This is a genomic window from Eubacterium maltosivorans, from assembly GCF_002441855.2.
GTDB classification, from domain to species: domain Bacteria; phylum Bacillota; class Clostridia; order Eubacteriales; family Eubacteriaceae; genus Eubacterium; species Eubacterium maltosivorans.
The window spans coordinates 2,125,217-2,586,589 of the sequence record NZ_CP029487.1; the positions used below are offsets into that span (position 1 = coordinate 2,125,217).

Here is a 461,373-nt window from a genome sequence, read left to right on the forward strand (position 1 = left end):
TACATAGCTCACGGTGTAGTCTGCTATAGTACGCTTCCATATCTGCCAGCTGGTCCCGGAGCGCCGCTGCCAGTACCGCCTCCGTGCTGTCCGTCGGAGCCATAATACACGAAGGGCTGCACAGGGTGTTCGTTGGTTTCGCTTTGCGCCGCGCGCTTTTCGTCCCGTTCGTTTCCTGCTTCACGCTTCTTGTATCCGCCGCTCCTTTCGCCGCAACGTCGTTGGCCTTATGGCTTTGACCTCTGACCTCCACCTTTAGATTGAAATCTTCCTGAAGCTTCTTTGCCGCTTCCAATGGAGAAATATGGAAAATCTGCATGACCAAATCGATGACGCTCCCTCTGGCCCCACAGGCAAAGCAGGTGAACCGGTTGTCTTTAAAAGACAGACTGGGATGATGATCGCTGTGAAACGGACACAAGGCCCTCCCATGCCGGTCAACTGCCACCCCGTAAAAGCGGGCAGCCGTCACAATATTGGTTTCTTCCCTGACGACGTTAAAGATTGATCGATAGTTTTTTATCAACACTCCCCTTCAAAATTGTTTTATATCCGGACATTGCCGTGATATGGTTTGCATTATACAATGAACCGCTCTTTAAGTCAACAATTGTTAAAAGTTTAACTGATGAATAATGTTTTGTTATCGCTTTATTTTTTTATTATATTTTAAAAAAGCATGCTCAAAAGGCTCAAAACAGTCATTTTTTTAGTTTTGAGCCTTTTGAGCAGCGGCATAAATAATATTTTATTCTTTTTATGTAAAAACCTTAATTTATGACTGTCTGGCCGCACCCTTGGCGTAAGCGCTCAGGCTGTCCAGATGAAAGCGCTCGCAGCCGATCACGCTGTAAACATCCCGGATGGACAGGTCCATGGAGCCGATGGTGACCGCCGCCGGCAAAATTCAGCTTTATAGCTTCCGGGCCTTGTCCCAGATACCCATGCCGATAAAATGGGGCACCACAGCGTCAAAGACGCGCAGGCTCAGGCTGATAAGCCCTGGGGTTGAGACGGCCACGCCCATACGGCTGTCTAAAAGGGAACGGTGGGCAACAGTCTGAACGGTGGATGCCAGTGGAAAGTGGCGCACCGCGGACCGGTCCGCGTTTCTGCTGGCTGTGGGCACAAACTCGGTGTCCTTGATCCAGTAGGGGCAGACCGCGGTCACCCGGATGCCCCGGCCGAACAGCTCCCAGCGCAGGGCTCTGGTATAGCTGAGCAGAAAGGCCTTGGAGGCTGCGTACAGATTCATGCCCGGCAGAGGCATAAAAGCCGCCACTGAGCAGATCTGCATAAGGCGCGCTCCCTTATTCATATAGGGCAGCACCCTCAGGGTGACGTCCACGGCACCACGGCAGTTTAAGTCAATGAGGGCGTTGGTGTCCGCCTCGGTCACCTCCGCGTAGGTACCCAGCTTGCCAATACCGGCCGCGCCGATAAACAGCCGGACATCGGGCTGCTCCTTCTCCAAGCGCTCGGTAAGTGCGTCGAGGTCCTTTATATTTCTCAGGTCCAGTGCCAGTGCGCGCACAGGCGTGGCCGTCTCCATGTTCAGCGCGTCGAGGCGTTCCTTTCTCCGGGCTATGGCCCAGATTTCCTCGACCTGGCCCTGGGCGCTGACCTGTTTTACGAATTCGCGGCCCAGCCCGCTGGATGCTCCGGTGATAATCGCAATTTTCATCATTGATCCTTCCTTTCTGTGGCCATATACGGCCTGTTTTCTATTTACATACCACTTTCAGGAAGGAATTATCACCCTGTAAATTTTATATAAGAATCTCTCAAGCTGGATGCTCAAAAGGCTCAAAACACCTTGGATACGGGTTTTGAGCCTTTTGAGGATTGGGTTCTCAGCAATAGAATTTAATTTCATCCACGCAGAAATGCCTTTTCCACGCGTCACAGATCATGAAATACTGAGCTGCGATAATATCGAGAAGCTCATTGAGTTCACTTTGAGGGATACGCCCTCTGTTGCCCGCGAGCACACATCCGCCAGCGGCTGTCAGCCATAACTTAGTGGCGCCCGGCGACGGCTTTCCCCGGCATACGTGTACATGAATGGGTTCATCATTCTCATTAGACCAGAAATAAACAGTGTAGCCGCCTATTTTAAACAAACTAGGCACACCGGGTTCCTCCGTTTTCCGCAAAACGATACAGCAGATGGGCGTTATTTTTCAAGAACACCTCAAAGTCTGCAATCTCTGCATCGGTGTACCCGTCATGGATCAGCCATTCATAGGTCGGCAATGAACAGCGCGCTGTGTCAAAGCCATCCTCTGTTGGCCGCTCAAAATGCACCTCCACACTTTTTTTCCCATCTTTTTCAAGGAGCTGTGAATGTACAATCTCCGTACCGTCGGCAAGCGTCATATAAGCGTACATCATCCTCGGTTCCTCCTGACCTCTTTTTCTTAATTATACATGAGGTTTCTTAAATCTGCAATTTTTTCTCCTACAGCGGCAGGTCCTTACGCCTGAAGATCAGGATGCCCAGAACGTACAGCGCCACGAAGACCGCGGCCAGGGCGGCCAGACACAGGCCCACGGTGTCACCCCCTGCGATGATTTCGGCAGGGTCGAACAGGCTGTACAGGGTGGTGTAGCGCACAACGTCCAGATCCTCACTGACGCCGGAGAGCATCATGAGCACTAGAAACAGCACGGGCAGTCCCCCGCCCAGGGCCAGGGACAGGCGGCTCTCATTAAACAGGCAGGAGGCAAAGAAGCCGATGGCGCTGACGGCCAGCTGCAAAAGCAGGGCGCCCGCGTTGACGAGCAGAAAGGCGTGGATATCCAGATCGCCCGGGAACAGCGCCTGGCTGACCGCGATCCCCATAACGGTCACAAAGGCCATGAGCAGGATATTGGACAGGATCAGGGCTGCGGCCTGGGTTGCGATCACCCTGGTCCGGGAGTTTGGCGCGGACAGCAGGCAGGCCATGGCGCCGCTGTCCACCAGCTTTGCCGCCGCGTTATTGCTGGCGATGATATTAAAAATCATGGGCACCATGATGACGATAAAGCCGTAAAAGTAGGAGCCCAGAAAGCCCACAAGGCTTGTCTCAGCGCCCACGTCCAGGTTCATGGCGTTGATCATCTGCTGGGGAAGCATGTCCATCATCTCTTTTATGCCGTCCATGGAATCCGGGTTGAACATGCTGATCTCAACGCTCATATACATGGCCAGAATGGCCGCGAAGATGACCAGCATCTTAAGCTGTGATTTAAAGGTTTTTTTGAAAAGCGGCCCGCTAAGCATGATGTTTACCTCCGTAATACTGCATAAAAATATCTTCCAGATCCTGGGAGACCGTGTCCAGTTCCATAATGTGGTAGCCGGTAAGCATTTTCAAAAAGCCGTCCATGCTCCCTGCCACCCGTACCTCCACCAGATGGGGGTGCTCTCTCAGCTGCCGTGTGCCGGTGCACCGGGCCGCGAAATCAGCGGCCTCCCTGGCAGTGGCGAAGCTGACCCGGTAGATCTTGTGGCGCTCAGCCTTGAGAGCGGCCACGCTGTCCAGGGCCACCAGCTCCCCGGCGCGGATAATGCCCACCCGGTCGCAGGTCCGCTCAACCTCCTCAAAGCTGTGGGAGGACATGAGAATGGTCCTGCCTTTTTTCTTCTCATTCAGAACCAGACGGATGAACCGGTTCTGCATGAGGGGATCCAGCCCGCTGGTAGGCTCGTCGAGGATCAAAACCTCGGGGTCGTGCATAAAGGCTGATACCAGGCCCAGCTTCTGCTTGGTGCCCTTGGACATCTTACGGATCTTGCCTTTCGGGTTCAGGTCGAAAAAGCGGATGAGCTTTTCCATTTTCGCGCGGTCCTTCATGCCCCGCATCTCGGCCATAAAGTTCAGAAACTCCACACCGGTCATGCTGTCGAAAAAGGCGATCTCGCCGGGCAGGTACCCTAAAAATTCCTTGATCTCAGCCGCCTGCTTAAAGCAGTCCAGGCCGTCGATGGCGCATGTGCCTTTTTTGGGCGTCAGAAAGCCCATGAGGTGCCGGATGGTGGTGGTCTTCCCAGCGCCGTTTGGCCCCAGGTAGCCAAAGACCTCGCCGTGCTTAACCCTGAGGGATAAGTCGAAAATTCCACGGCCCTCGCCGTAATCTCTGGTCAGATGCTCGATTGCAATCATTGTAATGCCTCCTCTTTGTAGCAGTGTTGTCTGATAAATAGAACGAGTTCGGTAAACTCGGTATCCAGCTGCTCAATATCCACCCTGCCAAGGTCGCTCTGGCGCTTCATAAAGCCCTCGGCTGCCCAGATCAGCCAGCGGATCACCTTCTCTGGCGGGGTCTCCTCCCTGAATTTGCTCCGGTCGATCCGGTCCAGAATCACTGCGGTGCTGGCAGTCTCCAGGTCCCCGTAAAAGCTCATGTTGCCCACATTCTCCGGCGCCTTGTCATAATAGACCCGGATAAAAAAATCCATGAGATAGGGGTTGCGCGTAATAATCTCGGTCTTTGCCCGCTGAGACCGCAGCCAGATTTCAAAAAAATCGGACTCATCGGGCGGCAGCAGCTCGCTGATATGGCCGCGCATCACGTCGTTGCCATAACGGAACAGGTACTCGTACAGGGTCTGCTTGTTGCCGAAATAATGGAACAGCAGCCCCTTGGAAATGCCTGCCGCCGCGGCGATATCGGCCGTGTTCGCCTTTTTATAGGGGTTCTCGGCAAAGACCCTGAGGGCCGCGTTGATAATCCGCTGCTGCTTTTCCTCTGGCAGGCTGTAAAATTTGTCATTCACCACTTCGTTTTCCTTTCATTAACCCGATCGGTTAATACCATTATAGACCGTTGACTCGATTGTTCAAGGCCTGTTAAGAAAATTTAACATAAAAAAGAACCCGTATCGCGGCGATACGGGTCCAGCTGTATCATATTCTTGAAAAATACTCAATGACCTTTGACAAATCCTTCAGTGTTTCCTCGGTATTCCCGTGTTCGATGCTGTCCTTGACGCAGTGGTGCAGATGCCCCTCCACAACCATCTGCCCCACCTTGTGCAGGGCCGATTTGGCAGCGTTGATCTGAATCAGGATTTCATTACAGGGAACGTCCTTTTCCATCATGTCCGAAATGCCGCGGATCTGGCCCTCGATGCGTTTCAGCCGCGCCTGCAGTTTCGGTAAGTCTTCCATACATTCTCTCATCGTTTCTCCTTTATCTCGGCTCGCTTAGTTCTCTTTAGCTATTTATCCTATCACAATTCTCTGAGAATAGCAATGGAACGGCCGAAAAGTTTCTGCCAGCCTTTCTTCAGGCGTCCTCCTCCAGAAGCCTGGCGAAGTCCGGCTCTGGCAAAGGCCTTGAGAAAATGAACCCCTGGATCATATCGCAGCCCGCGTCCTTTAAGAAGGCCAGCTGCTCAGGCGTCTCCACGCCCTCGGCCACAGTCTCTATATCCAGCTTTTTGGCCATCTGAATAATGCTGCGCACAATGACCGCGCCCTTGCCGGTATCCCCCTCATTCAAAAGGAACTCGCGGTCCAGCTTGATCACATTGACGGGCATTCCCTTTAAGGCGTTGAGTGAGGAATAGCCAGAGCCAAAGTCGTCGATGGAGCAGCCAAAGCCAGCCGCTCTCAGCTCGCGAATGATGCTTCCGATGCGGTCGAGATTTTCTAAAAAGATGCTCTCCGTCAGCTCAAGCTCGATGAGGCCGTCCGGAATCTGGCAGCGGTCCTTGATGGCCTGGTATGTGCTGACAAAATCCTCCTGGCGCACGTGCACCCGGGAAACATTGACCGAGATAGTGACCACGGGCAGCCCCTGCTCCAGCCGATTCCGGAGGCGCTCACATACCCTTGTGAAAATATACTCGTCCAGCTGGAGAATGAACTGGTTCTGCTCAAAAACGGGGATAAATTCCCCAGGGCTTACCATTTTTCCCCCAGGCTGTATCCAGCGGGCCAGGGCCTCAGCGCCCACAACCCTGCTGCCATCCACATCATATTTGGGCTGAATATAGAAGGTGAACTCGCCGTCGGCCAGCGCCTTTTCCATGACGGCCTCTATCTCTGAACGGCGCAGCATCTCTGAGCGCATGCCGCTGTCATACTGGCAGTACTGGTTGCTGCGGCCGTTTTTAATGCTTTTCTGCGCCATATGGGCCCGGTCCACCATGAGGCTGATGTCCGACGCGGCGGGGTCGTCCTCCAGGCAGAAGATCCCTATGTGCACAGACAGGGGTACATCCTGCTTGCCGCCAATGGTCTGGCCGTTCATGCCGCGGATGATGCGCTGGCACAGCGCCCCGACCTCAGCCCGCTCTTTATAGGCGTGCAGCATCAGAAAATTATCGGCTGAAAACCGGCATACAATATCTGCTTCAGCCTTTTCACGGGTCAGCACACTGGCCAGGTAGCGAAGCACCTCGTCGCCGAACTGGAACCCCATGACGTCGTTCACCAGTTTAAAGCCTGTGAGGTCTATGTAAAGCACAGACCACCTGGCTCCTGGGTCGGCCGCCACCTGGCTTCCGCCGTCCAGCTTAAACTTCTCAAAATTAGGCAGGCCGGTCAGGCTGTCGTAATAAGCGATCTGGCGGACCTCCCGCCGGTGTTCCCGGCTGCTCCGGTTGTAGATTAAGATGATGGCCAGTATCAGGACTGTGATAAGCCCGCAGAGCAGCAGGGTCCAGTTAATGATATTACTGGCCTGGTCCAAAATGACGCTGTTGGGAATGATCGAGACCAGGTACCAGCCCTCCACGCTTGAGATGGGCACATAGCAGAACAAGTTCTGCGCCTTATTATAGCTGAACACTGCGGCGCCGGACTGGCCGTCTGTCATGGCCTCCTTAAAGGAGGTGAGGGCCAGCTCGCTGTTTTTACCGGACAGGTCGATGATATCATAAAGATTCTTAAAGGTCCGGTTGCTGTTCTTATTGGACGAGCGGATCAGCACCTCGCCGTCGTTTTTAACCACATAGGAAAAGCCGCTGCCATTGTAAAAGGACAGGGCGAAGCGGTCTGTCACGTCCTCCAGCCGGTGCTGCTTGAGCACCAGACCGCTATGGCCGTCGCCAAAGGTAAACCGCTTGTAAACGCCCAGGGAGCGCACGCCGCTCTGGGCGCTGTTATAGGGCTCCAGCACCCCCTGGTCTTTCATGCCCGCCAGCTGTCCGGCGGCCTCGGCGCTGAGGTCGGCGGTGCCGCCGTTATGGTATACCCGGTTTGCGGTCAGGTCGATGCAGAAATAGCTGTCCTTGAGGGGCGACTCAAAGCTGGCCAGATTGCTCTGAATCCAGACCTGGTCGTCTGAGGGCCTTTCGCTCATCTCGCTGGCAAAGACCTGAAGGGTGTCGTAATCTTTCTGGATAAAGGTATCGAGCGCGTTGCTGCCCTGGCTGGTCAGCTCCAGAATACTGGCCGCCGACTGTTTCCAGAGCGAGCTGTTGACATGGTCGATGTATAGGAGCATGCTGGCAGCCAGCAGGGCGAGCGACAGCACTGCGGCTGCCAGTAAAACCGACAGGTGCCTGCGTTTCATTCTATGCCTCCTTCCTGGCTTTTCCGGAGGCCCGCTTCAAAGCCTGCCAGGACTGTATCCGTCTTTTCACCACTCAGCAGCTGCCGCACACTCTCTCTGGAGAGGTCCCAGATCGGGTATTTGAGGTTGCTGTCTGCGCCCAGCATGCTCCTGCCATTGGTCATATAGCTGCTCAGCGGCTGTACCGCCTGATCGCTGGGCAGGCGCTTGTCTGTCAGAGGGCTGAAGGAGCTCTGGCCGTCCACAAATTCCCACATCACGTCTTTCTGGGTCAGGTATTCCAGAAATTTCTTGGCCTCCTCCACATGGGCGCCCTTGGCGTTGACGGCCACACGGGTGTCCACATTGGTCACCAGGACGCTGCCGTCCGCCTGTACCGGATAGGGGTAAACCTTATAGCTGAAATCCGGGTTCATGGCCTCTACCCGCGGCGACGCCCAGGCCCCGGTGAGCATGAAGGGGTACTCCCCTGTGATGAAATCGTCAAGGTCATCCTTGGTCTTTTCTGTCTCCAGCGTCCGTTTCGCGTCCACATAGCCGCTTTCGATAAAATTCTCGACCATCTCGAAGCCCGGGCGCATATACCGGGCCAGCAGGCTGGGGTCTGTGTTCATCTGCTCCAGCAGGCTGTCAGGATTCTCACTCTGGTAGACCTCAAACATTCCCCGGGAAATAGCCAGTGTTTTCAGAGAAATATCATTGTTCGCCACAATGGGTGTCTTATCCTTTTCCACAAAGGTATCGCACGCCGCCAGAAAAGCCTCATAGGTTTCCGGAACCTCCACCCCATACGCTTTCAGCAGATCCAGGTTGCAGTAGAGCCCAAAGGCTGAGATACTGGTGGGCACAAATGGCACCCTGCCGTCAATTTCCATCTGGCCGCGCACACCGGGGCTGAAATCCGGAAGCGTGGAGAGATCGGATAAATCGGCCAGGTCGCCGGTTTTCATGAGCTCCAGAGTGGTGTCGTGGTTGAGCATAAAGATGTCGTCCCCGTTACCACTTTTCATCCGCTTTTCAAGCACGTCAAAATAGTCGTTCCCCTTGACGCTCTCATAGGTAATGTTGACGCCTGGGTTCTCTTCCATATAGGCCTTCAGAATATTTTCGATGACCATCACGTTTAAAGCTTCATTCTTATTCCCAAAGAACCTGAGCGTGACGCTCTCCGCGCTCTGGCTGTCTGGCACCGTATAATTTTGATCCTCAACGCTCTGACAGCCCGAAAAAAGTGTTGGAAGAAGCAGAAGCGCCGCGAGCAGCGCGGAGGATTTTTGCAAGATTTTATTTTTCATGGTTTCCTTCTTGTTATCATTTTCATCCTTTAATTTTACAACAAAGCACGCATAAAATCAATGCGCTTGCTTAAGTCTCTGGCCGGCCAGAGCGGTTTACAGACGGGCGAATGAAAATGTAAGAATTTTTTAATGTTCATTTATCGGGTGTTGTGGTAAAATATTACTCGGTTAAAAAATCAATACGTAAGGAGTTATTAATATGTTTTTAGAACTGCTAAAAGCGGCCTTTTTCGGGATCGTTCAGGGGATCACAGAGTGGCTGCCCATCAGCAGCACAGGCCATATGATCCTGTTTGAACAGTTTATCCATATGAATGTATCCAAGGATTTCTGGGACATGTTCCTGGTGGTCATCCAGTTTGGCTCCATTCTGGCCGTTGTTCTGCTGTATTTTCATAAACTCAATCCTTTCTCGCCTAAAAAATCGCCGGTGCAGAAACGGGATACCTGGTCCCTCTGGGGCAAAGTACTGGTCGCGGTCATTCCGGCTGCTGTTATCGGACTTTTATTTGATGATTTTATCACAGACAAGCTCTACGGCTATGTGACGGTAGCCATCACCCTGATCGTCTATGGGATCGCCTTTATTGTGGTGGAAAACATGGACCGCACCAAGCGTCCCACCATCCGCAATTTTGAGCAGCTGGATTACAAAACGGCTCTGTTTATCGGTGTGTTCCAGATCCTGGCCCTGATTCCGGGCACCTCCCGCTCCGGCTCCACCATCATCGGCGCCACCCTGCTGGGCTGCTCCCGCTATGTGGCGACAGAGTTCTCTTTCTTCCTGGCGGTGCCGGTCATGCTGGGCGCCAGCCTCTTAAAGATCGTGAAATTCTTTATCAAAACCGGCATTGGCTTTACGGGCACAGAGATCGGCATTCTCTTAGTCGGTATGATTGTAGCCTTTGTGGTCTCTGTCTTTGCCATCAAGTTCCTCATGGGCTATATCCGCAAGCACGATTTCAAGGCTTTCGGTTACTACCGCATTGTGCTGGGGATCATTGTCATTATCTACGCGGTGATGTTCGCATAAAAAATTTAAGCGATATGCTCAAAAGGCTCAAAACTTCCACGCTGTGGGGTTTTGAGCCTTTTGAGACTGTGGGCTGGGGCGCGGATAAATTTTGTTCTTCAACTTTCACGATTTTTCCCTTGACAAACTCGTTTAAAATGATTATGATTATCACAACACCTTGATGAGGAGTAGTAGGATTCCCGGAACATCCAGAAAGCTGCTGGTTGATGCGAAGCAGTTGGGAAAGGCGTCTGAACTGGCCTCGGAGTGGCACGCTGAAATCTGTGAGAGTAGGCGGAGCCGGTTCCTGACCGTTACCCCAGGAGGATATAAGGCCCATAAGGGTCCGTATCTGCCAACGAGGCAGCACCTACGCTGTAAAATTAGAGTGGTACCACGTAAGATAAAATCTTCCGTCTCTATACGTCATTGATAAAATGCATGTAGAGGCGGTTTTTTGACGTTTTGTCCAAATTTTGAAAAAATTTGGCAGCGAGTAAGGAGCGTTAGCGGACGAGCGGCAACAAAACAAACGTCTTTTCATTCGATCATTCTTCTGATCAGCATCAAAATGATTGAATGAAAAGATGATCCGATTAAAATTTACAAAAAGGAGAACAACACCCCATGATGAACCCAACAAAATACAAACGCGGTTATTTTATGCCCCCGGAAGAATCCACCGACTGGGTGCACAAAGAGTATATTGAAGAAGCGCCGATCTGGTGCTCCGTGGATCTGCGCGACGGCAACCAGGCCCTCATTATCCCCATGAGCCTTGAGGAAAAGATCGAATATTTCAAGACCCTGGTGGCCGTAGGCTTTAAAGAAATCGAGGTCGGCTTCCCGGCTGCCTCCGAAACCGAATATATCTTTTTGAGAACCCTCATCGAGCAGGATCTCATTCCCGACGACGTCACCATCCAGGTGCTCACCCAGGCAAGAGAGCACATTATCCGCAAAACCTTCGCGGCGCTGGAGGGCTGTAAAAAATCCGTCGTCCACCTTTACAATTCCACCTCAGTGGCCCAGCGCGAGCAGGTCTTTCGGAAATCCAAGGAAGAGATCATTAAAATCGCTGTGGACGGCGCCGTCATGCTCAGAGACCTGGCGGCTGAAACCGAGGGCAACTTCCAGTTCCAGTACTCTCCCGAGAGCTTTACGGGCACCGAGGTCGATTTCGCCCTGGATATCTGCAACGCTGTGCTGGATGTCTGGCAGCCCAACGCTGACAATAAGGTCATCATCAATCTGCCCGTCACAGTCTCCATGTCCATGCCCCACGTGTACGCCAGCCAGATCGAGTACATGAGCAAGCACCTGAAATTCCGGGAAAATGTCATTGTCTCCCTGCACCCGCACAACGACCGCGGCTGCGCCATCGCCGACACCGAGCTGGGCCTTCTGGCCGGGGCAGACCGCATCGAGGGCACCCTCTTTGGCAACGGCGAGCGCACCGGGAATGTGGACATCATCACCCTGGCGCTGAACATGTATACCCATGGCGTCGATCCCAAGCTCCATTTTGATAACCTGCCCGAGATCACCGAGGTCTATGAGCGTACCACCCGGATGCATGTGTACGAACGCCAGCCCTACAGCGGCGCCCTTGTTTTCGCAGCCTTCTCCGGCTCCCATCAGGACGCCATCGCCAAGGGAATGCAGTGGCGTGAGGAAAAACACTGCGACCAGTGGACTGTGCCTTACCTGCTCATCGACCCCACCGACCTGGGCCGCCGCTACGAAAAGGATGTGATCCGCATCAACAGCCAGTCCGGCAAGGGCGGCATCGGCTATGTGCTGGAGCAGAAATACGGCTACGACCTGCCAAAGGGCATGCGCGAGGACCTGGGCTACACCGTCAAGGATGTCTCCGACCACAAGCATAAAGAGCTCTCCGCCGAGGAAGTCCGGGATATTTTCGAAAAAACCTATGTCAATATCCAATATCCAGTCACCTTGCCAGAGTACCACTTCGAGCAGGTGAGCGAACACATCAAGGCCACCATCACCATTGAGCGGGACGGCCAGAAAACCATGGTATCCGCAGAAGGCAACGGCCGTTTCGACGCGGTCAGCAACGCCCTCAAGGATTATCTGGATACCCCCTATACTGACCTGATCTACAAGGAACACGCGCTGGAAGAGGGCTCCACCTCCCGTGCCGCCGCCTATGTTGGCATCACCATGCCCGACGGCCGCACCGTCTGGGGCGCCGGGATTCACAACGATATTATCGTCGCATCGGTCACCGCGCTGGTGTCTGCCATCAACCGCGCCCTTTAAGAAGGATTTCCCTATCACTGAGAGCTGCTTACGCGGGCAGCTCTTCTTTTTTCTTTTCGCTTGTGGTTTAATTGTATTAGCGGTATAATGATAGGAGTATACTGTATTTTGAAAACGCTGTCTCCGTTTTAAAAAGCTGTTTCCCCCATAAAGTGATTTTGAGGATAATCACGATTATAATTTGTTAGAAGAGGTGTAAGGATGAGCATCGATCGCATGACAAGGGCCTTTGTCAAGGAATTACAGCGGGCCTATTTTGAGATGAGGGATACCGAAAAAATTCTCTCAATGACCACAGAGGATGTGCTTTGGTCCGGCCTGTATCACAGCAACATCCATGATAACAGGCAGCTGAGAGCTGTCCTGGAATCCGATTTCTCCCGTTTTCCCTATCCCTTTACCATTTTGGACGCGTCTGTCGAGACCCGTGTCCTGTCCGATACCCATTGTCTGGCAGACTGCCAGATGCGCTTGCGCGCAGACACCCCCGGCCTGCCAGCGCCCGAGGTACAGCTGTCTGGCAGTCTGGCCTGCAGCCTGGTTGACGGCGCGGTCCGGCTCCAACAGCTGCACATTGCCCGGATCGACAGCAGCGCCCACCTGCCCGGCCTCAGCCAGAATGTACTCACCGCTTCCGACCCCCATATTCAGCAGTTCATTGAAAAAACCACCCGCGAGCTGCAGGACCGGAACCAGGATTTACAGCAGTTAACTGAAAATATTCCCGGCGGTATTTTTCGCTGCCTCTACGACGAAAAGCTGACCATCCTCCAGGTCAACGACGGCTTCCTGTCCATGTTCGGCTACACCCGCGCCGAGATTCATGAGCGCTTTGACGACAGCTTTATGGCCATCATCGACCCGCGTGACCGCTCCTCCACGCTGCTGGAGGTCAAACGCCAGCTTCGGCACAAAAACACCAAGCAGATCGAGTACCGCGCAACCCGCAGCGACGGCAGCACCATCTGGATTCTGGACAAGGGTCAGCTCATCAAAAGCGAGAGCGGCCCGGATTCCTTCTACTGCATTCTCATCGACGACACAGTGGGCAAGGAAGCCCAGGAAAACCTGCGGCTGAGCCTTGAGCGGCACGAGATTATCATGGACCAGACCACGGACATTATCTTTGAATGGGATATCAAAAAGGACTCCTTTATCTTTTCCCACAACTGGCAGAAGAAATTTGGCTACGAGCCCATAACTGAGAACATCAGCACCGTCACTGGCGCCAACTCCCATATCCTGGCTTCAGACCTCCCGGCCTTCACCGGGATTCTCGAGGATATCCGCCAGGGCAGCCCCTATGTGGAAACCGAGGTGCGCATCAAGAAGGCCGACGCCCTTTATATCTGGTGCCGCATCCGTATCACCGCCCAATACGATGAAAACTGCGAACCCTTCAAGGCGGTGGGCGTCATCGTGGATATTGACAATGAAAAGCGGCAGTCCCAGGAGCTCATGCAGAAGGCCGAACGCGACGCCCTCACAAAGCTTTACAATAAAGGCACGACTGAAAACATCATTGAGAATTACCTGTCCCGCTGTCCCAAAAACAGCCTGTGCGCCCTGCTGATCATTGATATCGACGACTTTAAGACCATCAACGATACCCGGGGGCACCTGTTCGGGGACGCCTTTTTAATGGAGATCGCCGGCAAAATCCAGACCCTATTCCGGAGCGACGACGTGGTGGGCCGCATCGGCGGCGACGAATTCATCGCCTTTATCCGCGATATCCCCTGTGTCAGTGTGGCTGCCAATAAGGCCCGGCAGGTCCTTGAGAGTTTTCACGGCCTCGACGAGTTTAACGCCGGCGGCCAGACCTCGTGCAGCATTGGCATCGCCTGCTATCCCGACCACGCCCAGAGCTTTCACGAACTGTATCAATGCGCCGACTATGCCCTCTACCAGGCCAAGCGCCAGGGCAAAAACCAGTTTGTTGTCTTTGATGACGCCGTCCGCGATATGGCCTTTAAAAACGCGGCGGCAGGCGTGTACAGCGCTGTGGGCTCCCACATCGATTCGGACAGCGACAACCTGCCCCAGACCCTGAGCAGCCAGCTTGTGGAGTATGTGTTCCGCATTCTCTACCAGTCCATCGACCTGGACGCGGCGGTCAACTCCATCTTTGAGATTGTGGGCCGGCAGTTTGATGTCAGCCGGGTTTATATCTTCGAAAACTCTGAGGATGACACCTACTGCACCAATACCTTTGAGTGGTGCAACGAGGGCATTCCCCCGGAAATCGACAACCTGGGCCACCTCTCCTACGAGGAGGACCTCAAGGGGCACTACCTGGATAATTTTGACGCCAACGGCATCTTTTACTGCCAGGACACTCAGACCCTGCCCGGTCCCGAGTACGCTATTCTGGCCCCTCAGGGCGTCAAATCCCTGCTTCAGTGCGCCATCAACGACAATGGCCGCTTCAGGGGCTATGTGGGCTTTGACGAGTGCCGCAGCAACCGGCTCTGGACTCAGGAGCAGGTGAGCACCCTGTCCTTTATCGCGGAGATTTTGAGCACTTTCCTGCTCAAGAAACGGGCCCAGGACCGGGCCGAGCAGTCCCTGGATGCCCTGCGGGAGGTGCTTGACAGCCAGAACGCCTGGATTTATGTGATCGAGCCAGACACCTACCGGCTACTGTATATCAACCGCAAGACCAAGCGCATCGCTCCGTCCTCCGGGGTTGGCATGACCTGTCACCAGGCCTTTTTCAACCGTCCTGCCCCCTGCGAGTCCTGCCCAGTCCATGGGCTTGATTCTGAGCACACCAGCTCCAGCCTGGAGGTTTACAATCCGCTGCTAAAGGTCTGGTCAGCCGCCGACGCTGCTGTGATCTCCTGGAAAAACCAGCCCGCCTGGCTGCTGTCCTGCCACGACATCACCCGCTATAAAGAAAATCAAAATAAAAAAGACGCTTAAAAATAAAAGCTCAAAAGACTCAAAAGCCCTTTTGGCAGGGTTTTGAGACTTTTGAGCCTGTTTTTTATTGTCTGGTCATTTTAACTGTTTTTATACTTTTCCCAGAACGACACACCGCCCTTTAGCACGCGCAGGTCCGTAAAGCCCTCCTGCGCGAGCAGCTTCTGGGCCCTTGACGCCCGCATGCCCGACCGGCACACCAGCACAATGGTCTTATCCTTAAAAGGCGCGAGGGCCTCCAGCTGCGAGGGCAAAAGCTTGAGCGGAATGTTCACCACACACGCCTGATCCTCAAATTCATTGTGAATTTCCATTTTGTCCCGAATATCCAACAAGACGGTGTTCCCGTCATTTTTTTCCAGTAAAGCATCCAATTCGTCCGGTTCAATATTTTTTAATTCCCGACTCATGTCATTCACTCCTTTATATTTTTAATTTATGAATCTTCCAAATCCCTGACCTGGATAATCTCACGTTGTTCGGCCGCCTGCTTTCGGGCAATCCGGTCATTTGTCAGCGTCCGCACCACAGAGTACAGCACCGCGAAGCCCGGTATGCCTAAAATCATGCCCGTAAAGCCGAAGAAGCTGCCGCCCAGCAGCATGCCGATCAGCACCCACAGCCCCGAGATCCCCACCGAGGTGCCCACCACCTTGGGGTAGATCACATTGCTTTCCACCTGCTGCAGACAGATGATATAAACAATAAAGATCAGGCAGTACACCGGCTTAACCACCAGCAGAATCAGCCCGCTGGGCACCGCACCCAGAAAGGCCCCGAAAATGGGGATAATGCTGGTCACCCCCACCAGCACGCCGATGAGCAGGGCGTAAGGCACCCGCAGGATGGCCAGCCCGACAGCGCACAGGGTTCCGAGGATAAAAGCCTCCGTAATCTGTCCGGCAATAAAGCCGTGGAAGGTCTGGTTGGCCGTGCGGCCCACCTCATTGATAAACGCCCTGGCCTTATCCGGGATATAAGCGTACATGAGCTTATCCTTGAGCGCCAGCAGACGCTCCTTGTCTGCCAGCATATAGACTGAGATGATAAAGCCCATGAGAAAATTGAACACGCCCTGGGTGATGCTGACCGTTGTGTTGACAATCTCAGGCATGGCCCCGATGAGGCCGCTGCTGATTTTGGGGAACAGGTTCTGCCACTGGCTTGAGAGCTGGTTCCAGGCATCCTCGGGCAGGTGCAGCCATTCCAGAACCTGGTTGACCCAGAGGTTAAAGCTGGCCACATAGCCCGGAAATTTAGTGATGAGCATCTCGATGCTTTTCTGGAGCTGGGGGATCACAAAAGTGACCACTCCGGTGATCAGAAGCCCGATAAAGATAAAGGTCAGCACAATGGCCGCGGCCCGCTTCCCCTTTTCCCGAAGCCTTCTGCCCCGTATCCGGTTCATGAATTTAAAGACATAGCGTTCGCAGAAGCTCATGGGGATATTGAGCACAAAAGCAATGGCGATCCCGATAAGAACCGGCATGATAATATCCACCAGAATCCCCAGGCCGTTCCAGATATACCGGATATTGACAAGCGCCATGAGCAGACAGACAGCATATGTGATCAAAAGGATAGAATCCTTCAAATTTTTCTTCTTAAACACCCTCTGCCGCTCCTTTCATTTTTGTTCTCTCTCTAGTATACCCACTTTGTATTAATTTTGTCTGAGAAAAAAAGAACCCGTATCGCGGCGATACGGGTTCTCTCTTTTATATTAGTTTCGTCTGTCTCTTCTTCTGTCAAGCTCGGATAAAATCTTTTTGCGGATACGGATATCCGTTGGGGTGATCTCAACCAGCTCGTCGTCATTGATAAATTCCAGCGCTTCCTCCAGGGTGAAGACCTTTGGATCAATGAGCTTTAAGGCTTCATCCGCTCCCGAGGAACGGGTGTTGGTCAGTTTCTTATTTTTAATGGGGTTAACGACCATGTCGTCGCTGCGGTTGTTAATGCCGATGATCATGCCCTCGTAAACGGGGGTTCCCGCGCCTACCATCATGGTACCGCGGTCGCTCAGGTTAAACAGCGAGTAGGCCATGGTCTCGCCGGTAACGCCGGAGATCAGCACGCCGTTCTGGCGCTGTGGAATCTCCCCAAAATAAGGCTCGAAAGAATCGAAGCGGCGCACCAGGGTGCCCTCGCCGTGGGTATCGTTGATGAATTCGCTCTGGTATCCCAGCAGGCCACGGGTCGGCACCAGATATTCCAGCTTGGTCCAGCCCTCCTCGGCGGACATGCTCACCATGTTGCCCTTGCGCACATTCAGCTTGGAGATGACCGTACCGGAATACTCGTCCGGCACGTTGATGATCACGCTTTCCACAGGCTCCAGCTTGCGGCCCTTTTCATCACGGTGCATGATAACCTCCGGCTTGGAGACTGCTACCTCGTAGCCCTCACGGCGCATGTTCTCAAGCAGAATGGATAAGTGCAGCTCGCCGCGGCCTGATACGCGGTAACCCTCTGTGGTGCCCTCCAGCGGCTCAACCGTCATCCCAACGTTAACCTCCAGCTCCTTCTCAAGGCGTGCCTTGATGTGGCGGGTGGTCACGAATTTACCGGTTTTCCCGGCAAAGGGCGAGGTGTTGACTAAGAAGTTCATGGACAGGGTCGGCTCCTCAATCTCGATGAGCTCCATGGGCTGTACCTGGTCCACTTCACCGATGGTTTCTCCGATCATAATGTCCGGAATCCCGGAGACCACGACAATGTCGCCAGCCTTGGCTTCCTTGACCTCAACCCTTGAGAGGCCGCGGTACACAAAGATCTGCCCGATTTTTACCCGCTTAAAGCTGCCATCACGCTTGCAGACCTCCAGGTTGTCCCCGGTATGGATGGTGCCCTTGTCGATGCGGCCAATGCCCAGACGGCCGATATAATCGTCGTAGCCCAGGGTCGATACCTGCATCTGCAGCGGTTCCAGGCTCATATCCTCCGGAATGCCTACATGCTTCACGATGGTCTCAAACAGCGGGGTCAAATCCGTGCTGTCGTCATCCATGTCATACTTGGCGATCCCCTGCTTGGCAACCCCGTAAAGGATCGGGAAGTCCAGCTGTTCGTCATTGGCCTTCAGCTCTACAAAGAGGTCGAAAACCATGTCGACCACTTCCTCGGCCCGCTGGTCCTTCTTGTCAATCTTGTTGATAAACAGAATCGGGCGCAGTCCCTGCTCCAGGGATTTGTTAAGGACAAAACGGGTCTGGGGCATGGGGCCTTCGCTGGAGTCTACCAGCAGAATAACCGTGTCAACGGTCTTTAGGATACGTTCAACCTCGGAGGAGAAATCCGCATGGCCCGGGGTATCCACAATGTTAATCTTGATATTATCATGCATAATGGAGCAGTTTTTGGAATAGATGGTGATCCCACGCTCTCTCTCCAGATCATTGCTGTCCATAATGCAGTCAACCACTTCCTGGTTATCTCTGAAAACGCCGCTCTGGTTCAGCAGCGCGTCGACCAGCGTCGATTTACCCGCATCAACGTGGGCGATAACCGCAATATTGATAATTGGTTGTTCTTCTTTCATATGTTTCCTGCTTTCTTCATTTAAAAATTTTAGCTGTATCCGGTGTTTTGAGTCTTTTGAGCATGGGGTTGAATGTTTTCCGCATACAGTCAAGAGGTATAATCAGAAAAAGATACCCAGGGCCTCCCCCTGGATATCTTTTCAAAATTGCATTGATTGAAAATTAATCCGTCCTTTATTATACTTCAAAAGCAGCCTCAGCACAAGTGTTTTATGAAAAAAACTGAAAACTGAACACCGTTCCTTTATTTTCTGCTCAGATTCTCATAAATCCTGCAGAAAGCCGTCATAAACGCTTCGCGCTCGATCTCTGGAATGCCCTCAAAAGCCTCGCGCTCCAGGGCTTTAAAGGCATCCTCGATCTGGGCTGCGCGGTCCCTGCCCTTATCCGTCAGATAAACATACAGAGAGCGGCGGTTACCGTTCTCTGAGCGTCTTTCGATGAGCCCCGCTGCCTCCATCCGGGGCAGCAGGCTGGTGACGGTCGCCGGCTCAATCTGGCATCCGGCAGCGATATCCTTCTGGACACTGCCGTCGTTGCGGCTCAGGTACTCCAGCACCTTGGGCTGCCCGGAGGACAGGCCCGTGCCCTGCAGGGCCGCGTAAAGACGCTTGTTAAAAAGGCTCTGGCTGACAAACAGCAGGTTGTGAAAGCTCTGGTTCATTCTCTTTTCCTTTCCATGAACGCTCAAAGGCGTCCTCAATCAACGCGGCGGTGCCCTCAACGCCAAAGACGGAGGTATCCACCGACAAGCTGTAATTTCCGGCGGCGCCCCAGGCTCGTCCGGTAAAGTGCTTATAATGGCTGGCCCGCTCCCGGTCCTTCTCAGCGATCTTCTGTCTGGCGGCCGCCGCACCACAATTTTCCTTTTCCATGATCCGGCGGACCCGGTCCTCCAAATCCGCGCTGAGATAAACATGAAAGCAATCCGGCTGGTCACGGAGCACATAATCGGCACAGCGCCCCATGATCACACAGGGGCCCTGGCAGGAAAGCTCACGGATAACCCGGCTCTGGACTTCAAACAGAGCGTCCAGCGGCGGCACCTCGCCGGGCGCCATGGCATAATTGGAGGCCACCAGGTCGTAGAGCAGGCTGTTGGTGTAGCGCTGCTCCTCCTGCTCGACATATTTCTTGGTATAGCCGCCCTCGGCGGCAGTGCGCCAGCTGATCTCATTGTCATAAAAGGCCATCTTCAAATCGTCGGCCAGCCGCTGGCCCACCTCATTTCCACCACAGCCATACTGGCGGCTGATGGTAATCACCGGGCAGCGGCAGGGCTTGTCCTCCGCCGTATCGTCCGCCTCCCGCACGCCAAAGAGCCTGTCCCGCAGAAAGCCGAGGTGCCGGCTGTAAAATTTGACAATGGTTCCCACAATCAGGGCCGAGATAAGTGTGCCCTCCCGGATCCCCTGCAGGCCGTGGAAAAAGACCAGCGACAGGATGCAGGCCGTAGACATCAGGGTCACGTCAAACCCCACCTTGACCGATCCGAACTGCTTTTTAAAGGTCACCGCGATGGCATTCACAATCCCCTCGCCCGGTACCAGTATCACATCCGCAAAAACCTCCAGCGTAATGCCAAAGGCCAGAATCGCGCAGCCGATCAGCAGAAAGGCCAGCTTCATGGCATAGTTCCCCGGGTTTAAGCCCCCGAGCAGCAGCATACTGATATCAATGAAATAACTGAACACCACGTTAACCACAATCTGCAAAAGCTGAATTTTTTCAAATTTTCTGCGCAGCAGAGCGATCTCCAGAATAATGAAGATCATATTGAGCACGAATGAGAATTCACCCAGGGTCGGCTCAAACCGCAGGCTCAGCACATAGGGCACACTGGAAATCGGCGAAGTCCCCAGACTGGCCTTTGTGATAAAACTGATGCCAAAGGAGTTGATGAGAACCCCGATGGTAAAGACAATATAGCGCTTAATTTTTTCTCCTGCTGTCATCCTCCACACTCCTTTTAAATAATTAGAACTCTAATTATTATACTTCTAATCATTTGAAAGTCAAGGCGATTCAGACGTGTTTTTATTTTTAAACACGACCGTGTTCTGCTATAATAAGGGCAGACGAAAAGGAGTTGACCATGATTTTTCAAACACCCGAAATCTTTGACACTTTCAGCTGCCTGGCCGGGGACTGCCCGGATACCTGCTGCGCAGGCTGGGAGGTCGTAATCGATCCAGAAACCGAGAAATGCTACCAAAAAACTGACGGCCCTATGGGGAACCGTCTCCGGGAGGCCATGACCCTGGACGCGGACGGCGACTGTATTTTCATCAACCAGGCTGGCCGCTGTCCCTTTCTCAACCATAAAGATCTCTGCGATATCCATATCGCCCTGGGCGAGGATGCCCTGAGCGAGACCTGCCGCCTCTACCCACGCTTTTATGGGGACTATGGAAACCTCCAGGAGGCTGGCCTTTCCCTGTCCTGCCCAGAGGCCGCCAGGCTCATTCTGTCTGATCCAGCGCCCATGCGCTTCGTGACCTCGCAGAACGACGCGCCTTCCCGTTACGATCCAGAGCTCGACCCGATGTTCTGCACGCGCATGCTCAGAGCCCGGCGTCTTGGCCTTGCCCTGCTGCAAAACCGCCGATTCACAATCTTTGAGCGGATAACCCTGCTGCTCCAGTTCGCCACCCGGCTCACCGCCCTTCTCTTTATCAGCGATGAGGCGGCCGAAAGCGCTCTTTACACAGCATTCTCAGAGGATAAACAGCTCACCCAGACCCTGTCCGCCCTGCGAAGCACACCTCAGCCCGCCGGCTTGAGTCCCCATGACACATTCTCAGCCCTCTTCATCTGTCTCGGCCAATGCGAGCACCGCCAGCGCAGCTTCACCAGTCAGCTGGAAAAGGTCCAAACGCGCTTCAGGACAGTGCCCAACCTGCCGGACAACACCGGGTTTCAGTGCCTGCACGCCCATTATTACGAGCATTTGAGCGTGTACCACCTGTTCCGCTACTTTATGGACTGCGCCTGGTCCTGCGAACCCCTGCTGCAAGTTCAGCACATTGCCCTGGCCTGCCTGTCCGTCTACGCCCTCTCCCTGAGCCAATGGCTTGAAAATGGCCGCTCTCTGTCCGAAAAGGAGCATCAGGCTGTCTTCTGCGCTTACTCCCGCGAAATCGAGCATTCTATCCCAAATCAGGCCCTTCTGAGCGAGCACCTGACCCTCGACCTGGAGCTGAGCGCCCCAGCGCTGACCGGTCTGCTGATGACCTTTCCATAATTTTTTAAAACTCCCATTCCATGCTCAAAAGTCTCAAAACCTCTAAAAATTAAGTTTTGAGTCTTTTGAGCATGGAATCAGAAGATTAAAAATAATTTGATACATAAAAAACCCCGGAATGCATTTTCCGGGGTTTTGTGATTTTGGTATAATTAACGTTTTGAGAACTGTGGCGCACGACGTGCTTTTTTGAGACCGTATTTCTTTCTTTCGGTCATTCTTGGGTCACGGGTTAAGTAACCGGCTTTTTTCAGTTCTGGTCTTAAGTTGGCATCGGCTTCGAGTAAAGCTCTTGCGATACCATGACGGATTGCACCAGCCTGGCCGGTGAAGCCGCCGCCGTATACATTGACGATTACGTCAAAAGTATCGGTGGTTCCTGTTAAGGTTAATGGCTGTTTTGCGATCACTTTTAAGGTTTCCATACCGAAGTAATCGTCGATATCACGGCCGTTGATGACGAATTTGCCTTCGCCTGGTAATAAACGAACTCTGGCGACAGAGGTTTTTCTTCTACCTGTTCCAAAATATTGTACTTTTGCCATTCTATTTTTTCTCCCTTCTTAGCATTAAATTTCTAAAGCTTCTGGTTTCTGCGCAGCATGAGGATGTTCATTGCCTGCATAAACCTTTAATTTGGTCATGATCTGGCTGCCCAGTTTATTGTGGGGAACCATGCCTTTAACCGCTTTGGTAACCAGTAATTCTGGCTTGTCTGCTAAGAATTTTCTGTATGTTACTTCCTTTAATCCGCCTGGATGTCCGGAATAGGTTTTGTATAATTTCTGATCTAATTTGTTACCGGTTAATACAATTTTATCTGCATTAATAATGATCACAAAGTCACCGCAATCTACGTGTGGTGCAAAATAGGGTTTGTTCTTTCCTCTTAAAATGTTGGCTACTTCTGTTGCTAAACGGCCTAATACTTTTCCTTCGGCGTCAACAACGTACCATTTACGCTCTATTTCATGAGATTTCGGCATTTTTGTTGCGTTTGAATTCATCTCAAGCTCCTCCTTCATTCTTCTAAAAAACTCGGTTATTCTGGGTTTAATCTATAGTGTCTTTCCGGTAAAAGTGGGGGTTACCGGAACACGTTCATCAATGTATCGGGGCTAGTGATACAATAACGTCCACGCTATATTCTATTACATCTCACCTGGTGTGTCAATTCTTTTTTGCTTAATTTTCCGGCTTTTTTGATGTTTTTTCAATACAGCACTTCCCGCAGAAAAAGCCCCTGGGGCGGGGCGGTGATTCCCGCCTGTTTTCTCTCACAGGAAGCGATGATTCCCGGCAGCGCTTCTGCCTTTATCCTGCCCATGCCAATTTCCGCCAGGGTGCCGGTTATAATCCGGACCATGTTATACAGAAAGCCATTGCCCGTATAGGTTATGCGCAGCAGTGGCCCTTCCTGCTCAAAGGCGATGGCGCGGATGGTGCGGACGGTCCCTCTGACGCTGCTGCCAGCAGCCATAAAGCCTCGGAAGTCGCGCTCGCCCAAAAAGGCCGCTGACGCGTCCTTCATGCTGGAAACATCCACAGGGTAGTGGATATGCCAGCTGTATTCGGCGTAAAACGGGCTCGCAACCGGGTTTAAATAGAGCTGGTAGGTATAAACCTTGCCTTTCGCCGAATAACGGCTGTGAAAGCCTTCTGGCGCCTCACAGCTTGACAACACGCGGATATCTCCGGGCAGTCTAGTATTGATGGCGACCGCAAAGCGTTCGGGGGGCACGCGGCTATGGGTATGAAAGTTTGCACTTTGCCCAAGGGCGTGGACGCCCGCATCGGTACGGCCGGAGCCGTAAAGGGTGACTGCTTCACCGGTCACGTCCTCGATGGCGCCTGTCAAGACCTCCTCGACGGTGAGTGCGTTTGGCTGGCGCTGCCATCCGGCGTAGCGGGTGCCTTTGTAGGCGATGATCAGCTGGATATTCTTCATAGTATGCTTCCTTAAATAAATCGGGACCGGCAGATTTTACCGGTCCCGGATGTTTTTTATGCTCACGCTGGGAAAATCAGCGGTATGGTGATAAACCGCGACAGAATAAAGACAGCGATCATGACAAACATGACCACAAAGGCCCAGCCGTCGCGCTTTGCGAATTTGAGCTGGTTCATGCGGGTGCGGTTTTCGCCGCCCCGGTAGCACCGCGCTTCCATGGCGGTTGCCAGCTCATCGGCCCGCCTGAAGGCACTGATGAACAGCGGCACCAGTATGGGAATCAGGGCTTTGGCCCGTGAAATGATGTTGCCGGTCTCAAAATTGGCGCCTCTGGCCTTCTGTGCCTTCATAATCCGGTCGGTTTCTTCCATGAGCGTCGGAATAAACCGGAGGGCGATAGACATCATCATGGCCAGCTCATGGGCATAGCGGCGCACAAAGGGAATGCCCTTCATGCAGAACTCCATACCGTCGGTCAAATCGATGGGTGAGGTGGTCAGGGTCATGATGCTGGTGCCCACGACTAAGAAAATCAGACGCATGGCCATAAAGACGGCGACCTTTACCCCTTCCATGGTAATGCGCAGCGGTCCAAGGCTGGCGATTTCAGTCCCTGGCGTCATAAACAGATTGAGAATGACGGTCAGCAGGATAATAAAGATCAGCCCCTTGACACCGCGCACAATGTAGGACAGCGGAATCCGGGAGGCGATGATCACGCCGACCAGCAGCGCGAAGGCCGCGATATAGCCCCACAGGTTGTTGACCACAAAGAGCATGACAATGTAGGCAAAGGTAAAAATGATCTTGGTCCGGGGGTCGAGCCGATGGATGATGGAATCGGTGGGATAGTACTGTCCGATGGTGATATCTTTAAACATCGCTTTCCCTCCCCACAACCCGCTCGATCTCCTGCCTTGCAGCTTCGACGGTAAAGATATCCTCCCGGATATCTGGATATTTTTTCTTAAGCTCACGCATGAGGTAGGTGACCTCCGGTACGGCCAGCCCGATGGACTCGAGGGTGTCGATTTGGGTAAAAACCCTGGCCGGGGTATCGAAAAAGACGACTTCTCCGGCGTGCATGACAATGATTTTATCCACCAGCTTACCCACGTCCTCCATGCTGTGAGACACGAGGATAACCGTGATTTTCTTTTTTTCGTGCAGGGTCTTGATCTGGTTTAAAATCTCGTCCCGTCCGCTGGGGTCCAGGCCTGCGGTGGGCTCGTCCAGGATGAGCACATCGGGGTCCATGGCCAGGACACCGGCGATGGCCACTCGGCGCATCTGCCCGCCGGACAGCTCAAAGGGCGATTTGTCCTTAACTTTTTCATAATTCAGGCCAACCATCTTGATGGCGTGCTTTACCCGCCGGCTGATCTCCGCTTCGTCGAGCCCCAGGTTTTTAGGGCCGAAGGACACGTCCTTTTCCACGGTCTCCTCAAACAGCTGGTGCTCAGGATATTGGAAAACCAGTCCAATTTTATGGCGTATCTGGATCAGGGCTTCCTTTTTCTCGGTAAAGATGTCTGCCCCGTTAAACAAAACGGTGCCGCCTGTGGGCTGAAGCAGCCCGTTGAGGTGCTGGATCAGGGTGGATTTTCCAGAGCCGGTATGGCCGATGAGTCCCACAAACTGGCCGTCCTCAATGTTCAGGTTGATGTCTTTCAGTGCCTTAAACTCAAAGGGGGAGCCCGCGGAGTAGGTATGATCTAAATGTCGTATTTCTAGTGGCATAGCGCATTCACCATTTCTTCGATATGAAGGATATCGTCGGGAATATTGTAGCCGGACTGGCGCAAGTCATGGGCCAGCTCGGTCATCTGCGGGACGTCGAGTCCGATTTCTTTCAGCTTGTCCACCTGCCGGAAGATTTCTTTGGGTCTGCCCTGCATGACGATTTTACCTTTATCGAGTACAATGATCCGGTCTGCGTCAATGAGCTCATTCATATAATGGGTAATGTGCAGCACGGTCATTTTCTTTTCTTCGTTCAGTTTTTTGATGGTCCGCATGACTTCTTTTCGGCCGGATGGGTCGAGCATGGCGGTAGGCTCATCAAAAATGATGCAGTCGGGTTCCATGGCCAGTATGCCGGCAATGGCGATCCGCTGCTTCTGGCCGCCGGACAGCTGGTGGGGCTTCTGCCTGCGGTAGGCTTCCATGGCGACGGTGCCGAGCGCCTCGTCCACGCGCCTGCGGATTTCCTCTGGCGGGATGCCCAGGTTTTCCGGACCAAAGGCCACATCCTCTTCCACGATGGTGGCCACCAGCTGGTTGTCGGGGTTCTGGAAAACCATGCCCGCGGTCTGGCGGATATCCCAGAGGTGTTCGGGATCTTTCGTATTCATGCCATTCACAATGACGTCGCCGTCTGTGGGCTGGATGATGGCGTTGAGGAGCTTTGACAGGGTGGACTTACCAGAACCGTTATGGCCGATAATGCCCACGAACTCCCCGCGTTCTATACTGAAATCGACGCCTTGCAGCGCGATGGTGTTTTCATTTTCATTGGTTTTGGGGTATTCATAGAACAGGTTTTTAACCTCGATGATTTTTTCCATGAGCTTCTCTTTCTGTTTAATGCAGGGCACGCTCTGTGCTCCCACTTAATTTTCGATAGCATTTTAAAATTTTCACTAAATCGTCAAAAGGGATTAAACCTTGCGCAAGGCTTAATCCCATTTTCGTTTATACTAATTCAATTGCTGCCATTTCAGCACCGTCGCCTCTGCGTGGTCCAACACGGTAGATGCGTGTGTATCCACCCTGTCTTTCGGCGTATTTAGGTGCAATGTCATCAAACAGGCTCTTTACAACATCATCTTTTGTAATGTATGCTAACGCCTGTCTTCTGGCATGTAAGTCGCCTCTTTTACCCAAGGTGACCATTTTGTCTGCCATTCTTTTTACTTCTTTTGCGCGGGTAACGGTTGTCTCGATTCTACCGTGCTCAAAAAGTGAAGTGGTCAGATTTCTGAGCATTGCTCTTCTTTGATCGGTTGGGCGGCCTAATTTTCTGTATCCAGCCATTATTCTATCACTCCTTTGTCTTTTCGTCTTCTTGACTCAGAGATAACCCGATTTCAGCCAGCTTGTGCTTGATTTCATTTAAGGATTTACGGCCAAGGTTACGCACTTTGATCATATCCTCTTCGGTTTTCTGAGTTAATTTTTCAACGGTATCAATATTTGCCCTTCTCAGGCAATTGCTTGAACGCACGGATAATTCCAGCTCTTCGATGGACATTTCACGGATACGTTCTTTTTCATTCTCTTCTTTTTCAACCATGATTTCGACACTGTTTGCATGGTCGGTTAAATCAATGAAAAGATTCAAATGTTCATTCAGTACTTTTGCTGATAATGACAGGGCTTCTTCGGGTGTAGTGGTCCCATCGGTCCACACTTCCAGAGTCAGCTTGTCAAAATCGGTTATCTGACCGACACGGGTATTTTCCACCAGAAAGTTGACCTTACGGATTGGTGAGAAAATGGAGTCAACCGGTAAGGTACCGATCGGCATACCCGGGTATTTATTTTTATCAGAAGCGACATAGCCGCGGCCCTTTTCCAGACGCATTTCCATGTTCAGGGTTGCGCCTTTTGCGAGGGTTGCGATGTGCATGTCGGGATTTAAGATTTCCACATCAGCGTCGGTAATAATATCACCAGCGGTGATCTCGCCTTCGCCTTCTGCTTCGATACGGACGGTCTTCGGTTCATCTGAAAAAATTTCAGCAGCCAAACCTTTCATGTTCAGCAGGATTTCCACAACATCTTCCCGTACGCCGGGAATGGTTGAGAACTCATGAAGAACACCGTCTATTTTAACGGAAGTGACGGCAACGCCCGGGAGGGAGGAGAGCATGATCCGTCTTAAGCTGTTGCCTAAGGTTGTACCATAACCTCTTTCCAAGGGTTCGACGACAAACTTGCCGTAGGTTTCATCTTCTGATTTTTCAACGATTTCGATAATTGGTTTTTCAAATTCGATCATTTAATCTTGACCCTCCTAAATTTAAATTTTTCAGTTCCATAACGTGAGGGTTACGCATACCGGCGCAGAGCGCCGGCGAATGTCTCATTGTCATTTTATCCTATTATTTAGAATACAATTCGACGATTAGATGTTCAGCAATTTCAACATCAATATCTTCTCTTGTCGGTCTTCCGATAACTTTTCCGCTTAAAGTATCTAAATCTGCTGATAACCAAGGAGCGACAGCTCTGTTTTCAGTTGCTTCAAGAATTTCTTTAAATTTAGGTGATTTTTTGCTTTTTGCCTTTACTTCGATGGTATCGCCTTCCTTGATCAGGTAAGAAGGTACGTTGACCTTTTTGCCGTTAACCAGGAAATGGGCGTGCTGTACGAGCTGGCGGGCTTCTTTTCTGGATGTTGCTAAGCCAAGACGGTAAACAACGTTGTCCAAACGGGTTTCCAGGATTTCTAACAGGTTAGAACCGGTAATCCCCTTCTGTTTTTCAGCTAAATCAAAGTAATGTGCGAACTGTTTTTCCAGAACGCCATAGATTCTTTTAACTTTCTGTTTTTCACGTAACTGTAAGCCGTATTCAGATAATTTTGTACGTCTTTTACCATGCTGTCCTGGTGGTGTCGGTCTTCTTTCAAACGCGCATTTGTTTGTAGAATAACATCTTTCACCCTTTAAGTATAATTTCATGCCTTCACGTCTGCACTGACGGCATGATGCTTCTGTATATCTTGCCATACTATTCTTTACACCTCCTATTAGACTCTTCTGCGTTTAGGCGGACGACAGCCATTGTGCGGGATTGGGGTTACGTCTCGGATGAGGGTAATTTCAAGGCCCGCTGCCTGTAAGGCACGAATCGCTGCTTCACGACCTGAACCTGGTCCTTTGACCATTACTTCAACACTCTTTAAACCGTGTTCCATTGCAAGCTTTGCAGCCTGTTCAGCAGCCATCTGAGCTGCGAAAGGTGTGCTTTTTCTGGAACCTCTGAAACCTAATTCTCCAGCACTTGCCCAAGATAAGGCGTTTCCTGCAGTGTCAGTGATGGTCACAATGGTGTTATTGAATGAAGATTGAATGTGGGCCTGGCCGCGTTCAATATTCTTTTTGATTTTTCTTTTCTTAGAACGGATAACTTTCTTAGCCATGATTCAACCTCCTATTTGCTCTTTCTTCCGACTGTTTTCTTCGGACCTTTGCGGGTGCGGGCATTGGTTTTGGTTTTCTGTCCACGGACAGGTAAACCTCTGCGGTGTCTTAAACCTCTGTATGAACCAATTTCGATCAGTCGTTTAATATTTAAATTAACTTCACGACGCAAATCACCTTCTACGGTGTATTTTTCATCGAGAATGTTTCTTAATGCGTTAACTTCATTTTCGGTTAAGTCTTTAACTCTGGTATCAGGGTTAATGTTTAACTCTTTTAAAATCTTATTGGAAGTGGGACGACCAATTCCATAAATGTAGGTTAAGCCTACTTCTACCCTTTTATCTCTGGGTAAATCGACGCCGGCAATTCTTGCCATATGGTTAGTACCTCCTAAATTTTATTGGTCATGTATATGATGACCTGGAACCCCGGATTCCTTGCTTATTTTTCCTAGTCCCATGTTCGACAGGCCCCTTGTGGGTTATGCAATCAGACCTGTGCCTCTATATCATGCGTGCGGATTAATTGCCGCGGCCGCACGCTTGTTTTAGTCCAAAGGGTTCTATTAACCCTGTTTCTGTTTGTGTTTAGGATTTTCACAAATTACCATTACACGACCGTTTCTCTTAATGATTTTGCATTTTTCGCAAATCGGTTTTACTGATGGTCTTACTTTCATTGTTTGTTTCCTCCTTTATGATCTGCCTTTTCCCCGCCATACGATACGCCCACGGGTCAAATCATATGGGGACAATTCTAACATAACTTTGTCTCCAGGTAAAATCCGAATGTAGTTCATTCTTAATTTTCCTGAAATATGCGCCGTTATCTGATGCCCATTCTCTAATTCTACTAAAAAAATCGTATTTGGTAAAGCCTCAATGACTTTACCTTCGACTTCAATCACGTCTTTTTTGCCCATTGATCAAACCTCCTCACTTTTACCGTCATCAATCTCGCCTAAAAATGGTTCAAGACATTTTCTGATTTCGGCATTGTTTACTTTATCACCGTTTTTCAATTTCTCATGCAATATTGTGACGATCTGGTTTGTCTTTGCCAGGTGCCTGACCTTTTTCTTTTTGGGGTTACTTACTTTTCTAAGCTTTCCATCACAGATCGTTACGTAGTTCTGATCCAGAATCTCGTAGACAACCATGACCTGGCCTTTATCCCGTCCGGCTAATGGCCGGACAATCTGTCCCACTTTTAAATCATCCATCTTCATTACCCTTAAAGCATCGTGAGTATCTCAGGCGCTTCTTTGCCTGTAATGTAAATTGTATTTTCATAGTGAGCGGATAAGGAACCATCCGCAGTCACAACGGTCCAGTCGTTCGCTAAAAGTTTTACGTTGTAAGTCCCCGCATCGACCATCGGCTCGATGGCAAGGCACATTCCCTGGCGCAGTCTAGGCCCGTGACCGGGTTTACCGTAGTTTGGAATGGGCGGATCTTCGTGCATTTCGCGTCCGATGCCATGTCCCACATAGTCCCTTACCACTGAGAACCCGTTTGCTTCCACAACTTCTTGTATCGCATGGGAGATGTCTGACAGGCGGTAACCTTCTCTGGCATACTCGATGCCTTTAAAGAAGGACTCTCTGGTCACATCAATGAGTCTTTGCGCTTCCTCGGAAATTTTACCCACCGCATGGGTTCTGGCAGCGTCGCCGACATAACCGTCTAACGTCGCGCCGAGATCCACGGCGATAATATCCCCTTCCTTTAACTTGCGGTTCCCGGGAATGCCGTGAACCACCTCGTCGTTAACGGAAGCACAAATGGAATTTGGGAAGCCCTGGTAACCCAGGAAGGTTGGGTACGCACCCTGTTCCCGGATAAACTTTTCAGCGATCCGGTCCAGATCCAGGGTTGTCATACCCGGTTTTATTTTTGATTGAATGAGCTCGTGGCACTCGGCGACAATTCTGCCGGCGCGCCGCATCGCTTCAACCTCGTTTTGTGATTTTATGGTAATCATATTACCGGGCACCACCAAGCGCAACTTTGATAGCTTCTGCAACCTCTGCAGGAGACTGGGTACCGTCTATGGTAACCAGTTTACCCAACTTGTCGTAATAGCCTACTAAAGGAGCGGATTCTTCTTCGTATACGTCAATCCGGGTTTTTACCGTTTCCGGTTTATCGTCATCTCTCTGGATTAAGGCTGTGCCGTCATTGTCACAGATGCCTTCGGTCTTTGGTGCGTTGTAGCGGATGTGGTAGGTCGCGCCGCATGCTGGGCAGCTGCGTCTGCCGGTAATCCGGTCAACTAAGATGTCTGAAGGAACGGAAATGTTCACAGCGAAGTCCAGGGGATGACCCATTTTTTCGTTAAATGCTTTCAGTGCTTCTGCCTGTGCGACGGTTCTTGGGAAACCATCGAGCAGGTAACCATTTTTACAATCGTCTCTTTCGATCCGGTCTTCTACCAATGCGATGACGAGTTCGTCCGGCACCAGTTTCCCGGCGTCCATATAGGACTGTGCCTTGACTCCGAGCGGTGTTTTATTTTTTAAATTTTCTCTGAAAAGATCTCCAGTGGAAATATGAGGAATGGCATAGGCATCTGCGATGCCCTTTGCCTGTGTACCTTTTCCAGCACCCGGAGGTCCTAATAATACAACTCTCATTTTCTTATCTCCGTTTTTACTATTTTAAAAATCCTTGATAATTCCGCATGGTCATTTCTGACTCGATTTGTTTAACTGTTTCCAGTGCAACACCGACGATGATCAGTAAGCTTGTACCACCGAACTGTAAGCTGACGCCGCCCATGAAATTTCCGATGATGATTGGAATGATCGCAATCAGCGCGAGGAAAATCCCACCAAAAAGGGTCAGACGGTTCATAATACGGGATAAATACTCAACGGTTGGCTTACCTGGCCGTATACCGGGCACATAACCACCCTGTTTCTTGATGTTATCTGCAATATCGAATGGATTGAAGGTAACAGCGGTGTAGAAATAGGTGAAGGCTACAATTAAAACGATATAAATAATGGTTGTTACCGGTGCGCCCCAGGCAAAGTATTTAGATATCCAGGCTGAGAAGCCGGAGTTCGGGAAAAACTGTGCTAAAGTTGCCGGGAAGAGGGTTAAGGAACTGGCAAAAATGATTGGGATAACGCCTGCCATATTCACGCGGAGCGGAATATGGGTGCTCTGTCCGCCGTACATTTTACGTCCGACCACTCTCTTTGCATACTGCACGGGTATTTTACGCTGCCCTTCGGTAACGGCCACAACGGCAACCGTTGCGATGATGATACCGATGACGAGTAAAATAACCGCGACGATCGACATGGTTCCAACCTGTACGTATTGATAAACCTGTACGATCGCATTTGGAATTCTGGAGATGATACTGATAAAGATAATCAGTGAAATCCCGTTGCCGATGCCGTTTTCTGTGATCTGTTCGCCTAAGAACATCAGGAAGGTTGTTCCTGCTGTAATACAGAGCACAACAACGAAAATGGTAAAGGCATTCTTTTCGGTTAAAAGTCCACCATAGGATAAACTCATCCCCAAGGCTTGGATAATTGCCAGCACAATGGTTAAGTAACGGGTGTACTGGGCAATTTTTTTACGTCCTTCTTCGCCTTCTTTTTGTAATCTTTCTAATGCTGGTATGGCAAATGCTAGAAGATTCATGATGATGGATGCATTGATGTATGGGGTGATGCTCATGGCAAAAATCGTAAAATTACCAAAGTTCCCCCCGGAAATGATGTTAAACAATCCAAAAATTCCGCCATCATTAACAAGGTTCGCAAGCTGCGCGGTGTCAATGTAAGGGACGGGAATAAAAGAACCCAGACGATAGACGAACAAAAGCGCGATCGTATAGATCATCTTGCGTCGTAAATCCGGAATTCTCCATGCATCCTTCAAAGTAGAAATCATCTAAATCACCTCTACCTTTCCTCCTCGGGCAAGGATTTTTTCTTCAGCAGATTTGCTGACTTTGTTCGCTTTAACGGTTAAAGCTTTTTCCAAATCCCCTTCACCCAAAATTTTTACACCAGCTTTTAATTTGCGAATGAAACCATATTCTAATAATAACTCAGGTGTTACTACAGTATTTTCTTCAAAAGCGTTTAATTCGCCAACATTGACGATGGCGTATTCTTTCTTGAAACGATAGTTTGAGAAACCACGTTTTGGCAGTCTGCGCGCCAGTGGCATCTGACCACCTTCAAAGCCCGGACGTACGCCGCCGCCTGAACGTGATTTTTGGCCGTCCTGTCCTCTGCCGGCAGTTTTACCCTGTCCGGTTGCGGTACCGCGGCCTTTACGCTTGGTATCTTTCTTAGAGCCTTCTGCAGGTCTTAAGGTATGTAATCTCATCGTACACCTCCTATACTTCTTCAACGTCGAGCATGAAATCTGTTTTGTGGATCATGCCGCGAATCTGAGGGGTGTCATCATGAACAACGGTCTGTCCGATTTTCTTAAGACCCAGGGCTTCAATCGTCTTACGCTGTCTCTGATTGCGACCGATGATGCTTTTCTTAAGTGTGATTTTTAATTGTTTCGCCACGATGAACGCCTCCTAACCTAAAATTTCTTCAGGTGTTTTGCCGCGTTTGGCTGCTACTTCTTCAAGAGTGGTTAAACGTGCTAACCCTTCCATTGTAGCATTGACCATATTGCGGGCATTATTAGTTCCTAAAGATTTCGTTCTGATATCTTTAATTCCTGCTAATTCGCATACAGCACGAACAGCGCCGCCGGCGATAACACCGGTACCAGGTCCGGCAGGTTTTAAGAGCACTTTGCCGGCGCCATCTTCGCCCTGTACTAAATGCGGAATGGTTGTTCCAACAAGTGGTACTTTGATTAATGATTTTTTAGCGGATTCAATGCCTTTGCGGATCGCGTCTGGAATTTCCATTGCTTTCCCTTTGCCGACACCTACATAGCCGTTTCCGTCTCCAACAATCACTAAACAACTGAATCTAAAGTTACGACCACCTTTTACAACCTTGGTGACACGGTTGATAGTAACAACTCTTTCCTGTAAATCCAATGTGTTCGGATCAATTTTATTACTCTGCATCAAGCGACCTCCTTTACTTAGAATTTTAATCCGGCTTCACGCGCGCCGTCTGCTAATTCTTTTACTCTTCCAGTGTAGATATAACCGCCTCTGTCAAACACGACATCTTCAATGCCTGCTGCCAGTGCTTTTTTGGCAATGGCTTCGCCGACCATTTTCGCAGCGGCTTTTCCGCCACCATTTTCAACCTGATCTCTCAGATCTTTGTCAAGGGTGGAAGCAGAAACCAGGGTGATACCTTTGGCATCATCAATGATCTGTGCATACATATTTTTATTGCTTCTGAATACGTTCAGACGAGGTCTTTCATTTGTTCCGGCAATTTTTTTACGGACTCTTAAATGTTTTCTCAAACGTAATTCGTTTTTATTGATTTTTTTAATCATTCAGATTCACTCCTTTTTCTTACCTGTCGGGCATAGCCGTTAATGATTAACCAGTTTTACCAACTTTACGACGGATATGTTCGTCCGCGTACTTAACACCATGTCCCTTGTAAGGTTCAGGCAATCTCTTTGCACGGATATTGGCAGCGTGTGCGCCAACGGCTTCCTTGCTGATGCCTTTGACAATTACTTTAGTCTGTCCATCACAAACGGTCTCAACGCCTTCTGGATCTTCCATTTCGACAGGATGGGAATATCCAAGGTTCATGACCAGTTTGTTGCCTTTCTTTTCAGCTCTGTAACCAACGCCACTGATTTCAAGGACTTTTTCAAATCCATTGCTGACGCCAGTTACCATGTTGGCGATCAGCGCACGGGTTAAGCCGTGTAAGGATTTGTGTTCTTTATTTTCAGATGGTCTTTTAACGATCACTTCGTTCTCTTCAATTTCGATAATCATATCAGGATGGAACTCTCTAACCAGTTGACCTTTAGGCCCTTTTACAGTTAAGGTATGTCCATCTAATTTGATTTCGACACCAGCGGGAATGGCAACTGGAGCTTTACCGATTCTTGACATTTTCGTATACCTCCTGTTAATTTGTTACCAGACGTAACAGATTACTTCGCCGCCTACGCCGGCTCTTCTAGCTTCTTTATCGGTTAAAACGCCCTTAGATGTAGAAATGATTGCTACACCCAGTCCGTTTAATACTTTTGGGATTTCGTTGTTCCCAGCATAAACACGCAGGCCCGGTTTAGAGATTCTCTTTAAACCAGCAATAACCTTGCTCTTGTTTTCGCCGTATTTAAGTGTGATTTTGATAATGCCCTGTTTGTCATCATCAATGAAATCTACTTTATTGATATAACCTTCTTCCAAAAGAATTTCAGCGATCGCTTTCTTTTCTTTGGAAGCCGGCATTTCTACAGTTTTGTGACCTGCATTGTTTGCATTTCTGATTCTTGTCAGCATATCTGCAATTGGATCAGTCATTGTCATGCTTAGTGCCTCCTTTTCGTTTGTGTAAGCCGTACTTACCAGCTGGCTTTACGAACACCAGGAATTTCTCCCTTATAAGCCAATTCTCTAAAACAAATTCTGCAGATACCAAACTTTCTTAAGTAAGCATGTGGTCTCCCGCAAATCCGACAACGGTTGTATTCACGTGACGAATATTTTTGTTTTTTCTGCTGTTTTTCTTTCATTGCTTTTTTAGCCATTGTAACGAGCCTCCTTATTTAGCATACGGTAAGCCGAGTAAGCTTAACAGTTCGTGCGCTTCCTCGTCAGTTTTAGCCGTGGTTACGAACATAATGTCCATCCCTCTGATCTGTTCTACCTTGTCGTAGTCAATTTCAGGGAAGATTAACTGTTCCTTGATACCGAATGCGTAGTTGCCTCTGCCGTCAAAAGACTTGTTGGATAAACCTCTGAAGTCTCTTACGCGAGGGAGAGCGATGTTAAACAGCTTGTCGCAGAATTCGTACATTCTGTCGCTTCTTAAGGTCACTTTAGCGCCGACATTCTGTCCTTCTCTTACCTTAAAGTTTGCAACTGACTTTTTAGCCTTGGTTACAACCGGTCTCTGACCGGCGATGATGCCTAAGTCAATAACCGCAGCTTCCAAAGCCTTTGAATTATCTTTACAGTCCCCTAAACCCATGTTGATTACAACCTTTTCCAGTTTAGGAACTTCCATTACATTTTTATACTGAAATTTCTCTTTCAAAGCCGGTACGACTTCGTTGAGATACTTATCTTGCATTCTAGCCATAATGTGCCTCCTTCCCCAGATTAGTTATCGAGAACCTGTCCGCATTTCTTGCAGACTCTTACTTTTTTACCATCTTCTGTAATCTGTACGCCGGTACGAACGCCGCGGCCGCATTTATCACAGTTCAACAATACGTTTGAAGCGTCAATTTTGCCTTCTTCGCGGATAATGCCACCCTGCTGCATTGCCTGGGATGGTTTTTTATGCTTGGTCAGAATGTTGACACCTTCGACACGTACTTTTCCTTCGTCAGGGAAAGCGGCTAAAACCTTACCGGTTTTGCCTTTATCTTTACCAGAAATTACCTGGACAATATCATCTTTTTTTACATGCATCTTGTTAGCCATATGGTCACCTCCTAATTAAAGTACTTCAGGAGCCAAAGATACAATTTTCATATACTTCTTGTCTCTTAACTCTCTCGCAACAGGTCCGAAGATACGGGTTCCTCTTGGATTTTTATCATCTTTTATCAAAACAGCTGCGTTCTGGTCAAATTTGATATAGCTTCCGTCATCACGGCGTACACCGCGTTTTGAGCGAACAACAACCGCTTTTACAACGTCACCTTTTTTAACGTCTCCGCCAGGTGCAGCACTTTTTACAGCGCATACAATCACGTCACCAATGTTGGCATAACGTCTTCCTGAACCACCGAGAACTCGGATGCATAACAATTCCTTTGCACCGGTATTATCAGCAACTTTCAATCTACTTTCTTGTTGAATCATCCGAAATACCTCCTTCCGGGCACTAAATCTTATAATGCCTTTTCTACTATTTCAACTAATCTCCAGCGTTTATCTTTACTAAGTGGTCTTGTTTCCATGATTTTAACGGTATCGCCAATGCCACATTCGTTATTTTCATCATGTGCTTTAAACTTAACTGTATTCTTAACTCTTTTCTTGTAAAGAGGATGTTTTACAAAAGTTTCAACAGCAACGACAATGGTCTTGTCCATTTTGTCACTGACTACGCGACCAACACGGGTTTTTCTTTCATTACGTTCCATCATCAGCTAAACCTCCAGTTTTTACGCTTCAGCCGATTTTGCGGCGCGTTCCTGCATAATCGTCTTGATACGTGCGTAAGTTTTCTTTACTTCCTTAATCCGCATCGGATTTTCTAATTGTCCGGTAGCGTGCTGGAAACGCAGGTTGAATAATTCTTCCTTTAAATCTCCAAGCTTGCCTTCTAATTCTACGTTCGTTAATTCTCTTAATTCTTTTGCTTTCATACTTATTCACCCACTTCTTCCTGTGCTGCACGAGTGATAAACTTGGTTTTGATCGGCAGCTTGTGCTGAGCAAGACGCATCGCTTCTCTTGCGACATCTTCAGGAATACCTGAGATTTCAAATAACACGCGGCCTGGTTTAACAACGGCTACCCAGTATTCTGGAGCCCCTTTACCGGAACCCATACGCGTTTCAGCTGGTTTGGCGGTAACTGGCTTGTCCGGGAAAATCTTGATCCAAACCTTACCACCTCTTTTAATATATCTGGTCATGGCGACACGGGCAGCTTCAATCTGATTGGCTGTGATCCATGCCGGCTCTAAGGCCTGGATCGCGTAATCACCGTAGGTGATTTTGTTACCGCGGGTAGCCTGGCCTTTCATACGACCTCTATGTACTCTTCTACGTTTAACACGTTTCGGCATTAACATATTGTATGTCCTCCTCTCTTAGTTTGCTTCTTTTCTGGGAGCTTTACGACGGTTATTGTTTCTTTTGCCTCTGGAATCTTCTTCCTCGCTGACGGCTAAGATGTTTTCACGTCCTGTTAAGATTTCACCTTTGTTGACCCAAACCTTGATGCCTAATTTTCCATAGGTTGTGTCGGCTTCAGCGAAACCATAATCGATATTGGCACGCAGGGTCTGCATGGGTACATTCCCCTGAGCGTAGCCTTCTGTACGTGCCATTTCAGCACCGTTCAGACGGCCGGCAACCATGGTTTTGATGCCCTTAGCGCCTGCGCGCATGGTGCGCTGCATGCACTGCTTCATTGCACGACGGAAAGAAATTCTTCTTTCTAACTGGCCTGCAATGTTTTCAGCGATCAACTGAGCATCCATATCGATGTTCTTGACTTCTACAATATTGATGAAGACTGTTTTGCCAGTCATCTTTTCAAGTTCTAATCTCAGCGCTTCAATACCAGCACCGCCCTTGCCGATGATCATGCCGGGTTTAGCAGTATGAATGTGGATTTTAATCTTGTTACCGAAACGTTCGATAACGATTTTGGAAATGCCCGCCTGGAATTGGCTGGCCTTGATGTATTTACGAATATCGTGATCTTCAATTAAGCAATCCGCAAAATCTCTGTCATTTGCATACCATTTTGCATTCCAGTCTTTAATCACGCCCACACGTAAGCCGTGTGCATTAACTTTTTGACCCAAACCTGATTCCTCCTATTCCTGTACTTCGTATTCTTTTAAAACAGCTGTGATGTGGGAAGTTCTCTTCTTAATTGGAAAAGCACGTCCCTGCGGGCCAGCTTTGTATCTCTTTAAGGTTGGTCCCTGATCGGCGTAGATCTGATCGATATACAGTTTTTCAGGATCCATGTTATGGTTATTTTCCGCGTTTGCTAAGGCAGATTTTACGACTTTTTCAGTGATTTTCGCGGCTTTGTTCGGTGTTAAAGCCAAAATACTTAAGGCTTCTCCGAGGCTTTTACCTCTGATCAAATCAGCCACTAATTTAGCCTTTCTGGATGAAACACGTACATATTTAGCTGTAGCTCTTGCTTCCACTTTGCACCCTCCTTTTGGCTATTTCATTTTTGTTTTCTTTTCGCCGGCATGGCCTCTGTAGGTTCTTGTGGGCGCAAACTCGCCGAGTTTGTGACCCACCATGTCTTCAGTGACATATACAGGCACATGCTTTCTACCGTCATGAACAGCGATGGTGTGTCCAACCATCTGTGGGAATAAAGTGGAGCTTCTTGACCAGGTCTTCAGCACGTTCTTTTCGCCTTTTTCGTTCATTTCTTCGATTCTTTTAAGCAGCTTTTCGCTGACGTAAGGTCCTTTTTTTACAGATCGACTCATATTTTAACCTCCTATGCTTATTTCACGTTACGACGACGTACGATATATTTATCGGAAGGTTTATTCTTCTTACGTGTCTTATAACCAAGTGCCGGTTTACCCCAAGGCGTAACTGGGCCAGAGCGGCCAACCGGAGCACGGCCTTCCCCACCACCGTGTGGATGGTCGTTCGGGTTCATAACAGAACCACGAACCGTTGGGCGGATGCCCATGTGGCGTTTACGGCCCGCTTTACCAATGCGGACATTCTGATGGTCTAAGTTACCAACCGTACCGACAGTCGCGCGGCATTCCAGGCGCACCTGGCGCATTTCACCAGATGGCAGACGCAGGGTTGCGTAGTTGCCTTCCTTGGCCATCAGCTGGGCAGAAGCACCGGCTGAACGGACCATCTGGCCGCCCTTGCCCGCTTTTAATTCAATGTTGTGTACCAGTGTACCAACAGGAATGTTTTTCAGCGGCAGGCAGTTGCCAATGGTGATTTCTGCTTCAGGACCAGAGACGATGGTGTCGCCAACCTTTAATTTTAAAGGCGCGATGATGTAACGTTTTTCCCCATCCGCATAGTGGATCAGCGCGATGTTGGAGCTGCGGTTCGGATCGTATTCGATACCGGCAACCTTGCCCGGTACACCGTCTTTGTTTCTCTTGAAGTCAATGATTCTGTATTTTCTCTTGACGCCGCCGCCCTGGTGTCTTACGGTGATACGACCGTAGTTGTTACGACCAGCTTTGGATTTTAAAGGCGTCAGTAAGGATTTTTCCGGTTCTTTTTTGGTTACTTCGTCAAATGTATTGACACTCATATTTCTGCGTCCAGGGGACGTCGGTTTGTATTTTTTAATACCCATTATTCGCAAACCTCCTGTAGTGTTAAATGCTTATCGGGTCTTAGGCTTATACGCCTTCGAAGAATTCAATGGCCTTGCTGTCTTCAGTCAGTTTAACGATGGCTTTTTTCCAGTTCTTTCTTCTGCCTTCGAAACGGCCCATTCTCTTCATTTTACCGTTCATGTTCATGGTCGCAACTTTTTCGACCTTCACATCGAAGATTTCTTCAACGGCATTCTTGATTTCGATTTTGTTCGCATTTTTAGCGACTTCGAAAGTATATCGGTTGAATTCACTATCATCCATGCTCTTTTCAGTGATCAGCGGACGAATGATAATATCGCGAGGATTCTTCATTATGCATATACCTCCTCAATTTTTTCTAAAGCGTCCTTGGTCATGACCAGAACGTCGTATTTTAACATGTCATAAACATTCAGTTCGCTGACCGTTGTGGTCGCTACTTTCTGGATGTTGTTTGCAGAGCGGACAACCGTATCGTCCTTTTCTGCGGTTACGATCAGAGCCTTCGGCGCGTTGATGGCGCTTAAGATGCCGACCATTTCCTTGGTCTTCGGCGCATCCATTGTCAGCTGATCCAAAACTCTTAATTCATTGTCCTGAGCCTTCGCTGAGAAAACAGAACGCATGGCCAGGTTACGAACCTTTTTGTTAACCTTCTTGCTGTAATCTCTGGATTTTGGAGCGAAGATCACGCCGCCGCCAACCCATAAGGGAGAACGGCTTGTGCCGGCACGTGCGCGGCCAGTTCCTTTTTGTCTCCAGGGCTTTCTGCCGCCGCCTCTGACCTCGGAACGGGTTAAGGTGCCTTTCGTGCCCTGACGTTTATTTGCAAGCAGTGCTACGACCACTTCATGTACAACCGGTTCGTTGGGTTCGATTCCGAAAACTCTTTCGCTGAGTTCCACGTCACCAACGACATTTCCTTTTACATCTAAGATGTCCATTTTTGGCATTTGAATTCCTCCTTTCAAGCTAAGATATTCTATGCTTTAACGCTGCTTTTGATGGAAACCAGTGAGCCTCTAGGACCGGGAACAGCACCCTTAATGAGCAGAATGTTATCTTCTGCAGAAACCTGAACAACTTCCAGATTTAAAGCAGTGACATTCTTATTCCCCATCTGACCTGGTAAGTTCTTACCCTTCATAACGCGAGCCGGGTAAGCAGAAGCACCCATGGAGCCTGGGCTTCTGTGGTACTTAGAACCATGAGCCATCGGTCCTCTGGACTGGCCGTGACGCTTGATAACGCCCTGGAAACCCTTACCTTTGGATTTACCGGAGATATCAACCTTGTCACCGGCTTCAAACATGTCCGCCTTGATGACCTGTCCTGTTTCAAAAGCATCGTAATCGTCTAATTTAAATTCACGGATGACCTTTTTGTACGGGGCGCCGTGTTTGTCATAATGACCTTTTAAAGGTTTGGTTACGCGTTTTTCCTTCACATCGCCGTAAGCGAGCTGAATGGCTTCGTAACCGTCAACGTCCATATTTTTCTTCTGGACAACTACACATGGACCCGCTTCCACAACCGTTACCGGGATTACCGTACCGTTTTCTGTGAAAATCTGAGTCATACCAATTTTCTTGCCGATAATTGCTTTTTTCAATTTTTTCCTCCTATATCATTGGATCGCCGCGCGATCATAATATTGTGTGTGGTTGACTAAAAATTATAATTTAATTTCGATATCAACGCCTGCTGGCAGATTCAAACGCATTAAGGCGTCTACTGTTTTCGGTGTCGGATTTAAGATGTCGATCAGGCGTTTGTGTGTGCGCATTTCGAACTGTTCTCTGGAATCCTTGTACTTGTGAACCGCTCTTAAAATCGTGATGACTTCTTTGTCAGTCGGAAGCGGAATAGGGCCAGAAACACTCGCACCTGTTCTCTTTGCTGTTTCAACGATTTTTTCAGCTGATTGATCGAGTAACTGATGATCAAAAGCCTTGAGTCTGATTCTAATTTTTTGTTTTGCCATACCTAAATTTACCTCCTTGTATGTTTTTTGCAATAGCATTTAGGTACGTCAACCGCCTTGTCAACTCTGCCGGGTGTTTCATTCTAAAACTTTTAAAAAAAGCGGCCTGAAACAGCCGGTTTCAAGGGGTTGTCGTCCGATTCTGTGATCGTGACATACTCCATGGGAATTACCTGAATTAGTAACAGCAACTTCCCATCTCATCGCAGATAGTCAACCTTGTCTATTATACATGCCAGGGCGGGCTGACGCAAGCTTTTTAAGAAAATAAACATCTTTTTTTTGACGCGCCATGAAAAGACGTTTACATTTAAGAAAGTTTTAAGAATTTATACTTCTTCACAGTAACGCACTGCCAAGTTTCAGTCCCAAACTTTCATAACACAATTTTCAAAAAAGTCCGCCTGCGTTATGAAAAACGGCCAGAACCCGCATGGATAAAAGCTTTGAGCCCCTGAAAAAGTCATAACGCGTATAACGCACATAACCAGGGGCATGTTTTTGAATGGAAAATTGAGAATGGAGAATTGCAGTGCATATCCGCCCTGACAGATTTGATTGGACGCGGCCTGCGGCCGCACCACCGTGACAGAACCTAAAGAGACGAAGCCTTTTACCTAAGGAAGGAAAAAGCGGCCTGCGGCCACTGCGCCTCACAACCATATCTTCCTCGCTAAAGCCAACCTTTTATCTCACCAGTGTCCGGCTGTTCCGATCAAGCGGCACGATTTCCAGCCGTTTTCCACAGCGCCTGGTCCTTTTTTCTTATCTGGATAAAAGGCGCAGTCTCGGGCTACGCCACAACCTTGACGTGTCTGGGTCCCTCTTAGGTTGCTACCGCTTCGCAGTAGCACCGAGAGCGCCAGTCGCACTTGCTCGCGGCTTGCGCCAAAGGGTACGGCGCGTTTCAGACCGTACCGCTAGGCTCAAGAGACAAAGCCTTTTTCCTTATCTGGATAAAAGGCGCAGTCTCGGACCGCGCCGCATCTTCACAAAAAATCCCTACAGGCAATCTCTCAAAATCACCTCAGGCCGTTCATCCCAGAAATAAGCGCCGATGCCCCGCAGGCCGAGGTGCGCGGCCAGCACGGTGCCGATGGGCACTGGCGCTGTGTCCGGCATCCCCGCCATCTTCAGCTTATTCTGCAGTGACACAATAAGCTCCTGGCATTCCATGGGGTCGGCATAGGCAATGCCAATGGTCTGGTCCCTGTAGTCACCGATCTTGTCAAGCACCTTCTCCACCAGCGCCGCCACTGCCTTCTTATCGCCGCGCACCTTGCCGATGATGTTGAGCTCACCCTGATCCACATAGACCACTGGACGGATTTTCAGGAAATCCCCCACCACAGCGACCCCCTTAGACACACGGCCGCCCTTGTTCAGCCACTTCAGATCCTGTACCGAAAAATAAAACTGGGCATGGGTTTTCAGCTTCTCCGCTGCGTCCGCCAGCAGCGGCAGATCCGCACCGGCGTCCAGCAGGCGGATCAGCTCCATGGCGATGAGGCCGACACTGCCGCCGCTCTGCAGGCTGTCCACCACAATACACCTGAAATCCGGGTAGGCCTTCTGCACCTCGCGCAGCATCATCCGCCCAGTCTGGCAGCTGCCAGACAGCTTGGAGGTAAACGCCAAGTACAGCACCTCGTCGCCTGCCTCGGCGTAAGCCTCAAAACGTTTTTTAAAATCGCCGGGGCTCACCTGTGATGTGCCGGGCATAATGCCCTGACGCATATAGGCATGAATTTCCTCCAGATTTATCTCCACCTTATCCCGGTAGGCGCGCTCCTCCACAATCACATTGAGCGGTATCATATCCACCTTCGGATGCTTCTGAAAAGCCTCCGGCATATCACACATACTGTCAATTAAAAGTCGAACCATTCCTGTTTCCTCAATCTGTTTTCATTTTTTAACCTTTAAATCATACCATTTTCTTCTCATGCTTTCAACACCCTCGGTGCTTCTCTCCAGCCAAAAACGCGCCCGGTTATGTGTGTTATATGCGTTATGACTTTCTCACACCCGCAACCCCTCTGCCCATGCGGGTTTCAGTCCATTCTCATAACGCACAGCCCGCTTTTTGATTTTTGCGTTATGAACTGCCCGGGTGCTGTGATATAATAAAAACACCTTATCATCAAAGGAGATCACCATGTTTTCAAATTTAACTCTGCGAAAAATCATCGCCTACGGCTCTGAGGATTATGATCAGGCGCTGGCCCTCCGGGACAGCCTGCTGCGCAGGCCCCTGGGGCTGAGCCTCTATGACGAGGACCTGAGCGGCGAAAAAGATGCTTATCATCTCGGCATTTTCAAAGGCCCGGAGCTGGCCGCAGTGCTGGTGCTCATCCCAAAGGACAGCGCCACGCTCCAGATGCGCCAGGTGGCTGTTTCCCAGCCGCTGCAGGGACAGCACCTCGGCGCAAAGCTCGTCGCCTTTGCCGAAAGCTTCGCCGCCACTCAGGGCTTTACCCGCATCGTTCTCAACGCCAGGCAGACTGCTGAAGCCTTTTACCACAAGCAGGGCTACACGACGGTGAGTGAGCCCTTCGTGGAGCTGGGGATTGGGCACGTTAAAATGGAGAAGGCGTTGTCAATTGAGAATTGAGAATGGACAATGGAGAATTATCGTGGAAAGGCCGGCGGGAAGATCGTTGACAGTGGATAGTGGATAGTTTTGGTGGAAACACCGGCTTTGCCGGGTTTCTTTTTTTGGCGTCGACCATTTTTATCTGGTTTGCAATACAGTGTCCGCAACTGAAATTTTAATTTTATCCCGTAAAAAGGCCTCCCGAAATCCCGAATTCGCTGTTTGAAAACAGTTTTCGGGATTTCGGGAGGCTTTTTTAAATTGCGGACATAAAATCAAGCCAGCCACGACACTGCCAGCGCCCTCCATCAAACGCAGCCAAAGGCTGCCGTTTGCTCCGCAACTATCCATTATCCACTATCAACGATCAACTAAAAAAAGGATCAGGCTCGAAAAAGCCTGATCCTCTAAATTCTATTCTCTTTTTAAATTGGTTTACAAATTATTTCAAAAATCCTGTTCATCCTTTCGGATGATTTTTGAAAAATTTGCATTTGCTTCGTTACCGGACTCAGCGTCAGTCTGTAATAATCTTAGCAACGGCGCCGGAACCTACGGTACGGCCACCTTCACGGATCGCAAAACGTAAACCTTCTTCGATCGCGATTGGGGTGATCAGGGTGATTTCCATTTCAACGTTGTCCCCTGGCATGACCATTTCGACGCCTTCTGGTAATTTGATATTACCGGTTACGTCGGTTGTTCTGAAGTAGAACTGTGGTCTGTAGCCATCGAAGAATGGGGTATGGCGGCCGCCTTCTTCTTTGGTCAGGACGTATACCTGGGCGGTGAAGTGGGTGTGTGGGTGGATGGAACCTGGTTTTGCCAGTACCTGTCCACGTTCGATCATGGTACGGTCGATCCCACGTAACAGGGCGCCGATGTTGTCGCCGGAGCGGCCTTCATCTAACAGCTTACGGAACATTTCAATCCCGGTTACAACGGTCTTTTTGATTTCGTGAATCCCGACGATTTCGACTTCGTCCCCGACGTGTACCACGCCACGTTCGACTCTACCGGTTGCCACGGTACCACGGCCGGTGATGGAGAAGACGTCTTCTACTGGCATTAAGAATGGTTTGTCGGTGTCGCGTTCGGGTTCTGGAATGTATGCGTCTACTTCTTTCATCAGTTCGACGATTTTGTCGCCCCATTCGCCGTCTGGATCTTCTAAGGCTTTTAAAGCGGATCCGATAACGATTGGTGTGTCGTCTCCTGGGAATTCGTATTCGTCTAACAGTTCTCGAACTTCCATTTCAACCAGTTCTAATAATTCTTCGTCGTCGACCATGTCGGCTTTGTTTAAGAATACGATGATGTATGGTACGCCTACCTGACGGCTTAACAGGATGTGTTCACGGGTCTGTGGCATTGGGCCGTCTGCTGCGGATACGACTAAGATCGCGCCGTCCATCTGGGCTGCGCCGGTGATCATGTTTTTAACGTAGTCGGCATGGCCTGGGCAGTCGACGTGTGCGTAGTGGCGGGCGTCGGTTTCATATTCGACGTGGGCGGTTGAGATGGTGATCCCACGTTCTCTTTCTTCTGGTGCTTTATCGATGTTGTCGAAGGCTACCGCTTCACCGGTTCCGAAACGTTTGTTTAATACGGTGGTGATTGCTGCGGTTAATGTGGTTTTACCGTGGTCTACGTGACCGATGGTACCAATGTTAACATGTGGTTTGGATCTTTCAAATTTTTCTTTAGCCATTTTGTTATCTCCTTAAAGATTATAAATTAATTTAAATAGATACGATTTGATGCGCGCCGTTTTTTCCATATTCCGGACGGCTTCACTCAGCATATTATACAATAGCATCCGGGGGGTTTCAAGCTTTTTTGTTCCAAAACTTAAATAAAATTGGGATAAAAAAAATAAGCCGGAAGCATCCGGCTTAAAATTTGATCAATCGGTGGCAGACTACGCCAGGCAGACGTTCTTAGCCTGCAGGCCGCGCGGGCCCTGTTCGGTGTCAAAGGTTACCTTGTCGCCGTCATTTAAGGTCTTGAAGCCATCGCCAACGATGGATGAGAAGTGTACGAATACGTCGTCGCCGTCTTCTCTTGAGATGAAACCAAAACCTTTATCGCCATTAAACCATTTAACTGTACCATTATTCATTGTGGTACCTCCTAGAAACTGTATTATATTCGCAATCGTAAAATAAAAAAACACATATTTTTGCAAACCCTCTTGTCACCAAGCTTACATTGAACTTAAGTAGACAAAAACGACTTGCAAAAATATGTGAAATCAATTGATACTCTCTTAAATACACTCCTAGTATAACCGACCCGACACTCCTTGTCAAATCGCCTTAAGAAAATACGGTTTCTCTTAAGAAACGAAGCCCCGGCCGTCTGGGCCAGGGCTTCGCGAGAGAAAATTGGGAGAGTGAATTGTTCGTTAAAATAAGAGGTCTGTGTGTTCGAAAATATATATACCCGCCGGCCGCCTTTTTTAAACACCGCCAGACACTGTCCCCCAATCTTTTATAAAAAAGCCTCGGACATCTAAAAATTTTACCTTTCGGACAATTTTAGGGCAAACGCTCCAAGGCATAAAAATAGCGACTTCTGAAAGTCGCTTCAATACTAATTGATGGAGCCCTTGTCCGGATTCGAACCGGAGACCCCCACCTTACCATGGTGGTGCTCTACCTGCTGAGCTACAAGGGCATGTATAAAGGATCGTAGATTCCTCAGCAATTCGATTATCCTTATCGGATAATTGCTTCGTCATCTGCGTTAGTTTTGTTGCCGTGCGCCCGCTAACGCTCCATGCGCACTACCAAATTTACTCCATAAATTTGGACAAAACGTTGGTGGGGAGAGATGGATTCGAACCATCGTAGACTCAGTCAACGGATTTACAGTCCGCCCCCTTTAGCCACTCGGGCATCTCCCCATGTAAGGATCACAAATGCTTCGAAAATTTTATAACCTTTCAGGAAAATTTCCGTATCATTTGCGTTTGTCTCGTTACCGCACGCCCGCTAACGTTCTATGCGTGCTGCCAAATTCACTTTGCAAATTTGGACTCAACATCGACAGCTTCTATATGATACTCTATTCTGATAGGATAGTCAAGCCCTTTTATTAAAATTTTTAGATTTTTTTTCGAATCCGCTGGATCGCGTTGTCCACAGCCTTTTTTGACCGGCCGATCTTATCGCTGATCTCCTGGTGGGACGCGCCCTTCAGGTAATAATAGAGTACCTGCTTTTCCAGCTCTGAGAGCTCGCTCTTAGCCACCTGGCTGAAATGCTCCACAGCCTCGCGGGTCACCAGCTCCTCATTGGGGTCCAGCGCCGCGGTGGAGGCCACCAGATCCAGCAGCGTGGTCTCCGGGTCGTCCTCTGAAACGGGTGAGTAGAGTGAGACCGTATCGCCCATGGGGCTGTGCTTCGGCCGCTTCGCCTTTGTGACCACACTTTTGATCCGGTTTTCCACACACAGTCCGGCAAAGGTTTTAAAGCTTGTGCCGCGGTCCTCGCGGTAATCCCAGATAGCGCCCAGCAGTGCAATCATGCCCTCCTGGATCAAATCCTCCTGGTCGCCGCCGATATAGTAAAAGGGCCGGGCCTTCTGCGTCACCACACAGCGGTATTTTTCTACAATGGCCACCACTGCTTCCTTATCACCACTCTGGGCTTTTTTCACAAGTTCCAGATCCTTGTCCATCAATCCTCCACATTTCCTTTTCTCAGTTCTTTCATAACCGCCAGCACCTCGTCGTCCATATAGTCCTCCAGCTTGTTGCGGGTATCGCTCTCGGTTCTGCGGTACTGCTTCCTGACCTGCTTCGCGCTCTCACGCATGGCCTGGATCAGCTCGCGGGACGGGACCCGCTCCCCGCCGCCCGCCAGCACCACACGCTGAAGCGTATAGTCTGAGGTGACCACCTTGACCGTGTAGGGCTTAGGCAGGCTGAATACCAGCTTTTCAATATAGGTATCCGCGGTTTTATTCTTCTCGGTAAAAACCACCTTGATACGGCCGCGTATTTCCTCGCGCCGCGGGCCGCTTTCCTGAGAGTAGGCGTCAAAAACCAAAACCGTTTCATAGCCCATCAGCCCGCTGTAGCTGTTTAACTGCTCAATCAGATCCTCACGGGCCTCCTCCAGGCTGAATTCTGTCAGCCCTTCCATCTCTGCCCAGTGATGGATCACGTTGTAGCCATCGACAATCAGATAGGTTTTTATTTTTGACACCTCCCTTCATCCTGTACGGTTCCGCGCCCTGCTGCGGTACGGTCCGAAACAGACCGTACCTACTGGTGGCGCTGTCTGGCCGCCTCGCTCAGGATAATGGCCGCCGCGGCAGACGCGTTAAAAGAATCAATGTCGCCGTAAAGCGGAATCGAAACGCTGTAATCGCACTGTTTTTTCACATTGGGACTGATCCCCTTGCCCTCGTTGCCAATGATGATGGCCAGCTTGCCCTTAAAATCGTTTTTGTAATAAGGCGCCCCGTCCATATCCGCCGCCATGATCCAGAAGCCCTTTGCCTTCAGATCATCAATACACTGTGTCAGGTTGCCGACCTTGACAATGGGGGTATGGGCCACCGCGCCTGAGGACGCCTTGACCGATACGGCCGTCAGGCCCGCTGACCGACGCTTTGGAATAATGACGCCGTGAACCCCGCAGAGGTTGGCGCTTCTGATAATCGCGCCCAGATTATGCGGATCCGTCAGGTGGTCTAAGATCACCACAAGGGGTTCCTCGCCCCTGGCGGCAGCTTTTGCCAGCACATCCTCCATGCTACTGTAGGGAAAGGGCGCCATCATCGCCGCCACACCCTGGTGCGGCTGTCCGTCCGCCAGACCCTCCAGCTTGATTTTTTCCACACTCTGGACCACAATCCCCCGCTTGCGCGCCTTTTCGGCAATCGTGCCCAGCACATGGTCCTTATTGTCCTTGAGGATCAGAAGCTTATCGATCTGCTGTTCTGAGCGAAGGGCTTCCATCACCGGGTTTTTGCCGACAATCACAAAGCTGTCATCCCCGTCATCGTCCTGTCTGCGCGCGTCACGCCGCTTCAGGTCCGCCCGGTGATAGCTTTCCTTTTTCTGTTCCCGTCCACGGTCGTTCCGTGGCTTTTTACGATCATTCTTTTTCATTTTATACCTGCTTATTTTTATTTTATTTTAACATTGAATCATTAAATAAAGATTATTTAAAATTTAGTGGATAGTGGAGACTTATCAACTATAAAATCACCTTTCGTTCTATCCCTGCCGCTTCCTATCAGCTTTACCCAAACGCCCACGGCCGGTAAATATTACCGGTCGTCCGCTTCCCCATCACGCCGCTTTCTGGGCGGCAGTGGGCCGAAATACTGGTAGAAATAGGTTTTGATGGTGCTGTTGTAGAGCTTGCGGTTTTTTGTGGCTTTTTTGCCAAAATAACGCTCAAATTCCGGATAGCCCGTGATAATAAAGTAGGACCAGTCCTCCAGCCCGGAAAATGCCTCGCCCATATCGCGGTAGAGCGCCTGAATTTCCTTTTCCTGCCCGATACGTTCGCCATAAGGCGGGTTGGTGACAATGACCCCGTAACGCCTTTTAGTCGCCACAGACTGAACCGGCAGCTTCTGAAAAGCCACATAATTGGTGACGCCAGCCAGCTCTGCGTTGATACGCGCCTGCTTCAGAGCTGCCGGGTCAATATCAGACCCCAGAAGGCGGAATTCACGGTCATTGACAGCCGCCTTAGCGTTTTCCCGCGCTTCCTCCCACAATTTCGCCGGTATGGCCGGCCATTCTTCAGAAACAAAGCTCCGTTTCAAACCCGGCGCAATGTTTTTTCCCATCAGAGCCGCCTCAATGACAATGGTTCCAGAGCCGCAAAGCGGGTCGAGAAAGACGCGGTGTGGCTGCCAGCGCGACAGATAAACCAGGGCCGCTGCGATGGTTTCCTTGAGCGGGGCCTCATTACCGTACTGCCTGTAGCCGCGCTTGTGCAGACCAGAGCCGCTGGTGTCAATGGAGAGAACCACTTCGTCCTTTAAAATCTGGATATGGATGGGATAGTGTCCCTCCGTCTCCTCGAACCAGCCCACGCCGTAGACCTTTTTCAACCGCTCAACCACCGCCTTCTTCACGATCCGCTGTCCGTCCGATTTGCTGAACAGCTTGGATTTTACGCTGGTGATCTTGGCCGCGGGAAAGACTCCTTTTACCGGAATCCAATCCTCCCAGGGCAGCGCCTTTGTTTTTTCAAAGAGCGTATCAAAGGTTTCTGCCCGAAACTGCCCCATTTTCAGCAGAACCCGGTCTGCGCACCGCAGCCATAAATTGGACGCCACAATGGCAGAAAGAGGGCCGGTGTAGTAAACCCGCCCGTTTTCAACCGCCTCGATTTCATACCCCAGGCGTTTAATTTCATCCTTTACCACGCTCTCCAGCCCAAAGGCTGTCGTTGCGATCAGATGTACTTGTCTGTTCATAATTTTCCTTACCGTTCATTTATTTTTTCGCATTAAAACTGAGAAGGGCGTGTGCTAAAGCCACGCCCTTGAACTGCTAAAATGCTTTTATTTCTTCGTCTCTGCCAAAAACCATAAATCCGCCGTATCCCTTGCCTTCATAATAATTGATCTGCTTGCCGAATTTCTTCTTCATGGCGACCAGATTCACGGTGTAGCCGTCCGCCCTCAGCTTGTCGGCACAGGGAATGACCTCCGTCATAGCGTCCTTACCCGCGTCATAGAACAGCAGAATCCGTTTGTTTTCAGACGCTTTATCTGCCTGTTCCTCCAAAAGAATGTTGACGATCCGTTCAAAGCCGATGGAAAAGCCAACCGCCGGAACCGAATTTTTAGCATACTTGCCAATCATGTTGTCATAGCGCCCGCCGCCGGCAATGGAAAAACCATACGGTCCATAGCTGACTTCAAAAATCTGACCGGTATAATACCCCATGCCGCGGATCAGCGTAAAGTCAAAGACGACGTGATACCTGCCGCCAGACAAAGCGTTGCTGGTTTCAATGACCCTTTTCAGATCTGCCACCGCCTCAGGCTCGTCAACCTTGTCGCCGATGTTGTCCAGCGTAACGGTGGCCGCCTCGTCCACGAAAGCATTTACCATGGCTTCATCATAGCCCTTTTCGATAAGTTCCTTCTTCACGCCGTCCGCGCCGATTTTATCCGCCTTGTCCAGAGAAATGCAGACCGAGCCTGCATCCTCTTCCTTAAAGCCCGCCTTTGCGATAAAGGCGTTGAGCAGCTTGCGGTCATTCACCTTGATGGTGAAGCCCTCAAAGCCGATGGCCATGAGCGCTTTGGAGGTCGTGTTGATCAGTTCCATCTCAGCCGATACGGTAGGATCACCGATAATATCAATGTCGCACTGCTTAAAGGAACGGTAACGCCCCTTCTGCGGGCGCTCCGCCCGAAACACATTGCCAATCTGGATGGCTTTAAAAGGCGTTTCCAGCTCACCGGCATTGTTTGAGTAAAAACGGCTCAGCGGCAGGGTCAAATCAAAACGCAGGCCCATATCGCAGAGATCCGACACAGTGCTTCCCTCATGTACCTTAAGCTTGTCGCCGCGTTTTAAAACCGTGAAGAGCATCTTCAGGTTTTCGCCGCCGTCGCTGCCGAGCAGCAAATCGATATTTTCAAGGGCCGGCGTTTCAATCCGCGAGAACCCATGACTTCTGTAAATTGCCAGGATCTGCTGTTCTAGCTGATCCCGGATAAGCATTTCCCGGGGCAGAATATCGCGCGCGCCCCGCACTGGATTTGAACTAATCAATTCGGTCACCTCTTATACTAATTTAATCTGACGATAGACTTTCTTGCCCTTTTTAACAATGATGGCGTCATCCTTGAAATCGGCCGGCGTGATAAGCGCCTTGATGTCTGTAATTTTATTGCCGTCCACTTCAATACCACCCTGCTGTACCAGTCTGCGCCCTTCGCTTCTGGTCGGGATCAGGCCAGCCGCATCCAGCAGTGTCAGGATTTCCATACCGTCGCCCAGCGCATCCCTTGACAGATCCACGCTCGGGATATCGTCGGTTTTTACGCCGCCCGCAAATAAGGCTCTCGAGGCTTCCTGCGCCTTGTCCGCATCCTCTTTGCTGTGAACCATGGCGGTAACCTCATAGGCCAGGATTTCCTTGGCTTTGTTGATTTCAGAACCCTCCAGGGAGCCCAGACGGTGAACCTCATCCATGGGCAGGAAGGTGAGCATGGCCAGACATTTTTCAACGTCTGCGTCTGCCACATTCCGCCAGTACTGGTAGAACTCGTAGGGTGAGGTTTTTTCAGGATCAAGCCACAGCGCGCCTTTGGCGGTTTTACCCATTTTAATGCCCTCGCTGGTGGTCAGCAGAGAGAAGGTCATACCATACACGGTTTGGGCGTCCTTGCGGCGTACAAGCTCGGCCCCGGCGATGATATTGGACCACTGGTCGTTACCGCCAAACTGCATTTTGCAGCCGTAGTTTTTGTGCAGCACATAGAAATCATAGGCCTGCAGCAGCATGTAGTTAAACTCGAGGAAGGTCAGCCCCTTTTCCATTCTGGACTTGTAGCATTCTGCGGTCAACATCCGGTTGACAGAGAAGTGAGCGCCCACATCTCTTAAGAAGCTGATATAGTTTAATGGCAGAAGCCATTCCGCGTTGTTGACCATCATGGCACGGTCATCCTCAAAGGTCAGGAATTTTTCAAAGACCTTTTTAAATTTTTCGCCGTTTTCAGCAATCCGTTCCTGGGTCATGACCTGACGCAGATCCTGTCTGCCGGAAGGGTCCCCGATCATGGTGGTGCCGCCGCCGATCAGGGCAATGGGTCTGTGCCCGTAGCGCTGCATGTGCGCCATCACCATAATCTGAATAAAATGGCCGACGTGCAGACTGTCTGCTGTCGGGTCAAAGCCAATATAAAAGGTGACCGATTCGCTGCCCAATAATTTACGGATTTCTTCCTCATTGGTACACTGCTCGATCATACCGCGTTCTTTTAGTACGTCAAATACATTTTCCATTTGTCTATCTATCCTTTCAAAAGTGTTTTATTTCTCTATAAAAGATCCTTCATATTTTCATTAATTTTATCCGTAACCTCTTCCTGAACCGTCGTCTTACGCCGCTCCCACCGGACCAGCGCCTCGGTGACAAACACCTTGATGACCGCAAAAAACGGAATGGCCACAAACATGCCGAGCGGTCCGAAAAGGCTTCCGCCCACCATGACGCAGAACAGTACCCAGAAGGGGTTCAGCTCCACGATTTTTCCCAGCACGTTTGGTCCCAGCACATTGCCGTCAAACTGCTGAACGATGAGAATCCAGATCGCCACCCCGAGGGCCTTTGCCGGGCTGTACAGCAATGTCAGGAAAATGCCGGGGATCGCGCCGATGATGGGGCCAAAATAAGGGATAACATTGGTCACGCCCACCACCAGTGCGATGAGCGGCGCGTATTCCACCCGCAGCACCAGAAGCCCAATGTAGCAGATAAGCCCGATTAAGGCCGAGGTCATGATTTTACCAGAGAAGTATTTATAAAAAACACCGTCAATGGTACGGATGGCCCAGTTAAAACCGCTGTTGGCCTTTGGGCTCAGGATTGTCCGGTTCAGCCGTTTCAGCTGGCGCTCAATATTTTCCTTGTCCAGCATCAGGTAGAAGCCGGAGAAAAAGACTGCCACAAAACCGATTAAAAAGCTGGTGGTTCCCTTGGCAAAGCCAACGGCAATGTTTCCAATCTGCTTAACCGATTCGGAGTTGAAATTCATATTGCCAAAAATAAAATCCATGGTATCCTTGGCGTTCAGGTTCTGGACCGAAGACAGGTCCAGCTGTATCATGTCCACCAAATCCTTAAAGAAACCGCCGCGGTGTGACAGGTTTATCAGAAAAGTATTGATTTCCGCCGCATAGGTGGGTATACTGCTCACTAAACCGAGCACACTGTCAATAATGGCCGGTATCGAGATATACATGAACAGGATCACCACGATCATCGTGATGATATAGACGACCAAAACTGCCAGAAGCCTGACGAGTTTTGGTTTTTTCTCACTTCCTTTAATGTACTTAAAGGCTTTCTTCTCAATCCACCGCATGGGGCGGAACAAAAAGTAGGCCAGCACTGCCCCCATAATAATGGGCAGCAGAATTTCAAAGGCTGATCCAACCACATTGCTGATCGCTGAGAGAATAAAGCCGAGATTGTCGAGTATCTTATAAAACAGAATAATGGTAATGACGCCTAAAACCGCATAGGTATAGTATTTCAAATACTGCTTATCAAATTTAATGCGCATTCCCTGCACCTCCTGTCTTAAAAAATAGATTAACAACCTCCATCTTACCATTTTAAGAGAAAAAATTAAACAATTTTCTAAGAAATCTTTGAAAAATTTCAAATTATCATGTATACTTGAACAATGATAAAACAAACAAGGCAGTTAACACTGAATTTATAAAATTCCGGACCAAGATAAAAAGCGATCCCCGCTCCGTTTTTTATCGGCGGCCCTTTTAAGGAGCATCCATGTTATTTTATATATTATTCATCATTGGAGGAATCGTTGTTGACCAGCTAACCAAATATCTGGCCGTTACATTTTTGTCGCCCGTCACCACTGTCCCAGTCATTCCCCATGTTTTTCACCTGACCTACGTGGAGAATACCGGCGCTGCTTTCAGTATCTTTGCCGGGAAGCAGATCTTCCTGATCCTTCTCACCCTGATTTTTATTATCGTGCTGGTCTACTTCTTTGTCATCATGCCAAAGACCAAGCGGTATTTTGACGTCAATCTGGCGCTGTCCATGATCATCAGCGGCGCCGTCGGTAATCTGATCGACCGTATCCGCCTGAACTATGTGATCGACTTTTTCGACGTCCGCCTCATTGGCTTTGCCATTTTTAACATTGCTGATATTTTTGTGGTTGTCGGGTGTATCCTGATGGTGATCGCCATTTTCAGAAACAAGGAGCTGCTCAACAACCCGCCGAGTCTGGCTAAAAAAAAACGACAGCGGGCCGCGCAGACATTAAAAAAACCCAAGACCAGCGCAGAAGCCGATAACACGGCAGCAGAGCACAAGACCGAAGAAGTCCAGGGGCTGAACAAGGACGTGCTCTCAAAGCGAAAGCCGCGAAAACGCCGCCGGAATCTGGAGCCAGAGGTCAAGACAAAAATCGAAAAGCTGCCCGAGCATTACAGCTCCATCGATTTTGAGCCCGGGCCGCCGCCGGAAGAGCCGGAATTCCTCCAGCACAGAAAGAAAAAAGATTCCGAGGATTAATCCACAGATTAAAACACCTCCTGAAACGCCAGATTCTGGTTTTTCGGGAGGTGTTTTTTTAGTGGACTGTCTCATCTATTCCAGCACAGCCACCATATCTTTTTCCGTGATCTGGATATGAGCTCCAGCCGCTTCGCTGGCTTCTGCGCAGCGGTGGCCTGCAATATTGTCAATAATCTTCTGGTGCTGGCCGATCAGCGGCGTCTTGTCCTCAATGTGATGAACATATTCCACACGGACACGCTGCATCTGCTCTCTGAGAGAGTTGATCATCTGGATCAGGCGTTCGTTTCCTGTTGCGCGGTAAATCGTTTCATGAAACGCAATATCGTAGTTGATAATGCCTTCTTCATCATTTTTAAGGGCGGACTCCTCAAAGCCTCGGTTGCTTTCCTCCAGCTTTTTGATATCCTCCTCTGTCGCGTTCTTAGCTGCCAGCTCAGCGGACAGGGCTTCCAGAGCGCGCCGGATTTCCATCATATCCCGGAGATCGTCGATGGACATGGGCGTAACATAAGCGCCCTTTCTCGGCACCATTTTTACAAGCCCCTCCAGCTCCAGCTTACGGATCGACTCACGCACTGGCGTACGGCTGACGCCCAGCTGTTCTGCCAGCTGTACTTCCATCAGGCGTTGTCCCGGCTTCAGGTCTCCGTTGATAATAGCGTTTCTAATGGTTTCAAACACGATTTCTCTCAGCGGCTTACACGAGCTCACATCAAGGGTTAATTTAATTTTTTCTTTTTCTGCTTCCATGTTCTTTGTATCCTCTATTCTATTTCTGTTAAAAATGTTAATAAATCATTCCGTCTAAAAGCCTCACAGGCCTTTTCTGCCGTGGCATTGTCCAAAAAGTAACCGATCACCGTTGAACCGCTGCCGCTCATAATGGACGCGAAAGCGCCAGATTCCAGCATTTTTGCTTTCATCTCACCAATTTCTGGATAATCCTGGAAAACCACCTGCTCAAAGGCATTGCCCACAGTGCTGCCAAGGGCCGCATAATCCTCTGTCTCTACCAGCTGGATGACTCGGTCGATGTCCGGATGCACCACATGCTCCGCACTGTCCAAACGGCCAAAAGCCCAGGGTGTCGCAATGTTTATCTCAGGCTTTACCACCAGCACTGGCAGCTTTCTAAGAGGCTTCACCGGCTTAATGATCTCACCGATCCCTTCTACCAAGGCCATTCCCTTATAACAGCAATATGGAATATCCGCGCCGATGGTGCTGCCAAAAGCAAGCATCTCCTCAAGGCTCAGGTTCAGCTCCCAGATCAGGTTCAGTCCCAAAATGGCCGCCGCCGCATCAGCGCTGCCGCCGGCCAGCCCTGCCTCACTTGGAATGTTCTTTTTAATGTCGATATGGACACCCCGGTCGATGCCGAAACGGGCCCGTAGCTTTTCAGCCACCCGATAGACCAGATTGCGCTCATCGGTCGGGATTTTAGGATCACTGCAAGAAATACAGATTCCCTGGCCGCTGTTTTTAAACACAAGTGTATCCGACAAAGCCACCGAATGGTTCACCATGCGCATCTCATGATAGCCGTCAGGACGTTTGCCGGTAACGTCCAAAGAAAGGTTTACCTTTGCGGGCGCCCGCACTACATATTCTTTCATACATCCATCCTTCTCATTTATACTCTGAGCACATTGTATACATTATAACACAAGACAAAGTAAATTCAACTGGTATCTTTAAGTTTGTCTAAAAATTATCAGTAAGTTTAAATGCAATTTCATGTATTTCTTTAAGCAAATAGTGTATAATTAGGGATACTTTAATTAAGGGAGCATCTAAATGAAAAACATAGAGGATTACAAGGCTGTCATCTTCGATTTTGACGGTACCCTTGTAGATTCAATGGGGCTGTGGCACAGCATTGACCACATTTATCTGGAGCGCCATCACAAGGTCTGTCCTGAAACCCTGCCCTATGAGATTGCCGGTAAAAGCTTTACCGAGACCGCAGAATATTTTAAGGAGCGCTTCGAGCTCGAGGACTCCATCGAAGACATCAAAGCCGAATGGGTTGCGATGTCCCACGAAGAATATTTAAACCACGTACACTTTAAGCCCGGAGCCCTGCGGCTGATCCGCGATTTACACAGCCGGCGCCAGCGCATTGCCATCGCGACCTCCAACAACCGGGAGACCACCGAAGCTTTTCTGCAAAAGCACAATGTGCTGAGCTACTTTGACATTCTCTGCTTCACCACCGAGGTCGGAGCGGGAAAACCCAATCCGGCAGTTTTTAACCAGGCGGCACAGCTGCTGTCCCTGCCGGCAGATGACTGTCTTGTCTTCGAGGATACGCTGGAGGGGATTCAGGCCGCCAAGGCCGCTGGCATGGATGTGATCGCCGTGGCGGATTTATGGCAGGGCGACCATCTGGTCAAAATCAAGAATCTGGCCGATGGCTTCATTCAGGATTTTACAGATTTAAAATAGAAAGGAAGGCTCCGATGTCCATCAACTTTCAAAATGACTGGGAGGATACTCTCCAAAAAGAATTTCAACAGGAATACTACCAGAAGCTGCGGCGCTTCTTGCTTCACGAGTATAAAACACAGACCGTGTACCCGGATATGTATGACATTTTTAACGCATTTCACTTCACGGCCTACTCAGATACCAAGGTCTGCATCATCGGCCAGGACCCTTACCATGGCAGAGGACAGGCCCATGGCCTTTCCTTTTCTGTAAAGCCAGAGGTGGCTGTGCCACCGTCGCTTCAGAATATTTACAAAGAACTGTACGACGATCTGGGCTGCTCGATCCCCAGCCACGGCTATCTGAAAAAATGGACCGACGAAGGCGTTTTGCTGCTCAACGCAGTGCTCACCGTGCGGGCAGGCCAGCCAGCCTCCCACAGAGGCATGGGCTGGGAGCAGTTCACAGACCATGTCATCGAAATGCTGAACAAACGCGAGGACCCTATCGTCTTTATTCTGTGGGGCGCTTTTGCCCAGTCCAAAATCCCAATGATCACCAATCCGGCCCATCATATTATAAAATCGCCCCATCCCAGCCCTTTCTCGGCCGCCCGCGGTTTTTTTGGCAGCCGGCCGTTTTCAAAAACCAACGCCTTTCTCGAAAGCATTGGCAAAAAACCGGTTGACTGGCAGATTGATCCCCTTTAGAAACGAGGTTCATCTTGGATTTAACAATTTTACTCTGGATTCAGGCACATATGCGCTGCGATGTGCTTGATTTTATTTTCAGCCTTATCACAAAGCTCGGCAACGCCGGCGTTGTCTGGATACTGTTTACCCTTTTGCTGCTCATCCGCAGAGATACCCGCTATACAGGTCTGGTCATGGCCATCGCGTTCATCCTGTCGGCGGCAGTGGTTAATCTTGGTATAAAACCCCTCATCAGTCGGCCTCGTCCCTTTCAGGTCCACCCCATCGAGCTTGCCATCGCCGCGCCTTACGGAACCTCCTTTCCATCTGGCCACAGCGCCACTTCCTTTGCGGCTGCCTGGGCCTACTTTATCACAAGAAAAAACCGGCTTCGCTGGGGACTTTTAGCGCTGGCTGCCGCCATTGCTTTCTCACGCCTGTACCTCTTTGTCCATTTTCCAACAGATGTGCTGGCTGGTATCATCATTGGCATTATCCTGAGCTATCCCGCAAAGCTCATAGCTGACAGGCTCGTAAAAAATGGTAGGTGGGGAATCCATGCCAATCCGTAAAAAAATATCTCCGTTGATTATCGTTATCCTGATCCTGATCACAGGCGCCTTTCTGCTCTATCACTGGGGCATCCTGCAGTTTAACCATCCTGACGCCGAGACCTACCCCGTGCAGGGCGTTGATGTCTCCACCTATCAGGGCTCCATCGACTGGCCGGTTCTGGCCGACAATGGCCTGACCTTTGCCTTTATCAAGGCTACCGAAGGCAGCAGCTTTCAGGATGAGAACTTCAAATACAACTGGGAAAACGCCGGAAAAACCCATCTTAAGGTCGGCGCTTATCACTTTTTCAGCTATGAAACCAGCGGCGCCACCCAGGCAGAAAATTATATCAAAACCGTTCCTGTCAAGGACGACGCCCTGCCGCCTGTGGTGGACATTGAATTTTACGGCAGCTACACTCGTTATACCGCGCCGGATAAAGAAACCACCCGCAGGGAACTGACAGAGCTTTTAAACCGCCTGGAAAGCCATTATGGCAAGCGGCCCATCATCTACACCTCTACCAAGCCCTACGCCACCTACATCGCCGATTATTACAATGATTATCCCATCTGGATCCGGAACTTCTACGCCTGTCCCATCCTTTCGGACCACCGGCAATGGACCTTCTGGCAATACTCAGATAAAGGCTCTCTCTCCGGATATACAGGTTATGCGCCCAACATCGACCTCAATGTTTACCGCGGCAGCTATGATGCGTTCATGGCTCAGTTCGGATACTAAAAAAGCTGTTACCCTATCGGCAACAGCTTTTTTTAATTGGTGATAACCTGTTTCAGGTATTTGATAACCAGATCCGCAAAGCGGTTAATATCTTTTATATAGGCAAAATCCTTACCGTAAATCAGCTTCTCAGCCAGCAGGTCTCTTTCCTTGCCAGTGAACACGCCAAGCACCATAATCCCCTGCTGGCGTGCCCTGCGCACCTCGACGGCCGTATCCCTCACAGCGGTGGCACCGCGGTAGGCCTCCTCGAGCGTCTGGCTCTGCCCTTTCCCCACTTTGATATCATTGGGGCGTCCGTCGCTCAAAACAATGAGAATTTTATTATCCTCTGGACGGCTTTTCAATTCCTCAACCACTGCCTTGATGGCTAAACCATCCCGGTTATTGCCTGTGCAGTAATACTCAAAAATATTTTCATTGGCCCTCAGATTTGACTCATAATCACGGTAGCGTTTCAGGATCGTGTAATCCAGAAAGCTGTTAAACCCCATAACGCGGTTAGGGATGCCGTTCAGGGTCAGTGCCTGGGCCAGCACATAGGCCTGGCTGGCCACCAGCGCCTGGTTGCGCCGCTGTGATCCACTGGAGTCAATGAGAATATCCACCACGTAGCTTCCCTTGTCATTATCCAGCGTGCGCACAAACACCTTCGTGTTACTGCTGCGCCCGACCCGCCACAGCTTGTTGGGCACAAGCATCCCCTGGTCAGACGGTATCTCATCCTTAAATTCTTCCTGAACCAGCGTCCGGGCAATACTGTCCCGCAGCTTATGGATATTGCGCTTGTGGATGCGCTTGTTCACACCATAGGCCAACGTATTTTTCACCTTATGCCGCCCAACCAGGTTTTTCTGGAATCCGTTGTCACAATTACTGCGGATCACCCCATCCGTCAGATGAATCCTGCAGTTTTCATGCACATCGCGGCATACCCTGTTCTGCAGCCTCCGGACCTCTGGCGTTGAGAGATAGGTCTTACCAAAATGATAGGAGACCTTTTCATAGATTTTATCCAGATCCTCTGCCTTGATACGGAGAACCCGGTTATCTTTAACATCACTGTTAAATCCACTGCCCTCGCCATTATCACCCAGAAGAGATTCGGCGATTTCATCCAGGCTTTCATCCAGCTGCATTTCTTCTTCAAGCGCGTCATCATAGAATTCTTCCATCATAAAATCGTTGAAGTCACTCAGCTCCACATCGCTGCGGCACTCCTCCCCGATAACCTCCCCATCCTCTGAGTAGACATAAATGGGAAAATACCGGATATAGACAGCTTCGACGCCCTTCAGCATATCAATGGTGTCCTCGCAGCCGCTGAGGGATTTGATTTCCTTGATCAGACCGTTTGTCGCCACATCCATCCTGGGCATTTTACCAACCTTTTCCAAAACCAAAGCGTGTCTTGCCTTTTCAAGAAGGTTATCGGTATGCATCTTGAAATAATCGGACAGAATGTCATCATAGGCTTTTTTCCGAATATCATAGATTCCCGGCCGTTCTTCCATAAGCTTTTCCTCTACCAGCACATCTGTAGCCATCTGGATCAGCCCCAGGAGTATATCCTTGTCCAGCCCTGCCTTTACCCGGCTGATGATAAAACGCTTCACCGCGTCCCAATTGATGTATTTACGCCGTCCCCCTGCTGTGATCCCCTGGTATAGGGCTACATCTTTGGAGATAAAGCTTTTTTCACCAGCGTCCATATTCTCATCGTAATTGCCGGAAATCGTCCACATCAGATTTGTCACGCGGTTATCGAAATCCAGGTCGTCATAAACCCATTTTGCCGGTTCTGCCATTTTCATCCCTCCTTTCTTCTGTGATGCTCCTTGTCTGAGCTTTAAAAAATATCCTCAGCCTTCCAGTCCTCCCGGATACGCGTCCGGATAACATCGTAGACAATTTCTTTTTCATACTGGTCAAAGGTTTTCCCGATAACGCCCATATTGATGGCAAGCATTGGACGCAAGCCCCTGCGTATGGTGCGGAGACTGCCCATGATTCCGCGAAGATCCACCGATTTGGTTGAGATTTCAGAGTTCATGGCCTTTTCCTGTAAATCCAGGAAAATACCGGCAAACTGCTTCAGCATATCCTGCTTGGCGTCTGGAAATTCATCGGCTAAGATAACCATCAGGGTTTCTTCATCAATCTGAGGAATATCAATGGTCATAAAACGGGAAACCAGAGCTTCATTCAGCTCTTTAGTCCCGGCGTATTCATAGTTCATGGTTCCGATAAAGCGGGTGGCAGGATTCAGGCTGATCTTTTCATAGCCTGGCACATCAATGACCTTACGGTAGTCGAGCGCGGAGTGCAGAACGACCAGCGCGTCATTTTTAGCCATATTGATTTCATCAAAGACGCCGAACCCGCCGTTCACCGCACATTCATAAACCGACCCGCGGCGCAGGCGGACCTCATTGTCAATAAACGTATCTGTTCCGATCAGGCTGGTGCTGTCCGTATTGACATGGAAAGATGTATTCCACTGGGGTCTGCCGAAAAGCTCGCACAGGTTATCGGCCAGGACATTTTTCCCGGTCGCCTTTGGGCCGGAAAGCAGGATATTTTCACCCTCAAGAATCGCGGTGATGCACATTGCCCAGATGTCTCTGCCATAAAAGATGGTCTCTGATTCAGGCACACGGTCTGCCAGATCTGCCTCAACCGGGTACTCTTGTCTAAAACGCTTTACATCGTCAATCAATTTTTCACTGATGCCCTGTTCTAAAAGTTTGTTATAAAGTTCCAATTCAATCTCCTTTTGTCTTTTCTCATCATTTATTTTTCTCTACCGCGTGATAATACGCTTGAGATAGGTTGTAACAATATCCGCAAAATGCTTAACATCCCGGGTATAGATAAAGTCCTTTCCGTAGATCAGTTTTTCGGCCTTAAGCTCCTGTTCATTCCCGGTGAAAACACCCAGGACTGATATTCCACGCTGTCTGGCAATGCGTACCTCCTTGGCCGTGTCGCCTACAGCAAGACCTCCGGTATAGGCTTTTTCCCCCCTGAATGGATTTTTATTTCCCTTGCGCTCCAGGTGCATGTCATTGGGCTTACCGTCACTCAGTATAATGAGAATCTTATTCTCCTCATCCCTTGTATAAAGTCCATCACAAATCCCTTTGATGGCCAGGCCGTCCCGGTTGCTTCCCTCACAATAATATTCAAAAATATTCTCAGTCTCCCTCAGGGGATCATCATAATTTCTAAAACGCTTGAGGACCGTAAAATCCAGAAAGCAGTTAAAACCATTGACCCGGCAGGGTATTCCCGCCTCGATCAAAGCCCGGGCAATGATGTATGCCTGAATCGCAACTAAGGCCTCTCGTCCCTTTTGGGAGGTACTGCCGTCCAGCAAAAGGTCGACCACGTAGCCGCCCTTATCATTGCTTTCAAAACGCCTGAATATCCTGGAACAGGGTGTTCTGCCCACACGCCATACCTTGGCCGCATCGATATCTCCTGAATCGCTGGCAACCGGATAGCGGGCTCTCTCCGCGACCAGTGTGCGAATCAAAGCATCGCGAAGGCGTTTGATCGTTCTGGCGTACACCCTCAGGTTTGCCTGGTAAGCATCCTGGTTTCTTTTCAGATCCTTTTCGGCATATTTTCTCTGAAACTCACCATCACACTCACTCCGCAGGACTCCCTCCGTATAGTGGAGCCTGCAGTCCCGGTGAACACCCTTGCAGAGCCGGCTCTGAAGCTGCTTGACCTGGTAGGACTCCAGGTATGAGCTGCCGCAGTAATGCGCCACCTGCTTATGCATATTATCAATCTGTTCCTGATCAAGATAAACCACATCTGCTTCTGCGATATTTCCAGACATTTCCTTTTGGTCACTGTTTACCTGGAGCGATTCGCGGCTCATCATCGCTGAAATAACACTATCGACAAAATCCTCTGTGTTAATATCCTTTTCTTTATCCTGGTGCAGAACCACATTCCAATCGAGAGGCCTTGTATCTTTTAAGCCCTGCCACTCAATATAGACGGCGTCCACCCCTTCAAGGAGCTCTGCTGTTGTCACTGAGCTTCGCAGTCTCAGCAAACGCTCTGCCAGCTGCTGGGCTTCTTCTCTAACCGAAGGAGCAGCACCCGCCAGTGTCTCAAAAATGGCAAATTCCACCTGATCGAGTATCTTATTGGAATCTGGCGCTTCCATCAATGCAATCATCTCTGAACAGGCTTCGTTCTGAATATCCGAAATTCCTGGTCTTTCTCCAACCAGACGGTCTATGACCATCGGGTTAGCCGCATGAAGAATCAGCAGCTGGAGCCGGTCGCGTTTAAATCCCTGGCGTCTCCGCCAGCTAACATAGGTGTCAACCAGCTGCCAATCTATAAAGCGACGGCGGCCGCCTGCTGTAATGCCATAATAAAGCGCAATATTTTTAGAAAGATTGGTTTTTTCCGCTGTGCTCATCTGCTCCTTATAATCCCCGCAGATGGTCCACATCAGGTTCGTTACACGGTTATCAAACTCAAAGTCATCATATTCCCAATGTAAATTTTCCCCCATTATTTTTTCCTCGATGTTCTTTTATAATATCCCCAGTTTATCACTTATTCTTTAAATTCGCTACCCTATGAACGGGTAAAATAATGCTATTCTATTTTAACACACTGGCCGAACAAATGCTGTTGCAAAAAACACAAAACCGACATTTAACAATGCCGGTTCTCGTTTTTAATCTGTTCATTATGATATTTTTTCAGCATGACCGTTCCCGCAAGAGAACCGCTCCCCGCCAGAAACAGAATGGTGCTTGTCCCCACTCTTTCCGCAATTCCAGTATTTGGATTTTCTGTACTGGTTTGGACTGCTTCCTGCACTGGACTGTTATCTTCTTTTGCCATGACCAATACCTGAGGACTAAAAGCCAGGCAAAATAAAAGTATTGCTATAATGATTGAATGATTTATTTTTTTCATGATAAGACTCCTCATATTCTATAAGTATTTAGTTAATACCCTATTGGCAAAATTTGACACATTGCCTTAAAAAAGTCTTATTCTTCTTTGTCCGATTCCTTGCTCAATAAAAAAAATAATGCTGATGATCCGAGAATGGCAACCAGAAAAATCAAAGCCATGCCTACGTCACGAATTTTTATGTACAGGCTATTTTCTGAGATACTGGCATATGCTTCGTAAGCCCTCACTCCGCTGTAAAGCAAGGATTTCTCTTTCTCTGTCTCCTCGTCCGTTTTAACTGGCGTGTCATCACCTTTGCCCATTTCTTCTCTTTGCTCAATCTCCTGTTCAAGCTGGAGAGATCCCTTCTCCTTAACATAAGTAAAAAAGAAGCTGCTGATAACAAACATTACAATACCCAGAAAAGCCAAAAGGCCTTTAGTAAACTTATCCATCTTTTTTACTCCTTCTCTATTATGGCGTATCTCCTATTATAAAAGACCTTTTCCTCTTTTAAACATGGTTTTAACAAATTTCACGAAAAAAGTGTGACACTTCTGTGCAGAAATAAAAAAGGCCCATACCTCTATTGGTATGGGCCGCATAATATTTACAGCAGATAGTCGGGAAGCTCATGAAGCTTCTTCATTTTTTCTTTCAACTCTTTTTTTATTTTTTCTTCAAGCTCTATTTTATTCTGTGCTTCCTGAGCTTCTTTTTCTTTTCGTTCTTTTTCGATACGGATCGCTTCCTGGCGTTCAAATTCTTTCTTTTTGGCCTCTTCCGCTTTTCGTTTTTCTTCCGCTTCAGCCTTCTTCTTAGCCTCTGCCTCGGCAGCTGCTTTCTTTTTGGCTTCTTCCTCGGCTTTTGCTTTGGCGGCCGCTTCTTTCTCAGCCTTCTTTTTAGCTTCCGCTTCAGCCTTTTCTTTCGCTTTAGTGGCTTCCTCGGCTTTTTTCTTAGCCTCTTCCGCTTCTTTAGCCTTAGCCTGGGCTTCTTCAGCCGCTTTTGCTTTCGCAGCTGCTTCTTCCTCTGCTTTTTTCTTGGCCTCTGCGTCGGCTTTCGCTTTGGCCTCAGCTTCCTGTTTTTTCTTCAGCTCTGCCTGAGCCTTTTTCTTGGCGGCTTCTGCTTCTTTTGCCTTTTGCTCCGCCAGTTTTTCTGCCTTCTCTTTTTCAGCGGCTTCTTTTGCCGCCTGCTCATCAGCCTCTTCTTTGGCTTTTTTTTCTGCTTCCTCAGCCTCTTTTTTTGCTTTTTCAGCGGCTTCAGCCTCAGCTTTCTGGCGTGCGGCTTCAGCTTTCTTTTCTTTTTCCTCAGCTGCTTTTTCGGCTAACTCTTTTTCCTTTTTAATGGCTTCGGCTTTCAGTTTTTCTGCTTCAAGCTTGGCAGCAGAGACCTGATCCTCTTCCTTCGGTTCCCCCATAATCTTTTTCTTCAAATCGTCGATGATTCCCACTTCGTTATCCCCCGTATTAGTAGAATTTTCATCTGTCAAAACCTTAGAAGCCAGTTCATTTTTTTCTTTAATGGTACTATTATGTGTTTTTAATTCTGATTTTAATTTGCTTTTCCTAGCCATTTAAAAGCCCCCTTTGGATTCTATTTCTTTAAATAAATTCAGATAATCTTCAGCGCCATTTGACCTTGGTTTATACTCAAAAATAGATTGCTTGAATATCGGTGACTCTACCAGGGCGATATTCTTTCTGATATAAGTATCCATAAACTTCTCGCCAAAGCTCGCCTTTAAATTATCATATTGAAGATTGTTAATATTATTGCGTACATCATGAAGTGTTGCAAAAAGAAGAGTAATATCTTTATCGATTCCTAATGACTTGCTGATATATTCCAGGGTTTCCTCCAAGAGATGTACCCCGTCCACAGCATAATACTCGGTTTGTACTGGAATGAAAATATCGTCAGTGACAACAAGTGCATTAGTCGTCACAATACTGAATGACGGCGAGCAGTCAATGATACAGTATTCATAATCGTCTGCCACGGCCTCAAGCTTGCGTTTTAAAATAAACTCACGTCCATACATGCCTGCAAGCCGCGGCTCAATCGTTGCCATCAGAAGACTGGAAGGAATGATATCAATGTTATCGCTTACTTGATAGATAACATCCCTGGCTTCTTTTTCGTCAGTAAACAAATGATAGATACATGGACGGTCCAGATCGTACTCCATAAGAGAGTTGGTCAGGTTGCTCTGCATATCGCAGTCAATATAGAGCACCTTCCCTTTTATCTTTTGTCCCAGCAGATATCCGAGATTGATGACGGATGTGGTCTTTCCACAGCCGCCTTTTAAGTTAAATAAACTGATGGTTTTCACGTCGTTCCCTCTTATCTTTTTATTTTTTATAAAAGATCATAGTGCTATAATCGCTTATAAAAAATAAAAGGTCTATATATGAAAAGATGTTTAGATGGAATAGCTTCCATCTAAACATTTCATGCGTTTTAGAAAATGACTTTCTTAATATCTTTATGCGGTGACGCGATTACTGAGTAACTTGTGATAACACCTAAATCGCGCATATCTGCTTCTGCGGCTTTAATCGCCTGTTTAACAGAAGCAACTTCACCAGTCAATAATACAAAACCTTTACCACCCAAGCCTCTGGCTATTCTGATTTCAATCAGCTCGACATTTGCAGCCTTAACAGCCACATCGCCAACGATAATTGAAGAGATTGCATTAATTGTTTCAACGATACCAAGAGCTTTGACATCTTCGATTTCTCCCGCACCTAACATAGCCGGTAATACATCCGGATGAATGTTCGGAATAACGTGGGATTCGAGTACATAGATTCCACCGATGTGCTCACCGTTTCTAATTGATGCCTGAACGGCCCCTACGTCACCGGAAATTATGGTAACATATTTCCCGGGACATAAAGGAGAGGCCATCATTAAATCAACATTTCCGGCTTTCAGCATATCATCAGTGGCTTCGATGCCGATAGGAATACTCTTAAATTCTATAAAACCTACTGCTTTTTTCAAAATACCACTTCTTTCTATACTGTGAATTCAATGCTTATTTGCTACAAATTACGTATAATTACTAGATTAAAAAATTAAAGAACTGATGGTAATAACATCATTAACAGGCTAAAGTTAACTAACTGCCATACCCAGATAGTAGCTGCTGGAGGGTCAATATGAGAATCAGCATAACTATTGAAAGTTAATGCCATCATTTCGCCCCATACAGAGGTAATAATACCCATGACTGCGCCACCTAAGATTGCTAAGAACGGATTTAATGTAGCAGCGAAAACGATCATAGCTGTTGTGCCTGCTGGCAGGATTACGTGGTGGTATCCTTCTAAAGGAAGACCCATACATAAGAACGCCAGGGATACAGCAGCAATACCGAAACCGATGGAACCGATGTTATTGAATAAGTATAAAGCTTCATCAGAACCAGCTACACCTAACTGACCTAAAGTAGCAGCTAAACCACCGATAGCAACACCAATACCTAAGCCTACCATTACTAAGAAGCTTAAGCGTTTGCCTTCTGGGAAGTATTTTCTCTTTTCAGTACCTGTGTATTTACCGGTAAGACCAGATTTTGTGAAGATCAAACGTACTAAGATGTCAGAAATAAATACTGTTAAAGCAACAGTATCGGTCCAACCTGCATAGCTGAATACCATTCCGCCAAGAACAGCACCTAATAAATACTGAATTAAGAAACCAATAATACCAAATACACCACCGACTAACAGAACACCAGCATCTCCAGTTTTGAATAATGGAGTAACGATATCCTGGCCGTCATCTAACAGGTTTTTGCTCTTAGCGTAAGCAGCACCGGCTACAGCACCACCGAATGCTACGTGAGGTCCAAAGAAAGAACCAAAGCTTAATGCACTAATCATAGGAGCACCAGCTTCTCCGCCAAAAATAGCAGCAATTACAGTTAAACCTGTAAATACAAATGAAGGAACACCACCGATAGCAGCAGCTAATAAACCACCGCCAAACGCGGTAATTAACATTGTAAAGTCCATAATTATCCCCCTTATTAAATTATTTAGGACCGGATGGTAATTTTACCATCTTCAACGGCAGTTACTTTACCGTCGATACTTGCGAAAATACGGGCGCCAAGGCTTCCTTCTGGAATTTCTCCGATCAGGGTACCCTTCTCAACAACATCCCCTACACTCACAACCGGCTGGGCAGGTGCACCAATGTGCTGTGCCAGCTGAATGGTTACTTCAGTGAACTGTTTGTCGCAATCGACCATCGGAGCTGGCTGATCATACTCATCCAGACCCAGACGTGAAATTAAACGATGTACGTTAAACTGTTTTGCTGATCTGAAAGGATCAGCTTTTTCGGGTTTGTCGTGATGTGGGTTTTTAATGCCTTTGCTACCTAATTCCCGCTTGAGTGTGATATTGAATTTCCAAGGCTGGAGATCCATAACACACGCATATTGACATAAGCCACATTCACAGCATAAGAAAGCATTTGTAGCTTGAGTGGTCGTATCACAAGTTGAGCCATAGGCCGCGATTCGCATAAGCTTGTGCGGTTCAAGGTTATGCCCCAGACTGTGTCTCGGACAAACTTCTGTACATAAACTACACTGCATACACGCCATTCCAGCTAATTTTATCGTATCCTGGATGCTTCTTGTCTTTGATTCGATCAACGGATGATCGCTCGGTAAAACAATAAAGCCCTTTGTGGTCTTTGTGACATAGGAGTCGATGTCGACAATTTTCCCCATCATTGGACCACCATTGATAATGACAAAATCGGAAATGGTTGTTCCGCCAGCCAGCTCAAGTGCTTCACGAACAGTAATTCCCAGCGGAACCTTTGTCGTGATTTTATTGCGGACTGCCCCCGTAACAGTAATATATTTATCCACTACGGGCTTGTCCTCGTTCATTATATCATAAATATTGAGAAGTGTCTCTACATTTATGACTAAAGTTCCAACATTTAATGGAATTCCACCCTCTGGAACGATTCTCCCTGTTGTTTCATATACCAGTGTTTGTTCATCACCGGCAGGATAGAAATTATTCATAATGTGAAGGTCGATTTTAGGAAAATTTGGTAAGTCCTGTCTTAAAGCGCCAATTGCCGGAATATATTTCTTTTTAAGTCCGACAATGCCTGCCTTTGCCTTGGTATGATCCATAACAGCCTGAAGAGCCACCAGCATGTGGTGGGCTCTCTCAGCCATTAACTGTTGGTCAACTCTTAACAAAGGCTCACATTCAGCACCGTTGACAATAACTGTATCAACTTCAGCGTCGATTTTCACATGGGTTGGGAAGCCAGCCCCGCCGGCACCAATAATACCAGCGCTTTTGACTATTTCAACTAAATTTGTGCTCATGAGCAACACCCCTGTTATTGTTATTTAATATCGAATCCCCCAACGAGCACACATCTTCTTCTTCTTGCGAAGGATTTAGCAGATGTTAAGCCTTCACCGGTCGGGCCTGCAATCGTGAATGTCGGATAACCTTCACCACCGAAACCAATACCAGCGTAGGAAGGACCATTTTTAACGAAAATGGTCGTCTGGATTCTCTTAGCCATTTCGGTTAATTTATCTACATTTTTGGAATGCATGATAGCGGTGTGTCTGTTTCCATGTTCAAGTTCAACAGCAACATCGATACCTTCATCAACGTTAGCAACACGAACGATTGGAAGAATTGGCATCATCAGTTCTTCTACAGCTAACAGATGATCTTTAGAAGTTTCACAGATTAATACGCGTGTATCTTCAGGAACATCAAGGCCAGCTGCCGCTGCGATGTATTTAGCAGATTTACCAACAAAATCACGGCTCAGACGTCCTTCAGGACAAACCAGATCTGCTAAAGCGTCAATGGCTTTTTTGTCGGTGATTTCATACGCGCCGTTTTTCTTCATGTTGAAAATCAGATAGTCTGCTACCTGGTCAACAACAACGACTTCTTTTTCTGCAATACATGGCAGGTTATTGTCGAAAGAACAGCCGTCGATAATATCTTTTGCTGCTTTTTCGATATCTGCAGTTTCGTCAACCAATGCCGGTGGATTACCAGCGCCGGCGCCAATGGCTTTTTTACCACTGGAAAGAACCGCTTTAACAACACCAGGACCGCCTGTTGCAACTAACATTCTGACTTTAGGATGAACCATCATTTCGTTAGCAGCTTCAATGGTCGGATTAGCACAGGTTACGATTAAGTTTCTCGGGCCACCGACGGAAACAATTGCTTCATTTAATAATTTAATGCATAAGAAGCTTGTTTTCAAAGCCTTTGGATGGGGTGAGAAAACAACCGCGTTACCGGCGGCTAACATACCAATACTGTTATTAACAATGGTTTCGTTTGGGTTTGTAGTCGGTGTAATCGCACCGATTACGCCAAAAGGTGATAACTCGAGCAAAGTACAGCCATCATCACCAGCCCATGCTTCTGTCAATAAATCTTCAACGCCTGGTGTACCAGTTGTTGCAAGACGGTGTTTAGCTAACTTGTGTTCATAGTTACCCATACCAGATTCTTCAACAACCATCGCGCAGATTGTTTCAACATTTTCTTTTTTGAGCATGATTTCACGCATTGCAGCAATCATCTGACGACGCAGTGCCAATGGTTTTTTCATGTACTCTTTCTGGGCAGCTGCAGCAGCTTCAATTGCAGCGTCCATGGTCTGGAAAACGCCGTCTTTGCCGTCTACTACCGGAGCACCGGTTTCTTCAGCATAGTCGATCTGATCCATTACCTTTTTTACAATATATTCAATACCTGTTGTATCAATATTCATACAGATTTCCTCCTGGATTCCTCTATTAAATCTTCTCTCTTATAAAATAGCTAATGCGCTTTGTGCAATGGCCATATCCTGGTCTGCTGTACCGCCGCTAACGCCGATACCGCCGACAACTTTTCCCTCAACAACGAGTGGATAACCACCACCGAAGGTCACAATACGGCCTTCATTAGTAAATTGAATTCCAAAGAGTGCTCCATCTTCTTTTGCCAGATCAGTAACCTTATCGGTAGACATTTTCAACGCATTGGCTGTATAAGCCTTGTTAACTGAAATATCCATACTGGCAAGCAAGGAATCTTCCATTCTTTCAAAATACGTTAAATTACCACCTGCATCAACAACGGAAAAAACAATAGGCACACCCATTTCTTCTGCTTTAACCCTTGCTGCTGCTCCCATTCTCTTAGCAGTTGTCAGAAGTGAAAAGTCTTTTTTTTTCTCTTCTTCAGGAGCTTCTTCTGAAGGCGCTTCAGCCATTTTTATTTTTTCAACGACTCGTCTGACGACTTCTTTCACCATTTCGTTGTATTCTTCAGTTCTTGCGAGAACGAAAAGCAGATCGGAAAGACGGTTGGCAAATTTCACCAGTTCCGGTCTTACATCCGGATCCTTGTGGGTATATTCCACAATTCTTCTTTCGCCGCGCCGTACAACTGTACGAGCCAGATGCAAGGCTGAGGATACAGGGTTTTTCCCTGGTACAATAAACGATTTTTGCGGGCCGATAACGGAAAGGTAATAGTCGAGTTTTTCTTCCATAAAGTCAATGTCCGCCTGGGAAATCCCATCCTTTAACATTGCTTTGCCCTTTTCATCACTGGCGAGTTCCGCACCTAAAACGAAAATTCTTTCTTGTAAATGGTGGAGGATTTCGCGGATGTCATTGTCTTCAGATAAAGAATAGGCCAGGCCAATGGCTGAATTAGCTTCATCCATTGTACCGTAAGCTTCTACCCGAATATCATCTTTAGGCGTACGATTACCGCCGAACAAACCGGTTTCACCTTTGTCACCGCCTCTTGTATAGACATTTGGCATATTTTTACCTCACTAAACAATTTGAATTTCGTCAACAATTCCAACGATAGTCATATCAAGCGGTGCCAGCTTGTCACCGTAAACATAACGGGCCGTACTACCGGTCGTTACAATGACGGTTTCGCCAATACCCGCGCCGACAGAATCGACCGCAATGGCAGTGGACTGGCTGGAGTATTTTTCAAACTCCCCGTTTTCATTGATTTTTTTGATAATTAAAAGCTTGCAGCCCACAAGGTTTGAATCCTTCTGGGTTGAAACCACATTACCAACTACTTTTGCTAAATGCATTCAATCACCTACTATATCTTTTCTACATGAAGACCAAGGGTAGCGATTGCTTCCTTAGCATATTCTGTAATGATAGCGTCCGCAGGCACTTTGATCACTTTGCTGTTGCGGTGTAACAAGACATCGCCGCGGCTGATGATACGTTTTACAATCATTCCATCATCCGGTTCAAAGGGATCGGATTCCTTGGCTGTCTGTTCAGGCGCTGCACAGGCGCTGCTCTGAAGCGCGTCCTTGCAGCTGTCTTTTCCAACACAGCCGTCATACAGCTCATCTGAGCTGACCAGCTTGATTCCAAAGCTTTTTAGAGCCTTGAGGTTATTTCTCAGTAACTCACGGTAGCCTTGTGGGGATTTTCCCATACCCAGCTGTGCTCTGACACTGTCATCCGGACAGGCGCCATTGATCGCGCAGACAACTGGTGTTCCGGCCATAATTCCGTGGTTGATGAGGGTGAGCATTTCATTATCACAAATACCATGAGCAATTTTTGCCGCGGTATTAACAGTTGTCGCTGCAATAATGATTTGATCAACTTCACCGTAAAGTTCTTTCTGGGCTACCTTGGAACCACTGTTATAAATGGTGTCTAAGCCTAAGGTTTCCTGTATATAGCTCGGAGTGAATACGTGCATCGCCTCATCCGAAAGGAAAACCTTTAATTGCCAACCATCATTTTTTAACTTGACCAGTGAATCCATTGCCTGTTTAAACCCGATTGCCGCGCCGGAAAAAACAACCAGCGCCGTTTTAGGTTTATTTTTTATTCTTTTGATGACTTCTTCGACAACCTTCTGGATAAAAGCGTCCATGAAGGCTTCACTGTTAATCAAATCTTTTAAGTCCAAATTATATCACCACATTCCTTACCTTTGACAATTAAAGGCTATCCCTAAAGGAGTTACCAACAAAGGTTCTACGGGTTTTACTGTTTTGATGCCGATTTCTTTTTCAAAAACCTGTTCAAATTTATCAAAAACACAGGCCCCGCCGACCACATAAATGGTGTCGACATCATAGCCCTGGATAAAACGATGGACAATTGACGCCATCTTTTCCACAACTGGTTTAATGACTGGAAATATCTTTCGCTGGTCTTCATGCTTTTTCATTTCTTCCGCTTCTTCAAAGCTGATATGATAAGCGCCTGCGATGACAAGACTCATATGAGTCCCGCCTGTTGCTTCATCGGCTGTAAAAATGACCTCGCCATTTTTCAGAATACTGATGCCCGTCGTACCACCCCCAACGTCTACAACAGCGCCGTTCTGGATCCCCAAAACGGTTGCGGCAGCCGTCGGTTCGTCGACTACGTTGGTAACGGTAAAATCAGCTGAATCCACAACATTGGAAATAATTTTAGTGTTTCCATCCATAATTCCAGGTGGGATAGCGGTTGCGGCATTGGCATACGTTAGATCAACGCCAATAATTTTTTCGACTTCGGCTTTCAATGTTCTGACGATGTTCACCGCCCCGAGGTAATCCACGACAATCCCGTCTCTTACAACGTGAGCGCCCTGGGTAGCACCTGCTACCGGACGGTTATTTTCGTCAACAACAGCTACAACGATGTTGGCTGTACCGAGGTCGACGCCAACCTTCAGGTTTCCCTGATATGGGTTTGCTCTTTTGGCTCTGATCAGTTCGTTAAACTCTAGTATTGTGTCATTACCGCTCTTCCAGTCCATTATTTCTCCTGCTTTTTAACAATTTTTAAAATATCATTATTTTTCAGTCCGGCGGCGTTGGCTTCATCGGTATCAATATGCATTTCATAAGCATATTTTGGTGACACGCGTACCAACACATCGCGGAACAGCGTAGGACGCAGCCCGCTGCTTTCTACACCTACACAATCGCCATCCTTCAGTCCCAGCTGTTCTGCAATGTCCGGAGTCATGTGAATGTGACGCAGTGCCGCGATGGCACCATGATCCAGTTCAACACGGCCGCACGGTCCTTCCAGAATAAGTCCCGGTGTCCCTTCCAGCTTCCCGGATTCACGAATCGGCACATTCACACCTAAGGTTCGTGCATCGGTCATTGAAAGTTCAATCTGGGTTTCATTTCTTGCTGGTCCTAAAACTCTAACTTTAGGAAATTCACCTTTGGGTCCAATGATTTTTACACATTCTTCACATGCAAACTGACCAGGCTGTTTAACATCTTTCATATTTGTAAGCTGATGTCCTTTGCCGAATAAAATTTCGACATGTTCCTGTGTCAAGTGAAGATGTTTATTGGAAACGCCCAAGGGCACGCGATTGGGAGCATCTTTTTCTGCCATTAATTTCTTGACAGTGTTGATGACAATCTCTTCAATCACTTTTCTTTCAATATCATTCATTCGCTTACACCTTTTCTTTAAGATCTATGGATCTGCTGTTCGCAAGGATTATTCTTCTTCTGTCGGTTGTTCTTCGACTGCTTCATCTTGTTCTTCAGAAATAGGCGCCAGTGTTTTTTCCACGGCGGTTGTCGGTTTTTTCTGGTCATACTTGTTAAAAACCCAGTAAGAATCCAGTTCCATCCGATCGCGATCCTGTTCCGGATCAAAGCCCATTGTCTGGTTGTTATAGATCATCGGACCCAGCCCATCGGCCGGCCGTGCAATCACTTTGGTACTAAAGACGCCGCGTCCTTTGGCACAGGCAGCAGTTGCCGCTTCGACAGCAGCCTTAACCGCGCCCACATCGCCAACGACTTTAATGGTATGCATTCCGTCGCCTTTAGCGGATTCCAGTCCAAGCAACTCGACATTTGCTGATTTCACAGCAGCATCAGTGGCTTCAATGGCTGTTGCCAGCCCAATCGCTTCAATCAACCCTAATGCTTGTCTCAAATAAATCCCCCCTCACTATTTAGCACTGCCAATATCTTTAAAAGGCATTCGTTTTACAAGTCTGGCCGCATTTGCGCCAATGGCTCTAAGGGTATTCTCATCGTCCTGAAGACAGACTGAAAACAACGGAGCGTTTTCTTTCAGCTTGATGTAATGTAAAACAATACTGTCGCCGATGCCGATGCCCACACCGAGATGTGAGACCTCAGCTGCTTTGTAAGCCAGCTCAACGCCGTCATTGTTGTCCCGTTCTTCAAGAGAATAAGGTAAACCTTCTTCTTCGATGCCTAATAAAACCTGTGTGACAATGCTTTTATTGACAGAGTTTTTATTGTAATAAACCTTTATTTCTGGTTTTGGAGCTTCGAAGTTCACGTTCATGTTATTCACCTTCGCCGTACGCAAGTACTAAACCGGTGGCAACTGCGTTTCTTGGACCTTCTACACTTCTTATATTTGCTCTACCTGCTACAATACTGAATTTTGATAAAGCATCCGTTACCAGCTGCGGAATCTCGAAGTCGAGTGCGGAGCCGCCGACCAATGTAACAAACTCAATGTCTCTCACATTACCGGTCGGGCTGACCCGTTCCAATGAACGAATCGCGTTCATAACAAAAACTTTGGTTTTTGCTTCTCGGCGCACTGTACGGATTCTTTCCAGCGAATGGTTGCCCGGAATCGGAACCATGCCACTTGGTGTCAGAATAACGACACGTGCAAATGATCTCGGATCTAATGGTTCATCAAAAAATTGAACAGTTCCATCTTCATGACGAATATGGAATAAGCTTTCTACCTTTGCTAAAGGATATTTTTTAATATCTTCTGCCAGACCTGAGTCTTCGAAACCAAGTTCTGAACCGATAAGCATGGTGACCATGTTACCAGCGCCTGCCAGATGGATAGAATGTATTTCGCCAGCCCTGTTAATAATAGCAGCATCTGTCGATCCTGCGCCCATGTCAATGATCGCGAGCGGCTTATTGCTCCCCGGGGTGGTTAACGCACCGCGGATCGCCATGTCAGCTTCAACACCGCCGACTTCAACCTTAACGTTCAGTTCTTTTTCAAGAACTTCAGCAATCATGTTCATCTGTAATTTATCAGCCTTAACCATCGCGGCGATACCAACGGCGTTTTCCATGGAAAATTCGTCGGCCATACCACCCTTTACGCTCTGAGGCACAAAGGTGTCGACAGCTAATAAATCCTGAATTTTAATGTTCTGAGGATTCTGTTCGGTCAGGTTTGACATAACCTGTCTTACCTTTTCGAGCATACCGCCGGCGTTTGTTCCGGCTTCTCCCTTAACATCTTCGACAGGCGCAACGCTCCGGATTGCATCCATGATGATTTCCGCACCTTCATCAACATTAACTTCGGCTTTTTTATGTTCGCCCTGGATAATGATTTTACCGGCTGGGATTTTACGTTCTTTAACGTCCCCTGCTGGCGTTTTGATGACAACGGCAGAACGGTTCCCGATCAAGGCTCTTGATACAGGAACAACCTGTTTGGTTTCATCTGAGGATAAATCGAAGACTGTTGCAATCCCATAAGGATTGGATAATTGTTCAACAACGGCTCCTGGGGCCGCTACTTCTACAGCAGCACGCATTCCTAGCGGAACCTTATCAATTAAAGAAACTTCATCGACAATCGGGATCGGTTTATTCAAACGGTTATTAATTAAAACGCCATCATCACGCTGGACAATGGCACCATTTACAAAAATGCCGTTTGCAACGGCCTGATTAATAATGCTGGAGGAACTCTCGAAGTCAACTTCGCGCGGAATGATGACAATAACCGAGTCGCCTTTTTTAACATTATTAATTTCCCTTATGTTTACAGTAACACCAACGCCGGTCCCCAATCCTCCCGGTGTGGAAGGATTGTGACCGATCATGGTTGATTCTGTAATAATTGTCTCAGTAATAGTTTCCATAGCCACATCACCAATAACTGGAGCGGCTTCATTGATTCTAATTAAATCAACATTATCAACAGTTAGATTTGCTTTTTCTAGGGCTTGTTTTAGAGAGGCGAACACTCCATGAATGTTTTGACGTGTCCCTTTCATACCAGTGGTACTAACGATGCCACTGCTCAGGAACTCAGGTTTTCCGTCAGTATATCGGGCAAGTGCCGTTTCGGTACTTGCATTACCAATATCTATACCTGCAATAATCATATCGCTTCCTCCAAACAATTTCCTGGATTATGTTGTGCTTACTTAAATTCTTTAGATCTCTTTCTTACATAGTAAACTTCAGCGGCTTCTGCTACTAAAGCTGCAGAGATAGGTGCATTGTACTGAGTTTTCAGTTCTTCTGAGATAGCTAACAGTTCATCTTTAGTAGATTTGTAAGGTCTCAGTGCGTTATAGATTTCAAGTAAACGAGCATCTGGAACAGCGATTAATTCAGCAGCTCTTCTTAAGTTTCCTGCGAATGCATCACGATGTACAGATTCAGCTACCTGAGCCTGTAATTCCAGAGTTTCTGGTCTGATTCTTAAATCTTCAGCGGTTAATTCACCAGCTAATAATTTATCCAGTGTTAATTCTTTGTACTGTTTGCCAGTAGCAGAGATAATTAATTCTGGTCTCTTATCACCGATTGGGTAATCTTCTTTTGTAACTTTGTCGCCACAAGCACAAGAAGGTGCTTCAGCTGGTGCAGCTGACATAGACGCCATAACTTGTTTAACGATCTGTTCTAACATTTGTTCTTGAGTCATTCTATCCACCTCCTATTTGAATGTAACTTTCATTTCTACAGGTTTTTTACCTGGCACAACATGTTCTGTTTCTTTAATGTGTAACAGAGCAGCTTTAGCCTGATAAGCAGGACGAGCCATCTGGTCATTACGAACCGGAACTGGAGCCGGGCTTTCGCCTTTAGCGTATTTAGCAGCATTTTTACCGATTGCACGATAGGTGTCTAAATCGATCAAAGGAGCCTGAGAGAATAATTCCAAGTTAGATAACTGTGGTAAATCTTTCTGGTGGATTAAGCAGGTGCCTTTTGACTGTAAGCCAACAGCAACGCCAGAACCACTCAGTTCAGCAGCGTCATGTCCGCATACAGCAACGTCGGAGCTTCTGTATACTTTGATAACACGAGCTTTTAAGCCTTCTTCTTCGATACCGGCAATAATTTCTTTTAAGATTTTATCATGAGGTACGCCAACAATATTTTCTGTCTGGAATTCAGCAAAAGCTGGAGCTAAACCAATCAGAACTTCGTCAGCAGCAACGCCCTGCTGAACATCCCCTACTGGAGTTAATTCAACAGAACCTGCAGCAGCAGCGGCAGAAGCAGCCGGAGCAGCAGGAGCAGCATCGCATGCAGGAGCAGCGCCGCTCATTTCATTTAAAACATCTTCGATGATACTTTTTAACATTTGTTCATTAATAGCCATTCTACTACACCCCTTTCCTTAAATGCTGGCTGGGTCAACAGCCCATGGAATATCCTGAATTTCTTTCCATCTTTCATCACTGATTACATAACCAGTCATTGGACCATGGTAGTCATTCATGTAGTTAACTGCAGAAATAACTTCCCAGTCAGATGTGATCATAGAAGCGGTGTGTAAGTAGTCACCAGCACATTTCTGTAACTGAATGTTGAAGATAGATTCAGCAACATCTCTCATGCCGCCGCGATCTAATGCTTTAACGAAGTCAACAGCGGTTGCGCGGTTTACTAAGTCTTCAGCAGCTTTCAGGTCAGCAACTACGTCACGGTCAGGCATATCCTGAGAACCGTTAGCGTATGTACCAGCTTCAACTTCTTCATCGGTGATTTCTGGTAAGCCTAATTCGCGGAAGATAACCTGCATAGCACGGGCAGCTTTTGCACGGGCAGCAACAACAGTATCTTCATCAGCAGGCTGTAAGCCGGCGTCGATCTTAAGGTCACGTTGGATTACGTTCCAGTCATCATAGTCTTCAGCATCCCAGTTGGAACCTGCGAACATGTTGTCGTAGTTTGGTGTAGAAGAGTAACCAGAACAGATATAGTCAGTACCTGGTACCATCTGCATTAATGAACGAGCAACTCGACGAAGGTCAGAGTGGGTGAAGGTCTGGTCATTAGAAGAAGCACATTCAAGGTCTAAACATGCTGCTAATAAGTTTTCAGCCAATACTTCACGGATACCGCCAGGTACGCCGGCAGGTACACCGATACAAGATACGGAACCATTCTGAGTACCCTGAACACCAGCGCCTTTTGTTACATATAAGCAGCGGGCTTCTAAGTATAACATGGATTTACCTTCGGCATAACCCATCTGTACTTCAGAACCGGAACCGGATGTAAAACGCATCTTCAAACCACGGGAAGCGTAGCAGGATGCTAAGAAAGCTTTAGAGTAAGGAGTATCATCGCCATCCATGAATACTGGTTCTGTACCATATACAGAAATCGTTTCAGCATAAGCGGTGTAGCCCTTCATACCTAAGTCAAGTTCGGTAGCTTCTTCAACAGCACACTGTGTTAAGATACCAGGACGGCCAACATTTGCGCCAACCATGATAGCTAAAGCGTTGAAAGGAGCGTAACGAGCGATACCAACGGTTGTTTCCATTTCGTCGAAACCACGGATAGCAGCTTCAGCAGCGTCACACGCGATCTGAACCATGTTATCTTTAACGTTGGTAACGTGGCACTGGTTAGAAGGCATTAAGCGGGCACGCATTTTTGTCTGCGCCATCATCATTTCCAGTACTGTCATGTTACCTAAAACTTCGGTAATTTTAGCAGGAGTAATAGAAGTAGTAATGTCTACAACAGTCGCTCTTGGTACGTTGATATCACAAAGCATACGAGCAATTTCCAGAGAATCCATTGCCATGTATTCCTGTGCTTTTTCGGTGCGGATACCGTAGTTAGCGATGAAGGTGTCGAGCATATCGAATTCTGCTCTTGTCTTACCGTCCATTTCTACGATAACGCCGTTTTCAATTTTTAAGCTCGGAGTAGGGTCTCCGGGGTTATTCATTGCAATAAGACCTACTTCAGGCCATTCTTTTACGAAACCGTCCTTTTTAACCGGACGAGCATCTAACGCTTCAAATCTTTTTGATCTCATAGTCATTCCTCCTCTTTTCTATAACTATTTCGCTACTGCTTCTTAAATATAAGGAGTTGTAGAAGATGGTGCAGGACCAGCCATAGCTTCCAGAGCTGGTTTACCAACTTCTCTTGCAGCGTAAATAGCTTGACGAACAGCACCTGCGTCGCCAGAGAAGAAAATCATGGACTCGTTTGAATACTGTGTGCCACCATTGTCAGGTGAAGCATAACCAACTAATTCTACGTTAGCAGCTTTCAAAGCAGCATCAGACATTAATACGCCGATACCTGCAGGAGCGCCTACAACGATACCGAAAGCTTTGCCGATTGGAGCGCCTAATACCATGTTGCAAGCGAAAGAAGCTCTTGCTGTGTACTGGAATTCCAGATGGCCAGCGTCGTTTCCGTATACATCGCCGAAAGTTCTGTTTAAGTCATTTAAAGCGACTTCAACAGCACGTTTAGCATCAGATACGTCTTCAGCACCGAAAATAATTAAAGAACCGTGACCAGCGCCACCTTTTGTATCTCTTGCGAATTCGCAGGAAACAACTTCTGTGTTGGTAGCTTTAACAGCTTCATCAGCTGCGAAAACCTGAGGGCCAGCACCAGTACGAGCGGATAAAATACCGATTGATCTATATTTAGGGTCAATTTTCATTGCTTCATGTAACTGAGAGTCTACATTAGCGATTACGAAACCAATGGTGTCACCAATGGCGGTTCCAACGAATTCAGTTAAGCCACAAACACCAGTTGCTGCTGCACAAGTACCTGTTTCTTCAACTTCGTCCATTTTTTTCATGACTTCTTCCATCAATTTGTTCATTAAATCATCTTTCATTAATCTACACCTCCATTAAATTTAGATTAAAAACTAGGTAACATTTTTTCCACATCTTGATGTGGTCTTGGGATAACGTGTACAGAAACAACCTGACCTACTTTGTCAGCTGCAGCTGCGCCAGCGTCTACGGCTGCCTTTACAGCACCAACATCGCCACGAACCATAACGGTTACTAAACCAGAACCGATTTTTTCATAGCCTGTTAATACTACGTTTGCAGATTTAACCATTGCATCAGCTGCTTCAATACAGCCAACAAGACCTTTGGTTTCAATCATACCTAAAGCTTCATTTGTCATAAGCTTTGCCCTCCTTGGTTGATATTAATATTCTTACTGTTACTATTTTAATCCATATGCGGGAGTAATTACTTGCACTATTCTTATAAAATTATTGTCCGATCTCTGCTTTTTTTGAAAACGGTTTTCAATTTGGTTTCTTTTTTTCTTTTAGCTTTTAAAGTCTTATCTTTTTTTGTCTTTTCCCGATATTATTTTGTGAAATTTCGTAAAATAAAAACAGGAAGTGCATTTTTTCACAACACTTCCTGCTTTCAAGACCGCTTTTTGACTGTTTTTTTATTTGTTCATCTTTTTTTGCTTTAAGAAAAAAATCAAGAAATTTCCTTTTCATCTTCTTTTTCTTCGCCGTTGTCTCCCTTTCGCAGACGTCTGTATTCTGTAGGCGTCATTCCAGTACTTTTCTTAAAAACCTTACTGAAATAATTGGGCTCATGATAGGATAAATCCAGGGCGATATTGATAATTGGCACATCGGTGTTGAGCAGCATATCCTTGGCGATCTCGATTTTCCGTTCGGTGAGGTAGGTGACAAAGTTGACGCCGGTTTCCTTTTTAAAGATCTTACTCAGATAGTAGGAGCTCATGTTGGCGTACTCGCCCACCTGGTCCAGAGAGATATCCTTATGGCAGTTCCGGTCAATATAGTTCAGGATGTCCTCGATATTATTCTTCCGGTTTTCCTTGTTGTCCATGAGATGGTCGAAAATTTTATCGATGACTTTCATAATCTCGACCTTCAGGTCGTAGCGGTTTTTATAAGAAGTCACGAATTGCTGGTTGTTTTTCATGCGCAGCGGGCTTTTGATGTCATAACCGCAGGTATCCATAGAGACAATGTTCAGCTCTTCCATAAAATGCTGTATTTCGTTCTGGATCGACATCAGGTCGTAGCCATAGTGGTCATAGAGCAGATCCAGGTATTCGGTGAGCACATTGCGGGTGTCACTGTATTTTTTCTGGACCACCGCGAAGATAACCTCGCTCATCTTTTCATCAAATTTATTTTTGGCGTTTGCTTTTAATGTAGAAATGACCATATTGATGGATTCCATGAGCTGCTGGGGCCGGATGGGCTTCAGCAGGAAATCATCCACCCGGGCTTTGATGGCCTGGTGGGCAAAATCGAACTCGTTAAAAGCAGTGATCAGAATGACCTTTTTCTCCTGATCTTCTTTTTTAATGGCGCGCAGCACATCAATACCATTGATTTCCGGGATATTGATATCCAGCAGAACAATGTCAGGGTCCAGCCGTCTGATCTCGTCAAGGGCGACCCGCCCCGAAGACGCTTTTCCAATAACCGTGATATTTTTACCGTACTGACTTAAAATCAATTCAATCGCTTCAATTTCCAGATGTTCGTCTTCTACGATAAATAATTTATACATTTAAACCTCTCCCTAATAATGCCTTACGGGGTATCTTAATCATCACTTCAGTCCCTTTACCAACCTCGCTGTTGATCTTAATACCAAATTCAGGGCCATAATAATATTTTAGCCGTTTATTGGCATTGTTGATGCCAATACCCGTATTTTTGTCATTACCCTGCGCTTCTGGGTCGTAGTTACCATCAAGGATCTTTTCAATCAATTCCGGAGCGATTCCCTTTCCATCATCAATAATACGGACCGTCACGATATCGCCGTCCTGTTCTCCGGTGATCATTACCTTGCCGCCGGCAGCATGGGGTTCAATCGCATGATTGATCGCGTTCTCCACAAAAGGCTGGATCGTCATGAAGGGGCACATCACCTCTTCGGCGTCCTCGTCGATGTGAATGGAATAATCCAGACGTTCTCCCAGGCGCATCTTTTGAATGGAGAGGTAATTGCGCACATGCTCGACCTCTTCCTTCAAAGTAACGATATTGGTGTTTTCCTTTTTTAAAGTATAACGCATCATATCCGAAAAGGCATAGATCATCTCCTGGGTCTTTTCGGCGTTTTCAAGAAGGGCCAGACGCCCGATGGTGTTGAGGACATTAAAGAGGAAATGCGGATTGATCTGAGCCTGCAGCGCCTTGAGATCAGCTTCCTTCAGGGCAGCCTCCACTTCACTTCTCAGCTTGACCTCTTCCATGAGCTCGAGGTTCTTATTGTGCAGTTCCTCCTGCATGATATGAATCATCTGCTTTTCGACCAGATAATTGGCAATCGTATACAAAAGGTCCGCAGCAGCGTGAACCTGTTTAAGAGTGGTCACCAGCGTTTGATCATAAAGCTTCTGAAGCTCCGGATTACCTGAGAAATCGGTGAGCTCGGAAACAGACCCGAGAGGCAGTTTTTTCATCCCCTCCTCGTCAATCCGGACCTGTCCGGACATAATGGCGCCCAGATAGTTCCCCTTGACCATGATCGGAACCGCTAAATCTACGAGGCCTCCGTGACAGATATAGATCGAGGGTTTTCCGGAACGGGCAGACTCAATGCCTCCGTGAGCATCGGAACGATAGCAGCACTCGAGACACTTGGCGTCCTCGCGCACCTTGGTGCAGTAGCCGGAAAAATTACTGTATTCCGTAATGGGATTTCCCTTGTAATCTACGGTAATGGTCGCAAAACCTGTTGCATCTGAAAAAGAATCTTGAATTTTCTGCAGCACTTCCACATCGATGATATCAGTGATTTTTAATAAGACTCTCATAGATTAACCTCTTTATCTTAATGATCATACTTCAAAAACTCTTGTTTGAATAATATTATAACACAAACGTGCACTTTTTTAACCATATTTTTGACATTTTAGATTATTTTGACTGAAATAGGCATTAAATTGTCCAATAATCAAGAATCATTTTAATTTGATGGCAAAATATTCCTTTTTTATTTCCTTTCCTCTTTTAAATACAAAAGTCACATTTTTACTCCTGTAACCTTTTTAAGGTTTATTTAAAGATTCCAGGCGCGAAAAACAGCAATATTTTGCCGCCGGAGGCTTCTTGGATTGACCTTTGCTTTTCTTCTGTCTTATAATAATAACAGAAAATATAAAGGAGTATTGCCATGTCCACACAAACCGATCTTTTAAAAATACTGGAGGAAAACCGGGGTGAGCCCGTGTCCGGAGAAGCGCTGGCAGAAAGGCTGAGCCTTTCCCGGAGTGCTGTCTGGAAGGCTGTCAAAGGACTCCGAGATAAGGGCTACCAGATCGAGTCCAAAACCCGGCAGGGCTATACGCTGCGCAAAAGCAACGACATTCTCTCCGCTGCCTCCATCGCGCCGTGGCTGAAGGACCCGTCGCAGGCAGACCGCCTGGAGGTCTACCCTTCCCTTGACTCAACCAACAGTTTTGGTAAAGAGCGGGCCCTGGCCGGCGCGCCCGATGGCACGGTCATCATCGCTGAGTCCCAGACTGGCGGACGCGGGCGCATGGGACGCACCTTTTTTTCGCCCGGCGGCTCCGGCATTTATTTAAGCATTATCCTGCGGCCCGGCACCGCCATCAGCCAGTCCCTTTTCATCACCATCGCGGCCAGCGTGCTGATCCGCCAGGCCATCGCGGACGTCACTGGCCTGGAGCCTGAGATCAAATGGGTCAACGACCTTTATATAAAGGATAAAAAAATCTGCGGTATTCTCACCGAGGCCGCCGCCGACTTTGAAACCGGCAATATTGACTACATTGTCCTCGGCGCCGGCATTAATTTTACCGAGCCAAAGCAGGGCTTTCCTGAGGAGCTCCGGTCTGTGGCGGGCGCGCTCTTTAAGGCAGCCCCGGACGGCCAGCTCAGGAGCCGCCTGGCCGCCGGGCTGGTCAACAGCCTGAGCCGTCTCACCTGTATTCCCGATCCCGGCGCTGTCATGGCCGATTACAGGAAGCACTCCATGGTGATCGGAAAGCCAGTCACTATCCTGAGCGGCAGGGAAACCCTGGAGGGGGTCGTCAGCGACATCAATGACGCGGGGCACCTGATCCTGAAAAAAGACGATGGAACCTTTCAGTCCATCGTCTCTGGCGAGGTCAGCCTACGACTGCGATAATTTCAGGGAGCCGGATGTTTTCTGCCGCTCCTTTCCATTTTTCTTCTGATTAAAGTTCAGCAGCATGGCTGAGCTGATGATGACCGCCACCGATCCCACATTGTGGACCAGCGCGCCGGCCACCGGTCCCATGATCCCGGTCATGGCCAGCACAACGGCCACGGCGTTGAGGGCCTGGGACAGAAAAATATTGACGCGGATCGTCTGCATGGTTTTTCTGGAAAGGGCCGTCAGATAGGGCACTTTCATCAGATCGTCCCCCACGAGCACTGTGTCGGCAGCGTCCATGGCGATATCTGAGCCAATATCGCCCATGGCCAGGCCCACATCGGCGGTCTTCAGAGCTGGCGCGTCGTTGATGCCATCGCCGATCATGCAGATCTTCTCCTGACCCTTCCGCTGGAGCCTTTTGATGACGTCGATCTTATCCTCTGGCAGGCAGTCAGCCTCAACGGTGTCAATGCCGGCCTGCTCTGCCATATAAAGGGCAGCGGCCCGGTGGTCGCCGGTGATGAGCGCAGTTTTAAGCCCCTGCACCCTCAGTTTCTCAACCATTTTCGGCGCGTTATTGCGCAGCGTATCGGCCAGCACCGCGTAGCCCGCTGCCTTTCCGTCCACAGCGATATAAATAAGGGTGCCACCCTCTCTCAGGTATTTTTTTGCTGATTTCTCAAGCCCTTTTGTCACAGAAACGCCCATGGCGTCAAACAGCTTTCGGTTTCCGGCCGCAATTTCATGCCCCTCCACCACTGCGTGAACGCCCTTGCCAGGCAGCATCGCAAATTCCGACGGCTCTGGCAGCGGTTCCTTTTGCCCCTCAGCATAATAGGCTGAGACTGCTTTGCCAAGAGGATGCTCCGAGCGGGCTTCAGCAGCGGCAGTCCATTTAAGCAGCGCGTCCCTTTCCCATGCCTGCTCACACTCAAAGGCCCGAACGCAGGGCTTTCCGTAGGTGATGGTGCCGGTTTTGTCAAAGGCAACGCGGCCCACAGACGCAAGCCGCTCCAGCGCATCGCCAGACCGGATCAGGATCCCATTTTTGGCCGCGTTGCCGATCCCTGCCATGATGGCTGTGGGCGTGGCCAGCACCAGCGCGCAGGGACAGAATACTACCAGAATCGTGACTGCGCGGGTCAGCTCACCGGTGACCAGTCCGGTGACAACGGCAGCGGTCAGCGCCAGCACCACAATGACAGTGGCCCATCGGTCTGCCAGGTGCGATATGGGGGCGCGGCCCGCGTCAGCGGACTCAACCAGACGGATCATCCGTTTCAGGGAGCTGTCCTCAGCTGCCTTGGTCACCTGGATATCCACGGCGCCAAACTGGTTCATGGTGCCGCAGAATACCGCGTCGCCCTTTTCCTTATCGACCGGCAGGGATTCTCCGGTCATCAGGGATTGGTCCACCGCCGTATCTCCGCTGAGCACGATACCGTCTACGGGTATTTTCTCTCCGGGCAGCACACGCACTGTCTCACCTACTGCCACGTCCTCCACATCAACGGTGGCTTCCTGCCCATCCCGCATTACGCGGGCTTTTTCCGGCGTCAGGTCCACCAGACGCTCGATGCCCTTCCGGGCTTTATTCACGGTTCTTTCCTCTAAATAACCGCCAAGGGTCATGATTACTGCGATCTCGCCCGCTGCGAAAACCTCGCCGATGGCCACTGAGGCAATGATCGCGATGGAGACCAGCACATCCGCCCGGATGTCAAATTCCTTTATCACCGCAGCTACCGCGCCGATGATGATCGGCAGACCGCATAAAACAACAGCAATCCACGATAAATTAACGCCCAGACGGCCGCCCGCCACAAAGTGGATTCCCAACGCCAGCGCTGAGATGACCATGGCCGCAGCCGTTCTTTTTTCCTCATCCTTAAGCCAGTTCATCATGATTTCCTCCTTATCTACTCTATACCCCTATAGGGTATATTTATTCTTTAAAAAAGTCAAGCGGAAATCAAAAATTTACCTTTCGTTTTTTTCGGTGCGGCGCGTTTCAGACCGTACCCAAAAACAACCCGTATCGCGGCGATACGGGTTGAACCTTACGGCTTCTCTTTTGTCTCTCTCTTTTTCAGCCACCGGAACAGCAGTACGGTCATGGCGATGGTCAGAAGGGCCGAGGGCAGGCCCACGACAATGACAAAGGTCTGGAGGGCGTTGATGCCGCCGCCGAGCTTGAGCACAGCCACGCCGAGAATGGCGATGGCGATGGACCAGGACAGGCGGTTCCAGCGGGCCGGCTGGCTGATGTCCGTCATCTCCTTTGACGCGATGCAGCCCATGGTAAAGGCGCAGGAATCCACACAGGTGGCCAGGAAAACAAAGTAAAGGAGGATCACACCCACGATGATCACATTTTTAAAGGGCAGCTGGTCCAGCATGGCCAGCACTGCGTAATTGCTCCCCTGTTCGGCGTTGATCTTTGCCAGATCCACCATGCCGCTGTGCTGCAGCTTGAGGGCATAATTTCCCAGCACGCAGAAAATCGCCATGGTTCCGGCCGAGCCGGCGCCCATGATGCCGAAAACCAGTTCGCGGACGGTCCGTCCCTTGGACACTCTGGCGATAAAAATGGCCATGAAGGGCACTGAGGCCACCCACCAGCTCCAGTAAAAAACCGTCCAGTCCTGGGCAAAGGTTCCGCCGCCGAACACATCACTGTAGCTGTTCATGCGGAGGAAATTGCTGAGCAGGGTGCCGAATTCCTCGACCGAGGCGGCCAGAATATAGCGGGCGCCGCTGGCAAAAAAGATAAACAGAATGACGCCGATGAGCAGATACATGTTAATATCGCTGAGAATCTTGATGCCTTTGTCAAGCCCACGGTAGACGCTGATGGAGAAAATGAACATCCAGACCACCAGCACTGCCACCTGAAGCTCTGTGGTGTCCGGCAGCCCGGTAATCTTACAGATGAGCACAGAGAGCAGGGGCACCCCCAGGCCGAGGGCCGGCGCAAAGGTGCAGAAAGTCGCAAAAATCGTCACAATGTCAATGGCTTTGCCCGGAACGCCTTTCGCGGCTTTCTCACCGATCAGGTCGGTCATCACGCCGGATATTTTCAGGTTTCTGCGCTTCAGCACCAGAAAATAATAGGAGACCACCAGGCCGGACAGGGCGTAAAAGGACCAGGCCACAGGCCCCCAGTGAAACAGGCCGTAGGGAATGGCAATGTTAAAGGCCTCGAGGGAGTAGGGCTCGTAGCCGAAGGGCGGCGACGCGATGTAATTTAACGGCTCGCACACGGACCAGAGGATGGCGGAGGAGCCAATGGCCGAGAAGAAAATCATGGCCAGCCAGCTGTAAAAGCTGTAGGCTGGCTTCTCCCCCTCGCCGCCGAGGCGGATTCTGCCGTACCGGCTGCAGCCCACCACAATACAGACAATGAACACCCCCAGACCGAAAAGCAGGAAAAACCAGTCGAATTTTGTGATGACAAAGTTCCTGAGCACACCAGACACCGAGAGCGCCTGCTCCGGAAAGGCCAGGCAGGCCGCAGATACCAGGAGCATGAGCAGCAGCGCGCCGAAAAAAATGGTTTTATCAATGGGGATTTTGTTTTTTTGCGGGTCCATATTCCACTTCCGTTTCTTAAATTCAAAAACAAAGACGGGCTTGCCTGCAGCGCGCCCGTCTATGCTGTTTACTTGATTAAATATTTTTCAATAACTTTCATCTGTTCCGGTGTTTTTTCCGGTTCCTGGTAGGCAGCCAGGCGTTCAGCTACCTTTTCGGATGCCTTTTCTTTAACGGATTTTTTATCCTCTGTCTGCCAGGTGTTGTAGTCTACCTTCACAAACAGATCCGGCACATAGTGCTCGTTGCGGTATTCCTTGGGGGTACGGCCAGACATGAAGTTGCCTCTCGGGCCCACCTTGCTGATCTCTTTAGTATAATCTTTATTGTAGTCAATGGCAATCCCCTGGGTCATACGTTTCAGCATTTTAATGAGCTGCTCGTCTGCCACATATTTTTCCAGAGAGCTGACATTAAAGCCGCTGAGCATCCCACAGCTGAAGAAGATCAGGTCTGTGCCGCTCAGAGTGCCGCTCATCAGGTTGAGGGTGGATTCGACCCCTGCCTGGTAGTCAACATCAATGGCGTCGTTGAGGGCGCCGGAGGTTCTGAACGGCATTCTGTAATACTTGGCCATGGCGGCGCTCGCCAGGGAGATAAGGGCTGTTTCGGTATTGCCCAGCGCCATGGATACGGCTCTCAGGTTTGTGGAAGTGGAGGTGCTGCCGTAGAAAATCGGCAGACCGGGCTTGATGAGCTGGATAAGCACGGTAACGGCCAGCAGCTCTGCGTTGTTCTGGATAATGGTGCCCAGAATGGAGGCCGGGCTTGTGAGGACCGGCAGGGAGCAGGTTGCCAGCTGCATGGGCTGATTGAGCTCGCAGTAGGCAAACATGGCGTCCAGGCTGTCCTTGACCCATGCCAGCGGTGAGATCGGGCTGATACAGCCGACGGCCACATATTTGTCGTGGACATCCACGAAATCCTGGATCATTTTAACCACATTGGTGGCAACCGTACCGGAATCGTGCAGCTTGGTTGCCAGGGCTGTCAGCGAAATCGGCAGAGTTGTGTAGTTTAACAGGGCAGCGGCCATGTTGTAGGAGCGGTCTTCTCTCGGGACGTCATAGGTATCGCAGAGCAGAAGATGGGTCATGTCGATGCAGTCGCTGGTCTGTACCAACTTGCAGATATCGACGTAATCGTGCATTTCGGCAAAGCGGAACTCGCCGTTTTCCATGACGTACGGCGGGCTGCCGGCTGTGGCCATGGTAAGGCTTCCCCCGCCCATGTGGTAGTTTGTGCCGTCTGGGCGCAGAATATCAAATTCCTGGCTGACGGTGGACAGGCCCTTGGCAATGAGCTCATCGGTAAAATGAACGGTGTAGCCGTCCACTGTAGCGCCGTGTTTTTTGAAAATTTCAACCGCGCGGTCATCCTCGAACACGCAGCCGGTTTCCTTCAGTAATTTTGCGGATTGTTCATGAATAAATTCAACATCCTTAGCCTGTAAAAACAGTTTTTCAAGTTCCATATGTTATTCTCTCCTTCAGGTTCCCTAGTTGTTTTCTTAATTTATGCCTGTGTTTCTTCAGCGGGTTCTTCGATTGAGAGCCCCTTTTTCTTATTGTAGACCAGTACCAGCAGCGCGCAGCCCATGGACAGGATAGCGCTGACGCCCAGGGCAATAAAGATGTAGGTATAGGCCTGGTTGCCGTAAGCGTCCAGCCATTTACCGGCGATCGGTGATACGAACATGTCTGGCAGGAAGCCGATCAGTGACAGAATACCAGAGGCAGAGCCAAAGATGGCTGCCGGAACCTTAGTTTCTGTGAACAGTGAGGACTCAACCCCGTATGCCCCACTTAAGAAGAAGGACAGGATCATGATCAGGATAATGGCCGGAATCATAAAGCCTGCGGTCTGCGGCGCCAGAACAATGACAAAGAGGCACACAGCCGTAATGGCCATACACAGCAGAATGGTTTTGGCCGGCGATTTGATCTTCGTCGCGAGGGCACCGATGATCGGTGATGAAAAGAGCGAGGTACCGTACATACGGATATTGCCCATGAGCGCTGCCATGGCGACGCTGGCGCCGAATACGGCCTGTACATAAGGCACTGTATAGCTGAGTGAGGTATAAACTGTGTAGGTGAAGAACATACACAGGGTTGTCAGCCATACACCAGGATGTTTGACAGCTGCCACCAGCTCAGATAAGTCGAATTTTTTCTTGGTTTTGATGATTTCGCCTTCAAACTTCGGAATCAGGAAGAAGGAAGCCAGGGCAAAGGCGATGTTTAAGAACGCGTAGAACATGAGTACCATGTTAAAGCCGGAAGCCGGATCTGCAAAGAGGTCGAAAATCCACATGGAGATAAAGTTGACCACTAAGCCGAGAACCCCGACGATCCCGTAGCTGATGCCAATGTTTCTGGAATAGGTGTTGTCTGTGCTGACCAGACGGATGCCCTTATAGCGGACGCCCCAGTAAATAAAGGTCGTGCAGACCCCCATGAGTAAAAAGATCACCTTCAGGGTCTCATAGCTTGGCAGTGTCGCGTACCAGAATGTTAAAATTGCAGAAAGTCCAAAGCCGGCAGTCGCCAGGTATTTGACGCGAATTTTGTCTGCCAGAATACCGCCGGGCAGGTAAGAAATCATGGCCGTTGTGCCATAAAGGCCGTAGAGCACACCAAGTTGTTCGTTTGAGAGCGCGAGACTCTGTAAAACCGGTTCATAGAAGACATACCGGATCAGGAATGTCAGATAAACCACTACTGCACCGGAGCTGATAATACCGATTACCGCGTTCCGGGTAAAGCCGCTGATGCTTTCGTTTGTTACTTCGTTTTTATTCATTTTTCCCCTCCATAAAAACTGATAACACTTGGGTCCGGACCATGTGTCATATACAAGTATGCTACAACTATAACACGTGCAACGGTTTCTGTCAATAGAATTTGGTCAAAAAATATATAACAGATGATATAACTGTATATATCAACAGCATGCCATTCCATAAATCCCGCCGAAGGCTTTTCTGGTTTTGTGGCAAATTGCCGCTGTTCGCAGATTAAAAACACCTTCTCTCATGCAAAAACGACAACCTTCGGAAGTCGTTCTTGAAATCGAGCCAGGTGTTCTTTTAATCTTCGGACAGCTCTGGATTGTAGTAAAGCCTTCGGCTCTGCTTTGAATCAGGCAGTCATCGGATGTTCTCTTAACCCGAGGACTGCTCTTTCTCTCTTAGCCCATTGCCGCTTACGTTAAAGCTTTTTCACAACCCAAAAAAAGGGTATCGCGGCGATACCCTTTCGCTTTAATATTTCATTTTTAACTGCATTTCCTCGCAAGGCACATAGGTCTCCGACACTCCGACGAGCTGGCCGTTCTCGGTGCGGTAGGTCTGCTTGAACTCAAAGACGCCGTCGTCAGCGTCGATGAACAGCGTGTCCCGGACCGGGGCGTTGTCGGTCATGAGGGTGATCTCAAGCTCCTTGTAAATGTCGTAATTGCCCAGCACCAGGTTCAGCGAATCCATGAGCCGCTCCGGATTTCGGACCGGCGAGGCGCTCCGGACATTGTGGATAATATACTTGACGTCCAGACCAATGGGCATGTCCCGGTTGTAGAGAATCCGCACTGCCCGCAGGCAGCGGGTCCTGGGCGGCACGTCCAGGCCAAAGCGCTCTCGCAGGGCCGCGCCGCTCACCTCCTCGATTTTATCAAGGCGGATGTCGGTCAGATGGTCGATGCTTTTGATCTCGTGGAAAATCATGGTGTAGGTTTTATGGTTGCTCGAGCTCACAAAGAACCCCTTGCGGTCCACCACGTACACATAGCCGCGCTCCTCCAGAATGGCCAGGCTCTTTTTTACTGTGACCGGCGTGGTCGTGTAGATTTTTGAGAACTCCCGCAGCGAGGGGAGCTGTTCCTCAGGCTTGTACTCGCCCTTTTCAATTTTGGCCTGAATATCGTTCAGAATAAATTCATAGGTCTTCACAGCGCACCTCTACACTCTGGAATTGCCGCGGAGGCGGCACAGGTCGCTCTCCACATACAGTTTGCCATAGCCAATGGGAATATCGTCGGAATCATACAGCTTCTGCTCAAAGAGCATCATAAATTTCTGCTTTTTCCGGGGCTCCCCGGTCATTTCCTCGAAAAAGGCGCCGATCTCCGCGTCGGTCATCACCCCGGTCACAAAAATCTCCTCCCAGTAGCCGAAGCCATAATTCTCGCCAAAAATAATGCTGACCATATCGCGGTAGCTGAAGCTGTCCTCCTTGATGTTCATGCCCGGAAAATAGGGAATATACTTCTCATCCAGGGCCACAGGCCGCTCCCCTTGGAACAGCATGGAGCGGATGCAGACAATCTTTGTCTTGGGGGCCACCTGAAGATGGTAGACCAGCTCGATGGTGGGCGCCATGATTTTGGCGTGGATGAGCTTGGCATGGCTGTAGCCCCCGCGGATGATCTCGTCAATTTTAAAGCCCACCTCAAATTTGTTCAGGGAGTACTCCCGCACATAGGTCCCCTTGCCCGGGGACGACATCAGGTACCCCTCGCCCACGAGCACCTCGATGGCTTTGCGGATGGTCATGCGGCTGACGCCGTACTCCTCGCAGAGGCTGTTCTCCGACGGCAGCAGGTCGCCGGGCTGATAGATATTGCTGAGGATTTTGATCTTAATGGAATCGGCAATGTTGAGGTATTTGACTTCATTTTTGCTCATCTTTTAACCATCCCTGACAGATTTCCACCCCTTTGATGGCCGATTTGGTGTAGGCGTCCGCGCCCACGAAATCGCTGACGGTTTTGTTGGCCACACAGCCGCCGATGATGATCTTGACCTGGTCCCGCATGCCCGCCTCCACAAAGGCGTCCACCACCTCCTTGACCGAGGGGATGCAGTCTGTGAGCACAGCACTCAGGCCGATGATCTCACACTTGTACTTTTTGGCTGCCTCCACAAAATCCTGGGCCTTGACGTCCACACCCAGGTCTCTGACGATGAACCCGCCAGCCTGCATGGCGCCCTTGAAAATAGACTTGCCGATGTCGTGGATATCGCCCTCGACGGTTCCCAGAAGCATGGTCTTTCCAAACTCCCCGGCCTCGATGCTATCGTAAATATCACACATGTTGGTGTACTCCAGCACATTTTCAAAAATAATGCCCACCACCATAAGGTCCGCAATGGAGTACTCGCCGGTCTCATAGCGCAGGCCAACCTTTTCCAGCCCCTTATTGAGGGCCATCCAGATATCTTTAGGCGGTGTTCCTGCCGCCACACAGCGTTTCACAATCTTCAGAACCTTTTCTTCATCCAGCTCCTCGATGGCATTGATCAACATTTCTAACATAATGCTCTCTCCAATTTATTTATCCGTTTATATAAATTTAAAATAATGAATCTCGGTCGACAAAGCAGTCTCGCTCAGTGGATCGTTGATAGTTGATAGTGGGTCGTTCAGGTGCAAATCTGTCTGTAGCAGATTTGATTGGATGCGGCCTTCGGCCGCTGTTTAACTCGCTTGAGCCAAAGCGAAAGCGTCCCAAAATTATCAACTATCAACTGTCAACGATCCACTATTCACGCAGCCGTTTGCCCATTGTCGACTCCCCGGCCTAAGAGAAAGGACAAGATGCAAGGCGTGTGCGTTTTTAAATGAAGGCGCATATTCATAATATGTAACTGAATTTAAAAACGCTCACAACACAGCAGCTTGTTCTTTGTCGACGGCCGGACGACCGCTGTAGTATACTTGTCTAGCCAAATTATATCACAGATCCCACAAAAATAGCTTTACTTTTTTTAACACTTCGGATAATAATTTAAAATTGACGGATGCCGGGGCAAATGGTAATATATCTTAGGAATTAACCCCATTTTTTGAACAAAACAATTGACGGAGGGCATTTATGCATATTCGACCAAAACCCTGGGCCCGGCCCGAGCTCTTATCTTGCGGCTTTTTTATCCCGGAAGCCACTGAACTGCGGGGGCACTGGCAGGAGGCTTTTGAGCGCAGGGCGCCGCTGCACCTGGAGCTGGGGTGCGGCAAGGGTACTTTTATCGCCGCTCTGGGCAGACGGCATCCGGAGATCAACTATCTGGCAGTGGACATGATCGACGCGGTGCTGGGGCTGTCCAAGCGCAATGTGGAGCAGGCCTACGCGCCTGAAGCGGTGGACAATGTCCGTCTGACCGCCTGGGACATTGCCCGCATTGGGGAGATGCTCTCGCCGGAGGATGTGGTAGAGCGCATCTACATTAACTTCTGCAACCCCTGGCCCAAGCGCCGTTACCAGAAAAAGCGGCTGACCCACCCCCGCCAGCTGGAGCAGTATAAAAAATTCATGGCCCCCGGGGCGCAGATCCACTTTAAGACCGATGACGACCCTCTGTTTGAGGCGTCGCTGAAATACTTTGAGGCCTCGGGCTTCCAGGTGTCCACGCTGATCCGGGACCTGCACGCGTCCGATGAATACCCGGGCAACATCGTGACCGAGCACGAGCGGATGTTTGCAGACCAGGGCATCAAGATCAAACTGGCAATCGCGGAAAAGAGTTGATGGTGAATCGTTGATAGTGGATAGTTAAGGTGCAAATGCGCTTTGCGCATTTGATTTTTCGCTTTTGCCAAAGGCAAAAGGGTTCTAAAACTATCAACCATCAACTATCAATTATCAACTTAAATCGCCACTTTTTAAGGATTCGACACCATTTTAATTTATTTAACAATATTATTTGCGAGGAGACAAACTTGAGAACAATTTTATGGTTTATCCATTTCTGGCTGTATCAGCTGGCTCTTTTGCCCAGCCGTTTTAAGGCACGCAGGCTCGCAAAGGCGGGCGACATGGCCGGGCACGACGCGCTGGTGCGCCGAAAGGTCGGCCCCTGGGCCAGGAGCATGATCCGCACTGCCGGGGGCACCGTGCGCGTGGAGGGGCTTGAGCATATGCCCGAGGGGCCTGCGGTCTATGTTTCCAACCACCGCAGCTACTTTGATATTCCCCTGGTTCTGGGCTATCTGGGCGACGACACCAAGCCGCTGGTGGCCAAAAAGGAAATCGGCAAAATCCCCCTGATCCGAGCGTGGATGGAGGAGCTGCACTGTGTGTTCCTGAACCGGGACAACCCGCGCGAAGCCATCAAGAACATCAAGGAAGCCGAGCATTGGGTGGCTGAGGGCTACTCCATGGTCGTCTTTCCAGAGGGTACCCGCACGAAGGATGGGTATCTGGGTGAATTTAAGGCCGGGGCGTTTAAAATCGCCCAGAACAACAAGGTGCCTGTGGTTCCCTTCTGCATGAAAGACACAGACAAGCTCATGGGGCGCAACACCCTGTGGATTCATCCGGCCGAGGTGGCCATCCGGGTGCTGCCGCCCATCGACACTGAAGGCTACGCCCGGGCCGACTGGAAGAATCTGCCAAAACTGGCTGAAGAAAAGGTGCGCGAGGGGCTTACGGCCATGAACGCTGAGGGGTTTCATTAAAAAAGCGGCCTGCGGCCGCACCCAATCAAATTCGCACCGCGAATTTGCACCAGAACCTTCCACTTTCAACTTTCAACCTTCAACTTAAAAAGAGGTGCGGTCTGAAACAGACCGTACCTCTTTTTTTCACGCCCCGGCTGGCCGGATGCGGTCCAGCACACGCATCCATTCCTCCACTCTGGCGTCTGAGGGCATGCGCCAGTCGCCTCTCGGGGACAGGGATACCGTGCCCACCTTGGGGCCGTCGGGCAGGCAGGAGCGCTTGAACTGCTGGGTAAAAAAGCGCCAGTAGAAATTGCGCAGCCACTTATACAGGGTGGCGTCGTCATAGGCGCCCCCAAAGGCGCGCCGGCTCAGATAATAGATTTTATCCGGGCGGTAGCCGTTCCTGAGCACATGGTACATAAAGAAATCGTGGAGCTCATAGGGGCCCACCAGATCCTCGGTTTTCTGGGCGATTTTGCCCGACGCGTCCGGAGGCAGCAGCTCAGGCGATACGGGCGTGTCCAGCACGTCGTAGAGAATCCGGCGGATCGCCGCGTCTGGGTTCTCATCGGCCACATAGCGCACCAGATACCGCACCAGGGTCTTGGGAATGCCGCCGTTGACCCCGTACATGGACATATGGTCTCCGTTGTAGGTGGCCCAGCCCAGGGCCAGCTCGGACAGATCGCCGGTGCCGATGACCAGGCCGTTCAGACGGTTGGCCAGGTCCATGAGGATCTGGGTGCGCTCTCTGGCCTGGGCGTTCTCGTAGGTGACGTCGTGGACATTCAGGTCGTGGCCGATGTCCTCCAGATGGCGGGTGGCCGCGTCCTTGATGGAAATCTCGTGGAAGGTGGCGCCCAGAGAATGAATCAGGCTGACCGCGTTGTCGTAGGTGCGGTCGGTGGTGCCAAAGCCAGGCATGGTGACCGCGTGGATGCGCTTTCGGTCAATGCCGAACTGGTCGCAGACATTCACGCAGACCAGCAGGGCCAGAGTGGAGTCCAGGCCGCCGGAGATGCCCACCACCATGGCCGGATCACCGATATGGGCCACACGGCTGCCCAGCGCCATGGTCTGAATGTTAAAGATTTCCTCACAGCGCTCATTGCGGCGGCTGATGTCTGCAGGCACAAAGGGCTGCGGATTCACTTCCCGCAGGCAGTCCTGGGCGTCCTGGGCATTAAAGAAGCATTCCATAAAACCGCCGTCTCCCAGGATGTCGGCCGAATCCCCAAAGGAGGTCTGGAGCTGGCGGTCGTGGACAATGGCCTCCATGTCCAGATCGGCTACCACTAACTGGCCCTCGGTCCGAAAACGGCGGGAGCGGGCCAGCTCGCTGCCCCGCTCGCAGATCAGGGCGTCGCCGCCAAAGACGAGATCCGTGGTGGATTCGCCGTAGCCGCAGGAGCAGTACAGGTACCCGGCGTTCAGGCGGGCAGACTGCTGGCGCACCAGGGCGGCCCGGTAAGCGCTCTTTCCAATCACCTCGTTGCTGGCCGAGGGATTGACAATGATGGTCGCCCCCTCGACGGCCTGACGGCAGCTCGGCGGCACCGGGGCCCAGAGATCCTCGCAGATTTCAATGCCAACCAGCACATCCTCCCAGCCCTCATGACGGAAAAGCAGATCGGTGCCTACAGGCACAGCCGCGCCAAAGCAGCTGATGTCTGTGGCGCGCAGCTGTCCGGCGGAGCGGAACCAGCGTTTTTCGTAGTATTCCTGATTGTCCGGTACATAGGTTTTGGGCACAATCCCCAGGATCTCCCCGTCTGACAGGGCTACCGCGCAGTTGTAAAGCCCGCTGCCCACTGCCACAGGCGCGCCCACCACGATGAGCATGGCTCTGCCCTCGGACCATTCCCTGATTTTATCCACAGCCGCCGCTGCTGCTTTTTGCAGGGTGCGCTGGAAAAACAGATCGCCGCAGGTGTAGCCGGTGACGCACAGCTCCGGAAAAACCACGATGCTCACCTGCTTTTCATAAGCTTTTTCACACAGGCTCAAAACCGCATCCGCGTTGGCTGCGCAGTCCCCTGCCTTGATGACTGGCACCGCACAGGCGGTACGAATATATCCTAAATCTTTCATATTTACCCTTTCTATTTCATTGTAATCATTATCTTTTTTGACAGGCGGGGTGTGGTGTGAAAAGCCTGCCCCCAGATATAGTTTTGCTTTTATCTCATTATACCCCGAATTGGATTTATGAACAAGTGTGGATAACTAAGGGGTTTTATCCACAAGTTGTGCATAAACTTTTCCAGAACTTTATCCACAGATTCTCCACTTTTCAACAATGGATTTATGGGGATTTTTCCACTTACCCACCAGGTTATAAACATTATCCACAGGAAAAACGTATGTTTTCCACAGTTTTACACATTTTCAACCGATTTTTATAAACAAAGTCCAAGTTATCCACAGTTTTGCACAGGCCTATATCTTGTGTCAAGAGGGAAAATCAATGGAGAATTGAAAATTGAAAATTGAGAATTACAAGTGCAAAATGCTGACGCATTTTGATCAGACGCGGCCACAGGCCGCCATCAGGATCGCTTGAGCCAAAGGCGAAAGCGTTCTAAAATTCTCCATTATTCATTTTCCATTCTCCATTAAAAAAGGGGTATCGTAACGATACCCCTTTTGATTAACGGCTTCCCTTGTTTTTGTAATTCATGGCCGCTTCCACAAAGCTGCTGAAAAGCGGGTGGGCTTTGTTTGGGCGGGATTTGAATTCTGGATGGGCCTGGGTGGCAATGAAGAAAGGATGATCCCTGAGCTCGACCATTTCCACTAAAACGCCGTCCGGAGACATACCGGAAAAGACTAAGCCCTTTTCGGCCAGCGTCTGAATATACTCATCGTTGACCTCATAGCGGTGGCGGTGGCGTTCCTCGATGGTCTTTGCGCCGCCGTAGGCCGCGCAGGCACGGGAGCCTTCCTTGAGCTCACAGGGGTAAGCGCCCAGACGCATGGTACCGCCCATGTTCTGGATTTTTTTCTGTTCCTCCATGAGACTGATCACCGGATAAGGTGTTTCCTCGTCCAGCTCGATGCTGTTGGCGCCCTCAAGGCCTGCCACGTTGCGGGCGAACTCGATAACGGTGAGCTGTAAGCCCAGGCAGAGCCCCAAAAACGGAATCTTGTTTTCACGGGCCCAGCGGATGGCCTCGATTTTACCCTCAATGCCGCGGTTGCCAAAGCCGCCGGGCACGATGATCCCGTCCACATCCTTCATGATACGGTCCACGTTCTGTTCGTTTAAATCCTCGGAGTGCACCCACTTGATGGTGACCTCGGCGTTGTTTGCGATGCCGCCGTGGCGCAGGGCTTCGGCGACGGACAGGTACGCGTCATGGAGCTCGACGTACTTGCCCACCAGGGCGATGGTCGCCTTGTTTTCCAGGCTCTTGGCGCGGGTGACCAGCTCCTTCCACTCGGTGAGGTCCGGGTCCTTGCAGCGGATTTTGAGCTTGCTGCAGACCAGACGGGCCAGGCCTTCCTTCTCAAGCATCAGCGGCACTTCGTACAGCTCCGGCGCGTCCAGGTTGGTGACCACAGCGTCCTTGTCCACGTTGCAGAACAGGCTGATCTTATCCTTGAGGCCGTCCTCTACTTCCTTTTCGGAGCGCAGGACAATGATGTCGGGCTGAATCCCGATGCTGCGCAGCTCCTTGACGGAGTGCTGGGTAGGCTTGGTCTTGAGCTCGCCGGCTTTGCCCAGGTAGGGCAGCAGGGTGACATGGATGTAGAGCACGTTTTCCGGGCCAAGGTCGCCCTCAAACTGGCGGATGGCTTCCAGGTAGGGCAGGCTCTCGATATCGCCCACGGTACCGCCGATTTCGGTGATGACGACGTCCGGGTTGGCCGCGCTTTCAGACACACGCAGAATGCTTTCCTTGATCTCGTTGGTGATGTGCGGGATAACCTGTACGGTGCCGCCCAGGTAGTCGCCCCGGCGTTCCTTGGAGATAACGTTCCAATAGACCTTGCCGGTGGTCACGTTGCTGTACTGGCCCAGGCTCTCGTCGGTAAAGCGCTCGTAGTGGCCGAGGTCGAGGTCGGTCTCCGCACCGTCGTCGGTCACGAAGACCTCGCCGTGCTGGTACGGGCTCATGGTACCCGGATCATAATTGAGATAGGGGTCAAATTTCTGAATGGACACCTTCAGGCCTCTGGCCTTGAGCAAACGCCCCAGGGATGCACTGGTGATCCCCTTTCCAAGTGAAGAAACCACACCGCCGGTTACAAATATATACTTTGTTTTCATTACGCCTCCTGATTTTTAAGGATCACAAATCCCCTCAAAACGGTTTACGCTTATCTGGACCGTTCCTCGGGATTTGCGTTTGTTTCGTTGCCACTTGCCCGCTAACGCTCCTGCGCGCTGCCAATTTTTTTAAAAATTGGACGAAACATCAAAAAACACTGCAAAAAAGTGGTTTTTTTTTTGCAGTGATGCAATTAACAATATATATATCTATTTTACCTTTTCTTTCAAAAAGTGCAAGGGAAAGTTTTAAAATTCCTGAGAATTTTCTGGTTTCTTTTCTAGTGTCTGCGCACTTTCCTTAGAACAGCGGTGACCGCCAGGAGCAGCACAGCGCCGAACACACCAGCGGTGGCGGCCCGCGTACCGGTATTCGGGTTCACAGAGGCGGCGGGCACCTGAGGCGGGACCTCGAAGCCGTGGGGCGGCGTGATGTCTGGGACGCCCGGGTCAGCCGGCGGCGTTACCGGCGGGTCCACCGGCGGATCGACGGGCGGGTCCACCGGTGGCTCTTTTTTGGCAAAACCGACGTCTGCGGCCTCCTGCTCCGGCGCGTCCAGGGTGATTTTCTGCCGCTGGTTCTCGGTGGTGCAGACATAGCCGTCGCCGCGGTCGCTCACGCTCACGGTGTACGCGCCGTATTCCAGATCGGTGAAGCGGTAGTAGCCGTTGCTGTCCGCAAAGGTCTCGGCCACCTTGTCCCCGGCCTCATTGTACAGGGTCACCACGATGTTGCCCACCGGGGCCTCGGTGTCGTGATCCCATTTCTTGTCCCAGTTGTCGTCGTAAAAGACATTGCCGCTGATGCTGCCGAGCTCTTTGGGCTCTGGCGGCACGCCGCAGTCCCGGCACTGGTTGGTGATGTTGTAGCCGCTGTAGATGGTGTCATAGCCCGGAACCGGGTCCTCGACCACCGTGTAGGCCACCAGGCTGCCGTCATCGCCTGTTTTGTCCAGGTTCTCGAAGCGGTACTGCCAGTCCGGCCCATAGACGGTCTGGGCGGCGATTTCGATGCCGTTGGCCATGAGGTGTACCCGCACGCTGCCCGGGCGCTTGCCGGAGGCGTCGTTGTCGTCACCCCAGGTCTTGGTGCCGGTGATCTGGATTTTCTCCTTGGCCGGGTGCACGTTGACAATGTCGTTGCCGTTGTAGTCGGCGCTGTAGCCGCCGGGCAGGTCGATTTCCTTGACGGTGTAGACGATGGCGTCACCGTTCTGGTCGTAGCCCGGGATACGCTCAAAATTGTAGGTCCAGTTGTTTTCTGCGGACATGACCCGGGTCTGTCCCTCGACTGGTGTGGCGGCCGCGCCGCCGATGCTCTGCATGAGCTGGACGGTGACGCTCTCTGGCCTCAGGCCGTCCTGGTTGTTCTTGTCGCTCCAGGTCTTGCGGCCGTGGAGGCTTGTGACTTCGTCGTGGACATTGGTGAAATTAAAGGGGTTGTCCGGGTCCTGATAGCCGCCGTAGCCGGCCGGGACGGCCTCGGTTACGGTGTAGGTAATGGTTTTGCCCTCTGAGTCGAATTTGTCCAGGCCGCGGTATTCGTAGGTCCAGACATCGCCGTCCTGCTTGCTCCACTCTGGCGTCTTACCGGGCTGTTCCACGCCGTTGGCCATGAGGATCAGGTCCAGGTAGGGCCTGTTGGCGCTGTGGCCGTCTTTCCAGGTTTTGGTGCCTGAGACGGTGACGGTGGGGATGCGCGTGTTGGTGATGTTATAGCCCTGATAACTGGTGGTGTAGTGCTCGATGGGGTCTTCCCGGACGGTGTAGTGGTTCGGGTTACCGGCGGTGCCGGGGTCCAGGCCCTCAAAGCTGTAGCGCCAGTCCGGGCCGGTGACGGTCTGGCTGGCTGCCTCCACGCCGTTTTTCATCAGGTAAACGGTGATGCTTTCCGGGCGCAGGCCCTCGGCGTCATTATTATCGTCCCAGGCCTTGACGCCGGCCACCTCGATGGTGGGCCGGGCCGGGTGGGCGTTGATGATGTCGGTGCCGTCGTAGCTGGTGGCGTAATCGTCTGGGTTGACGCCTTTTTCGGCTACGGTGTAGATGATGTCGCGGCCCTGGCTGTCGTAGGCGGGCAGGTCTTTAAAGCTGTAGGCCCAGCCGGTGGCCTCGTCCATCACTACGGTCTGGCCGTCTACGGGCACAGCGGCGCCGTGGTCAATGCTCTGCATGAGCTGAACGGTAACCGCATCTGGCCGCAGCCCGTCTTTGTCGTCATTGTCCTGCCAGATTTTTCGGCCCTCCAGGCTGGTGACGCCTGTGCGGGTGTTGGTGATATCATTGCCGTTTACGGTGGTGGTATAGCCGTCCACCGGGGCTTCTTCTACGGTGTAGGTGATAAGCTGGCCCTCTTTGTTGTATTTCAGCAGGTTTTCAAAGGTATAGGTCCAGGTGTTGCTCTCATAGGTCCAAAAAGGCACCGCGTCCTGCACTACCTCGCCGTCTGCCTTGAGGGTAAGCTTAATATTGGGGCGCTGGCTGTTGTCCTGGCCGCCGTCCTGCCAGCGTTTCTGGCCGGTGACCTCGGTGTAGCCAAAGCGGATATTGGTGATGTTATTGCCGTCGTATTCGGCCTTGTAGCCGTCGGGAACGGCTTCTTCCACAGTGTAGGTGATGCGGCGGCCGCCTGCGTCAAACGCCTCGAGGTTGTCGAAGCTCCAGGTCCAGACGTCGCCGGTCTTGTCCCATTCCGGTACCGCGCCTGCAACCGGGGTGCCGCCCGCTTTAAGGGTCAGCGTGACCTCGGGCCGGGCGCCGCCGCCGTCCTTCCAGGTCTTGGTGCCGGACTGGCTGGTCTTGCCCACGCGGGTGTTGACCAGGGTGTAGCCTGCGCTCATATCGCCCTGGGTCTGGCTGGTGTAGCCGCCCACTGCTGTCTCTGCGATGGTATACTGGACGGCCTTGCCGTTTTCAAATTTGAGCAGGCTGTCAAAGCTGCCCTTCCAGCCGTTGGCCACGTTCAGGGTCAGGCTTTCCAGGGTGGGTTTGCCGTTTTTGAGCAGCCTGACCACGATCTCGCCGGGCCGCGCGCTGGCGTCGTCCACATCATTCCAGAGTTTCTGCACCGGAATGCTGATGGTTGCCGGGGGCACGTAGTAGCCAACGTCGGTGTTGGTCACGTTGGGGGTGGCTGGATCCACAGTGTCGAGCTGGAGCTCGTTGGTCTTTGCGGCGTCGTCTTTATCCCTGGTGGTGCAAGCGTTCATGCCCGGATAGGGGCTGACCACCTGCACCCGGTAGGCATCCTCTGAGAAGGGCACATCGGTGAACACATAGCCGCCGGAAATATCGGTGGTGGTGGTGGCGATAACGGTTTTTCCGTCCGGCCCCAGCAGCTCAACCGTCACGTTTGGCAGTGGATAATCCTGGTCGATTTTGGCGTAGACGCCGTCCTTGTTGCTGTCGTAAAAGACCAGGCCGCGGATCTCGCCGTTGGTGTCGTCGGTTCTGGGGATGAGCTCGAGGTTGGTGCTCAGGCTGCCCGGATCGCCGATTTTGTAATAGGCCCAGACGTCCAGAATGGTCCGGTTTCCCTTGTTGCCTGAGAATTTCATGGCGCCGCCTGTGCTGTCCACACCTGCGCTCTGGTCGGCGTCTGCGCCGTTCAGGGCCGGAACGGTGGTGTTGTTATAGTAGATGGTGTGGCGCTCGGCATCGGTGCCGCCGCCGTTACAGCGCTCGACAATGATGCCGCCCGGGTTGTTCTCCACATCCAGAAACGGCAGATGAAGCTCGCCGCCCCGGGCCTGGAGGGTCACCTGGGTCAGGTCACACCTGCCTGCAGGCAGCACATTGCCGTCTGCATCCTTACCATCCCAGGATACGCTGTTGATCCCGTCGACGCAGGCGTTGCCAATGGTCACAATGCCGTGGTCCACAGGTTTGTAGCTGCCGTCCGCCTGCTTTTCCTGGTAGTTCCGCAGGTCAATTTTGAGCTCATAGCTGCTGATGTTCTGGGCGTTAAAAGTAAAGGTACCGCCCTCGCCCACGTAGCCGAAGCCTTCCTTGAAGCCTGTAAATTTAAAACCGCTCACGGTGCCGCTGGTGTCTGGCTCCTGGGCCATTCCCAGGGATTCCAGCAGCTCGGCGTCCGGCGGGTTTAAGAAAATGCGGTCGTTGATGTCCAGTCCGTTGTCTGGCACGATGGGTGAGTTGAGCTGCAGGGAGGGGTCGTGGTTGATGAGGGTGTCGATGTCTACGCCCTGTCCCGGATTGTCGGAGTAAAAGGAGTGGTAATAGCTGTTGTTGGTGTCGTCCACGACCAGGCCGCGGTTGTTGGCAAAGAAAATAAAGCCAAAGGGGTCCATGCCGTTCATGTCCACGCAGTACTGAAACCCGTCAAGGGTGAGCACCCGCACCTTAGACTCCAGGCTGCGGCCGTTGTTGCCCATGTTCAGGGTCAGAAAATGGGTGAATACCCTGCCGGGCACCTGGGTACCGTCGGCCTTGGCCACGGTCACATCCCAGGCCGCTACGGTGCTGTCGCCCTGTCCGTTTGTCTTCCAGGCGTCGTTGCTGTCCACGTTCAGGGGGCGCGGGTTGTTCCGGTTGCCGCTGTCCAGCCTGGCGTGGAACTCGAACTCATAGTTGCCGGTCTCGGTCACCTTAAAGACCAGCGGCTTGTAGCCTGCGCCGGTGCCCGCAATGTCCGGGCCTGCCTTTTCCTGGCTGCGGTTCATGAGGTAGCCCACATTGTCGCCGGTGTTGGTGTCATAGACAAGCTCCATGCCCTGCTGGCCCGGCGCGGTGGTAAAGGGCTCGTAGCCTGAGTCATCGGCGCCGGTATAGCGCATGACAATGTCCTGCTGATTCACGTTGTCGGTGACGCTGGAGCCAAAATACAGGGTCTCCCCTGCCCTGGCGTAAACCTTGACAATCTGGTGCCGCAGCACGCCTGCGTCCTTGTGGTCGTACCACTCGGTGTAGGGGCGGTCGCCGCCCTCAGCCGTCAGCTCGCGGCTGCCCTCTGCACGCACCGGTGCAGACAAGAAAAGCAGGCCGGCCAGAAGCAGCAGCACCGCGAATAAAAAGGTCCGGAGGATCGGTAAGCGATGTGTTTTCATTTTGTTTTCCTTTTCTTAATGGTGAAAATTAGTCTTTTAAAGAGTTTTACCCATTTGATTAAGGAAAAAACAAGTATTTACGCAGGATGCTTTTTTGTTTTTTAGGATGAAGGGACATCTATTTCAAGTCGAAAAAAGAACCCGTATCGTGACGATACGGGTTGGAATACTCACATCAATCCTATTGTTTCATTGCCTGTTTCAGTTTTTCCAGATATATCTGGTATTCCGACGGCAGTGTCAGCTCTGGCTTGTCATCAATCTGATAGGCGATGGGGTCGCTCTGAGCGATCACAGCGTTTAGCCGCTGCGGAACCTCTAATGCCTTCTCTGCCAGTAAGCGGACGCCTGCCCAATTTTCCCGCTCGGATTCCTCAGTAATGGCTGCGCTGAGCATTTGCAGGTATCCCTCATAGGCTTCTAATTCATAAGGCTCATTCTCCAGCGCTTTCTCAAACAGATCGGTCATGGCGGTGTAGTCTCTGTCCTTCCAGGCCGCCGCTGCTTTAACTTCATAGGCTGCTGCGATATGACTATTCTGCTTTAAAATCCGCTCTGCCGTCACGGTTTGATCCTCCAGGTTCCCTGCGGCGGTGCCATTGTTCAGGATCTCAAGCTGAGCATCCATGTTCCAGGGATAAAGCCTTAAGGCGAGGGCCTGATTGTTCATATAGGCCATAAAAAAGGCGGTAAACAGATAACAGAAAAGGATGCAGGCTGTGCCCGAAACAGCCAGACTCCCTTTCACAAAGCGCGGTTTGCCTATCTTTTCAGGGTTTCCCACATCAATGGCCAGCGCGAGGACCATCGCGACTGCCAAAAACTGAAGATGAAAATCAAAAAGACTTCCAATCACAATCAAAAGCAGCACTCTTTTTTGCAGAGGGCTTGTGCGCTTTGAAACAAAGCTGATCACAAGGGCGGTTATCCATAAGATCAAAGCGCCGATCCCCGCATCCAGCGCCAGCTGCAGGAAATCATTGTGAATGTACCGCACAGTGTACACACCGGTCTGAAAAGAGGGCTGCGCATAAAAATAACCCATATAGCCCAGCCCGAAGGGGTGCCGCGCAATTTGTCCGAGACCATCTTTCCAATAGAGAAAGCGCCCTAAAAAGGTGCTCTCCCCAAGGCCAATGGTTAAAAAGCGTCCAAAATTTTCGACATATCCGGTCGTAAACGCCAGAATAACGGCCGCCACCGCAAGGCTTCCGGATAAAATCAGCAGCGGACAGCGCAGGCTTTTCTGCCTGATCATAAAGTACAGGACTGTAAAAGCCGTCAATACAAAGACTGATCGGCTGCCTGTCAGCAAAATCCCTGCCAGCAGAATAAAGACGCCGCCGATCCTGAAACGCTTGCCAAAAGCAGTCTCTACAGACAAAAGCACCGTCACTCCCAGCAGCAGATAAAGGGCAAAAGTATTGGAATACTGAAAAAAGCCGCCCAGACGGCCAGCACTGTAGAAAATAGCGCTAAAGGCCTCTGTCAAACCAAGGACTGCCGATAAAACAGTCATTCCCAGGGCCGAGTAGGGAATGATTTCCATCAGCTTCGCACGCTCTTTCCCAGAATACTGCATGAGGAGAAGCAAAAAAAGCGGAATGGGCAGCATCTTAAAAAAGCCAGCCACTGCCATCCCCCGGTCCACTGCGTAAAAAGCGGCAATCAAATAACACAGACAGGCAGCCGTCATTAAAACCGGCGCTGCTGCCCTTGATGCCCAGACTTCTTTTTTCTTTCTGATGCGCACACCGAGGCAAAGCGCCATGGCCGCCCCTGCCAGATAAGTGGCAAACTCATAGTAAAGCCCAAAAATAAAAGGCAGTATAAAAAGCAGCAGCGAAAAAGGGTCCCTCAGTATTTCTTTAAATCGCTTCATGTTATCCTTTCTTAATACAAATGAACAAGGACGGCAGCGTATGGCTCCGTCCCTGTTCATTTAAAACTTATATTCCTGAGAGATTGGAATTGTTTTTATCTTGCGTTTCTGCGCTTTTTAAAGGCCATCAGCCCTACAGCGGATAGAACCAGCATGCCTGCACAGAGATAGGCTGAGGTGTGAGTATCGGTGAGGATACCGGTTGAGACAGAGCCCGTTTTTACCACAGTAGTCTCTGTGGAAGCAGCTGTACCCCCGCCATTTTCCTGGGGTTCAGTGTAGCCATTTCCGGTTACGGTTGTTCCAGACTGTTCCTTTTCGGCCTGAACCAGGGCGTAATAACTGAAATGATCGGTTTCAAAAACAGCGTAGCCGCCCTCAATTTTAGTTTCCAAAATCTGGATGGACTGGTCTGCCTCGTTATAGTACACAACGGCCAGATTCTTTAAGTCTGCAAGATTTTCCGGCAGTCTGATCTTGACGGTTACCTTGCCATTTGGCTGAACCTTTGCGTTATCCTTCATCAAGGAAATATCCAAAAGCTGGAGCACTTTTGTATTTTCGCCTAACGCTTCATCTTTCTGGATCGCCTTAGCCACACCATCGGAAATTTCAACCGGAATATTCGAGCTGATCTTAATCTCTGCACCCTCTGGTACTACACCAGCCGCTGCTTCAACGGTTACTTTTGTACCGTTCACTTCGATTTCCTGATGATAACCGGGCTCTGGGGTCGGTTCTGGCGTCGGTTCTGGGATTTTAATGTCTGGATAGCTCGATACCTTTTGGGGTACAGGCTGGCTTCCAGAGACAAACCATACACTGCCATCGGTTCGGGTAGCGTAGATGCCGCCCACATTTTCAAGACGATAGGGGTCTGATTTGCTGTTGCCGCTGGTGATGGACACCACATCGGATAAAATGTCAAAACCATTCTGGCTCAGGACCTGGCCATCCTTTAAAAGATAAGAGCCAATGCAGTCTTTGACACCGGTTGCCAGCACCTTGCCGTCCAAATTCTTGAGCGTTCCGTCTTTTTTGAGGTAATAACGGGTATAATCGCCGGTGCCCGATCCCTCATATTTGGATACACCACTGTCTATTTTTTCGGCTTTTTCATTGCCTGTAAAATCATAACCTTCATAGGAAATCGACCACATGTCGCCGTTCTGGTCTAAAAACAAATTCTGATGAATGGATTTTCCACCCTGGTCATCCGCTACATAGTCATAGATAATCCATGGCTCTGTGACAATTTCAGTGTCTAAAACTTTAAAGCTTTCTGCTGGCACGGTTCCCACTGCATACCGATACCGCCAGGTGGTTCCATCATTTTTAACCACATAACTGCCATAAATGGCTTTCACATCGGTTCCATAATCCATAATGATAACAGGGTTCTCACCATAGATGTTTAAAGAAAGACGGTGGCATTCGCCATCTTTAGTATAGTAGGTGTTGTCATCCTCCAAGGCAGTGACATTCTTGCTGATCTCGGTGAAAGCGCCTTTATCCCAGACCTGATCATCGATTTTAGCGAGATAAGTACCATCCTCTTTCAACACACCAACCGTCATATGTGTTCCTCTATTGTTGGAGACACTGAAATCCCGAACCTCAGAAACCATATCGTTGACGGCGCCATCCACCCCGATGTGCTTCAGGACACCATCGTTTGTCAGAGCATAGCCAAAATTGCAGTCACCGCTATGATGTTGAGTATCCGGATCGGTATAGTAGACTGTATTGGACACATACTTAGTGGTATTGGCAATCTTATTTTCCAGCTTGCCCGGTGAACCGACCGCGTCACGGCGAACCCATAGGTTATCAGACTGGTCTCTGGCAAAGAGCATGGAGACGCCATTTTTATAATCATTATAATTTTTATAAACGATGTTGTTATTTGCTTTAAAGTCCTTAACATTTTCCAGCACCTTCTCTGGCTCGTCGCCAGACAGGCTGTAAAGATCGCCGTCGATCACACCCAGACCAATGACTTCATCAGGAGTCTGGTAAAGAATGGGATCCGGCAGATCGGTCACGGGCTTGTCAACCGGCTGGTTCGGCTCGATGCCCTCAACCGTGACCTTAAAGGTTCTGGTGTAATCCTTCCATTTCAAGGTCGCAGTGGTGGTGCCTACTTTTTTGGGCTTTAAAGTAATGGCATGATCTTTTACCACATCAGCCAAGGTACTGTCCCCCAGCGTAACGTCAAAAGCCTCAATCGTACTAAATCCTTCGCTGGTGGTCATCATGCCCGCAATCGTGGGCGCAAGCGAAACCGTTCCTGACTGGATGATATAAAATTTTAAATCCTCTCACCGGATCAAATCGAATTTGCTTTGATCGCTGACCTTGGTGCCCGTGAAATTGAGCACGTTGATATTATCCATCTCCTTCAGCGGTGTCACATCAGACAGATTGGAATTATTGCTCAAATCGATACTTGCCAGTTCTTTCAACCCTTTCAGGCCGCTTAAATCCACAATCTGATTGTCGGATAAATCCAGAGCATGCAGCATAGACGCATCGCTGCCCAGATTCACAGCCTTTTTAAACCCGTCGGTATTGGTCAGGGCGCAGCCTCTCAGCGCACCGTCTGCTAAACAGGTCAAGGTTGATGGAAAATCGACGCTTGTCAGCTTTGAGCAGCCATCAAAGGCATTATAGCCAATATACTCAACACCTTCGGATACGATCACGCTGGTAATGGTCGTATTATTTTGAAATACCCCGCTGTTAATTTCACGGACCGTCAGCCCTTCAATCTGGCCTGGAATGGTAATGGCGCCGCCCTTCCCGGTGTACCCGGTGATCACAGCGATTTTCGCATCGTCAGGACCATTCTGACGCATTTCATATTGAAAGCCGTCCTGTGTCACTCCCGTTGCCGTGGTCGGCGTTGGCAGGGCGGCATCCGCGTCCTTGCCCTGTTCTTCCGTCACGGCAGCGGTCTCTGACGCATCCGGTTCTGTTGTCGCCTCCTGGACTTCGTCCATGACTGACGGCACAGCATCGACCAGAGTCTCCGTTTCCTCTTTACTTTCCGGCTCAGCCGCTTCCTCGGTTGCTGCACCCGCTGCCGGCACCTGGTCCTCAGCAAAAATGCTGACCGGAATGGTGCTCAGGCACAGGGCTACAATCAGCAGGCCTGCCAGAATCTTTTTGTAATTCATGATTCCTTTCCTTTCTTGTTCGCAGCCACCTCGGACGGCACGGTTAGCTCGGTGGCTTATTTTGAAAACAAAAAACACATTGCAGGTCTAACAAACCATACAATGTGCGTGTAAAGGTATCACAAAAAAGCATTGGCGGCTGCCAATATTAAATGCGCCTGTAAATACCGATATTACCTCTTGCCTGAAATCTGAAAATAGCATATAATAATACAGTAAATGCGGTATGTCCCTCTGGGGGCGTTGTGTATGGTGGTTCCGACACCTGCGCAGCTTGGTGTGTATTGCGAGTACATGCCAAGTGCCGCATTTTTTTAATTTTCACGTTTATTATACTCTATCTAAGCTTTTTTAGCAACTCTTTTATTTGCTTTCCTTTTCTTTAATAGCGTCTCTGCATCTGTAATTTTTTCCAGAATCAAAACGCTTTTTCTAATAAATTTCTTATCGCTATTTTATTGATAGTCAAAAGCGTTCATATGACATATATGACAAAGCGCGGACTGATTAAAAACTTATTTTAAATTTTAATGTAATTATAATATTTCAATATTTTACTTAAAAATAGTAAATAAAATAAACTATCTTCAAAAGGCTTTATTGCCCCCCTGTTTTTTCCTGTCATATGACTCCGCGCCTTGACGTATGTGTCGTATGAAAACATACACTTATTTTTTCTACACTTTTACCAATTAAAAATCCTGTGCTTCTTCTGTACTTGTTTTGAACAAAGCCGGATTGACATGGTACTCCGTAAAGGTGCGCTTGCCGTTAGTCATCTCCTGCTGCCGGCAATAGCCATAATCCTCTAAAATGTTCAGATAAGGCTCCAGATCCTCGGCCTTTTTCTGTCCAAAGCTGCTGATACGGTGGAGTTCCCGTCGCGTGAAGCGTTCGATCCCCTGTGCCTTCAGCAGCGTCACAATCCGTTTACACACCGCCATATTCGGATCCTCGCCGGTACCCTGGCTGTAGATAATCCGCGCGTACTCGCTAAAATATTTGGCCAGCTTATAGGCCTTGTCCACAGTCTCATGGGACACCGGGGTCTCCATGATGGCGTCGGGGTGGGCGGCGCAGTGGAGGATGCCCACCAGGCGCAGCATCTCGCCGCCGAGCTTGCTCCCCCAGTCCCTTATATCCTTCATGTCGCCCTTCAGGCGGCGCTCGAACAGGGTCTCGTAGGCCATGTAGGCCATCTGGGCGCTGTCCTTGAGCTCAAGCTGCTTTGGCTTTGGCTCAAGGGTGATGTAATTATCGGCGTACAGGCTGTAGACGGCGTTGTAGTAATCGGCGTCGATTTTGGGGTCCATGGCCCGGGCGGTCTCGATGTTGCGATCACCCACCTTGGTTTTGGGCATGGTGTAGAGAAACCGGGCGTTCATGCCCCGGCCGCGCATGACCATATCGCCCATGATGGTGTCGATGATGATGGGCTGGACCATGAGCAGAATGCTCAAGTTGCTGGCGGACAGAAGCACCGGATCCCGCCCCACGCGGTGGGTTTTGGAGCTGCCGCCGGTGTGGCCCTTGAGCAGGGCGCCCAGGGTGTGCTGGCCGCCGGTATACAGGCCCATCATGTTGGCGAAGAGGTCGCCCTCGTCGGACATGATGATCATGCGGCCGCCGTTGCGGGCCAGCTCCTGCTCCAGGGCGGCGTTGGTGGTGTCGTCCATATACAGGCAGGGCGGGCATTTTTTCTGGAAAAAGGCGATCTTTTCCTTGAGCTCGAGCATGGTTTCCTTGAGGGCTTCCCGCTCTGACGCATCCTTGCATCTTTTGTACTGGCTCTTGGCCGTCTTAAATGCCTCCTCTGCCAGCTCCTGCTCCAGCTCGTCATCAAACTGATGCTTCTGGTACTCTTTCCAGAGCTTTTGCTCGTAATCCTTGATGGGGCGCACGACCTCGTCGTAGACGCTGGATTTCCGCTCGCCGGGGTCGGCCACCACCAGGGTGTACAGGCCCAGCGGCACCGTAAACTTATCCTTTGCGCTGATCTCGTACCGCTTTTGCAGGCAGCCGCCCAGCAGGGCCAGCACGGACACGCCCACCATGTCCACCGGCACCTGCAGGCTCTCGGCCAGGGCTTCGGTATAGCGGGCGTACACGGGCGGCAGGGCGTTTACCGGGAAGGCGGGGCGCTCGATCTCCTCGGTCAGGGGGCTCAGGCGTCCCCACTCGGTGCGCACGGTCCCCGTCTCGGCGTACTCCTTCATGCGCTCCTCATAGTGTTCATAATCCTCCAGAGCCCAGCCTTTGCCCGGGTCGCAGAGGAACTCGCCCCATTTCAGCCGGAAATCGGGATAATAGCGGACGGTTTCGTCAACTGTGGTCTGGGCGGCCTGCTCTTCCTTGGTGAGGGCTCGGTCCTCGCCGGTCTCGGGGTCGATGGCGCCGATGGTCACACTTGTAACCCGGTGGGTATGCTTGATGTAGGGCTTTCCGGGCTCCCGGTCCTTTTCCTCCACGGCCAGGGCCTCGTTAATCTTCTCCAGGCTTTCTTCCAGGGCCTTGGCCTGTTCGGGCTGCAGGGCCCGGTTGTTTGTGTCGTCGTTGTTCATGGTCACTCCTTTAATATTCGTGTCGATAAATGTCATTATAAAACGGTAAAAAGAAGATTTTTTAATGGAGAATGCAGCATTTTGTTCCTGTCATTTTCCATTCTCAATTTTCCATTAGAAAACCGCCTCTTGCTTTGTCTCTGCCAATACCTCTCAATATCAGCCCTCTCCTTCCCTTACAGGTAGCTTTTAAGCAGGTTTATCAGAGCCTCACGGCTCAGGGTCAGGTCGCTGTCGGGCAGGTAGTCGAAGAAATCGGTAAAGGCTTCGCAGATACCGGGCTCGTCGATGAAGACCGCGTTCAGCTGCCGGCTGTCCTCGCTGAAACGCTGGACGATCACCTGCTGCTCATCGGCCTTGATGATCTCCACATTCAGCGGCGTCCTGAATTTGTCGGAATCGACTAGGGTGAAGGCGGTCTCCCCGCCCTCGACGGCGGCCAGGATCTCCCGCAGGAAGTCTTTCCGCTCCTCTGGGCGGCAGCACCGCACCACGCTCTCTGGGAAGTAGCAGATCCGTCCGGTTTCCATGAAGGCGCTCAGGCCCTCGGGGGAGAAGAAGGACCGGCTCAGGGGCTTCTCGCCGCGGTGATAGGGGCCGTAGACCTCGCCCGCCAGCGCGCAGACGGCCTCCCGCCCGGGGATGTCTGGCTGTACCAGGGCCTCGATGCGCGGGCCGCTCAGGCAGAGGCTCAGGCAGGGGTGGGGCTCCAGGCTGGCGTCGCCCAGGTTTTCCCGGGTCCAGCCGTACATGTCCTCGATGTGCTCGGCCCTGCGGGTAAGCTTTGGCAGGCCCCGGCAGAGGCGGTCCGCTGCTTGCTGGTAGAAGTCCACGATGGACGCGTCGTCGTACAGAATGGCGGTTTTAAAGCTTCTGGACAGCTTTAGCACATGGCGGTTGGTGATGATGAAATAGGGCAGGAAGGTGGTCACGGCCTGGGCAGGGTCTGCATTCGTATAGGAATAGTATGGGTGGTAGCCGTCGCGGCCGCACAGGCTGAAGGACAGGATGTACTGCAGGTGGCGCAGGTTTTTCTGGATGGCGTCGTTGCGGCTGGTTTCTTTCTCCAGGTAGATAAAATGCTCGATGTCCACTGTGCCGGCCGCGCACACAAAGGCGTTGTACAGGTACTCGTAGACGAACTGGTGGTCGAAATCCAGGGCGATGGCCAGGTGCGGGGCCTCTCTGTGGTAGATCTCGTCGTTGATTACATCGATGATCACGCTGTTGATGTCGTTTTTGCCCTCGATGACCTGTGTCCCGCGGTCTAATGCGGGAAAGGCCTTGTACTCCCGGCCGCTGACGTCCTCGGTGGGGGCGTAGGTATTGCCGGCCAGCTCCTCGACGAGGCGCTTGACGCTGTTGCGCCGGTAGTAGACCTTATCGCCGATTTTGGCCATTTTAAAGAGATCGTCCAGTTCTCTTTTTTCAAAGGGGGTCAGGGACAGGGCGCGGCAGAGCTTTTTATAGAAATCGGCGCTGGGCACGCGTTCCCCAACCATGACCTTATGGATGGTGGAGCGGTCGATCCTGGCTTTTTTAGAAAGCTGATAAATGGAAAATCCCGTTGCTTCCACGAAGGTGGTGAGGCGTTCACTGAATTGTGACATGGGCTTTCTCCTTTCAGACGTGAATTTTAAGATTAATAGAAATATTATATATTTATTTTTAATAAAATACAATGCTAATATTTTCATATATAAGATATTTTTTTGCAAACGATTTTCAAAGCGGCTAAAAAAATACTGCCAATGGCAGTATTTTCACCAAACAGTTTAAAACCGGAAAATTTGGAGCAGTCCGGCGTGACGCCGCGGAGCAGCCGTTGGCGTCTCGAAATAAACTGTAGAGATTGGACATTGTTTACCGATCTGTGGCGTGCACAGCACCGAAATCTGATTTCATCATATCAGAGTTTTGCGGGGATTTCAATATGTGGCAAAAAGTGTGGCAAGGATATTTTGCAATTTTAAAGATTATTGACAGGATTTTTACAAAAAAAAGCATCCGCAAAACCTGTCCTCTTGCCTAATTTTCTTTTCATTCAAGTGTTTCAGCCCGAAAATGATTGATTCTTAAATAAAAATTAAAGCGCTGTGGGCCGCCAATGGATTTTCTTCCAGATGCCCTGCGCGCTCGGTGCTCTTACCTCGCAGCTTCGACGGCTCTGCTTAAAATGTGCCGGATTCTTTCTCAATGAGACCGTAGGCGCAGCTCGGTAAAGCACCGAGCGCGCACGCTTAAGAGGATAGAAAATCCATTGGCGCCTCAGCTCCCCGGCAGTCCGGCCCGTATCGCGGCGATACCCTTTAAAAAAATGAAAATGGAGAATGAAAAATGGAAAATTTGGGAGCGCTTTCGCCTCTGGCTCAAGCGATTGGGCAGTAGGGAACCACGCCCCCGTGGTTCCGCGCCAGCAAAAGGGTTCAACAATTTTCCATTTTCAACTTTCCATTAAAAAAAGAGGTACGGTCTGTTTCAGACCCTACCTCTCATACGGTTGACAAAGTCAGTCATAAGCTATAAAATGAAAACTTAAAGCGATGAAGTTAATCATTGATCGTTGCAGAACGCTTCCGCCCAGGGCTCAAGCAATTAAAACGTGGCCGTAGGCCGCATAAAATCAAATCTGCCTGTGGCAGATTTGCACCTGAACTTTCAACTATCCACTTTCAACCTTCAACTAAACAGTTCTCTTTTTAGCGCTTTGTCTCTTAACATTAACGTTTATCTACACTCTGAGCGGTACGGTCTGTTTCAGACCCTACCTCTCATACGGTATCTTTATTTGGCTTTGCGGGCAACCACCTTTTTAGCCGCTTCGACGATGGCGTTAGTGGTCAGGTTGTATTTTTCAAGCAGCTCCAGCGCTTTGCCGGACTGGCCGAACTGATCCATCACGCCGACCTTTTCAACCGGTGCGGGTGTGGTTTCTGCCAGGACTTCGCAGACTGCGCCTGCCAGGCCGCCGATGATGCTGTGTTCTTCAGCTGTAACGATGGCGCCGGTTTCTTTGGCGGCTGCTTCGATGGCTTCGCGGTCGATGGGTTTGATGGAGCCCATGTTCAGGACGCGGGCGGAGATGCCTTCTGCCTTTAAAGCGTCAGCGGCTTCCAGAGCCTTTTCAACCATTAAGCCCATGGCCATGATGGTCAGGTCGTGGCCTTCTTTTAGGGTCACTGCCTTGCCAACTTCAAATTCATAATCGTCGTCAAAGATCACGTTGGTGTCCAGGCGGCCTAAGCGGATGTAGACCGGGCCATCGATGGCAACGGCGGCGTCCATCATGCGCTGTGTTTCAGTGGCGTCTGCCGGAACCAGAACCGTCATGTTTGGAACCGCACGCATCAGAGCGACGTCTTCCACGGACTGGTGGGAGCCGCCGTCCTCGCCAACGGAGATCCCCGCATGGGTCAGGGCGATCTTCACGTTCAGCTTTGGATAGCAGATGCTGTTGCGGATGATTTCAAAGGCACGGCCAGCGCCGAAAATGGCAAAGGTGCTGGCAAAGGGGATCTTGCCCGTGGTGGCTAAGCCTGCGGACATGCCCATGAGGTCGGCTTCCGCGATACCGGCGTTAAAATGACGTTCTGGCATCACCTTTTTAAATTCAGAGGTTTTGGTCGCGCCGGATAAATCCGCGTCCAAAACGACAATATCTTTATTTTTTTCAGCGAGTACTGCTAAATATTCGCCGTACGCCTGTCTTGTTGATTTTTTACTCATGATTAATCCTCCAGTTCTTTCAGTGCAATTTCAACCTGTTCCGCGTTTGGTCCCTTACCGTGCCAGCCGGCATTGTTTTCCATGTAGGAAACGCCCTTGCCTTTAACGGTTTTGCAGACTAAAACAGAAGGCTTGCCCTGGCAGGCATAAGCTTTTTCAAGGCCTTCGCGCAGTTCTTCAAAGTCGTTGCCGTCTGCGATGTTGATGACATTCCAGCCAAAGGCCGCGAATTTTTCATCAATCGGGTACGGTGACATAACGTCTGTGATTGCGCCGTCGATCTGCAGGTTGTTGTTATCCACAAAGGCGATCAGGTTGTCCAGCTTGTAGTGGGCTGCGGACATGGCTGCTTCCCATACCAGGCCTTCCTGGAGTTCGCCGTCGCCGAGTAACACATAGGTTTTCCAGTCTGCTTTGTCGATTTTTGCGCCCAGCGCCATACCGACAGCAGCGGAGATGCCCTGTCCCAGAGAACCGGTGGACATATCCACACCCGGAATCTTCTTCATGTCCGGATGGCCCTGAAGGATGGCGCCAACCTGACGTAAGTGATCCAGTTCGGATGCGTCAAAGAAGCCCTTCGCTGCCAAGGTTGCGTACAGAACCGGCGCGGCATGGCCCTTTGACAAGACGAAGCGGTCGCGGTCTGCTTTTTTGGGATCCTTTGGATCAACGTTCATCTTTTCAAAATATAACAAGCTCAAAATTTCAACTGCTGATAAAGATCCACCCGGATGACCGGAAGCGGCTTTACCAATCATTTTCACGATATCCCGGCGGATACCTTTTGCTGTTTTTTCTAAGTTTTCCATATGTTACTCCTTCTAATTTATTTTAGTTGAGAGTTGATAATTGATAGTTGACAGTTAAAGAACAAATTTGCTCTGCAAATTTGATTTAAATCAAAATCGCCTGCGATTTTGTTCAATAACGATTCACTATCCACTCTCCACTCTCAACTGACTCACTAATTATTCATTGAAATTCTTAAACCCCGCGCCCAGCACTTCCTGGGTATCGGCCAGGGTCACAAAGGCGCCCGGGTCAATCTCATAGATGATGCTCTTGAGCTTCGCGATCTGATTCCTGTAGACAATGCAGTAAACCACATCTTTGCTCTGGCCCGAATACGCGCCGTAGGCGTGAAAAATCGTGGCGCTCTTGTTGAGATCCATCCGGATGCGCTCGCAGATTTCCGGGCTCTTGTCTGAGACAATGTTGGCTGCCTTGGCGTAATTGTTGCCCGCGATGACAAAATCCATGACCTGTGTGTATAAAAACAGGACGATGATGGAATAGAGCATGATCGAGATGTTTTTAAAGGCGATCCCCGCAAAAATGACAACGCAGAAATCAATGCACATGATCCAGGTGCTCAGGGTCAGGCGTCTGGTCAGCTTGTGGAGCATCCGGGCCAGCAGGTCTGTCCCGCCGCCGGAGCCGCCCATGCGGTACAGCACGCCCATGCCGACCCCGTAAAGGACGCCGGCGAAAATACTGGCCAGAAGGACGTCGTCTGAGAAGGGCGGTATCACACCCGCCATCACATCGACCAGAACCCCGTAGGCCAGGGTGCAGACAAAGCTCTTGAGGCCAACGCTTTTGCCCAGCACCTTGAGCGAGATCAGCTGTGTGGCCACAGAGAACACAAAGGTAACCGTCCCAACCGGCAGCCCTGTCACATAGTAGAGCACTGTGGCCAGCCCGCTGAAGCCCCCGGGCGCCAGCTTGTTGGGAATCATGAACATATTGGCAGCCAGCGCTGTCATAAAGGTCCCGAACAGAATGCCCACGTACTCAAAAATGGTACGGGCGACCTTATTATTCTTGATTTTATTATCCATTTCACATCATAAGGCAGTGGATAGTGGATAGTGAATAGTGGATCGTTATTGAACAAAATCGCCTGCGATTTTGATTTGAATCAAATTTGCAGAGCAAATTTGTTCTTCAACTGTCAACTATCAATTATCAACTCTCAACTCTCCTAAATTCCTCCAAAAAATCCATCGTTCAGTATCTCTACCTCCAGATGTTTCTCACCCATAAAATCATAGATGCGGGGAACCCGCTTGTTCACCATGCAGAGCAGCTCGTAGGAGATGGTTCCCAGCTTTTCAGCCAGCTCCTCAACGGGGAGATTTTCCCCGAAAAGTTCTACCTCATCGCCGAGCGAAACGCCCTCAAGGTCCGTAATATCAACCATACACTGGTCCATACAGATATTCCCCACCACTGGCGCGCGCTGCCCGTTAATCCATACCTCCGTACCCTTTCCGGAGAGCATCCGGCTATAACCGTCGGCATAGCCCACTGGCAGTGTCGCAATTTTCCGGTCGCACTCAGCCGTGAACTTTCGTCCATAGCTCACCGAATCGCCCGCGTGAATGGTCTTAATATGGATAATGCTGGTCTTAAAGCTCATGACCGGCTTTAACGCAAGCTTTTCCTTTTTTACCTCATCCGAGGGGTAGTGGCCATAGAGAATGATCCCCGGGCGCACCATGTTAAAGATTGTTTTGTCAAAATCAATGATGGCCGCTGAGTTTTCCACATGCTTGAGCGGAATCTCAACGCCCTTATCGGAAAGCGCCTTGACCACCTGGGCGTAGCGCGTGAGCTGCAAATGCGTAAAGTCCTTATCGCTTTCGTCCGCAGTGGCAAAGTGGGTGTAAAGCCCCTCGATGCGGATACCCGGCATTTCCGCGATCTGCAGAATCGCCTCCACCGCCTCATCCCACCGAAAGCCGATGCGCCCCATACCAGTGTCCACCTTGATGTGAACCGGGTGCACCGAACCCTCAGCCACGCAGTAGTCCGACAGCGCCTGCGCGAACGCGGTCTGATAGACGCCAGGGGTCACGTCCCATTCCACCAGCTCTGGAATCTGGTCGATACCCGTACCGCCCAGGATGAAAATCCCGCAGCGGTCAATGCCCTTCTGGCGCAGGGCGATGGCCTCGTCCAGAAAAGCGACGCCCAGGCAGGGCACGCCCTCGTCCTGTAAAAGCTCGGCCACATCCACGCCATGGCCGTAGGCATCCGCCTTGACCACACCCATGATCCGGGTCTCCGGGCCCGCTGCTTTTCTGATCTGCTCAAGGTTAAAGAGCAGGTTCTCAAGCTTGATCTCCGCCCAGGTAGGCCGGTGGGCGGGAACTTCATTGAAATCATCAAAAAGATCCAAGGGAAACACCTTCTGTCTTTAGTAATTTTTAACCATTTCCAGCACCATCTTGGCCGCATTGACCACAGACATCTGGAAATTATTCTGGTAGGTTTCGACCAGATCACCGTCCGCGTTATCTGAGATGGAACGGATCACGATATAGGGAATGCCGTTGACATAGGCTGCCTGGCCGATGGCCGCACCCTCCATCTCCACACAGGCTCCGCCGAAAACCTCGGTCAGCTCCTGCTTGAGCGCCTGGGAGTCTACCCCCAGGTCAGCGGTCATCACACGGCCCACCAGAGCTGCCGCTCCGACCTTGGCCGCCGCGTCCTTGGCCAGCCTGATCAGCCGCTCGTCGGCCGGGAAAAAGGTAATGTCCATGTTCGGGATCTCGCCTCTGGGATGACCAAAGGCAGAGCCATCCATGTCATACTGGACCGAATCTCTGGAGATCACAATGTCTCCCACGCTCAGGCCTTTGGCCACAGCGCCGCCCACACCCACGTTGATCACACAGCTCACGTCAAAAAGGTCGACCAGCGCCTGGGTGCACAGCGCCGCGTTAACCTTGCCCACACCGCACATCACAGCCACCACCGGCTTGCCGTAAAGCAAACCCTTATAGAAGGTCATTCCCGCCTTCTCACTGGTCTCGACCTGTGTCATATTGTTTTTAATGTCCCGCACTTCATCCTTCAGTGCCGCAATGATTCCAATCATAATTTTGATCTCCAATTTAATTTAGTTGCTTATTGATTCATTTATTAGAAATTCACAGGCAAAGAGTTTATAGTTTATAGTTTATAGTTGATAGTGGATAGTTAATGTACAAAATCGCGAACGATTTTGATTTAAATCAAATTTGCTTTGCAAATTTGTTCCTAAACTATCAACTATCAATTATCAACTCTCAACTAACAACACGATTGCCTTTGCCGAAATGCCTTCTTTTCGCCCGGTAAAGCCGAGCTTCTCCTCAGTGGTTGCCTTCACGCTGACCTGGTCAATATCAATCCCCAGTGTCCTCGCGATGTTTTCGCGCATGGCTTCAATATAGGGCGCGCATTTCGGCGCCTGGGCCACAATGATGGCGTCGATGTTGCCGACCGCATAGCCCTTTTCCAAAGTAAGCGCGCCCACCTCAGCCAGCAGGCCCATGCTGTCCGCGCCTTTATATTTCTCATCCGTATCCGGAAACCATTTTCCAATGTCACCGAGGGCCAGGGCCCCCAGCATCGCGTCCATAATGGCATGGACTAACACATCCGCGTCCGAATGGCCAAGCAGTCCTGTGGGGTGCTCAATCTCCACCCCGCCAAGGATCAGTTTCCGCCCTTCTGAAAGCTGATGCACATCATAACCGAGTCCAACTCGAAAAGGATTCATAGGTTTACCTCCACGAATGTCTGTCATTATTATTGATAAAACCGACGGGGCAGACCTGCCCTTTCACCCTGAAAAAGCAGTGCTCCCGATAGCTGAATCTTATCATATTCTAAAAGATTTGCATAGAGAATCCCTGAACAAAAATTCATGTAATCCTATGCAAATTTACGGTTTTTCCGAAAATTCAAGAATGTGCTCATTATGTTTAATTAAGTAAAAATAGTATCGTTATCTATCCGGTAACAGCGGGTTTAGCTGTTGACAATTTTTACAAAATTAAAGGCATTCCCGTCGATCACTCAGCGGATTTCATCCTCCTCCGAGAATTCCTTATATACCCGGTAAGGCTTGGTAATCACACGGTAAGGCAGTGAACGCAAGAAGCCGTTAAGGTCTGCCTCCATTTCCTTCGTCATCCGCTTCGGCTTCGACATTACCCGGGAAATAAAATCATCTTTGTAGTGCTCTTTGACATATTCCTGGTTAATCTGAATGCCAATTCCACAGTTCTTACAGGTTATCTTATGGATCTGTCCGTCCAGATAATCAATCTCATGCTCGGTTTCCTTATCACAGTTCATGCAAAATAAATAAGCATCAACCTTACTGCTCTTTGCCATTTCACGCCTCCATTCTGTTGTCCCACCGGGACTTTTATGGCTCTATTATACCATAAATCGGAAAAACCTTCACCGCCGCCAATACGAATTAATGAATAATTAATAAATAAGAATTGAAAAGAACAAATGCGAAAATGGGCGTGGTGTGTGAAAATTGACGTCAAAGTACGTCGCGTTTCACACCGCACCTAAAAAACAACCCGTATCGCAACGATACGGGTTCAGAGTGTAGACAAATGTTACCATGAACAGACAGAGCGTTAAAGAGATGTCTGTTAATGCAGAATGGAGAATGGAAAATGGAAAATTGTCGAACCCTTTTGCCGGTGCAAAAGCGATTAAGACAGCGGCCTGCGGCCGCAATTCCAATCAAAATGCGTAGCATTTTGTTCCTGTAATTCTCCATTCTCCATTTTCAATTTTCCATTAAGACAGCTTCTTGCTTTTGCTTTACCGCATCACCCTAAAGTTTCATCTACCCCGCTACAATATCCCGAACACACTCCCCGGCGATCATCAGCCCGGCCACTGAGGGCACAAAGCTCACGCTGCCCGGCGGGGTGCATTTAAGCGCTGGCACTTCCTTTGAGTAGAGCACTTTCAGCTTTCTGACGCCCCGGGCCTTCAGCTCCCGGCGCATGACCTTTGCCAGGGGGCAGACCGAGGTTTTGCAAATGTCGGTGATCTCAAAACAAGAGGGGTCCAGCTTGTTGCCAGTACCCATGCTTGAAAGAATGGGAATCCCCTTTTCCTGACACGCGCAGATCAGGGCCAGCTTGGCGGTGACCATGTCGATGGCGTCGATGACGTAATCATAGGTTTCCAGCTCAAAATCCCCGGCGTTCTCCGGCAAAAAGCACTGGTGCAGCGGGAGGATCTCTGCCGCCGGGTTAATGTCCCTCAGCCGCTCCGCGGCCACCTCCACCTTAACACGGCCGACGGTCGAATGCAGGGCGATGAGCTGACGGTTGAGATTGGTGATATCCACCACATCCTTGTCCACCAGGGTCAGGCTGCCCACACCTGCCCGGATGAGCGCCTCAGCGGTAAAGGACCCCACGCCGCCCACGCCAAACAGGATCACCCGGGCGCGCTGTAACTGATTAAGGCCCTCGTCACCAAGGACAAGGGCCGTTCGGTCAAACTGTGTTGCCATTACATTCTTTCCGGCGCTTCAATGCCCAGAATCCCCAGGACATTGGCCAGCACCTGCTTGGTTCCCTTGATCAGGGCCAGGCGGGCTTTCATGAGCCCGGTATCCTCCACGCGCACGCGGCAGGCGTTGTAAAAGCTGTGGAACGCAGAGGCCAGATCCATGGCGTAATGGGTGATCCGACTCGGGTCCATCTTTTCCTCAGCCACGATGATCTCATTGGGCAGGGTCGACAGCATATTCAGCAGGGTAAGTTCTTCCTTTTCCCTGAGCAGGGTCAGGTTAGCCGGCCCTTCAGCGTCTTTGTCCTCTGCCATCTGGCGCAGGATGCTGCAGATGCGGGCATGGGCGTACTGAACATAGAACACCGGGTTCTCATTGGACTGCTCGATGGCCAGATCCAGGTCAAAATCCAGATGGCTGTCCGGTGAGCGCATGTTAAACAGGAAGCGGGCAGCGTCGCGGCCAACCTCCTCGATGAGGTCCGTCAGGGTGATCATCTCGCCCTTACGCTTGGACATGCGGGCGATTTCGCCGTCGCGCATGAGGCGCACCAGCTGCATGATGACAATTTCCAGATGATCCGGGTTCACGCCGGCAGCCTGCATGGCCGCCTTTAAACGGGCGATGTGGCCGTGGTGGTCCGCCCCCCAGACATTGACGCAGCGATCAAAGCCGCGGGTCTTAAATTTATTCAGGTGATAAGCGATGTCCCCCATGAAATAGGTGGGCAGACCATTCTGGCGCACCAGGACATCGTCCTTCTCACAGCCGAACTCACTGGTGGTAAACCACAGGGCCCCTTCCTTTTCATAGACCGCGCCGCTGTCCTGTAAGATTTTCAGGGCAGACTCGATGGCTCTCCCATCGTAAAGGCTCTGCTCTGAAAACCAGATGTCATAATGAATGCCGTATTTTTCAAGGTCGGCGTGCATTTTGTTCAGGTTCTTTTCAAGGGCATAGTCGACAAAAACGCCCTTGCGCTCAGCCTCGTCCATGGCCAGATATTTTTTGCAGGCTTGTGCGCCGCCCTCCTGGTCGATGAATTCCTCCATGTGCACCCGGATATCGTTGCCCTGATAGCCGTCCTCCGGGAAAGGAATATCCTCACCCATAAGCTGGCGGAAACGCGCGTCCAGAGAATCCCCGAACTTGGCGATCTGGTTGCCGGCGTCGTTGACATAAAACTCACGGGTCACGTCATAGCCCGTCCACTCCGCGATGGCGGCCAGGATATCTCCGATGGCGCCGCCCCTGGCGTTGCCCATGTGCATTGGGCCTGTCGGGTTGGCGGATATGAACTCAAGGTTGTACTTTTTGCCAGCATTGCCCTCGGTCTTGCCGTAGTTTTCCTGCATGGCTTCAATTTCCAGCAGCACCTCATACACCCAGTCCGCCTTAAGCTTGAAGTTAATAAAGCCCGGTCCGGCGATCTCAACCGCCTCCACGTAGGAATTGTCAATATCCATATGGCGCACGATGCTCTCAGCGATCACACGCGGTGCCTTGTGGGCCTGCTTTGGCAGCTGCATGGCAATGTTGGTGGCGTAGTCGCCGTGCTCGCGCTCACGAGGCACCTCCAGATAGATCTCTGGCAACGCCTCGACGGAAAAGTCGCCGGCTTCCATGGCCGCGTCCACCGATCCCGCGATGAGCCCTTTTATCTGGTTTTCAATTTTTTCTCTGATATACATAATATCCTCCAAAATTCAATGAATAGTTGACAGTTGACAGTGTATAGTTATGGTACAAAATCGCTTTGCAATTTTGCTTTAATCTCAAATTTGCAAAGCAAATTTGTACCCTAACTATCAACTATCCATTATAAACTATCAACTAAAAGGGCGAACCACGTTCGCCCTTTTTTAACCTAATTTTTATAATTACTGATGCGAATGTCCAGCGTATTTTCCGTGTTGGTCATGCCCTCAACCTCGATGGCGTAGTCAACCTTGACATTGACCGGGTCCTTCCGGTCGTTGTAGGCGACGTTCACGCCCTTGGTAAAGATGCCCATGGCAATGTCGCCGTAGGGAGTGGAATAGAGCGTCACATTGCGTTTGCCTTCTTCAAATTCCATGAGGGAGTTTACTGAGCCCAGACGGATCACAGAGATTTTACCGCCCTCCACCTTTACCGTGGTGGTGGTGCCCTCCATGCCGGAGACCTCAGATTCTTTATAGGTCAGACAAGAGATGTTTTTTTCCTTATACATATCGCCTTCGGTTGAAAACTCCATCTTATCCTCATTACGGTGCTGGTCGCTCACGATTCCAGTAATCGAAAGCCATACTTTTTTTCTTTCATCATCTGTCACAACAATCACCTCCGAATCGTTATAAACTTTTCAGGCTGCTGCACAGCAGGAAGCTGCCGCCCGGAGGCGCCTTGCTTCACGCTTTGTACACTTTTAACTTTAGTGTCTCTATTAAATCATTTATGGCTTTATTTTTCAAGGACTTTCTTAAATAATCTGTGATTTAGTTGTTGACACGCTTAACAGAAGCACCCTGGATCAGTTTTTCAACCAGCTCAGCGTAAGAAATGCCCATATTTTCCCACATTTTCGGGTACATGCTGATATTGGTAAAGCCTGGCATGGTGTTGATTTCATTAATATAAATATTGTAGGTGGCGCGGGTCACAAAGAAATCCACACGGCTGAGGCTGCTGCCGTCAATGACCTCAAAGGCCTTGATGGCGTATTCGCGGATTTTCTCGAGCAGAGCGTCGCTGATCTGTGCTGGGATCACGATTTTTGAGTCCTGGTCATCGCTGTATTTCGCTTCATAATCATAAAATTCCTTGGAGGCCACCACTTCACCGGGGATCGCAGCTTTGATCTCGCCGTTTTCTTCCAGAACCGCGCATTCAATTTCGCGGGCGTTCAGGAAGCCTTCGACCACGATTTTATTGTCGTAGCGGAGCGCCTCGTTGACGCCGTCGATAAACTCTTCCTTATTATGCGCCTTGCTGATGCCCACGCTGGAGCCCATGTTGGAGGGCTTGATAAATACCGGGAAGCCACGGCCTGCGATGTCGTCGATGATGCTGTCCGGGTCTTTTTCCCAGTCCTTGCGTTTGAAGTAAACATACGGGCCGACCGGGATACCAGCGCTCTCGAAGAGCATTTTGGAAGCCACCTTGTCCATGCCGGCAGCGGAAGCCAGCACGCCGCAGCCCACATAAGGCTTGTTCATCAGCTCAAAGAGGCCCTGAATGGTGCCGTCCTCGCCCATGGGTCCGTGGAGCACCGGGAAGAACACATCCACATCCTGGATAATGGGATCGTGGAAAATGGAAAAATCGGCGTGGATTTTGTCCGTATCCTGCTCCCAGGAGCCGTCTTTAATATTTTTATAGTCCCCGGTGTAGACCTTCCAGTCACCGTCTTTGGTGATGCCGATCAGGGTAATATCATATTTTTCTTTGTCAATCACTTCAATGACATTGCAGGCTGAGGCGCGTGACACCTCATGTTCACCAGACTGTCCGCCAAATACAATGCCTAAATTAATTTTTTTCTCCATAATGGATTCCTCCTTAATTTTTTGCGTGAGCCACGCCTGCTCTGTCATGACCGACAGGCCATTTTGCAGGAAAAGCTCCGCTGTTATGCCGTTTCCAGGCACCAGTTTTTTATGGAAACTGCCGTCATAGACGCAGCCGCACCCGCAGGAGGGGCTCTTTGCCTTGAGCACCGCCAGCCGCGCGCCCGCCTTCCTGGCAAGGGATAACGCTTTTTGTGCCCCTTTTTCAAAGGCGTTCGTTAAATCTTCATTTTTTACATTATACACTTTCCTTTCCCCTTTGACTACCCTAATTTCACAGGGTTTTCGGGGAATTTCCAGCCCGCCCAGGCATTCCGGGCAAATAGTCACTGCTTTTCCGTCCTCCACCAGCGCTTTAAGCTCCGGCACCAGGTTATCCCGTCCGTCATACCGGCAAGGAACACCGGCGAGACAGGCGCTGATGACGTATGTGGCTTTTTTTACTTTATTTGCTTTCATTTCATACCCTAAAACTTTATCAATTGAGAATTGAGAATGCAGAATGGAGAATTCTGGAACAAATGCGCTCTGCGCATTTGATTTAAATCAAATTGGCAAGGCCAATTTGTTCATATAATTCTCCATTTTCCATTCTTCATTTTCCATTCTCCTTATAAATCCAAGCCCCACGTTTGTAGACCATTTTCATCACCATATCTTTTACCACAATCTCACCGGTTTGAATCACCGTGCCCGCGGCAATGGTAATGCTGTCTTTAAGGGTGGCGCTGTGGCCGATAAAGGTGTGGTCCTTCACCGTAACCTCACGTCCGATATTGACCCGGGCCAGCAGCTCACAGTAGGGCTCGATCCGGCTCATGGCCCCAACGATACTGCCCTCCCCGATGACGGTGTGGGCGCCGATCGACGCGCCAGCCCCCACAATGGCGCCGGCTCCGATATAGGCGCCGGGCTCCACCACCGCGTCCGCTGCCACATAGGCCGCCGGATGGATGACCGCCTGGTAGCAGAGCTCCGGAAAAGCCCTGACCACAGTCTCGCGATTCCTCAGGCTGTCTGCTGCCACGATAAAGCCCCGGCCTCGTCCGCTAAAGCGTTCCGCCTCCTCAAAGCTTCCCAGTACCGGATAGGGAAAATCCTCCGGCGGCGTGTCACCAGTATACAAAAAACCCGTCAGGCTATAATCCGGCCCGCTCAGGGCCTCGGCGATCACCCGGCCGGCAAGGACTGTTCCGATAACAACCATTTCTCTCATTTCCGCACACTTTTCCTTTCCTTCATTTACTTCATTTTACCACACTGGCCGGATAAAAACAAAAGAATCCACCCCCGCAAAGGGATGGATTCTCAAAGTTTAAACAAATATTATCACAAAGCGGCGAAGGGTTAAAGATAGGACTTACAACTAAACACGCCTCTCCCGAGCACTCTGCATCTTTCGTAAAAATTCTATCGGATTCCTCTAGCTGCTGGTGCTGGTTGGCATATAGGGGATCAGGGCCTTGGCCAGCTTATCTACCGGCATACTCTGGAGCACGACCCTGCCAGGGCCGGTCAGTGTTGCGAAGAACAGGCCCTCGCCGCTGAACAAAATGTTTTTAGCGCCCTTTACCTGGGTGACGTCAAAGTGCACCTTTTCCTGGAACACAGCGATGTGCCCCTGATCCACGTTGATGGTCTGCCCTTCCTCAAGGTTGTACTCGATGGTGCTGCCATTGAGCTCAAGGAAAACCAGTCCAGGCCCTGTGAGCTTCTGGAGAATGAAGCCCGCGCCGCCAAAAACGCCAGTCTTGACACTCTTCTTAAAGAAAATGGAAAAATCCACAGATTCCTCAGCCGCCAGAAACGCCGTCTTGGCACAGATAATGGACTGTCCCGCCTCCAGGCGCACTGCCCGGATATTGCCCGGGAAGGACGACGCAAAGGCGATCTTTCCCTTGTCACCCGTACAGGTGTAGGTGGTCAGAAAAAGCGAGTTGCCGCTGAAGCTTCGCTTGATAGCCTTTAAGGCCCCGCCTCTGGTGGTGGTTTCCATGTCAAAGCAGGGGTCCATCCAGGACATGCCGCCGGATTCGGTATAGATCTGCTCGCCCCGGTCCAGCTCAAGCTCTACGACTGGCAGGGTATCGCCGATAATTTCATACTTCATTTTCTACTCCTGTTCTACAATCAAGCCTTAAGCCTCAATGATTTCATTCACAGCTTTTTTCAGAATTTCCATTTTTTCCTCTGCCCGCTCACGGCTCTTGCCTGTGACCGAGTAGTAAACCTTCAGCTTCGGCTCAGTGCCCGAAGGTCTCAGGGCATACCAGGAATTTTCATTAAAGACAAATTTGAGCACGTTGGATTTAGGCAGGTCGATGGCGGATTTCTCCCCACTGGCCAGATCCAGGCTTTCTTTAGACTGGTAGTCGTTGTAGGTCACCAGCTTTTCGTCCGCAAAGGCATCAAAATGGTTGGCGCGGAATTTTTCCATGATGTTTGCAATCTGCTTCTTGCCCTCGATGCCCTCCAGCGTCATGGACTGGATACCCTCGATAAAATAGCCGAATTTCTGGTACAGCCCCTCCAGAGCGTCGTACAGGGTCATGCCCTGTTTCTTATAGTAATCGGCCATCTCACAGACCAGCGCGGAAGCCAGTACCGCGTCCTTATCGCGGGCGTAGTTGCCTGCCAGGTAGCCATAGCTTTCTTCATAGCCAAAGGCAAAGGTCTTTTCGCCAGTCTTCTCATATTCGGTCATGTGTTCGCCGATGTATTTAAAGCCGGTGAGCACATCCACCACCTCAGCCCCGTTCGCTTTGGCCACAATGCCGCCCAGTTCACTGGTGACAATGGTCTTGATGACCACCTTGTTGTCTGGCAGCCCGGTGCGGGTCTTGAGGAAGTAGTCCACCAGCAGCGCGCCGGTCTGGTTACCCGTAAAGACCACAAATTCACCCTCGGCGTTGCGTCCGACCACGCCCACACGGTCGCAGTCCGGGTCGGTGCCGATAATGATGTCCACATCGCTGGCTTCTGGCATTTCCATGGCAATGTTAAACACCGACCGTTCCTCTGGATTCGGGTAAGAAACCGTCGGGAAATTGCCGTCCGGCTGTTCCTGCTCTGCCACCACGGTCACATTCTTATAGCCCAGGTCGTCCAGCACACGGCGCACCGGCACATTGCCGCTGCCGTGGATGGGGGTGTAGATCACCTTTAAGTCGCTGCCCGGGTTAGCCTTTACCACATTTTCGACCGCAGCGGCGTAAGCGTCGTCCACTTCTTTTCCGATGATCTGGATCATGCCGTCCTCAACAGCGGTCTGCATATTGGCCAGCGGAATATCAAAATAATTGTCGATTTTTTCAATTTCAGCCACCAGTTCGTCAGCTGCCGGAGAAACCATCTGGCCGCCGTCGGGGCCATAGACCTTATAGCCGTTGTACTCCTTTGGATTGTGAGAAGCGGTGATGACAATCCCGCCCGCAGCACCCACATGGCGCACTGTGAAGGACAGCACCGGCGTCGGTCTCAGGCTCTCAAACAGGTAGGCCTGAACACCCATGGCCGCCAGCACACGCGCGGCGGTCTGAGCGAATTCAGCCGATTTATTTCTGGAGTCAAAGGCGATGGCGACACCCTTTTCAGCATTCTTAGGGTCTGTCGCCAGCAGGTATTTCCCCAGTCCATAGGTCGCCTTTGCCACAATATAAACGTTCATCCGGTTAATGCCTGCGCCGATCTTACCGCGCATCCCGCCAGTGCCAAACTCCAGGTCCTGATAAAAACGGTCCTCGATTTCACCCTCGTCAGTCATTGCTTCAAGCTCGGCGCGTAAATCCGCGTTCAGCTCCGGATAATCTTTCCATAATTGATATACTTCTTTGTAGCCCATTGTGTTCCTCCTTATATGATTTCGATTGATTGATTTCGGTTACATGATCTTATTATACCCGAAATAATGGTTTGACTCAACAAAAATGCGTGTCAAATTCTGTAAAACTTCTATAAAATTTCCGCAAAAAACAACAGGGAACACGCCGCTCCGGACAGGCGCTTTCGCCCCCTGCTCCAGATCGCGCGTTCCCCATGACGCTTTGGTTTAGTTGTGATGAAAATAATTTTTCAGGTACTCGGTAAAGCGTTCCTCAAGCCCCGGTGTGCGCAGGCCGTACTCAACCGTGGCTTCCAGAAAGCCCAGCTTGTCACCCACATCGTAGCGGCGGCCCTTAAAGTCATAGGCCAGTATGCGCTGCTTTTCGCCCAGGGTTTTCAGACCGTCAGTCAGCTGGATTTCGCCGCCAGCGCCCTTTCCGGTATTTTCCAGAATATCGAAGATGGCCGGGGTGATGATGTAACGGCCCAGGATCGCCAAATTGGAGGGCGCGGTGCCGATGGCCGGTTTTTCAACCATATCGTCCACCTCAAAAATGTCCCCGGTCACAGGCCTGCCGGAGACAATGCCGTATTTGTCCACTTGGTCGTCCGGCACAGTCTGCACGCCGATCACAGAGGCCTGGTACTCGTCAAAGACCTCGATCATCTGTTTTAAGGCAGGCTTTTCCGGGTTGTAGACAATATCGTCCCCCAGCACAACGGCAAAGGGTTCGTCACCCACAAATTCTTTGGCGCAGAGCACTGCGTGGCCCAGTCCCTTGGCTTCCTTCTGGCGCACCGTAAAGATATGGGCCATATTGGTAATGTCCTCAATCATCTTGAGTTCCTCGGTTTTACCCTTCATCTGCAGGTTAAACTCAAGCTCGGGCACATTGTCGAAATGGTTGGTAATGATGTCCTTGTTTCTGCCTGTGATAATCAGCACTTCATCGATGCCGGAATCCACAATCTCCTCAATAATATACTGAATCGTCGGCTTATCCACAATGGGCAGCATTTCCTTTGGCACGGATTTGGTGACAGGCAGAAAACGGGTGCCCAGGCCCGCAGCCGGAATGACCGCTTTTTTTACTTTCATAATTCCTCCTCTGATGCTTAATGCATCCCTAATCCATAGTATTTAAAGAGCTGCTTAACCTCCTTGCGCTTCACAAAAAGGTTCTGCAAATCAATGAGTATCTCACCCTTCATTTTTTCCTTCAGCAGGTTTTCGTCCGTCGCCCGGGTGTTTGGCCATTTGGTCAGCACCACCAGCGCGTCGGCGCCCTCAGCCGCCTCGTAGATATCATCGCAGAAGGTAATGGCGTCCTTTTCCTTAAACAGCCGCCACTTTGCCTGCTGGTAGCCGTCGGGATTGTAAATCCGCAGGCAGGCTTCCTTTTCCACAAGGCCTCTTATAATGTCCAAAGACGGCGCCTCCCGGAGGTCATCGGTGCCGAAATCCGGGGCCAGCCCCAGAATACCGATGGTTTTTCCGCCCACGCCATCCATAATGCTTTCAACTTTCGCCACACATTTCTGCTTCTGGCATTCGTTGGCTGTGATGGCGCCCTTCAGAACCTCAGCGGTTTCGTCTGCTTCCTCGGCAATGCGCACCATGGCGCGGGCCGTCTTAGGCAGAATGCTGCCGCCGTAGCCCGGCCCCGGGTCCATGAGCTGGGGTGAAATCCGGGAATCCTTGCCCATGATCCGGGTGGTCATGTCCACATCGATATCCAGCTTTTCACACAGCATGGCCAGCTCGTTGATATAAGCGGTCTTCACCGCGACCAGGCCGCTGATGGCATAATCAGCCATCTCCACCTCTGCCGGGGAGGCGTCAATGATTTTATTCATCACAATGCCCGTCTCACGGTACAGGTTCCGCACCTTTTCGCGGGCTTCCTCATTATCCGCCCCGATGGCCACAAACCGCGGACGCTCAATATCCTTCAAAAAGCTGCCGGCCTTGGCAAAGGACGGGGAGGACACCACGTCAAAATGGATATCCACCTCGCGCGCATCAAGGGCTTTCTGAATCGTCTCCTCAATGACCACTGACGAGCCCGGCGGCACACTGGTTTTTAACACCACAATCTTGGGCTCCTCCATCTGGCTGCCGATGCTCTGGGCAATGGCCTTTACAAACCGCAGGCTTGGCATGTGCGCGTCATCCTCAGGTACCTCACAGGTAATGAAAATGACCTCTGCCTCCTTGATAACCTTGCGCAGATGGCCGGTAAACTCCAGATTGCCGGTGGCCTCGGCCTCAGCCACCACCCGTTCCAGTCCAGATTCATAGCCGGGAAATTCGCCTTCTTTCACGGCATTGACAATTTCTTCATCCATATCGGTGCAGTAAACCTGATGGCCGCCGCGGGCAAAGGAAGCCGCGTACGCCAGTCCCAGAACCCCTGCGCCTATTACACTAATGATCAATTTACTCTCCTTCAAAAATAAACACCGCTCTTTTCAGCAGTATTTAGTGCTTTATAAATGATATACTTAATATCAAATTATAACATAAACACCGTTAGTTTTCCATTAGAAATTCTGATTCACAGGCATAGAAAAAGCCTCCCAAAATCCTGAAAAGGTATTTTAAGAGGCCTTATGGTTTTATTTATCGTATTTTTTCTCAATATCGCTGATCATATCGATCCGGCGCTGGTGGCGGCCACCCTCAAACTCAGTGTGCAGCCAGGTCTTGACAATGTTCTTTGCCAGGTCGTCTCCCAGAACACGCCCGCCTAACACAAGCACATTGGAGTCGTTGTGGCGTCTTGTCATCTCAGCCATGTACTCGTTGGTGCAGAGCGAACCGCGGATGCCGGGAACCTTATTTACCGCAATGGAGATGCCTACGCCCGTACCGCAGATGGCAATACCCCGGTCATATTCGCCGCTGGCCACCGCCTCGGCAACCTTCTGCCCATATACCGGATAATCCACCGATTCCGCTGTTTCAGGCCCCATGTCTGTATAGTCAACACCTTCTTCACGAAGCAATGCCATGACAACCTGTTTCAGGTCAAACCCGCCGTGATCCGATCCAATTGCTAATTTCATTTGAGTTCCCTCCGATTCGTTTTTGTTTATTATATCATACTTTCTTTATTTTAACGATAGTAAGGATAGAGAAACTTTGTAAAAGTAATAGGGACAAAGTCAACCCGTATCGCGGCGATACGGGTTGACTTTAATTTCATATAAAACGGTACCCTCCGGCCTTATACAGCCGGTTGGCAAGGGCCAGGGTGTCATTGCCGACTTCGATGTCCTCGGCGTAGATTTTCTCAATACCCAGGTCGTCAAAGGTGCGGAGTCTGGCGAAAAGGTTGTGGCTCATTTCCTCCGGGTCCTCCCGGCTGCCCAGGGAGATGATAATGCCCGAATGGTAATTGCCCATGGTCTCATCTGTTGCCAGAATGCCAATTTTCATTTCCTCGTGCTTCTTGATATGGCGGTTGATTTTCTCAACCTTTTCAGCGTCTGTGCCCTTCACAATGACCAGATCACCCTTGGGGGAATAGTGGGTGTACTTCATCCCCGGGGATTTGGCCTTTTCCGGGATCACGTTTCGGATGGCGTTGGGCGATACCTGCACCCTGCCGATGACGGATTCCAGGTCCGCCACGGTCACACCGCCCGGCCGCAGCACTGTCGGCGGCTCAGTCGTGGTGTCCACCACCGTCGATTCCAGGCCGACCTCTGTATCCTCCGACACAATAATGGCCGAAACGCGGCCCATCATATCCTCGATCACATGCTCACTTTTCGTGGGGCTTGGCCGTCCCGAAATATTGGCGCTGGGCGCCGCGATGGGCACGCCAGCCGACTTGATCAGCCCCAGGGCAATGAGGTTTGAGGGAAAGCGCACCGCTACCGTGTCCAGCCCGGCAGTCACGATCTCCGGCACGCCGCTGCTCTTGTGCATGATCAGCGTGAGAGGGCCGGGCCAGAAGGCGTCCATAAGCTTTCCGGCTTTTTCAGGCACCTCGGTCACCAGCTTCTCAAGGTCGGCCCGGTCGGCGATGTGCACGATGAGCGGATTATCCGCTGGGCGTCCCTTGGCTTCAAATATTTTTTTTACGGCGTTTTCATCCAGGGCGTTGGCCCCCAGGCCGTACACCGTCTCTGTGGGAAAGACCACCGTCTCTCCCTTGGCGATCAGTTCCCCGGCTTTGGTCAAATGGACCACCCCCAGCAGGGGGCTGTCTGTCTTAAAAAGTTCTGTTTTCATAAAAATACCTTTATTTTCACTCTGCCTCGCTCAGCAGCTGCTGCTTCATGTCCCAGAGCGGCTGGGAGAGGTCTACGTGGTAAACATGAGGGTTTACCATGCGCTTGAAGGCAGGCCACAGGGTTTGTTTTTCCTGCACGAGCCTGTCGTGAATTTCGCGGATGGACGGTTTCTCATACACGCATTTCCCATCCACAAACACCGGTTCCAGCAGCTCCTTCACGTAATAATCCGTAATGGTGCGCTTTTTCCAGGTGTGCATGGGGTGGAAGATGGTGAGCGGCTGGCTTTCGTCAATGGTCTCAGATTCCAGGGTCATCAGGTCGGCCAGAGCCATGTTGTTGCTCTTTCCATAGATCCGGTAAATTTTCTTATAGCCTGGATTCGTGATTTTCCATGGATCGTTGGACACCTTGAGCTTGGGCTTGCCGTCGATTTCTGCCAGTTTATATACCCCGCCGAGGGCCGGGCAATCATAGGCAGTGATGAGCTTGGTGCCAATACCCCACGAATCAATCTTAGCGCCCTGAAGCTTCAAATCCTTAATCAGGTATTCGTCAAGGTCCGAGGACGCGCAGATGGCCGCATCCTGAAGACCCGCCTCATCCAGCAGCTTGCGGGCTTCCGCGGTCAGGTAAGCCAGGTCGCCGGAATCGATGCGGATACCGTATTTTCCGGTAATACCGCCCTCTGCCAGCGCCTTTTTAAAAACCTTGATGGCGTTGGGCACCCCTTGCTCCAGGGTGTTGTAGGTATCCACCAGCAGGGTAGCATTCTGCGGATTGTATTTGACAAACTTCTCAAAAGCTTCCAGCTCTGTGTCATAGCTGAGGATAAAGCTGTGGGACATGGTTCCCATGGAAGGGCGGTCCAGCATGGCTTCGGTTTCCACCACCGAGGTGCCCACACAGCCCCCGATAACGGCTGCGCGCGCACCGAAATAACCCGCCTCTGTGCCGTGGGCACGCCGCAGGCCAAATTCCATGACCGCGCCGCCCCGGGCTTCCTCCACAATGCGGGAGGCCTTGGTGGCGATCAGCGTCTGGTGGTTGATGATGCTCAGAATCGTCGTCTCCACCAGCTGAGCCTGTACCAGCGGCGCCTTGACCCGGATAATGGGCTCAAAGGGGAAAAAAATCGTCCCCTCCGGCAGGGCGTAAAGCTCTCCGGTAAATTTAAAATTGCGCAGATAAGCGATAAACTTATCTGAAAATTCCGGGTGGTTTTTTTTGAGAAGCTGGACATCCGCCTCTTCAAAGGCCAGCCCCTCGATATATTCTATGACCTGCTCTAAACCCGCGGCCACTGTGTAGCCGCCGCTAAAGGGGTTGTTTCTGATAAAAACATCAAAGACAGCCATCTCGTCCTGTTTGCTGTCCTCTACATAAACGTTGCCCATACTCATCTGATACAAGTCGGTCGCGAGCTGGAGTTTCCGTTCAAACTGCATAAGTCTCTCCTTTACCACACATCGATTTATCCGTTTTTTCGATAATGCGTGTTTCATTCTCTATTGTAGCACTTTAGCCCGTTCAAATCCAATTCTTTTTCAATGGAGAATGCAGAATTGAGAATGGAGAATTATAAGAACGTTTTAGCCTTTGGCAAAAACGAGTGAAATAACGCCAATAGGCTGTCATCCACATCAAAATGCAACTGCATTTTGTTCCTTTAATTCTCCATTCTCCATTCTCAATTTTCAATTTTTCATTGTATAGACCGCGTATTGGTTTTTACCCTCGCGCTTGGCCTCGTACATGGCCGCGTCCGCGTGGCTGTACAGACGCTCAAAATCCTTTTCGCCGCTTTCAGCCACCACTACGCCCAGGCTGCAGCTCACATACCGGTCTCCAGTCACCGGAATCTGGCGGAAATCCGCGATCAGCTCCCTGGCCCGCTTCAGGATCGCCTCACGGGTGCCGGCGTTTCTCAGAAAGACGGCAAATTCGTCGCCGCCGATACGGCCCACCACGTCCGAACTCCTGAACAGGCGCAGCAGACAGGCCGCAATGTCCCGGAGCACCTGATCGCCCACACCGTGGCCGTAGGTATCGTTGATGCCCTTAAAATCATCGATATCCAAAAGGAAAAAGCCGTGGCAATAAGTATCCCGCTGCTCATTTTTCAAAATAAAGGTGATCTGTTCCTCGGTAGCCTTTTTATTGTAAAGATTGGTCAGTGAATCCCGGCTGGCCTGGTTCATGAGCTGAACCTCCCGCTTTTTCCGGGTATCAATATCCTCGATAAGCCCCATGATACGGCGCACATTGCCCTGCTGATCCTTGATGCCCGTCAGGCGCACACGACACCAGAAAATCGTGTTGTCCGCGCGTTTCATGCGGTATTCCTCCTCGCCGTGGCTCAGCCCGCCCCGCACACTCTCCAGAAAGCCCGTAAAAGACAGCGATTCCGGCGCATCCACAATGCCGCCGTTCTCAATAGCATCGAGACCCGGCGTATAGCCCAGCTGCTCCTGCCAGCCCTGGGAGCAGGCCAGGGTATTGCCTGCCAGATCCCATTCAAAAAACAGGGCGTCCATATTTTCAAGCAACACACGGTAGCGCGCGTTATCCATGCGGGACAGCTCCTGACGCTCTTGTTCCCTGCGCTCATTTCTCCGGTGGTTCACAGCGACATAAACACCCACAAGCGCCAGCGCCAGGCCAATCTTAGCGCAGAGGATCAGCGCCATCTGGCTGATGTAATCCGCCTGCTTCATGATCACGCGGTCCGGCACCATGGTCACCACGTACCAGTCGTTGATGGTGGTAGGCACATAGCTGAAGCGCCAGGTTTCATCCCCGTTGCCAAAGGAGGCATAACCCTGCTCGCCGCGGCGCATTTTCTCCCGGATCGTCTCCTGGGAGTCGCCGTCCATTGACCATTGCTGCACCTCGATGGCGCCTCCCTCCGGCTGCAGAATATAGCTGCCGTCCGGCTGCACCACATAGGTCATGCTCTGTCCGCCGAAGACCTCCATGTTCACCACATTGCTGAAGGTTTCTGTCAAATACGAGCCTGAGAGCACGCCGATCACAGCGCCGTCTTTGTAAACCGGCACCGCCACAGCAAAGCCCTCTTTTCCCGAATGCTTCGAAATCAGCAGATTCGAGACCGCATCCTCGCCGCCCATGGCCTTCTTAAAGTATTCACGGCCACTCAGGTCCTGCTCGGCACCCGTGGACGTGTAAGCCATACCGTTTGACTGGATAAAGGTCATCCGGTCAAAGGAATAATTGTCCCGGCCAAGGCCCAGGTTGCGCATGATCATCTCCGGATGGTCGACAGAACCATCCTCTACCATAATGGCCGCCAGGCTGTGCAAAAAATCAAAATCCCGCTTAATCTGTGTTTCCAGAAGCAGAGCGCCCTCCTGGTTCATCTCACGCAGAGTCTGCTCGGCATTTTCGTGGACTGATAAGCGGATGCGCTTGGTAAAATCAACAAAGGAGGCCGCAATCAGGAAAACAATCAGAGCAGCAAACAAAACGTCCAGGACAATGCGCTTGCCCGTTCGTTTGACTTTTTTCTGATCCTTCATAAAAGCAACCCCCTTTTATCTGCCAGCGCTTTCTATAATATTCTATTACATTTTATCACAATTGCTTCTCCTTTACAAACCATACTCCCCCTGAAAAACACACAGCTGGTGTGAGCTTAAGATACCGCTGCAGGCTCCAGTGTTTTCGGGATTTCGGGATGCAGTTTTGTGACAACAGAATCTTTTTTACCCAATACTGCCTTATATAAAATTAGAGGAACATGGGAAAGGAACAAAAAAAGGGGTACGGTCTGAAACAGACCGTACCCCTTTTTACAAATCATCATCACTCTGGTTCAGGTTTTCTTCAAGCCGGCGATTTAATCCCTTAAATTTAAAGTATCCTATCGGTTTTCCTAATTTAACCAACAGATCAATATCACTTATCATTATTATCCTTTTTCGAGCGGTACAACCGTGGTCTTAATCTTATCAAACGTCAGCATATCAGTCTTCTTTCAAGGTAATGGATCAAATAACAGTATAATAGAATTGAAGGCCAAACTCAATTTCACAGCACAGCTTGTTTTATTCGTTAAGCAAATAAAAACCTCCCAAAATCCTGAAAAGTTTTGGAAAAGGGGTTTTCAGGATTTCGAGAGGTGGCTGAGTAAGTTATTTTATTTTTTCAACGGTGGTAGAAATGCCTTTGGCGTCGTCTTCCATAATGATTACTCTGTAATTGCCTGTTTTATCAACATACCAAATTGCTTTAACAACAAATTGTCCTGAATTACTGCTGTCTTTATCAAACCAAACCTTTGCACTTTCCTTATATTTAAACTTATCTTTTGTGGGTTCATAGAATTTATTATAATCTACGCCGACTTCGATGTTGTTTGACTCTTTTGGTTTATTGAGATTACCGCTATTTATCTCCCAAACGACATTGCTCAACTCTATATCCCCTTTTACTAACTCACTTATTTTTTGTCCGGCATCTTTTTTAAACTGCTCATTTCCATCTTTTATTGTTCCACTCCATCTGGAACCAATCTCTGTGCCGGCTGTTTGGGCTGCTGCATATATTTCTCTTGCTTCGGCTATAGCAGCTTTGCCTTTCGCGTCCTCCACAAACCCCAGCATGGCAGGAATCGTGAATGCCGCGAGGATAGCGAGAATAACGAGGACGACGATGAGCTCTACGAGGGTGAAGCCATTGTTATTTTTATTTTCTTTAGTATTTTTCATTTTTACACACCATAATAAATAAAAGTATATAACTAATCTTATTCTTCTTTACCAAATATAACCACTTTACCATCATCAATTTTTTTATCAATTTCCTCGTGTGTTATATTAACCATATTTATTTTATCACTTTTATTTTCCACAATATACCATGTTCCTTTTGGAATAATATTACCTTTTTCATCCCAATTCTTATAAATTAAATAAGTTTCTGGCCAAGCAGCAATTATTTGATTTTTTGTATTCCCAAAAACTGTTATGTCATGATTATTTTGGTTTAAGTACACACGCATATACATTTCATTATAACCAAGCTTTTTTAATTCTTCTAACGCTTTTGCTGTAAATGCGGGCCAGCGATTATTACTGTCAAGATTATTGTAAATATATTTGCTAAATATATCATTACTAACACCCGGCCAAGTTATACCATATTTGTCAGTATATTCTTTTTGAGTCATAGTCTTATTCTTCAACTTATAATAGTCATCTAAGCAAGCTTTCATTTTTTCATATAATCCATTTGCTAAAATTGTTAGTTCATCATCTTTTTCTACTTGCTTCTCACTCAAAGAAATAATCGGATTAACATACTCATGTTCCTTTTTATTTTCCTCTGCGCCTGTTATAATAATCGAATTACCACCATTTAAAGCAATATTCAAATTCTTTATATTCGCACCTGTTTCATAAACCATCTCACCGTCCCGATTATAAACCTGAACATTCAGATAAAGCTCTAAACTGTCATTTTTTACTTTAACTGTATAGGAAACACCATTATTTCGGTAAAAGCTTTCTCCGTAGATATCAGGAAGCGGCTTCACTTCTTTTGGCCCAAAGCAAAGAAAACCATTTTCTTTATCTGAAATTTTATCAACATCAAATATTTTTTCATATTTAGGTGCCGCATCAGTTTCTGCAGGATTGATCACTTCGACACCTGTCGCGTAGATAATCTGCTCTCGCATAAAGTCAAAAATCGTGTCACCAATATATTTATCTGTATTCTTTACTTCGTTCTCTGCAAACATACGATTTCCAAAAAAGAGATAGTTCCCAGCAACGGTCATAACAATGGCGGCGATTGCCAGAGTAACGATCAGTTCAACCAAGGTAAAGCCGTTATTGCTTTTTAAATGTCTATTCAGCTTCATTTTGAATACCTCTTTTATTCGTTGGTTTTGTACTCGATTTTCTCCCAGATTTCTCTTATACTTGTACTACCACCAGTTCCTGTCCCGTTAATTCGGTTCACAATATCCTGATATGTGCTGTCAGCGGGTTTTTTTTCAATAATCGTAACATGGTTACTATCCGGAAAAATTTCTCCAACGCTTACGCCGCCATTAATCGTTATGAATTGTTTGTCTACGCCATGTTCATCATTCCCTCCATAAATCTCTAAAGTAGCATTCGGACCATAGATGTATATATTGCAATCTTCATAATCATCAGAATCATTTTCTTTATCACCTTTTAAAACTAATTTTGCCTCTGGTTCAAGATAAAAATAAACGTCACACTTTCCTTTATCATTATCTTCCACATCTATTTCTTCAAGCCTTAGTGTTACATGCGACTCTACGTATATAAAGACAGGGCCAGCATTATCTTTGATTTCTATTTCTCCTCCTTTATGATTATCCTTTGTATTATCTTTTGTTGCACAATATACCGTCATTTTTTTGTCTTGACCTAATTTCTCATCTATCACTTTTTCATCTTTACCAACAAGTTGCAATGCTCCTTCTTTTCCCGGCCAGTTACCCTGTATTATTTCTTCTTTTTTTCTCGCAGTCAAAATCACCGTATCTTCCTGATTGCCTTTTTTAGCCGTGGCCTTTAAAGTAACGATTCCTGTTTCATCATCATAATCGCCCGTCACATCGCACGTGCCAAACTGGTTTCGGTATTCTTCCGGAACGTCTCTGTAGAAATCATTGAACTCAATATGATTATTAGGTTTTTTCTTTAACAAGTGCTGTTTTAAATAATAAGGAAGATTATCATTTGATTCATCTGTATCATCGCCGTTCAACTGCTCAAAAATCGCATCTACCGCAGAACGGGCTGAAAAATAGGTCTGCTGCTTTATATTATTATTGATGCTACGGTTGTTCATTGAAAGAGCAATAGCGCCTATCGCCATACCCAGTATTCCAAAAATAACGCAGATGACCAATACCCATATAAGAGCAGAGCCAGATTGATTTTTTATTATATTTTTCATACAAACCTCTATTTAACTCAATAAATTGTTATTCCCAAATCTTCTAATTCTTCTCTTGTTATATTCGGTCGATAATACCCATTTTGCGAGGAATCAAAATATTTATTTTTCTCAGATTCTTTGTAAATCGTTTCAAATAAATCTGTGTTTCCAGGTAAAGAATAATATCCTGCGTTTAGAACAACCTTTTTTACTTGAACTCCATCTGGACTATTATTGCATTCTGCTTTTATTGTTAATTGATTTGGCAAATATAAAATAGTGTTATTTTTCTTTTCATAAGAATTGAAAATCAATTGATTTGTTTCCTGTTCTTTTACTATATTTTCAGGTTTTTCTTTATCATACGTTACTTTAATCTCAATTATATTATCTTCACTAACTTTAGAACCTAAATAGCATAGTCGCACTGCATAAGAAATACCCCCGTTTGATGAAAAAGTCATTGGAACGTCACTTGTAAAATAAATCTGTTGAACTGGTTCATACGGTCCTTGCACTGTTCCATGCGCAGGATAATTAGGAGCTTTATCCACAACTAAAGCTTGAAAATATTGACCAAATGGCTTGACCCTGGGATCATCGCTTCCTTTTTTCGCCATGATGTCAAAAACACTTTTATTGAATATTCCTGTATTATTTACAATGTACGTGTCATAAGGATACTGAGTTCTGTCATCATAATAAGCAATTTCCCTATTTGGAGGATTTATTTCCACTGGTCCATCTGGCTTAACTGAGGGCGAGGGCATTGGCGGTGACTGCTTCTCTGCCTCAAATAATATCATATTCATTTCAGCTTCATCATTTGTTTTTTGAGTGGTAGCTTCTATAAACTTTCCTTTAATTCTAAAATCATGTCCCCCTGATTCCAGTTTATATGACAGTCCATTCAAATCTGAACCCTCAAGAGTTTTTACAGTAACTCCTTCAATTGCGCTTAACGGTGATTCCAATCCACTCGCATTCTTCTGACTCGCATCCTTGATCGCCTCACTATTCCCCATCACCTTCAGCGCCCCATTAAACCCGGTAATCAAAATCGTAGCCGCGATCGCAAAAATCGCGAAGGCCACGATCACTTCCAGCAGGGTCATGCCTTTATTGTCGAGCTTCCATTGTTTCTTCATCCATCCGCGCTCCTTTCCGGGCTTTGGCTGTGTTGCCCGTGGTGCTGGACCGGTAAATTTTACCGGTCATGACTTTCCGTTACCCTTACGGACTTTTTCATTTCCTTATCACAAAGCACCCAAGGGTGCGCTCTGATCAAAAAACAAAAACAATCCCAAAATCTCCTCCCGAAATCCCAAAAACTACCTGGCGCAGTAAGTTTTCGGGTTTTCGGGAGGTTTTATCAATAGAGAATACAGAATGTAAAATTGAGTATTAAAATCAAATGCGCTGGACGCATTTGTTCCGATCATTCTCCATTATCCATTCCCATTCTCAATTAATCTTTTTTACTCTTCCACATTGGCCGCAGCGGCGCCTTTATCGACCATATACACGTTAAAGGTCACACTGACCGTGTTGGCGCCGGAGCGCAGGTTGGCGATGGTATCGGCGCTCCCTGAGCCCGATGAGCTGCTTGAGCCGCTGGTGCCTGGACTCACGTCAAAGGCGGTGATCTGCATATCGGAGCGGCCATTGACGGTGTCCAGCAAATTTTCAAACTGGCCGATGTTTCCCTGGATGGTCATGGTGACGGTTCCGATATAGATACCCTTGATGGTGGGCTCGGTGGTGGTGGTCGTGCTGTTTTCGTCGGCGGTGGTATTGCCTTCCATTTCGGCCAGGTCCTTCATCTCCTGGGCCTCAGTGGTGGTGTCGGGGGACTCGGTCGTTCCGGTATCCTCATTCTTAAAGGTATCGATCGTATCGATTTTATTGGCCGTGATGGCAAGATCCTGAGCCTTAAACCCCTCGTCCACCACCAGGTTGGTGATGAGGTTATCCAGCTCGTCGTTGGTCATACGCTTTTCATAGCCTTCTTTTTTGGCCGAGAGATCTGCCGCCGCGGCCTCCTTGATCTTGCGGTTGGCAGGCAGGCTGGCAATGGCCATCTCCATTTCCTGCTGCTTAAACTCGGCCTCGCTCCGCTTCTCGGACAGGGTCTGATATTTATTGATCCCCGGAAAAAACACCAGGTACAGAGCGGCCATAATGAGCAGGGCCATGCCTAAAAGATAGAGCAGTCCCTTTTCACGCTTGGTGAACTCATAGTTGATGTTCAGCTTGATATTGGGCTTTTTAAATTCTGGCTTTTTCATTGCTGGGTCACCCCCGGTTTCAGGTAAGCCACCACAGAGAAGCCGTAGCTGTCTGGCGTGGTGACGGTTTCGGTTTTGGGTGTGGTCACGGTCTGTCCATTTGGCAGCGTGGTCGTGGCGGAGCCGTTGGTCACCGTGGAGGTGCTGCCCTCATTCAGGCTGTACCCCTCATACTCGATTTTGCTGAACAGACCCGTGCCGTTCAGCTCGCTGACATAGGCCGCCGCTGCAAACTCGTTGGGGGCAGTGGCCGTAATGCTCAGCCCGCCGTTCGTCCAGTCATAGCTCAGAGCGCCCACAGTGATGTTATTGCCCAGGTTAAGAGCCTGGTAGACCTTATCGCTGTTAATCACCGGGTAGGTCTCCATGGCCTTGCGGTTAGTGTCCAGGATACTGGTCTGGCTCTGGATGATCTTCAGGGCACTGTCAAGCTGCTGCGCCTCGCTGTACTCCGACACGTTGGCAGGGTCGTTGATATATTTATCGGCCTTTTTAAGCGCCTTGTCCACGTTGTAGTTCATGATGGTAAAAAACGTAAAGCCAATGACCATGACCGCCACCACCACCAAAGGCGGAATGGCCCATTTGTTCTTAATGGAAAAGGACCGCTGGGGCTTGAGGGCTGTCTTATAGCTGGTCAGCAGGTTAACATCGTTCTTTTTCTCAAAGAAGAGAGACGCGGGATAAAAATAGTCCGACAGGAGAAAATCATCGTCAATGCTGAAATTTTCCTGAATATTCCCGGTATTCTCCACCGCATAGACCGATACCTCCGTATCGTCCACATACGCCTGCAGCCGCCGAATCTCGTCTCTGGTCAGCCCAGCGTAGTAGGCCTTGTCCAGAATATATTCGGATTTCTGGCTTTTGTTAAACTGTACCAGTGAGGACAGCTTAGAGGCCATCTCGATGGTAAAGGCCTCGGTGCCACGCTCTGCCATGATTCTGGCCTGGCTGGAAAAAGTATACACACCATTTTCGAAAAGGGCGTACATGAGATTATTGCCGTCCAGTATGTTAATGGCAAAGGTCTGACTGTCGTATTCGCTGGTCGCCTCCACATAATTGATGGTGGCGTTCAGGGCAGTGTCGATGCGTCTGAGCTTAATGCCCGCTGTCTCAAAAAGACGGATATAGCTCTCCAGCACCTCCCGCTCCACGGCGCAGCAGAGCATGTTCGTGCCCTGTTTTCCGCGGATACCGCTGTAGTCAATGATCAGATTCTCAAAATTGGTGGCGTCCTCAAACTCGTGGTGGGACAGCGCGGTGAGCTCCTTTGGCGTCATTTTAGGCACTGCCACATTCTTATTCACAATCAGGCTGGAATTGATGACCAGATTGGTATTGTGGAAATCAATATCGCCTTCCTCATCGGCCTGGTCGATGGCGTCAAGAAGCATATCCTCGTTGGTAATGACCCCGTTGATCATGGCGCCTGGCCCCATCTCCACGGTCAGGTGCTTTGAAATGGACAGCTTGCCGCTGCGCACATCCCCCTGGAGTATCTGAATGGCATCGCTGCCTAAATAGATGGTTGTCTGCATACTCTCTTATATCCCCCTAACCGATGCTCTGATAAAGTGTGACAATCGGTACCATAACGGACAGCATCACTGTCCCCACGATCACAGCCATGATAATAATCATTACTGGCTCGATGATCGTAACCATTCGCTGTATGGCCATCTCGGAGTCATAATCATAGGAATCCGCAATGGAATCCAGCATGGTGTCAAGATTCCCGGTCTCCTCACCGATAAAGATGGTGGAAACCAGCTTTTTATCCATGCCGTCAATGCTGCCGATGGCCTCGGACAGCGTGTTCCCGCTGCGCACCATCTGGGTGGCCGGGCCAAACTGTCCCTCAATATACTTATTGCCCACAATGCTGGCGCTGATGTCCATGGCATTGATCATGGACAGGCCGCTGGAATACAGCGAGCTCAGCGTCCTGGCAAAGCGCGCGGTGTAAACAATCTTAATGAGCTTGCCCGCCCAGGGCAGATGTACCTTCATTTTATCGAAGCGCAGCCGGAAGGACGGCACCCCGAGAAGCGCCCGGAAGCCACCAATGGCGACGGCCACCCCCAGGAGCAGCCAGTACCAGTTGGTGGTCATAAAATTGGAAATCCCAATGACCATGACCGTGATCCCCGGCAGCTGAGCGTCCATGCCCTCGAACAGGTCAAAAAACTGGGGCAGGATAAAGGTAAACAGCCCAATCACCACCACCACCGTAGCCACTAACAGTACAATGGGGTAGATCATGGCGTTTCGGATCTTGGTGTGCAGGCGGTGCTCTTTCTCATAGTACAGCGCCATCTTGTGCGCCGTCTCGGCCATCTGACCGCTGGACTCACCCGCCCGGAACATGTTGATGATAAGCCGGGGAAAGGAGCCGTGGCTGTTTTCCATGGCCTCTGACAGCGTGATCCCCTGCTGTACTTCACGGTAAAGGGCCTTATACACCTTGGCCACATTGGGCTTGATGTTACGCTCCATCATAATGGAAAGCGCCCGGATCACTGTAATCCCCGAGGCCAGCATGTTCTCAATCTCCCTCGAGAAATCCGAAAGCTCCATGTTCTTCATCTTATAAGCTTTCTTCTCCGTATCCACCTCACGGCACGAAACAAGAAACTCATCCTTTTCCCGCAAAGCCTTACGCAGCGTGCTCTCGTCAATGGCGTCCGCCATTCCATTTACTATTTTTGAGTTCATGTTTTTTGCTTTATACTTAAACTTTGGCAAAGTTCGCTACGCTCCTTTTCCTGAGGTTGATAGTTGATAATGGATAGTTGATAATTAAGGAACAAAATTGCAAAGCAATTTTGACTAGATTTCAACCATCGATTTTCGCGTTGTTTTGATAATTGAAGTGAGCATCTTACAGATTTCATCACACGTATTGTATAATTCCTGACATTTTTCCCTTTCCAGATAACCTGTATCCATCAATAAGTCCAGCCAATACTGTGTCTCAGACGCTTCCTTTAAAGCAATGCTCATTTTTGACAAAAAATCCTTTCGGCTCTGGGCCTGCTGCGCTTCGCGAACATTGGCGCCGATGCTGGTTCCACTTCTTAAAAGTTGTTTTGATAAAACAAATTCCCGTTTATTATCCTGCAAATGCTGATAGCATCGTATAACACGAACCGCAAAAGTATAACTCTTATCCTTAATTGTTATTTCCGACATAACAAGCCTTCCTTTTTGTCGATTATACGCGGCCCATGGCCGCCATTCAATCGCTTTTGCCACAAGGCAAAAGAGTTCAACAACTATCCACTATCAATTATCCACTATCCACTCAAACTCCCTTCAGCTTGTTAAAGTCCAAAAAAATCCAAATACCAAAAGATAATCTGCATTCCCCACAGCATGGAGATCAGGATTCCCACCGAAAGGTATGGGCCAAAGGCCATGTGCTTTTCCCCGCTCTTGCGAATAAGCTTGATGGCGCCGACGATGCCGCCCAGCACCAGGCCAATAAAGGTGGCCAGCAGGGTGCAGGGCCAGCCGAGGAGAAACCCGGCCACAGCCATCAGCTTGACGTCGCCGCCGCCAAAGCCGCCGGGGATAACCAGGGATAACACCAGCATGGGGACCGATATGACAAACACACCGATTACCCGGGAAATAAGGCTGGGCTCCAGAAATACAAAATAGCTTGCCGCCGCGGGAATGATCAAAGCGATGACCAGGCCGTTGGGAATGGTCATGGTATCGAAATCAATGAGGGTAACCGCCAATAAAATGGCCGCCACCGCAAACCCAACCACTGCCTGAAGCCCAAAATCATAGTGCCAGGCCATGAGCAGGGCCAGCAGCCCGCCGCATAGCTCGGTAAAGAAATACCGCGGCGCAATCTTCGCCCCACATTTCCGGCATTTTCCCCGCAGCCAAAGATAGCTGAGCAGTGGGATATTATCATAAAACGCAATGGGCTTGCCGCAGTTTGGGCAAAAGGACCGGCCCCTGGCAATGGAAATGCCAATGGGCACCCGGTAGATCACCACATTCAAAAAGCTGCCAATCATACAGCCAAAGATAAAGACAAAGGCATACAATACAAAATAGATTAAGGTTAAAGAATCTTCCAAAGATGAACCTCCAGGCTTTTTAGTGAATAGTTGATAATGGATAGTTGATAGTTACGGAACAAATTTGCTTTGCAAATTTGATTTGAATTCAAAATCACAGAGTGATTTTGTTCCTTAACTACTCACTATCAACTATCCACTGTTATTATCATTCGCTACTTGACGTCTGTTTCTCCTTTGTAGGCTGAAACTTCCTTCCCGTCAACCACAACGCGCTTTCCTGGTTCAATTATAACATTGATGTTATTTTTAATCATCTCAATTTTATCAATGGTACCGTCCCGGTTGTCGTCCACAATGGTCAGCTTTGTGACCCCTTCGTAGATGTTGTCTGGCCCCACCAGATCCCGAAGGTCGTTCGCGTCTGGTATGCGGTAGGGGTTTTCCGCTGTTTCGGCGGATTTAAACTCTGTGGCCCGTATCTGAGCCGCCAGGTAGATGGTTCTGGCCTCGGCAATGGCCGCGTCCTTTTTGGCGTCGTCGATAAAATGGAGGTACCCCGGAATGATGATCACTGCCAGCAGGGCAATGACCACAATGACGGTGATGAGCTCCATCATGGTGAAGCCGGAGGGGCTTTTGATGAGCATTTTAAGTTTGCGGCGAAGGGTCATGGGGGCACCTCTTTTTTAGTTGAGAGTTGACAGTGAATAGTGGATAGTTTTGGTGCAAATCCGCCGTGCGGATTTGATTCGATGCGGCCTGCGGCCGCTATTTAACTCCTTTTTGCTATGCAAAAAGGTTCCGAAACTATCCACTATCAACTGTCAACTATCCACTGTTTTTTCGGGATACGGGTTGGAGGGTTATTTTATTTTTGTGACTTCGGCGGAGCTTCCGACTGTGCTGCCACATAAACCTCTCTGGCTTCTGCAATGGCGGCTTTTCCTTTGGCGTCCTCCACAAACCCCAGCATGGCAGGGATGGTAAAGGCGGTTAAAATGGCCAGGATCACCAGCACCACGATCAGCTCGACTAAGGTAAAGCCCGAACGGGACTGCGCATTGTGCTTTAATCTTTGCTTTAGAAACTTCATTTTCCTGCCCCCTGTTCAGAAAATCGGAATCCTGCTGTGCCATTCTTCATTTTCCATTAAAAAACCCCTCCCGAAATCCTGAAAAGCAGTTGATCGTTGATAATGGACAGTTGATAGTTAATGTACAAATTGACAAAGGCAATTTGATCTAAATCAAATTTGCCGCGCAAATTTGTTCCAAAACTATCCACTATCAACGATCAGCTGTCCACTATATTTTGTTTTTCTTTCGGCAATAAAAAAAGCGCCTGTTAAAATGGGAGAAAAGGCCGGCTGCGGCGCTGCAAGCTCGGCCTTGATTATTTACTTTTTTTAAAAAGCAACAGGTATATCTTTATCTTTTACTAAACATTTATCGTTTTAATCTTTTTTAATTACTGCATTGCCACCGGATACCGTTTCATCAATCGTAACTGTGAATCCACCGTCTTTATATTCTACTTTTGTTATTCTCGAGCCATCACCTATTTTAATAGTCCATGTAGCACTTGCAGGGATATCGCTGTTTAATTTATCTTTTACAGCAGTAGCCGCTGGGCCAGTTCCAGTACTTGTAATTTCGGTACCATCCGCAAGCGTTTGTTCTGTAGCCACAGTTTGTCCTGCTAAGTACACTTCTCTTGCTTGTGAAACATAAGCTTTTCCTTTTGCATCTTCAATAAACCCCAACATCGCCGGAATCGTGAACGCTGCTAAAATTGCCAAAATAACCAATACAACAATGAGTTCAACTAAAGTAAAACCTTTCTGGTTTTTCTTCAGCTTGTTAATCATCTGAATCATTTACATCTCTCCTTTTATGTTCTCTTGTTTACCTTTAAATATAAACCTTTATTTTAACCGTCCGCGCCATGACGGTTATAAACATTGTCATTACTTGCCCCAGCAGTCCTTTTTGTTAAAGGCTGCTCAAAAAATAAAAACAGCCGGAAACCAAACAGGAGTTTTCGGCCATCCACCGTTTTGGCAGCTGGCTGTCATATCGGCCTGGAGCTGCCGACGTAGACCCTGTAGTTTTGCGCCACGGGCTTTCGCTCCGCTTTGCCTTTTGAACAATTCTATTCTACAACTGATTCGGACATTTGTCAAGAACTATAAAAACCAGTTACTTTTAAATATTCTAAAAGGTTCATGTCATTCACCATTAATACAGGTTTGCACACTTTTAAAACCATACAAATCTGCATTTTTCGCTTTTCTTATAGCTATAAGTTATTATAAATGCTGTTTCATTTACCACCAATATTAAACTAATGGTAAAAACAGCACAATTTGAGTAAAACACTCAATCTTTTTCAAAAATTTTTCAATTTTTTATTTCCTTAAATCATATTCAAATTTGATTGATTTTATTGCTTAACCGCACCATTATTCCGCAAAATATCCAGAAAACAGGCGCCACGGTCACCACAGAAATGTTGAAACAGGAAGCGGCCATATAAGCAGACACGCTGCAGACAAGCGGTATAAGCATGGGAGACTGCCGCCAGCTTTTAAAGCCCTGGTACAGCGTCGTCCCCTCAAAGGCCAGATAAGTAAAAGCCGCAGGGATTCCGCTGCTCACAGCAATGTGCAGGTACTCATTATGGGCACGGTCGATGACCAGGTGGTGTCCGGTCACCCTTACAATATCACGCTCAAAATACTGGCCCATCACCTTGCCCAGGGTCTCAATGCCAAAGCCGGTCAGGGGACGCAGCTTGATAAGCTCAAGGGTTTTTGACCAGATAAAAAGCCGGTATGATCCGCCCTTTTCCCAGTCGTTTCCCTTGATGATCTTCGACAAATCCGTAAAAACACTGAGAAACCGCGCGCCAAAACCTGTATTCACAAACAGGAAAATAAAGGTTAAAAGCACAAACACACCGCTCGCCACTGCGAAGCGGCGGCGGTTTTCTTTTTCTCTCAGCAGAAACACGCCCAGCAGCACAAACCCCAGAAAGCTGCCAATCCAAGCGCCGCGGGTATTGGTGCACAGCAGGCAGAAATAGACCAGCCCGCAGGGCAGAAGGTAAGCCCTTGGCCCTTTGATAAAGGCGTATAAGAGAATTGGCAGCGCCAATGTCAAAAATGAGCCCAGAAAATTAGGGTTGCCGATGGTAGCATAGGATGCGCCTGGGCCGCCGTACATTAAAGGGTCCTGTGGCTGAAAATCCAGCCCAAATTTCTGAAAGATGCCATAAACAGCCACACAGGATACGCCCACGGCGTATAACCGTACATGCCAGCGCTTAAAGGTATAGAAAAAAGCCCCCAGCATCATTAAAATACCATAAAACAAAATAGCGGAGTAGCTCTCCAGCCGAAAGGACCGCCCCTTAAGCGACAGCATGATATCCGTCGAAAAGGGAAGCGTGACGGTCACGCACAACAGGTACAGCAGCACAAGCTTTACCGGCAGCGGTATTTTGGGCTTCTCGCTAAAATATGCGGTAATGGGCCGCACATATAAAAGCAGCAGACCAAAAACCAGTACCTCAATGGTCATCAGCTTTGGCATATACAGGGTATCGCCAAAGGGCGGCACAATGATCAGCGGCACTGCCCCGGCAATAATGGCCAGTACTGTGGAGACTGCTGTTTGAAGTTCGAATTTTCTCATCGTTTTCCTCAACATCTGTTTTTTTAATTGTAGCATATTTTATTCATAAGCACCTCTTGAATTGTCAATTTTATATCTCTGCTTGCTACACCCCGCTAAAGGCGGATCTTTCTCAAGCTTTATTTGCTCAATTTACGGATGTCTCTAAAGAACTGTAGAAGCCTGGAAAGCTGGGCCCAACACACCAAAAGGCGCCGGCAATCACCGCCGGCGCCTTTTCGGGATTTCGGGATGTGTTTTAAAGACAATTAAGAATCGCTGAGTTTAACTTGTGGCACGTCTCAAAATAAGCTATAATAAAGTTAAATCATCTAAACAGGAGGCGATCATATGCTGGCATCAAAAGGTTACTATGACGGAAAAAATATTTTACCCCTTGAAAAGCTGCGCTTGAAAAAAAATCAGCTTGTTAAAATAACAGTTTTAGACGAATATGCCGATGAAAAGGAACTCGCACGATTAACGGCAAAAAAAGGTTCTTCAAGAGGGCTTTTTGCAAAATATGCCAATCCGCAGAAAATCGTTCAAGAAAAAAACGCATGGTCAAATGCTGTAAAGGAAAAGCATACCAATGACGATACTCTTTGATGCAAATGCCGTTCTTCGTTTTATTTTAAACGATAATGAGGAAATGGCAAATGAGGTAGAAGAAATTCTTCAAAAAGAAACGGTTTCCCTTAGCATCGAAGTTCTGGCAGAAATTGTATATGTTTTAGAGAAAGTTTATTCTGTTTCCCGAGAGGATATCTCTGAAGGACTTCTTTACTTTATTAAAAACGAAAATATTCAATTGACGGTTCCCGATATTGCCGAAACTGCTCTATCAACTTTCGCTACTAAAAAACTTGATTTTGTTGATTGTGTTCTGTTTGCCTATCATTCCAATCTTCACTATGAAGTATTCACTTTCGACAAAAAACTGCAACGGCTCCTTAAAAATGTTTGATAAGTGAACACACAATTAAAATCATTATGGCTGTGCGCTAACTATAAAGCGCACAGTCATTTTTTATCCTCATCCCTACCATTCCCCATCCAGCTTCCTGAAAAACTCGTCCATTGGCATGGGTTTCGCAAACAGAAAGCCCTGGGCGCTGTCGCACTGGATGCTTTTCAGGAATTCGGCCTGTCCGGTGGTCTCGATGCCCTCGGCCAGCACCTGGAGGTCGAGTTCCTTGGCCATAGCAGCAATATTCTTGAGGATAACCCGTTCCTTGGGGGAGAGGTTTTCCTCCCGGCAGAGGGAACGGTCAAGCTTGAGCACATCCACATCGATCTCGGACAAAAGGTTCAGGGAGGAATAGCCTGAGCCAAAATCATCAATGGAAACCTTGAAGCCGCCGCTTCTCAGCTCGCTTACCAGCCGTTTGACATAACCGCTGTTTTCAATAAAGATGGTCTCAGTCACCTCAACCTCGATGAGGCTGGGATCGACCTGGTAATTTTCGGCCAGCGCCCTGAGGCGTTCGACGTAATTGCCGGATTTCAGGTGGAATCTGGACATGTTCATGGAGATGGGAAGGCTTTTGAGCCCTCTGGCCTTGCGGTAGCTGTGGGCCTTAAAGACTTCCTCATACACATAAAAGTCCAGCTCTACAATAAAACCGTTGCTCTCAAACACGGGGATAAATTCTCCGGGCAGTACGATATTGCCACGGTCGTCCACCCAGCGGGCCAGCGCCTCGGCGCCTACCACCCGGCCGCTCTCCAGATCGATTTTGGGCTGCAGGTAAACGAGGAACTCTTTGTCTTTAAGGGCTCTCTCCATCCGCGCCTCGATCTGGCGGGTTTTCAGGATTTTTTCTCCCATGGATTTATTGTAAAAGGCAATGCCGGTTTTGCGGGTGCCCTTGATGGATTTTCTGGCAATGTCGGCGTTGTCCATCATTTTCCCGATATCGCGCTCGCCCGGTCTGGCATGGTACACCCCGATCTGGAAATTGAGGCGGATACCGGGAATCACGTAGTCCAGACGCTTGTTGATGCCCTCGACCATTTTCTTGAGCCGTTTGAACATAAGTCCCTCGCCGGTCCACTCCATCAAGGCCACAAAAACGTCCCCAGTCACACGGGCACAGACCTCTGCGCCGCTCATGGCTCCCACCAGGCCGCCTGAGATATAGCGCAGCAGCTGATTGCCCATGCTGTAGCCGTGAAGCTCGTTGATATAGCGAAACTCGTCGATATCAAAGGTGACCATGGCGTATTCTTTGCCCGTCTCATGGTCAAAGATTTCGGAGGTGTCCAGCTCAAAACGGCTGAAGGTGGAAATGCCTGTGAGCTTATCCACATACAGGATATTATCCACAAAATTGGAGATGTCATCCATGGCGACAAGCGCCGCATCGCCGGTGCTCCGCCACTGCAGGCTGTGGCACTGGAAATTGAACCAGCGGTTCCAGCCGCTCACGTAGCGTTGCCAGTTCAGATCTGGCTTTTCGCGGGAAAGTTCCTTTATCTGGCAGAAGGGGCAGGGCGCGTCCAGACCCATGATGGCCTGGTAGCAAAGACTGCCCACGCGCGCGCCTGGCCGCTCAGCTTTAAGCGAAGCGCTGACAAACAGAAGCTCATAGGTTTCGGGATTGACCACGTGGCTCTTAATGCTCTGGGAATCCACAATGGCGCGGGCCACCTGGCTTTCGTAAGCATTCTCCCGCTGAAGATGGTTTTTATAGAGATTTGCGCTGATAATTTTTGACACCAGGCACACAAATTCCTTTTCACGCTCACTCCATCTGCGGTTATTCTGGCTGCCGGACAATCCAATACACCCCAGGTAACGGCCGTTTTCCACCAGGGTTTTATAGATTCCGGAAAAAATCCCTTTTCTTCGGAGGATGGCTCGCTCCCGCGCCGGCAGCGTATCGGCAGTGTACAGTGTGTACAGACCTTTTTCATCAAACAGGGCGCTGTACTGTCTGTGCTTTTCTGGGCTAATCCGCTCTGTTTTTGGGCAGACGGCAGTGCCGGAATACCAGCTGTACCGGTTCACCAGCCCCTGTCCTTCCTGATCTTCTTCAAAAACGCAGACGCGCTCCACTCCGATAAAGCGGCCGATAATACCCAGTATCAGAGTCATGGAGGAGGTAATATCCTTAGAGTCGGCCAAAATTTCAAAAATATTGATCAGCACCCGGTTTTCCGCTGATATGCCCTTTCTCTGGAAAACAGTGCCGTCGATATTGGTAGCGTGGCCGTTAAGGTAGGACATGCCGCTCATCTTTTTATCGTAGCGGCACCAGCGGTCCCGCCCCTCCATTTTCGCCATGCTCAGGGCCTGATCGGCACATTGGAACAAGGCCTCAAAGGTTTGTCCGTCTTTTGGACAGACGGCCACTCCCAGGCTGCACGTGATGCGGTAAGCCTGGCTTTTTCCCTCAAAGGTATGGTCAAATATGCGGCGGATACGGGCCACCCATTCGGCGATCTGGTTTTCTGGCATATCTGGGCTGTAGACCACAAACTCGTCCCCGCCGATACGGCCGATGACATCGCCGGGCGCCGCGTGGGCAGTGAGTTTCTCGGCGGTTTCTACCAAAACGGCGTCGCCGAAAATATGGCCTAAATTGTCGTTGACCGCACGAAAGCCGTCGATATCCACCAGCATCATGGCTCCCTGGTCCATCTCTGCGCCTGCGGCCAGGGCTTCTGTAATTTTTTCGCGGGTCCATTTTTTGTCATAAAGCCCTGTGAGCTTGTCACGCCGGGATTCCTCAATCAGACGGTCCTCCCTGCGTTTCTGCTCATCGATGTCCCGCATGATGCCCACGGTCTCCGTGATCCTGCCCTCGCTGTCTTTAACTGCGGCGGCCCGGACAAGGGTCCAGTAGTAACGCCCGCTTTTTTCATCCGGGCGTGTGACGCGGATAACGATGTCCTGCGTAATAAAGCCGCTGACAAGGCGGATGGCTTCCTCCATATCATCGGGATGCACCAGATTGCCCCGGTGCAGGGTCTCGATATAGCGCTCCACCACCAGTGGGTAATGGACATACTGCCCGTTTTCCAGCTTTGCTTCATCAAACAGCATTCGATCTTCATTGATATGGTACTCAAACAGGATATCCCCGGTGGTTTCCAGGATCATACCATAGCGTTCTATTTTCTTCTCCAAGACAGACAGCTGCTCATCGCTCATGGCAATTTCTCCCTTACTTAAAAGTATTGGTTAAACTCGTTTTTGTCTGACGACCATTGAAGGCCTGTATCGAAGCCGATCTTTCCTTCCTTTACCAGCTTGGCCAGGTGGCTGTTCAGGGTGTTCATGCCGTCCCGGCTGCCGGTCTGCATGGCTGAGGACAGCTGATGGGTTTTGTTCTCACGGATAAGGTTGAGCACCGCGTCGGTGCCTGTCATCACCTCGAGGGCAGCCATGCGGCCCTCGCCAGAGGCCAGCGGCACAAGCTGCTGGGTCACGACCCCCTTCAGGGTGCTGGCCAGCTGTGTCCTTATCTGCTGCTGGCTGTGGGGCGGAAACACGTCGATGATACGGTCCACTGTGTTGGCAGCTCCGATGGTATGCAGGGTAGACAGGACAAGATGCCCGGTTTCGGCCGCTGTCACCGCAGCTGAAATGGTTTCATAGTCGCGCATTTCCCCAACCAGAATGACGTCGGGGTCCTCACGCAGAGATGAGCGCAACGCATCGGCAAAAGAGGACACATCCACGCCCACCTCACGCTGATGGATCATGCTCAGCTTGTGGTAATGGCGGTATTCCACCGGGTCCTCGATGGTGATAATATGCTTGGCAAAATTGATATTGATGTAGTCAATCATGGCGGCCAGTGTGGTGGACTTCCCGCTCCCGGTGGGCCCGGTGATCAGGATCAGCCCTCTCGGCTCAGCGGCCAGCTTGCGGATAATGGGCGGCAGCCCCAGCTCCTCAAAGGTGGGAATGGTGTCGTTGAGCAGGCGCACGGCAGCGCAGAGCTCATTTTGCTGCCGGTACACATTCACCCTCTGGCGCAGCCCCTCGGGGGTGACAAAGGTAAAGTCGGCGTCCTCCCCGCGTTTTATTTTCTCGCGGTTCATCTCGCTGAGCATTCCAATGATCATTTCCCCGATTTCCTGTCTGCTCATTTCAAAGGGGCCCTTGACAAGTACCCCGTTACTTCTGAACACCGGCGGCAGATCCGCCGTCAAATGAATATCCGAACAGCCTGTCTGGCGGCCATAGGCTATTAGGTCTAAGATGGTTGGCATTTGTTTACCTCACTTTTATTTATTCAACGTAATACGTAACTTTCAGCAGTTCTTCCATGCTTGTCACGCCCTGTTCTACCAGCTCGACCAGGCTCTGCCGGAGGCTGGTGGTCTTGTGATTTACGGCCACATATTCATAGACATCCTCGATGGGGGACTGGCTTGAGATCATATTACGGATGGTTTTGTCGATGGCTAAAATTTCATGGACAGCGATACGGCCCTTATAACCGGTATGGTTGCACTGGTGGCAGCCCCGTCCGCGGTACAGCACAGGTATGTCTTTGCCCAGCAGCTCTCGCTCTGCCTCGCTGGGCGTGTAGGCTTCCTTGCACTCTGGACAGATTTTCTTGACAAGACGCTGGGCCACTACCCCGGTCAGTGAGTTGGCGACCATGTAGGGCTCGACCCCCATATCCACCAGGCGCACAATGGTGGAAACGGCGTCGTTGGTATGCAGGGTGGAGAGTACCTGATGCCCGGTGATGGCGGCGCGCACGGCAATGTTGGCCGTCTCGGAGTCACGGGTTTCACCAACCATGATGATATCCGGGTCCTGGCGCAAAAGGGAGCGCAGGCCGCTCTCAAAGGTGAGGCCTGCCACATTGTTGACCTGTGTCTGGTTAATGCTGTCGAGGTTTCTTTCCACTGGGTCCTCAATGGTACAGATATTAACGTTTTTGCCTGAGAGCATTTCCAGCACCATATACAGCGTGGTGGTTTTACCACTCCCGGTCGGCCCGGTGATATAGATGATGCCGTGGGGGCTCTGCAGAATCTGGCGCATACGGGCGTAGTTGTCATCGTTCATGCCAAAGGTGCCGGAATGGTCGAGCTTGGTGTTCTGATTCAAAAAACGCAGTACAGCTTTTTCGCCGTAGACGGTTGGAATCACCGAGGTACGGATATTCATCTCAATGCCCTTGATCCGCGCCCGGAAATGGCCGTCCTGGGGCAGTCGCCGCTCAGCGATGTCCAGGTTTGAGAGTATCTTAATACGGGCGATGACAGACTGGTGCAGGGCGCTGGCCAGTGTCAGGTAATCGACAATGAGACCGTCGATACGCAGACGCACGTTGGTTTTATCCTCAAAAGGCTCGATGTGGATATCGCTGGCGCCAGTATTGTAGCCCTTTATGAGCATGGTATTGATGAGATTGACAACCGGCGCGTCGTCTCCGGCGGCGTCCAGATCCTCTACAATGGAGACCGTCTCCATATCGTCGGCCATCTCGTTGGCGCTGGTGGCTGCCTGACGTGCCTCGATTTCCGAATAGCTGCTGTCAATGCCCTTGAGAATGGCTTCCTTTTCGGCCAGAACAATATCGATGGGCATATTGGTGATCAGCCGCAGGTCCTCAATGGCGTAAAAATCCAGCGGGTCATTGGTGGCGACCAGCAGGTGGCCGCTTGAAAACCCTATTGGGATAAGGGTATATTTCTGCGCAATATTTTTGGGTATTTTGGCCGCTGCCTCCAGATCTACCTCTATCTGGCTCAGATTGATAACCCGAAGGTCCAAGCGCTTTGCCAGGGCGCCCAGCAGCTGGCTTTCGGTCACGTAGCCGTAATCGACCAGAATCGCGCCAAGCCGCTTGCTTTTATCCACCTTCTGGTAGGCCAGGGCTTCCTGAAGCTGTCCCTCTGTAATATAGCCGTCGCCGACCAGTATGTCCCCTATACGGATGTTCTTCATGCTTCTACTCCTTAAACGCTTTATAATGCTGTATTATACCATAATTGTGAATGATAGTAAAAAAATCCCGAAATCCTGAAAATCGTTTTTAGACTTTCGGGATTTCGGGACCTGCTTTTCTACTTCATCAAAACCTTAATGTAATCCTTCATGTACTGGGGCAGATCCGGTGGACGCCTGGCAGAAATAATATGGCCGTCCACGATAGACGGGGTGTCGTGCCAGATAGCGCCTGCGTTTTCCATATCGTCGCGGATGCCCGGGGTGCTGGTGACATTTTTGCCCTTTAAGATACCGGCCGAGATAAGCACCCAGCCTGCGTGGCAGATTTCACCGATGGGCTTTCCTGCCTTATCCATAGCCCGCACCATGTCGAGGACCACTGGGAAGCGGCGCAGCTTGTCCGGCGCCCAGCCGCCAGGCACCAGAATGCCATCGTACGCATCGGGATTGATTTCATCAAAGCTGTAGTCCGACACACAGGGCACACCGTATTTTCCGATGTAGGTTTTTCCCTTTTCCTCGCCGACCACGTCCACAGTCACGCCATCCTCCTCGCGGAGACGGTGTACCGGATACCATAGCTCCAGATCTTCAAAGTCGTCGCTGATTAATGCGATAATTTTTTTAGACATGTTAAAATGCTCCTTTTCTGTTTATATTTTCATTATTACCCAAAGCTTCCTCCAGAGAAGCATCATAGACAGCTACATTGTTTTTTCCGTGATCCTTCATATAATACAGGGCCTTGTCAGCCTTGCCGTACAGCTCCTCAAACAAACTGTCCGCCGTCGAATAGACCAGGCCAATGCTCACTGAGACCTCTGTCCGGCGTCCTTCTTTTTCGTAGCACCGGCTCATTACGCCGCAGAGCTTTCTGGCATCCCGCAGGGGCTTTTCCCTGCAATGGCCGATATTTTTCACAAAAGCCAGAAACTCATCGCCGCCCAGACGCCCCAAAACAGCGTCTGTATCAAAAATGGCGGCCATTTCCCTGGCCAGATCCTCGAGCACCTCGTCGCCGCCCTGATGGCCCAGGGTATCGTTAACCAGCTTAAAGCGGTCCAGGTCAATCACCATCAGCGCGCCCTTCTCGCCGCCGCACTGCTCCAGATAGTCACTCACGATTTCCTCAAAGGTGGTGCGGTTGTACAGCCCTGTAAGCGGGTCGTGGTGCGCTTGGTTGATCAGCGCTTCCTTCTCGCATTTTTCCTCGTTAATGTTGATAATCTTGCCAATGGCCCGCAGCGGGTGGCCGTGCCGGTCAAAAATGATCACGCTGGTGCCGCGCACCCACTCGATCTCTCCGGAGGCCACCCGCGCCTGATACTCGACCTCAAAGCGGGCCTGCTCAGGCGGGCGGCGCTTGATGAGCTCTGCAAACCAGCGGGCAGCCTCATCGGTCTCCATATCCTTTTTCAGGCTCTCTGATAAAAAATGCTCGTTTCGGGATTTTCCGCCAAAATACTGCGCATAGCGGTCAGAAACCATAATACTGTCGTCTCCATAGTCATACTCAAAAATCAGCTCATTGGACATCTCTGAGAGCACCCGGTAGCGTTCATAGTCCAGCAGCAGCTGCCGGTTGCGCTGAATACGGATGTACATGGCCAGGCCCACCACGGCGGCCAGCACCAGGCCGATAACCAGCGCCGCAGCAATGCTCTCAATGGGATTCGCCTTGACAAAGCTTTCCAGCGTAACACGCTGGCTGTCCTTATTAAAGTATTTCATATAGAGATCAGTGGCGTAATTGGGGTCTTTTTCATTGATGGCCGCCGTGGCCGTGTTGATCCCGCTGATAATCTCAGAATTCCCCTTGGTTACCGCAAAATAGTAAGGCTTTCCGTCAAACCGTGCGATAATCCGCTGGTTATCAAACAGGGTGACATCTGATCCCAGCAGCGCATCCACCTCGCCGGACTCCAGAGCCTTCTGCATTTCTACCTCACTGGGATATTCGACGGTCTCAACCGTGATCCCATTAACCTTGCAGAAGTCCTCCAGGGCCTGTGCCCGCCGTTTAGCTGAAGCCCGGACCCCTACCTTCATATTGTTAAAGGTCGAATAGTTGGTCGAGTTGATATCGGTATTGCTTTTTAAGACCGCCAATGTTGAGTAGCTGTAGCCACAGTTATATTCCGGGAAATCGTATTCCTCGGCCAGCTCGTCTGAATAGAGCATGCCGCCCATAATATCGACCTCACCGTTTTTTAATTCCTCCATCATCTGGAGCAGGGTCTCGTCACTGCTGTCTCCAGCAATAAACTCGTATTCCCATCCCGTATAGGCGGCAATTTCCTGCAGAAATTCATAGGTATAACCGGAATGCTTTCCATTTGCGTCGGTGCTGCTAAAGCCTTGCAGCTCCGGAAAGGCTACCCTTACTACCTTTTTCTCCTCGGCGTGGGCCGGAGCCGCTATAAAACACATGATAAGACTTATGACCAGCCCGAAACTGCACAGAGTCTTAAAAAATCGTCTCACTTTTTTCCTCCTACCTGTTTGGCAGATTATTCTCTTTCTTATTCTGGTATTACTCCTTATTATATACTGCTCAAACCAAATATACAATTTATTTATCTTAAAAACTTCCTGAAAAATCACGGGTTAAAGAATCTTCAAGGTATTACAAAACAGTAGAAAGCTTAACGAAATCTAAAATATTAGCACTCACCTCTTGACAGTGCTAACAATCCGTCCTATAATATACTCGTAAACAAAGTTAAGCGAAGTCCCTTGAAAAAGGAACCGAACTCAATGGTTATAAAGGTTTATCACTTCATAAATCATGAAAACTAAAACAAAAAGGAGGAATGCCTTATGTTGTTGATGCCTAGAGATCGTTTCGGTTTTAATTTGTTTGATGATATGTTTAATGACCCGTTTTTTAAAAAGACAGAGTCACCCGCTCTCATGAAAACGGATATTCAGGAAAAGGATGGCAAGTACATTCTGGATATGGACCTGCCGGGCTTCGGCAAGGAAAATATCAAAGCTGACCTTGAGAATGGCTACCTGACCATCACTGCTTCCAGAGATGACTCAAAGGAAGAAAAAGATGAAAAAGGCAATCTGGTTCACCAGGAACGCTACACTGGCCAGTGCTCAAGAAGCTTCTATGTTGGCGACAATGTGAAGGAAGACGACATTAAAGCCGGTTACAAGGATGGTATTCTCCATCTGGAATTCCCGAAAAACGAAACCAAGCAAGTAGAACAGAAAAAATACATTGCGATTGAATAACTCAAAGCTTACCCCTTATCGGATGATTCCGATATTCATTTTATTACTCCCCCGTAATATAAAAAGCCGCGCTCACTCCCCTGGGCGCGGCTTTTGTTTTCGGCTAAAAAAGACCTCCCGAAATCCCGAAAAGCCAATACCGCTGACTTTTCAGGATTTCGGGAGGTTCTTTTACATTTAAAAGCTAGAGTAAAATACCGCGCACCTCATCGATATTTTCCAGGCCCTCGGCCTTGCAATAGGCTTCCAGCCCTTCGATGATCTTAACCGGGGCTTTGGGATCGATGAAATTCATGGTTCCCACCTGCACACAGGCCGCGCCGACCATGATAAACTCAAGAGCGTCTTCCCAGGTGCTGATGCCGCCCATGGCCATCACCGGCACGTCCACTGCCTTACAGACCTGATGGGTCATGCGCAGGGCGATGGGCTTGACCGCCGGGCCGGACAGCCCGGCGTAGGTGTTGTCAAACACGATCTTTTTCTTTTTATAATCCACGGCCATGGCCTGGATGGTGTTAATAAGCGAGATGCCGCAGGCACCAGATTCCTCACAGGCCAGCGCAATCTCCGCGATGTTCTCCACATTCGGGGAAAGCTTGACCATCACCGGAGCCTTGGATACTGCCACCACCTTTCGGGTAATGTCAGCCGCCATCTCTGGCCGTATGCCATAGGCCATCCCGCCGGCCTTCACGTTGGGGCAGGAAATATTCAGCTCGACCAGCTGCGCGTTGATGGCGTTGATTCGCTCAATGGCTTCCAGATAAGAAGCTTCGTCCTTGCCACCCACGTTCACCACCGTCACCGTGTCAATTTCTTTAAGGTGTGGCCACTCATTTTCGATAAAGGCGTCCACACCCGGGTTTTCAAGACCGATACTGTTGATCATGCCGGCCGGGGTTTCCCACAGGCGCATACCGGTGTTGCCGGGGCGCGGCTCCAGCGTCAGGCCCTTGGTACAAAGGCCGCCCAGTGCTGCCAGGTCATAGTACTTTTCAAACTCACGCCCGAAGCCAAAGGTCCCTGACGCGGTGACTACCGGGTTTTTAAAGACAATATCGTTAAATCTTGTTTCTAACACTTTACTCATAGGGCTGCCACCTCTCTGGTAAATACCGGACCATCCTTACAGACCTTCTTATTCCCCTCACTGGTCTTGCAAGTACAACCCAGGCAGGCGCCGATACCACAGGCCATATGGGCCTCCAGCGACACGTAAACCGGGTTTTCGGCCGGGACGATATCACACAGGCTTTTCATCATGATTTCCGGGCCGCAGGTAAAAAACACCTCGCCCTCACGGGCTTCCACCTTATGGGTAATGATGCCGCCGATGTCCACGATCACTTCGTCTGCCACAGCGTCAAATTCCTCCACGCAGTAGGCCGCGTCGCGGTAGCCCAGGTAAACGCGCAGGCTTTTCTCTGGGTGTTTCTTCTTAAAGTCACGGCACACATAGTACAGGGGCGCGACGCCAATGCCGCCGCCCACCACCACCAGGTCGGCGTCCACATCTGGGAAGCCCTTGCCGTATGGGCCCTGTAATTCCACAGTGTCGTCCTTTTCTAGTTTTGACAAAAGCTGGGTGCCCTTACCTACAATCTGATACAGGAAAGTAAGCACACCGTTTTCGTAATTATGAACGGAGATGGGCCGTGACAGCAGCGGGTCCTTATCCCAGGCTCTCAGCATGAAAAACTGGCTGGCGCCCACTTTACCGTCGTAGGCCACGTCCATTTTGTAAATGCCTTCAGCCACAAACTGGTTATCTAAAATTAAAGCCACTTTAAAATGTCCTCCTTCATGGCCAGTGTTTTTTCACGGATCAAGGCTTCAAAGCCTTCGGTCTCACAGGGCGTCTCTGCCTTCTGATGGGCAGTGATCAGCCCTCTGGAGGAATTGATGACCGCACAGCGGGACTTTTTGAAGATGTTGGCAATATCCTTGCCGGTGCCGCCCTGGGCGCCATAGCCAGGCACCAGGAAAAAGGTGGACGGACACTGGTCCTGCAGCGCTTCAAATTCTTCCGGGAAGGTGAGGCCCACCACAGCGCCCACTGCGGAATAGCCGCTTTCACCAATGTAAGGCCTGCCCCATTCGGTGATCTTATCGCCCACAGCTTCATACAGCTTCTGGCCGCCTTCTGCCAGCTTCAGCTCCTGAAAATCCCGTGAGGATGGATTGGAGGTGTGCAGCAGGACAAAGAGCCCCTTTTCGCTATTTTCGATATAAGGGAAATAGGGTGATACAGCGTCCTCGCCCATGTAGGCGTTGACGGTCAGGATATCGACCTCAAAATCACCTTCAAAATGCCCTTTGGCATACTGGGCGGCTGTGGAAGTAATGTCCCCTCTTTTTGCGTCGCCAATGGCGATTTTATTGTTTTTTCGGACATATTTCACCGTCTCGGAGTAAGCCTTCATACCGTCCAGGCCCAGGGCCTCGTAGCAGGCAATCTGCATTTTGTAACAGGCGGCAATATCTGCGGTGGCGTCCACAATCTTTTTGTTAAACTCCGTTATTTTTTCACCGGTTGACCAGTCCTTGTCCTTCAGGTACTGGGGCAGAAAGTCAAGTTTTGTATCCAGGCCCACACAGACGGGGCTTTTTAATGCTTCGTTATACAAGCGATCCATTATCATATGCGATCTCTCCTCCTTTAAATGTCATGAGCACCTTGCCCTTAAGCAGTTCTCTGCCAAAGGGGGTGTTGTGGCTTTTGGAAATAAACGTCTTGGGATCAACCCGCTCCTCGGCATCCAGATCCACCAAAACCAAATCACCGGGATAGCGTTCCTTGACCAGTCCGGCTTTCAGGCCCATGCGCGCCGCCGGTGCTTCACTCAGCATCTGGCTCAGGCGTTCTACCGGAATGCCAGCGCCTTCAAAAACGGTGTAGTACATGGCAAAGGCGGTCTCAAAATTATTGATTCCCGGCGCTCCGTTTAACTTGTCCTCGTCACTGTGCGGTGCATGGTCGGTACCGCAGATATCGATGCTGCCGTCCCGCGCACCCTCGATCAAAGCCCGGCGGTCTGGATAGCTTCTGAAAGGCGGGTGCACCTTATATTCCATGGCCGAGGCGTAAAGATGGTGCGGAGTAACCTCGCAGGTAATGTCCAGACCCTTTGCTTTGGCGGCCTTGATGGCCTCCAGGGTATCCTTTTTGCTGATATGACACACGTGCAGGTGTCCCGGGGTTTCGCGCAGCAGGGCGATATCCCGCTCCACAGTTTCGGTTTCCGGCTCACAGTGCGTGGCCAGGATGAAATTGTATTCGGTTGAGGCGGCCAGCCCCCTCTTCATTGTTTCGGCGTTATCCACATTGTGTCCATCGTTGGAGTAAACATTGGTGTATTCCCGGGTGCTCTCAAAATCCACCAGCTCCGCATCGCTGAAATCCTTTGTCAGCGCGCAGACCTGTACCAGATCACAGAGGCCCAGAGCCTCCGCCTTATCCATATTGTCTTTCAGAGCCTCGGCATTATCCATAATCGGCTTGGTATTGGCCATGGCAACCAGTGTGGTAAAGCCGCCCTTCAGGGCTGCCTTCATACCGGTTTCCATGTCTTCCTTATAGGTGAGCCCAGGATCGCGCAGATGGCAGTGCATATCGATAAAGCCTGGCATCAGCACCTTGCCCTGGCCGTCGATTTCCCGGTCGTGGGCTGCCTTCACCTGTCCCTTTTCCTTATAAACCTTTTTGATCTTACCGTCATCATCGATCAGCACCTTCCCCGGCCTTCGGCCAGTGGCGTCGATAATTTCAACGTTGGTGATTAAAGTTTTCATGGTAGTTCCTTCCCCTTTATTTTAAGGATCACAAATTCTTCGAAAATCTTTTTATTCTTTCAGAATTTGGACTCAGCTTCATTTCTCAATAAACGTTGTGTATGAATCGCAGTATTCGCAGCGGTATAATTTCTTTTCGGCGTCTACCAGGTAGAAGTCAATATCGCCCACGTCCTCGTACTGGGTGATGCAGCGCGGGTTTTTACACTTCATGATGCCCGTGACCCGTGTCGGCAGTGTCAGCTGTACCTTGCTCACCAGCTCGCCGTTGTTGACAAAATTGATGGTGACGTTGGGGTCGATAAGCCCCAGAACGTTCATGTCCAGCTCCAGGTCCGTCTCGATTTTGATCAGATCTTTCTGACCCATTTTTTTGCTGGGGACATTTTTCATCAGTACGACGACATCGTCAATTTCGTTGAGGTGCAGCTCCTTATAGATTTCAAAGCCGTGGCCGGATTCAATGTGGTCGATAATAATTCCCTTTTTCAGTTTTGATACATTAATCATTTGCGTCTACCCCCAGTAATTTAGAAATTAAAGCCATGCGCACATACATGCCGTATTTTGCCTGCTTAAAGTATACGGCACGCGGATCATCGTCCACTTCGACGGAAATTTCATTGACACGTGGCAGCGGGTGCATCACGATCATCTCTTCCTTGGCTTTTTTCATTTTCTTTTTGTCCAAAATGTAGTAGTCTTTTAAGCGCAGGTATTCTTCCTCACTCACAAAACGTTCACGCTGAACGCGGGACATGTAAAGAATATCCAGGTCGCCGATGACATCGTCCAGGCTGGCTGTTTCGACATAGGAGCCGGGTTCCAGCATACTCAGAAAGTATTCCGGCATTTTCAGTTCCTTTGGCGAAATAAACACAAACTTGTTGCCCTTATAACGGTTCAGGGTTTTGACTAACGAGTGGATGGTCCGTCCAAAGAGCAGGTCGCCGCAAAGACCAACCACATGGCCATCACAGCTGCCCATTTCATGACGGATGGTCAGCAGGTCGGTCAGGGTCTGGGTAGGATGCTCATGACCGCCGTCACCGGCGTTGATGATGGGCATATCACAGGCCGCCTTGGAGACCAGCTTGGCTGTCCCCTCTCTCGGGTGGCGGATCACCGCGATATCGGCGTAACAGCCGACGGTGCGGATGGTATCGGCAATGCTTTCTCCCTTGGATACTGACGAATTGGCAGGGTTGTCAAATCCAATGACCTTACCGCCTAAGCGCAGCATGGCCGACTCAAAGCTGAACCGCGTACGGGTGGATGGTTCGTAAAAAAGGCTGGCTAATAATTTTCCCTTGCAAACGTCAATATAATTATCCTGATTTGCAATAATATTATCAGCCAGCCCAAAAATGGATTCTAATTCTTCTATGGTAAAGTCACCGGGTTCTATTAAATGTCTTCCTTTTAGCATCTCTTGCCTCCTTGGCTTAAAATTCGTCCACGACGTGCATTTTTGCAAAAAAAAACACCTTTTCAAACTGTCAAAAGGGCGTTTCACGCAATATTTATGCACTATATTACTCTAAGGTCGTGGTCATCTTTAACAGGGGTTTCCTCTGCCCTTTTGTTAAGAGTTTAATTAAATTAATGATAAAGTATAACCTCAAAAATGTCAATATCTTAAAGGTTCAAAATATTGGCCTTTACTAAGAAATTATGGTAAGATTAAGCAAATGAAATGAACGGAGGTAATTCAAATGTATTTTGTCACCTATCAATACGCATCTTTTAGCGAAGCGGGTATACTCACCGCAGATTTCAAACGTGTGGTACCTGTTACCACCATCGGCAAGGTGCTCGGCCTCAAGCTGCCTGAACAGATGACGGACTTTATCCGTTTAGCCGACGACGCCCTGATCGCTTCTACCTCAAAAGCCATGGCCGACAACCCCAATATGGGCATTAACCTGAACTCTGTCAAGCTGCTGGCTCCCATCCCCAAGCCTGAGCGCAATATTTTCTGCCTTGGCAAAAATTACACCGAGCATGTAAAGGAGATCAAAAATATTCCAGGCCTCGGCGCGGCTCCGGAAAGCCCCATCTATTTTTCCAAGCTCTCCTCATCGGTCACCGGTCCCGATTCGGTTATCCTGTCCCACGCCAATGCCACCAAACAGATTGACTACGAAGCTGAGCTGGCCGTTATCATTGGCAAAGAGGGCTCAGATATCGCCAAATCGGACGCTGAAGCCTACGTTTTTGGTTACACCGTCGCCAATGACATCACCGCCAGAGACCTCCAGAAAAAGCATTCTCAGTGGTATAAAGGCAAATCCCTGGATACCTTCTGCCCGCTGGGCCCAGCCATTGTTCACAAAAGCGCGCTGCCCCTTCCTTTGAATCTCGGTATCCGCTGCCGCGTCAATGGTGAAACCCGTCAGGAATCCACCACCGGACACATGATCTTTGATATTCCCACCATCATCAGTGATTTGTCCCAGGGCGTGACCCTGTACCCCGGCGACATCATCCTGACCGGAACCCCGGCCGGCGTTGGTCTTGCCCAGGACCCGCCCGCCTTCCTGAAACACGGCGACATCGTCGAAGCCGAAATCGAAAAGATCGGCATTCTCAGAAATCATATACAGTAGAAATGACGCTGGGAGATTTTCAACAATATGCGGCAATCCCGAAAAATTCCCCGCCGCTCCCCCGCTAAACATCTTTTCCCCACCCATACGCCTCCCGAAATCCTGAAAACTTTTTTTGCCGGATTATTTAAAAGAAGTTTTCAGGATTTCGGGAGGTGTTTTTCTTAAAGAATACACGCTGTTTTTATGTAAATTAGTGTAATTCCTCCTGTACTTCCTTCGAAACAGATAAATTTTTGTTTTTTGTCATTTTCGAGCAAAAAATCGAAAGCGTTTTCTTGACAACGGATTCAAAAGGGAGTATCATATAATCACAAACAACACATGTACACACATGTGCTTACTGAAAAATTATTTATTCAAAAAATGAAGGGATGGTATTTTAAAATGGCAGATTGGAAAAATTTAACACAGGCAGTTGGAGACTTAGAAGAAGACGATGTAATGGAAATCTTAAATGATTTCGTAGCTACAAATCCTACCGAAGCAGAAGCTGAAGAAGCAGTTGCAGCTTGCCAGGCTGGTATGGCTGTTGTTGGTGATTTATTCGAAGAAGGCGAATATTTTGTTGGGGACTTAATTTTCGCAGGCGAATTATTAACCGAAGCAATCAATGTATTAAAACCAGTATTAGGCAGCGGCGACACAGCAGTTGCTGGCACAATCTTAATCGGTACCGCTCACGGCGATTTACATGACATCGGTAAAAATATCTTCAGAAGCATGGCTGAAGCAGCTGGTTTCCAGGTTACTGACTTAGGTATTGACGTAGCAATCGACACATTTGTTGAAAAAGCTAAAGAAATCAAACCGGACATCATCGGTATCAGCGGCGTTTTAACCCTGGCTATCGACTCTATGAAAGAAACTTCAGATGCTCTGAAAGCAGCTGGCGTAGACTCTAAATTAATCATTGGTGGTAACCCTGTTACTAAAGAAGCCTGCGAATATGTTGGCGCTGATGACTTCACAACAAATGCTGCTGAAGGCGTTAAGATTTGCCAGGCATGGGTTGGCTGAGACAAGTCCGTAAAGTAAGATCAAATATAAAAAGACACCAATAATGGTGTCTTTTTTAATTTCTTTTTTATCTTATGTCTAGATTTGTATATACAGGTTAGTATAAGTATGTTATAATAAAGACAAAACGATTTCAGATTGTTTGAATTTTTTAAGGTTATTAAGATAATTTTTTCACAAACAATCTTTTTATGGTATAATTTTTGAATAATTCTTTGTGTGAACACAAGTTAGGTAAAGAATCATGAAAGAGAGTATTGTAAGATCAGTAGAAGGGTTGTATGAGCAAAGGACACTAGAGCTGGTAAAAATCGCCGTGCGCAAGGGGTTCACCCCGCTCCAGATTTTAGACTGGCTGCGCATTGGCATGGAACGGGTCGGAGATCACTATGAGAAATGTGACTATTTCATCGCAGACCTTATTTTTGCCGGCATTATCTTTCAGGAGGTTATGGATCTTGACGAACTGAAAGCGCTGTATGCCATGCCGGCAGTGCCCAGAATGGGTAAAATTGTTGTCGCTTCTGTTTACGGAGACTGCCACGACATTGGAAAAAATATTTTTGCCTCCTTTGCAACCACAGCAGGCTTTGAAGTCATCGACATTGGCATCGATGTGCCTTCTCCCACTATTCTTGAGAAGGTACAGGAACACAAGCCTGATATTATCGGCCTCAGCGGCATGCAGCAGGAAACAACCATCGAAATGAAAAAAATCACCGACGGTCTCGAAGATCTCGGCATAAGAGATCAGATACGTGTGATGATCGGCGGAGCATGTGTGGATGACGGCGTAACGCATCTCAGTGTGGGCGCAGATTATGGCACAAAGGACGTAACCAAAGCGGTGGAAATATGCAAACAATGGATACAGGAGAAAAAGTAAGTCATGGGTGCACCTGAATATATTAAAATTGTCGAAGCGATAAAAAACAAAATAACCAGCCAGGAGCTTGAGCCCGGGGACGCTATCCAGTCAGAGAACCTTCTCTGCGAGGAATTTAACGTCAGCCGGATGACCGTGCGCAAGGGTCTGGCTGTACTCGTCAATGAGGGCTACATCTATTCAATTCCCGGCAAGGGCAATTATGTCTGCGAGCCAGATCTGGACCAGTACATCCTCCATTACAATGAGATGGCGCCTGGAAACGAGCGTGGCGATGAAGTCCGCCTGATTGAGGTGAATGTTGTCAAGCCAAGCTATGAGGTTGGCTTTAACCTGGAAATTCCCGAAACCAAGCACGTCATCGTGGTAAAACGTATTTTTTTAAAGGATGGTTTCCCCACCGCCTATGATATTAAATACATTCCCTACTACCGTGGGATTCCAATTGTTGAAAAGGAAATCCGCTACGCGACCTTCCCGGAAATGGTGGCCAAGAAAAATTCAATTTTTGCCATGACCAAAAAGCTTAAAATCCGGGCGGCCATCGCAGAAGACGAAACAGCCAGAAACCTTGAAATCCCTGTGGGGATGCCTCTTTTAGTTGTTGAGGAAAAGCTGCTGGATGAAAAGGACAAGCCTATCGGCTGGGGGATGATGTACCTGGCAGGTGAAGACGCTGGCCTCGAAGCGGTTGCTTCCTTTGATTGATGGGAGCGGATTTTATGAAAAAGCAAAAAATTCAATATAAACGCTTCTCAAGAGAGACCTTCGGCTTATTTCGCTTTAATTTCTGGCCCCTGGTCATTTTCGAAATTCTGTATTCTTTCTGCGGAAGCACGATTATCTTTCCTGTGACTGGGTTTATTCTAAAGCATTCACTCTCGGCCGCAGGACTTTTCTATATTACAGGCTCCAATATCAGCGAGCTGCTCAGGCATCCGGCGCTCTGGATTGTCGGGCTTGCACTTTTACTCATTCTGGCCTTTTATACCCTCATCGAATTTACCACGCTGGCTGTCTGCTTTCACGAAAGCCTCGCCGGACGAAAGGTTCAGATCATCCCTTTGATGCGAAGCGGCTTTAAACGGGCTCTGGCAATTTTTAAACCTAAGAATTTTCTGATGATTCTTTTCCTGATCCTCATTATCCCGTTTATGAATATGATGGTCACCTCCAATTTTATAGGAGAACTCACCATTCCAGGCTTTATCTCAGATTATATTGCCGACTCCCCGCTTTTATCTGTTATTTTTATGGCTTTGGTTGCCTTTTTGGCCGTCCTTGTCATCCGATGGCTTTTTGTTTTTAATATTTTTATTTTAAAGGATTCATCCTTTAAAACTGCCCGGCATCAAAGTGCAAAGCTGATTAAAGGACGTTTTTTCCACACATTGTGGCGTTTTTTCCTCTGGAATCTCTTTCTCGCGTTTATCAGCTTGCTCGCAGCACTGGTATTTTTACTGACCTGTATTATTCCGGCTGCCCTGATCATTGAGTATATCCAGGGAATGAGCGATCCTTCCTTCTGGTTTACGCTTTTGATCAGTTTGGTTTCCATCATTTTTCTTCTGGGCTCGAGTATCCTGGACGCGGTCGTCACACCGCTTAACTTTGCTTTTATCTCAAAGCTTTATGAGGCTTACTCTAAAGCCGACAATGCCGTGCCCGAAGATATACTGCTGGTTGAAAACAACCTATCCCTCGCCCCTCAGAAAAAGCATCTGGTCATCGCCGCCTGTGTGCTGCTGGTTATTTCCATCGGGATTAAGAGCGCGCAGATCATACTGGCCTTTGACGGCGATACTGCCGATATCCTGCTGAGCGGTCCCCAAATTACTGGACACCGCGGCAATTCCACCGAGGCGCCGGAAAATACCCGGGCTGCGCTGGAGGCTGCCATTGCCAACAACGCCGATTATGTGGAGATCGATATCGCAGAGACAAAAGATGGTGTTCTGGTTGTTTCACATGACAATAACATCAAGCGGATTTCTGGACAGGATATTGATATCTGGAACAGTAATTATGATGATATCAAGGACATTGACATTGGCAGCTGGTTCTCACCCGAGTTCAGCGGCGAGCGTCTCATGACTTTGGATGAGGCCATTGAGACCTGCCGGGGCAAGGTAAAAATGAACATCGAGCTCAAACCCACTTCCCACGATCACGAATTTGTGGAAAAGGCTGTAGAAGTTATTCAGAAACAGAATTTTAAGGATGAGTGTATTCTCGCTTCACTGGATTACGCCACCATTGAACGGGTAAAGCAAATTGATCCCAGCATCCGCACTGCTTATATCAGCGCCATTGCCTACGGTGACATTGATACCCTTCCGGTGGATGCCTTCAGTATTGAGGCCACCTTTGTCAACAAAACGCTTGTCAATGCGGTTCATCGGCAGAATAAAGATATTTATGTCTGGACAGTAGACAACGAGGAACTCATTGACAATATGATCGACCTCAATGTTGATAACATTATCACCGACGACGTGCCTCTGGCCAAGGAGCTGGTAAAAGAAAACGGCATTAACAGCCAGGATATTCTCAGAAAGACGCTCGAGCAAATTGTATTCGGTATGTAAATTTTTTATTAAATCATAGAGAATTAAAGATATTCTAAAGGTTGAACGATTAGAATAGTACTTGAGAGATAAACATCTCCCCTTTTTCTTTTCATTCCTAATTTATATAAAAGGCAGTGGGTATCGGAGCCCGTTGCTTTTTATTTTTTTGTTTTTAATCATAAAAAGGCCTCCCGAAATCCCGAATTCGCTGTTTGAAAACAGTTTTCGGGATTTCGGGAGGCTTTTTGCAGAATAAAATTAAAATTTCAGTTGCGGACGCTACATTGAAAAACAGATAAAAATGGCCGACGCCAAAAAAAGAAACCCGGCAAAGCCGGTGTTTCCACCAAAACTATCCACTATCAACTATCAACTAAAAAAAGGATCAGGCTCGAAAAAGCCTGATCCTCTAAATTCTATTCTAAACTAAAATTAATCTGTAATAATCTTAGCAACGGCGCCGGAACCTACGGTACGGCCACCTTCACGGATCGCGAAACGTAAACCTTCTTCGATCGCGATTGGGGTGATCAGGGTGATTTCCATTTCAACGTTGTCCCCTGGCATGACCATTTCGACGCCTTCTGGTAATTTGATATTACCGGTTACGTCGGTTGTTCTGAAGTAGAACTGTGGTCTGTAGCCATCGAAGAATGGGGTATGGCGGCCGCCTTCTTCTTTGGTCAGGACGTATACCTGGGCGGTGAAGTGGGTGTGTGGGTGGATGGAACCTGGTTTTGCCAGTACCTGTCCACGTTCGATCATGGTACGGTCGATCCCACGTAACAGGGCGCCGATGTTGTCGCCGGAGCGGCCTTCATCTAACAGCTTACGGAACATTTCAATCCCGGTTACAACGGTCTTTTTGATTTCGTGAATCCCGACGATTTCGACTTCGTCCCCGACGTGTACCACGCCACGTTCGACTCTACCGGTTGCGACGGTACCACGGCCGGTGATGGAGAAGACGTCTTCTACTGGCATTAAGAATGGTTTGTCGGTGTCGCGTTCGGGTTCTGGAATGTATGCGTCTACTTCTTTCATCAGTTCGACGATTTTGTCGCCCCATTCGCCGTCTGGATCTTCTAAGGCTTTTAAAGCGGATCCGATAACGATTGGTGTGTCGTCTCCTGGGAATTCGTATTCGTCTAACAGTTCTCGAACTTCCATTTCGACCAGTTCTAATAATTCTTCATCGTCAACCATGTCGGCTTTGTTTAAGAATACGATGATGTATGGTACGCCTACCTGACGGCTTAACAGGATGTGTTCACGGGTCTGTGGCATTGGGCCGTCGGCTGCGGATACGACTAAGATCGCGCCGTCCATCTGGGCTGCGCCGGTGATCATGTTTTTAACGTAGTCGGCATGGCCTGGGCAGTCGACGTGCGCGTAGTGGCGGGCGTCGGTTTCATATTCGACGTGGGCGGTTGAGATGGTGATCCCACGTTCTCTTTCTTCTGGTGCTTTATCGATGTTGTCGAAGGCTACCGCTTCACCGGTTCCGAAACGTTTGTTTAATACGGTGGTGATTGCTGCGGTTAATGTGGTTTTACCGTGGTCTACGTGACCGATGGTACCAATGTTAACATGTGGTTTGGATCTTTCAAATTTTTCCTTAGCCATTTTATTTCTCCTATTGTTATTTTAAATATTTAATGCGGTCTGCCGTAACGATCCGGCAGACCGTTTGTTTTTTATAAGGTTCACAGATGCTTCGTTATCGCGCGCATTCGCCTTTCGGCTCATAGCTCTGCGCCCTACCGATTTCTAAAAGAAATCGGACTCGACTTTTCAGCTTTATTTCGTGCGTCCTTCAATGATTTTTTCAGAAACGCTCTTCGGTACGGGTTCGTAGTGTGAGAACTGCATGGTGTAAACGCCACGACCCTGGGTTTTACTTCTCAGGGATGTTGCATAGCCGAACATTTCTGCCAGCGGCACCATACCATTGATAACCTGAGCGCCGTTGCGGGCTTCCATACCTTCTACACGGCCACGTCTGGAGTTAATATCCCCCATGACATCGCCCATATATTCTTCCGGAATAACGACTTCCAGTTTGAACATTGGCTCCATGATAACCGGATCTGCTTTGCGCATACCGTTTTTGAACGCCATAGAACCAGCAACCTTGAAGGCCATTTCGGAGGAGTCAACTTCATGGTAAGAACCGTCATAAACGGTTGCCTTGAAGTCGATAACCGGATAACCAGCTAAGACACCATTCTGCATTGCTTCCTGGATACCCTGATCGATTGGTCCGATATATTCTTTTGGAATCGAACCACCGACAGTTTTATTTTCAAAAATATAACCTTCGCCTGGTTCCAGCGGTTCCAGAGTAATGAGACAGTGACCATACTGCCCACGACCACCGGACTGACGGGCAAATTTACCTTCTGCGTCAACCGTTTTGGTGATTTTTTCTCTGTAAGCTACCTGAGGCTGGCCGATGTTGGCTTCTACCTTGAATTCACGCAGCATACGGTCGATGATGATATCCAGGTGAAGCTCACCCATACCAGAGATAATGGTCTGGCCGGTTTCTTCATCGGTATGTGTACGGAAGGTAGGATCTTCTTCTGCCAGTTTCTGGAGTGCAACACTCATTTTTTCCTGGCCGGCTTTTGTCTTAGGCTCGATGGCAACATCGATAACCGGTTCAGGGAATACCATGGATTCCAGAATGATCGGATGATCCGGATCAGACAGGGTGTCCCCGGTAGTGGTATCTTTCAGGCCCACGGCAGCGACGATGTCACCGGTGTAAACCTTGGAGATTTCTTCACGGTGGTTCGCATGCATCTGCAGGATACGGCCAAAACGTTCTCTTTTACCTTTTGTGGTATTACGAACATAGGAGCCTGCTTCTGCAGTACCGGAGTAAACACGCATAAATGCCAGTTTACCAACATATGGGTCTGTCATGATTTTGAAAGCTAAAGCGGAGAATGGTTCCTCATCGCTTGGTTTTCTTTCGTCTTCTTCGTCCGTTTCCGGATTTGTACCTTTGATAGCAGGTACGTCAAGCGGTGACGGCATATAATCAACAACAGCATCCAGCATCATCTGAACACCCTTGTTTTTATAGGAAGAGCCGCAGGTTACTGCGATCAATTCTACGTTACAGGTTCCTTTACGGATGGCTGCCTTGATTTCCTCGATGGTGATTTCTTCGCCTTCCAGGTATTTTTCCATCAGGTTTTCATCTACTTCAGAAAGGGCTTCAAGCATCTTATCGCGGTAGCTCTCAGCTTCTTCTTTCATATTGTCAGGAATATCGGTGATTTCAATTTCTTCACCTAAATCATCCTTGTAGATTTCAGCCTTCATGGTAAGCAGGTCAATGATACCAATAAAATCACTTTCCTTACCGATTGGCAGCTGGATACATACTGGGTTTGCGCCCAGACGGTCACGGATCATGTCTACCGCATGGTAGAAGTCCGCACCGGTGATGTCCATTTTATTAATGTAAGCCATTCTCGGTACATGGTACTGGTCAGCCTGACGCCATACGGTTTCGGACTGAGGTTCAACACCGCCCTTGGCACAGAATACCGCTACAGAACCGTCAAGAACTCTTAAAGAACGTTCTACTTCAACGGTAAAGTCAACGTGGCCCGGTGTATCGATAATGTTGATACGGTTGCCTTTCCAATGACAAGTTGTAGCAGCAGAGGTAATGGTGATACCTCTTTCCTGTTCCTGTTCCATCCAGTCCATCTGCGCGCCACCATCATGGGTTTCGCCGATTTTATGGATTTTACCAGAATAGTAAAGGATTCTTTCAGTAGTAGTGGTTTTTCCTGCGTCAATATGCGCCATAATACCGATATTTCTTGTGTTCTCTAAACTATATTCTCTTGGCACAGATTTTTCCTCGCAATTTTAATTTGAATACTAAACAGTAAACATATCGTATAAAATCCAATAAGGATTTTATACTACCAACGATAATGTGCAAAAGCTTTGTTGGCTTCTGCCATCGCGTGTGTGTCTTCTTTTTTCTTAACGGCTGCACCACTGTTGTTCAGAGCATCCATGATTTCACCGGCTAAGCGGTCCTTCATGGTTTTTTCAGAACGTTTGCGTGCGTAAGTAACTAACCATCTTAAAGCCAGAGCCTGTTTACGGTCTGCACGAATTTCGATTGGAACCTGATAGGTGGCACCACCGACTCTTCTTGCTTTTACTTCTAACACAGGTGTGATGTTTGCTAATGCTTCTTCGAATGCTTCTAAAGCATCCTTACCGGTTTTTTCATTTACCTTTGAGAATGCATCATATACGATTCTCTGGGCAACGCCTTTTTTTCCGTCTAACATAACGTTGTTTACCAATTTAGTAACAACAACGCTACCATAAATCGGATCAGGCAATACTTCTCTTTTTGGAACTGGTCCTTTTCTAGGCACTTTGCTTCCCTCCTTAACAATTGATGTTCATCGGTACTCGACATCCAAAGTCGTTGTGCTTATACTTACAATCTAGATCTATTATCAGATTTGCAGTACGATGCACTACTCTTACTTCTTAGGCTTTTTAGCCCCGTATTTGGATCGAGCTTGTTTACGATTTTCTACGCCAGCGGTATCTAATGCACCACGGATGATCTTGTAACGAACCCCTGGTAAGTCCTTAACACGGCCGCCTTTTACCAGAACGATACTATGTTCCTGTAAATTATGGCCGATACCTGGGATGTAAGCAGTTACTTCCATACCGTTTACCAGTTTAACTCTGGCAATTTTTCTCAGAGCAGAGTTTGGTTTCTTTGGTGTAGATGTTCTAACTGCGGTACAAACACCTCTTTTTTGGGGGTTTGCTTTCAGTGCCGGAGTCTTTGTTTTGATTTCCGCGCTTTTTCTTCCTTGTTTAACAAGCTGATTAATGGTAGGCATTCAGTCCTGCACCTCCTTCTTAAAATTTTATATCAAAAATCCAAATGAAAACAGCCTTTCTGTTAAATCATTCGAAGTTTTAACCAGATATAAGCGTCAAATAAGCGCCCATCAGGCGCCTGCGCTTTCATACTATTTCAGCAGTGCGATCACTGCCGCTCCCCGCTCAATGCCGCTGTCCTGACCGAGCGCAACCTTACTTTCGTAGGGCTCGATGGGAACAGATGCTTCCTGACACGCGGTGACAATTTTTTCCTTAATAGAATCTTCGGTATCTTCAGCTAAAACAACCATGGTTGCTTTTCCTTCTTTTACAGCTTTCAGGGTCTGCTTTGTCCCGATGACCTTTGGGGTCTCACCAAAACTTTCCAATTTATACCTCCAGCAGTTTATAAGACTTTGCTAAACATACCTTTCTAATATACACTCTTTTTGCCAACTTGTCAAGCGGTAATTAAAACTTCCTTTATCTTGAAAGAAAACCCCGCCGTTTGGCGGGGTTTATGGGTTTTAGTCGTCAAGATCTCCAATAATCATATCGCTGGCTTCACTGCTGCTGTTGTCTAAGAAATCCATGTCGAACATATCAAAGGCCTTGGCCAGTTCATCGTCCTTTTCAAGGTTTTCGCGTTCTTCCTGAACAGCCTTGGCTAAGATGTTATCATCATCCATGACAATATCCATGTCGTCGGAAAGCTCCTTCACATTCGTGATATCGTCTTTGATCATATCATCAATCAGTTCTTCTTCCTCATCATCCTCATCCTCGCGGTCATAGTCAAGCTCGACGCGGCTGTAAGCCTTGACGCCGGTTCCGGCGGGCACCAGCTGGCCGATAATGACATTTTCCTTTAGACCGATAAGTGGATCGACCTTGCCCTTGATGGCAGCGTCGGTGAGCACTCGAGTGGTTTCCTGGAAGGATGCCGCGGACAGGAAGGAATCCGTTGCCAGAGATGCCTTAGTGATCCCAAGGAGCTCTCTGCTGGCCTGTGCCGGTTCCAGCCCCATATCCAGAGCTTCGTTGTTCTTTTCTTCCATTTCAAAAATATCGGTTAAGGCCCCGGTGATCAGGTCGGTATCTCCGGCATTTTCAATCTTAACCTTACGCAGCATCTGTCGGATGATCAGCTCGATATGCTTATCGCTGATGTGTACCCCCTGCAGACGGTATACTTTCTGCACTTCGGACAACAGATACTGCTGTACCGCGTCGATGCCCTTGATGCGCAGGATATCATTCGGATTGATGGAACCTTCGGTGATTTCCTGGCCGGCTTCGATTTTATCGCCGGTATGTACCTTTAAGCGTGAGCCGTAAGGAATCAGGTAAATTCTGGATTCACCGTCTGGCGCAGTGACAACTGCTTCGGTTTTCTTGCCTTCCAGAATCTCGACACGGCCAGCTATTTCTGAAATAATAGCCTGTCCCTTTGGCTTACGGGCTTCAAAAAGTTCTTCGACACGGGGGAGACCCTGGGTGATGTCGTCCGCGGATGCAACCCCGCCGGTATGGAAGGTACGCATGGTTAACTGGGTACCCGGTTCACCGATGGACTGGGCGGCAATGATGCCAACCGCTTCACCGATTTCGACAGGTTTCCAGCTGGTCATATCGACACCATAGCATTTTTTACAGACACCGTATTTGGAATTACAGTTGAATACAGCGCGGATAACAACTTTTTCAACACCGGCTTCCTGAATGGCTTCTGCCTGGTCGCTGGTGATGACTTCGTCCTTATGGGCCATAATTTCCCCGGTTTCAGGATGCACAACATCCTCGAAGGCGTAACGGCCTTCAATACGTTCGGCCAGATCTTCAATGACCTCGCCATGTTCATTGATGGCTGTTACCTCATAACCACGGGTGGTTCCGCAGTCTTCCTCACGGACGATAACGTCCTGGCTGACGTCGACAAGACGACGGGTCAGGTAACCGGAGTCCGCTGTTCTCAGGGCCGTATCGGCAAGACCTTTACGGGCACCATGGGTGGAGGAGAAGAACTCGAGTACGTTCAGACCTTCACGGAAGTTGGAACGGATTGGCAGCTCGATGACACGGCCGGTCGGGTTGGTCATAAGACCACGCATGCCCGCCAACTGACGAATCTGGTTCTTGGAACCACGGGCACCGGAATCGGCCATCATGTTGATTGGGTTCAGTCGGTCCAGATGGCTTAACAGCGCGTCGGTTACTTCATCGGTAGCGTTGTTCCAGATATCGACAACGTTCTGGTAACGTTCCTCTTCAGAAATGAGACCACGGCGGAACAGCTTGAGGTTCTTGGCGATCTTTTCATCGGCACGGGCGAGAATTTCTTCCTTGTTTCCTGGCACCTGCATGTCGGCAACACCAACGGTGATGGCGGCCTGGGTAGAGTATTTATAGCCCAGACGCTTGATCTCATCGAGGGTTTCGGAAGTAATTGTGGGGCCGTGAGCCTTAAAACAGCGGTCGACAATTTTGGTCAGTACTTTTTTGTCAACCTGCATATCCACTTCCAGTTTAAAGTGATCATCAATGGTTTCACGTTTCACAAAGCCCATGTCCTGCGGCAGAATCTGGTTGAAAATGAAACGACCGACGGTGCTTTCCACCAGACGGGTATAGCTTTCACCATTAATTTCTTTGGTGGTACGGACCTTAACCTTGGCGTGAAGCTCAACGTCGTGGTTGAAATACGCCATTTCCAGCTCGTTCATATCACAGAAAATGGAACCGGTTCCTTTGGCGTCTTCTTTATAAAGCGTCATATAGTAGGAACCGAGGATCATATCCTGTGAAGGAACGACAACCGGCGTACCATCCTGAGGTTTCAGAATATTGTTGCAGGCCATCATTAAGAATCGGGCTTCTGCCTGAGCCTCTACAGACAGCGGCACGTGGACGGCCATCTGGTCACCGTCGAAGTCGGCGTTGTACGCGGTACAGGCCAAGGGATGGAGCTTGATGGCACGGCCTTCAACCAGAATCGGTTCAAAGGCTTGGATTCCCAGTCTATGGAGTGTAGGTGCACGGTTTAAGAGCACCGGATGTTCGTGAATGACATCTTCCAGAACGTCCCAGATAATCGGATCGAGTTTTTCGACCATTTTCTTGGCGCTCTTGATGTTCTGAGACAGCTGTCTCGCAACCAGCTCACGCATAACGAAAGGCTTGAACAGCTCGATGGCCATTTCCTTCGGCAGACCGCACTGGTACATTTTGAGCTCAGGACCAACAACGATAACGGAACGGCCAGAGTAGTCGACACGTTTACCGAGAAGGTTCTGACGGAAACGCCCCTGTTTCCCCTTAAGCATATCACTCAGGGATTTGAAAGGACGGTTACCCGGGCCAGTGACCGCACGGCCGCGTCGGCCATTGTCAATCAAGGCATCGACTGCTTCCTGCAGCATACGCTTTTCATTCTGGACAATGATGTCCGGCGCATCCAGCTCCAGCAGCTTGATCAGACGGTTGTTACGGTTGATCACACGGCGGTACAGGTCGTTCAGGTCTGAGGTCGCAAAACGTCCCCCGTCCAGCTGTACCATTGGCCGCAGTTCCGGCGGAATAACCGGGATGGCTTCCATGATCATCCATTCCGGCTTATTGTGGGAATTTCTGAAAGCTTCAATGGCTTCCAGACGTCTGGCCACACGAATCTTCTTCTGGCCGGAGCTGTCCTTGAGTTCTTCCTTCAGCACAGCGGCTTCCTGATCCAGATCCACCATCTTCAGGAGCTCCTGAATGGCTTCCGCACCAATGCCGGCAGTAAAGTCCTTGCCATAGTTGGCTTTCGCTTCCTTATATTCGGTTTCGGACAGCACCTGCTTGTACTGAAGCGGGGTTTCGCCTGGGTCCGTTACCACATAAGAGGCAAAATAGATAATTTTTTCAAGATTACGGGGTGACATTTCAAGGATCAGGCCCATACGGCTTGGAATCCCCTTGAAATACCAGATATGTGATACGGGTGAGGCAAGCTCGATGTGCCCCATCCGTTCTCTTCTTACTTTTGCTTTTGTTACTTCAACACCACAGTTTTCACAGACGATGCCCTTATGGCGAATACGCTTGTATTTACCACAGTTACACTCCCAGTCTTTGGTTGGTCCGAAGATTTTTTCACAGAAAAGACCTTCTTTTTCCGGTTTCAGGGTTCTGTAATTAATGGTTTCGGGTTTTTTAACCTCACCCCGAGACCACTCTCTGATTTTTTCAGGTGATGCTAATCCAATTTGCAACGACTTAAAGGTAAATTCTTCATTTAACAATTGGTTTTGCTCCCTTCGTATATAAATGGATAATAAAACTTGTCAATTTTCAATTCAATGGAACGACGCAGCCGTTACACTAATGAATCCGGATTGTCGATATCTTCGGCGTCGACGATGGAGATCATATCTGCGCCCGCGTAATCATCCTCGGTCGCGATATTTGCATCGGGTTCACCGCCGATTTCGTTGGCCAGTTCTTCAACTGGATCGTCTGTAAAGTCACCGTCCAGAATTTCGACGACTTCGTCATCATTGAGGATCTGAACATCCAGTGCCAAGCTCTGGAATTCCTTCATAAGTACCTTGAAGGATTCCGGAATACCCGGCTTCGGAATGTTTTCACCTTTGACGATGGCTTCGTATGCGGCAACACGGCCGACGACGTCATCGGATTTAATGGTCAGGATTTCCTGGAGGGTATGGGCTGCACCGTAGGCTTCAAGCGCCCAAACTTCCATTTCTCCAAAACGCTGTCCACCGAACTGGGCTTTACCACCCAGCGGCTGCTGGGTAACTAAGGAGTAAGGTCCTGTGGAACGGGCGTGCATTTTATCATCAACAAGGTGATGGAGTTTTAAGTAATACATATAACCAACGGTTACCGGATTATCGAAGGGTTCGCCGGTACGGCCGTCATACAGCTTGATCTTACCATCACTCGGCAGATTCGCCTTTTCCAGAAGCTCTTCAATGTCTTCTTCGTTGGCCGGGTCAAATACTGGTGTGGCAATGTGCCAGCCAAGAGCCTTCACCGCCATTCCCAGATGAACTTCCAATACCTGTCCGATGTTCATACGGGAAGGTACGCCAAGTGGGTTCAGCACGATATCCAGCGGAGTACCGTCCGGCAGGAACGGCATGTCTTCCTGAGGAAGAACGCGGGAGACAACCCCCTTGTTCCCATGACGGCCGGCCATTTTATCCCCAACGGAGATTTTACGCTTGGTCGCGATATAAACACGCACCATGGTGTTGACGCCTGGTTTTAAGTCCTCGTCCTTGTTGGCTCTTGAGAATACCTTCACGTCAACGACAATACCAGCTTCACCGTGCGGCACCTTTAACGAGGTATCACGGATTTCACGGGCCTTTTCACCAAAGATGGCGCGCAGGAGCTTTTCTTCTGCGGAAAGGTCGGTTTCACCTTTCGGTGTGACCTTACCGACTAAAATATCCTCGGATTTCACCTCGGCGCCCACAAAGACAATTCCGCGTTCGTCAAGGTTGCGCAGAGCGTCTTCCCCGACATTCGGAATATCACGGGTGATTTCCTCTGGTCCGAGCTTGGTCTCACGGGCTTCACATTCAAACTCTTCAATATGGATGGATGTGTACTTGTCCGTTTTCAGCATATTTTCATTGATGAGAACAGCATCCTCGTAGTTGTAGCCTTCCCAGGTCATGAACCCGATCAGGGCGTTGCGGCCAAGGGCCAGCTCGCCCATTTCTGTGGAAGGACCGTCGGCGATGATCTCGCCCGCTTTTACACGCTGTCCCTTTACCACCAGCGGCTTCTGATTCACACAGGTTCCCTGGTTGGAGCGTTTGAATTTTAGTAATTTATGTTTTTCAAGGCTGCCGTCGCTGTCTCTGCGGATTCTTATATGATCAGCGTCCACAAACTCGACGGTTCCGGCTTCCCCTGCGATGGCGCAGACACCGGAGTCCTTGGCGGCCTTGTGTTCCATCCCTGTCCCGACAACCGGCGCCTTTGGAATGAGCAGCGGCACAGCCTGACGCTGCATGTTGGCGCCCATGAGGGCACGGTTGGCATCATCATTTTCAAGGAAAGGAATGAGGGCAGTCGCCACAGATACAACCTGTTTTGGCGAAATATCCATAAAATCGACGCGGTCTGGCGCAACGGTGACAAAGTCACGGCTTGAGCCTGCACGACCAGTAATCTGTTCATTGACAAAACGGTTGTTTTCATCCAGCGGCTCATTGGCCTGGGCGATGGCGTACTGGCCTTCTTCATCGGCTGAGAGATAGTGAATCTCGTCAGTAACCACCCCGTCGATAACCTTACGGTAAGGGGATTCGATAAAGCCATACTCATTGACACGGGCAAAGGTCGCCAGAGAACCGATGAGGCCGATGTTCGGGCCTTCAGGCGTTTCAATCGGACACATACGGCCATAGTGGCTGTGGTGAACGTCACGGACTTCGAAGCCGGCGCGCTCACGGGAGAGGCCGCCAGGTCCAAGGGCCGACAGACGACGCTTATGTGTCAGCTCAGACAGCGGGTTGTTCTGGTCCATAAACTGTGACAGCTGGGAGCTCCCGAAGAATTCCTTCAGCGCTGCGTTTACCGGACGGGTGTTGATTAACCCCTGCGGCGTCAGGATTTCATCATCCTGAACAGACATTCTTTCACGGACAACTCTTTCCATACGGGAAAGGCCGATACGGAACTGGTTCTGCAGCAGCTCGCCAACGGAACGGAGACGACGATTGCCTAAGTGGTCAATATCGTCGGTATTCCCGATGCCATAGTCGATACCGATAAAATAAGAAACCGTCGCGAAAAGGTCAGACTGAAGAATATGCTTCGGCACCAGACGTTCCATATGGTTTTTAATTTCATCGTGCTTTTCTTCATCGGTCATTTCTTCATTGTCAAGGATCTGCATGAGTGCTTCACGGCAAACCAGTTCCTTAATTTCTAAATCGCTGATATCAAAGGGGATGTCCTGGGTATGAATATCAACGAAGCCATTACCGATGACGCGGACGATTTTATCTTCGCCCTGATGCAGGACCTTGACATTGACCACATTGATCCCGGCATTCTGGATCTGCCATGCAACGTCCTTTTTAAAGATCTGGCCTTCCTCTGCCAGGACTTCGCCGGTTTCAGGATCGATGACGTCCTCAGCGGCAACCTGCCCGGTAATACGGGTAGCCAGAGATAATTTCTTATTGTATTTATAACGGCCGACACGGGCTAAATCGTAGCGGCGGTCGTCAAAGAACATGGAGTTCAGCAGCGACTGAGCGCTTTCCACTGTTGGCGGCTCGCCTGGACGCAGTCTCTTATAAATTTCCAGAAGACCGTCGCGTTCGTCCTTCATGCCTGCTGTTTCATCTTTTTTGATGGTTTCCAGCAGACGGTAGTCATCCCCGAAAACCTCGAGAATTTCCTCGTTGCTGCCAAGACCAAAAGCGCGCAGCAGCGCAGTAATCGGAAGCTTACGGGTACGGTCAATCTTGACGTACATGATATCGTTGGAATCGGATTCGTATTCCAGCCAGGCCCCGCGGTTCGGGATAACCTGTGCAGAATAGAGCTTTTTACCAAGCTTATCACGGGTCAGGGTGTAGTAAGCACCCGGAGAACGTACCAGCTGGCTGACGATAACACGCTCCGCACCGTTGACAATAAAAGTCCCGGTATCGGTCATTTTGTGCAGGTCGGCCATATAAACTTTCTGTTCTTTTACTTCATTCTTTTCTTTGTTGATTAAACGGACACGCACCTTTAAAGGCACATAATAAGTCTGATCCCGTTCCTTACATTCCTCAATGCTGTACTTTGGTTCTCCCTCAATGGCGTAGTCCACGAACTGCAGCACCAGATTACCGGTGTAGTCTGTAATTTCGTGGATGTCGTCAAACACTTCCTGGAGGCCCTTTTCAATAAACCATTTGTAGGAATCGAGCTGTACTTCTAATAAGTTCGGCATCTCAAGGACTTCTTTAATCTTTGAGAAGCTCTGTCTGGTTCTTAATCCGTATTGTACAGGATGCACCATAACCATCCATTATCACCCCTTGCAAATTATTTCGGCATTTTCAAAATACACTTTTTTAAGTGTATGCTCTTTTCTTTGTCGCAAAATTGTGGTACTATTTATAGAGTGGTAATTCTCCCCAATTTCGGGAATTGTCGCGAAAAAATAAAAATGGACCGAGACGAATTTCAAACCTTTGATCAGTCTGAAAAAGCGCAGCCTGCTTAAGAATTCCATTCATCAAGCATTTGGCCTGCCTTTGATCAGCAAACCCACGCCCCATCCATAAGTCTATTTTAATTTTGTTCCTATTTATTGACGTCTGTCGGTCACATAAATAGCACAATTTTATCTTCTAATGCAATTTAATATCTTATCACAATAAATTTTGGCCGTCAAGGCTTTTTTTATTGGCTATGCAAGCCTGAAATTACCTTAAGCCTTTTTTAAAAAGACACTGTTATGTCTTTTGGGGACAGCGACCTTAAATTTAACACAAATTTAACATTCACCCATTGACGCGCCGCCGCAAAAACTGCTATAATGCACTAACAGTTGAAAAGGGAGTAGTTTAAGACGCGCCGTCAACACCACGGTTTTCTGACCTGGCGGTGTGCGCCTATCTTTTTTGGTAACGAGACTTTTCGACAGCCTGGCAAAAGGGCTGCCGGAAGTCTTTTTTTGGTGCTTCCGGTGTATACAATCTTGACAAAGGAGTATCGATGATGTCAGAAACCTTTTTTAACCGTTCTGCGCAGGAAACACTGGACGAGCTGCATACCTCGCCCTTGGGCCTCAGCACCGCTGAGGCTGAAAGCCGGACCAAAACCTTTGGCCCAAACAAGCTTTCTGAGGGTAAGAAAAAAAGCATCGCTGTGGTTTTTCTGGAGCAGTTCAAAGATCTGCTGGTGGTGATTCTTACCATTGCCGCCATTATTTCCCTGCTTTCGGGTGAAAGCGAAAGCACCATTGTTATTTTTGCCGTTTTACTTTTAAACGCCGTACTCGGCACTGTTCAGTATGTCAAAGCTGAAAAATCCCTTGAGAGTCTTAAGGCCATGTCCTCACCGGTTGCCCGGGTGATCCGGAACGGCGCGCGCCTTGAGATCCCCTCCCAGGAGGTTGTGCCCGGCGATATTCTCTTACTGGAAGCCGGTGATCTGGTCGTCGCTGACGGACGGATTCTGGAAAATTTTTCACTCAAGGTTAACGAGAGCTCGCTGACCGGCGAATCCGAAAGTGTTGACAAAACCGCCGATACCATTTTATCCGAAAAGGTGGCCCTCGGCGACCAGGTCAATATGGTTTTCTCCGGTTCTCTTGTAACGTACGGACGGGCAACCGTTGCGGTCACCTCCACCGGTATGGGTACAGAGCTTGGTAAAATCGCCTCTCTCATGAACCAGACACAGCAGCGGAAAACGCCGCTTCAGACCAGCCTGGACAATTTCAGCAAAAAACTGGCGGTCATCATTCTGGCGGTCTGTGTGGTGGTTTTCATGCTCTCGGTTTTTCGCAGTCATATGCCCGTTCTGGATTCCCTGATGTTCGCGGTTGCCCTGGCTGTAGCCGCCATTCCCGAGGCGCTCAGCTCCATCGTAACCATTGTGCTGGCCATGGGCACACAAAAAATGGCCAGGCAGAACGCAGTCATCAAAGACCTCAAGGCCGTTGAAAGCCTTGGCGCGGTTTCCGTTATCTGTTCCGATAAAACTGGAACACTGACCCAGAACCGCATGTGCCCCCAGAAGATCTATGCCGACGGCAGTCTCACCTCCTGTGAGGATTATGACCTCACCAACGACGCGCAGCGCCTGCTCTTAAAAATCGCCCTGCTGGCCAGCGATGCCACAACCGACGAAGACGCCGGCACCTCCATCGGAGACCCCACCGAGGTGGCTCTGGTACAGATTGGCGACTCCTTCGGCATTGAAGAATCCACTTACCGCAGCCAGCATCCCCGGCTGCGTGAGCTGCCCTTTGACTCTGACCGCAAGCTCATGAGTACCCTTCACGAGCTTGAGAAGGTACCGACCCTGCTGACAAAGGGCGCCCTCGACGTCATGCTCGAACGCTCCAACTGGATTTACACCAAAGGCGGCATTGTGCCCATGACCGACGAAAAGCGCAGCGAGATCATCAACACCAACCGTTCCCTGTCCGAGGAAGGGCTCCGCGTTCTGGCCTTTGCCTACCGTGAACTGCCCGAAGTCCGGGATCTGTCCATTGATGATGAAAATGATTTTGTCTTTGTAGGCCTGATCTCCATGATTGACCCGCCGCGTCCAGAGTCTGTCCAGGCTGTGGCTGACGCCAAACGGGGCGGCATCCGCACGGTCATGATCACTGGCGACCACAAAATCACCGCGACCGCCATCGCAAGACAGGTCGGCATCTTTGAGGATGGCGACATTGCTGTGGAAGGCGTTGAGCTGGACGCCATGACCGACGCCGAGCTTGATGAAAAGCTTCCGCGTATTTCTGTCTACGCCCGTGTATCACCCGAGCATAAAATCCGGATTGTCGACGCCTGGCAGCGTCAGGGACGCATTGTCTCCATGACTGGCGACGGCGTCAACGACGCTCCAGCCCTTAAGAAAGCCGATATCGGCGTGGCTATGGGCATTACCGGCACCGAGGTCAGCAAAGACGCAGCGTCCATGATTCTGACTGACGATAATTTTGCCACCATCGTCAAAGCCGTTATCAACGGGCGTAATATCTACGCCAATATTAAAAACGCCATTCAGTTTCTGCTCTCCGGCAACACCGCAGGTATCCTCTGTGTGCTCTACGCCTCTCTGATGGCGCTGCCCGTCCCCTTTGCGCCGGTACACCTGCTGTTCATCAACCTGCTGACTGACAGCCTGCCCGCCATTGCCATTGGTATGGAGCCTTCGCGCCGCGGACTTTTGAACCAGCCGCCCCGCAATCCAAAAGAACCGATTTTAAACGGCAGCCTGCTCAAACGCATTGTCTCTCAGGGACTGCTGATTGCCGTTGCCACCATGGCCGCCTTTTACCTTGGCCACCAGTCCGGCAGCGCCATGCTGGCCAGCACCATGGCCTTCGCCACCCTGACCCTTGCCCGCCTGTTCCATGGCTTTAACTGCCGGGGTGACGAATCCATTTTCCGGCTGAAATTCGGAACAAACAAATACTCACTCATGGCCTTCTTTGGCGGTGTTTTACTTCTGGCGGCGGTACTGTTTATACCGGGTCTCAACACCCTGTTCCTCGTGGCGCCGCTAACCCTTGGACAGATCGGCCAGATATGCCTGCTGGCATTTCTGCCTACCCTGATCATCCAGATTACTAAAATGGTCACAGGCCGGCAGCATGCCAGTGCCGTGACTGGCAAACCCAGCCTGTCGGATGATTAAGCATTTAAAAAGCCCGGTTTTTCAAAAGAAAAACCGGGCTTTTTTGCTACATCAGTAAAAACATTGCAAAGCTGAAGATCATCTCTTCATTTCCCTGAAAGGCCTCAATGGCATATGGAATTGCCTCCTTTGGAATCTCATACTTTTCAATATTCGCTTCATAATCATTATAATATTCGGAATTAATATTCATTTTTTCTCCTTAATAGACGCCATATTCCTTAACAAAATTCAATAACTCTTTATACAGATTTATATCCGCGTCGTTTGCCCGAAGCAGTGATTTGTCTAAACTGAAAATATAATTTCCGCCTGGCGCCAGCACATCAATTATTTCCTTCGCTTTATCTTTCACCTGCTGCAGTGTACCTGCTTTAAGCAACGACAGAGGATAAAAACCTGTAAGAATAAATTTTGAACCAAGTTTTTCCTTGAAAAGCTTTGGATCACCAAACTCCGCCATCAGCTGACATCCTTGTGGAAGCTCCTGCATATAGTCAAGGTAGCGTGTAAAATCATTTTCCATAAAAATCGAAACAGCTGTATTTGTTTTAACCAGTTCCTCGACCAGCTTTTTAAACGTTGGCCAATAAAAACGTTCAAAATCCTTCTTTTTAATATAGGTTGCCATATGAAGTGGAATCATACAAGCGCCGCGTACCTCAGGCGTCCCCTTTGCCCCTGTCTTGACCATCAATGGGAGGATCGCTTCACAGGCTGCTTCAACTTTTTCCGGATTTCTTCGAATATCCATGGACATGCCCGTAAAAGATCGGAGCAGATCTGCAATAAAATCCATAGGCGCATCTGTTTGTGCAAAAGCGCCGCCAAGATTCGATTTTCCATATTTCAGACAGATTTCATTTTTAGCGGCCCCAATTTTTCCCATTGTCCCATAAAAGCTTGAAAAACCTTTTGCCAAAGACATAGCGGATTCCGGCCATGGCTTATCGAGCTCTTTATACAGCCTTGGAATGATCTTATCCCATAGGAATTCGTAAGGCGCTTCGATCAATGCATCATATTCCCCAGGCTCCATTACAGAAATTTCCGGATGCTGCAAAAAGCCATCGCTCCCCATCTGAAAATGCCTTGCGCCCAGAAGCTTATAAAAATGCGGAAACCGTACTGTCGTGACACCAAGGTTATCACTTTCAAAATCTTCTGCGACACGTTCCATGGCCTTTATCAGATAATTAATATCAAACTGGTGAATATTCAGATTGTAGCCTGCATACTCCAGGGCAGCGGCTGCGTCCATGTTCAGATTAATGGGCACACGCTTGGGAATTTTTCCGGAACGCACATCGGTATAAAGCTGATTTCTTTCAACTGTGTTTTTGTTTATTTCCATACTAGTCTTTTTCTCCTTCGCCTTCTGTTTTTAATGTCTTGTATTTTGATTTAAAAAATAAATATAAGCCTGTTCCTAAAATATAAAGCAGTATTATGACATTTGCCGTTGCCGGATTCCCGGCTAACAGAGCATACACCTGGGTGGACATAATAAGGTATGTGATGACCACCATCGTCCTGAGTCGCCATTTTGGATAACGTTTCGAATAAACGCTTTGCTTCCATTCTTCTGGATATTTCTCCGGTAATTTCAAAATCCCTGCCATCGGGATCAATATCGACAAAATCGTCATACCAACCGCAATTTTAGAAACCACCGTTAAATCCATCCCTAAAAGCGCAGGGACGAGCCCCAGAATATAGAAAATGGTCGTCAGAATATAGGGAACCTCGTATTTGTTTGTTTTTCCCCAGGCCTTTGGCAGCCATCCATCCTTGCAGGCCTGAATCAAAGAGCTCGAATACCACACAAAGCTTGAATTTAAAGTAGTGATCAACGCTCCCAGCGCTCCACCAATAATAAAAATACTAAAAAACAGATTATTGGGATATACAATGCGCGCCGTGACAACCAAAGATTGGTATGCCGCTTCGGCCTGCGGAATCACGCCGCTTGCCACAATGCCGATAAACATATACAGTATCGTCACACCAATGGTCACGATATAGATAACCTTTGTTGTCACCTTTTCAGGATTTTTGATCTTCGGTGCAAAATCTGTGATGATATATGCACCACCAACAGCGAAAAACAGAAGCGAAACCGCAGAGTAAAACCCGCTGAATCCATTTACGAAGAATGCTCTTTGTTCAAAAAAGTCAGGTTCCACCTTTCCAATGCCAAAAATAACAAAGGAGAGCAGACTGAATACCAAAATGACAAAGAGAATATTCTGCACAATCGCTGCATTTTTTATGCCAAAAAGATTGATGATATAAAACAACGTTAAAACACCTGCCGCCACCACCTTCATTCCCACTGGATTGTTAAGCGCTGGGATCAGGCTTGCCAGATACTGCGCAATGGATATGCCAAAAATTGCAATCGTGATCCGTCCAAAAAAGTAGATATATACATATAAGCCACCTGCCTCTTTTGTAATCAGCTCTTTAGAGTAGCTGTACGCAGCGCTCATTCTGGGAAGAACGCTGCTCATAATAAAGAGAGGCCGAAAAGAGATCAGAAACAGGACAGCACACAGTGCAAATGCCACAAAAACGCTCCTGCCAGTCATTCCAATGCCGATACCTGTCAGCGTAATAATTCCTGATCCTATTGTAAAGCCGGTTGCCATCGTAAGTGTTTCGAAAAAAGAAAGCCTGTTGTCTTTTTTCATCTGGTAACCTCCCGGCAGATAAGTCTATTGACTCGCTGCCCCAATTTTTAATTGTCAGCTACCTTTCTTTCCGCGATTTCAGCGCGCAATTCCGGTAGTTTTCTTTCATTGACATTATAAAACAGCATCGCAATCACAGCGACAAGGCTGACGCCTGCCGGGAAAAACATCGCCAACGATTTTATACCCTCTATTACTTCCGGCGTTGGCTCAACCCCGCTTTGAAGTCCGATAAGCCCAAGACCAAAGGCTGCTACGCTCGTTGAGAATACCGCCGCAATTTTTATGGAAAGCTGGTAAACACTGAATATAACCGCTCTGGCATTGTAGCCTGTCTTCCATTCACTGTAATCAGTGATATCTGCGTACATGGCTGTATTGACAACGTTCGGGAATGCGACTCCCACGTAACCAATACAGGCAATAATCAAAACAAGCGTCGCATTGCTGGCGTTAAAGAACATGAGCACCAACGCTGCACAAATCCAGACCATTCCTAAAATATAGGTTTGTTTTTTAGTCAGCTTTTTGGTGATAAACGGTACAAGCGTTGACCCAATAAGCATGAGAATACTGGTTAAGCCGAAAAATGTTGGAATGATATCCGGATTTTTGACAACATAGATATAAAAATAAGGGAACATTGCAACAATCAACAGGGTCGTTAATACTCTGCACACATCTGCGACTAAAATGGCCAAAAGCGGACGGTTTGTTACCACCTGTTTAAACATCTGTGCAACTGTAACTTTTTCGGCCTTACCACCCTTGACTGCAACGCCTGAATCCTTGTAGTCTTTTGTGGCTGCAAAAAGGTTTCCATAACCTAAAACGGTCATAAGCCCTAATAGCAAAGCCGTGATAAAAAATCCCTGTACCGTCATTTCCTGAGCGCCGGCAACCAGATAGATTAAAGGCAGTAAACACCAGCCAGCCAGAATTTTGCCAATAGAGTTTCCCTGTCCACGGAATGTGGAGAGCTGCACACGCTCCGCCGCATCAACCGTCAGTGTGGAATTTAAGGATGTGTATCCAATGTATGAAACATTTGTGGCGATACAGAATGCCGCATAAAAAATTGTATAGAGCACAATATAGACGCCCTCTGGCAGTCCTGTCAGGTTTGCACACATAATTGTGTTGAAAAGAAGTATAAAGAACGAACCAATGAGTATCCATGAACGGTAGCGTCCCCATTTAAAATTGCTTTTCTCAATAATCGGTCCAAGTATCGGAACACTGATCGTGTCCAAAATACGGCCAAAGGTCATGATAACCCCCGCCTGAACTGGAGAGATTTTCAATACCTCTGTAAAAAAAACCAGATAATAGGTATTTGAAAATGTAACCATAAAAATAAAACATAAATCTGCAAAGCCATATGAAAATTTTATATAATTACTTAATTTTTTCATCTCGATCTCCTCATCTTGCCTATCATAGCGTATAAAATCCGTTTGTTCATATTAACAGTTTGATGATAAACCCAAACAGTTTCTCCTGGGATACCTGCCAGTAAGGCTCAAGATAGCTGTTTTCCTCATAGTCTATTTCATTTTGTTCACAATACTCTTTCCAGGTTACCAGATATTTTGTATTTTCGTCCATTGCCTTCCCTCCTAATATTTTCCGTAGGATTCTACAAATTCATACAGCGCCCTTACATTTTCTGGTGTTCCGTCATTTGGATAGGTAATCCCTTTAGCAACAGTAAATATATAACCTCCGCCCGGCGCCAGAACATCCATTAATTTTTTGGCTTCATCAATGACTTTTTCTTTTGTACCATACTGAAGCAATGACACATCATAACCGGCTGTAATACACATGGTCTTACCCAGCTTGTCTTTAGCCAGCTGCGGGTCCATATATTCAAAGGCTCCAAGAATATGCCCCTTTGGAAGATCCTGAAGATAGTCATAATAACGCGTCCAGTCACCTTCAAAATAAATACGCATATACTGGCCTCTTGCCGCCATGCGCTCTACCATTTCTTTAAAAGTCGGCCACCAAAGCTTTGCAAAATCTTTTTCCCGCATAAAAACAGGCATATGAAGTGGAATGCTGATAAGCTTCCCTTTTACCGCAGGCAGCTGGGCTGCTAACCGGTCCATCAGCGGTAATACGGCTTCGGCTGCTGCCGCAACTTTTTCCGGGCACCTCCGAATATCCATCGTAATTTCTGAAAACCCGCGAATCATATCCGAAATATAATCCATCGGCGCTTCAACCAGCCCTGCTCCTGTCAAGGGAAGACCATATTTTTTGCTGACACGTCCCGCTTCCATCAAAATCGGGGTTGTCATATCGGTCTGTATATTCATCGCGCGGACAAGCGACATCCCATAACCAGCCCCCTCTGAATCCAAAGCTTTGTAGACTCTCGGCAAAACCTTATCCACAATAAATCCAAATGGGTTTTTTATAAAATCATCATACTCCGAACGATCCATACAGCTGACTTCTGGATGCTGCATAATTCCAGTTTTACTTTCAGTAAAATTAATTGATTTCAACGATTTGTAAAACAACGGATTTCTTGAAAACAATGACGGGCATGTGTCTGTCGCAAAATCCTGCGCAATTTTCTCCATTGCCTCTCCCATTATCTTTGGATCTACCGCACTTCCCTTGATAGGATAACCAGCATAGTCAATCGCCCAATATTCGCCAAACCGCGTTTCATGAGGAACCCTGTCCGGCTGTTCTAAATCGACGGCCTGAATATACCTCTTTTCTCTTTCTTCATACAACTGATCCACGTTTTTATTCACCATGTACCCCTCCTGACTGAATTTTAAACTGAATATTCAATTCTATATTCAGTATAATATAATGAATTCGTTTTCTTGTCAATGTTTTTTTGTTTATTTTATTATTTTACTATTTTTACTATTGGTTAATGCTAAATTTTACGTGTAAATTTAAAAATAATATAGTATAATAAATACTCAAAAAGTTTTTTAAAGGAATGGCCAATGGATAAATACAGAAATACAGATGACGGACAAAGAGAAAACATTTTATATACAGCAAAATCGCTTTTATTGGAACTGGGATACCGTAAAACAACCATTGCATTAATTGCTGAAAAAGCAGGTGTTTCGGTTGGTTTAGTGAATTATTATTTCAAAAAAGAAGAAATTGTAGGACAGATATTTCACGACTTCATTCTTTATATTCGTCTTTTTTTAAATAAAAAGCTCGGCTCTATGATTGAGAACCAGTTTCAAATGCACATATTATTTAATCGTATTTTTTTCATCAAAATTTTTGAGACCCCTGCTGCTTTAGAGCTATATAGCATACTCCGTGACAAAGAGCTTTACCTGGATGTTAGCCACGATTATATTCGAAGCTCCATGTCTGCCATTATCCTGGAATTTGATCTTGATATAGAGCCAAAAATGTTTAGGAAGCTGACCATTGCTGAGTATGGCGCCCGAAAAGCACTTTATCAGGATATCTATAATTCTCCAAACAAGGAAATTTCCATAGATTTCACGGACTTTTTATCAACTATTTCTGTCCGGCTAGCTGGTGTTACCCCTGAGATCATTGATAAGAATATAAAACACTGTAATAAGCTTATGCGCTATATTGATCTTGACAACATTCATTTTGAAGATGACTTTCATTCTCTTGATGAAACGCCATAAACCCGTATCAAATATCAAGAAAATACAAAAGCCCCATTCTTCACAAGAATGGGGCTTTTAAATGATTAAGGCTTTATATGGTCTATATTACACCATCAGCTCACAAATAGAGCGCGCAAATTCTACTGGATCTTCAATGTTCATTCCCTCAATGAGCATGGCCTGATCGTAAAGCAGGTTGGCATATTTTTTCAGCTTATCGTTATTTTTATCTTCATATGCTTTTTTCATGGCGTCAAACACTGGATGGTTTCCATTGATTTCGAGAACCTTATCGGCTTTGACGTCGCCGCCCATGGGCTGTGCGTTTAGAACTTTTTCCATTTCTAAGGATATTCCCTCTGTCGAGAAGCACACTGGGTGGCTTTTCAGTCTTGTGGACAGCTTAACCGCATTTACCTTGCCGTCCAGAGCGCCCTTGATGGCGGTCATTAAATCTTTATTCTCTTCATTTTTGGCTTCAGATTCTTTTTTGGCTTCTTCGGACTGTTCGATACCCAGATCATCATCGGAAGCGGAGCGGAATTCTTTGTCATCATACTTCATGAGGCTCTTAAGCGCAAATTCATCCACGTCGTCGGTGCAGTAAAGCACTTCGTAGCCCTGATCTAAGAGCAGCTCAATCTGCGGCATTTTCCCAATCTTTTCAATGGAATCACCGCAGGCATAGTAAATATATTTCTGATCTTCCTTCATTCTGCCGACATATTCTGCAAAGGTGACGGTTTTCTTTTCACTGGAGCTGTAGAACATCACCAGATCCTTAAGCTTATCAGCATTCATCCCATAGTTTTCATACATACCAAACTTGAGCGGCAGACCAAAGTTTTTATAGAATTCGTCGTATTTTTCACGGTCTTTTTTCTGCATGTCCATAAGCTCAGAGGTAATTTTCTTTTCAATACGCTGGGCGATGGCCATGACCTGGCGGTCCTGCTGAAGCATTTCTCTTGAGATGTTTAAAGAAAGGTCCTGTGAGTCGACCAGACCTCTGACAAAGCCAAAGTAGTCCGGAAGCAGATCCTCGCATTTATCCATGATCAGCACACCGCTGGAATACAGCTGCAGACCTTTTTTAAACTCTTTTGAAAAGTAATTATAGGGCACGTTCGACGGGATAAACAGCAACGCGTCATAGGTGCACACGCCTTCTACATGGGTCGCGATGACTTTTGCAGGATCGGTATAATCATAATATTTTTCCTTGTAGAAATTGTTATAGTCTTCATCGGTAACTTCGCTTTTATTCTTTTTCCACAAAGGCACCATGCTGTTGAGGGTCTCCTCCTCCAGGTAGGTATCGTACTGTGGTTCGTAATCCTCTTTGGCTTTTTCTTCCTCGGAAGTCTCTACCAGGGTACTCTTTTCCACTTCCATTTTAATGGGGTAGCGGATATAATCGGAATAACGCTTAATCAGCTCTCTGAGACGATATTCTTCCAGATACTGGCTGTATTTTTCATCATCGGTATCGTCCATGAGTGTCAGGATGATTTCTGTCCCGACTTCATCTTTATCGCAGGCTTCAATGGTATAGCCCTCCGCGCCTTCTGATTCCCATTCATAGGCCACGTCGCTGCCGTCTGCCTTTGTACGGACCTTGATGTCTTTGCTGACCATAAAGGCGGAATAAAAGCCGACGCCAAACTGGCCGATGATATCAATATCTTCCTGAGCCTCATGCTCAGACTTAAATTCCAGAGAGCCGCTGTTGGCGATAATGCCAAGGTTTTCTTCCAGCTCTTCCTGGGTCATCCCGATACCGTTATCGGTAATGGTCAGCGTTTTTGCTTCCTTATCCGGAATAATGTGGATCGCATAGTCTTCTCTTGAGAGGCCGCTGCCGCCTTCCGACATATTTTTAAAATAACGTTTGTCAATGGCGTCGCTTGCATTTGAGATGATCTCTCTTAAAAAAATCTCTTTGTTTGTATAAATCGAATGAATCATTAAATCCAGCAGGCGTTTGGATTCTGCCTGGAATTGCTTTTTAGCCATAATCTCCACTCACTTTCATTTCGTTATTGTTAGCACTCGTTATCTCTGAGTGCTAACAATACTATAGATCATTCTGATGAAAAAATCAAGATCTTTTGAGGAAAAATTTAAATAATCTTAATGACAATTTTTGTTCTCATAGCTTTCTCCCGTTTTTGTGACGTCTCAGTTATTACGAGTACCTTTATAAAAACTTAACAAGGATGCTCTGCATCTTCCTTTCCAGAGCATCTAAAACCAAAAACCCGCCGGAGTTTCCCTTGCTTTCCGGCGGGTAAGGCTGATTGTTATGATATTTTGGTTTCCAGCACTCGGCGCATCACTACCTGATTGTCATAGAAAAGATCAAACATATCCGGCGCAAAGAACTTTCCTCTGTCGCGGTACATAATCTCCAGAGCTTCCTCCATTGTGAAGGCCCGCTTATATGGCCTTACAGCCGTCAGGGCGTCGAAAACATCTGCGATGGAAAGCGCCTGTACATAAAGCGGAATCTCATTTCCCTTTAAGCCACAGGGATACCCGCTGCCGTCCCACCGCTCATGATGATACAGCGCCATATCTCTGGCATAGTTCAGGAAATCATCCGGGTGTGTGTTGTCAATAATTTTCTGTACCATATCGCCGCCGATCTGGCTGTGGGTTTTCATATGGTCAAATTCTTCCGGTGTAAGCGGTCCCGGTTTTTTTAGCACCTCATCCCGGATTCCAATCTTGCCGATATCGTGCATGGCGGAGGCCTGAAGCATATCTGCCCTGGTTTCTTTCGGAAAAGCCTTCTTATACTGCGGCGTTTTTTCCAGAATTTCAAGCAGCGCCCTGAAATACCGGGTGGTATTTTTCACATGACTGCCGGTGGTACCATCTCTGGACTCGATGGCCTCTGCCCAGCCCTGGTTCATCATCTTTTGCAAATCCTCGATGCGGCTGGTTTTTTTCCGGACAATTTCCTCCAGATTGTTCTGGTAGCCATACAGCTCTATCTGTGCGTCAACTCTGGCCAGCATGGCGACATGGTCGAATGGTTTGGTGATAAAATCCTTTGCTCCTAAGAGAAATCCCTTCTGTTCGCTTTCAGAATCTTTCTGTCCGGTCAGAAAAATGACGGGTATCCTCCGGTATTCGGGCTGTTTTCGTATCTGCCTCAGGGTTTCATAGCCATCGATTCCAGGCATTTGAATATCCAGCAGGATCATGTCTGGTCTGCCAATTTTAAGGTAACGCAGCAGCTGTTCTCCCGAAATCAGTTTTGTAAGCCGGTAATGCGTCTGGAGCACACTCTCCGCCAGATCCAGATTAACCGGGTTATCATCGACCACAGCAATGTTTTTTCTGCTGTCCGTTCTCTCTTCCTGTACCTGCTCCTGTTCGCAGGGGCTTTCCCCTTCACGGTAGGTATCCAGTATCTCGGCGGCCCACTCAAACTCATAGCGCTCGTAGCAGTCACGCAGCTCATTGAGAAGAAGCGTGCTTTTTTCATCGCAAAGGTAATGCGTTTTTTCAGAAAAAAGAGCTTTCAGCATTTCTGTATCATAGGTTTTAAAGGCTTTTTCCAACTGGTTCAGCACACAGCTGTCAAAGTAAATATCATTTTGTTTTTCGGGCTGATTTTCCATTTCAGTCCGGTTTAAAAAACCTTCAATCTCTTTAACCGCGCGGCTTACACGTACGGTGAAAACTGGCAGCGTGGTACGGATTTTCGCCAGGTCTTTCTCATTTCCCTGCTGCTCCATCTTTTCGGCCAGCGCAGCAAGACCGGCAGCCGAAACAGCCGCACAGGCTCCCTTAAGACCATGTACCTCGATGATAAAACGCCGCATGTCGTTTTTGATTAACTCTGGCAGATCGGCTGTTTTGTCCTGGACGGTACGGTAAAATGTTCTTAAAATCTGGGTGTAAACAGAAATTGAACCGATCCGCGTAATCCCATCCCGGAAATCGATCTCCTCGGTTCTATAGCGCAGCAGCCACTGGGGAATATTCTCCGTTGCAGGACCAGTCTCTTTCTGCTGTCCGTCTGCCCTTGTATCGTTGGCCGCTTTCAGCCATTTTCTCAGGATGTCATGCATCCTGTGAATGTCGATGGGTTTTGCTAAAAAGCCGTTAAAGCCTTCGTTTTTATAAAACTGCTGGGCCTCCCGCGTGGCATTGGCGGTCAGTGCAATAATGGGCAATTTTTTATATTTTTCATCCGGCAGGGCCCTGATTGTTTTCAAAGCCTCTACTCCATCCATCTCAGGCATCATATGATCCATAAACACGAGATCGTAGTCCTGCTTCTGGACTGCCGCCACTGCCGCCACACCGGAAACGGCAAAATCAATCTGCATGCCGTAGGGCTCCATAAGTCCCTCGGCGATCTGAAGGTTCAGCTCATTGTCATCCACCACCAGTACAGAGACAAAAGGCATGGAACGAACCATGGTATTGCCTGCTCCGGGCTGTTTAGACGGACTGCTGATTTTTTCATTCTTATTAAGCACCATTGCCAGCTGCCCTGTGAACAGAGGAAGATAGACGCTTGTGTCATTCATCAGCGGATGTTCATTCAGATTCAACAGCGTGATAAAAGCAGCGTTTCCCATCTGTTCGGCGGTGTCAAGCATTCTTAAAACGGCTCGTTTGGCAAGGATATGTGTGTAACGGTTCTTTTCCATATACATATCAAAGGTTTCCCGCGTGTCACACAAGTCATAAGGTACGCCCAGTTTATCAAGGCAGTCTCCCTCGTAACGCCGCAAAAGCTCTGATGTTTCATAGACCAGTATCCTCAGCTTTCCGTTCACTTTTCCAACCATCGGCGTCTCGTCAGAAATCCCCTGGCAGACTGTCGCGGTAAAAACAGACCCTTTCCCATATTCGCTTTTCACCTTAATTCCTCCGCCCATCATTTCACAGAGGCTTTTGGCGATGCTGAGGCCAAGGCCGGTTCCCTCAACATTTCGGTTTCTGTGGGTATCTATCTGATTAAAGCTTGTAAAAAGCTTGTCCATATCTTTTTCTTTAATGCCAATGCCTGTATCCCGGACTTCAAACCGCAGGCAAAGCTGTCCGTTCTGGCCTTTCTCAAAGCTGATCCCGAGACGGATATAACCTTCATTTGTAAATTTAACGGCGTTGCCGACAAGGTTCAGAAGAATCTGCTTGGTTCTTCCCATATCCCCGATGAGCGCTTTCGGAATCATGGGATCAACATCGGTGAGGAATTCCACAGGCTTTTCGCCTATCCGTACAGCGATGATTACTGTCAAATCATAAAGCAGGGATTCCAGCTCATAAGGGGCTTCTGTAACCGTAAATTTCCCTGAATCCATTTTTGAGATATCCAGAATATCATTGATAATGGTCAGGAGGCCTTTCCCCGAGTTCATAATGCTCAGTACCTGATCGCGCTGCTTTGAGGTCAGATCATCCCTCAAAAGGATCTCGCTGATTCCCACCACCGCGTTCATTGGCGTGCGCAGTTCATGGCTGACATTGGCCAAAAAAGCTGATTTTTCGTCTGCTACCCTTTTCCGGCTTCTGGATACTGTATAAGAAAACACAGCAAAAAGTCCCAGAGCCATAAAAATAATCAGCATTGCTACTGCGATGACAATAAGCTCACGGGTCAAAGCCACGGTTTTTCCAACCACCACATCTTTTGCGACAACATTGACAACAGTCCAGCCGTTAAAGCCAATGGGCTTATAATAAGCGTATTTTTCCACGCCCATATTGGAATAGAGGGTCATTCCCTCCTTGTGAGCCGCCACATCATTTTTCAGGCTTTCCAAGCTGTAGCCTTCTTTAAAGCTGACACTTTCCAGCGCCCTGTACAGATTGTTAAAATCGAGGCTCTTGGTCCGGAGCACTGTATCGCCTTTCTGATCAATGATATAGGCATACCCTTCTCCGCCGAAACTGTCAAAGCTCAAAACCTTCCCCAGGTTTCTGATATCCATCATCGCCACCAGCACGCCGCTGCCGCCATCTTTTTCCCTCAGGGGCACTGCGAGCACAATGCCGCTGACTGCACGGTCTGTAAAAATTTTTCGGGTCAGGTCTCCAATGGCAGGCTGTCCCGCCATCGCCTCCTTGAAATAACGCTCATCATTGATACTTCCGCTCTGAGTTGAATCCGTGGCCCGCAGCATGCCGTCCGCAGCGGCATAGCCTGTATAGGCAAAGCCATACTGTTCCGCAAGGTCTTTCAGATAACGGATCCGTTCATTCTCCGAATCCATGGAGGCAACCGCTGAGGCGGCAGAGGACAGTGCCTGCTGAGTATCGTTGACTACGGTAGTCATATTTGTGCCGATGTAAGTAGCAACCTCTGAGAGATGCCTTTTATTCTCTTCTTCAAGGGCATTGTCAAATTTTCTGATATAAGCAGCCGCGATTCCTGCCAGCACGGCAAAAAAACAAAGAAAAATCACACTGATGAGTACTGCCTGCTTTTTATTTTTGATCAGCATCTTACTTTTTTTCAAAGGATGCCCTCCTTATATCCATAGGGATAAAATATAATCCTACGGTTCATTCCCGGCTGCGCGGCTTTTACGCGCGTTGTCCATATCCCTCAGGCAGGCGTCGGCTGTGTAATCCGTTTCCTGCATGTATCGTTGTATATAAGCCGCGTCGACCTGGGAAAAGCCTTTTAGTCTGAGCCAGGTAACGGAATCATAAAAATGCTGCTCGATCAGCCGGTCTGCCTCCACATACTGAGGGGTGGATATACTCCCCACCTGATTTTTGAAAATGGGAGCGGTATAAATACCCTCATAGTCGATATTATAATTGTAAGGATCGGCCATAAAAGTGATAAGGTCCAGCGCCGCATCGAGGTTTACACTGTTCTTACTGGCAAGCAGCAGCATTTGGTTTGGGCCTTCAAAGCATCCCTCCTCAGGAACGCCGATAAAGGCCGGCATCAGGCCAAATTGTGAGGCGTCTCCTTCAAAATCGGTATAAAGCCAGGTATCCCAGCAGATCATCATGGCATAACGCTCACTGGACATGGCACTGCTCATTCCCTCCCAGTTATTATCTGCGTAGCTATCGCCAAAGTATCCCTTCTGCGCAATGGTGCGGTACCACTGCACGATTGTTTTCATTTCCGGTATATCTGTATAAGAGAGGGTATTGTTATTGAGCCCTTCCAGTATTTCAGATTTCGAGGTAAAGCTGTCCATTGGAAACTGGCAGAGCAGCATGGTGCTGCCTTCATTGGGAAGGTACACAGGCGTTACGCCTTTTTCATAAAGAACCGCACAAACCTGCATAAATTCCTCCTGTGTGCGGGGAATCTCCAGATCATACGCCTTAAAAATCTTTTTATTGTACAGCATTCCGGAAACAGAGGCCTCCCCATGAGGCAGACCGATCACTTTACCATTGTAAATGGTCTGATTAAGGGCTGTATCTGTCAGGTCCTCCACCCATTGTGCCCCGGTGAAATCATAAAAATTTTCCTCTGGCTTCAGGTTATCCAGATTAATTCCGCCATAGCTCAACAGTATATCCGGCTTTTGCGCAGTATTGGATTGAAAAGCCGCCGGCACCTCCTCTGACATTTCCTGCTTCGAAAGATATCTTATCTCAAGGGTATTCCCCGTTATTTCCTGGTAGCGTTCAAAGGCCTTTTTTTGATAAGGCCGCTTAAGGTCGGTGTCATCGCCCCAGATGGTAATGGTCCGGTTCGATACAGTTCCCCATTCGTATTGGGGCGTTTCAAAGGCTGTCACCGACACGGTTTCTTTTTTCTGCCCGCAGCCTGTTAAAAGAAGCGCCGCTATCGCCACAAGGCAGACGCTCCGGCCAATATGCTTTTTCATTTTTCCCTCTATTTGATGCCGATCGACATATTATTTATTATTTAATCATTTACATATAAAATTATATCCCTTTTTCCGGTATTATTCAACAGGATAAAATCATTATCACTAATAAGTGATTAAAAATAAAAAAGCGGCACCCTAAGGGTGCCGCAGCATTGGCTTAATATTTTTCCTTCAGCATTTCTCCATGCCTGTTAAAGGTTTCGATGGCCGAAACTGCCAGCTCCTTGTTCATCATCTTTTCGAAGATATTATAAGGAATGGTAACAGAATGCGCGCCGCAGGCCAGGGTCTGTATGACCTGGTTGGTATTCTTAAAGCTTGCGCCCAGAATCTCACAGTCTAACTGGTGTTCATCAATAAAATCGCGGATAATGGAAACCGCCTTGTAGGGGTCCAGATCGTTGTTGGACATGCGGTTAATGTAAGGCGCAATACTGTCGCAGCCCGCCAGCGCGGCAAATATCCCCTGATCCGCAGAGTAAACGGCTGTCCCCAGAATTCTGCAGTCCGGGTATTTTTCGCGTATCTGCTTTACCACCTCCAGCCCTGCAATATCCATTGGTATTTTAAGACCGACACGCCCCGCGTTGTCGAGGGACAGAATTGTCTCGCAGTCCTCCAGGCGCTCCTCCACTGTTTCACCGATGGCCTGCACATAGATAAAACGCACCCCCATCTCCAGGATTTCACGCACCTTTTCCGCTCTGGGGGTCCGCTCGTTAAGAAGAATGGTTGGATTGGTCGTAACGCCTTTAAAAACGCCGGTTCTCATGGCCTTTTTAATTTCCTCAATATTCGCTGTATCTAAAAACATTTTTTATTCCTCCCTTTATTTTGTGCAACGATTATAACAAAACTGTCTTAAAATATTTCAAAAAAAGCTCCGGAGTCAGTTTCTCTGACCTCCGGAGCTCGGTTCGTTCTAAATGTTCTTTAATAAGCTTCTACAAATAATTCAAAGTATTCTCTGCCGTGCTTGCAGGCCGGGCATACCTTTGGCGCTTCCTTGCCTTCGCTGATATAGCCGCAGTTTCCGCATTTCCATTTGACAGATTCTGAACGCTTAAATACGCGTTCCTTTTCAATGTTTTCAGCTAATTTTAAATAGCGGGCTTCATGGGCTTTTTCAACCTCTACAATATATTTGAAGGTAGCCGCAATATCTTTAAAGCCTTCTTCTTCAGCGGTTTTTCCAAAGTTATTGTACAAGTCGCTCCATTCTTCGCGTTCGCCGGCAGCGGCGTTGATCAGATTGGTGCGGGTGTCGTCACTCAAGCTGACAGGATATTCTGCGGTAAAGCCGACCATCATGGCTTCGCCGTCCAGACCTTCATTTTCCACGATGTATTTGTAGAACATTTCGGCGTGTTCTTTTTCATTGGCTGCTGTTTCCAAAAAAATATTCTGGATCTGAATATAGCCTTCCTTTTTAGCTTTTGACGCAAAAAAAGTATAACGGTTGCGGGCCTGGCTTTCACCTGCAAATGCCTTCATCAGATTTTCCAGTGTTTTCGTTCCTTTTAATTTACCCATTTTGTTTATTCCTCCTTGAAACAAGACGTTCTTATATTATTTATACACCTATTTCAGAGGAATAAACAGGTTCTTAAAATCTTTTCAGCGCTCGTAGGTCCGGATGAGGTTTTCTGCAACCTGCCGGGGTGATATCCGCATATCCATTGCCTGCTTCTGTATGTAACGATGGGCCTGTTCCTCGGTCATATTCAGATAACCCATCAGGCACAGCTTGGCCCGGTAAATGATCTTAATATCATCCATTTTCTTTTGCAGCTTTTCGTTCTGTTCCTTAAGACGCTGCATCTTTTCCTTTGAGTGCAGCACAAACTTGATGTTCTGGGTCAAAAACTGGCGGTTGATGGGCTTAGACACCACGAAGGCTGTTGTGTCCATCAGCTTGGCCTCCACATGTTCTACCAGCTCGTTTTTTACGATAAGCACTACGCCGATCAGATACTTTTCGATCGTATCAAGGGCCAGCTCGATACCGAACTCATCGCCCAGGGGGGTATTGATAATGACCATATCATACTCTATTTCCTGAAGACGCCTTCGGCCTTCACTGCCGGAGGGGACCGCGTCAATCATGCTGAAATCCATACCCCGCATGATCTCCGTCAGTGCTTTTGTAATCTCGTTCTGCCTGCATACCAACAACACATTACTCATTATTTCATCCCCCCTTTTTTCAGGTTTTTATTCTTCCCAGATTAGAAGGTTGAAAAATAACGGTCAATTTCCCACTCATGGACCATTCCGATGTATTGTCTCCATTCCCAGCTTTTAAGCTGAATATATTTCTGCGCTGTCTTCTCGCCGAGGACTTCTGTCACCAGGGTATCCTTTTCCATTTCTCCCAGCGCTTCCCTTAATGTCATGGGCAGTTTTTGAAGCGCTGCGGGCGCTTCCCCCAGCGGATCCATCAGAGGCAGTTTCTTTTCAATCCCCTCAAGGCCGGCTGCCAGAACCAGCGCAAAGGTAAGATAGGGATTGCAGGCCGGGTCCGGGCTTCTGAGCTCCATACGGCAGTAATCGCCCACAGCGGCCGGGATACGAATAAGCGGCGATCGGGAGCCGTAGCCCCAGCTGACAGTCTGGGGCGCTTCGTAGCCGTCCATCAGACGCTTGTAAGAATTGACCAGCGGGTTGGATAGCGCGCTGATCCCTCGGATATGCCCGAGCACACCGGCGGCAAACCATCTGGCTTCATCGGTCAGCCCGCCGAAATCACTGGTAAAAATATTTTCGCCGTCTCTCATAAGCGACATATTAATATGCATGCCGCTGCCTGGCTGACCATTGAGGGGCTTTGGCATAAAGGTGGCATGCAGGCCGTTGCGCTGGGCAATGGTCTTAACCACTGTCTTAAAGGTCATGATGTTGTCCGCGGACTCCAGGGCGCCACTGTATTTAAAGTCGATCTCATGCTGTCCCCGGGCCGATTCATGATGGGAGCTTTCGATTTCAAACCCCATTTCCTCCAGCGTCAGGATAATCTCACGCCGCGTATTTTCGCCGCGGTCAAAGGGAGCCAGGTCAAAATAGCCGGCGTCGTCAACCGGCTCTCTGGTCGGCTCGCCGTTTTCCCCAAGGCGGAACAGAAAGAATTCACATTCTGCGCCCACGTTAAAGCGATAGCCCAGCTTCTCGGCTTTTTTCATCTGCTCCTTCAATATATAACGGCTGTCTCCTTCAAAATTCGTACCGTCCGGGTATTTCACATCGCAGAGAATTCTGGCCACCTTGCCCTGCTGCGGCCGCCAGGGCAGAATCTGAAGGGTGGACAGGTCTGGGTGCAGGATCAAATCAGAATGATCCGCATCCAGACAGCCTGCCACAGAATTGGCGTCAAAGGGCACACCATAGAGAATGGCGCGCTCGATCTGCTCGTTGGATATGGCGATATTTTTGCTCTGCCCATAGATATCGCAGAACTGCATCCGGATAAATTTAATATCATTTTCCTCAATATAACTGACGGCATCGAGTGTTTTTTTGCCAAGATTCATTTTCTCTCTCCTTAATACGCTGTATATAAATCATTATAAGGATTGTTGGCGCCTGGTGTCAATTTATAAAAGGGTTTTGCTAAAATCTCCTTAATATCAGCGTCAAAATAATGACAGTAGTTTTCAATACAGGCCATGGCCGGCTCCAGCATTGCAGGTGTGCACAGCTCTGCCACTACCTGCGGTGCCAGCTCTGTGGGCGGCACATCACTGCGGATATACATGGCTCCGCCGTGCATACCCGTCCCACAGTAGCCGCCTGCCGGAAAAGCGTTTTCCACGCCCAGCCCCAGAACCACAATGGTCCCGCCGGCCTGATACTCGCCCAAAAAAGACCCGACCTTTCCGCCGATCACCACCACGGGCTGGTGCTCCATATAAGCTTTCATGTGAATGCCTGCGCGGTAGCCTCCGTTGCCGCGGATGTAGATGTTGCCGCCGCGCATGCCATAGCCCAGGGTATCGCCGCCGTTTCCATAAACCACGATATCGCCGTTATCCATGGTGTCGCCCACTGCATCCTGCACGTTGCCGTAAACCGTAATATTTGTGCCGCTTAAATATGCCCCCATGGCATTGCCCGGTGTGCCGTAAACCGTAATATTTTTGTTTTTAACGCCAGTACCAATATAGCGCTGGCCCAGAACCCCCTTGATGGTAATCTCACGGTCCTCTGCTGCCTTTACCTCACGGTTTAGCTCGGTATAATATTTTTTTCCTGCTTCAATGATCATCCTTGTTCCTCCTAATGCTCTGCACTGAGCTTTGCATAACGTTCCCCGGGTTTAAAAGCCATGAGGCCCGGCTCTTTTATCAGCCTTTGCATATCCACTGTCTCAAGGGGAATCTGTTCGCGGATCATATCGGTATAAATACCGCCGCGACAGCAATTACCGATGATGATACAGCCCTTTAAAACGCCGTCCTTTATATAAAACTTCTTATAGCTTTCATCGGTTTTAACAGTAGTGGCTTCGCCGATATAGCTGCCTGCCGTCATCATATACAGGCCCAGAAGCCCCATGGAATTTACCGGAAAGGCCTTTTCGTACACAGCGCTGCCGCCGGCCATATTTTGTCCTGCCACCTCACCCTGCATATAGGCATTTGGCAGAATCGCCATGTTTTTAGCCGTCTGTGAGGTACTATCATAGCTCTGGGTACAGTCTCCAGCCGCGTAAATATCCTTCAGGCTGGTCTGCTGGTGATCATCGGTCACAATCCCACGTTCCACCTTTCCGCCAGCCTGCTCGACCAGTGACATCTCCGGTCTTGTCCCCACTGCCAGAATAAGAATATCATAGGGGAGAAGCTCACCGTCACTCAGAGCAACCTCCATATCGCCGATTTCGGTAATACTGGTTTCCAGCTTTAAAACCATTCCCCGGCTCATCAGATGCGCCTTGATAATCTCTGCGCTTTCTGCGTCCAGAACACTGGGCAGCACCCGGTCTGCCAGATCTACTACCGTCACACCCGCGCATTGTCCCACAACCGCTTCAGCTGCCTTCAGGCCAATGAGCCCCGCGCCTAAAATGACGACTTTAGAATTTTTATCCAGAATCTCACCCACGCCAGCCGCGTCATCCATGGTTGTAAAGGTAAAGGTGTTTTTGGCCGTCTCCCTCCCCTTGATCGGCGGCACAAAGGGAACAGAGCCCGTCGCCACCAGAAGCTTTTCATAGGCGATGACCCTGCCGTCCGCCAGGCGCACCTGGTTCTTTTCCGGGTCAATGCGCTCTGCCCTTGTACCAAGTATTACCTCACAGGCATTTTTTTCATAAAAATCCTCATCCCGGTAAATCATTTTCTCCTGGGAGACTTTGCCCTCCAGCCAGTAGGAGATCAATGGTCTTGAATAGGTGTGGTGTTTTTCTGCGCTGATAATCGTGATGCTGCCGTCCTGATCCTCTTTGCGGATACCCATGACGCCGCCGATGGCTCCGGCGGAATTTCCGATGATTAAATACTTTGTCTTATTCATTGACAGCACCCCTTTCTTCAAAAACAATGGCACGGTTCGGACAGTTTTTAACACAGGCTGGCTCACCGCCGTTTTCTGTGCACAGTTCACATTTCAGCATGGTTTTCGTGTGACCAACCACCAGACAGCCGTAGGGGCACATGGCAATACAGGTACGACAGCCCACGCAGCGTGTATCGTCGATTTTAATCACACCATCTTCCCCGACCGATAAAGCGCCGGTAATGCAGCCCTTGACGCAGTAGGGTGTTTTGCAGTGGCGGCAGGAAACCGCAAAATGGATTTCCTCCCCGTTTTCCATACCATCCTCCACACGGATGCGCGGCAATGGTTTTTCCTTTCGATTAAAGGCCTTGAACATATCCTCCTCGCCGGAGTTTGCAAAAGCACACTGATATTCGCAAAGGTGACAGCCCAGGCACCATTCTTCATTGACATATACTCGTTTCATCATTAAACCCCCGCATGTTTTATTCCTAATATTTCCAATTCCTTATCGGACAGGCCAATGCCCCGCAGCATCAGGCGGTTTCCCTTGAGAGACTCGATGGAGTTGATGCCCATACCGCCCATCATTTCCTGGATTTCATGATTCCAGGCACGCATGAGGTTGGTGAGGCGTTGTGCGCCAATTTCCGGATTCAGCCGTTTTACAAGATCCTCACGCTGTGTGGCGATGCCCCAGTTGCAGCGGCCGCTCTGGCAGTGGCGGCATAAATGACAGCCGAGGGCCAGAAGGGCGGCAGTGCCAATATAGCAGGCATCTGCGCCAAGGGCAATGGCCTTGACCACATCGGCGGAGCTGCGGATGCTGCCGCCGACAACGATGGAGATATCATTGCGGATCTGCTCATCCCTCAGACGCTGATCCACCGCCGCCAGCGCCAGTTCAATGGGAATCCCAACGTTGTCACGGATACGGGTCGGCGCCGCGCCGGTACCGCCTCTAAAGCCGTCAATGGCAATGATGTCTGCGCCCGAGCGCGCAATGCCCGATGCAATGGCGGCCACATTGTGAACCGCGGCGATTTTGACAATCACCGGCTTAGTGTAGCCGGTGGCCTCTTTTAATGAAAAAATCAACTGACGCAGGTCCTCAATGGAATAAATATCATGATGGGGCGCTGGTGATATGGCGTCAGCCCCTTCTGGAATCATGCGGGTTTTTGACACCTTTTCCCCGATTTTTTTACCGGGCAGATGACCGCCGATTCCGGGCTTTGCACCCTGTCCCATTTTAATCTCAATGGCGGCACCGGCCATCAGGTAATCCTCATGCACGCCAAAGCGGCCGGAAGCTACCTGGACGATGGTGTTTTGCCCGTACTGGTACAGGCCCTTGTTTAAACCGCCCTCGCCGGTATTGTAGCAGGTTCCAAGCTCCGTTGCCGCACGGGCAAGGGACTTGTGGGCGTTTTCGCTGATGGAACCGTAGGACATGGCCGAAAACATAATGGGCAGCTCCAGCTCAATCTGCGGTGGAATCTCGGAAATAATGTTTCCCTCTTTATCCATCTCCAGCTGACCAGGCTTTTTACCCAGGAACACCTTTGTCTCCATTGGCTCGCGCAGCGGGTCGATGGACGGATTAGTTACCTGGCTGGCGTTAATGAGCATTTTATCCCAATATACCGGGTATTCGTTGGGGTTTCCCATGGAGGAGAGCAGGACACCGCCGCTGCCCGCCTGGCGGTAAACTTCCTCGATGGTGCTCTGCTTCCAGTTGTAATTTTCCCTGAACTGGTTGTCGGTCTTGACAATCTTAAGGGCGCGTGTCGGGCACATACTCACACAGCGCTGGCAGTCCACACAGCCGGTCTCGTCTGCTTTCATAACATCCAGCTCTGCATCATAGCTGTGCACCTCGTTGGCGCACTGTCTTTCGCAGACCCGGCATTTGATGCAGCGGTTTGGATTTCTGACAATTTCGTATTGCGGATAAATATAATTGATTCCCATTGTTTATTCTCCTTCACGATTCACTCGGACAATGATGGGTTCACCACCCTTTGGCGCCCAGATATCGCCTACATCCGGACACACCGCGCGGATAGCGCTTTCCTCACTGGCGATATAAACCACCTCGTCCTTTTCCCCGGCCACCATCGAACGCAGCTTCAGCCGGTCGTTCAGTGCCATTAATCCATCGGTAAAACCACACATGATTGAAAAGGGACCGGTGATCAGCAGGCTGGCAAAGGTGTTGCGGAGTGTTTTAAAGCGTCTGGCCTTCTCCGGCTCCATCTTTTCGATTTCTTCCCAGAAAGGCGCAGCGATGATGCTGGCAATGTCCTCAAAATCAAAGCCTTGCTTGCGGTTTAAAAAATCAATAATGTAGGTAATAACCTCTGTATCGGTCAGAAGGGTGCACTTATAATCGAACATCTCAATGAAACGCCGGTTTGCATCGTAAGAGGAAATCTCCCCATTGTGGACAATAGAGTAATCCAGAAGCGCGAAAGGATGGGCGCCGCCCCACCAGCCTGGCGTATTGGTCGGATAACGGCCATGGGCTGTCCAGCAGTAGCCGTCATATTCCTCAAGCTTGTAAAAATCACCGACATCCTCAGGAAACCCAACAGCTTTAAAAACGCCCATGTTCTTTCCGCTTGAAAAGATATAGGCGCCGTCGATATAGGTATTAATGTAGAACACTGTATCAACAATAAATTTTTCTTCATCAATTTCGCCCTTCTCCTCCTGTATTTTAGTGAAGATCGGATCGACAAAGTAACGCCATATCAGAGGCTCGTCCTTGATATTTTTATTTTTACGCACGGGTATCCGGCTCAGATTAACCACGTCAAAGTATTTATCCAGATAGCGCTCCGTTTCCTGTCTGGCTTTAAAGTCGTCATAAAAGACATGAAACGCGTAGGAGTCTGCGTATTCCGGATAAATTCCATATCCCGCAAAGCCGCCGCCCAGCCCGTTCGAACGATCATGCATAACCGCGATAGAATCCACAATCTGGCTGCCGTTAATCACAGGTTTTCCCTTTTTATGTATGATTCCCGAGATCGCACAACCGCTTGGGATTCTGATTTGTCCTTCTTTTTTTAACATAGCTCTCTCCTTCTTTTACGTAAATTGAATACCGCATTGTCTCTGAATTAAAACAATAAAAAAAGAACATGACGAACCAACCCCTGATCAAAACTTCAAAAACACATTTTAAACGCGCATATGTCAGATTGGACAACGCCAGTGTTATCCATCTTTACATATACAGTCTGTTTTGATCCTGTACGGTTCGAACGCCATTGTTCTTAATTGAGTACTTATTTATTTTTAATATTTATACCATAGATTGTATACAAGTTCAATCAAAAATTGCCTGATAAGGATTGCAAAATGTATACAATATGCTCCTGTAAATTTATTGTAATCTTGATAACCGTTTCAATGCATTTTTCTTTAAAAACCCCTTTACAACCCTCTGGAATTGGTCTATAATGACATCACAACTTGAGAGAAACGCGGAAACAACATTCCGCAATTGAAGATAGCAATGGTGCTGTTGAGAGTGTTTTCGCACTTTTAATAGCGCCTTTTTTTATTATCTTCTTTGCTTGAGTTTAAAAAGTTAATGACGGTATCTTTCTTCCACAGGCAGTTGCATCTATTTTTATTGACAACCAATGCTTCCTTAAAATGAACTGTTTATAAGTTCCTCAGGATACCTTAATTAATCGGCGGAGAAACGCCTCAATTTCTCCGCCTCCTCATGGAATGATTGCCGCGCAGAGAAATCTCCCTTTCTTCTGTGACGGTTAATCTTTCCCTTTACATTATAAACGACCCCATGTATCATTATCATACGCAGGAAAAATAAAATCATATTATCTATATTTAGGAGGCTGTTATGTCTGAAGAGTTAGAAGTAAAAGATTGTAAGAATGACGTTATTGATCTTTTCGGTTCAAAAGTGTTTAATATTACGGTAATGCGCAAGCGTCTGCCAAAGCACATTTACAAGTCCATGATGAGTACCATCAAAGAAGATACCCCTCTGGATGAAAATGTGGCCGAGGTTGTCGCAAACGCCATGAAGGACTGGGCTCTGGAACAGGGCGCCACCCACTTCACGCACTGGTTCCAGCCAATGACCGGTATCACCGCAGAAAAGCACGACGCTTTCATCAGCCCGACTGAAGAGGGCAAGGTCATCATGGAATTCTCCGGTAAAGAACTGATCAAGGGCGAGCCAGACGCTTCCTCCTTCCCTTCAGGCGGCCTTCGCGCAACCTTTGAAGCAAGAGGCTACACTGCGTGGGACCCGACCTCTTTTGCTTTTGTAAAAGGAACAACACTGTATATTCCAACAACCTTTATTTCCTACTCCGGTGAAATTCTGGATAAAAAAACACCGCTTTTAAGATCCATGAAGGTTATCAGTGATGAAGCCATCCGTATCCTCAGACTCTTTGGCAAAACGGATGTCAAAAAGGTTACAACCACAGTCGGCGCAGAGCAGGAATACTTCCTGATCGAAAGAGATATGTATAAAAAGCGTAAGGACTTGATCCTCACCGGCAGAACCCTGTTCGGCTCAAAAGCTCCTAAGGGCCAGGAAAAGGAAGACCACTATTTTGGCCGTATCCGCGGACGTGTCTGCCACTTCATGCGCGACGTTGACCGCGAATTATGGGAGCTTGGCATTCCCTCAAAAACCCGCCACAACGAGGTTGCCCCCGCACAGCATGAGCTGGCGCCGGTTTTCTCAACCTCTAACCTGGCTACTGACAACAACCAGCTGATCATGGAAACGCTGCAGCGGGTAGCCTTCAGACACGACCTGCAGTGCCTGCTTCATGAAAAGCCCTTTGCCGGCGTCAACGGCTCCGGTAAACACAATAACTGGGCTTTAAGCACAGATACCGGTGAAAACCTGCTGAACCCAGGTAAAACCCCCTCCGAAAACCTACAGTTCTTAACCTTCCTGGTCGCTGTGATCGAAGCGGTTGACCGCTATCCTGAGTTACTGCGCTGTACGGTTGCAAGCGCCGGCAACGATCACCGGCTCGGCGCAAATGAGGCTCCGCCAGCCATTGTATCCATCTTCCTGGGCGACCAGCTGACACCAGCGCTTAAATCACTCGAAACCGGTAAACCGGTCGAAGAAGCAAAAGATCTGGTGATGGACTTGGGCGTAGACGCAGTGCCAAACTTTATTGTTGATGCAACCGACCGTAACCGTACTTCGCCGTTTGCCTTTACCGGCAATAAGTTTGAATTCAGAATGCTTGGCTCAAACCAGTCCATCGCCGGCCCGAACATTGCCCTCAACACAATGGTTGCTGAGGTACTCGGCGAGTTTGCTGATAAGCTGGAAGCGGCAGATGATTTCAAACCCGCACTGATCGAACTGCTAAGAGAATCCCTTAAAGCACATAAACGCGTTGTATTCAACGGTAACAACTACTCTGAAGAGTGGGTTCAGGAGGCAGAACGCCGCGGTCTGCCAAACCTGAAAGCTACACCGGATGCTTTTGCAACCTATTGTGAACCTAAAAATGTCGAGCTGTTTGATAAACACGGCATTTATACCCACGGCGAGCTGGATGCCCGTCAGGAAATCCATTTTGAGGATTACAGCAAAACCCTAAACATCGAAGCCTTAACCATGCTGACCATGGCAAAACGTGAAATTCTTCCAGCGGTTCTGGACTACACCAAGGATCTGGCAGCTATTTTAACACAGAAAAAAGCCCTCGGTGATTTCATCGACGCAACAGCGGAAGAAACAGTACTGGAGACTGTCTCTAAATTATCCGGCTCTCTGGTTAAAAAGGTCGAAATTCTCGATAAAACCGTCATTGAAGCCCAGGGCATCGAGGATGTGCAGGAGCAGGCCAGATTCTACCAGAATAAGGTCATTGAAGCCATGGAAAGCCTGCGCGCAACCGCAGACGAGCTGGAAACCATGGTCGGTGAAAAATACTGGCCATACCCCATCTATGAAGACCTGCTCTTCTATGTATAATGATATAACCCTTTCTTAATCGGCTCAAAGAGGAGCCCGCAATTCTGGAAATCGATCCAGAAGCGGGCGCCTCTTTTTTATTATAAAATCTAAAAGGAGGTTCTTATGAAAAAATTAGAAATAGTCATTAAGCCCGACATGCTGGAAGATTTAAAAGACCTTTTAAATACCTGCGATGTACAGGGAATGATGATTACCAACATTATGGGCTACGGTAACCAAAAGGGCTTTAAAAAATCCTACCGCGGTACATCCTATACCGTAAACTTTTTGCCAAAAATCAAGGTTGAAACCATCACAGATGATGAGACTGCCGACATCATCATCAAGCTGGTGACCGACCGTCTTACCACTGATGAAATCGGCGGTGGTAAAATCTTTGTTTATGATGTCTCCGACGTTATCCGTATCCGAACTGGCGAAACTGGCTCGGACGCCCTTTAAGAACAGCTCGGTATCTCCTTACTGTTCAGCACTTTTCGATTTACTAAAGCAATAAACAATTTTTAAAACGCACTTATAACAATTAAATACTCAAACCATTATTTATCAACGGGGATAGATTTTGATTTTTACACACTCTATAAAAATCAAAACCGATCCCTTATTTTTTTTATTCAGAAAGAGGTCTTATTATGGAAATGCAGCAATTAGCAGATATTGTATGGGTTTTCCTGGCAGCCTGCCTTGTTATGTTCATGCAGCCAGGCTTTGCCATGGTAGAAACTGGCTTTACCCGCGCCAAAAATGCCGGTAATATTATCATGAAAAATTTCGTCGACTTTATGGTCGGCTCTGTCCTGTTCCTGTGTGTGGGTTTTGCCGTTATGTTTGGCGGCGACGGCGCCATCATCGGCACTGCCGGTTTCTTCAATCCCACTGCCCTGTCTCTGGATCAGTTTGACGCTGTTACGCCAGAGCTGTTCATTTTCTTTCAGACGGTTTTTTGCGCAACCGCAGCCACCATCGTGTCTGGCGCTGTTGCCGGAAGAACAAAATTTACCGCCTACTGTATTTGCTCTGCCTTTGTCAGCCTCATCATCTACCCCGTTTCAGGCCACTGGATCTGGGGCGGCGGCTGGCTGGCACAGATGGGCTTTATCGACTTTGCCGGCTCCACCGCTGTCCACTCCGTGGGCGGCTGGGTTGCACTGATGGGCGCAATTATGGTTGGGCCGCGCATCGGTAAATACAATAAAGACGGCTCAGCCAATGCCATTCCAGGCCATTCTCTGACACTGGGCGCCTTGGGCGTATTCATCCTTTGGTTTGCATGGTTTGGCTTTAACTGCGGCTCCACACTGGCTGTAAACGGCGATATCGGCCATATTGCCATGACCACCAACCTGGCTGCCTGTGTCGGCGGTTTAACCGTCATGTTCTTTACCTGGCTGCGCTATGGAAAGCCTGATGTCTCCATGACACTCAACGGTGTGCTGGCAGGACTGGTCGGCATCACTGCCGGCTGTCAGGTCATCACGCTGTGGGGCGCACTTCTCGTTGGTCTGATCTGTGGCATCACCGTCTCCCTCCTGGTTCCTTTTATCGACGCAAAGCTCAGAATCGACGATCCTGTGGGCGCCATCAGCGTCCACGGCGGCTGCGGCGTTATGGGTACTCTGCTGGTTGGCCTTTTAGCCAACTACGCGCCCGGCACCGAGGACGCTGTCACCGGATTGCTTTACGGCGGCGGCTTCACCCTGCTGGGTGTTCAGCTTCTGGGGATTATCTCAGTGGCCGCCTGGGCTCTTTTAACCTCTGGCGCAATGTTCTTCATCATTAAAAAATGCCACGGTCTCCGGGTTCCGCGGGTGGTCGAAATTGAGGGGCTCGATGTTCATGAGCATGGATGCGAGGCCTATGCAGACTTTGTAAGCAGAATCCAGTAAATATTAAAGCATCAGAAACCACTGTTAAATTCGCTCTCCTTCAACAAGCCTCTCCGCCTTTGGGCGAGAGGCTTGTTTTTTTAGCTTTCCAGGCATATAATAAGGCTAACCAACACGCAATAAAAAGGAGTTCCTTATGAAAACCATACTCGCCTCTGCGTCACCGCGGCGCAAAGAGCTCATGACCCTGGCTGGCATTCCCTTTGAAGCCCGCCCGGTAGACGCTGATGAAACCATTCTCTGCTGTACCCCGCCAGAGGGCGCGGTCATGATGCTGGCCACCCGAAAAGCCCAGCTGGCCGCCGAACATTTCCCGGATGATCTCATCATCGGCGCGGATACCATCGTCGCGGTCGGTAAGCACATTTACGGTAAGCCTGATACCAGTGAAGAGGCCTTTGAGATGCTCTCCGCGCTCTCCGGCAAAACGCATCAGGTCTTTACAGGCGTCTGTATTTACACCAAATCCGGCCATCGAAACGCCTTCTGCACACGCACAGATGTTACTTTCTTTCCTCTGTCTGAGGAAGAAATACGGGCATATATCGCCACCGGAGAACCCATGGATAAGGCCGGCGCCTACGGCATTCAGGGAAAAGGCGCCCTGCTTGTGGAAAAGATTGATGGTGATTACTACAATGTGGTCGGCCTGCCCATCAGCCGGCTGGTACGAGAACTCAAAAGCTTTAAAGCGCAGATAGGACAGTCCCAAAAATAAGCCGCTTCACTCTCCGTTAAAGAGCGAGGCCAGCACAATGCTTGCCATGATCAGAGCAGCGCCAAAAATACCGCTGAGCGTGAGGCGTTCCCCCAGTAAAAAGAATGAAAAAAAGGCTGTAAAGATGGGTTCCGAGCAAAGCGCCAGCGATACAAAGACAGCTGACAGATGCTTAAGGGCAACATTTTGAAGCAGGTAAGCTATTACCGTACAGCCAATAGCCAGATACACCACGGCGGACCATCCAGCGAGTCCGGCCTGGGTGAGCACCCGTCCATCCTCCAGAAGAAACGCAAAAATAAAGCAGATCACTGCTGCCACACCAGATTGAATGGTCGACAATACCTCTGGCCCGATATTGGTTATATGCTTTGAGCTGTAAGTAATCGTCGCCGCGTAGGAAACCGAGCTGAGCAGAGCCAGCAGCTCACCGATTCCAAAACTAAAGCTCCCCTGGCTTCCACACAGAAAATACAAGCCCAGCACGACCAGCCCGACAAAGAGAAGCGTCCGTTTTTTTAATTTTTTGCCCAGAACGATATAGGACATGAATGGAGTAAAAATAACCGCCAGTGCCATCAAAAACCCTGCAATGGTGGCGCTGCTGTAAATGAGCGCCAGCGTTGAAAAAATAAAGGCCGCAGAATTAAAAATACTGATAGCCACCGCGTCCTTAAAATTATTTTTATTGATCTGTGCCTTGATCTTTTTGTAAAATAAACCATAACAGATGATAAAGGCAATCAAGAAACGCAGGGCAAGACAATAAAAAGGGGAGATCGTTTCCATCCCTATTTTAGCAACAGGATTCCCCAGTCCCCAGAACATGCACTGCAAAATAATAAAGCTTCCGTATACAATACTTTTTGAATTTTTCATCAACACACCATTTCCCGGCCGGTCTTTTTTGTTTTTAGGTAAGTACTTCCCAGTCTAAGCTTTTCAGGACAATTCGTCAAGCAAATCTTCAAAATAAAAACCAGTTTTGATCACATGGATCAAAACTGGTTTTTATTTTAATAAAGAGATTTAACTAACTGCAGCGTCATCCGCTTCTACAACCACTGCGGTTGGCTGCGGAGCCGCTTCCGGTTCATCATTACTCGGCGTCTGGTCTGGCGTTGGAGCAGGCTCAGGTTCTGGTTCTGGCTCAGGTTCTGGAGCAGGCTCAGGCGCTGGTTCCGGAGTGGGCGCGGGAGCTGGTTCAGGCTCAGGCGCTGGCGTCACTGCCGGTGTTTCCGGCGCTGGTGGCGTTACCGTTTGTTCAGGCGCAGCAGTGACTTCCTGTCTTGGTGCTGCGGTTTCTGTGCTCTGAGAAGCTGAAGATGGCTCTTCTTTACGGTTTTCAGGCTGTTCCAGAGACTGTGTGATCATCGGCAGCGGGGGCTGTGACATCTGAAACGGGCTGGCGTTGGGGTCCATATTGATGGCATTACCCTCTGCCTTACGTTCGATGGGGTGGTTCAGCACATTGATTTTACCGGTTGCCACACCGCCAGTAATGTTGGCAGGCGAATTGACATACATGGTATTAATACTGCCGTCTCCTCCAAGGGTCATCTGCGCCTCAGAGGCAAAATTATCAATTACAGCGCCGTTTGTCAGGGTAACATTACTACCCTTGGCGCCGTTAGTCAGCAGCATGGTCTGGATATTTGCACCCACAACAGCATCCACTCTCGCGTTCAAATCAAGGGTTTCTACCGGAGCGTTAATATTCAGGCGGCACCCTGCGGCACCTGGACTGACCACTATCTTTTTCATACTGCTGTTAATGGTAACTTCTGTTTGCTGTCCATCAATGACCATCTGATCAACACCGGCATCGGGTGTGACGGTAAGATTGCTGCCGCCAGCGACCTGAGAAATTTTAACCTCAGGTATTTTTCCGCCGATTTCGGCTGCTGCCGGGCTGCTGACAAAAAAGCTGTTGCCGCGAGATGCTTTATCGAGCGTTACAACCGTTCCGGTTTTATTGACGATAAGATCCTGGAAACTGGTGTTTTCCAGATGGACGGTTTTACTGTCTGCATCGGGAATAACGAAAATGTCTCCATCCACCTGGGTATTACGGACATAAATATCACCTTCCGCGCTCCCCTCCCTAATGGTCATATCGCCCTGAACCCTTTCATTACTGGTCAGGGTCACAGACCCGTCGGCAGCGGTGACTGGTTCATTGGTATCATTGGCGCTAACATACTGCACGCAGCCAAAGACAAATAAAGCAATGACAGACATGACAGCAACAGTGGTTGCCATGGATTTTTTCTTCAAAATCGCATTCCCCCTTTTTATAGAATTCAATTAACTTTATTGTACCCCAAAACGAGTGAAAGTCACAGTCAATTTCAGTAATAACAGGACTCATTTGGTAAAATTAAGAAACCCGGCAGCCAATACTGGCTGCCGGGTAAAAAATCTCTTATAGTCCCCGAAAGAGATTACTGATTACATTCAATGTTTATTTTTTAATTTCTTTAAAGGCCTCTGTCTGAGCGGTAATCCCTTTTTCCGCCGCAAACCGTTCGATGCTGGAAGCGCCGAAGAAACCGTCAATACCGTCGATACGGTCAATAACATATTTGGCATCCTCTGGTTCTGCAATCGGGCCGCCATGGCAGATAACCATAATGTCCGGATTAACTTCACGGCCGGCTTCCATGATGTCGCGTACTTTTACAACACAGTCATCCAGCGTTAAAGCAGTTTTCGCGCCAATGGTTCCTTTAGTGGTTAACCCCATGTGTGCAACTAAAATATCCGCGCCGGCTTCTGCCATTTTACGTGCCTGGTCTGGATCAAAAACATAAGGTGTCGTCAGAAGATCCAGCTCATGCGCTTTACGGATCATTTCAACTTCCAGATCATAACCCATGTCTGTTTCTTCCAGATTCTGTCTGAAAACGCCGTCGATCAAACCAACAGTCGGGAAGTTCTGAACGCCGCTGAACCCCATGTCTTTTAATTCTTTTAAGAAAACATCCATAACGCGGAAAGGATCTGTACCGCAGACACCAGCAAGTACTGGGGTATCCTTAACAACCGGCAGTACCTCAGACGCCATTTCAACAACGATCTGGTTAGCGTCGCCATAGGACAGCAAGCCCGCCAGAGAGCCGCGTCCAGCCATTCTGTAACGGCCGGAGTTGTAGATAATCAGCATGTCTGCGCCGCCGCGTTCACTGCTTTTAGCTGTGATCCCGGTACCTGCGCCGACACCAACTAAAATATCGCCTTTAGCTCTCTGTTCCTTATACATTTTAACAATTTCCGCTCTTGTTTGTTGATTCATTATCGTTCTCCTTTAAATATTTTATTTATTTTGCAGCCTGCATTAAGTCGATTAATCTTTGAGCTGCCGCTTCTGCAAATTCCTTATCATTGACATGCATGTCAAATTCTTCCAGATCCACCACATCGCGGTTAACTTCACTGCGGATGGTATCAAAGAGCATTTTATCCTCTTCTGGACCATAAAAGGGCTCACCCTCAGCGTCAATACCTGATACCCCTTTAAGCGGTAGCATGATGGTTGCCGGCCCTTTGGCTGCGCTCAGCTTTTCCGCGATAACATGGCCGATTTCCTTATTTTCTTCTACGGTTGTCCGCATGAGAGTAATCATCGGATTATGCTTATACAGATTACGCCCCTTGAATTTTTCCGGGACAGAATCCATTGGGCCAAAGTTAACCATATCGACAGCGCCGACCGAAACAACCTGTGGAACACCCATTTTACCGGCTGCTTCCAAACGGTGCGGGCCTGCCGCTAAAATACCGCCGACCAGCTCGTCGGCCCATTCCGTTGTCGTAATATCCAGGACACCCTCGATAAAGCCGCCTTCCACCAGGGCTTCCATAGACTGTCCGCCTGTACCCGTTGCATGGAAAATCAGCACTTCATAGCCTCTGTCTTCCAGATATTCCTGGGCTGCTGTGAGGCATGGAGTGGTAACACCAAACATTGTGGCCGCTACCAGTGGTTTTTTCTCGATCACATGAGTATCTTCAAATTTCACCATACCAGCAATAGCAAAGGCCGCATTGGCAAAGATTTTAGTGGATATGGAGTTTAGGCCCGCTACATCCACAACAGACGGCATCATGACAATATCGCTGGTGCCGACATAATTTGACACGTCGCCAGAGGCCATGGTGGATACCATTACCTTGGGAACGCCGATGGGCAGTTTACGCATCCCCGGTGTTACCAGAGAGGTGCCGCCGCTTCCGCCAAAAGAAATGATTCCGTCAAACTTACCTTCCTGGTATAGCTGTGGAACAAGAATTTCCATTCCCTTTGATAAAATCTCTGTCGCGTAAGCACGGTCACCCTTAGCTGCAATTTCCTTTATGTCTGCCCCCGCCGCTTTCGCGACTTCCTCGTTGGAAACATCTGCTTCAAATACCGGTTCAAAAACGCCAGTATTAATGGTCAGTGTGTTCAGTCCTAGGCTTTCGATCAGATCCTTGACATACGCGTATTCATGACCCTTAGAATCAAATGTTCCTGCAATTGCGATTGTCTTCAAATGCATTTACCCCCTGTAAAAGATTCCAGATGATTTCCAGACAGCCACTGTCTGCCAATGACGAGCATCTGTATTATCTGGTGTACTTATATGATACTGCCAAACCTTTACAAAGTACATGTGCTTATGTCTTTCCAATTTGTGTTTATGTCTTATGTTTAACCGTTTTCGGTGAAACCCCCATATATTTCTTGAACATTTTACTGAAATGGGCTACATCCTGATAACCTACCAGCTCAGACACTTCAGAAACCCTTAAGTTTTCTTCTTTCAGCAGCTTGGCCGCCTTATGAATTCTGAAGTTGACCAGATACTCTGGAAAGCTGCATCCCACCTCCTTTTTAAACAGAGCGCTCAAATGGCTTCTGGAAACATGGCAGACCTTTGCGAGATCTAGAAAGGATATCTCATTCATATAGTTTTCCTTCACATATTCCTTTATAAAACCCGTATAGTCGTAATACTTGGTAATCCCATTGAGCATCTTGGACATCAGATCACTCTCATCGATGTCGTCAGTTGTCTTAAAAGCCTTGGTAATGTTCATAAGAGACTTTTCAGTGGGAATCCGGTCAAAGGCTGAGCCTCCGATATAACCGTGGGCAGTGGTGTTTTGATACATATACTGCACATCTACCGGCGTTTTTACCGGGCCGCCATAGAGCATTTTAATCACTTCAGGGCGCCGCCGGTCACAAAGTGCATAAATTGCTTCAACACGGTCTTTGCTGGCTACCAGAGACAGTGCCTTTGCCGCCCCGAGCATACCGCCCTGAGTAAGGCCAAGATGCACACAGAGTATGTCTGTTCCAGCGTCCAGCATCGCCTCCGCCTGGTCTTCATCAAATACAAAAGCTACCGTCACCATTCCCTGCTCATGGGCTATACGAAAGGCCTCTACCTCATACTCAAAAGCGCTGCCGCTTTCCTCCAGTGCCTCCCTGAATTTACCGTCAATGAGACCAATCGTCGGATAATTATTAATCCCGATAAACCCACTCCGCTTAATTTTATCTAGATAAGCGGTCATATCCCTTGTAGGGTCTGTGGCGTTTAAGCCAAATATAACAGGAAAATCGCCTACCAGCGGAATAAGCTCCCGTACACCAAACTCATAGACCATATCATTGCTGTTGGCGTAGGGTAAAAGCCCGCCGAGAGAACCTCGCCCCATCCCGCGGAAAATGCCTGAGTTCAAGGCCAGAAGAAAATCAGCGCCGCCCTGAATTGCGTATTTTGCTGTCAGTCCTGTTCCAGATGCGACTGCAATCAAATGGTTCTCTGCCTCAATTTCTTTTTTCAGTTTCTCCAGAAAAGCTTCCCTCGAAAGCATGCACTTCCCTCCTCATCTTTTTATCCATTATCCGACACTATGCTTAAACCCAGCCCAATCTCTTCCTCTGCTTCGTAATCTTTCTAAAACATGGAACCCTAATATCACAACAGCCAGAAAGACTATGCTAAGCATTCGCAAAATCTAATCTGAAAAGCTTCGTAAAATATTGTTTAATAAAAAGGTATCTCATGTTAAACTTCAACGAATAACAAGTTTTACATCACATCAAACAGCAGAGGGATTTAAATACATCTCATGTTAAACTTCAACAAGAATACTTTATAAATTCCCTTTTCGCCCCTTCATTTAAATACATCTCATGTTAAACTTCAACGATAGCAAACAAGCCGATCTTAAAACAACAAATTCCTTCTTATCCCTTTGAGTCAGCCATTTTTCGCCATATTTACCAGGCGGGTAAGGTTTATGATATTTTTATCCTGTTTTCTCTCTAAAGCCTTTACCTGCGGTTCTTTTTTCTCGTCTGTCCCAAAATATGCCTGGTAAATTCTTAAAGTTTTCTCATAATAAAATTATACGCGCAAAACCCTCTGAGGGCAACTCCCAGTGGGCTTTTCCTGAAATGGTTTTTTTATAGTACATCAAAAATTGCAGATAACGCTTGCAAAAAGAAAAAAATGCCGTTATAATAAAACCAAGTTAATAACTGTGAATGATATGGTGCCCCACAAGGGGAGAATAGGGAATCAGGTGAAAGTCCTGAGCGAACCCATCACTGTAAGCGGTAGTGACCGGCAAGTGCCACTGAAAGGGAAGGCGTCGGTTTATGTTAATCCGTAAGTCAGGAGACCTGCCTATGATTCTTAACGCGTATGAACGATGGTAAAGTTCATAGCTGGTAAAGCAGCTATGGATTTTACCATTTTTTAATTTCCAGCTGCTTTTACGACAAGTTCATTTTTGTTTTAGGAGGATTTAAAAACCATGACTTTGTTGGAAAAAGCGAAATGCGGTGAAATTACCGCGGAAATGCAGTACGTTGCTGAAAAAGAAGGCGTTCGCCCAGAGTTTATCTGCGAGGGCGTCGCTAACGGTGATATTGTCATTCTTTACAGCTCAAGAGAAAACATTCATCCCGTGGCTGTTGGTAAGGGCCTGTTTACCAAGGTCAGCGCCAGTGTGGGAATGTATGAGGAAGCCGACACCATCGACGGTGAAATGGCAAAAATCGACGCGGCTGTCAAGGCTCACGCCGATACCATTATGGATCTCTCTGTCCGCGGCCCCATTGAAGAAATGCGCGAAAAGGTACTCTCCACGGTTGGCCGTCCAGTCGGCACGCTGCCCATGTACGAAACCCTGTCTGTCGCCGAAGCCAAATATGGCACTGCGCTGGATATGACGCCGGACGATATGTTCGACATGATTGAAAAACAGGCGTCACAGGGCGTTGCCTTCATCGCAGTGCACCCCGGAACCACCCTCTCTGTTATTCACCGCGCCAAGGATGAAGGCCGTATCGATCCCCTTGTGAGCTACGGCGGCTCCCACCTCATTGGCTGGATGCTCTATAACAATACCGAAAATCCTTTGTATACTGAATTTGACCGCCTCATTGAAATCTGCAAAAAATACGACGTTGTGCTGAGCTTTGCGGACGGTATGCGTCCGGGCTGTATTGCAGACTCCCTCGACCATGCCCAGGTTGAGGAGCTGGTCATTCTCGGCGGTCTGGTCAGACGTGCCAGAGAAGCCGGCGTGCAGGTCATGGTTAAAGGACCTGGCCATGTGCCGCTCGATGAAATCGCCACGACTGTACAGCTTGAAAAGAAGCTCTGCTACGGCGCTCCTTACTTTGTATTCGGCTGTCTGCCCACCGACGCAGCTGCCGGTTATGACCACATCACCTCTGCCATCGGCGGCGCGGTTGCCGCTTACGCCGGCGCAGATTTTCTCTGCTATGTCACCCCGGCTGAGCATATTGGTATGCCAAATGTCGATGATGTCTATCAGGGCGTCATGGCCTCACGCATTGCCGCTCATGCCGGCGATGTAGCAAAAGGGCATCCTCAGGCTGTCAAATGGGATTTGGATATGTCTGTCGCCCGCCGGGCCATGAACTGGAAAGAACAGTTCAAGCTTTCCATCGACCCTGAAACCGCCGAGCGTGTCTGGCGTGAACGCAGCACCAGCTTTACCTCGGAATGTACCATGTGCGGTAAATACTGCGCCATGAAAATTGTTGAAAAATATTTGAGAGCAGAGTAAGGAGGACAAGACAATGACACAGATGCTAGAAGCCCGCAAAGGCCACATTACAGAAGAAATGGAAAAGGTCGCCCTGATTGAAGGGGTTACCCCGGAATTTGTACGCGAAGGGGTCGCCAAGGGCCACATCGTTATCCCCAAAAATAAATTTCGCAGCCGCGATAAAATCTGCGGTATTGGCGGCGGTCTGGATGTAAAAGTTAACGGTCTTATGGGAACCTCCTCCGACCGTAACGATATGGAAATGGAAGCAAAGAAGCTGCGTATTCTGGAAGAATGCGGCGCCAATGCCTTTATGGATTTATCCACCGGCGACGATATTGACGCCATGCGCAAACAGAGTCTTACAATCTCCAATATTGCGGCAGGCTGTGTGCCTGTTTATCAGGCCAGCGTTGAAGCCATTGAAAAGCACGGCAGCATGGTTGGCATGACCGAGGATGAGCTCTTTGACACCGTTGAAAAGCAATGCCAGGAAGGCATGGACTTTATGGCCATCCACTCTGCCTTAAACTGGTCTGTTCTCAACGCTCTCAAAAAAAGCGGCCGCGTCACCGACGTTGTCAGCCGAGGTGGCTCTTTCCTGACAGCCTGGATGTTCCACAACGAAAAGGAAAATCCGCTGTACGAGCATTTTGACCGTCTCCTTGAAATTCTCAAGGCTACGGATACCGTATTATCCATCGGTGACGCCATCCGCCCCGGTGCCAATGCAGACTCTCTGGACTCCGCCCAGGTACAGGGCCTCATCGTTGCCGGCGAGCTGACCAAGCGTGCGCTGGAGGCTGGTGTGCAGGTCATGATCGAAGGGCCTGGTCACGTGCCGCTTAACCAGATCGCAACCACCATGCAGCTCCAGAAGCAGCTCTGCTACGGTGTTCCCTACTATATCTTAGGCTTCCTGGCAACCGATGTGGCACCAGGCTATGATAATATTACCGGGGCCATTGGCGGCGCCTTTGCCGGCATGCACGGCGCAGACTTCCTCTGTTATCTGACTCCGGCCGAACACCTTGGCCTGCCAAACGAAGACGATGTACGTATGGGTGTCCGTACAACCAAAATTGCGGCGGACGCCGCCAATGTCCTAAAACGTGGCGGCAATGCGTGGAATCGCTCTCTGGCAATGTCCAAGGCGCGGGTGGCGCGGGATGAAAAAGCCCAGGTTGCCAACGCTCTTGATCCAGAATACCTTGAAAGCAAGCTGAAAGCTGAGCCCGAAAGCCACGGCTGTGCTGCCTGCGGCAAAAGCAAGTGCCCGGCAGATGTCGCCGCTGAATTTTTCGGCATTGCCTGACCGTTCACGGTGTCTTAAAAATCAGGTAAATCTTCCTCATGACCACTGAGATTCGTGCTATAATGAAGCTTGAAGATCACCTGAAATCTGTAAAATTCAAATAACGAGGTAATTATCATGAGTGCATTAACTTTAAAAGAAGTTATTGAAAATATTGAACCAAAAGACCCCGATTGGGAATCCAGGGCCTGCGCACATGTGGAGTCACTCGCTATTCCGCCATGGAGCCTGGGTCAGGTTTTGACCCTGGGCGTCCAGCTGGCCGGAATTAAACGGACCATCCACCCCTGTGTGGATAAAAAAATGATCTTAACCATGGCGGCTGACCACGGCATCGCCGAGGAAGGTGTCTCGGCCTTTCCTCAGGAGGTTACCATGCAGATGGTCGCCAATATTGTCGCCGGAGGGGCAGGCGTCAACGTTTTGGGAAAAGCCTCCGGTGCAGAGGTGCGGCTGGTGGATATGGGCGTTAAGGAGGATATGCCCGAGCTGGTAAAAAAGGGCGCCGTCATCGACGCCAAGATCGCTCACGGCAGCGAAAACTTCCATAAGGGGCCGGCCATGAGCAGAGATCAGGCTGTCGCCGCCCTGGAGGCAGGTATCAACGTCGCTTCTAAAGTGATTCAGGAGGAGGGCGTCGAGCTGTTGGGCACCGGCGACCTGGGTATTGGCAACACCACCCCCAGCGCGGCCATACTCGCCGTCATGGGCGAATATCCCCTGACCTCCATTACGGGACGGGGCACAGGCCTTAACAACGCCGGCCTTATGCATAAAATTAAAATTATCCGCGAATCCATCGCCCTTAACAATCCCGATAAAAATGACGCCCTGGACGTACTGTCAAAGGTGGGCGGCTACGACATCGCCGGTATTGCCGGCATGATCCTGAGCGCAGCCTACCATAAGGTTCCGGTGGTTGTGGACGGCTTTATCTCCACTGCCGGAGCGTTAATCGCAAAGGGACTCTGCCCCACCTGCGCAGACTATATGATCGCTTCTCACCAGTCCGAGGAGCCAGGGCATCAAATGATGTGGCAGACCCTGGGAATGCATCCGCTTCTAAATCTTAATTTCCGTCTTGGCGAGGGCACCGGTGCTGCGGTGGCCATGCATCTCGTAGAGTGCGCCGCCCGGTGCATGAACGACATGCTCACCTTTGAAGACGCAGGAGTCACCAATGGCCTCGCTTAAATGGGACCCCAACACATCCGGTGGACAGTATCTTGAAGATCTGTCCACTGCTTACTGGTATTCGGAATCACTTTTCACGGCCCTGGACATGGGCCTTTTTGAACTTTTGGAGGAAGGCAGCACCCCCCTTCCCGAACTGGCAAAAGCTCTGGACTGTGACGAACCCAGCCTGGCCCGCTATCTGCATCTGCTAAAAACACTGGATCTCGTAGACTGCTATGAAAACAGCTGGTATAATACCACGCTCTCAAGCACCTATCTCATTAAAGGAAAGCCGCTTTATCAGGGGAATTCTATTCTGTGGCGGCGTGAGATCAAAGCCGACTGGGACACCTTAAAGCCAGCCCTTGAAGCCGGCAGACGTGTCCATTTCCCGACAGAAGATATCAGCGAAGCCGAAATGGACGCCCGGCGCGAGGAGTACATCACTGCCATGGACAATATTATCCGGCTGAAGGTGCCGGAGGTGCTTGAATTCTTTGGCAATGGCTTAAAAACCAACGCCCGCATTTTGGACGTCGGCGCTGGCAGCGGCGCCTTTGCCCTTGGTTTTCTTGAACAGTTCGAGGATGTCCAGGCTACGCTTTTAGATATCCGCCAGGTCTTGCCGCAGACCCAAAAGCTGGTTGAAAAAAGCAGTCTCCGGGATAAAAGCCGCGTCCTGTTTCATGAACAGAATATCCTGGAGCCAGACTGGCAGCTTGAGGGCAGCTATGACCTCATCATCCTGTCCAACATTGTCCACGCCTATGCCGAAGAAGAAATCAGCGGCATCATAAAAACCGTATCCAGGCTTCTCTCAGAGGGCGGCATCCTGCTGATTCACGACTTTTTTCTGGATCACTGGAACATCAAGGCTGCCTTTTCAGATATTAATATGTTCATCAATACCTACAACGGCAAGGTCTTTGACTCAAAATGGGTTGATCAGACCCTTAAAAACAACGGTCTGTCCACCACAGGGCTCATCCCGCTGCAAACCGATACGGCGGTTATCTTTGCCGCCAGAGAGCCAAACGCCCTTGAGGGTCTGACCATTACGCCGGTTCAGAAAATTCTACAACCCATCAAGGCCATCGGTTTTGACAGGGTGATGCCTTACAACCCCAAGGACGTGGTGGTCGCCCCCTTTGCCAAAAACAAATGTAAATTCGGGTGCCGCTCCTGGGATAAAAAGCACTGCAGCACCAACCAGGAAATGAGCGCAGACGAGACAAAAGCTTTCGTGAACAGCTTCAGCAAGGCCCTGCTGCTAAAAAGCGAGCCGCCTACCGGCGATTTCCAGCGCAAGGCGCTGAGAGCAGAAACCCTGGCTTTTAAAGCTGGCTATTACAAGGCCTTTGTTTTCTGGGCCGGCCCCTGCAGCATCTGCCCGGACTGCGATCTCACCGCTCCCTGCAATAACCACGCCCATTCACGCCCCTCCATGGAGGGGTCTGGTATCGATGTTTTCGCCACGGTAAAAAAAGCTGGAGAGTCCCTGAAAACCCTGAGCGAACGCGGCGAGGTCATTAAATATTATGCACTGCTGCTTTTGGAGTAAACGGAGTTGAAAATGAAACGAATCCTACTAATTCAGGCCATATCCATGGAAGGTATGGACATCGAGCGGGTTTATCCCATCGGCATTGTGACCCTGGCCTCCTGTATTGAAAAGGCTGGCCGGTACAGCCTGGAAATTTTTGACATGAATATGGCCGCGGACCCCTACGGCGAGCTTCGTGAAAAAATGCTCAGCTATCAGCCGGACATCATCGGTATTTCCCTGCGAAACGTAGACCCGCTGGGCAACCGGACCACCTCGCTGATCGTTCCCTTTGCCATTACCCTGTCCTTTATTAGACGCTATCTGCCTAACGTCACTCTGATGGCCGGCGGCACCGCCTTTTCCCTTTTTCCAGAACGCCTGATGCGAGAATTCCCTGAAATCGACTTGGGCGTTGCCGGCGAGGCCGAAGAAATTATTCTGCCGCTTCTGGACAGCATCGACGATCCGCCAAAGCTGCCCGGGCTGGTATACCGTGAAAACGGAGCGGTAAAAATCATTCCGCCTGTTGGAAAATTTGACATGGGCAGCTACACCATGCCCAACCGCGAGCTTTTAGACCCGCGGGAATACCTGAAGGTCAACAAATATGTGGAGAGCGTAGGGGTTGAAACCAAACGCGGCTGCTGTTATAACTGCGGCTATTGCTCCTATCCGCTTCTCTCCGGCTGTGGCATGCGCTGCCGCGAGCCAGAATCCGTGGTGGATGAAATCGAATTTTTACACAAAGAGTACGGCGTCAGCCGTATCCACCTCACCGATTCCATTGTCAACTTTCCGGTAAACCATCTGGACGACATCTGCAAAGAGCTGATCCGGCGCAGGCTGGATATTCACTGGAGCGGCTTTTTCAGGGAGCACCTGCTGACACCCGAAAACGCCCCGCTGTGCCGTGATTCGGGCTGTGAGTGCTTCTCCCTGTCGCCCGACGGGCTCAGCCAGACTGCGCTGGATATTCTGGACAAGCACCTGACAGTCGATGAGATTCTTCACACCGCCAGGGTCTTGTCAGACGTTGGCATTACCACGGTTTACCATTTCCTTGTCAACACGCCCGGTGATACCTGGAAAACAGTGGATGAGGGAAAAGCGCTCATCGACCAGATCTATGACATCCACGCTGCCTCCAAAACCATCGGCACCATCGTGCTCAACCTGATCCGCATTATGCCAAGAACCAAGGTTGAGAAACTCGCGCTGGAGAATGGCGTGATCACACCCGAAACAGATCTGCTTTTCCCCACCTACTATAATCCCGATCCCTTTAAAACCGTGCGGTATGACCTTGAAATCTACCATAACAAACGAAATATCTTTATGTGGCAGGACGCCTAATAACAAAGACTGGAGCGATTAAATGAAACGAATCCTACTACTCGAACATCCCAGAACACCCGGCGAGGACCGTCAAAATGACATTGCCAACACCACCCTGTCCTCCTGCCTGAACAGCGGCTACCTGGCCGCCGTTCTGCTCGAAAACGGCTATCAGCCGGCCATTGTAGAGGGCTATATGGAAAACCTGAGCTACGAAGACATCGAAGCCCGCATTGCCGCCCACAAGCCTGAGGTGCTGGGAATCCACCTGGTTTATAACTGGGAGGACAACCACACCCTCTATGCCTTCATCGCCAGAATGAAAGCGAAATATCAGATCAGCCATGTGACCGTATATGGCTACTACCCCACCTTTGCCTATGAAGAAATCCTGGACCGGTGTTCGGAGATCGACACCTGTATGCTGGGAGAAAATGAAATAACCATCATAAACCTCATGGCAAATCTCCCGGATTATAAGGGCTTAAAGGGCCTGGCTTACCGGAGTGGGGACGGCTATGAGGCCAGCCGGGGCGAGCTCGTCCGCGATCTGGACAGCCTGCCCTTTCCCCTTCGCAAGGCGAGCTCCTACCCCGGCGGCGAGGTCAATATCTTCGGGAGCCGCGGCTGCTACGGGGGCTGTACCTTCTGCTACATCAACCCCTATTATGGCGCAGAGGAAATGCACTGCCCCAAGTGGCGCGGCCGCTCTCCTGAAAATATCATCGCTGAAATCGACACGATCATCGCTCAGACCGATTATCGCTATTTCTACTTCACCGACCCCAATTTTTATGGCCCGGGAAAGGCTGGAAAGGAACGCGTACTCAAACTGGCCGCCCTTTTAAAAGAGCGCAATATCCGTTTTGGCATTGAGGCAAGGGCCAACGATATCGAGCCCGAAACCACCAGAGCACTGGTGGACGCCGGCCTGCAGAATATTCTTGTCGGCCTGGAATCCGGCAAGGACGCCTCCCTGAAGCGGCTCAATAAATATACGACAGTAGCAGACAACGAAAACGCGCTGCGGGTGCTGCGCGAGGCTGGTATCGAGCCCAGTGTGGGCTTTATCATGTTTGAACCGGACTCTACCATCGACGACTTAAAAATCAACCTGGAATTTTTAAAGCGCAACGCTCTTTTAAAAACACTGGAAATCTCGGTCAATGTTCTCTACCATCACCAGATTATTCTGGCGGGCAGCAGCTCTTACCATGATCTTCTGGCTGCGGGAAGGCTGAACATATCCGAGCACTCCATCTACGAGGCCAATACCGACTATGTCAACCCCTGTATCGCCACCATGGCAAAAATAATGCGGGATATTACCAACCATATTTTTGACTATATGCACGACACCTGGCAGAAAAGCGCCTCGGGCGATCCCGAGACGGTGGCGCGGTATCGGGCCATCAACCATCTCCTGGTGGATGGCTTTGAAAACGCCTTAAAGCTTTTGGAAAAAGGCGATATCACCGAAGCCGAAAGGCAGGACTGGGTCCGCTGTTTTAACGCTGAAATTGACAAAATCACCGCATAAAAAAGCTCCGGAAATCTATTTACAGATTTCCGGAGTTTTTTATTTCTATTTTTATACAGTACTTACTGCTCACCCTCGTTCTCTAATTAAGAAAGGCCTGATATAATATTTGAAACGCTTTCAAATGAGGTGAACCATGAAAAAAGAAAAAATCATGCAAATGATACAGGCCTATGATGGACTGAACCTTTATATGACAACCGATACGCCCGAATCCCCGAGGGCTGTGGTGATCATCAGCCACGGCATGTGCGAGCATTCTGGACGCTACGCGGCAGTCACCCAGAAACTTTTCGACCATGGGTTTAAGGTGTACCGCTACGACCTCCGGGGACACGGCAAATCCGAGGGCGAACGGGGTTTCTACAGCACACCGGATGAAATCACTGAGGACCTGCACCGCATTGTGGACATTGTCACAGCGGAAAGTCCTGGGCTTAAGCGCTTCCTGCTGGGCTACAGCATGGGCGGCTTTGCCGTAGCTGACTTCGGCACAAAATATCCCGACAAGGCAGACGGCGCCATTCTGTTTGACGCTGCCACCCGGGATAATCTGGGCGGCTTCAGCCGTGTCTCCCAGTCCCTTGACCCGCTGACCCGCTTTCCAAACAAGCTGGCAAAGCGGCTGACCTCAAATCCCGAAGTTACTGCCACTTACAAGGCAGACCCCTTAAACGCTTCCTACTTTACGGCTGGCCTGAGCCAGCAGCTGACACTCGGTATCCGGCAGTTAGCCGCAAATCCTGTTTTCCATCTCCCAGTGCTTCTGCTGCACGGCGAAAAAGACACCCTGGTTGATCCCAGCGATTCCACCGATTTTTTTGCGCAGATTGCCTCCAAAGACAAACAGCTTAAAATCTACGGCGACACCCAACACGAAATTTTTAACGAAGCCGTCAAAGACCAGGTCATGGCAGATGTAATCCGCTGGATTGAAAACAGGCTGTAAACGCGCAAACTAAAAAGGGCCCTGTGGCATAAAAACCACAGGACCCTTTATTATTTATCTTAACGGCTGGCCTTTGATCCCCGCATCCGTTTAATCCATTTAACAACCTCTACCTGGACAACAGAGAGCAGTGAAAGCCCTATAACAGTCAGCCACTGGCTGCCGCTCAGCAGCGTTACCTTAAAGGCTGCCTGCAGCGGCGGAATAAAGAGAATACAGGCCATCAGCGCGGCAGATGCCACAAAGGACAGGATCAGCCATGGGTTTGCACCTTCGGCCCGCACCCAGACCGGCTCAGTATTAGAACGCTGATTAAAGGCCCGGAGCATCTGGGAAAGCGCCAGCACACAAAAGGCCATGGTCTGGCCAGTGATGTGGCTGCCAGTCTTAAAGCCGATCCAGTAAGCCACAAGCGTCATGGCCGCGACAAAAACCCCCTGGCGGATCACCCTGAAAATAAGGTCTCGTTCAAACAGCGTGCCCGACTTGACTGGCGGATGGCGCATGATATTTTTGCTGGCCGGGTCTACCCCCAGAGCGAGCGCCGGCAGAGTTGCGGTTGCCAGGTTAACCCATAGAATATGAACCGCCAGCAGCGGCGCATCCCAGTTAAAGACGGTTGCCACAAAAAGGGTTAAAATCTCGGCGATGTTGCCGGCCAGCAAAAACTGGATAACCTTTTGAATGTTCCGGTAAACACGACGCCCTTCCTTAATTGCGTAGGCAATGGTCGTAAAGCTGTCGTCCAAAAGAATCATGTCTGCGGCCTCCTTGGCCACATCCGTTCCTGTGACGCCCATGGCAACACCGATGTCCGCTGCTTTAAGGGCCGGTGAGTCGTTGACGCCGTCCCCGGTCATGGCCGCGACCTCCCCGCCCCGTTTGAGCGCTTTGATGATTCGCAGCTTGTCCGCCGGCGATACCCGGGCATAGACCGTTGTGGTTTTAACCGCCTTATCGAGCTCATGCTCCGACAGGCGTTCCAGCTCGTCGCCAGTCAGTACTGTGTTGCCCTCCTGGAAAATATCCAGCTCCCGGGCTATGGCAATGGCTGTGACCCTGTGGTCGCCGGTGATCATCACCGTACGGATGCCCGCTTTCCGGCATGTTCTTACGGATTCCGCCACTTCCTTTCTCGGCGGGTCAATCATCCCCACGACACCGATAAAGGTCAGGTCATGCTCCACATTTTCTTCCTCATCCTCCGGGATTTCCTCAAGCTGCCTGGTGGCAAAGCCCAGCACACGCAGCGCCTTTTCTGACATTTTAAGACAAAGCCGTTGAATATTTTCCCGGTCGGTTTCCGTCATAGGGCGGATTCCCTGCCCAGTGAGCATCTGCGTGCAAAAGGGAAGCAGTTCATCCACTGCGCCCTTAGTGTAAGCTGTCAGCCGGCCCTCCACCAGATGGACTGTGGTCATACGCTTCCGGTCAGAGTCAAAAGGATTTTCAAAAACCCGGGGACAGGTGTCCTCCATACTATCGTGATCCAGGCCAAAAGCCCTTGTCATGTGCAGGAGTGCGCCCTCTGTGGGATCGCCGATTATCGCGCCCTCCTGGTCAGGGTCAAAGCTGGCGTCATTGCATAAGTCCGCGGCGTATATCAGCTCACGGTATACCTCAGGATGGGCCTTGGCCGCCGCATCAACTGAAACAGCCCGGCCCACCTCAAAATCTCCGTTTACCGCTACCTGAGTAACCGTCATCTGATTCAGGGTCAGGGTGCCGGTTTTATCGCTGCAGATAACCGTAGCACTCCCAAGGGTTTCCACAGCAGGCAGCTTTCGGATAAGCGCGTTTTTCCTGGCCATACGCTGAACCCCCAGGGCCATAACGATAGTCGCCGTAGCGGGCAGGCCTTCCGGAATGATGGAAATGGCCAGAGAAATCGCCACCAGAAACTGTGGGATCAGCGGCCGGTGGTAAAGAGCGCCGATGGCAAAGATCAGCACACAGACAATGACCCCAATGATGGTCAGTGTTTTGCCAACAGCGCCCAGTTTACGCTTAAGCGGCGTATCTGTCTCATCCTGGCTGTCGAGCATACCGGCAATGTTTCCCACCTCTGTATCCATCCCGGTTGCCACCACCACACCAGTGGCACGCCCATAGGTGACAATGGATGAGGTATAGGCCATGTTGCCCCGGTCACCCAGCGCGCAGCGCTCTGGAAACAGCTCATCCGCGTCCTTTTCTGACGGGACAGACTCCCCGGTCAGGGACGCCTCCTGCACCTTCAGGTTGGCCGAATCGATGAGCCGCAGGTCTGCGGGCACCATGTCCCCGTCACTCAGAAATACAATATCCCCGGTCACCAGCTCACTGGCAGGCACAACGCTCTCCTCATCCTCCCGCAGTACGCGGGCTGTGGGTGCGCTCATATTTTTCAACGCCTCCAGAGAGGACTGGGCCTTTTTCTCCTGAACAATGCCAATAAGGGCATTCAGCACAACGATGGTAAAAATGACCCCTGCCTCGGTCCATTCTCTCAGCACTGCTGAAAAAATGGCAGCGCCAATTAAAATAAGGACCATGGGGTCTGTGATCTGAGACCAGAGCATCTGTGCAATGGATCTCGGCGGTTTTGAACGCAGCACATTGCGTCCGTTTTTTCTTAGCCTTTCGGCTGCCTCAGCATCGCTTAAGCCCTCCTCTGAGGTCTGCAGGCCGGCAAAAACATCTTTTGCCGGCAGCGCGTGCCAAGGCTTCTGTCTGTGATTATCCATATTGGATAAACCACCCCTTTCATATAAAAATTTTATCTAAGCCAGAATGTAAAAAAGGCACAGTCAAACCACCCATGTGTCAAATGGGCGTGACTGTGCCTTGTATACTCTGAGGCTTATTCGCTTTTAAGGTTTTGATTTTTCGGTCAGTGTCGCTCTCGTCACTATCGTCCATCAATTAAAATTCCTTTACATCTAAAATAAATATTTTCTAAATTTTACATAAAAAAATTGCAAGCGTCAAGGGGATTAAGGAAGATTTAACAAAGGACTTATCTCCCCGCTGTAAAGAAGCGTCAGGCTGTGCATGGCCCGGGTACAGGCAACGTACAGCAGGCTTCTCTCATACGCGTCGCTGTAATGCCTGCTGTCTGCGTCCGGGATAAGGACTGCGTCAAATTCCAGCCCCTTGGCCATCTGAATAGAGGTAACGGAAACGCCGTTTTTAAACCGCGTGCCCTCTGGCGTGATCAGATGGACATTGTGTTTTTCTGAGAGCAGAGCATATAATGCCTGCGCCTCGCGATTTGTTTTCAGGATAATCCCCAGAGATGCCCAGCCGCTTTTTTCAAAAGCCCGGATTTTATTCACAAGCTTTTCAAGCATTTCCTTTTGGTTACTGCAGCGGATAACCTCCGGCAGTTCACCGTGCCGCTCCATGGGCTCCAATGCGCTGACCGGCTGTATTTTCCCGGCAAATTGTATGATCTCATAGGTGGAACGGTAGCTTTTGTTGAGCGCTATAAATTCAGCGCCGCTGTAGAGCCTTCTCATATCGTCCAGTGTATTTTGATAATTAGGATTGACACATTGTCCAAAATCGCCCAGGATGGTTTTGGGGCAGCTGTAAATACTGTTGATCACCGCGTACTGGACCGGCGTGTAATCCTGCATTTCATCGACCACCAGATGTCTTATTGACTTATTCTCCCTCAAGCCCTCAAAAGCTCTCTTAAAATACAGATATGGGTAAACATCCGCCCATTCAAAGGTCTTCTTTTCAGGCAGGACAAGCATATGTGACAGCCCTGCCTGCCGGTAAAAATTCTTATAAAGGGAAAAGGTGTTCTTCACTCTGAGCATGGCATTGAGGCTTTTCAAAATCGCACCCGGCTTTGGAAGCTCCTCTCCCCGGATATTATCCGCCTCAAACCGCTCGTGGATCGTTTCTGCCATGAGCTTCAGACGCTTTTTAAACGGCAGACCGCTGTCCGCCTCAAACATGATTTTTATCCAATCTGCCTCTGCCTTAAACCGGCCAAAGCAGTAATCCTCAGGTGCGAACACATTTTCAGGCAGGCTTTTCAGATAGGCGTCCATCTCCGTTTTAAACGCATAGCTTGATTTCAGCCGGGCCCGTTCTGCCCAGCGCGTGTCCTCAGTCTCCAGCGGATCTTTTTCCTTTTCAAACCGAAATTTTCCTTCCAGCTGTTCTTCGGCAATATCCTCAAAGCTTATCTCGTAGATAGGCTCTTCTCCCAGCTCTGGCAAAACATTTGAGATATAATCCCCAAACACCCTGTTAGGCGATAAAATTCGGATGTCCGACGCTGAAAGGTGATCCTTAAAGCGGTAAAGCAGAAAGGCGATCCGGTGCAGGGCAATGGAGGTTTTACCCGATCCCGCTACCCCCTGGATGATCATGGTTCCGGCCTTCTCGTTTCGGATAATTTGATTCTGCTCCTTCTGGATGGTGGCAATGATGGATTTCATCTTTTCATCGGAGGTATGGCTCAGCTCACGCTGCAGCACATCATCCTGGATATTGACCGAGCTTTCGAGCGCATACTCCATTTTTCCATCTTTGATTTTAAACTGCCGCTTTCGGGTCAGATGGCCTTTGATTTTACCCGAGGGGGCTTCATAGCCTGCCGGCCCCACCTCGCAGTCATAAAACATGCCTGCCACCGGCGCGCGCCAGTCACAGATCAGCAGCTCATTGTTATCATTAAAGGACGCCGGCCCAATATAATATTTTTCCGTGTCTTCTTCATTTTCATACTGAAAATCAATCCGGGCAAAGTAGGGCGAAGCCTTCAGACGCGCCAGCTTTTCCCGGACGCCCACAGTAAAGGCCCCTTTCCTGTCCAGCTGCTTTAAGGCCAGCTCATTCTGAAACATTTCATGGGGGTCAATCTCTCCCCGGTTTTCAACCATATAACGTTTTGTCTCCATATACTGCTCATCCGCCCGTCCCACTCTGTCCTCTGTGGCTTTAAGCGCTGCGTCCAGACGGCCGGCAACCGCTTCCAGATGCCTGATCTCCTCTGGAAAGGGAACTGCGCTGGTCCCACGCTCTGGCTTATGGCTTTCTTCATGCCTCATTGCTGCCCTCCTCTGTCAAGACAAAGCGCTGGGTTGGATAGCCAAACTCTACCAGAAGCTCGGCTTCGGCAAAGCCCAGCTCCATTATGGCCTGCCGGTGACCGGTGTCGGCCTTGTCACCCTCCCGGTAGGTAGTAATGCTGATCTCCCTGCCTTTATGCAGTTCACTCATCATTTTATCCAGAAACGCCCTGGGGATTCCCTGGCTGCGGTACAGCGGATGTGTCCCCATAAAATCAATGCTGCCGGTTTCGCCGGAAAAAAGCATTGCGCCGACAGCCACCTCGCCATCCTTCAGGATCAATGCCTGCCGTTTGCGGATCCGGCGTTTAAGCTCACCGACATATTCCTCCTCATACAAGTGGGGAAAACCGTCGATGACCAGGTGGACCAGAGCCATCCAGCAGGGGATATCGCCCTCGTCAGCGTAGGTGATCTTCCACTGTGTTTTTTCTGTGCTGTTTCGCATATTATAGCTCCCTTCAAATTGAAACCTCAGCTGCAGCGGATAGAATTTTTCGTTTTCCCGGTATTGGCTGGGGGACTGCTTATACATGGCCGAAAAGGCGGCTGTAAAGGCCTGCTGGCTCTCATACCCGGCCTGCAGGGCGATGTCGAGTATGGTTCTCTCCGAAAACACCAGCAGCTTGGCAGCCTCTGTCAGCTGCCGCCGGTTCCGGTACTCATGCAGGGTCAGCCCCACAGTTTTTGAAAAGACGCGGTGCAGATGGTACTTTGAGTAATGGACTGCACCGGCAATGACATCAAGATCCAGCTTTTCGGTTAGATGGTCCTCTATATAATCAATGGCGGCCTGTACTTTTTCGATGTTATTCATTACTGCCACTCCTTTCTCAGAGCATTATACCCCATTATATCGGAGGTGTTTTAATATTTCTTGCTCTTGCTTGCGCTTTTTGTCCGGGCGTCCTCCAAAAGCAGAGAAACCTCCTTCACGGCCAGAGACCGCTTGGAGGTTTCTTCTTCCGAGAGCGTTCAGCTTTCACTGCATCACGCTTTATTTTTAATGTACTTGTTAATCAAAAGATTGGCGGTGGACTGGCTGATTCCCATACGCCTGGCCACTGCCCGGCTCGATTTGTGCTTTGCATAAAGCTTGATGACCGTCTGTTTCTTAAACTCCTCAACATTGTAGGTTTCCCCGTCGGTCTCTTCCCGGTCTTCCTCCTGGTCCAGATAGCGGAAAAACAGCTCCTCATTAATAATAATGCCATCGGACAAAATGATCATGCGCTCCACAGCATTCCTGAGCTGGCGCACATTGCCTGGCCAATCATAATTATTAAAGCAGGAAAGTATCTTTTCATTGAATACCTTATTGGTATTGTAGCGCTTGTTAAAGTCGTTCAGAAAAGCGGTCGCCAGGTAGAAGATATCTTCCTTTCTTTTTCTCAGAGGCGGCAGCACGACCTTTACGGTATTGAGCCGCCAATAAAGGTCTTCTCTGAACTTTTTCTCCCGGATGGCATTCATTAAATTCTGATTGGTCGCGGCGATAATCCGGATATTGACATATTCGGGCTTGTTGCTCCCCACCGGGAAAAAACGTTTATTTTCCAGAACATCCAGAATTTTAACCTGCATGGCCGGGGACAGCTCCCCAATTTCATCGAGAAAAATGGTGCCGCCGTCGGCGTTTTTCAGAAGCCCGATTTTCCCCTTGACGTTGGCGCCGGTAAAGGCCCCGGGCATATAGCCAAACAGCTCGCTCTCTAACAGCCCGTCCGGGATGGCACCGCAGTTAATGGCCACAAAGGGCTTATGGTTTCTCGGACTGCCCTCGTGCACCATCTGGGCCAGATAGCTCTTTCCTGTGCCGCTCTCACCTAAAATCAAAATATTGCAGTCAAACTTCGCTGCCTTTTCAAGGTCTGTCAGGCACTGCTCGAACAGGATACTCTTCCCGATAATCTCATCTGAAAAGTCCAGGTTAATGGACTCAATGGGATTTCTCAGATCACGATAGCTTAAATCCACAGCGCGGATGTTATCCAGAGAGGTGGACACCATCAGCTCAAACTCATCGTTGTCATTATAGACCGGGACATTGATGCAGATCATACTCCGGTTTGTTTTATAATAAATACTTTCTGTCACGATCGCCCGGTGGGCCTGCTTTGTCATATCAAAGCTGTAAGGGTCCCATAGATCTTTCTTGGCCGTTTTGCTGTTTTTATTGATCAAGTCCTCAGGCGGTACCCCATACAAACGTATGGCCGCAGGATTGATGTAAATAATACGGCCATTTTTGTCCAGAACGTAAATTTCAGAAAAGGCATTTTCCAGAATCGTCAGCAATGTCTCACGGGGTATGGCGTTTAAATAGTCAATATATTCCTGGGAATGGGATGGCTTTGATATATCCAGCATAATTTTGTACCGATCCTTTACTTAATTTTCCATCAGCTCTTTTCAAGGCTTTACTTCTTTTATTATACCTCAGAGACGTCTTCCAGAACAGTTTAAATACTTTTTCCCATTCAAAAAGGCTGTCCGCAAATGCGTGACAGCCTGATAGCCGGGATAGCTATACTCTCCATTCCTTTGGCAGCAGCTCTTCGACCATTTTCTGCTGCTTTTTGTCCAGTTCCAGCGGTACATATTCCTCCAGCCGTTTTTTCCAGGCCAGGGTCGCGCGTTCCTGCACGCTGATGGCGTTGTCTTCTTTTTCCCAGTTAGAATACGCCTTGCGGTTGGCGATTTCTGGAAAGACAAAATCGTTGCGGTAAATCTTGGAGGTTCTGGCCAGATAATTGGCGGAATGCTCAATTTTTTCCATTTTATCCATATAGAGATTTTCTTCCTTAAACTCGACGCCTCTCAGGAAACGGCCACAGATTTTATAGGTGTCCTCATCCAGCATAAATTTCTCATAGCCCAGTGTATTAAAGGAATCCATGATCCCGGCCAGCATGTAGACCAGCTCCGGCTCACACATCAGGGCAGAAAGGCCAACCATGGTGGATTCTCTGCCGGACTGGTAGTCGTCCTGCTTGGCGTCGGACAGACAGCCGTGGGATCTCTTGGGGAGGCCGTAAAAATTGGCGAGCTCATTTTCGACAAACCATTCCACGCTGGTTTCAGCCCCGCCGCATACACAAAGTGAGTAACGGAGGTCTGTTTCCAGGGCGCAGAACTGGTAGATAACCGGCGCGCCGGGGTTTACCACCTGTGTCGCCACAATGCCCGCAAGGCGCTCGGTATTATTCTGGATAATCGCGCCAGACAGAGATGGCGGCGCTGTCAGCCCTGCAAGGCCAACGCCTGCGATACAACTGCACTGTCCGTTCTTCGCGTATTCGATGATGGTTTCACACATCAGACGGTCCCAGGTAAAGGGCGGCGCGCTGGTGATTAAGGTTGACATGAGCACCTGATCGTGAATATCATTGAATTCTTTGGCGAGCTGGATCGCCCGGCGGCAGGTTTCCCGGCTTCCGTTCAGGCCTGCCAATGGCTTATCGCTATAGATCATCGGGGTCAGCGTCATAAAATCCGTTTTGTACTGGGCCGGCACATCGTTTGGGTGCAGCAGCTCGCAGTCGATCACATCGATCACGTCGCTTGTCTGAAACAGCTTCACAAAATTGACGAAATCCTCTGCGGCAGCCGGGCGGTGTTCTCCCTCCTTAAGCACATTGACAGGCCCAAGCGAGGACTGTCCAATGGTTTTTTTCTGAGTTGTTCCAACACGGTGCTTGTGTCCTCTGGACACATAATCAAAATTTCTCGGGCAGGAGGCCAGGGCATCGTCGACCTGTTCCTCTGTTATATAGACAAGCTCGCCGTCAACCTTAAACCCTTTTTCCCGGAACATCTCCAGCAGTTCCTCCGAACAAAACCGTATCCCCTTATTCTTTAATAAGTACAATGATTTTTCGTGAATGAGCTCGATGGATTCCTGTGTGACAAAGCTTCTTGTAAAATTCCGTTTATACATATTGATACCTCCAGTATTTGATGCTGTTTAGATAATGCAATATTTATGCCAAAATCAAAAAAGCCCATTGCAGGGCGTTTAGACGCTTTTTTTCAAATACAGACCAGTCCATATTTGCTTTGATGCGAGTGAAAATCATCCGCTCGAGTGATTTTCACTCATCACTTTTCGGAAAATCATTTTAAAATCCTTGAAATCTCCCCCTTTTTCCCCTTTACTGCTTTGGCATGTTTATTGCGTGTTTATAGATAGTAAGTAAGAAAATATAAGAAGGGGGATGGCTGTTGCGACATCATCTGCAATGGCCTGAAAACAAAATGAAATCTGACAAAAAATCACCTTTTTCCATGGTTAACGGCTGGACCTTTTTTCCACCGCTTATCTTTACCGTATTGCTGACAGCTGTGGTTATGTCCAACCCGACGGTTGCCGGCAATGTACTGGAAACAGTCTTTTCCTTTATTACGGATAAATTCGCCTGGCTGTTTGACTGGTACTATCTGGCGCTCATCGTCGTTGTACTCATTCTGGCCTTTGGACCGCTCGGCAAGAAACGCTTCGGCAATGAAAAGCCTGAGTATTCTACCCTCTCCTGGCTGGGTATGATCTTTACCGGCGCCGCTGGGCTCGGCGTGCTCACCTGGACAAGCGTGGAGTGGCTTTACACCTACCAGTCACCCATGTGGGGCGTTGAGGCCGGCACAGTGGAAGCTCTCCAGCAGGCTGCCATGATGCCGTTGTTTCACTGGGGACCTGTATTCTACCTGGGCTATGCATTGATCGCTGTTCTCTTCGCCTATCAGTTTTACTGTAAAAAGGTGGACGATACCCTGCCGAGCACAGCCTGCATTTCCCTGATTGGCAAAAAACGCGCGCGGGGCGGTCTTGGTAAAACCATTGACATCATTTATATTGTCGCCCTTCTCTCCTCTGTCGTGACCTGCGTGGGCGTCAATGTCCCTACTCTGGTCGCCATCATTACCAACATTATCGGTTATGAACCACCCTTTATCGTCTCCATTGTCCTGATCATGGCCTGGAGCATTATCATGGCGATCCTTCTGTTCGCCGGTCTTAAAAAGGGAATCGGCCTGCTCAGCAATATCCGCGTGTACGTTGGCTTTGGGATTCTGGTTTTCGTTCTGCTCTTCGGGCCATCCTTCTTCATGCTCAACAGCTTTACAGACGGTCTGGGCATGCTCATGCAGAACACCCTCCACCTTGTCTGCAACACAGACCCCTATGCCAAATCCGGCATTCCCCAAAACTGGACAGTCTTTTATTACGCCTGGTACATTACCATGTCCATCCAAAACGGGGTATTTTATGGCCGTATCTCCAAAGGGCGTACTGTGCGTGAGCTTGTTCTGGGGCTTCTGGGCGCCACGGTCATCGGCACATATATGTTCTTTATCGTGTTCCAGGGCTTCTCTATCAATACCTTCCTGGAGCAGGGGCTAGATCTTGGTGCGATCCTCGCTGAGGGCGGACAGGGCGCTGCCATCGCAGCCATCTGGAAATACCTCCCCTTTGCCGGTATCCTTATGCCTGTACTCTTTATCTTTGCCAATATCTGTATGCAGACCCTCTTAAACGCCAACGCCTACAGCATGGCCATGTCCACGACCAAGGTACTGAAAAGCGGTCAGGAACCGCCTTCCTGGATCAAAATTTTCTGGTCATTGTGTATTGGCGTCATCAGTATTGCCCTGCTGATGATCGGCGGCATCCGCCCCTTCCAGACCATCACCGTCATCTGCGGCGTTCCCGCCCTTGCGATCATCGCGCTGATGGCTCTGTCCTTTTTCAAGGATATTAAAAAGAATGGCTGGAAGCTGTCCGGGGAACAGCTCCCTGAAAATATTTCCAATATTTCCGAAAAACCGATTGCGACAAAACCTGAAGATTCCCCTAAAATAAAAGCCTGAAAATTCTTATAAAGTGTAAATCATCTAAAAAATCCTCGATCTTTCACAAACTTCGAGGATTTTTTCTGTTATTTTTCAATTAAATCCGCACAATACTTTTTTACCAAACGGTAGGCTTTATTCTGCGACATATTCAGTTTTTTCTGAACGCCGGCAATTGTTTTTTCAGCGCGGTACATTTCACGGACCACCTGCCGCTCATAGGCCTCCATCATCACATCAAAGTTCAGACTGTCCGCATTGCTCACTCTGTCCTCCTCCTTAAAAATATAGTCGGGCAGCTTATCCGGCTGTATGGTATATCCCGGTGACAGAATATAGCACCGGTCAATGACATTTTTCAGCTCCCGGATATTGCCTGGCCAATGATATTTTAAAAGCAGCGGCAAAAACTGTGACGAAAACTTTTTTTGAATGGTATTATTCTGATTGTTTATTTTCAGAAAATGAAAGGCAAGTGGTATAATATCATCCTTCCGATCTCTGAGCGGAGGAATTTTAGACATAATGGCATTAATCCGCCAGTACAGGTCCTCCCGAAATTTTCTTTCCTCAATGAGCTTCTCAAGATTCTGGTTGGTCGCTGTCAAAATTCTGACATCTGCTTCCACATAGGTTTCTGATCCAATGGGAAGAAATTTTCCCGATTCAATCACGTATAACAGCTTTGCCTGCAAGGATAAAGGCAAATCACCAATTTCATCTAAAAACAGCGTTCCACGGTCCGCCAGCTGGATCAGTCCCTTCTTTCCTTTTCCACCAGCGCCGGTAAAGGCATGGGGCACATAGCCAAAAAGCTCAGACTCCAGCAGATTCTCAGGAATCGCCGCACAGTTGATGGCCCAAAAGGGCTGATCTTTTCGGTCACTGGCATCATGGATAAATTTAGCGATTAAGGATTTCCCCACTCCTGACTCTCCCAGAATTAAAATCGGTGTTTTTGATTTTGATGCCCGCCTTAAAAGCACCAGCTCTTTCATATAATTCTGGCTTTCGCCAATAATATTTTTAAAAGGGCTCTCCTGCTCGCCGGAAATTCCTGACTCCTCTTCGTAAACCTTATCAAAGCTCTCGATGTTCTCCTGAATAACCGAAACCATCAGCTCCAGCTCCTGATCATTGTCAAGCACCGGGTTGATGATGGTCGTCAGAACTTCCTGTGAGTTAAAATGCATCTGCCTGTAAAAAAGCGTACGCCTGACCTCAAGCATCTCTTTATAGGCAGGCGGGCTGACAACCCCCTGCCATATCCCCCAGTTACGCAGTGCCACCATCTCCTCCGGTCTCTTTCCATAATGCCTGGTAACCGCCGGATTAACATAAATGGTATTTCCTTCCCTGTCATTTACTAAAATCCCGGTGAAAATATTTTCAAGTATTTTAATATACATTTCCTTCGGAAGCGCATTCAGGTATTCCATATACTCCGCGCTGTGCTTAAATTCATTATCCATGTTATCTCCCCCTTTTTCGCTATCATACCACTGCCTACCCGCACAGACAATAGTTAATTTCAGATGGGCAAAATTGTCATTTCATTTAATTTTAGTTTAAACGCTTAATTTTTTTGCATCTTTTTCCTTTAAAACCGCCATTTACTGAGTTGGCACAATTATTGCTTTACTAAATGGCATGTACAAATTAATTGACATTACCGGTAATGTTTTACTTAAGGAGAAAACACTATGTATCTAAATCGTAATCTACATGAAAAATTCATGAGTCCCAACGACATCCAGATGATTCATGAATACACATTAAAGGTTCTAGACGAAATCGGAATAATTTTTGAAAGCGAGCGTGCTTTGGAGGTTTTCAAACATCATGGCGCCCGTGTTGATGGAGAAACCGTCTATATCAGTGAACAGCTTTTACACGAGGCGCTTAAAACCGCACCCTCAGAATTTGAATTATTTGCACTGGATAATTCTGTTAAAATCGGCAAACGTTACGAGCCTGTTACCGTTGGTAATCCGGCACATTTCCAAATCATCCATACAGATGGTTCTATCAAAAACACCACTCTGGACGATGTCGTCAATTTCCATAAGCTGGCAGAAACCAGCGAGGTCATACGCATGAGCACCAGCGTTGGTTACGATACAGACGATATTGATAAAACATTGGACAACATGTATATGCCCTATGTCGCTCTGGGCCTCAAGTACAGCTCCAAACCAGTTTATCAGGCAAACGCAGTCACCCCACTGAATTGGAAGAATAAAGATTTAACCGAAGCGGCCAGGGAAATTGCCGTCTTTCATAAAAAATTCTTTGACATCTGGGACAAGCCAGTCGTGCTGTCAAACCTTGCCCTCCTTTCACCGTTGGCTGTTGGCAGCGAGGTTCTCGCAAATATGTTTGGTCTCATCGAAGAAAATCAGCCAGTCATTTTTATCGACTGCGGCATGACAAATCTTACCTCACCGCCAACCCTGATGGGCTCAATCATTCAGAGCAACGCAACGCTTCTCGCAGCCATCGTACTAACACAGCTTGTTAACCCAGGTGTACCAGCCATGTTCGGAAGCGTGAGCGGACCGACGGATATGCGCACTTTACAGCTCGCTGTCGGCGCCCCTGAATCTATGCTTATTCAAATGGGTTTGCTGGCAATGGGACGCTTTTACAACCTGCCGATCCGGACGGGTGTTGGTGTTTCCAGCGCTCTGGACGCCGACTATCAGGCCGGCGCGGAAACCATGATGATGCTGACAACGGGCCTTGTCGGAAAATCTGACTTTATCCTGAACACAGCCGGGCCGCTGGCAACCTACAATATGGGCAGCTACGAAAAATATGTGCTGGATGAAATAACAGCCAGTTATCTGAAACGCGTGAATCAGGGGATTATGATCTCCGATAAAAAAGCCTGCTTTGATCTGATGAAAAAGGTAGGGCCAAGAGGAGACTACCTCAAGGGTAGAACCTCCAGAGATTACCGTGAGGAACACTATCTGCCAAAGATTTTCAACCGTCATGGCGGAAACTCGACAGTTCTTATTGAACAAAATGGCACCTTAAGAGACAGAGCTGGCAGAGAAGTAAAGGAACGTCTTGAGGCTTACCAGCTTCCAGAAACCACAAAGACTCAGCAAAAACTGCTCAACGAATACCTGCCGCCGCAATTCCGTTATTGATGTCTATTGTTAAAAGTTTTTTCACATTCGATCATTCTGCCTTCCAGGGAACCTGTATGAAAGCCTCTGCCTTTCATACAGCTCCCTCTTAACCTTAAAAGGAGGTCTTACACATGAATCAGACAATGTCCAAAGGTAAGCGCAATCTTATTCTGGTACTGCTGAGCTTCTTGGCCGGCATGGTGTTTTTTATTCCATATTTTCGTTTATCCTACTATGATCAGATGATCCGTATTTTAGGGCTTACCAATACCCAGCTCGGTTTTATCGGCACATCTGTGGCTTTTATCAATTTTATTTGCTATATTCCCAGCGGTTATATGGCCGACAAGTTTAACTCCAAAACTCTGTTGGTTATCAGCGCTTTCGGCATGGCGGCCACGTCCCTTATCTACTCTCTGCTCCCTTCCTACACCATCATTTTAATCATTCATGGGTTCTTTTCAATTTTCAGCATCCTGACTTTCTGGTCCCCCTATTTAAAATATTTAAGAATGCTGGGAAATGAGTCCGAACAGGGAAAAATCTTCGGCTTGAGCGAGGCCTTCAGAGGTGTTATCGCCACGGTTATCTCATTTTTATGCCTGTGGGTTCTTGGGATCTTCACCAATGAAACTCTCGGCTTTCAGGCTGTGATCTGGGTAAATGTCGCTCTCTTTATCCTCATTGCCGTTGCCCTTATTTTTATCCTGCCAAAGGATATCAAGGAAGCGTCCAATCATTCAGCGGCTGCAAAGCTTCGCCTGATCGATGCGCTTAAATTAAAAGGTACCTGGCTGACAATTTTTGTTATCGCCTGCGGCATCACTATTTACATTGCGTGCACAGGCTATCTGGGGACTTATACCACGCAAATCCTCAATCTGCCAGAGAATATCGCCAGCGCTATTTCAATTGTGCGCAACTATATTATTGTTTTTCTTTCTGGTGTCATTGGCGGTATCATTGCCGACAAGCTATCAACCAAAAGCAAAGCCGTAGCTATTTTCTTTGCCTGTTCAGCGGCCATCAGCCTGTTTCTGATTTTCAGCAGTCAAATTATCGCCCTGTCAATCATCTTGACACTGGTTCTGTCCCTTTGTTTTAACGCCATCAAATCAACCTATTGGTCTGTCATGGGTGAAGCCGGAATTCCACTAGAGATGACGGGCATCTGCACGGGCGTTATTTCCTGTATTGGCTTTATCCCTGAAATTATCGTCAGCCCTGTCGCGGGGTCCTGGATCGATGCCGCTGCCGCTGCTGGCAACCTCCAAGCTGGTTTCAACAAGATTTTTATTTTAATTGCTGTCGCTGGCGTTCTCGGAATTCTTGCAAGCTTTTTGGTTGACAGAGAATGGAAAAGTGCTGGAAATAAATTTGAAAATTGATACAATACCGGGCAGACAGCCGAAAATATAAACGCCGCAGCCCTTTGGCAGCCCTGCGTAAAGGCTCCCAAAGGGGTCTCACCAGACATACTTTTTAACCGTCCTTTTTCATTAAATCCATACAGTACTTTTTAACAAGCCGGTAGGCCTTATTTTGAGACAGCCCGAGCTCTCTCTGCACACTCGCGATGGTCTTTTCTTTTTTAAATACCTCCCGTATAAGCTGCCGCTCAAAGGAATCCATAATCGAGTCATAATCATTGGAGGCGCTTTCATAGTAGCTGTCCTCCAAAAGCGAAATATCCTTCGGCAGCTTATCAGGATAGATCGTGTACCCTGGAGAAAGGATATAACAACGGTCGATCACGTTTTTTAATTCCCGAACATTTCCCGGCCAGTCATACTGCAGCAGTAAAGGTAAAAATTCCGGCGCAAAAAACTTCTGTATAGTATGGGTTTTATTGTTTAGCTTCAGAAAATGGAAAGCCAGGGGCACAATATCAGCCTTTCTCTTCCTTAGCGGCGGAATCGTTGATGAAATCGCATTGATCCTCCAGTATAAGTCCTCCCTGAACTTCTTTTTGGAAATACGTTTTTTCAAATTTTGGTTTGTCGCCGTAATAATCCGCACATTGGCCTCCATGTATGTTTCTGAACCAATGGGAAGAAACTTTCCAGTCTCAATAACATACAGTATTTTCGCCTGAAGCGACAGCGGAAGATCACCAATTTCATCCAGAAACAATGTTCCTCCATCAGCCAGCTGGATCAACCCTTTCTTTCCCTTGCTGGAAGCGCCTGTAAAAGAATGGGGTGCGTAGCCAAACAGCTCAGACTCCAACAGATTTTCCGGAATGGCCGCACAGTTAATATCCATAAAGGGCTTATCCTTCCGGTCACTGGAATCATGAATATATTTTGCGGCGAGCGATTTTCCAACGCCGGATTCCCCTAATAACAATATCGGTGTTTTCGACTTAGCCGCACGCCTCAGAAGCACGAGCTCTTTCAGGTAATTCCGGCTTTCGCTTACAATGTTTTTGAAAGGACTGATGCTGTCTTTAGCTTTGACAAACCTCATCTGATTTTCTTCATAGGTTTTGTCAAAATCTGTAATATTCTCCTGTAAAACGCCAACCATTAACTCCAGTTCATTATTTTCATCCATGACCGGTGTCGCAATGGTTGTCAATATTTCCTGCGAGTTAAAATGCATTTGGCGATAAAAAAGCGTTCTCTGCTTTTCCAGCATTTCTTTATATACAGGCGGGCTTACTATGCCCTGCCATATTCCCCAATTTGGAAGATCAATGAGCTCCTCCGGCGTTTTCCCATAATGCCGCGTCACCGCCGGATTGGCGTAAATGGTATTTCCATCCTTATCATTCACATAGATACCTGTAAAAATATTTTCCAATATTTTTATGTAAGTTTCTTTTGGCAATGACGCTAAATATTTCTGGTATTTCTCACTGTGTTTTTGTGTGTTTTCCATGGTCTCTCCCCCTTTATTCATTATTATATATATTCAGATGGAAAACACCAGGGATTTTTAGGTAATATTAAATATTTTTAGATGATTATTTTAGTCTATTTATTGAAACAGCCTGTTTTTCCCGCTTTTATAATTTGGCATGGTTTTTGCGTTAAAAAAGTACATGCGCATTTAAACAAACAGATTATCGATAATCCGGCAAACACTTAATTTGGGGAAATTGTATTTTTAAAAGTCTCATTTTCTTCAAAATCTGGAAAGGATCAAAAAATGGAACAACAATTAACACGGAGAAAAAGAAATATTATTCTGATTCTCTTAAGCTTTCTGGCTGGAATGGTTTATTTCATTCCTTATTTCCAATTAACCTACTATGACCAGATGATCCGAATTTTAGGCCTTACCAATACACAACTCGGATTCATCGGGACGGCCGTTGCTCTTGTCAATTTTATTTGCTATATTCCCAGCGGGTATATGGCTGATAAGTTTGATGCAAAGCTGCTCCTGATTTTAAGTGCTGTAGGAATGGCTGTCACTTCTCTTGTCTATTCTTTACTGCCTTCCTACACAATCGTTTTAATCATCCACGGCTTTTTTGCGATATTCAGCATTTTAACCTTTTGGTCCCCTTATCTCAAATACTTGAGAATGCTTGGCGATGAGAGCGAGCAAGGAAAAATTTTTGGGATGAGCGAGGCCTTCCGAGGCGTTATGGCTACTGCAATTTCATTCTTATGCCTTTGGATTTTAGGGTCGATTGGTAATGAAGCTCTTGGTTTCAGAACTATTATATGGGTTAACGTCGCTTTCTTTATTATCATTGCCGTTGCACTGGCCATTGTACTGCCAAAAGACATAAAGGAGCATGACCAGACCGCAGACTGCGAAAAAAGCTACCGCATGATCGACGCGTTAAAGCTTAAAGGGACCTGGCTGACCATCTTTGTTATCGCCTGTGGTATTACGGTTTATATGTGCTGCACTGGCTATTTAGGCACCTACACAACACAAATTCTCAAGCTTCCCGAAAGCATTGCAAGTACCATTTCTATTTTTAGAAATTACATTATTGTTTTCCTTTCAGGAATTATCGGTGGTGTCATCGCGGATAAAATGTCAACCAAAAGCAAGGCTGTCTCAGTCTTCTTTGCTCTTACCTGCATCCTTGGTCTTTCGCTCATTTTCAGCAGCAAAGTGGCAGCTTTATCCATCGCACTTACACTGTTTCTTTCGCTTTGCTTTAACGCTATCAAATCAACCTACTGGTCTGTTATGGGTGAAGCTGGCATTCCCATCGAAATGACCGGAATGTGTACCGGTGTTATTTCCTGCATTGGTTTTATTCCTCAGATTCTCGTCAGTCCCATTGCAGGTTCCTGGATTGATGCCGCGACAGCCGCTGGAAACATTAACGCGGGTTTTAACAAAATATTTATCTTACTGGGAGCAGCCAGCGCTCTCGGCATTGTCGCCTGTCTGCTGATTCATAAAGAATACACCAAAAAACAAACAGACTAACAGCTTATCTTCATTGTGAAAGGAGCTTAAATGAAAGAATTATTTCAAAAAATGGACAAGCCTGTATTTATATCCGCTTTTCTGGTCTGCGGACTCTTAGTCCTCAGTTTCTTTATCGCCCCTGTCCAAATGAACCAGATTTCTGAAAGAATATTTAATTTTCTTATGCAGAACTTCAAATGGTGCTTTGTTTTAGCCGCTGACATCATTATTGTTTTCTGTTTATTTATTGCTTTCAGTAAATATGGACGTATCCGCTTAGGCAAAGATACGGATAGACCTGAATTTAGTAATTTAAGCTGGTTTGCAATGATGTTCAGCGCCGGGATGGGCGTTGGCCTTATCTTCTTCGGCGTTACTGAGCCCATGTCTCATTTTATGGATCCACTGACCACACAAGCCTGGACAGGAGCCGCGGCCACTGAAAGTATGTATATTACTTTTTTTCATTGGGGCATTCATCCCTGGGCAATTTATGCTTCTGTGGCACTGCCCTTCGCTTATTTTCATTACCGCAAGAAAACAAGCCCTCTGGTCAGTTCCTGTGTTGCGCCTCTGTTTCCAGGCAGAAAACACCGTCTGCTGAATATCTCCCTCGATACCCTCACCATTATCATCACGCTTTTAGGCATTTCAATTTCCTTTGGAATGGGAGCGCTTCAAATCAGCTCCGGCTTAAACATTGTGTTCGGAATTCCAAACACAATGCTCACAACCATTTGTGTCATTATTGCAGGGACAATCGCGTTTACCCTTTCGTCAATGCTCGGTATAGAAAAGGGCATGAAACGCATCAGTGACTTTAACATGCAGCTCGCAATAGCCTTTATTATTTTTGTCTTTATTTTCGGACCAACTATCTATTGCGTAAATACACTTATTGAAGGAATTGGCGGTTATTTATCTCATTTTATTACTCTCTCCTTTTTTACCGATGCACAACAAACCATAGAAACAGTTAAAGGGTACAACTGGATGAGTAACTGGACGATCTTTTACTGGGCAATGTGGATTCTCTGGTCCCCTTTTGTTGGAATTTTTATTGCAAAAATATCCAAAGGACGCACCATCCGTGAGTTTATTACAGTTGTCTTACTAATCCCTACGCTGTTTAGCTGCATTTGGTTTTCTGTTATTGGGGGTAGCGCTTTAAAAATGAGCCAAAACGGCAACGGCATAATCGTCGAAGCGGTTCTCAAGGACAGTACCGGCGGTATCTTTGCACTGCTTCAAAATTTACCAGTACCGCTGGTGTCCTGCGTATTGATTATGATCAGCCTGGCTATTTTCTTTATTACCTCCGCAGATGCATCTACTCAGGTGCTTGTTACCATGAGCTGCAAAGGCGAAGAAATCAGCAGTCATTTTTTCAGAGTTTTATGGAGTATTTTGATCGGTGCTTTAGCCTGCATGCTTATTTTTTCAGGCGGTATCAATGCAATGCAGCAGGTCTCTGTTTTCTTCACCTTACCCTATATTATTGTCATACTGCTCTTATTACTCAGCTTCTTTCTGAGTTTAAAAAAAGAAAACAAAATTTAAAATTAATTTAAAGGAGTCTCATTATGAAAAACTATGAAAATTATATCAGCAAATCAGAAATTGAAAAAATTCACGAGTATACGCTTCGTATTCTATCGGAAATAGGCATTAAATTTGAACACGAAGGCGCCCTGACACTTTTTAAAAAACACGGCGCAAGGGTCGAAAACGAAACCGTATTTATCCCCGAGTCCCTTCTTAACGAGGTTTTGAAATATGCAAAAAAACAGTTTACCATCAAATCTTGCAAAGGCAATCTTGAAATTGGGAGCGGCCAGCAGTACGGTGTTCCCATTTTAGGGAATGTATACAGACATCATAACCACGGTGGCATTAAAAAAATGACAAATCAGGATGTCATCGACCAATTCAAGCTTTCAGACACCAGCGATATTACAAAGGTATCTACTATGAATTACTTTCTAAGCTATGATGATTCTTATTCTGAGAACCAGAAAGTATTTGGTAATGTCGCGATGGTTTTAAAATACAGTCAAAAACCTATGCTGATGTCTGCCCCAAACACATTTATCATCGACAGCAAGGAAAAAGGCTCGGAAGCTTACCGAAAAAGCCTTGAACTTGTTAACCGTTTTGAGGGAACAGAAGGCACCCATAGCGCTTATGTCGTAAACACATTATCGCCTCTGACCCTGGATCACGACCCCATCGAACGTATTTTTATTTTAGCCGAAACACAACAGGCAATGATCATTACCCCATGCGCAATGCCGCTGATGACAGCGCCTCCTTCATTGGCGTCAATGATTGCAATGACAAACGCTGAAATTCTGGCTGGTTACACCCTCGCCAAACTGGTCAACCCAGATGCCAATATTGTCTATGGAAACACCTCTGCGGCAACCGATATGCGTACCATACAATTAGCGATCGGCTCTCCCGAGTGCTCACTGGTTATCTATGCCGTAGCCGGACTGGCAGACCTATACGGCCTGCCCTTTAGAACCGGCGGTTCCCTGAGTGACGCGAAGGAGCTGGATGTACAGGCTGGCGCGGAATCAATGATGAATATTTTAACAACACGTAATGCCGGTGCCGATATCGTCTTCCACACCTGCGGTTGCATGGGCTCCTTTAATGTATCTGATTTCGAAAAATTTTTAGTCGATGAAGAAATACATCATATGGCCTGCCGGATGACTGAGGGGATTAACTGCAATGATGAAAACTTCTGCTTTGACCTTTTGAAAAAAACAGGTCCCCGCGGCGTTTTCTTAAAAGGACGCACGCCAAAAATGTACCGGGAAGAAGTTTATCTGCCAAAATATTTTAATAAGGACGACCCAAACCAATGGCAAAACAAAGGCAGCATCTCTGTAAATGACCGGGTCGAAGACGAAGTTAAAAAAAGACTGGAAAGCTTTGTTCCTGCGGACATAACAAAAGAACAGGCCGAAATTCTTAATCCTTATATTCACGAAAAATATCGAGATATGTTATAATTAAAACAGACAAAAAGAGGCGGCAGCCCTGTGAAGGGGCGGCTGCCTCTTTTGCATACGCGTCATCTAAAATGTAATAATTCCTTTTTTCATTATCTTGCGGTCCAGCAGCTTTTCATAGGCTGCGATGCTGTCGTCAAACTTAAAGTAATCCGAAATAAAATCTTTAATTTCCAGCTGCCCAGAGCGCATCCATTCCAGAACCTGCTCATGGGCTTTTCCTTCTTCGCTTTTTCTTGGCATCTGTTGGTAAATAACACGCCAGTTGTAATCGGCCTGGCTGAAATCAATGGTAATTTCTTCCTTTTCAGGCACGCCGTAACACAGCACTGCCCCACGGTCCTTGATCAACCCCATGCCCTGGTTTACAATGGCCGGTGAGCCGGCAGCGTCCAGTACAAAATCTACGCCTTCCGGGAAAATCTTCCGCACTTCCTCCCGCACATCCTGATCCCTGCTGTTGATCAGATATGTGGCGCCATGCGCTTTGGCCTGCTCCAGCTTTTCCGGCACAATATCGCAGGCAATCAGGTTTTTAACCCCCAGCAGACTCATAAACTTCATATAGGTCAGCCCAACCGGACCGCAGCCAAAGACCACAACAGAATCGGTGGGCTGGATACCGAAGTAACGGATGGAGGATAAAACCTCGCGGAAGGTAATGATCATGACCGCGTCTACCGGGTCCAAGTCGTCATCAAGCACTGTCTGGGCAAAGGCGCATTCCGGCGCTTCTCCTTCAGGATAAGCCAGCGGGTCGCATACTACAGCGTACTCACTCAGCGCACCCCAGCCCGAGCCCAGTCCGGGCAGGTTTTCCGGGTCTGGATCAACAAAGGGAAGCAGCACCTTATCGCCAGGTTTTAACCCCTTTACCTCTGCGCCGACTTCAACGACCTCGCCCACGCCTTCATGGCCCAGCATAATGGGGTATACCGATTCCGGAAAGCCTTTAAAGGTGCGGTGAAGCAGCTTTACATCTGTACCGCACATACCACAGGCAATTGTTTTAACCAATGCCTGATGCGCATCATATTTTGGCTTATTTACCTCTTCAAGTGACATGCTTCCGTCTTTTCCAACAACGAATGTTCTCATTATTAACTCCTCCTCTGGATCATGCCTGCGCCCTATTGTATTTCCCCTAATGAAAACAACACGCAGATTCATGTTTTAATGTAATTACATAATAACGTAAGTTCTTTAATAGGTATATTAGCATAGTCTCAGAAGAAAAGCAATACAATTTTTTAAATAAACCGAGTCACAATTTCCGGATTGTGCATCAGCAGGCTTGCGAGTCCCACAATTACCACTAAAATGAGAATGCAGATAATATGGGTCTTTTTATGCATTGCCAGAATGGCCACATACTCCCGAAGCAGAGCGTTATACCAAAAATAAAATTTTGTTTTCGCGCCAATCCCCTGCGCCTTGAGGTTTGCCTTTCGGGCATATATACTCGCGCGGAACACATGGTAATTCGAAGTTGAGAACAAAATACGCAGATGCTTCATATCCTGCTCCCGGCTCTCGATAATTCGTCTGGAAAACAGCATATTTTCATAGGTATTTTTAGACTGGTCCTCGACCAGAATATGATCCTCTGAAATCCCTTGCTCCAGGGCGTACTGTTTCATGGCTTCGCTCTCGGCAATCTGCTCGTCGCCTCCCTTGCCGCCAGACATGATGAGCATGGGCGGTTTCTTTTTTTTATCCGCCTGCCGCCGGTAAACCTTAAGGGCCCGGTCAATCCGGCCAGCCAGCAGGGGCGTAACTCTATTACCGCCCATCAGGCCAGATCCCAGCACAATGATATAGTCCTGCCTGAGAAGCGGCCTGTAAATCCCATAAATAAAGGACGAAAGGATAAAATTCGAAAATATCAGCAGCAGGTATAACAAAATTGTGTTGACCAGCAGCATAATAACTGAGAGCACATCATTGATCTCGACGTTTTTAAAGGAAACCATCCCCAAAAACAGCCACAGCAAAATACCAATGCCCACCAGAAGACTGAGCAGATTGGCTTTGCTCCGCCCTTCCTTTCTCAGCAGCGTCACCGCGCTGTAAAAGGAAATCGCCAAAATAATAAATACACCCGTCAGTAAAATCAGGGTGACAATTATCCCGATAATGACCACCAGGAAAAATAAAAACGGGTTTCCCGTCTCACCCGCCAGCATGACAAGTGAAAGACCGCTGATCATCAATAAGATAAAAAACAGAAACCCATTGATCAGCCTTCTTCTATCCTGCAAGTACACAAGCAGAAAGAATAAAAGATAAATGAGATTAATCACATATAAGAGCATCGTATTTCTCCTTATTTTCAACTTTTATTATCCTTATACCCATTTCGATATTGTTCCTACCGCGTAAAGCGCTACATAAAGAAAAACGCCTGATGTCAGGCGTTCCTCTTTATATAATAATTTAATTAGGGAGCATTATAATTATGCCAGAAGCATTGGCAGAATCGAAAAATTAAAAATTTGCAGCACAGCGATGGTAAAGGCCGGCGGGTCGATATGACTGTCGGCATTCGTATTGAAGGTACGGGCCGCGATGTCGCAGAGCACAGCGCCGATCATACCGATAATAACACCGCCGATAATCGACAGCACAGCATTCTGAGTTACCGCAAAAACTGTGAGCACCGTCGTCGCCGCCGGTAAAATGATCTGGTGAAGGTTTTCCATTGGCAGCTTCATGGGCAGCCACAAAAAACAGATTGCCGCAATCCCAAAGGCAAAAGAACCCATGTTGTTAAACAGGTACATGGCCTCCTGAGAGCCGTCAAGCCCCATCTGCCCAAGCGCCACGGTGATACAGCCTACCAGCAGGCTGCTGCCGGCGCCCAGCACCAGAAGAAAGGTAAATCTGTTTTTATCTGGCAGGAAGACATGCTTCTCTCCTTCCCATTTTCCAAGGAAGCCGCTCGTCCCAAGTGTGAGGCGGGTGAGCAGGCCGTTTAAGAACACGGTGATGGCGACTGTATCAGTCCAGCCTGCCAGATTGAGCACATTCACCCCGAACAGATCCGAGATTACAAACTCAATGAGATAGCCGGCAACGCCAAACACCCCGCCGACCAGCAGCGCAGCGCCGTCATTGTATTTACACAGCGGCGTAATAATATCTGCGCCGCTCTCCATCTTTCCCCTGCGCATAAGATAAGCGCCGGCGGCCGCCGCGCCGCAGAAAGAAATATGCGGCCCAAACCACGAGCCAAAGCTGACAAAGGGTATCATCGGCGCACCGGCCGCCCCTCCAAGAATAGCTGCAACAACAGTGATCCCTGTAAAAATAAATGCTGTTACCCCGCCGATACACGCACCGAACACGCCGCCGCCAAAGGCGGCAATTAACATCAAAATATCCATATTATCAAATCCCCTTATTTATCCTCTAATCAACCGCTATGCGATTTCCTTCGCTACCTTTGCGGCAGACCCTGCGTCCTCCGCAAAAGCATCTGCGCCGATCTCATCGGCAAAAGCCTGGGTGACTGGCGCACCGCCGACCATAATCTTAAAACTCTTTTCGACATCCGAGCTCCTGATCGCTGCCACCGCGTCGCCAAGGGCGGGCATGGTGGTTGTGAGAAGGGCAGAAAGCCCCACAATTCTAACGTCTGGATTTTGACGGATAGCCTCGATAATCACTTCGTTTTTCACATCGACGCCCAGGTCGATCACCTCAAAGCCGGCACTTTCAATCATCATTCCCACCAGATTTTTTCCAATATCGTGAAGATCCCCCTCGACGGTAGCCAGAATGTATTTCCCCATGGAACCGGTGGCGCCTGTGGCCAAATGCGGTTTTAAGACGTCCACCCCTTTTTTCATGGTCTTTGCCGCGATGAGCATTTCCGGCACATAGATATCGCCATTTTTAAAGTTTTCCCCTACCTTGTCCATGGCGCCGATCATGCCAATGTTTAAAATATCCATTGCGTCGCAGCCCTCGTCCAGGGCTTCCTGTACCAGACCGGCTATAATTTTTTTCTTCCCCTTTTTAACCGCCTGGCTGATTTCATCAATTTTCATCATTATTTTAACCTCTTTTCATTTCACATTTCCAAACAAGCCGTCACGATAAGCGTTGATATACTCGATGCAGTATTCATCCTCACCCAGCAGCGCCTCAGCCGCGTAGATCAGGCCCATCATGTCCGCATTCAGCGGGTCCAGAATGGCGCTGTCCATGCCCGCGTTCATGGCCAGAATCATAAAGCCCTGGTTCACGTATTTGCGGGCAGGCAGATTAAAAGAAATATTGCTGGCAGCGCCGGTCACATGGACTGACGGGTACCGCTTTTTAATTTCCCGGATGGTTTCTGTGACGGTCTCAATGCCGTCCTCAGACGCACAGAGCATTTCCACCAGCGGGTCGATATGGATACGTCCCGGCGCTATACCATATGCTTTTGCCTTATCCATAATGGCTTCAAAAATCTCCAGCCGCTTTTCCGCTGTTTTGGGAATACCAGAATCGTCGCAGAGCAGCGCCGCACATTCCCATTTTGTATCCGCGATGGCTGGAAAAATAATATCAATCTTATTCCCCTCAAGGGACACAGAATTGACCAGCCCCTCTTCATTGCAGTGTGGCAGCACTTCTCTTAGGATCTCCGGCGACGGGCTGTCCACAGCCAGCGGTGTATCTGTGACGGCCTGAACCGCCTCGATCATCCATTTCAGGGTTTCTGCCTCGCGCTTTTCCGGTACCGAAGCGCAGACGTCAATAAAATCCGCGCCGGCAGCGCTCTGCTTTTCAGCCAGCTCCTGCAAAAATGCCGTATCTCTCTCCTCAATGGCTTTTGCCACAGATGGAATCGAGCCGTTTATTTTTTCTCCGATAATAATCATGGTTTCGCCTCTTTAGTATTCATTCCAGTTCAATGCTACATCATACATGGCGTCAATGTTCTCAAGGGGCGTATCCTGCTGGATACGGTGGCTTGGGCTGAAAAAATAGCCGCCATCCTTCCCCAGCACAGAAAGGGTTTCCTTTGTGAGCTCACGGATCGCATCAGGCTTGAGGTTCGGCAGATCCTGCTGGGTGTCCATGCCGCCGTGGAAGGTGAGCTTATCCCCAAATTTTTCCTTGAGCACATGAATGTCCATGTTTTTAGCTGAGGTCTGGATCGGGTCAAGAACCCTGACGCCTGCGTCGATAAAATCCGGGATCAGCGGCATAACAGAGCCGCAGGTATGGTAAATCAGTGTCGCGTTGTGGCTGTCCGCCATATCGCACAGCTCCTTGAGTCCAGGCGCAAAGTAGGTCATAAAGACATCCCGATTGATCATCAGGCTGTTTTGAGTCCCCATGTCATCCTTGTAAAAGATAAAGTCCATTTTGCCCTTGGAAGCGGTGAGCAGCCGGTCATAATAGCCCACCCAGAAGTCTGTAACGCGGCGGACTGCCTCCTGCATCATTTCTTCCTCAGACATGAGCAGGATCATGGCATTTTCCATGCCGAAAAGGTAAGTCAGCTGATGGAAAACCCCGTGATAGCCCTCGCAGTGGATGCCCGGGCCACAGATCGCGTAGCCCTCGTACTGGTCACACAGCCTTTCCACAGCCGAGTAGTCATAGGCGTCAGGCGTCGGCCACTTATAGCCGAGAACCTTATCCATATCGTCATCGTCCTCCACATCGCCCAGAGGGTTGAGGTCTACGTATAAATCACGGCTGTGGCCTGTGATGCGTTCCCTGCGGCGTACCCCCCACTCGTCATAAAAGGTGCCGTCCGCGGATTTTTCGAAAGCCGGTCCCACATAAGGCGGGATCACCTCTCTAAAATCCACCTGATAGTATTCCAGCAGCTCGTCATAGCTTTTTCCATAGTATTTTCCTAAATTTTCTGCCACAATATCTGTTGACCGGAAATTGATGGGCGCCCGGTCCGGCCGTTCATGGTGCAGCGCCATCTGCACACGCTCTCTAGAATTCACAATATTCACTCCTATTTTGTAAAATTATATTTGAATAACAGCTGATGATGGTCGTCCATTTCCTTTTTCAGGTTTTCATATACACGCTGCCAGATGCCGAAGAAATCCTGATACATTTCATGATTTTTCATATCCGGCTCAATGGTTTCGGTCACCTTGACAATATCTTTAGACATGGCAATAATGCTGTCACAAAGCCCTGCCCCCTTGGCTGCCAGAATGGCGTCGCCCAGCGGCGCAGCTTCATCCACATTGGTGGTGCTCAGCGGAATGCCTGTGACATCCGCGGTAATACGGTTCCAGAATCTGCTCTTGGTGGGGCCGCCGTTTAAGGTCAGCCCATCAATCTTCGCGCCGGAGGCCTGGGCAATCTTGATGTTGGAGTACAGGTCAAAGGCTACGCCCTCCATAAGCGCGCGGATCATATCTTCACGGCTGGTGCTCAGGGTAACGCCGAAGAATACGCCCTTTGAGTTGGGGTTCCAGTGAGGTGAAAGCGTGTTCCCGAGATAAGGCAGGTATAAAAGACCGCCGGCGCCGGGTTTAGTCTGGGCTGCCGCCTCGGCGTCATAGAGACTGAAAACATTCTGCCCGGTCGATTTCGCAACAACCTGCTCGTGACCGCCGAAGGTGCCGTTAAACCAGTTAAGCGAAGCGCCGGTAAAGGCCATGGGCGCATCGAACATGGTCAGCCCCGGAATAACATGAGGCCACTTGAGAATCCGGAATTCTTCCTTGCGCTCCGGTGTGGGAATCATGATCCCCAGGTTGGAGCCTGTGCCCATGGAGTAATACGCCTGGTAGGCCTTGGTGACACCGCAGCCCAGAGCAGCCGAGCTGATGTCTGTACCGCCGGCCACTACGATGGTACCCTTCTTTAAGCCCGTTTCGGCAGCGGCTTCGTCATCCACAGTGCCGACCACCTCGTCACAGTCATAGATCTTTGGATATTTATCAATGGGAACGCCGATTTTTTCTGCGAGCTCTGTGTTCCACTCACCCTTTTGGTAATCGAAGGGATAGAATAGACCAGCGTCCCCCTTATTGATGGTAAATTCCTTACAGAGCCGGTAGGTGCAGTAGCCTGCAGGTGATAAGAGCTTATAAGTCTTGTTAAAAAGTCCCGGCTCATGCTTTTTCATCCATAACGCCTTTGGCTCGATGAACCAGCAGGCAATGCGGTTACCGTTGTTGTAGTTGATAACCTCCTCGCCCACACGCTCACGGATTTCATTACATTCCTCCTCGGCCCGGGCGTCCATCCAGATCATCCCCGGGCGCACCGGGCGGCCGTCTTTATCAATGGGCAGCATTACCCCCACCAGCCCTGAAAGAGCAACACCCGCAATGTTTTCCGCGTCAATGCCGCAGTCCAGACACTGGCGGATAGCTGATTTTACAGCGGACCAGTAGCTGTCTCCCTCCTGCTCGGCATAGCCCGGCTTTGAGAGCAGCAGCGGATGCGTCTGGAAGCCCTTAGCCACAATCTGGTTGGTCCGGGTGTCCAGCACCCGCGCTTTTACACTTGATGTACCGATATCGATTCCTAATGTTAAATAGCCCTTCATTTTTTAATCCCCTTATATTTTTTAATACTACATCTTCCTTGATACGTTTTGAAACATTCTGATCAGTTTGTCCATTTAGATGTGTTTTTCAACATCTCATGACCACATTTTAGTCTATTTTGACGTGATTGTCAACATATTTTTTCAAATAATTTCATTTTTACGATATTATTTGAAATATATAGATCTATTTTTGACATGTTTTGACATTTTTATAAAAATAAAAACCGCTGCGGAGCTTTACTCCGTCAGCGGCTCGTAATGACCTCAACCTGCATTTCAGCAAATGCCTTTTGATATTCCTCTGGATAACCGGTCGTGGTGATAATATGCCCAACAGCGTCAAATTCACAGATTTTTCGAAACGCGCGCTTGCCAAATTTGGTTTCATCGGCCAGCACATAAGTTTTGTCTGAAAATTTTAAGAGCATGGTATATATCTCGGCAAGGTAGTTGTTGTTGATGGTATAGCCAAAATCCTCGGACACGCCATTGACCGTTATAAAGGATTTCTCTATATAAATATTTTTAAGGGTTTCCTGGGCAAAGGAGCCCGAGGTAAAATACTTCTTACTCTCGATTTCCACATCGCCGCCCAGAAAGATCAGACGAATATTGGGCTTTGGCGCCAGCTCCATAACCACGTTAAAGCTGTGCGTTACCACCGTGATATTTTCGGCTGTAATAAATTTGCTCATTTGCCAGCAGCTGTTCCCGGCGCCGATGAATATAATATCGCCAGACTGCACCAGTCCCGCTGCCGCGTAGCCTACCTCGGTTTTCAGCCCGATCAGGTCATCGGCATTTTCATAGAACACCTGGTTGATCTGAGTATCGCTGAGCACCATACCGCCGCGCTTTTTCTCGAGGAAGCCCTGCTTCGCAAGCTTGTCAACATCCCTCCGGACCGTCGAGAGGCTGGCCGGCACTGCCTCACACAGGGTCTTGTAGTCTGCGCTCCGGTGCTCCAGCAAATATTTTTTTATTTTGTCAATTCTCTGCTCTTCAAACATGGGTTACCACCTGCCTGTTATAGTAAATTCATTCTAGCATTTTTTTGAAGGTAAGACAAGGGGAGGAAACATTTTAATGGCTTGTCTGAAACCGCCGCGTTGACACCAAAACGAAGAAAGGCTATAATCATCTTGATTACACTTGTAAGATCAGGAGGCTTAGAATGAACGAAAAACTTCCCCAAATATCCGAAGCCGAGTTCGAGGTGATGCAGATCATCTGGTACAAAGCGCCCATCAACACCAACGAGATCGTCGGTCTGCTCAGCGCTACAAGCGACTGGAGCCCCAAAACCATCCAGACCATGCTCATCCGCCTCGAAAAAAAAGGCGCCGTCACCCATGAAAAGGAAGGCCGGGTATATGTCTATTCCCCACTCATCCCAAAGGAGGACTACATTTCCCACGAGAGCCACGCCTTTCTGAATAAATTTTTTAACGGCGCCCTGGACCAGATGGTTGTCAGCTACCTTTCCCAGAACGATTTGTCCCAGGAGGACATTGACAGCCTCCGGTCCATTTTAGACCAAAAGGCAAAGGGCTGAGGCGGCAGCATGTTTCTTATCCGTTTTTTAGCCGGCAATATCTTCTGCGGGCTGCTCGTCTGTGTCATCTCCGGTATCAAAAAGCTCCTCGGTGACAGGCTGACCCGCCGGTACCATTATTACATCTGGTTCGTCCTGTTAATCTCCCTGTGCGTTGTGCTCCTGCCCGATTCTTTATTTAAAGCCGTTGGTTTTTCCAGCTTTCCAATGCCTGGTCAAAGCGCCGTAGTCGCCGCAGGGAGCGGTACCGCCACACTGTCCGAAGCCTCTGGATGGATGCAGGATTTTTCCCAGTCCGTCAGCCGTGCTGATTCTGGCCGGCTTACCGCCTGGATTACAGCAATCTGGGGATGCGGCGCCCTACTCTCCGCCATGGTCTGCCTGGCCGGCGTCCTTCGGCTGCACTGGCTGAAAAAACGCTTTCTTCAGCCAGATCCAGTGCTTTCTCTTACATTAAAAGAATGTCAGTCTGTCATTCCCTGTCACGGCAGAGTAAAACTCTGCCAGTCCCGCGAAATAAATGGCCCACTGACCTTTGGGTTCTTCACCCATTATATTGTCCTCCCCAAAGGCATCACACAGCAGCTGACCCTCGCGGAAGTAAAAAACATTCTGCTCCACGAGCTGTGCCATATCAAAAACAAAGACATTTTTTTAAACCATCTCATGTGCGCGCTGCGGATCGTCTACTGGTTTAACCCTCTTGTCTGGTACGCTTTTTCCCGGCTGCGCAGTGACCGGGAGCTTTTCTGTGACGATTCTGTCCTGGCGAGACTTCCCAGCGAAAAAGAACGCCTGAATTATGGCTATACCCTGCTCAATTTCGCTGGCAGCTCCCTTAACGCTTTCAGCACTGCGAGCAGCGCCGGAGGAACAAAAAAACAGCTCCAGGAACGGATACTGGCGATCTCCCGATACAAAAAAGAACCCCCTAAAAAGCGATGGCAAAGCATCCTGGTTTGTCTGGTCACAGTCCTCATCGCGCTGAGCCAGGTACCGCTCATTTCCGCCTTTGCCTCCAGTTCCGACCATTATACGCCGCCCGGGGACATCACCCTGACCTCTGAAAATTTAGACGCCTATTTTGGCAGTACGTCAGGCTGCTTTGTCCTCTATGACCAGAGCCATGACCGTTATCAGGCATGGCACCCCGAAAAAACGACCGAACGCTCCTCCCCTTTTTCAACTTATAAGATCTATAGCGCCCTCAACGCTCTGGAGCAGGGCGTTATCACACCAGACTCCAGCTTGCTAAAATGGGACCAGCAGCCATACCCCTTTGAAGCGTGGAATCAGGATCTGGATCTGGCAAGCGCCATGCGCCATTCCGTCAACTGGTATTTTAGGCGGCTGGACACGCAGTCTGGCATCAGCGAGCTGAGTTCGTTTTATCAGTTCATTGGCTATGGAAACGCAGAGGTCGGCCGCTCTATAGAAGACTACTGGAACGCGTCAACCCTCAAAATATCGCCCCTGGAGCAGATAGATCTGCTAAGAAAGCTCCGTGAGAATGCATGGGGCTTCTCAACCCAAAATATTGAAGCCGTTAAAAATGCCCTGCTTCTCTCAGACAGCCCAGACTGCCGTCTGTACGGCAAAACAGGGTCTGGAAAGGTGAACGGACAGAATGTCAGCGGCTGGTTTGTCGGCTATGTCGAAACCCCAGATAACACCTGCTATTTTGCCACCAACCTCCAGGACAGCGCCAACGCCAACGGCCCCGCAGCAGCGCAGCTGACCCTTTCAATCCTTCGGGATATGGGTATTTTCCAATAAAAAAGGAGTGGTCATTTAAGAATGTCCACTCTTTTTTTGCAATGCTTGACTTTTAATCTTACACATGTAATAATTAATCCATAAAATTCTTACACGTGTAAGATTAAGGAGGCACCCCTTGAAAAAGTTAAAGATTCTTTCCATATTTCTCTGCCTTGTTTTCCTGCTATCTAGCTGCTCAGCGCAGAACATTACGCCGCAATACAATCCATCCGAAACACGATCAAGCCCGGATTTCAGGCTTTTAGGCGCGGAAAAGCTGGATGATGAAACCTCCGGAAAAATCGAAAAACGCTGTCTCAAAATCGCAGACCTCTACCAAAGCCAATATCACGCCGCAAAAAAGAAAAAGCCTGAGCTCAGCTATGAGCAGTCAAGCGTGAGCGATACCGATCTGGAAAAGATCAAAGCCGCACTTCTGGAAGAAGGAATCTCCGTCATTGACGCAAACGGCGATGAAACCTCCACCCTGCTCAATCCAGAGTCCTTCTCAGATTTCCGGGACAATATCTCCGCCCAGCAGGACGCAGAGCTAGAAGCCATTGCCCTCTCAGAATACGGCGGCTTTTATTACTACCTGTTCTCATATCACAGCGGCAAACGCTATTTCGCTTACGCCAATCTGGAGTGGGACAATACGGGCCGGCCAAAGGTAAAGGATTTTCAGAAAACAAGCATCGACAGCTGGCTGTATACCGAAAACGGCAATTTCATATACACCCGCACCACCGGCTGCGCCACTCCCCATGTGTTTGAAAAAATGGGCCGCTACCAGCTGCTACGCATCAAGCCCGTCCCCGATGCACTGCTCCAGTACAGCCTCGCCTACATCGCGCCAGTAAGCTATAAGGGCAACAACCTGTTGATCAGCGATTGGAGTGAGCCGGATTTTAACAGCCTCAATTTTAATGACCTGCTGGAATATCTGAAAAAGCTTGGCACCGGCAGCTATCTAAGCCCAAAGGATTACCCCTTTGACAAACAGAGCGGTAACTTCTATATCCCCAGCAGTGAATTTGAAGCTGTTATCCTGCCCTTTTTCAACATGACCGCTCCCCAGCTAAAAAAAGCGGCCTCCTACGATGAAGACCGCAACGCCTATCCCTGGCAGGAATATAAAGGCACTAATACCTACCCCAATCCCACCCTGTACCCCAACGTCATTGCCAGCCAGAAAAACAGCGACGGCACCCTAACCCTGACCGTAGACGCCATCTGCCCGGAAAAAGAAACCGATGCGCTCTTCACCCATAAGCTTACCGTCCGTCCCTTGGAAGACGGCGGGTTTCAATATGTTTCAAATACCATAACCGCCGGAAATGAAGAGGATATTCCGGTTTATTTTCCGCGGGTTCGGGAGCAGAGGGATGAGAAGTTTAGGGATTATTGGTAGGGTGTAAAAAAACAAATCTTCAGGAACAGTAAATTCTTGAAGATTTGTTTTGATTTAAAGTTTATTCTTCTCTATTCCCACTCAATCGTAGCACAAGGCTTGGGGCTCAAATCGTAGCACACGCGGTTAACGTTCTTTACTTCGTTCAAAATCCGGTGGGTGATTTTCTGGAGGACGGGCCAGTCGATTTCTTCGATGGTGGCGGTCATGGCGTCAATGGTGTTGATGGCGCGGAGGATGACGGGGTATTCGAAGCTTCTGGCGTTATCGCGGACGCCGACGGATTTGAAGTCTGGGACAACGGTAAAGTACTGCCATACTTTTTTATCCAGTCCGGCCGCTGCAAATTCTTCTCTCAGGATGGCGTCGGATTCCCGGACGGCTTCGAGACGGTCACGGGTAATGGCGCCAAGGCAACGTACGCCAAGGCCTGGGCCTGGGAATGGCTGACGGTATACCATATCGTCTGGCAGGCCGAGCTCTGTGCCGCAGGCGCGGACTTCGTCCTTGAACAGCTGGCGGACGGGTTCGACCAGCTCAAACTGTAAATCCTCGGGCAAGCCGCCGACATTGTGGTGGGATTTAACCATTTTGGCGGTTTTGGTACCGCTTTCCACAATATCCGGGTAGATGGTGCCCTGTCCCAGGAAGTCGATGCCTTCCAGCTTGCGGGCTTCTTCTTCAAAGACACGGATAAATTCTGCACCGATGATCTTGCGTTTTTCTTCCGGGTCAGCCACACCGGCCAGCTTGGTTAAAAAGCGTTCGGTGGCATCCACATAGACGAGGTTGGCGTCCAGCTGATTTTTAAAGACCTCAACCACGCTTTCGGATTCGCCTTTACGCATGAGGCCGTGATTGACATGGACACAGACAAGCTGTTTTCCGATAGCTTTGATGAGAAGGGCTGCGACAACGGAGCTGTCCACACCGCCGGACAGGGCCAGCAGAACCTTGCGGTCGCCTACCTGGCGTTTAATAAGCTCAACCTGGTCGGCGATAAAGTTTTTCATATTCCAGTTCTTTTCTGCTTTGCACTGTACCAGCACAAATTCTTCCAGAACGCCCATTAATTCCGCTTCATCATCAGGCCATTTTTCCAATGCATCCACGCCTTTGGCCGGTGCATGGTCTACTGCCAGCACCGGGCAGTCTGCTTCGTAGACCCACGGGCCCACGTCTATTTTTTCGCCGTCTACCACGTTATTCGGGCCACCGTTTACGATAATCCCTTTGACATTCGGCAGCGCTTCCAGTTCTGCCTTTGTGATATCATGCGGATAAATTTCACTGTATACGCCCAGGCTGCGGATCGCTCTGGCCAGGGTTGTGTTTTCGGTATTTCCCAAGTCTAAAATGACAATCATGTCTTGTTTCATGTTTTACTCTCCTCAATTTATTTCGTAAAAGATCATTCTCTTATTTTATCACAGGAGAATAGATGCCCGCAAGCACAACGGCCCTGTACCGTCACTCTATTTTTTACGTCTTCTGAGATACAAAGCCGCGATCAGGACAGCCACCACCACAAGCACACCCACAAGGATAAAGGTCGTTGTCGTATGTGATCCTTCGATGCCCGTCTGTGTATTTTCAGCCGTTTCAGACGCTCCGGCCATATCTGCTCCTGATTCCTGAATATTCTGATCCGGTTCTTCCGTACCCTCATTAGGCTGTGGATCAACCTCTGGTGTGACGGGTTCTTCTGCCAAATCGCTGGTAAAGGCCTTGATCATGGCATTGCCGTAGTTTCGGGTGGCTGTTTGACCATATAGCTCAATGGTTTCATCAGGCAGATTTGTGACGTCCTGCCAGTCCTCGCCGGCTTTTCTGATAAAGCTCTGCCCGGCGTCGGCCTTTGCAATGCAGTGAAAGGTTCCCTCCATACCATAGAAATCATACATTCCCGTTCCTGTCTCGATGGGCCAGTAATATCCATCGCTGCCTGAAATTTCCTGAATGACAGAAAATGTCTCCCCCGGCTCAAGGGCGATGTTCTGGGCCAGAGAGAGGGTATGGTAGCCGCCGTATTTTACAGTGTCGGTCTGATCCACAGCCAGTGTACCGCTCTCTGGATTGTTTTTATCCTTTAAATCTCTATACACGCGGGTATGAACCGCTGATCCCGGGGTAATGGTAACTGCTGAGACAGCCTTCAGGCTTTCGTTTCCAGCGGCTGTGAACACATTGGCGGCCGCGGCAGACTGCTCCTGAAGCCCCAGCGGTGCGTAGGATTTTAATCCCAGAAAATCATACTGATAATTATGGTCATAGGCGAACCGCCCGTCACCATCCGGGATATCCACCTGATAGGCGGCAAAGGACTGTACGCTCCGGTCATAGTAGGACAGATAAAAGTAACCGTTGTTTCCCCAGCCGCTGCCCCAGCTGTTCTTGACGATCCAGGCGCCGTCGCCCTCCGGAGTTTCGGCAAAATTACCGGCCGAATAGCCATCATCCCAGCCCACAATGGACACAAGGTGGTTGGGCGCTTCATAGGTTTTATTAAACTCGGCGGCATCTTTCTTTTCAGCGCCGCCGCTGTTATCTTCTGCTGCCTCCTGAGGCGTGCTCTGGCCCGCGGCAAAGTACACCTGAACCTCGCCGTTTTCCATCAGGCTTGCCTTGATGGCCTGCTCTGCTTTTTTATCATAGACAAAATTCTGTTTATCAGCGTCTGTAAAGGTGGCAGTTCCAGGTAGGAAATCGGCGTTCTGGAGGTGTACCGCCGCGTTAAAAAATTTATCCTCGGCGACTTCCCAGTTCATATCTTTGGGGTTTTCAGTCGGATACCACTCGTAGGGAGTCCCTTCATAGGGCACATCTGTCTCGGTGTCCACGCCGCACCAGGTGCTCAAGGTGCCGGTCAGCAGCTCCCGGGTGCCGCCAAGGTCCATAAAAAGGCCTTTAGCGGACGCGGTTCCCTCGGCCCTGTTATTCACCCCGGTAGAGTCTGCCAGACGATAGGCAAAATAGGACAGGTGCCGTTCGGAATAATCCGGCTCTGCGGCAGCCTGCGCTCCTTCTTTTTTCTGCTGGGTCAGCAAATTGGACTCAATGGCCGACATCCCGCTGAAAGCCCAGCAGGAGGACCAGGGATTTTGATTTTTCACGCTGGTGCTCCTGCCAAGGGAGCGCAGGTCATAAGCTGCGGGCAAAGACTCCTTTAAGTTTTCCGATTGCTTAAAATTATAATATGACTGATCCAGTCCTGGCTGTGCACTTTCCTGCTCATCCGCATACACAGGGGATACCAGCCCAAAGACCGCCATGAGCACAGCGGCCATAATGCCCGCTGTCCGGTTAATCCTGTTTCGCTTTCTGATTTTCACGTTCTCATCCTCCGCTTATTTTTGATTTAATCATACTGTATTTTTTATTCAGGGTCAAATTGATTTAAGGCTGACTTTTATAGTATTTTTAATCAAAATACGTTACAATAATAATATACGCACGTATAACAATGCATTTTTGAAAGGAGAGTATCATGCTGAACATTGAAAAAATTCAAAAAGAAGTGGCGCCGATTGCCCAAAAATACGGAATTCCCCGGGTATATCTTTTTGGCTCTTATGCACGAGGTGAAGAAAAAGCAGATAGTGACATTGATTTAAAGGTCGATATTCAAGGCACAAAAATCGGTCTTTTTGAGCTCTCCGGTCTCCGCCTGGATTTAAAAAACCGGCTTGGTGTTTCTGTCGATGTTGTAACAGAAGGCGGACTGTATGAAAATGTAAAAAACGAAATTTCAAAAGACCAGGTATTAATCTATGAACATAAAAAATAGAAATATCGACATTATTGATCATATTTTAAATTACTGCTACCAGATTGACGAAACAATTCAACGCTTTGGCAATAATTTTGAGAGCTTTCAGGCAGATAAAATATATCAGAATGCCGCTTGCATGTGTATTCTCCAAATCGGAGAGCTCAGTAAATATTTAACAGATGATTTTAAAAACCTATATTCAGACATCCCCTGGAAACAGATCCGGGGTATCCGTAACATTTTTGCTCATGACTACGGAAACATTGACGTCCTTACTATTTGGAATACAATAAATTACAATATACCTGAACTAAAAGACTTTTGTGAAAATATTCTGGCTCAAAATAAAGCTTTGAATCAAGAAGCATTGCGTGACCGTGATCTCTCCGAAGATAATGCTTAAACTTAAAAAGACCCAAGACATTAATGCCTTGGGTCTTTTTAATTCCATATCTCCACATGGTCGAACGCCTGTCCCGGATACTCGATCACGCCGAGGCCCAGGGTCCTTGCGACACGGGCAACCTCGGTGTAGGGCACGCCGGGGCAGTACAGATCGGCGGCGTGGCCAAAGCGGTGCCAGGAATTGGGGATACCGCCCACTTCGGCGTTGCGCGCCTCACAGCGCACACCGGAGGTGATGATCACAGGCTGGCCGAGGGCGCAGCGCAGGGCTTCCACCTTTTCCAGCAGCTCCGGCGCCATGGGGGCTGGCCAGCCGTCGCAGTAGCCGTCACAGTCGCAGGCATACTCCTCCATCAGAAAGTGGGCAGAGGCCCAGGGGCCGTCTGTTATAATGGGATCAGGCGGCAGGGGATGCTCAATGACAAGCCGCTCCTCCGGCGCAGTCTCTGTATTCACAGGGTTTTCCGGCTTTGCCACAGGCGCCGCCTCTGCTGTTTCCGCCGCTTCTGGGGGCTGTACCCCATCCTGGGCTTTTTCCGGCACGTTTATGCTGGCTGTAAAAACCAGCCCTGTAACAGACCAGACCGCTGCCAGGCAAAAGGCCAGGGGCTTTTTAAAGCGCCCTGGCCTACCGCGCTTCGGCACTTTTATAATTCCACCTTGCGCACGGTTTTGTCCACATACTGGTACCCGGCCAGCTTTTCCAGCCCCACGCCTGAGGGCTGGAAAATATTCTGATCAACAATCGTTTGGGCCGAGGCCTCAATCTGCTCCTGAGTCAGATCGTCCAGATAGTCTGGAAGGCTCAGGGTCATGCTGTCGCCGTTCTTTGTCAGAAAATCCAATTCCAGTGTTTTGGTACTTGTTGTCTCCATTTACATTTCCTCCTTTATGCTCTTTCGATGTTCTGGTAAGTCATAATGTTGTTGCTGTCTGTCACAATGGGTGTTATCAGCTTACCGATGGCCTTTCCGGTAAGCACCACTGCCTCTGGGGTGACGATGGCCTCATCAAGGCCGAGGTCGGGATAACTCTTTGTTTTCTTCTTAATTTTTCCCTCAAACTCCCCGTAATTCAGAATAAGCTGCAATTGATTTTTCAGTTTTACGCGCTCATATGCCATTTTTTAACCTCCAATTTATTTTTTAAGGCTTTCGCGGCAGCGCTGCCTTTTATAAAACGGTGGTCTTTTATTAATCTTTTCTGCTTCGCTAGTGACCGGTCATGGCGCACCTCCTCTTGTTTTCTGGCGTGTCTGCCGCTGTTTTTGCCTTATACCTGTAAATTGTCTCTGGGTACTGTTTTGACCAAAGCCTTTTATATTTTTTACAGCTGGCCCCTCAGCTTTTTAAGAATACAGCTGTGGCGGTACTGGAGGGTGCTGTAGCCAATCCCCAGACTCTGGGAGGCTCTCCTGATGGACTGGCTCTGCCCGTAGACCGCTGTTAAAAGCGCCCGCTCCTCCGGGGTCAGCTCCCTGAGCGCTGCGCTCAGGCACTCAAGCTCCTCTTTATGGATATAGCCGCTCTCAATATCGGCGTCGGGGGCTTCCAACAGGCTGATCAGGGATTCGCCGTCCCCATCGCCCGCTCTGGCATCTGCCGGCACATCACGCGTCAGGCGGCGCAGGCACTTGCGGCGGCGGTTCTGCCCTTTCTGGTACACGTAGGGCTTGATAAAGGCCGCGAAACCCGCTCCGGCGGTCTCGTCATAGGCCTGTATTCCCTCAAGAAAAGCCAGCCGGGCGTCCTGAAAGACGTTACTATTCGCAATAAAAAAGACACGTTCAAAACGTGCCCTAGTTGATCAAATTTACTTTCTTCTTAAATTCCCGTACAACTTCCTCAACCGTCAACCCCTGGAGTCGATCCTGCGTTTGCTGGATAATGCCATTCACAACCCCATTCTTGTAGAACACATCCAAATAGTAACCTTTGTACTCTTGTGCGATTTTCATTATTATCATCCATACAAGAAAACACCAAAACAATAAAAGCCCCCGATTCGACTAGGGGCTAAAATACACCATGAAAAATTTATGTTGATACGGTTTTTAGTTTTGTATTTTTATCTGTTGCTCTTTAATTAATGGATAAGAGACAATACTTTGACTGTCGAGGTTTTCATTATGCATGTCTACGCCTGTTATTTGGCTATTTTCGTAAGTTTTATAGTAATAGACTCCCTTATCAACATTGCAACAAGAGCTATAAATAGTTATTTCATACGTATCTTCAGCTAAACGAACACATCCGCGTTCTTGATTGACTGAACCAAGTATGTGAAAAAACTGACTAATGCTTTCAGATTCAGAAGTTCCAGAGACGGAATTTAGTTTAGTAAATACTGCTTTTACAAAACGAGAGGATGAAGAAAGGTCTCCAGGAATCCCAATCCCCCCCATACCACGGCTATAAACATCTAAAGCTATTGCACTTGAAAAACGATTTTCGGGTATTTCTCTGGTGGCATTCACATAATTATTTAGGTTGAAGATCTGAATATCAAAAGTTGGGTTATTGGTTAAAATTCCTACAGGGTTATCATATATTTTCATCCCTTCTTTTACAGATTCCACAGTTATCGATTCGTTCCGGTCCGATATCATCCAGTGCAAGGGTGAAAGCGGTAATTTTTCACTAAAATTGATATTGATAAGATTGATCCTACCAAGGAGTTCTTTTACCTCTTTAATGGTAGAGCACTGCCCTAAAATCCAGGGAATAAACTCGAATGGGGTTACATTATCTTTTCCCTCTGCTTCTTGTTTATAGTCCGCATTTTCTGGAAAATTCAATCCTGCCATGCTTAGTCCCTTTTCGTTGGTGGCATCATAATACAGCGGATAATTATCCACAACGAAGGCCGTACCAATCATAGCATAATGAGATTCCAGTGCTTTTACCTTTCTGAACTGAAACGGATAATTTCGTGGTGTTACTGTTACCGTTTCATTATAGGAGAATTCCAAATCAAGATTACGACCAAAATAATGATCTTTTGTTGTGTATGTCGCTGCCGTACACATTTTAGCACCTCCGTTTTATATGGATTTCAATTATACAATACCCAGAATCTTACTGTCTTAACCGCACATAAATTTAAAAAAACAAAAAACTCCCGATCCAAAAGACCGGGAACTCTAAAAAAGGAAAAGTTAATGGGGAGAGTAATTTGTATTTTAAAAAGTAAGAGGTATGTGTGTTCGAGATTAATTATACCCAGGTAATAATATTTTAAACATGAAAAAATAAAAAATCCCCTCGCCTCGGCAAGGGGATCTACGCTCATTTGTTAAATGTGACAACCGTATTATTCCAACTTCCGTTTAGCTTATTACCAAATGACGAAAAATTAGAATTCAATTCATTATTCAATGTTCCCAAATTAATCGTATTTCTTATCGTCCTATTTGTATTTTCGATACCAAGAACGCGATACAATTTCTCCACTTCACCGTTTTTACTGTTTCTCATGTTTTCCTCCTAGAATCTTTCGTTAAATCGTTATATTTATCTTGCCATTAAGCATGGTTAATAACAGCTTTATCGTTTTGTGACTCTATTATTTTTACCACATCAGAGCTTCCAATTGATAGCATGTATGCGTGATGTACACTTAAAACAGCATCTTGCAATTGACTATCGTCTTCTAAAGCGGTTACCTTAAGGCCAATTTTTTTACAAAATTCCATATTAAAATGCCGGCCATGCAATTTTGAATCGACATGCTCATTTAATTTACCTACTATCGTTGCAATCGTTTTTCTATCTTCGGGTTTTTCTTGATCAAACATACAAGAGCCCAACCAATCTTCCACTAATTTGCTCGATAATTCAATTGCATCAATGGCAGTTTTCAAAAAAGCCGCTGGATACTGTTGTAATTTAATAGCCCAATACTGAGTGTTTTGGGGATTTTCAGCAAGATCTTCTTTCGCTTCCTCAAACTCCATTTGGATATTATAAGCGGGGATTCCATTGAATTGGGGATCAATAGGGCCTAAGCTTGACTGCTTTCCCATAATAATTTCTTTTGCCGCACAAGCCATCATAGTCCCAGCAGACATAGCTAATTGAGGTACAATAACTCTTATATCCGAATTAAATTTACTTCTTAAATAACTAATAATTGCTTCTGCCGCAGCTGGTGATCCCCCAGGTGTATGTAATATAAGATCCAACCCCTTTGAACAATCCATACCTTTTAAAGAATTCATAAATCCTGTCATATCTAGATCATTAATATCTAGATTTCCGATATTACTATTTCCCCTTGATAGAAACGCAGAATAATACGCTATAGTGTTTCTCCCAGTATACCTTGACAAAAGTTTAAGATATTTCCGACGAATATAGTCACTTTGCGACATTGTTTCGTTTAATTCTCTCAAAATATCATCCCAACCTGCCATTACATACCTCCTACGGTTACTGTGCTATTAATTATATAACACTCCATAGAAGATTGCTACAGTAAAATATGAATTTTTATTGATACATACCCACATTCCAAAGATTATAACAAAACAGCCGCCCCGAAGGACGGCCTAATTTAAAGAAAAGAAAAGGATGAAAAACTCCGATCACTTCTCGTTTTTTATTGTATAACGCAATTCTTTAAAACAGTTTTAAAGAATAATTTAATCATCCAAACAGCAGCGAAAAGGTCTGTTCTCCGACAATCCCATCCACTGTTAATCCTCTACTGGCCTGGAAGTCCATAACGGCCTGGAACAACTGTGGTCCTGGGATACTGTCGAACTCGCCATGATAGAAGCCCAGCTCCGCCAAACGTTTTTCGTAGGCCAGAATCTGATCTTCCGCCGGAGCCTGGGTCTGATCGCCAAAGAAACCGTCGACCGGGACCCCATAAGCACGCTGCCCGTTCATGACGCCAAGCTTTGTTTCTGGTCCATCAAGGTTGTCGATCGGGGCGCCGGGGTTATAATTGCAGATATTCATCCAATACTGAATGGTATCCACGCCCCAGGGGGCGGTTCTTGGGCTGCTTGGGGTTGGCTGTGGCTGCGGCGTTACGCCGGTTCCACCGCCCGCGTAAGCGTCCCAGGCAGCGTGATCGCCATAAAAGACGTTTAAGTCCAATCGGTCACCCCAGCCCGCTAAACGGCCACCAGAAGTGTACTGAAGCATGGCCGCATCGCTCCAATAATGGATCGGATACATAGGCGCGTCCGGCCAGTAGCCATCACAGGTATCGGCGCTGTAATAAGCCACCCATAAGCCATAATCCCCGGCCATGACCGCGCTCCAATCCCATTCGTCGACCACGGAGCCGGACATGTAAATCATGGGCTTAATGCCGGTGCGGGCCTGCACTCTGTCCAGAAACGCCTTGGCATAGCCGGGGCCGCAGTTGACGGCATCGGTTTCCCAGTCCAAAACCAGAATGGCTTCCCCAATATAGCCTTGGATATTATCCACGAAATAATCCGCCTCGGCCACCCCGGAGCTGTTCCCGTCCGCGAAGTGGTACACGCCCAGCTTCTTTCCGGCCGCTTTAGCCTGCTGGTACGCCCGGTCACAGTCGTCGTTGATGTAGTCAAGCCCCTGGGTTGCCTTAATGATCACAAAATCGGATGGCACCGCTGCGGTGTCAATGCCTCTTTGCCATGCACTGATATCAATACCGTTTAACATTATTCCTTACCTCCATTTTTATCTTCTGTTTCAGACTTCTTTTTTAAAATCTCAATGGCCTTTGTGATGGCTTCTGGAATCGGAACACCCATCAAGCCCATATTTTCCACAATGCTCAACATTTCATTCACGCAGTACGCAATGACCACCGCGTCCCGGACGAAGTTTGTGCCGATCATAATGTCTAACCGACACGCCACCAGGACCACTAAAAGGACCATTCCTTTTCTCAGCAGCCCCATAAAGGCCGCGTTTGATCCCAATGCGCCGCTGTCTGTTTTCGTGCTGTTCTTAAACACTCCGGCCACAATTAAGCCGGTAATGTAGTCCACACCCATAAAAATAAGCAATGTTATCAGCGCGGCGTCCCAACCACCAAAAAAGCCGGCAATGACACCGCCGACTGCTCCAATGCCCGCAATTACCGGGCCTTTTACTGTTATCATGTTTTCCATTGTTTATTCTCCTATTTTATAAATGCAATATTAACTGCTGGGATATTGATCTGAAATTTTATTTATAATTAAATAACCGTCCCGTAGTGCAGTTCCTTTAACTCCGCTTGCTAAAAAAAATGTCACTCGAAGATACGAAGCAACAACCTGATAGCAAGTTGTTCCAGTGAAAGCATATATAAATTTGCTCGCATCCTGTGAGCCGTTCACTCTACTGCCTGGGATATCTCCAAAATCAGTATAATTTTCGTCTGTAACACTACAAACCACCTCAAGCGCGGTGTTCGGTTCTGACTCAAGCTCTAACAATGAATTAAATTCAAAAGTGTAGGCTCCTGGACCTGCTAAATCAATCGACCCATCGGCAGCAAGCGTTGCGACGCTTTGATTTTGTACATAATTTACTAAAGGAAAAATCCCACCATCGGCATCTGCAATGAAGCCTTTTTTTATTTTAAAGGCTGCACACCCGCCAGTTGTACCGCCGGAACCGGATTGTCCCTGGGGAATCCCAAAATTGAGAACCGCCGCGTTTTCGGTACCGCTGTTATTGACTGTGGCGGGCTGCCCGGGTTGAAGTGTGGTGACGGTTCCGACGCTCACCGTTGCTGCTTTTCCATCGGCGCCTTTTGCCCCGGGCGCACCGTCTTTACCATTGGTTCCCGGAACCCCCTGTGGGCCGGTCGCCCCTTTGATATTGCCTGTTTTGACCCAGGCTCCAGTAGCTTTGCTGTACACATCATAGGTTGTTGTATTAATATAAAAATCGCCTTTTTTCCCCTGGGTGGTGGGTGCTGCTTCTCCAAAAAGAATGGAAGCGCCATCAGCACCTCTTACCATTCCCAAATCTACGGTTGTGACTGCCATCGTCTTTCCTCCTTATTCATAGGTTGCGATCAGGTGGCCGCTGGCATTGATCGAAAAGGTCGGTACTGGTCCAGGGTCGCCTTTTTCGCCTTTCGCCCCATCGGCGCCCGGGTTTCCTTTTTCGCCCGGGTCACCTTTGGCCCCCGTGGCACCTTTAATATTTCCGGCCTTTGTCCAGGCGTTTGACGCCTTTGTATAAAGATCAAAGTTCGCGGTGTTCAGGAAAGCATCCCCGTTCTTGCCTTGGGTCGTGGGTGGCGCGTTTCCAAACAAGATAGTGGCGCCATCGACGCCGTTCGTTCCTGCTGCCCCGGGATCGCCTTTCGCGCCGGGGTCTCCTTTGGCGCCCGGATCGCCCTTGGCCCCGGTCGCCCCTTTGATGTTTCCGGTTTTATTCCAGGTGCCGGACACTTTGATGTAAAGGTCGTAATTGGCGGTATTGATATAAAAGTCGCCGTCTTTTCCCTGGGCGGCTGTCGGTGCAGCTGCACCATTAAGCCATGTGGCCCCATCGTTCCCTTTTTCACCCTTTGGTCCGACAACATTCCCTAAATCTAACGTGGTTGCCATGATTTTTTCCTCCTAATATTCTTTATGCTCATAATAATTTTTACATTCAATGTTCGCGCCTTTGTAACGCAGGCGAACAAAATCAAAGCGGTGTCGACAAACTTCCTGACACACGCATTTTTCACAAGCGGCTATCTTATTGGTTACTGGTCCAATGGGGCCGGTTGGTCCCACAAGGCCTTTGTCCGCACATGTTTCTTGCCTGCTAATGGCATTCACAGCGTTTTGAGCACACTGTGTCTGGTTTTCTGACATTTTATTTACCTCCTAGGTCACTTCATAGATCAAATGCCCATCCTCGATCCGGATCGGCGGGGCGGTTTCGTTATCATTGTGGGCCAGAATTAGGTGGCCCTCTTCACTGACATAAAGTCCAAACAACCCGGGATCCAGTTTTGTCACCACGCCCGGAAGCCCAGGGTCGCCTTTTGGTCCGGGTGGTCCGGTGATATTGACCGTTTTGGGTGGTGTTTCATCTGGTGTGGCCTGCCAGGACAAATCCCCTTCTGTTGTGACATCCGGCTTCCAGGTCTTGACTTTTGCCGCTTCCTGGGCGGCTTTTGCGGCGGCCGCTTCGGCTTCGTCCGCATGCTTTTCCGCTTCTCCGGCTTTTGTTGTGGCGGTCGTGGCACTGGCTTCGGCGGCATCCTGTCCCTCTTTTGCCGCTTTCGCACTGTTCGTTGCTTCGGTCGCTTTTGCGGTTGCGGTTTCGGCGCTTCTTTGGGCTGCTGCGTCGGCTGACTCAGCGGCATTTTTAAATTGCTCAACCAGTTTTTTATCGCTTTCGACTTCTTTTTTTGCCTTGACTGCCGCGTTTTCAGCAGCTTCAGCAGCCTCGCGCGCCGTTTCGGCACCCATCTCAGAAGCTTCTGCTTTTTTAGCGGCGGTTTCAGCTCCCGTTTGGGCTATTACCGCGTCATTTTTAGCTTTCGTTGCCTGCGATTCAGCGATTTCAGCCGCAGCTTGTGCGGCTTCGGCTGCTTTTTGAGCCTTTTCTGCGTCCTCCACTTCCTGCCAAATATCTTCCTTCGACGCGAGCTCTTTCACATCTCCCGCAGCGAACGCCGCATATACTTTTCTTGTACCGTCTATGGTGACCGCCAGCTCACCGGGCTTCATCTTTTCTGGCCGAAAATCCGCACCGGCGCCACGGCGCATCTGTATTGCCATTTAGCTTCCCTCCTTTGCCGGGCTTGCTTGTGTTTTGCTCTGAGCAGTTTGAGCGGATTGTGCTTTGAACGCTTCCAGCAACTCTTCTTTTGTCCCGGTTTTTGTTTCGGTTAACGGTTTAGCCAATTCAAGCACGGCACTAGCGTAAAGCCTGTTTTTGGCGTCTTTGATATTTTGAGACAGTCGAGCCACAACCCCCTCAATGTCCGTGATATCCAGTCCGTATTGGCTGCTCATCTCGGTCAGGCGGCTGTCCATTTCGTGGTAAACAGCATCCATATTAGCCATTTTCGTGATATTAATGCCTTCCAAAGTAAATCACTCCCTCCTGTTTCTTTGGTTTTTCTCCAAACCACCCCTCATCTGGTGTGGCCACGATCGTCTCGTTTCCTTGGCTTTCCTCAAAAACGATGCGCCAGCCGTCTCTCAAAAACCGATCCGACTGTTTCTCTGGATCGGACAAATACATTTGCACATTATCTTTTACTGCCTTGTACATTTTTCTCCTCCCACTGGCTTATAGCGCTGAACAAAGCAGACCGTTTATAAAATAATATGTTGATTTTTCCCAGCGAAGCGCTCCCTGTAACTCCACAATATTTGTGATGACAGACATCGATCCACTGCCGCACATATTGCTGACGCCGGACTGCCCGGCCATCGTCGCTAACCGCTCTGCTTTTATGTCAAGAAACTCTGTTTTTATCTGGAATCCCCTGTAATTGGTGCCTTGATAGGTGATGGATGCCGCACAATCAATCAGTCCACGCTGCTTTCCGGCAAAATAGCCGTAGATTGTGCCGCCTTCAATCATAATCTGTCCCATCGTGCTGTAGCCAGAAACCAATTTTCCAAGAAATTCGCAGCCTTCTTTGAATTTTCCTTTTGACGCGATGAGCCCATCCTTGTCAAGTGTGGCAACGACAGCTCCCGAGTCGTTATAAACCCAGATTTGACCCGCTTCGTTATTTTTATTTCCCGCTTGAAGCGTGCCTCCTTGGATCAAATCCGCGCTTAACATCCCAGTTTTAATATATGATGCATTGAAATATAAGTTGCCACTACTATCGGAGTACAGACCTTGCCATTCACCGTTATTGGTCAATTTATTAAAAACCTCTTCTTGGGTCAAAGCCGTCGCATCCTTAATCATCGAAACGATCGTTCTGGCGTAAAGTCCTTGCCTGGGGAAACCCCCTTGCCAAAATGAGGGTGCCGCCGTTACGCGGATGCCTGTCCACGTTTGGTCCTCTAATGTGTAGGTTTTCGTATATCCAGTGACTTCCTGGTCATAGTCAACGACCTCCCAGGTGATGCCGTCCATTGTTTTCTCCAATAACCATGCGGCAGCCTGAACCGTTTCATCCAGATTGGTGCGTTTTGCACAACGAAAAGTGACACTTCCGGGTGTTAGCCCTTTGTCGGTAACCGTGACGGTCTGGACGCTTGGGGTTACAACATACACGACGCCGTCGGCGCCCGCCTTATTTTTTGAAACCTGAAAAACGCCGGTTGCTTTTCGGTTTTGATAGGTTACCGTAAAGGTCACTTTTCCGGTTTCACCTGTTAAATTTGTCACTTTATATCTGTGGGCCGATGCGTCCCAAGTGCCCGTCACTGACGAATCGGCTAAAACCGAATACGCCGCTGCGTCGCTCACATTCTGGGAACCAAACATCGCCTTCACCGTTGTTTCACACTCCGTATAGTCGCCAGTTCCATCTGCTTTTGTCGGAATCCCAAAATAGTCATTCATTTGCAGGTAAAAGCTGGTGGCAATCTCTATTTGTTCAGGCATTGCCACCGGATTGCTTCCGATTGACAAGCGCTCGGCATTGATGCGCACAGCCCCGGTTTCCATGGACGCATAAAACATTTCTCGTCCCTGTTTATCCCTGACCACCAGCTCGCCTGCATTAATCCAGTCGGCATTGATCCCCACCGCAGCGAGCACATTAACCACCGCATTCGCGTTTTTATCAATGCCTGCTGAGTAGGTCTTGCCACCGTCTTGGGAGATAAAAAAACCATCGGCAGTGATTTTATAAACCACCATACTCTCAGCCAGTTTGGGTTTATCATGCATATAGGTTATCCGGCTGCCGTCCTCTAAGGTTTCAACCGTTTGATAATAGCCCATGGCGTTCATGGCCAGTTGATTCATCTGCGTGACGTATTGGTCGTATGCCGAAAGTTTCGCTTCCGTGTTACGGTCGGCCTCAACAAGGGCCTTCGTGATTTCGGAATAGCGCTTTGAGGTGTTGCGGCTGGGCGTTTCTGCGTCGGTTGAGATGCGCTCGTAACTGCCGATCGTATAGGTCAGATTGGTAATATAGCACGAATACGTATTTCCTTTACGGTCTGTCACATACGCAGCATCTCCGGCTTCAATGGATGGATCACCCAGACAAGAGGCGGACATCTTACGAAAGCGCATGCCGACCATTTTCTTGCCCAAATGCGCCGCGACGGTTTCCGCCTGACCATAGCAAATCAAGGGGTTGCCTGTAATCTCCAGAACATAGCCCGCACGCCCATAAAGGACCGTTTCCCCTTTTAATGTTTCGGTGCCACGCTTTACCTCATCTGAAGCCGTTACCCGGATTCCGGTAATCACAACATCGTCGGTGGCAACCTCCAGTCCCGACAACGCATAGATATGATGGCAGTTCGTCCAGGCGCTTTGACCAAATTCCCCACCATCAACCGCACTGCCGCTGGCATAATCTGCAAAGTTTCCGCCGTCTGCACAGTCACCGCTTTGATAGCCCGGGGCACCGTTATCAAAACAACCACCGTCCAAACCATTGCTTTCAAAAACTGTCTGGTCATACCACTTCAGTTCCAGTTGCCCATCCGTGTTACACCGGGCATAGCACCCCGCAATCTGCGCACAGTGGGATAAAATTTCCCGCCATGTTACCTGCTCGTTACTTTTAAAGGGGTTTTTCTGGATAACATAGGTGTCAAAATCAAAGGTATTGGTCCCAAGCATCACACCACATTGGTTACAAGCGTGCCGCACAATCGACTGCATCGTTGCAGGAAAGGTCAGGCTCCCATCATAGTTACGGTCAAATTTCTCCATGTTATCAAGGGCTTCAATGGATAAAATACTGGCGCTGGCTTGCGGGTCGTCTGCGTTATAGACGCCCTTCTTAAGCCATTCCATTGTATTTCCAAGGGACTTTCCAACCCACACAGTAATCACAGCATCAGTAAAATCAACATTTGAAAAGGTATCCTTGATGTTGTTTAGGGATAGCGTTAACTTCCCGATGACCGCAGCACCAACATCAAAAGTGCTGGTACTGCTCGTGCCATCATCAATCTTGACACCTTCCTGAAAAATATCGGTTTGATCGACTTGAAGGGTTTCACCGTTTTTTAAAAGGATCGTCGCTTTGGCCACACAATGGCTGTTTTCAAGCAGCGCGTCTTTAAAGGCATTACTTGTATGAATCATCGCTTATCACCTCTCGATAATGTCAAACGCCACTTGTGTATAGCGTTTGTACCGGGTTGCCCAGTTGCGCATGGGTGCGGAGCGGTCGCCAGCGTAAAATTCCCGGCGTTCACGCTGGCCACTCAAAGCGTCCGGATAGGTCACATAAAAATATTCTGCGTTAAAAGCCTGGAGGATCGCTGCGGTTTCTTCGGGTGTTGGATTATTCCAGGCGAGTTTAATTTTTCTTTTTTGAGCGATCCGGTTTTTATGCATGAGGGTATCCTCCGTACGCCCGGCATCGGAACTTGAAACATCCTGTAATCCCCATTCAAAAACAGCGGGGTCCTTGACTGGGACCCCATTCACTTCAATCATTGCCATTGCCTTCCTCCTAAATCTTAACCGTAGCGGAATAACGACGGCCTGCTTTTTCTTCCCCGCGACGCACTGTTCGATAAAGCGTCTCTGTATCCGCGATAATCGTGAGTTCAATGACAGGCTGCAGGTCGTTTTGCCCACTTCCTGTAAAAAACATGGCAGCCTCAACCACTGCTTCCTTAACGCCTTCTTTGATCCCTTCGACGATCTGGCTGTTATTCGCAACCACATTTCGGTTCCCCATTCGTCCCACCAGCTCCGGACCATTTTCACGGGCAATAAACATTTCTCCCATACCTGGGAATCCGCCTTTGGCATACCATCCTACGTGAAAATCCGGAATCGGAATGGACAGGTTCCCGAGTTTTACGTCACGCCAGTTCCAGTCAATGCGTGGCGTTGGAATGTGGAATGAAGAGAATCCATCCGCAAAAGAGCGAATGGCGCTTCTGCCAATATCCCATAAATTACCAATACCACTGGTAATCAAATCCGATACGCCTGACACGGCCCACCGTATCTCATCTTTATGATTTTCATATCCGGTCTTTATGGCGGTGACAATGTCAATCCCTTTTTCCTGGCAGGTATTCACAATATCGCCAATCGCGTTAAAGACTTCATTTTTGGCGTTCCGTAAACCCGATAAAAAGCGGCTTTCTTTGACGCTCTCGTAGCCGTTTTTCAAACCTTCAACAACGTCTTTACCTTTTTCAAACACCCACTCTTTTGCGTTCCCCAACACCTCCCGAACTTTGTTCGGCAGGTCAGCAAACCATGCGAGCACGGAGCCAATGCTGTCGAGGATTCCCTGAAAAAAGCCGGCAATAAGATTCCCGCCGATTTCCATCATTACGGTGGAAGGGCTGTGAATGCCAAAGGCGCTCATAATACCTGAAAGAAAAGGCCACGCTATATTGTCCCATATCCAAATAAGGATATTGCCAATTGCGTCCGTAATGCCTCTTAAAAAACCTAATCCGACACTACCGCCGCATTCTGCAATTTTTTCTTCAAAGTAAGGACCAATCCCAGAAAAAGCATCACCGATCAGTCCGAATAGAAAGGCTGCTAATCCGCCTAATAATGAGCCTAACAACTCAAACAGTCCTCTCACAATTCCAGCCCAGTCAATGTTCATCAGAAAAGTTCGTACCGATTCACCAAGCTGCCACCAGTCAATCCGCTGGACAGCTGTAATTAACATCTCCAAAAGCCCTTTTGCGCCATTGGAAAGTGTTTGCCCAACATAAGCCCAGTCGACGGTTGATGCGATGCCGTTGATTCCGTCGGCGATCGCTTGTCCCAATGAAGCCCAATGAAAATTCTCGACAAACGTCCCCAAAAACATAAAGGCCGTGTTAAAGCCTTCTGCCAGGGTTGCCCCAACTAAACGCCAGTCGGTCGCTTCGATAAAGCCGTTCAAGAAGGTGGCGATGCTTTTGGCAATGCGCGCGGTCGTCTCTTTGATCTGGTTCCATGGAATGCTGGCGAGCGCTGCATTCAGCTTATTGCCAACAGTGGCGCCGATTTCGGTAAAGTCCGCGGCGGCCCAGGCATCTTTAATCTTTTGCGCAAAATCCTGAATTTGCTGCGGGATTGAAACTTCTTCAAACATATCGCCTGGCGAAATCCCGCCGATGTCACTGGAACCCGGGGTGTCCGCGCTGCTGGCAGCGTCGCTGTGGTCATCCAGCTTATTAATCTCATCAAAACCTAAAAGGGTCCGTTGCAGCTTCCGATTTGCCGCATCGGCTTTATCGGCACTGCTGGTCTGTTTATCTAAACTCGCAGCGTAATCCTGTTGGACTTTTTTCGCCCGGATGAACGTGCTTTGACCCGTTAAGCGTGCAATCAGCATCCCGGCAGCCGTGACCGCCTGGGAAATTTTCTGAATCAGGACATTTAAGATGGGGGCTACCACATTTAAGATCGGTGCAAAGGCTGTTGCCAGACTGTTTTTGAGCTGCGTCAGGCTGGACATCAGCATAGAGAGGCTGGCGTTCGTCGCGCTGCTGTACTGTGCCAGGTTCTGCATCCCCTGTTTGGCCCCCTCAAGGGCACCGCGGATCAGGAAGCTGGCAAGCATAAACTTTGCGGTCATGCCGAGTGTTCCGAGGATGCCGCCTAAACGATGGCCGCTGCTCCCCATCCCGTTCATGGCACTTGTCAGGCGCCGGACGCCTGGAATGCCTGTGATAAACCGCTGAATGAGCGCGGCAAAGGCTCCGCCAGCCCGCTTAATTGATGGCGTCACCCGGTCAAAAGCGGCTTTCATGCCGCCTATTTTTGCAACAATATTGGAAGCTGCGTTGCGAAGTCCGGCAAACTGGAGGCCCTCGCCACTCGCTTTCAAGCGCTGCATAGACCGTGTTGCGCTGTTGATCCGCTGCTCGGTCCGGCTGATCTCAGATTGAAGGTTATTCCAGGCATTACTGCCAACGTCCTTCCCAGAAGCCTGCATCCGCTTCATTTCTGTATTATACTGGCTTAGCTTTTCTCTGGCCTCCTGAATCCGGCTGCTGAGGTTCTGCATCTCCTTAGTCGTGCTAAACGCGCCACCCTCCTTTTGAAGGGCTTCCATCCGCGCCTGAAGGTGCCGGATCGCCTGCTCGGCTTCCTTCATTTCCGCCTGAAAGCTTTTCGGCACTGCGCTGTCAGGCAGTCCCATGGATTTCCAGTTGCTCTGGGTATCCTCCAGGCCACTCAGACGGCTTTTAGCGGCTTCCATCTGCTTCGCAAGGCTTGCGTATCCTTCTGTTGGCTTAGCGCCTTTCCCTGAGGCTTCCAGGACCTTTTGACGGGCCTGAAGCGCAGCCAGTGTCTTCTCCGCTTTTTCGGCCGCAGCACTCAGCTTCTGATATTTCTCAGACAGCTGTCGGTCTGCGCCTTCTGCCTTTAAATCACGCTGCTTCTGGTTCAGGCGTTCCAGCGCCTTTTCTGCCCGGTCGACGTCGGCCTGAAGGGCCTTGTATTCATCGGTGTATGTTTTGATACCTGAGTCTACTTGAAAGTCCTTGATTTTATCGCCGATGCTGGCTTTAATCTGCTTCAGCACGTTTTGTACCTGCTTCAGCTTACCAAGAGACGGGTCGCTTGTGATGCCCTTTAACGGGCTCTTGACCGCTTCTGTCGCCTGATTGATGGCTTTCGTGGTCTTCTCTGTTTCAGAGAGCGCCTCTTTAAGCGCTTTTTTATACTGGGCTGTGCTGCCCTCAATGACCACCTGCAGCTTTTCAAGCACTTCACTCATTCGGGTTCACCTCCTTTCTGCTTTTTTCTTCGACGGTTAAATTCCCGGACATAGTCCAGGCGCCGCGCTTTGTAATCTTCCATCGCATCTGCGGCCATTCGGGTCTCATACTGCGTTTTTTCGTCGGCGTACAGCTCAGGGTAATACTCCCATACTTTCGGAATCTCACCCTTTCCGTCCATGGCCATGGCCAGATAGCGGGCGTTGACCTCTGCCATAATGAAATCCTGGTTGATCCGCTGTTTGGCCTGCTGCCGTTCAATACGGCGATGGCTTTCCATCAAATCACAGATTTCCATGGGCGAGGCGTTCCAGAAATCAGCCGGTGAAATCCCGCAGTCCAGGGCCAGTGTGTACAATTTTGACAGCTGGTCAGACAGGGTCCTTACAGCAGCTCGTCCACATCTTTCAGGTTTTCCATCATGGACGCTGCCTGTTTTTCGGTAAAAAAACCGGAAACCGCCAGAGTCGGCATGAGTACCTCGGTAAAGAGTTCCATCTGATTGCCGCCCTCCTCCAGCCATCGATCATACAGCTTTTGGACATCCTGATAAGCAATCCCGTGTTCCCAGGGCGCAATGGCTGCCTGGATAATGGTCAACATGATGGAAAGTGGCGGGATACCGCCATCTGAAACCAGGGTCAGCATGTTGGTGCGGTATTTGCTTTCCAGCCTCCCGATCATGGCCGTGGTCAGCTTCAGCTTGTAGTCTTTGCCGCTTACCCGCCAATAATGAAAGGGCTTCCGCTTTGGCTTTTCCGGTTCCTGTTTAACTTCCTCAAAACCAGTATTTGATGCTTCAATGTTCATTTCGTTATCTAATCCGTATAAACCACTCATTGCTTACTCCTTTATTAACTTCCTGCCCCGCTTGTGGGGTCGGTAAATTTCAAATCGCTCTGCACCATCATGGTTAACTCAAATTCGATGACGCCGTTCACGCCGCCGCCTGTGCGTTTCACCGACACCTGGGCATCGTAGGCAGTGGCCGTGCCATCTTTCAGGGTTTCCTGAAAGCTCAGCACCTCCCCAGCGGCCTGCGCCTCACGCATGACTCGGTAAGGCGAATCGGCTTTTGTGTTATCATATTTGAATTTATAGGTCATTTCCGGAAGGTCGCCGATGCCCTGTTCATACATCTTATTGGCATCCGTCAGACAAGTGTTTTCCACCTTTTCAGGTTCAACGCCCATTTCCGGGATTTCTTTCAAGCCGGGCAGGTCGGTATAGGTAGCGCCGCCCTTTTTCTTGAAGCCTAGTTTTGCTCCGTTTGCTAACATGTTTTCACACTCCTTTTCATTTAATTCGGCCAGTAAACATCGTCACTCTCCATGTCGATGATGGCCTCATAGCGCATGACTTTATGCTTTAGCCCCGATGGGTCCGGGGTATCCTGGCACAAGGTCCGGACCAGTCCAAGGGCCGCCAGTGCTTTATCCACTTTGATCGCCTCCGGAGAGGTGGACCGGTTGTGCCAGATATCTACTTTATAGCGCACATACGCCTTATCTTCTTTGTCGGTTTTTTCATAAACCTTGTTGTCTTCCTCAATGTACTGGATCACTGGGAAGTCCGCCCAGTCCTTTGGGTACTGGTCGGACACATTGTCAAAAGCGGCATCCAGCGCCGCGTAAACCTGGTCTTTTACATTTTTCATAGCTGCTCCTTTGCAAATCGCGCGATGATCGCTAAAATGGCGTCTTCATTGTTCTTCAGCGCCGGGTACATAAAAGGCTGGGCCGCCTGGCCGTAGCACTTATAAAAGCGCCCGTTTTCCGTGTCGATATGGAAAAAGCGATAACGCTCAGCAACATCCCGCCCGATCTGGCTTTCGTGAATCCACCAGCCGGTTTGACTGTAGGACACTGCGACATCCGGGGAGATGCCGTCATGATCGGCCTGGCCTTTGGGGCCGGTGCCGAACTCGACATAGGGCGCATATTGTTTGTTGGTGTAGCAGGTCCCTCGAATCTTGCCGTCTTTGTTTTCTACCGCTGTAAAGATACTTTCTCTCAGTTCGCCGTCGTGCACCGGGCAATTGGCCTTTGCGTCCTCCTGGACAAGGGAAATCCCTTTTTCAATGCCTTGCCGCAGCTCCATTTCAGACAGTGTCCTCAGCTTCTTTTCAAGCTCTAACGCCCCCAGAATCATATCTTTTCCGCCTCCAACCGCAAAATTTTGTAGGGTTTCACGGCGATAATTTTGTAATCTGGCGGGCGGTCCGGGCCAACATCCAGGCAAAGGCCGTCCCCTTCCACAATATCCGGTCCGTCCTCAAAAACATAGTGCACCACATCTTTTGAATCCGCCGTGATGGTGTAAGGGCCTTCAAGCCGCAGGTTCCGGATATTGGACAGGCGCTCACCGTACAGCTCTGCCTGTAGCTTGCCGCTGCCCGGCCAGAGTTCGGCTGTAAAAGAAGTCGCCGCGCCATAATCGGTGTAGGTATTGCCCTCGCTGTCTTTTTTCAGGCTTTTACGCCGGTGATGGTATGTCTTCAGACGACTGCGTTTGATTTTCATAGACCTTTCCTCCCACCCGGACCAGACGGTATTGGTTTAAAATAACGTATATATGCTTTGGGGCAGTGTCAAAGCTGTAGCGCTCACCGCCCTCACTTCGGCCTGTTTCACCCTCTGTGCCCATCCGGTTCAGCGCGATCACCGCCAAGTCCCGCACGGGCTTTTTCAATGCTGGAATCAGTTTTGACCGGTTGGTGTAGCCGAGAACAAAAGATTCTGCGTCTTCCAGGACGACGGTAATTAAATTTTCATCACTCTCACCTGTCAGCAGCTTAATCTTTTCTGCCTCTGTCAACTAAACCACACCTTTCAGGACTGCCAGGAGTTCCTCTTTCGTCAGACTTGAGTAGCCTTCAATCTCTTTTTCTTTGGCAATGGCTTTTAATTCCGCCACTGTTTTTGTGTTGATGTCTACGTCTGCCTGGTCAGCCTCTGCGGCATCCCCGCCAATCGGCCGGAATCCCTGGGCTTTCAGTTTTTCAATCTGAGCTTCTGTAACGGCGACACGCTCAACGTTCTTTCGAATCAGTCTCATGGCTCATCCCCCCCATCACACGGACGGCTTAGCGTCTTTAATGCTCAGGTAGATGGAGTCCAGTTTATTATCCAGTACCCAGATATCATGGAAACGGCGGTAGTCCATCTGCCAGGCGTTGAGCTTCTGATTGATGGTCGGGTCGAAGATACGCATGATATCCTGTTTGGTAATGGCGATCGGAGTCGCTGTTGGCAGGATCACAAAGTTCAGATCCAGCGCTTTCGTTCCCTTTGCGTAGCCGCCCGCTTCCTGTCCAGAGGTGGTGCCGTCATTGATGGTGATTGCAGAGTACATCCGGTTGGCTGGTGTCGCGATAATCGGTACGCCGTCAATGGAGGGCACCTGGGTATTAATACCGCCCTTGGAAAAGGTGACGGCCATAATCTTTCCGGCCAGCTCAATCTCCAGTTCCAGGATGAAACCTGGTGTCGCATGAATCACCAACGGGCCATTATAACCGGCTTCACGGACGGCCTTAATGCCTTCTTTTACCTTTCTCAGTGCGGAGGTGTTCGCTGCGCCGGGAGTGTATCCGTAGTCAATCATCCCCGCTTTGTCCGCCGTGATGGTTTCAGATGCGATTTTGGAAATACGGTAGGCGTCAATTTCCGGAACCACGTGCATCCGCTGGAATTCACCCATCACCGCTGCGGCTGTGGTGACAAAGTTGTTTTCGTTGATATCCATGGGGTCCAGCTGGAACTTGCGGCCACGGTCCTGTGTCATGGTCCTGGTTTCGTAGGTGAGGGTTACCCCGCCCTGCACATAACCGTTATCCCGGTCATAGTCCCCCATGCCCTGTACAGACATTTTTGGAATCTTGACTTCTGCGCCGCCATTGTAAATGACCTGGCCGGCGTTGGCGTCCATCCAGCCCGTCACGGCATCCTGGATGGCGACCTTATCCAGTGTGTTCTGGAAAAGTGTTGCGGTTGCTAATGTGTTAATTGCCATAATTTATCTTTCCTTTCAATTTATACTTTTCCCATCATCAAGTTTTCAACCTGTTTCGCCAGGTCTGTGTCGTCCTGTGACGGGGCTTTTTTCAGTGGTTTATCGCCTTTGAGCCGTTCTTCCACAGAGGCCTCGACAGCCTCTTTAAATGCTTTTTCAACGGCTTCAATGGATTGTTTGCAGGCATCGGCGTCCGAATAATTGAGCACCTCTGCCAGACTAACCGGCAGCTTTTTCTCAGCCAGGGTGTTCTTTGCCTCTGCTGCCAGCTCGCGTTTTGTGATCGCGGCTTCTCGGTCAGCCATCTCTTTTTCTTTTTTCTGCTGCAGGTACTGCGCCTTTTCCTTTTCAGTCATTTTTGCCAGTTTCTCGGCCTCGGTGGCCTTTTCATCAAAGAGCACCTCTAACTTAGAACGCTGCGTTTCCAGAGCTTTCTGTACCCTTCGGTCAAACTCAGCTTGATAATCCTTATTGCTCAAAATTTCCTCAAAGGTTTTTGGCGGCTTTTCCTGCGGTTTGTCTTCGGGAGCGCTTTCTGCGCCCGCTGCATTATCTATCCCTTCGCCTGCTCCGTCCCCTCCATTGTCGGCGGCGTCCTCAGCGAAAAGCTGCAGATTCATGGGAATCCGTTCATCGTTTGGGTATTTCATTCGTACTTCCTTTCTGCCCCGGCTCGTTCAAAGCCCAAGCCATTGCACTTAAATTTCATAGTTTACCCTCGTTTCGGAGCATGAAAAAAGGCGCGTTACTCTGCGCCTTACGGGAGATAAACGGATCACCTACCTTTCCACTTGCCTTGTTGAAAGTTCGCTTAGAATCCCTTATAATTATATTATCGGTCTACACATCGAAATACGTTTGAAAGGAGACTCTACAATGGACAAGATATTCTCTGGCTTTTGCCCAACCCAAAAGAAAGACTATCAAATTATTGTCAAGTATATTGATACGTCTACCTTTGATGCCCAAGAACATGAAAAAGGCACGTTCGATTGCGCTTACAATATGTATGGAAATAAGTGCAATATTCAATGCCCTATTTACAGTTCTGCTCCAGATTCGATTTGACAAATGCACCCAGGGCCGTTAATCGGCTCTTTTTTCATAAAAACCTTTATAAATCTCTGGCAATGTTGGGATAATATCCCCATCAATTTCTAAGTCGACTGCTTTTAAATCTACTTCCAAAATGGGTAAGCCTCCCGCTGTGTGCTTTAATTGGTATCCGCGAACTCCCTTAATTTCTACGCCATCAATAAAAATCTTGGCCTTTATGCCTGCTGTTTTAATTCTTATTTTTGGTCTTGCCATTTTTCATCACCTTTCCTGATTTTGGGTATAAAAAAACCACTGAAGTTTATTCAGCGGTTATAATTCCGGTATGGTTTCCTTAATGCCTTTTAAAATGTTGGCAGCTTTTTTCATCAACGTATTATCAGCCAGATATTCAAGTCCTTTTAGCGTGATGACCGGCTGTATGGGCTGTTCAATTTTTGGACTGTAATCTGAAGCACACTGATCATAAAAAACGCCCTCGATGTATCCGGACTTTGTTAACATAATTAAAATCTTTTCCCAGCGCTCATAGGAGATGCCAAGGCGCTCATGGGATATCTTAGAAACATCGAAAGCCTCAAAGTCCATGGCTGCTTCTAAAGCCTTTAGGATTTTGTAGATGATGGTGAAGTTATCCATTCGGGATCACCTCTTTAATATCGTCGATGGTGATGTCGATCGTTTCCCAATCCTTTGGAGAACTGCCGACGTCTGCAATAAAAACTTTATTGTCAAAGGCTTCCATAATGTCGGCTTTTCTTCCGTCTTTCAAAAGTACAGTATCAAATTCCTTGATTTCCATTTACTTTACCTCCTTGATGTATGCGCTTGACATTGAGACAGAGCCATCTGGTTTTAGTAACCACCCAACAACAACGTTAGCAGGTGTACCTTTATTCCCATAAAGCACTATTTTTTGCTCGTATCTATCGCCATACCCATTATTGTCCTTGTAGACCGCTGGATATTTCACCGCCCTTTCGGTGATTTCATTTTGAAGCTCTGACCAGTTGTTAATGTCGTAACCCAGTCTTGACGTAAACGCCGCTCCTTTCGCTAACCCCTTTTGATGATCGCCTCCAAACAAATAGTGTGAAAACTTTTTGTCTGGAACAATAACATTTTCAGCATTTGGCAATTTTAATTCTGGGTGCTTCGCAAGTTCATTCTGTCGCTGGTAATCCAGCTTTGTAAACTGCCAGCGCTCACTATTATTATACTTCATTTCCTGGAATTTATCCAGGTTTTCAGGCACTTCGTCTGCAAGGACCTTTCGGTATTTTTGGTGCTGTGAACGGTCAGCTGTCCGGTTCTTCAATTTCTTTTCTTCCCGTTCAACCGCTGGCTTACCCCTCACGTATTTGTCGTACCATTTTTCATAGTTCATGGAGCGTGGCACCTTGATGCGTTTGCCCGTGGCGGGGTCGATGGCGGAGCGCTGCATTTTGGCGATCAAAGATTCTTCCACCACTGAAATGGTTGTTGACCGGCACCAGGGGTGCATTGGCGGGCAGTTCACGCCAGCTTTGCGGTCCTTTACCAGAAACAGTTTACCGTCCAGACCTCGGCATATTTCAGAGGTGCGCAGGTCGAGGGTTGCCAGGTACTGGTATTTCTCGACGCCGCATTCCTCGTAGGCTTTAAAATTCAATTCCGTAGCCAGATAGTTGCTCTCGGTTCGGACGAGGCGCCTTGCTTTGCTGGCGCCTTTACCGAACTTGTTTTGTATGATCTCGGCCACTTCCCGGTTCGTGCGGCCAGTGACCAGGTTGATGAGCAGCTCCTGCTTCAGTTCCTGTGCTAACAGCCGGGTATTTTTCCAGATGCGTTCGGAATAGTTTTTTCCAGACCATTTCCGGTTAACGGCAGCCTCGATCTGCTTGGCGGAAATGTAGGAAAACCCAAAAGCTGCCTCTGCCTGCTGCTGGAGATCAAAGATGCCCCGGTAGTAGGCTTCATTCCCAAGGTCCACATAGTGACTGCGGTTTTTCTGTTTTACCTGATCGTATACCTCGGTCATGATCTGGTCAATCTGGTTTTGCAGCTGCTTCAGGCGTTCAAGGCGGGCCTGATAGGCTGGCGCTTCCAGTTTTGCAAGCAGTTCTTTCTGATGATCCTCGCCATTCCTGAGCTTTTGAAGCAGTTCATCCAGAGATGCCTTATCCTGCAGCTGATTAATCAGGCGGTAAGCTTCTGCTTCAGTCAGACGGTGCTTTGTCTGATATTTATCGAAAATTGCGTCTGCCTGATGGCTGATGTATCCGGAAGCCTTTTGGTACAGCTTCGCGATCTGATCGGCGGCGTCCTCAGCCTTTTCCATGTAATGGTACATATTCTGAACCTGCCGCTGCTCCCAGTAGGAAAGCCTATGCTTCGCCATCTTCCTCGTCCTTACCCTCTATCTCTGGCGATGTGTTTGGCGCATTACCGAAGATTTCCTTTTGCTTTTGGAGGTTCTCTTTTTCTTCCTGCTGCACAGCTTTAAGCTCTTCATCGGGATCATAGACAAAGGGCACCTGAGACAGCAGCGTCTTTTTACTGACCTTACCCCAGAGGTTTGCCACGTATTGGCTGATCTCCAGTAAATTTTTAGGCATCGCTCGTGTGAAAACCAGCGAAACACCTGAAACATCGATTGAAACGGCTTTTTTACCGAGGAAGTTGGCGAAAATACGAAGCCGCTTCCGGAGGCCTTTTTTGTAGCACCGGGTCTTGATCTTTGTGATGTTCTCCATGCCCAGTAACTTGAACTCCATGGCCACACCGGAAACGTTGCCGCCGAAATTCTCGTCTGTCATACAGGGGATGTGGCTGAATTTGTGGATGTCCTGCTCGATGGCTTTCTTCAGGATTTCAACGCCGGCCTCATCAAAAGTGCGGGTGAGATACTCGGCTTTTGCATCGGCGGGCAGTTCAAGCAATTTTTCCTGATTCAGCCGCTTTCTGGCTGCCTCGGTTCCCTTTCCATCGCCCTCTTTTTCGTCATCCTCATCTGAAAGCAGGGCGCCGTACAGGGCAAGGATCGCGTCAATGAACTGTTCCTTGTCAGTGATGCGGTCACTCATGAGCGCGTTGTAGGCATCGATCAGTGGGATTTGCAGCTCATAGTCTCCAATGGCCAGCTTGTTATTGTGGTATTCGATGATGGGGACTGCGTCCATAAAATGGGGCTTTGCGTCTTCTGTAAACGCCTGTGGGCCTTCGATGTCCTGGATGTCCATGATATATTTAAAATTTCGGGTCACAATGGTTGCCACATATACGGTATTGGCTTTGTCAGTAGAATCGACTTTAGCATAATAATAAACAGCAAAGAGTTCATTCTGCTCAATGCTGTCATCGTAAACCATGAAGGTATTTTTAGGGCTGAGGTTTTTGATTTGAAGCGCTGTCTCGCCTTCTTTGGCATAGATGTATTCATAGGCCCGGCCATAGATGGACAGGTCCAGACCATTGTCCCCATCGGCTTCATCCGATCCAGCGCTTTCCAGCGCTTCTGTCAGCCTTGTGATGTCCGCCTCGGCTTTATAGGAGACCGGATTGCCAATAAAGTAAGCGCTGGCTGTGTCCGCAATGTCTTTGGCGTGATTACAGACCAGTTTATTCTCGCGGTCAATATCGCTCAGTATCTGATGCCTGCCCTCGTAGTAGTTCTCCAGTTTCTGCAGGCGCTCAATACCGGACCGGTGCTTGAGGATCAGATGCCGGATGGCCTGCTTATCAATATTTTGTTCGTCAAATTTTTCTGCGGGCATGGTAAATACCTGCATAATATCACTTCCTCTCTTTTCTGTGCTTGTTTTTCCGCTTTCACATCCCTATAATGTACTTATAGCCTATCACGGGTTATAAGTACGAAAGAAAGGGGGCACAGAATGGAAAACTTTGATGCTTTTTTAAAAACAGTTGATCCGGGATCAATTATCTGAAATTGCAGGAAAAGCCGCCGCCTCACAAAACGATGCATTTGCCGGGGCTTCTCAGGCTTCCACGTCCGTTACACTTGCTTTGCTTCGTCAATATCACGAATGGCTGATGCAAGAGCTTCATGAACACCGTTAGAAACTGCCCGAACGCGTTTCGACTCCTTTTCACCTTTTCTGGCTTGGAGTCCTTTTTTTATCAACATTAATTTTTGAAATAATATTGTCAGCATTTTTATAAATCTCCTATCTAAGCCCGGCACGGGCCTTATTTTTTATCTTAGCCTTTCTTCTGGTCATGGCGTCTTCCATCCCATACCGCACAGCGTCGATGGTGTGGTTGTTCTTGTCTGGGTAGCTGCCCTTGAAATTGCCGTCTTTATCCTGCTCCAGTTCGTAGCTGGTAAACTCTCGGGCGGCATTGGGACAGCGCTTCGGGTCAATGACAATCTCCTCCAGTTCATCAGACAGGAACTCCATCCCATAATCCACGGACCCTGGGCCTTTCTTTGCGCCAATGACACGAAGCCCCAGTTCATTGAGTGCCGCAATGGCACGTGGTTCTTCTGAATCGGCTGTTATGTAATGATTGAGTGGGTTTAGCTTACGGATTTCCCGGGCGGCTTTGGTATTCCCCAGCTTTACGGCGTAGATTTCACCAAATAAAAAAAGACGTTTTCGCGTCTTGTTGTAGTGCATTTTGATATAGGCGAGTGGGTCTGCGCCATAGCCGAAGTCCAGACCGTTTTTAATCCGGTCAAACCGGGACAGCTCTTCATCGGTAATGGTGCGAACGGTGACATTTTCAAAGACGGCTCCTCCGGTCCCGGTGGCCACGCCTAAATATTCGTGTTCGTAGGCTTTTGGCTTTGTGTCCCGCAGATGCTCGGCCTCGATGAAAAATTGTTCGCCAAGCCAATCCCTCGGGACGCTCCGGTAGTCTGTATGGCTCACAATGGTGTCGGGCCGCTCCAGAAGAATGTCCTGATTCACCCAGCTGTTGATGCTTTTTGGCGGGTTCCAGGAATAAAAAACATAATAGTCGGTACCGCCGCGCATCAGGGACTGGAGGATGGTTCTTTCTTCCTCTGGTCCGTCAAACTCGGATCGTTCTTCAAACCAAATGTATTTAAAATAGCCTTTTTTAAGTTTTACAGATTTAATCTTTTGAGGATCATCGGCGCCACGGAAAATGATCTTATTCCCAAATGGGAGATAGGATAGCCCCAGCGGCGAGAACCGGACTTTCCATTTGTCGGAAACGCCCAGTCCCTCAATGGCCCACCGCAGCTGCTCGAAGACGGATTCTTCCAGAAAACGGCCAACTTTCCGCATCGCAATGGCGTTCGCCTCCGGGTCCTGCATCATTCCAAGAATGATTTCCAGGCTGATAAACGAGGACTTTGTCGATCCGCGGCCCCCGGCCAGTTTGTAATGCGTGTGCTTGTGCTCTAAAATATCCCAGTGCAGCTCGTGAAAAGAGGGCGCGATCAGGGATGTCAGTTTAACCGGTGTCTGTTTTTGGGATGTCATTGACAATCACCACACCCCCAATGTCGCCGCCGTGCTCGACCTTGTCGGTGAAAAGACTGTACCGCTTGCCAAGTAGCTCTGCGGCCTTCAGACGCTCTTTTTCATCGGGCGGCTTTTCAAGGATTTCCTGGCAGCCATCACCACACAGGCTTAGGACGCTGGACTCGGTCTCACCGCGCATGACGGCGGTCAGATATTCCATCACCTCCTGCGCATCAGCCGTTTTTTCGTTGTGCATTTTTTCAAGCTGTTCGTCGATGTAGGTTTTGACCTTAGCAATTCTTAGCATCCTTGATGCATTCACTGACGCAGCGGCATCGCTTTTCACCCGCGGATAAGCGACCTTATAGGCCCTTGTTCCGTTTAGGTCGATTAAGTATTCATCTGCAAAACGTTTCTGTTTGTCGGTCATGCCCATAAGATCACCTCTCTTTTACGTACGAAAAAAGACCATAGCTTCTGCCATGGCCTCTTAATTACACTCTTGTTAACGCCATTATACCACATATGGGGTGTTTTTTATGCCCTGAACTGTGCTGAGAAGTGTGTTATAAAGTGTGTTATTTATTCAAATCCGAATAAACATGTCTTACGTAGTCGTGGCTATACCCCAGATATTCCGCTGCCTCTTTCTGCGTCATTCCGTATACGTTCACCAGAAACAATACTTTCTCTGCTAAGCTTTCAAAACGGTCAACACAGTCTTTAAGCTCTTGTCTCAGGGCGTCCATCCTGTCGGTAACACGCTGATATTCCTCAAAAATATCGATCGCCGCCCGGCGATGGTTCCCGTGAATATTGTCTGCATCTGTATAGCTTGTCTCTGATTTCACACTCTCCGGGCCTTGGTATTTCAAAATGTCCAGACGAACTTTGTTCAATCGTTCCAACTCCGTTTTAATCTCGGTTGGATTCATAGGCACCCTCCATTCTCATTCTGGCTATAAATTGCCCGTAAGTTAAGCCGTGTTTTCTGGCGGCATCCTCAATCTCCTGTATGGCCATCCGCTTTTCTCTTGGTTTTGCTGCTTCCAGCTTTTGGCGCTCTCGGGCCAGATGATAACACGCGGGCCCACAGTAGCGCTGGTTCCCAGCTTTTGGGTCAAAGAGAGCCCCGCAGCCTTCACAGCGCTTTGGCTTCATTGTTGGCATCTTCTTCCTCCTGCTTATATTCTTCAATCCGTGCTTTCAGAGCGTTCAGTAAGGCATCCTGTGTGGCTTCCTTCCCCTGCAGCGCTTCCATGACCTGCTCGTCCATGCCGCCCTGGGTGACCAGGTGCTGGACGATGACGGTCTCGGTTTGGCCCTGACGGTGCAGTCTTGCGTTGGCCTGCTGGTACAGTTCCAAGGACCAGTTAAGCCCGAACCACACGACGATGTGCCCGCCGTCCTGAAGGTTTAATCCATAGGCGGCGCTGGCTGGGTGAGCCAGCAGAATGTCCAGCTTACCGGTGTTCCATGCTTCGATGTCTTCCGGGGTTTTCAATTCCCCGATTCTCAGTTTCATCCGGGACAGGGCTTTCTTGATCCGGTCCCGGTCATGCTGGAAGTTATAAAACACCAGCAAGCTGTTTCCCTGGGCCGTGTCCACAATCTCTTTCAGTGCCTCCAGCTTCTCGTCGTGCAGCGCGTAGACGGCTTTGTTTTCGTCATAGATAGCTCCGTTGCACAGCTGCAGCAGCTTGTTGCTTAAGACCGCTGCGGTGCTGGCGTCGATGGTGGCCTCATCCACCTGCAGCAGCATGTTTTTTTCCATCTCGCGGTACTGCGCGGCGGCTTTTGGACTCAGGTGGACCGGGATCACGTTGTCAATGCGTTTGGGCAAGGTCAGGTAATCCCGGGCTGAAAGACTGATGCAGATGTCGGAGATAGCCGCCTTGATGTTGCCTTCAGACCCGTCTTTTGGCTTGTAGGTGTAAACCCGGTCCGCGCCCCGCTGGTCGGGGTTAAAATACCGGTCGCGGTAGGCGGTGACCGTTTTCCCTAAGCGCTGCCCCTGATCCAACAGATACACCTGACTCCAGAGATCCAGTAAACCGTTGGGCGCCGGGGTGCCCGTTAAACCGTACAGACGCTTGATGTGCGGCAGCATCAGCTTCAGGGCTTTGAACCGTTTGGCGCTCGGGTTCTTAAAGCTTGACAGCTCATCAATGATCACACAGTCAAAGGGCCAGTCGTTGCGGTAATAGTCCACCAACCACTGCACATTTTCGCGGTTGATGACCCAGATGTCCCCCGGTGTGTTCAGTGCCCGGATGCGCTTGTTTTTGGCTCCTAAGACAGCGTTAATCCGCAGTAGGTGTAAGTGGTCCCATTTGGAACTTTCTCTTGTCCAGGTGTCCTCTGCGACTTTTTTCGGGGCAATAACCAGGGTTCTTGAAATGGCAAAGCGGTTGAACCGCAGATCGTTGACGGCGGTCAGGGCGATGACGGTCTTGCCAAGTCAAAGCCCCATGTCTAGGAGTAATCCTAGATGGTCCTCAAAAATCATGCGGTTAATACAATAGCGCTGATAATCATGCGGGATAAATTTCATGGGTTCATCACCTCCTTCGTATAAGCCTCATCGTCCGCGTGGGCAACCGTACACTTAAGGTCACTGATCAGCGCGTCAATCTCTTCAGGCCGATCCAACAGATAAACGTGACACCCCAGATTCTCCAACCGGTCCATTTGCCGGTTTTGGATGGCTGTCGGTTTCTTGCCGGTCTGCTTCAACTCGACAAACCCGATATGGTTTCCCGGAAGAATTACCAAGCGGTCCGGCACCCCCGCATTTCCAGGGGACACAAACTTGTAGGCTCGGCCTCCTGCCTTTTTTACCGCTTCTACGAATTTTCTTTCCAGTTCCTTTTCAAGCATATCCTAACCTCCATTGCCAGACTTTTTGTCCCTTCTCGTTGTAGGTGAAGTCTGTGATTAATCCTAAAATCTTTTTTGCTTCCCTAAGCTCTCGTTGGCTAAATCCCTTTTTATAGGCTTCGCCTCGAACGGTTCGGCACTCGACGATTGGATGACTTCTCATGAAATCCGCCAGCCATTGGACGCACTCCGACAGTTTATTTATACTCATTTTTATCTCCTTTTTATTTTTACAAATTTTGCAGCTGGAACATTTGGAACACTTTTCCTATATACTCTATGTAATATAAGAATATATAAGATTTATAAGGTGTATATATTCTTATATTTCTTTATTTTTATATTTATATATAGAAGAATGTAGACATAGTAGACAAACAGCTGTAAGTCTTTTAAAATCTACGTTTTTGCGTCATCAAAGTACGTCAACATTGTGTTTTTGTCTGTCGACTTTGTTGACGTACTTTGTCTACATTCTATTTCAACCAAAAGCCTCTCTGCTTCCCATAATCCGGTCCAAAACGTTGACTCGATCTCACCTTTTCGGTATTTTTCAAACTGTTTAGGATGTTATTAATCTCAGCGGTATCCTTGCGCTGCATAAACTTCAGCTCGTTGTTAAAGCACTCACACCAAATTTCCGCTGCGCAGATTCGATCCCTCGGCACCGTGTTTTCTTCCGTCGCTTTAGGCCACTCTGTGGCCCAGTAGGTTCTCCTCTCCATCAGTCCGAATTTATTCCACTCTAGCGGCACGCGACGGCTGATAAAGTCCACAATAACACCTTCCTTGGGGTTTACTTCCTTATGGGCCTCCTGGGCTTCTTCGGCCTCGTTGGCGGCAGCCCCTTCCAGAAACAGCTTTTCGCCGATGGCATAATAGACCATGGCTTCAGCCCAGATCTGATCCACCTCGTCATCCAGATCGGTGAATACGCTTTTCGTTGCTTTTTCCTTATGAACGTCCACAGGCCAGAACCGGCGGTTCCCGGTGCGGTCCCTTAAGAAGTCGCTTTCGTTGGTGGTTCCAAAGAATACACACGTCCGCGGAAAGGCCTCTGTCCGGTGTCCATATGGCGCCCGGTAGATATCATCCTTTTTACTGAGAAACTGCTTGATGGTGCCCATTTCGGACTTATTAAAGCCCTCCAGCTCACCCACTTCGATGATCCAGTAGCCCTGCAGCAGCTCACTGGCTTCCTTGCCTTCAAAAGTTCTCAAGCTGTCAGAAAACCAGTTCTTACCGAGCTTGCTGAAAAAAGTGCTCTTCCCAATCCCCTGGGCGCCGGCCAGAATCAGCATGTTGTCAAACTTGACGCCAGGGTTCCAGATTCGGGCCACAGCGGCCACCAGTGCCTTTTTAATGGTGTCTCTGGAATACTGGTTATCCTCGGCGCCAAAGTAGTCGATTAAGAGGGTTTCAAGGCGTTTTTGGCCATCCCATTTTAAGGCGCCCAGGTACTCTCTAATTTTATGGCGCTTGTGTTTGGTCGCGTAGACAGCCATGGCGTCATAGATTTTCTGCTGCCCGCTGATGTTGTAGAACTTTTCCATGTGCAGCCGCAGACCAGCATCGTCGGCGTCTTTCCAGCCCCGTTCCCGGTAAAGCCCCGGGACGTTCTCTTCCCAGGGCAGCCTTGCGGTCACGACGGGGCGGTTGCTGAACTCATCATGGTAGAAGTGATCCCGGATTAACGGGTCGTGCTCCAAAACGGTCAGCACATTCTCAATGGTTTTCACATACTGCCCGTTCTCGTTCATCTTCATGAGGCCCATCCACGCGGTTGGGTCTTCAATTGCCTGCACCGTCTCCACGCCCTCAAATTCTTCCACTGCCTGCGCATAGCGTTCAGTACTGAGTAACGCCTTGACCTCCGGGTCTTCCACGCAGAAGCTGCGCATGGCCCGGTAGCTGGGCAGGCTGGCCACTGGGGTCTCGGGTTTGGCGTCCGCGTCCAGATGGCCGAACTTGTGCAGCCTTATCAGGTCGAAGGCGTTGCAGAGCAGGCCGGAAATCGGGTCGGTGGCGTGGTGGGAGAAAATGAAGTTCCCGCCGTCGTAAAGCACGGCCCCGCCCACGGTGGAGCCCTCCGCGTAGCTGTAACGCCCTGGGGTGTCACAGGGGTTGTAGGCGTCTGGAATAAACTTCGCGATGGCGGCCGGCACGTCGTAGGTCCGGCAGAATGCGCCCACAACGCCCTTTTTATCCAGGGGATTCCCCTGTCGCTTGGCAGCGGTCTGCCGTACTTTGGCCGCGCCGGGCACTTCGGGCCACTCGGCCACATCCTGCCAGTTGGTGTACTGGGCAAGCACCCCTTCTCCGGAGAGAAAAGGCTTGTCTTCATAGGCAAAAACGTACTGCTGTGGCATGTCTGCGCTGACGCTGGGCCAGTACATGAGCCGGCTGGCCTCAAAAGTTGACGGGTCCATGATTTCCATGCCGATGTAGCTGGCAACTTTCCGCGCGATGGGCTCATACTGTTCGGCCGTGCAGGGCTTGTCCAAGGGGATCACAATGCGCAGTCTTGGCGCGGCTTCCTCGTGCTTTCGCGTGGAGTACACCACGTAGGCGCAGCCCAGAGCAGATACCGCCTGTAAGACGGCTTGGGTGCCCCCAGACGGGACGGAATCCGCGTCCAGGGTAATCAGGGACCGGTCGATGACTTTGTCGTTTTTACGGCGGTTTTCGGCCAGCCTTCCGCCCACAAAGCCCCCGACATCCTTGAGGTCGTCCTGCTGTTTTTTGGGCAGGCGCTTGTAGGCCGTGAAGTTTTCAGCGGTTACGACAGGGCTTGATACTTTCTGTATAAAATCGGCCCAGTACAGTTCCTGGGGGTACCAGAAGACCGCGTGCCTTCCGGACCCGGTGGAGATGGTTAACTTGATGTTGTTTTGCATAAGGGCCTCCTAATCTTTCTTATAATAATCACTGGTAAAGCCATCGGCGTTTAAGGGCAGGTCCGGCGCCCAGGCCGGGGGCTCACACATGATTTTGATGGCATTGTCCAGGTTATAGACCGGGTCATTTTGGGGAATTTCGAGAATCACTTCATCGTGCACGTGGAAGCAGATTTTATAACCTGCGCAGTGCAGCTTGTACATGGCTTCTGCCAGGCAGTCCCTCGCAATGGCCTGAACCACGTTTTCGGTCAGTTTGCCCCCATAGGTTTCCAGGGTGACCCATTTTTTCGATGCGCCCCGCCCTTCGTAGGAAATGGCGTCATCGCCCCACCGGTTCGGCAGGATGCCTGGGTGAAGATAAAAAAGCTGGCGGCCAGAGGGTAAAGTGATAAAAAGATATTCCTGGTCTCTTGAGAGCACAAGCCCTTTTTGCAGATACTGCGGTGTACCGTACTTTACACACTGCACAGCTGCGCGGTCCAGTTTCCACCATAGGTCTTTGATCCGCGGGTTAGATGCCCGCCAGCGTCTAACGATGTCCGGGAGTTCTTCTTCCTCCAGCCCCATCTTAAGGGCACCCATCTGGATTAAAGCACCATCCGACCCCTGATAGCCCAGGGCCAGCTCGGCCACTTTTCCTTTTGCCCGGAGCTCGTATTCAGGATTTCCCTTTGTGATCTTCTCGAGGGGCACCCCAAACATGGCACTGGCGGATGCTTCATAGATTTTGCCGTGGGTTCTGAAAACATCCAACTTCCAGTTTTCTCCGGCTAGCCAGGCAATGACCCGGGCCTCAATGGCGCTGTAATCTGCCACGGCGAAAATGCAGCCTTCGACCGGCACAAACGCGGTGCGGATCAGCTGGCTGGCGGTGTCCTGGACATTGCCGTAAATCATCTTTAAGCCCTCAACATTTTTCTGCATAACCAGTTCCCGGGCGGTGTCCAGTGTGGCCATGTAATTCCTGGGAAGATTTTGTGGCTGCACGGCGCGCCCAGCCCACCGGCCTGTTTTCGCGCCGTAAAACTGCAGCATTCCCCGGAATCGCCCATCTGCACAGGTGCCGTCCTTCAGGGTGGCGTACTTTGCCAGGCTGGATTTTTTCAGCTGCTTACGCAGGTTCAGCACGGTTACCACTTCCGGAAATGCGGACACGGCGTCAAGGACATCCTCAACAACTTTCTTTTCAAGGGACTTCACTTCAATGCCGGCGGTTTCAAAAATCCAGGCTTTAACCTGGTCGTCACTGTTTGGGTTGTCGGTTCCTGTGATCGCCCGGATATTTTCTTTCAGTTCTTGCTCAACCGCGTCTTTGATATAAAGGGCGCCGTCAATCAGCGGCATTGCCGTGCCCACGCCGCCGCTGTTGATGGCCTGATCCATGATCCAGTAGCGCTGCTCCTGTTCAGGCAGAGGGTACTTGCCCAGTTTTTCCTTGATGGCTTTTTCCACGACCACGTCCTGGCGGCAATATTCGATAAAAAGCTGCCATTTTTCGGGCTCGTGTTTTGGCAGGACGCGGTCATAAGGGTGCTTCTTTGTCTTTTTCCCATTAGGACAGCAGAACAGCTTAATCAGCGCCTTGCCCGCGGTGTCTTTCTTTTTATCCGGCGGCATCCCCATGGCTTCGGCCACCAGGCCAAGACCGCCGGCGTAACCAGCATAATAGGCATGGACCATGGTACACTCCCACTGCTCCAGGGGGCTTACGAAAAACTTGTTGATGCAGTACCACTCAAAGGCCGCGTTAAAAGCGGTCTTTTTAACGTTTGGGTCCTGAAGGGCCCAGAGTACACGCTGCGGCAGGGTTCGCCCTTTCTGGGTTAAATCCACCACCTCCACGGGTTCATCGTCAAAGCTGTAAGCAAAGAGCAGAATCTCAAAGTCTGAGGACTGCACGTATTTGTACAGCCCTGACTTGGTTAAATCTACACTGGAGTAAGTTTCGATATCAATGCTGAGGTTCTTTGCCATCTGGGTGCCCCCGTTTCTTCTTTGTCGGCTGATTTTTGTATCGCTGCTTCTGTTCCCGCTCCAAATGCTCGATGGCATCACCGCAGGTTGGGTCGGGATAACCGGATCCGTTGTAGCGGTGTTCGTTGTATTTATTTTTACTCATCCGGCACCTCCCTGGCAGGCTTTAATCTGCTCCCATAACCAAGGTTCCAGTAACAAAGCTTTTCTTCTCTCGTCACTAAAGCGGCTTTTTCCGTTGCATATCCACGCGGATCCAACTGGAGCGGTTGACGCACCGGGCACAATACTATACCCGGGCGGCATATGCCCGTACACGTCGACGTTGTGGCTTTCACCATACTGCGTTATTTTTTCGAGCATTGTTTTTTCGTCCATTTTTTCGATCTCCTTTGCTAAAAAAGGCCCCACTCTGGGGGCTGTGAATCCTCAGATACCCATGACCGCCGGCGGGATCGGCTGGCCGGTGATCGGGTCGACCGGCTGGGGTACTGCGGGCTGTGCCGGGGCTTGACCGTACTGGGGCTGTACGGGGGCAGGCTGCTGCGGATATCCTGGAGTGACTGTCGGAGCTGAGGGCTGCTGGTACTGCGGCGCCTGGCCGTATGGTGGCTGGACAGCTGCCGGTTGTGTGTATCCGGGCTGCGCTGCGGGCTGACCTTGTACGGGAATGGTGACGCCAGCGAAGGCATCTTCCACACTGGTTCTGGTGCCTGCGAAGGCTTCACCGTCCCGTGTTTTCCACACGTGCTGCAGGTAGCAGCCCACGCCCACGTTGCCGCTGTCACTGTATGCGCCGAAATTCACCGCAACGTAGCCATAGCTGCCGGAATACACTTCGCTCTGGTCCATTGCCGGGTGGCGGTCTGGACCTGCGACGACTCCGGGTGCCCCGAACTCTGGCTTGCAGGAGGCGGCCATCACGTAGTGCCCCTTACACTCTTCGCCGTAGGGTTTTCCGGACTGCATAACGCCATCGCCATCGTGCAGCGGACTCCGGACAAAGCCGGGCATGGTGCCACCGAACTTCTTCGTGACGCCCTCCTGTTTGGCCTGTTCAATAGCGGCCTGAATCTGCTGCACCAGAACCGTATTGCTCTTAGGGATGAGCATGGTAACCGAATATTTGGGATCTCCATTATTCTGCGCATAAGGCGCAAACACGTGGACAAAACTTAATCTTACTTCACCAATGACTAATTCACTCATTTTGTTTATTCCTCCTAAAATTTACGGTTTCTACAATCGATAATCTCTAATCCAACGATGTAATCTTCTAAAAAACAGCACTCATCTTCAATGTGACAGGTATTCCCTGCTTCGTCTTTTAATAAAGCTTCAAACCAGTAATCTCCGTCATCATTTTCAGACTCCTTGTAGCTGCAGTTATTTTGGACCGGTTCTACCGGGTCACATTCCGGGTCCAGATCTCTAAGCGCGTCATAGGGGGGAATATTTCCCCGTATCTGGAATACGAAATCTCCTTTATATGTTCCTGCCTGCAGGGTTACTTTGACATCATATTCGCGCCATTTTCCACGGCTAACGGTAAAATTTTCCATTTAATCCTCCTAAACTTGAATATCTTTGAATACTTCGGCCGCGCTTTTTGGTTTGAACGGCTCCCGTTTGTCGTCTTCGGGTACCAGTGTTGGTTTTCCCTGGGGTTTTACCACGTCGGCGGCTAACAGGCTGTCGAACTGGTTTTTGCCTAAAAGTTTCTCAACACCGGTCAGGGTCAGGGGTACGCGTTCATAGAGCAGGGATTCGTCAAAGCCGGCCTCCTTGATTTTCTGGAAAGCGGCGTCAAGGTCTTTGAAGCTGCGTGTGCTGCGCCCTTCGACCACTTTGAATCCTGGGATGGTTAAGCCTTCCAGTGCTTTGGTGAGGGCATACTCTTTCAGCTTCTTGTGGTAATTGACCACGCCCTCCAGCTTTGCGAGCATCTGGGCCATCTCAGACGCGTTCATCATTTGTGGGTCTTTAATTTCTTCCTCTTTGACGTCGTACTTCCCGGCGTAGGCTTTGCAGACGGGCTTGACGGGACAGAACTGGCAGTGTTTACCGGGCACACATTCCCCGCCGCCGGCATAGGCTTCTTCGGCCAGGGGTTTGACGACTTCATTCCCCCACTGGTACAGGGCGGCCACTTCGGTGTCCCACTGTACAATGTTGTCCATACGGGGCTGCACAATGCACAGGGTCACGGTCTGGATCGGATAGATGAAGCCATAATCGGCCAGTACCCCCAGGGCATAGAGCTTCAGCTGGCTGTTGTCCTCGGCGTCGACTTTATTGTGCTTGCCATATTTAAAATCGATCACCCAGAGGTGGTTCCCGTGGATGACAATACAGTCCACGGTGCCAAAGCCTTCGGGGGCATAAGCGCTGTAATTAACCTTTTTTTCCACTTCCACAAAGGGCGCGGTTGTCTGCGCGTAGGTGATGCTGTTCACAAACTCCAGATACTGGTCGGTATAACGCTGCATTTCGGGGTTGTACAGCGCATTGTCTTTGGTCAGCTTGTTCATCCGTCTTGTGAAGGTTGCTTTTCCCATGGGCTCGGTGTACTGCTTCCGGAGTTTCAGCTCGGCGATGGCGTGGGCCAGGGTGCCTTCTCTGGCCGAATCACCTGCCAGGTCCGGCATCCCTTCGGATAACCGGACCGAGGCCGGACAGTTCAGCCAGCGCTCTGCGCTGCTGGCGGACAGCAGGGCGTGGGCTGGGGTTTCTTTCTTTGAACTCATATCTGTGCCCCCATTTCCCGCAGCTTGATGGCCAAGGCGCCGTACTGTTCTTTGGGCAGTTCTACCAGGCTGTTGACGCCAAAACCCTGGATCAGCGCCATGATCTCAGGCTGTTTGCCCTGGCTGACCAGACCGGCCATGGCCACGCTGATCTGATCCTGGGTGTACTCCTGGGTCACGGCAGTGGTCGGCAGAGGTTGTGCCGCCGGCGCTGGTTGCTGTACTGGGGCGGGTTGAGCTGGCGGCGGGGTCACCGGGGTCTGCTGAACGGGTGCCGGCTGCGGAGCTGCGGGGGCCGCCGGAGCGGGCTGTGCGGTTGTCTGCACAGGTGACACGGTTGGCGCCTGTCCTGTCGGGGCAGGCTGCTGGGCCGGCTGGTGCATCTGCTGCACGTCAATCGGATGCAGCCCGGAGTTATCAATATAGGCCGGCTGGTGCTCCGGCGCGTTTACCATGTGCAGGGTGTGTGTTGCGTAATCTCTGATTTCCTCGTGGCTATCGAATACAAATTTCATTGTTTATTCCTCCTCTTTGTTCTGAATTTCAACACGTTCCAAGGCAAAACGAATCAGATCATCAGTGACGTTTTTGGTCAGACGGCCTGTCTGTTTTGCCAGGGCTTTGACCTCTATTTCAACGTCCTTTGAACACTGCAGCAAGCTGTTTCCGGACTTCTCTTCGTGGGTTTCCCGGTACATAATTAATTTGTCCATCAATGTTTATCCCTCCATGTTTTCTGCTCCGTCATAATATTCGGAGCTTTTGATTTTATTGACGATGGCCTCTACTTGCTCTAAGACACTCTCGCGCTGCCAGCGCTTTCGTTCGGTGAGCCAGTTCTGCAGGTGCCAGACCATTATAAGCACTTCTTCCAAAAGGTTATTGAGGCCCTCGATGTCCTCGTAACACAGGTCTGCTTCATCGACGGTTTCTGTTTCTTCCGGTTCTTTCAGATAGGGCTTCAGATAGTCCCAGACGTCTGAACCGCAACGGTCAATGATCGGGTCTTTCAGATCCTCCGGGCCAAAAATGGTTATTTGGTCATCCCGTTCTGCCGGAACCAGAACGCCGGTGATTATTTTTATAAATTCCGGGTGTGGGTTCTTGCCCTTTATTGTGATGACTTCTGGCATCGCTTTTTCTCCTCTCGCATACACCGGATGGCGATCTCAATGGCCCGGTATACGGTGCTTCCTTTGATCTCAAAGTGTTTGTTATGGTAATTCAGCTGACAGATCGCCCATTCAATTTCATCGGGTTTCATATTTACACAGCTCCCCTTTCGTGATATACTGTAATTGATATTTTTACTACGTAGCCCTCATAAGCCGTCCAAGCATGAGGACTATTTTTTTATTTTCATAAAAATTAAAACCGGTGCCGCAGATATACGCCACTGCGGTGCTGGCATGACACTCTAATCCATTAAAGCAATTCAGGCAGACCACCCGCTGCCGTGCCGGGATTGCCCATAGGCAATGACAAAATCATTACTCATTTTTTTACTACCTAAATTGGAGTGAGCGGATTACCCGACGCTCCCCGGGACTGTTAATAAATAGCTTTACAAACCGATTTAGTTTTTTTATTTCCGCGTTTTTAGCCTGCGGATAAGGCTTACTATGCTTAAAGAGTTGGATATGGCGTCGCACAGTTCTTACTATGGCGGAATCCCTGTGTAGCTAAACATTGTTTTTTCTCCATTCCTGTGGTAGAATAACCACGTAACATATGTCTGGTCCCTAATGCGTGGCATCGCTTTGGGACCTTTTTTATTGTTCACATTGCCCACTATGAGCAAATTTTACATCTTGGACTAAAGCGTGCCTTTCTTTTTCTGTAATAAGACGCAAATCCCTTAAAAGGACAATCTTTCCCATAAAAACCGCAAATTCAACATCATTTAAAAATCGGTTGTTTTTCGCTTCTTCTTTCACGTATCTAATCGCTCGGTAAAAGCCGTTAAGCGCAATTTTACGTTGTTCATCTGTCATTTCCTACTCACTTCCTCCTTCGCGACCAATACCGCCAATCCAACAACCGTTCCAATTCCAATCCCGATCAACCCAAGCGCAAACCCGTAAATCTTTGCGCTTGTCTGGCATAACGAGATCAGAATTTCTAACATCAATCCTTCCATGTCTCTTCCTCATCCGGATAAGGCATCCGGCGAATCCGGCGGCGGCGCATCTCATCGGCCTGCTGGATCCGGAACCGGTACAGCGCCACATAAATCCCTGTGGCTAAAAGCGCGAACACGACCCACATGCTACCGACGTCGAACCGGTCGTAGGCCAGTGTGTTGTAGATGCCCCAGAGAAGCGTGGCGATGGCCCAGATGCATGCGCAGTAGATGGCGTCCTTCAGGAGGGCAATTTTCTGGGTGGCTTTCATGAGGCGGCCTCCTGATCGGGTGTTCTTCTCTGAGTTTTCAATTCATGTGCAGCTATCAGGTTATAAAATGCTTCTGTTTCTGGTGCTCTATCGACCGTATAGCCACGAATGTCAAACGGTTTACCATGCTTATTTAAATTTATAACATTGATTTTCATATAGCTTTCCTTTCTCCGCCGATACGATTGACAGGGCCGCTGTATGGCAAAAGTCTGTTAGCGTATGTTCAATCTATTTGAGGAGGATTTAAGGGGGCGACCCCGTCAATCCTATCGGCGGTAATAAATTGACCGTTTTCGGACATTTCATTTTAAAAAAATTTACACTTTTATTTTTTCAATTGGAACATTAAATTGTTCGCTAATCTTTGCTATTTCACTAGCCCAAAATCCAATTTCACCTCTTGCCTTTTTCCGATATGTTCCAAAAGGAATCCCAATTTTCTCAGAAAATTCTTTTTGGGAATAATTCGATAAAATCCTAATTTCTTCAACAGTAATTTTATTCACAATCTCCACTTTATTCAAAAGCATTTTATCCCTCCTTTGTCCGTTTTTGGACATTTTCATTTTAACACCCCCATACAACTATGTCAAGACCGTTTTCGGACAAAATATATTTTATTTTTTATTGCATTTTGTCCTTAAATGGTCTATAATTGTTTTACAAAGTAAGGAGAAAAGACAATGAACGAATTTGATAAATTGTTTTATTCTATAGTTGGTAAAAAATTGAGAACACTTAGAATAGAAAAAGATTATACACTAAAAGATGTAGCCTCCCATGTAGACCTTACCGAAAAAACAATTCAGCGGTACGAAACAGGAGAACGAAAAATAAAAGCGGATAAATTAAAAGAAATAGTTGATTTTCTTGGTGGTGATTACGACTCTTTCATCAAAGAGGTTCAAACCGAACAGTTAGGGTCACAAAAGTCTGATTCCCTTCCAGATTTAAACGCTAAAGACGAACGCGATATCGCTAAAGACTTATCTTTTACTCTGGAGCAGTTAGAAACAGCCCAAACTGGCATTATGTTTGACGGAGAGCCTCTTGACGATGAAACGAGGGAACTTTTAAAAATAAGTTTAGAAAATAGTATACGCTTAGGGAAACAGATCGCTAAACAGAAATACACAAACAAGCGTTATAAAAAAGATTAGGCGGAAGGATGTGTGGCGCTATGAACATCGAAAAAACTGCCCGCTCTTTAGTCAGAAAGTTTGATACAAACGATCCATTTAGAATAGCCCGTGAAAAGAATATTATTGTTCTTTATGAGCCACTAGGCTCAATCCGAGGTTATTATAATTGTACGCGCCGACAAAAATTTATCCACATCAATCAGGATTTAAATGAGTATCAAACCTATTTTACAGGAGCACATGAGTTAGGACATGCAATTTTGCATCCAAAGTCAAATACGCCTTTTCTTCGCGAGTGCACTTTTTATTCAGTAAACCGTTTGGAAAAGGAGGCAAATCAATTTGCCGCGTTTACCCTTTATGATGATTATATTTTTGAAGAATATTTGTTGTGCAATTATACTCTCGCACAGATGGCTTGTGCGCTTGGTATACCTGATATGGAGCTCATTGAATATCGGGTTAGACATTTAAAACAAAAGGGGGGATTTCTATGAAATTTTGTTCTTTCTGCGGACAAAAAAATGATGATTCAGCTCAATTTTGTGGAGATTGCGGAAAGCCATTCTCCACCACAAAACTTGATGCGGATTTAGAGTACAAAAAAGCAGATCTATTGCTAAAAAAGCAAAAGCTTGAACTTGAAGCCGAACGGCAAAATAATATGGCGCATTGCCCACGTTGCGGATCAACATCACTCGTGGCCAATAAAAAGGGTTTTGGCGTTGGTAAGGCTGTAATAGGGGCTAGTTTGTTGGGTTCCATCGGACTGGCGGCTGGCGGAATTAACTCAAAAAAAGTTTGGGTGACATGTCTAAATTGTGGAAAGAGGTTTAAGCTATGAGATATTGTGAAAAATGTGGAAGTGAAATTCCAGATGGACAAAAATTTTGTTCAAACTGTGGTGCCCCGTTAGTAAACGCAAATCCATTCGAAGAAATTTTACAGAAGCCCATAATAAAAAAAGAGGGAAATATAAAAGAAAGCCCCAAAAGCCGATTAACCTGCATTATATTACTTGTTGTACCCCTGGTATGGGTTATGATATTCTCAACTATGAGCGTTTCGTTAGACAACGCTTTACTTTCAAACATCAGTGCTTTTGGAGCGTTGTTTTTAGGAGTGCATCAATTTTATGTTGGCAAAATAAAAATGGGAATATTATTTACTTTAACTGTTGGATGTTTCCTGATTGGTGCCATAGTGGTGCTTATAAAATTAACCATAACCAAAACATTTGTTGATAGTGAGGGACTTCCCATTCTTTAATGTAAAAACGCCCCACTGCTTAAAACAGTAGGGCGATGATATATACAAAACCGAGAGGCCTTATATACATCCTTAGACAAGATTATTATATCAGACCTCCCGGTAAAACTCAATACCGGGTATTTTTATACCTTTTTTTAGGAGGAACTGATATGAAACATGTTGGACTTTATATCCGCGTCAGCACAGAGGAACAGACTGAAAACTATTCGATTCCAGAGCAAAGGGAACGCCTTGAGAATTTCTGTAAGGCAAAAGATTGGCTGGTTGTCGATGAATACATTGATGGCGGTTACTCCGGTGCAAAGCTTGATCGTCCCGCTGTCCAAAAAATGATTACCGACGCTGGGACCGGTACCATCGACACTGTCTTGGTTTGGAAGCTTGATCGCCTCTCCCGTTCTCAAAAGGATATGCTATACCTGATTGAAGATGTGTTTATCCCAAATAGTGTTGACTTTGTAAGCCTAAATGAAAGTCTGGATACTGGCACCGCATTTGGGCGGGCCATGATTGGGATTCTTTCAGCTTTTGCGCAACTGGAACGAGAGCAGATTAAAGAGCGTACTATGATGGGGCGCATCGCGAGAGCAAAAAGCGGCTTAGTAATGGGCCCCACTGCTCCATACGGGTACCGTTATGTCGATGGACAATTGATTGTTGATGAATATGAGGCGTCAATTGTTCGTGAAATATATGATTTGTACCTTCAGGGATATGGGATGGAGAAAGTTTCCAATATGCTATATGAAAAAATGCAGCTAACATCCGCTTCTGGTTATGCCGCTGTTCGTAGAATTCTCAGCCGACCAACATACGCAGGATTAGTTCACTATTCTGGTGAAGTATATCCGGGACAACATGAAAAAATTATTGATGTGGATATGTGGAAAAGAGTCCAGGAAAAGCGCGAACATTCAAGGAACTATCAAAGAGGAAAACGGCAGAAACACTTACTCACTGGAATGATTTATTGCAAGCGTTGTGGCGCAAAATATGCTTATCACGTCCATTCAGGAAATAATTATTACGACCGTTATATGTGTTATTCCGTTTGCAGATCACGCAAAGAACTTATCAAAGACCCCCATTGCGATAATACAAAATATTTGGCCGCAGAACTTGAGCAATTAATTATCGCCCAAATTAAAGAATTAGCTTTGGATGAGAGTAAATTTAATAAAGTTATTCAAAAAAGAATAGAAGCTCCGGACCCAACTCAGGCAATGCAAAAACAGATTAAGGAAATTGACAAGCAGATAAACAATTTTATGGATCTTTACCAGTATGGCAAAGTCCCCGTTGAAACGATCAACGAACGGATCGAAAAACTGACTCAGGAAAAATCAGCAATCGAAAAAAGCATCCGAGAGTTGAATATTAAGCCTATTCCAAAACGCGAAGATTATGAACCCACACTCAGCCGAGTAGATTCTATTTTTGAGACCGGTAGCGCCGATGAGCAACGAGCTGCTGTACGGAATCTAATTGATCATATTGATATAGACGGCGAAAACGTCGTAATACACTGGGTTTTTGAGTAATCTCTTTTTTATTCTTTTCGAGTGCGAATAGTGACACTTCTCCTGCAGGCTGTCCTCAAAGCTGTAGTTTTCTGTTTTGCCAAAGCTGGCCGCCGACAGCATCAGCGGACGAAAGCAGCTTTCTAAAAGCCCGGCAGCGGACGAATCTCCCCGCTTCGCCTTTAAAGCCAGGGCGTCAATTTCCTGGTAATCCATTTTAACCTCCTCAGTTATCCTCATACACATCGGTTATTTCCAGAACCATTTCCGGAAAACGATCCTCCACCGCGCCGCTGTACTCATAAAACAAATCCTCTGCCTCCTCCAGGCTTCGGGCAGAAAAGCCCACACTCACCCGGCACTCGGCCTCTACCCTGTAATCCCTCCGGCGGTTGATAATACCGGGGCCTTTTCCGTATCGATTCATCATTTTTTATCCTTTCCGGCGGCAAAAAACGCCTGTTGCTCCCGATCCCTTTTTTGCTGCTCCAGCTGTTTTCTTTCCCGCGCCGCCCACATGGCGTTAAAGCGTGCCACCTCGTCCCATGGGTACAGCGACGCAATGGCGGCTTTTTCGGCCCCGGTGAGCTCCGGCAGCAGATTGAAGCCGTTGGAAACAGACGCCGCCTCAGGAACAGAACCATATAGAATACCTGTTTTATTATTTATACTATTTATGAACGGTGCGGCTGGGGTCGCTTCACGCGTGACACCCTGCGTCCACACCAGGCGCTTGTGCCCGGTGTCCATCACGCTTACCTCCACCTCGCAAAGCCCGGTATCAAAGGGCTTTATCCGGTAATTACCGGCGTGCTGGCTCACGTGGGGTGTATAGTCAATGCGACCGTGACGAATGAGGTGCTTGCGCTGGGCGTTTACCTGAAACCGGTCGGAGAGCCCCAGAAAACGGCTGACATCACCGTTTGTCACTTTAAAATGCACAGGCCAGTACCATCTGCCGTCCTCACCCTGGACAGCGGCCTTATTGTTAAAAAACATAAGCAAGTGCCAGTAGGCCTGAAGCATCGGGCTCATCTCCCTTGTCTCCAGCCATCTGTAAAAAGCCAGCAGCTCGGTCAGGTAATTCACCACGCACCGCCTTTTCTGCCTTTTGGCGGCAGCTTGATATCTGCCGGGCACACCGCATCGTCCAAAACGCCGGACAGGCAGCTCAGGCACCTGGCACGCTTGCAGGCGTCTGCCTCCATTTTTCTTTTCAGATCCTCCTGTGTCTTTTTACCATAAATCTGCAGCGACGCCTCATACTGCTCCAGCAGCGCGGCGATACGCCTTTTCATGGTTTCAAGGTTTTTCGCCTGCTCATAAACGCCCATTGCCTGAAAAGCCCTGAGCCCATCGTCCATTTTAATGGCGCTCTGATTTTTACAGCAGCCCTCGCAAAAGGCCTGGTAAAAAGTGATGGGCACCTCCTGTCCCATCTCCAGGGCGCATTGAACACACCCCAGCTGGTTATTTATTGCCAGCTGGCCGAGCAGGTCTCTTTTGGTTTCTTTCATCTTGTAATCCTCCTGTAAAATAAAATAATTTTATTTCAGCAGGCTGTGTTTGTTTTTACGCCTGCTGATGGTTCTATCTTACAGGCTTTTATGGTTTTAACGGACGCACGAACGTCGTTTTATTATTAAAAATCAAAAATTATTTTTATTTTCTGCCGCCATCGGTACACGGTGCTCATCTCCCCGTAAAAAGGCATGGTAAGCCAGGGGCGGTTCCATTTTTGTTTTAAGGGCTTTTCGTTTTGTTCATCGTTTGCAAATAAATGCAAAAGGGTTCGGCCAATGGTAAACAGGGTGCTGCGCATCCAGCGCGCCGCAAAAACGGGCAGCACACGCTGGTTTTTGGCGCAGCGCTCACATACTCTCGTACACACCCAGATAATATAAAGCCGGCCGCTGGCGTCCTCTACGGCTTTGGCATAACCGTTGACAACGCGCAGGCCGTTTTTCTTCATTTTTAAGCCCATGGTTTTCTTTTTAAGGACACCGCCGCAGTGGCGGCAGGTGTGTGTCTCGTGTCCATGATAAATCAGCTCTGCCTCTGGGGCACGCCCGTCTCTGGTTTGGTAGCCGGTATCCACTGCCTCAAAAAGCTCGGGATGTCTTTTTAAATAGGTTTCCAGATCTGTATCCAGCTCATGGATTTTCATATACTTTGCCAGTACCATTTTTTTCTCCTTTTTTTAGGTTCTTTAAGCAAAAAACACCGAAGGCCACATACGCGTGTGCGTATGTGGCCTTCGGTGTTTTGATGGGTGACAGCCGTTGTCCCATTTTATGGTAATTACTTTATTCGATATTTTATAATTCCAGCGCGCCGTGGCGTTCATAAAAACGCCGTAACGCCTCGATAACCTCCGGATCATACCGGCCTCCGCTCTGCGGCTCCAGACTGGTTAAAATCTGGCTGGGCCTCAGCCCGTCCAGCGCCAGATTGTCCCAGGCGTCTGCCACAGCACATACCCGGCCTGCCAGCGGGATATCACCACCGCTGACCGATTCAAACCGGCACGCGCCATAATAGCAGTGATGATAGTGGCAGACATCTGCGGCGATGCTCGTAAAGATCGCTGCCTGGCCGCTTATTTGGGAAAAAAGCCGATGCAGGCGTTTAAAAAACATCTCACCCGCCTCTGCGTGTGCTGCCCCATATTCACCGGGTTTTTTTCCCAGATCATGATAATTAAGGGGAGACAGGTCTCCCCATGTCCAAAGGTCTAACAAATCAGACCGGCCCATTTCTTTTAGTAAAGTCTCCATACGCTGACCTGTCCGCAGGCTATGAGCCCGGATTTCCGGGTCCATAGCCTCTACGGCAGTTTCAAGGGCCTGGCGCAGCCCGAGATAAGCCTGGTTATTTTGCTCCATTTCATTTCCTTTTCAGCCGCTCCTGCCAATCACTCGACAAGGCAGCGCTGTTATTTTTGCCTGTTTTTACGGCGCCAAGCCAAGCTTAGCAGCAGCGTTGCCAAAACCGCGATCAAGCATCCGGCTAATCCCATCAGCTGGACTGTCGTAAAATACAGCCCTGTCACAGGGTTCACCACATTGAATGAATTATCGCTGGCAATGGTAAACCGTACACTTTCAGTCGCACTCAGCTCACTGACATTTCCGGCATGATCCCAAACCTTAAAGGAAATATCATAGGCGCGCGCGTCCTTAACGGTTATGTCATTCTGTCCATTTTGATTCCAGAGCTGCGGCGCTGTCCAGGTTTTTCCACCGTCAAGGGTGTAGGACCATTCCTTCAGGCCGCTGGTGTCAATGCCTTCTATGCTGTCATCGGCCCAGACCGTTAAGGTCTGCGGTTCCAGAATCTCCCCATTCTGGGGCGCCCCGGTTATTTTTAACCCCTTAGGCGCTGTCTGGTCGATCTTGATAATATCCTCTCTCTGTGTCTGATTTCCAGCATGATCGGTGATGCTGTGCTGCAATTGATGAATCCCATCGTCGCCCAGCTCTCCGGTCACACGGTATTCAGGAATAAGGCTTTTCAAAAACAGGGCTTCCTGAAGGATAACGGGTTCGCCTTTATCAATGGTCTGCTCAATGCTGTTAATGCCCGCCTCCGGACAGCTTACAAGAAGCTCATAGGAAACCGGTTGATTATACCACTGTCCAAGGGCGGCCTCGCCGTTGATCCAAAGATCCGGTATCTCGATTTTGTCGGTAATGACCCACCTGCCGCTTTCTTTACCAATGGACAGCGTCTTAGAGCGATTGCCCGCGATGTCCTTTGCATAGCAGCTGAGCGAAGCGTTTGTATCCATGGGGATCTCAAAGCTTGCCCTGTCGTCCTTTACGGATATTTCCCTGGTCTGGCCGTCAAGGCTGTAGTACAGCGTTTCGCAGCCGCTGGTCGTATCCGTTACCGGTACGGTCACCTGCACTGCTTCGTTAAAGAAATTGCCAAAGCTTAGCCAGTGGATGAGCTTTTCAAGCGGATTATTGCCGCTGTCCTTAAAGCTTACCTCGCCGATTTCCGGCATTTCCGTGTCAATATATAATACTCTCTCAATATAGTTTTGATCACCTTCTTTTGCTTCATTTCCGGCAGCGTCCTTTGCGTAAACACGAAGGATGTTTTCGCCTTCCCTGAGCATTTCTCTCAGCTCTGCTTCACTGTCAAACACCACCGGCTCATCGTTGAGGACACAGGTGTGGGTTACCGGCGCCTTTTCGGCCGGCTCCATTTCTGGAACCAGGCGCACGCTCGGTTTTCCCTCTTTATGCCAGCGCACAGTCTCGTGGGTGTTTCCATTGGCTTCATCCATATAGACGGCGGCAAAGGCCGGCGCTTCATTGTCCTTTTTAATGGATTCGTAAGGACTTTCGGTCTGGTTACCCGCCACATCCGTCACACGAATGCCGATAAGGTTCCCAACCACCTGGCGGTCCACACTTTGACAGTAGACGCCGTCCTCCTTAATTTCGAGGATATTTTCATCGCCCCATGCTCTGGGGTCGGTCCAGGTCTGGCCGCCGTCCAGGGTATATTCCCAGGTGGCAATATCACTTACACCCACAGCCATGTTGGCTTTGAGGCTGACGGTGTCTCCACCGCGCCAGCGATCCGCATCTACCGGCTCGCCGGTGGTTTCGCTAATATAGGCTGTAAGCTCCTTACCATTATCCAGCTTAAAGCTGTACTCCCGGTTTTCGCTGTTGCCCGCGTTGTCGGTGGCAGCTACCTTTATGGTGTTTACACCATCCTCGGTCACTTTCACCTCAACGGTTTCTTTGTCCTTTCGTCCATTTTCAGACGGCATCACCGTCTGTTCGGGTTCATTATTCAGCTGCCAGGTAATGGCAGCCAGGCCGCTGTCTGCATCCTCAACAGGAATATTGACAGTGACCTCCTTGCCGTACCATCCCGCAGCGTTGGCCGGTATATCGGTGACGCTGTCACCAATGACTGGCCCGCTGTTTTCCACGGTCCATTGGGCAGTGTTTCCCTCACCCGTGACCGGCAGTGTGCTGGACACATTACCCGCCACATCCTTGGCCGAAACCTGAAGGGTCTGATCCTTGGCCGCGTTTACCGGAATGGTAAATACCGCTTTTCCATCATTTACAACGACTTCTGTTGTCGTATCTCCAACGCTGAAGCTAACGGAATGGTTCCCGCTCAGCGCGTCTGTGACTGGCACCGTTACACGGATGCTGTCATTAAAGAAGTTGCCAAAGCTGAGCCAGTGAATGGCTGCCTTGATCCAGTTGTCCGCGCCCTTTTTCTGTTCAAACAGAATCTTCTGTTCTTCTATCACAGGAGCGGTCAGATCTTTTTTGACCACAGCCGCCTTGTCCAGCACCGACACATTGCCGGCTTTGTCCCAGACTTTGAAGATCACGTTATAAATACCGTCATCGGTGATGGTGATATTGTTCTCACCCGTTTCGTCCCAGGGAATGTTGTCAGCCTGCCAGGTGTTTCCATTGTCAAGGCTGTAGTTCCATTCCTTAAGGCCAAGGCTGATGACACCATCTGCCGGGTCGGTGGCGTGCACCTTTAATACACGGTCTGCCTTGCGGCAGTCCCAGGCGCTGTCCACCGGGCTGGTGCCGTCTGTCTCGGTAATACCCAGATCCACAGGGGCTTGGGTATCGGTGACGTGCAGGCTCTTGGCATCGCTGTTTGCGCCGATATTGCCCGCCAGGTCGGTCACCCTTACCACAATGGCGTCAGTGTCCATAAATCCCTTGCCGGCAATGACACGGCTCAGGCTTTGGGGCTGATCGGTAATGGGGTATGCCTCGCTCCAGCTAGTGCCGCCGTCCAGGCTGTACTGCCAGTCGCGCAGCGGCGAGGTCTGTATTTTATCCGGATCGTCCGGGTTTTCGTTTTGGGTGTCAGGGCTAACCGTCAGCGTAACTTCTTTGTCTGTTTTCCCGTCTGTGCCCACCTCACCGTCGCTGGTTGTCAGTTTAAACTCGGGTTTGTCCGGCGGGGTGGCGTCGTTTTGGTAAATCCATTCGGCCTCGGCGCTGTTGTCCCAGGCGTCATAGGCTTTTACCTTAAAGCTGAGATTTTTTCCTTCGCCTGTAATATTGTCTAAGAGCCGTTGTTCCTCAGTTTTTCCGCTGTTGTCCGGCTGGGTATAGTCGAGTATCGCTACCGAGTTATCCGGATAAGTGACCTCCAGCTTTGTCAGGCTGTTGTCCGCCGGATAGGTTTTGACCACATTGCCGGCATCGTCTTTAATATCCTCAGGCTTAGTGCCACCCTCAATGTTGATGTCTGCCAGAGCAGACAGAGCTGCCCCGTGGTACCAGTCCTGCTCGGTGGTTTCCTGCGGGGTGAGCCCCACAGTAATTTTGGTAAGGTCAATGGTGTCCGGAATCTCAACCACATTTTTCGCTGTCATGTCTGCGCTGTTGCCAGCCTTGTCATAGAGCTTTGTAATTGTTAGTTTGTCGCCAGGGGCCAGATCACCGATATCGATGCTCGCTTCGCCCGTCTGGCTGCAGGACGCGTTTTGGACTGAAGATTCCACACCGCTCCGGGTGAGGGTATAGTCCACGCTTCCGCCGCCGCTCAGGCTGTCAAACACATAAACATTTGCCTTTAAAAGGCCGTTGTCCATCGCAGCATTAACATTGCTCTTATCCGCCAGCGGCGGGGTTTTATCCACCAGCACCTGCGCTTCGCACAGGTTCGCTTCGTCCTTCAGACCGCTGTCCTTCTGCTGTCCCCAGGTCTTAATGGTATAAGACCCTTCCTCTGTAAAGTCTGCCAGCGCAATCTGCTGCGCAGTGCCTTGCGGCGCTTCGCTGCCTGTGCGGCCAGCATCCTCCGTGTTGTCCTTCAGGGTACGATACTGGTACTCGGTGGCTGCCTGTACGCCCGCATCGCTGCAGGCTGGCAGGCTGATGATCGCGGTCTGATCCTGGTTGCTCCAGGTACCGCTCATGATTTGTCCATTTTTATCTTTCACCTCGATGCTGGCCGGATCCGGCATTTTCCGGCTGATCACAATCCGCCGCGGCGCAGTCTCATTGGAGACATTGCCCGCGTTGGTCACCAGACGGAATCGGTATTCGGCATTGGTTTCTGTGGTAAGCTTATGTGTTTTGTCCAGGGCGTCACTGACCGAGGACCAGGTTTTTCCGTTATCGGCGCTGACCTGTAAATCCTCGACGCCGGAGACCGGCTCGTCATAGCTGAGCTGAGCCTGGACGTCGTAGCTGGTAGCGCCGCTGTAGGCCGTACTGCCTGAGTCCACCAGGCTGAAGCTTACGCCCAGGTCTGGGGCTTTGGTTTCCAGCTTAAAGGGCTTTTCGATTGTCTGGGTATTGCCCGCCTGGTCGGTGGCCGCAATGGTAACTGTCTGGGCATTTCCGCTCGCTGTCAGTGTTCCCTTATATTGCCGGGTAGCTTTGCTGTCTGTCTCGTCGATGTTTTCATCGGCAATCACGGTTTCTGTACCATTTTGGTTCGCGGTCACCTTAACACTTTGCAGGCCCGCGTCCTTATCGGACACTTCCACTGTATAGGGCAGCTCCCCTTTATACCAGCCCTGGGCGTTGGGGGTTGCGGTGGTGCTCACTTTTGCTTCAGGCTTTTCAACCTCCAGCAGAATGTTATCCACTGTAACCGGAGCGCTCTCACGGCCTGCCAGGTCGGTGGCTATGAGCTTAAGACTGGTATTTAATGGTGTTCCCTGTTTGGGTGACAGCCGGAAGCTGACGCTGCCGTTGCCGTCCGCGGTCAGGGTTTTTTTGGTGGTTTCATCGTTACCCAGCTGATAGGTGATCTGGTTGACACCAGACCCCACATCGGCAGCTTTGGCGGTGACCTCCACCGTGTCGTTATACAAAATTTTAGTTAACAGCCCGCCGTCACTTACACGGCTGACTGTAATATCACTTCCTTCCAGCGTTGGATTGGCGGTATCAATTTTAATGGTTTCTTTTTTCGTCAGGTCCGACAGATTATCCGCCGCGTCCCTGCTTCTGGTCATGAAATCAAAGCTGCCATCTCCTGTAAAGGTAATTTTATCGCCCTGCTGCCAGGTTTGGGTGGCGGTGTCCGCCGCACGGCTGCGCAGCCAGGACTTTTGATTAGCCGTCTGAGCCTGTGGCGCAGCGAGCTGATACTCGGTCTGCACCTTGCTTCGCAGCTCGTCGTCGATGTCTAAGCCTGTGGTACTTTGGCCCGCGTCTTTAGCAGCCTCGGTAATGATGATCTCTGGACTGGTGACATACCAGCCGTTGTCGCCGTCCGGGGTTTCCAGACTCCGGGACAGCTGCGGTGCCTTTGGCTTTTCGCCGTCGATATAGGCGGTTGCAGCCACGAAGGCCGATTCGTTGCCAGTGCCAGAGACTGCCTTAAAGGTGTATGCCTGGCCGGCGCCCGGCGTTGTCTGACGGATGGCCAGACTGGCCCCGGTCAGCTTGCGCCAGGGATCAGTATCGCTTGCGCGGTAATAATAATCCACACCGGAGGGTGGCATTGTGCCTTGAATACTTGGTGTAAATTCAACCTTTTTGCTCCAATTTCTATCTCCAACTAGGTCCGACTTGACCTGAATGGTGATGGGCGCAGTGGTGTCATCTTTCCAGACCTCGAAGGTGGCTTCGTCCCCTTCGATGCCCGCGTTGTTGACGGCGCGCACCCGCACAAGGGTTTTGCCGTTTTGGGTAACGTCGTATTTTACATTGTTCCATAAATAGTCAAGATTACCATTAATGCGGTGGCTCTCTGTAAAATCGACCCATGTTTTACTTGTTGTGTCATAATACTGGTATTTGGCAAAACCCGATTTGGTATCCTCCCCGCCGCTTACCTGCAGCGAGAAGCTTTCCTTCTGCCACTGGCGTTCCTTCTTATTACCCGCGTCGCGAATGGAAACGCTGGGCTTTTGGCTGTCGGCGCAGATGCGCTGGGTGAGCATTGCTGTCTGGTTCGCGTTGTTTGTAACCTCGACGGTGATTGTTCCCTTAAAGTTTTCAATCTCCACTGGTCCCGTATAACGGGTCAGGGTACCGTATTGCAGCTTGGTTCCCTCATCTGGCTCGAGCTTAAACTTCAGGCTGTCCTTTTTAATGCCGACCAGATCATCGGTGGCGGTGATGGTCGCTGTGACCGCACCTTTATAAACCGGTGTCTTGTCGCTTAGCTCCGTAACCTTTTGTTTATCATAGCCGATGGTGATGGTGGGCACGTTGTCGCTTTTGGTATAATTAAAAACCTGCCGGTTGACTGCCGACGCATTGCCGGCCGCATCCTCGGTATAGGCTTCCAGAATCCAGGTGCCGCTTTCGGTGATGTTGGTATCATTGATATTGGCTATTGTCCCGGTGGCTTTCGTATAATCCGGAACCACTGTCGCGTCGTTTTTGTAGACACGGTATTTTAGGGTTCTTGGGCTATAGTCACCTGTGTCACTGGTGAGGTCGGTAATTTTGAGGGTGTTTCGCTCATTGTCCTGATACCATTGGCTGCTGGTAGCAGCCTCCAGTGTGGTATCAACGCCGTCCTTTGTAAAGGATATTTTTGGTATATCCGGAGCTTTCTGGTCCAGGGCGATATTATAGACATCGCTCACCTTCTCTAATTTTGATTTGCTTTCCCCCTTAAACTGGTAGGTGGTCACGCCATCGGTATTGACGGTGACTGTCTGGTGGGTGGTGCTTTGGCCACTGGTATCTTTACATACCTCGTAACTGCCTGTCCCTTTTTTCTGGTACAGGGTGCTGCCGTTGGTAGCAGCCTCCAGGGTCACCGGCTGGTTAGTCCATGCCGGCTGGGCATCGGCCCCTTCACTGCATGTTCCACTGACGCCGACCGAAATGGTGGGCGCTGTTTTCTGGATATTGACGTTTACCACGCTCTGGGCGCTCTCGTGCCCGGCATTGGTAACCACCTTAAAGCAGACGCTCCAGCTGCCGTCATTGCTGCCGTTCTCTAATGCTTCTATGGTTACGCTTGTGCCGTTATAGTCCTTCCAGTCTTGCTTTAGCTCACCGTCCTTGTAAAGGGCATACTGTATGCCGTTCCCGTTGTAGCCGGAGAGCGGCGTAATTGTATCCTTAGTTTTGGCGGTGATGGTCACACTATCGGCTGTCCAGCTGCCGTTATAGATCACGGCGCCGGCCTTTGCTTCTGTTTCAGGCGCATTTGGCACCATGGTGTCCACGATAAATTTTTTTTCTGTTGTGCTCGCTGTGTTCCCCGCGTTGTCGGTGGCTGTAAAGTTGAACTCGTATTTCCCGTCCTTCATTGCCAGAGGGCCTGTGTAGTCTTTGGCTGTAGTATCGCTTGATTTCAGCTTATATTGCTGGCTTTTCAGGCCGCTGGCGAAATTATCAGTTTTACCGTCCATAAGGCCAGACACTTCTGGGTCTTTGGCATCGACGGTAAGGGTTGGCTGGGCGCCGTAAATGGCGTAGCCATTATTAGTCGTTACTGGCGTTCCCGTCAATACCGGCTCTTCTACCTTGGGCTTTTCTGTGTCAATTTTAATGTTGACGGCCGTGGTTTCGGAGGCGGTTTTACTATCGGTTCTATTTGTAATGGCTGCCCGGAAGATAAAATTCTGGCTGGTCGTGTTTTTAAAGGTAAGGGTCTGGTTGCTGCCGCTGCCCGAAACACTGAAATAGCTGTTTGTAGCTACATCTGCCCAGTTTTTGCCATTGTCGATGGAATACTGATACTTCTGGAAATCACCTGCCAAGAGATCGCCCTTTTCATTTCTGTCAACATATTCCAGTGTTACCGTAAGTGCATCCTTAGACCAGTCTCCATTATAATCAAGGCTGCCTTTTTTCGCGGTGGCCTTGACCCTTGGCAGGGTGGAGTTGATCCTGAAACCGTCGGTGCTGAGCTCGGTGGTGTTGCCAGCCTTGTCGGTGGCGGTGGCGCGCACATAACCCTGGAAATCGGGTGTGATGCTGAAGGTTACCTTGTCCTTGCCGCTGACACGCTTGGTTTCCACAGGCGTTGATGTGTCCCCCGCCGGGTCGGTATTTTTGTCTGTTGTCGCGTACACCTTATACTCAATACTGTCCATACCGCTGACATCGTCGCTGGCTTCCAGCACCACGTCGGTGGTTTTGTCAAAAAGCAGCCCAAAGGTGAGTGTATTGAGCAGGGTGGTGAATACATTGTTTTCTACCGTGGCGGTAAAGGGCGCTGGGCCGTGGGTATCCACCATGATGGTGTTTTTGACGGTGCCGGAGGTGTTTTGGTTTTGAGCATTGATATCGGTGGCTTCATCCTTCACCCAGGTTTCCAGCGTATAGACGCCGTCGGCCGTGATTTTGGGATTGGCGGATGAATTATAGTTGGTGCCCACAAAGCTGTTGGCTGTGGTGGCACAGGTGTTGATGGTGCCGCCGTTTTCATGACTGCCCACAAAGCCGGCTGCATCCGCCTTAGGGGTAATGCCGGTGGGATCTGCGTAACAGCTGACAATGCTGCCGCCGTCATTTAGACCCACTGCGCCGCCCTTAGCGCCTGTGCCGCCCTCAACAGCGCCCGAGGTTTTGGAATCACTGATGCTGCCACGGTTTGTGCCTGCCAGGCCGCCGGCCGTCCCACCACTTACGACCTTGCCCGTGTTAATGGCGTTGCGCAGGCTGGTGTCCCCGTCCAAAACGCCCACGATGCCGCCGGTATTTTCAGTAGCATCGACTATTCCGGTATTTTCGCAGCTGCTCAGGCTGCCCTTGCCTGTCAGGCAACCCACGATACCGCCCACATCGTAGGTGCCGGCCGTGTTTATGTTCATGCTGCTCTGGCAGTCGGCCAGAGACTTTTGGCTGTAGATACCCACAATGCCGCCGGCGCTGCTAAAACTGCCGCCGCTGCTGATAGTTATAGACCCGCTGGTCTTGCAGCGCGACAGGGAGCCGGAAGAATCTCCGGCGATGCCGCCCACGAAGCCGGCCTGGAGGCCGTTAGAATTGATCGCAATGTCACCATTATATTCACAGTTCTGGATAGAACCGCTGGAGGTTGCTGCGATGCCGCCAATTTGTATCTGGTTTGAACCGTCTGAACTGGCTGTGATGTCCCCAGTTACCTTACAGTCCTGGATCACGCCTGTGTTAGTGGGCACGATGCCGCATTGGGACAGACTGGTGCCTATGACGCTGCAATAGGCAATATTGCCGCTGTTGGCCGTGCCGATTAAGGGCTTGCTGGCGTTTTTACTGGCACAGTTGGTGATCTGCCCAGCGTTGGTACTGCTGACCAGCTGGCAGTTGTCCAGATTAAAGTTCATAATGCGAGCCTCTGCTGTAGTGTTCGCGAACAGCGCCTTCCCACCGGATGAGGTGATGGTGTAGTTGCCGCCGTCAAAGCTGCCGGAAAAATTGGCGATGGGGGTAAAGCTCCCATCAATGGTAATGTTATCGCCCAGCACGTAAAGCCCGTTTGGCGGGTAACCCGCTGCTATGTTACCGATTTTTTCAAGCTGTTCCTGGGTACGGATAATGGCGTTCACCTCCTTTGGTTCGCCGTTTTCTGTGGTAAACTGGGAGGTGGGTTTCTGGGCCAGGGTGACCATGGTGTTGACTAAGAGCTTTTTCTCTTCATCGGTCGCTTGCCCGTTGGTATGGCCTACCTGAGACATGCCGACGTTGCCGCTGGTGGTCAGGTAATAGTTGCTGGTACCCTTTTCCTTTTTATACTCTGTGACCCCGTAATTCTTAACATTTGTGCCATCTGAAAATTGCAGCCACACATCGCCTTTGGCAAACTGATAAATATCGTGTGTTTTTTGGACAGGTATATTTGTCCCTTTATTGCCTACTTTAAAGGGAAAGCTTGTGATTTTACCGGATTGTACTACTTGAGCAAATTCTGACGTCTCATATTTGCCTGTATTTGGGTATAAAGTCTCATCCTGATCAATTGTGCCGTCAGCCATCTTCGTCCAGCCAGGTGTTATATTGACCAGACTCTCCATGGCTTTAACAATATTGGGCGCCTGATAGGAAAAAGCATCGTGGCCTACCAGAAAACCGTTGCCGGCGTTCATATAATTCTGAATCGGCCCTAAGGTGCTGTCCCCGATATCCTGAGAGCCATTGGCGTCCATCGCCCCAAGATAGATGAGGTCGTAATATGATCCGTCTGATCTTTTTAGCATATCCTCTGGTTTTTGAGACGCGTTAAAATTTGTGACGGATTTTTGCGTGATTGTCATCTTTATTACTTCACCATTGTCTGCTTTAACAGTAAATGCAAGCTCATTTCCATTCGCATCTCCACTTGTTATCGCCATTTTATTTTTGTCACCGACTACGCCTGCAAGGTCAACCATCCATTTAATCAGCACTTTCCCCGTTGTGTCGTCAGGTTTAGGATTCCCATCGCTTCCTTTACCCTGTGGGTATAAATTCAAAACATGAATCGTTGATTTTACCAGCTTATTGCTCTGTTTTTTCTCTGGCTCCTCATAGGTTCGCGCACCCTCGGCCATCACGGTCGGGTCTGCTGGCGCGGCGGCCGCCACTTCGGCGATGTTATCCTTTTTCCCGTTATTGTCTTTTACAATGCCGGGCGCTCCGCTATTTGGCGAGCTGGCATCCTTGTTAAAGCTGCTGTTTAAAATGGACTGCCCCTTGGTGGCTGTCTGGGCCTTGCTGCCGTCGGCGCCGGTGTAAAGCTTGTAAAAAACGCTCTCACTGGCCTGCTGGGGGGTGTATTTTGGGTCTATGATCTCGATGCTAGGCCATGCGCCCTTGTACCAGCTATTTTGGCCATCGGGATCTTCGATTCCATCCACGTTTTTCACGGCCACGGTCGGGTCCGCAGGGTTGGTGCGGTCGACCTGGACGGACATGGTGCTCGAAACACTCTCTGCGCCAGTCTCGCTCACGGCTCGAAACTGTACGCTGGCATTGGCCTCGTCGGGGTAGGTATAGACGACAGACTTATCCGTAGGTGTATCGTTGATGGTGGTCCAGTCCGTTGGCTCTACATCTCCGCTTTTCCAGGTTTTGTAGTAATAGCGCACGCCGGACAGGGTGTGGGTTTTTCCTTCATCGGCAGCGTTTACCGCCTGTTTTGTATTTTCAATTTTAAAGCCCGGAGCCTGGTTGTACCACTTCCCGTTTTCTCTGCTATCGGTATAGGCAGCAGACACTACAGGCGCCACAGTATCAATTTTGTATTCCTTCTCGATCTGCGCTGCGGTGTTACCGCTGTTGTCGGTCACGTCCAGAGTCAGGGTCTTTGGTGTTCCTTTGTCAACAGAGGGCGTGTCGGAATGATAGGTAAAGCTGATCTCGGAGTAGATACCGGAGGGCTCTTGTGTCGCTTTAAAGTTCTCAATTCCCAGGGTCTTCCACTTATCCTCTGTCATATCTGCAATCTCGGTGGCTAAAACATTCGCTTCATTATCAGCCTTGAGCGCTATGAGCTTAATTCCGGACTCGGCGTCCTTTACCCTGACGTCAAAGCTGACGCCGGTCTGCCATTTGGTTAAATCTTTATCGGCTGTGACCTCGGCCTGGGGTTTCTGGTCATCCAGATAAAAGCTGGAGCTGTGGGTGTAGTCTTTGCCGCTGGCAGGGTCCAGCACATGGCCGGCCTTGTCCGTCACCCGGATAAACACATTGCCGCTAAACCGCGGGCTGAAGACGGGCATATTATCGGCGTCGTACACCTGCCACACGCCGTCGGCGGGCGTATCCTGCTGTGTGATGTCGTTACAGATCTGGTATTCTATTTTATCCAGTCCCGCGGTATTATCCTCAGCGTCGATTTCCAGCCGGCCCGGCTGATTTTTGTAAAACAGATAGTGAGTGCCGGTGGTTGACGTTGGCTGATCGGTCCAGCCAGCTAATTTTTGTCTGCTGTTTTCCTTATCCACAAACCAGCTGGGGTTTAGGATCGGCAGGGTACGGTCCACCTTATAGGTGTAGACCTTTTTGACGCTGCCGCGGCCAGATTCGGTGTCAGTATAAACCGTAAAGGTATAGACGCCGTCCTCGGCCTTGTTATCCCCTGTTTTACAAGGCACTGTGATACTGGTGGCTGCCTTACCGACCTCGGTGCTGAATTTATCTTCTTTCACTAGCTTTATTTCTTCCGGTTTTGCAATTTCGGTCGGCTGGTATGTGAGCGTATAATGGCCGGTAATCTTGCTCTCGCCGCTGTTGGCCAGGCTCATTTGCACCTGCAGGGCGCGGTCTGCATCGGTATACCAGCCGCTGCCGTTGGGCTCGGTTTGCACATCGGTGTTATCTGTGGTGCTCACGTCCTGGGGCGCAAGGGTCACGGTGTCCAGAGGGCTGCGGTCAATATAAATATTCTTGTCCATAGCATTGCCACAGATATTGGCCTGGGTGGTGGCTTTAAACTGATAGCGCCACTTGCCATCGTCGGTGACGGTGTAGTCTAATGTTTCTGTGGGGCTCAGGGGCTGGGCGTTTATTTTTACCCACGGCTCACTGTCGATCACCGTATCCCGTTTTGCCCGCCGGTAGTAATAGTCTACCTTGTTGGCAATGTCGGTACTATTGGTGGTGCTCAGGGTAACGGTGGCGTTCTGGTCACACCAGCTGTCAAAGCCGAATTTATTCCCGTCAACCGGCGCGGTCCACGTGACGTCCACCGCCGGGGCGGCGGCCTCGATGTTTAAGGTATCGCTGGTCTGGGCGATTTCGTTGCCGGCTTTATCGGTGAGCAGGACTTTTACCGGGTAGTTCCCGGTCTGGCCGCAGGTAAGGGTAACGGTATCCTGCACTGGGCCCTGGCCGCCGGGTGTGTCGGAGATGACCTTTTCGGCCAGCAGCTCGTTATTGTCTGCCCGGTAGACCTGAGCCTTGGCGATGCCGGATTTTTCGGCTTCTGGGTCTTCATAGCTGATGTTTAAATCCGCCTTGTGGTAGATTTCGTTATTTTTATAGGCAGTCGCGGGCTGGCTATCGGCGCTTCCGCCTTCGCCCTGCCCTTTATAGCCAATGTATGCAATACTTATAATGCTGGGCTGGTGTTTCTCCAGCATAACCTTGTAGCTGACATCCACGCTTTTGCCGTTAACGCTGGTGGCGTTAATGTGCAGTGTGCCGTCAAAGGTGTTTTCCAGTGTCATGTTAATGCTGTGGGGGTTTTGGTGATCTGTAAAATCGGTGGTTTCCCACGGAACTGTGTCTGCCACAGCATTCAATGGCACAAATTTATAGCGGATGCTGTTTACATAAAGGCTGTTGTCGTCCATTTCGGCCTTGACATCGAAACGGATGCGGTTTTGGGCAAAAAAACTATAGCCCGCGTCCGCGCTGCCGCCCGAAAGGATGGTGGCCTGTTCATCGTTATCCTTTTGGCCGGTGACTTCAATTTTAATGGCGCTTTTATTAATTTTAATGGGCTCGGTGGTCTGCATGCTGGTGTTGCCCTTTTTGTCGGTCATGGTGACCACAAGGGTGGTGGTCAGCTGCTTTCCTTCATCCACCTTCAGGGTGACGGTGTAGTTATTGCCATCTTTTGTATAGTTCTGCACTGTGCCGTTGGCGTCTTTAATGACAACGCCCTTGTCCCCGATCCCGCTCACCTCGTTGCCTTCCTGGTCTACGGTATAGGGGGTTTTATCACACACAGTGTTGTAATTGCCACCCTTTGTAAAATCGTCGATGTTAAATGTGACGGTCACGTCTTTATCGGTCCAGGTATTTGGCTGGTAGCTGCCGCCCTCCTCATCGGTATAGGTGACGACGCCGCATACCGGAGCGGTCTTATCCGCGATGGGGTTGACAATAAGGCGGGCGTTGTCGGGGTTTGCGACCCAGTCGGGAAGCCAGCTGGACACTTTGCCTAAATGGTAATCCCGGTTTTTTTCCTCGAAGGCGATGAGGTAGGTGCCGGGCAGCTTGACGCTGTCCTCGTCCACGGTTTCGCCTTGGCCATTATCTTTTTTATAGCTGTAGTCCCAGTCGCGGCCGCGCTGGGTTTCTTTCCAGGCGCAGTTGACAATGGCCTTCTGGACGCTGCCGTCATAGGTTTTTATATAATCGCTCACGGTAAAGTCGAGCACACCACGGGTGTTAATCTCGGGATGGATGCCTCTGTTGCTCCAGTAGTTAAGAAGCTTATCCCCCTTGACCACATAGTCGTTAAACTGGTCGGTTACCGGATTCCAGCCGTATGCGTCAATCCGAGTACTTCCGGGCGTGATCTTATCCTGATCAAAAAAATCAAGCGGTCCTTTACTGCTGTAAACATTTACGAGTCTGGGGCGGTATTTTTGATCCAGTGAGGTGTTCGGATGAATGGTCCCTGTCGATGTAAAACTTCTAAAAATATTACCACCCATACAACTGAGCCAGGGAATGGTATGGGAATTGGCAATGGTCCCGGTAAAACGAACCGAGTAGCCGTCCCCCACCTCGCCGCAGGCCACAATCCCGCCACCTAGCATATAACGGTAGACATTGATCTGCTCTTTAATCCATAAAAATGGTAATGTATATTCGCCGTCGAGAAACTTATTGTTATAAATCGAGTTTCCCTCTGTGTAGCAGTTCTCAATGGTGGTATTTTCGCCGGCAGCTGCCAGCTGGGCGCCAGCGGCGATGGACACATTGGTCCCTGAAACCTTGCCGACCGAAACATTGCCAGAGGAGATTCTCCGGACATTTAGGTTGACGATGGTGGCGTCCTTTAAAAAACCAAAAAGGGCGCAGCCGTAGGCCGTAATCTCTTTGCCGTTTTTATTGTAGCCCGGAATGGGCACGTATGCTGTATCATACATGTCATTTGTACCTGGGTCTTCGCCCTCTATGGTATAGCCGTCGCCGTCCAGAGTGCCCATGAAGGGCTGCCCCTGCTTTCCGATGGGGATCCTGTCGGTGGACAGATCTTTTCCCTGGGCCGGCTTCAACCGCCAGTATTTGCCTTTACTGGCGGTGCCCTCATACTTATGCAGGTTCCACAGCTGCTGGTGGGTGGCGATAATATAGGGGTCGCGCTCGGTACCGGTGCCGCCCGCGAAATCGCTGTTGGTGCGGACCATGGCCGCCGGTGTGGCAATGGCGGCGTCGGCGGTGCAGGCCACCAAGCGGTAGCTCATGGGCGCGCCGGCGGTTTCGCTGTCCAGGGTTACGGCCAGCTGGGTATCGTTGGCGCCGGGGATGTCGCTCCAGCCCTCGTTATCGGGCTGGATGGGGCGTGTTTTGGCCTCACGGATGGCGTTTTCCTTTTCCTGCACGGCCTTGGCGGCTTCCTCGTTCTCGTCGCCGGTGATCCCGGTCAGGTCGATGGATTCGGCCATGGCCAGGTCTTTCTGCTTTTTTTCTAAGGCTTCGTCGGTGCTCTGCACCTCGGTGCCAGGGTCACCGCCTTCCTTACACTGCCACTGGTAGGTAACGCCGTCGGGGTTCTGGGCCTCGATTTTGGCCGCAAGAACCACACTCTCACCGATTTCGGCGTCCTGGGTCTGGGGGGACTCCGCCACGGTCAGGGCATTGGATACACTCATGATTTCGCCTTCTGGCGCCGGGTCGGCCTCTGGGGTTTTGGCTTCGGCCTCTTTGGCCTGGGCTTCCGGTGTTGGCTGGGTTGGCTCGAACACGGCGGTCTCCGGCTCTGTGGTTTCCGCCTCAGGGGTTTCCGGCTCAGCGGTTTCCGGCTCAGGGGTTTCCGGCTCGGTGGTGTCTGGCTCCTCCTGGGGCTCGGGTGTGACCTCCGGCCCTGGCGCCGCGTTTTCTTCCAGCGTTTTTACAGCTGCCTGCAGACGCTCGCCGCCGGCTGCCAGCACACTGGCGGGCAGGGTGCTCAAAAGCAAAGAAACCACCAAAAGCATGGCGATCACCCGCTTTAGTATTGTGTGTTCTTTTTCTTTCTTTTTCATTGTTTTCCTCTCTTTTCCATTTGATTTATGGTTAAAATCCTTGAATTGTTTTTTAATTAATACATACGTCTTTAATCATAAGATCTTTTGCGCGCGTTTACAAGGGGCTTGTCTCCAATGACCATTCACAGGTCGCATAAAATAAAAAAAGCCGCCAAAAGGCGGAGTTTTTTAGGTGGAAGGTGGAAGGTGGAAGGTTGTAGGTGGAAAGTGGGCAGTGTCGAAGAAACTTTAAATGCGCTGCTTGATATTGAGATGTATCTGGCATGATGGCAGAAAACTGGAGTCCTAATTTTTCACTCCTGCGCCCAAATATTTTTGGTAGCTGACCATTTCTCAGTGTAGCTATGGTTGCTTAATGTTGCTGTAAACGGTTTTGCAAGTACGGATGCCGCCATATCAGGCATTTAGAAGCACCTCCATTACATTCATCAGTTTTGTGTAAACACGCATTTCCTTTGCGTATTTTGAAAGATTACTTAAATTCTTTTTATCATCTGCGACATAGGCGTTAAGAGCCTTATTAAACAGCTCATTGTCGAGCTTAGTACGATATTTAAAGCAATCGCAAATCGTACGCTCACGGTCATAAACAGTAAGTTTTACTCCATTAAAATTGCCTTCTGTTTTTCCTATTTCATATTGAGAATTTTGAATGTAATATATTTTCATAGGCAAAGTATCAAATTTCAGTCTTGTTCTTGAAAATGTCCTTGGAACAGCGATAGACCATTGTCTTGGTGTAAAATCACTGTATCCATAATAAAAAAGTGCAGACTCAACACAAACAATACCTTCAGGAAGAAGCGAAGCAAGTATTTGTTCCTCTTTTATATCTTTTTTCTCGGCAAGCTGATAATATCCGTGTCGTATACGCTCGATATATCCGTCATTGCACAAATTGGCAACATCAAAATTTGAAAGCCCTGCGGAAACAAATTCAGAAGTTTTAGCAATGCCACCTGCATTATTTATTATCTTTTCAGCAGTTTCTTTTTTGTCCATTCATACACCAACTTTCAAATCACAATTATCTAAAACTGTGTTCTGAAAATATTCTAACACAAAAGGGAATGAATATCAACAATTATCAACTCAAAGGGCTTCACGTTTTGGCTTTGCATCTCATGAACCCCTTTGTCTACAATCCAAAAGCCGCCAAAAGGCGGCTTTCGGCGGCTTTTCAACCAGGGTGGTAGGCGGTCAGCTGGTCAAAGACCTGGGGATAGCGTTTGACTGGTATGGGCAGCTGTATGCCTTTTACCATGTTTACCTGGTAGCGGTGGCAGTCGGTCACATAGTCCATGTTTATGATGTAGCTGCGGTGGATGCGCAGAAAATTGCCGGGCAGTCTCTGGGCCAGATCGCTGATGATCTCTTTGATTTCGAAGGCGCGCTTGACGCACACCACGCGGCATTTGCGGTGCATGGCCTCGATATAGATCACGTCGTTTAAATCGACATAGTAATCACCATTTTCGGCGTCTTTAAATTTGACGCGCTTTGGCTTTTCTTTTTTTATCCTGAGCTTTTTATCGACGATGTCGTAGGCTCTGCGGCCAATGGCAAAGGGAAAGTCTTCGTTTTTTCCCAGCAGGTAGTCGGCAGGGTTGGAAACGTGCATAAAAATAACCTTCAGGTCCTCCGGCTCTTTCCGGTAGATAAAGGTGCACCGCTGATCCTGCACAAAAAAGAAATGGTTGACGCCGGTGTTGGAGATGGTGTAATGGCCGTAGGCGGCAACGGTGTGGGCATCCTCGTAGAGCAGATCGTAGCACTCGTTGCTCACCGCAAAGGGGATTTCCTGCTCGATGCTCAAAATCTCGCGCACGTTCTCAACGCCTTTTACGTACTGGCTGCCAAGGGGCCCGATCCACACAACGTTTTCATCCATGCTTTTTATAATCTCGTCCAGCTTTCTGTTATAGTGCAGCCGAATAATGTCTCTTGTCATATTTACCGCGTTTTTCATGACTCTGCCCTCCTGTTCGCTCTGCTAAAAACAGCGGTTTCCCCATTTTTGGGCGCACGAAACCAGACCCGCGCGCAATAACTTTTTTGACAGCAACAATGTTTTCATCCATACTCTCCTTTTAATGGTTCATTATGATGCCTTTAACGTTAAGTTAGGAACTTAACGTTAAACTGTCTAAAAAGCCTATTGCAATTTTCTAAAATACGCAGTAAATATAAAATGACAAATTATTTGAAAAGTTATTTTTTTTAGACTTGTTATTTTTGTTTTAATATGCTACCCTTTATAATAGTTATACTTATACCTTTAACGTTAAGTTCCTAACTTAACGGCACTTTTTATGTTTTTTAAAAACATTCTGCTATTTTTTCCATTTGGCGGCGTTTCTGCTCGGTTACGCAATGGCTGTAGCGGCTTAGGGTAAAGCTTACACTGCTGTGGCCTAACAATACCGAAACGGTTCCCATATCGGATCCCAGCTCCAACGCCCGGGTCGCAAAACTGTGGCGCAGGCTGTGAAAGGTAAGGCCAGGATTAAGATTCAATTCTTTTTTTAACTGGTCGAAACGGTATGCCATTGTTTTTGCATCGTAGGCTTTCCCAGTTGGACCGACAATGAGCGGCTGATTTTTATTGGGTTTTTTCTGTGTGGCCATATAGTTTTTTAAGACAGCCCTTAGTCCTGGATGCAGGGGAATATCTCTCCGGCTTTTCTGTGTTTTGGGGGTCAAATCTTCCACTGGGTAGGTGTTGGTCTGCGGGTTATAAATCCGCTGGCGGTTGTGCCGCACATGCAGCACGCCGGTATCCAGGTCGATATCCTTCTGCCTGAGCCCCAGCACCTCGCCCAGCCGCATTCCTGTCGACAGCGCCAGCAGGATTCCCACATCCTTTGGCGATGTGCTCTGCCTGAGCCATTGGCTGAGCCTTTTGTGCTCGCGGTAATCCAGTATTTCTTTTTCCCGCTGCGGCACCTTGACCTTTGGAAGCTCTGGACGAACCAGGTGTCCCTGCTTTTCGGCGTCCTGAAGAATGGTGTTCAGGTAGGACAGTATGTCTTGAACTGTTTTCCCAGCCAATTTTTTACTTAGAAAATTTTTGAATTTTTTCAGGTCTGCCCCGGTGATCTCGTCCAGATGTATTTGTCCCCAAAATGGGATAATGTGCGCGCGTTCATAGCTTTTATAGGTTTTCAGGCTGCTTTTTTTTACAGGACGCTCCCATGTTTTTAACCAGTCCTGCATGGTAATGCTTTCTTTCATTTTTTGCTCCTCTATCCTAAGAATAACTTTTGGTATGCTGTTTACCCGTAAGGTTTTTGTTAAGCTTAGTTTATCATGGGGCGCTGCCTTCTCCAAATCAATTTAATGCCACTCTGTCACTTAAAAACATGACGAACGGTCTTTTTTCAATGTGAACGGTAGGGCATGACCTGTAAAACGTGCTATAATATGAATAACCATACACAAAAGGAGATGTCTATGAAAACCCATGTAAAACATTTTGGCTTTGGGGCGCTGCTGCTCTTGGCCATGCTTTTATTTTTTATGCCTGGGGCGCACGCACAGGGCGCATCCGGAACTGCCTGTATACCGGACGCTGAAACGCTGGAGGCTTACCAGGCCGACGGCACGCTGGCGCAGCGCCAGGCCTTTTATGAAAATCTGGGGCTTAACCAGACCGATCCGGGGCTCATTGCCCAGGCTGCGGCCAGGGAAGGGGGCGCGGACAATCTGCGCGCTGTTCCAACAGACTGGAAAACGGGCATGGCCACCACCGGTGAGGCCAAAATATTGCTGATCCGGGTCGATTTTCCGGACTATGGCTTTGACAGCCGTGACACCGAGGAGGCGCTTCAGCAGATTGCCTTTGGCACGGCGGGCGAGGATCAGCCCGGCTACCCCTACGAGAGCCTTTCGGCCTATTACGCGCGTTCCTCCTATGGAAAGCTTAAGATCTCGGGGCAGGTGGCAAGCTATACCGCCGTCCATGACCGGGATTTTTACACCGGTGACATGGCGCTCCTCTTTAAGGAGGCCATGACTGCTCTGGATGCGGATGGCATGGATTTTGGCCAGTTTGACGGCAACAGCGACGGGCTTATGGACGGGGTATATATCCACTTTGCCGGGCCTGATACGGGCTGGGGCAGCCCCTGGTGGAGCTACAAGACGCACTATAGCGGCTACAACCCTCCCTTTGTGCTGGACGGCGTGTCGCTCTCGGACTATGTTACCCTGCACAATAACTCGGCCGACGGCGCCCAGACCCTCATTCATGAGACGGGGCATATGCTGGGTCTGGCGGACTATTATTCCTATGTCGATCAAAGCTACGAGAACGGTATCCGCACCTTTGACATGATGTATGACAACACTGGCGACCACAATGGCTTTTCCAAATGGCTGCTGGGCTGGATCGACCCTGGTGATATCACCCGGGTTTCGGCAGCGGACGGCAGCGTCAACCTGGCTTTAAGTGCTATTTCTGGCAATGACGGCTCCAAAATCGCGGTGGTCTCCCCAACGGATTCGGGTATGTTCTCAGAATATTTCCTGGTACAGTATGATGTGCCAGGCCTTAACAATGAGAAGCTTTATTACCCCGACGCGCCGGACAGCGGTTTCCGCATTTTTCATGTTAACGCTGTGCTGAACGCGGATGGCTCAAATTTTATGTATATGAACAAAACGCCGGCAGAACCGAAGCTCATTGAGGCCGTTGGGCCAGAAAACCAGACGGCCCCTTTCACGCCGCTGTTTTACACAGACGGTATGCGCCTGGCGCCGGACACCACTCCGGACAGCAGCTTTTTCGGTGGTATGTATCAGGCTTACACCGGGGTGGTTATGGAGAACCTGAATCCCCAGAGCGCCAGCCTGAGCGTAAGGTTTGAAAATACACCGCCAGCGGTGCCGTCACTTATTCTGACGCCAGACAGCCCCATGGAGAACCTGACCAATCTGCCCACCTTTACCTTTACGTCCAATATACTGGTAAATGATCATACCTCTGGCGGCGCGCGGCAGCCCATTACGCTGGAAGGGCCGGACGGTGCTTCTTACCCCATGCACTGTGCCATCAACGAAAAATCTCTGGCGCTGGGGCTTGCGGACAGCTCCAACATCGCAGACCTGAAGGCCAATACGGAATACACGCTGGTATTTCCCGAGAAATATTTTGATCTGGGACAGGGCGTATACTCCGAGGCGCTCCGCTTCTCTGTGAAAACCGGCAATATTCCCGCTGTCCTGGCCACAGGCATTTTGGAACAGCCTTCCTCCTTTGGCGGCAGAGAAACTGAGCTCGCACCGCTAGCTGACGGGCGGATCTTCCGTTTTATAGGGATGTATAAGCCTGCTGGCGAGACCTATTTTAATTATTTTGATCAGGTTCAGCTCCTGATTGCCGACTTGGATTTTCAAACCAGCCTGATGAAGGTGGAGCCCATACCGAATATTGAGTCTTACTCAGGTATTCAGGGCTTTGCCCTTGCGGGGGATACGCTGGCGCTGGCGCTCTATAATAAGACTGCCGATACAACGGATCTTTTCTCCGTCGATTTAGACGGCAGGGTACTGGCTGGCCCTTACACGGTAAGCGGCAGTCCCAAGCTTTTTCCGGCTGGCGATAAAATAAAAGCCTGGCGGTCTTTTTACGGCAGCGGTGAGGAACTGCCCGGTATCCAGATCGAGACAATCGACTTTAAAAACCCGGTCAGCACCAGCTCTATCTATGGTGCGCAGCTTAACAGCGAGCTCAGTCTTTTTCCTGTCGACGCTGCCCAATACGCTGTGCACGAGCGCGTTTTCACAGGCCCGTGGGAACATAAGGATTACCTGATCCTTTACAGCATGGACAGTGACGTGCCAAAATGGCGGACGGAATACACCACCGCCAATACCACCATCGGCGTCGCTGCCCAGAACGGCAGTATTGTCCAGATCGAGATGAACTACGCCGGTGAGCCGGCCAGCTTCAGCAGCCAGTACAAAAAAATTCTGGCCACTACCTTTGATGAAAACGGCAATGTGACGGACGCGTCCAGGCCTCTTGGGCGCATCCGCACCGCGGCGCTCGAGACTCAGAATACACTTTCTGTAAAAAGCGGTACCTCGGGGATCGCGGTGGAGAGCAGCTTTACTGCCCCGGCTCTCCCTTTCCTGGAAAACAACAACGACACAGAATGTCGGGATTATCTGTTCATTGGCGGCGACGGCCAGACAAAGTCCATCAGCGGTCAGAATGCTTTCCCGGGCCTGTGGACCGGGGACCGCTACCTCATCACAGGCCGTGACCTGGATACAGGCAAGCTCCTTTACTATCAGACGGACACGATTTTCGCAGGCAGTCCCGACACGCCTGTAACGCCGGACACTCCCGGGGGCAGCCCCGACGCTCCGGCAGGCACCGGCGGCAATCTCTCCACAGGTATTTTGGGCGCACAGGCCTCCCTGTATGTCTGCCTTGCCCTTCTGGGCGCAGCCCTCTGCGGTCTGGCTGTTTATCGAAAAAACAGCTGACAGCACAAACAAAGCCTTCCGGCATTTTGCCGGAAGGCTTTGTTCGTTACTAAAACATGACGAACGGTCACTTTTCCATGTAAACGGTATGCTGTCGCCGCTGATAATATGATATAATAAATGCAGCTTCATTGTATAGAAAAGTAAAACGAGAGGAGACTACTTTGAAAAAACGGATTTTATGTATTTTACTCAGCTTGCTCATGGTTTTATCGCTGGTTCCAGCGGGCGCACTGGCCCAGGAGGAAGAAACGCCAGTGTCCTATGATAACTGTGCGGCGGGTGAGGCCATTGTGTGTATGGAAAAAGCTTCGCCGCTCTCACGCAGCGCGGTACCAAGCCTGCTGGCTGGCGCCGAGGTGCTCATGGACATCTCTGAGGCCCCGGCAGCAGGGGCGCGCAGCCTGTCGGCGGACGCCGGCGGTCAGGTGCTGGCGCTGGTGCGGGACGAGAACCGCAGCACAGAGGAGCTCATCGCTGAGCTTAACACCTATCCGCAGGTGGCCTTTGCTGAGCCAAACTATGCCATCTCGCCCATCACAGACGAGGCCAGTGTACCGGCAGCTGTGGAGGAAAGCCCTGCGCCTGAAACCGCTGTTCCAGCGGAAAGCAATACTGCCGCAGCGGCGCCGGCTGCCGAGGCAGCGCAGGCTGCACCTGCTGCCAAAGCGCCTGGCGCTGTCAACACAGCGGATATCATGACCAATTACCAGTGGGCTTATGACAACACTGGCAACTATTTCAGCTCTCTTCCGGGTTTTGATATGCATTACGACGGCTGGAATCAGGCTTCTGGCACCTCGGGCAGTGACGATGTTGTCATTGCTGTGCTGGACACAGGGGTGGATGCCAAAAACCCGGATCTCGAAAATAAAATGTGGAGCCGCGGCGGTTTGAATCTGCCCGGCGGTGAACACGGCATTAACTATGGCGGATATACTGATGAACAGATGGCGGACACCTCTGACCCTAACGGCCACGGCACGCACTGCGCAGGCATTATCGGGGCAGAATGGGGAAACGGCGGTGTTTCCGGCACCTCACAAAACGCCAAAATCATGGCGCTGCGCTATGGAAGCTTTATCTCCACTGTGCTCGCGTGCTATGACTACATGGCCTCTGCCATCGACCTTGATGTAAACCTGAAGGCTGTCAACTGCTCTTTTACCAGCTCTGGCTCGCCAAAATCTCTGGATCTGGCCGTAGAAAAGCTTGGTAAAATGGGCCTGGTCTCTGTCTACGGGTCTGCCAACTCGGCAGCGGATAACGATAAAACCGGGATTCTGTCCTCTACCTTTATCGATAACCCTTACGCCGTTGTGGTGGACGCCGCCAACGCCTATGGCCAGATGGCTCTCTACAGCTGCTATGGCCAGCGCACCACGGATATCGTAGCGCCCGGCTCCCGGATTCTTTCTACCTGGCCAACGGATAAGGCCTTCTATTATCCGGAATTTTCAAACAGCAATCTCTTTTACGAGGGCTTTGAAAACGCCGATTCGCTCAAATTCTATACCGACGCTGATCCGGCTAAAGGTAAGGAATGCGGAGAAATCACCGGAGAAAAGGTGTATAACGGCCAAAAGAGCTTAAAGCTCCAGGGCACCGCAGAGGGCAATACGGTTTACTCACAGCCCGTTGACCTGACCCAGGCTTCTGGCTTCGACCCTTCTGCTGCTTATCGTTTTTCACTGAGCATTGCCGGTGCAGAGAAAAACGGCAACGGCCAGGCTGACATAAAAGTCCGGCTGACAGACGGCACCTTCGCGCCGCTCAACAACGACGCCGAAGATTCTTTTGCCCGCGGACGGGACGGCGGCTTTAACGGCCTTAACGCCGGCGCGTATCAGGCGCTTCCGGCCAATACGGATTACCAGAATTTCCAGCTCTGCCTAACCTTAAAGGGCATTAATATGGTATTCCCCAACGGCCACGGCGAATATGTTTATCAGGACAACCCAGTCTACATCGATAACCTGGGGGTTGGCAGCGAAACCCTTCCCTATAATTATTCGGACGGTACCTCCATGGCAACGCCCATGATCACCGGTGCGGTGGCTGTGCTGGCTGAGCGCTACCAGGAGGATACGGCGGCCAAACGCGCTGCCCGCACCATCGGCAGTGTCACCAAATACGATAAATTTAAAGACAAATGCGTGTCGGACGGCTTCATCGACCTGAGCCAAGCTGCTACGGATAATCCTTACCCGGTGGTCAACGCTGCGGCTATCACAGACGACACAGTAACCATCGACGGCTATTTCTTTGGCAAAAACCCGGCCGTCACCATTGGCGGCAAGGCGGCCCAAATCCAGTCGAATGAAACCACCGAGAACGGCGGTCAGCGGCTGGTGGTCTCACGTCCTGCGGATGTGAGCGGCATGGCCCGGGTATCGGTCACTTCTTCTGAAAAGGGTGAGGGACACCAGTCCTACGACTTTGGCGCGATCAAGGATGTGGCTTATTTTGAAAACACCCTGCCCCTGCCCGAGGACGCTGCCTTTTACGATACGGAGGCTTACCAGATGGTGGGATATGGGGATTACCTCTACTGTATCCCGCATTTTTATAACTTACCTGAGATTGTGACCATGCTCTGGCGGTTTAATGTCAACACCCAAACCTGGGATCAGGTGGCGCTGCCTGAGGACGCCCCCATGATTAATGCGACGGCGGTTGTCTGGCAGGACAAGCTGCTGATTTACAGCCACGATATCGGTACAGTGGGCACAATCCTGACCTATGACGGCAGCACCTGGACGCAGACGCCTGGCTTTAGCAACGAGGAACTGCCCTCCTCCGCTACTCTGGTAAACAATGACGGACAGCTGCTGGCAGTGGGCGGCGCCTCAAGCAATGCGGTTTACGCCATCGATTTAGACAACCATACGCTTCCCCCCATGGGTAACACCCTTCGGACAGCCAGGGGGACGCTGGTCAGCGCCGGCCATGGGCAGCTTATTGTCAGCGGCGGGCTGGAAGCTGGCAACCAAAACGGTACGCTGCCGGGTGTTGAACGGCTCACGCTGGATAACGGCGTCTTTACGGCTGCTAAGCTGGATATGACGGGGATTAAAACCGGCAATCTGTCCGGCTTTGCCAGCGCTGCTGTTAAAGACGGTTTTATGCTGGTTGGGCCAGAGACGGACACGGGCAGCACCGATACCTATACCCTCGGCGCTTCGGGCAATCTGACGCCTTATGAAAAACGGGTGGATAACGCGGCGCTGGCCAATCCGTCGGCCGCGGCCTATAAAGGACAGTTTTATGTTCTGGCCCGCACCTATACCACCGACAGTAATTTTATTTTTAAATCCACGGCTGTGCAGACCGAGGATCCTGTAACGCCGGATACTCCGGTAACTCCGGATAACAACGGGGACGGCAATGCAAATAATGTGGGCACAGGCATAGCGGGCATGATGCCCATAGCCAGCGCCGCTGTCCTGCTGCTCTGCGCTGCGGGGATTATGGTGCTGGTGATGAAAAGACGTAATAAGATGCAAAGCTAAAGTTTAAAGCTGTTTGAGTTGACAATGGATGGTTGATAGTTGATAGTTGCAGTGCGCTTTCGCCCTTGGCTCAAGCGATTTATATGCGGCCTAAGGCCGCGCCTGGTCAAATCGGCCAACGGCTGATTTGCTCCTGAACTATCCACTTTCAACTTTCAACTTTCAACTTAAAGGTCTTTTTCGACAGTCAAAAAGCGTTACCGGAGGATCTCCGGTAACGCTTTTTTTATGGGCAGGCCACAAGGTTTTCGGCGGTTTTTTCCATATCCAGCAGCAGGATAATTTTATCTTTGTGGGTATAGATCGCTTTTTCCCTTGGGCGGCTGGCGCTCAGCCTTCTGGCGGCGTCGGCTGTTCTCTCGGCTTCGTCAACAGCCTGGATATAGGGCTCTTTTAGCAGGGCAATACCGAACTGGTACACGCCGCTTCGCAGAATCAGCAGTACGGGCGACCGGCTTTCAGGTATTTTCTCTTCTTCCAGCTGCACAACGGGCACCACCATACCTTTGTAATGGTACACGCCGCAAAAATAAGAGGGCTGGCAGGGGATGCTGTGGAGGCGGGTATCAAAACAGATTTCGACGATGTTTTCAAACTCGGCCGCATAGGTTTTTCCGCTGCTTTCAAAGCACAGGATTTCCTTTTTATTCTGGTCTTTCATCGCCCTCTCCTTCCCTTCTGGCGGCATTCCCAACTCTGCGGATCAGGGCCTCGATATCCAGCGCCATACAGATTTGTCCGTCACCCATGACGCTGCAGCCGTTCATGGCTGTCTTTTCTTTAAAATGCTCGCCAAACAGTGCCGGCAGCGGCTTTAGAACGATTTTTTCCCGCTGCATAACCAGCCCTGCCTTGATGCAGGTTTCCCGCGCCGGCCCGCGCACATGCAGGATGATCCGTTCTGGGTGCTCGCTTCTCTCTAACCCGTAGTGCCTGGCGAGGTCAATGATGGGCAGCGCCCTGCCCTCGCAGATGATCACCTCCTCACCATTTTCGATATGGAGGTTAGGATTTTCCTGGGTGTACTCAAAGTAACGCTGTACCTGATGTGCTGGCAGTGAGAACATCTGGGTCCCGGCGCTGAACCGGATGCACTCTACGATGGTATGGGTCAGGGGCATGTTCAAAATCACGGTGGTGCCCTGTCCCTTTTCGCTTTCGATGCGCAGATGGCCGCCGGCCTCATCGGCAATTTTTTTGACAATATCCATGCCTACGCCACGGCCGGAGTACTCGTTGGCCACCTGGTTGGTAGAAAGCCCTGGCAGGGTGCTGAGCTCAAGAATTTCTTCTGTGGTATACGTTTCCTCAGGCTTGGTAAACAGATTTTTTTCCCGGGCTTTCTGGCGGAGCTTTTCCACATCCATGCCTCTGCCGTCATCGCTTATTTTGGCAACGAGCTCGCCGCCGTGGCTCTCAACCGAAAGCCGGATATCTCCCTCGCGGCTTTTCCCGGCCTTTTCCCGTTCTTCGGGCGCCTCAATGCCGTGATCGACAGCATTGCGCATAATGTGCATGGCGGCCTCCAGCAGCTGGTCCATGATGTTATTGTCGGCCTCCACATCCTGGCCTGTAACGGTCAGGTTCACGGCTTTATTCTCTGACCTGGCCACATCCCGCAGCACACGCCGCAGCTTTGGCACAATCCGCTCCACTGGCACCATGCGCATATGAATGACGGTGTCTTCCAGCGCCTCCAGCACCTGGTGGGTCTGAACGGTCAGCTTCTCGATGTCGTCACCACAGTGCATTGCTTCCAGCCTGCTGGTCAGGGAGGCAACGGACAGCATGAGCTCGCCGAGAAGGTTCTGGACATGATCCAGCCGGGCTGTCCGAACGTTCAAAAATTCGCTTTCTACCTTTTCAACCGCTACATAATCGGCTTCTTTTTTATCCCCCGCCCCGGGCAGTGGCGTACTGGCCTGCTGCCTCGCCTCTGGAACAGGCAGTGGGTTCTTGGCCAGCAGCTCACACTGGCTTACAAAGAGCCCTCTCTGCAAAATGGGCAGGGCTTTTTCCAGCGCCTCCTCCGCGATGCAGAAGAGCATGCCGCTTTCTCTTATAAAATCGGCGCTTTCCGGGTGCTTTTCCGGGCTGTCTGGAAAGCACTCTGCGCCGGGACAGGCCGCGCTCAGCTGCTTCATGAGCATAAAGGCCCGCACATTTTCCATTTTGCAGCCCTGTTCAAAGGTCACTTTGACGATCACGCCGGGCTTTTTAAGAAATGCGGGCAGGCTTTCCTCGGTCTGGCCGCTGTCTTCCTGTTCCAGGGTCTTGATCTGATCCAGGCAGCCTTTAATCCGGCGCTCGAAGACGTCGGCACTTTCAGGCATGTAGTCCTCCCTGTTCATTCTTCCCAGCTCGGCCTTTATAAAATCGGAAACGTCAAAGAGCAGCTCGAAAATTTCTTTTTCGGCTTTTTTCATCTTCTGCGGATCGTCCCGCAGCTCTGAAAACAGATCCTCAAGCCGGTGCGCGGTGGCCTGAAGACTGTCAAGCCCCATAATGGCCGAGGAGCTTTTGGTGGTGTGCATAATCCTGAAAATGCTGTTAATGTCCTCGGCCGCAAGCGCTCCGGACGCCTCGGACCGGAGCAGGATTTCGTCCAGCTTCTCCATGAGCTGGCTGGTTTCCAGCAGGTAGACCTCCAGCATAGCCTGTACGTCGGCTTCAAAAAAGCTCATCTCAAAGCTCCATTCCCTGGACTTCGCTGTACCAGACGCTGCGGTTTTTCCCGCTGCGCTTGCCTGCGTAAAGCGCTTTGTCTGCGCGCTCGATATTATGCTTCATATCCTCGGTGTCGTCATACACGGAGAGGCCAAGGGTAATGGTACAGTTAAAGGATGTATCGCCGTCCACAAAGGGAAAGGCTTCTACCTCACCCCGGATGCTCTCGCTGATCTCATAGGCCTCCTCCTCTGTGACGGAAAACAGCACGATCAGAAACTCCTCCCCGCCCCACCGGATCACGCGGTGCCTGCGGCAGATGCTCTCCATAATATTGGACACACAGATCAGTGCCACGTCTCCGGCCTCGTGGCCGTACTGGTCGTTGACAATTTTAAAATCATCCACGTCACCCATGATCAGGACACAGCCCACATCCTTCCGATTATGGCTCTGCATTTCGCCCATGAGGTCATCCTGCACGTAGCGCCTGTTATAAAGACCGGTTAGCCCGTCTCTGAAGGCCATATAATTGAGCTTTTCCATATTGTTTTTGAGCTCCCGGTTCATCCGGTCCAGCTCATCCTTCTGTTTTTTCATGCTCAGGTGCGCAACCACGCGGGATTTCAGTTCTTCCTGCCCAAAGGGCTTTTTAATATAATCGCAGGCGCCAAGGGAGAACCCCCGCATCACGTCTTTATCACTGTCCTTTGACGTGATAAAAATAATGGAGGCGTTGTTCTCATCTCTTTCCTGAAGCTGTCTGCAAAGATCATATCCCTCTGCGTCTGGCAGCACCACATCCAGCAGAACCAAATCGGGCCTGCACAGCTCCATGGCGGCCAGCGCCTCTTTTGCTGAGTGGGCTTCCTCCAGATTGATGTCTTCCTCTTTCATGATGTTTTTTATTTGCTGGCAGATCAGTATGCTGTCGTCAACAATCAATACGGTCTGCCTCTCTGATGCTCTCATTACCATTTTCTCCTTTTACCTTTTCCTGCGTTTTCTTACAGCAGCTTTGTCTTGCGGTTTATGCCCCGGACCTCCAGCTTCCCGGTCTGTGCTGAAAACAAAATGGTCCGGCCATGGCTCATCCCGATGTCCTCTGCCACAATGGGAATGCCCTCGCTCTTTAAAACCGCCTTAACTGCCTTTATGTTTTTCTCGCCAATGCCGGTTTCTGCCTGGGCCTGCTGAAACATTTCTGCCCCGCCTGCGATTTTGGCGACCAGCCGTTCCCGTTTTGCGCCATAGCCTGCCATGAGCTCCTGAAGCAGCCGCTTGATGCCAGTGTCTGCAAACTGGTATACATTGTTCTGGTTGACTGCTGTTCTCTGATAGGGCAGAAGAATGTGCAGCATGCCCGCCACCTTAAGCTGGTGATCGTAAAGACAGATACCCACACAGGAGCCTAAAGCATATGAAATTAAAACAGCCGGGCTTTCTGCCACCTTGCCATCGGCGATTCCTACAATGATTTTTTCCATTTATCCGTTTAACACCTGAAGAATTTTATCAAGCGTTTCAATCTCAGGCAGAAACAGCACATGACTGGTAAAGTCATTGCCTTCGACACTGAACTTATTTTCGATGAGCATGAGCTCATCACTCAAATTGGCAAAATGGATCATGGGTACGCTTAAAATCGCGCCGATCATGTCACAGCAGATGTCTGGCACAGATACGTGCACCTTTACCCCCATCAGCTGTGCCAGGGCGTTGATGTAGGCGCCGCACATCACATTGCCAATCTCGCAGACGGCGGAGCTGCTCATCTCATCCAGGGCTACCAGCTCCCGCTCTTCCTCGCCCAGCAGGGCGTTCAGGATGTTCTGTGTAAAGGTCTCATCCAGCAGAAACATGAAAATTCCGGACAGGTCCCCGCTGATTTCTAACATGATGCCTGTTCCCAGTGTCTCGGGGCCGCCCAGCAGCTCGGGCGTGTCCTGATAATTGACGATGCGTATCGCGGGCAGGCCAACGGAAAAAGTTTTTCCCACCATGGCGGAAAGGGCTGTGATGGCGTTGCCGGTACCGATATTGCCGATTTCTTTAAGCATATCTTCTGAAGCGGCGTCCATGTCTGAGTATTTCATCATGTGTTGTCACCGCCTCTTTTTTTGCCAAGGGCGGTTTCCACTGCCTGGATAATCTGTTCGGGCTTAAAGGGCTTGACGATAAAGTCTAAGGCTCCGCTCTGCACAGCCTCCAGAATCATGGCCTCCTGGCCGACGGCAGAGCACATAACCACTACCGCGTCCGGGTCTTCCTTTACAATGGACTTAAGGGCTTCGATGCCGTTCATCTCTGGCATGGAGATATCCATCAACACTGCATCGGGCTTTTCGGCTTCGTAGACCGCGCAGGCCTCTACGCCATTGGCAGCTTCAAAAATCTGTGTGTAGCCTGCTTCGCTTAGTATTTTCTTTAACATGGCCCGCATAAAGAGCGCGTCATCTACGATTAATATTTTATTCTGCATTCCCATGTCTCCTGTTTACTCAAATTCAAATTGCTCTACCAAGTTTTTAAGCAGCTGTGCCTGGGCGGATAATTCCTCGCTGGCGGCCGCGCTTTCCTCCGATGTCGCCGAGTTGCTCTGTACGATTTCGGATATGAGCTCGATGCTGCTGCGTATCTGGGCGATGGCCTCGGCCTGCCGGGTGGAAGCTTCGGATATTTTATCGACCACACCGCTTACCTCCTGGGCGCCGTCCACAACCTTTACCAGTGATCTGCCGGTCTCGTCGGCAACAGCCATGCCTTCTTCCACGCTTTCGTTATTTTTGAGCGCCAGCTCTGCGGTCATCTTAGAAGCCTCGGCAGCTTTGGCGGCCAGCCGCCTCACCTCGTTGGCGACCACGGCAAAGCCGCGTCCGGCGTCTCCGGCGCGGGCCGCCTCAACTGAGGCGTTGAGGGCCAGAATATTGGTCTGGAAGGCAATATCCTCAATCTCCTTGACAATGCCGGTGATCTCGCTGGAATTCTTTTTAATCTGGGTAATGCATTGGATAAGCTCCTGCATCTGAGTATTACTGTCCAGTATCTGGCAGCCCACCTCGTCGGCAATGCGGCTTGAATTGACTGCGTCATCGGCATTATTTTGTACACTTTCGGATATATCGTTGATGCTGGAGGCCAGCTCCTCAATGGACCCTGCCTGCTCTGATGCGCCCTGGGCCAGAAGCTGTGCCCCGTTTGACACCTGCTCTGCCCCTCCGGCTACCTGCTCGGCGCTGCTTCCAATCTGCTGGAGAGAATCCTTTAACAGTGCCGAGATTTTTTCCATGGCTTTATTGACAGCGATAAAATCGCCCTTAAACTGCATGTCTGTTTTATAATCCAGATGTCCCTCACCCAGGGCGGTCAACACCTTCTGTATTTCTTCCACATAGCTGCTGAGCGCCGCGGCGGTTTCCCGTATACTGTCGGACAACTGGCCAAATTCATTCTTGGACGTATATTCAAGATCAATTTTCAGTCTGCCCTCGGAGATGTCCTTAGCGGCTTCCTGTACTTTTTTGATGGGCTCTGTAATGCTTCGGCTGATGTAAAACCACATAAGGCAGGTGATAACCAGGATAACCGCTGCCATGCTTACCAGGACGATAAGCATCCGGTTTTCTACGCCCTGAGCACTGCCCAGATATTTCTGGACGTCTTCCTCAGCCGCGTTACCCAGGCTTTCCAAAGCATCTCTCGTTATCTTGGCCTGGGGCTCATACTCGACGCGATACAGCTCCAGGGCTTTTTCCTTGTTCCCCTGTTCCAGAAGCCTGATCATCTCATTCCGCGCGGGTTTCAGGGAGGCAATCTGTTTCTCCACTTCTGTGAATAAGGCTTCTTCCTCTGTATAATCCCTGTCCAGCTCCTCCATACCGCTTTCAATAAGCGCAATATAGCTTTTAGCCTCCTCCAGATAGGTCTGGCTCTCCGCCTCATTGATTCCCGAGGCCACACAGAGAAGATCCCGCCCAACGCCCTGAATGGCGCTGCGCATGGTTAAGGTCGTGGTGGCCACCTGGTAGGGCTTGTCATAAAATTCTCTCAGGGTTCCCCCAACGCTTTTTATGCCAAAAGCCGCTGCCACGACGGTCCCAATATAAAAAACAATAATACAGGCAAATGACAGCAGCAGCTTGGTGGCAGTGCTTAAATTTTCTATTTTCTTTTTCATCTGGCTCTCCCTTTTTTACAAATTGTATTTATAATTGTTGACAGCACTTATCTCTGCTTTTCCAGTTTTGAGGTAGAAATACACTGTACGTCCAAAGCTGTCTCCAGTATCCTCTGCCTTTATGGGAATCGCTTTTTCCCGCAGCCATCTGCGCGCCGCCTCGATATTTTGCTTTCCAATATCCCCGTTTTCAAGCTTATCGGCAAAGCGAAAAATTTTAGCGCCGCCGATCACCTTGGCCCACAGCCTTTCAAGGCGCGCCCCTTTTTCCAGAAGCCCTTCGAGCAGAGCTTCGAGCGCTGTATCCACATATTTCAGGCGATCCTCTGGGTTGCTTTCCTTCGCTTTTCGGCTGTCTGGAAACAGGGTATAGGCCATACCGCCTGTCTTCAGCGCTTCATCATAGAGACAGACCACAATGCCTGAGCCCAGGGCCCGGACGATAAATATATCCTCGTGACTGCCAAGGGCCAGATGGTTTGGCCGAAGCTGGCAACTGTTCATAATGTCACCCCCACGGCTTGCAATAACTGGCAGGTCGATTCCTGATAAAGCATTAAACCCAAATGATTCATGTTGCTGTCCTCCTTCAGATAAAAGCCATTCTCTATACAGACAGTGTCATGGCCAAGTCCCATGATCCAGCTGGCCGGATCGGTTACCATGGCGCCCAGCATGTCAATGGAAACTGCCGGCTGGGAAATATGGATCTGCTTATGCATATAGGCCGAGATCGCTGTAAAATAGGAGGATGCCATAATATTGGTAATCTCCTGAATAACGGAAAGCTTATACTCATCCATCTCCCGAAAGTTTGCGGGGCAGCCGATGGTTTTCATCAACAGCTCTCTGACAAAGGGTTCTGTCAGGACAAACAGCAGCATTCCGGAAATGTCTCCGTAAAACGGCAGCAGAATTCCCATTGCGCTCTCATCTATTTTTCCAAAAGCCTCTGGCAGTCTGTCGCACTCCAGGGGTATGACCTGTGGCTGCCTGGCAATGATCTCCTCAGAGATCAGATGCGAAAGGGCGGTCACCGCACTGCCGCTGCCTATATTGCCAATCTCCTGAAAGGCGTCCTTTGAAAGAATGTCTATCTCACTTCTCTTCATTGCTCACGAACTCCCCTTAGAGTGATTTTTTTACCATTTCGACAAGCTTGTCATTCTGAAAGGGCTTGACAATAAAATCATAAGCACCCATCCGCACAGCTTTCTCGATGGTGGCCTCCTGCCCAATGGCCGAGCACATAATCACCCGGGTATCAGGCTCCAGCTTCAAAATCTCCGCGAGTACTTCAATGCCGGATTTTCCGGGCATGGTAATATCCAGCAGAACCAGCTTTGGCTTGTGCTTTTTAAACAGGTGGATGGCCTCACTTCCGTCTTTTGCTTCAATGAACTGGCTAAACCCGCCATCACTCAAGGCATTTTTAATAATTCTGCGCATGAACATGGCGTCATCCACAATCAATATCTCATTCATCCTTTTCTCCTCTGTCACTTTATCTTTCATTTTTTTGAAAACAGCAGCATCGTCGCTGTAATTTCCTGCGGCGTCCGCTCCATCTTGGCGCCGCCCTTCTTTTTCGCTTCTGTGGGCATACTGCTGCTCACGCAGCTTTCAGCCTTCTGCACAATGGTGCTGGCTCCGGCTCTTTGCATCTCTAAAAGCCCCTGGGCGCCGTCTTTTCCAAAGCCAGTCAGGATGATGCCCAGAGCATCTGCGCCTGCGCAGGCCGCGGAGGAAAAAAGCACATCCACTGCCGGGCGCACTCCGTTTATCTTCTCACCGTCCTCGTAGACCAGAAAATATCCCCCTCCGCGCTTCACAACTTTCAGATGCCGGTCATCTTCCGCAACATAGACGGTTCCGGACAGAACCATCTCCCCGTTCCGTGCTGCCTTGACTTTCATGGTGCAGTACGCATCCAGATAGTCTGCCATGCGGGCGGCAAAACCTTTGCACAAATGCTGCACAATGACGATGCCCGGTGTGCTCTCTGGCAGATCCCGGATAATCGAAAGTATGGTCGACGGTCCCCCGGCAGAGGCGCCGATTACGATCAGCTTCTGGCTGGCTGGTTTTTCCTTCATACAGGCCTACCACCTTTCTGGCCGTTTTATTCTGGCTTTCGATAGATCGCCGATCCCACAAATTCCAGGGTTGTAAACTCTCTGGGCAGTACCTCCGCCAGGCCTACAATCAGGTAACCTCCGGGTCTCAGGCTGTTTTCCAGCCGGCTGATCATCGTTTTTTTTGAGGCTGTGTCAAAATAGATCATCACGTTTCTGCACAGGATCAAATCGTATTTTTTCCAGGTATTTTCCGGTTCCATTAAATTTTGGTTTTTAAACTGAATGTTCTTTTTTAAAAACTTTTTAATCTCAAAGCTCTTTTCATCCTTAACAACACAGTATTTTTCCTGCCACTGCGGCGGAAGATTCCTAAACTCCTTGATGGGGTAAATGCCCTGACGGGCGCGCTCCAGCGCGCTTTCGCTGATATCGGTCGCTGTGATATGGGCTGCCGGCGCCGCGCTGTTTTCCTGTGCGAAATCCTGAAAAAGCATGGCGAGGGTATAGCACTCCTCCCCGCTTGCACAGCCGGCGCACCAGGCCTGATAATCCGTCTTATTTTTGGCGGCCTGTGGCAGGATTGTTTTCCGTATAAAATCGAAATGCCTGGGCTCCCGCATAAAATAGGTGTAGTTTGTGGTAAGGCGGTTGATCATCTCACCTGCCAGACGGCCGCTTTTATCGGCGCGTACCGCTTTCATATAATCCTTAAAGCTCGCGATCCCGCAGCGGTCCAGCTCACTTCTCAGGCGGCATTCAATCAGGACTTTTTTCTTTTCCAGGTTAATGCCATATTTTTCCCGGACATAGTCTACGATGTCCAGAAATTCCAATGTTCCAAGCCTGATCAATTTTCCCCGCTCCTCCACAGCGCTGCCTGTTCCGCAAGAACCTCTGACGCTACCGCTATATTCTCCTCGACATCTGTGCACAAAATTCCCAACAGGCTGTCGTTACCATTTTTGATCTCCACGCCGCATTTCCAGTCTGGCTTGTTTTCGCCGCTCTGGCATTCTTCCACGACAATATACGGGACAGGCCCCCTGTCCCCCAAAAGCAGGCCGGCAATGCCCTCCGGCGCTTCGGGCACTTTCACAAGCTCAGGATTGATACGGACATTCTCAATTTTATCAACTGGAATATAATATGCCTGCTCACCCATTTTTATTTTCAGGCATACCGCTGTATTATTTGACTGCTCCATTTTTACCTCTCTTTACTAAGGCCAGATCACTGGCGCCAGCATCTCTATGGGAGCGGGCTCCGCATAGTAATAGCCCTGAGCCATGCTGCACCCGACTTCTTTTAAAAACTGTTCCTGCGCTGCTGTCTCGATGCCTTCTGATATCACCTGGATATCCAGCTCCCTTGCCATATGAATGACATTGGTCACAACGATTTTTTCCCGTTTTGTCATATCCAGCTTAAAAAAATCGCGGTCCAGCTTTATGATGTCCACCGGAATGTCCTTAAGCATGCTCAGAGAGGAGTAGCCTGTGCCAAAATCATCCATGGACAGCTTAAAGCCCTCTTTCTTGATTTCTTTTACAATTTTCAGAATAATGGATGGGTTGTCCAGAAAAGCGCTTTCGGTAAGCTCCAGCTCAATGAGCTCTACCGGAATCTTGTACTGCTGGCAGATATCTACCAGCTCTCCTGGAAAATTGGCTTCTCTTATATGGACTCTTGAAATGTTTACCGCAACCGGGTATGCTTTTCTGCCTTCTTTTATCCAGCCTGACAGATCCTGGCATACCTGCTCAAAAACGCAGCGGTCAATCTCTGTGATAAACCCATTCCTTTCAAACAAAGGAATAAAGGAATCCGGCTGAACCAGGCTTCCATCCGGCTGGCGCCACCGGACCAGCGCCTCCAAACCACTCCAATCGCCGCTGGCCACATCAATCTTTGGCTGGTAATACACAATAAACTCCCCGCCGCGCAGCGCGGACTTCATCCGAGAGGCAAAATACTTTTCCTGATCCCGCTGGCTCTGCATCTCCTTGTTAAAAAAAGCGTAATTGCTTTTATGATAATCCTTGATGGAACGGCGCACTGCATTGGCGCATTCGATCATGCTTTCCACGCTGTCCTGATCCTCCTCAGCGCAGACTCCTGCCATGCAGATAAAGGGAAAAAATAAAACCATTTTCGCCGAAAGCCGTTCAACCCTCTGCAGCAGCTGCTCGATCCTCTGCCTCAGCGCTTCCGGCGTTTCATAAAACAGCATCAGTACAAAGGCATCGGCCTTGACACGGGCATAGCATTCTTCCTCTTCTATAAAGGTATGTAGCATACGGCTGATTTCAATCAAGACGCGGTTTCCCGTTTCATAGCCGAACTCGGTGTTGACCACCTTGAAATTTTTGACATCAAAAGTAATCACTGCGCGCTTTTTCCCAAAAACGCTGCGTTTTTCAGCCTCCAGCAGAAACTTGCTCAAGTTCCAGGCGCCGGTCAGGCTATCTTTATAGGCGATCCGCAACCGGTATTTCATAGAGCGCAATTGAAGAATATTGGCTGTAATGATTTTACAGGAAAGGGAAAAGGTCGCGATTTCCTCCTCCTGCCATAAACGTTCCTCCTTCAAATCACAGAGGCTGATATAACCGGCGAAGGCTTCCTCCTCCAGAATAATGCTCTGCATCAGGGCTTTTGTCCCTCTGATCCGCTGTCGCTCTGCCATGACGCGGTTAATGATGTTAAAATCCTCAAAACGGTTACAGACAAAGATACCATTTTCATCAAATTCCTGCTGATAGCTCTCAGTCATCAGGCCCGGAATCAGACTCAGGTTGTCATTCATGACCAGACGGTTTGTGATATTCCACTCATAGGTCAGCTCAAAATATTTTTTATCCGCTGTCCGCTCTACCACATAGGCCTGCTCAACCCCAAAATAACGGCACAATCTCTCAAGTCCCATCTCAATACTGAGTTCCATGTCACGGCACCCAAAAACCATATTGGTGAGCTCTGTGATAAAGGCCATGTCCGCTTTGCCGCTATCCGGCCTGTAGGGCGCGATCTTCTCGATTTTAAAGTCTTTTTCCGCTTCTCTGACCACGCTGTCTTCCTTGGCGATAAAGAAAGGCCGTTCCAGTCTTTTCGCCTCACAGAGTGCCTTTATGGCCATATCACGCAGATTATCATAGCTTTTTTCAATGCCGCAGCACAATACGATCCCGATTTTACAAGAAAGTGTGCACTCCGAGCTCGGAGGAATACGGACTGCCTCGATTTGCCTGCGGATTCCCTCGGCGTGTCTTTCAGCCTCGCCAGCCGCACTGCAGCCCAGTGCGTAGACTAAAAAGGTACTGTCACCTACTCTGGCAAGCTTGTCGGTTTTCTTTAAAGCCTTATTCAGTAAAAAGGCGGCCTGCTGTAAAACCGCGTTGCCTGTGGCCGGGCCATATTTTTCTTTAAAGGCGCTCCAGCCCTCAAGATGGATCAAAAACAGGGCGTCTCCTTCGTATTGCCGGCCGTCTGCCTGGTAGGTTTCAATAAATATTTTAGCGGCTTTCTCGGTATATAACTTTGTCAGAGGGTCAGGAGCCCACTTTTGTTGTTCGTTTATCATTTAAGAATCACTCTTTCTGCTATTCCAGTATCGCTTCGCTGTTTTTCTGAAGCTTTTCAAACAGGACCTGCATCCTCAGCACATAGGCCAGAGGCGGCTTCATCGCCTTTAAGGCCACGGCGCTGTCCAGGTATTGATTGTCCTGCCCGATAACAGGTGCTTCAAGTTTATAAAGATCGTTTTCATCGAGCTCTTTAATGCCTTCCACCCATTCTACAGCCACGCCAATTTTAACCTCTTGAAAGCACATGACCAGAATATAAGGCGCCCGGACCGGTCTGTCGCACAAACTGCAGGCCTGCCCAAAGTCGAAAACGGAAAGCTCCATTGCCTCTGCCGATTCACGCGATTCCACAGACACCACGTGCTCAAGGGGAACCATAAAGTAAAGGCCACCCGACATAAACAGTATAAAAGCCTTTTCCATTTCACACCACCTTAATCGTTATATATAAGTATAATCTTACCTAATTCTACACAAAAAAACAAGGACTATTCATACTATTTCGTGAATAACAGGCAATATAGCCATATTTTCACAGCATATAAAAAAGCTTCAGAACAAACATTCCTTTTACTGTTTATTCTGAAGCTATCTTATCCTTAGTTGTCTGTTTTTATTCATTTTTTACGTAATAAACATCGCGCTGCTTCATTTCTCCGAAGCCCTCAAAATATTCATAGGTAGCGGCGACTCTCCCTCCACAGTCATTACACGCCATCCAAAATCCCAGCTGGTCTGTCTCCGGATGGACTCCTGAAGGCTCTTCACATTGGCACTGCTTTACTTCTTTTTTCATCATCATTTTGGTAAAACTCCTTTCCAACATTACTTCATTAAAGTTTTACCCAAAATAGCGATTTTAAAACTAGTCGCAGCGATTTATTTTAACGCAAATACTTTATCAATAGCGCAGCGGTTCGTCTAATTCTGCCAAAAAGGCATTGAGGGTCTCCATCAAATCAAAGGGTTCGTATATAATTTCATATTTGTAACGCCCCATAAGCGCCATAACATAAGCGCCGTAGCCATGCTTCAGCAGGGCCTGAAGCAGTCTTGGCGTCATTTCCATGGGGGTGGGCTCCAGCTGACCGTATTTATTCCACTTCATCAGCCCGGCCTCCTCGATAAAGTCCATCATCTCGTTCAGCGCCCGGGCATTCTTCTCTGGCATTTCCCCTTTGTCACCGCTCAGATACCCCACCGCCAGTGTTTCAAAGGCAGTCGGCGGAACAGGCTCCTGGGGGTGCTGCTCAGCCATGGCCCTGTTGGCTTCATCCAACAGGCTCATGCCCGCGGACTTCAGATATACCAGGTCCATCAAAAGGTAAAAAAGGTAGTCGCCGCGCATCCGGGCAACTGTGTTGATTAAAATAGTGTCTGTATCATTCAGCTCGGGTATCATGGCTAAGACAGGCTCATGAAGGGTGCTCAGCCTTTTATAGAGTGTTGTGGCGATCTCGCCGTTCAGGCTTTCGTCACCGGTTTCAAAGGCATCCTGCGCTACTGCCATCTCCCTAAAGGCTTTCTGCCTGAGGGTTGGGTTTTCAAGCATCAGCTCCGCGCAGCGCCTCACATACTCGCCGTAAAAGGGCTGCGGTTTTTTGGGCATCTTCTGTTCAACCGCGCACTTGCGCATTTTCTGCTTTGAATTTCTGGTGCCTTCGTTATAAACGTCAAAGTACAGCTTCTTTTTATCCCCATAAATCTGCCACCAGCCAAACTCAAAACGCTCAAACTGGTCATACAGATGAACATAGCTTGTCTTATCGACACTCAGAGGCTCCTCCAGCATCATGCCCCAGCTTAAGCCGGCCTCCATCTCCCCAAATACCACGTTGCAGTAAAAGTGATGGAAACCATCGGAAAGGCACCTGCCAAAGGGGCCTATATCTGTAATATTATAAGATTCTGTGTCAAAGTCCACACCGTGGTACAGACAGCGGGTCATCAGGTCGTAGGTTTCCCTCACCACCTCAAACACCATACCGTGCTCTACCTCGTCCGAATCATCGCCGTAATAGGACAGGGCGTCCTGGCGCATGCTGTCAAAATCCAGCCGTTTGGACGGCAGCAGCTCCATCAGTTTTTCCCATGCCGCATCCCGTTCTGCAAACGTAGCTTGGCTGTCCCGGCACTTGGCAACAAGTCCGGCAAACTGCGGATCACTCATGGCAATTTTCAGTTGTGTTTTAACAACCGGGCAGCGCTCCTCCTGTACCTCCAGAATACGGGCGGCAATCTTTCTGATTTTATCCGATGCTTTTTTACTCAATTCAAACCTTATCATATTACTCTCCAATTAATTATGTGGTACTTTCATTATATTATGCTTTCTTCTAAAAGGCAACGATTTAATAAAATAAAGCGCTTTTCTCCCAGTGTCCTGAAAGAAAAGCGCTTTATAACATTATTCTTTATTCAAATACAACGATGGCGGCACTGTTCTTAATGCGAAGGGCCGCGGTTTCAAGAATTCTGAAATAGTGGTTCAGGTTAACGAGCTCCAGATAAGCGGCGGCCAGGTCCTGACCAACGGCCAGATCCATGTACTGGGCTTCAGCACAGACCAGAACGGCTTTTCCGGCCAAAGCGTTTGAACGGTAAACCCGTCCGTCCAGCAGGCTCTTAATGCGGTCAATTTCCATGACGCCGGTTCCCGGCTGGATCCGCTGAAGCTTAAAATAGAGATCTGGCCCCATAACCAGAGCGAGACGGCCAAGCATATCCTTTTCTACCAGCATGGAAACGCCAGAGGCGATATTGGCAAAGGCATTCTGTCCTTCTGCCCAGTCGTCCATCTTAACGGTATGGCTACCGGATACAGTCAGCAGGCCGTCTGCGCCCAGCGCTTTATTGCCAAAGAAAATCAGTTGATCCTCAGCCTTTGCGCTGGCCTGTGCCGCGCGGGCCGCTGCTGAAAGATCCACCGGCACACCGGTTCTCTCACTGGCTTCCAGGTCTCTCCAGAATAATGGAAAATCTTCGTACAGCTGTACCAGCTCTGCAAATTTTCGGCCTGTGGTCTGCACCACACCGTCCTCAAAGCTTTCATCCTTGTCGCTGCTGTCAACCACAACGGACTGCGCGCCTGGGCCAAGTGGTCCGTAAAGCGGCAGGAAACGGCGGCCGACCAGATATTTTTTCAGTGTTTCGACAATGGTTGTATCAATCTGTTCCCAAAGGGCATCGCCAAAGGGCGCTGCTTCTCTTGATAAATAATCCATATTGTCCCTCCTAATCCTCAATCAGGCTGCCGACAGTCGGGCCTTCTGCGGTCTGGGCTTCACTGCTGCCCGATTCAATACCGAGCTCTTCCAGCATTTCATGGACTTCCTCGGCGCCTTCCTCAAACAGCTCTGCTTCTACAGGGTCCAGATAACGCAGCAGCGTTGTCAGCTCACCCATATGAGCTTTTTCCTCATCACGGATGTCCTCCAGCACCTTTTTGGCAACAGGATCATCTGTCGCCTGTGCATGGGCATCGTATAAATAAATCGCTTCAAGCTCACCTGCTAAATCGAGGCGGATAGCCTGAGCCAGTTCCTTTTTTGTCATTTTTCGTTCCACATTTGCTGCAAATGGATCTCCAAAAGATGGCATAAAATTTCAACTCCCTTCTAAAATAATTATACTTTAGAATCATTATAACACAATATTTCACAAAAATACAGTTAAATTTAGCTAACTTAATGTCAATTTTCAGACAAATAAAAGACCCCTTTCAAACACAAAGGGGTCTTGCTCTTTTTATTGTGGCTGTGACGCACCGGTTGCCTGCTGGAGCTGGTTCAATACCTCCTGAAGCTCATTGAGCTTGCTGCCGTAGCCTGCCCAGTCGCCGGATTTCTGCGCGTTCTGGGCTTCCTGGAACAGCTGATTCGCTCGGATCGAGAGATCCGCCGCGCCGGTGGCGGCGTTATTATTTGGCGTCGCGGTGGAAACAGCCGTATTGGCCGCCGCCTGCGCTTCGCCTGCGTCATAGTTGAAAATCTGGCCGAGGGCCTGGTTCAGCGAGTCTGCCATGACAATCTCGTTCTGGTAGCTCACGATCACCTTTTTAACCTCTGGCAGGTTATTCTCCCCTGCACTGGCCTGAATGTAGATCGGTTCAACATAAATGATGGCGTCCTCGATGGGAATCGTCATTAAGTTACCGCGCAGCACGGTGGAGCCCTGCTGGCTCAGCAGTGTCAGCTGCGGCGATATGGTGGTATTCTGGTCGATCCGCTGCTCAATCTGCATGGGGCCGTAAACCAGCTGCTGTTTCGGGAACTGGTACAGCAACAGCTGCCCATAATCGTCCCCGTCCGATACCCCAGCCAGCCAGGCAATCATATTGTCCTTATTTCTGGGCGTAAAGGTTGTCGTCAGCATAAATTCTGTCTGGCGGTCCGGCAGCTTCATGATGGTGTAGGACGAGTCAATGGGTACCTCCTCCTTAGACGAGCCAAAGAACTGGTTGGCGGTTTCCCACTGGTCCTCACGGTTATAGAACACCTGTGGATTGCTCATGTGGTAGGTTTTATAAATATCGGACTGGATGTCAAACAGAGTTTTGGAGTAACGGATATGCTCCTTCAGCCCCTTGGGCATCTCAGAAATATCCTTGACCAGACCCGGGAAAATCTTACTGTAGGTTTCAAGCACAGGCTCATCATCCACCTTATAGAAAGTGACGTCGCCGTTGTAGGCGTCCACCACTACCTTGACCGGATTCTTGATATAGTTCTTGCCTGTGGTTTGGTCATAGGGCTGGGCGTAAGGGTACTTATTACTGGTGGTAAACCCGTCCACAATCCAGTACTGCTTGCCGTCTGCTAACGCCATGTATGGCTTATTGTCATACTCTAAAAAGGGCGCGATTTTGGACACACGGTCCATCACATTCCGGTTAATGAGAATTTTGCTGTCTGAGGTAATCTCACTGGTCAGCAGCATCTCAGGTGATCCGTAATACAGGGCAAAGGAAAGGCGGTTAAGCAGTGACAGCTTGATGCCGCCGGTGCCTTCATAATAGTTTTCCTTATTGTCGTCCCCTTCTGGGTAGTCAAATTCTGGATTGGCCGCGTTGGTGACCACGTATTTGTAGTCGCCTTCGCCAAAGTAAACCCTTGGCTGGATAATATCAAGGCTCTGGGTATCCGTCACTGGCGGAATATCCTTGACGATCAGCTCTGGCTGCCCCACAGAATTGGTTTTATTCACTGGCGACATGGCAACGCCAAAGCCGTGCGTATACTTCAGATGCTGGTTCACCCAGGTTTTAGCATCATCCGGCAGCGCGGAGTTTTCCATTTCACGAGTACCCAGGAATACCTGGGTATATTTGCCGTCTACAAAATAACGGTCCACATCCACATCGTAAAACTTATAATAGTTTCTGATCCCCTGCAAAGAATTATACATATCCTTGGTTGGCTTCTGGTCATTGATGGGGATATTGCTGATGGTCGCTTCATTTTCCTGAATATCCTGGGCGGTGATGTCCTGGGTCGGTGAAAAATCCTTGATGGTCACCTTATCCAGACCATAAGCTTTTTGTGTGCTGGCAATATTCTTTTCAATGTAGGGCGCTTCTTTGGTGTACTGGTTTGGCACCACCGACAGGTATTCGTATGCTGCCTGTCCCACGCCGCCCACCAGGGCCACAACAATCAAGAGCACCGGGCCGGCTGCCATCATCTTGTAATTCTTTTTGAATCCCGCAATCACAGAACTCACTGCCAGAACCAGACACAGGGCAATCTTCACATAGAGCATTTTCATACCAATGGTAATATCCGATGCGCCTGCGCCGTAGACCATTCCCGTTCCGCCATAGAGCATTTCATAGCGGCCGATAAAGCTGCTAAAAGCCAGAAGCAGGAAGAATATCCCCAAAAACACGCCAATCTGCTTGGAGGCCAGGGTCAGGAAGGTCGTAAAAACATCCTTTGCGCCGCTTTTAAAATCATCCATGCTCTGAGCTGTCTGAATCCGAAAATCCTTTTCCCGGTACATGACAAAAACAGTATACAAAAGCGTCAGAATAACCATGCCAAAAAAGCAGGTCATGACCACACTGTACGCGCCCTTTAATAACGGCAGCGTAAAGAAATAAAAGGACAGATCCTTTCCAAACAGCGGGTCTGTCGAACCAAAATCTGTGGCATTGGTGAATTGAAGTATTTCTGACCACAGGCTATTGGCAATAAAACCAGTTATCACCGCCGCTGCCACCACAGACAGTACCGCACCAATGGTTTTTTCCCGTTTTGTTCGCACTGCCTGGGTAATCCCCAGATAACGTTCAGAAATCTTTTTTAAAAATTTCAGGTAGAAGAAGAGCAGGATCAGCAGCACCAAAAATACCGGCACGCCAATCTGAGCCTTAGTGACCAGCTCTTTAAAAAAGACATTGAGATAACCCATTTCACTAAACCAGAGATAGTCTACGTAAAAATGGTTGAGGGACAAAAGAATCGCGAGAATGACCACCACGGCCACCACGACTGTCCAGAAGGCTTTTTTTCCTTTTTTCATTTTCCTTTTCCTTTAAAATATAGAAGTTGTAGGATATTATAACACAGATTGCGTACATCCACGGCCATCTTAACGAAATCTTTATGCTATACTTAATGGATTTAAGCTGTTTTGGCCGGTCTCGGAATAATTTTCCTTATCTTCACAGCAAACACAGCCACAGTCGATACGACTGCGATAAAATCCGCAATGGGCTGTGCCAGAAAAACGCCGGTCATTCCAAGACCTGTCACCCGGGGAATAATCAGAATCAGCGGGATGAGTAAAATCAGCTTTCGCAGCATGGCCAGAAAGACCGAGACCTTGGCCTGTCCCAATGACAGAAAAGTCTGCTGGCATCCTGTCTGCAGCCCCATTATGCCGATGCACATCATAAAAATACGGATCGCCCAGACAGTCAGGCTGGAGAGCTGTGGATCTGTTGTAAAGATGGCGATGACCACCTCCGGAAAAAACTCCACAATGGCCCAGATCACCATGGACAGCGTAAAGCTGGCCGCAATCATCAGATGGTAGGCCTTGCGCACACGGTCGTAATTTCTGGCTCCGTAATTATAGGAAATAATGGGCTGCCCACCCTGGGTCAGGCCCATGAGCGGCATAAGTCCCAGCTGAGAAATACTGCCGATAATAGTCATGGCGCCTACCGCCATGTCACCGCCGTAAAACTGAAGCGAAGCGTTCAAGGTAATGTTGAGCAGACTCTCGGTGGACTGCATGATAAAGGGCGATATGCCAAGTGAGATGATCCCCACCACATATTCTTTTTTAAGACGCATTCTGGAAGGCTTGATTTTAATGGTCGTTTTCCTGCCAGTCAGGAAATGGCAAACCCAGATGGCTGAAACAGCCTGTGAAAGGATGGTTGCCAGCGCGGCGCCCCGAACCCCCATGCCAAATACAAAAATAAAAACCGGGTCCAGAATAATATTCAGCACTGCGCCAATGAGGACGGTCAGCATACCGGTTTTTGCAAAGCCCTGTGTATTGATAAAAGCGTTTAACCCTAAGGTTGCCATCACGAAAATGGTTCCGCACAGGTAAATCGTCATGTATTGAAGCGCATGCTCAATGGTGTTTTCACTGGCGCCAAAGGCCATGAGCAGAGGCCGCTGGAAGATCAGAAAAAAAGCGGTGAGCACCACCGACAAAATGAGCAGCAGCGTCGCCGCGTTACCCAGAATCCCCTCGGCGCTGTCCCGGTTCTTCTCCCCAAGATGAATGGCGGCCAGAGGCGCGCCCCCCATCCCGATCATCGCCGCAAAGGCTGTAATCAGCATAATGATGGGAAAAGTGATGCCAACCCCAGTCAAAGCCATGGGACCAACCCCTTCAATATGGCCGATATACATGCGGTCAACAATGTTGTAAAGAGCATTGATAACCTGGGCCACAATGGCCGGCAGGGCCAGCTTAAACATCAGCCTGCCTACCGGCATGGTCCCCAGTTCTGTGTTTTTTTCATTGTCCATAATTTAATTTTTTACCTCTTACTATTGAATTTCAAAATCGAAATAGGTGTTGGGATAAGGCTCATTACTCAGCGTAAAATGCCACCACTCCTGAAAAAACGGCTCAAATCCGCAGGACAGCATCAGGTATTTCAGCATCATCCGGTTACGGCTCTGAATAGCCGTAAGATCGGTATAATTGCTGTAAGAGCTCGCCTCAAAATAGTCAAAAAAGCCGCCCATGTCCAGCTCCTGCCCATTGCGCATGTCCACCACTGTCAAATCCACCGTACTGCCACGCGTATGGGTCGAGCGGACAGCGATAAAGCCCTCGTCAAAGACCTCCGCCTTGGTAAAATCCGGGTAATGGCGGGCCTTGGTCTCACCGGTTTCCGGCCTGTCCTTCCACCTCAAAAAATGCTCCACGGCTCTCTGAGGGCGGTATCCATCATACACCCGCAGGCAGTAGCCCTTGGTCATCAGCTTATTCTGGGCTGTCTTCAGCGCTTCGGCTGTCTCCCGGGTTACCAGAATAATGGGGGCGTTATAGCCTTCAATCCGTTCGCCGACAAAGTTATCCCCAGAATAATACTTTACATCTGTTTCAATGGTTGGTATATAATCCGCTACATCCACAAAATTATCTGGACGCACTGTTACGAGTTCATACATAATTAATTCCTTATTTTTCAGAAGTTTAGTGTTTAGAGCACACATCCCACATCATTTAATTGTACCCGATTTAAAGTATTTTGAAAAGGGGGTTCCTCTATTGTGTTAGATTACTTTATTTCTCTTTTTTATAACAGGCACTAAAAAGGAGCCCTGAAGGACTCCTGAATTTGTTATCATTTTTTAAATTGCGCTTCATTCAGTTCCAGAACCCTGCAGCCATTTGTGAACACCTCGGCCTTTGTCAGGCCGCAGTCCATCAGATAGCTCAACTCTTCTCTGGACGCCTGTCCGTGTATCACGAGCGACGCGCCGGCGTCACTGCCCAGGGCAATGGTCACCCCTGCCTCATGGGCTTTTCTCACCTGAAGCTTATGCCCGCTAAAATAACGCTGTGAAACCTTCCGGTACCGGGAAAGCGGATGGCTTTCATCACAGCCTGCAATGTTGGCAAAGGGGGCCAGTGTCGGTACCCAGACCACGTCCTTTTCCTTCATCGCAGCGATGCAGTCTCCATCAATACAATATCCATGCTCAATGGTATCTGCCCCGGCTTCAATGGCCATCATAATGCCCTTCGGCGTATTGACATGCACCATCGTGCGCAATCCGGCGTCATGGGTTCGCTTAATCAGATAGCGAAGCTCCTCGTCTGTAAATTCCAGACTGCCAGCCTCCCCAAAATGATCAAAGCTCATGATGCCTGACTGGATAATTTTAATAAAATCAGGCCTCCGCTTGAGCAGCTGATCCATTTTTTTACGGCAGGAGTCAAAATCGGTAATGGCTTCTCCTAAAAAATCTCCGTAGTGACCTGTTTTATACAGCGCCACCAGCGGCGTTCTGAAGATAATACCAGCATCCTCAGCGATGGGCTTAAACGCAGCGCCCGCGCCATAAGCGTCACCGCCGTCGCGCAGCGCTTTGACATTATGCTTGCGGTACCGCGTTGCCAGTGACAAAAACCAGCCCTCTCGCTCCGGTGTATCCTCAGCCATCAGCTCTTTTTTCAGTTTACCAAAACCGCTTAAAGCGCAATGTATATGACAATCAATGACCATTTAAAGAAAAACCTTATTCAGCAATGGCTGCTTCGTATTCAGCTGCGTCTACCAAGTCTTCAATACCTTCGTCGTCTGTGATCTGAACCTTGACAATCCAGTTTGCATAAGCGTCTTCGTTAATCGCTTCTGGTTCATCGTCTAAATCTTCGTTGGATTCCAGAACCTTAAAAGCAAACGGCGCTTCCAGTGGAGAAGCCTTCTTGCCGGATTCAACAACCGAGAATTCATCACCGCGTTCAAATTCGTCGTCTTCTTCTGCCAGCTCTACGAATAAGATATCACCCATTTTATCTTGTGCAAAATCCGTAATACCAATGGTTGCTACATTATCATCGATTGCAACCCAAAGATGTTGTTCCTTGTCGTATTTTAATTCCTGTGGTACGTTCATGGTTTTTTCTCCTTAAATATTGTATATTTTGATTTTAATATATCACGATAACGCCGTGAGTTCAAGTTAAAAAAGAACTCTCTTTTAAAAAAGGCTCTCTTTTTGAGAGAGCCTCATTTAATTATTTATGAACGGATTTTCCGTGTACGTCGTGCAATGCTTCCATCAGCGCTTCGGACAGCGACGGATGCGGATGAATAACATCGCCAACCTGTTCAGCCGTTAAGCCTAAATGTACTGCCAGACTCAGCTCAGCCAGCAGATCGGTTGCGTGCGGTCCTACAATGGATGCGCCAACAATCACGTCGTTGTTGTCCACAATGACTTTTACAAAGCCCTGGATTTTGCCAATGGCCTGCGCTTTACCTAAAGCTCTGAAATCAAAGGTTCCGAGTTTATACTCAACGCCCTTCTTTTCACAGTCCTTTTCAGTTAAGCCAACGCCGGCAACTTCTGGTTCGGTGTATACGCAGCGCGGTACCGCAGCATAGGCGACATGCTTGTCTGCGCCCATGGCGTTTTCAACCGCAACGATGCCTTCCTTGGAGGCAACGTGTGCCAGCTGGGCCGTCGCAACGATATCCCCGATGGCATAAACGCCGGGGACGGAGGTTTCCATCTTGTCGTTGACAACAATGCGGCCGCGTTCGTCCACTTCAACCCCGGCATCCTGTGCGCCCAGATTGTCCACAAAGCTGCGGCGGCCAATGGCGACCAGCATGATTTCTGCTTCAACAGACTTGCCGTTAGCTAAAGAAGCTTTAACGCTATCGTCAGAAACTTCAACTTCAGCCACACCTACGCCGGTGTGCACTTTGATTTTATCCTTTTTAAACTGACGCAGAAGCTGTTTGGAAACATCTTTGTCTTCGTTTGGAAGAATCTGTTCCAGTGCTTCCACAATGGTTACCTTTGTACCCATGCGGCTTAAAAACTGGCCGATTTCACAGCCAATAACACCGCCGCCGACGATAATAATGGACTCTGGAGCTTTTTCCAGATCTAGCACTTCGTCGGAAGTGATGACTTTTTTGCCATCATATTTGAACATACCCGGGCTTACCGGAACAGAACCGGTAGCCAGAATAATCTTATCTGTTTCAACCGTTTCAGTTGAGCCATCTTCTTTGGTAACTTCAACAGTATTTTTATCAATAATTTTGCCCGTACCCTTGATCAGGTTCACCTTGTTTTCTTCAAACAGGAAATGAATCCCCTTGATCAGGCCGTCTTTTACTTTATTTTTACGGTCTACAACGGCTTTGTAATCAACGCTGACAGTACCGTCAATGTTAATGCCAAAATCCTTAGCGCTCTCCACAGTTTCCAGAACATCGGAAGCTGCCAGGAAAGCCTTTGTTGGAATACAGCCGCGGTTTAAACAGGTACCGCCGACTTCGTCTTTTTCAATACAGGTAACTTCTGCACCCAGTTTTGCAGCCATAATAGCGGCTTCATAACCGCCCGGGCCTGCACCTATTACAGTAATTCTCATTCGTCCACTACTCCTATAAACCAGCTATGTCCAGAATCTTCGGTACGTTTTCTTCTGCGCCGATGGCCATGATATGCGCACCGTCGCACACGCCTTCTTCCTTCAGCTGAGCCACAAATTCGCCGGCAATCTTAATGCCTTCAGCGGCCTTGTCTTCAGCTTCGGTCAAACGTTCAATTAAAGCGTCCGGCACAGAGATGCCCGGCACGCTGCGGTTCATAAATTTTGCCATACCCGCAGATTTAAGTGGAATGATGCCTGCCAGAACATAGCAGTCCATGTCTTTGGTCAGTTCCTTGAATTCACGCATCACTTCAATATCAAATACACCCTGTGTCTGGAAGAACTTAGCGCCGGCTCTGATCTTATTGCGCATTTTGATCAGCTGTACTTCAACCGGATCAAAAACAGGGGTAACACAAGCACCCAGATAAAAATCCGGAGAGCCCTGCAATTCATTTCCGGCTAAATCCTGACCGCTCATCAGTACTTCGGCAGTCTGTAGAATGGATACAGAGTCCATTTCAAATACCGGCTTGGCTTCTGGGTTATCGCCAGTGGTGGTGTGGTCACCGGTTAACGCCAGCATGTTTTTAATGCCGAAATGCCCCGCTGATAACATTTCACCCTGAATGGCGATACGGTTGCGGTCACGGCCAGTCATCTGTAAGATGGGCTCAAGGCCTTTTCTTTCAAGCTCTACACACATAGCCAGCGAAGATGCCTTAACGGCAGCAGACTGGAAATCTGTAACGTTAACGCCCTGCACACGGCCCTTTAACAGATCCGCAATTTCTAAAATATGACTGAAATCAGTCCCTTTTGGTGGTGCCATTTCTGCAGTAATCGCAAATTTACCGGCTTCTAATGTCTGTTGTAATAAACTGCTCATCTTATTCACCATCCTTTTCCTGATCTCTTAAATTAATCGTTCTTGGGTAAGCAACCTTTTTATAGCCGCGCAATGGCTGAATTTCTTCAAGTAACTCTTCCTTACCCTGTTCTTTCAATTTTTTATAAATTTCAATCCATGCACAGTCATTTTCAGGAATAACTTCACATTTGCCGTCTCTGGAGCCGCCGCAAGCGCCGTTTAATAAAGACTTGCCGCAGCGGGTAATCGGGCAGATTGCAGCGGTTCTGCCAAGTACACAGTCGCCGCAGGTTTTACACATTTCTTCAAAGATACCATTGCGGACGGTTTCGCCAACGAACATGGTGTCATTGGCCGGGTAGGTTTCTTTTTTAACCCCCTTGGCAACAGTCTGAACACCATCGCCACATGCCATACACAGTACAGCATCTGCATCGGCCAGCTCGCCTTTGATTTCTTTTAATTCTTTTTTGTTTAAAAGCACGTTACATGAAGTTGTTAAAACCTTGGTTGCCAAAACTTCTTTACCTTCGGCCTCCAATGCAGCTTTCATGGCTTCAACTTCTTCTTCTCCACCGGTTTTACAAACTGTTGCACATTCAGAGCAACCGGTGATGACCACTTTCTTTGCGTCCTTTAAATATTCTAATACATCTTCAAAAGATTTCTTTTGAGAAATAATCATTTTTTACTTCCTCCGTCTATATTTAATCCGCCCAGAGAGAAATTCTCCCGGGCTTTGTTCCAGTCCTATAAATTGTTCTGCTGTTTGCAGGCCTTGATAACATGCTGTGCCAGAAGAGCGGTGGTAATCGGGCCCGTTCCGCCGCCGCAGCCAGGTGTGGCAGAGGTGATCATTGCAACCTTATCCAGACAGTCAACGTGGGCATCACCTGTACGGATCTTTTTACCTTCTTCATTTAATACGAATTCACCGTTTTCGTCTTTCATCTGAGACATTGCAACGTCAACCAGAATACAGTCTTCGCTTAACATATCCGGTTTAACCAGGCCATAAATACCAGCAGCTGTGACAACAATATCTGCTTTCTTTGTATAAGACGGTGTGTCTTTTGTAAATACATGGCACATGGTTACAGTTGCGAATTCATTGGTCAGCATAATGGCCAGCGGTTTCCCAAGAACGTTTGAGTTATTGATGATGACAACATCTTTGCCCTTAACATCAATTTCATAATGCTTCAGAAGCTCCATAACGCCTTCTGCTGTACATGGGAAGAAACCTCTTTCATCCGCAATCATTAATTTACCAAGATTCGTTGGGTTTAGAGCATCCGGGTCTTTTTCCGGGCTTAAGATATATTTGATTTCTTCTTCGTCCAGCTGTTCTGGAAGCGGTTTAAAAATCAAAACTGCATGGATGTTTTTGTCATCATTAAGCGTTTTTAATTTTGCCACAAAATCTGCCTGTGTTACATCTTCAGGGAATTCTACAGATTCTACCTCGATGCTTGATTTGCCCATTCTGGTAATGATGCTCTTTTCATAAGAAATAGACCCTGGATCTGCGCCAACGCGCATAATTGCCAGTTTAGGCTGAACACCTCCGGCAATCAAGGATTTTGCATCCTCCAGAACCTTTGCTAACATGGACTCACTTACTTCTTTACCACTTAATAATTTTGCTGCCATAATTTTCTCCTGAATTTATTTTTTGAATTTAAGTTTTAAGACAACTGTTTTTCCACTTCGGCGTAAACAGTGTCGCAAATTGCAATACCATCTTCCAGCATAGGCTTCAGCTCATTTTCAACAGAAACCACATAAGCTCTGTCCTTCATAGTCTTAATATTGATTAAAACGTTCAGCCAGCCGCTGATCATCGCTGCCCGCAGGCATTGCACCCCAACGCCCACGTCAGAAATAGCCAGAGCGGAACCCTTGTGGACAAGTTCTTCGTGAAGCTTAATACTCTTATAGCATACACGAACAATCTCAATGGGTACGCCGCAGGCTACCTTTGTACATTCTTCCATTACTTCTGCCTTGTGTGCCTTCTGCTCTTCCGTTTCTGTCGGGAGGCTGTAAGCCTTGGCCAGAGGCGCGAAATTTTCGGCATCCTGATCAATCATTGCCATGAGCTGATCCTGTAATGCCTGAGCTTCGCCAAGAATTCTCTGGATATCTTCTTCATATTCAGCGTATTTTTTCTTACCGGTGGTCAGATTGCCGACCATTCCTGCCAATGCCGTACCAATAGCGCCTACCAGTGCCGCTGCACCGCCACCGCCCGGAACAGCACTTTTACTGTAAAGTACTTCGACAAACTCTGTACATTTTTTGTCTGCGATTCCCATAGTGTTTCCTCTCAAAATTTATGTTCTTCATTAAGGTTCACATTTTTCATAAATAATTTTGTCTGAAAATGCGAATGGGGAGGAGTCGAACCCCTCCCCCAGACTGCCAGTGTAGCAAAAGCAGCCAAATTTGTTATTTAATTATGTATTTCAGCTTTCTAGAACAAGCCGGAGATTACGCCGTTTTCATCAACATCAATACGTTCTGCTGCAGGTTCTTTTGGCAAACCAGGCATTTTCATGATTTCGCCGGTTAAGCATACGATAAAGCCTGCACCTGCAGAAATACTTGCCTGACGAACAGTAATTCTGAAACCAGTCGGACGGCCCAGTTTGGTCTGGTCATCTGTTAAGGAGTACTGTGTCTTAGCCATACATACCGGAACTTTGTCGAAGCCCAATTTGGTTAATCTTGCAATTTCAGCATCCGCTTCCGGAGTATAGTCTACGCCGTCAGCGCCGTAAATCTTAGTCGCAATGGCGTTGATCTTATCTTTGATGCTCATGTCATCTTCATAGGAGAACTGGAAGCTGTTTTCGCCTTCTTCACAGAGGCGGATAACTTCATTGGCAACTGCGATACCGCCTTCGCCGCCTTTTGCCCATACTTCGGACAACGCAACATTAACGCCAAGTTCTCTACATTTGTCTTCTACTAATTTTAATTCTGCTTCGGTATCTAATGGGAAGCGGTTGATTGCAACTACTGCAGGTAATTTGTAAACCTGAGTAATGTTTTCAACATGCTTCAATAAGTTTGGAAGACCTGCTTCCAGAGCTTCTAAGTTTTCGTTATTTAATTCATCTTTTGGAACACCACCGTTGTATTTCAGCGCTCTTACGGTTGCGACAATAATAACGGCGTCCGGTTTCAAACCTGCCATACGGCATTTGATGTCCAGGAATTTTTCTGCGCCTAAGTCTGCGCCGAAACCAGCTTCTGTTACAACATAATCAGAAGCAAAATGCATTGCCATCTTAGTAGCGATTACAGAATTACAGCCATGAGCGATGTTTGCAAATGGTCCACCATGTACAAAAGAAGGCGTTCCTTCCAGTGTCTGTACCAGATTTGGTTTCAAAGCATCTTTTAATAAAGCAGCCATTGCGCCGTTAGCTTTTAACTGGCCAGCGGTAACCGGTTCATCATCGTAAGTATAGCCGACAATGATACGACCCATTCTATTTTTCAAGTCAACAATGTCACTTGCCAGACAGAAAGCCGCCATGATTTCAGAAGCAACAGTAATGTCAAAACCATCCTGACGGACAGCGCCATCACCTTTTTTACCAAGGCCATCGACGATGTTACGTAACTGACGGTCATTCATGTCGACGCAGCGTCTCCATGTAATTCTCTTAGGATCAATATTTAATTCATTTCCCTGATGAATGTGATTATCAAGCATTGCAGCTAAAAGATTGTTGGCTGCACCAATCGCATGGAAATCGCCCGTGAAATGCAGATTAATGTCTTCCATTGGAACGACCTGAGCGTAACCGCCGCCAGCAGCGCCGCCTTTAACACCAAAAACTGGTCCTAAAGAAGGTTCTCTTAAGGCAACGAGTGTGTTTTTACCCAATTTAGAAAGAGCATCTGCAACACCGATCGTTGTTGTCGTTTTCCCTTCACCAGCAGGAGTGGGATTAATTGCAGTTGTTAAAATCAATCTTGCTTTCTTTCCGGTTTCCCGTTTTAACAAATTATAATCGACTTTAGCTTTATATTTACCATATAATTCTAAGTCATCTTCTGTTAAACCTAACTTGGCAGCAATCTCACGAATGTCTAGTGGTTTAGCTTCCTGTGCAATTTCGATGTCTGATTTGAAACCCATTTTTAAATCCTCCAATACTTTGATAAATTTTTAACATTTCTTACTTCATATTCTAAAGCATTTTACGAAAAAAATCAAATACAAAGTAAGATAAATTTTGTTTTTTTTAAGGCTGTTTAGCGTTTACACTTGTATATTCCTGTATTACCTGTATATGCTTATATATACAAACTTATAACAAAATATATTTGTTTATATATGTTTACATGAAATTTAATATTGTATATTCATGTACTTATATGTAAATAGTTGTATATACAGATTTGGCTAAAAAAAGAACTCTTCGACCAACCATATTTTAAATATGGTTAATCTCATTTTCATATTCACATTTCCGTCAGCGCCTCTCACTATTTCCCTTGGTATAAAGACTTGACGTTTACAATCTGCCCGCCGATTATGTCTGGGTACTATTATATATAATATGCCACTTCTTGCTTATGGTTAAATCATACCACGTAAAAAAAAGCTTGTCAATGCTTTTATGGCAATATTTTAAAATAAACTACCTTTAGATTGATAGATAAATATCAAACAAACTTATCGTAAAAATTTCATGAAAACGATTTTGAAAGAAAAAAATTAAAAGAGACAAATCGACAAATAACAGCCCGCCAATGTTGTCTCTCTTAACTAAGAAATGTTATATACTTAAAATTCATCAAGTATCAGCACAATTAAAAGTAGGATAGGTTGAAAATTATTTCGCCTGAACCGGTCCAATCTTACCTTGTCTGAAAGCTTTGCTGTATTTTCTGCAAAGTCTGTCGTTTCCTAATAAAGCGTCTGTTGCGAAAATAGCGCCCATCATGTCGCGGCTTGTCGGATCCATAACAGCAGAGTCCATACCTACAAACATGGATAAAGTCATAAAATTCTGATTCATTAATTTTCTGGCTGGTAAACCGAAAGAAATGTTGCTTAAGCCTGAAGTAATATGAATGTCAGGATAAATTTCTCTGATTCCTTCGATTTCCGCTTTGAAGTTTAAGAAAGAATGGTTTTCTGTTGATAAAGCCATTACACATGGGTCAATATGAATTCTGTTTGGTGTCAGATTATGCTTTTTAGCTTCTTCAACCATCATTTTTGTTAATTCAACTTTCTTTTCAACGGTGTTTGGAATACCGGCGTTGTCACAGGTCATGGCAACCAGTTCCCATGCTGGATCTGCATCGTCAAATAATGGTAAAAGAACATCCATTTTGTTACCTTCGCCGGAAACAGAGTTTACCAGGCCTGGTTTTTTACATAATGGGAAAACAGCCTTTAAAATTTCAGGGTCCGGGCTGTCGATACACAGTGGTGTTTCAACGGCTTCCTGTACAATGTCCATCATCCATTTCAAAGATTCCAGTTCAATTTCAGGAGCTGTACCAGCACATACGTCGATGTAGGTAGCACCGGCTTCTGCCTGAGCTATTGCTCTGTCTCTAATGAATGCTTCGTCTTTTTCTTCAATGGCTTTTTTAACCACTGGAATCGCACCGTTCAGTTTTTCTCCAATAATAATCATCATAATCCTCCTCTGACAGCGTTTACTTCGCCGCTACTCAAATAAATGTACATACAAGTCTTACCTGTATATACAGATATATCATATACATAGGGTACCACGTTCAGAAACCGTTGTCAATATTTTTTCACAAATTGTTTAAAATTTTACCCTTTCTTCCTGAACCCCTGATTTTTCTTATTGCAAATTTAAGGAATCCGTATTGTAAAATCGGTTATGAAAGCGTATAATTAAAACGATTAAAGATGATGTTTACCTGTATATACATAATTTTCAATATTAAATAAAGGAGATTTATCATGCGTGTATTGTTCCCATTACTTGAGGAAGAGATAGAAGTGTCTCAGGACAGTTTGGTTTCTGACGTCTGTGCCTCTATCGGCCTGCCATTAAACCTTGTCTGCGGCGGAAAGGGGCGCTGTAAAAAATGTCTGGTCAACGTTAAGGAAAACGGAGAAATGAAAGAGGTACTGGCCTGCCAGTACTCTGTTTCTGACGGGATGGAGATTTATGCTTCCCGTGAGCAGGCTGCCAGCCAGATCCTTGAAACCTCATCCAACAGTGATCTTCCTTTTGACCCTATCGTAAAATGCTATTCATTAAATTATACTGATCTTGTTACGCCTATGTGCACCTATGATCTGGACGTTCTGCGCAAGCTCATACCACAGACCCTTGACACGCCGGATTATTCTGTTTTAAAGCATTTTTCAGAAATTTACTTTTTGGAGGGGTATGAAAAACTACATGTTATTGTCTCTGGCAACAAGATTATTGATTTTATTCCTTCAAATGAAGCTGAAAAACCTGTTTACGGTATTGCCTTTGACATTGGCACCACCTCTGTTGTCGGGTATCTCTATGATATAACAAGCGGATGCCTGCTAAACCAACACTCGATGTTAAACAAACAAATTGCCTTTGGAGGGGATGTTATCAGCCGCATTGACTATGCCGGTGAAGGGCCGGAAAGTCTCCACAAAATTTACGAAGCCATCATGGAAACTCTGGCTGAGATTATCACTCAGGTCTGTAAAAAGGCTTCTGTCGATACAAACGATGTTTACCAGACGGTTTATTGCGGAAACAGTACCATGGCTCATTTATTTCTGGAGCTTAATCCAAAGCATCTTGGGCTGGCGCCATTCCTCGGATTCTGTAAGGATGCCGTATCACTTAAAGGTATGGACACACCTCTCCCGATTAACCCCAAGGGCACGGTTACCTTTATGCCTTTGCTCGGCGGTTTCGTAGGGGCAGATACCACCGCGGTTCTTTTAGGCCTGCCACGCGATAAAAAAATGCGGCTTATGATTGACCTTGGCACAAATGGCGAGATCGCCGTTGGAAACTGTGACAAATACTATGTCGCTTCCACCGCATGCGGACCTGCTCTGGAGGGTGCAGGCCTGACCATGGGAATGCGCGGTACCACCGGAGCCATTGAAAAGGTTGGTTGCGAAAACGGTAAAATCACTTATTCTGTCATCGGTAAAACAGCTCCCCAGGGCTTCTGCGGCTCCGGTATTGTCGATGCCATCGCCATGCTGTTCCGTGAAGGACTCATCGCTAAACGAGGTAACTTTATTAAAGGCGACGCTTTAGACGCCCATCCCATGAAAAACCGTTTTGGCGTGGATGAAAATAATCAGCGGTATTTTAAAATTGTAACAGCCAGCGAAAATCCTGAAGGCAAAGACATTATTATCACGCAAAAAGACGTCCGCGCCGTCCAGCTCGCAAAGGCTGCCATTTACACTGGCTGCTGCCTGCTCTCCGAAAATTATGGCATCAAGGGCAGTGATCTTGAAGAAATCGTCATTGCCGGCGCCTTTGGAAACTACATTGATGTTCACAATGCGCAGTTTATTGGATTACTGCCCAAAATTGAAGGTGTCCCTGTACGTTCTATCGGCAATGGTGCAGGCACTGGCGCACAGTTATATTTACTGTCGAAGGAAGAGGCTGATATCTGCAATGCTATTCCAACGATCACCACCCATATCGAGCTGGCAACTGATCCAAAATTTGTCGATACCTATATGATGAATACCATGTTTGGGGATAATGTGATGATTTAATCCTGAATACAAAAAAGACGAAGCTAAGTGTGCTTCGTCTTTTTATTTCAGTCCAGTTTTCTCTTCACGGCTGCTTCCTCAATCCCGGCAATAATCTCATCGATACCTTTCTGGTAGTCCTCCAATGTTTCTTTCCAGTGCATCATGCATTCTAGTCCGGCGGATGTAATGGAAAAGACTCTCTTTCCCATGTTTTCATTGTCTGCAATGTCAATATGCGAAATGATGAGTCCCTGCTGCTCCATATTTTTAAGGGTTCTGTAAAGACCAGAGGCATCCGGTTTTTTATCCTTCCACAAATAAGTGCCGGACAGCTTTGATAAAATACTGTAGCCGTGGTCGTCCTGTTCTGAAAGAATAGTCAGGATCACAGGCTGTATAAAGCGGGTCAGTGTTCCACCCTTGCAGGCGCACACTCTCTTAATACTTTTCATTCGATTCCTCCATTATTGGATTAAGTCTTATGCTTGCTAATAAGAGTATACGCTATTTATAGATTTTTGTAAAGATCCATACAGCCAAAAAAGCTCCGGCGCTCCGGAGCTTTTGTAAAATCAATTAATGGCTTTATTGTCCATGATATAGGATGCTACCGCATCTGTTGTTATAACCAGCGTTTGTGTGTACTGATTTTCCAGTTGTTTTTCTCTTAATTCCTGTTTGTCAATTTTTGATATTGTCAATGTTTGTTCAGGCAGCATACTGACGCCGGTCAGGCTGCTGAGCCTACCCATCTCTCTGAAAAACAGGAAACCGAAAAGACTAAACATAATGACAGCTATCAAAGCCAATGTTACATAAAATGGACCGGTCTTCTTTGCGGGTTTCGTTTCCATTAAAATGCCCCCCTTTCAATCATTAAAATATATATCCAAAATGATTGACTTTATTCACAGAGGGTATTTATCTATTCTACTGTCAGAGTATTTGCCAGACGGGCAAAATCTTCTCCGGTCAGGGTTTCTCCACGCACGCCTGGAGCTATTCCACATTTTTCAAGGGCGTCAAGCAAACGCTCTTTCGGGTAATCTGTGTTCATTTGCAGACCATTGATCAGTGTTTTTCTGCGGTTTAAAAACGAAGCTTTTACGATCTGAAAAAAAAGTTTCTTATCAGACACCTGAATGACCGGCTCCGGTCTTTTTTTCAGTGTAACGACAATGGAGTCTACCTTTGGCCTTGGCATAAAAACCGCAGCGGGCACATAAAAACTGATTTCTGTTTCGGCATAGAACCTGGCCGCAATGGTCAGTGAACCGTAGGCTTTTGTGCCAGGTTCCGCACAAAGCCGTTCGCCCACTTCTTTCTGGATCATAAAGGTCATCTGTTCAATGGGCAGGTCTGATTCCAGAAAACCCATAATAATCGGCGTGGTAACATAATACGGCAGATTTGCAACAATTTTTAACGGATTTTCCTGCAGATTCGTCTGAAGTAATCCTGGAATGTCTGTTTTTAAAATATCTCCCTGAACAATCTCAACATTATCATAGTCCTCCAGGGTTTCAGCCAAAACAGGAATCAATTTCTTGTCTATTTCTACAGAATAAACTTTTCCGGCGGCTTCGGCCAGCACCTGAGTCATGGTACCGATCCCTGGCCCTACCTCCAATACAGTGTCACTTTTATGCACATTGCCGGCTTCTACAATTTTTCGCACGATATTTTCATCAATCAAAAAGTTTTGTCCATAACGTTTGTTAAAATGCAGGTCATATTTATTTAAGATCCCCTCAATTACCTTTGGGGAGGTCAGTTTTTCCATGTGTTTCTCTTTCCAGCCAGGACAAAAGCCTGTCTTTCTTATTTTCTTCGGGGTACTCATAAACTCTCTTCAGCAGCCGGGTCAAGCTCTCCTTAATCGCTTCTCCCTGATAGCCTCTGTCCGTCAGATCTTTTCCGCCAACGGCCAGCTCTCTTAAAGTCATAGGCTCACGGTTTGCGATAATCCGGCGGTACACCCGTTGATTTTGTTCCGCTGCACGTTTAATGGAAGGGTCTCCATCCCAATAGGCCAATCCGTCCTGAAAAGCCAGAAAGTCCTCCGCATTTTCCATTCCGATATCTGCCAGTGCTTCCTTAAAACCCACAATATCCTGGCTATCCGCCACTACATGGTGACAGTAGGCGTAAGCCAGTTGTTTTTCTTTGTTGGAATAGCGCATTTCCCTGAGAAAAACCTTACGCTCTTCCGGAAACATATTTAGCAGGAGCGATGCCAGCCGAAGCGGCACCTTTTTAGGCAGATACCCCATAATTTCAAAGCCGTCGATAAGATAATCCTCGCACCGTTTCCAGTAATCAGGAACCATGCGGTTTAACAGATCGCCCAGAAGTTCTGTTTTTATGAGAAGATATCCGCCCCAGGCTACTTTCTCACATAGCATGATCCGGGTGAGCTCCTCGCGTATCCGCTCAATACTGACACCTGTCGTATCCGGATCATCCCGGATAGCGCTGCGGGTTTCCTCGTCCAGCTCCATGCGCTTTTCAGCCGCAAGGCGGATACAGCGCCATTTTCTCAGACGGTCTTCCTCGAAACGCCTTCCAGGATTGCCAATACAACGAACCATGCCCTTCCTGAGGTCTTTAAGTCCGCCGACATAATCAAAAATACAGCCGTGTTCATCCATTAATAAGCCATTAATGGTGAAGTCACGGCGTCTGACATCTTCTCTCACGTCACCAGTAAACAGCACCTCATCAGGATGACGGCCATCACCATAACCGGCCTCCCTGCGAAAGGTGGTGATTTCATATACTTTTCTGTCTATTATAACGCCAATGGTCCCAAAGCGTTTGCCGACGATGATGGTGTGCTCAAACCAGCTCTCCACTTCGTCCGGCAGGGCATCGGTCGTGAAATCATAGTCGCTCGGGGTTTGGCCCAGAAGCATATCACGGACGGCTCCCCCCACAATATACAGCTGCTTATGGTGTTCTCTGAAAACTTGAAATAAGGTTTCGATTGCTTTTTTCATTACATTTTATTCTTTACGATGGTCAGAATATCGGTGGTATGATCCACCATATAGGTGGGATTACAGCGTTCCAGGGCTTTGGGCGTGTTATACCCCCATTTTACTGCCACCACGTCCACACCTGCCCGGTGGCAGGATTCAATATCTCTGGTTTCGTCGCCAACGTAAAGCAGTTCCTCCTTCTTAAGATCATATTTCTTAAGAACTTTTTTTATTTTCTTTTCCTTTGACAGAAGCGCTGAGCACATAATAAAATCAATATCTTCCTCCAGCCGATAATGCCTTAAAAAAGACTGTACTGTTTTTTCGATATTGGAGGTCAGTATCCCCCGGTATTCAGTGATCTGGGTGAGGTCGTCCATGAAGGTTTTTATCTCCGGATAAAACGCCCGTATATCTTCCATGGTTGCCCGCATCCTCTTCTGGCCCTCGCTCAGGACTCTTGGCAGTTTATAAAAAGGAATATCCACAATTTCCATAATTTCTTTTATATGCAGATTTTTTATATGCTGCAGCTCTTCTTTTGTGATTTTTCGATATTTGTACTTTTCAGCCATATCGTTGTATATATTGAAGGTTTTTTCCTCTGTATCGGCTAAAGTACCGTCAAAATCAAAAACCACACATTTATAAGCCATTCTGTTCTCCTTATATTTATCTGGCCTTTTCTACCTCATTTTTTATAGTTCTTTCTGTACATCCGTTTATCATCGACCATTTTTCTTCTGAGCTTGTCGTCAAAAAAGTAATAATCGATGGAGGTATCCAGCCGGGCGCAGTTCATGGCCGCGTCAGCAAAGCGCTGAAGGTCCTCTTTATTCTGCGCATTTTCGGGATATTTTGCCACGCCAATCTGGCCGCCTATCGTAAAGGTCATTCCCTCCACAACACAGGGTTCGTTGAGGCATTCAATAATCTCGATACAAATCGGCTCAATTTTTTCTCTGGCGTTACGGTTTGGCAAAAAAAGCACCAGCAAATCATCGCTGTGGCGGGCCAGAAGACCATAATGGCCTACGCGGTCACTCAGCTGCTCACATACCTGTTTAACCAGCTGATCACCAACCTCGTAGCCATACAGATCGTTAATTTCATGGTAATTGGTCAACGATATATTGAGCAGCGCCATATGTTTCCCAGGCTTTCCGGCATTTTTTGCAAAATAGCGGGTGAGAACCTGGCGCAGCTTAAGCCGGCTGGCGAGACCCGTGATGGGTTCATGGTAGGCAAGGTATTCAAACTTATTGCGGTATTCCACGCCTTCTGATACATCCAGCCCAACACTGACACAAACACGACGGTTATCAAAATATGACAACTCTCTCGTGTTCCAGTAGATCCAGCGGATTCTGCCCTCCTTGTCACGAAGGTCAAGGGGCCTGCGGTAATTTCTGTCCTTATTGGTATGGCGCTGGCCAACACGGCCAAAAATTTCTTCTGCGGGCTGGCCGATGAGGTTTTCTCTTGACTGGCCAGTCAGTTCTTCAATGAACGGATTGACTTCCAAAATATTATTATTTTCGTCGGTCGTTAATACCAGCATATCCGAATTATCCACAACGGCTTTTGAATACTGGCTTTGAAAATCCAGGTTATCTCTGAGTTCCTTTTCCTCCGAAATATTCTGGACGATCCCGATGGTGGACAGGTGCTCATTTTTGCTGGAAAAAGTATGCCGGATACGGTTGAGCACATCCACAACTTCGTTTTTAGTTGTGATAATGCGGTGATGAATATCCACCGTCTCCTGATTCTGGAACGCGTCCAGAAAGGCTTTTGTTACTCGTTCCTGGTCGGCCGGGTAAACCATTTTAAACAGAATGTCCAGATTTGGTTTAATTGTATTAATTTCATAACCCAAAATGTGATAAAGCTCTCTGGACCAGACAATTTCCTTATTCTGGTGGTTCAGCTCCCAATAGCCCATGCGGGCAATATGCTCGATCTCCACCAGCTTGCTCGCCTGCTCTTCAATATAAGCTTCACGTTCCTGAAGATTCTTTTCATCTCTGGCCACAATGCCATAATATACCCTTTCGCTGAAAATAAAGCGGTGAATTTCAACTGAAAAAGGTATGACAGAACGATCCGGCATATAGTATTTTACCGAAAGCGTATAGGTGCTTCCCAAATCAAAATTAAGCCGCATATTCGATTTATGCTCTTCATAATCAAAATCTGTATGAAACCGCTGATAATTCTTGCCGACAATCTTATCAGCCGAGCGCCCATAATATTCCTCCAGCTTTTTGTTGACACGGAGGATCGTGCCGCTTTCATCCAGAAGGATCACACAATCCGATACCATATTGAGCATGGTTCTGATCAGGTCTACGTCCAGGCGGTACTGTTCCTTTTGCTCAAGGTTTTCTTTTTTTAAACGGTAATTGTAATAGAAAAAGCCAGTTATAATCAAGGCAATGATCAACAGCCAGAGGCTGATATTGCCAATCAGGTTGAATATTAAAAATGTATCCATAAAATCTTCCTCGATTTTCTGTACTCATGCGCCAAACCAAACTCTCTTTATCTATTTTGCACCATCATTCACTATTTTTCAATATAAAACTGAGTTGCCTTAGGGATTTTATGATAAAATAATAATATCCTGAGTATACCATACTCAAAAAAGATTAAATTTTCCTAAGAATATTGACGTTTTATAAAATAAATGTTATTATATCACCACATTACTTTATTGCACTACCGCAATAAATTACCGGAGGAAAGCAATGCTAGAAAATTATACGATCGATGGCTTTGAGAATATCCAATATCAAGGCTATCCCGCACTGCAGAAAATAGAGAATAACCTGGGACAGCTTTTTGAACTGTACGGTTACCATCCCATATCGACACCGACCTTTGAGGCCTATGATCTGTACGCTGCCGAGGATTCCATCGCCAGCGATGATCTGTTTAAACTTGTCAACCATCAGGGGAAGGTGCTGGCCCTTAAGCCTGACGCCACGCTGGCTGTCACCCGCATGGCCGCCATCAATCACCACGATCCCGATGAAATAATCAAATTTTCATATTTAACCAATATTTACCGCAGCTTCGCATCACCGGAAAGCGTTAAAAAGGAAATGACTCAGATGGGCGTTGAATACTTTGGGAATAACAGCCCTGAGTGTGATGGCGAGATTATCGCACTGGCCATCGAGTCCCTTTTGTCTAACGGCATCGAGGACGTCCATATTGATCTCGGACACGTCGGCTTTATCAATCACCTGATGGATGAGCTGGCCTTCAGCCCTAAGGAAAAAACACAGCTGTTTAAATACATCGAAAACAAAAACATCGGCGATATCGGCGAATTTTTAAGCCGCAAAAACCTTGATGATAAAGTCGCAGCTATTATTTTAAAATTACCCAAACTTTACGGCGAACCACAGCAGGTTTTCAAAAAAATGGAATCGCTCTGCATAAATGACGCTATGAAATGTGTGGTGGATAAGTTAAAGGCCATTTACCGTCATCTGGAGGTTACAGGCTATGCCCGGTATATCTCCTTTGATTTAGGTTTCACCAATCAGATGAACTACTATTCTGACCTTATCTTCAAGGGCTATATCAACAATTGGGGTGAGCCAGTGATCAATGGTGGCCGTTACAACCATTTATCTGAAAAATTCGGCATTTCCCGTCCAGCCTGCGGCTTTGGGATCGATCTGTTGAAAATGATGGAGTATATGGAGCAATACCATCTGATGCCTCAAACTGAAAAGAAAAAAAACGTTATTCTCTATGCTCCGGAGGACAAATGTGAAGGGTATAAAAGCGCAGAGATTCTGCGTCAAAAGGGACAGCCCGCTGAATTGTTTGTCTTAAAAACCACTCCTGAGGAATGTGTCGCTGCTCTTTCCCGGAACGCACTCTATCAGGATGCCCATTATTATTTGATCCGCGATCAGAAGACCTACCGTTTTACTGGTCAAAGCTTTCAAGCCATTGACAGCATCATCGAAGCAGAGGTGAACTAAGATGCAGATACGTTTAGCTTTAGCCAAGGGCCGCGTGGCCAGAAAAGCCATCGAGCTCTTACAGAAAATTGGATATATTTTTGAAGATTATGACGAGAAAAGCCGGAAGCTTATCTTTCAGGATACCACTGGCGCCATTGAGTTTTTCCTCGTAAAATCTCCCGATGTTCCCACCTACGTGGAAAAAGGGGCGGCGGATATTGGTATTGTCGGCCGGGATGTTTTAATGGAGCACCCTGCCAATGTTTATGAGCTTTTAAATCTGGATATTGGCCAGTGCAAAATGTGCGTTGCTGGCTTTAAGGATTCCAAGCCCCAGTTTGGAAAAAAACTGGTGGTGGGGACAAAATACCCGGCCATTGCCAAAAATTATTTTAACAGCAAAGACGAGCCAGTTGACCTGATCAAGATCAATGGTTCAGTGGAGCTGGCCCCTCTTTTAGGGCTGTCAGACTGCATTGTCGATATCGTGGAAAGCGGCAGCACTCTGCGCGAAAACGGTCTGGTAGTGCTGGAAGAAATCTGCGACATCAGTTCACGGCTCATTGTCAATAAGGTCAGCCTTAAAACCAAGGGCGCCATGATTGACCCGATTATTGAAAGGTTTGAAACCAACCTTTCGATCAATTAAGGAGAATCTCCATGAAAACTTACACATATAATGAAAGCATTAACAATCTCGATACGCTTCTCAAGCGTGACGAGGGTGAGAACCAGGAAATCCGAAGCCGGGTTCTGGAAATCATTGATACCGTCAAATCCCAGGGCGACGCGGCACTCATAGACTACACTGAAAAATTTGACGGCTGCCGCCTGGAAGCCCTGCGTGTTACCGACACCGAAATTCAGGAAGCTTTTGAGCTGGTAGGACCGGAAATGGCCGCTATTATTGAAGAAGCGGCAGGAAATATCCGCGCTTTTCATGAAAAGCAAAAGGAAGAAACCTGGATGTATAATCCCAGTCCAGGCATTACCCTCGGGCAGCACATCACTCCGCTGGAGAGGGTCGGCCTCTATGTGCCCGGCGGTAAAGCTGCGTATCCCTCCACGGTGCTGATGGACAGCATCCCGGCCATTGTCGCCGGTGTCGATTCCCTGGTCATGGTAACCCCTCCGGGAAAAGACGGAAAAATCAACCCGAATATTCTGGCCGCCGCCAGAATTGCCGGCGTTCATGAAATTTACAAAGTAGGCGGTGCACAGGCCATCGCCGCATTAGCTTACGGAACCGAAAGTATTCTGCCCGTAAATAAAATTGTAGGCCCTGGAAATATCTATGTGGCTACTGCCAAAAAAGAAGTTTTTGGCAAAGTTGCCATCGACATGATCGCAGGCCCCAGCGAGGTATTGATTCTGGCTGATGAAACGGCCAATCCTGTTTACGCTGCTGCTGACCTGCTCTCACAGGCTGAGCATGATGAAATGGCCATGCCTATTCTGGTCACCACCGACGCCGATTTTGGCGAAAGGGTCATCGCTGAGGTTTACCGCCAGATTGAGGCTGACCTGGGACGTAAAGAGATCGCCCGAAAATCAGTGGACAACTACGGTTTTGTCTTTTTGGCAGAAAACTTAGACCAGGCCTTTGAGCTCTCCAACGCCATCGCACCTGAACATATGGAAATTCTCTTGCCTGAGCCAATGCAGTACCTGGAACGTGTCCGCAACGCCGGCGCTATTTTCCTCGGGAGCTACACCCCTGAGCCGCTGGGCGATTATTTCGCAGGGCCAAATCACACCCTGCCAACCTCCGGCACCGCTAAATTTTCCTCGCCCCTTGGCGTTTATGACTTTATGAAAAAATCCAGCATTCTCTCCTATTCCGAGAATGCTCTGGAAAAGGTTTATAAAAAGATCGCTGCTTTTGCCCGCTCCGAAGGGCTTGACGCCCACGCGAAATCCGTGGAGCGCCGCTATGAAGACAAGTAAAGGAGTCCGTCATGAAAAACTTTGCGCGTAAATGTGTTAAAGATCTTGAAGCCTACAAGGTCGAAGCCCCGCAGTATGATATTATCCTCAATGCCAACGAAAACCCCTGGGATTTTCCTGAAGCGCTGAAAAAGGAGCTCTGCGATGAGATTATGAAGACACCGCTGAACCGCTACCCAGAAGCCTGCTTCCCAGAGCTTCTGGGTGAACTCTCAGACTATACTGGTGTACCGGCTGACCAGATCATCTGCGGCTCTGGCTCAGACGAGCTTATCGCCATGATCAACCAGTCCTTTATGAATCCCGGCGATACGGCCGTCACACACACGCCCTCCTTTGCCATGTATCAGATCTGGACAGCCATTGCCGATGGCCAGTTTGTGGGCGTAACCGATAAAGACGGACATATCCCAGACGTGGAGGGCATTATTTCCGCCGCCAAAGAAAATGACGCCAAGCTCATCTACCTCTGTAATCCCAACAACCCCACCGGCTACCTGTTCCCGCGCTACGACATTGTCCAGATACTTGAAGAAACTAATGCTCTGGTCATTCTGGATGAGGCTTATATGGAATTTAAGGGCAGCACCCATGTGGATCTCATCGAAAATTATCCAAACCTTCTGGTTTTAAGAACACTTTCCAAGGCCTTTGGTATGGCAGGCATCCGTTGTGGCTACTGTCTTGGCAGCAAAACGCTTATCGATGTGATGTATAAGGTCAAATCGCCTTACAATCTCAACGTGCTCACACAAAAGGCAGCCGTCATCGCCCTTAAAAATCGCGAAAAGCTTCTCGACCGTCTGAAAACACTGAATGCTGAGCGCCATAAAATGTACAAGGCACTGCGTGATATGCCGCTGGATTCACTTTACCCTACTGCCTCTAACTTCATTTACTTTGAAACCAGTAAAGGCGAGGCAATCTATGAAGCCATGAAAAAAAATGGCATCCTCATCAAATTTTTTAAAGGAAACGAAGCGATGCCTGCCAGTATCCGGCTGTCTATCGGCACCCCTGAAGAAAATCGGAAAGTACTTGAAATATTGAAAAAGGTATTATAAGATGGAAAGAAAAATCACACTAACAAGAAAAACCTTTGAAACCGACATTGAACTGACCCTGAACCTCGACGGTACCGGCCAGTGTGCTGTCTCCACAGGCGTTGGCTTTTTTGATCACATGATGACCCTGTTCACCAAGCACGGCCGCTTTGATCTGACTCTGAAGGCAAAGGGAGACGCCGTAGATAACCACCATGTGCTGGAGGATATCGGTATTCTTCTCGGAAAAGCCTTTGCCGAAGCCCTCGGTGATAAAGCCGGTATCACCCGCTACGCTTTTCAGTTTACCCCCATGGATGAGGCCCTGTGCCGTATCTGTATTGACATCAGCGGGCGGTCTTATCTGGTTTATGACGTCCCGCTGACACGAGAGTACATCGGCGAATTTGAAACCGAGATGCTGGAAGAATTTTTTATCGCGTTTGCAAACAACAGCAAAATGACGATCCATGTGGCTTCGCTTTACGGCCGTAACAACCACCACATTGTGGAAGGAATTTTCAAATGCTTTGGCCGTACTCTGAAACAGGCGGTCACCATTGACCCCAACGTTAAGGGCGTGCCGAGCACAAAAGGAGTTTTGGAATGATCGCAATCATTGATTATGACGTAGGCAATTTAAAAAATGTCTACACCGCGTTAAAGGATGTGGGGCTGGAAGGCGTGATCACCCGTGACCCAAGGGTCGTGGATAACGCCGAGGCCATTATCCTTCCAGGGGTCGGCGCTTTCAGCGACGCCATGGATCACCTCAGACAGTTCGACCTCATCGACTGTCTGAACAAAAATGTGCAGTCCGGCAAAACCCTCATGGGTATCTGCCTGGGCATGCAGGTTCTGTTTGATAAAAGCTACGAGGACGGCGAGTGGACAGGTCTCGGCTATATTCCCGGAGAGATCGTCAAGTTTGACGCGCCGGGGCTCAAAATTCCGCACATGGGCTGGAACAATCTCATCATCAACCGCGATGATCCCCTGGTCAAGGGTATCGGCGGCGAGGATTTCGTCTACTTTGTCCATTCCTATTACGCACAGCCAAAAAATTTTGACGATGTCGTCGCCTATGCCGATTACTCTGTTAAGGTACCAGGCATTGTCCGGAAAGAGAACGTCATCGGCATGCAGTTCCACCCTGAAAAAAGCTCAAAGGTCGGAACCCAACTACTCATGAATTTTAAGGAGAATCTCAAATGATTATATTCCCCGCCATAGATATTAAAAACGGAAAATGTGTCCGCCTGAAGCAGGGTGTTAAGGACGATGAAACCATTTATTTCGACAACCCTGTGGAGGTCGCCAAACGCTGGGAATCCGAAGGCGCCGAATACCTTCATCTGGTAGACCTTGACGGCGCCTTTGACGGAAAGCCCCAGAATTTGGAGGTCGTCAAAAACATCGTCAAGGCACTTGATATCCCGGTCGAACTCGGCGGCGGTATCCGCGATGAAGAAATTGCAAAAATGTATGTGGATATCGGTGTCAGCCGCATTATCATCGGGACACAGGCTGTGAAGGATCTTGGCTTTATCGAAAAGCTTCTGGCTTTGTATGACGAGAAGGTCTGCGTTTCCATTGACGCCAAGGATGGTATTGTCTGTACAGAGGGCTGGGTAGAAAGCAGCAATATTGAAGCGCTGGAGCTTGCCGCCAGACTGGAGCGTCTGGGCCTGTCCACCCTGGTTTACACCGATATCTCCAAGGACGGCATGATGAGCGGCCCCAACTTCGACATGCTAAATGTTCTCAACCTGCATCTGAACATGGATATCATCGCCTCCGGCGGCATCGCCTCTGCCGGGCATCTCAAAAAACTGGAGGAAATGAACCTTTACGGCGCCATTACCGGCAAAGCCCTGTATGAGGGCACCATCGACCTGGCCGCTTATCTAAAAGGAGAATGCTGAAATGCTGACCAAACGTATTATCCCCTGCCTGGACGTGGACCACGGACGGGTAGTCAAGGGAAAGAAATTTAAGGATATACAGGACGTAGCCGACCCGGTAGAGCTGGGGCGCTATTACTCTGAGCAGGGCGCAGACGAGCTCGTTTTCTACGATATTACTGCCTCCTACGAGGAGCGGGATATCTTTATCAATATTGTGGAAAAGGTGGCTGAGGCTATCCGCATCCCTTTTACCATCGGCGGCGGCATCAGCCGGGTGGAGGATTTCCGTAAGGTGCTTATGGCCGGGGCGGACAAGGTCTCTGTCAATTCCTCGGCGGTTAAGAATCCCCAGCTGATCCGTGACGCGGCCCTCAAGTTCGGCAACCAGTGCGTGGTGCTCTCCATCGACGCCAAGCGCAACGGCAGCGGCTCCTGGGATGTCTATGTAAAAGGCGGCCGTGAAAACACCGGCATCGACGCCATCGAATGGGCTAAACGCGGCCAGGAGCTGGGCGCAGGCGAAATTTGTATCAACTCCATTGACACCGACGGTGTTAAGCGGGGCTATGACCTTGAGCTCAACCGCAAGCTGTCTGAAATTCTGACGATTCCCGTCATTGCCTCCGGCGGAGCGGGTGAAAAGTCTCACTTTTCAGAGGTCCTGGAGGCCGGGGCCGACGCCGCCTTGGCCGCATCGGTTTTCCATTATAAAGAGATACCTATTCCTGAGCTAAAGGCTTATCTGGCCGGCGAGGGCATCGCGGTAAGAAAATAAAATCTAGGAGAAACAAAATGAACAATGCTATCGAACTGAAATTTAACCACCATGGTCTGATTCCGGCAGTCCTTCAGGACTATTACACTCGTCAGGTACTCATGGTGGCTTACATGAATAAAGAAGCTCTAGACAAGACTCTGGAAACCGGCAAGGCCACTTTCTGGAGCCGCAGCCGCAAAGAGCTGTGGACAAAAGGCGAGACCTCCGGCAACTACCAGGAGGTCGTAGCTATCGACTATGACTGCGACGCCGACACACTGCTGGTACAGGTACTTCCAAAAGGCCCTGCCTGCCACACAGGCGAGACTTCCTGTTTCTATCGTAACCTATACACCAATGAAGAAAAAGCTACAGGAAATATGGATATTATTCATAAGCTGGCCGACCAGGTACAGGATCGCCGGGAAAACCCAGTGGAAGGCTCATACACCAACTACCTCTTCCGGGAAGGCGTTGACAAAATCTGTAAAAAGATCGGTGAAGAATCCGCAGAAACCATCATCGCCGCCAAAAACGATTCAAAGGAAGAACTCACCTACGAGGCCTCCGATTTACTTTACCACCTGACTGTGCTCTTAAACAACCAGGGTGTGACCTTTGACGATTTGTTTGTAGAATTGACTAAACGGCATAAATAAATTATATTAAAAAGAACCTGAAATTAAATTTTTCAGGTTCTTTTTAATTTTGTTATTTTGAATTTTTGTTTAAGACAACGCTTCAAGACTTTTGTTATAACGCCGCATCAAAACCGCGACCATAACAGCGATAACCAGCTCTGTTATGGGCATTGCAAACCACAGCGCTTCCGCGCCGAACAAGACGGGCAGCGTATAAATAAGCAGCCCGCTCACCACCATTCCACGCAAGACAGACACGGCAAGGGACGCCTTCGGCTTCATGATAGCCTGGAAATAATAGGTCGAATAGATATTATAGGTTAACAGCAAGAAGGAAATAAAATACTTCCGCATGATATCAGGCGCTATGGACAGCACCTCTGGCGTCGGGCTCATAAAGAGGCGGATAAGCGGCTCTGGCAGGGACATGGTCAGAGCCGTCCACAGAACACTCAGCACAGCGACTGTAATCAGACTAAAACGCAGTGTTTTCCGGATGCGGTCTTCCATCCCTGCGCCGTAGTTCATGGAAATGATGGGCTGAGCTGCCTGCCCCACACCGTAAGCACAGGCCTGTACCAGGGTGTTGACATTGATAATGACGCCGTAAACCGCCAGTGCGGAGCTGCCGCTATATCTCATAATCTGGTTATTGAACATCATGGATAATATCCCCATGGCAATATCAATAAAAAAAGTCGAAAATCCTGTGATCACAATCTGACGGGTCATATGACCAAAGCCCACAGGCCTCTCAAATCTGAGACGGCATTTTTTGCTTAGAAAGTGGCTGCATAAAATAAAGATTGACAGCACCTGTCCCAGAGCTGTCGCCAGACCTGCGCCGCTGATCCCCATGTCACATACAAAAACAAAAATATAATCGCCGATAATATTAAAAACACCTCCGGCCATAACAGCCATCGTCGCCGTTGCTGGCGCATTGTCATTTCGTATAAAGGCGGCCAAAAACTGCCCGAACACAAACAGGGGCGCCACAAATTTTATCCAGAAAAGATATTTGCCTGCCAGCCCAAGGAGCAGATCATCCGCACCGAACAGGCGCAGCAGTGCATCCTGAAAGAAAATAATACCCAGCCAGGAAAAAAGGGCAGCGGCGGTAACACCGATGAAAGCCATTGTATAAAAGCTGTTTCCCCGGCGCTCATCTCCCGCGCCCTTTGCCGCGCTCATCAAAACTGAACCGCCGATACCAAACAACAGACCCAGACTATAAATAATATTCCAGACAGGCGCCACTGTCGCCAGTGCTGCCACGCCGTTTGGCCCCTCATACTGCCCTACCATTACGCAGTCCACCAATGAGTAAACCGATACGATCAGCGCGCTGCCAAAGGACGCGAACAGGTATTTAAAGTATATCTTTTTCAGATTTCCTTTTAGTAAATCCATTATACTGCTCCTCTATTTTCTAATATTCCCGGAAACGAAAAAAAGCTGGATAAAATGGTATCAACCATCTTATCCAGCATATCAATCTTACAGACTGTACACCCTCCGATGAACGCCTTTATTTTAGCAAAAGGGTTTTGGAATGTCAATATAAAATGAAGGGTTTATTCAAAGGGAATGACAATTTCCGTCATATATTTATTTTCATTTCCTTTAAAAATGACGCCGGGTCCTTTTATGTATATCTCCCTTGATGGAATCAACAGCTTCAGACCCTGCGCCTTGGAATAATCCAGCAGCGCCTTGTAAGCGTGATTAAAGTGGCTGTAGCTTCCCTGGTGTATGGTCGAAACAGCACGCTCCACTGCCGGGAGTGTCTTACACTCAATTCCCGCGGCTTCAATGTAGCGCTTGACAGGCACACAGATTTCTATATCCGCTTTTTCCTGGTAGGCTTCATTATAGTACAGATTAAATGGAATACCGCTGGCGCTCCCCTTCACCGCTTTATATATTCTGGCGATATACTTCCCCACCTCACTGTAAAGTCCCTGATAGCGAATCGATGCAACCATTACGGGCTCCAGACGTTTTACTTCAATTTTATACTGCATATGGCTTTCCTCCTGGCCGACTGGCTCAATATAGAGGGAGATTTCTTTCAGCAGTTCCTTTTCCTTTTCAATTTTATTCTCGATCATAGCTTTCTTTTCTTCCAGAAAATAAGTCAGATCTGCATCCTCGTCAAAGTTTTCCATGACGTCCCGCAGTTCGGAAATGGAAAAATCAAAGGATCGCAGCAGCGCAACCAGCTGTGCCCGTTTGAAATCCTCCTCACTGTAGTAGCGATAGCCATTCTGGCTGTCCCGATGAGATGGCGCCAGGATTCCCTGCTCGTCATAATAGCGCAGCGCCTTGACCGTTAAATTGGTTATTTTTGAAAATTCACTGATTCGGTACATGATTCTCACCTCATATTTATAATACGCCTGCCCCGCGGGGGAAAGTCAATCCTTTTTTACAAATATCCCAGCACCGTCTCCACTACCAGCACCGCCGCGCAGGCAAACACAGCCACGGTGACCAGGCCTTTTTCTTTCATTGCCAGTAAAATGGCAACGATCAGCCCCGCAGTCGCAGAGTACAGGCTTCCGGTAGAATAGAAAATAGCCGGAAAGGTCATGGTTCCGAGAACCGCATAAGGCACATAATATAAAAAGGATTTTACAAATTTGCTTTCTATTTTCTTTTTAAACAGGGCCAGCGGCAAAACGCGGATTAAATAGGTAACACCCGCCATAACCAGAATGTAAATTAACAAAGTAGTGGCTGTCATATTTCTTCCTCCTCACTGATGGGAAAGAACCATGCCCCAAAGGCCGACGCCGCAATGGTACAGATGATGATGGTAAAGCCTGTCGATACCTGATTGAGGACAGGCGCAAAGGTGAAAATACAGCTTAATGCCACCGCAAAAACCAACACGGCTCTGACCGATTTTTTCTTTCTGGCCGGTGGTATGATAATGGCAATAAACATACCATAAATAGCGATCCCCAGAGCAGAGCGTATGAACTCCGGAAGAATGGTGCTGGCCGCCGCGCCAATCAGGGTGCCGCCGGACCATCCGATATAAGGCATCACCATCAGGCCAAACATATACCATTTTCCCAGCTTTCCAGGCTGTCCGCTGCTCACGGCAAAGATCTCATCTGTATTGCCAAAGGCGATCAGGCAACGCTCCAGGGTAGTCACAGAGTCTTCCAGTTTTTGCGAGAGCGACAAAGACATGAGCGCATAGCGCAAATTAATGATCAGCTGGGTAAGGGCCATCTCCACAAAGGGAGCGCCAAGCACAATCAAATCCAGTCCGGCAAACTGCCCCGCAGAGGTCAGATTTGTCATGGAGATAAGTACCGCAGACCATGCGGGAAGCCCTTGGGTGACGGCCATCATTCCAAAGGTAAAAGCCACGGACAGGTAGCCCAGCCCAATGGGAATTCCATCTTCTAATCCCTTTACGAAACTGTTATTAATGATGATCTTCTCTTCTGTTTTTTCCATTCCTATTCCTCATAAAACTCCAAATTCAATTTCCCGTACCGCAGGCTCCTCGCCGCATACCCATAGCTCGTAATCCGGAGCCAGCCCCAGACTTCTTAAAAAGACGCCTTCTGCCGGGCTTCCCTGGTCGAGGACCTGGTATTCCCCCGACTCTCTCTGTATCTCAAAGGCGCTCAGCGGCAGGGCAAACCCCATGCCCCGGTATTTCATATAGCTTTCCTTCTGCGCCCACAGCCTGTAAAATGCCCGCGTCTGCGTTTCACCATCCAAAGATTCCAGTCCACAAACCTCTGCCGGAGCCATAAAGCGCGCTGCCAGAGGCATGACCTGTTTTGTCCGGTCAATCCGCTGCACATCCACTCCCACAGGGCTTTGGGACACTGCGCATACCAGATAATCTCCCGAATGGGAACCGTTAAAATGCAGACTGGGATATTCTTTTAAAAATGGCTTTCCATAGCGGTTCTTCTTGATTTTTACCGGAACCGCCAGTCCTCTTTCTTCAAATATCTTATTTAAAAGCACCTCGACATGCACGGTTTTTCCTGCAACCGAAAAAAAATGCGTATCCAGCGTGTACACATCAATCATGGATTTTCCTCCAAAAGATAATAACACTACTATTATACGCATTTTTTTACTGCAACTCAATTCTATTTTCAGGGAATTCCCTAAATCAACCTTTATTCCAGCATGATACCTGCTTCTTATTTCCCTCAGTATTCAATTGCCTTTCAGCAAATCGGCGCACCACGCAGTGACTGGTTAAAAAGTGCTGTATCGATTCACAAAAAGAAAACGAAGGGTAAGCATACACTTCATAATTTTTTCTTGTACCCTGTATTATCTATCTGGAATCCATTCGCTTCATAAAAGCAGCAGGCATCTTTCCGGTTTTTTTCGGTCACCAGGATGATCTGTGCGCAATCGCGTTCCCTCGCCTGCTTTTCCAGAACGCTGAGCAGAGCTTTTCCGACGCCGCTCTGACGGCAGGCTTTATCCACAATCATATTTTCAAGCACCATAAAAGGATGACAGTCGCCATAGAGCTCCTCACAGATTATGCCCATCACCGACCCGATAAGTCGGCTGTCATCCTCCGCACATAAAAGAATATGGGTATCTGTTTTTTCAAGACGTCTGAACTGGCGCTTCATAGCCTCAACATCTGATGTTTCTCTCCAAAACTGGTAATAAAGCCTGGCGAGTTCTGGTATGTCAGAAAACTGCATTTTTCTTATCTTCACGACTATTTCATCCTCCTGAGCTGTTTCATCTGTCTCTTAAAATCCGCTTCATTTTCTTCTTGAGTTTTGGTAGGGTCCGGGGTATCAAAATAGCGGTGGCATGCCAGCTCTTCACATTTTCCGCAATGGGGGAGCTTCTTCTCGAGAATACAGCATTTATAAATATCACAGATTACCCCACCGGTATACTCAAGCCAGAAGGCTTTTCCCTCAATAGCTGGGCAGCCCGCGCAGATTTCAGGATAATACTCACAGCTTGTACAGACAACGCCACAACAACTGATAATTTCTTTCATAATATTCACTCCTTAAAGATTAGATCTTTAAGTCCAGCATAACGGAATTAAAGGCACCTGTCAATCTTTTTGCAGTCTATATAAAAAGCGAAGGGCCCTCGCCCTTCGCTCACTGATTATTTTATAAATCGACTTTTTCAAATCGCTGGATAGAAACACGGCAGGCCACCAGTATTCCCAATACATAAATTATTATCCCGGCTGCCAGAATCGGCAGCTGCCCCAACATCATCGATGGCTCCGTTGTGTCCAGATAAGCGCTGAGCGTTGGGAAATGCACCAGTGCTTCCATCACGATAATGTATAGCCACAGAGGAATCTGGGCGATTATAAAAGACTTTCCAACATTGTACGCTGTTTTGTAAAACTGCGTCAGAAAGATCACATTAAAGATGGTAAACATCACCAATACAAAACCATAAAACGCAGGATTCGGCTCAATCCCTACCGGATTCGGCGGCAGCACATATGCCCGCAGAACAGCAAAGGGAACAGAGATAAGCACCTCGCCAAGCTCTACCAGCACTACCAGCAGGCATCTTGCTCTGACAACGTCTCCCTTTGAGATAGGCAGCGCCGCAGTATAGAAGGTATCTTTGTTTTCACGCCCGTTTTGAAAGGTAAAGAAAAGCCCAAGGCAGCCAAAGAAAAACGGAACATAATAGGGATAGCCGGGAATCATCAGCATGGCACCAAAGAACATAAAGATAAACATCGGCGGCAGACTGGTTAAAAGCAGTTCTTTATAAAGCAATGCTCTCATCATATTTTTTCCTTTCCATGTGAACCATAATGTCCTCCAGCGACAGCGCAGGATCACTTTCCTTATCCTTAAGATACTGGAAATGGCGGATAAATGCTTCCCGATCTTCACTGGCGAGAATTGCGCCGTCCTTAATATAGGTAATGGTATCCGCGCATTTTTCCAGGTCTGATGTGATATGCGTAGAAAACAGGATGCTGCGGTCACCCGCCTGCACCAGCTTTTTAAACAAAACCAGCAGATCATCTCTTGATACAGGGTCCAGTCCGCTGGTCGGCTCGTCAAAAATCAAAAGGCTGGCATGGTGTGAAAGCGCCAGTGCTATGAGATATTTAACTCGCATGCCGGCTGACAGCTGGTCCACAGTTTTACACTCATCAAGCTCAAAAATCTTTAAAGCCTGCTGATACTTTCTGTCATCCCATTTTTCATAAAACCGGCTGGTCACTTTGGTGATGGTCTTCAATTTCTTTTTGGGATAGTAATCAATTCCTCCCAGCACGACACCGATATTCTGCTTACACCATGCTTCGTTCTGGTTAAAATCTTTTCCCAACATTTCAATGGTGCCGCTGTCGGGATGAACCATATTCAGCATGGCCTTGAGGGTGGTGCTCTTTCCTGCCCCGTTTTTTCCAATAAAGCCCATGATGCTGCCCTGCTTTACATCAAAGGAGACATCCTTTAACTCGAAAGCCGGATATTTTTTGCTGAGATTTTCGACAGATAACAGATTCATCTATTCCTCGCCTCTTTTCACTGCGTCCATGATCTGGGCGGCAAGCTCCATAAAAACATCTTCCTTTACAATGGCAATACCGGCTCTCTCAGGATCCTCATCGCCAAGAACCATCAGCCGGTCACCGGGTTTTATATCAAAAATTTCGCGTGCTTTTTTAGGTATAACAATCTGCCCGCGCTCTCCCACGCTCACACAGCCGAACATATGCTTATCCTTTGGCGGGATGGCCAGGCCGTCTCTTTCTTTTTCATTATAATTCACAAGGTCATCCAGACTCACATTGTACATTTCGGCCAATGCGTTGCAGTTAATGACATCCGGTGCGCTCTCGCCGCTTTCCCATTTTGCCACAGCCTGACGGCTAACGCCGATTCTGGATGCTACCTCCTCCTGCGTATATTGGTTCATTTTCCGGAGTGCAGTCAGATTCATACTTAACTGATTTTTCATATTTTCCATACCTCCTGATACCAATTTTAACAGAATCTGCCCGATTGTCCACCAACCATTTTTAACAAAATATGTTTGTTTTAGTTGCATTAAAAAAGATGCCCTTAGGCATCGCATCTTTAAGCTTCGATCTGTTTTTTGCTGATAATGGCTTTATTTTCCCATTTTTTGCTGCGGTAACGGGCATAGTTAACCACCAGGCCGACGCCCCATCCCATGGGGATAGACCACCAGATTGCGCTTGCGCCGATCATTCCTGCCAGAATATACGCAGCCGCGATACGGACAACAAAGTTTGACAGAGAGCCCATCATAAAGGCTGTGGCATCTCCCGCGCCGCGCAGCACGCTGCCGGCTGAAAACATAAGTCCCATGACCACGTAAAATACTGAAACGATGCGGATATACTCAACGCCAACCTGGATAACACCCGCGTCTGCAACAGAATCCACAAACGCACCGATAAAGACATCCCCAAATAAAAAAATCAACCCGGAAATCGCGAGGCACATGATCACCACGATCAAAATCGTTACTTTAAAGCCTTCGTAAACACGTTCTGTGCGGCCAGCGCCAATGTTCTGCGCCGTAAAGGTAGATAAAGCCATGGTAATGCTGAGCAATGGCTGGATGGCGATGGAGTCAATTTTAGTCGCCGCGGTATAACCCGCGATAAAAACTGAACCAAAGCTGTTTACCAGACCCTGGATTGCCATCATTGAGAACGACACAATACATTGCTGCACTGTTGAAGGGATAGCATAGGCCAGCAGATCCTTCAGCATTTTAAAATCAAACACACAGTCTTCCCTGTGAAGCTTAAGCACCGGCACTTTAAAATAAACGTAGATCAGACAGGTAACGGCCGATACGCCCTGCGCGATCAGCGTAGCCCAGGCCACACCGGCCACACCCATGTTAAAATAAATAACGAATACCAGGTCCAGCACAATATTCAAAAGCGCCGCGACAATTAAAAAATACAGAGGGGTTTTTGAATCGCCCACAGCACGACATATTGCAGCCAGTCCGTTGTAGGTAAATAAAAAAATGCATCCCATGTAATAGATGTTGATATAGGTAGACGCGCCTTCATAAATGTTGGCCGGCGTCTGGATCAGATGCAGCAGCCAGTCTGAAATGGCAAGGCCCAGCGCACAGACCACAGCTCCTACGATCAAAATAAAAACCATGCTGGTAAACACCGCACGGCGCATATTCTTTTTATCTCCCGCGCCAAAATACTGAGAGATAAGTACTGAGCAGCCCATACTCAGCCCCATGGCGACCGCTACCAGTAAAAATACCATTGCTGCCGTTGAGCCAACCGCCGCCAGCGCGTCTGCGCCCACATAATTCCCAACAATGACGGTATCCACTATATTGTAGAGCTGCTGAAAAATGTTGCCAAGCAGCATGGGCAGCATAAAGACCATCAGAATTTTCGCCGGCTTGCCCCGGGTCATATCATTAACCATAAAATCTCACTCTCCTCCAATGTTCACATTCATAAAACAGTCTGTCTTAACCGTCACTTTCCTGATTAAGCTTCCAAACTTTAACTGCAATCCTTTCTGACAGCTCGTCAAACAAAACCTTTTCCTCTTCTGTAAATTCTGCCATCACTTCCTCCTCCAGCTGCCTTCTGCTTTCCTTAATGGCAACCACTGCCTTATCGCCGGCCTCTGTCAGATAAACACACTTTTCACGCTTGCTCTCACAGTTGGTTTCACGCTTAATAAGCCCCATATCCTCCAGGGCTGACAGAGTTTTCGCCACAGTGGTTTTATTAAACTGAAAAAAACGTGCAATGGCATGCTGGTTAACACCGTCATTGTGTTTTAAATACAAGAGAATGGACTGCTCTGTATTATTGAGCTGCATACCGCTCAGGCGTTTTTGAAATAAAATCTCGCTGTGGCGGTAAATGATTGAGATATTTTTAAAAAACATCATTTCCTCCATATGGTTTGGCCGCAAACAGTTTCTTGTTAAACAGTTTACATATAAACTATTTTAGATTTTCTTCTATGTTTTGTCAATCAAAAAAACAGGCAGACCGCCTGTTTTTCGTTTTCTAATTTTGACCACTCAGCAAATTTTTAAGCTCAGGGATATACGCTTGAAGTGAAGCCGCCGCAGTTCTCACCTGCTCGTTGGCCGAGGACAGTGCATCATAATCCTTATTTTCAATTCCTGTTTTATACGCTGCCACCGCCGGTTTAAGCTGATTCGCCATATTGGTGAGCTTACTGTGAAGCTCCGTATAATCCTGCGGTACCTTATCATAGCTGATAATGGCGTCACATGCTTTATCGACCTGGTCCAGCTGCTTATCCATATCCGCTACCCATGCGCTGTCGGACAGAGAATCCTCCGTAAATCCCGACAACTTATCCTGAATACTCTGAACAGTGCTGGTCATCGAGGTAAACTGACCGCCCAGAAATCCAAGGTACTCAGCCTTTCCCGCTGGTCCGTCCTTGCTGCCGCAGCCGGCAAATACCAACGAGGTTACAAGGACAGCCAGGGCAGACATAAAAAGCTTCTTTTTAACTTTCATGTTGCCCTCCGCAGCCGCCACAGCTGCCGCAGCCCTTCCCCGAAGCTCTGCAGCACGCAGCGATGGTATCTTCTGTAATGCCAAACCAGTTGGCAATCTCTGTGTTGGAGGGGTAACCACCCTGCTTTACCAGCACACCATCGATCAGGGTAATGGGTAAAACCTCCGGTCCTTCGGCGTCCAGCAGGTTTTCAACCATTTCATTTTCGGCAAAATCCTTTTTCATTCCAATTATATCATAGCGCTTCACCGTTTCCCCGGCGTTAACAAGTGCCTGAATCACCGCGTCCATACGCGCGTCTTCATCCGACACGTCAATGGCCGCCGGCTCGAAAAGCTCTAATACTTTCATTCGAATCCTCCCAGTTTATAATGATCTCATTGTAACACTGAAATCTTAATAAATTCGGTTAAAAGTAAAGATATTCCATTACAGACCGCAAAAAGCAGCCCTGCCGTCATTCTCAAGGCTGTTTTTCTGCCACTTTAGAGCAGTGCGCTCAGGATATCCTCTCTGCCTGCCGCTGCGCCATGTCCTGGCAAAAACTGCTGGCAATTGGTTTCGAGCAGCTTTTGCAGAGAATTTTTTACCTGTACCTCATCGTTGGCAAAGGGTGGATAGATCCGCTTGCTTCTATGGATAATAGCGTCGCCAACCAATGCAATATCCTCATTAAGAATCAGGCTCATGGAGCCCTTTGTATGACCAGGCGTGTGCAGCACACATATTCCCGGCCCAATGCACTGTCCGTTTTCAACCGCCATAACATTTCTGCAAGGTTCAAAACAAGTCCAAACGCCAAGGGCTCCCGCTACGCTCACAATTTTTCTGGTAAAGGGAAGGGTTCCCTGAGGAAGCGGACAGCAGCCGTCCCTCAGCGCTGTCCGCTCATGGGCATGCACATAAACCAGACAATTAAATTTCTTCTGAAAATAGGCGGCATTTCCCACATGATCGGTATGGACATGGGTTAAAATAATGCCGTCCAGACCGCTGATTCCCAGTCTTTTAAGCTGTCGTTCGATGCTCTGACGCTCCGTCACTACGCTGGTATCCACCAGATAGACAGCGTCACTGTACTGAATCACATAACAATTACACCTTAACGTATTTAAACGCTCAATGACAATGCCGCCCGAGGTTGTCCATCTTCTCATCTCCATCACCCCTTCTGTCGATCTAAGCCTTTTATTCTGCCTTGACAGCCTATCGGAACAGGCGTACAATAAATTCATTCTGATTATAAGCGAGGATAAATATGGAACCTATCTACCCTACGGATATTTATGAATACCTGCCCCACAGCAACTGTAAACGCTGCGGGGAGGATAACTGCATGGCCTTTGCCGACAAGCTGTCTAAAAATCAAGCCAATCTCAGCAGCTGTGCACCACTTCGGCTTCCTGAACAGGAAAAAAACCGGAAAGCGGTGGAAGCACTTCTGAATGACTGACGTTTGCTTCATTGCGCTCTCTCCTTGCTCGCTGCCAATTTTGCAGCGCAAAATTGGACTGCTTCGTCTTTATTTGAAAAAAACTTTTTTCTCCTTCGGAGGTTTTTTTCAAACAAGACGTTTGCTTCGTTGCGCTCGCTCGTTCGCTATCGCTCTCTCCTTGCTCGCTGCCAATTTTGCAGCGCAAAATTGGACTCAGCTTCATCCTCCCGCGCAGACTGGGACAAAGCTGACAATATCGCCGGGTTTCAGGCTGGTCCGCATACCGTTATGCAGATTGACATTATCACTGTTCAGCAGGATCAGACATCGTCTAGCTTTTGCCGCCGCCTCTTTCCCATGGGCGGCTTTTATTTTTACCAGCACTTCTTTGATATTTTCCGCCTCAAAGCTTTCCTGGGCTGTGCCAGTCGATGCCCTCAGCGCTCCAAAATATTTTATCGTGATCATAAGTTTCCAAGCCCCAGACGCTTGAGAGTCGCGGCTTTTGGCACTCCCTGTTCATCCCATCCTCTTACTTTATAGTATACCGGCAGCATTGTTTCGAGATCCACTCTGGTGCTGGGATCATCCGGTTCCTGCAGTTCATCCGTCAGACGTCCCGGCAGACTGTCATCCTCAGCGGTCAGACCTTCCCGCAGATTAAAAAGCCGCTCGATGGTAAAGCCACGCTCGCCGGCCTGAAGAAACTCGCCGGTCGTCATACGCATACCCGTAGCCAACTCAATGGCCTTGCAGTGCGGCATCAGATACATGGTTTTAACAGGCAGCAGACCCGGCATCAAAGGCCACATCTTTCCAAGAACTCCCCGGGCCATGATCATTGCCTTACCCGCCGTATGGGTTACAGGGCTGACTGGTCCCATATGATATAAAATTGACGGGATCATGGTCTGCATGGTGAACAGGCAGAAGCCTGCTGCCGAACCGGCCTCCATGCCGTTCTGCATAAAAGCCGTAAGCTCCGGCTTTCCCTTTGTTCCCTGTGCGCCGACGCTCATGACCCCCACTGATTCCATGAGCGCCAGGTAGCCGCCGTTCAGGTGACAGCCGCCACGGTTGGAGGTCGCATATCCCAGACCCATACCGACTGAGCGTCGTGGCTCGTAGGAAGCCAGCTCCATACCTTTGGCGTTGATGGCAAAGTCCGCCCCGCCGTATTTTTTTGCCAGCCGGGCGCTGCCCTCAGCCAGCTCGTCGCCAACACCCTGACGGTACGCAATTTTTTCGATGATCTCCAGCAAATTGCCAGTTTCTCCAAAGCGCAAACCAAAATCTGCCATTTCCTTTTCTTGGAGCTCCATGGCAAAAGCTAAGGTACCCGCCAGAGAAATGGTGTCTATCCCCAGGATATCCGCTTTATAATTAATCTCATTGATCAATTCCAGATTGCTGTTTTCAATATTTGATCCAAAAAGCCCAACAGTCTCAAACTCCGGCCCTTTTACCTCACGCCCGCCTACCATTACACGCCGTTCACAGCGTATGGGACAGCTTACGCAGCCCCCGTTTCGGGTCAGGTATCTATCCGCAAGGGTTTCTCCGCAGATTTCCTCCGCGGCCTCAAACTGTCCCCTTTTAAAATTATGGGTTGGAAGGGCGTGCGAGGCGTTGGCGTTATTTACCAGACCGGCAGTGCCGTAGTGAGGCAGGCTGTCGCCCGTCATGGGATGATTCTGAATAAATTTCACCCACTTTTTCACATAGGCGTCAAAGGCTGGTTTGTTATAAAACTCTGGCCGTTTGGTGCCATAGGCCACAATGCCTTTCAGGTTTTTGACACCCATTACCGCTCCGCAGCCGCATCTGCCGGCTACCCTCTCTCCTGAAACAGCGCAGGCATAGCGCACCTGGTTTTCCCCTGCTGGCCCGATGACCACTTTCCCATAAACCTTGGGAAAATGCTCCTGAGCCGCCTCAGCATCCAGCCCCCACAGGTCTGTTGCGTCGTGGATCACCGCCTCGCCGTCCAGAATCTCCAGATATACGGGCTTCTCCGCTCCGCCTGCCAGAATAATACCGTCCACTCCGGCACGCCGCATCATCATGCCAAAGCTCCCGCCGCAGTTAGATGAGGCGATCCCCCCAGTCATCACGTTTTTAAAGGTCATGTTAAAACGACTGGAGGAGGGCGCGCCTGTGTCCGTCATAATTCCTGTATTGATAATCAGGATGTTTTCTTTTGACAAGGGCTCCACACCCGTTGGCAACAGATCATAAAGCAGCTTGGCCGCAAGCGTTTTACCGCCGAGATATGCTGCCACAACGCCTTCTTTGATGGGCAGCGGGCGTATTTTACCTGTTGTCAGGTTAATATGCAAATAATTCAAGGGCTTCATTGAATCACCTCCATGCGGATCGCCGAGAGCGGGCACAGGCTCTCACACAGGCCGCACCCCACACAGGCCTTTGGCTTGACCAGCTCGGCGTAAACCCGGATATCTCCTTTAAAGGCCGGCATCGAAATGGCCAGGCATCCAAACCGGCAGCCGTCCACGCACATTGAGCAGGCGCTGCACACAGCTGACTCTATCATGGGTTTTTTCCATTGATTTTTTGATATTTTATTCGCTGTCTCTCCACTGTTGTCCAAAACGGCGCCCTGTGGACAGGATCTTCCGCAGACGCCGCAGTCGATACAGCGTCTGTCATTTACCATATGCTGCTTTTTCTTTTCACCGGTAATGGCCAGCACCGGACAGTTTCTCGCACAGATCGTGCATCCGATACATTTTTCTGTAATGGTATAGGCCATCTTTATCCCTCACTTCCTTGTTTATTATCTTTATTATAACAGGTTTTCTGTGAATTTGGGGAACAAAAAAGACCCTGATAAAAAACTCAGAGTCTCTTGTTCGTTTGAATTTTTTTATTACAGGAATGACGTTGCTACGCTCGTCCTCTCAAGGAAAACAGATTCTTCGGAAATCTATCATCCTTTTCGGATGATTTCCTCATCATCTGCATTAGGCTCATTGCCGCTCACCCGCTAACGCTCCTTGTTCGCTGCCAATTTTGCACGGCAAAATTGGACGGCTTCGTCTTTATTTGTAAAAACCTTTATTTCTCCTTCGGAGGGTTTTTTCAAACAAGACGTTTGCTTCGTTGCGCTCGCTCGTTCGCTGTCGCTCTCTCCTTGCTCGCTGCCAATTTTGCACGGCAAAATTGGACTCAGCTTCAATAATCAACAGGTTCTTCGACGCAGTCCATAACCATTTTGGCGAAGGCCATGCAGGCGGTTTTACAGGCGGACTGAGTCCCAGTCACGATGGCGCCGCCGCGGTTGGAGACGGTCGGCGGTCCAAAGAATTTTACGACCTCTACGTCGGCGGCTGTCAGAGCTTCATCGACGCCCATCATAGATTCCAGCGGAGGGCCGACAAGATAGGCGACAGATGAACCAACAGGCAGATCACAAACTTCTGCGAGGTAAGTGCCAATTTTTGAGATAACCTGTGCATAAAATTGTACGCCGTCATCTTCACGCGCACTAAACAGACAGGCATTGTGCTCGGTGAAATGCGTAATGGTCCGCAGGCCGCTTTCAACATCGCTGATGGATGGCCCTGAGATAATACCGATCATTTCTCCGCCGTAGGCACAGCCAAGTCCCCCGTAGGTCGATTTGGCATAGCAGACCCGCACATTGGCCTTTTTGGTCGCTTCATCGGCTGCCACGTAGCCAATATCCTCATTATCGGTGGTAAAGAGGCCGATGTCGATATGGCCTTCAGGCAGGCCGAATTCTTCAATCATGATATCTTCAATGTCTGTCATCAATTTGCTGGACAGAACATGCGCTTTCAATAAATCCCCGGTCATTTTTGAACTCCCTTTTTCAAGATTTTTGTATTGCTTATTATCATACCATCTGTTATTTTGTTAGTAAAGAAGAAACTCTGCCCGGGTCATGGAAAAATTTGCACCAAAAATGATATATACCCTGTTTCCACAGACTATTCACACTTTTATCATGAAAAAACACAGTTTATCCACAAGTTGTACACAACCTGTGGACGCAATCCCTTTATTTTTCGTTAAAGGCCATTTTTTATCCCAAAACTTATCCACACTATCCACGTTAAAATGTGGACAAAAAGTGAACAAAAAGTGGAAAACTAATCTTTATATTCCTCGCAGGCTTGAACAAATGCCTTAAAAGGCGGTGATAGGAATTTGTTTTTATGGTAAATCAGCGTGAAGTTCCGCAGTAAACGAATTCCCTGAATCGAGAGTATGCAGAGCCGGCCCTGTTCAAACTCCCGCTCTACCAGTCGCTTTGAAAGCACAGCCAATCCCTGCCCGCCCATCACTGCATTTTTAATGGCTTCCGTATTCGTACAGGTCCATTTTTCCACAATTTCCACACCTTCTTTGTCCAGGATCTTTTCAAAAAAGCTGCGGGCTCTGCTGCCCTTTTCACGAATCACGAAGTACTGTCCCTGGAGCTCGTCAAGACTGACTGTTTTTCGACCGGAAAAAGGATGGCCTGGCCCGCAAATCAGCACCATCTCATCCTCCACTGCCGGTATCTGGATAAGGTCCTCACTGCTCACCTCTCCCTCGACAATGCCAAGATCCAGATCGCTCTTTAAAATCATGGACTCGATGACCGGTGTGTTATCCACCAGAACCGTCAGGGTAACCGGTGGGTTTTCAGCCTCAAACCGGCTGACTAACTCGCTGAGTATAGTAGTTCCAACGGTCACCGTACCGCCGATTTTAAGGGTGGTATGCTCAGCGGAATACTTCATTTCCAGTTCCATTTCATCAAACAGCGCCACAATATGCCTGGCGTAGTCTAAGAGCTGTTCGCCTGCTGGTGTGATATAAAGCTTGCGGGAAATCCGCTCAAAAAGACGCACATTATAATATTTTTCAATATCCGCGATGGCCTGGCTGACAGATGGCTGAGCAATAAACAGCTGGTCGGCCGCAGCACTCATCTTGCCGGTCTCTGCAACTGCCAGAAATACTTTCAGATGCCTGATGGTCATAATGATCCCCCAATTTTCTTCTATAGGTATTTAGCTATTAAACTGATTATAAAATACTATTTTACAATCGTCAAGAAATCCGTTAATCTATAGACTGAAGAACAAAGATTATTATTCGTTAAACGGAGAAGGAGATTTACAAGCTTATGAACATTGCACCTGAAGAAATTAAACGCGTCAAGGGACAGGGGTTCCTGTTCAACAATGACCACGAACATTTTGCCGCCCGTGTCATTACAGAAAACGGTGTCTTAAACGCCGCTCAGATTTCCTGTCTGAGCGAAGCGGCTGAGAAATTTGGAAATGGCAACATTGCCTTTACCACCCGCCTCACCGTGGAAGTACAGGGCCTAACCTGGGATGATATTGTACCTTTTCAGGAATTTATCGCTAAGGAAGGTCTGGTAACTGGCGGCACTGGCCCAAAAGTCCGCCCAGTCGTGGCCTGTAAAGGAACGGTATGCACCTATGGCCTGATCGATACACAGGGCCTTGCCCGCGAAATACATGAACGCTTCTACAAAGGCTATCGTGACGTTACACTGCCCCATAAATTTAAAATCGCTGTTGGCGGCTGCCCAAACAACTGTGTAAAGCCCGACCTCAATGACTTAGGTATTGTTGGCCAGAAGATCCCTTACTACAACGACGAGCTGTGCCAGGGTTGCGGCAAATGTTCTGTTGAGGACCGCTGCCCAATGGACGCTGCCACTGTAACAGACGGCAAACTCGTCATCGATAAAGAAAAATGCAACAACTGCGGTTTATGTGTTGACAACTGCCGCTTTGACGCAATTCCTGACGGTGAAGTCCGATATAAAGTTTATGTTGGCGGCCGCTGGGGAAAATCCATCCGACGCGGCACTGAGCTCAAAACATTGTTCACCCGCGACGAAATCCTGGACGTTGTGGAAAAGGCCATTCTCTTATATAAAAAAGAAGGTCAAAACAGTGAACGTTTTGGCTCTACCGTTGAACGCTTAGGCGCGGAAGCCGTAGAACGCGCTCTGACCACCAATGATCTGTTAGATGAAAAGGACAGTATTCTGGGCATTGCCACCGTATCCGGCGCTACCTGCTAATTTTTTAAAAAGCCTCCAAATATAACGGAGGCTTTTTATATGTTGTTTTTCGCTGGATAATCTTTTATAATAAATACCATAATCAGGAGGAAGCCCAATGTCTGAATCACTCAATAAAAAATTTTATGACGTCGTTGCAAAGATCCCCGAGGGGCGGGTAGCCTCCTACGGGCAGATAGCTTTGCTGGCTGGCCGTCCGCGGGCCGCAAGGGCCGTAGGCGCTGCCCTGCGCCGTGTTCCTGCTCATCTGGATCTTCCCTGCCATCGGGTTGTTTTCAGTGACGGTTCCCTCTGCAAAGGTCTTATCTTCGGCGGCCCTGGTGTTCAGGAGCAGCTCTTGAAAAAAGAAGGCGTCACATTTCTGCCAAACGGCAAGGTCAATATGCGCTGTTGTCTCTGGAAGCGTTCTGAAGACTTTCCCCGTTAAAAGGAAAGGCCAGCAGCGTTACATCCTCACAGCACAGGTCTTCCCATACTGCATTATCCGGCTGTTTGCTCGGCTGGTGCGAACGTTTTTTAATTATATGCGCATGTTCGGTTTTTTCCAAGTGCAATTATTTGTTTTTCTTTTATTAAAGTTCTTGTTTTTCATGCCTGTTGCCGGGTTTTATGGTAAACTATAAAAAAACTCTGGAGTCCTTGACATGAAATCAAAAAACATTCAAAATACTCTCATTGCTTTTATTCAGGCGTTTCCGGCACTATTGGCTTTTGAGGTTGTCTATAAGATGCTCTGTGCAGTCCTGCTGAAACCGCTGCTGTCGTTTATCATGCAGATTTTCTTGAACCTCAGCGGTTACAGTCTGGCATTTAACGAGAGATTTCTTAATTTTTTCACCAATATTCCCGGTGTTATTACCCTCGTCATCATGCTGGCGCTAGGTGCGCTTATGGTTTATTATGAGTTTTCTGTCATCATCTTGCTGCTCTACCACAGACTCCATAAAAATCCAATCAGCCTTGGCACAGCCATGAAAATGGCTCTCACGACCTATAAGAGCCTTAAAAATTTGGGCGCAGTTGGTTTTACAGCCTATGCACTGGGGCTCCTGCCGCTGATACACATCGGTTTACGCCCGTCACTGCTGCCACAGACCCGGATTCCTAATTTTATTACCGGGGAGCTGTCAAAAACTCTGATGGGAAATATCGGGGTTTATCTGTTTTACGCAGTTATCTTTGTGCTTTTCGTGGTCCTGCTTTTTGTATTGCCTGCTATGGTTCTGGATCGCGTTTCGTTTTTAAGGGCCGCTCGAAAAAGTTTCGGCATTTTAAAAAGGGGGCGTCTTCCTGTATCGTTGGTGCTTGGCGTTTACGTGATTTTGTGGATTGTTCTGTTTAACTTTCCAGGGTTTGTACCCACTTATTTTCCTGGCATCTCTGGCAATGGCCCTCTCACTGTTTTCCTGAGTCTCTTTTCAGGAAACACCTTCGCGCCGCTTATGGGATTTTTGCTGGTAGGCCTGCTGCGCGTCACACTTATGCTTTTGCTGCTGACCATCTTGACTGCGGGGTACAGCGGGCTCGACGGCCAGATAAATATTGACGATGGAGCTCTTCCCCTTATCGATGAGAAGCTTGACCATATGAGGGAAAGGGCTATGAGCTTCTTTCATATTTCACGCCATACAGCAAAAAACGCCTGGACACATATTAAGGCCCATCCCTTTTTCATCAGGCATCAGAAGCCAATCGCTCTGGGGCTTGTCATTCTGGCCGCTGTAGGTATGTTCAGCCTTTTCTACAATCCGCCGGCTCTGCACAGCCCCATCGTCATCGGGCACCGCGGAAGCTCAGAAGGCGTAGAAAACACACTTGGCTCTATCCAGGGTGGTATCGACCAGGGCGCTGACTATGCGGAGATCGACATTCTTTTGTCCAAGGACAACGTGCCCATGGTCATACACGACAGTAATCTCCAGCGTCTTTCCGGTCAAAATGTCAATGTCTATGACCTGACTGCTGAAGAGCTCGGTGAACTGACCTTATCCCAAAATGATGCTAAGGGAAAAATCTCAACGCTTGAGGAGGTGATCAGGACCACAAAAGGGCAGATCAAACTGCTCATTGAGTTAAAGACCCACGGACATGAAACCGCCGACGTAGCCGCTGAAACCGCCAAGGTCGTCGAAGCGCAAAATGATGAAAAAAATTGTATGTTCATGTCCCTGGACTACAGCCTGGTAGAACAGCTGAAAACACTGCATCCCGAATACACTGTCGGCTACTGCGTCTACGGCAATCTCGGCAAAGCCGACACAAGGCGTCTGGTCAATATGGACATCGACTTCCTCACAGTTGAAGAGAATATGGTCACAAAAAGCCTGATCAGTAAAGCCAGAAAAGCCTGGCTTCCAGTTTATGTCTGGACAGTGGATGATCCTAAATCTATGCAGCAGTATCTTGATCTCGGGGTGCTTGGCCTGATTACAGATAAACCGGCCACAGGCCGTGAGGTTATTGACCAGTCCCATTAACACCAAAACTACTGGATTTTGAAAAATCCAGTAGTTTTTTAATTTTTAAAAAAATATCTTCAAAATCAGAAGCTCATGGATCGCTATGGCTGCGACGGAAACTGTGCTCTCTGCGAATTATGTGAACCCGGCTGATGTTTAGAGCCTCTTAAAATGGGTATTTTATTTTTATAATTACTAATCATTATAAAATAGAAGGAGCGAACAGATATGTTTGATTTAACAGATAAAGTAGCCGTCGTCACCGGCGCCTCCAGCGGGCTGGGTGCAGATTCCGCAAGAGCATACGCACAGAACGGAGCAAATGTTGTACTGCTGGCCAGAAGAAAAGAAAAGCTGGAACAAGTGGCCGCCGAAATTTCCGGAATGGAGCGAAAGGTTCTGGCTATTTCCTGTGATGTGACCGATGAAGAATGTGTTAAAAAAGCCGTTGAAGAGATCATCGAAAAATTTGGAAGAATTGATATTCTGCTCAACAACGCCGGCGTCGCTGTCCGGGGCGGTGTAGATACCCTGACCGTAGAAGACTGGGATCATGCCATGGATGTCAATGTCAAGGGGATGTTTATTATGAGCAAATATATCGTCCCGCATATGAAAGAACAAAATTATGGAAAAATCGTCAATATCAGCTCTGTCAATGCGTTGATCGGAGACAAAGCCGATATGTTTATCCGCCACTCCTACAACGCTTCTAAAAGCGCTGTTCTTGGTCTGACAATCGGGATGGCTGCCTCCTACGGGCAGTTTAATATTACTGTCAACGCAGTATGTCCGGGACTTTTTGAATCGGAAATGACAAAGGATACCCTCTTTAAGTCTGAAGCTTTCCTTCAGGGCTACAGCGCCCAATGCCCCATGAGCCGCCCTGGAAAACGCGGCGAGGTCAGCGGGCCTGTGCTTTTCTTTTCAAGTGACGCTTCCAGCTATGTCACTGGCCAGCACATTGTCGTAGACGGCGGTACTTCAATCGTCTGACAAATTAAATTTAATTCTCCCAGACTAATTTAAGCCCTGCGTCCTTGCTCCGCTGTACCGCGCGGAAAGGACTGGCAGGGCTTTTTATTTTACAATCCGAAAATACTGCGGGCCTCCTGCATATTGGCGACGACATCCACACCGAAGGGACAGCGTTTTAAACAGCTTCCGCATTCGATACAGTCTGACGCGTGCGCCTCCAGCCCTTTATAATGCTCAGCTGTGGCGCCCGGTATTCTGCCCTCATGCTGCCTGGCGATATCCAGGTACTTTGTCACTGCCGCCACATCAATCCCTGACGGACAGGGCTGGCAGTGGTTACAGTACATGCACTGCCCCTGCATCTGAAAACTCGGCGCGTCGGCGATGGCGCTGTAATCCCTTTCTGCCTCAGAGCTCTGGCAATAGGCTGCCGCCGCGTCGATTTCGCGCAGGGAAGAAAGGCCGGGAAGTACCGATACAACGCCGGGGCGGTCCAGTGCATAGTGATAGCACTGCGCCGGTGTCATGGCTTTGCCAAAGGGCGAGCTCTCCGCCGACAGCAGCCGGCCAGCTGCCAGCGCTTTCATGACCGTAATCCCAATTCCAAGGGCCTCACAGCGCTGATACAGGGCGCTTCTTGCCGGAGCGATACCCAGCGCCTTTTCATCCACGGCCACGCCCTTAAATTCCATAATGTCCTCGACCTCTCTCTGTCCGTGATCCAGATCATAGGCTGGATTGAGGCTGAACATGAGCGTCTCGTACAATCCTGTTTCCACCTGTTTCATGGCAGTAACCGCATTGTGTGAGCTAAACCCAAGCTTTCGGATAACGCCCTGTTTTTTCAAATCCAGGGCATAATCCAAAATACCGCTTTTTTCTACGTCCTCGCAATCCTTTTCCGAATCCAGAAAATGAATCATTCCAAAATCCACATAATCCTGCTTCAGCCGGTCCAGCATATCCTCAAAGGAACGCTTCACCTCTTCCAGTTTCCTGCTGCGGACGTACTGCCCGTCGCCGCTTACAGTGCATAAATGCCCCTGAATCAGCATTTTTCCCGGATGTGTCCTTATCGCTTCACCGATGGCGTCTCTTATTTCCGGCTGAGGCATGTAAAGATCCAACAGGTTAATGCCAAGATCCATTGCGTGGTGAACCATCTCAACGATTTTCTTCCCGGCCATCCCCTCCAGATAGACGCCTCCAAAGCCAATCACACTGACTGGTGTCTCGACACCCTTTATTCTGCGATATTCCATAATAGCTGCTCCTTTCCCCATTTAACCGTATTATAACACCCTTTTTTCCCGCGCAACAGATGTAAAATTCCGTGAAGGCAAAAATATTTTTCTCCTTGACCCCGATCCCTACCCGGACTTACAATAAAAGCAGCCTATTAAAGGAGGTTTCTATGATAAATTATAAAACCAGCATTTTTAACGATGTTCTGGGGCCAGTGATGACAGGACCTTCCAGCTCTCACACAGCCGGCCCCGGCCGGATTGGATACTTTACCGGCTGTCTGATGCCGGATTTTAAATCCGTCAAGCTGATTTTCCCCAAAAGCAGCTCATACGCCACCACCTACAAAGGTCAAAAATCAGATATTGCCTTTGCCGCCGGCCTTCTTGGCATGCCCTTAAACCATCCTGACTTTAAAAACAGCCTCCACCGTCTTAAAGAAAAAAACATAGCCTTTGAGACCAGCCTGACCGACACAGCCTGCGATCACCCTAACACCTGCGAGCTTGTTCTTTCAGGCCCTTCTGGACGTCTCTGCATCACTTCCCTTTCCACAGGCGGCGGAATGTTCTGCGTAACCGCCATCAATGGTTCCGCCGTCGATTTCAAAGGAGATACCCCTGTGCTCGCCGGCTTTTACACTGCGGAATCTCAGGCGGCTCTCAGAGACTTTTTAAAGACGCTGCCCTCATCCATTGCCGACACCGAGGGGCTGATCTCAGGTAATGGTTTTTACGTGCTGTCGCTGAAAACCTCTGCTGCCGCCGCTGAAATTAAAAGACTCATAAAAACAGCACCGGGAACACTGCGTTATATTCCTGCCATCCTGCCTGTGGCCACGCCCGAGCCCGAAACGCTGCCCTTCAGTACCGCCAGCGCGCTCTCCCTTTTCTTACAAAAAAATCCCATGCCTCTCTGGCAGGCCGCAGTAGAATATGAAGCCGCCCGAAGCGGGTGGACCGCGGAGGAAGTGCTGAACTATTCGAAAACGCTCGTGAAAATCATGTGCCAGTCCATAAGCTTTGGCTTACAGGACGCTCCCGATGGCGAAAGCCTTACAGCGCGCTCAGCCAGATCAATGGCAGCAGCAGCTTCTGCCGGCAGACTGCTTTCCGCCAGCCCTTATCAAAGCGGCGCCGTCTACAGTACTGCCGTTATGGAGGCCAGCAACGCCATGGGTGTTGTGGTCGCCGGTCCTACAGCGGGCTCCTGTGGTGTCCTTCCCGGAGTTCTTTTCGCACTGCTTCAGGAAGCCGGCAGACCAGCTTCATTTCCGCCAATTTTATCAGATAAGCATTCAGACCAGGCCGCAAAAGCCTTACTGTGCGCTGGTATCATCGGTGTATTTATCGCGGAGCAGGCCACCTTTGCCGCTGAGCTTTGCGGCTGCCAGGCCGAGAATGGCGCCGCAAGCGCCATGGCCGCAGCGATGGCGGTCTCTTTCTCAGGCGGCGGCCCAGACCAATCTCTGCGCGCCGCCTCCACTGCTCTCCAGAATGTCCTTGGACTCATCTGTGATCCGGTCGCCTGCAGAGTAGAAATTCCATGTATCAGCCGAAACGCCATGGCGGTTTCCAATGCTCTGACCAGTGCAGAAATGACGCTTGGCGGCTATGATTCCCGGATACCGCTCGACGAAACAATCAAAACAATGTATCGCGTCGGCCGCCAGCTCCCGCCTGAGCTGCGCTGCACTGGAAACGGCGGGCTCTGCCTCACTCCCGCCGCCTTTGCAATGGCAGAAAAAGCTGGCCGGCCACACAAATGACAGCAGCTCTTCTTTTCCTTTCGCTAAACCATTAAAAAAACGGCTCGCAGCCGTTTTTTTAATGGTTTAATTTACAAGCTCTGACAAATTTTCCATAATCTTCACGTGAGGCGACGCTTCAAAATCCGCGGCGGTGGTTGTGCCAGTGGTCACAGCCGCAAAATACACCCCGGCATTTTCGGCTGTTCGAGCATCCACCAGACTGTCGCCAATGTAGAGCGCTTTTTCTCTGCAGCATTTCAGCCTTTCCAGCGCTTTCCGAACCCCTTCCGGGCTTGGTTTGGCTGTTTCCACATCCTCTCCGCCGATAATCAGGTCAATCAGTTCATCTAAACCATAAAGGCTGATGGTGCTCTCGATCCGGTAGCGGTATTTCGTGGAGATAATACCTGTTTTCGCGCCCTTTTCCTTCAGCTTTCGAAGCATGGGCAGCGTTTCAGGGAACAGTTTGGTGTTTGCCACCATCACTTCGTCTGATTTCTCAACATACTGTTTTCGGTAGCCGGCAATGGTCTCCCGGTCCTTAATGCCTGTCAGGAGCATAAACGCCTCCTCCAGGGTTAAGCCGATGGTTTTCTTAATGGCGTCGTCCTCTATCCCTTTAAAACCATTGCGCTCAAAAACATGCTTAAAACACATGACAATCCCCTTTTCCGAATTTGCCAGTGTATAATCGAAATCAAAAAGATACGCTTCGTAATCCATTTTCCACCTCCTGGTATGGCAATAGCTTTATTATAGCAGTTCTGCTGTCTTTTTTACAGCTTTCCCTTTGTTTTATGGTAATCCGGCGGTATAATAGAATTCAGAATTTAAACGAAGAAAGGATTAATATGTTTGGAGAATGCCACGCCCACATGATCATGGATGGAGTATCTTTCCGGGAAGCCGCGGCAAAACACAGAAATGGCCCGGACGAAGCCCTGATCCGGCAGGTCTTGTCGGCCTATCAAAAACAGGGCGTCCTCTTTATCCGCGATGGCGGCGATAACCTTGGCGTTTCACGCCTGGCTGCTGACCTTGCGCCAGAATACGGTATCGACTACCGCACTCCGGTATTCGCCATCCACCATCGGGGATACTACGGCGGAATTGTCGGCTATGCCTATGACAGTCTGAAAGAATATGCCCAGCTGGTTCAGGGAGCCCGGGCTCAGCGGTGTGATTTTATTAAAATTATGACGGCCGGCATCATGGATTTTGATCATGAAGGCCGCTTAAGCTGCCCGGGACTTCCAAAGCAGGAGGTCTCCGAAATGGTCCACATCGCCCATTCTGAAGGCTATTCCGTCATGACACATGTCAACGGCGCCGATCATATAAAAGTCGCTCTGGAGGCCGGTGTGGACAGTATTGAACATGGTAATTTCATGGATGCGGAGTGCCTTTCTCTTCTGAAAGAAACCGGGGCAGTCTGGTGCCCTACCATTGCCGTAACTGGTAATATCATCGGCAGCGGACGGTATGACGACACTGTTCTGGCAAGCATCCACAATCGGCAGCTCGCCAATATCCAGAGAGCCTTCAGCTTCGGGGCCGCCGTAGCCCTCGGCAGTGACGCCGGAGCCTTCTGTGTGCCGCACCCACAGGGGATTTTGGATGAGTATGAATATTTCAAGCAGGCAGTACCTGACCAGGCCTTTCTGGACGCCCGGCTTGCAGAGGCAGAGGTAACGGTGCGGGAAAGGTTTAAGGCGGGAAACGTTATAATGGAAAATTGAAAATGGAGAATGGAAAATTCTGGTACAAATCTGCTGCTGGCAGATTTGATGAAATATGGCCTGCGGCCGTGCTCCATTCACATTCACTTTAGCGAATATGCGCCAGAATTTTCCTTTTTTAATTTAATGAACTCCCGCCCAGCTGGATATGACCATGCGCTGGACCTCGGAAGTGCCTTCGTATATCTCAGTGATTTTGGCGTCACGCATCATGCGTTCTACTGGGTAGTCTCTTGTAAAGCCATAGCCACCAAATAACTGGACGGCCTCGCAGGTAACGTCTCTCGCCGCTTCTGACGCGACAAGCTTGGCTAAGGCAGCAAGATGATTATAGGGTTTCCCGGCATCCTTCGCGCAGGCTGCCTGATAAACCAGCAGGCGCGCCCCTTCTGTCCTGGCGATCATGTTGGCCAGCTGGAACTGGGTGTTCTGGAAAGCTGACAGGGGCTGTCCAAACTGTTCCCTTCCCTTGACGTAAGGGATGGTTTCATCAATGGCTCCCTGCGCCAGTCCAAGAGCCTGGGAGGCAATGCCGATCCGCCCGCCGTCCAGGGTTTTCATGGCAATCTTAAAGCCCTTTCCGACTTCGCCGAGCAGATTTTCCTTTGGCACAATACAGTCTTTGAAGATCAGCTCGGTTGTGGAGGAACCGCGGATTCCCATTTTATCCAGCTTTTTGCCGATAGAGAAACCCGGAAAATCTTTTTCCACAATAAAAGCGGTGATACCGTGGTTACCCTTTGTGATATCCGTCATGGCAAAAATAACGTAGGTGTCGGCTTTTCCGCCGTTGGTAATAAATATTTTGCTGCCGTTCAAAACATAGTGGTCGCCTTCAAGAGTAGCGGTCGTCTTCTGTCCGGCCGCGTCTGTTCCCGCGCCCGGCTCCGTCAGGCCAAATGCTCCGAGGTGTTCACCTTTTGCCAGCGGCACCAGATATTTACGCTTTTGCTCCTCTGTTCCAAAGGCAAAGATCGGCCATGCGCACAGAGAGGTGTGGGCTGAAATAATGACTCCGGTGGAGCCGCAGACCTTTGAAATTTCCTCGACGCACATGGCGTAGGCCAGATTATCCATACCCGCTCCGCCGTATTCTTCCGGGAAGGGGATGCCCAGCATTCCAGCTTCAGCCAGCTTGGGAATGGTCTCTTCCGGGAAGCGTTCCTTTTCATCCAGATCCTTGGCGATGGGCTTTACCTCCATCTGGGCAAATTCACGGAACATTTCACGCAGCTCCTGATGTTCCTTGGACAGTTCAAAATTCATGGTTTCTTCCTCCTCTACCGCAGTGGTTTTATCAACCGTATTAATCTTTTTAATCTCACGCTTCGGCCCTTTTCCTAAAGGGGTTTCCGCTATTTCTTCTTTTCTCTTGCTTTCAGGATCCTGGGCCTTCTGGCTCTTTTCAGCCTTTTCTTCAAAATAGGCTGTCTGTGTATCGATTGGATTCTGTCTCCGCTCTGTCGGCGCCTTGAGCTGGCGTTTCTCACGGATCAGATCGGTGAGGGCCGGAAGTACCTCAAACAAATCGCCAATCACACAGTAGTGGGCGATCTTAAAAATGGGGGCTTCGGGGTCGTTATTGACGGCCACAATAATATCTGAGTCTTTCATACCCAGGGTATGCTGTACCGCGCCGGAAATCCCGCAGGCGATATAAAGCTTAGGGTGGATTCTCTTACCGGTAACGCCTACCTGATGCTCAGTGTCAATCCAACCATCCTCCACTGTCGGTTTGGAAGCGCCGACCGCAGCGCCCAGAGCGTCTGCCAGTTCCCGAACGACGTCAAAGCCCTCCGGCCCTCCGAGGCCGCGTCCGCCTGCCACCACAATATCCGCTTCTTCCAGATCATCCACGACCTTGGAGACCGCCTCGACATATTCCAGCAGCTTCACCCGCAGCGCGCTTTCCTTTATCGGAATGTCTTCCTCGATTACCTCAGCTTTCAAGCCTTCCACTGGCAGGCCCTTGGCAAAAATACCGGAGTGGACACTGGCAATCTGCGGACGTGTTGCCATGGTAATTTTGGCAAACGCCTTACCGTCGTAGGCTGGTCGAATAAAGGTGACGGCGCCGTTTGCCGCAAGCTCAATCTCTGTGCAGTCTGCCGCAAGGCCAAGCTCCAGACGGGTTGCCAGACGCCCGCAGAGGTCACGGCCGTTGTGGGTCGCTCCCACCAGCAGGAGATTCGGCGCATATCGCCGGATCAGGGTTTCCATCGCGTCGGTATAGACGTCGGTACTGTAAATTTCATAGCCATCGCCCGGAACATTCAAAATAATATCCGCCCCATAGCCAGAAAGCTTGGTGGTCATATCACAGGAAAGATAGCCAAAAACCACAGCAACCAGTTCACTATCCCCGCCCTTGAGCTTTTTACCCTTGGATAAAAGCTCAAGGCTCACGCGCCTGATCTGCTCATCCTCTTTCTCAATAAATATCCAAATCGCATTTTCTTTCATGATGTTTCCTCCTTACCACACGCCCAGGCCTTCCAGGGTTTCGAACAGAGCCTTTGCACCTTCCTGGCCGTCCTTCGCGTCAATTCGGATGCCTGTATCCAGAACCGCTGGCGAAAAAGTCCCGATCACCTGGGTCGCCGAGCCCTTAAAGCCCACATCATCAGGGGTTAACCCAATATCTGCCGCCGATAACACCCGGATATCCGCACTTTTTGACTTCATTTTTCCCTTTATTGAAGGGTGTCTCGGCGCATGGGCTTTTTCTGTAATGGTGCAGACTGCCGGCAGTGCGGTCTGCAGGATTTCAACACCATCTTTATTTTCACGTTCAGCGGTCAAAACATAGTCCTCGACCTTCAGACGATTCACATAAGTGACCTGAGCATAGTCCAGACGTTCGGCAATGCCCGGACCTACCTGCCCTGTATCGCCGTCGCTGGCCTGCTTGCCGCAGAGCACCAGATCATAGCCGCCCAGCCTGTTTATGGCCGCAGCCAGTACGCGGCTCGTGGCAAGGGTATCCGATCCCTGCAGCGCGTCGTCACAGAGCAGAACAGCTTCATCTGCCCCCATGCCAATACACTCCCGAAGCGCTTCCTCGACCTGGGCTGGCCCCATGGATAAAACCGTTACCCTGCCTCCATGCTTTTCCCGAAGTCTCAGGGCCTCCTCCAAAGCATTTTTATCACAAAGGTTTACAACCGCGGGCACATCCTCCCGCAGCATCCGGTTTGTGCCCTTTTCCAGCTTAATTTCCGACACAGCAGGAACCTGCTTAATACATACAGCAACATTCATCTGATTACCTCCTTTTTTCAATCGGTTTTAAATAAAAAAGCAGCATCTTACGTGCAGCTCAAACAAACACAATTGTCAGGCATTTAACTTATAACATGAATATATTTACCCATTTGTTTGTATTTTATCCACTAAAAAAAGTCTCTGCAAATAAACACACATTTCGCAGAGACTTTTAAGCGGCTATTCTTCTTTCATTTTTGACCATACAGTGACCATCATGGTAATAAAGCAGGCTGCTCCTCCAATGAAATTGGAGATGGGCTCTGCCAGGAAAACACCATTGACGCCAAGGTTAAAAACCGTTGGCAGGAACAGGGTGAGCGGGATAACAATGATTGCTTTTCGAAGCAGCGAAAAGAAAATAGCCTGCTTCGATTTGCCGAGGGCAATGAAAACGGTCTGGCCTGAGAATTGCAGCGCCATCATAAAAAACCCGAAAAAATAAATATACAAAGCTGGCACACCAAGCCTTATGAGCTCCGGCTCACTGTTGAAAATATGGATAAAGGCCTGGGGCGTAAGCATCAGAATCAACCAGGCAGCAAAGGTGTACGCTACCCCGATGATGGCTGTAAACTGAATTCCCTTCCGCACTCTGCCGTAAGCCCCAGCCCCATAATTAAAGCCGAGTACCGGCTGCGCCCCATTGGTAATCCCCTGCACTGGCATGGTGAGCACCTCACGAATGGAGTTTAAAACGGTCATAACACCCACGTAAATATCTCCGCCATAAAACTGAAGACTCGCATTGCATACGATCTGCACCGCGCTGTTGGTGACCGACATAATGAATCCCGACAGGCCCAGCCCTGAAATCTCGCCGATCAGCGAAAAATCCAGCCTCATACTTTTCAGACTGAGGCGGTAGATGGCTTTCTTTCCTGTCAGAAAGCGTAAAACCCAGAGGGATGAAAGCAGCTGCGACAGCACTGTCGCCAGGGCTGCGCCCCTGACGCCTAAACCAAAAACAAAAATAAACACCGGATCCAGCAGAATATTGACCACCGCTCCCAGAGCCACGGTCATCATACCAATTTTCGCAAAACCCTGTGAATTGATAAAGCTGTTCATTCCCAGGCCGATCATCACAAAGAGACTGCCGCAGAGATATATTTCAACATAGTCGTTGGCGTATGGAAAGGTCTGGTCACTGGCGCCAAAAGCATATAAAATCGGCCTCTTAAAAATCAGGCATACGATCATGAGCAAAACGCCGGTGATGAGCAGCATGGTAAAGGAATTCCCCATAATACGCTCTGCCCTGCGGTCGTCTCCCTTCCCCCTGGCAATAGAGCAGAGCGGCGCGCCGCCCATGCCAAAAAGGTTGGCAAAAGCCGTAATGATCATGATAATGGGAAAGGTAAGTCCGAGACCTGTCAGTGCGAGTGTCGAGGCATCCGGTAAGTGACCGATATAGACGCGGTCAACCACACTGTACAGCACATTAATCAGCTGTGCGGCCATCATTGGAAAAGCCAGGCGCATGATATTGCCGGATATGCTCCCTTTAGTAAAGTCATTCTGTTTTTCCACAGGCATCCCTCCCATTATTATAAATATTATAACATTAACCCCGCCGAATAATTTAAGAATCTTTTATTGTTTTTCTTTTCATTTTAGAAAATTTATTATATAATATAAAAAGAATTTATTGAACCATTGGGAGGTTTTTATGAATACCATAAACGCGCAGACACTGACCCAAGAGCTTGTCCGGATCGACAGCTCCGATCCCGGCGCATACGAGGGGGCCATCGGCTGTAAAATTGCGGCGCTTCTGAAGTCGGCAGGCGTTCCTGTTGTCAAAGAAGAGGTTCTGCCCGGCCGCTTTAATGTCATGGGCAAAATCAAAGGAGAAATCGACGATCCTGCACTCATTTATATCTGCCATATGGATACCGTGACACTGGGCGAGGGCTGGAGCGTCCCGCCGCTCTCTGCCGAAATAAAAGACGGACGGCTTTACGGCAGAGGCGCCTGCGATATGAAATCCGGCCTGGCCTGCGCCCTTTCGGTTTTTCTAAAAGCTGCCGCTTCCGGAAAACAGCCGCGCCACTCCTTTATTTTCATCGGAACGGTCGACGAGGAGGACTATATGCGCGGCGTGGAGGCCGCCATTGCCTCAGGCTGGGTAACTGAAAATAGCTGGGTGCTGGATACCGAGCCCACAAACGGGCAGATTCAGGTCGCCCACAAAGGCCGCACCTGGTTTGAATTGACCGCTGACGGTGTAACCGCCCACGCCAGCACGCCCTGGAAAGGGGCGGACGCCATTGCCGCCATGGCAGAAATGATCGCCGCTGTACGGCAGGGCGTCGAGGCAACACCCCACCACCACGACCTCGGCCGATCCACCGTCACCTTTGGGCAAATCAACGGCGGCTACCGCCCCTATGTGGTCCCGGACCACTGCACGGTCACCGTCGACATGCGGCTGGTACCGCCTACCACCACTGCCGCTGCCGAAGTCATCGTAAAATCGGCCATACGCCGGGCAGAAAAACAGATTCCCGGAGTCCATGGACATTACAGAATCACCGGTGACCGGCCCTTTGTTGAAAAAGATGCGCACTCCTACCTTTTAAAAATGCTGAGAGAAAGCTGCGCAGCCGTAACCGGCAGCCCTGCCCAAGTCAGCTTTTTCCCAGGCTATACCGATACCGCCGTTATCGCTGGAAATCTGAACAACCACAATTGCCTCTCCTACGGCCCCGGTGACCTTGAGCTCGCCCACAAGCCCGACGAATCTGTTCCTCTGGCCGATATTGACCGCTGCGAAAGGGTGCTGGCCGATCTGGCAGACAGAATTCTATTTGCTTAATCGGTTTTTCAAAAAACAGCACCGCCCTGCCAATATTGGCAGGGCGGCAAATATATAAACAGATTTTACTCTGTCATTCCTTTTTCCTGATAATAAGCCTCGTCGATTCCGTCTGTCTCCAACTGCCCTGAAACCCTCAGCGGTGTAAAGCGGCCGATTATTTTGAGCATAATAACGGTTAGCACAAAGCTATAAATCATGACAATCGCCGCACCCGCAAGCTGTGTCAGCAGCTGCCCCGGATTGCCATAAATCACACCCGTTACAGCATTGATCGCAGGGCTTGCGAAAATCCCCGTCATAATAATGCCAACGGTGCCTCCGACTCCATGCAGTCCAAAAACATCCAGTGTATCATCCAGATTCTTTTTAATGCGCAGCTGAATCATTCCATAGCAGCACAGGGTGCCCACAACACCAATGATCGCCGCTGCCCACGGTTCCACAAAGCCTGACCCCGGCGTTATACAGACCAGTCCCGCCAGAGCACCCATCATTGCGCCGAGGACGCTGGGATGTTTTTCCTGTATCCAGCTGGCAATAACCCATGTCATAAGCCCAAACCCCGCAGAAATCTGTGAATTGGTGATGGTCATTGCCGCAATTTCATTGGCTGCCAAAGCGCTTCCCCCGTTAAAGGCAAACCATCCAAACCATAAAAGCCCTGCGCCAATAGCGACATAGACCATGTTATGCGGAGTATAATCACGTTTTTTTCTGCCGCCGACTACCAGCACTGCCGCCAGCGCGGAAAAACCCGCACTCATATGAACCACTGTACCTCCGGCAAAATCTGCCAGGCCCATCTGTGACAGAAATCCTCCGCCCCATACCCAGTGCGCTACTGGAATATAAACCAGAAGACTCCACAGCGTCAGAAATACCATATAGCTTTTGAGCGTCATACGCTCTGCCACCGCGCCACAGATAAGTGCGGGCGTCACCAGAGCGAACATCAGCTGAAAGATAAAAAAAGCGATAAACGGAATGGTCGGTGCCCAAATCTCAGAGGGTGCCAGACTGACATTCTGTAAAAACGCAAACTCCAGATTGCCGATTATTCCTGAAATATCACCGCCAAAGATCAGGCTGAAACCACCGATAAACCAAAGAACCGTCACGATGCCCATGGCAATAAAACACTGGAACATAATATCTACAATATTGCCCTTTCTCAGCAGCCCAGCGTAAAAAACAGCCAGGGCCGGTGTCATCAGGCACACCATAGCCGCACAGACAAGAATAAATCCTGTATCCGCAAAATTAATCATACTTCCCTTTTCTCCTCGTATATTATACAAAATTTATATTCAAGATTATCAGCTTTTACTTTATCTGTCAAATACGGGAATTGTAAATTTTATCTTTATAAATCTTATAACTATTTTTGTCAAATTTTCACTTTTCTAGTTCAAAGTTTAACTGCTTATTAATTTTTCTCATAAATTATCGTTTTCTGATTTTCCTGAAATTATTTTTTAAGGTATAAAAAATGATTTCCATGATTTTTATTATAAAATAATTTGAGGATTTTAGCTGTCTAATCCATTAGAAACCTTTCTGTTTATATTAAAAGCCTCCTTTTTTGTGCAAAATCGCATTTTATGACAAATTCCACTGTTTTTCTGAAAATTTTTATCCATTAAAATATGTGCCAACTGGCGCGAAACATAAAAAAGCGCAGCCGCAATTTAACTGCTACGCTTAAAATCCAGCTTCTGCTGCTTTACTCAAAAATAAGAACGGTTCCCTTTTTCAGCCTGCACTTTCGCATGTCCCTGCCCGAGCTGTCCCTAATCTTTCCCTCTGCGACCAATTGCTGATAATCTTTCTGTGACAGACACAGCTTATCCCTCACCAGCGCGGAAACCTTGACGGGAAACGGGTACTCGCTTTGTACCTCCACCTCCGACATTTCTCCAGATACGGGAATATCGCCTGAAACAGCATAACTTGGCAACAGGGCTTCGGCGCCGTTTCCTTTCAGAAATTGAAAGTCCACAGCGTACTGCCGGGCAAGTCTCTCATCATTGCTGTAAAAGCGTTCCAGCAAACCAGTGCTTAACGTCTGCGGTGAAACACGCGAGTAAACCGCCGCGTTCCAGGTTGTATCGCACTTTGTGCATTTATAAATCAGCCAAATATCCAGATATTTCCGCTGGGCGTTGACCCTAAATTGTCCTGAACAGATAAACTCTGCCTTTTTACCGCACTTTTTACAGTATCTCAACACCAAAGGCAGCCCAATAGGTCTTATATTCCAGATAAATTTTTTCATTGTCTGGCTCCTCTCTTTATTAATAAAGAAGAAGCCTAATAAGGTGGATTGTCACAAATTCTTTTCATCCTGCGCCTCCCTGATTCGTATTTCTTTTATGAATCCATTGTAGCATGATGCTTCCGCGTCCCCTACCTAATACTCTTTTCATAACTAAACATAAGAAAAAAGCTGATTCAGTCTGCAAAACTGAATCAGCCGTCATTAACCCTTATTCTCTTTTCTCAGCTGCCCGATAATTCTCTGGATACTCTTCAGGGACAGGAAGTACTTTTCCGCCAGAACCTCCATAGATGTTCCGGCCAGATAGTCTGTGTAGATACTTTTATTCCGTTCCTTTAATTCCTGGCGGGTCGAGGTTGATGCGCCCCAGACTTTTTTGTTGTCAGAAATTCTCGGAATATAAATGAACTCTCCATCAATATACTCCTGAATCTTTTCCAGCAGTTCCCGCGGCAGAATATGTGTTGCTTTCTTATAGCTCATTTTGCGCTCCTGATATTTTTTTCAAACGGGAACAGCAAAGCTACCGACAAGCATTTATTCAATTTATAAACCGTTGCGACAGCCCTGCCTACGCAACCATAACGATAGGATTAAGCATAAAACTTCACCCCTCCTTCTCCATTGGTCTTTTCCTGTCCAATTCTATCACAATCTAAAAAAAGACAAAACCTCATTCTTTTTTATTAAAGGAAAATGAGGTTTGTCTTTACGCTTAATATTATTTTATGTTTTCACACTCTAAACTATCTTCACCCTTTGACACTGCAAATATGCTTTCTATGTACTTCCCCATCAATTCTTAGTCAGGATAAAAATCAATTTATCCATTATTTTATCTCTCTCTACTTCCTGCATTTCACTATCTGTCTTTTCCTTCTTCAGACGTTCGAATAATTCTTTTACGGTATTATTTTTTTGCGTGCTTTCCATTTTTCCACCTCACAAACAGCTTTTTAGTAAGTTCCATACATCTTGACCGCCTCAATCATTGCCTTAATATTTTCAGGCTTTGCGTCTCCTAAAGTGAGAATCCCTTTGTCTGTGCTGATCATAAATCCGCCGTCCGCCGCGCAGTCGTCAATCATCCTTTTCACGCAATCCTGTACTTCTTTTTCGCTTCCGAAAGCCAAGAGGCTGATGGGAAGACCGCCGCACACACAAAGCTTATTGCCAAGCTTTTCTTTAAACTTTTTACAGTCGCCGTTTTCCTGTAGACAGACCAGCTTCCCATCATTATCCGGAAGCTCCTGGAGCAATTCATAGTATGGCTCCCAGTTGCCTTCCATAAACACCCCCACGGTATAGCCGCAGGTATTCATGGCATAATCCAGCTGTGCGCGGAAATAAGGAAAATAGAATTCCTCAAAATCCTTTGGTTTTAAAAATGGCGCGATATGTGTTGCGCAAAACAGAAAGTGTGCGGAATCTTCCCGCTTCCTGTATCCATCACAGCTGTTATGAATAAGAAAGTCGCTAAAGCTTTCCATGGCATGCTTCAGCTCATCCGGGTGTCTGCGGATGTCCGTCATAACTCCGGAAAAATCTCTGCAAAAATCCATAATGCTGTCTAATGGGTGGTTAATGGCTCCGTTTGACAGCACCGGGTAACCGTCTGCCTCAATGCGCATATTGGCTTCAATTGTTTTTTTCATATACCAGCCAAATTTATCAAAGGCCTCGCACAAGGCCTCGTAAGCCTTTCCGCTGGTCTCGTTGAGGACAGGATACTTTCGGGGCAGTAAATAATCCCGGAAATAGGCAGCTGGATCTTTTGCCAGCAATGGATACTCATCTTCATTCATAACATTACAGCTGAGATTCGACACCTGCAGCCCTTTTTCCGTTACAATATAATGCCCGCCTCCCAGCGCATTTGTCGCTGGAATCGGTACATTATTCCCCATGGTAAAGAATGCGTCAAAATCAAATTCTTTAGCCAGACGCGAATGAACATCATAGGTCAGCTCTGGCTTTGTATCATAAACCTCTTTGACGCTGTAGCCATAGTAGTTTTCTGCCCATGCATAAATATTCGCCACGACAGGCACCCTGTCCGGCACTTTTCTCTGAATTGCTTTTTCGCAGCGTTCCAGTCGTTTTTGATATCCGCTATTTTTATTTTCCATTTTAAACCTTCACCTCACGTAATTAAATAAATCCTACAATACTGCCAGCTAACGGGAACCATACCGCCATCAAAATAACCAGTATTACCTGAATAAGGGCGGTTGATTTCGGCATCTCGCTCATCTTGTAAAAACCTTTGGAATAGGTAATCATTGGAACCGTATCGAGCGGCAGTAAATAGGCATTGCCGGCACAGATGCCGAGAATAATCATCAGAATTGCGGGGCTGTAGCCGCAGTTTGCGGCTACCGAAATCATAGCCGGCGCTAAAACAGCGATGAACGCAGGAGCAACTGGAACAACGATCAGCATCGCAAAACCGATGAAACCGCAGATCGCTATAAGTACCGGTCCTGTGATACTCATTTGTTCAGGCATAAACGACGCAACCAGCCAGTTTCCAATCCCATTGGCCGAAATAGCCGTACCCAGTGTGAGTACAGTGCCGACCAGAAAAAACACCTGCCAGCTGACACTTTTTACAAATTCATCCCATGAGAGCGCACCAATCTTCGGCAAAAAGAGACAGAATAATCCGCACAAAGCTACCATTGTCACATTAAACACAGGAAACCAGGAACTGGCGATCCAGCATACCAGCATGATCAGTGTTACCAGAATAACGAATTTTTCCTTTATATCCATTTTGTCGTGTGTATTTAACGTATTGATATAATCCTTCAAACGATCCGGGTCCATGTCGGCCGGGTGGTAAACCTTAGTAATAATCAGCCATGCAACGGGAAGGATCACAATCGCAAGTGGAATTCCAAACAGCATCCACTGAACAAAGCTGACCGTAATACCCGTCATTTGCTCGAGCATACCGATAACCAGCAAGTTAAGCGATGAGCCGGCTGGTGTCATAACACCGCCAACCATTGCACTGACCGGAATGGCGATCATCAGCGCCTTACCAGTTCGCTTCTTTTCATCTTCATCTTCAAAAATATCAAGGAATCCCAACGCGATTCCCATAAAAATAGCTGTTGTCGGAATATTCGATACCATAGATGAAAACAGCGCTGTACACACCATAATCCCAAAGATAATCCCCCGGGTGCTCCCTTTAAGCAGCCTGATAATAACCAATAGAATTCGATGGGCAATCGGCATTTTTGCGATCGCTGCGGAAATCCCAAAGGATGCCAGAATAAAAAAGGTAACAGGGTTCGCAAATCCTGTAAACCCATCTCCAATACTTGGAACCGCTCCCAGCATGGGCATCAATATCAAAGTAATAATACAGATAACCCCAGCCGGAAAGGCTTCAGTTACCAGCAAAACCAGAAAGACCAGCAAAATACTGATTGTTCGCCAGCCAGCTACACCCAGATCTGCCGGTGCCGGCATAAAATACATAATAACGACAATTGCAGCGCTGACCAGCATGCCAATCATCTGCGTTTTTTTTATTTTACTATCCTGTTGCATTTTAGATTCTCCTCTTCATGCGTTCTATAAAAACAAACTGAAAATAAACCGGTATAAATCTTCTTCATAAGGCTGAACATATTGCGAAACATCAAATCCATCATCTGACTTCAGTTGAGATCTATTACGTTTACATTCTTCCTCATCATTATAATAATATGCGGGCTGCATGTGTTTTCACCTCCTGTTATTAGATCATGTATTTTTGTCCGCTTTGTTTAATAGCGTCCATAGGTTTTTACGGTCTCAATCACCGCTTTGAGGTTATCCGCGATTTTACCTTCTAAAGAGTATATTGTTTTATCTGTATTAAAAATATATCCGCCGTCCAGGGCAAGCACATCAAGCAGAGCCTTTGCCTTATCAGTACATTCTTTTTCGGTACCAGTCTGGAGCAGGGTGATCGGATATAATCCCGATATAATATGCTTATTCCCCAATGTCTGTTTAATTCTTTGAGGATCGCCGTATTCAAACTGAAACTCAACCCGGTTGCCGAGTTCACCCAGATGATCAATTTTATCTCCCCAGTCATGTTCTACAAAGGCCTTTACCCCTACGTTTTTCTCAGCGATATAATCCATTAGTTTTTTAAAGGTTGGCCACCAAAATTGATCAAAATCTTTTGGGCGCATGAACGGAGCCATATGCAGCGGTATAAAGGTTCTTGAATACCGGGAAGAGCTCGGCACAACCGCTAATTTCTGCATGTGCGGCAGAACTGCATCACACGCCTTAAGCACCTTTTCCGGATATCTTCGTATATCTTTTGCAATGCCGCTAAAGGAACGAATGAAATCCGCCAGAAAATCAAAGGGCGCCTCGGTCATTCCTCCCGCTGGAAAAGCAGCAAACTGATATTTTTCAATCATCTTCGCCATGGTTGCTCCCATGATCGCACTTGTTCTGTTCTTCGCATGAAAAGCCTGGGCTAAATTCAGCGCCTTTTCATCTTTGCTGGCGTCCAGCCCTTCATAAAGCCGTGGAAGAAGTTTTTCAACCATACATTTGTATGGTTCTTCAATAAAAAGGTCATATTCCTCTGGTTCCAGGCAATGTATTTCAGGATGCTGCATATATCCGGATTCACTCATTATAATTGCCTTTGAACCAAGCAGCCAGTAATGAGCTGGATTTCTCAATGTTGGCATAATCGGTGATTTATCCGTGTTAAATTCCTTACAAACCTTATCAAAAAACACCTCGTAAAGTTCTGTATTCCACTGCGCTTCTTTCAGTTCAAGACCGGAATATCGAATTGCCGCTTCCCATGAAACCGACACCTCAACAGGAACCCGTTTGGGAATTCTTCCCTCATAAACGTCTTGAAATAATTCTATCCGTTCAGCCTGACTTTCTGTGAATTTTCGTTCTCCCATTTCTCCTCCAATTTAGGCTTTTTATTATTTTCACCTATTTATTTATAATTAAATTATACCTATATTTCTTATTTTGTCAATATCTTTATATTTTTTCTTAAAAAGCCTATTTTAAGAATGCAAAAATAAGTTTTTCTGGGCATTTTCTTCAAAATTTTATGATAAATTATGGATAAATATAGTAATGCTGTAGTATAATGGGCTTAGACAAGTAAAAGAAAATTTGGAAAGCAGGCTGAAAAAATGGCTGTATCAAAATCTAAAAGAGGTTTAAAAACCCAAAAGTTAATTCTTCAAACAGCAAAAGAATTTTTTTATGAAAAAGGCTATGAAAAAACAACGATAAAAGAAATCTGCGAAAAAATTGATATTCGGACGGGTAATTTGGCGTATTATTATAAAACCAAAGACGACCTTGTCAAAGCGATCTATGATGATCTTTTTTTAGAGTCCTATACCTTTGTATCAACTCATCTTGAGCACAAAACTTCCGCGCTCGAAAGAAACACGATCAACAGTCTCGTCGACTTCCGCGCAAGGCTCAGGGATAAAAATACGACACGGTTCTATTTAGATAATCTGAAAAAAAAACAGCTGTCCCTCTATCTTGACAATAATTTAATCCGTTTTGTAAGACAATTTATTACTGAATTAAAACTTGATATCTCCGAAAAGGAGCTCCAGGATATTCTGTACGCCGAGTATGGTTTGCGCCGCGAACTTACGATCCGCATGATCGAAAATCCAGAGGAAAATGATTTTTGGGATTACTTTACAACGATCAATATTTTCAGATGCCGGCTCTATAAAATTGATGAAAATCTGATGCGCGCCTTCTTGTTTAACGCAATGGAGTTTGAACGGAAGAACGACTTTTCACAAATCCGGCTATTGATTTAAAATTTTCAGCTGTGGTCGGATTGCTCTACAACAATCGAGAACTCTATCTCTTTTAAAATAATACAAGCCAGCATCTTTAGATGCTGGCTTGTATTATTTTAAACAGACAGCAAGTGCCGTTTCCCTTAACACACCTTACTTCCTGCCGGCATTGTGGAATCCTCCACTGTCAGCAGCGAAAGTCTTTTCCCCCCGATAGCGGACAAAATCATTCCATTGGATTCTACGCCGCGCAGCACAATGGGTTTGAGATTAACGCATACCACAACCGTCATTCCAATCAGATCTTCCGGTTTATAATATTCCGCAATTCCTGAAACGATCTGACGTTTCTCACTGCCCAAATCAATTTGAAAAACCAAAAGCTTATCCGCGTCCGGATGCTTCTCACAGGCTAATATCACGCCGATTTTCAATTCTACCTTTGAAAAATCATCGATAGTAATCTTATCGCTGTTTTGTATTTCAGCTTTCTTCTGCTTTTCCTTTTGCGCCGACTTGTTTTTCTTATTCTGCTTTTCTGTCTCCACTCTTGGGAACAGCACATCGCAGTTTTCTATCTTGATGTTCTCTGGATATTGTCCAAACACCTCAAGGCTTTTCCAGGTTCTCAGTGTTTCTGGCACGCTTAAGCTTTCAAGTATTTTTCTGCCTGTTTCTGGCATCACCGGACCTACCATAACGGCCGTAAAACGCAGAGCCTCTGTCAGGTTATACATAACTGCCGCCAGACGACTGTGGTTTTTCGGGGCTTTATACAAAATCCATGGCTCGGTTTCATCAATATATTTATTGGTTCGGCCGACCAATCTCCAAACCGCTTCCAATGCTCTGCTGAAATCCACCTTGTCCATATACCCCGCAAAAACCTCTGGGGTGTCCTGTGCCAGTTTAATCAGCTCAGAATCCAACGCGGCGGCTTCCCGCTGCCCGGGTATTTTTCCATCAAAATATTTCACAGTCATTGCTGCGGTTCTGCTCAGGAGATTTCCAAGGTCATTGGCTAGGTCCGAGTTGATACGGTTTATCAGCAGCTCCTCACTATACACGCCGTCTGCACCGTCCTTCATTTCCCTGAGCAGATAGTAGCGCAGGGCATCCACTCCGTATTTACCGGCCAGCTCTACAGGATTTACGACATTACCGACCGATTTTGACATCTTTCCGCCCTTAAGCAATATCCATCCATGCCCGTAAATCTGGTTGGGCAACGGCAAATCCAGCGCCATCAGCATAATGGGCCAGTAAATGGTATGAAAGCGTATGATGTCTTTTCCTACCAGATGCACATTGGCCGGCCAGTACCGTTCCATCTGGTCAGGCTTATCATTGAGATAGCCCAGGGCTGACAGATAATTCGGCAGCGCATCAATCCAGACATAGACGACATGCTTAGGATCAAAGTCAACCGGAACACCCCAGCTAAAGGAGGTTCGTGAGACACAGAGATCCTGAAGGCCAGGCTTGATAAAATTATTGATCATTTCATTTTTCCGAGACTCTGGTTTGATAAAATCCGGATGGGTTTCAATATGCTCAAGCAGACGGTCTGCATATTTGGACATTTTAAAGAAGTAAGCCTCCTCTGAGGTCATCTCCACTGGCCTGCCGCAATCAGGGCATTTTCCGTCAACGATCTGGCTTTCTGTCCAGAAGGATTCACATGGGGTACAGTACCAGCCCTCATATTTTCCTTTATAGATATCGCCCTGGTCATAGAGCTTTTTAAAAATACGCTGAATGGTTTTCATGTGCTCGGGGTCTGTGGTGCGAATGAGCTGGTCGTTATCAATCTTCATCAGTTTCCAGAGCTCAGCGATACGCGCAGCCTCTTCATCCACAAAAGCCTGGGGAGACATACCCTTTTCCTCGGCCACCTTTTCAATCTTCTGTCCGTGCTCATCAATCCCTGTAATCATGTAAGCATCGTAGCCCTGAAGCGCCTTAAAGCGTTTGATGGTATCTGCCGCCACAGTTGTATAGGTATGTCCGATATGCAGGTCGCTGCTCGGGTAATAGATGGGCGTTGTAACATAATACTTTTCTTTCAATTCTGTCTCCCCTTTATCTGTTAATTTTTGACGCCAGGCAGGCCGCGCCAAATCCATTGTCAATATTCACAACCCCAATGCCGCTGGCACAGGATGTCAGCATTCCCAGCAATGCCGAAACACCGCCAAAGTTCGCACCGTATCCAATACTCGTAGGCACAGCGATGACTGGTTTATCCGTCAGACCGCCAACCACACTTGCCAGGGCGCCTTCCATCCCGGCAATGACAATGACCACACCTGCACGGTTGATCCGTTCTACATTGTCAAGCAGCCGGTGGATACCTGCAACTCCGACATCATAAATCCGATCCACACAATTTCCCATGACCTCTGCACAGACCGCCGCTTCCTCCGCCACCGGAATATCCGAAGTTCCAGCGGATACGACTGTAATACTTTTTTCACTCACCTTAAATGCCTGCCGCTTGACAACTACAACTCTGGCCTCTTTATAATATTCCGTTTCATCAGAAAGCTCCGCGATGGTTTTGTAAACATTCTCGTCGACCCGGGTTGCCATAATATTCCCATCTGTACGCTCAATCATATCCTTGACAATGCCACGGACCTGCTCAAGGGATTTCCCAGGGCTGTACACAACTTCCGGAAAACCATTGCGCAATTCTCTATGATAGTCGACCTTTGCGTATTCCAGATCATGATACGGTATATCCTTTATTTTTTCAAAAGCGCTGTCAATACTGGTTTGACCGCTCTTTACCTCTGTTAATAAATCTTTTAATTTTTCTGCATTCATAGTCTGCCCTCTGTTCTTTTTAGATGAAAGACTGAAAAGGAAAAATCCTTTCCAGTCTGTTACTTGTAAAACAACCTGTTTAGCTGAAGAAGCCAATAAATCCTGTCGCAAGGAAATATATGAATACCGGCACAGTGAGGAACTTGTATAAAACATCTTCCCATGCTCCGTATTTGACAACAGAGGTCGGATTAATCCACTCCTCACGCACACGTTTCGCTTTATAGAACCATGCCAGATAAACAGCAAGGCCGGTGGCGGCGGCAGTATACAGGAATGTCCCGACCAAATAGTCGAAATGTTCTAAGAATTCTGAAATCCAGATACATGGAATCGCGCCAATAATCGCGATAAGTGTCACGATAATAACCGCTGTTCTTCTCTTCATTCCAAAGCTGTCGATTAAAACAGTAACCGGAACCTCCCAGGCAGAAATAGTTGTAGATAAACCAGCGAACAATAATGCGATCAGGAAAAACACCAGCCAGACAGGACCGCCTGCCAGCTGTTCAAAGACCTTTGGCAATACCATGAAAATAAGGCCGCTGCCTGCGTCCGGGTTCATTCCAAAAAGAATAACTGCGGGAATCATTGCAAAACCACTTAAAACACAGATTAACATTTGGGTAATATTAACAGTTACCAGGTCTGTCCCGATATCTGCTTTGTCGGAGCAGTAGCTCCCAAAAGTTATGAGATAGCCCGGCCCGCAGCCTATCGCAAACAGCGCCATACCGGCAGCCTCGACCCAAAGCTTAGGATTTGCCCACTGGGAAAAATCTGGACGAACATAAAATTCAATACCCTGCATAATTCCCGGCAATGTGCAAATACGGATTACCAGAATAACTAAAATTACAAACAATGCCGGTAAAAGAATTTTACACGCTTTTTCAATACCGCCCTTGATCCCCCCCAGGCAGATAACGCCTGTCAGAATATCAAGCCCGGCAACCACCAGAAACACGACGATTTTATTATTTGCGACAACATTGTAAAACCCTTCAGGATCTGCCAGAAACGGCGAGCCCGCAACAGTATAATAAATGTACTGCACAACATTCGCCATAATAACAGGATAATAGAACATTAACAAAAGTGGAATTAATGCGATAAATGTTCCGATAACTTTTCCTTTTTTGCCCGCCAAAGACTCAAGCGCACCGGCAACACCCGATTTTGTATGTCTTCCCAGTCCAACTTCTCCCCAAGCGGCCGGGATTACAATAATAATACTGATCAGAAAAAACGCCAAGACAAATGCGCCACCACCATACTTTGCAGTCAGCATTGGAAAACGCCACATTGCGCCGACGCCAATCGCCATTCCCAAAGTTGACAGAATATAGCCTATCCGAGATCCCCATGCCCCACGGCTTTTTTTATCACTCATTTTATTTCTCCTCTTCTAAATCTCTTTATTCCTTAACGAATGTGCAATTAGGGCAATACTGCCTCCGCCGAGAACGACACCATAAAATATCAACATAATCCAAGTACCAATCGACATTTTTAACCTCCTGATTTTTAAAACACTTTACCAATTACTGTAAAACTAATAGATTTTCACTAATCATGTCGATAAAACTCGATCTTCTTGAGAAATAAAACGAATTTTTAAAATAAGCTTGCTAATTATAAAAACCGTGGTATTATTAGTACAAGAGAGATTAGTGAAAGATAACCCTTAAAGAAAAGCTTTGCTGTGCGTCTATTCCAATAATCAGCAATATGCATTGCTTTACTTTTTTGCTATTCTCTTTTATTTATTATACAAAAGGGCTCTGACCAGCTCTTTTGTATATATTTTGCGTCATACTTGAAAATATTTTTTAGTCTTTCTTTAACAAAGGGGGGCTTCTAAATAAACACGAAGATTTTCCAGCACTTTTTCACTCAGCCGAACTTTAGATAATGTCGATGTTCCTGCCGCCTTATTTGGACAAAACACATTTGGGTACCTGAGCAGCTCTTCTGCTCCAAGCCCGCCTGCCGAATCGCTCAAGGCATAATTTTTCTCATTGCAGAGCCATCTTTTCAAAGCGTTAATATTGTGTGATGGGCCGATTGATGTATTAACAAAAATTTTTCCATCTCCAAAAATTTCAAACTCACGCTCGTTCATTAAAATGACATTTTTATTGAGGCATGTACACAGAACATCTACCTTTTCAAGCAATCCTTCCTTGTTCATCCATATAAAACCTTCCTGCTCTTCAACATCTGGTTTTCTTGTCCGGCTAAAATAATGCACATTTGCACCAAAAAACTTCAAGGCTTTAGCGACCATTGTTCCACTGGTTCCCAGTCCCATAATACCAACGTTTATATTTGTCAGTTCCATCGGCACACTCTTCCACATAGTGCCGCCAAACCCGTGCAGCAATCGGACAAGCTCGCTGATTACATATTCCGGCACACCTTCATCGCCATAATCACGGACCCCTTTAACCACAATTCCTTTTTCCTCTGCCGCAGCGATATCCACATTGGCGTTCTCCGGTGCATACAGGCTGCAGCACATCCCAATATACTTAATATTCGGGCAGGCATTCAGCACCTCACTGTCAATCTGGCTGGTATAGCTCAGAAGCACCGCGTCGGCATCGCCGATCCGTTTGATAATCGCCGCATTATCCTCTGGAATGCTGTAGTAAAACTGTACTTTTTCTGCATACTGCGACAGCCTGTTTTCTGCTTCCGGTGTCAGATTCAACCGTTCAATTGCCACCATTTTTTTGAACATACTTTTTCCCCTTATATAAGCCTCTTAAATTAAAACTAGTTTATTTTTTCTTCATCCGCATCGCTGTATCTCCGGCCAACCTTCACTTCATCGCCGACAATACCCTGTACAACAAAAACATTTCCCGGAGGACACCCCTTTACGGAACGGCCTTTACCCTTGAGCGGATTAGTGCATTTTCCGATTAACACAGTGTTTTCCGGCGTGGATTCCGGCGGCAGTTCTTCTTCTTTTACCGGCCCCACTACCAAGATTTTTCCTTCCAGATACTGGGTTAATTCCTGGCTTTTCAAATCCATCAATGAGCTGATAACGGTATTTCGACAGCCTGTACAGGCTCCTTCAGCAAAAATCAGCTTATATGGCGGCAGGCCTTCAATTTCTACTTCACTCGAGCGTTTGAAACGGTGTTTAACGTCTTCAATGGGTTTTCCTTTGATCTCAATTTTATCGAGATCCATTTCTCCAAGCCCTCTGGCATTCGCCTCAACCGTCAGCATTGGTTCATCCACCTTGTAGCCCATAATAACACTGGCTACCGCGTCACAAGCAACAACATCCTTTGAAGCAACAATGAGATCCATTACAACCGTTTCGCCAAAAATCGGCCCCAGACCCTGCTGACAAAATGTACCGTCAATAACATTAAGGACAGGCTTTACCGTCTGGATAATGTCGATGACACCGTTTATTACGCCAATGGAATGAAACTCCTTTTTCTGTACATCGCCGATCAGCCCTTTAAGATTTTTTAATCCAAGGGTAACTTCTGTCTGGTCATGTGTTTTCATAACAGGCACTGTGATAATGGCGTCGGCCTCTGCCACAACATCCCAGGAGCTCAGCTCACTGATTAGTTTTCCGTCCGGCACAGGGATTTTAACTTTTTTTGCCTGCTTTTTTAAGTCGATAACCAAATAGCCTTCTTCTCGCAGCTGGTCATACCCGCACGCTTTTATGACTTCCTCGGTATCAACGCCCGCTGCGCTGGACTCCGCGATGATCGGCACGCCTCCTTCATCTTTCACCATCTCAGCAATAGCCTTAACAACTTCCCAACGTGTAACGCCGCCGGACAAGCGATCATCTGGCACAGCCACCAAATTGGGTTTAATTAGGACTTTGTACCCAGGCTTTATGATGTCGCTGAGACCGCCGCAATCAGCAATGGCTTTCTGCACAGATGCCTGAATACTTGCATAGTCGTTTCCTTCAGTTTTTTGAATTGATACTACTGACATTCCTTTTACTCCTTTCTACTTTACTGGAACGCTTTTATGCTATTCCACTATATGGAATTATTAATTCCATATTATAGTCAAATTATATCCGGTATCTGTGCAATTGTCAATATGAAATTTATTGTAAAAACCATATTTCAAAATAGGGAACTGTTTTTAAATCCGCAGTTACATGATTCTCTCATTATAAAAATCAACTGCTTCCAACGCCTCTTCAACCCCAGAGGCAAGGTGTTCATTTTTCAATTGGTATAGCGCATCATCATAATGATTCTCCCTGATACCTATGATGATTTTCCTCATACTTTCAATGACCTGTTTTGCATAATCATTATCCCTTTTGCGGTATTTAAAAATCAAAACCATAATTCTCACAAGCTCATCCTGAAGGTTGAGGTAAATCTGATCAATCCTTTTATTGTCTAAAACACTGACCATTGTTCGGTGTACCTCGCTGTCCGCATATTCAAAGGCATAGTAATCATGGTAACTGGCCTTCATACGGACAAATTTTTCTTCAAGCTTAAATGAAAAATCCCAATTCAACTTTTTTTCAAAAATGGTGTCCAGAGCCTTGACCTCCAGAATCTCCCGGATTTCGTAAATCTCCCTTACATCCTTTACTGAAATTCCCTTCACATAAACTTTTTTGCGGAAGCCTGTCTCAATCCATCCCTCATTGGTTAATTTTTGGATCGCGATATGAACCGGCATACGGCTTACTGAAAATTCCTCAGCCAGATTTGCTTCAGTAATGGCAGTCCCTGGTGGATAATCAAGTGTCAGTATCCTTTCCTTGATTTTTGAGTATACTTGCTCCGTTAGTGACTTTTCTTCTTTATATTCTTCTTTCATAATTCCTCCATTTTTTAAATACAACATATATTTTAGTATACTAAAATATATGTTGTATTCATATTATTACTTTCCTGTTTTCTTGTCAAGTTATTTTCGTAATTCAATGCTTTTATACAAATCAAAAAAGCCCTCGTGATATATAATGTTATCACAAGGGCTTTTTAAGCATTAACGGATTGTTGAGGATAGCTTATCTACATCAATATATGTAAATCTCTTTTTCAAATCCAGTGAAATCTGAGATGCTGTAGACTGCATCATACCTATAATATTCTCTTTATTGCTTTCATCCAGTCTTATTTTCGGGATACTCGTGCTGATTGCCGCGACAACGCGGTCATTCGCATCCCATACCGGGGCAGCGATGCAAAAAAGGCCAGGTTGAAACTCCTCATCCTCTGTCGCATAGCCATTCCGCTCGACTTCCTCCAGCATTTCATGAAATTCGTTGATATCCTTATTAAAATTCGGCTGCAGCCTGATCATTCTCTCGACTTTATCCCACGGCTGATATGCCAGCAGGCATCTGCCAAGAGCGGTATTGAGCGCAGGATAGGCTGTACCTACTGTAAAATTGGGACGCAGAATATGCGGGGAGTCCACCTTGGTCAGATAAATGACGCTCTTTCCCTGCAAAATAGCCAAATTGACGGTTTCCTGCGTTTTTTCGACCTGTTCTTCCATATGCGCTTTGGCTACCTCTACCCAGTCACGGCTGTTGGAATAACGGCTGCTGATATTAAAAAACGCAATGCCCAGCTGATATTTTAAAGTATGCGGATTTTGCACCAGATACTGTTTCATAACAAGGGTGTTTACGATTCGCTGCACGGTGCTGGCAGGGATTCCCGTACTCTCGCTGAGCTCTTTGATTCCAAGCTCATCCGCTTTGGAATATTGTTCCAAAATGCTCAGGGTTTTCAGGATCGATTTTGAAAATGAGGTTTCCTTTTCTGCGGATTTCGCTTTTGCCGCTGTATTATTTTCATTTTTAGCCGTATTTCTCACCTCGATTCTTTAATTTAGAATTTCCGATTCTATATTACTAACTATATAACAATTATTCTATTTTTTCAATTCTTTTTTTATGTCTGCAATTTACAAAAAAGCCCGAATCGTATCGACCAGTCCTTCAGCGTTATTATCGCAGGACACGCCGAGAGCGCGCAGATCATCGCTGACGTCCACAGCCAGATCGCTGCCATCTTTATTTTCATTGAGAAGCCCACCCATGATCAGGTGCGCGTCCATGCCGCTCTTTTCAAGTCCTTCCAGCATTTCTCTTGCAAAGCTGAGCGCGATGCCGTTAAAACTGCTCATTACAACAAAACGGCTTTCACTTTCAATCATCGTATCCAGGATATCCTGCACCGGGACACTTTTACCCAGGTCAAACACATTTGCGCCGGCCTGAAGCAGAATACTTTTTACAATTTCTTTTCCGAACTCATGTCCGTCTGTTGAGCCGATAATCACGTTAACATCCTGGAGAGCGCCTTCCAGATTCTGGATCTGCTCGCTGATCTCACGCTGGCGTTCATTGATGGTCATGACGATGTTGGTCGGGCGCACCGGGACGCGGCCGCGCATTGCCAGCTTATCTGCTTTTCCAACGCCAAAAACTTCTTCGAGCTGCTCTGAACCAATGGATTTTAAAGCTCCCAGGATCTCTCCTGCATGGGTAATATCCACATCCAGATCATCAAGTCCATTCATAATCCGCTCAAAAAAGATTCTGCCGCACGCCACCAGCAGGTCCTTCTCGGCGTTTATCTCTGTCCAGTTGATATACGGCGAGTAATAGCGTCCTTTTTCAATCATCATGTCCACCGTCATATGCGCCTGCACAATCTCTTCGATCGACGGAACACGAGCCGCCTCTGTCACAGGAATCGGCGTTACTGCGTGGCCGGTCGGACACTTTGACTGTCCCATGCTGTCTGCCATGACAAAGGAGGACAAAGCGCCAAAGTTGCGGTCATAGTCAAAGCCAAAGTCAATGGTATTGCCATAGATCATGGACCCTGGAGTCTTGTAGGTATTGATTTCCCACATCGCCTGATTAAAGGTCATCCGTAATACAGGATCACTGAAAAGGTTGCCGAAGCAATGGCACATTCGGCCGCCCAGCAATTCCTCTACGATATATCTTTCCATGATGCACCAGCCCACAAGGTTGGCCAGGTCATGGAACTGAGAACCAAAGCCATCGTCAACATTTGAATGGATAATGGTTCCCTGGTCTTTAAATTTTCCCATCAAAACAATGGCTTTAAGCATATCAATGACACGCTGTTCCTCAATATCTACCCCGGGATACTCATAGGTATAGTAGTGCGAAACGTTTCCAATTGTTGTTACACCGGCTGCCAGTGCGTAACGTGTGTTTTCAAAGGAATTGCACGAGGCAATCATATGATCGCCCAGATGGGGCTGAACAGGAACAATCTGGCCAAGCTTCTGCCATTCATCAGGGTCTTTGAACGTCAGCCCTGTCCCTATGGGCAGCTTATCACGGTATTCTGCCGGCACACCCATAACCCAGTCCAGACAAAATCCAAAACGATCGACATAGCTGCCGCGCTTCTGAAGAGTATTGTAAACTTCTTCCACGCCTTTTGCGGTGGCGTCCCATGAGTTCCAGCCAATGTGGCTGTGCTTCATGATATGGCCCTCTTCCGCCATCTTACGCTTATACTCAGCTTCAGACGCTACCCCTTTTTCTTCCATGAACAAGGTTTTCCCAATGACGGTATCTGCGGCCACTTTGCCCACTTCGTCCAAAATACTCTTCATGTCCGGCAAATTCTTATATTCAAATCGTTTTTTCATTTTAATTTCCATGGTTAGTGTCTCCTTGATCCTCTTATTTTTTTATAATACTGTTCATTCCAACAGCAAACGCCAAATTTTTATCAACATAGCTCAGCAGACCCACTGCATATAGAATATAATCCCGGTCCACCACAAAATTACCTGTCGAAGGAAGCAGCGCGTCCTTCTCTCCCTTTTCCCTCCTGAGAACATGCTTCAGGATAGCCTCAGGATTTTCACTGTTAATAATCGGACCGCCTGTGCCGATAATGGTCCGCACATGCGTTAAATTTTTTCCATGCTGCATCCTGCGGCAGTAATTGCTGCTTTTATGCTCAATGACACCCGCGTGCCGTCTGGCCGCCAGGTATGCAGCGCTCTCAGCAATGATCTGGTCAATGCGTTTTTCAAGGGAAGTGTCCGGCAGAAATTTAGTATTGTTCACTCTGTTCGATATGGACTTTTCAAGCAACTCCCCCGATACTCCTATTTCATTTGCGAAAAATTCCATTCCCAGCTCACGCACCAGCACATCGGACGACTCGCGCATTCCCAGGTCGCCCTCAACGGTCCTTCTGGCATAAGGCTCGTCTGCGCCTACAAGCCTTGCCCCCTCATAGGAGGTGTGCTCCGCGTAGGAATGTATGTCCGTTGTCGCGCCTCCGATATCCACAAGCATTAACTCGCCAAGGCCGTCATGCCCCGTGGTCCCCTGAGACATCAGAAGGCCCGCGTCCAAAACCGCTGCCGGTGTCGGAACAATGGGGCCGTCAACCAGCTTGATAATATCGCCGAGTCCCTTCATATCCACAATACGGTTCATAAACAGATGGCGGATAATCTCTTCGGCCACATCAATATCCAAAACCCCGACCTGAGGAATAATATTGGGCGCCTGAAAACATTCCTTTTTATTTTGCAGCAGCTTCGCGCGAATCTCCTGCGCAATCTGGCTGTTCCCGCCATAAATAACCGGACAGCTGATCTGGCTCTGGGCGATCATCTCTGCGTTGTGCCTGATAATCGTCTGATTACCATTTTCATAGCCGCCGCACAGCAGAATCATCTCGGCTGGCAGCGCCTCTATTTTTTCAATCTCTTCGCGCGTCAATGCGCCGCTTGATACGTGGATGATTTTAGCCCCTGCGCCAAAGGCCGCATTTCTTCCCGCAGAAATGCTCAGGTTATAGGTTAAGCCAACCACCGCGATCCGAAGGCCGCCCGCTGCGCTGCTGGAAGCGTACTTCTCAGCGCCGCGGACCGCGCTTTCACCAATGGCTTTTCGGATATCCGAAAGACACGCTTCCATGGCAATCCGCGCGTCCTCTCTCACAGTTGACGGATGGCGGGTGGTAAAGACCACTGTCTTCTCCTCCTTACAGATCACTGCCGCCTTCGTAAAGGTACTTCCAAAATCGAATAAAATACTATACTCCATGCTGCTCCCCCTTATGTCTGATAATCTAATTTTACAGATATAATCCTCAAAGTCAAATTTTAAAAAAATAACTCTTTTATCATTCTTTGCCCATAAGCACGTAGGAATAAGGAAGCAGGCATTTTCTGATAAAAGAGTTATTAGCAATATATTAAACTTTGCAACATTCTGCACTTCTTATCGGCGCATCATGTCTGTGATTTCGAAGCGTGTTCGATATGGTTATTTTAAGCAGGAGGTGTCTTCTCCGATAAGATTGTTACAAAGTTGCTGCCCAATAATCTTATATCATGGGAAGATACCGCGGATTCTTGTCGCCATGCTCAGGCGCTTAAGCCCAAGAATATAAGCGGCCACACGGAATGTCACGCCATCGGTATCATGGATATTCTGAACATCACCAAAGCTGTCAATCATTATTTTGCGCAGTGTGCTGTTGACATTGTCTTCATCCCAGGTCAGATTCTGAGTGTTCTGAACCCATTCAAAGTAAGATACGACAACGCCACCGGCGTTTGCGAGAATATCCGGGATAACGGCTATATTTCTCTTTGTAAGAATTTCATCGGCTTCTACACTTGTCGGGCCGTTAGCGCCCTCAACGATTAATTTTGCCTGAATACGGTCTGCGTTATCCGCGGTAATCTGGTTTTCAAGCGCGCAGGGAATCAGCACATCACAGTCGCAGCACAACAGGCCGTCGTTATCAATTTTTTCGACGCCCTCAGCGCTGTACCCTTCCAGAGAGTGGGTGCTGCTGTTTGCGATATAGGCTTCGAGGTCACGGATATCCAGTCCGTCTGCCTTATAGTATCCGCCAGAGACATCGCTGACACCAACGATCTTATAGCCGGCTTCGGACAGCAGGCGCGCAGTGGTGCCGCCAACATTCCCCATACCCTGTACGGCAATGTGCAGAGATGGCGAGTCGATGCCCAGGTATTTAAAGGCTTCCATGGCCACAATGCTGACGCCGCGGCCGGTTGCTTCATTTCTTCCAAGGGACCCGCCGATATCAATGGGCTTTCCTGTGACCACGCCAGGAACAGAATAGCCTTTGAACATACTGTAGGTATCCATGATCCAGCCCATTACCTCTGCGTTTGTGTTCACATCCGGCGCGGGAATATCGCGTTCTGGCCCGATAAGCGGTAAGATTGCCGCGGTATAGCGTCTTGTCAGGCGTTCCATTTCTCCTCTGGATAATTCCGAAGGATCGACCTCAACCCCACCCTTGGCGCCGCCGTATGGAATGTTGACAACCGCGCATTTAAAGGTCATCCACGCTGCCAGGGCCTTTACCTCGTCGATATTGACATTGGGATGAAAGCGGATACCGCCCTTGCTTGGGCCGCGGCCGCTGGAATGCTGCACACGGTAGCCCTTGAACACGCGAATGGAGCCATCGTCCATATGTACGGGAACCGCTACCTGCAGTTCTCTTTCAGGATAAGTGATTGTGATGTATTCATTTTTGTCTAAACCCAGCTTACCTGCGGCTGTGTCTACAACTTCCAAAAAGTTATCATAAGGATTGTATTCTGATTTTTGATTGTTCAATTTCTTACTCCATATTAATCATAAATTTTAAAGGTTTGGTATTTTGGTAGAGAGATTAATGGTATTTTTACATTTTTATTTTTTGCTTATTTATTTCAAGAGGGGGATAGAGGATTGTTTATCTTTAAAATAAATTAATAGTTTTTCTTAACGTATGCGTCAATTCGCTGAAGGGCTTCCTTCAGATTTTCGTCTGAATTCGCAAAGACAAAGCGCATATAGCCTTCACCCATGCTGCCGAAAGCAGAACCCGGCACGGTGATGACCTTCGCCTCGCGGACCAGGTCTTCAGCAAAGGCCTGTGATGTTTTTCCAAAGGCTTTAATGTTGGCAAATGCGTAGAAGCTGCCTGGAGATTTTTTTACACTAAATCCTGGAATCGCGTTGAGGCCGTCAATTAAAATCTCACGGCGTCTGGTGTAGTCTGCAATCATCTGCTGCACTGCGGTTTGGGGACCCTTCAGCGCTTCGATGGCAGCCACCTGTGTAAAGGTGGACACGCAGGACACCATGCCTTCCTGTATCTGGGCCATTCTTTTTGTCAGCGCGCTGTCTGCCAGCAGATAGCCAATACGCCATCCTGTCATGGCATAGGCTTTTGAAAAACTGTTCATGACCATAACCTGGTCTGTCAGTTCTGGTATCTGCGCCATACTAAAGTGCTTGTGCCCGTCGTAAATGATTTTGTCATAGACTTCATCTGAGAAAACATACAGATTGTATTTTTCAACAACCCTGGCGATTGCTCTCACATCCTCTTCTTCCAGTATGGAACCAAGAGGGTTGCTCGGGGAATTGAGAATAATCGCCTTGGTTTTGGGGGTTATGGCCTTTTCAATATCCTCTGCCTGAATTTTATAGTCATTTTCTTCATAGACAGGAACCGTTACCGGTTTTGCCTTGGTGATCATAATCTGGCCCAGATAGTTGGGGAAACACGGGTCCGGCACAAGCACTTCGTCTCCCGGGTTAACGATGGTTAAAAGGCCCAGGGTCAGCGCCTCTAAAGCGCCGACTGTAATAATGACATTATCTGCCTGATAACCGCAGTTGTAATGGGCATAGCTTTCGGCTACAGCCTCACGCAGCGCTGGCATTCCCGCATTTGGGTTGTAGTGGGTAAATCCATCGTCGATGGCTTTCTTTGCCGCGTCCTTTACATTCTGCGGCGTATCAAAATTCGGCTCACCAACGGTTAAATTCACAATTTCCTTTGGGTCATACTGTGCTGCTATCTCAAACATTTTCCGGATTCCCGAAGCCGGGTATTCATTCGCTACCTGCGAAAAATAAGTATTGATCTCGTTGCTCATCTTTATTCTTCCTCACTTTTATCAGAGTGGATTCCTGCCAGGTGCGCTGCGAACTCCTTCTTTTTCTCCAGATTGGAAAGCTTGGAGTACATGACCTTCTGAGCCTGGGGTGACCCCGCGCCATGCATGCTTTCCACCAGTGCCGTACCGCCGGTCATATTTTCGATCAGGCGGCCGATGCGCATCCGGTCCTCGGTCGGCACATCCGCCACGCCTTTCAGGTATTTATCCACATATTTGCCGATTTCCGGATTCCGCAAATCAGATTCCGATGGCATTGTAGCAATTATACCACCGCCAATATCCTGTGCCAAACGGTCGATGTCGTAAATCAATTGTGTCACATTGTGTTTACCGACATTGGCCAGCAGCGGGTCTACAAAATAGGCTCCGGATTCCGTGGGCTTTCCTTCGCAGGAGCACGCAAGGGAGCAGGCATAGAGGGTTTCGGTCAGGTGAATCATCTCGTTGATCTTTTCCTTAACATGGCCCGCCTTTCCATAGCCGCTGTAGTCTGCCATAAGCGCAGCCGCGCCGACCACAACATCGGAAACACCGCCCTTACAGCCGCCGTAATTCTGTCTGTGGTAGCAGGCAAAACGTTCGACCAAAAGCCCAGAATAAGGTGTTTCGCCGCACATGAACACACGCTCCCACGGGACAAAAACATCATTGAGAACCGTCAGGCATTCGCCGCCGACAATACCGAATTTTGCGTTGCCCTGGTCAATCTCACCTTCCATTTTCCGGTCATCATTTGTCTGACGGCCAAAGATATGGATCACTCCCGGAGCGTCTACCGGCAGCGCGCAGCAGACAGCATAGTCTGCGTCGTCTTCCCTCATTCCCATGGTGGGCATAATCAGCATCTCATGAGAATTGACCATCCCGGTCATATGCGCCTTCGCGCCCCGGATGACAATGCCATCTTCGTTTTTCTCCACAACATGGACAAACAAGTCTGGGTCTGCCTGCTGGCTTGGGCGCAGGCTGCGGTCACCCTTTGGATCTGTCATGGCTCCGGCAATCATCAGGTCATTTTCCTGCACATACAACAGAAACCTTTTAAAGCGTTCATGGTATTCTGTCCCCAGCGCCTTATCCATATCATAGGTAACGGAATAGGTCGCGTTCATGGCGTCAAAGCCCACACAGCGCTGGTAGCAGGTGCCAGTTTTCTGGGAGATCATACGGAGCATCTTAACTTTTTTTACCAGATCGCTGGCGCTTTGATGGATATGCGTAAACCGGTTGATCTTCTTTCCCGTCAAATGGGAAGTGGTGGTCATCAGGTCTTCATATTTCTCACTGCCTGCCAAAGCGTAGGTCATGGAAGCTGCATTGACATGGCCTTTAATAAATGGATGGTCGATGACCTTATCGCTGTCGATGAGCTCTCCCTTTATATAAACTTTGATATCCCGATCGCGCAGGCTGTCAATATATTCGCGTGCTGTTTTCATCTTTTTCTCCTATTTCACCCAATCTCTGCGTATTTTTTCCCATGTCTCATCTCTGCCCTCGGTGATAAGCGCAATATCATTTTCATCAAGATGTGAAAAACGACCCTGCTTTGAGAGATAATTCGAAACATCGGCAAACTCTTTAGGATTGCGGTTCAGGGTAAATTCCTTGTTTTCGTACTCTGCCAAATACCACAGGCCGTTATCGACGGCCTCTTTCGCCAGCTCAATTGAAATATCTGTGGGTGTCTGCCAGCCTGTCGGGCAGGGAGCCAGTACATGGATAAAGGATGGCCCGTCACAGTTCTTGGCTTTTTCCAGCTTTCTCAAATAATCTTCCGGATAGCCCACACTGGCGGTAGCTGCGTATGGGATTTCATGGGCTGCAATGATCTCAAAGATTTTTTTCTTTGGCCGAGCTGCGCCGTGAATATTTTTCCCTGCCGGTGTGTTTGTGGTCTTCGCTCCATAAGGTGTCAGGCCGCTTTTCTGGATTCCTGTGTTCATATAAGCTTCATTGTCATAGCAGATAAAAATTTCCTTATCGTTGCGGTCAATGGCGCCTGACAGAGCCTGGAGTCCAATATCGGAGGTGCCGCCGTCTCCGGCAAAGCCGACGACATGGTAGTCTTCAAGCCCCAGGGCCTTGGCGCCCGCCAAAACGCCCGACATCACTGCCGCAGTTGCGGCAAAGGGAGGAATAATCCCGTTGACAAACAGTGGCATATGCGGATATACAAAAGCAACCGTTGACATACAGTTTGGCGGGATAACCGCAATGCTGCGTTTTCCCAGCACCTTGAGTGCCAAACGAATCGCAAGCGCGCCGCCGCAGCCACCGCAGGCCTTATGACCATAGAACAGTTCTTCATTTGGGATTGTTTTTGCATTAAGCACCATAATCAATGTCCCTCCTTACATTAATAAATTCAACAGGCTTTTCCGTATTGCCTTCCAGCAGCGCGTCAAAAATACTACTGATATCTTCCTTTGAGATACTGCGGCCGCCTAAGCCACCAACGTAATTATAGGTCGGCACATCCACGCCCTGCTGTTTGAGGGCAGAATTGAAGTCAGAGTAGACTGCACCTTCAAATCCAAAGCTGATGTCGCGTTCCATGACACCGACTGCTTTGGCGTTTTTAACGACCGCCGCTACCTTTTCCGTCGGGAACGGGCGTACACAGCGAAGCTTCAGCAGGCCAACCTTTTTACCTTCTGCGCGGTAGGCATCCACAACCACGCGGGCTGTTCCTGTCACGCTGCCGATTGTCACCAGAATCACTTCGGCATCCTCACACCGATACGCTTCTACCATACCGCCGTAGGTGCGGCCGAACAATCTACCGAATTCCTCATCACTTTCACCAATCACCTTCTCAGCCTTCAGCATTGCGATCTGCTGCTGATAACGGAATTCTGTGTTATAGGTCGGTCCCGCGGTAATGCAGGTGCTCACCGGTTCTTCCAGGTTAAGCTTGTTGATGTAATCCTGGTATGGGATATAGGCGTCTACCATCTCCTGATCCGTCAGGTCAAGCGGCTCGTAAGTATGGGTTAAAACAAAACCGTCCAGATTCACCATGACTGGTGTCATAACCTCAGGATCCTCAGCAATTTTAAAAGCCTGAATGGTGGTGTCAAAGGCTTCTTGAACGTTTTCAACATACAGTTGAATCCATCCTGATTCCAACTGAGATAAAGAGTCTCTCTGATCGCCGTAAATATTCCAGGGCGCTGCCAGTGAACGGTTTGCGTTCATCATGACAATCGGGAAACGGGAGCCGCTGGCATAGTGCAGACCTTCTACCATGTACAAAAGCCCTTGGCTTGATGTCGCGGTAAAAGACCGGGCGCCCATGGCAGCGGAGCCGATAACCGCCGACATGGCACTGTGCTCAGATTCCACATACATGTACTGGCTGTCAAGACTGCCATCCTCCACATAATTAGCCAGGCGTTCTACTACAATTGTCTGAGGTGTAATGGGGTAAGCGGCAATCACGTGCGGTTTTGCCTGTCTAACCGCCAATGCGACAGCCTCATCGCCGGATACAAATAATTTTTCGCTCATGCATCTGCCTCCTTAATCATCGTAATGGCTTCAACTTTACATGCCTTTGCGCAAACGCCGCAGCCCTTACAGTAATCATAATCTATTTCAAGGATATCTCCTGATTTATCAATGGTTCCATCGGGACACACCAAAAAACAGCGAAGGCAGTTCACACATTTTTCCGCGTCAATAACTGGCCGGAAGGTCCGCATCCCTGAACTTACATCAATCAGATGGCCTGAACGTGTCGACGGCCCCATGGGCAGCTGCTCGATCATGCCCGCCGGCTGTGGCGGCGATAATTTAGGTCGGTTCATTTAGAGTGCCTCCTTTACAGTATTATAGGTTTCTTCCAAAAGCGTTTTATTCTTTGCCCGCACTTTTTCAGGGAGCTGCGTATCAATCGCCTTATAGATGGAGTCAAGGCTTGTCAACTCTGTGGCCGCTGTCAGCGCGCCCAATAAAGGGACATTTGTGATGGGCCGTCCAAGGATTTTCAGCGCAAGGCCTGTCGCATCGACGGTTATAACCTTGCAGTCCTCACAGTCGCTGAAATCAAATGCCTCTGCCGGTTTCATTGTATTGATAATCACCTTTGCCCCAGGCTTTAACCCCGCCTTAACCGGCGCGCCTAAAAGCGTCTCATCCAACACAATAGCACAATCACAATCGACAACATCGCTTCTATCCTTGATTGGCTCATCATCAATTCGTGTAAAAGCTAATACCGGAGCCCCCCTGCGTTCTGGGCCGAACGATGGAAAAGCCAACGCCGATTTATCGTCGCACACAACGGCATCTCCCAAGAGCCGGGCTGCTGTGAAGGCACCTTGTCCCCCACGACCATGCCAACGAATTTCAATCATTTAATACTTCCTCCTGTATTCCATAATACGGAATCATTGATTCCATATTTGTATTATAGTTCCATAATCAAGTTTTGTCAATTCCATTTTCTAAAAAAATAATAAAAATTAAGATGCTTCATTGAAAGGGATTTTTGACCCAAAAATACGTTTAACAAATGAACTCATTTCATTAATTCCATAATATAGAATCTATATTTTTATATTATAGAATTTTGATCAATTTTAAATATTATACAATATTTTAAAGTCATAATATTGTATTTTAATTGATTTACTTGCTATATTTATTCTGTTATAATAAGAAAAAATCGCCGGAGGAGCGTATGGACAAAAAATTCAATCTGATTGCAGCCATCTTCATTATCTTGTTTTTTTCGATGATTTTGATTGTTACCTCAATGATGAAAATACAGCCTGGCAGTTGGTTGCCAGAAGGCGATTCCATCTGCTGCATTACCCTTTACCCGGACGAAACCTTTGAATCCAACATTTATGGAAATGGAACCTATACGGTTCAGAAAACCAAGGTCATACTCCACAGCAACACTGACATCACCCTGACCATCATCCGAAAGCCCCTAAAGCTCGCCCTCTATGACGGACAATCTCAAAATTATTTTTACCATACAAATACAGACTTCAAAAAATAAAAAAAGCCCTGGAAAACATTCCAGGGCTCGCTTAATAAAGCAAAGCATTATTACCAGTCAAATTGTAATTTCATACTTTTTCTGCCGTTACCATCATGTTATCAAACTCTAAACGGGCCCTTTTCCAGAATTTGTTCGACAGCTCCGGCTCTTGTGCTCCCCTTTTGAAGTTTTGAGCTGTTTTCAGGCGCGCGCTTTCCCAAAAACGGATACTTATGTTTTAAACTCAAGAGTGGATCACATTGTGCCAGCTTTATCGCACTGGCTAATCTCTAAATCACTGTAAACTACACACTCAGCAAAGTGCCTTTTCCAACTTTTCTTTCCATTCACTTTAACGCATTCAGCTAAAACAGCGTATTCGTTTTTGGCGGCTGGCTTAAAGTTCATCTTCAGCGGCAATGCCTGGCTGCTTTATTCTTCATTGATTTAACTTAATCATACGCCATCTGCCTCCTGCCTGCAAGCCCATTAAGAGAGCAGTTTTCTATAAACCCCACTTTTTTCACAGATGTCCGCCAGACAGCAGCGTTCACAGTGCGGCTTCGTCCTGGCCGTACAAATTTCCCGCCCGTGGAGGACCAGGCGGTGGCAAAAGCTGTTGCCCTCTTCCGGCGGGATGAGCTTCCACAACGCGATCTCCACTTTTTTGGGGTCTTTGATATTTTCCACCAGCCCCATCCGGTTAACTAGACGAATGCAGTGCGTGTCGGTGACGATGGCCGGCTTGCCAAATACATCTCCCACGATCAGATTCGCACTTTTCCTTCCTACGCCGGGTAGCTCCAGGAGCGCGTCAAAATCATCTGGCACGATCCCATTGTATTGATCCCGGAGGATTTTCATACAGGCGCTGATATCTCTGGCTTTGCTTTTACCAAGACCGCAGGGCCGCACAATGGCCTCGATTTCCTCAGGCTCTGCCTGAGCCAGGGCCGCTACATCCGGAAATTTTGCATAGAGCTCCTTAACCACCACGTTGACGCGGGCATCCGTGCATTGAGCCGCCAGCCGCACGCTCACCAAAAGCCGCCAGGCTTCTTTCTGGTCATACTCCAAACTGCACTCCGCATCAGGGTATTCTTTTTTGAGCCGGTCGATTATTTCTAAAGCCCGTTTTTCTTTTGTCATATAAAGCCCCTTTCTTTTTATGCCTTGCTTAAAACTTATAGATTTTTTCATAAGGCACTCATATTATAATGAATTGGTCTGTTCTTCCTTTGATTATATCAATATTTTGATAAATCACAAGACACAGACCTTCGCAAATCAAAAAAATTTAGCTTTTATATAAAAAAAGAGGCCGTAGTTCCACAGCCTCTTACACGTTGTTTCCTTCCCCTCTACTCCACCGGATCGTGGCTTAAAAGAAACAATGTCGTGATTTCCTCTGCATATCTTCCCTTCTCCCTCGGGCACCGTTCAGTAATTCCAAAACCTCGGAATATCTCGTTCCCAATCACCAAAATTAAGTACAGCGATTGAATAAAAAAGGAAAATAGCATATAATTAACTTTGCGTTACTCCTCTTTTTCTTTTCAGGCTAATAGTTTTTTTCGTGCGTTATTTTTTCTTTTAGCGTAGTTTTTCGTTCTTCAAAAAAATTAACCCTTATAAAAATAAATTTTAGTGTAAAGTTCCCATTTTGAGCATAAAAAAACTGGGTTTCAGAATCTCTGAAATCCAGTATTTATGCAGTCTGGCGGAGAAGGAGGGATTTGAACCCTCGCACCGCGTTAGCGGCCTATACCCTTAGCAGGGGCACCTCTTATAGCCACTTGAGTACTTCTCCACATTTAATTAATGTCAGCTAAAAAAGACTACGTTTTTTCACTGACCTATTCAGTTTTGATGGCCGAGAGGGTGGGATTCGAACCCACGTGGGCTTGCACCCTAACGGTTTTCAAGACCGCCCCGTTATGACCACTTCGGTACCTCTCGACTCGAAATGCAAGATTAATTATAACAGGGGCTAAGGCCCCTGTCAACCATTTTTTTCGTGATTTTTACTGGTTTTTTTTATGTTTTCCTATTTAGAGTTTAACTATCCAGCCCAGATCATCTTCAACAGTTCCGGTCTGCATTCCGAACAGGGTATCGTAAATTTTCTGAGTGTATTCGCCGATTTCACCGTTATTAAAGCTCATATCCTCACCCTGGTATTCCAAGCCGCCAATCGGTGACACAACAGCCGCTGTTCCGGTTCCAAACACTTCTTCAATCTGGCCCTTATGATACATATCTACAAACTCGTCAATGGTAATACGTCGTTCGATAACTTCCTCACCCCATGAGCGCAGAAGCTCAATAACACTTTTACGAGTAATTCCCGGAAGGATAGTTCCGTGAAGCTCCGGCGTGATAAATTTACCATCTACTTTAAAGAAGATATTGCTCGTACCTACTTCTTCAATGTATTTACGTTCCGCGCCATCAAGCCAGAGAATCTGTTCAAATCCTTCATCATGGGCTTTTTCCTGTGCTGCCAGACCGCCTGCGTAGTTACCGCCGCATTTAGCCTCGCCTGTACCACCCACAACGGTTCTTGAGTAGATATCTTCCACATGCATTCTCGCAGGCTGCAGGCCTGTCGCGTAATATGCGCCTACCGGGCTCAAAATAATAATAAATTTATAATGAAGACTGGTGCGAACGCCGATAAACGGATCTGTTGCAAAGACAAAAGGACGAATATACAGAGAGGTTCCCGGTGCGTGAGGCACCCAGTCCTGGTCAAGGGCGACAAGCTGCTTTAAGGCATCAAATACAAATTCTTCATCGATCTGAGGAATACACATCCGGGCATTTGAACGGTTCATACGCGCAAAATTTTCCATAGGTCTAAAAAACTGGATATCTCCCTCTGGCGTTTTATAGGCTTTCATTCCTTCGAAAACTTCCTGAGCATAATGCAGCACCATTGCCGCTGGCGAAAGCTCTATCGGGCCATATGGGACGATTTTGGCATCATGCCAGCCTTTACCTTCTGTGTAATCCATGATAAACATATGATCTGTAAATTCAGTGCCAAAAACCAGGTTGTTTTCATCCGGCTTTGGTTTTAACTGTGTTCTTTTAGTAATTGTGATTTCCATAATTCTTCCACTCCAATCTTTTTAAAAACACTCTGATATATAGTATACATTCATTGTATACAAAGAACAAGTGCTAAAATAAAAAAAAGGGCAAATTTGCCCTTTTTATATGTATTTTTAATTGTACACGATGAATTTAGAAGTACCAGTTCCCTGCAATGCATACAGAACCGCTGGTCTGATAACTTCTGAAGCTTGTAAAATTGTGGCTGCGGATGCCGCCTTCCATACAGTCTGTAACAGCCTGCTGTACAGCTGCCGGAGCATTACCAAGATACTGGGTATAATAACCGTCAAGGTAAGAAGCGAACTGACCAGGTGCCGTTAATACACTTACAGCATCCGGTCCCCAACCTGCGTCGACACGGTTCATAACACAGGAGATAACCCCCATTGCTCCTTCATAGGAAGTACCGCCCTCATGTGCAACAATCGCACAGATCAAATCAAAATCACTGCCTGCAGACTGAGTCGCATTTCCAGCACTCGGACTTGGGCTTGAAGCAAGACTTTCAGGAACAGCTTTCTTTGTTCCAACTTCCACGACTTCTTTAACTGGTTCAACCTTTGTATTCGTGGAAATATTTTCGCGTTTTACTTCCACGCCGTCCTGATAGGTTACTTTATCAACAAAATCAGCTTTTCCAACGACACCTTGCGTTACAACATTGCGTGTGCCTTCTTCAAGCTCTGCATTTTCTTTTTCTTCAGTTTCAAAAGGAATATCCTTTTCGCCAGCTTCTTCCTTTACTTCGATACGAGCAATGGTTACATTTGAAACATCAGTCGTTAACGCGGTTGAAGGCGCTGGTGTCACAATATCATCATCGTCGTACTGAATGTTATTATCATTCAACAGGTCACCTACTGTTTCAGCAGCCGATTTATAATCAACCGTCTTTCCATCAACCTTGATCTGGCCAACAGCATTTTTCTTTACTGTAACGGTATCTACATCTTTAACCTTTTTATCCGGATCAACGCTAATTGTATATTCTTCACTTACCGGATACCCCTGATCCTGAAGAACTTCTTCCACAGATTTTTGCAGCTGCGCATTGATAACTTCTGTCTTAACAGCGTCGGCTGCAGTCGCTTTATTTTCGTCTAAAACAAGTTCGACATCCTTAGTCGCATTAAACGCACAGGTTACGCCAATAATAACAACCAGAACAAACAAACCAGAAATAATTGCCGTTTCCTTTTTATACCTCTTTAAAAATCTCTTAACTAATGTTAACTTATTCAAATCGTGTACCCCTTTTTTACTTGTTTTACAAATTCATAGTATAGTTTACAAGTTCGTTACAAAATAAATTTTAACAAGATTTTAGATATTTGTCAAGTTTTTTAAGCATTTATGCTATAATAATGGCTATTGGAGGATAATATGACGAAAAATATTTTAAATTTTCATAAAGAAACTGCACGTATTTTTGCCGAAAATCTTTTACAATGGTTTTACAAGTCAAAACGTGCCTTGCCTTTTCGCGAGACCAAAAACCCCTATAATATCTGGATCTCGGAAATTATGGCTCAACAAACCCAGATTGATACACTTATTCCCTATTATCATCGTTTTGTTGAGGCTTTTCCGGACGTAACAGCTCTGGCAACTGCGCCTGAGGATAAAGTTTTAAAGCTCTGGGAAGGACTAGGCTATTATTCCAGAGCGAAAAATCTTCATAAGGCAGCTAAAATAATCCATGAAGAATATGACGGTATTTTTCCAGATCATTACGACGCGCTCATTAAGCTCCCCGGCATCGGGCCGTATACCGGCGGTGCCATCGCCAGCATTGCTTTTAAAGAAAAAGTACCTGCTATTGACGGAAATGTCCTGCGTGTCATTTCACGCTTTAACAACTATAGCGGTGACATCGCTGATGTCAAAGTAAAAAAAGCCATTACTGACTGGGTCGCTCAGGCTATACCAGATGCTCCCGGCGATTTTAACGAAGGCCTCATGGAACTCGGCGCTCTGGTTTGTACCCCAACCAACCCAAAGTGCATGATTTGCCCAGAGAGGGATATCTGTGAAGCCTTTAAAGAAGGAATGACGAATCAATTACCCATAAAATCAAAAAAACAGCGTCAGAAAAAGCTTGAAATGGAAGTTGGGATTATCGATATGGGCGGTGCCCTTTATCTTGTTCAACGTCCAGAAAAAGGACTTCTCTCCGGCTTGTGGAGTTTCCCTATTATAGAGGAAGAAAAAACTAAGCCTGGTAACGCTATCCGTCAAACTTTAAAAACCGTTTTTCCTGATCTACCCGAAGGGAAAGTTATTGGCAACAGCAAGCATGTTTTCAGCCATGTTATTTGGAATATGACTGTCTATTATTTTGAAATTGATCCTGTGATGGCTGCTGAAGCACCAGAAAAATATGGCGATGCCCAAGCCGCCTTTAAAGACCGTGAACAACTGGCTGCGGTGGCATTGCCAACGGCATTCTCTAAATTATTAGCGTTGCTTTAAAAAGAAAAAGCATCACAAGGCACTTTGCAAGCAGGCTTGCACGAGTATTGGAAGGCTTGCGGGCTGTGGCGCCGCGCACTTCCGTGTCCTACGGACACTCCAGTCGGGGGCTGCGCCCCATAAAAAAAGGATGGTGAGTGGCCCTTTGCAAGTACACTTGCACGGGCCACTCACCATCCTTTTCTTGCGCGGCTTAAGCTTGAACGCAAAAAGACCCCGCGATGTCCTATCCTCCCAGGCAGTTGCCCACCAAGTACTTTCAGCGCTGAAGGACTTTACTTCTGTGTTCGGTATGTTAACAGGTGTTTCCCCTTCGCCATCATCACGAGATCAATCTTGTGTTTTTATTCAGTTATAAGGATCGTATTTTTCAAAACAAAGCTTCCTATCTGTTCAAGATGCTTTTCTTTGAAAAATGCGTTCGCTTTTGTACCTTTGCTTCGCTTGCGCTCAGCTGCATACCAAAGCCTTTCATGCTTTGGACAAAAGTGTTGGTCACTCAAAACAACATAAAGGAAAAGAGTTTTTCAAAATGTCTTGATGGGATCAAGACCTCGGCCGATTAGTACTGGTCAGCTCCATACATTGCTGCACTTCCACCTCCAGCCTATCTACCTGGTCGTCTTCCAGAGGCCTTACTTCTTTCGAATGAGATATCTTATCTTAAGGGGGGCTTCGTGCTTAGATGCCTTCAGCACTTATCCCTTCCAAACTTAGCTACCCAGCGATGCTCCTGGCGGAACAACTGGTGCACCAGCGGTTTGTCCATTCCGGTCCTCTCGTACTAGGAACAGCTCCTTTCAAATATCTTACGCCCACGACGGATAGGGACCGAACTGTCTCACGACGTTCTGAACCCAGCTCGCGTGCCTCTTTAATGGGCGAACAGCCCAACCCTTGGGACCTGCTTCAGCCCCAGGATGAGACGAGCCGACATCGAGGTGCCAAACCTCCCCGTCGATGTGGACTCTTGGGGGAGATAAGCCTGTTATCCCCGAGGTAGCTTTTATCCGTTGAGCGATGGCCCTTCCACTCGGAACCACCGGATCACTAAGCCCGACTTTCGTCTCTGCTCGAGATGTCTCTCTCGCAGTCAATCACCCTTCTGCCTTTGCACTCTTACAGATGGTTTCCAACCATCCTGAGGGTAACTTTGGGCGCCTCCGATACTTTTTAGGAGGCGACCGCCCCAGTCAAACTGCCCATCTGACACTGTCCGCTTGCCGGTTGACGGCAACGCGTTAGAATTCCAATATAACAAGAGTGGTATCCCAACAATGGCTCGGCACACACTGGCGTGCATGCTTCTCTGCCTCCCACCTATCCTGTACATGTTATATCAAAACTCAATGCCAGACTACAGTAAAGCTCTACGGGGTCTTTCCGTCCTGTCGCGGGTAACTCGCATCTTCACGAGTACTACAATTTCACCGGGTGTGTTGTCGAGACAGCGCTCAAATCGTTACGCCTTTCGTGCGGGTCAGAACTTACCTGACAAGGAATTTCGCTACCTTAGGACCGTTATAGTTACGGCCGCCGTTTACTGGGGCTTAAGTTCGCACCTTCGCTTGCGCTAAGCACTCCCCTTAACCTTCCAGCACCGGGCAGGCGTCAGCCCCTATACGTCATCTTTCGATTTAGCAGAGACCTGTGTTTTTGCTAAACAGTCGCTTGAGCCTCTTCTCTGCGGCCCCCGAGGGGGCACTCCTTCTCCCGAAGTTACGGAGTCATTTTGCCGAGTTCCTTAACAACACTTCTCCCGCTCATCTTAGGATTCTCTCCTCGCCTACCTGTGTCGGTTTACGGTACGGGTACCTCTTTGCTCGATAGAAGCTTTTCTTGACAGCGTGAAATCGGCGACTTCCCTACTTATTTTTCGTTCCGCATCACAGCTTGACCTTGGGGAAAAAGGGATTTGCCTCTCTTTCCAGTCTCACTGCTTGCCCCGGCTCTTCCAATGGCCGGGTTCGCTTATCCTTCTGTGTCACTCCATCTCTCAAACGCATTGAGGTAGTACTGGAATTTCAACCAGTTGTCCATCGCCTACGTCGTTCGACCTCGGCTTAGGCCCCGACTAACCCTGAGCGGACGAGCCTTCCTCAGGAAACCTTGGGCTTTCGATGGTGAAGATTCTCACTTCACTTTCGCTACTCATGCCAACATTCTCTCTTCTCTTAAGTCCACTGAACCTTTCGATTAAGCTTCGCCCCTAAGAGATTGCTCCCCTACCACTGTACCTTACGGCACAATCCATCGCTTCGGTGCCTGATTTTAGCCCCGTTCATTTTCGGCGCACCACCACTCGACCAGTGAGCTATTACGCACTCTTTAAATGTATGGCTGCTTCTAAGCCAACATCCTGGTTGTTTGTGCAGTGACACATCCTTTCCCACTTAATCAGTACTTGGGGACCTTAGCGGATGGTCTGGGCTGTTTCCCTTTTGACAATGAAACTTATCTCCCACTGTCTGACTGCCCTGTTAAAATGGACGGCATTCGGAGTTTGATATGGTTCGGTAAGCTTGACGCCCCCTACCCAATTCAGTGCTCTACCTCCGTCATTCATCACAGAACGCTAGCCCTAAAGCTATTTCGGGGAGAACCAGCTATCTCCGTGTTCGATTGGAATTTCACCCCTATCCACAACTCATCCAAGCCTTTTTCAACAGACACTGGTTCGGGCCTCCACTTGGTTTTACCCAAGCTTCACCCTGGTCATGGATAGATCACACGGTTTCGGGTCTACAGCATGCAACTCGTCGCCCTCTTAAGACTCGCTTTCGCTTCGGCTCCGCACCTGAAGTGCTTAACCTCGCTACATACCGTAACTCGTTGGCCCGTTCTACAAAAAGCACACTGTCACTTGCGCTCCAGCTGCTTGTAAGCACAGGGTTTCAGTTTCTATTTCACTCCCCTCCCGGGGTTCTTTTCACCTTTCCCTCACGGTACTTTCCGCTATCGGTCACTGGGTAGTATTTAGCCTTGGGGGGTGGGCCCCCCATCTTCCCACAGGGTTTCACGTGTCCCGTGGTACTCGTTGAATCTCCTCATTTCGGCTTTTCGCTTACGCGCGTCTTACGCTCTTTGCGGGGCCTTCCCATGCCCTTCTGCTAAACGGAAATGATTGTTGGATTCTGGGCTTTTCCTCGTTCGCTCGCCGCTACTTAAGGAATCGATGTTTCTTTCTTTTCCTCCGGGTACTAAGATGTTTCAGTTCCCCGGGTTCCCTCCGTTATGCTATGGATTCACTTAACGGTGACGGTTCTTCTAACCGCCGGGTTTCCCCATTCGGACATCCACGTCTCGTCGGATATGTGCTCCTAAACGTGGCTTTTCGCAGCTTGTCGCGTCCTTCTTCGGCTCCCAGTGCCAAGGCATTCGCCCTGTGCTCTTTGTTTCTTGATCTCCACGAATGCTTTCGCATTTCGTTTTTCTTTTGTTCTCTTTCTGAGCTCAAAAGAATGTTGTTTTTTGAAATTGCATTTATTAAGAAGTTTTACTTTGTTTAATATTTGCTCTTTACTCTTTTTTCTTTATGTTGTTTTCAATGACCATTGTATGACTTTGGGTCATACAAAAGAAAATAGTACCATGACTTCCTGTTCCCTAGAAAGGAGGTGATCCAGCCGCACCTTCCGATACGGCTACCTTGTTACGACTTCACCCCAATTACTAGCCCCACCTTCGACCGCTGAGTCCTTACGGTTCTCTCACGGGCTTCGGGTGTTGCCAACTCTCGTGGTGTGACGGGCGGTGTGTACAAGACCCGGGAACGCATTCACCGCGGCATTCTGATCCGCGATTACTAGCAACTCCAACTTCATGCAGGCGAGTTGCAGCCTGCAATCCGAACTGGGATCTGTTTTAAGGGATTTGCTTCACCTCGCGGTTTCGCGGCCCTCTGTTCAGACCATTGTAGCACGTGTGTAGCCCAGGTCATAAGGGGCATGATGATTTGACGTCATCCCCACCTTCCTCCGTATTGTCTACGGCAGTCCCTCTAGAGTGCCCAACTCAATGCTGGCAACTAAAGGCAGGGGTTGCGCTCGTTGCGGGACTTAACCCAACATCTCACGACACGAGCTGACGACAACCATGCACCACCTGTCTCTCTGTTCCCGAAGGAAACGTCCCATCTCTGGGATTGTCAGAGGATGTCAAGACCTGGTAAGGTTCTTCGCGTTGCTTCGAATTAAACCACATGCTCCGCTGCTTGTGCGGGTCCCCGTCAATTCCTTTGAGTTTCAACCTTGCGGTCGTACTCCCCAGGCGGAATGCTTATTGTGTTAACTGCGGCACTGAGTTTCCCCAACACCTAGCATTCATCGTTTACGGCGTGGACTACCAGGGTATCTAATCCTGTTCGCTCCCCACGCTTTCGCACCTCAGCGTCAGTATTTGTCCAGCAAGCCGCCTTCGCCACTGGTGTTCCTCCTAATATCTACGCATTTCACCGCTACACTAGGAATTCCACTTGCCTCTCCAATACTCAAGTCTGACAGTTTCAAATGCACGTCACCGGTTGAGCCGGTACCTTTCACATCTGACTTATCAGACCGCCTACGCGCCCTTTACGCCCAGTCATTCCGGACAACGCTTGTCCCCTACGTATTACCGCGGCTGCTGGCACGTAGTTAGCCGGGACTTCCTCATTGGGTACCGTCATGTTTTCTTCCCCAATAACAGAGCTTTACGATCCGAAAACCTTCTTCACTCACGCGGTATTGCTGCGTCAGGGTTGCCCCCATTGCGCAATATTCCCCACTGCTGCCTCCCGTAGGAGTCTGGACCGTGTCTCAGTTCCAGTGTGACCGTTCGCCCTCTCAGACCGGTTACCCATCGTCGCCTTGGTGGGCTGTTATCTCACCAACTAGCTAATGGGACGCGGGTCCATCCTATGGCACCGGAGTTTTCATGAAATGACCATGCGATCTCTCCATAATATAAGGCTTTACTCCCAGTTTCCCGAGGCTATTCCTTTCCATAGGGCAGGTTACCCACGCGTTACTCACCCGTTCGCCACTTTCCAATCACTTATTCCCCCGAAGGTTCTTAACTGATCTTCTCGTTCGACTTGCATGTGTTAAGCATACCGCCAGCGTTCGTCCTGAGCCAGGATCAAACTCTCAATAAAAAGTTTATCGTTTGCCTTTCGGCTTCTTGATCTGGTTCATGTGATGATTTTTTTGAAGTGTTCATCGCACTTGCGTTTTTTATCCTTTGCTGATTTCCATCAGCTGGAATTTCAGGTTTTATGGTACTATTCTCTTTTCTATGACCCTTTTTCCAAAATATATTTCTTTTCGGAAAATTATATGTTTTCCCGCAAGTACTTTTCTCGCGAGAGAACTTTTATAGTATACCATCAAGCACCTTCGTCTGTCAAGCATTTTCTGAAATTTATTTTTAAATTTCATTTTGTCGAAACTTTAAAAGCGTTGTGGCTGCTGCTCTCTCAAGACAGCTTAATTATTATAGCGCTCGTCGCTCTTACTGTCAAGCACTTTTTTAATCTTTTTTACATCTTTTATTTTCATTGAAAATAAAAGGCATAAAAAAGCCCCGCGATGTCCTATCCTCCCAGGCAGTTGCCCGCCAAGTACTTTCAGCGCTAAAGGGCTTTACTTCTGTGTTCGGTATGTAAACAGGTGTTTCCCCTTTGCCATCATCACGAGACTTTTATTATTATAGTTTTATAATACGCTTTTGTCAAGCACTTTTTTTGTTTTTTCAATTTATATTTTAAAACGATAACCTGCTCCCCAAACGGTCTCGATATAATGCGGCTCACGGTTGTCTATTTCAATTTTTTCGCGAAGCCGGTTCACATGAACGGTGACTGTCGTGGTATCTCCCACTGCATCCAGTCCCCACACTCTCTCAAACAAAGTTTCTTTATTAAAAACAATGTTGGGATTTTCTGCCATAAACAAAAGAAGATCAAATTCCCTGTTAGTCAGGGTTACTTCCTTTTCTCTAAGATAAACCC

Annotated in this window: 428 protein-coding genes, 4 tRNA genes, 4 rRNA genes, 3 pseudogenes, 2 riboswitches and 1 other annotated feature (2 of these 442 only partly in view); of the genes and pseudogenes, 74 read left to right on the plus strand and 365 right to left on the minus strand. The window is 48.7% G+C overall.

The window, feature by feature from the left end; genetic code table 11:
* From CPZ25_RS10140 to CPZ25_RS10190, 11 genes are all read right to left on the minus strand, one after another.
* On the minus strand, positions 1-526 hold the 5' portion of the coding sequence (locus tag CPZ25_RS10140) for a CHC2 zinc finger domain-containing protein (RefSeq protein WP_074617520.1). It extends 188 nt beyond the left edge of the window; only the first 526 of its 714 coding nucleotides appear in the window; the start codon lies at positions 524-526; its stop codon lies beyond the left edge, outside the window.
* Positions 527-775: 249 nt separating this feature from the next.
* The gene (locus CPZ25_RS21000; protein ID WP_279230362.1) at positions 776-904 is read right to left on the minus strand and encodes a hypothetical protein; all 129 of its coding nucleotides are present in this window, start codon (positions 902-904) and stop codon (positions 776-778) included.
* A 9-nt stretch (positions 905-913) separates the two neighbouring features.
* On the minus strand, positions 914-1,687 hold the full coding sequence (locus CPZ25_RS10150) for an SDR family NAD(P)-dependent oxidoreductase (protein ID WP_243129373.1): 774 nt from the start codon (positions 1,685-1,687) through the stop codon (positions 914-916).
* A 166-nt stretch (positions 1,688-1,853) separates the two neighbouring features.
* Positions 1,854-2,132: a DUF4160 domain-containing protein gene (locus CPZ25_RS10155; protein ID WP_096918670.1), complete on the minus strand. Its 279-nt coding sequence runs from the start codon at positions 2,130-2,132 to the stop codon at positions 1,854-1,856.
* Positions 2,125-2,394, minus strand: coding sequence for a hypothetical protein (locus CPZ25_RS10160; protein ID WP_096918669.1), 270 nt, complete (start codon positions 2,392-2,394; stop codon positions 2,125-2,127). Before CPZ25_RS10160 ends, CPZ25_RS10155 begins: the two co-directional genes overlap by 8 nt.
* A 67-nt stretch (positions 2,395-2,461) precedes the next feature.
* Entirely contained in the window at positions 2,462-3,268 is an 807-nt protein-coding gene (locus tag CPZ25_RS10165) for an ABC transporter permease (RefSeq protein WP_058693446.1), read from the minus strand.
* Entirely contained in the window at positions 3,261-4,157 is an 897-nt protein-coding gene (locus CPZ25_RS10170) for an ABC transporter ATP-binding protein (RefSeq protein WP_096918668.1), read from the minus strand. Before CPZ25_RS10170 ends, CPZ25_RS10165 begins: the two co-directional genes overlap by 8 nt.
* Positions 4,148-4,765 carry a TetR/AcrR family transcriptional regulator gene (locus tag CPZ25_RS10175; protein WP_074617567.1) on the minus strand — a complete coding sequence of 206 codons (618 nt, stop codon included), beginning with the start codon at positions 4,763-4,765 and terminating at the stop codon, positions 4,148-4,150. Before CPZ25_RS10175 ends, CPZ25_RS10170 begins: the two co-directional genes overlap by 10 nt.
* A 130-nt stretch (positions 4,766-4,895) precedes the next feature.
* On the minus strand, positions 4,896-5,171 hold the full coding sequence (locus tag CPZ25_RS10180) for a metal-sensing transcriptional repressor (RefSeq protein WP_013382229.1): 276 nt from the start codon (positions 5,169-5,171) through the stop codon (positions 4,896-4,898).
* A 106-nt stretch (positions 5,172-5,277) separates the two neighbouring features.
* A complete protein-coding gene (locus CPZ25_RS10185) occupies positions 5,278-7,512 on the minus strand; it encodes a bifunctional diguanylate cyclase/phosphodiesterase (RefSeq protein WP_096918667.1) in 2,235 nt (744 codons plus the stop codon).
* A complete protein-coding gene (locus CPZ25_RS10190) occupies positions 7,509-8,807 on the minus strand; it encodes an ABC transporter substrate-binding protein (RefSeq protein ID WP_096918666.1) in 1,299 nt (432 codons plus the stop codon). Before CPZ25_RS10190 ends, CPZ25_RS10185 begins: the two co-directional genes overlap by 4 nt.
* Before the next feature lie 202 nt (positions 8,808-9,009).
* Here CPZ25_RS10190 and CPZ25_RS10195 point away from each other — a divergent pair, with 202 nt between their 5' ends.
* The 3 genes from CPZ25_RS10195 (at position 9,010) to CPZ25_RS10205 (ending at position 15,036) form a co-directional block, all read left to right on the plus strand.
* The gene (locus tag CPZ25_RS10195; RefSeq protein ID WP_058693442.1) at positions 9,010-9,843 is read left to right on the plus strand and encodes an undecaprenyl-diphosphate phosphatase; all 834 of its coding nucleotides are present in this window, start codon (positions 9,010-9,012) and stop codon (positions 9,841-9,843) included.
* Between the two features lie 151 nt (positions 9,844-9,994).
* Positions 9,995-10,249 (plus strand) — a binding site (T-box leader).
* 203 nt (positions 10,250-10,452) lie between these two features.
* Positions 10,453-12,111, plus strand: a complete 1,659-nt coding sequence (locus CPZ25_RS10200; RefSeq protein WP_096918665.1) for a 2-isopropylmalate synthase — start codon at positions 10,453-10,455, stop codon at positions 12,109-12,111.
* Positions 12,112-12,312: 201 nt separating this feature from the next.
* Positions 12,313-15,036 carry a sensor domain-containing diguanylate cyclase gene (locus CPZ25_RS10205; RefSeq protein WP_096918664.1) on the plus strand — a complete coding sequence of 908 codons (2,724 nt, stop codon included), beginning with the start codon at positions 12,313-12,315 and terminating at the stop codon, positions 15,034-15,036.
* A gap of 80 nt (positions 15,037-15,116) precedes the next feature.
* Here the strand turns inward: CPZ25_RS10205 and CPZ25_RS10210 are convergent, their stop codons facing one another.
* From CPZ25_RS10210 to CPZ25_RS10230, 5 genes are all read right to left on the minus strand, one after another.
* Positions 15,117-15,446, minus strand: coding sequence for a rhodanese-like domain-containing protein (locus CPZ25_RS10210; RefSeq protein WP_058693439.1), 330 nt, complete (start codon positions 15,444-15,446; stop codon positions 15,117-15,119).
* Positions 15,447-15,472: 26 nt separating this feature from the next.
* Positions 15,473-16,648: an AI-2E family transporter gene (locus tag CPZ25_RS10215; protein ID WP_096918663.1), complete on the minus strand. Its 1,176-nt coding sequence runs from the start codon at positions 16,646-16,648 to the stop codon at positions 15,473-15,475.
* A 111-nt stretch (positions 16,649-16,759) separates the two neighbouring features.
* Positions 16,760-18,577: a translational GTPase TypA gene (gene typA, locus CPZ25_RS10220; RefSeq protein WP_058693437.1), complete on the minus strand. Its 1,818-nt coding sequence runs from the start codon at positions 18,575-18,577 to the stop codon at positions 16,760-16,762.
* A 245-nt stretch (positions 18,578-18,822) separates the two neighbouring features.
* Positions 18,823-19,242 carry a MarR family winged helix-turn-helix transcriptional regulator gene (locus CPZ25_RS10225; RefSeq protein ID WP_096918662.1) on the minus strand — a complete coding sequence of 140 codons (420 nt, stop codon included), beginning with the start codon at positions 19,240-19,242 and terminating at the stop codon, positions 18,823-18,825.
* The gene (locus tag CPZ25_RS10230; protein WP_096918661.1) at positions 19,193-20,533 is read right to left on the minus strand and encodes a cytidylate kinase family protein; all 1,341 of its coding nucleotides are present in this window, start codon (positions 20,531-20,533) and stop codon (positions 19,193-19,195) included. Before CPZ25_RS10230 ends, CPZ25_RS10225 begins: the two co-directional genes overlap by 50 nt.
* Positions 20,534-20,673: 140 nt before the next feature.
* Here CPZ25_RS10230 and fliB point away from each other — a divergent pair, with 140 nt between their 5' ends.
* Positions 20,674-21,822 carry a flagellin lysine-N-methylase gene (gene fliB / locus CPZ25_RS10235; RefSeq protein WP_096918660.1) on the plus strand — a complete coding sequence of 383 codons (1,149 nt, stop codon included), beginning with the start codon at positions 20,674-20,676 and terminating at the stop codon, positions 21,820-21,822.
* A 152-nt stretch (positions 21,823-21,974) separates the two neighbouring features.
* Here the strand turns inward: fliB and rpsI are convergent, their stop codons facing one another.
* The 39 genes from rpsI to CPZ25_RS10430 form a co-directional block, all read right to left on the minus strand.
* A complete protein-coding gene (gene rpsI / locus CPZ25_RS10240; protein WP_074618091.1) occupies positions 21,975-22,367 on the minus strand; it encodes a 30S ribosomal protein S9 in 393 nt (130 codons plus the stop codon).
* 24 nt (positions 22,368-22,391) lie between these two features.
* Positions 22,392-22,829, minus strand: a complete 438-nt coding sequence (gene rplM, locus CPZ25_RS10245) for a 50S ribosomal protein L13 (protein ID WP_058693432.1) — start codon at positions 22,827-22,829, stop codon at positions 22,392-22,394.
* Positions 22,830-23,035: 206 nt separating this feature from the next.
* Positions 23,036-23,770 (minus strand): tRNA pseudouridine(38-40) synthase TruA, encoded by a 735-nt coding sequence (gene truA, locus CPZ25_RS10250; RefSeq protein WP_096918659.1) that lies wholly within the window; start codon positions 23,768-23,770, stop codon positions 23,036-23,038.
* Between the two features lie 62 nt (positions 23,771-23,832).
* Positions 23,833-24,654, minus strand: coding sequence for an energy-coupling factor transporter transmembrane component T family protein (locus tag CPZ25_RS10255; protein ID WP_058693430.1), 822 nt, complete (start codon positions 24,652-24,654; stop codon positions 23,833-23,835).
* Positions 24,647-25,513, minus strand: a complete 867-nt coding sequence (locus tag CPZ25_RS10260) for an energy-coupling factor transporter ATPase (protein WP_058693429.1) — start codon at positions 25,511-25,513, stop codon at positions 24,647-24,649. The genes CPZ25_RS10255 and CPZ25_RS10260 overlap by 8 nt, the downstream gene beginning before the upstream one ends.
* A complete protein-coding gene (locus CPZ25_RS10265; protein WP_058696329.1) occupies positions 25,504-26,340 on the minus strand; it encodes an energy-coupling factor transporter ATPase in 837 nt (278 codons plus the stop codon). The genes CPZ25_RS10260 and CPZ25_RS10265 overlap by 10 nt, the downstream gene beginning before the upstream one ends.
* A 127-nt stretch (positions 26,341-26,467) precedes the next feature.
* Positions 26,468-26,809 carry a 50S ribosomal protein L17 gene (gene rplQ, locus CPZ25_RS10270; protein ID WP_096918658.1) on the minus strand — a complete coding sequence of 114 codons (342 nt, stop codon included), beginning with the start codon at positions 26,807-26,809 and terminating at the stop codon, positions 26,468-26,470.
* Positions 26,810-26,816: 7 nt separating this feature from the next.
* Entirely contained in the window at positions 26,817-27,776 is a 960-nt protein-coding gene (locus CPZ25_RS10275; protein ID WP_013382257.1) for a DNA-directed RNA polymerase subunit alpha, read from the minus strand.
* Positions 27,777-27,879: 103 nt separating this feature from the next.
* A complete protein-coding gene (gene rpsD, locus CPZ25_RS10280; RefSeq protein ID WP_058693427.1) occupies positions 27,880-28,509 on the minus strand; it encodes a 30S ribosomal protein S4 in 630 nt (209 codons plus the stop codon).
* A gap of 20 nt (positions 28,510-28,529) precedes the next feature.
* Positions 28,530-28,922, minus strand: a complete 393-nt coding sequence (gene rpsK, locus CPZ25_RS10285) for a 30S ribosomal protein S11 (RefSeq protein ID WP_013382259.1) — start codon at positions 28,920-28,922, stop codon at positions 28,530-28,532.
* An 11-nt stretch (positions 28,923-28,933) separates the two neighbouring features.
* Complete coding sequence (rpsM, locus tag CPZ25_RS10290; protein WP_013382260.1) at positions 28,934-29,302, minus strand: 30S ribosomal protein S13; 369 nt, start codon at positions 29,300-29,302, stop codon at positions 28,934-28,936.
* A gap of 189 nt (positions 29,303-29,491) precedes the next feature.
* Positions 29,492-29,605 carry a 50S ribosomal protein L36 gene (gene rpmJ, locus CPZ25_RS10295; protein ID WP_013382261.1) on the minus strand — a complete coding sequence of 38 codons (114 nt, stop codon included), beginning with the start codon at positions 29,603-29,605 and terminating at the stop codon, positions 29,492-29,494.
* Positions 29,606-29,620: 15 nt separating this feature from the next.
* Positions 29,621-29,848, minus strand: coding sequence for a translation initiation factor IF-1 (gene infA, locus CPZ25_RS10300; RefSeq protein WP_013382262.1), 228 nt, complete (start codon positions 29,846-29,848; stop codon positions 29,621-29,623).
* A 3-nt stretch (positions 29,849-29,851) separates the two neighbouring features.
* Complete coding sequence (locus CPZ25_RS10305; protein WP_038354277.1) at positions 29,852-30,148, minus strand: KOW domain-containing RNA-binding protein; 297 nt, start codon at positions 30,146-30,148, stop codon at positions 29,852-29,854.
* A gap of 11 nt (positions 30,149-30,159) precedes the next feature.
* Positions 30,160-30,909, minus strand: a complete 750-nt coding sequence (gene map / locus CPZ25_RS10310; protein ID WP_074618088.1) for a type I methionyl aminopeptidase — start codon at positions 30,907-30,909, stop codon at positions 30,160-30,162.
* 1 nt (position 30,910) lies between these two features.
* The gene (locus tag CPZ25_RS10315; protein ID WP_058693425.1) at positions 30,911-31,561 is read right to left on the minus strand and encodes an adenylate kinase; all 651 of its coding nucleotides are present in this window, start codon (positions 31,559-31,561) and stop codon (positions 30,911-30,913) included.
* Between the two features lie 19 nt (positions 31,562-31,580).
* Positions 31,581-32,840: a preprotein translocase subunit SecY gene (gene secY / locus CPZ25_RS10320; RefSeq protein ID WP_058693424.1), complete on the minus strand. Its 1,260-nt coding sequence runs from the start codon at positions 32,838-32,840 to the stop codon at positions 31,581-31,583.
* On the minus strand, positions 32,841-33,284 hold the full coding sequence (rplO, locus tag CPZ25_RS10325; RefSeq protein ID WP_013382267.1) for a 50S ribosomal protein L15: 444 nt from the start codon (positions 33,282-33,284) through the stop codon (positions 32,841-32,843).
* Between the two features lie 10 nt (positions 33,285-33,294).
* The gene (gene rpmD, locus CPZ25_RS10330) at positions 33,295-33,477 is read right to left on the minus strand and encodes a 50S ribosomal protein L30 (RefSeq protein WP_013382268.1); all 183 of its coding nucleotides are present in this window, start codon (positions 33,475-33,477) and stop codon (positions 33,295-33,297) included.
* 12 nt (positions 33,478-33,489) lie between these two features.
* Positions 33,490-33,996, minus strand: a complete 507-nt coding sequence (gene rpsE / locus CPZ25_RS10335; protein ID WP_038354266.1) for a 30S ribosomal protein S5 — start codon at positions 33,994-33,996, stop codon at positions 33,490-33,492.
* Positions 33,997-34,013: 17 nt separating this feature from the next.
* Positions 34,014-34,382 carry a 50S ribosomal protein L18 gene (gene rplR, locus CPZ25_RS10340; RefSeq protein WP_058693423.1) on the minus strand — a complete coding sequence of 123 codons (369 nt, stop codon included), beginning with the start codon at positions 34,380-34,382 and terminating at the stop codon, positions 34,014-34,016.
* Positions 34,383-34,428: 46 nt separating this feature from the next.
* The gene (gene rplF, locus CPZ25_RS10345) at positions 34,429-34,962 is read right to left on the minus strand and encodes a 50S ribosomal protein L6 (RefSeq protein ID WP_058693422.1); all 534 of its coding nucleotides are present in this window, start codon (positions 34,960-34,962) and stop codon (positions 34,429-34,431) included.
* Positions 34,963-34,986: 24 nt separating this feature from the next.
* Positions 34,987-35,385 (minus strand): 30S ribosomal protein S8, encoded by a 399-nt coding sequence (gene rpsH, locus CPZ25_RS10350; RefSeq protein ID WP_013382272.1) that lies wholly within the window; start codon positions 35,383-35,385, stop codon positions 34,987-34,989.
* A 35-nt stretch (positions 35,386-35,420) separates the two neighbouring features.
* Entirely contained in the window at positions 35,421-35,606 is a 186-nt protein-coding gene (locus CPZ25_RS10355) for a type Z 30S ribosomal protein S14 (protein ID WP_013382273.1), read from the minus strand.
* A gap of 14 nt (positions 35,607-35,620) precedes the next feature.
* Positions 35,621-36,160, minus strand: a complete 540-nt coding sequence (gene rplE, locus CPZ25_RS10360) for a 50S ribosomal protein L5 (protein ID WP_013382274.1) — start codon at positions 36,158-36,160, stop codon at positions 35,621-35,623.
* Positions 36,161-36,180: 20 nt separating this feature from the next.
* Positions 36,181-36,507 (minus strand): 50S ribosomal protein L24, encoded by a 327-nt coding sequence (gene rplX, locus CPZ25_RS10365; protein WP_013382275.1) that lies wholly within the window; start codon positions 36,505-36,507, stop codon positions 36,181-36,183.
* Positions 36,508-36,522: 15 nt separating this feature from the next.
* A complete protein-coding gene (gene rplN / locus CPZ25_RS10370; protein WP_013382276.1) occupies positions 36,523-36,891 on the minus strand; it encodes a 50S ribosomal protein L14 in 369 nt (122 codons plus the stop codon).
* 29 nt (positions 36,892-36,920) lie between these two features.
* The gene (gene rpsQ, locus CPZ25_RS10375; protein ID WP_058693421.1) at positions 36,921-37,178 is read right to left on the minus strand and encodes a 30S ribosomal protein S17; all 258 of its coding nucleotides are present in this window, start codon (positions 37,176-37,178) and stop codon (positions 36,921-36,923) included.
* 18 nt (positions 37,179-37,196) lie between these two features.
* Positions 37,197-37,400 (minus strand): 50S ribosomal protein L29, encoded by a 204-nt coding sequence (gene rpmC, locus CPZ25_RS10380; protein ID WP_058693420.1) that lies wholly within the window; start codon positions 37,398-37,400, stop codon positions 37,197-37,199.
* Positions 37,401-37,402: 2 nt separating this feature from the next.
* Positions 37,403-37,831 (minus strand): 50S ribosomal protein L16, encoded by a 429-nt coding sequence (gene rplP, locus CPZ25_RS10385; protein WP_013382279.1) that lies wholly within the window; start codon positions 37,829-37,831, stop codon positions 37,403-37,405.
* Between the two features lie 18 nt (positions 37,832-37,849).
* Entirely contained in the window at positions 37,850-38,572 is a 723-nt protein-coding gene (gene rpsC, locus CPZ25_RS10390) for a 30S ribosomal protein S3 (protein WP_038354268.1), read from the minus strand.
* 12 nt (positions 38,573-38,584) lie between these two features.
* Positions 38,585-38,929, minus strand: coding sequence for a 50S ribosomal protein L22 (gene rplV, locus CPZ25_RS10395; RefSeq protein WP_013382281.1), 345 nt, complete (start codon positions 38,927-38,929; stop codon positions 38,585-38,587).
* A gap of 18 nt (positions 38,930-38,947) precedes the next feature.
* Positions 38,948-39,226 carry a 30S ribosomal protein S19 gene (gene rpsS / locus CPZ25_RS10400; RefSeq protein ID WP_013382282.1) on the minus strand — a complete coding sequence of 93 codons (279 nt, stop codon included), beginning with the start codon at positions 39,224-39,226 and terminating at the stop codon, positions 38,948-38,950.
* A gap of 17 nt (positions 39,227-39,243) precedes the next feature.
* The gene (gene rplB / locus CPZ25_RS10405) at positions 39,244-40,077 is read right to left on the minus strand and encodes a 50S ribosomal protein L2 (protein ID WP_058693419.1); all 834 of its coding nucleotides are present in this window, start codon (positions 40,075-40,077) and stop codon (positions 39,244-39,246) included.
* Positions 40,078-40,123: 46 nt separating this feature from the next.
* A complete protein-coding gene (rplW, locus tag CPZ25_RS10410) occupies positions 40,124-40,414 on the minus strand; it encodes a 50S ribosomal protein L23 (RefSeq protein ID WP_013382284.1) in 291 nt (96 codons plus the stop codon).
* Positions 40,414-41,034 carry a 50S ribosomal protein L4 gene (gene rplD, locus CPZ25_RS10415; RefSeq protein WP_058693418.1) on the minus strand — a complete coding sequence of 207 codons (621 nt, stop codon included), beginning with the start codon at positions 41,032-41,034 and terminating at the stop codon, positions 40,414-40,416. The genes rplW and rplD overlap by 1 nt, the downstream gene beginning before the upstream one ends.
* 29 nt (positions 41,035-41,063) lie before the next feature.
* On the minus strand, positions 41,064-41,693 hold the full coding sequence (gene rplC / locus CPZ25_RS10420; protein ID WP_058693417.1) for a 50S ribosomal protein L3: 630 nt from the start codon (positions 41,691-41,693) through the stop codon (positions 41,064-41,066).
* 63 nt (positions 41,694-41,756) lie between these two features.
* Positions 41,757-42,065 (minus strand): 30S ribosomal protein S10, encoded by a 309-nt coding sequence (rpsJ, locus tag CPZ25_RS10425; RefSeq protein ID WP_058693416.1) that lies wholly within the window; start codon positions 42,063-42,065, stop codon positions 41,757-41,759.
* A gap of 1,002 nt (positions 42,066-43,067) precedes the next feature.
* Positions 43,068-43,952 carry a DegV family protein gene (locus CPZ25_RS10430; RefSeq protein WP_096918657.1) on the minus strand — a complete coding sequence of 295 codons (885 nt, stop codon included), beginning with the start codon at positions 43,950-43,952 and terminating at the stop codon, positions 43,068-43,070.
* Between the two features lie 271 nt (positions 43,953-44,223).
* Between CPZ25_RS10430 and CPZ25_RS10435 the strand changes: the two genes are divergently transcribed.
* Positions 44,224-44,679, plus strand: coding sequence for a GNAT family N-acetyltransferase (locus CPZ25_RS10435; protein WP_058693413.1), 456 nt, complete (start codon positions 44,224-44,226; stop codon positions 44,677-44,679).
* A 499-nt stretch (positions 44,680-45,178) separates the two neighbouring features.
* On the opposite strand, the gene tuf (CPZ25_RS10440) is transcribed toward CPZ25_RS10435, so the two are convergent.
* From tuf (CPZ25_RS10440) to CPZ25_RS10490, 11 genes are all read right to left on the minus strand, one after another.
* The gene (tuf, locus tag CPZ25_RS10440; protein ID WP_058693315.1) at positions 45,179-46,372 is read right to left on the minus strand and encodes an elongation factor Tu; all 1,194 of its coding nucleotides are present in this window, start codon (positions 46,370-46,372) and stop codon (positions 45,179-45,181) included.
* A 210-nt stretch (positions 46,373-46,582) separates the two neighbouring features.
* Complete coding sequence (locus tag CPZ25_RS10445) at positions 46,583-46,783, minus strand: cold-shock protein (protein WP_038352544.1); 201 nt, start codon at positions 46,781-46,783, stop codon at positions 46,583-46,585.
* Between the two features lie 481 nt (positions 46,784-47,264).
* Positions 47,265-47,340, minus strand: a tRNA-Thr gene (locus CPZ25_RS10450).
* A gap of 144 nt (positions 47,341-47,484) precedes the next feature.
* Positions 47,485-47,569: transfer RNA gene (locus CPZ25_RS10455), tRNA-Tyr, on the minus strand.
* A 200-nt stretch (positions 47,570-47,769) separates the two neighbouring features.
* Positions 47,770-48,345: a sigma-70 family RNA polymerase sigma factor gene (locus CPZ25_RS10460; protein WP_074617941.1), complete on the minus strand. Its 576-nt coding sequence runs from the start codon at positions 48,343-48,345 to the stop codon at positions 47,770-47,772.
* On the minus strand, positions 48,345-48,875 hold the full coding sequence (locus CPZ25_RS10465) for an NYN domain-containing protein (RefSeq protein WP_096918656.1): 531 nt from the start codon (positions 48,873-48,875) through the stop codon (positions 48,345-48,347). The genes CPZ25_RS10460 and CPZ25_RS10465 overlap by 1 nt, the downstream gene beginning before the upstream one ends.
* A 59-nt stretch (positions 48,876-48,934) precedes the next feature.
* Complete coding sequence (gene rlmB, locus CPZ25_RS10470; RefSeq protein WP_096918655.1) at positions 48,935-49,786, minus strand: 23S rRNA (guanosine(2251)-2'-O)-methyltransferase RlmB; 852 nt, start codon at positions 49,784-49,786, stop codon at positions 48,935-48,937.
* A gap of 161 nt (positions 49,787-49,947) precedes the next feature.
* Entirely contained in the window at positions 49,948-51,114 is a 1,167-nt protein-coding gene (locus CPZ25_RS10475) for a THUMP domain-containing class I SAM-dependent RNA methyltransferase (protein WP_074617943.1), read from the minus strand.
* 76 nt (positions 51,115-51,190) lie between these two features.
* Entirely contained in the window at positions 51,191-52,435 is a 1,245-nt protein-coding gene (gene hisS, locus CPZ25_RS10480) for a histidine--tRNA ligase (RefSeq protein WP_243129297.1), read from the minus strand.
* A 3-nt stretch (positions 52,436-52,438) separates the two neighbouring features.
* The gene (gene tyrS, locus CPZ25_RS10485) at positions 52,439-53,665 is read right to left on the minus strand and encodes a tyrosine--tRNA ligase (RefSeq protein ID WP_096918653.1); all 1,227 of its coding nucleotides are present in this window, start codon (positions 53,663-53,665) and stop codon (positions 52,439-52,441) included.
* A 35-nt stretch (positions 53,666-53,700) separates the two neighbouring features.
* Positions 53,701-54,948, minus strand: a complete 1,248-nt coding sequence (locus CPZ25_RS10490) for an AI-2E family transporter (protein ID WP_058693406.1) — start codon at positions 54,946-54,948, stop codon at positions 53,701-53,703.
* Between the two features lie 230 nt (positions 54,949-55,178).
* Here CPZ25_RS10490 and lspA point away from each other — a divergent pair, with 230 nt between their 5' ends.
* Entirely contained in the window at positions 55,179-55,937 is a 759-nt protein-coding gene (gene lspA / locus CPZ25_RS10495) for a signal peptidase II (RefSeq protein ID WP_074617944.1), read from the plus strand.
* A gap of 75 nt (positions 55,938-56,012) precedes the next feature.
* Here the strand turns inward: lspA and CPZ25_RS10500 are convergent, their stop codons facing one another.
* Positions 56,013-56,693, minus strand: a complete 681-nt coding sequence (locus tag CPZ25_RS10500; RefSeq protein WP_058693404.1) for a GntR family transcriptional regulator — start codon at positions 56,691-56,693, stop codon at positions 56,013-56,015.
* A gap of 14 nt (positions 56,694-56,707) precedes the next feature.
* Positions 56,708-57,559 (minus strand): 4-(cytidine 5'-diphospho)-2-C-methyl-D-erythritol kinase, encoded by an 852-nt coding sequence (gene ispE, locus CPZ25_RS10505; protein WP_058693403.1) that lies wholly within the window; start codon positions 57,557-57,559, stop codon positions 56,708-56,710.
* Between the two features lie 181 nt (positions 57,560-57,740).
* On the opposite strand from ispE, the gene CPZ25_RS10510 reads away from it, so the two are divergent.
* From CPZ25_RS10510 to CPZ25_RS10525, 4 genes are read left to right on the plus strand one after another with little or no spacing between them, the layout of a single operon-like run.
* Positions 57,741-58,391 (plus strand): HAD family hydrolase, encoded by a 651-nt coding sequence (locus CPZ25_RS10510; RefSeq protein WP_096918652.1) that lies wholly within the window; start codon positions 57,741-57,743, stop codon positions 58,389-58,391.
* 14 nt (positions 58,392-58,405) lie between these two features.
* Positions 58,406-59,083 (plus strand): uracil-DNA glycosylase, encoded by a 678-nt coding sequence (locus CPZ25_RS10515; protein WP_058693401.1) that lies wholly within the window; start codon positions 58,406-58,408, stop codon positions 59,081-59,083.
* Positions 59,084-59,097: 14 nt separating this feature from the next.
* Complete coding sequence (locus CPZ25_RS10520) at positions 59,098-59,637, plus strand: phosphatase PAP2 family protein (RefSeq protein WP_096918651.1); 540 nt, start codon at positions 59,098-59,100, stop codon at positions 59,635-59,637.
* Positions 59,624-60,364 (plus strand): glycoside hydrolase family 25 protein, encoded by a 741-nt coding sequence (locus tag CPZ25_RS10525; RefSeq protein ID WP_096918650.1) that lies wholly within the window; start codon positions 59,624-59,626, stop codon positions 60,362-60,364. The genes CPZ25_RS10520 and CPZ25_RS10525 overlap by 14 nt, the downstream gene beginning before the upstream one ends.
* A gap of 32 nt (positions 60,365-60,396) precedes the next feature.
* On the opposite strand, the gene CPZ25_RS10530 is transcribed toward CPZ25_RS10525, so the two are convergent.
* The 26 genes from CPZ25_RS10530 to CPZ25_RS10655 all read right to left on the minus strand — a co-directional run bounded on the left by CPZ25_RS10530 (position 60,397) and on the right by CPZ25_RS10655 (position 85,177).
* Complete coding sequence (locus CPZ25_RS10530) at positions 60,397-62,172, minus strand: cobaltochelatase CobT-related protein (RefSeq protein ID WP_096918649.1); 1,776 nt, start codon at positions 62,170-62,172, stop codon at positions 60,397-60,399.
* Positions 62,173-62,213: 41 nt separating this feature from the next.
* Complete coding sequence (locus tag CPZ25_RS10535; protein ID WP_074617949.1) at positions 62,214-63,128, minus strand: AAA family ATPase; 915 nt, start codon at positions 63,126-63,128, stop codon at positions 62,214-62,216.
* 39 nt (positions 63,129-63,167) lie between these two features.
* Positions 63,168-64,907: a vWA domain-containing protein gene (locus CPZ25_RS10540; RefSeq protein WP_096918648.1), complete on the minus strand. Its 1,740-nt coding sequence runs from the start codon at positions 64,905-64,907 to the stop codon at positions 63,168-63,170.
* Positions 64,908-65,053: 146 nt separating this feature from the next.
* Positions 65,054-65,320 (minus strand): hypothetical protein, encoded by a 267-nt coding sequence (locus CPZ25_RS10545; RefSeq protein WP_058693395.1) that lies wholly within the window; start codon positions 65,318-65,320, stop codon positions 65,054-65,056.
* Positions 65,321-65,397: 77 nt separating this feature from the next.
* Complete coding sequence (locus CPZ25_RS10550) at positions 65,398-65,757, minus strand: hypothetical protein (RefSeq protein WP_096918647.1); 360 nt, start codon at positions 65,755-65,757, stop codon at positions 65,398-65,400.
* 155 nt (positions 65,758-65,912) lie between these two features.
* Complete coding sequence (locus CPZ25_RS10555; protein ID WP_096918646.1) at positions 65,913-66,875, minus strand: hypothetical protein; 963 nt, start codon at positions 66,873-66,875, stop codon at positions 65,913-65,915.
* Positions 66,876-67,637 (minus strand): ParA family protein, encoded by a 762-nt coding sequence (locus CPZ25_RS10560; protein ID WP_096918645.1) that lies wholly within the window; start codon positions 67,635-67,637, stop codon positions 66,876-66,878.
* A 128-nt stretch (positions 67,638-67,765) separates the two neighbouring features.
* Positions 67,766-68,314, minus strand: a complete 549-nt coding sequence (locus CPZ25_RS10565) for a BMC domain-containing protein (protein ID WP_013382318.1) — start codon at positions 68,312-68,314, stop codon at positions 67,766-67,768.
* Between the two features lie 74 nt (positions 68,315-68,388).
* Positions 68,389-69,330 (minus strand): DUF7973 family transport facilitator, encoded by a 942-nt coding sequence (locus CPZ25_RS10570; protein WP_058693391.1) that lies wholly within the window; start codon positions 69,328-69,330, stop codon positions 68,389-68,391.
* A 23-nt stretch (positions 69,331-69,353) separates the two neighbouring features.
* Positions 69,354-70,679: a 4Fe-4S dicluster domain-containing protein gene (locus CPZ25_RS10575; RefSeq protein ID WP_058693390.1), complete on the minus strand. Its 1,326-nt coding sequence runs from the start codon at positions 70,677-70,679 to the stop codon at positions 69,354-69,356.
* Between the two features lie 20 nt (positions 70,680-70,699).
* The gene (locus tag CPZ25_RS10580; protein WP_199678116.1) at positions 70,700-72,109 is read right to left on the minus strand and encodes an aldehyde dehydrogenase family protein; all 1,410 of its coding nucleotides are present in this window, start codon (positions 72,107-72,109) and stop codon (positions 70,700-70,702) included.
* 39 nt (positions 72,110-72,148) lie between these two features.
* The gene (locus tag CPZ25_RS10585) at positions 72,149-73,156 is read right to left on the minus strand and encodes a cob(I)yrinic acid a,c-diamide adenosyltransferase (protein WP_058693389.1); all 1,008 of its coding nucleotides are present in this window, start codon (positions 73,154-73,156) and stop codon (positions 72,149-72,151) included.
* A gap of 12 nt (positions 73,157-73,168) precedes the next feature.
* Positions 73,169-73,447: a EutN/CcmL family microcompartment protein gene (locus CPZ25_RS10590; protein WP_013382323.1), complete on the minus strand. Its 279-nt coding sequence runs from the start codon at positions 73,445-73,447 to the stop codon at positions 73,169-73,171.
* An 11-nt stretch (positions 73,448-73,458) separates the two neighbouring features.
* A complete protein-coding gene (locus tag CPZ25_RS10595; RefSeq protein ID WP_096918644.1) occupies positions 73,459-74,295 on the minus strand; it encodes a flavoprotein in 837 nt (278 codons plus the stop codon).
* 18 nt (positions 74,296-74,313) lie between these two features.
* On the minus strand, positions 74,314-75,138 hold the full coding sequence (eutJ, locus tag CPZ25_RS10600) for an ethanolamine utilization protein EutJ (RefSeq protein ID WP_058693387.1): 825 nt from the start codon (positions 75,136-75,138) through the stop codon (positions 74,314-74,316).
* Positions 75,138-75,797: a phosphate propanoyltransferase gene (gene pduL, locus CPZ25_RS10605; RefSeq protein ID WP_096918643.1), complete on the minus strand. Its 660-nt coding sequence runs from the start codon at positions 75,795-75,797 to the stop codon at positions 75,138-75,140. Before pduL ends, eutJ begins: the two co-directional genes overlap by 1 nt.
* A gap of 48 nt (positions 75,798-75,845) precedes the next feature.
* Positions 75,846-76,292, minus strand: a complete 447-nt coding sequence (locus CPZ25_RS21005; protein ID WP_058693386.1) for a BMC domain-containing protein — start codon at positions 76,290-76,292, stop codon at positions 75,846-75,848.
* Positions 76,293-76,307: 15 nt separating this feature from the next.
* The gene (locus tag CPZ25_RS10615) at positions 76,308-76,673 is read right to left on the minus strand and encodes a glycerol dehydratase reactivase beta/small subunit family protein (protein WP_058693385.1); all 366 of its coding nucleotides are present in this window, start codon (positions 76,671-76,673) and stop codon (positions 76,308-76,310) included.
* Between the two features lies 1 nt (position 76,674).
* Positions 76,675-78,489, minus strand: coding sequence for a diol dehydratase reactivase subunit alpha (locus CPZ25_RS10620; protein WP_058693384.1), 1,815 nt, complete (start codon positions 78,487-78,489; stop codon positions 76,675-76,677).
* A gap of 38 nt (positions 78,490-78,527) precedes the next feature.
* Positions 78,528-79,037 carry a diol dehydratase small subunit gene (locus tag CPZ25_RS10625; protein WP_058693383.1) on the minus strand — a complete coding sequence of 170 codons (510 nt, stop codon included), beginning with the start codon at positions 79,035-79,037 and terminating at the stop codon, positions 78,528-78,530.
* A gap of 12 nt (positions 79,038-79,049) precedes the next feature.
* On the minus strand, positions 79,050-79,721 hold the full coding sequence (locus CPZ25_RS10630; RefSeq protein ID WP_013382331.1) for a propanediol/glycerol family dehydratase medium subunit: 672 nt from the start codon (positions 79,719-79,721) through the stop codon (positions 79,050-79,052).
* An 18-nt stretch (positions 79,722-79,739) separates the two neighbouring features.
* Positions 79,740-81,398 carry a propanediol/glycerol family dehydratase large subunit gene (locus CPZ25_RS10635; RefSeq protein ID WP_058693382.1) on the minus strand — a complete coding sequence of 553 codons (1,659 nt, stop codon included), beginning with the start codon at positions 81,396-81,398 and terminating at the stop codon, positions 79,740-79,742.
* Between the two features lie 42 nt (positions 81,399-81,440).
* Entirely contained in the window at positions 81,441-82,226 is a 786-nt protein-coding gene (gene pduB / locus CPZ25_RS10640) for a propanediol utilization microcompartment protein PduB (protein ID WP_013382333.1), read from the minus strand.
* A gap of 26 nt (positions 82,227-82,252) precedes the next feature.
* Complete coding sequence (gene pduA, locus CPZ25_RS10645; RefSeq protein ID WP_013382334.1) at positions 82,253-82,528, minus strand: propanediol utilization microcompartment protein PduA; 276 nt, start codon at positions 82,526-82,528, stop codon at positions 82,253-82,255.
* Between the two features lie 314 nt (positions 82,529-82,842).
* Positions 82,843-83,919 (minus strand): response regulator transcription factor, encoded by a 1,077-nt coding sequence (locus CPZ25_RS10650; protein ID WP_058693381.1) that lies wholly within the window; start codon positions 83,917-83,919, stop codon positions 82,843-82,845.
* Entirely contained in the window at positions 83,912-85,177 is a 1,266-nt protein-coding gene (locus CPZ25_RS10655; RefSeq protein WP_038352517.1) for a sensor histidine kinase, read from the minus strand. Before CPZ25_RS10655 ends, CPZ25_RS10650 begins: the two co-directional genes overlap by 8 nt.
* A gap of 359 nt (positions 85,178-85,536) precedes the next feature.
* Here CPZ25_RS10655 and CPZ25_RS10660 point away from each other — a divergent pair, with 359 nt between their 5' ends.
* Entirely contained in the window at positions 85,537-86,514 is a 978-nt protein-coding gene (locus CPZ25_RS10660) for a biotin--[acetyl-CoA-carboxylase] ligase (RefSeq protein ID WP_058693380.1), read from the plus strand.
* On the opposite strand, the gene CPZ25_RS10665 is transcribed toward CPZ25_RS10660, so the two are convergent.
* The 7 genes from CPZ25_RS10665 to CPZ25_RS10695 form a co-directional block, all read right to left on the minus strand.
* The gene (locus CPZ25_RS10665) at positions 86,500-88,410 is read right to left on the minus strand and encodes a heavy metal translocating P-type ATPase (protein ID WP_096918642.1); all 1,911 of its coding nucleotides are present in this window, start codon (positions 88,408-88,410) and stop codon (positions 86,500-86,502) included. The two genes, CPZ25_RS10660 and CPZ25_RS10665, sit on opposite strands and share 15 nt — an antisense overlap.
* Positions 88,411-88,565: 155 nt before the next feature.
* Positions 88,566-90,098, minus strand: a complete 1,533-nt coding sequence (locus CPZ25_RS10670; protein WP_096918641.1) for a BCCT family transporter — start codon at positions 90,096-90,098, stop codon at positions 88,566-88,568.
* Between the two features lie 68 nt (positions 90,099-90,166).
* Positions 90,167-91,573 carry a trimethylamine methyltransferase family protein gene (locus CPZ25_RS10675; protein ID WP_058693377.1) on the minus strand — a complete coding sequence of 469 codons (1,407 nt, stop codon included), beginning with the start codon at positions 91,571-91,573 and terminating at the stop codon, positions 90,167-90,169.
* Positions 91,574-91,614: 41 nt separating this feature from the next.
* Positions 91,615-92,904: an MFS transporter gene (locus tag CPZ25_RS10680; protein ID WP_096918640.1), complete on the minus strand. Its 1,290-nt coding sequence runs from the start codon at positions 92,902-92,904 to the stop codon at positions 91,615-91,617.
* Between the two features lie 460 nt (positions 92,905-93,364).
* On the minus strand, positions 93,365-94,048 hold the full coding sequence (locus CPZ25_RS10685; RefSeq protein WP_096918638.1) for a GntR family transcriptional regulator: 684 nt from the start codon (positions 94,046-94,048) through the stop codon (positions 93,365-93,367).
* Between the two features lie 9 nt (positions 94,049-94,057).
* Complete coding sequence (locus CPZ25_RS10690) at positions 94,058-94,783, minus strand: GntR family transcriptional regulator (RefSeq protein WP_074617959.1); 726 nt, start codon at positions 94,781-94,783, stop codon at positions 94,058-94,060.
* The gene (locus tag CPZ25_RS10695) at positions 94,770-95,414 is read right to left on the minus strand and encodes a cobalamin B12-binding domain-containing protein (protein WP_096918637.1); all 645 of its coding nucleotides are present in this window, start codon (positions 95,412-95,414) and stop codon (positions 94,770-94,772) included. Before CPZ25_RS10695 ends, CPZ25_RS10690 begins: the two co-directional genes overlap by 14 nt.
* A gap of 559 nt (positions 95,415-95,973) precedes the next feature.
* Here CPZ25_RS10695 and trmB point away from each other — a divergent pair.
* A complete protein-coding gene (gene trmB, locus CPZ25_RS10700; protein WP_096918636.1) occupies positions 95,974-96,627 on the plus strand; it encodes a tRNA (guanosine(46)-N7)-methyltransferase TrmB in 654 nt (217 codons plus the stop codon).
* A gap of 191 nt (positions 96,628-96,818) precedes the next feature.
* Positions 96,819-97,556 (plus strand): lysophospholipid acyltransferase family protein, encoded by a 738-nt coding sequence (locus CPZ25_RS10705; protein WP_096918635.1) that lies wholly within the window; start codon positions 96,819-96,821, stop codon positions 97,554-97,556.
* Between the two features lie 126 nt (positions 97,557-97,682).
* Here CPZ25_RS10705 and CPZ25_RS10710 read toward each other — a convergent pair whose 3' ends face one another.
* The 42 genes and pseudogenes from CPZ25_RS10710 to CPZ25_RS10910 all read right to left on the minus strand — a co-directional run bounded on the left by CPZ25_RS10710 (position 97,683) and on the right by CPZ25_RS10910 (position 153,151).
* Positions 97,683-99,632 (minus strand): NAD(+) synthase, encoded by a 1,950-nt coding sequence (locus CPZ25_RS10710; protein ID WP_096918634.1) that lies wholly within the window; start codon positions 99,630-99,632, stop codon positions 97,683-97,685.
* Positions 99,633-100,191: 559 nt separating this feature from the next.
* Positions 100,192-101,814, minus strand: a complete 1,623-nt coding sequence (locus CPZ25_RS10715) for a CTP synthase (RefSeq protein WP_058693369.1) — start codon at positions 101,812-101,814, stop codon at positions 100,192-100,194.
* A gap of 281 nt (positions 101,815-102,095) precedes the next feature.
* A complete protein-coding gene (locus CPZ25_RS10720; RefSeq protein WP_096918633.1) occupies positions 102,096-106,880 on the minus strand; it encodes a Cna B-type domain-containing protein in 4,785 nt (1,594 codons plus the stop codon).
* A 181-nt stretch (positions 106,881-107,061) separates the two neighbouring features.
* Positions 107,062-108,762, minus strand: a complete 1,701-nt coding sequence (locus CPZ25_RS10725; protein WP_058693367.1) for an O-antigen ligase family protein — start codon at positions 108,760-108,762, stop codon at positions 107,062-107,064.
* A gap of 95 nt (positions 108,763-108,857) precedes the next feature.
* Complete coding sequence (locus CPZ25_RS10730) at positions 108,858-111,020, minus strand: hypothetical protein (RefSeq protein WP_096918632.1); 2,163 nt, start codon at positions 111,018-111,020, stop codon at positions 108,858-108,860.
* A gap of 63 nt (positions 111,021-111,083) precedes the next feature.
* Positions 111,084-111,941 (minus strand): leucine-rich repeat domain-containing protein, encoded by an 858-nt coding sequence (locus CPZ25_RS10735; protein WP_096918631.1) that lies wholly within the window; start codon positions 111,939-111,941, stop codon positions 111,084-111,086.
* 692 nt (positions 111,942-112,633) lie between these two features.
* Positions 112,634-114,502 (minus strand): YfjI family protein, encoded by a 1,869-nt coding sequence (locus tag CPZ25_RS10740; RefSeq protein WP_167495212.1) that lies wholly within the window; start codon positions 114,500-114,502, stop codon positions 112,634-112,636.
* Positions 114,503-114,678: 176 nt separating this feature from the next.
* Complete coding sequence (locus CPZ25_RS10745; protein ID WP_096918629.1) at positions 114,679-116,112, minus strand: helix-turn-helix domain-containing protein; 1,434 nt, start codon at positions 116,110-116,112, stop codon at positions 114,679-114,681.
* Between the two features lie 1,174 nt (positions 116,113-117,286).
* The gene (locus CPZ25_RS10750; RefSeq protein WP_096918628.1) at positions 117,287-118,228 is read right to left on the minus strand and encodes a transketolase family protein; all 942 of its coding nucleotides are present in this window, start codon (positions 118,226-118,228) and stop codon (positions 117,287-117,289) included.
* Between the two features lie 2 nt (positions 118,229-118,230).
* Positions 118,231-119,040, minus strand: a complete 810-nt coding sequence (locus CPZ25_RS10755; protein ID WP_058693362.1) for a transketolase — start codon at positions 119,038-119,040, stop codon at positions 118,231-118,233.
* Positions 119,041-119,199: 159 nt separating this feature from the next.
* Positions 119,200-120,072, minus strand: coding sequence for a YitT family protein (locus CPZ25_RS10760; RefSeq protein ID WP_074618042.1), 873 nt, complete (start codon positions 120,070-120,072; stop codon positions 119,200-119,202).
* 143 nt (positions 120,073-120,215) lie between these two features.
* On the minus strand, positions 120,216-121,415 hold the full coding sequence (gene alr / locus CPZ25_RS10765) for an alanine racemase (RefSeq protein ID WP_096918627.1): 1,200 nt from the start codon (positions 121,413-121,415) through the stop codon (positions 120,216-120,218).
* An 18-nt stretch (positions 121,416-121,433) separates the two neighbouring features.
* Positions 121,434-122,120, minus strand: a complete 687-nt coding sequence (locus CPZ25_RS10770; protein ID WP_096918626.1) for a 5'-methylthioadenosine/adenosylhomocysteine nucleosidase — start codon at positions 122,118-122,120, stop codon at positions 121,434-121,436.
* A 183-nt stretch (positions 122,121-122,303) separates the two neighbouring features.
* On the minus strand, positions 122,304-122,786 hold the full coding sequence (gene ispF / locus CPZ25_RS10775; protein WP_096918625.1) for a 2-C-methyl-D-erythritol 2,4-cyclodiphosphate synthase: 483 nt from the start codon (positions 122,784-122,786) through the stop codon (positions 122,304-122,306).
* A gap of 299 nt (positions 122,787-123,085) precedes the next feature.
* Positions 123,086-123,406, minus strand: coding sequence for a hypothetical protein (locus CPZ25_RS10780; RefSeq protein ID WP_013382362.1), 321 nt, complete (start codon positions 123,404-123,406; stop codon positions 123,086-123,088).
* 475 nt (positions 123,407-123,881) lie between these two features.
* Positions 123,882-124,562 (minus strand): tRNA threonylcarbamoyladenosine dehydratase, encoded by a 681-nt coding sequence (locus tag CPZ25_RS10785; protein ID WP_096918624.1) that lies wholly within the window; start codon positions 124,560-124,562, stop codon positions 123,882-123,884.
* Entirely contained in the window at positions 124,562-126,253 is a 1,692-nt protein-coding gene (gene argS / locus CPZ25_RS10790; RefSeq protein WP_479723749.1) for an arginine--tRNA ligase, read from the minus strand. Before argS ends, CPZ25_RS10785 begins: the two co-directional genes overlap by 1 nt.
* Before the next feature lie 176 nt (positions 126,254-126,429).
* Entirely contained in the window at positions 126,430-126,876 is a 447-nt protein-coding gene (locus tag CPZ25_RS10795) for a YwiB family protein (protein ID WP_058693355.1), read from the minus strand.
* 163 nt (positions 126,877-127,039) lie between these two features.
* Complete coding sequence (locus CPZ25_RS10800; RefSeq protein ID WP_074618048.1) at positions 127,040-128,089, minus strand: D-alanine--D-alanine ligase family protein; 1,050 nt, start codon at positions 128,087-128,089, stop codon at positions 127,040-127,042.
* A gap of 48 nt (positions 128,090-128,137) precedes the next feature.
* Positions 128,138-128,569 (minus strand): annotated as a pseudogene (locus tag CPZ25_RS20820) (2-thiouracil desulfurase family protein); the annotation flags it as partial.
* Between the two features lie 136 nt (positions 128,570-128,705).
* Positions 128,706-129,326, minus strand: a complete 621-nt coding sequence (locus tag CPZ25_RS10805; RefSeq protein WP_096918622.1) for an LbetaH domain-containing protein — start codon at positions 129,324-129,326, stop codon at positions 128,706-128,708.
* Positions 129,327-129,533: 207 nt separating this feature from the next.
* A complete protein-coding gene (locus tag CPZ25_RS10810) occupies positions 129,534-130,220 on the minus strand; it encodes a TIGR00266 family protein (protein WP_058693353.1) in 687 nt (228 codons plus the stop codon).
* A 27-nt stretch (positions 130,221-130,247) separates the two neighbouring features.
* Positions 130,248-131,951, minus strand: coding sequence for a phospho-sugar mutase (locus tag CPZ25_RS10815; protein WP_058693352.1), 1,704 nt, complete (start codon positions 131,949-131,951; stop codon positions 130,248-130,250).
* Positions 131,952-132,158: 207 nt separating this feature from the next.
* Entirely contained in the window at positions 132,159-133,031 is an 873-nt protein-coding gene (galU, locus tag CPZ25_RS10820) for a UTP--glucose-1-phosphate uridylyltransferase GalU (RefSeq protein WP_074618034.1), read from the minus strand.
* A 17-nt stretch (positions 133,032-133,048) separates the two neighbouring features.
* Positions 133,049-134,371: a UDP-glucose dehydrogenase family protein gene (locus CPZ25_RS10825; RefSeq protein WP_167495213.1), complete on the minus strand. Its 1,323-nt coding sequence runs from the start codon at positions 134,369-134,371 to the stop codon at positions 133,049-133,051.
* A 180-nt stretch (positions 134,372-134,551) separates the two neighbouring features.
* Positions 134,552-135,001 (minus strand): ribose 5-phosphate isomerase B, encoded by a 450-nt coding sequence (rpiB, locus tag CPZ25_RS10830; RefSeq protein ID WP_058693349.1) that lies wholly within the window; start codon positions 134,999-135,001, stop codon positions 134,552-134,554.
* A 136-nt stretch (positions 135,002-135,137) separates the two neighbouring features.
* Positions 135,138-136,175, minus strand: a complete 1,038-nt coding sequence (locus tag CPZ25_RS10835; RefSeq protein WP_074618031.1) for an L-threonylcarbamoyladenylate synthase — start codon at positions 136,173-136,175, stop codon at positions 135,138-135,140.
* A gap of 16 nt (positions 136,176-136,191) precedes the next feature.
* A complete protein-coding gene (locus tag CPZ25_RS10840; RefSeq protein ID WP_096918620.1) occupies positions 136,192-137,625 on the minus strand; it encodes a nicotinate phosphoribosyltransferase in 1,434 nt (477 codons plus the stop codon).
* Between the two features lie 249 nt (positions 137,626-137,874).
* A complete protein-coding gene (locus tag CPZ25_RS10845; RefSeq protein WP_096918619.1) occupies positions 137,875-139,716 on the minus strand; it encodes a sensor domain-containing diguanylate cyclase in 1,842 nt (613 codons plus the stop codon).
* Positions 139,717-140,331: 615 nt separating this feature from the next.
* Positions 140,332-140,907: a pilus assembly FimT family protein gene (locus CPZ25_RS10850; protein ID WP_096918618.1), complete on the minus strand. Its 576-nt coding sequence runs from the start codon at positions 140,905-140,907 to the stop codon at positions 140,332-140,334.
* Between the two features lie 38 nt (positions 140,908-140,945).
* Complete coding sequence (locus tag CPZ25_RS10855; RefSeq protein ID WP_096918617.1) at positions 140,946-142,064, minus strand: type II secretion system protein; 1,119 nt, start codon at positions 142,062-142,064, stop codon at positions 140,946-140,948.
* A 14-nt stretch (positions 142,065-142,078) separates the two neighbouring features.
* Complete coding sequence (locus tag CPZ25_RS10860; RefSeq protein WP_096918616.1) at positions 142,079-143,140, minus strand: hypothetical protein; 1,062 nt, start codon at positions 143,138-143,140, stop codon at positions 142,079-142,081.
* Positions 143,141-143,157: 17 nt separating this feature from the next.
* Positions 143,158-144,270: a prepilin-type N-terminal cleavage/methylation domain-containing protein gene (locus CPZ25_RS10865; protein WP_096918615.1), complete on the minus strand. Its 1,113-nt coding sequence runs from the start codon at positions 144,268-144,270 to the stop codon at positions 143,158-143,160.
* Between the two features lie 330 nt (positions 144,271-144,600).
* Complete coding sequence (locus tag CPZ25_RS10870; protein WP_096918614.1) at positions 144,601-145,410, minus strand: hypothetical protein; 810 nt, start codon at positions 145,408-145,410, stop codon at positions 144,601-144,603.
* On the minus strand, positions 145,407-146,954 hold the full coding sequence (gene pilM, locus CPZ25_RS10875) for a type IV pilus biogenesis protein PilM (RefSeq protein WP_096918613.1): 1,548 nt from the start codon (positions 146,952-146,954) through the stop codon (positions 145,407-145,409). The genes CPZ25_RS10870 and pilM overlap by 4 nt, the downstream gene beginning before the upstream one ends.
* A gap of 16 nt (positions 146,955-146,970) precedes the next feature.
* On the minus strand, positions 146,971-148,131 hold the full coding sequence (locus CPZ25_RS10880) for a type II secretion system F family protein (RefSeq protein ID WP_243129298.1): 1,161 nt from the start codon (positions 148,129-148,131) through the stop codon (positions 146,971-146,973).
* 114 nt (positions 148,132-148,245) lie between these two features.
* Positions 148,246-148,608, minus strand: coding sequence for a four helix bundle protein (locus CPZ25_RS10885; protein WP_074618020.1), 363 nt, complete (start codon positions 148,606-148,608; stop codon positions 148,246-148,248).
* 131 nt (positions 148,609-148,739) lie between these two features.
* Complete coding sequence (locus tag CPZ25_RS10890; RefSeq protein ID WP_096918611.1) at positions 148,740-149,513, minus strand: prepilin peptidase; 774 nt, start codon at positions 149,511-149,513, stop codon at positions 148,740-148,742.
* 155 nt (positions 149,514-149,668) lie between these two features.
* Positions 149,669-150,127, minus strand: coding sequence for a type IV pilin protein (locus tag CPZ25_RS10895; RefSeq protein WP_096918610.1), 459 nt, complete (start codon positions 150,125-150,127; stop codon positions 149,669-149,671).
* Positions 150,128-150,324: 197 nt separating this feature from the next.
* The gene (locus CPZ25_RS10900; RefSeq protein ID WP_096918609.1) at positions 150,325-150,549 is read right to left on the minus strand and encodes a type II secretion system protein; all 225 of its coding nucleotides are present in this window, start codon (positions 150,547-150,549) and stop codon (positions 150,325-150,327) included.
* Positions 150,550-150,909: 360 nt separating this feature from the next.
* The gene (locus CPZ25_RS10905) at positions 150,910-151,332 is read right to left on the minus strand and encodes a type IV pilin protein (RefSeq protein WP_096918608.1); all 423 of its coding nucleotides are present in this window, start codon (positions 151,330-151,332) and stop codon (positions 150,910-150,912) included.
* A gap of 179 nt (positions 151,333-151,511) precedes the next feature.
* Positions 151,512-151,605, minus strand: a riboswitch (cyclic di-GMP riboswitch).
* Between the two features lie 277 nt (positions 151,606-151,882).
* Entirely contained in the window at positions 151,883-153,151 is a 1,269-nt protein-coding gene (locus CPZ25_RS10910) for an O-antigen ligase family protein (protein ID WP_167495214.1), read from the minus strand.
* A 330-nt stretch (positions 153,152-153,481) separates the two neighbouring features.
* Between CPZ25_RS10910 and CPZ25_RS10915 the strand changes: the two genes are divergently transcribed.
* Together CPZ25_RS10915 and CPZ25_RS10920 are read left to right on the plus strand one after the other, a co-directional pair.
* Positions 153,482-153,739, plus strand: a complete 258-nt coding sequence (locus CPZ25_RS10915; protein ID WP_096918606.1) for a hypothetical protein — start codon at positions 153,482-153,484, stop codon at positions 153,737-153,739.
* The gene (locus tag CPZ25_RS10920) at positions 153,723-154,097 is read left to right on the plus strand and encodes a PIN domain-containing protein (RefSeq protein ID WP_096918605.1); all 375 of its coding nucleotides are present in this window, start codon (positions 153,723-153,725) and stop codon (positions 154,095-154,097) included. The genes CPZ25_RS10915 and CPZ25_RS10920 overlap by 17 nt, the downstream gene beginning before the upstream one ends.
* A 75-nt stretch (positions 154,098-154,172) precedes the next feature.
* Here the strand turns inward: CPZ25_RS10920 and CPZ25_RS10925 are convergent, their stop codons facing one another.
* The 5 genes from CPZ25_RS10925 to CPZ25_RS10945 all read right to left on the minus strand — a co-directional run bounded on the left by CPZ25_RS10925 (position 154,173) and on the right by CPZ25_RS10945 (position 162,539).
* Complete coding sequence (locus CPZ25_RS10925) at positions 154,173-157,289, minus strand: bifunctional diguanylate cyclase/phosphodiesterase (RefSeq protein WP_096918604.1); 3,117 nt, start codon at positions 157,287-157,289, stop codon at positions 154,173-154,175.
* A 17-nt stretch (positions 157,290-157,306) separates the two neighbouring features.
* Positions 157,307-158,356, minus strand: coding sequence for a type IV pilus twitching motility protein PilT (locus CPZ25_RS10930; RefSeq protein ID WP_096918603.1), 1,050 nt, complete (start codon positions 158,354-158,356; stop codon positions 157,307-157,309).
* 19 nt (positions 158,357-158,375) lie between these two features.
* Positions 158,376-160,052, minus strand: coding sequence for a GspE/PulE family protein (locus tag CPZ25_RS10935; protein WP_096918602.1), 1,677 nt, complete (start codon positions 160,050-160,052; stop codon positions 158,376-158,378).
* 119 nt (positions 160,053-160,171) lie between these two features.
* Positions 160,172-160,687 (minus strand): type 1 glutamine amidotransferase domain-containing protein, encoded by a 516-nt coding sequence (locus tag CPZ25_RS10940; protein ID WP_096918601.1) that lies wholly within the window; start codon positions 160,685-160,687, stop codon positions 160,172-160,174.
* Between the two features lies 1 nt (position 160,688).
* Positions 160,689-162,539 (minus strand): diguanylate cyclase domain-containing protein, encoded by a 1,851-nt coding sequence (locus tag CPZ25_RS10945; RefSeq protein WP_096918600.1) that lies wholly within the window; start codon positions 162,537-162,539, stop codon positions 160,689-160,691.
* 336 nt (positions 162,540-162,875) lie between these two features.
* On the opposite strand from CPZ25_RS10945, the gene CPZ25_RS10950 reads away from it, so the two are divergent.
* Complete coding sequence (locus tag CPZ25_RS10950) at positions 162,876-163,298, plus strand: Hsp20/alpha crystallin family protein (protein WP_058693325.1); 423 nt, start codon at positions 162,876-162,878, stop codon at positions 163,296-163,298.
* A 184-nt stretch (positions 163,299-163,482) separates the two neighbouring features.
* On the opposite strand, the gene CPZ25_RS10955 is transcribed toward CPZ25_RS10950, so the two are convergent.
* From CPZ25_RS10955 to pyrB, 6 genes are all read right to left on the minus strand, one after another.
* Positions 163,483-164,382: a dihydroorotate dehydrogenase gene (locus CPZ25_RS10955; protein WP_339619626.1), complete on the minus strand. Its 900-nt coding sequence runs from the start codon at positions 164,380-164,382 to the stop codon at positions 163,483-163,485.
* Between the two features lie 5 nt (positions 164,383-164,387).
* Positions 164,388-165,086 carry a dihydroorotate dehydrogenase electron transfer subunit gene (locus tag CPZ25_RS10960; protein WP_096918599.1) on the minus strand — a complete coding sequence of 233 codons (699 nt, stop codon included), beginning with the start codon at positions 165,084-165,086 and terminating at the stop codon, positions 164,388-164,390.
* Positions 165,077-165,943 carry an orotidine-5'-phosphate decarboxylase gene (pyrF, locus tag CPZ25_RS10965; RefSeq protein ID WP_096918598.1) on the minus strand — a complete coding sequence of 289 codons (867 nt, stop codon included), beginning with the start codon at positions 165,941-165,943 and terminating at the stop codon, positions 165,077-165,079. Before pyrF ends, CPZ25_RS10960 begins: the two co-directional genes overlap by 10 nt.
* On the minus strand, positions 165,921-167,093 hold the full coding sequence (locus CPZ25_RS10970) for a dihydroorotase (RefSeq protein WP_096918597.1): 1,173 nt from the start codon (positions 167,091-167,093) through the stop codon (positions 165,921-165,923). The genes pyrF and CPZ25_RS10970 overlap by 23 nt, the downstream gene beginning before the upstream one ends.
* 78 nt (positions 167,094-167,171) lie before the next feature.
* Complete coding sequence (locus CPZ25_RS10975) at positions 167,172-167,603, minus strand: aspartate carbamoyltransferase regulatory subunit (protein WP_058693320.1); 432 nt, start codon at positions 167,601-167,603, stop codon at positions 167,172-167,174.
* Positions 167,596-168,522: an aspartate carbamoyltransferase gene (gene pyrB / locus CPZ25_RS10980; RefSeq protein ID WP_096918596.1), complete on the minus strand. Its 927-nt coding sequence runs from the start codon at positions 168,520-168,522 to the stop codon at positions 167,596-167,598. The genes CPZ25_RS10975 and pyrB overlap by 8 nt, the downstream gene beginning before the upstream one ends.
* 286 nt (positions 168,523-168,808) lie before the next feature.
* Here pyrB and CPZ25_RS10985 point away from each other — a divergent pair, with 286 nt between their 5' ends.
* The 5 genes from CPZ25_RS10985 (at position 168,809) to CPZ25_RS11005 (ending at position 174,196) form a co-directional block, all read left to right on the plus strand.
* Positions 168,809-169,702 (plus strand): fumarylacetoacetate hydrolase family protein, encoded by an 894-nt coding sequence (locus CPZ25_RS10985; RefSeq protein WP_096918595.1) that lies wholly within the window; start codon positions 168,809-168,811, stop codon positions 169,700-169,702.
* 387 nt (positions 169,703-170,089) lie between these two features.
* A complete protein-coding gene (locus tag CPZ25_RS10990) occupies positions 170,090-170,722 on the plus strand; it encodes a cobalamin B12-binding domain-containing protein (RefSeq protein ID WP_038352545.1) in 633 nt (210 codons plus the stop codon).
* Between the two features lie 244 nt (positions 170,723-170,966).
* Positions 170,967-171,608 carry a cobalamin B12-binding domain-containing protein gene (locus CPZ25_RS10995; protein WP_058693317.1) on the plus strand — a complete coding sequence of 214 codons (642 nt, stop codon included), beginning with the start codon at positions 170,967-170,969 and terminating at the stop codon, positions 171,606-171,608.
* A gap of 3 nt (positions 171,609-171,611) precedes the next feature.
* Positions 171,612-172,316 (plus strand): GntR family transcriptional regulator, encoded by a 705-nt coding sequence (locus CPZ25_RS11000; protein ID WP_013382418.1) that lies wholly within the window; start codon positions 171,612-171,614, stop codon positions 172,314-172,316.
* 14 nt (positions 172,317-172,330) lie between these two features.
* Positions 172,331-174,196 carry a glycerophosphodiester phosphodiesterase family protein gene (locus tag CPZ25_RS11005; protein WP_167495215.1) on the plus strand — a complete coding sequence of 622 codons (1,866 nt, stop codon included), beginning with the start codon at positions 172,331-172,333 and terminating at the stop codon, positions 174,194-174,196.
* Between the two features lie 414 nt (positions 174,197-174,610).
* Here CPZ25_RS11005 and tuf (CPZ25_RS11010) read toward each other — a convergent pair whose 3' ends face one another.
* From tuf (CPZ25_RS11010) to rpoB, 7 genes are all read right to left on the minus strand, one after another.
* Positions 174,611-175,804: an elongation factor Tu gene (tuf, locus tag CPZ25_RS11010; protein ID WP_058693315.1), complete on the minus strand. Its 1,194-nt coding sequence runs from the start codon at positions 175,802-175,804 to the stop codon at positions 174,611-174,613.
* 174 nt (positions 175,805-175,978) lie between these two features.
* Positions 175,979-178,054: an elongation factor G gene (gene fusA, locus CPZ25_RS11015; protein WP_058693314.1), complete on the minus strand. Its 2,076-nt coding sequence runs from the start codon at positions 178,052-178,054 to the stop codon at positions 175,979-175,981.
* Between the two features lie 74 nt (positions 178,055-178,128).
* On the minus strand, positions 178,129-178,599 hold the full coding sequence (gene rpsG / locus CPZ25_RS11020) for a 30S ribosomal protein S7 (RefSeq protein ID WP_013382422.1): 471 nt from the start codon (positions 178,597-178,599) through the stop codon (positions 178,129-178,131).
* Between the two features lie 111 nt (positions 178,600-178,710).
* Positions 178,711-179,085, minus strand: a complete 375-nt coding sequence (gene rpsL / locus CPZ25_RS11025) for a 30S ribosomal protein S12 (RefSeq protein ID WP_013382423.1) — start codon at positions 179,083-179,085, stop codon at positions 178,711-178,713.
* 132 nt (positions 179,086-179,217) lie between these two features.
* The gene (locus CPZ25_RS11030; RefSeq protein WP_058693313.1) at positions 179,218-179,457 is read right to left on the minus strand and encodes a ribosomal L7Ae/L30e/S12e/Gadd45 family protein; all 240 of its coding nucleotides are present in this window, start codon (positions 179,455-179,457) and stop codon (positions 179,218-179,220) included.
* A gap of 138 nt (positions 179,458-179,595) precedes the next feature.
* A complete protein-coding gene (rpoC, locus tag CPZ25_RS11035) occupies positions 179,596-183,348 on the minus strand; it encodes a DNA-directed RNA polymerase subunit beta' (protein WP_058693312.1) in 3,753 nt (1,250 codons plus the stop codon).
* 74 nt (positions 183,349-183,422) lie between these two features.
* Positions 183,423-187,106 carry a DNA-directed RNA polymerase subunit beta gene (rpoB, locus tag CPZ25_RS11040; protein ID WP_058696323.1) on the minus strand — a complete coding sequence of 1,228 codons (3,684 nt, stop codon included), beginning with the start codon at positions 187,104-187,106 and terminating at the stop codon, positions 183,423-183,425.
* A gap of 704 nt (positions 187,107-187,810) precedes the next feature.
* Here rpoB and CPZ25_RS11045 point away from each other — a divergent pair.
* Positions 187,811-190,468 (plus strand): cation-translocating P-type ATPase, encoded by a 2,658-nt coding sequence (locus tag CPZ25_RS11045; protein WP_096918592.1) that lies wholly within the window; start codon positions 187,811-187,813, stop codon positions 190,466-190,468.
* Between the two features lie 46 nt (positions 190,469-190,514).
* Here CPZ25_RS11045 and CPZ25_RS20460 read toward each other — a convergent pair whose 3' ends face one another.
* The 6 genes from CPZ25_RS20460 to CPZ25_RS11065 are packed head-to-tail and all read right to left on the minus strand — an operon-like array spanning position 190,515 to position 195,938.
* Positions 190,515-190,661 (minus strand): hypothetical protein, encoded by a 147-nt coding sequence (locus CPZ25_RS20460; protein ID WP_013382430.1) that lies wholly within the window; start codon positions 190,659-190,661, stop codon positions 190,515-190,517.
* 9 nt (positions 190,662-190,670) lie between these two features.
* Positions 190,671-191,822, minus strand: a complete 1,152-nt coding sequence (locus CPZ25_RS11050; protein ID WP_074618145.1) for a uroporphyrinogen decarboxylase family protein — start codon at positions 191,820-191,822, stop codon at positions 190,671-190,673.
* A gap of 1 nt (position 191,823) precedes the next feature.
* Positions 191,824-193,161 carry an APC family permease gene (locus tag CPZ25_RS11055; RefSeq protein ID WP_074618144.1) on the minus strand — a complete coding sequence of 446 codons (1,338 nt, stop codon included), beginning with the start codon at positions 193,159-193,161 and terminating at the stop codon, positions 191,824-191,826.
* 47 nt (positions 193,162-193,208) lie between these two features.
* Entirely contained in the window at positions 193,209-194,576 is a 1,368-nt protein-coding gene (locus tag CPZ25_RS11060) for an MFS transporter (RefSeq protein ID WP_058693307.1), read from the minus strand.
* 46 nt (positions 194,577-194,622) lie between these two features.
* Positions 194,623-194,769, minus strand: coding sequence for a hypothetical protein (locus CPZ25_RS20465; RefSeq protein WP_167495216.1), 147 nt, complete (start codon positions 194,767-194,769; stop codon positions 194,623-194,625).
* An 11-nt stretch (positions 194,770-194,780) separates the two neighbouring features.
* Positions 194,781-195,938: a uroporphyrinogen decarboxylase family protein gene (locus tag CPZ25_RS11065; RefSeq protein WP_058693306.1), complete on the minus strand. Its 1,158-nt coding sequence runs from the start codon at positions 195,936-195,938 to the stop codon at positions 194,781-194,783.
* A 201-nt stretch (positions 195,939-196,139) separates the two neighbouring features.
* Between CPZ25_RS11065 and CPZ25_RS11070 the strand changes: the two genes are divergently transcribed.
* Positions 196,140-196,820, plus strand: a complete 681-nt coding sequence (locus CPZ25_RS11070) for a TetR/AcrR family transcriptional regulator (protein WP_058693305.1) — start codon at positions 196,140-196,142, stop codon at positions 196,818-196,820.
* Positions 196,821-196,907: 87 nt separating this feature from the next.
* Here CPZ25_RS11070 and htpG read toward each other — a convergent pair whose 3' ends face one another.
* The 12 genes from htpG to CPZ25_RS11130 form a co-directional block, all read right to left on the minus strand.
* On the minus strand, positions 196,908-198,818 hold the full coding sequence (gene htpG / locus CPZ25_RS11075; RefSeq protein ID WP_096918591.1) for a molecular chaperone HtpG: 1,911 nt from the start codon (positions 198,816-198,818) through the stop codon (positions 196,908-196,910).
* Between the two features lie 287 nt (positions 198,819-199,105).
* Positions 199,106-203,290: a response regulator gene (locus CPZ25_RS11080; RefSeq protein WP_096918590.1), complete on the minus strand. Its 4,185-nt coding sequence runs from the start codon at positions 203,288-203,290 to the stop codon at positions 199,106-199,108.
* 39 nt (positions 203,291-203,329) lie between these two features.
* The gene (locus CPZ25_RS11085; protein ID WP_096918589.1) at positions 203,330-204,634 is read right to left on the minus strand and encodes an ABC transporter substrate-binding protein; all 1,305 of its coding nucleotides are present in this window, start codon (positions 204,632-204,634) and stop codon (positions 203,330-203,332) included.
* Between the two features lie 163 nt (positions 204,635-204,797).
* Positions 204,798-205,454 (minus strand): transaldolase family protein, encoded by a 657-nt coding sequence (locus CPZ25_RS11090; protein ID WP_096918588.1) that lies wholly within the window; start codon positions 205,452-205,454, stop codon positions 204,798-204,800.
* Between the two features lie 119 nt (positions 205,455-205,573).
* Positions 205,574-206,173 (minus strand): rubrerythrin, encoded by a 600-nt coding sequence (rbr, locus tag CPZ25_RS11095; RefSeq protein ID WP_013382441.1) that lies wholly within the window; start codon positions 206,171-206,173, stop codon positions 205,574-205,576.
* An 84-nt stretch (positions 206,174-206,257) separates the two neighbouring features.
* Positions 206,258-206,827, minus strand: coding sequence for an ANTAR domain-containing response regulator (locus CPZ25_RS11100; protein WP_058693300.1), 570 nt, complete (start codon positions 206,825-206,827; stop codon positions 206,258-206,260).
* Between the two features lie 41 nt (positions 206,828-206,868).
* Entirely contained in the window at positions 206,869-208,167 is a 1,299-nt protein-coding gene (locus tag CPZ25_RS11105) for a glutamine synthetase family protein (protein WP_096918587.1), read from the minus strand.
* A gap of 11 nt (positions 208,168-208,178) precedes the next feature.
* On the minus strand, positions 208,179-208,901 hold the full coding sequence (locus CPZ25_RS11110; protein ID WP_096918586.1) for a GltB/FmdC/FwdC-like GXGXG domain-containing protein: 723 nt from the start codon (positions 208,899-208,901) through the stop codon (positions 208,179-208,181).
* Positions 208,902-208,912: 11 nt separating this feature from the next.
* Complete coding sequence (locus CPZ25_RS11115; protein WP_096918585.1) at positions 208,913-210,151, minus strand: NAD(P)/FAD-dependent oxidoreductase; 1,239 nt, start codon at positions 210,149-210,151, stop codon at positions 208,913-208,915.
* Complete coding sequence (locus CPZ25_RS11120; RefSeq protein WP_096918584.1) at positions 210,144-210,602, minus strand: 4Fe-4S dicluster domain-containing protein; 459 nt, start codon at positions 210,600-210,602, stop codon at positions 210,144-210,146. Before CPZ25_RS11120 ends, CPZ25_RS11115 begins: the two co-directional genes overlap by 8 nt.
* Before the next feature lie 2 nt (positions 210,603-210,604).
* A complete protein-coding gene (locus CPZ25_RS11125; RefSeq protein ID WP_096918583.1) occupies positions 210,605-212,110 on the minus strand; it encodes a glutamate synthase-related protein in 1,506 nt (501 codons plus the stop codon).
* A gap of 3 nt (positions 212,111-212,113) precedes the next feature.
* Positions 212,114-213,217 carry a class II glutamine amidotransferase gene (locus CPZ25_RS11130; protein WP_074618134.1) on the minus strand — a complete coding sequence of 368 codons (1,104 nt, stop codon included), beginning with the start codon at positions 213,215-213,217 and terminating at the stop codon, positions 212,114-212,116.
* Between the two features lie 799 nt (positions 213,218-214,016).
* Between CPZ25_RS11130 and CPZ25_RS11135 the strand changes: the two genes are divergently transcribed.
* The 4 genes from CPZ25_RS11135 to CPZ25_RS11150 all read left to right on the plus strand — a co-directional run bounded on the left by CPZ25_RS11135 (position 214,017) and on the right by CPZ25_RS11150 (position 218,744).
* Positions 214,017-216,137: a glutamine synthetase III family protein gene (locus tag CPZ25_RS11135; RefSeq protein ID WP_058693293.1), complete on the plus strand. Its 2,121-nt coding sequence runs from the start codon at positions 214,017-214,019 to the stop codon at positions 216,135-216,137.
* Between the two features lie 105 nt (positions 216,138-216,242).
* Positions 216,243-216,581, plus strand: a complete 339-nt coding sequence (locus CPZ25_RS11140; RefSeq protein ID WP_096918582.1) for a P-II family nitrogen regulator — start codon at positions 216,243-216,245, stop codon at positions 216,579-216,581.
* 191 nt (positions 216,582-216,772) lie between these two features.
* A complete protein-coding gene (locus CPZ25_RS11145) occupies positions 216,773-218,026 on the plus strand; it encodes an ammonium transporter (protein WP_096918581.1) in 1,254 nt (417 codons plus the stop codon).
* 136 nt (positions 218,027-218,162) lie between these two features.
* Positions 218,163-218,744, plus strand: coding sequence for a Maf family protein (locus CPZ25_RS11150; protein WP_096918580.1), 582 nt, complete (start codon positions 218,163-218,165; stop codon positions 218,742-218,744).
* Positions 218,745-218,750: 6 nt separating this feature from the next.
* Here CPZ25_RS11150 and CPZ25_RS11155 read toward each other — a convergent pair whose 3' ends face one another.
* From CPZ25_RS11155 to CPZ25_RS11175, 5 genes are all read right to left on the minus strand, one after another.
* The gene (locus tag CPZ25_RS11155; protein WP_074618133.1) at positions 218,751-219,623 is read right to left on the minus strand and encodes a DMT family transporter; all 873 of its coding nucleotides are present in this window, start codon (positions 219,621-219,623) and stop codon (positions 218,751-218,753) included.
* A 150-nt stretch (positions 219,624-219,773) separates the two neighbouring features.
* Positions 219,774-221,021 (minus strand): hypothetical protein, encoded by a 1,248-nt coding sequence (locus CPZ25_RS20665; protein WP_207670820.1) that lies wholly within the window; start codon positions 221,019-221,021, stop codon positions 219,774-219,776.
* A gap of 187 nt (positions 221,022-221,208) precedes the next feature.
* Positions 221,209-222,039 (minus strand): phosphoenolpyruvate hydrolase family protein, encoded by an 831-nt coding sequence (locus tag CPZ25_RS11165; RefSeq protein WP_013382456.1) that lies wholly within the window; start codon positions 222,037-222,039, stop codon positions 221,209-221,211.
* A gap of 25 nt (positions 222,040-222,064) precedes the next feature.
* Positions 222,065-223,279: a Tm-1-like ATP-binding domain-containing protein gene (locus tag CPZ25_RS11170; RefSeq protein ID WP_096919225.1), complete on the minus strand. Its 1,215-nt coding sequence runs from the start codon at positions 223,277-223,279 to the stop codon at positions 222,065-222,067.
* Between the two features lie 145 nt (positions 223,280-223,424).
* Positions 223,425-224,612, minus strand: a complete 1,188-nt coding sequence (locus CPZ25_RS11175; protein WP_096918579.1) for a phosphoenolpyruvate hydrolase family protein — start codon at positions 224,610-224,612, stop codon at positions 223,425-223,427.
* Positions 224,613-225,276: 664 nt separating this feature from the next.
* Positions 225,277-225,448, plus strand: a riboswitch (cobalamin riboswitch).
* Positions 225,449-225,560: 112 nt separating this feature from the next.
* Between CPZ25_RS11175 and thiC the strand changes: the two genes are divergently transcribed.
* The 7 genes from thiC to CPZ25_RS11210 all read left to right on the plus strand — a co-directional run bounded on the left by thiC (position 225,561) and on the right by CPZ25_RS11210 (position 234,687).
* A complete protein-coding gene (gene thiC, locus CPZ25_RS11180; protein WP_096918578.1) occupies positions 225,561-226,844 on the plus strand; it encodes a phosphomethylpyrimidine synthase ThiC in 1,284 nt (427 codons plus the stop codon).
* Between the two features lie 13 nt (positions 226,845-226,857).
* Positions 226,858-228,141: a B12 lower ligand biosynthesis ThiC-like protein BzaB gene (gene bzaB / locus CPZ25_RS11185; protein WP_096918577.1), complete on the plus strand. Its 1,284-nt coding sequence runs from the start codon at positions 226,858-226,860 to the stop codon at positions 228,139-228,141.
* Between the two features lie 117 nt (positions 228,142-228,258).
* Complete coding sequence (gene cobT, locus CPZ25_RS11190; protein WP_096918576.1) at positions 228,259-229,335, plus strand: nicotinate-nucleotide--dimethylbenzimidazole phosphoribosyltransferase; 1,077 nt, start codon at positions 228,259-228,261, stop codon at positions 229,333-229,335.
* Positions 229,322-230,878, plus strand: a complete 1,557-nt coding sequence (gene bzaC / locus CPZ25_RS11195) for a 5-hydroxy-benzimidazole O-methyltransferase BzaC (RefSeq protein ID WP_096918575.1) — start codon at positions 229,322-229,324, stop codon at positions 230,876-230,878. Before cobT ends, bzaC begins: the two co-directional genes overlap by 14 nt.
* 12 nt (positions 230,879-230,890) lie before the next feature.
* On the plus strand, positions 230,891-232,216 hold the full coding sequence (gene bzaD / locus CPZ25_RS11200) for a B12 lower ligand biosynthesis radical SAM protein BzaD (protein WP_243129299.1): 1,326 nt from the start codon (positions 230,891-230,893) through the stop codon (positions 232,214-232,216).
* Positions 232,217-232,238: 22 nt separating this feature from the next.
* Positions 232,239-233,738, plus strand: coding sequence for a B12-binding domain-containing radical SAM protein (locus CPZ25_RS11205; protein WP_074617796.1), 1,500 nt, complete (start codon positions 232,239-232,241; stop codon positions 233,736-233,738).
* A 136-nt stretch (positions 233,739-233,874) separates the two neighbouring features.
* Positions 233,875-234,687 carry an alpha/beta hydrolase gene (locus CPZ25_RS11210; protein ID WP_096918573.1) on the plus strand — a complete coding sequence of 271 codons (813 nt, stop codon included), beginning with the start codon at positions 233,875-233,877 and terminating at the stop codon, positions 234,685-234,687.
* Between the two features lie 59 nt (positions 234,688-234,746).
* On the opposite strand, the gene CPZ25_RS11215 is transcribed toward CPZ25_RS11210, so the two are convergent.
* The 5 genes from CPZ25_RS11215 to CPZ25_RS11235 form a co-directional block, all read right to left on the minus strand.
* Positions 234,747-237,413 carry a cation-translocating P-type ATPase gene (locus CPZ25_RS11215; protein WP_096918572.1) on the minus strand — a complete coding sequence of 889 codons (2,667 nt, stop codon included), beginning with the start codon at positions 237,411-237,413 and terminating at the stop codon, positions 234,747-234,749.
* 249 nt (positions 237,414-237,662) lie between these two features.
* On the minus strand, positions 237,663-239,738 hold the full coding sequence (locus CPZ25_RS11220) for a HelD family protein (RefSeq protein WP_096918571.1): 2,076 nt from the start codon (positions 239,736-239,738) through the stop codon (positions 237,663-237,665).
* The gene (locus tag CPZ25_RS11225) at positions 239,728-240,576 is read right to left on the minus strand and encodes a helix-turn-helix domain-containing protein (RefSeq protein ID WP_096918570.1); all 849 of its coding nucleotides are present in this window, start codon (positions 240,574-240,576) and stop codon (positions 239,728-239,730) included. Before CPZ25_RS11225 ends, CPZ25_RS11220 begins: the two co-directional genes overlap by 11 nt.
* A 173-nt stretch (positions 240,577-240,749) precedes the next feature.
* Positions 240,750-242,129: a sigma-54 interaction domain-containing protein gene (locus CPZ25_RS11230; protein ID WP_058693278.1), complete on the minus strand. Its 1,380-nt coding sequence runs from the start codon at positions 242,127-242,129 to the stop codon at positions 240,750-240,752.
* A 157-nt stretch (positions 242,130-242,286) separates the two neighbouring features.
* Entirely contained in the window at positions 242,287-243,699 is a 1,413-nt protein-coding gene (locus CPZ25_RS11235; protein WP_096918569.1) for a trimethylamine methyltransferase family protein, read from the minus strand.
* Between the two features lie 284 nt (positions 243,700-243,983).
* Here CPZ25_RS11235 and CPZ25_RS11240 point away from each other — a divergent pair, with 284 nt between their 5' ends.
* Entirely contained in the window at positions 243,984-245,627 is a 1,644-nt protein-coding gene (locus CPZ25_RS11240) for a BCCT family transporter (RefSeq protein WP_074617787.1), read from the plus strand.
* A gap of 68 nt (positions 245,628-245,695) precedes the next feature.
* On the opposite strand, the gene CPZ25_RS11245 is transcribed toward CPZ25_RS11240, so the two are convergent.
* Positions 245,696-247,081 carry a sigma-54 interaction domain-containing protein gene (locus CPZ25_RS11245; RefSeq protein WP_096918568.1) on the minus strand — a complete coding sequence of 462 codons (1,386 nt, stop codon included), beginning with the start codon at positions 247,079-247,081 and terminating at the stop codon, positions 245,696-245,698.
* A 231-nt stretch (positions 247,082-247,312) separates the two neighbouring features.
* On the opposite strand from CPZ25_RS11245, the gene CPZ25_RS11250 reads away from it, so the two are divergent.
* On the plus strand, positions 247,313-248,767 hold the full coding sequence (locus CPZ25_RS11250) for a trimethylamine methyltransferase family protein (protein ID WP_074617785.1): 1,455 nt from the start codon (positions 247,313-247,315) through the stop codon (positions 248,765-248,767).
* A 113-nt stretch (positions 248,768-248,880) separates the two neighbouring features.
* Positions 248,881-250,137 (plus strand): MFS transporter, encoded by a 1,257-nt coding sequence (locus tag CPZ25_RS11255; protein ID WP_074617784.1) that lies wholly within the window; start codon positions 248,881-248,883, stop codon positions 250,135-250,137.
* 94 nt (positions 250,138-250,231) lie between these two features.
* Here the strand turns inward: CPZ25_RS11255 and CPZ25_RS11260 are convergent, their stop codons facing one another.
* Positions 250,232-251,632 carry a sigma-54 interaction domain-containing protein gene (locus tag CPZ25_RS11260; RefSeq protein ID WP_074617783.1) on the minus strand — a complete coding sequence of 467 codons (1,401 nt, stop codon included), beginning with the start codon at positions 251,630-251,632 and terminating at the stop codon, positions 250,232-250,234.
* 270 nt (positions 251,633-251,902) lie between these two features.
* Here CPZ25_RS11260 and CPZ25_RS11265 point away from each other — a divergent pair, with 270 nt between their 5' ends.
* The 3 genes from CPZ25_RS11265 to CPZ25_RS11275 are packed head-to-tail and all read left to right on the plus strand — an operon-like array spanning position 251,903 to position 256,158.
* The gene (locus tag CPZ25_RS11265; RefSeq protein ID WP_096918567.1) at positions 251,903-253,153 is read left to right on the plus strand and encodes an MFS transporter; all 1,251 of its coding nucleotides are present in this window, start codon (positions 251,903-251,905) and stop codon (positions 253,151-253,153) included.
* A gap of 30 nt (positions 253,154-253,183) precedes the next feature.
* A complete protein-coding gene (locus CPZ25_RS11270) occupies positions 253,184-254,695 on the plus strand; it encodes a BCCT family transporter (protein WP_096918566.1) in 1,512 nt (503 codons plus the stop codon).
* A 23-nt stretch (positions 254,696-254,718) separates the two neighbouring features.
* The gene (locus tag CPZ25_RS11275) at positions 254,719-256,158 is read left to right on the plus strand and encodes a trimethylamine methyltransferase family protein (protein ID WP_096918565.1); all 1,440 of its coding nucleotides are present in this window, start codon (positions 254,719-254,721) and stop codon (positions 256,156-256,158) included.
* 66 nt (positions 256,159-256,224) lie between these two features.
* On the opposite strand, the gene CPZ25_RS11280 is transcribed toward CPZ25_RS11275, so the two are convergent.
* From CPZ25_RS11280 to CPZ25_RS11315, 8 genes are all read right to left on the minus strand, one after another.
* Positions 256,225-257,256 (minus strand): zinc-dependent alcohol dehydrogenase, encoded by a 1,032-nt coding sequence (locus CPZ25_RS11280; protein ID WP_058693275.1) that lies wholly within the window; start codon positions 257,254-257,256, stop codon positions 256,225-256,227.
* A 152-nt stretch (positions 257,257-257,408) separates the two neighbouring features.
* A complete protein-coding gene (locus CPZ25_RS11285; RefSeq protein WP_096918564.1) occupies positions 257,409-258,473 on the minus strand; it encodes a YdcF family protein in 1,065 nt (354 codons plus the stop codon).
* 141 nt (positions 258,474-258,614) lie between these two features.
* Positions 258,615-259,544 carry a DUF7973 family transport facilitator gene (locus tag CPZ25_RS11290; protein ID WP_058693273.1) on the minus strand — a complete coding sequence of 310 codons (930 nt, stop codon included), beginning with the start codon at positions 259,542-259,544 and terminating at the stop codon, positions 258,615-258,617.
* 36 nt (positions 259,545-259,580) lie between these two features.
* The gene (locus CPZ25_RS11295) at positions 259,581-260,213 is read right to left on the minus strand and encodes a corrinoid protein (RefSeq protein ID WP_096918563.1); all 633 of its coding nucleotides are present in this window, start codon (positions 260,211-260,213) and stop codon (positions 259,581-259,583) included.
* 15 nt (positions 260,214-260,228) lie between these two features.
* Positions 260,229-261,032 carry a methyltetrahydrofolate cobalamin methyltransferase gene (locus tag CPZ25_RS11300; protein ID WP_096918562.1) on the minus strand — a complete coding sequence of 268 codons (804 nt, stop codon included), beginning with the start codon at positions 261,030-261,032 and terminating at the stop codon, positions 260,229-260,231.
* A 12-nt stretch (positions 261,033-261,044) separates the two neighbouring features.
* Positions 261,045-262,121 (minus strand): uroporphyrinogen decarboxylase family protein, encoded by a 1,077-nt coding sequence (locus tag CPZ25_RS11305; RefSeq protein ID WP_133067051.1) that lies wholly within the window; start codon positions 262,119-262,121, stop codon positions 261,045-261,047.
* 11 nt (positions 262,122-262,132) lie between these two features.
* Entirely contained in the window at positions 262,133-263,689 is a 1,557-nt protein-coding gene (locus CPZ25_RS11310) for a xylulokinase (protein WP_096918561.1), read from the minus strand.
* A 248-nt stretch (positions 263,690-263,937) separates the two neighbouring features.
* Complete coding sequence (locus tag CPZ25_RS11315; RefSeq protein ID WP_096918560.1) at positions 263,938-264,702, minus strand: DeoR/GlpR family DNA-binding transcription regulator; 765 nt, start codon at positions 264,700-264,702, stop codon at positions 263,938-263,940.
* A 164-nt stretch (positions 264,703-264,866) separates the two neighbouring features.
* On the opposite strand from CPZ25_RS11315, the gene CPZ25_RS11320 reads away from it, so the two are divergent.
* From CPZ25_RS11320 to CPZ25_RS11330, 3 genes are all read left to right on the plus strand, one after another.
* Positions 264,867-265,247, plus strand: a complete 381-nt coding sequence (locus CPZ25_RS11320) for a BlaI/MecI/CopY family transcriptional regulator (protein ID WP_096918559.1) — start codon at positions 264,867-264,869, stop codon at positions 265,245-265,247.
* Positions 265,248-265,256: 9 nt separating this feature from the next.
* Entirely contained in the window at positions 265,257-267,023 is a 1,767-nt protein-coding gene (locus CPZ25_RS11325) for a BlaR1 family beta-lactam sensor/signal transducer (protein WP_096918558.1), read from the plus strand.
* Between the two features lie 118 nt (positions 267,024-267,141).
* Positions 267,142-268,416 (plus strand): DUF6070 family protein, encoded by a 1,275-nt coding sequence (locus CPZ25_RS11330; RefSeq protein ID WP_096918557.1) that lies wholly within the window; start codon positions 267,142-267,144, stop codon positions 268,414-268,416.
* A 71-nt stretch (positions 268,417-268,487) separates the two neighbouring features.
* Here CPZ25_RS11330 and guaA read toward each other — a convergent pair whose 3' ends face one another.
* Together guaA and CPZ25_RS11340 are read right to left on the minus strand one after the other, a co-directional pair.
* Complete coding sequence (gene guaA / locus CPZ25_RS11335; protein ID WP_096918556.1) at positions 268,488-269,795, minus strand: glutamine-hydrolyzing GMP synthase; 1,308 nt, start codon at positions 269,793-269,795, stop codon at positions 268,488-268,490.
* 96 nt (positions 269,796-269,891) lie between these two features.
* On the minus strand, positions 269,892-271,748 hold the full coding sequence (locus CPZ25_RS11340) for a lectin like domain-containing protein (RefSeq protein ID WP_096918555.1): 1,857 nt from the start codon (positions 271,746-271,748) through the stop codon (positions 269,892-269,894).
* Positions 271,749-271,903: 155 nt separating this feature from the next.
* Between CPZ25_RS11340 and CPZ25_RS11345 the strand changes: the two genes are divergently transcribed.
* Positions 271,904-272,203 (plus strand): nucleotidyltransferase family protein, encoded by a 300-nt coding sequence (locus tag CPZ25_RS11345; RefSeq protein ID WP_074617770.1) that lies wholly within the window; start codon positions 271,904-271,906, stop codon positions 272,201-272,203.
* Positions 272,187-272,591, plus strand: coding sequence for a HepT-like ribonuclease domain-containing protein (locus CPZ25_RS11350; protein ID WP_074617769.1), 405 nt, complete (start codon positions 272,187-272,189; stop codon positions 272,589-272,591). Before CPZ25_RS11345 ends, CPZ25_RS11350 begins: the two co-directional genes overlap by 17 nt.
* A gap of 38 nt (positions 272,592-272,629) precedes the next feature.
* On the opposite strand, the gene CPZ25_RS11355 is transcribed toward CPZ25_RS11350, so the two are convergent.
* The 29 genes from CPZ25_RS11355 to CPZ25_RS11490 all read right to left on the minus strand — a co-directional run bounded on the left by CPZ25_RS11355 (position 272,630) and on the right by CPZ25_RS11490 (position 293,059).
* Positions 272,630-273,160: a YcbK family protein gene (locus CPZ25_RS11355; RefSeq protein WP_423245035.1), complete on the minus strand. Its 531-nt coding sequence runs from the start codon at positions 273,158-273,160 to the stop codon at positions 272,630-272,632.
* An 80-nt stretch (positions 273,161-273,240) separates the two neighbouring features.
* The gene (locus tag CPZ25_RS11360; RefSeq protein WP_058693262.1) at positions 273,241-273,468 is read right to left on the minus strand and encodes a DUF2922 domain-containing protein; all 228 of its coding nucleotides are present in this window, start codon (positions 273,466-273,468) and stop codon (positions 273,241-273,243) included.
* 14 nt (positions 273,469-273,482) lie between these two features.
* Positions 273,483-273,716: a DUF1659 domain-containing protein gene (locus CPZ25_RS11365; protein WP_074617766.1), complete on the minus strand. Its 234-nt coding sequence runs from the start codon at positions 273,714-273,716 to the stop codon at positions 273,483-273,485.
* A gap of 203 nt (positions 273,717-273,919) precedes the next feature.
* A complete protein-coding gene (locus CPZ25_RS11370; RefSeq protein ID WP_207670821.1) occupies positions 273,920-274,258 on the minus strand; it encodes a sigma-70 family RNA polymerase sigma factor in 339 nt (112 codons plus the stop codon).
* 133 nt (positions 274,259-274,391) lie between these two features.
* Positions 274,392-274,550 carry a hypothetical protein gene (locus tag CPZ25_RS20470; RefSeq protein ID WP_167495217.1) on the minus strand — a complete coding sequence of 53 codons (159 nt, stop codon included), beginning with the start codon at positions 274,548-274,550 and terminating at the stop codon, positions 274,392-274,394.
* A gap of 96 nt (positions 274,551-274,646) precedes the next feature.
* Positions 274,647-275,621 carry a choloylglycine hydrolase gene (gene bsh / locus CPZ25_RS11375; protein ID WP_073383364.1) on the minus strand — a complete coding sequence of 325 codons (975 nt, stop codon included), beginning with the start codon at positions 275,619-275,621 and terminating at the stop codon, positions 274,647-274,649.
* 259 nt (positions 275,622-275,880) lie between these two features.
* Positions 275,881-276,069, minus strand: coding sequence for a hypothetical protein (locus CPZ25_RS11380; RefSeq protein WP_096919950.1), 189 nt, complete (start codon positions 276,067-276,069; stop codon positions 275,881-275,883).
* A 47-nt stretch (positions 276,070-276,116) separates the two neighbouring features.
* A complete protein-coding gene (locus CPZ25_RS11385; RefSeq protein WP_096919949.1) occupies positions 276,117-277,007 on the minus strand; it encodes an SDH family Clp fold serine proteinase in 891 nt (296 codons plus the stop codon).
* Positions 277,008-277,239: 232 nt separating this feature from the next.
* Positions 277,240-278,253 carry a GH25 family lysozyme gene (locus CPZ25_RS11390; RefSeq protein ID WP_096920468.1) on the minus strand — a complete coding sequence of 338 codons (1,014 nt, stop codon included), beginning with the start codon at positions 278,251-278,253 and terminating at the stop codon, positions 277,240-277,242.
* Entirely contained in the window at positions 278,253-278,708 is a 456-nt protein-coding gene (locus tag CPZ25_RS11395) for a phage holin family protein (protein WP_337926996.1), read from the minus strand. The genes CPZ25_RS11390 and CPZ25_RS11395 overlap by 1 nt, the downstream gene beginning before the upstream one ends.
* 30 nt (positions 278,709-278,738) lie before the next feature.
* Entirely contained in the window at positions 278,739-279,575 is an 837-nt protein-coding gene (locus CPZ25_RS11400; protein WP_096920469.1) for a hypothetical protein, read from the minus strand.
* 12 nt (positions 279,576-279,587) lie between these two features.
* Positions 279,588-280,145 (minus strand): collagen-like protein, encoded by a 558-nt coding sequence (locus CPZ25_RS11405; protein WP_096920470.1) that lies wholly within the window; start codon positions 280,143-280,145, stop codon positions 279,588-279,590.
* 12 nt (positions 280,146-280,157) lie between these two features.
* Positions 280,158-280,400, minus strand: a complete 243-nt coding sequence (locus CPZ25_RS11410) for a hypothetical protein (RefSeq protein ID WP_096920471.1) — start codon at positions 280,398-280,400, stop codon at positions 280,158-280,160.
* 12 nt (positions 280,401-280,412) lie between these two features.
* Positions 280,413-281,315 carry a hypothetical protein gene (locus tag CPZ25_RS11415; protein WP_096920472.1) on the minus strand — a complete coding sequence of 301 codons (903 nt, stop codon included), beginning with the start codon at positions 281,313-281,315 and terminating at the stop codon, positions 280,413-280,415.
* On the minus strand, positions 281,316-281,627 hold the full coding sequence (locus CPZ25_RS11420; protein WP_073383677.1) for a hypothetical protein: 312 nt from the start codon (positions 281,625-281,627) through the stop codon (positions 281,316-281,318).
* The gene (locus CPZ25_RS11425; RefSeq protein ID WP_073383680.1) at positions 281,614-281,814 is read right to left on the minus strand and encodes a hypothetical protein; all 201 of its coding nucleotides are present in this window, start codon (positions 281,812-281,814) and stop codon (positions 281,614-281,616) included. The genes CPZ25_RS11420 and CPZ25_RS11425 overlap by 14 nt, the downstream gene beginning before the upstream one ends.
* Before the next feature lie 18 nt (positions 281,815-281,832).
* Complete coding sequence (locus CPZ25_RS11430; RefSeq protein ID WP_096920473.1) at positions 281,833-284,781, minus strand: hypothetical protein; 2,949 nt, start codon at positions 284,779-284,781, stop codon at positions 281,833-281,835.
* 6 nt (positions 284,782-284,787) lie between these two features.
* Entirely contained in the window at positions 284,788-285,144 is a 357-nt protein-coding gene (locus CPZ25_RS11435; protein ID WP_096920474.1) for a DUF6711 family protein, read from the minus strand.
* Positions 285,145-285,154: 10 nt separating this feature from the next.
* A complete protein-coding gene (locus CPZ25_RS11440) occupies positions 285,155-288,394 on the minus strand; it encodes a coiled-coil domain-containing protein (protein ID WP_096920475.1) in 3,240 nt (1,079 codons plus the stop codon).
* Positions 288,391-288,753: a hypothetical protein gene (locus tag CPZ25_RS11445; protein WP_073383690.1), complete on the minus strand. Its 363-nt coding sequence runs from the start codon at positions 288,751-288,753 to the stop codon at positions 288,391-288,393. The genes CPZ25_RS11440 and CPZ25_RS11445 overlap by 4 nt, the downstream gene beginning before the upstream one ends.
* Before the next feature lie 26 nt (positions 288,754-288,779).
* Positions 288,780-289,235, minus strand: coding sequence for a DUF6096 family protein (locus tag CPZ25_RS11450; protein ID WP_083591203.1), 456 nt, complete (start codon positions 289,233-289,235; stop codon positions 288,780-288,782).
* Between the two features lie 14 nt (positions 289,236-289,249).
* Positions 289,250-289,675, minus strand: a complete 426-nt coding sequence (locus tag CPZ25_RS11455) for a phage tail tube protein (RefSeq protein WP_073383693.1) — start codon at positions 289,673-289,675, stop codon at positions 289,250-289,252.
* Positions 289,676-289,695: 20 nt separating this feature from the next.
* Positions 289,696-290,052: a hypothetical protein gene (locus CPZ25_RS11460; protein WP_073383695.1), complete on the minus strand. Its 357-nt coding sequence runs from the start codon at positions 290,050-290,052 to the stop codon at positions 289,696-289,698.
* On the minus strand, positions 290,049-290,546 hold the full coding sequence (locus CPZ25_RS11465) for an HK97-gp10 family putative phage morphogenesis protein (RefSeq protein WP_090413859.1): 498 nt from the start codon (positions 290,544-290,546) through the stop codon (positions 290,049-290,051). The genes CPZ25_RS11460 and CPZ25_RS11465 overlap by 4 nt, the downstream gene beginning before the upstream one ends.
* A complete protein-coding gene (locus CPZ25_RS11470; protein ID WP_073383699.1) occupies positions 290,543-290,917 on the minus strand; it encodes a hypothetical protein in 375 nt (124 codons plus the stop codon). Before CPZ25_RS11470 ends, CPZ25_RS11465 begins: the two co-directional genes overlap by 4 nt.
* Positions 290,871-291,212 (minus strand): phage head-tail connector protein, encoded by a 342-nt coding sequence (locus tag CPZ25_RS11475; RefSeq protein WP_073383702.1) that lies wholly within the window; start codon positions 291,210-291,212, stop codon positions 290,871-290,873. Before CPZ25_RS11475 ends, CPZ25_RS11470 begins: the two co-directional genes overlap by 47 nt.
* Positions 291,213-291,452, minus strand: coding sequence for a Rho termination factor N-terminal domain-containing protein (locus CPZ25_RS11480; RefSeq protein WP_073383704.1), 240 nt, complete (start codon positions 291,450-291,452; stop codon positions 291,213-291,215). It abuts the gene before it with no gap.
* A 15-nt stretch (positions 291,453-291,467) separates the two neighbouring features.
* Entirely contained in the window at positions 291,468-292,409 is a 942-nt protein-coding gene (locus CPZ25_RS11485) for a hypothetical protein (RefSeq protein ID WP_073383707.1), read from the minus strand.
* A 20-nt stretch (positions 292,410-292,429) separates the two neighbouring features.
* Positions 292,430-293,059 (minus strand): DUF4355 domain-containing protein, encoded by a 630-nt coding sequence (locus tag CPZ25_RS11490; RefSeq protein ID WP_073383709.1) that lies wholly within the window; start codon positions 293,057-293,059, stop codon positions 292,430-292,432.
* 226 nt (positions 293,060-293,285) lie between these two features.
* Between CPZ25_RS11490 and CPZ25_RS11495 the strand changes: the two genes are divergently transcribed.
* A complete protein-coding gene (locus tag CPZ25_RS11495; RefSeq protein ID WP_073383712.1) occupies positions 293,286-293,477 on the plus strand; it encodes a hypothetical protein in 192 nt (63 codons plus the stop codon).
* An 18-nt stretch (positions 293,478-293,495) separates the two neighbouring features.
* Here CPZ25_RS11495 and CPZ25_RS11500 read toward each other — a convergent pair whose 3' ends face one another.
* From CPZ25_RS11500 to CPZ25_RS11610, 28 genes and pseudogenes are all read right to left on the minus strand, one after another.
* Positions 293,496-293,720, minus strand: a complete 225-nt coding sequence (locus tag CPZ25_RS11500) for a hypothetical protein (protein ID WP_073383714.1) — start codon at positions 293,718-293,720, stop codon at positions 293,496-293,498.
* Positions 293,721-293,777: 57 nt separating this feature from the next.
* The gene (locus CPZ25_RS11505; protein ID WP_073383717.1) at positions 293,778-294,104 is read right to left on the minus strand and encodes a YjcQ family protein; all 327 of its coding nucleotides are present in this window, start codon (positions 294,102-294,104) and stop codon (positions 293,778-293,780) included.
* Positions 294,097-294,267, minus strand: coding sequence for a hypothetical protein (locus tag CPZ25_RS20475; protein ID WP_167495218.1), 171 nt, complete (start codon positions 294,265-294,267; stop codon positions 294,097-294,099). The genes CPZ25_RS11505 and CPZ25_RS20475 overlap by 8 nt, the downstream gene beginning before the upstream one ends.
* Complete coding sequence (locus CPZ25_RS11510; protein ID WP_073383720.1) at positions 294,268-295,845, minus strand: minor capsid protein; 1,578 nt, start codon at positions 295,843-295,845, stop codon at positions 294,268-294,270.
* A complete protein-coding gene (locus tag CPZ25_RS11515; protein ID WP_167495219.1) occupies positions 295,832-297,235 on the minus strand; it encodes a phage portal protein in 1,404 nt (467 codons plus the stop codon). Before CPZ25_RS11515 ends, CPZ25_RS11510 begins: the two co-directional genes overlap by 14 nt.
* Before the next feature lie 227 nt (positions 297,236-297,462).
* A complete protein-coding gene (locus tag CPZ25_RS20480; RefSeq protein WP_154556931.1) occupies positions 297,463-297,621 on the minus strand; it encodes a hypothetical protein in 159 nt (52 codons plus the stop codon).
* Between the two features lie 13 nt (positions 297,622-297,634).
* The gene (locus CPZ25_RS11520) at positions 297,635-298,921 is read right to left on the minus strand and encodes a PBSX family phage terminase large subunit (protein WP_096920476.1); all 1,287 of its coding nucleotides are present in this window, start codon (positions 298,919-298,921) and stop codon (positions 297,635-297,637) included.
* On the minus strand, positions 298,893-299,339 hold the full coding sequence (locus CPZ25_RS11525) for a terminase small subunit (protein ID WP_243129300.1): 447 nt from the start codon (positions 299,337-299,339) through the stop codon (positions 298,893-298,895). Before CPZ25_RS11525 ends, CPZ25_RS11520 begins: the two co-directional genes overlap by 29 nt.
* A gap of 142 nt (positions 299,340-299,481) precedes the next feature.
* A complete protein-coding gene (locus CPZ25_RS11530) occupies positions 299,482-299,838 on the minus strand; it encodes a hypothetical protein (RefSeq protein ID WP_096920477.1) in 357 nt (118 codons plus the stop codon).
* Positions 299,819-300,073: a hypothetical protein gene (locus tag CPZ25_RS11535; RefSeq protein ID WP_096920478.1), complete on the minus strand. Its 255-nt coding sequence runs from the start codon at positions 300,071-300,073 to the stop codon at positions 299,819-299,821. Before CPZ25_RS11535 ends, CPZ25_RS11530 begins: the two co-directional genes overlap by 20 nt.
* Positions 300,045-301,457, minus strand: a pseudogene (locus CPZ25_RS21215) (SNF2-related protein). Before CPZ25_RS21215 ends, CPZ25_RS11535 begins: the two are co-directional and overlap by 29 nt.
* The gene (locus tag CPZ25_RS11545) at positions 301,454-301,783 is read right to left on the minus strand and encodes a PDDEXK family nuclease (RefSeq protein ID WP_096920479.1); all 330 of its coding nucleotides are present in this window, start codon (positions 301,781-301,783) and stop codon (positions 301,454-301,456) included. The pseudogene CPZ25_RS21215 and the gene CPZ25_RS11545 overlap by 4 nt, the downstream one beginning before the upstream one ends.
* Positions 301,776-301,994: a hypothetical protein gene (locus CPZ25_RS11550; RefSeq protein WP_096920480.1), complete on the minus strand. Its 219-nt coding sequence runs from the start codon at positions 301,992-301,994 to the stop codon at positions 301,776-301,778. Before CPZ25_RS11550 ends, CPZ25_RS11545 begins: the two co-directional genes overlap by 8 nt.
* Before the next feature lie 265 nt (positions 301,995-302,259).
* The gene (locus tag CPZ25_RS11555) at positions 302,260-304,680 is read right to left on the minus strand and encodes a virulence-associated E family protein (protein WP_096920481.1); all 2,421 of its coding nucleotides are present in this window, start codon (positions 304,678-304,680) and stop codon (positions 302,260-302,262) included.
* A gap of 9 nt (positions 304,681-304,689) precedes the next feature.
* A complete protein-coding gene (locus CPZ25_RS11560) occupies positions 304,690-306,657 on the minus strand; it encodes a DNA polymerase (RefSeq protein WP_096920482.1) in 1,968 nt (655 codons plus the stop codon).
* Complete coding sequence (locus CPZ25_RS20485; protein ID WP_167495220.1) at positions 306,635-306,802, minus strand: hypothetical protein; 168 nt, start codon at positions 306,800-306,802, stop codon at positions 306,635-306,637. Before CPZ25_RS20485 ends, CPZ25_RS11560 begins: the two co-directional genes overlap by 23 nt.
* Positions 306,799-307,035: a hypothetical protein gene (locus CPZ25_RS11565; protein WP_096920483.1), complete on the minus strand. Its 237-nt coding sequence runs from the start codon at positions 307,033-307,035 to the stop codon at positions 306,799-306,801. Before CPZ25_RS11565 ends, CPZ25_RS20485 begins: the two co-directional genes overlap by 4 nt.
* A gap of 51 nt (positions 307,036-307,086) precedes the next feature.
* A complete protein-coding gene (locus CPZ25_RS21010; RefSeq protein ID WP_096920484.1) occupies positions 307,087-307,866 on the minus strand; it encodes a DUF2815 family protein in 780 nt (259 codons plus the stop codon).
* Positions 307,867-307,880: 14 nt separating this feature from the next.
* Positions 307,881-308,219 (minus strand): DUF5406 family protein, encoded by a 339-nt coding sequence (locus CPZ25_RS11575; RefSeq protein ID WP_096920485.1) that lies wholly within the window; start codon positions 308,217-308,219, stop codon positions 307,881-307,883.
* Positions 308,220-308,228: 9 nt separating this feature from the next.
* Positions 308,229-309,404 (minus strand): DUF2800 domain-containing protein, encoded by a 1,176-nt coding sequence (locus CPZ25_RS11580; protein WP_096920486.1) that lies wholly within the window; start codon positions 309,402-309,404, stop codon positions 308,229-308,231.
* Positions 309,401-309,919 (minus strand): hypothetical protein, encoded by a 519-nt coding sequence (locus CPZ25_RS11585; protein WP_096920487.1) that lies wholly within the window; start codon positions 309,917-309,919, stop codon positions 309,401-309,403. Before CPZ25_RS11585 ends, CPZ25_RS11580 begins: the two co-directional genes overlap by 4 nt.
* A gap of 3 nt (positions 309,920-309,922) precedes the next feature.
* Positions 309,923-310,117 carry a hypothetical protein gene (locus CPZ25_RS11590; protein ID WP_073382727.1) on the minus strand — a complete coding sequence of 65 codons (195 nt, stop codon included), beginning with the start codon at positions 310,115-310,117 and terminating at the stop codon, positions 309,923-309,925.
* Positions 310,118-310,123: 6 nt separating this feature from the next.
* Positions 310,124-310,537 (minus strand): hypothetical protein, encoded by a 414-nt coding sequence (locus CPZ25_RS11595; protein ID WP_096920488.1) that lies wholly within the window; start codon positions 310,535-310,537, stop codon positions 310,124-310,126.
* The gene (locus CPZ25_RS20490) at positions 310,516-310,668 is read right to left on the minus strand and encodes a hypothetical protein (RefSeq protein ID WP_159435624.1); all 153 of its coding nucleotides are present in this window, start codon (positions 310,666-310,668) and stop codon (positions 310,516-310,518) included. The genes CPZ25_RS11595 and CPZ25_RS20490 overlap by 22 nt, the downstream gene beginning before the upstream one ends.
* Before the next feature lie 508 nt (positions 310,669-311,176).
* Positions 311,177-311,398 carry a hypothetical protein gene (locus CPZ25_RS11600; protein WP_090414712.1) on the minus strand — a complete coding sequence of 74 codons (222 nt, stop codon included), beginning with the start codon at positions 311,396-311,398 and terminating at the stop codon, positions 311,177-311,179.
* Positions 311,399-311,531: 133 nt separating this feature from the next.
* A complete protein-coding gene (locus CPZ25_RS11605; RefSeq protein ID WP_096920489.1) occupies positions 311,532-311,798 on the minus strand; it encodes a hypothetical protein in 267 nt (88 codons plus the stop codon).
* Positions 311,795-311,956 carry a hypothetical protein gene (locus tag CPZ25_RS20495; RefSeq protein ID WP_167495221.1) on the minus strand — a complete coding sequence of 54 codons (162 nt, stop codon included), beginning with the start codon at positions 311,954-311,956 and terminating at the stop codon, positions 311,795-311,797. The genes CPZ25_RS11605 and CPZ25_RS20495 overlap by 4 nt, the downstream gene beginning before the upstream one ends.
* 162 nt (positions 311,957-312,118) lie before the next feature.
* Entirely contained in the window at positions 312,119-312,367 is a 249-nt protein-coding gene (locus CPZ25_RS11610; protein WP_096920490.1) for a helix-turn-helix domain-containing protein, read from the minus strand.
* Between the two features lie 117 nt (positions 312,368-312,484).
* Between CPZ25_RS11610 and CPZ25_RS11615 the strand changes: the two genes are divergently transcribed.
* The 5 genes from CPZ25_RS11615 to CPZ25_RS11635 all read left to right on the plus strand — a co-directional run bounded on the left by CPZ25_RS11615 (position 312,485) and on the right by CPZ25_RS11635 (position 315,756).
* Positions 312,485-312,961: a helix-turn-helix domain-containing protein gene (locus tag CPZ25_RS11615; RefSeq protein ID WP_096920491.1), complete on the plus strand. Its 477-nt coding sequence runs from the start codon at positions 312,485-312,487 to the stop codon at positions 312,959-312,961.
* A gap of 20 nt (positions 312,962-312,981) precedes the next feature.
* Entirely contained in the window at positions 312,982-313,440 is a 459-nt protein-coding gene (locus CPZ25_RS11620) for an ImmA/IrrE family metallo-endopeptidase (RefSeq protein ID WP_096920569.1), read from the plus strand.
* A complete protein-coding gene (locus tag CPZ25_RS11625; protein WP_096920492.1) occupies positions 313,437-313,787 on the plus strand; it encodes a double zinc ribbon domain-containing protein in 351 nt (116 codons plus the stop codon). The genes CPZ25_RS11620 and CPZ25_RS11625 overlap by 4 nt, the downstream gene beginning before the upstream one ends.
* A complete protein-coding gene (locus CPZ25_RS11630) occupies positions 313,784-314,212 on the plus strand; it encodes a TM2 domain-containing protein (RefSeq protein WP_096920493.1) in 429 nt (142 codons plus the stop codon). The genes CPZ25_RS11625 and CPZ25_RS11630 overlap by 4 nt, the downstream gene beginning before the upstream one ends.
* Positions 314,213-314,364: 152 nt before the next feature.
* A complete protein-coding gene (locus CPZ25_RS11635) occupies positions 314,365-315,756 on the plus strand; it encodes a recombinase family protein (protein ID WP_167495222.1) in 1,392 nt (463 codons plus the stop codon).
* Here the strand turns inward: CPZ25_RS11635 and CPZ25_RS20670 are convergent.
* From CPZ25_RS20670 to CPZ25_RS11685, 11 genes are all read right to left on the minus strand, one after another.
* The gene (locus tag CPZ25_RS20670; RefSeq protein ID WP_207670822.1) at positions 315,697-315,951 is read right to left on the minus strand and encodes a hypothetical protein; all 255 of its coding nucleotides are present in this window, start codon (positions 315,949-315,951) and stop codon (positions 315,697-315,699) included. The genes CPZ25_RS11635 and CPZ25_RS20670 overlap by 60 nt on opposite strands.
* A gap of 10 nt (positions 315,952-315,961) precedes the next feature.
* Positions 315,962-316,162 (minus strand): hypothetical protein, encoded by a 201-nt coding sequence (locus tag CPZ25_RS11645; RefSeq protein ID WP_096920495.1) that lies wholly within the window; start codon positions 316,160-316,162, stop codon positions 315,962-315,964.
* Entirely contained in the window at positions 316,162-316,824 is a 663-nt protein-coding gene (locus CPZ25_RS11650) for a restriction endonuclease subunit S (RefSeq protein WP_096920496.1), read from the minus strand. Before CPZ25_RS11650 ends, CPZ25_RS11645 begins: the two co-directional genes overlap by 1 nt.
* Positions 316,821-317,252, minus strand: a complete 432-nt coding sequence (locus CPZ25_RS11655) for a hypothetical protein (RefSeq protein ID WP_096920497.1) — start codon at positions 317,250-317,252, stop codon at positions 316,821-316,823. Before CPZ25_RS11655 ends, CPZ25_RS11650 begins: the two co-directional genes overlap by 4 nt.
* A 125-nt stretch (positions 317,253-317,377) precedes the next feature.
* A complete protein-coding gene (locus CPZ25_RS11660; RefSeq protein WP_096920498.1) occupies positions 317,378-317,920 on the minus strand; it encodes a hypothetical protein in 543 nt (180 codons plus the stop codon).
* A 133-nt stretch (positions 317,921-318,053) separates the two neighbouring features.
* Positions 318,054-318,620, minus strand: coding sequence for an HD-GYP domain-containing protein (locus CPZ25_RS11665; protein WP_096920499.1), 567 nt, complete (start codon positions 318,618-318,620; stop codon positions 318,054-318,056).
* A 50-nt stretch (positions 318,621-318,670) separates the two neighbouring features.
* Positions 318,671-334,558, minus strand: coding sequence for an Ig-like domain repeat protein (locus tag CPZ25_RS11670; protein ID WP_096920500.1), 15,888 nt, complete (start codon positions 334,556-334,558; stop codon positions 318,671-318,673).
* A 399-nt stretch (positions 334,559-334,957) separates the two neighbouring features.
* Positions 334,958-335,563: a type IV toxin-antitoxin system AbiEi family antitoxin domain-containing protein gene (locus CPZ25_RS11675; protein ID WP_074617757.1), complete on the minus strand. Its 606-nt coding sequence runs from the start codon at positions 335,561-335,563 to the stop codon at positions 334,958-334,960.
* Between the two features lie 178 nt (positions 335,564-335,741).
* Positions 335,742-336,530, minus strand: coding sequence for a LytR/AlgR family response regulator transcription factor (locus CPZ25_RS11680; protein WP_096920501.1), 789 nt, complete (start codon positions 336,528-336,530; stop codon positions 335,742-335,744).
* Positions 336,481-336,642 (minus strand): hypothetical protein, encoded by a 162-nt coding sequence (locus CPZ25_RS20500; RefSeq protein ID WP_158501292.1) that lies wholly within the window; start codon positions 336,640-336,642, stop codon positions 336,481-336,483. The genes CPZ25_RS11680 and CPZ25_RS20500 overlap by 50 nt, the downstream gene beginning before the upstream one ends.
* Positions 336,643-336,880: 238 nt before the next feature.
* Positions 336,881-337,795: a tyrosine-type recombinase/integrase gene (locus CPZ25_RS11685; protein ID WP_096920502.1), complete on the minus strand. Its 915-nt coding sequence runs from the start codon at positions 337,793-337,795 to the stop codon at positions 336,881-336,883.
* 219 nt (positions 337,796-338,014) lie between these two features.
* On the opposite strand from CPZ25_RS11685, the gene CPZ25_RS11690 reads away from it, so the two are divergent.
* Together CPZ25_RS11690 and CPZ25_RS11695 are read left to right on the plus strand one after the other, a co-directional pair.
* The gene (locus CPZ25_RS11690) at positions 338,015-341,056 is read left to right on the plus strand and encodes a metallopeptidase domain-containing protein (protein ID WP_096920503.1); all 3,042 of its coding nucleotides are present in this window, start codon (positions 338,015-338,017) and stop codon (positions 341,054-341,056) included.
* A 164-nt stretch (positions 341,057-341,220) separates the two neighbouring features.
* The gene (locus tag CPZ25_RS11695; RefSeq protein ID WP_096920504.1) at positions 341,221-344,568 is read left to right on the plus strand and encodes a S8 family serine peptidase; all 3,348 of its coding nucleotides are present in this window, start codon (positions 341,221-341,223) and stop codon (positions 344,566-344,568) included.
* 226 nt (positions 344,569-344,794) lie between these two features.
* Here CPZ25_RS11695 and CPZ25_RS11700 read toward each other — a convergent pair whose 3' ends face one another.
* The 31 genes from CPZ25_RS11700 to CPZ25_RS11850 form a co-directional block, all read right to left on the minus strand.
* Positions 344,795-345,229 carry a chemotaxis protein CheW gene (locus CPZ25_RS11700; RefSeq protein WP_167495223.1) on the minus strand — a complete coding sequence of 145 codons (435 nt, stop codon included), beginning with the start codon at positions 345,227-345,229 and terminating at the stop codon, positions 344,795-344,797.
* Complete coding sequence (locus tag CPZ25_RS11705; protein ID WP_096920506.1) at positions 345,213-347,252, minus strand: chemotaxis protein CheA; 2,040 nt, start codon at positions 347,250-347,252, stop codon at positions 345,213-345,215. Before CPZ25_RS11705 ends, CPZ25_RS11700 begins: the two co-directional genes overlap by 17 nt.
* 1 nt (position 347,253) lies before the next feature.
* The gene (locus CPZ25_RS11710) at positions 347,254-348,207 is read right to left on the minus strand and encodes a GGDEF domain-containing response regulator (RefSeq protein ID WP_096920507.1); all 954 of its coding nucleotides are present in this window, start codon (positions 348,205-348,207) and stop codon (positions 347,254-347,256) included.
* Positions 348,208-348,242: 35 nt separating this feature from the next.
* Positions 348,243-348,722, minus strand: a complete 480-nt coding sequence (locus CPZ25_RS11715) for a chemotaxis protein CheD (RefSeq protein WP_058693243.1) — start codon at positions 348,720-348,722, stop codon at positions 348,243-348,245.
* Positions 348,723-349,334 carry a chemotaxis protein CheC gene (locus tag CPZ25_RS11720; RefSeq protein ID WP_058693242.1) on the minus strand — a complete coding sequence of 204 codons (612 nt, stop codon included), beginning with the start codon at positions 349,332-349,334 and terminating at the stop codon, positions 348,723-348,725.
* Positions 349,331-349,717, minus strand: coding sequence for a response regulator (locus CPZ25_RS11725; RefSeq protein WP_058693241.1), 387 nt, complete (start codon positions 349,715-349,717; stop codon positions 349,331-349,333). The genes CPZ25_RS11720 and CPZ25_RS11725 overlap by 4 nt, the downstream gene beginning before the upstream one ends.
* Positions 349,718-349,732: 15 nt before the next feature.
* Positions 349,733-351,412 (minus strand): methyl-accepting chemotaxis protein, encoded by a 1,680-nt coding sequence (locus CPZ25_RS11730; RefSeq protein WP_074617882.1) that lies wholly within the window; start codon positions 351,410-351,412, stop codon positions 349,733-349,735.
* Between the two features lie 15 nt (positions 351,413-351,427).
* Entirely contained in the window at positions 351,428-351,916 is a 489-nt protein-coding gene (locus CPZ25_RS11735) for a chemotaxis protein CheD (RefSeq protein ID WP_096920508.1), read from the minus strand.
* On the minus strand, positions 351,913-352,524 hold the full coding sequence (locus tag CPZ25_RS11740; protein ID WP_096920509.1) for a chemotaxis protein CheC: 612 nt from the start codon (positions 352,522-352,524) through the stop codon (positions 351,913-351,915). The genes CPZ25_RS11735 and CPZ25_RS11740 overlap by 4 nt, the downstream gene beginning before the upstream one ends.
* A 16-nt stretch (positions 352,525-352,540) precedes the next feature.
* Positions 352,541-352,897: a response regulator gene (locus CPZ25_RS11745; RefSeq protein WP_096920510.1), complete on the minus strand. Its 357-nt coding sequence runs from the start codon at positions 352,895-352,897 to the stop codon at positions 352,541-352,543.
* 26 nt (positions 352,898-352,923) lie between these two features.
* Positions 352,924-353,508, minus strand: coding sequence for a CheB methylesterase domain-containing protein (locus CPZ25_RS11750; protein WP_074617879.1), 585 nt, complete (start codon positions 353,506-353,508; stop codon positions 352,924-352,926).
* 26 nt (positions 353,509-353,534) lie between these two features.
* Positions 353,535-354,341 (minus strand): CheR family methyltransferase, encoded by an 807-nt coding sequence (locus tag CPZ25_RS11755; protein WP_096920511.1) that lies wholly within the window; start codon positions 354,339-354,341, stop codon positions 353,535-353,537.
* Positions 354,338-354,694 carry a chemotaxis protein CheW gene (locus CPZ25_RS11760; RefSeq protein WP_096920512.1) on the minus strand — a complete coding sequence of 119 codons (357 nt, stop codon included), beginning with the start codon at positions 354,692-354,694 and terminating at the stop codon, positions 354,338-354,340. Before CPZ25_RS11760 ends, CPZ25_RS11755 begins: the two co-directional genes overlap by 4 nt.
* Positions 354,695-354,709: 15 nt before the next feature.
* A complete protein-coding gene (locus tag CPZ25_RS11765) occupies positions 354,710-357,070 on the minus strand; it encodes a bifunctional diguanylate cyclase/phosphodiesterase (RefSeq protein WP_096920513.1) in 2,361 nt (786 codons plus the stop codon).
* Positions 357,071-357,089: 19 nt separating this feature from the next.
* Positions 357,090-357,497, minus strand: a complete 408-nt coding sequence (locus CPZ25_RS11770; RefSeq protein ID WP_074617876.1) for a hypothetical protein — start codon at positions 357,495-357,497, stop codon at positions 357,090-357,092.
* Positions 357,498-357,687: 190 nt separating this feature from the next.
* Complete coding sequence (locus tag CPZ25_RS11775; protein WP_058693231.1) at positions 357,688-357,876, minus strand: hypothetical protein; 189 nt, start codon at positions 357,874-357,876, stop codon at positions 357,688-357,690.
* 99 nt (positions 357,877-357,975) lie between these two features.
* Positions 357,976-359,361, minus strand: coding sequence for a BrxA family protein (locus tag CPZ25_RS11780; protein ID WP_096920514.1), 1,386 nt, complete (start codon positions 359,359-359,361; stop codon positions 357,976-357,978).
* Positions 359,362-359,488: 127 nt separating this feature from the next.
* Positions 359,489-360,298 (minus strand): family 1 encapsulin nanocompartment shell protein, encoded by an 810-nt coding sequence (locus CPZ25_RS11785; RefSeq protein WP_096920515.1) that lies wholly within the window; start codon positions 360,296-360,298, stop codon positions 359,489-359,491.
* A 10-nt stretch (positions 360,299-360,308) separates the two neighbouring features.
* Complete coding sequence (locus CPZ25_RS11790) at positions 360,309-360,674, minus strand: demethoxyubiquinone hydroxylase family protein (RefSeq protein WP_038351859.1); 366 nt, start codon at positions 360,672-360,674, stop codon at positions 360,309-360,311.
* Between the two features lie 147 nt (positions 360,675-360,821).
* The gene (locus CPZ25_RS11795; protein ID WP_074617873.1) at positions 360,822-363,596 is read right to left on the minus strand and encodes a UPF0182 family membrane protein; all 2,775 of its coding nucleotides are present in this window, start codon (positions 363,594-363,596) and stop codon (positions 360,822-360,824) included.
* 101 nt (positions 363,597-363,697) lie between these two features.
* Positions 363,698-365,068 (minus strand): MATE family efflux transporter, encoded by a 1,371-nt coding sequence (locus CPZ25_RS11800; RefSeq protein WP_096920516.1) that lies wholly within the window; start codon positions 365,066-365,068, stop codon positions 363,698-363,700.
* 21 nt (positions 365,069-365,089) lie between these two features.
* The gene (locus CPZ25_RS11805) at positions 365,090-365,719 is read right to left on the minus strand and encodes a M15 family metallopeptidase (protein WP_058693225.1); all 630 of its coding nucleotides are present in this window, start codon (positions 365,717-365,719) and stop codon (positions 365,090-365,092) included.
* 176 nt (positions 365,720-365,895) lie between these two features.
* Positions 365,896-366,780, minus strand: a complete 885-nt coding sequence (locus CPZ25_RS11810) for an amidohydrolase family protein (RefSeq protein ID WP_096920517.1) — start codon at positions 366,778-366,780, stop codon at positions 365,896-365,898.
* 13 nt (positions 366,781-366,793) lie between these two features.
* On the minus strand, positions 366,794-367,174 hold the full coding sequence (gcvH, locus tag CPZ25_RS11815; RefSeq protein ID WP_058693223.1) for a glycine cleavage system protein GcvH: 381 nt from the start codon (positions 367,172-367,174) through the stop codon (positions 366,794-366,796).
* A 121-nt stretch (positions 367,175-367,295) separates the two neighbouring features.
* Positions 367,296-368,669, minus strand: coding sequence for a dihydrolipoyl dehydrogenase (gene lpdA / locus CPZ25_RS11820; RefSeq protein WP_058693222.1), 1,374 nt, complete (start codon positions 368,667-368,669; stop codon positions 367,296-367,298).
* Between the two features lie 13 nt (positions 368,670-368,682).
* Positions 368,683-369,561: a methylenetetrahydrofolate reductase gene (locus tag CPZ25_RS11825; RefSeq protein WP_058696320.1), complete on the minus strand. Its 879-nt coding sequence runs from the start codon at positions 369,559-369,561 to the stop codon at positions 368,683-368,685.
* 1 nt (position 369,562) lies between these two features.
* Positions 369,563-370,228, minus strand: a complete 666-nt coding sequence (locus CPZ25_RS11830) for a methylenetetrahydrofolate reductase C-terminal domain-containing protein (RefSeq protein ID WP_058693221.1) — start codon at positions 370,226-370,228, stop codon at positions 369,563-369,565.
* A 65-nt stretch (positions 370,229-370,293) separates the two neighbouring features.
* Positions 370,294-371,196, minus strand: coding sequence for a bifunctional 5,10-methylenetetrahydrofolate dehydrogenase/5,10-methenyltetrahydrofolate cyclohydrolase (locus tag CPZ25_RS11835; RefSeq protein ID WP_013378713.1), 903 nt, complete (start codon positions 371,194-371,196; stop codon positions 370,294-370,296).
* A gap of 35 nt (positions 371,197-371,231) precedes the next feature.
* Positions 371,232-371,861, minus strand: coding sequence for a cyclodeaminase/cyclohydrolase family protein (locus tag CPZ25_RS11840; protein WP_058693220.1), 630 nt, complete (start codon positions 371,859-371,861; stop codon positions 371,232-371,234).
* Between the two features lie 158 nt (positions 371,862-372,019).
* Positions 372,020-373,699, minus strand: coding sequence for a formate--tetrahydrofolate ligase (locus CPZ25_RS11845; protein WP_058693219.1), 1,680 nt, complete (start codon positions 373,697-373,699; stop codon positions 372,020-372,022).
* Between the two features lie 700 nt (positions 373,700-374,399).
* The gene (locus CPZ25_RS11850; protein WP_013378710.1) at positions 374,400-375,215 is read right to left on the minus strand and encodes a methyltetrahydrofolate cobalamin methyltransferase; all 816 of its coding nucleotides are present in this window, start codon (positions 375,213-375,215) and stop codon (positions 374,400-374,402) included.
* A gap of 299 nt (positions 375,216-375,514) precedes the next feature.
* Here CPZ25_RS11850 and ramQ point away from each other — a divergent pair, with 299 nt between their 5' ends.
* Positions 375,515-377,296 (plus strand): corrinoid activation enzyme RamQ, encoded by a 1,782-nt coding sequence (gene ramQ / locus CPZ25_RS11855; RefSeq protein ID WP_058693218.1) that lies wholly within the window; start codon positions 375,515-375,517, stop codon positions 377,294-377,296.
* Between the two features lie 47 nt (positions 377,297-377,343).
* On the opposite strand, the gene CPZ25_RS11860 is transcribed toward ramQ, so the two are convergent.
* The 6 genes from CPZ25_RS11860 to CPZ25_RS11885 form a co-directional block, all read right to left on the minus strand.
* Positions 377,344-377,730 (minus strand): PadR family transcriptional regulator, encoded by a 387-nt coding sequence (locus tag CPZ25_RS11860; RefSeq protein ID WP_058693217.1) that lies wholly within the window; start codon positions 377,728-377,730, stop codon positions 377,344-377,346.
* A 120-nt stretch (positions 377,731-377,850) separates the two neighbouring features.
* Positions 377,851-378,132, minus strand: coding sequence for a hypothetical protein (locus CPZ25_RS11865; RefSeq protein ID WP_058693216.1), 282 nt, complete (start codon positions 378,130-378,132; stop codon positions 377,851-377,853).
* 71 nt (positions 378,133-378,203) lie between these two features.
* Complete coding sequence (gene rsmA, locus CPZ25_RS11870) at positions 378,204-379,061, minus strand: 16S rRNA (adenine(1518)-N(6)/adenine(1519)-N(6))-dimethyltransferase RsmA (RefSeq protein ID WP_096920518.1); 858 nt, start codon at positions 379,059-379,061, stop codon at positions 378,204-378,206.
* A complete protein-coding gene (locus CPZ25_RS11875; protein WP_074617867.1) occupies positions 379,030-380,277 on the minus strand; it encodes a CCA tRNA nucleotidyltransferase in 1,248 nt (415 codons plus the stop codon). The genes rsmA and CPZ25_RS11875 overlap by 32 nt, the downstream gene beginning before the upstream one ends.
* Complete coding sequence (locus CPZ25_RS11880; RefSeq protein ID WP_058693213.1) at positions 380,277-380,915, minus strand: HAD-IA family hydrolase; 639 nt, start codon at positions 380,913-380,915, stop codon at positions 380,277-380,279. The genes CPZ25_RS11875 and CPZ25_RS11880 overlap by 1 nt, the downstream gene beginning before the upstream one ends.
* A 35-nt stretch (positions 380,916-380,950) precedes the next feature.
* On the minus strand, positions 380,951-382,756 hold the full coding sequence (locus tag CPZ25_RS11885; RefSeq protein ID WP_096920519.1) for a GGDEF domain-containing protein: 1,806 nt from the start codon (positions 382,754-382,756) through the stop codon (positions 380,951-380,953).
* A 253-nt stretch (positions 382,757-383,009) separates the two neighbouring features.
* On the opposite strand from CPZ25_RS11885, the gene hisZ reads away from it, so the two are divergent.
* The 9 genes from hisZ to hisIE are packed head-to-tail and all read left to right on the plus strand — an operon-like array spanning position 383,010 to position 390,558.
* Entirely contained in the window at positions 383,010-384,263 is a 1,254-nt protein-coding gene (gene hisZ, locus CPZ25_RS11890; protein WP_096920520.1) for an ATP phosphoribosyltransferase regulatory subunit, read from the plus strand.
* A gap of 1 nt (position 384,264) precedes the next feature.
* Entirely contained in the window at positions 384,265-384,894 is a 630-nt protein-coding gene (gene hisG / locus CPZ25_RS11895; RefSeq protein WP_058693210.1) for an ATP phosphoribosyltransferase, read from the plus strand.
* Between the two features lie 11 nt (positions 384,895-384,905).
* Positions 384,906-386,192: a histidinol dehydrogenase gene (hisD, locus tag CPZ25_RS11900; protein ID WP_096920521.1), complete on the plus strand. Its 1,287-nt coding sequence runs from the start codon at positions 384,906-384,908 to the stop codon at positions 386,190-386,192.
* An 11-nt stretch (positions 386,193-386,203) separates the two neighbouring features.
* A complete protein-coding gene (gene hisC, locus CPZ25_RS11905; RefSeq protein WP_096920522.1) occupies positions 386,204-387,256 on the plus strand; it encodes a histidinol-phosphate transaminase in 1,053 nt (350 codons plus the stop codon).
* Position 387,257: 1 nt separating this feature from the next.
* Positions 387,258-387,845 (plus strand): imidazoleglycerol-phosphate dehydratase HisB, encoded by a 588-nt coding sequence (hisB, locus tag CPZ25_RS11910; protein ID WP_096920523.1) that lies wholly within the window; start codon positions 387,258-387,260, stop codon positions 387,843-387,845.
* Positions 387,842-388,450, plus strand: a complete 609-nt coding sequence (hisH, locus tag CPZ25_RS11915) for an imidazole glycerol phosphate synthase subunit HisH (protein WP_058693207.1) — start codon at positions 387,842-387,844, stop codon at positions 388,448-388,450. Before hisB ends, hisH begins: the two co-directional genes overlap by 4 nt.
* Positions 388,447-389,160, plus strand: coding sequence for a 1-(5-phosphoribosyl)-5-[(5-phosphoribosylamino)methylideneamino]imidazole-4-carboxamide isomerase (hisA, locus tag CPZ25_RS11920; RefSeq protein WP_058693206.1), 714 nt, complete (start codon positions 388,447-388,449; stop codon positions 389,158-389,160). The genes hisH and hisA overlap by 4 nt, the downstream gene beginning before the upstream one ends.
* Position 389,161: 1 nt before the next feature.
* Positions 389,162-389,917, plus strand: coding sequence for an imidazole glycerol phosphate synthase subunit HisF (hisF, locus tag CPZ25_RS11925; protein WP_058693205.1), 756 nt, complete (start codon positions 389,162-389,164; stop codon positions 389,915-389,917).
* A gap of 17 nt (positions 389,918-389,934) precedes the next feature.
* Positions 389,935-390,558: a bifunctional phosphoribosyl-AMP cyclohydrolase/phosphoribosyl-ATP diphosphatase HisIE gene (hisIE, locus tag CPZ25_RS11930; protein ID WP_058693204.1), complete on the plus strand. Its 624-nt coding sequence runs from the start codon at positions 389,935-389,937 to the stop codon at positions 390,556-390,558.
* Between the two features lie 69 nt (positions 390,559-390,627).
* Here hisIE and CPZ25_RS11935 read toward each other — a convergent pair whose 3' ends face one another.
* From CPZ25_RS11935 to CPZ25_RS12005, 15 genes are all read right to left on the minus strand, one after another.
* Positions 390,628-391,953: an MATE family efflux transporter gene (locus CPZ25_RS11935; protein WP_096920524.1), complete on the minus strand. Its 1,326-nt coding sequence runs from the start codon at positions 391,951-391,953 to the stop codon at positions 390,628-390,630.
* A 164-nt stretch (positions 391,954-392,117) separates the two neighbouring features.
* The gene (locus CPZ25_RS11940; protein ID WP_074617860.1) at positions 392,118-392,915 is read right to left on the minus strand and encodes a MerR family transcriptional regulator; all 798 of its coding nucleotides are present in this window, start codon (positions 392,913-392,915) and stop codon (positions 392,118-392,120) included.
* A 56-nt stretch (positions 392,916-392,971) separates the two neighbouring features.
* Complete coding sequence (locus CPZ25_RS11945; RefSeq protein ID WP_074617859.1) at positions 392,972-393,289, minus strand: AzlD domain-containing protein; 318 nt, start codon at positions 393,287-393,289, stop codon at positions 392,972-392,974.
* Entirely contained in the window at positions 393,286-394,017 is a 732-nt protein-coding gene (locus CPZ25_RS11950) for an AzlC family ABC transporter permease (protein ID WP_058693200.1), read from the minus strand. The genes CPZ25_RS11945 and CPZ25_RS11950 overlap by 4 nt, the downstream gene beginning before the upstream one ends.
* A gap of 9 nt (positions 394,018-394,026) precedes the next feature.
* Positions 394,027-394,608: a 4'-phosphopantetheinyl transferase family protein gene (locus tag CPZ25_RS11955; RefSeq protein ID WP_158577788.1), complete on the minus strand. Its 582-nt coding sequence runs from the start codon at positions 394,606-394,608 to the stop codon at positions 394,027-394,029.
* Between the two features lie 227 nt (positions 394,609-394,835).
* Positions 394,836-395,264 carry a GNAT family N-acetyltransferase gene (locus CPZ25_RS11960; RefSeq protein ID WP_096920526.1) on the minus strand — a complete coding sequence of 143 codons (429 nt, stop codon included), beginning with the start codon at positions 395,262-395,264 and terminating at the stop codon, positions 394,836-394,838.
* 2 nt (positions 395,265-395,266) lie between these two features.
* Entirely contained in the window at positions 395,267-395,560 is a 294-nt protein-coding gene (locus CPZ25_RS11965; protein ID WP_096920527.1) for a DUF3795 domain-containing protein, read from the minus strand.
* A gap of 121 nt (positions 395,561-395,681) precedes the next feature.
* Complete coding sequence (locus CPZ25_RS11970) at positions 395,682-396,326, minus strand: ABC-2 transporter permease (protein ID WP_058693196.1); 645 nt, start codon at positions 396,324-396,326, stop codon at positions 395,682-395,684.
* Positions 396,304-397,062, minus strand: coding sequence for an ABC transporter ATP-binding protein (locus tag CPZ25_RS11975; protein WP_096920528.1), 759 nt, complete (start codon positions 397,060-397,062; stop codon positions 396,304-396,306). The genes CPZ25_RS11970 and CPZ25_RS11975 overlap by 23 nt, the downstream gene beginning before the upstream one ends.
* Positions 397,063-397,515: a helix-turn-helix domain-containing protein gene (locus CPZ25_RS11980; RefSeq protein ID WP_096920570.1), complete on the minus strand. Its 453-nt coding sequence runs from the start codon at positions 397,513-397,515 to the stop codon at positions 397,063-397,065.
* Between the two features lie 119 nt (positions 397,516-397,634).
* Positions 397,635-398,993 carry an MATE family efflux transporter gene (locus tag CPZ25_RS11985; RefSeq protein ID WP_096920529.1) on the minus strand — a complete coding sequence of 453 codons (1,359 nt, stop codon included), beginning with the start codon at positions 398,991-398,993 and terminating at the stop codon, positions 397,635-397,637.
* Between the two features lie 46 nt (positions 398,994-399,039).
* Positions 399,040-399,471 (minus strand): MarR family winged helix-turn-helix transcriptional regulator, encoded by a 432-nt coding sequence (locus tag CPZ25_RS11990; RefSeq protein WP_158501286.1) that lies wholly within the window; start codon positions 399,469-399,471, stop codon positions 399,040-399,042.
* Positions 399,472-399,592: 121 nt separating this feature from the next.
* Positions 399,593-400,078, minus strand: a complete 486-nt coding sequence (locus CPZ25_RS11995) for a DUF6376 family protein (RefSeq protein ID WP_096920530.1) — start codon at positions 400,076-400,078, stop codon at positions 399,593-399,595.
* The gene (locus CPZ25_RS12000) at positions 400,068-400,430 is read right to left on the minus strand and encodes an arsenic metallochaperone ArsD family protein (protein ID WP_058693185.1); all 363 of its coding nucleotides are present in this window, start codon (positions 400,428-400,430) and stop codon (positions 400,068-400,070) included. Before CPZ25_RS12000 ends, CPZ25_RS11995 begins: the two co-directional genes overlap by 11 nt.
* A gap of 134 nt (positions 400,431-400,564) precedes the next feature.
* Positions 400,565-401,236 carry an MBL fold metallo-hydrolase gene (locus CPZ25_RS12005; RefSeq protein ID WP_158577787.1) on the minus strand — a complete coding sequence of 224 codons (672 nt, stop codon included), beginning with the start codon at positions 401,234-401,236 and terminating at the stop codon, positions 400,565-400,567.
* 101 nt (positions 401,237-401,337) lie between these two features.
* Between CPZ25_RS12005 and CPZ25_RS12010 the strand changes: the two genes are divergently transcribed.
* Positions 401,338-401,532, plus strand: a complete 195-nt coding sequence (locus CPZ25_RS12010; protein WP_074617848.1) for a (Fe-S)-binding protein — start codon at positions 401,338-401,340, stop codon at positions 401,530-401,532.
* Between the two features lie 201 nt (positions 401,533-401,733).
* On the opposite strand, the gene CPZ25_RS12015 is transcribed toward CPZ25_RS12010, so the two are convergent.
* The 5 genes from CPZ25_RS12015 to CPZ25_RS12035 all read right to left on the minus strand — a co-directional run bounded on the left by CPZ25_RS12015 (position 401,734) and on the right by CPZ25_RS12035 (position 406,529).
* Complete coding sequence (locus CPZ25_RS12015; RefSeq protein WP_096920532.1) at positions 401,734-401,982, minus strand: MoaD/ThiS family protein; 249 nt, start codon at positions 401,980-401,982, stop codon at positions 401,734-401,736.
* A complete protein-coding gene (locus CPZ25_RS12020) occupies positions 401,979-403,871 on the minus strand; it encodes an aldehyde ferredoxin oxidoreductase family protein (protein ID WP_096920533.1) in 1,893 nt (630 codons plus the stop codon). The genes CPZ25_RS12015 and CPZ25_RS12020 overlap by 4 nt, the downstream gene beginning before the upstream one ends.
* A complete protein-coding gene (locus CPZ25_RS12025) occupies positions 403,868-404,287 on the minus strand; it encodes a 4Fe-4S binding protein (RefSeq protein WP_096920534.1) in 420 nt (139 codons plus the stop codon). Before CPZ25_RS12025 ends, CPZ25_RS12020 begins: the two co-directional genes overlap by 4 nt.
* 422 nt (positions 404,288-404,709) lie before the next feature.
* Positions 404,710-405,354 carry an ethanolamine utilization microcompartment protein EutL gene (gene eutL / locus CPZ25_RS12030; protein WP_058693179.1) on the minus strand — a complete coding sequence of 215 codons (645 nt, stop codon included), beginning with the start codon at positions 405,352-405,354 and terminating at the stop codon, positions 404,710-404,712.
* Between the two features lie 296 nt (positions 405,355-405,650).
* Entirely contained in the window at positions 405,651-406,529 is an 879-nt protein-coding gene (locus tag CPZ25_RS12035; protein WP_096920535.1) for a LysR family transcriptional regulator, read from the minus strand.
* Positions 406,530-406,675: 146 nt separating this feature from the next.
* Here CPZ25_RS12035 and CPZ25_RS12040 point away from each other — a divergent pair, with 146 nt between their 5' ends.
* The 4 genes from CPZ25_RS12040 to CPZ25_RS12055 all read left to right on the plus strand — a co-directional run bounded on the left by CPZ25_RS12040 (position 406,676) and on the right by CPZ25_RS12055 (position 411,066).
* Complete coding sequence (locus CPZ25_RS12040; RefSeq protein ID WP_096920536.1) at positions 406,676-407,611, plus strand: 4Fe-4S binding protein; 936 nt, start codon at positions 406,676-406,678, stop codon at positions 407,609-407,611.
* Positions 407,612-407,708: 97 nt separating this feature from the next.
* Entirely contained in the window at positions 407,709-408,038 is a 330-nt protein-coding gene (locus CPZ25_RS12045; RefSeq protein ID WP_096920537.1) for an MGMT family protein, read from the plus strand.
* A gap of 217 nt (positions 408,039-408,255) precedes the next feature.
* Positions 408,256-410,088: a glycerophosphoryl diester phosphodiesterase membrane domain-containing protein gene (locus tag CPZ25_RS12050; protein ID WP_096920538.1), complete on the plus strand. Its 1,833-nt coding sequence runs from the start codon at positions 408,256-408,258 to the stop codon at positions 410,086-410,088.
* A gap of 210 nt (positions 410,089-410,298) precedes the next feature.
* The gene (locus CPZ25_RS12055) at positions 410,299-411,066 is read left to right on the plus strand and encodes an SDR family NAD(P)-dependent oxidoreductase (protein WP_096920539.1); all 768 of its coding nucleotides are present in this window, start codon (positions 410,299-410,301) and stop codon (positions 411,064-411,066) included.
* Positions 411,067-411,155: 89 nt separating this feature from the next.
* Here the strand turns inward: CPZ25_RS12055 and CPZ25_RS12060 are convergent, their stop codons facing one another.
* Entirely contained in the window at positions 411,156-412,310 is a 1,155-nt protein-coding gene (locus tag CPZ25_RS12060) for an aldo/keto reductase (RefSeq protein ID WP_158577786.1), read from the minus strand.
* Between the two features lie 152 nt (positions 412,311-412,462).
* Between CPZ25_RS12060 and CPZ25_RS12065 the strand changes: the two genes are divergently transcribed.
* On the plus strand, positions 412,463-414,061 hold the full coding sequence (locus CPZ25_RS12065) for an L-serine ammonia-lyase, iron-sulfur-dependent, subunit alpha (RefSeq protein ID WP_096920541.1): 1,599 nt from the start codon (positions 412,463-412,465) through the stop codon (positions 414,059-414,061).
* A 66-nt stretch (positions 414,062-414,127) separates the two neighbouring features.
* Here the strand turns inward: CPZ25_RS12065 and CPZ25_RS12070 are convergent, their stop codons facing one another.
* Positions 414,128-414,766: an HAD-IA family hydrolase gene (locus CPZ25_RS12070; RefSeq protein WP_058693171.1), complete on the minus strand. Its 639-nt coding sequence runs from the start codon at positions 414,764-414,766 to the stop codon at positions 414,128-414,130.
* Between the two features lie 128 nt (positions 414,767-414,894).
* Here CPZ25_RS12070 and CPZ25_RS12075 point away from each other — a divergent pair, with 128 nt between their 5' ends.
* Positions 414,895-415,782: an amidohydrolase family protein gene (locus tag CPZ25_RS12075; protein WP_224168718.1), complete on the plus strand. Its 888-nt coding sequence runs from the start codon at positions 414,895-414,897 to the stop codon at positions 415,780-415,782.
* A 123-nt stretch (positions 415,783-415,905) separates the two neighbouring features.
* Here CPZ25_RS12075 and CPZ25_RS20830 read toward each other — a convergent pair whose 3' ends face one another.
* From CPZ25_RS20830 to CPZ25_RS12090, 4 genes and pseudogenes are all read right to left on the minus strand, one after another.
* Positions 415,906-417,048, minus strand: a complete 1,143-nt coding sequence (locus tag CPZ25_RS20830) for an acyl-CoA dehydrogenase (RefSeq protein ID WP_167495295.1) — start codon at positions 417,046-417,048, stop codon at positions 415,906-415,908.
* Positions 417,049-417,402: 354 nt separating this feature from the next.
* Positions 417,403-418,245: pseudogene (locus CPZ25_RS20835) on the minus strand (electron transfer flavoprotein subunit alpha/FixB family protein); the annotation flags it as partial.
* 12 nt (positions 418,246-418,257) lie between these two features.
* Positions 418,258-419,043: an electron transfer flavoprotein subunit beta/FixA family protein gene (locus tag CPZ25_RS12085; protein WP_096920544.1), complete on the minus strand. Its 786-nt coding sequence runs from the start codon at positions 419,041-419,043 to the stop codon at positions 418,258-418,260.
* A 183-nt stretch (positions 419,044-419,226) separates the two neighbouring features.
* Positions 419,227-420,579 (minus strand): MATE family efflux transporter, encoded by a 1,353-nt coding sequence (locus CPZ25_RS12090; RefSeq protein ID WP_396133255.1) that lies wholly within the window; start codon positions 420,577-420,579, stop codon positions 419,227-419,229.
* Positions 420,580-420,718: 139 nt separating this feature from the next.
* Here CPZ25_RS12090 and CPZ25_RS12095 point away from each other — a divergent pair, with 139 nt between their 5' ends.
* Positions 420,719-421,867 carry a M20 family metallopeptidase gene (locus CPZ25_RS12095; protein ID WP_096920546.1) on the plus strand — a complete coding sequence of 383 codons (1,149 nt, stop codon included), beginning with the start codon at positions 420,719-420,721 and terminating at the stop codon, positions 421,865-421,867.
* 65 nt (positions 421,868-421,932) lie between these two features.
* On the opposite strand, the gene CPZ25_RS12100 is transcribed toward CPZ25_RS12095, so the two are convergent.
* From CPZ25_RS12100 to CPZ25_RS12125, 7 genes are all read right to left on the minus strand, one after another.
* The gene (locus CPZ25_RS12100) at positions 421,933-423,138 is read right to left on the minus strand and encodes an ammonium transporter (RefSeq protein ID WP_074618263.1); all 1,206 of its coding nucleotides are present in this window, start codon (positions 423,136-423,138) and stop codon (positions 421,933-421,935) included.
* 455 nt (positions 423,139-423,593) lie between these two features.
* Positions 423,594-424,145 carry a DUF1062 domain-containing protein gene (locus CPZ25_RS12105; RefSeq protein WP_096920547.1) on the minus strand — a complete coding sequence of 184 codons (552 nt, stop codon included), beginning with the start codon at positions 424,143-424,145 and terminating at the stop codon, positions 423,594-423,596.
* Positions 424,146-424,349: 204 nt separating this feature from the next.
* Positions 424,350-424,631 (minus strand): CD3324 family protein, encoded by a 282-nt coding sequence (locus tag CPZ25_RS12110; RefSeq protein WP_058693140.1) that lies wholly within the window; start codon positions 424,629-424,631, stop codon positions 424,350-424,352.
* Positions 424,632-424,943: 312 nt separating this feature from the next.
* Entirely contained in the window at positions 424,944-425,081 is a 138-nt protein-coding gene (locus CPZ25_RS20515) for a hypothetical protein (protein WP_158577785.1), read from the minus strand.
* Positions 425,082-425,104: 23 nt separating this feature from the next.
* On the minus strand, positions 425,105-426,277 hold the full coding sequence (locus CPZ25_RS12115; protein ID WP_096920548.1) for a uroporphyrinogen decarboxylase family protein: 1,173 nt from the start codon (positions 426,275-426,277) through the stop codon (positions 425,105-425,107).
* Between the two features lie 22 nt (positions 426,278-426,299).
* Positions 426,300-427,712 (minus strand): SLC13 family permease, encoded by a 1,413-nt coding sequence (locus CPZ25_RS12120; RefSeq protein ID WP_074618266.1) that lies wholly within the window; start codon positions 427,710-427,712, stop codon positions 426,300-426,302.
* A gap of 218 nt (positions 427,713-427,930) precedes the next feature.
* Complete coding sequence (locus CPZ25_RS12125) at positions 427,931-429,091, minus strand: uroporphyrinogen decarboxylase family protein (RefSeq protein WP_096920549.1); 1,161 nt, start codon at positions 429,089-429,091, stop codon at positions 427,931-427,933.
* Between the two features lie 243 nt (positions 429,092-429,334).
* Between CPZ25_RS12125 and CPZ25_RS12130 the strand changes: the two genes are divergently transcribed.
* Complete coding sequence (locus tag CPZ25_RS12130) at positions 429,335-429,991, plus strand: TetR/AcrR family transcriptional regulator (RefSeq protein WP_096920550.1); 657 nt, start codon at positions 429,335-429,337, stop codon at positions 429,989-429,991.
* Between the two features lie 125 nt (positions 429,992-430,116).
* On the opposite strand, the gene metG is transcribed toward CPZ25_RS12130, so the two are convergent.
* The 16 genes from metG to CPZ25_RS20685 all read right to left on the minus strand — a co-directional run bounded on the left by metG (position 430,117) and on the right by CPZ25_RS20685 (position 449,157).
* The gene (gene metG / locus CPZ25_RS12135) at positions 430,117-432,099 is read right to left on the minus strand and encodes a methionine--tRNA ligase (protein WP_167495296.1); all 1,983 of its coding nucleotides are present in this window, start codon (positions 432,097-432,099) and stop codon (positions 430,117-430,119) included.
* The gene (larB, locus tag CPZ25_RS12140) at positions 432,056-432,802 is read right to left on the minus strand and encodes a nickel pincer cofactor biosynthesis protein LarB (protein WP_096920552.1); all 747 of its coding nucleotides are present in this window, start codon (positions 432,800-432,802) and stop codon (positions 432,056-432,058) included. The genes metG and larB overlap by 44 nt, the downstream gene beginning before the upstream one ends.
* Positions 432,803-432,881: 79 nt before the next feature.
* A complete protein-coding gene (locus CPZ25_RS12145; RefSeq protein WP_096920553.1) occupies positions 432,882-434,195 on the minus strand; it encodes a sodium-dependent transporter in 1,314 nt (437 codons plus the stop codon).
* Between the two features lie 450 nt (positions 434,196-434,645).
* On the minus strand, positions 434,646-435,548 hold the full coding sequence (locus tag CPZ25_RS12150; RefSeq protein WP_096920554.1) for a D-isomer specific 2-hydroxyacid dehydrogenase family protein: 903 nt from the start codon (positions 435,546-435,548) through the stop codon (positions 434,646-434,648).
* A gap of 35 nt (positions 435,549-435,583) precedes the next feature.
* Positions 435,584-436,789 (minus strand): DUF362 domain-containing protein, encoded by a 1,206-nt coding sequence (locus CPZ25_RS12155; RefSeq protein ID WP_096920555.1) that lies wholly within the window; start codon positions 436,787-436,789, stop codon positions 435,584-435,586.
* 168 nt (positions 436,790-436,957) lie between these two features.
* Entirely contained in the window at positions 436,958-437,644 is a 687-nt protein-coding gene (locus CPZ25_RS12160) for a GntR family transcriptional regulator (RefSeq protein ID WP_167495224.1), read from the minus strand.
* 171 nt (positions 437,645-437,815) lie between these two features.
* A complete protein-coding gene (locus CPZ25_RS12165; protein WP_096920557.1) occupies positions 437,816-438,655 on the minus strand; it encodes an IclR family transcriptional regulator in 840 nt (279 codons plus the stop codon).
* 90 nt (positions 438,656-438,745) lie between these two features.
* A complete protein-coding gene (locus tag CPZ25_RS12170; RefSeq protein ID WP_096920558.1) occupies positions 438,746-440,491 on the minus strand; it encodes a cobalamin-dependent protein in 1,746 nt (581 codons plus the stop codon).
* A gap of 22 nt (positions 440,492-440,513) precedes the next feature.
* On the minus strand, positions 440,514-441,899 hold the full coding sequence (locus tag CPZ25_RS12175; RefSeq protein ID WP_096920559.1) for a glutamate mutase L: 1,386 nt from the start codon (positions 441,897-441,899) through the stop codon (positions 440,514-440,516).
* Positions 441,900-442,187: 288 nt separating this feature from the next.
* Positions 442,188-443,459, minus strand: coding sequence for a Glu/Leu/Phe/Val family dehydrogenase (locus CPZ25_RS12180; protein WP_096920560.1), 1,272 nt, complete (start codon positions 443,457-443,459; stop codon positions 442,188-442,190).
* A gap of 134 nt (positions 443,460-443,593) precedes the next feature.
* A complete protein-coding gene (locus CPZ25_RS12185) occupies positions 443,594-444,772 on the minus strand; it encodes a pyridoxal phosphate-dependent aminotransferase (RefSeq protein ID WP_096920561.1) in 1,179 nt (392 codons plus the stop codon).
* Positions 444,773-444,774: 2 nt separating this feature from the next.
* Positions 444,775-446,235, minus strand: a complete 1,461-nt coding sequence (locus CPZ25_RS12190; RefSeq protein WP_096920562.1) for a 4-hydroxyphenylacetate 3-hydroxylase family protein — start codon at positions 446,233-446,235, stop codon at positions 444,775-444,777.
* Positions 446,236-446,244: 9 nt separating this feature from the next.
* On the minus strand, positions 446,245-447,135 hold the full coding sequence (locus tag CPZ25_RS12195; protein ID WP_058693122.1) for a thiamine pyrophosphate-dependent enzyme: 891 nt from the start codon (positions 447,133-447,135) through the stop codon (positions 446,245-446,247).
* Positions 447,125-448,309 (minus strand): transketolase C-terminal domain-containing protein, encoded by a 1,185-nt coding sequence (locus CPZ25_RS12200; protein WP_096920563.1) that lies wholly within the window; start codon positions 448,307-448,309, stop codon positions 447,125-447,127. Before CPZ25_RS12200 ends, CPZ25_RS12195 begins: the two co-directional genes overlap by 11 nt.
* On the minus strand, positions 448,306-448,608 hold the full coding sequence (locus CPZ25_RS20680; RefSeq protein ID WP_058693120.1) for a 4Fe-4S binding protein: 303 nt from the start codon (positions 448,606-448,608) through the stop codon (positions 448,306-448,308). Before CPZ25_RS20680 ends, CPZ25_RS12200 begins: the two co-directional genes overlap by 4 nt.
* Positions 448,609-449,157, minus strand: a complete 549-nt coding sequence (locus CPZ25_RS20685) for a 2-oxoacid:acceptor oxidoreductase family protein (RefSeq protein WP_038351934.1) — start codon at positions 449,155-449,157, stop codon at positions 448,609-448,611. It abuts the gene before it with no gap.
* A 326-nt stretch (positions 449,158-449,483) separates the two neighbouring features.
* Between CPZ25_RS20685 and CPZ25_RS12210 the strand changes: the two genes are divergently transcribed.
* On the plus strand, positions 449,484-449,810 hold the full coding sequence (locus tag CPZ25_RS12210) for a hypothetical protein (protein WP_096920564.1): 327 nt from the start codon (positions 449,484-449,486) through the stop codon (positions 449,808-449,810).
* Positions 449,811-450,281: 471 nt separating this feature from the next.
* On the opposite strand, the gene CPZ25_RS12215 is transcribed toward CPZ25_RS12210, so the two are convergent.
* From CPZ25_RS12215 to CPZ25_RS12240, 5 genes are all read right to left on the minus strand, one after another.
* On the minus strand, positions 450,282-450,941 hold the full coding sequence (locus CPZ25_RS12215) for an endonuclease III domain-containing protein (protein ID WP_096920571.1): 660 nt from the start codon (positions 450,939-450,941) through the stop codon (positions 450,282-450,284).
* Between the two features lie 569 nt (positions 450,942-451,510).
* Positions 451,511-451,602 (minus strand) — tRNA-Ser (locus CPZ25_RS12225).
* 60 nt (positions 451,603-451,662) lie between these two features.
* Positions 451,663-451,751, minus strand: a tRNA-Ser gene (locus CPZ25_RS12230).
* 92 nt (positions 451,752-451,843) lie between these two features.
* Positions 451,844-452,905 carry a branched-chain amino acid aminotransferase gene (locus CPZ25_RS12235; protein ID WP_096920565.1) on the minus strand — a complete coding sequence of 354 codons (1,062 nt, stop codon included), beginning with the start codon at positions 452,903-452,905 and terminating at the stop codon, positions 451,844-451,846.
* Positions 452,906-453,041: 136 nt separating this feature from the next.
* A complete protein-coding gene (locus CPZ25_RS12240; protein ID WP_058693117.1) occupies positions 453,042-454,154 on the minus strand; it encodes a G5 domain-containing protein in 1,113 nt (370 codons plus the stop codon).
* Positions 454,155-454,295: 141 nt separating this feature from the next.
* Between CPZ25_RS12240 and mutY the strand changes: the two genes are divergently transcribed.
* On the plus strand, positions 454,296-455,384 hold the full coding sequence (mutY, locus tag CPZ25_RS12245; protein WP_096920566.1) for an A/G-specific adenine glycosylase: 1,089 nt from the start codon (positions 454,296-454,298) through the stop codon (positions 455,382-455,384).
* Between the two features lie 213 nt (positions 455,385-455,597).
* Here the strand turns inward: mutY and rrf (CPZ25_RS12250) are convergent.
* The 5 genes from rrf (CPZ25_RS12250) to CPZ25_RS12270 all read right to left on the minus strand — a co-directional run.
* Positions 455,598-455,714 (minus strand): 5S ribosomal RNA (gene rrf, locus CPZ25_RS12250).
* Between the two features lie 212 nt (positions 455,715-455,926).
* A 23S ribosomal RNA gene (locus CPZ25_RS12255) occupies positions 455,927-458,789 on the minus strand.
* Positions 458,790-458,994: 205 nt separating this feature from the next.
* A 16S ribosomal RNA gene (locus tag CPZ25_RS12260) occupies positions 458,995-460,518 on the minus strand.
* A 425-nt stretch (positions 460,519-460,943) separates the two neighbouring features.
* Positions 460,944-461,060 (minus strand): 5S ribosomal RNA (rrf, locus tag CPZ25_RS12265).
* Together the 16S, 23S and 5S rRNA genes form the textbook arrangement of a ribosomal RNA operon.
* A 59-nt stretch (positions 461,061-461,119) precedes the next feature.
* Positions 461,120-461,373, minus strand: the end of a protein-coding gene (locus CPZ25_RS12270; RefSeq protein WP_096918714.1) for a response regulator transcription factor. Its footprint extends 439 nt past the window's final position; 254 of the gene's 693 nt are visible here — the last part of the coding sequence; the start codon falls outside the window, past its right edge — the gene reads right to left on this strand; its stop codon occupies positions 461,120-461,122.

Coding starts and splice junctions, on each gene's coding strand:
- rplB (WP_058693419.1), bottom strand. CDS start 40,077: ATGGGTATTAAAAAATACAAACCGACGTCCCCTGGACGCAGAAATATG.
- CPZ25_RS11795 (WP_074617873.1), bottom strand. CDS start 363,596: ATGAAAAAAGGAAAAAAAGCCTTCTGGACAGTCGTGGTGGCCGTGGTG.
- CPZ25_RS10615 (WP_058693385.1), bottom strand. CDS start 76,673: ATGAACGTGAACTTCGAAGCTCCAAAACCAGAAATAAAGGTTTATTAC.
- CPZ25_RS10435 (WP_058693413.1), top strand. CDS start 44,224: ATGTTTTCAAATTTAACTCTGCGAAAAATCATCGCCTACGGCTCTGAG.
- rplO (WP_013382267.1), bottom strand. CDS start 33,284: ATGAGATTACATACCTTAAGACCTGCAGAAGGCTCTAAGAAAGATACC.
- CPZ25_RS11685 (WP_096920502.1), bottom strand. CDS start 337,795: ATGAAAGAAAGCATTACCATGCAGGACTGGTTAAAAACATGGGAGCGT.
- mutY (WP_096920566.1), top strand. CDS start 454,296: ATGACGAAAAATATTTTAAATTTTCATAAAGAAACTGCACGTATTTTT.
- CPZ25_RS10690 (WP_074617959.1), bottom strand. CDS start 94,783: ATGAGCAAAAATGAAGTCAAATACCTCAACATTGCCGATTCCATTAAG.
- CPZ25_RS10165 (WP_058693446.1), bottom strand. CDS start 3,268: ATGCTTAGCGGGCCGCTTTTCAAAAAAACCTTTAAATCACAGCTTAAG.
- CPZ25_RS11800 (WP_096920516.1), bottom strand. CDS start 365,068: ATGGACAATGAAAAAAACACAGAACTGGGGACCATGCCGGTAGGCAGG.
- CPZ25_RS20670 (WP_207670822.1), bottom strand. CDS start 315,951: ATGGATTACCAGGAAATTGACGCCCTGGCTTTAAAGGCGAAGCGGGGA.
- CPZ25_RS11860 (WP_058693217.1), bottom strand. CDS start 377,730: ATGAAAAGTATTAAGAGAGTGTGCGCCTGCAAGGGTGGAACACTGACC.
- CPZ25_RS11255 (WP_074617784.1), top strand. CDS start 248,881: ATGAATCAGACAATGTCCAAAGGTAAGCGCAATCTTATTCTGGTACTG.
- tuf (WP_058693315.1), bottom strand. CDS start 46,372: ATGGCTAAAGAAAAATTTGAAAGATCCAAACCACATGTTAACATTGGT.
- CPZ25_RS10835 (WP_074618031.1), bottom strand. CDS start 136,175: ATGAAAACAGAACTTTTTAAGACAGACAGCCCCCTGCTGGGGGTGGTC.
- rbr (WP_013382441.1), bottom strand. CDS start 206,173: ATGGGTAAATTAAAAGGAACGAAAACACTGGAAAATCTGATGAAGGCA.
- CPZ25_RS11470 (WP_073383699.1), bottom strand. CDS start 290,917: ATGAAAATCAAACGCAGTCGTCTGAAGACATACCATCACCGGCGTAAA.
- CPZ25_RS10900 (WP_096918609.1), bottom strand. CDS start 150,549: ATGAAGTTTCTAAAGCAAAGATTAAAGCACAATGCGCAGTCCCGTTCG.
- CPZ25_RS11105 (WP_096918587.1), bottom strand. CDS start 208,167: ATGAATCTTGGCAAAAAAACACTCGATGCCGTCAGTTATATTGAGGAA.
- CPZ25_RS10590 (WP_013382323.1), bottom strand. CDS start 73,447: ATGCATTTAGCAAAAGTAGTTGGTAATGTGGTTTCAACCCAGAAGGAT.
- CPZ25_RS11850 (WP_013378710.1), bottom strand. CDS start 375,215: ATGATTATTATTGGAGAAAAACTGAACGGTGCGATTCCAGTGGTTAAA.
- CPZ25_RS11680 (WP_096920501.1), bottom strand. CDS start 336,530: ATGAAAAACGCGGTAAATATGACAAGAGACATTATTCGGCTGCACTAT.
- rplM (WP_058693432.1), bottom strand. CDS start 22,829: ATGAATTCAAACGCAACAAAAATGCCGAAATCTCATGAAATAGAGCGT.
- rplP (WP_013382279.1), bottom strand. CDS start 37,831: ATGTTAATGCCGAAACGTGTTAAACGTAGAAGAGTACATAGAGGTCGT.
- CPZ25_RS10205 (WP_096918664.1), top strand. CDS start 12,313: ATGAGCATCGATCGCATGACAAGGGCCTTTGTCAAGGAATTACAGCGG.
- rpsK (WP_013382259.1), bottom strand. CDS start 28,922: ATGGCTAAGAAAGTTATCCGTTCTAAGAAAAGAAAAATCAAAAAGAAT.
- CPZ25_RS10200 (WP_096918665.1), top strand. CDS start 10,453: ATGATGAACCCAACAAAATACAAACGCGGTTATTTTATGCCCCCGGAA.
- CPZ25_RS11395 (WP_337926996.1), bottom strand. CDS start 278,708: ATGGAAAACATGATAACAGTAAAAGGCCCGGTAATTGCGGGCATTGGA.
- rpmJ (WP_013382261.1), bottom strand. CDS start 29,605: ATGAAAGTAAGACCATCAGTAAAACCGATTTGCGAAAAATGCAAAATC.
- CPZ25_RS11585 (WP_096920487.1), bottom strand. CDS start 309,919: ATGAAATTTGTATTCGATAGCCACGAGGAAATCAGAGATTACGCAACA.
- trmB (WP_096918636.1), top strand. CDS start 95,974: ATGCATATTCGACCAAAACCCTGGGCCCGGCCCGAGCTCTTATCTTGC.
- CPZ25_RS12070 (WP_058693171.1), bottom strand. CDS start 414,766: ATGGATTACGAAGCGTATCTTTTTGATTTCGATTATACACTGGCAAAT.
- rpsJ (WP_058693416.1), bottom strand. CDS start 42,065: ATGGCAAAACAAAAAATTAGAATCAGACTCAAGGCTTTTGATCATCAG.
- CPZ25_RS12075 (WP_224168718.1), top strand. CDS start 414,895: ATGTTTGGAGAATGCCACGCCCACATGATCATGGATGGAGTATCTTTC.
- CPZ25_RS10895 (WP_096918610.1), bottom strand. CDS start 150,127: ATGACCCTTCGCCGCAAACTTAAAATGCTCATCAAAAGCCCCTCCGGC.
- CPZ25_RS11485 (WP_073383707.1), bottom strand. CDS start 292,409: ATGGCAATTAACACATTAGCAACCGCAACACTTTTCCAGAACACACTG.
- CPZ25_RS10230 (WP_096918661.1), bottom strand. CDS start 20,533: ATGACAGCAGGAGAAAAAATTAAGCGCTATATTGTCTTTACCATCGGG.
- CPZ25_RS11560 (WP_096920482.1), bottom strand. CDS start 306,657: ATGGCAAAGAACCTCAGCATTGATATCGAAACTTACTCCAGTGTAGAT.
- CPZ25_RS11125 (WP_096918583.1), bottom strand. CDS start 212,110: ATGGGAATCAATTATATTTATCCGCAATACGAAATTGTCAGAAATCCA.
- pduL (WP_096918643.1), bottom strand. CDS start 75,797: ATGAATGATATTGAAAGAAAAGTGATTGAAGAGATTGTCATCAACACT.
- infA (WP_013382262.1), bottom strand. CDS start 29,848: ATGGGCAAAAAAGACGTGATTGAAGTCGAAGGTAAAGTCATTGAGGCT.
- CPZ25_RS10920 (WP_096918605.1), top strand. CDS start 153,723: ATGACGATACTCTTTGATGCAAATGCCGTTCTTCGTTTTATTTTAAAC.
- CPZ25_RS11660 (WP_096920498.1), bottom strand. CDS start 317,920: ATGGTACTGGCAAAGTATATGAAAATCCATGAGCTGGATACAGATCTG.
- CPZ25_RS12085 (WP_096920544.1), bottom strand. CDS start 419,043: ATGAATGTTGCTGTATGTATTAAGCAGGTTCCTGCTGTGTCGGAAATT.
- CPZ25_RS11505 (WP_073383717.1), bottom strand. CDS start 294,104: ATGGATAACTTCACCATCATCTACAAAATCCTAAAGGCTTTAGAAGCA.
- CPZ25_RS10500 (WP_058693404.1), bottom strand. CDS start 56,693: ATGGAAGCAGAAAAAGAAAAAATTAAATTAACCCTTGATGTGAGCTCG.
- CPZ25_RS10935 (WP_096918602.1), bottom strand. CDS start 160,052: ATGAAGAACATCCGTATAGGGGACATACTGGTCGGCGACGGCTATATT.
- CPZ25_RS10490 (WP_058693406.1), bottom strand. CDS start 54,948: ATGCGCATTAAATTTGATAAGCAGTATTTGAAATACTATACCTATGCG.
- CPZ25_RS12060 (WP_158577786.1), bottom strand. CDS start 412,310: ATGGAATATCGCAGAATAAAGGGTGTCGAGACACCAGTCAGTGTGATT.
- CPZ25_RS10515 (WP_058693401.1), top strand. CDS start 58,406: ATGTCCATCAACTTTCAAAATGACTGGGAGGATACTCTCCAAAAAGAA.
- fliB (WP_096918660.1), top strand. CDS start 20,674: ATGATTTTTCAAACACCCGAAATCTTTGACACTTTCAGCTGCCTGGCC.
- thiC (WP_096918578.1), top strand. CDS start 225,561: ATGACTTTGTTGGAAAAAGCGAAATGCGGTGAAATTACCGCGGAAATG.
- CPZ25_RS12025 (WP_096920534.1), bottom strand. CDS start 404,287: ATGGCCTATACCATTACAGAAAAATGTATCGGATGCACGATCTGTGCG.
- CPZ25_RS11770 (WP_074617876.1), bottom strand. CDS start 357,497: ATGGAAAAGGCTTTTATACTGTTTATGTCGGGTGGCCTTTACTTTATG.
- CPZ25_RS10665 (WP_096918642.1), bottom strand. CDS start 88,410: ATGATGAACTGGCTTAAGGATGAGGAAAAAAGAACGGCTGCGGCCATG.
- rplR (WP_058693423.1), bottom strand. CDS start 34,382: ATGATTAAAAAAATCAATAAAAACGAATTACGTTTGAGAAAACATTTA.
- CPZ25_RS10460 (WP_074617941.1), bottom strand. CDS start 48,345: ATGGACAAGGATCTGGAACTTGTGAAAAAAGCCCAGAGTGGTGATAAG.
- CPZ25_RS11070 (WP_058693305.1), top strand. CDS start 196,140: ATGGATAAATACAGAAATACAGATGACGGACAAAGAGAAAACATTTTA.
- CPZ25_RS10545 (WP_058693395.1), bottom strand. CDS start 65,320: ATGAAAAAAATAAATCATTCAATCATTATAGCAATACTTTTATTTTGC.
- CPZ25_RS11830 (WP_058693221.1), bottom strand. CDS start 370,228: ATGATTATTTCTCAAAAGAAATCTTTTGAAGATGTATTAGAATATTTA.
- CPZ25_RS11835 (WP_013378713.1), bottom strand. CDS start 371,196: ATGGCAGCAAAATTATTAAGTGGTAAAGAAGTAAGTGAGTCCATGTTA.
- CPZ25_RS12210 (WP_096920564.1), top strand. CDS start 449,484: ATGGACAAAAAATTCAATCTGATTGCAGCCATCTTCATTATCTTGTTT.
- CPZ25_RS10780 (WP_013382362.1), bottom strand. CDS start 123,406: ATGGCAAAGAGCAGTAAGGTTGATGCTTATTTATTTTGCATGAACTGT.
- CPZ25_RS10695 (WP_096918637.1), bottom strand. CDS start 95,414: ATGTTAGAAATGTTGATCAATGCCATCGAGGAGCTGGATGAAGAAAAG.
- lspA (WP_074617944.1), top strand. CDS start 55,179: ATGTTATTTTATATATTATTCATCATTGGAGGAATCGTTGTTGACCAG.
- CPZ25_RS10660 (WP_058693380.1), top strand. CDS start 85,537: ATGTCCACACAAACCGATCTTTTAAAAATACTGGAGGAAAACCGGGGT.
- CPZ25_RS10225 (WP_096918662.1), bottom strand. CDS start 19,242: ATGAACCAGAGCTTTCACAACCTGCTGTTTGTCAGCCAGAGCCTTTTT.
- htpG (WP_096918591.1), bottom strand. CDS start 198,818: ATGGCTAAAAAGCAATTCCAGGCAGAATCCAAACGCCTGCTGGATTTA.
- CPZ25_RS11945 (WP_074617859.1), bottom strand. CDS start 393,289: ATGACAGCCACTACTTTGTTAATTTACATTCTGGTTATGGCGGGTGTT.
- larB (WP_096920552.1), bottom strand. CDS start 432,802: ATGAATGCAGAAAAATTAAAAGATTTATTAACAGAGGTAAAGAGCGGT.
- CPZ25_RS11260 (WP_074617783.1), bottom strand. CDS start 251,632: ATGGAAAACACACAAAAACACAGTGAGAAATACCAGAAATATTTAGCG.
- CPZ25_RS11460 (WP_073383695.1), bottom strand. CDS start 290,052: ATGAAAAATGTAAAAGACCAGGTTTACGCGGCGCTGGATGCCGCTTTT.
- CPZ25_RS12095 (WP_096920546.1), top strand. CDS start 420,719: ATGAATACCATAAACGCGCAGACACTGACCCAAGAGCTTGTCCGGATC.
- CPZ25_RS12015 (WP_096920532.1), bottom strand. CDS start 401,982: ATGATCACGATAAAATATTTTGGAGCGCTGAGGGCATCGACTGGCACA.
- CPZ25_RS11275 (WP_096918565.1), top strand. CDS start 254,719: ATGAAAAACTATGAAAATTATATCAGCAAATCAGAAATTGAAAAAATT.
- CPZ25_RS10540 (WP_096918648.1), bottom strand. CDS start 64,907: ATGGGGGAAAATTTACATTGGGAATATGATGACTTTGAGTTTGATAAC.
- CPZ25_RS10475 (WP_074617943.1), bottom strand. CDS start 51,114: ATGAACAGACAAGTACATCTGATCGCAACGACAGCCTTTGGGCTGGAG.
- CPZ25_RS11345 (WP_074617770.1), top strand. CDS start 271,904: ATGCTGAACATTGAAAAAATTCAAAAAGAAGTGGCGCCGATTGCCCAA.
- CPZ25_RS11825 (WP_058696320.1), bottom strand. CDS start 369,561: ATGAGCAGTTTATTACAACAGACATTAGAAGCCGGTAAATTTGCGATT.
- CPZ25_RS12125 (WP_096920549.1), bottom strand. CDS start 429,091: ATGGGAGAACGAAAATTCACAGAAAGTCAGGCTGAACGGATAGAATTA.
- CPZ25_RS12175 (WP_096920559.1), bottom strand. CDS start 441,899: ATGGAGTATAGTATTTTATTCGATTTTGGAAGTACCTTTACGAAGGCG.
- rpoB (WP_058696323.1), bottom strand. CDS start 187,106: ATGGTGCATCCTGTACAATACGGATTAAGAACCAGACAGAGCTTCTCA.
- CPZ25_RS11880 (WP_058693213.1), bottom strand. CDS start 380,915: ATGGCTTATAAATGTGTGGTTTTTGATTTTGACGGTACTTTAGCCGAT.
- CPZ25_RS11590 (WP_073382727.1), bottom strand. CDS start 310,117: ATGGACAAATTAATTATGTACCGGGAAACCCACGAAGAGAAGTCCGGA.
- CPZ25_RS11210 (WP_096918573.1), top strand. CDS start 233,875: ATGAAAAAAGAAAAAATCATGCAAATGATACAGGCCTATGATGGACTG.
- CPZ25_RS11265 (WP_096918567.1), top strand. CDS start 251,903: ATGGAACAACAATTAACACGGAGAAAAAGAAATATTATTCTGATTCTC.
- CPZ25_RS10680 (WP_096918640.1), bottom strand. CDS start 92,904: ATGAATAAAAACGAAGTAACAAACGAAAGCATCAGCGGCTTTACCCGG.
- CPZ25_RS10275 (WP_013382257.1), bottom strand. CDS start 27,776: ATGATCGAATTTGAAAAACCAATTATCGAAATCGTTGAAAAATCAGAA.
- CPZ25_RS11410 (WP_096920471.1), bottom strand. CDS start 280,400: ATGTCAGAAAACCAGACACAGTGTGCTCAAAACGCTGTGAATGCCATT.
- CPZ25_RS11215 (WP_096918572.1), bottom strand. CDS start 237,413: ATGGATAATCACAGACAGAAGCCTTGGCACGCGCTGCCGGCAAAAGAT.
- CPZ25_RS11730 (WP_074617882.1), bottom strand. CDS start 351,412: ATGAAAAAGAAAATAGAAAATTTAAGCACTGCCACCAAGCTGCTGCTG.
- CPZ25_RS11580 (WP_096920486.1), bottom strand. CDS start 309,404: ATGAGTTCAAAGAAAGAAACCCCAGCCCACGCCCTGCTGTCCGCCAGC.
- CPZ25_RS11625 (WP_096920492.1), top strand. CDS start 313,437: ATGAAATTTTGTTCTTTCTGCGGACAAAAAAATGATGATTCAGCTCAA.
- rplN (WP_013382276.1), bottom strand. CDS start 36,891: ATGATTCAACAAGAAAGTAGATTGAAAGTTGCTGATAATACCGGTGCA.
- CPZ25_RS11115 (WP_096918585.1), bottom strand. CDS start 210,151: ATGAATAAGACAAAGTATTTAATCATCGGAAATTCCGCCGGAGCCATC.
- CPZ25_RS10355 (WP_013382273.1), bottom strand. CDS start 35,606: ATGGCTAAAAAAGCAATGAAAGAAAAACAGCAGAAAAAACAAAAATAT.
- CPZ25_RS10530 (WP_096918649.1), bottom strand. CDS start 62,172: ATGGCAGAACCGGCAAAATGGGTTTATGACGACCTGGATTTCGATAAC.
- CPZ25_RS11615 (WP_096920491.1), top strand. CDS start 312,485: ATGAACGAATTTGATAAATTGTTTTATTCTATAGTTGGTAAAAAATTG.
- CPZ25_RS10870 (WP_096918614.1), bottom strand. CDS start 145,410: ATGAAAAAGCCAGAATTTAAAAAGCCCAATATCAAGCTGAACATCAAC.
- CPZ25_RS10740 (WP_167495212.1), bottom strand. CDS start 114,502: ATGAACAACGACGACACAAACAACCGGGCCCTGCAGCCCGAACAGGCC.
- CPZ25_RS20500 (WP_158501292.1), bottom strand. CDS start 336,642: ATGGATGAAAACATTGTTGCTGTCAAAAAAGTTATTGCGCGCGGGTCT.
- CPZ25_RS11760 (WP_096920512.1), bottom strand. CDS start 354,694: ATGGAGCAGTCAAATAATACAGCGGTATGCCTGAAAATAAAAATGGGT.
- CPZ25_RS20830 (WP_167495295.1), bottom strand. CDS start 417,048: ATGAATTTTGAACTGTCCAAGGAACATCAGGAGCTGCGTGAAATGTTC.
- CPZ25_RS11675 (WP_074617757.1), bottom strand. CDS start 335,563: ATGGACAAAAAAGAAACTGCTGAAAAGATAATAAATAATGCAGGTGGC.
- rlmB (WP_096918655.1), bottom strand. CDS start 49,786: ATGAAAAAGAATGATCGTAAAAAGCCACGGAACGACCGTGGACGGGAA.
- CPZ25_RS10655 (WP_038352517.1), bottom strand. CDS start 85,177: ATGAGAGTCTTATTAAAAATCACTGATATCATCGATGTGGAAGTGCTG.
- rplW (WP_013382284.1), bottom strand. CDS start 40,414: ATGAAGAATCCTCGCGATATTATCATTCGTCCGCTGATCACTGAAAAG.
- CPZ25_RS20685 (WP_038351934.1), bottom strand. CDS start 449,157: ATGATTGAAATTCGTTGGCATGGTCGTGGGGGACAAGGTGCCTTCACA.
- CPZ25_RS10860 (WP_096918616.1), bottom strand. CDS start 143,140: ATGAAAAATATAATAAAAAATCAATCTGGCTCTGCTCTTATATGGGTA.
- ramQ (WP_058693218.1), top strand. CDS start 375,515: ATGCGTGTATTGTTCCCATTACTTGAGGAAGAGATAGAAGTGTCTCAG.
- CPZ25_RS11495 (WP_073383712.1), top strand. CDS start 293,286: ATGGACAAGATATTCTCTGGCTTTTGCCCAACCCAAAAGAAAGACTAT.
- CPZ25_RS11710 (WP_096920507.1), bottom strand. CDS start 348,207: ATGAGAGCATCAGAGAGGCAGACCGTATTGATTGTTGACGACAGCATA.
- CPZ25_RS11980 (WP_096920570.1), bottom strand. CDS start 397,515: ATGAAAAATCAGTTAAGTATGAATCTGACTGCACTCCGGAAAATGAAC.
- CPZ25_RS11145 (WP_096918581.1), top strand. CDS start 216,773: ATGGAAATGCAGCAATTAGCAGATATTGTATGGGTTTTCCTGGCAGCC.
- CPZ25_RS10620 (WP_058693384.1), bottom strand. CDS start 78,489: ATGATTATTGCAGGTATAGATATTGGTAATGCAAGTACCGAAACGGCA.
- CPZ25_RS10885 (WP_074618020.1), bottom strand. CDS start 148,608: ATGTCGGAAATAACAATTAAGGATAAGAGTTATACTTTTGCGGTTCGT.
- CPZ25_RS10800 (WP_074618048.1), bottom strand. CDS start 128,089: ATGGAGAAAAAAATTAATTTAGGCATTGTATTTGGCGGACAGTCTGGT.
- guaA (WP_096918556.1), bottom strand. CDS start 269,795: ATGAAACAAGACATGATTGTCATTTTAGACTTGGGAAATACCGAAAAC.
- CPZ25_RS10630 (WP_013382331.1), bottom strand. CDS start 79,721: ATGGCTATTAATGAACAAATGTTAAAAAGTATCATCGAAGATGTTTTA.
- rpmC (WP_058693420.1), bottom strand. CDS start 37,400: ATGAAAGCAAAAGAATTAAGAGAATTAACGAACGTAGAATTAGAAGGC.
- hisG (WP_058693210.1), top strand. CDS start 384,265: ATGCAGATACGTTTAGCTTTAGCCAAGGGCCGCGTGGCCAGAAAAGCC.
- CPZ25_RS10975 (WP_058693320.1), bottom strand. CDS start 167,603: ATGATTAATGTATCAAAACTGAAAAAGGGAATTATTATCGACCACATT.
- CPZ25_RS10730 (WP_096918632.1), bottom strand. CDS start 111,020: ATGATGACCACCAGCGAAGGATTTAGTACGATTGAGGCTTTTGACGTT.
- bsh (WP_073383364.1), bottom strand. CDS start 275,621: ATGTGTACGGCAGCGACATACACAACAAAAGATCATTATTTTGGTCGT.
- CPZ25_RS11715 (WP_058693243.1), bottom strand. CDS start 348,722: ATGGAAAAAATCATTGTAGGAATCGCCGATGGCAAGGTGGCAGAAAGC.
- CPZ25_RS10725 (WP_058693367.1), bottom strand. CDS start 108,762: ATGAAGCGATTTAAAGAAATACTGAGGGACCCTTTTTCGCTGCTGCTT.
- CPZ25_RS10575 (WP_058693390.1), bottom strand. CDS start 70,679: ATGAGCACAAATTTAGTTGAAATAGTCAAAAGCGCTGGTATTATTGGT.
- CPZ25_RS11270 (WP_096918566.1), top strand. CDS start 253,184: ATGAAAGAATTATTTCAAAAAATGGACAAGCCTGTATTTATATCCGCT.
- CPZ25_RS12020 (WP_096920533.1), bottom strand. CDS start 403,871: ATGAAGCCCTTGAATTATTTGCATATTAACCTGACAACAGGTAAAATA.
- CPZ25_RS11360 (WP_058693262.1), bottom strand. CDS start 273,468: ATGGAGACAACAAGTACCAAAACACTGGAATTGGATTTTCTGACAAAG.
- CPZ25_RS10735 (WP_096918631.1), bottom strand. CDS start 111,941: ATGAATTACAAAAAGATTCTGGCAGGCCTGCTGATTGTAGCCCTGTGC.
- CPZ25_RS11955 (WP_158577788.1), bottom strand. CDS start 394,608: ATGATTGATGTGTACACGCTGGATACGCATTTTTTTTCGGTTGCAGGA.
- CPZ25_RS11155 (WP_074618133.1), bottom strand. CDS start 219,623: ATGAAAAATTCAAAAAGTATTGTATACGGAAGCTTTATTATTTTGCAG.
- secY (WP_058693424.1), bottom strand. CDS start 32,840: ATGATTTCTACTTTGAAGGATGCATGGAGAATTCCGGATTTACGACGC.
- CPZ25_RS11245 (WP_096918568.1), bottom strand. CDS start 247,081: ATGGATAATGAATTTAAGCACAGCGCGGAGTATATGGAATACCTGAAT.
- CPZ25_RS11865 (WP_058693216.1), bottom strand. CDS start 378,132: ATGGAAACGAAACCCGCAAAGAAGACCGGTCCATTTTATGTAACATTG.
- CPZ25_RS10210 (WP_058693439.1), bottom strand. CDS start 15,446: ATGAGTCGGGAATTAAAAAATATTGAACCGGACGAATTGGATGCTTTA.
- CPZ25_RS11295 (WP_096918563.1), bottom strand. CDS start 260,213: ATGATGAAAATTGATGAAATCAGCCAGGCGGTTAAAAAGGGGAAGAAA.
- hisH (WP_058693207.1), top strand. CDS start 387,842: ATGATCGCAATCATTGATTATGACGTAGGCAATTTAAAAAATGTCTAC.
- CPZ25_RS10910 (WP_167495214.1), bottom strand. CDS start 153,151: ATGAGAAAATTCGAACTTCAAACAGCAGTCTCCACAGTACTGGCCATT.
- rpsI (WP_074618091.1), bottom strand. CDS start 22,367: ATGGCAAAAGTACAATATTTTGGAACAGGTAGAAGAAAAACCTCTGTC.
- CPZ25_RS11480 (WP_073383704.1), bottom strand. CDS start 291,452: ATGAGACTGATTCGAAAGAACGTTGAGCGTGTCGCCGTTACAGAAGCT.
- CPZ25_RS11805 (WP_058693225.1), bottom strand. CDS start 365,719: ATGTATGAACTCGTAACAGTGCGTCCAGATAATTTTGTGGATGTAGCG.
- rpsS (WP_013382282.1), bottom strand. CDS start 39,226: ATGAGTCGATCTGTAAAAAAAGGACCTTACGTCAGCGAAAAGCTGCTT.
- CPZ25_RS10180 (WP_013382229.1), bottom strand. CDS start 5,171: ATGAGAGAATGTATGGAAGACTTACCGAAACTGCAGGCGCGGCTGAAA.
- CPZ25_RS10625 (WP_058693383.1), bottom strand. CDS start 79,037: ATGACTCAAGAACAAATGTTAGAACAGATCGTTAAACAAGTTATGGCG.
- CPZ25_RS11405 (WP_096920470.1), bottom strand. CDS start 280,145: ATGGCAACCACGTTAGATTTAGGGAATGTTGTCGGACCAAAGGGTGAA.
- CPZ25_RS10585 (WP_058693389.1), bottom strand. CDS start 73,156: ATGCCAAATGTCTATACAAGAGGCGGTGACAAAGGTGAAACCGGTTTG.
- CPZ25_RS11300 (WP_096918562.1), bottom strand. CDS start 261,032: ATGATTATTATCGGAGAAAAAATAAACGGCTCGATTCCATCTGTGGCA.
- CPZ25_RS20475 (WP_167495218.1), bottom strand. CDS start 294,267: ATGGAAATCAAGGAATTTGATACTGTACTTTTGAAAGACGGAAGAAAA.
- CPZ25_RS11550 (WP_096920480.1), bottom strand. CDS start 301,994: ATGAGTATAAATAAACTGTCGGAGTGCGTCCAATGGCTGGCGGATTTC.
- CPZ25_RS11565 (WP_096920483.1), bottom strand. CDS start 307,035: ATGGACGAAAAAACAATGCTCGAAAAAATAACGCAGTATGGTGAAAGC.
- rsmA (WP_096920518.1), bottom strand. CDS start 379,061: ATGGAAAAACTGACCTCCCCAAAGGTAATTGAGGGGATCTTAAATAAA.
- rpsD (WP_058693427.1), bottom strand. CDS start 28,509: ATGGCAAGATATACAGAAGCATCATGCCGTCAGTGCAGACGTGAAGGC.
- CPZ25_RS10865 (WP_096918615.1), bottom strand. CDS start 144,270: ATGAAGAAACAATGGAAGCTCGACAATAAAGGCATGACCCTGCTGGAA.
- eutJ (WP_058693387.1), bottom strand. CDS start 75,138: ATGGACTGGAAGAGCGGTAATGACACAATACTAGAGTTTAACGAACTG.
- CPZ25_RS11975 (WP_096920528.1), bottom strand. CDS start 397,062: ATGAATCTGTTATCTGTCGAAAATCTCAGCAAAAAATATCCGGCTTTC.
- CPZ25_RS11630 (WP_096920493.1), top strand. CDS start 313,784: ATGAGATATTGTGAAAAATGTGGAAGTGAAATTCCAGATGGACAAAAA.
- CPZ25_RS10635 (WP_058693382.1), bottom strand. CDS start 81,398: ATGAGATCAAAAAGATTTGAAGCGTTAGATGCTCGTCCGGTTAAAAAG.
- CPZ25_RS12190 (WP_096920562.1), bottom strand. CDS start 446,235: ATGAAAACAGCACGCGAATATATTGACAGCCTGCGCGATCGGGATATC.
- CPZ25_RS11280 (WP_058693275.1), bottom strand. CDS start 257,256: ATGAGAACATTCGTTGTTGGAAAAGACGGAAGCATGTCACTTGAAGAG.
- CPZ25_RS11935 (WP_096920524.1), bottom strand. CDS start 391,953: ATGGATTTACTAAAAGGAAATCTGAAAAAGATATACTTTAAATACCTG.
- CPZ25_RS12005 (WP_158577787.1), bottom strand. CDS start 401,236: ATGAGAAGATGGACAACCTCGGGCGGCATTGTCATTGAGCGTTTAAAT.
- CPZ25_RS11440 (WP_096920475.1), bottom strand. CDS start 288,394: ATGAGTGAAGTGCTTGAAAAGCTGCAGGTGGTCATTGAGGGCAGCACA.
- CPZ25_RS10950 (WP_058693325.1), top strand. CDS start 162,876: ATGTTGTTGATGCCTAGAGATCGTTTCGGTTTTAATTTGTTTGATGAT.
- CPZ25_RS10905 (WP_096918608.1), bottom strand. CDS start 151,332: ATGATTCAGATGATTAACAAGCTGAAGAAAAACCAGAAAGGTTTTACT.
- CPZ25_RS11725 (WP_058693241.1), bottom strand. CDS start 349,717: ATGCAGAATAAAATATTAATCGTAGATGACGCGCTCTTTATGCGGGCC.
- bzaD (WP_243129299.1), top strand. CDS start 230,891: ATGAAACGAATCCTACTAATTCAGGCCATATCCATGGAAGGTATGGAC.
- CPZ25_RS20470 (WP_167495217.1), bottom strand. CDS start 274,550: ATGAAAATCGCACAAGAGTACAAAGGTTACTATTTGGATGTGTTCTAC.
- CPZ25_RS12155 (WP_096920555.1), bottom strand. CDS start 436,789: ATGTCAGTAGTATCAATTCAAAAAACTGAAGGAAACGACTATGCAAGT.
- CPZ25_RS12150 (WP_096920554.1), bottom strand. CDS start 435,548: ATGTTCAAAAAAATGGTGGCAATTGAACGGTTGAATCTGACACCGGAA.
- CPZ25_RS10555 (WP_096918646.1), bottom strand. CDS start 66,875: ATGGCTAGGAAAAGCAAATTAAAATCAGAATTAAAAACACATAATAGT.
- CPZ25_RS11100 (WP_058693300.1), bottom strand. CDS start 206,827: ATGAGTAATGTGTTGTTGGTATGCAGGCAGAACGAGATTACAAAAGCA.
- CPZ25_RS11745 (WP_096920510.1), bottom strand. CDS start 352,897: ATGAATGAGATATTGATTGTGGATGACGCCATGTTCATGCGCAGAATT.
- CPZ25_RS11530 (WP_096920477.1), bottom strand. CDS start 299,838: ATGAATCCAACCGAGATTAAAACGGAGTTGGAACGATTGAACAAAGTT.
- CPZ25_RS11510 (WP_073383720.1), bottom strand. CDS start 295,845: ATGGCGAAGCATAGGCTTTCCTACTGGGAGCAGCGGCAGGTTCAGAAT.
- CPZ25_RS11705 (WP_096920506.1), bottom strand. CDS start 347,252: ATGAGCTTTTTTGAAGCCGACGTACAGGCTATGCTGGAGGTCTACCTG.
- bzaC (WP_096918575.1), top strand. CDS start 229,322: ATGGCCTCGCTTAAATGGGACCCCAACACATCCGGTGGACAGTATCTT.
- CPZ25_RS11175 (WP_096918579.1), bottom strand. CDS start 224,612: ATGCTTTCGAGGGAAGCTTTTCTGGAGAAACTGAAAAAAGAAATTGAG.
- CPZ25_RS10670 (WP_096918641.1), bottom strand. CDS start 90,098: ATGGACCCGCAAAAAAACAAAATCCCCATTGATAAAACCATTTTTTTC.
- rplX (WP_013382275.1), bottom strand. CDS start 36,507: ATGGCTAACAAGATGCATGTAAAAAAAGATGATATTGTCCAGGTAATT.
- CPZ25_RS12035 (WP_096920535.1), bottom strand. CDS start 406,529: ATGACCATCAGGCATCTGAAAGTATTTCTGGCAGTTGCAGAGACCGGC.
- CPZ25_RS10305 (WP_038354277.1), bottom strand. CDS start 30,148: ATGGATGATTTAAAAGTGGGACAGATTGTCCGGCCATTAGCCGGACGG.
- CPZ25_RS12100 (WP_074618263.1), bottom strand. CDS start 423,138: ATGATTAATTTTGCGGATACAGGATTTATTCTTGTCTGTGCGGCTATG.
- CPZ25_RS11525 (WP_243129300.1), bottom strand. CDS start 299,339: ATGGGCATGACCGACAAACAGAAACGTTTTGCAGATGAATACTTAATC.
- CPZ25_RS11575 (WP_096920485.1), bottom strand. CDS start 308,219: ATGGAAAATTTTACCGTTAGCCGTGGAAAATGGCGCGAATATGATGTC.
- CPZ25_RS12040 (WP_096920536.1), top strand. CDS start 406,676: ATGAACATTGCACCTGAAGAAATTAAACGCGTCAAGGGACAGGGGTTC.
- CPZ25_RS11735 (WP_096920508.1), bottom strand. CDS start 351,916: ATGAACAGTTGCCAGCTTCGGCCAAACCATCTGGCCCTTGGCAGTCAC.
- CPZ25_RS10770 (WP_096918626.1), bottom strand. CDS start 122,120: ATGATTGGAATCATTGCGGCACTGAAGGATGAAGTGCGGGACATTAAA.
- CPZ25_RS11965 (WP_096920527.1), bottom strand. CDS start 395,560: ATGAAAGAAATTATCAGTTGTTGTGGCGTTGTCTGTACAAGCTGTGAG.
- CPZ25_RS10970 (WP_096918597.1), bottom strand. CDS start 167,093: ATGAAAACTTTAATCACCAACGTTGAAATTATCGACGCCACTGGCCGA.
- galU (WP_074618034.1), bottom strand. CDS start 133,031: ATGAAAGTAAAAAAAGCGGTCATTCCGGCTGCGGGCCTGGGCACCCGT.
- CPZ25_RS10430 (WP_096918657.1), bottom strand. CDS start 43,952: ATGGTTCGACTTTTAATTGACAGTATGTGTGATATGCCGGAGGCTTTT.
- CPZ25_RS10150 (WP_243129373.1), bottom strand. CDS start 1,687: ATGATGAAAATTGCGATTATCACCGGAGCATCCAGCGGGCTGGGCCGC.
- CPZ25_RS11555 (WP_096920481.1), bottom strand. CDS start 304,680: ATGCAAAACAACATCAAGTTAACCATCTCCACCGGGTCCGGAAGGCAC.
- pduA (WP_013382334.1), bottom strand. CDS start 82,528: ATGACAAATGAAGCTTTAGGTATGATTGAAACCAAAGGTCTTGTTGGC.
- hisZ (WP_096920520.1), top strand. CDS start 383,010: ATGCTAGAAAATTATACGATCGATGGCTTTGAGAATATCCAATATCAA.
- CPZ25_RS10190 (WP_096918666.1), bottom strand. CDS start 8,807: ATGAAAAATAAAATCTTGCAAAAATCCTCCGCGCTGCTCGCGGCGCTT.
- metG (WP_167495296.1), bottom strand. CDS start 432,099: ATGGATTTGGCGCGGCCTGCCTGGCGTCAAAAATTAACAGATAAAGGG.
- CPZ25_RS10195 (WP_058693442.1), top strand. CDS start 9,010: ATGTTTTTAGAACTGCTAAAAGCGGCCTTTTTCGGGATCGTTCAGGGG.
- CPZ25_RS10985 (WP_096918595.1), top strand. CDS start 168,809: ATGTATTTTGTCACCTATCAATACGCATCTTTTAGCGAAGCGGGTATA.
- CPZ25_RS11290 (WP_058693273.1), bottom strand. CDS start 259,544: ATGGATATTTTGATGTTAATTGCCGCCTTTGGCGGCGGCGTGTTCGGT.
- CPZ25_RS11490 (WP_073383709.1), bottom strand. CDS start 293,059: ATGAAATACCCAAACGATGAACGGATTCCCATGAATCTGCAGCTTTTC.
- CPZ25_RS10185 (WP_096918667.1), bottom strand. CDS start 7,512: ATGAAACGCAGGCACCTGTCGGTTTTACTGGCAGCCGCAGTGCTGTCG.
- CPZ25_RS10755 (WP_058693362.1), bottom strand. CDS start 119,040: ATGGAAAACTTAGAAAAAACAGCAAAAGGTATCCGCCGGGATATCGTG.
- rpsH (WP_013382272.1), bottom strand. CDS start 35,385: ATGACAATGACTGATCCAATTGCAGATATGCTGACAAGAATCAGAAAT.
- CPZ25_RS11845 (WP_058693219.1), bottom strand. CDS start 373,699: ATGGGTTTCAAATCAGACATCGAAATTGCACAGGAAGCTAAACCACTA.
- CPZ25_RS12055 (WP_096920539.1), top strand. CDS start 410,299: ATGTTTGATTTAACAGATAAAGTAGCCGTCGTCACCGGCGCCTCCAGC.
- pilM (WP_096918613.1), bottom strand. CDS start 146,954: ATGCAGACAACCATCTATTTAGGCAGCGATGCCATTCAGATACTCCAG.
- CPZ25_RS11765 (WP_096920513.1), bottom strand. CDS start 357,070: ATGATAAACGAACAACAAAAGTGGGCTCCTGACCCTCTGACAAAGTTA.
- CPZ25_RS11515 (WP_167495219.1), bottom strand. CDS start 297,235: ATGCAGGTATTTACCATGCCCGCAGAAAAATTTGACGAACAAAATATT.
- CPZ25_RS10915 (WP_096918606.1), top strand. CDS start 153,482: ATGCTGGCATCAAAAGGTTACTATGACGGAAAAAATATTTTACCCCTT.
- CPZ25_RS11610 (WP_096920490.1), bottom strand. CDS start 312,367: ATGAAAATGTCCAAAAACGGACAAAGGAGGGATAAAATGCTTTTGAAT.
- CPZ25_RS10315 (WP_058693425.1), bottom strand. CDS start 31,561: ATGAGAGTTGTATTATTAGGACCTCCGGGTGCTGGAAAAGGTACACAG.
- CPZ25_RS12160 (WP_167495224.1), bottom strand. CDS start 437,644: ATGAAAGAAGAATATAAAGAAGAAAAGTCACTAACGGAGCAAGTATAC.
- CPZ25_RS11545 (WP_096920479.1), bottom strand. CDS start 301,783: ATGCTTGAAAAGGAACTGGAAAGAAAATTCGTAGAAGCGGTAAAAAAG.
- CPZ25_RS20680 (WP_058693120.1), bottom strand. CDS start 448,608: ATGAACCGACCTAAATTATCGCCGCCACAGCCGGCGGGCATGATCGAG.
- CPZ25_RS11380 (WP_096919950.1), bottom strand. CDS start 276,069: ATGAGAAACAGTAAAAACGGTGAAGTGGAGAAATTGTATCGCGTTCTT.
- CPZ25_RS10445 (WP_038352544.1), bottom strand. CDS start 46,783: ATGAATAATGGTACAGTTAAATGGTTTAATGGCGATAAAGGTTTTGGT.
- CPZ25_RS11750 (WP_074617879.1), bottom strand. CDS start 353,508: ATGAAGGAAAAACCAGCCAGCCAGAAGCTGATCGTAATCGGCGCCTCT.
- CPZ25_RS11635 (WP_167495222.1), top strand. CDS start 314,365: ATGAAACATGTTGGACTTTATATCCGCGTCAGCACAGAGGAACAGACT.
- CPZ25_RS11110 (WP_096918586.1), bottom strand. CDS start 208,901: ATGATCATTGAAGCAGGAAAAAAATATTATACCGAGCTAAACCGTGAG.
- CPZ25_RS11620 (WP_096920569.1), top strand. CDS start 312,982: ATGAACATCGAAAAAACTGCCCGCTCTTTAGTCAGAAAGTTTGATACA.
- CPZ25_RS12105 (WP_096920547.1), bottom strand. CDS start 424,145: ATGAAAAAATTTATCTGGAATATAAGACCTATTGGGCTGCCTTTGGTG.
- CPZ25_RS10525 (WP_096918650.1), top strand. CDS start 59,624: ATGCCAATCCGTAAAAAAATATCTCCGTTGATTATCGTTATCCTGATC.
- CPZ25_RS11455 (WP_073383693.1), bottom strand. CDS start 289,675: ATGTTAGCAAACGGAGCAAAACTAGGCTTCAAGAAAAAGGGCGGCGCT.
- CPZ25_RS11840 (WP_058693220.1), bottom strand. CDS start 371,861: ATGGGAATCGCAGACAAAAAATGTACAGAGTTTGTCGAAGTACTTTAC.
- rplE (WP_013382274.1), bottom strand. CDS start 36,160: ATGGCTAGAATGCAAGATAAGTATCTCAACGAAGTCGTACCGGCTTTG.
- CPZ25_RS11325 (WP_096918558.1), top strand. CDS start 265,257: ATGTTTCTTATCCGTTTTTTAGCCGGCAATATCTTCTGCGGGCTGCTC.
- CPZ25_RS11230 (WP_058693278.1), bottom strand. CDS start 242,129: ATGCTGGATATATCAAAGCCATCCCATTCCCAGGAATATATTGACTAT.
- CPZ25_RS10940 (WP_096918601.1), bottom strand. CDS start 160,687: ATGTCTAAAAAAATTATCGCATTAATCAGCGACGACTTTGAAGATCTG.
- CPZ25_RS20460 (WP_013382430.1), bottom strand. CDS start 190,661: ATGAATATTAATTCCGAATATTATAATGATTATGAAGCGAATATTGAA.
- CPZ25_RS11990 (WP_158501286.1), bottom strand. CDS start 399,471: ATGATGTTTTTTAAAAATATCTCAATCATTTACCGCCACAGCGAGATT.
- CPZ25_RS11400 (WP_096920469.1), bottom strand. CDS start 279,575: ATGGCAGTCACAACCGTAGATTTGGGAATGGTAAGAGGTGCTGATGGC.
- eutL (WP_058693179.1), bottom strand. CDS start 405,354: ATGACCGGGGATTTATTGAAAGCGCATGTTCTGTCCAGCAAATTGATG.
- rpiB (WP_058693349.1), bottom strand. CDS start 135,001: ATGAAATTAGCAATTGGATCGGATCACGGCGGGTTTGACCTGAAACAG.
- CPZ25_RS10990 (WP_038352545.1), top strand. CDS start 170,090: ATGGCAGATTGGAAAAATTTAACACAGGCAGTTGGAGACTTAGAAGAA.
- CPZ25_RS11285 (WP_096918564.1), bottom strand. CDS start 258,473: ATGCTCTTATATGTGATTAATCTCATTTATCTTTTATTCTTTCTGCTT.
- CPZ25_RS11720 (WP_058693242.1), bottom strand. CDS start 349,334: ATGATGAAATACTCAGACATGGACGCCGCTTCAGAAGATATGCTTAAA.
- CPZ25_RS11690 (WP_096920503.1), top strand. CDS start 338,015: ATGAAAACCCATGTAAAACATTTTGGCTTTGGGGCGCTGCTGCTCTTG.
- CPZ25_RS11595 (WP_096920488.1), bottom strand. CDS start 310,537: ATGCCAGAAGTCATCACAATAAAGGGCAAGAACCCACACCCGGAATTT.
- CPZ25_RS11385 (WP_096919949.1), bottom strand. CDS start 277,007: ATGGCAGGTTGGGATGATATTTTGAGAGAATTAAACGAAACAATGTCG.
- CPZ25_RS11435 (WP_096920474.1), bottom strand. CDS start 285,144: ATGGCAATGATTGAAGTGAATGGGGTCCCAGTCAAGGACCCCGCTGTT.
- CPZ25_RS11090 (WP_096918588.1), bottom strand. CDS start 205,454: ATGTTTTTAGATACAGCGAATATTGAGGAAATTAAAAAGGCCATGAGA.
- CPZ25_RS11780 (WP_096920514.1), bottom strand. CDS start 359,361: ATGATAAGGTTTGAATTGAGTAAAAAAGCATCGGATAAAATCAGAAAG.
- map (WP_074618088.1), bottom strand. CDS start 30,909: ATGATTACCATAAAATCACAAAACGAGGTTGAAGCGATGCGGCGCGCC.
- lpdA (WP_058693222.1), bottom strand. CDS start 368,669: ATGAGAATTACTGTAATAGGTGCAGGCCCGGGCGGTTATGAAGCCGCT.
- CPZ25_RS20515 (WP_158577785.1), bottom strand. CDS start 425,081: ATGGAAAGCACGCAAAAAAATAATACCGTAAAAGAATTATTCGAACGT.
- CPZ25_RS10260 (WP_058693429.1), bottom strand. CDS start 25,513: ATGCCACTAGAAATACGACATTTAGATCATACCTACTCCGCGGGCTCC.
- CPZ25_RS11535 (WP_096920478.1), bottom strand. CDS start 300,073: ATGCCAACAATGAAGCCAAAGCGCTGTGAAGGCTGCGGGGCTCTCTTT.
- CPZ25_RS11645 (WP_096920495.1), bottom strand. CDS start 316,162: ATGAATCGATACGGAAAAGGCCCCGGTATTATCAACCGCCGGAGGGAT.
- CPZ25_RS10265 (WP_058696329.1), bottom strand. CDS start 26,340: ATGGAAAAAATCATCGAGGTTAAAAACCTGTTCTATGAATACCCCAAA.
- hisIE (WP_058693204.1), top strand. CDS start 389,935: ATGAACAATGCTATCGAACTGAAATTTAACCACCATGGTCTGATTCCG.
- CPZ25_RS10710 (WP_096918634.1), bottom strand. CDS start 99,632: ATGAAAGATTTAGGATATATTCGTACCGCCTGTGCGGTGCCAGTCATC.
- rpsL (WP_013382423.1), bottom strand. CDS start 179,085: ATGCCTACCATTAATCAGCTTGTTAAACAAGGAAGAAAAAGCGCGGAA.
- hisB (WP_096920523.1), top strand. CDS start 387,258: ATGGAAAGAAAAATCACACTAACAAGAAAAACCTTTGAAACCGACATT.
- CPZ25_RS10850 (WP_096918618.1), bottom strand. CDS start 140,907: ATGAAAAATACTAAAGAAAATAAAAATAACAATGGCTTCACCCTCGTA.
- typA (WP_058693437.1), bottom strand. CDS start 18,577: ATGAAAGAAGAACAACCAATTATCAATATTGCGGTTATCGCCCACGTT.
- CPZ25_RS10845 (WP_096918619.1), bottom strand. CDS start 139,716: ATGAAGGATCAGAAAAAAGTCAAACGAACGGGCAAGCGCATTGTCCTG.
- CPZ25_RS10840 (WP_096918620.1), bottom strand. CDS start 137,625: ATGCAGTTTGAACGGAAACTCCAGCTCGCGACCGACTTGTATCAGATG.
- CPZ25_RS11250 (WP_074617785.1), top strand. CDS start 247,313: ATGTATCTAAATCGTAATCTACATGAAAAATTCATGAGTCCCAACGAC.
- CPZ25_RS11810 (WP_096920517.1), bottom strand. CDS start 366,780: ATGGTCATTGATTGTCATATACATTGCGCTTTAAGCGGTTTTGGTAAA.
- CPZ25_RS11220 (WP_096918571.1), bottom strand. CDS start 239,738: ATGAGGCATGAAGAAAGCCATAAGCCAGAGCGTGGGACCAGCGCAGTT.
- CPZ25_RS11135 (WP_058693293.1), top strand. CDS start 214,017: ATGTCTGAAGAGTTAGAAGTAAAAGATTGTAAGAATGACGTTATTGAT.
- CPZ25_RS11415 (WP_096920472.1), bottom strand. CDS start 281,315: ATGGCAATACAGATGCGCCGTGGCGCCGGTGCGGATTTTCGGCCAGAA.
- CPZ25_RS11225 (WP_096918570.1), bottom strand. CDS start 240,576: ATGAATAACATCGAAAAAGTACAGGCCGCCATTGATTATATAGAGGAC.
- CPZ25_RS20490 (WP_159435624.1), bottom strand. CDS start 310,668: ATGAAACCCGATGAAATTGAATGGGCGATCTGTCAGCTGAATTACCAT.
- hisD (WP_096920521.1), top strand. CDS start 384,906: ATGAAAACTTACACATATAATGAAAGCATTAACAATCTCGATACGCTT.
- CPZ25_RS10255 (WP_058693430.1), bottom strand. CDS start 24,654: ATGTTTAAAGATATCACCATCGGACAGTACTATCCCACCGATTCCATC.
- CPZ25_RS10925 (WP_096918604.1), bottom strand. CDS start 157,289: ATGAGCGATGAGCAGCTGTCTGTCTTGGAGAAGAAAATAGAACGCTAT.
- bzaB (WP_096918577.1), top strand. CDS start 226,858: ATGACACAGATGCTAGAAGCCCGCAAAGGCCACATTACAGAAGAAATG.
- CPZ25_RS12000 (WP_058693185.1), bottom strand. CDS start 400,430: ATGAAAGTATTAGAGCTTTTCGAGCCGGCGGCCATTGACGTGTCGGAT.
- CPZ25_RS21010 (WP_096920484.1), bottom strand. CDS start 307,866: ATGAGTGAATTAGTCATTGGTGAAGTAAGATTAAGTTTTGTCCACGTG.
- rpsQ (WP_058693421.1), bottom strand. CDS start 37,178: ATGATGGAACGTAATGAAAGAAAAACCCGTGTTGGTCGCGTAGTCAGT.
- rpsE (WP_038354266.1), bottom strand. CDS start 33,996: ATGCAGAGTAATAAAATTGATCCGAACACATTGGATTTACAGGAAAGA.
- CPZ25_RS11985 (WP_096920529.1), bottom strand. CDS start 398,993: ATGGTTAATGATATGACCCGGGGCAAGCCGGCGAAAATTCTGATGGTC.
- ispE (WP_058693403.1), bottom strand. CDS start 57,559: ATGAAAGAATATGTAGTGCGGGCGCCCGCAAAGGTAAACCTTTCTTTG.
- CPZ25_RS10160 (WP_096918669.1), bottom strand. CDS start 2,394: ATGATGTACGCTTATATGACGCTTGCCGACGGTACGGAGATTGTACAT.
- rplF (WP_058693422.1), bottom strand. CDS start 34,962: ATGTCAAGAATCGGTAAAGCTCCAGTTGCCATTCCCGCTGGTGTCGAA.
- CPZ25_RS11320 (WP_096918559.1), top strand. CDS start 264,867: ATGAACGAAAAACTTCCCCAAATATCCGAAGCCGAGTTCGAGGTGATG.
- CPZ25_RS10720 (WP_096918633.1), bottom strand. CDS start 106,880: ATGAAAACACATCGCTTACCGATCCTCCGGACCTTTTTATTCGCGGTG.
- CPZ25_RS11785 (WP_096920515.1), bottom strand. CDS start 360,298: ATGGATTATTTATCAAGAGAAGCAGCGCCCTTTGGCGATGCCCTTTGG.
- CPZ25_RS12065 (WP_096920541.1), top strand. CDS start 412,463: ATGATAAATTATAAAACCAGCATTTTTAACGATGTTCTGGGGCCAGTG.
- pduB (WP_013382333.1), bottom strand. CDS start 82,226: ATGAAAGATGATTTAATGAACAAATTGATGGAAGAAGTCATGAAAAAA.
- CPZ25_RS12130 (WP_096920550.1), top strand. CDS start 429,335: ATGGCTGTATCAAAATCTAAAAGAGGTTTAAAAACCCAAAAGTTAATT.
- CPZ25_RS11700 (WP_167495223.1), bottom strand. CDS start 345,229: ATGAAAGACCAGAATAAAAAGGAAATCCTGTGCTTTGAAAGCAGCGGA.
- CPZ25_RS11005 (WP_167495215.1), top strand. CDS start 172,331: ATGAAAAAGCAAAAAATTCAATATAAACGCTTCTCAAGAGAGACCTTC.
- CPZ25_RS11205 (WP_074617796.1), top strand. CDS start 232,239: ATGAAACGAATCCTACTACTCGAACATCCCAGAACACCCGGCGAGGAC.
- CPZ25_RS11315 (WP_096918560.1), bottom strand. CDS start 264,702: ATGTTTGAAGAGCAGAGAATTGACAAAATAAAAAAATATTTGCTGGAG.
- CPZ25_RS20485 (WP_167495220.1), bottom strand. CDS start 306,802: ATGAGTAAAAATAAATACAACGAACACCGCTACAACGGATCCGGTTAT.
- CPZ25_RS11350 (WP_074617769.1), top strand. CDS start 272,187: ATGAACATAAAAAATAGAAATATCGACATTATTGATCATATTTTAAAT.
- CPZ25_RS12215 (WP_096920571.1), bottom strand. CDS start 450,941: ATGACAAAAGAAAAACGGGCTTTAGAAATAATCGACCGGCTCAAAAAA.
- CPZ25_RS11605 (WP_096920489.1), bottom strand. CDS start 311,798: ATGAAAGCCACCCAGAAAATTGCCCTCCTGAAGGACGCCATCTACTGC.
- CPZ25_RS11465 (WP_090413859.1), bottom strand. CDS start 290,546: ATGATTCTGGGGGCGTTAGAGCTTGAAAAGAAGCTGAGGACACTGTCT.
- pyrF (WP_096918598.1), bottom strand. CDS start 165,943: ATGATAATGGATCGCTTGTATAACGAAGCATTAAAAAGCCCCGTCTGT.
- CPZ25_RS11430 (WP_096920473.1), bottom strand. CDS start 284,781: ATGATTCATACAAGTAATGCCTTTAAAGACGCGCTGCTTGAAAACAGC.
- CPZ25_RS10715 (WP_058693369.1), bottom strand. CDS start 101,814: ATGAAAACAAAGTATATATTTGTAACCGGCGGTGTGGTTTCTTCACTT.
- CPZ25_RS10805 (WP_096918622.1), bottom strand. CDS start 129,326: ATGAGAGAAATGGTTGTTATCGGAACAGTCCTTGCCGGCCGGGTGATC.
- CPZ25_RS11085 (WP_096918589.1), bottom strand. CDS start 204,634: ATGAAAAAGCATATTGGCCGGAGCGTCTGCCTTGTGGCGATAGCGGCG.
- CPZ25_RS11670 (WP_096920500.1), bottom strand. CDS start 334,558: ATGAAAAAGAAAGAAAAAGAACACACAATACTAAAGCGGGTGATCGCC.
- CPZ25_RS10745 (WP_096918629.1), bottom strand. CDS start 116,112: ATGTCACAATTCAGTGAACGCCTCACCACCTTCGTGGAAGCAACGGGA.
- argS (WP_479723749.1), bottom strand. CDS start 126,253: ATGTATATCAGAGAAAAAATTGAAAACCAGATAAAAGGGCTCATCGCG.
- CPZ25_RS12010 (WP_074617848.1), top strand. CDS start 401,338: ATGGAACCTATCTACCCTACGGATATTTATGAATACCTGCCCCACAGC.
- CPZ25_RS11450 (WP_083591203.1), bottom strand. CDS start 289,235: ATGAGTGGTTTATACGGATTAGATAACGAAATGAACATTGAAGCATCA.
- CPZ25_RS10785 (WP_096918624.1), bottom strand. CDS start 124,562: ATGGCAACACAGTTTGACCGAACGGCCCTTGTCCTTGGTGACGAGGGC.
- CPZ25_RS10815 (WP_058693352.1), bottom strand. CDS start 131,951: ATGGGCTACAAAGAAGTATATCAATTATGGAAAGATTATCCGGAGCTG.
- CPZ25_RS12110 (WP_058693140.1), bottom strand. CDS start 424,631: ATGAGCTATAAGAAAGCAACACATATTCTGCCGCGGGAACTGCTGGAA.
- CPZ25_RS11045 (WP_096918592.1), top strand. CDS start 187,811: ATGTCAGAAACCTTTTTTAACCGTTCTGCGCAGGAAACACTGGACGAG.
- CPZ25_RS11740 (WP_096920509.1), bottom strand. CDS start 352,524: ATGAAGAGAAGTGAGATAGACATTCTTTCAAAGGACGCCTTTCAGGAG.
- CPZ25_RS11140 (WP_096918582.1), top strand. CDS start 216,243: ATGAAAAAATTAGAAATAGTCATTAAGCCCGACATGCTGGAAGATTTA.
- CPZ25_RS11065 (WP_058693306.1), bottom strand. CDS start 195,938: ATGGTGAATAAAAACGTGGATCAGTTGTATGAAGAAAGAGAAAAGAGG.
- hisC (WP_096920522.1), top strand. CDS start 386,204: ATGAAAAACTTTGCGCGTAAATGTGTTAAAGATCTTGAAGCCTACAAG.
- pyrB (WP_096918596.1), bottom strand. CDS start 168,522: ATGCTAAAAGGAAGACATTTAATAGAACCCGGTGACTTTACCATAGAA.
- gcvH (WP_058693223.1), bottom strand. CDS start 367,174: ATGAACGTACCACAGGAATTAAAATACGACAAGGAACAACATCTTTGG.
- rplD (WP_058693418.1), bottom strand. CDS start 41,034: ATGCCAAAAATGGACATCTTAGATGTAAAAGGAAATGTCGTTGGTGAC.
- CPZ25_RS12050 (WP_096920538.1), top strand. CDS start 408,256: ATGAAATCAAAAAACATTCAAAATACTCTCATTGCTTTTATTCAGGCG.
- tyrS (WP_096918653.1), bottom strand. CDS start 53,665: ATGGAAAATGTATTTGACGTACTAAAAGAACGCGGTATGATCGAGCAG.
- CPZ25_RS11130 (WP_074618134.1), bottom strand. CDS start 213,217: ATGTTAAAAAAAGAAGGACAAATCAGAATCCCAAGCGGTTGTGCGATC.
- CPZ25_RS11055 (WP_074618144.1), bottom strand. CDS start 193,161: ATGAAAAAAGACAACAGGCTTTCTTTTTTCGAAACACTTACGATGGCA.
- CPZ25_RS11365 (WP_074617766.1), bottom strand. CDS start 273,716: ATGGCATATGAGCGCGTAAAACTGAAAAATCAATTGCAGCTTATTCTG.
- CPZ25_RS11000 (WP_013382418.1), top strand. CDS start 171,612: ATGGGTGCACCTGAATATATTAAAATTGTCGAAGCGATAAAAAACAAA.
- CPZ25_RS10995 (WP_058693317.1), top strand. CDS start 170,967: ATGAAAGAGAGTATTGTAAGATCAGTAGAAGGGTTGTATGAGCAAAGG.
- CPZ25_RS11885 (WP_096920519.1), bottom strand. CDS start 382,756: ATGGATACATTTTTAATATTCAACCTGATTGGCAATATCAGCCTCTGG.
- CPZ25_RS11940 (WP_074617860.1), bottom strand. CDS start 392,915: ATGTACCGAATCAGTGAATTTTCAAAAATAACCAATTTAACGGTCAAG.
- CPZ25_RS10930 (WP_096918603.1), bottom strand. CDS start 158,356: ATGCCAACCATCTTAGACCTAATAGCCTATGGCCGCCAGACAGGCTGT.
- CPZ25_RS10675 (WP_058693377.1), bottom strand. CDS start 91,573: ATGGAACTTGAAAAACTGTTTTTACAGGCTAAGGATGTTGAATTTATT.
- CPZ25_RS11235 (WP_096918569.1), bottom strand. CDS start 243,699: ATGTATAAACGGAATTTTACAAGAAGCTTTGTCACACAGGAATCCATC.
- CPZ25_RS12170 (WP_096920558.1), bottom strand. CDS start 440,491: ATGGAAATTAAAATGAAAAAACGATTTGAATATAAGAATTTGCCGGAC.
- CPZ25_RS12045 (WP_096920537.1), top strand. CDS start 407,709: ATGTCTGAATCACTCAATAAAAAATTTTATGACGTCGTTGCAAAGATC.
- CPZ25_RS11310 (WP_096918561.1), bottom strand. CDS start 263,689: ATGAAGGGCTATTTAACATTAGGAATCGATATCGGTACATCAAGTGTA.
- CPZ25_RS11995 (WP_096920530.1), bottom strand. CDS start 400,078: ATGAAAGTTAAAAAGAAGCTTTTTATGTCTGCCCTGGCTGTCCTTGTA.
- CPZ25_RS10750 (WP_096918628.1), bottom strand. CDS start 118,228: ATGAGTAAAAAATCAACAAGACAGGCGTACGGCGAATATTTAGCAGTA.
- CPZ25_RS20465 (WP_167495216.1), bottom strand. CDS start 194,769: ATGGACGAAAATACAAAATATCTGGTAACCTGGAAAGAGTATTGTGAA.
- CPZ25_RS20495 (WP_167495221.1), bottom strand. CDS start 311,956: ATGAAAATCAATGTTATAAATTTAAATAAGCATGGTAAACCGTTTGAC.
- CPZ25_RS12200 (WP_096920563.1), bottom strand. CDS start 448,309: ATGAGCGAAAAATTATTTGTATCCGGCGATGAGGCTGTCGCATTGGCG.
- rplQ (WP_096918658.1), bottom strand. CDS start 26,809: ATGGCTGGATACAGAAAATTAGGCCGCCCAACCGATCAAAGAAGAGCA.
- CPZ25_RS11050 (WP_074618145.1), bottom strand. CDS start 191,822: ATGGAAATAAACAAAAACACAGTTGAAAGAAATCAGCTTTATACCGAT.
- CPZ25_RS11875 (WP_074617867.1), bottom strand. CDS start 380,277: ATGAAAAAAGCAATCGAAACCTTATTTCAAGTTTTCAGAGAACACCAT.
- CPZ25_RS10580 (WP_199678116.1), bottom strand. CDS start 72,109: ATGAATATTGATACAACAGGTATTGAATATATTGTAAAAAAGGTAATG.
- CPZ25_RS11600 (WP_090414712.1), bottom strand. CDS start 311,398: ATGACAGATGAACAACGTAAAATTGCGCTTAACGGCTTTTACCGAGCG.
- hisF (WP_058693205.1), top strand. CDS start 389,162: ATGCTGACCAAACGTATTATCCCCTGCCTGGACGTGGACCACGGACGG.
- CPZ25_RS11665 (WP_096920499.1), bottom strand. CDS start 318,620: ATGGAGCAAAATAACCAGGCTTATCTCGGGCTGCGCCAGGCCCTTGAA.
- rpsM (WP_013382260.1), bottom strand. CDS start 29,302: ATGGCAAGAATTGCCGGCGTCGATTTACCCAGAGATAAAAGGGTAGAA.
- CPZ25_RS20480 (WP_154556931.1), bottom strand. CDS start 297,621: ATGCTGACAATATTATTTCAAAAATTAATGTTGATAAAAAAAGGACTC.
- CPZ25_RS11120 (WP_096918584.1), bottom strand. CDS start 210,602: ATGAAACGAGTATATGTCAATGAAGAATGGTGCCTGGGCTGTCACCTT.
- CPZ25_RS11425 (WP_073383680.1), bottom strand. CDS start 281,814: ATGTACAAGGCAGTAAAAGATAATGTGCAAATGTATTTGTCCGATCCA.
- CPZ25_RS12235 (WP_096920565.1), bottom strand. CDS start 452,905: ATGGAAATCACAATTACTAAAAGAACACAGTTAAAACCAAAGCCGGAT.
- CPZ25_RS11775 (WP_058693231.1), bottom strand. CDS start 357,876: ATGATGATGAAAAAAGAAGTAAAGCAGTGCCAATGTGAAGAGCCTTCA.
- CPZ25_RS11790 (WP_038351859.1), bottom strand. CDS start 360,674: ATGCCATCTTTTGGAGATCCATTTGCAGCAAATGTGGAACGAAAAATG.
- CPZ25_RS11520 (WP_096920476.1), bottom strand. CDS start 298,921: ATGACATCCCAAAAACAGACACCGGTTAAACTGACATCCCTGATCGCG.
- tuf (WP_058693315.1), bottom strand. CDS start 175,804: ATGGCTAAGGAAAAATTTGAAAGATCCAAACCACATGTTAACATTGGT.
- CPZ25_RS12185 (WP_096920561.1), bottom strand. CDS start 444,772: ATGAGCAACGAGATCAATACTTATTTTTCGCAGGTAGCGAATGAATAC.
- CPZ25_RS10810 (WP_058693353.1), bottom strand. CDS start 130,220: ATGAAGTATGAAATTATCGGCGATACCCTGCCAGTCGTAGAGCTTGAG.
- CPZ25_RS12195 (WP_058693122.1), bottom strand. CDS start 447,135: ATGGTGCTTAATGCAAAAACAATCCCAAATGAAGAACTGTTCTATGGT.
- CPZ25_RS11950 (WP_058693200.1), bottom strand. CDS start 394,017: ATGGAAAAAACAGAAGAGAAGATCATCATTAATAACAGTTTCGTAAAG.
- CPZ25_RS11655 (WP_096920497.1), bottom strand. CDS start 317,252: ATGAAAGAAACCAAAAGAGACCTGCTCGGCCAGCTGGCAATAAATAAC.
- CPZ25_RS12145 (WP_096920553.1), bottom strand. CDS start 434,195: ATGAGTGATAAAAAAAGCCGTGGGGCATGGGGATCTCGGATAGGCTAT.
- CPZ25_RS12115 (WP_096920548.1), bottom strand. CDS start 426,277: ATGGAAAATAAAAATAGCGGATATCAAAAACGACTGGAACGCTGCGAA.
- CPZ25_RS12120 (WP_074618266.1), bottom strand. CDS start 427,712: ATGCAACAGGATAGTAAAATAAAAAAAACGCAGATGATTGGCATGCTG.
- CPZ25_RS10650 (WP_058693381.1), bottom strand. CDS start 83,919: ATGTATAAATTATTTATCGTAGAAGACGAACATCTGGAAATTGAAGCG.
- truA (WP_096918659.1), bottom strand. CDS start 23,770: ATGAAGAATATCCAGCTGATCATCGCCTACAAAGGCACCCGCTACGCC.
- CPZ25_RS11060 (WP_058693307.1), bottom strand. CDS start 194,576: ATGAAAAAATTAAGTAATTATATAAAATTTTCATATGGCTTTGCAGAT.
- CPZ25_RS11150 (WP_096918580.1), top strand. CDS start 218,163: ATGAAAACCATACTCGCCTCTGCGTCACCGCGGCGCAAAGAGCTCATG.
- hisA (WP_058693206.1), top strand. CDS start 388,447: ATGATTATATTCCCCGCCATAGATATTAAAAACGGAAAATGTGTCCGC.
- CPZ25_RS11500 (WP_073383714.1), bottom strand. CDS start 293,720: ATGGCAAGACCAAAAATAAGAATTAAAACAGCAGGCATAAAGGCCAAG.
- CPZ25_RS11970 (WP_058693196.1), bottom strand. CDS start 396,326: ATGATGAGAGCATTGCTTTATAAAGAACTGCTTTTAACCAGTCTGCCG.
- CPZ25_RS11390 (WP_096920468.1), bottom strand. CDS start 278,253: ATGTTAAACGGTATTGATATCAGTGCATGGCAAAGAGGCATTGACACC.
- CPZ25_RS10880 (WP_243129298.1), bottom strand. CDS start 148,131: ATGAACTCAAAAATAGTAAATGGAATGGCGGACGCCATTGACGAGAGC.
- CPZ25_RS10570 (WP_058693391.1), bottom strand. CDS start 69,330: ATGGACTTTACAATGTTAATTACCGCGTTTGGCGGTGGTTTATTAGCT.
- CPZ25_RS11165 (WP_013382456.1), bottom strand. CDS start 222,039: ATGAATCAACAAACAAGAGCGGAAATTGTTAAAATGTATAAGGAACAG.
- CPZ25_RS10855 (WP_096918617.1), bottom strand. CDS start 142,064: ATGAAGCTGAATAGACATTTAAAAAGCAATAACGGCTTTACCTTGGTT.
- ispF (WP_096918625.1), bottom strand. CDS start 122,786: ATGAATCCTTTTCGAGTTGGACTCGGTTATGATGTGCATCAGCTTTCA.
- CPZ25_RS10550 (WP_096918647.1), bottom strand. CDS start 65,757: ATGGATAAGTTTACTAAAGGCCTTTTGGCTTTTCTGGGTATTGTAATG.
- CPZ25_RS10510 (WP_096918652.1), top strand. CDS start 57,741: ATGAAAAACATAGAGGATTACAAGGCTGTCATCTTCGATTTTGACGGT.
- cobT (WP_096918576.1), top strand. CDS start 228,259: ATGAGTGCATTAACTTTAAAAGAAGTTATTGAAAATATTGAACCAAAA.
- CPZ25_RS10760 (WP_074618042.1), bottom strand. CDS start 120,072: ATGGATAATAAAATCAAGAATAATAAGGTCGCCCGTACCATTTTTGAG.